Origin of the sequence: Paenibacillus sp. PvP094 (assembly GCF_040546835.1) — a bacterium.
Taxonomy (GTDB): domain Bacteria; phylum Bacillota; class Bacilli; order Paenibacillales; family Paenibacillaceae; genus Paenibacillus; species Paenibacillus illinoisensis.
On the sequence record NZ_JBEPOM010000001.1, the window covers coordinates 4,030,747 to 4,442,500 of the forward strand.

Sequence of the window (411,754 nt, forward strand, 5' to 3'; positions counted from 1 at the left end):
ATATCATTAAAAATGACAAATGACAAAAATCAATATTTGTCATTTGTCATAAACTGTGATAGTCTAACTTTACGACGGAGGTGACAAATGGGTGGTTATTCTTAACCATCTTAAGGATATGACCAAAGACAAAATTTCTGAATTTCTAACTAAAGAGCAGATCATTACAGCCACGCAGGAAACCATCCGGCGTTTTGGTGCTGCCAAAACCTCCGTTACAGATGTAGCCAAATTGCTTGGAGTCAGCCATGGAACCATTTACAGGCATTATGCCAGCAAGAAGGAGTTGCTTGAAGGTGTAACGGCACAGTGGTTGGAAGATGAGATTATCGCTCCACTCGCGAAGGTCGTAAGCGTACAGACTGAAGCTGGAGAAGGAATACAACATCTCAAAAAATATATCAAAACCTTAAATCACCTTAAACGGCACTATGCAGAATCAGACACAGAGTTATTTGATATGTATGCCAAGGTTACACAGGAATCGGCAGAACTCATTTACAGACATGTGGAGCAGTTAACACAGCATCTCGCCGAGATTATACAGCAGGACCAGCAGCTTCGTTTCCCGAAACCGAACAAGGTTGCTGCAGGAATTTTACACGCAACAGCGCGCTTTCATCATCCGGCACATGCGTATGAATGGCATCGTGAGACCATTGATGAGGAATTCGAGCAGGTTTGGTTGCTGATTGAGCAAGGTGTATTTCATCTGAATTCAGGGAGGAAGTAATCTCATGACAAATTTATCAGGTAAAGTTGCCATCGTCACGGGTTCATCACGCGGAATTGGACGGGCTATAGCACTGCAGCTCGCTGATCTTGGCGCAGATGTCGTCATCAACTATGCGAGCAGTCCAGACAAGGCAGAAGAAGTGGCAGAACTAGCTCGGCAAAAGGGTGTCCGTGCGATCACGATCCGCGCAGATCTGGCACAAAAGAATCACGTGGAGCACTTATTTGCCGAAACGGTGAAGCAGCTGGGCAAAGTGGATATTCTGATCAACAACGCAGGAGTGATGAAAACAACACCTTTGGCGGACGTTACCGAGGAGGAGTTTGACCAGCAATTTGCGATTAATGTGAAGGGAACGTTTTTTGCCTGTCAACAAGCTCTGAAAATCATGGAAATCGGAGGACGAATCGTGAACTTTTCCACCTCCGTAATTGGCCAGATGTTTCCCGGATATAGCGTGTACGCAGGTACCAAGGGTGCAGTGGAGCAATTTACCCGTCAGCTCGCGAAGGAATTCGGCTCCAAACAGATTACGATTAATGCAGTGGCACCTGGTCCGGTGAATACGGAACTGTTTGCCGCTGGTAAGACAGAACAGCAGCTGGAAGGGCTGCGCAAGATGAATGCATTTGGTCGCTTGGGCGAACCGGAGGACATTGCAAGTGTCATCTCTTTTCTTGTCAGCCCTGAATCGCAGTGGGTCACCGGGCAGACACTGCGTGTAAACGGTGGCTTTATCTAACGATTTCGCAAGAATAGTCGTTCGGCATTGACACCAAACCGGGCGAATCCCCATATGATGCACTACATTAGTAAGCACTTGCGGAAATGGGGAATCCGGGATGGCAAAGGCCAAAGGTAAAAAAGCACCAGCGTTGAAGAGTGACAAACTCCGTGTGTCCATGAAATTGGTCACTTCAGATGTGTGCGAGCGATGCAAGACACCCTGTACACGAGGCATGGAATACGCTGCACGCATGCGGACGGCAGGAGCCGTAGGGAAAGGCGTTCCTTGCATCCTGACTCGGCACACGACTTCCTAATCTCTTTTCAGGCTAAAGTTTCCCAGAAGGAATTCGTATAAGATCGCATTTACAATAACCATACGACAGAGGCGTTCTCGAAGGAGAGGGCCTCTTTTTGATTGTTCCAAGGGATGGGAAATTTTCTGGATAAAAAATGAAAAATGATGAAAAACAGCGCAACTTTGTAGTTGAACCTGCAGTATAAATGTACAACAGCTTGCAGCAGGGGAGGGAATATTGACGGAATGAAATGGAAAAGAATATTGCTGTGTGTCACGGTATTCTCCTTGCTCGGCGGGTCTTTATTGTTTGCGGATTCCGTAAACGAAAAGATTCGGGTGCTCATCAATGGCAAGGAAGCAGCTGACGGAGGTTATCTGATTGATGGAACGACCTATGTACCTGTGAGAGAAGCAGGGGGGATCGCCAAATGGGATAACAGCAACAAGCGAGTAACGGTGATTAAGCCGAATGTACATATTTTTCTGTTTAAGGGAGACACCGTATTTGGCAACGTGAACGTTGGCAAATTGAAATTCAATGTGTTTTCTCAAGTGGACAGCTTAACAACGGATGTGGCTGCAGTGAAGGTGACAATTACCAATCCGAGTGGCCAGGTGAAGGATATTCAATCCCAGGAGCTTAAAACCCAGAAAGATAATTTCTGGTTCCGGACTTACGATTTTACGTATGATTTCAGTCGTGCTGGCAAATACCAGGTTGGTTTTCATATTAAAGAAAATGCAAACAGCAACTACGTTCTGGTTGCAGAGAAAATCATTACCGCACTGAACGAATGAGGCGAAAAATAACGTTGCTGAGTAAATTGACCTAGCCTTGTGAACATGTTACGATATGCAAGGTTACACAATTTCTATTTACAAAGCGAGGTATATCAATGAGCGATCACACACATGAACACGGCGATGCCTGCGGCTGCGGTCACGACCATGACCACGACCACGAGCATGAAGAAGTTCTTCTGACTCTGACAGACGAGAACGGAAATGACGTGGAGATGGTTTTGGTGGAGACGTTTGACGTGGAAAACCATGTTTATGCGCTCCTACTGGAACGTAACAATCCTGAAGCTGACGGCATCATTCTGCGTATGGAAGAAGAAGACGAGGAAATGGTGCTCTACAATATTGAAGACGAAGCCGAGTGGAACCGCGTTGAAGCGGCATACAACGAGCTCGTCGCAGGACAAGAGTAATCTTTCTTATGCAATAGAACAACGGGGCTCCTTGATCTCAAGGGGTCTTTTGTTTGTTTTCTGCTCTAAAAAGCAACAAAAAAGGGCCAAGCCGGAGCTTGGTCCTTCGATATCATTACCCATGGGGTAGGATCATTAGAGTAATCCCTTAGAAAATCGCATCTGCTTCCACAATGACTTTGACATTGGTGACACTGCGGTCTTCGGGGCCTTTTACAGGCAATCCAACCTCTACATGGTCGATAATGTAATCAATATTTTCTTGCGTAATAACCTCACCCGGCAGCAGAATCGGAATTCCAGGCGGGTATACGTAGATGAATTCAGAGATAATACGTCCTGCAGATTCTTTAAAAGGAATGACCTCCGTATCCCCGTAGAATGCATCACGCGGCGTGAGCATCAATTGTGGAACGTCAGGAACCTTAACCACAAGTTCATGTGCAGGGTTAACCTGATAATACGTACGGGACAAATCTTGAAGTGCGTTCAGCAAGATGTCCACCGATTCATCCGTATCGCCAGGAGTGATCAGGCACAGAATATTATACATATCACTGAGCTCGACCTCAATATTGTAATGTTCACGCAGCCAGTTCTCGGTCTCATAGCCTGTGATGCCAAGATGACGGACATGAATGGTTACTTTGGTTGGATCATAGTTAAAGGTTGCCTCCGTACCGAGCAGTTCTTTGCCGAAGCAGTACAAACCGTCAATATCGTTAATGGTACGTCTCGCGAATTGGGCCAGATCAATGGCCTTTTGCGCCATTTCGTGACCGTGCAGCGCCAGATTGCGTCTTGACGTATCAAGTGAAGCAAGCAAGATATACGAAGTGGACGTAGAAGTCAGCATACTGAGAATGGTCTGTACACGCTGCGGATTCACGAATCCGTTTTTGGTGTTCAGATTCAGCACGGAACTCTGTGTCATGGAACCGCCAAGTTTGTGCACACTTGTTGCAGCCATATCCGCTCCGGCAGCCATTGCAGACAACGGCAGTTCCTCATGGAAATGAATGAGTACGCCATGTGCTTCATCCACAAGTACAGGCACTTGGTAGCTATGTGCGAGTTCAACAATCTCTTTTAGGTCTGTACATACACCGAAGTACGTTGGATTAATGACCAGCAATGCCTTGGCGTCCGGATGACGCTCAAGCGCACGTCGTACAGCACCTGTAGTCACGCCGTGATCGATACCGAGGTTGGCATCCTGTGCGGGAGATACGAATACAGGCTTCGCTCCTGAGAAAATAATGGCAGACATGACCGATTTATGAACGTTGCGGGGCACAATAATTTTGTCACCCGGTTCGCATACCGACAGAATCATAGTCATGATTGCACTGCTTGTGCCTTGCACACTAAAATAGGTATGATCGGCTCCGAATGCATCGGCTGCCAGAATCTGCGCTTCCTCAATGACACCGGTTGGCTGATGAAGATCATCCAGCGGAGCGATGTTGATCAAATCTATGGAGAGGGCATTATCGCCGATAAATTCACGAAATTCGGTATCCGTTCCCAATCCTTTTTTATGTCCCGGGATATGAAATTGCACCGGATTGAGTGCCGCGTGGTTTTTTAAAGCGGTAAACAGCGGCGTACGGCGGTGATCCATCAGTGCTGTCACAACCTTTCCTGATAAAATGTCAAACAAAGATGAGTATAGCAAATTAGGAACCGAATGCAAGCGGTAGGCTTGACAAATTTTCAAATTGCTAAGATTTGGGCGTATCCCTGACGGTTACAGTATGGATAGGTGATGGGCCGGTGAAGACCGAAAGGGGAATAAGAAATGCAGACAGACATCAAACCAGTCAAAATTTTGCGATCACCATTTTTCATCGCGATGTGGTTAACGCTTTTCTTGGTTGAAGTGATTAAAGGAGCACTGCTGGTGGCCGTCCTGCCAGTGTATATGGATAATATTTTGGGATTGTCCGCAGGGGTGATTGGTGTAGCCTTTGCCCTTCAATACCTGGGTGACAATCTGTTCAGGGCACCATCGGGCTGGGCAGCAGAACGCATCGGTTTTCGTGCAACGATGGTGACGGCCCTGATCTGTACATTGATTGCGGTACTCATGATCTTATTTTTCAAAAGTGCATTTGGATTGGCTCTGGCCTGTCTGATTCTTGGTGTGGGGACATCACCGCTCTGGCCCTGTGCCATGACGGGGGTGACCGCCCTGTCAGGACCTCAAAACAAAAACGGAACAGCCATGGGGGCGCTGGAAATGGCCGCTCTGGGTGGAACGGGACTTGGACCGATCGGTATGAACTGGCTGCTTGAGCGTACCGACCACGATTATCGTACCGTATTTCTTGTCCTTCTTGGCTGTGCCGTCCTCGTTATTTTGGTCGCCATGATTCTACCAGGACGGGTGGTGGTGGAAGAACAACAGCATACAGTAGGGGAAACGACCGCAAAAGCGGTTAAATACCCGCCGAAGCCTCATCTGCTTACACCTTTAATCAGGCTCAAAAACAGTGTACAGGGGACCTTGCAGCGGGTGCGCAGCACGCTTAATGTCAATCCGCTGGTATACCCTGCCCTGTTTATGCAGTCCTTTGTTATAGGCCTTCTCAGTCCGGTTATTACGTTGTATACCCGAACTGACCTTCATATTTCACCAAACCTGTATAGTCTGCTGTTAATCGCAGGCGGCGGTATAACGGTGATTGCCCTGCTTCCAGTGGGTAAAATGGTGGATCGATTCGGGACATCGATATTTCTGCACATGGGCTTTTTACTCGCCTCTGCAAGTCTGTTTGCCTTTGCGTCCATTACATCCATTCCGATTGTTTTCGGCATCGTTATGATGGTAGGGGTTAGTTATGCCATGATTTTACCTGCCTGGAACACCTTCGTGGCTACTCTCATACCGAAGGGGGAGCGAGGGGCCATCTGGGGATTTTTCCTCACCCTTCAGGGGTCCGGCATGGTTGTGGGCCCCATCGTTTCGGGGTTGTTATGGGATCACATCAGCCACCCGGCTCCATTTATCGGAAGTGCTGTTGTTATGGCGGGGCTTGCGGTTGTGCATTTTGTGTTATCGCGAAGACCGTATCGAACAGCACCTGCCAAATGAACATAAAAAGGAGTTCCTATACCGGGTTGAATCCGGTGTTGGAACTCCTTTTGCTATATGCAAGCCACAACATTCAGAACATGGTTACTGTTTATAAATGTTCGGCTCGAACCCGGTAACTTGAAATACATAAAAATCGTTGGCGTTAAAACCCGAGAAATTCATCTGTATTCCTCCATTTCGCGTCCAGTATATCATGAAATTCGGGGGCTTGCCCCTGTGCATTTGCGGAAACATCGATTCCACTGTAGGATTCGATGAAAAATAGTCAAATAACCAAGTACCCTTACATAAAATGAAGTATAAAATAGGGTAAGCCGATACGGAAGAAGCAATGAAAAAAGCACTGGAAGAAGAGGACCGGTAACACATCCGGTACAAATGGAGGGGAGTGCCGTGAATAAGAGTTATGAAGTTGAATATTGCAATCTGGAGCTGCGGTTCAACCGTCGGCATATCCAAAATTTGATCAAAGACCTTATTCGTGAAGGGTATTCACTATATTGGAGCGAGGATGAATCCTTTTTTATTCTGTCTGTCCGCACCGGGCGCAAGCTGGTGAAGCTCCGTTTTCAACAGACACGCAGCGGGAACTACAAGATGACAGGCGACTACATCATTAAGGACGCCAAGCTGGCAGAATGGCTTGAGAAGCTGATAGGGGATACACGCGGGCATGCTGTCGTTAAACGTTTCAAGGATCAGCAGATGACGGTGGAGAACATTTTGTTTGGTGAGGTTATACGTCTCGTGGAAGTTTCCGGATTCAAACAGCGTGTCATTTTTCAAAAGGAACCCGCGCCGACGGCGGAGGAGATGGAAGAGATGTTTCTATCGCGAGAAGGGGAGGAGCGTCTCATGCTCCTGCGGATGGAAATTGATGATGAACTGGAGCGTCTGTACGCTGCCATTCAGATGGACAATACAGAGAAAGCAGACATCTGCCGAGAGACATTAAAGCGTCTATCCGGGCACATGCTGATGCTCGAAGGTTGAGCCCGAAGACCGTATTTATGAAAATACGATGAACACCTCAGATATTTGGGGTGTTTTCTCGTTGCGCAGCATGGGTGCGGGGTTCACTTCCATGCGTAAAACCGTTAAAATGGGGATATTGTTGAGAGTAAATTTCAATAAAATTAATTGGAGCAAAGGATGGAGGACCCAGATGGCAAAACAACAGATCGGTGTCATTGGACTTGCAGTAATGGGCAAAAATTTGGCCCTTAACATTGAAAGCAGAGGCTTCACGGTGTCGGTATTTAACCGTTCCCCGGAGAAAACCAATGATCTTCTGAAAGAAGCTGAAGGCAAAAACCTCACAGGCACGTTCTCCATTGAAGAGTTCGTGGCATCCCTGGAATCCCCGCGCAAAATTTTGATCATGGTACAAGCCGGTAAAGCGACGGATGCAACCATTGAACAATTACTGCCTCACCTGGATGAGGGCGACATCATTATTGATGGAGGGAACGCCTACTTCCCTGATACCCAGCGCCGCAGCAAAGAGCTGGAGGAAAAAGGCATTCGCTTCATTGGTACCGGTGTATCCGGCGGTGAAGAAGGCGCATTGAAAGGTCCTTCCATTATGCCGGGCGGACAGGAAAGTGCGTACAAGCTGGTAGAACCGATTCTGACAGCCATCTCCGCCAAGGTTGGTGACGATCCTTGTTGTACATATATCGGACCGGATGGTGCCGGACACTACGTTAAAATGGTACACAACGGTATTGAATACGGAGATATGCAGCTGATTGGTGAAGCATACCACCTGCTCAAATCCGTTCTGAATGTTTCCGTTGAGGAATTGCACGAAATCTTCACAGAGTGGAATCAAGGCGAACTGGACAGCTATCTGATCGAGATTACGGCAGATATCTTCTCCAAATACGATCCGGAAACCGGCAAACCCATGGTTGACGTTATTCTGGATGCGGCCGGACAAAAAGGAACAGGCAAATGGACAAGCCAAAGCGCACTGGATCTGGGCGTACCCTTGTCCATGATTACGGAATCCGTATTCTCCCGTTTCCTGTCCGCGATGAAGGACGAGCGTGTTGCTGCGAGCAAAATCCTGAACGGACCGAAAGCTGAAGCGTTCTCCGGCGATAAAAAAGCGTTCATTGAAAGTGTACGCAAAGCATTGTTCGCAAGTAAAATCGTGTCCTACGCACAAGGCTTTGCCCAAATGCGTGCGGCTTCCGACGAGTATGGCTGGGATCTGAAGTACGGTAACATCGCCATGATCTTCCGCGGCGGCTGCATTATTCGTTCGCAGTTCCTGCAAAATATCAAAGAAGCATATGACAAAGATGCAGCACTCAAAAACCTGCTTCTGGATCCATACTTCCAAAACATCGTTGAATCCTACCAGGATGCGTGGCGTGAAGTTGTAGCAGCTGCTGTACAGCAAGGTATTCCGGTACCTGGCTTCTCCAGCGCGCTTTCCTACTACGACAGCTATCGTACAGAGCGTTTGCCTGCAAACCTGCTGCAAGCGCAACGTGACTACTTCGGCGCTCACACGTTCAAACGTGTGGATAAAGAGGGAAGCTTCCATCACAACTGGATGGAATAATATATATTTGTTCATTCGAAGCTTCAACAGCTTTAATATGAGGTTGGGGTGCTCTCCCTGTTCGTTTGGGACACCCTTTCTTGAAGAATGGCCTGGAGTTCCGGTATGCCGGATGCTTCCGGGTCATTTTTCATGATACGTCTGTTTTCCAACAGACCTATTGTGGCCTTCCCCCGTTAGCAGGGCTGTGTTATGATAGGACAAAAGCGCTCATGAAATGCTTGAGATAAAGGAGTGTACACCCTTGAGCAAGTCTAACAATATTATTCTCATAGGCATGATGGGAACCGGCAAATCAACGGTAGCTGACCTGCTCGCCCGTGAGCTGGGTTACAAGCTGATCGATGTGGACACCGCGGTGGAGAAAGAGGAAGGCTGTACGATTCCGGAATTGTTCACAAGCAAAGGTGAGTCGTATTTCCGTGATGCCGAGAGCCGCATGTTATGTTCGGTCCTGGAAAAGAAGTCGCAGGTGGTCGCAACCGGAGGCGGTGTGGTACTGCGTTCTGACAATTGTGATGTAATGTCGAAGAACGGTTGGATTGTTGCGCTGACTGCGGATCCCGCAGCAATTGTACAGCGCGTAAGCGGCGATGATAAACGTCCTCTTCTGGCAGGCAATGCAGAGGAGCGCATTCATACCATTATGAAGGAACGGAAGGACGCATATAAATTTGCACATTACACAGTGGATACAACCGAGTTATCCGCAGCTGAAGTGTCTCGTCTTATTTTAGCGCATTACCGCGTCTAAGCTTGTGTTCGCTGCATTTTGATGTCTATTATGACCTCAAGTATTGGGGGAATTACAACTGTGAAGCAGATGATAAGGGGCAATGATTTAGTGGGAATATAACAAAACGGGCCAGATGGCCCGTTTAAAACTGACTGTAGCGGAGCGGAATCCAAAAGCTACAGGGTGAATTGGCTTGTTGCGATTCCTGATAACGCTGTGTTTGGTTCCTGCTCCAGATCACTTAGTCTTCCTGCTGCCATTGCAGCATGCCGCCAACCATGTTGGTGCAGCCTGCATAACCAAGCTGCTGCAAGTACTCGGCGGCACGCTCGCTGCGGTAACCACTGCGGCAGATCAGAATGATCTCGCCGGACTTTTCGATTTCGGACAATCTGTCCGGAATTTGTCCCAGCGGGATATGCTTGGCTCCTTCAATCATGCCTTGCGCGACTTCCTCGTCCTCACGAACGTCTATCATCTGAAGCTTCTCTCCTGCCTGCAGGCGGCGACGCAGCTCGGATGTTTCTATTTCAGCTATTTGAGTCATCATTCAGGTCCTCTTTTCTGTATGGACTTAACGCCTATAATGATACCCAAGCTATGTGGGGGATGTCAATTTGGCGAATCGACTTCGTTTTAATTGTAACAAATATATAAAGCAGATTAATCTGATCAATGAAGGAGAATTTCATCCATGGACGTAATTGTTAAACCAACCCCTACACTGAATGGGGAAATTGGAGCCCTTTCCTCCAAAAACTACACTACCCGCTATCTGCTCGCAGCAGCATTGGCAGAAGGTACAAGTACAATTCATTATCCGGCCCACAGCGAAGACAGTGATGCGATGCGCAGATGTATCCGTGATCTTGGAGCCGTACTAGAAGAAGATGACAGCAAGATCGTCATTCAAGGCTTCGGCAGCCATCCTCGTGATGTGCGCGAGTTAAACGTAGGCAACGCAGGTGCAGTGCTTCGCTTCCTGATGGGTGTAACCGCGCTCTGTCCTGAAGTTACCTTTGTGAATACCTATCCGGACTCACTCGGTAAACGTCCGCATGACGACCTGATTGATGCTCTTGGCCAGCTTGGTGTTGAAGTGCAGCATGAACAAGGACGACTGCCGATCACGATCAAAGGTGGTAATGCCAAGGGCGGGCATATCCGTGTGTCCGGATCAGTAAGTTCCCAGTATCTGAGCGCATTGCTTTTTGTTACTCCGCTTCTTGCAGAAGACAGCACTATTGAAGTTTTAAACGACCTCAAGTCCAAAGTGGTAATCGGTCAAACACTTGAAGTGCTTGAACAGGCAGGAATCGTTATTCATGCGAGCGATGATTACATGTCTTTCCGCGTACCTGGTGGTCAGGCTTATCAACCGCAGACGTATACCGTTCAAGGAGATTATCCTGGTTCGGCTGCAGTTCTGGCTGCAGCAGCGGTTACTCAATCGGATGTGAAGATTCTGCGCCTGATGGAACAGAGCAAACAGGGAGAGCGTGCAATTGTTGACGTTCTGCGCATGATGGAAGTGCCGCTCACGCATGAGAATGATGTGGTACATGTACAAGGTAACGGAACATTGAAAGCCGTAGAATTTGACGGAGATGCAGCGACGGACGCTGTTTTGGCGATGGTAGCCGCGGCTGTATTTGCGGAAGGGACATCACGGTTTTATAATGTAGAGAACCTGCGCTACAAGGAATGTGACCGAATTACGGATTACCTGAACGAGCTGCGCAAGGCAGGGGCAAACGTGGAAGAGCGTCAGGCCGAGATTATCGTTCACGGACGTCCGGAGGGTGTCGAAGGCGGCGTAGAGATCAATGCTCACTTCGATCATCGCGTTATCATGGCATTGACCGTGGTTGGCCTTCGTTCCAAGGAGCCGCTTCGTATTCGGGATGCACACCACGTAGCCAAGTCCTATCCTCAATATTTTGATCATTTGCAGGCGCTTGGCGCCTCAGTTCAATGGGTAAAAGAGTAAAATAACACGTTTAAGAGGTTGTTCAAAAAGTCCGCTTTTGATTACGAAGGATGCCTAGCGGCATCATCAGCATCGAATATGGAATTCAGCCGAAATGTCCGTTGCTCACGTAGTTTTCCCTACGCTCCGCTACTCCATTTCTAGCTTCATCCCATCTTCTCGGTACTGAAAACTGGTCTTTTTGAACACGCACTTTAAGCAGAAAAGGATGGTGCTTGAACATGGAATTTAACAACCCAACTCGCGAAGAAATTGGGCAACTTTTACGCAAGGCAGGCAACATCGCAGTCGTCGGCTTATCGGACAAATCGGATCGGACATCCTACATGGTTGCAGAAGCTATGCAGAGCAGAGGATATCGGATCATTCCGGTTAATCCACAAGCACAGGGAGAGATCCTTGGTGAGAAAGTATATGCAACCCTCGCGGATATTCCCGAGCCCGTGGATATTGTGAATGTGTTCCGTCGCAGCGAATATACACCGGAAGTAGCTCGTGAAGCCGCAGCCATCAAAGCAAACGTCTTGTGGCTCCAGCTTGGCATTCACAATGATGAGGCTGTACAGATTGCGGCTGAGAACGGAATGACAGCCGTAACGAATCGCTGCATCAAGGTGGAGGACTCCATCGTTCTGCGCGGTGCCGGACGCGGTTAAGCGAATATGGAATAGACCGGATCCCGTTAACTTCAAGTTAACGGGATTTTTCTGTGTTTAGAGCTGCGAATGCTCCTTGCTTTAAACTGCTTTCTTGCCTTTAGATCGTAGCTGTGGTGGTCATTGGGTCGCAAGTCATAAGAGTTTACGGCAAATTTCCAGCAGCTTACCGTTTTGCTTTGACAAAACGTTTCGTAAAGCTTACCATCTAGGATAGAAAGGAGAGGTCGCCATGAATTGGCTCGGATCCTTGCAGCAGCTCGGACGAGCGGTAATGCTGCCTACAATGGTCCTGCCCGCAGCCGCAATTTTGCTGAGTGTTGGCAGTTTGCCCTGGGACGCCTGGGGATTGAAAGTTGTTGGTGAAGTGTCTACCGTGGCCGGACACGGTATTTTTTATTTTTTGCCGTATTTGTTTGCTGTCGGTGTAGCATTGGGACTCTCCAACCAGGCCGGACAAGCGGGACTTGCCGCTTTGGCCGGTATCGTTATATATGATCAGGTGACTCGCCATTTCGGGGATGGAACCATACAGCCAGCTTCTTTAGTTGGAATTATTCTCGGCGCTCTGGCCGGGGTGACACATAATCGGTTCAAAAGTATCAAGCTGCCTGAGATATTGCAATTTTTTGGCGGGTCCAGGTTTGTATTGCTGATCGTTGGGCTGTGCTCGGCGCTGTTTTCCTGTTTCATGCTGTGGCTCGCCCCCATATTACAGCATGGACTGAATGCGATCGCCGCTTGGGAATACAGTCTCGGCGGTTTTGGGTTGTTCATTTACGGAGTCCTATACAGAGTATTGGTGGCTTTTGGGCTGCACCACTTGCTTAACAATGTGTTCTGGTTTCAGCTGGGGACCTATGAAACGCCAGACGGTAACATTGTGCAGGGGGATCTGCCACGATTTTTTGCAGGGGATCCAACCGCGGGTTACTTTATGGCAGGCTTGTTTCCCATCATGATGTTTGCCATACCTGCCATTGCCTTTGCGATTATTCAGGAGGCAAGGGAAGATCTGAAACCGAAGATCAAAAAGACATTTCTCACTTCTGCGCTGGTTTGTTTTCTGACAGGTGTATCCGAGCAGATTGAATTTGCCTTTTTGTTTGCAGCACCTTATCTGTTTATCGTACATGCCGTTATGTCGGGACTTGCGATGTGGATTGGTTATTGGCTTGATATCAGGCACGGCTTCTCTTATTCCGCCGGCATTATCGATTACATACTCAACTTCCATCTATCAGAGAATGCTTGGAAACTCATACCGATTGGCATACTATATGGACTGGTTTATTACTTCCTGTTCCGCTGGGCCATTCGTACGTTCAAGATTCCAACGCCAGGACGGGAAGAAGGCTCCATGCTGGAGGATTGGGTGGGGAATATTCCTTACCAGGCACCATTGATCCTGGAAGCATTGGGCGGTAAGGAGAACATCGTTCAGGTAGAGGCATGTATTACAAGGCTTCGTCTGACGGTGCACAACGACCGTCTCATCGATACGGGAGCCATGAAGAGTATGGGGTCTGCGGGGCTGATCAAGCTCGGTGGTGGTAACGTCCAGGTCGTGTTTGGCACGTATTCCGAATTGATTCGTGAAGAGATTGCCAAGCTCCTTGAGCGGGATTTGCCGCAAGTCCTGTTCTGTGCACCGGTCCAAGGCAAAATGCTGCCGATCGAAGAGGTGCCTGATCAGATCTTTGCAGCGAAGCTGGTTGGGGATGGGGTGGCTTTTGTTCCGGAAAAGGGAGAGCTGGTGTCACCAGTCTACGGAACGATTATGCACCTGTATCCGACGATGCATGCTTTGGGCATATCCACTCGGGAAGGACTTGAGGTCCTGCTTCATATCGGTATCGATACCTCGCAGCTGAAGGGGCATTTTGAAGCCTTTGTTCAGGAAGGAGATACCGTCGAGCCCGGGCAGTTGTTGATCAAGTTTGATCTGGCTGTATTGCGGGCAGAGGCAGCGTCACTGACTACACCGATGGTGATCACGAATCCGGATCGTGTTAAATCATGGAGCTTTGCTCCATTTAAGCAAGTCAAGAAAGGTCAGGCATCCGTCATGTCCGTGGTGCTCTATGACAGGAACGTTGGAGGGGTAGAATGAAGATACAAGGCATCAATGGAGCTGCAGGCGTAGCCATCGGCAAAGCATTTGTCCTGCCCAGTTGGGAATGGGATCTGCCGGACCAGAAGATGGACTCGGTGGATCTCGCCCAGGAGTTCGAACGACTGTACGAGGGAATACGGACATCGAAGGATGAGATCGAATTTATCAAGAATGAGTTCAAGGAAGTTGTTGGTCCGGAGGAGTCCAGCATCTTTGATGCACATCTGGCCATTCTGGAAGATCCGGTATTCATGAACGAGATACGCGGCATTATTGAGCGGCAGTACAAAGCGGCAGAAGTGGCGGTAAAAGAAGCCATTGACCACTTTGTTACCATGTTCGATTTGCTGGATGATGAATATATGAAGGAACGGGCGATCGACATCAAGGATGTCGGCAACCGATTGTTGAAGCATCTGCTGGGAGCCCCGGAGATTACGCTCCCTTCGGATACTCAACCTTATATACTTGTAGCCAAGGAACTGTCTCCATCACAGCTGGCCCATCTGAATCCCAGTCACGTATTGGGCATTGTGACCCTGATTGGTGGCAAGACGTCGCATTCGGCAATTATGGCCCGTGCGCTTGGCATCCCCCTCGTTTCCGGTTTGGAAGCGAGTGTTGGCATGCCAGTGGACACCGGGGATATGTTAGTGGTGGATGGTGATAACGGCTTGGTATTCACAGAACCGGATCGCAAGACAATTGAACGGTACACCATGATTCGCAGCAAACAGCTGAAGAAAAAGGAACAGCTCCAGGTGCTCGCTACAGTGGATGCGATCACGAAGGACGGTGCAATGCTGCATCTGGCATCGAACATCAGCTCCGTGAAGGAGCTGGATCTGGCTCTCAAGCACGGGGCAAAAGGTGTAGGCCTGTTCCGCACGGAATTTTTGTACATGGACCGTGCGACCTTCCCAGGCGAGCAGGAACAGTATGAGGTGTATCGTTTGGTAGCGGAGAAGACGGCAGGTCAATCCGTGGTCATTCGTACACTGGATATTGGCGGTGACAAACAGCTCGATTATTTCGAACTGCCTGAAGAGGATAATCCATTTTTGGGTTATCGGGCCATTCGGATCAGCCTGGACCGCAAGGATCTGTTTAAGACACAGCTCACAGCAATTCTGCGGGCCAGTGCGGCAGGGAACGTCAAGATTATGTATCCCATGATCTCCTCTGTGGAAGAACTTAGACAGGCCAATGAGATTCTGCGGGAAGCGATGGCCGATCTGGATGAACGTCAAATTGCTTATGATCCTCATATTAAAGTGGGAATCATGATCGAAGTGCCTGCAGCAGTCATGATTGCTGACCTGCTGGCCGAGGAAGCGGATTTCTTCAGCATCGGGACAAACGATCTGGTACAGTACGTGCTGGCTGTAGACCGTATGAATGAACAGATTGCTCACATGTACCATCCGTATCATCCGGCAGTTCTGCGAATGCTGCGTGCAACGGTCGATGCTGCTCGCACCGCTGGAATTGAGGTTAGTGTGTGTGGAGAGATGGCAGGTGACGAACGTTCCATTCCACTTTGGCTGGAGCTGGGCATTCGTAATCTTAGCATGTCACCGCAATCTCTGCTGCGGGTGAAGCACAGGGTGCTGAACACAACAGCCGTGGACGCCAAAGAAGCGGCGCGTGACTGCTTCGCACTGAGAACCAGTGCAGACATTGAGCAGCGTTTGCAGAAATATAATGATTCAACAGGAAATCCTGATGAACAAAGCGGGTCCAATGCTTCTTGAATCCATAGTGCATGGTAAAATACCTTTAAATTAATATATTCATTTTTATACCATTTGAGTTAATATGATACAAAAAAAGAGCCCACGCCATGAGCGAAGGGCTTTTTTGTATTCCTGATTTACTTTTCAGCAAGTGCATCACAGAATGCTTTGCCATAGGGAGGAAGATCAGGCGGACGACGAGCCGAAATGATATGTCCATCGACAACAACGGCTTCATCCTTCCAGATTGCTCCGGCATTTTCCATGTCGTCCCGAATGCCTGGTGTGGAAGTTACGGTGACCCCATCCAGAATTTTGGCGGAGATCAGCACCCAGCCAGCGTGACAGATCTGCCCAATCGGCTTGCGATCTGCATGCATGTCCTTCACCAGTTCAAGGACTTTCGGATAACGGCGGAGCTTGTCAGGTGCCCAGCCGCCTGGCACGAGAATGCCGTCATATTGTGAACTGTCCAGTTCATCGAAGCTGTATTCCGCTTCAGCGGGAACACCGTATTTTCCGATGTAGACTTTACCTTTTTTCTCTCCGGCCAGATGTACCTCGGCACCTTCTTCACGCACGCGATGTACCGGGTACCACAACTCCAGATCCTCAAATTCTTCATCGACCAGTGCGATGACTTTTTTTCCTGTTAATCTCACAACCATCTCTCCTTTTGCCGTGGTTAGGATGTCGCAACTTATATTGTAACAGATTCTGTATGACACTTCATGATTGCGCATTTTCCCTGTTCAGATAACGGTTACATATATATGAAAGCTTATTTTCGACAACCTGCATTTGGGGGGAGTGGTAATTTGTACAACCTATGGTTTGCGGCAGGATTTAAGCGGAAAAAGGTCGAATGGTAACGTATACGAGTATAGAACGAATGAGGTGATGAATGTGCGCAAAACGTGCAAATGCGGACATGTAATGGAATTGGAATTGAGAACTGTAGTTTATGCGAAGAAAGTGGAGATTCGGAATGTGCCTGTTTTCGCATGCACGGATTGTGTTTCATACGAAGTATTACAGCCAGTCAAGCCGGATTTGAAAGAATGTATCAGCAAGCTGGGTGAACAACCCGTGAAACAGGATCTATCCTTTGGTAAGCAAAATGAACTTGCAGATCTCTTCCACGAACAACTGCTGGCCTGGCCAGATGCAAGTGATCGCGAGATGGAACATCACATGCAGCAAGCCGTGAACGAACGAATTAATCTGCTGCTTGATATTATGGGATATGCTCAGAAGTCGGGCGACGAAGAATGGATGGAAACCACGGAGCGCAGGTTGAGCCAATTGTCTGGTTTTGTATGGCAGGCACATTTCTCGAATGCTGTCTAATTTTGACGTGCTAAATGCTTGTTTTCATGAAAATTGGCTTTTTCATGCGCTTTTTGTTAAGATATCCTAGAGTGAAAACGCTCAACATAGCGGTATTCCTGAAAAAGGGGGATGTATATCAAATGGCTGACATGACTAAAATGACAAGTATTGAACAGCTAAACTCCGCAGTGGAGGCTACTGGAGACCAACCCTTGCTTCTGTTTAAGCACAGCACACGCTGCCCGATCAGCGCGAATGCTTATCAGGAGATGAACAATTATTTGCAAAATAATCCTAATGAAAATGTAAACTATGGCATCATTTACGTCGTGGAAGATCGGCCTGTGTCTAATGAAGCAGCCGACAAGCTGGGAGTTAAGCACGAATCTCCGCAGGCGATTCTGGTCAAAAAAGGAATCCCTGTATGGCATACTTCCCATTCGGATATTACTTCGTCCACACTCACGAATGCTCTAAGTGAGTCCTAAAGCCTATTTTAATTGATTAATGCAAAAATTTGTCGTAATATAAATCTTAATGAAAATGGTATGAAAATTTACTGGTAATGGAGAGAAGTACTGTGACGGTAACCATTTATGATGTGGCACGTGAAGCTGGTGTGTCCATGGCAACGGTATCGCGGGTGGTAAATAACAACCCGAATGTTAAGCCACAAACGCGCAAAAAAGTATATGAAGCCATCGAGCGGTTGGGATATCGTCCGAATGCGGTAGCCAGAGGTTTGGCGAGCAAGAAGACAACCACGGTCGGGGTCGTTATTCCGGACATTTCAAACTCGACTTTCGCAGAGATTGCCCGCGGGATCGAGGATATTGCGAATATGTATCACTACAACATTATTTTGTGTAATGCGGACAAGAAAAAGGAAAAAGAAATCCGTGTCATCAACACGCTGCTGGAGAAACAGGTAGATGGCCTGCTCTTCATGGGTGGAACAGTAACGGATGAACATATTCAGGCGTTTCAGTCTGCGGCTGTACCAATCGTGCTCTGTGCAACGAGTGACGAGAAGGGAACATATCCTTCCGTGGATATCGACCACGAAGCTGCAGCTTTTGATGCGGTGAACACATTGATTCGTCATGGGCATAAGGAAATTGCGATGATCAGTGGTACACTGCAGGATCCTGCGAACGGGTATGCCCGTTTCCAAGGGTACAAAAAAGCACTTGAAGCGGCGGGAATGGAATATCAGGAGGATCTGGTACGGATCGGTAACTATCGTTACGAGTCCGGTGTGGAAGCCATGAAATATTTCCTCGGACTGAAGAAGAGACCAACCGCCATCTTTGCTGCAACGGACGAAATGGCCATTGGTGCCATTCACTCCATTCAGGATGAAGGCTTGAAGGTACCAGACGACTTCTCCATCATTAGTGTGGATAACATTCGTATGGCTTCCATGGTTCGTCCTCAATTGACAACGGTGGCACAGCCGATGTATGACCTTGGCGCAGTAGCGATGCGTTTGCTCACCAAGTTGATGAAGAAGGAAAATGTGGAGAACCCACGGGTTATTTTGCCGCATGAAACGATTCTTCGTCTGTCAGTAAGCCACGCTGGCTAAGCCAAAGCAATTCGAAAAGGGAGAAGGAATTCTCTCTACATAATGGATATACGGAAGCTCCGGAGACGGAGCTTTTGTGCTTCATGAGGATGGATCAGGCGAACCGGACAGGTCCGGAAGTGAATAGGGGGTAGCAAGATTGAAGGAAACGATTGGGATCATTGGAGCTATGGATGAAGAAGTAGAACTTCTGCTGGCTGGCATGAAGCAGCTGGAGACGGTGAAGCAAACCGGCATTACGTATGTGGCGGGTGAATGGCTGGGCAAGCAGATCGTGGTGTGTAAATCGGGTGTCGGCAAAGTGAACGCGGCGGTGACCACGCAAATTTTGATCGATCGTTTCCAAGTGGACCGGATTATATTTACGGGTGTTGCGGGCGCAGTCAACCCGGAACTGAACATTGGAGATATCGTAATCTCTTCCGTATGCGTTCAGCACGACATGGACGTGACTCCGCTCGGCTTCGAACGGGGAGTGATCCCGTATCAGGAAACCTCCGCATTCCCCGCGGAACCTGCTCTGATTGCATTAGCAGAGGAAGCGTGTAAGGCACAGGGAGCCAAGTATCTGATTGGTAAGGTATTGTCTGGAGATCAGTTTATTGCGAGCAAGGAGACCGTGAACATGCTGTATACCGAAATGGATGGAGCATGTGCGGAGATGGAGGGAGCTGCCGTCGCTCAGGTTAGCTTCATGAATCGGGTTCCTTTTGTTGTGCTGCGCGGTATGTCCGATAAAGCGGACGGGTCGGCTCATGTGAACTTTGCTGAATTTACCGTGCAATCTTCTCAGCGTTCTCATCGGATTGTCGAGCACATGCTTGAAAATATGTAATGTGGAGTCTCTTTCAGAAGCTGCCATATAGAAGTATGAGTCTATAAACGAAAACCGCCTTTCGTGGGCAGTTCCAGTTTGTCATCTGGAGCTGCCTAGAGAGGCGGTTTTTTTCAGATACACGTATATCTCAATAAATGTATTAATACATGAAGCGATGACGAAACCGTACACGGTCGAATTGTTCCTCGGAGGACATGGGTACTTCACTGCCGATGCGCACCATGAGACAGTTGGCCGGATGAGAGCAAATCTCGGGATCGTCCGTGGCGTACCACGTCATGTCCACAGTCTGCATCAGTCGCTCCATCATTTTGCGATAATCCCAGACGGAAAGGCCGCTGCCCTTCAGATCCCAATGCCAGTAATATTCCGTGGTGAAAACAATATATCTTTCCATCTGTCCATTTTCAAATGCGGTGAGCAGCATCTCGCGTCCGACCCCGAGTGAACGGTATTCGTCAGCCACTTCGATAGCTCCGAGCTCAATGAGATCCATCATGTTCCCTTCAGACCAGCGTTCACAATCATCCGCATAGTGAAATGTAACATATCCGATAATCGTCTCATTTTCACGTGCAATGATGATTCTTCCTTCAGGCAATGCCGCAATCTCGGCCAGCGCTTCCTGCTGCTCAGAAGGACGACGAAAGGCATCCAGATCGGGATGGAACGCAAGTTTGGTGATTGCCTCGGGAGGCACAGGGCCTTCTACCGTGACTCGGTGGCCGGACTTGAAGATGGAACGCATATGATACGCCTTGATATGCTCCATGGTTCATGCTCCTCTCTCCCCCTACTTATAGCAAAAAATCAAAAAATTGAAAACCCATAGACGATGATTGTGTAGATTTGCTATAATTGCGTAGACAAAAAACGTTCACAATTCAAGCAGATTTGAGTTCATTGGTTTGGCCAGACAGGTACATGATGAGAATTTCTCTCTATTAATGTAAGCGCTAACTGGAAGTTCAGTCAACACAAAGGCAATGAGAAGTAACCCATTATGGGAAATCGAAATGTCGAGTTGAAGGAGGCTGGCAAGCATGAGTCAAGCACATGGTGAGATGCTGCAAACGGTTGTGTCTGAATCTAACCTGGGCGATTACACAGAGGCCCGAAGCCGGTTTGATTGGGAATCGGTGGAGAGGCACTTTACGTGGCACGCCAGCGGAAAAGTCAACATGGCGCATGAAGCGATTGATCGTCATGTACTGGAAGGAAGAGGCGGGAGAACGGCACTGTTATACAGTGATGCCTCGCGTGAAGAAGCGTATACTTTTGCGGATTTGAGCGAGCAATCAAACCGTTTTGGGAATGTCCTGCGCAAATATGGCATTGTCCGGGGAGACCGGGTGTTTATTTTTATGCCTAGAAGTCCTGAGTTGTATTTCAGCCTGCTTGGTGTGTTAAAAGCAGGAGCCATAGCCGGACCGCTGTTTGAGGCGTTTATGGAGACGGCAGTCAAAGACCGGCTGGAAGACAGCGGGGCCGTAGCCCTCGTCACGACGCCAGAACTGCTGGGACGCATTAAACGTGCGGAACTGCCGGAACTGAAGCATATCTTTGTTGTGGGTGGAGGTGCCCAGACTGAAGAGGGTCTAATCGACTTTGACGCAGAGATGTCTGCAGCCTCGGATGATATGGAAGTGGAGTGGCTGAATCGTGAGGATGGGTTGCTTATTCACTATACATCGGGCTCTACGGGCAAGCCTAAGGGGGTCTATCACGTCCAAAATGCCATGATTCAGCATTACTATACAGGCAAGGTAGTTCTTGATTTACGGGAAAATGACGTGTACTGGTGTACGGCTGACCCTGGATGGGTAACAGGTACCTCTTACGGAATTTTTGCTCCGTGGCTGAATGGAGTGACCAATGTTATTCGTGGTGGCCGGTTCAGTCCGCAAGATTGGTACAGCACCATTGAGAAAAATAAAGTCAGCGTCTGGTACAGTGCCCCGACTGCGTTCCGTATGCTGATGGGTGCAGGGGACGAGACTATTGCACAACATGATCTCAGCAGCTTGCGGCATGTAATGTCGGTTGGAGAACCGCTCAATCCGGAAGTGGTGCGTTGGGGATGGAAAGCCTATGGTCAGCGAATTCATGATACCTGGTGGATGACAGAGACCGGAGCACAGCTGATTTGTAACTATCCGGAGATGCCGATTAAGCCTGGTTCAATGGGGCGGCCGCTGCCTGGAATTGAAGCAGCCATTATCGATGACCGAGGACAGGAGCTCCCTCCATACAGCATGGGAAACCTCGCTATACGTACACCTTGGCCATCCATGATGGCGAAGATTTGGAACAACCCGGCCAAATACGATGAATATTTCAGGCTGTCTGGCTGGTATGTATCTGGGGATTCGGCGTATATGGACGAAGAAGGGTATTTCTGGTTCCAGGGCCGGATCGATGATGTAATCAATTCTTCCGGAGAACGTATTGGTCCGTTTGAAGTGGAGAGCAAGCTCGTAGAGCATCCTGCCGTAGCAGAGGCCGGAGTTATCGGTAAGCCGGATGTCACCCGCGGGGAGATTATCAAGGCGTTTGTAGCGCTGCGTGAGGGCTATGAAGCGACTCCAGAGTTGAAGGAAGAGATCTATCGTTTTGTAAAAGAGGGCTTGTCTGCTCATGCTGCTCCGCGAGAGATCGAGTTTAAGGATAAATTGCCCAAGACTCGTTCCGGTAAAATTATGCGACGTGTGCTGAAGGCTTGGGAGCTCGATTTGCCGACAGGTGATCTGTCCACTATTGAAGATTAATAACCGTTGAAGTTAATTACTGAATACGCGGTGCCTGTATTTTTAAGAACTAGCCTGATTTGCGTAAGATGCAGATCAGGCTTTTTATTATATGAAGAAAAGCCCCCATCCTCTAATGAGAGGGTGGGGGCTTAAAAAACGTGCGTTACGGCAATCCTTACGGTTGATATGGGACAGCAGCAGAGGGCTCGGATTCTCCTACACTGTTGATAGCAGATACCTTGAACCATCCGCTTGTAGAGGCAGGTACACCGTAATCCATTGAGGTACCCGAAGTTGTTCCAATCTTGGTATAAGGGGCAGAGCCCGTTTCACTGTAATAGACGGCATAGCTCTGTACACCATCGCTCTCTGGATTGGAGGCCCATTGAATGCGCAATCCTTGGGTGAGAGCTGCTACGCTAACCTGTCCAGGGGTACCTGGAACGGTGGTTGTAGCGTTATTGTTTTCATTTTCTTCCGGCTCAACGATGGTTCCAGGAACATTGATCGGTTCTTTTACTTCCTCATCCGGGAGTGGATCTGACACTCCTGCACTGCTAACCACAGCACTAGGAGCAGATTCTTTGCCGGCTACATCGACGGCAGTGACATAGAAAGTGAAATTCCCGCCCTGTGCGTATGCTGTAAATGATCTGGATTCACCTGTCAGGACAACTTGGCCCTGGTTCTGGAAGCCGGCACCATTTACGGAGCGATACAACCGATATCCGACAACGTCATTTTCAGGCGTTGCGTTAAATGTAATTACAGCTTTGCCATTAGCAACGGATATCCTCACATTCCCTGGTGCATCTGGTGCCTTGCCATTGTCCGATCTCGGGTCGACTTGTGTTGGCATGTCTGCATCCGCATCTTCTGGCAGATAATAGGCAAGGGATTCGTGACGGCTCATCCGTGAGAATGCATTTTGCAATTCCTTGATCAGATCGGAGATCGGTTTCTTCCGTTTAATAACCGTCTTCTCCTTCAGCATGTCGCCAGGTGTTTCATCACGAGGGATGTAGTTTACACCATTGTAGGTAATGTATTTTGCTTTGGCGACACCATCATCACTATCTTTGGGAATAAATTTGCTGTTGAAAATATCGGTTACAAATTTGTCAGTCAGTGATGTTGGCAGTTTGCCGCTATAAGCAGATACCGTACGTGTTTCAATGCCCGATGGTTTCTTGAATGAATCTGTCACGAACAGTTGCTTGTCGGTTGCAACGACTTCATTCATAATCTGAGACCAGAGCTGCTGGGCACGTTTACGCTGAGATTTGGTTTCAAGGGTGTTCACAGGCTGTTTGTATCCAACCCACACACCAAGCGTAACATCAGGCGTATAGCCTTCAAACCAGACATCCGCATAGTTTTGCGTTGAACCCGTTTTTCCTACGATAGGTGCACTTTTCGTATACTTATACGTTTCACGAACCTTATCCGCAGTACCTTCGGTAATTACGGTTCTTAACATGTCTGTCATGAGGTACGCCGTCTGTTCGGAGAATGCCTGGACAGGTTCGGATTCATGTTTATAAACGATATTTCCTTTGGAGTCTACAATTTTGCTAATCATGTATGAGTCGTTATATACCCCATTGTTCGCAATAGCTCCGTAAGCATTCGTGAGTTCTTCAACGGTTACACCGTACTGGAGTCCCCCGAGAACACCCGTCTGAGCCTGATAATCTTGCTGCTGAATGGTCGTTATGCCAAGCTTCTTGGAGAATGCCCAGGCTTTTTCGATCCCGACGTCTTCATTGAAGAGTTTGAGTGCAGGAACGTTCAGGGAATAGTTCAGGGCTCTACGAGCGGTTACAAGTCCCTGATAACGATTGTTCGCATTCTTCGGAATATGGAACCCGTTTGAGCCTCCATCCTTAAGAATGATCGGTGAATCATCAATGATGGACGCTGGTTGGACCAGTCCTTCTTCCAGAGCAGGCAGGTAGGCGGCAATAGGTTTCATCGTTGAACCTGGCTGACGCACCATCTGGGTTGCGTAGTTCATCTGTTCATCCTGGAAGCTCCGGCCTTCAATCATGCCCAGAATAGCCCCGGTTTTGTGATCAATCATGATAGCTGCAGTCTGTTCTTTTCCCTTTTTGGGATCGTCCGCAGCAAAATTGCTGTCATTCTCGGCAATGGTACGCATGGTTTTGTACACACTTTTGTTAATCGTTGTGTATATGCGATATCCACCTGTACGCAATTGCTGCTGAGCTTCTTCGAGCAGAGCACTGCTTTCCTTTTGGGTCCCATCCTCGGTAGAATCTGAACCCTCGGAAGTTCCCTCAGCTGCTGTGTCAGAATTCATTTGTTTCATTAAAATTTGTGCAGCCTGGCGTTCGGTTTCCATCATAAGATATGGATAAGTGTTGTAAGCCTTGACGGTCTTCGGTGCCAGTGAACTCTTAATATCAAAAGCAAGAGCTTCGTCATACTCGGTTTGATTGATTTTGCCAAGTTCAAGCATACGGCGTAATACCAGATGCTGGCGGTTGATTGCACGCTCAAAATTATCCTCTACAAAGTCGCCTTTTCCGTTAAAGGCTGAGTAAGAGGAGGGGAGCTGAGGCAATCCGGCAAGATAGGCTGCCTGAGCCGTGTTTATTTTCTCCAGATCATTAATGTTGAACAATCCTTTGGCAGCTGCCTTGATCCCATACACATTATATCCACTGGAGCCGTTACCAAAAGGAACTTTATTCAGATACGCGGTCATGATCTCGTTCTTGGTCAGGAATCGTTCAAGTCGCAAGGACAGCAGTATTTCCTTGACTTTGCGGTCTTCGGTACGATCCAGATTCAAGAACACACGCCGTGCCAATTGCTGAGTCAGCGTACTTCCGCCCGTTTGCACAGACTCTTTCAGCACCTTCTGCTTCACGGCTCGGAGCGTTCCGCTCATATCTACACCTTTATGTTCGTAAAAATGATTGTCTTCAATCGATATGACAGCATCAATAACTTTCTGTGGTATCTGGTCAAAGGTGACCGGACGCCTGTCTTCTTCCGTACGTAATTGACCGATCGGGCTACCGTCGGCAAAGTAAGCAAAGCCTGTGATGGAGTTTTCGCTGACTTTTTGTTCAATCAGGGCCCTGGAGCGGACGGGCTCGTCTTTTACAATGGAACTGACGTATCCCATCAGAGCACCGCCTACAAATAGCGCCCCCATAAAACCCAGGACAACCACCCATTTGACGACACTGCCCAGTCTGCGGGCGAAGCTGCGCTTGCGGGCAGGCTGTTCATCGGGCTTTTTCTTATTAACATCAACCATTCAGTGTCTTCCTCCTTTTAACAGCACTTATTATAGCATAAAAAGGCGGGTTTGCATGCCTGAGAAATACAAGCAATGGTCGAAAATTGCCATTATTTTATGGAATATGAAATTTTTCATGCCTACTAAATCCTGTATGCAAAAATTTGCAGACAACAAAAAAGCGATCCGAGAAAATCTCGAATCGCTTTTTGTGTGATGCTTTACTGAAATTCCAACGATTAACGGTTGTAGAACTCGACGATTTGTTTTTCGTCGATATCTTGGGACAACTCGGAACGCTCAGGCAGACGGATGTATTTACCTTCTACAGCAGCGTCGTTGAATTCAAGGTATGCTGGAAGATGCGAACGGTTTTCCAAAGCTTCCTTAACGGAAGAAAGACCGCGGCTTCTTTCACGCAGGCCGATTACATCGCCAGTGCTTACTTGGTAAGAAGCGATATCGACTTTTTTACCGTTTACTGTTACGTGACCGTGGGATACCAACTGACGTGCTCCTGCACGGGAGTTAGCAAATCCAAGACGGTAAACGAGGTTGTCAAGGCGGCACTCAAGCAAGAACATGAAGTTTTCACCCGCGATACCTTGCATTTTTTGCGCTCTAGCAAACAGAGTGCGGAATTGTTTTTCGCCCAAACCGTACATGTGGCGAAGTTTTTGTTTTTCTTGCAACTGCATACCGTAGTTGCTCATTTTTCTGCGTTGGTTAGCTCCGTGCTGACCTGGAGGGAAAGGACGTTTCAATTCTTTGCCTGTTCCGCTCAGGGAAATGCCGAGGCGACGGCTCAATTTAAATTTAGGACCAGTGTAACGTGCCATGTTTATAGTAGCTCCTTTTTAGTTAAAGTTCATATAGGGCTCTGTTTGCGCTCCAATTTGTTGATGCGGGCAAGGCCACACATACGTCAATCAGGAAAGTTCAGCCGCTGTCCTGAAAGCAACAAAAAGAATGAGGGTGACACAACCGGTAATGCCCAAATTTAAAGACCCATTAGTAGTCTTCATCAACAATTTATATTACAGTTTAAAAGAGACAAAGTCAAGAGTAGGAGAAAGGCAAAAAAACGTCTAAATTTGTCGATAGGTCATTAGGCCCAAAAAAATGGGACAATTTTCTGAAATATGGATGCAAAAAAGCAATAAAGAGAGTAAAATAGAATGTATCTTAACTTTAAATGATCATGTACATTAAGGTTATCGTAAGGTTTTTGCAGGTTTGCGATAACGTCTGCAGATTAATGCATCCCTTTAGAGGTTGCAAAAACGGTGCAAAGGAGCGCCTGACATGTTAGAACATCTAGGAAGTTTACCAGCCAGCATGCATTCGCCAAGTTCGGGCGATTCCGCATCTTCTGCAGCTCAGCGTAATGAGCATGCGTTCTGGATGCAGCAAATGGATATCACACCTTTTGATTTCTCATATTTGAAAAACTTGCTGCAGCAAGCCTATACGGATTGGCTGACTCAGCATGATTCGAACTGGAACGCACCATCTGCGATTTACAGCGTGTGGAATACAGAAGGTACTTGTGTAGCGACGACCGCCGATGAGTCTATGGACAGGCCTGAATCAGTTCAGACGGTAATGATGTGTCTTGAAACCGGACGAGCGGAATCATTGCGGGGTTCAGATGAATACGGGGATTTCCTATACATTGCCGAGCCTCTGTTTTCCAGAATCAACAAGGATATGTTCGCCGTGTTTACAGCTTTCATTTACGAGCCTCATCGTTATGAAATGTCTGAGGAGGTTGTTCGATCCGAGGCAGCGCATTATCGTACTTGCTTTTACCGAAGATTCGAATACATATTTATGGCAGATCTGCTAAAAGCTCATGAGCAAACGGCGCGTGAAGAGCACCGGAGGTCCATTCTTTTTCAGATCGTGCAGCGGATGCATGACAAAATGGACGTGGATGCCATATTGGACGAGGTATTTGACAGTATCGATTATTTGTATCCGACCACACACATGAATCTGTACATGTCCCAAGATCGCAACAGTTCCAATCCGAGAATCAGACCTTTGCTTGTCCATGAACATGGGGAAGATATTTGTCTCCGTTCATTTAAAGATGGACAAACGATAGTTATTCGCTCCGATCAGGGGGAGAATCGTATTGTGGAGGTCGGACTACCGCTCAAGGGGAAGCAGGGTATCTATGGTGTGTTTCATATCGAGATGAATGACGAACTCATGGAAGAGCCGGACTTGCAGCTTATCACCATGATGGCGGATATGGCAGGAACTGCTTTTGAGAATGCCAAATTGCATGAGCAATCGAACATGTTGATTCAGGAACTTCGTCTAATCAATGATTTGACACAACGTCTAAATAGAAGTCTGCAGTTGAAAGAGATTTATAAAATGGCCGAGTTGGAGTTAAAGGATATTTTTCAAGCTGAATCCTGTTGTATTCTTCAATTGAATGACACCACGAATCGTTTTGAGGTGATGTCATCCAACATTGGGGAAATGCGTCATAAATCCTTTTCGCAGGATTATGGTATCGCTGGTCTGCTGTATCAGACAGAAGAACCGCTCATTTTGTCCAATTATGCACAGTACACCAAAGTGTCTTCCGTGTTTATGGAGATTACCAGCTCCATGTCACTGATGGCTTCACCGATTCGAGTCAACGGTCAAGTGAAGGGAACCATTTTGCTGGGTCATCCCAAACAGCAGTATTTCTCATATGATAATTATCGTCTGCTGCAGATGCTGTCCATTCACGTAGGACTGGCTCTCTCCAATGCAACGCTGCATGCGGAGGTTCGCCGTTTGGCCAACCTTGATATGTTAACTGGACTGTACGTCAGACATTATCTCGATAGTGTCATTCACGAAAAGCAGGCCCATGAGTTCTGTGGTTCATTAATTGTGGTTGATATCGATCAGTTCAAACAGGTGAACGACACATTTGGCCATCAAACCGGGGACCAGGTGTTGAAGCAGGTTAGTGATATTGTTAAATCCTCCGTTCGTTCCGATGATATCTGTGCCCGGTGGGGTGGCGAAGAGCTGGCCATTTACGTGCCGCAGCTGGGGATCCGCCAGGCACTCGAGTATGCAGAGGTCATACGCAGCCGAGTGGCGGAAGAGACTAGGCCACCCGTGACCGTATCCAGTGGTATAGCCGAGTGGAACTGGATGGATGACAAGGTCAGTGTGGAATCATTATTCTACCGGGCAGACATGGCGCTCTACGAGGCGAAACATAATGGACGCAACCGGATCGTGCTGGAAGAACAGGAAGTTACACGCTAAGAGAGAACAATTCCATGGATTGGAGTCGTTCTCTCTTTTTTCTTTTGCAGCAAAGTTTGCGTTGATGTGAAGTATAAGGGTATACAGGAGGGGCAGGCTATGGAGAACCTTGGACGGAAGGATGGATTTTAGATGATTACAAGGCAGGGTATGCGTACATTAATGCTGCTTTTGAGTGTTGTTATCCTTTTTGCACCGGGCTGTGGGCTGATACATCGTGAACGTACTCCAGAAGAGGTGTTCTCCATGGCCTTATCCGGAATTGCAGGTAAGGAGAAGCTAGATTTTGTAGGGGAAGCAGGGTTAAGACGAGAGAGCAGCGGACTTTTTGAAAATCAGTTCAAATTTGAAGGAAAGCTGGAAAATCATGATCAGCTAACGCTGCAGACCCGACTCCCTGGAGCTGTCACTGCAGCAGGGTCAAGTAAGGTAGACGGTATGGATGCCGCTTCTGCAAATCTGACTACCCAACCAAGTGGATTCAGCGCCTCTTTTCAGCGAAAAAAGGGACAATGGGAGGCATTGACCGCAGAGCAAGAACCACTCCGTGGCTCGCTGTCCCGTTACAACCCCATCGCCCAATTGGAGAATATTGACCGGATGAACAAAACGATAAAATCCGAATACGGTTCTGGTCGAAGAACAAGGATCCTGCGGATTGAACTGGCACCTGAAGATGCCAAAGCCTGGGCCACAACCCAGTTGAACGACGAGATGAACGCGATTAAGGCAGAATATATGCACAGGGCGAGTAATATCAAAGGGACGAGCAAGGCGAAGCTTAAGAAGGAATTGAGCCAGGTTTGGCAGCAGGGTGAAGCCAGTATGGAGCAAATGATGAAACAGGCTAAAGTACAAACGGTATATCATCTGACTGTGGATAGGAAGACCAGTTTGCCGCTGCGGCTCTCTTCGGAAAGCCAGGTGACGTACCAAGATGCAAGCAATAAAAGCACTAAAGAAGCTCTGGTCATGGATGTTAATTTTAAAACATATGATTAGACGTGGGGTCTTCCTGCTGACGGGATTGCAGTAGCGTGCTACAATAGTATCGTAATTTACCGTTGTTCAATTTTTGAATGGCAGATGACAGGAGGATTTACGAGATGAAGGACCCACGAATTCAGAAACTTGCAGCTAACCTGGTTGGCTACTCTGTAGATGTACAGCCTGGCGAGAACGTGCTGGTTGAGATGATTGGATCGGAACGTGATCTGATTAACGCTATTATTGAAGAAGTAGGCAAAAAAGGCGGCAATGTTTTTGTACAGCTGACCGACAAGACAGTACAACGTGCGATGTTGAAAAATGCTACAGAAGAGATGATGAAAACCTGGGCAGAAATTGACCTGAACCGCATGAAACAAATGGATTGTTACATTGGTATCCGTGCAGGCGAAAATGTGAACGACCTGTCCGACGTGCCGGAAGAAAAAATGAAAATGTATAACTCCCTGTATTCCCATCCGGTACATAGCGAGCAGCGGGTTAAACATACGAAATGGGTTGTGCTTCGTTACCCGAATGCCAGCATGGCGCAGCTTGCGAATACCAGCACGGAAGCATTCGAAGATTTCTATTTCGATGTGTGCAACCTGGATTATGCCAAAATGGACAAAGCACAGGATTCCCTGGCTAACCTGATGAACCGCACGGACAAAGTTCGTATTACAGGACCAGGAACAGATCTAAGCTTCTCCATTAAAGATATCGGTGCAGTGAAATGCTCTGGTCAAAAAAATATTCCTGATGGCGAAGTTTACAGTGCGCCTGTGCGTGATTCTGTAAACGGAACAATCAGTTATAATGCAGCAACCCTGTACAACGGGGTGACGTTTGAAAACATCAAGTTCACCTTCAAGGATGGCAAGATCGTTGAAGCGACAAGTAACGATACAGAACGTCTGAATGAGATTCTGAATTCCGATGACGGTGCACGTCATATTGGTGAGTTCGCGATTGGCTTCAATCCACATATTCTGCATCCAATGAAGGATATTCTGTTTGATGAGAAAATTGCAGGCAGTCTGCACTTTACTCCTGGGCAGGCATACGAAGAAACGGACAACGGAAATCGTTCCTCCATTCACTGGGATCTTGTGCTCATCCAGCGCCCAGACTACGGCGGCGGCGAAATTTATTTTGACGATGTGCTGATTCGCAAAGACGGCATCTTTGTGATTCCAGAGCTGGAATGCCTGAATCCAGACCAATTGAAGTAACCGCGGGATTTTGCTGTTGCTAGGAAAGCGGATTCACGGTATCATGTAGTGGTAATTAATAGATGATACCAAATGTGAAAAGACGGAGGGATTCCTATGTCGAGTAATAACGCGGCTGTAGTGGAAATTGCTCAAACAGCAGGCAAGTTTACTTCTTCAATCGTGCTTCATTCGGAGAACAAGTATATTGATGTGAAAAGTATTCTCGGTTTGTTTACCACGCTGATCAGCACACACAGCTATGAACTTCATGTTCATGGACCAGATGCAGACGAAGCAAAAGCAGCCATGTCAGAAGTATTTGCCAAACATGGCCTGAATGTAAGCATCGCATCCGAGTAATCATTCCAGGAAGCATCTCCGCCTGTCTTGGCGGGGGTGCTTTTTCGTATACACAAATGAACAGGTTCTTTGGGTCCGTTGCCGAGGAGTTAAAATACGTGCTGTCCAAGCCTTCGTTTTGAGTGGTTATTTTGGTCAGGTTCTTGTATTAGCTCCTGATTTCGTCTAATATTAGAGGTAGAACGTCTTTACGCGATTTTTGGGACATAGGGGGGAAAAATGCATGACTTCATCTGATCTGCAGGACCAGCTGAACATGAAAGCGATCAGTCTTCTTCAAGAAGATGCAGATAAAATACAGAAGCTTATTGAAGTACAGATGGAGAATCTGGCTACCCGCTACTGCCCTCTCTATGAGGAAGTATTGGATACACAGATGTATGGGTTCTCCAAGGAAGTCGATTTTGCTGTTCGTGCAGGGCTTCTTCCTGAAGGTGCTGGTAAGCAGCTGGTAAGCGCGCTTGAGCGGAATCTGGCAATTCTATATGAAGCTTTGAACAAAAAGAATGAGCAATAGCCTGCAATCGTGCGGGTCAGAATAGAAGGCATGCAGGCATTTTGCATGCTTTTTTTGTATGTTTTAACGTGGTAAAAATATTGAGTGCGCAGCGTAAGCGACCATAAACGAAAGCAGTCCGGAAACTCGTTTCCGGACTGCTTTTGTTATTCGTTATATATGTCTGAATTTATGTTGCTTCTAACGTTACACCAGGAAGAAGGACACACCCAGAATGATGTAACACAACCAGCAGGAGCAATCCCTCATACCAGTTCGTTGAACCATCCTGGGTAATCGACTTGGCGATAAATACAGATACACCAATGGCAAGAAGCTCAATCGTTGTGAAGACGATATCCATGGTTCTGCCTGTAAAGTAACTCACAAAAATCAGCACAGGTGCAACAAAAAGTGCGATTTGCAAGCTGCTGCCGACCGCAATCTCTACAGCGGCACCGATCTTGTTTTTCATGGCAAGCATAATGGCTGCACTGTGTTCGGCCGCATTACCGATAATCGCAACCAAAAATGCACCAACGAACAGCTCGCTCAGACCAAACTCTTCGGTAAATACCTCGAGAGTACCCACGAGCCATTCACTGACAAAGGCTACCATAACTGTGGCGATAACCAGGTATAGAATCGATTTTTTCTTGGACCACGCCGGCGCATGTTCATGCGGCAATTCTTCGTCTTCATCGACAGTGACATCTGCGAGATAGTTCTTGTGTGTTATCATCGAGAATAAGAGCCAAGCGATATAGGCAATAATCAACAGCCCTGCGACAATCAGGCTAAGCGTATCTGTGTCCTTTTGAGTAATCGAATGGGTGTTGAGAAAAACAGCTGGAATGAACAGGGCAATGATCGCCACAATCATCAGGGAGCCGTTTAGTCCCGCAAGGGAGACGTTGTAATTTTGAATTTTGAACTTGAGTCCTCCGGCAAAGATGCTAAGCCCCAGCACCAGCAGCAGGTTTCCGATAATGGAACCGGTGAGGCTGGCTTTTACCATGTCAAATAGTCCTTCTTTGACCAGAAAAATGGCGATGATCAATTCGGCAGCGTTACCGAACGTTGCATTCAAGAATCCGCCAAGTCGCTGTCCCGCATAATGCGCAACATTTTCGGTGGCTTTCCCTAAAAAACCGGCCACAAAAATAACCGAAATGGCTGAAATCACAAACTGCAGGATCGGATTCCAATGCAGATAGTGGGCGATGGCGCTGAGGGCAAAGAAGACAATCAGCAAAATGGATGAAATCCGGTTTCTCACAACAAACACCTCGGTTAAAATTATTTTGTTTTAAATGACAATGAAAGCCTTATGAGATTATTTTCATATTTCAATATAACCAAATGGTGGTAGGTTGTAAACGCATGTTTTCGAGTTTAATTTGCTTTTTGGGGTGGAAAGGATTTAAAATACGAGTAACGAAGTGAAGGAGGATGTGGCATGGCAGAACAACTTCAACTAGAAGGCGGTAACATCCGGATTGCCGATGACGTGGTGGCGAAAATTGCCGGAATGGCTGCGATGGAGACACCCGGGATTGCCGCAATGTCTGGAGGATTGTCAGAGGGCTGGGCCAAACGTCTCAGCGGTAAAAACGTACAGAAAGGCGTAGGCGTTGAGGTCGGCCAACTGGAAGCAGCCATTGACCTGCGCATCATCGTCCTGTACGAGACACCGATTCATGAAGTATCCCGTATGCTTCAGCAGAATGTGAGAGAAGCGGTAGAGACCATGACCGGATTGCGCGTTGTCGAAGTGAACGTGAAGGTAGAAGGCGTATCCTTCAAAGGCGACGACCTGTAAGGTATTAACCTCCAATTTAACTGGAGCAGATGAACGTTGATGTTCTTTGAGCTCCAGTTAACCCAAAAAAGACTTCACATCCCGAGGATGCGAAGTCTTTTTTTATTCCGGTACACCTGTTAACGAATGCGCCGAATGGATTTGGAATCCCGTGAACGAAGAGCGGGAGAAGTACGTGTTTGCGTTTGTACCGTTACGGATTTGGTTCTCTCTTCCTTAATGACGTCCTGGTTGTTCGTACGCGAGATACTGAGCAGAATACCCATGGCCACCATCATCACAAAGAGTGACGTACCTCCATAACTGATAAACGGAAGGGTAACCCCTGTCACCGGTATGGTCTGGGTCACGCCTCCGATATTGATGAACGCCTGAATGGCGATCAATCCCATGATTCCGATACCTACCAGCGTTCCGAACGGGTCAGGACAGCGCAACGAGACGATAATGCCTCGCCAGATAAAGTACAGATAAACCAAAAGGAATAGCGCACTCCCCAGGAAACCAAGCTCTTCCCCAATAACAGAGAAAATGAAGTCATTATACGCGTTTGGCAGATAATGAAGCTTCATCGTACCTTGTCCAATACCCGAACCGGTCATGCCGCCGTCACCGATGGCCACAAGGGAGCGAAAAAGGTTAAGACTTCCTCCACTAGTGTCGGATAACGGATCAAGGAATGCCTGAATACGCCCGATCTTGTAGTTCTGCTCGGCTGAGGCGGCAGTAGTACTGTCTACAGTGTCTGAAGGAGACATGGAGGAGAAGAGGGCATTCGCGCCGAGTGCGAGTGCCCCTCCCAGTACAACTAGCAGGATCGAACCGATAATATGCTTCATGCTTGCTCCGCCTGCATAGATGACGAGACCACAGGTGGAAACCAGAATGAAGCAGGTACCGAAGTCCGGCTGCAGCATAATCAATCCTGCAATGAATCCGACAATGACTAGGACCGGAATATAACCTGTCTTGAGGTCCCGGAAGCGTTCGCCTTTTTTGGTGATCAGTGCAGAAAGGTATAGGATTATGGCAATTTTGGCGAACTCCGCAGGCTGAAGACTAAAGCCAAAGATGCGGATCCAGCTTCGTGCACCGTTCAACATTGCGCCTGTAACAAGTACGAGCACCAGCAATACCGTGGTGAACAGGAAAAAAGGCGCATAAAGCTTCTTGTATTTATTAAAACGAATGTTCATGGCAAAGAACATACCAACTAAACCGATAACCGCCCACATAAGTTGTTTTTTCGTGAAGTATAGGGGATCATTGTTAAAGCTACTGTTTGCAATTGCAATACTGGAACTGGAGCTGAATACCATCAGCAGTCCAAAGCCCACTAACAATAAAGTGAGGATTAGCAGTTGGAAATCCGGCGTGCCTCTCTTCGTTTTCGTTTGGGCCGATTGTTGTTTCATGGTTTGGCCCAGCCTATGCTTCCAGCAGTTCTTTGAGCTGCTGCAATTTTTGGGCGGCCAGCTTCACGACTGGCTGCGGAACGGTAGAGTCATAATCGAGACCGTGCGGAAAGGTTGCTTTGCCAAGATAAACAGCCTCGACAGAGAGCACGGTATCGGGTTTTTCAAGTTTGCCATCGACCACACGGGTGTTAATACGTACAAAGTATTCTGAGTTGGTGTTGTCATCTTCGATTTTGTAGTCATATGTAGCACGGTAATACTCCCATTGCCACCGGACAAATCCGACTTTCTCGGCGCTCTCATCCAGGTATGCCAAGTCGCTTTTCAAGCCATCCAAGCCTGTATTCTCAAAAATCATAAGCGTCTGATCCTCCTCATAGCTTCCGAGTATAATTCTCGTGCATTTCTCTAGTTCATGATAGTATGTTTCCCCTTCCCGTGCAAGCTTTCCAAAGGCGTTTCGTATCGGTTTTCTTCCAATTCTGCTACAATATACAGCAATAGGTTTGAAGAGGATGGTTCGGACTTGATGAAAGTTCCGTTCAAGATCGAAAGGATGGGGAGAAAATGACAAATAATATATGGTGGGACGATCTGCAAATCCATATGGTGGAATGGCGGCGTCATCTTCATCGCAATCCCGAGGTTTCCTTTCATGAGGAAAAGACATCTTCTTTTGTAGCGGATATGCTGGAGAGCTTTGGTGTTGAAGTGAAACGTCATGTAGGTGGTCATGGTGTGATTGGTACGATTCGGGGGGACAAGCCCGGTCCAGTCGTCATGCTTCGGGCTGATATGGATGCACTGCCCATCCAGGATGAGAAGGACGTAGAGTATGCTTCACAGAAGGCAGGAGCAATGCATGCCTGCGGTCATGACGGTCATGTTTCCATTTTACTTGGAACGGCATTGTATTTCAGCAAGCACAAGGTTGATATCCAAGGCGAGATTCGCTTTTTGTTCCAGCCTGCGGAAGAACTGCTTCCTGGCGGGGCTGTGAAAGTCATTGCGGATGGTGCGCTTGAAGGCGTGGATGTCATCTATGGCATCCATCTGTGGACGCCTCTTCCGGTCGGAGTGGCAGCCAGCAAGGAAGGACCGCTGATGGCGGCTGCTGACGACTTTTACATTGAGATCAAAGGAAAGGGCGGGCATGGTGGCATGCCGCAGTCGACCGTGGACAGTCTGGTTGCAGGCTCTGCACTTGTCATGCAGCTGCAGACGGTGGTCAGCCGTTCCGTGGATCCGCTCCGACCTGCGGTGCTGACGATTGGTACAATGCAGGCAGGATCTGCCCAGAATGTCATTGCCGAGTCCTGCAAAATGAGCGGAACAGTCCGGACGTTTGACGAAGAAACGAGAGCCGAAATGAAAGAACGTGTGCATCGCATCGTTTCTCAGACAGGCGGTGCATACGGGGCACAGACGGAAGTGAACTACATCATGGGTTATCCGCCTGTTGTCAATGATAAGCAAGAAACGGATCGCTTCTTCCGCAAAGCTGTTCAGGTGTTCGGGGATGACCAAGTGCACACGTCTCCGATGCTGATGCCAGCAGAAGATTTCGCTTATTATTTGCAGAAGGTTCCAGGCTGCTTCATGTTTGTCGGGGCAGGGAATCCGGACAAAGACGCCATCTATCCGCATCATCATCCAAAGTTTGATTTTGATGAAGATGCCATGCAGCATGCAGTTAAGCTCTTTATTGCCATGGCTACCGATTACATGGGTGGTAAATAGAATGTTTTGGGTATAGTTGGGCATCCTACTCATAGAAGTAGGGTGCTCTTTTTTTGCAAAATTACCGGGTAGGTGTCGGCTGTAAAGGTTCATTTCTGGGTATGCCGGAACTGAACTTTTTGTCATGAGCATCTATTTTGGAGCACAACGTAATCGGTACCGGATCGGAGGAGCAGACATGGAGAAGACGGATGCTTGTATTGTTCAACGGGATTTTACGATTTTGCTGGAAGTGGGTCATCCGGGATTCGAGCAGGCACGGACACGACTAAGCGTATTTGCCGAACTTGTAAAGACGCCGGAGGGATTCCATACCTATCGCATGACATCATTATCCCTGTGGAATGCTGCAGCACTCGGATGGAGTGCGGAACAAGTTGTTAGCAGTCTCGAGTCCGTTTCTCGCTGGAATGTACCCGCAGCACTTGTGCAGGATATTCGGAGAATTGTAAAACAATACGGAAAATTGAAGCTGCATTGGGAGCAGGATCACCAGCACCTGCGTCTGGTTGGAGACAGTGAACAACTGCTTGATGAATTAAGTGGGCTTAAAACCATAGCGGCCTTTCGGATGGAGCGTGTTGCCCGGGATGAGCTTGTCGTTCGCGGAGAACAGCGGGGCTTGCTCAAGCAAGAATTGACGCGTCTGGGCTACCCTGTACTTGATTATGCAGGCTATCGCCCCGGAACACGTCTTCCGTTTGGTTGGAAGAATGAAAAGAATACACATCATGAAACCGATGTGGATCAGAAAGCCTTTGAACTGCGTTCTTATCAGAAAGAAGCTGTAGACGCTTTTGAGGGAAGTGAGGGCATGGGAGGGAGTGGGCTGCTCGTGCTGCCTTGTGGAGCTGGAAAAACAGTCATTGGCATGGCTGTGCTTGAACGTCTTCAATGTGAATGCCTCATCCTGACTTCCAATACGACCTCTGTGCGGCAGTGGATTCAGGAATTACAGGATAAAACTACCCTTACTTCGGATCAAATCGGGGAGTACTCCGGTCAGAAAAAACAGGTTCGGCCTGTCACGGTGGCTACGTATCAGATTCTTACACATCGAAAATCCAAAGATTCTGATTTTACTCACATTAAATTGCTAAGTGAGAGGGAATGGGGACTCATCATTTATGATGAGGTGCATTTGTTACCTGCTCCTGTCTTCCGGGCAACTGCGGATATTCAAGCTACGCGAAGACTGGGATTGACGGCAACCTTGGTGAGGGAAGATGGATGTGAACAGGATGTATTCTCCCTCATTGGTCCTAAACTCTATGATATGCCGTGGAAAGAGCTCGAGCGGCAAGGGTGGATTGCCAATGTGCAGTGTCAGGAGATACGTGTTCCTTTTTCAACAGATCTTAAAACGACCTATCTGGAGGCAGAAGGAAAACATCAGTTTCGTCTTGCAGCGGAAAATCCCGCTAAGCTACAAGTGATCAGACGATTACTGCGTCAACATGATGGTTTGCCTGCACTTGTGATCGGTCAGTATCTGGACCAGCTCGAAACCATTGCCCGGGAAATTGACGCTCCGCTGATCTCGGGTACGATGTCACAGCACGAAAGGGTAAAGTGGTTCGAATCCTTTCGGCGGGGCGAAATTAAAACCATTGTAGTTTCCAAGGTGGCGAATTTTGCTGTCGATCTTCCTGACGCTGCTGTTGCACTTGAGATATCGGGAAGTTATGGTTCCAGGCAGGAAGAGGCTCAGCGACTGGGCAGGATTTTAAGGCCTAAGCCTGGTGATAATAGAGCATATTTCTATGCGCTGGTATCAGAGGATAGCAAGGAACAGGAGTTTGCATTGCGCCGTCAGATGTTTTTGGTCGAGCAGGGGTATGAATACTCCATAATACATGAACATACTTAAGTCACCATTAATCGTTAGTGTGGGAAAAGGAAAGGCGGGAGCATTGTAATGCATGGACATGAAGCAGTGGATATCGATGAAATAATGGAACTGTCAGCCACAGAACATTCGGTACTTGGTGCTCTTTTTCACAAACATGCGTGTCAACCCTTTTCAGTAATGATGACCACCACTGAGTCTGCGGAAGAAGGATTGAGCGGGGCGGAAGCCAGGTTGGGTTTTATGCGCCTAAGACAAAAAGGGTGGATCGAAGCGGTTCGCAAAACTTGGGGAGAGAACCTATACTACATTCCGCTGCGTTATATCCCTGCATTAACCGTAGCCTACGCAAATAGAGTCGGAAAACATCCATTTTTAATACATGAACAGGATCAGAAGGAGTCTAGAACCCAGATGGTCAGTAGTGATCAAATTCACGTTATTCGTGAAGCGAGGCCTGATATCGCTGCCGAAATCATTCATCTATTGGCCTGGATCGCAAGAGAAGGGCTTACATTGACGAATAAAGGTACGATTCACAAGAGAATGCTGCAGCGGTTGAGCGCTTTGACTCATTTATGCCCTGATGACTTTGCCGGATTGAATTTAAACTACGAACATCCGGATATCTACCCTGTTCATGTCGCCATTATGCTGGATTTGCTGCTTGCTCTGGGGCTTCTCCATAAGGATCAAGAGAAAATAAGGGTACATGATGAGACTCTGAGTCACTGGTTAGAGCAGCCGTGGTCGTGTATGCATCGCGAGATATTCAAGGTGTGCATGGAACGATATGGTGTAACCAGTCCTGCAGAACAACATTTTCGCTATCGCCTGGTCTTGCTCGGTAAAGGACAGGAAACCTGGTTCAATATTTCAGATCTGATTCCGCATTTCAAGGGCAGTGGCAGTGATACCGGGCTTCCTGGATATATCCAGAGCTGGCTAAACGCACTGGCTGGATGGGGGTACGGAGAGAGTGGTGAAAATGCATCGGGTGATTTGTTTTTTCGCTGGTTGGTTGAGCCTGAGGAGCTGTTGCCCTCGAAAGTACAGCAGGAACTGGACAGCGCTAAGAATGTTTTCTTTGTACAGCCTGATTTTGAAATTATGGTCCCGGCAGAGGTAGTCCCGCAGGTCCGCTGGAAAATAGAGCACTGCGCCGAACTGCTGAGCTGTGATCGCATGAGCATCTACCGTGTGACCAAAGAACAAATTGTAAATGCGTCACATCGCGGGTTTACGTCTGACAAGGTGGTGGAATTTCTGCGCCGTTATGCTGCCACGGGAGTCCCCGAGCATGTGTATCACGCGATTCAACAGTGGGGAAATGAGTGGGAGCGATTAAAGGCACAGCGTGGGGGAAATGCAGAGAAAATACAAAGTATACAGCCGACCGATTTCATATGCAGCGAGGGGTCAGGGGAGGATAAGAGTACTGAGATTCACAAGCATGAGCCAAGGGTTGGGCTTAGCGGTCTACGAGAAAGTTTTTATGTGCATGGCAGGCAGGGCTTGATTCAAAATGAACCGGATAGGGCATCTTCGTATACACAAGGACAGCCGATAGTGGAGCAGTCGGATGATTTACCCGCATTCGGCTCCATTCCCGACATGTGGCATAACGATTGGCGGCGATATCATATGTCCACGACACGTCAGATTACGGCAAAAGCGATAGAATGGCAGACCAAGCTGGGACTGAGAAACGAACAGTCCGAGGTATACATTATTCCGGATCAAATTCAAGGACAGGACGATTGGACGCTGACAGGCTGGATTGTACCTGGGGCAGACGAGAGGACAATAGAACGGTGCACCATTTCACCCATGGATTGGGACAAGATCAGATTAATCGTTCCGGAGCAGATCTGAAGCAGGAAGAGCTTATGTTCCCCTATTTTCTATTTGCAGGAAAAACTCTTCTTAACTACCGGGGGATATGCTATGATAAAGTAGTCTACCTTACGTAGAACTTTATATATAGATAGGATGAATTTCATGAGCGTAGCGGAATTGAACACGGTCGATATGGCCCAAGTGTTGACGGGCGCATATGAACTGGGCGACATGATTAACCAATCTGCCGAAGTATCGGATTATTTATATTGGAAGCAGCAAGTTGAGAGCAATCCGGAGGTTCAAGCGGGAATACGCAAGCTGGAAGCCAAAAAGGAACTGTTTGAAGAAACACAGCGTTTTGGACACTTCCACCCGGATTATCATGCTGCAAAAGACCAGGTGAAGGCTCTGGAACAGGAACTGGAACAAATTGAGGCAGTAGCTCGCTTTAAGCAGGCGGAGAGAGCACTCGATGAAATGCTTCACCAGATGTCTGAAACCATTGCTTATGCAGTCTCTACCACAATCAAGGTTCCGAGCAATGACCCGAACCCCAAAGGTGGCGGCTGTGGAAGTGGCGGCAAGTGCAGCTGCGGTTAACTGAATTCCGAATGAATTAAAATCCATATAGACCGGACCTTCTCCTCGAAGCGTCCGGTCTCCATTATAAGAAGGGCGGGGAAAATGATGTTTGCGGAAAGGACAGGATTTATTATTTGGGTTAGTGATCTAAAAGCAGCCCGCAATCTCGAAAAGTATGGTACCGTTCATTACATTTCCCGCCGTATGCATTATGTCGTCATGTATGTTAATGCAGAGCGGGCTGAAGATACGATGAAAAATGTGAAGCGGCTGTCCTATGTGCGCAAGATTGAAAGATCTTACCGTAATGAAATCAAGACAGAGTATGCCAGTAAAACGATGGACAAAACAAGTTTTTACGGGATTTAAAATATACAGTCTTCAACGTTAGTGATTTGGTGGAACTGGACATAAGCGCGGAATAATAAAACATATTTGATCAAAGGTCGCCTTCATGGCGACCTTTTCTTTTGGGATCATACTTCGATCCAGCCTACAAGAACGTGATACATATATAAATACTGACCATGAAGAAATCATAGAAGTACTAAGTGAAGGCAGGATCATGTTATTGGATTGTTAATTAAGATAACATTAAAAGAGTGAATTCACCGAAAATAAGTAAACGTGAAGTAAAATAAATCGTGTACACACGAAATTTTCAATTGGTAATTTTCCACTTTTGCAATTGTAATCGCTTTCTTTTGGTCGAAAACAACACATTTATGAATTGTTAAACTGGAGGAGAAACGTTAAAAAACCTTGTTGTATCAATGTTTATTGGGCCTGACAAAATGACATATTTACGAAAAAATGCGTGATCCCCTATTGTTAAACTACAGCTGCGCCAACAAAACTAACATGCAACATGAATGCTCCAACGTTTTCCTGCAGCGTATGACCCAAACATGAGAAGCGACAGAAGGAGGCGATCCTGTGTGCAGGAAGTAGAAACGGCCAATCGGCAGCAGACATTATACAAGCCGAACATCAGTAGAAAGCGATGGCAAAAGGTCTGGAGAAACTGGCAACTGTATTTGTTTATTGCACCCGCATTTCTGTATTTTCTCATCTTTCATTACGGACCCATGTACGGCATCCAGATTGCGTTCAAAAATTACAATCCGGTACGCGGAGTATTTGGGAGTCCTTGGGTAGGTTTTGATCATTTTGTAAGGTTCTTTGAATCCTATTATTTCTGGGATTTGATGTGGAACACACTGGCGATCAGTTTGTATGAGCTGGCTGTCGGGTTTCCGATTCCGATTATTCTGGCTCTGGCGTTTAATGAACTGAAGCATAAACGTTTCAAAAAGCTGGTCCAAACCGTCACGTATGCACCTCATTTTATCTCAGTTGTCGTGATGGTTGGGATGGTGATTGCTTTCCTCTCTCCATCAACCGGAATCCTGATCCGTTTCGTGGAATGGATGGGAATAGATGCACCCTCATTTCTGACAAGCCCTGCATGGTTTAAGACGGTATACGTTCTCTCCGGCGTATGGCAAAGTGCGGGCTGGGGAACGATCATTTACCTTGCTGCGTTGTCTGGAGTGGATCCTGGCTTGCATGAAGCAGCAATTATAGACGGGGCAAACCGACTGCAGCGTATCCGGCACATTAACATTCCCGTGCTGGTACCAACCATGACCATCCTGCTCATTCTGAACATGGGGAGTCTGCTGGGGGTAGGGTTTGAGAAGATCCTTCTGATGCAGAACCCACTGAACATGGAATCTTCCGATGTCATATCCACTTTCGTATACCGTTCAGGTCTTGAAAATGCCCAGTACAGCTTCTCTACCGCTGTCGGCTTGTTTAACTCTGTAATTAATGCGTTTTTGCTCGTTACCGTCAACCAAATCGTACGCAAGACGAGCGAGAACAGTCTGTGGTAAAGGAGGAGGCTGAATGTTAACCGGTATTCAGGAAACGAGACAAGACAAAATTTTTCTAACCTTGAACTACATCTACGTTACGATTGCTTTCCTTCTTGTGGCGTACCCGCTGGTATATATGATTAGCGCCTCTATCAGCAATCCGAAGGAAGTTGCTTCAGGTGCAATGTGGCTATTTCCAAAAGATATCACGTTTGAAGGTTATGAGCGTGTGCTTCAGGATCAACGAATCTGGTCAGGCTACGCAAATACGATTCTGTATACGGTTGTCGGTACTGCCGTGAACCTGGCGGTCACCATTCCTGCAGCCTATGCGCTCAGCAGAAGAGACCTGGTCGGCAGGGGGTTCTTTATGGGCGTCTTTATGTTCACGATGTTCTTCGGCGGAGGACTGGTACCGAGTTATCTGCTGATTAAGGAGCTCGGCATGATCAACAGCATGTGGGCACTGATTTTGCCTTCCACAGCTTCGGTATGGAATATCATCGTCTCCCGCACCTTCTTCCAGGGAACGATCCCGAGCGAGCTTCAGGAGGCTGCACAGATGGACGGTTGTTCTAATTTTAAGCTGTTTTTCAAAATCGTACTGCCATTATCCATGCCGATCATAGCGGTTATGGCGCTCTTCTACGGAGTAGGTCACTGGAACAGTTATTTTTCAGCAATGATTTATTTGAATGATTCGGCCAAATATCCGCTTCAGCTCGTGTTAAGACAGATTCTTGTCCTGCAGGAAATGTCAGCTCAAGGCTCCGGCATGATGGACGGCTCATCGGCCTCGGCACTGAATAACAAAGCCGAAGTGGCGGCACTCGTCCGTTATGCAGTCATTATTGTATCGACACTTCCGGTCATTATCATCTATCCGTTTTTGCAGCGGTACTTCGTTCAGGGTGTCATGATTGGTTCCGTCAAGGGCTGATCTATACCAAATAAATCATCAAAAAGGGAGTTGCTGTCATGAAGAGAGCTCACAAGAAATCAACGGTTCTGTTAAGTCTGATCCTTGCTGCAAGCATGCTTGCGGCATGCGGAGCATCTCCTGATGGCGGTTCAACCGCTGAACCGGGTACACCGGAAGAGACAGGGGTGAAGCAAGAGGGCTTTCCTATTGTGGAGGAACCAATCACATTGACCATGATGTCCCAGGATGTAGGCGTGGCAGATTGGAAAACCATGCCTGTTATTCAGGAAGCAGAGAAGCTTACCAACATCAAGTTTGAATTTCAGCTTACTCCGATTGACAGCTTTGCAACCAAGAAGAACCTTGTCTTTGCAAGTGGAGATTTGCCTGATGTACTGTACGGAGCCGATCTTACACCGGCAGAGCAGGTGACCTATGGCACCCAAGGCTCACTTATCCCGCTTGAACCTTACATTGATGGGGGATATGCTCCGAACATTAAAAAATTGTTCGATGAGAATCCGGATATTCGCAAATCGTTCACAACGCCAGAAGGACACATTTACGCCCTGCCATTCATCGACAGTGCCGCCGTCTGGTATCGCAGCCCCATGTGGTATAACGGCAGTATGCTGGAAGCGCTTGGTGTAAAAGAACTGCCAAAAACGACAGAGGAATTGTACGCGCTGCTGAAGCGAGTGAAGACAGAAGATCCGAATGGCAACGGCAAGGCCGATGAAATTCCACTGACCTCCGTGAAGCTGGATGATCTGCGCATGTATTTTCTGGGCTTCTGGGGCATATATGACCCTGTCGTTTACGTAGATAAGCAAGATAAGGTGTTTTACAGCCCGATGCAGGAAGGATACAAGGGATATTTGGAATTTATGAATCGTTTGTGGAAGGAAGATCTGCTGGATCACGAAACCTTCTCGCAAACCCCTGAGCAGAAAAAAGCTAAAGGGGAAAACAATCAGATTGCTCTCTTTAACGACTATTACTCCTACTTTACTTTGGGTGGCGATCCGGATGCGGCAATGAAAAATCCGCTTATGACACCCGTAGCGAGCGATATTGCAGGAACGCCTGTTTACGGTATGCATCCAGGACTCTCTGCTAACGGAACATTTGCCATCACAAGTATGAATGAGCATCCTGAAGCAACCATGCGCTGGATCGATTACTTGTATTCCATCGAGGGACAAACGCTCTTCAATCAAGGTCCTGAAGGCACGCTGTGGAAGTATACCAACAAAGATACGTATGAAAAAGAATGGCTGCCTGTTCCTGGAGGCGGTGATCGGGAAGAGTACAGAGGCACCATTACGCCAAACTTCGGCATGCTGACTCCGGGTCATAACTCACCGGAGCTGACGAATGGTCTGACGACCGAATTTGACGAGTGGATAGCGAAGGAGAACGAAGAGAAGCTGATACCGATCGGTAAAGCACCGTTTCCGAATGCGTATCTGACCAACGAACAGCAGGATGAAGCCTCCGCATTGTTATCTGATCTTGATACGTACGTGAAGCAGATGGAAGCGAAGTTTGTAACCGGGGAAGAGCCATTGTCCAACTGGGACGGCTATGTTGAACAGATGAAGAAAATGGGTGGAGACCGGATTCAGGAAATCTATCAGGAAGTGTATGATACGTGGAATTTCGCAGGCGAGTAATCGGATGTGAATCTCCGTTCGCACCACTCTGAAATAACAGAAAAAAAGCCAACATCGACGGCAATCCTGATTGTTCGTCTGTTGGCTTTCCTGTTATTAGCTGGCCGATTCAGTTCCTGCATCACTACCCGTAGTGCGATGAAGCTTGCGATATTGTCCTGGTGTAAGCCCGGTCTCCTTCTTGAATTTACGGATGAAATTCGGTGTATCCAGATATCCGACTTCCTGAATGAGATCTTTCAGAGGGGTATCCGTTGTTTTTAGCTGATGAAAGACCCTGTCGAGTCGTTTTTGCCAAATGTACTGAAGGAAGTTGATTCCGGTCTTCTCCTTGAAGGAGCGGCTCACATGGGAAGGTGAAACTTCAAATTCATACGCAAGCGTATCCAGGCTAAGATTGTGATCTGTAAAATGGGCATCGATATATTCAATAATGCGGTCTATCAATGTCTGCTCTTCCTGCTGCGTATCCTTTTTCACCTCATTGCATAACTGGGAGGCAAGCAAGAGCAGAACGGATTCAAGCTCTTCCAGCGAGCTGCTAAAAACCATGTTGGGAGCAATCTGCTGCAGCATTTGATGTTCTCCAAGTTCCGAAGCAGTCTTAAGGATCGTGTTCAGCAGATCGAAGCTGATGCAGCGCACAAGCAGTGCAGGCAGCATCGAAGACTGCAAACTGGTCACGGATGAGCGAATCATCTGGGAAGCGATATCGATATTTCCCTGTTTCAGACTTTGAACCAGCTTCAGCTGCATATGGTTCGGAATCCAGTAGGAATGGCTCGGTGTCTTGGACATTTCTTCAAATAAAGCGGATGATCCATACTCACCTGGTACGAGCAAATCAAAAGCAGAACAGGCTTCAACGTAAGATTGGGTCAGTTCGTGAAGCTGCGAATAGGCACTTCCGGCACCAATCAACGGAGTTATGGACAATTTTTCCAAAAGTAAGCCTCTTATCTGCTCCATAATCTGTTTTATACGTGTTATCAGATCGATTCCTTCAGCTGAATCAAAACTCATGATTAAACCGAATCGGTCCAGCTGGGGCAGCTCAACGCCATAACCGGTCGCCAGCAGATCAGGCAATTCAATCTGTGCAAGACTGCTTGCAATGCGGCGGCGGAGTTCCATATCGGCATGCTGGGAATCATTCCAGCCAATGACCATGACAAACAAATAATCCTTGTTCAGTTTCAGGTCGAACAGCTGCACCAGTTCAGAAGATAATGGATCTGGATTTCCAGACTTAATTAAGGTCGACAAGTACTGGTTCCGAGCATACGGTTCCTGTAAATCAATGCGGGAGCTGTAATTCTGCAAGGCAGAACGAATCCGTTCCAGTTCATTGGCATTTCCATTTCGAGACTCTCCATCAGGTTTCTTTTCCGGGAAACGGGAAGCGGCAAATTCGACCAGGGTTGAGATAGGCTGATACTGCATCTTGGCGAGAACGAGAGCAATGGCGACTCCGACCAGCAGCACAATACCTATGATCATTATCATGAAACTGCGGACATCCAGTACACTGCTGAAGAACTGGGAGCTTGGCATTACAGTCATGTAGGTCCAGCCGTTGGTTTCCGATTGCACAGATACGATGGAATGATCTTTGCCGTCCAGCGTCCGCTCCTGGATTCCTGGAGTAATGGTTTTAAACAAGGCAGCCAATGCATCTGTACTTAGGGTATCTCCCTGATGGTTGGCCGTTAGTACCTGACCCTCAGCATCGAGGACATAGGTCAGGCCTTGATAGTTTCCGAGTATGGAATCAATCAGGCTCGTAATCTGCGATTCCTTGATAAAAACCATGACCGTGGCGTGGGGGTTCAGACTGTTGGGAGTAATGGGAATAAGGTAAGCAAGCTTGCGGTCCTGTACTCCACCAGTTTTGGTTACCACATCGGCAGGTCTTACGGTAGGATGCTTCGTTTCGTTGAGATCGTTATACAGGGATTGTTTGTCCCATCTCTCGAAGCTGAGATTGTCGGCAAACACCTCAAAATCGGTCAGACCTTTGCTGGAATAAATACGTGTATCATCGTGGAAATAAAGATAGATTTCATCAATCATGGAACTGGTGGCTTTGTACTGATCCAAGGCACGAATGGCTTCCGGGCTGGTTTGGGTATTGGTGACCCGATAGGAAGAGAGCCGATTATCGTAAGAAATGCGGGAAGCAATCTCGCTCAGCTCTTTCATTCGGCTGTCAATGGTTACGTTGGTTTGTGATAACTGGGCCAGACGCGAGCTTTCAATCTCAGTACGGAGGGTTTTAACTGCGTTTTCATAGAGAAATACGGTCATGAATACGAGAGGAATTAGCAGAATGAACAGGTAGGACCAAATGTATTTCAGGAACAGTTTGGATTTGAAATAGTCCATTCGCAAGTGAAATGCTGCCTCCTTTCCATATGGAGAAATGCCATTTCTTTTCTTATAAATGATATCAATAAAAAAACGGTTTGGACATAGCTTTTTCGCACGTGTGCACACGGTTTCCAAATATCGCAGAGAAAAAGGTGTAGATGATGATGCAGAAATGGTTTGAGGATGCGAAGCTAGGGATTTTTATTCACTATGGAATCTATGCCGTGGACGGTGTTGCGGAGTCGTGGTCTTTTTACAATGGACGCATGACTTATGACGACTACATGAAGCAAATGGAGGGATTCACGGCCTCCAAGTTCGATGCCGCGGCGTGGGCGGATTTGATCGAGAAATCGGGTGCCAAGTATGCTGTGCTGACAACCAAGCATCATGACGGAGTTGCTCTGTGGGATACACAGTACAGTGACTTGAACACGGTAAAGAAAACACGGGCTGCGCGTGACATTGTCAAAGAATATGCCGAAGCGATCACGGCGAAGGGACTTCGGCTCGGACTATACTACTCGTTGATCGACTGGTCCCACCCGGATTACCCAAGTGTATATGAAGGTGGCAAGGTGCCGGATGACCCCGGTTCTAGCAATCCGTTCTCCTATCCCTTGGATGGGGTTCAGGATGAAACCAAATGGCAGAAGTTTTTGGAGTTTAACAACCATCAATTGAAAGAATTACTCACCGGATTTGGCAAGGTTGACCTGCTGTGGTTTGACGGGGATTGGGAACGAAGCGAGAAGCAGTGGAACCTGCCGGAATTCAAGCAGTATTTGAAATCAATGCAGCCAGATCTCATCATCAATTCACGCCTGCAGGGACATGGGGATTACAAAACGCCCGAACAAGGGCTGCCGATTACGAGACCAGATGGGCCGTGGGAGTTTTGTACAACGATCAATTCCTCATGGGGCTACGTCCCTACGGATCAGCAATACAAATCACTGTCTCAAATCGTTCGCATGTTCTGCGACTGCATCTCCATGGGTGGCAACATGCTGCTCGATATCGGCCCAAGAGAGGACGGAACAATTGATGAGAGGCAGGAAGCCATCCTGCTTGGACTGGGCGAGTGGATTAGAGCACATGCAGAAGCGGTATACGGGACAAGAGACGGAATTATGAGCAGATATTATGGAGATGGAAGCACGCTCTCGGCAGATGGAAAGACACTCTATCTCTTTGTGCATGGCGATCCGAAGGAAAGCATTTGTGTGAAGGGACTGTGTAACGAGATCAGGAAAGTATCCGTGCTGCATTCAGGCAAAGAACTGACGTATGACATTCACGGCGGGGTTCCGTGGTTTCAAATTCCTGGTACAACCTGGATTCACCTGACGGGTGAAGACACCCATGAACTGACAACGGTAGTGAAGCTGGAGTTCGATGAAAAGGTAGATATGTATGGCGGCTCCGGGGCAGTCGTTACTCATAACTGAATGGAGGGATCAACATGATGCTAAGTGGCGTGCCTATACCACATATCGATATTTATCAGCCGAAACACTACATTTGCCATCGTGCAGCAGGTGGATTGGAGCTAGACGGAAGGCTGGATAAGCCTTTTTGGGATCAGGCGGAATGGACGGACAAGTTCGTAGATATTGAAGGGGATCTTCGTCCTGCTCCGGCCAAGGATACAAGGGTGAAAATGCTATGGGATGATGAATATTTTTATTTTGGTGCCGAGCTTTGGGAAGATCAGATCTGGGCAACGCTGACGGAGCGGGATTCTGTCATTTTTTATGATAATGACTTTGAAATTTTTATTGATCCTGACGGGGACAGCCACGGTTATTATGAATTCGAGATCAATGCGCTAAATACGGTATGGGACCTGCTCCTCATCAAGCCATACCGGGACGGAGGGCCACCGCTGGACAGCTGGGATTTAAAAGGATTGAAGACAGCCGTGTATATTGACGGCGAGCTGAATCGTCCCGAAGGGATTAACCGGAAATGGTCTGTTGAGGTTGCGATCCCGTGGACCAGTCTGAAAGAATGCGCCAAGGAAAAGCGGGCACCCCTGCCGGGTGAATTTTGGAGAGTCAATTTCTCACGGGTGGAGTGGCAGACTGAAGTGGTGGATGGAAATTACCGCAAAATAATGGATCCCGCAACCGGTAAGCCATATCCCGAGGACAACTGGGTCTGGTCGCCGATGGGACTGGTGAATATGCATTATCCCGAACTATGGGGTTATGTTGTGTTTGCGGGTGAGGATGGTCATGACGATTTTGTGCTGCCACAGGATGAACGGATTAAATGGGAGCTAAGAAAGCTATATTATCTGCAGCGTAATTACAGAGAAAAGAATGGGACGTTTACGCAAGATCTGTCATTGCTCGGCTGGATTTCTGAAGTGGAAGTTCATCCTGAGGTTTATGCTGCTACAAGCCTATTTCAAATTTCAGCTGCGACTGCGGATGGGACCGGAAGATGGTTCATTCGCGAAGACGGGAACCTGTGGGAAGAGAGGGATACGAAATGAGTGTGCAAACGTCGGCGTTTTCGCTTACTCCCGAAGAAATGAAATCGATTGAAGATAAACTCCGTATCAAAAAGAAGCTTGTCCAGGCACAGGCTGACGAGATCTTTTCCGTATTTAGGGAGCCGCTGTCCGTAGAAGAAGAGTGGGCGCTCAAGTTTGTGTATGCATACAGTCCGCTTCAGGATCTGGCAGATGTTCCGGGTACACTGTTTTTAAATCACGTAAGATCAACTCTGCGAATACGGCGGGAGGTTCCATGGGGGCAGCGGGTACCGGATGATTTGTTCCTTCACTTTGTGCTTCCATGCAGGGTGAATACGGAGAATATCGAAGATTGCCGAGCGATCTTCTACGCAGAACTGTCCGATCGCATCAAGTCGCTCACGATGTCAGACGCGATTCTGGAGGCCAACTACTGGTGCCATGAAAAAGCAGTCTATACTGGCAGCGACCTTAGGACGGTTTCGCCGCTCACCATGATTCGGAGTGCAAGGGGACGCTGCGGGGAAGAATCAACACTGGCAGTGACCGCACTACGAAGTATTGGTATCCCTGCCCGTCAGGTATACACTCCTCGCTGGGCGCATTGTGACGACAATCATGCCTGGGTGGAAGCGTGGGCTGACGGAACCTGGCATTATATCGGCGCCTGTGAACCGGAGGCCAGGCTGAACCAGGGATGGTTTACGCCTCCTGCCCGTCGCTCGATGCTGATGAATACGAGAGTACTGGGTGGTTACCATGGTCCAGAGGATGTGACACTGGCAACCGAATGGTACACCGAGCTGAATCTATTGGAGAATTACGCTCCAACGAAGGAGCTGACCGTAGCGGTCAAGGATCTGGCCGGAGTTGCAGTGGAGGGTGCTTCCGTGAGATTTGAGCTGTATAACATGGCCGAATTCTATCCGATTGCGGAGTTATTGACGAATGAAGACGGAGAAGTGGTCTTCAAAACGGGACATGGAGATCTGCTCATCCGGGCGGTATATCAGGGACGGTGGCGGGAGCATAAGATCACGATTGACCAAACAGACCGATTGGAACTCGTGCTGGATCTGCAAAATCAACCTGAGCAGGAGAGCGGAGTGATTGATTTCGATATGGTTCCTCCGCCTGAGACGGTGGGAGAGGAACTCCCGGCATTGACAGAGGAAGCGGAGTCGCTCCATCAGCAGCGTTTGTCGGAAGGGACGTATATCCGGACTGCGTATGAAGCAACGTTTGTAACCCATAAGGAGAGCATCGATCTATCTCGTGAGCTAAGACTTCCGGAGGCGAGGGTATGGGACGTCATGCAGAAGGCGCGCGGAAATAGTCATGAAATTGCCGCGTTTCTCAGGGAAAGCTCTCCTGAGCACGGGCAATGGCCGTTATTGCTGCTGGAGTCGCTGAATAGTAAAGATCTGATTGATACGTTCCGTCCGGTCCTGCATGAGCATTTAGCTTATTCGCTTCCGCAGCGTGGTATGCTCCCGGATACCTTGTTTATTCCCTATTTGTTATGTCCGCGCGTTGCCTTTGAAATGCTTGGGCCGTACAGGAAACAATTCCGAGCCGCGTTTGCTTCAGATGAGAGGGACGCAATGGTGAGAGAGCCTTCGCTTCTTGCTGAGGCACTCAAGGAAAAGTTCGCTCATTGGGAGGATCTGCCCAATCTAAAAGGAAAAGGTACAGCAGCAGGAACCTTTCGGATCATGGCCGGGGACGAGGAATCGCTGGCGATCCTGTTTGTTGCCCTCTGTCGCAGCCTTGGCATCCCATCCCGTTTGCATCCAAGCGAACGCAAGCCGCAGTATTGGCAGAAAGGGTCCTGGATCTTCGCGGATCTTGGTAATAAAGAAAAGGGGAAGCAGCGAATGGGAAACATTCGTCTTGTGCAAAACCAGTCAGGAGGAAACATGCCGGAGGCTTCCTACTATGAGAATATTTCCATTGCTCGTCTTGTTCAGGGGAAATACGTGACCCTGCATTTTCCTTATAAAGAGACAAAGCTGTTTGATGAGCCTCTGCCAGCAGAGGAGGGGGCCTATCGCATGACGACAGGCGTACGTTTGAAAAACGGCACGGTAAGAGCTCGATTCACTTATTTTAATTTGAACGAAGGGGAAGAGTCTTGTGTTGCCGTAACCTTCCGCAGCGCCGATGAAGAAATTCCTGTCCTTGGAACGGTGGATAAACACATGGAATTGCGATGGCAGGACAAGAACGTATCTACACTCGAGCATTGCGTAAGTGGGACGGCCTCAGGCATACTTCTTTCCTGGATTGAACCGGACCGCGAACCGACCATGCATTTGCTGAAAGAACTTGCTGACTTGAGGCAAGAACTGGTGGAACGTAACATATCGGTTGTTCTAATTACTGGCTCTGCTGCTACAGGAAAGTCCTTGAAGACGCAGCAGCTCGAGATGCTGCCGTCACAAGTCCGGTTAGGCGAGGCATCACCTACCTCACTGCCCGAGGTGTTCCGCAGCTCTGGAGCGACAGAGTCAGGGTACCCCCATCTGGTTGTTCTGGATGAGGCTTATCAGATTCGTTATGTCTCATCGGGGTATCGGATTGGTGCCGTGAAGGAAGCCATTCAGGTAAGCTCGCAGCTGGCCGGACAGCGCAGTGAACCATTCCAACATGATGGAGGCAGCCTATGAACCCCAAATGGATTATTGGATACGTCGGACATCGTGATTTGAATAATGTACTGGAGGCAGAGCTGAGCCGGATGACGCATATCAATATCGCTTTTGGTCATATACAGGAAGGTATCATTCAGACCAGCCATCTGCAGCATATGGACCGGATTCCAATCATCAAGAAAGCTTTCCCGGATTTGAAAATGATTTTGTCTGTGGGAGGCTGGAGTGCAGGCGGATTCTCGGAGGCAGCGGCGACCGAGCAAGGAAGACAAAAGCTCGCAGAATCAGCTGTTCTGGCAGTGACTACCTATGGCCTGGACGGGATTGATCTGGATTGGGAATACCCGTGCTATGGGGAGGCGGGTATTGCTGCCTCTGCAGAGGACAGAGTTAACTTTACACTTTTGTTAAAAACAATGAGGGCAGCTCTGACGAAGCAAGGTGAGCAAGATGATAGATACTACATGCTGACGATTGCAGCCGGTGCTGACCAGTACTACATTGACGGCACGGAAATGGATCAGGTACAGCAGTATCTTGATTATGTGCAGCTGATGACATATGACATGCGTGGAGGTTTTCAGGTGCTGACTGGACACCATACTAACCTCTATACTGGGACAGGTGATTTATACCGGATTAGCACGGATGCGTCCGTACGCATGTTTCTAAAGGCGGGTGTACCCCGAAATAAAATCGTTATTGGTGCGGCATTTTACTCTCGAATGTGGAAGGGGGTGCCTGACCGTAACAACGGATTGCATCAGATGGCTGAGACGACCGGAGGCTATGGTCCGGAATATACAGAGTTAAGCGAGAAGTATATTGACCTTAACGGATATATCCGGTATTGGGATGATGAAGCGAAGGCACCTTATTTGTTTAATGGCAACACACTCATTTCATACGACGATTCGGAATCAGTAACGGCCAAATGCCGATATATTCTGGAACAGGATCTCGCGGGATTGATGTTCTGGGAATATAAATGTGATGCGTCACATGAGCTGCTGAGAACGATGGATGACGAGCTCGGCGCAGGACGACATGTATTATAGGTGTGAGAAACTGAATACCTTATGCGGAATCCGGCATATCGCGGGTTCCTTTTCTTTTAAAAAGAGATTAATATAGAGAGAAGGTTATTGGTTATCATAGGTTTTTGCTCACTTTTATAAAGAATTAGGCACAAAACGGATTTTGTGAAAAAATCTGAACTTACGCCTTGAGCTTGCGGGACTTATGTTGTAATATATTTGGTAATAAATAGATAGAAAGTCCTATCTGGTGGAGAGTGATTCCCATGCGTGATAAGGTGATGCAACGTTGGAGCACCTACGAGCCGTTTTTCGTAGCTCTTGGAGACAAAAAAGTGGCTGACATCGTCATTACCCATCATGCCAAAATGCGGTATGCAGACCGTATTGAGCCCACACGTAATGATGATGACCATATTGCGGCTTGGTTATGGGAGTGTCTGAAGCAGGACCGTATTACGCCATACTACCGTAATGAGCAGGACGTCTACCTCATCGACGAGGATGTGGTAGTGGTTGCGGAATTTTCCGAGCTTGAAGGTGAATATGACATCGCCGGCAATCCTCTTCACAAGATGATTGTAGTTACCTTTTTGGGGCGAATGTCAGAGACCATTGAGCTCCGTGACCTGAAATCGTATTATTCCTGGTTGAGGCATTCCAGACGAATGACTCTGGTGAAGAACAGTCGGAAGCATAGGTAATTCAGAAGAAACATTTAAGATTTTAGCCATGATATATTCAAGCTACATCGCATGCAGACAAGCTGCATGCTTTTTTTGTTGGAATTCAAGAAATCGGCTACAATGAGGTAAGTGTACAGAAGAGGGGCGAAGATATGAATTTTCATCAGTTGCATATTTTTTACACCGTGGCGGAAAAGGGAAGTTTTTCAGCAGCTGCGCAAGCCTTACATATGACTCAGCCTGCGGTGACGATGCAGATTCAATCACTGGAGGACTATTTTGGCACCAAGCTGCTGCACCGTTCAACCAAGAAGATAGAATTATCCGAAGCTGGGCGAACCCTGCTGCCGCATGCCAAGCGGAGCGTGGAACTGGTCAGGCAGACCGATGAAGCTATGTCGGCCTTCACGCAGATGCTGCAGGGAAGATTACAGCTCGGTGCCAGTTTGACCATTGGCGAATATGTTTTACCGAGGATGCTTGGTCCCTTTGCAAGGCAATATCCCGATATCTCGATCGTAATGAAAGTGATGAATACAACGCAAATTATGGACGATATTTTGAAACACCAGTTGAACTTTGGCCTGATCGAAGCCCCGATCCATCATCCCGACATGATTGTGGAACCGGTGATGCAGGACGAATTGAAGCTGATTGTTCCGGCAGGTCACGCGCTCGCCGATCGTGGGGAAGTGGAGCTTGAAGAGGTTATGGCTTATCCGTTTGTACTGCGGGAGAAGGGCTCCGGTACAAGACAGGTCATGGAAGACCAACTGCAGAAGAAAAACATTGACCCGCAGGACATGAATGTCGTGATGGAGCTTGGAAGTACGGGTGCAGTAAAATCGGCAGTTGAAGCTGGTGTGGGTATTACCATGCTGTCTCCTTCATCCGTTCAGCATGAATTAGCACTTGGTCTCGTGCATATTGTTGAGATCCGCGGACTTGCATTCAAACGACAATTCTATGCCATTCATTTGAAGTCTTCCCTGCTCCCTCTATCCGCAGTAGCATTCTTGAACTACCTGAGACAGCAGGAGCACACTGGAGCGGAAGAAATGATGGATAAAGGAAGTAAGTAATCGTGAACACAACCATGTAGCAAGGAGATGTTGTTAATGGATCTACCTAACGGACGCTGTGATCTTCATACGCATAGTCAGGCTTCGGATGGTATGCAGTCACCTGCCGAAAATGTAAGGCTGGCCAAACAAAAGGGACTGTCAGCCGTTGCAATCACGGATCATGATACGGTAGCAGGTGTGGCAGAGGCACAGCAGACAGGCCAGGAATGTGGTATCGAGGTTGTAGCCGGCGTTGAGATCAGTACCCGCGCAGGAGGCAAAGACATCCATGTGCTGGGTTATTATATGAATATAAAGGATGAACTTTTTCTGGAGCGGCTGCATGGACTTCGTGATGCACGTGAGGAACGCAATCATCGCATTATTGCCAGACTGCAGGAGCTTGGTCTTGATATCAGCTGGGAGGAAGTTATTGAGGGGCTGGGACGTCCTCTGGAGCCGGATGAGAGCATTGGCAGACCGCACATGGCTGATGTCCTGGTCAGCAAAGGCTATGCTGTCGATATGAGGGATGCTTTTGATCGATATCTGGCGGAAGGTAAGCCAGGCTTCGTGTCGGTTCCACGTGTCGCTCCTGAAGATGCCTGTCAGTGGATTAGAGAGGCAGGGGGAGCCGCAGTAATTGCACATCCGGGTCTCTATGGAGATGATGAATTGGTTCGCCGGATCATTGAGCATTCTCGTCCGGACGGAATTGAAGTATTTCATTCCGACCATGGCCCTGAAGAGGAACACAGGTATGCCGCATTGGCACATGAATTTGATTTAATTGTGACAGGTGGCTCAGATTACCACGGTGTGAGACAGGGAGTTGTTTTTCACGGGGATCTGGGGAGCAAGACGGTAGCATTGGATGTGCTTGAACAACTGCGGACAGCGGCAAACCGCCAACTATAACACATTGAAAAGGCCCAGAACACGATATTCTCTGTTCTGGGCCTTTTTTTGTGTCATTTTGTTTGTGGTTGCACCTGCCGCCTATCCGTTTTTGATGGTGGATGGCAAGCTTTTGACCAACTCTTCATTGGGTGTCACAAACAGTGTTTTTTGATGATCGTAGATGACGAAACCTGGCTTGGCACCGCTTGGTTTCCGTACGTGACGAATAAAGGTATAGTCCACAGGAACACTGCTTGATTCCTTGGCCTGACTGAAATAAGCTGCGAGCTGTGCTGCTTCTTCCAGCGTAGCTTCCCCAAAGTCCGTGCTGCGAATGACAACGTGTGAACCCGGGATGTCTTTGGTGTGCAGCCATGTATCATTGGCCGACGCCAGACGGTTAGTGACATATTCATTCTGCAAGTTGTTTTTGCCTACCAGAATATCAATCCCCTCAGTCGAGGTAAACTGATGTACGGTTGGACGGTCGTTTTTCTTTTTCTTCTTGCCTTTTTTGTTGCGGTCGCGAAGATATCCCTGCTGAACCAGTTCTTCACGGATCTCTTCAATATCGTTCATGGAGGCGATGGATAGCTGCTGCAGCAGGTTGTCCAGGTAGACGATCTCGTCCTTGGTTTTGCCAAGCTGCTCATGAATGACAGCCAGACTATTCTTATATTTGTTGTACCGCTTGAAGTAACGCTGCGCATTGTCCGATGGTGTAAGCAGGGGATCGAGTGCGATGGTAATGGTTGCCTGATCTTCATCATAGAAGTTTACAAGCTCAACGCTTTTGTCTCCCTTGCTAATCTGGTGAAGAGAAGCAAATAACAATTCACCCCATAATCTGTATTTTTCCGCGTCATCGGCTTCGAGCAGATCCTTGTTCAGATTGTCGAGTTTTTTGACGTTTTTGCTTCGTTCATTTTGCAGAAAACGCAGCAGATCACTTACCTTTTGCTTTACCGTATCCCGCTCGGCTTTATCCCCGTAATAATCCTCCATGCATTTGCTCATCGTGTCATAGGTCTTCTCCGCATCCTGAATACTCTGAAGACGGACAGCTGAGAAGATCATTTTCCCTTTGGCATTCAGTCCTGTGATAGGGGTGTAGTTATTCTCTCTCACAGGTTCCATCACAGAATCAAAGGCATTCCAGAGGGGGTTCGCCTCGGCCGATGCGTCTCCATTGTCACGATTAGAGGCACGAGCAGCAATCTCGCCTGCGATCAGCGGACTCAGGCCGCTGAATGAATTCACAAGCCAGCGGGCAGCCTCTTCTTCCGTTTCAGAGTAACCCTTGAGGAATTCAACGCTGTTCACTTCCAGCGGATTGACTTTGTGCTGTTCTGGCGGAGCAGTGTAGGAGAAGCCGGGCATGATGACCCGATAGCTGCTGATGGAAGGGGTAACGTGATGTATACCGTCCAAAATCGTTCCCGTGACCGGGTCGAGCAATACGATATTGCTGTGACGCCCCATGAGCTCAATGATGATTCGTTTTACGGATACGTCACCGAGTTCGTCGCGTTGACGAACGTCGATGTGGATGATCCGTTCCATGCCGATCTGACGAATCTCCTCTATAATGGCTCCCTCACAGTGCTTGCGCAGCAGCATGCAGAACATTGGTGCTTCTGTAGGGTTTAAGAATGTCTTCTCCGTAAAGTGCACACGGGGATACGTCGGACTGGCCGATATCAGCAATTTGCTGTTCCCGCGTTGTGCACGAAGGGTCAGTACGACATCATGGCCGTTAGGCTGATGAATTTTGCTAATGCGGCCGCCTTTGCAGCCCTGCAGTTCGTGTACGATGGCTCGTGTAACAATGCCGTCCAATGCCATATTTTTCAACTTCCTCTCTATCTATAACTGAAACACACAACTGGAATATGTAGAAATCAGAACCGGTTGCAGTTCGTTTGTCACTTGCCTTCTTGCATAAGATAACTCGGCTTCTACTGCGTTATGACCGCAGACTTTTATTTTAGCCTATTCTGTCCATCAGGGAAAGGATTCACCATCCGGGTGCTAATTGGGGTCCTGTCCGAATACATATAGAGCAGGTAGTTTGTCCGGCGTAACATACAGCTGCCTGTTAGCGATCACGAGCAGCTGTATGAACGTCTTTTACAGGAAATATAGACTGGGAGGGGAACCTTGAAGCATGGAACAGACCAAGTGGCATCAACTAAGCGTAGAAGAGCTTCGCAGCACGCTTGACGTCAGTCTGGAGGAAGGATTGACGGATGAAGCTGTTGCGCAGAAGAGGAAGGTCGCCGGTTCAAATGAGCTGAGTGAAGGAAAACGTATATCCCCAATTACACTGCTGCTTAACCAATTTAAGGACTTTATGGTGCTCGTTTTGATGGGGGCGACACTGGTGTCCGGATTGCTCGGAGAATATTTGGATGCCGTTACCATTGTGGCGATTATTGTGTTAAATGCCATTCTGGGCTTCGTACAGGAATTTCGGGCTGAGCGTTCCCTCCGCGCATTGAAGCAGCTGTCCGCACCTCTTGCCAAAGTTCTTCGGGCAGGTCAGGAAGTGCAGCTTGCTGCCAAACAGCTGGTGCCTGGGGATATCATCCTTGTCGAGAGTGGAGATCGCATCCCGGCGGATGTAAGATGGCTGGAAACGAACAGTCTGGATGTGGAGGAATCAGCACTCACTGGAGAATCGGTTCCGGTAAGCAAGCACTGCAACCCCATTGCAGACGATGCCGTACCGCTCGGCGATCAGAAAAACATTGGATTTATGGGCACCATGGTTACCCGCGGGACGGCCAGAGGCGTTGTCATTCGGACAGGCATGGATACCGAGATGGGCAAAATTGCCGATCTTATCCAAAATACCGAGGAACAGGAGACGCCGCTTCAGCATCGTTTGGAGCAACTGGGCAAAATACTCATCTTTGTCGCACTGGGGCTTACCGTGATGGTTGTTGTAGCTGGTATTTTGCATGGACAACCGGCGATTGGGATGTTCCTTGCTGGCGTCAGTCTGGCGGTGGCTGCCATACCTGAAGGTTTGCCGGCGATCGTCACGATTGCACTTGCGCTGGGTGTGCAGCGAATGATTAAGCGCAAAGCCATTGTACGAAAATTACCTTCTGTCGAGACACTTGGTTGTGCCTCCGTGATCTGCTCGGACAAGACAGGGACATTAACCCAGAACAAGATGACAGTGACCGATGTATGGCTGGAAGGTCGCAGTATCAAAGTCACCGGGGACGGGTATGCACCGGAAGGACAGATGCTGGAAGACGGCCATACGGTGGAGCTGAAGAGTGATCAGACGCTGCGAAGACTGCTTCAGATCAGTGCGTTATGTAACAATGCGAGTATTGTGGAAAGTTTCTCAGAAGAACGCAATAAGAAAAAGGGTAAGGATGGCAAGAAGGAGGCGATCAAGGAGGATGGCGTCGTATGGGAGCTGAAAGGCGATCCAACCGAAGGAGCGCTCGTCACCCTGGCTTCCAAAATGGGTCTTACTCCTGCCGGTCTCAAAGAGTTATATGTACGTCAACAGGAGTTCCCGTTCGATTCGGACCGCAAACGAATGTCTGTCCTCATCCAGCATCAGGGAGGCCGCATGGTCTACACCAAGGGTGCCCCTGATGTGTTAATTGGACAATGTAGCTATATTTTATGGGAAGGCAAAGTTGTACCTTTCACCGGAACGTTGAGACAGAAAGTGATGGCCGCAAACGAGAAGATGGCCGGAGCAGCCCTGCGTGTCTTGGGGATGGCTTATCGTGAAGTACGCCCTGAGGAAAAAGTAGATGACGAGCATGCTGCCGAAAATCAGCTTGTGTTCGTTGGACTTGCAGGCATGATTGATCCACCTCGGAGAGAAGTCAGAGATGCGATTGCAACTTGCCGCAGAGCGGGTATCCGTACGGTCATGATTACGGGTGACCACGGGACTACTGCAGAGGCGATAGCCCAGCAGCTGGGCATTCTTCCGCGGGGCGGAGGTTCGCTAAGCGGGCAGCAGCTGGCAGGATTGACGGACGATGAGCTGGATAAACAGGTGGAAGGTATCTATGTCTTCTCTAGGGTGTCACCTGAGCACAAGCTCCGGATTGTAAAATCCCTGCAGCGCAAAGGCCATGTCGTAGCGATGACCGGGGATGGTGTCAACGATGCACCAGCGATCAAAGCGGCGGACATCGGGATTGCGATGGGAATTACAGGTACGGATGTGACGAAAGAGGCATCGGCCTTAATTCTCAGTGATGATAATTTTTCTACTATTGTAGCGGCGATTGAAGAAGGGCGTAATATATATGAGAATATTCGGAAGTTTATTCGGTACTTGCTTGCTTCCAACGTGGGCGAGATTTTGACGATGTTCTTCGCGATGATGATGGGACTGCCGCTGCCGCTCGTGCCCATCCAGATTCTATGGGTGAACCTCGTGACAGATGGCCTGCCGGCCATGGCACTGGGTGTGGATCAGCCGGAGAAAGACCTGATGGAGCACAAGCCACGCGGCGCCAAGGAAAATATTTTTGCCCGGAGACTTGGCTGGAAAATCATCAGCCGCGGTGTATTGATCGGATTATGTACATTAGGTGCGTTCTGGCTTACCCTTAAAGCAGCTCCGGATCAACCGGGTCAGCTTATCAAAGCACAGTCCGTCGCTTTTGCAACACTTGTTCTGGCGCAGCTGATTCATGTATTTGACTGCCGGAGTTCACGCTCCATCTTCCACCGGAATCCGCTCCAGAACAAATATCTGGTTCTTGCGGTGATCTCGTCCGTCGTGTTGATGCTGGTTGTGATGTACGTGGAGCCGCTGCAGCCGATCTTCAAAACCGTACCGCTCGGCATGCGTGAATGGGCCATTTCCATTGTTGCCGCAGGTATCCCAACGTTCCTGATGGGGGCAGGCAGTGTCTGGGGTGGCCGTCGTAACCGTCGCCGGATGGGTCCTGGAAGCTTCGTACCGAAAAGTACAAAGTTTTCGGCATAAAATCAATAGCATTTCCTTATCGTTTTCGTTATGCTATCCTCAAAATGATTCGGGGCGAAAGCCTTCGACATTTTGCAGGATAGCTTTTTTGTGTAAACAGGCAAGAATAACGCTTTGGCAGCAGACTGCCAAAAGGAGTGGGCAAGGATATGGAATTTACAAAAATGCACGGACTTGGCAACGACTTTATCGTTGTATTTGGAGAAAAACAGCTTCCGGCTGATGCAGCAGAGCTTGCTGTGAAATGGTGCAACCGTTTCTTCGGCATCGGTGCGGATGGACTCGTTTATATACTGCCTTCAGAGAAGGCGGATTTTCAGATGCGCATTATGAACTCTGATGGTTCGGAAGCGGAACAATGCGGCAACGCGATTCGCTGTGTAGCGAAGTATGTTTATGACCATGGCCATGTGACGTCGGAGCACATCACCATTGAAACCATCGGCGCTGGTGTGCAGCCGGTAACCCTTAATGTACTTGACGGCAAAGTGGCAACCGTTCGTGTAGATATGGGCGAGCCTATTTTGGACGGGCTTCAGGTTCCGACAACAGTGGATGCCAACCCTGTGGTTGACCATACGATTGAAGCGAACGGACAGGAGTTCAAATTCACGGCAGTTTCGATGGGAAATCCCCACGCTGTCATTTATGTAGATGATGCAGTGAACTTTGATCTCTCGACTTGGGGGCCGGTGCTGGAAGTTCATCCGATGTTCCCGAAAAAGATCAATGTTGAGTTTGCCACTGTGCGTGATCGCGGATTCGTCGATATGCGTGTATGGGAACGCGGTGCGGGTCCAACCCTGGCTTGTGGGACCGGAGCTTGTGCAACGCTTGTATCCTCCGTATTGAACGGACACACGGATCGTACAGCAGTTATTAGCCTCAAAGGCGGGGACCTGCATATTGAGTGGAACGAAGCTGACAATCACGTGTATATGACCGGACCGGCAGAGGTTGTTTTCAAGGGAGTCACATCATAAGATAACAGATTAAGCCAAGAGGCCTTCGGGCCTCTTTTTTTGACTGAATTTCATGGAAAACCTGTGTTTTTCTACGTTATTGATCGGCTTTTGTGTTACATTAGTATGAAATGATCAGCTAGGCGGGGGGAAAAGGGATGAAGGCGGATTTGCGGAGTGTCTTGCAGGAACGAGTTCTCATTGGAGATGGGGCGATGGGAACATATCTGTACCAAATGGGTTTCCCGGTTGGAATTTCATACGAAGAATTAAATTTGGTCTCACCTGAAGTGGTAGCAGATGTGCATCGTCGTTATTTGGAAGCGGGTACTGAAATATTTGAGACCAATACGTACTCTGCCAACTATGACAAATTGTCCAAGTTCGGACTGGAATCGAAGGTGACGGAAGTCAATCGTGCGGGTGCACGCATTGCCAAGGAGGTCGCCGGTTCAAACGGATACGTTCTAGGGGCCGTGGGTTCCATTCGTGGAGGCAAGCGGACCAATGTATCGACAAGCGAACTGAAGCGTTTTTACGAACAGCAGATTTTTGCCCTGCTTGAAGAAGGGGTTGACGGGATTCTGCTTGAAACCTTCTATGATATCGAAGAGATGGATATCGCCCTGCTGCAGGCTCGCAAGCTGAGTGATCTGCCGGTGATTGGGCAGTTTGCAGTTGAGGATATTGGACATACGCTGGATGGATACACGATGCCGGAAGCGTTCCGGATCATGCGTGAGCAGGGTGCGGACGTGATTGGGTTTAACTGCCGTTCCGGTCCAAACGGAATTATGCGTGCCATGGAAACCGTATCCGGGCGAATCGGAGTTCCGATGTCTGTTTACCCTAACGCGGGTGCGGCAGACTACGTCGATGGCCAGTTCCGTTATGGTGCCACACCGGAATATTTCGGGCAGACCGCGATGCAATTCGCCGATCTGGGCGCCCGTATTATCGGTGGATGCTGCGGTACAACGCCTGATCATATTGCGGCAATCGCACAGGCTCTTTCCGAATACACTGCAGCACCCATCGTCCTGCCTGACCCAACAGAAGCAAAACCGCGTATCGTACTGCATGAAAATGTGGATGAACGGTCCGGCCGTGGTGGACAGCCGACCATTGTGGATCTGGTCAAACAGCGCCACACGGTTATCGTTGAACTCGACCCGCCTCGTGACCTGGATATTGCCAAATTCATGAAAGGTGCCGAAACACTGAAAGCCGCTGGTGCGGATGCGCTGACACTGGCTGACAACTCTTTGGCGGTAACCCGCATGAGTAATATGGCTCTGGGACATCTCGTTCAGGATCGTACGGGCTTACGTCCGCTTGTACATATTGCTTGCCGTGACCGAAATCTCATTGGGACCCAGTCACACATGATGGGTTTTGACGCTCTCGGTATCAACCACGTGCTTGCGGTTACAGGTGATCCAGCGCGTTTCGGTGATCTTCCCGGATCCAGTTCCGTATACGATCTGACTTCATTTGAAATTATACGTATGATCAAGCAATTGAACGACGGTGTGGCTTTCTCCGGCAAACCGCTTAAACAGAAGGCAGGTTTTGTCATCGGAGCAGCGTTTAACCCGAATGTGAAACATCTGGATAAGGCGGTTCAGAGGCTGGAGAAAAAGATTGCCTCCGGAGCCGATTACATTATGACGCAGCCTGTCTATGACCCGCAATTGATCGTAGCCATGCATGAGGCGACCAAACATTTGGAAGTGCCTATTTTCGTTGGTGTAATGCCGCTGGCAAGTGGACGAAATGCAGAATACCTGCACAACGAAGTTCCAGGCATTCAGCTGTCGGATGAAGTTCGTTCTCGCATGGCTGGTCTCGAAGGAGAAGAAGGACGGGCTATGGGCGTGAAAATTGCCAAAGAGCTATTGGATGTGGCAACAGCCCATTTCAAGGGGATCTACCTGATGACTCCGTTTATGTTCTACGGCATGACTGCCGAACTGACCCAATATGTATGGGAGAAGTCCGAGCACCAATGTCCTACTTGTTTCAACCCTAATAATCAATTACAATAGTGTAACGGATGTGATGCCGATGTCATTCAGTATGACCGGATACGGTCAATCCGCCTTTCATTTTGGAGGCTACAAGGTACAATTGGAGATCAAATCCGTCAATCATCGTTACTGTGAAGTGATGATGCGCATGCCGAAAGAATGGACATGTTATGAAGACGGATTGAGGAAAAGAGTACAGAGCCGGCTGAAGCGCGGGCGGATTGATGTTTATGTAATGAAAGAAAAAGATGAAGATCAGGCTCTTCCTGCCGTGCTTAATGAACAGGCAGTCAGGGCCTATCTGCAGGCAGCAGAACAGCTGGAATCCCGCTTTGGGATGCAGGGCAAACCGAGCATTATGGACATGCTTTCATTGCCGGATGTCATGGTTCATTCCGATGGAACGAGTTCAATTCCGGAGGAAGAGAAGGACGAATGGGAGCGTGTGCTGCAGCAGAGTTTGGAAGAGGCCTTGTCCAGTCTGGAGCAAATGCGCGCGCGTGAGGGTCTTCATCTGGCCAGTGATCTGGAACGGCGGATTAGTCGTCTGGAGTCGCTGCATACCGAGATGCTTGCTCTTGCACCTACTGTGGTATCAGATTACCGCAACAAGTTAAGACAAAGGCTTACGGAAATGCAGGAGGAAGGCTCTTTCCCTTTTGACGAGCATAAATTGGGTATGGAAATTGCTGTGTTTGCCGATCGTTCTAACATAGAGGAGGAGCTTACGCGTCTACTCAGCCACTTCGGACAGAGCAGGGAACTGCTGAAGAGCGAAGAGCCGGTAGGCCGCAAGTTGGACTTTCTTATTCAAGAGATGAATCGGGAAGTCAATACGATTGGATCAAAAGCCAACCATTTGGCTCTGGTGAACCGTGTTGTCGAGATGAAGGCGGAGCTGGAGAAAATTCGCGAGCAGGCGGCGAATATCGAATGAACGGCCATATTTCGGCAAGAGAGTCGCATGTATAGGGGGAAGAACCTGATTATGGCAATCAAACTCATTAACATTGGATTCGGTAACATCGTATCGGCGAACCGGATTATATCCATCGTAAGTCCGGAATCGGCGCCGATCAAGAGAATTATACAAGAGGCAAGAGATCGTCATATGCTGATAGACGCAACGTACGGAAGACGTACTCGTGCCGTGATTATCACGGATAGCGATCATGTCATTCTGTCGGCGGTTCAGCCTGAGACGGTCGCCCATCGTCTTTCTTCGAAAGATGATGACAACGACGAATAAAATGGAGTGTAATATGTCTAAGGGATTACTGATAGTGTTGTCCGGCCCATCTGGGGTCGGGAAGGGTACAGTATGCAGCGCTTTGCGCAAACGTGTGCCGGAGTTGATCTATTCTGTGTCTGCAACGACTCGCCAGCCTCGTCTGGGTGAAGAGCATGGTGTGAACTACTTCTTCAGAAGTCATGAAGAGTTCCAGAACATGATTGCTGAAGACCAGCTGCTGGAGCATGCAGAATATGTAGGTAACTATTACGGAACACCACGTGACTTTGTGGAGAAAACGATTAACGAAGGCCGCGACATCATTCTTGAGATTGAAGTTCAAGGCGCGTTAAAAGTGAAAGAGAAGTTCCCGGAAGGGATTTTTGTATTTCTGCTGCCTCCTTCATTGGACGAGCTCAAAGATCGCATCCAGGGACGCGGTACGGAGAGTCAGGCAACAATTGATCACCGAATGTCCGTAGCCGTGGATGAGATTAGTCTGCTGGAGCAGTACGATTACGCTGTCGTTAATGACGAGATTGATTTGGCGTGCAAACGAATAGAAAGCATTATTATCGCCGAACATTGTAAGATCAATAAATAATTTTTTTGGCTGCCGCAGGATGCAATTATTCGGAGAACTGCTGACATATATCTATAGATGGTCAGACGAAGTTCGGTTCATGTGAACGACTGAATGGTTGCATTCTGTTAGGCAGGTCAAAGGGATTATACTAATGCAAAGAGGTGTTTTGTAAACATGCTGTATCCTTCTATTGATGAAATGATGAACAAAGTCGACAGCAAGTATTCTCTTGTTGTTGCTGCTTCCCGCCGGGCCAGACAGCTTCGTGAAGGCGAAAAAACGGATCTGAGAAATGCAAGATCCCATAAACAGGTTGGCGTTGCACTCGAAGAAATTTATGGTGATCATCTCGTTGTCATCAAAGGACAGGACGAAGAGGAAGAAGAGTAAGCCGCCTGCGGCTGCTCTTCAACTGCATACGGCGCAAGCCGGACTTATTTGACAACCGCGAGGTTGTTATTTTTTTCTCTATTCATCGTTTAAACGTCGTATATATCGGGGGAAATAACCATGTTGAACGGTAAAAAAATCGTACTTGGCGTGACTGGCGGCATAGCCGCATACAAGGCGGCTACATTATGCAGTAGACTGGTGCAAAAAGGGGCGGACGTTCATGTCATTATGACGGACTCTGCCAAACAGTTTATTACCGAATTAACGCTGCAAACGTTGACCCGAAATGTAGTCTACAGTGATACATTCGATGAGCGTGAGCCATCGGTCGTATCACATATTCATTTGGCCGATATGGCCGATCTGGTTCTGGTTGCCCCGGCAACAGCCAACGTTATTGCCAAAATGGCACATGGCATGGCCGATGACATGCTATCCACAACACTGCTGGCAACGACCGCTCCGGTAATGATCGCACCTGCCATGAATGTTCATATGTATGATCACCCTGCTGTCCAGCACAATATGCGTCTACTTTCCGAGCGAGGAACACTGATGATTGAACCAAGTGAAGGACAACTCGCATGTGGATACGTGGGCAAAGGGCGACTGGAAGAGCCGGAGACGATTGTCGAGGTGGTTGAACGTTTTTTTGAAGATCAGGAGTCAGCCAAACCGGGCTTGAAACAACAGGCCTCATTGTTAAAAGGCAAAAAAGTGGTTGTGACGGCCGGAGGGACGATTGAGCGTATTGATCCTGTCAGATATATTACCAATGACTCTTCCGGCAAAATGGGATTTGCTATAGCTGCAGCAGCACGTGATTTGGGAGCAGAGGTTACGCTCGTTATGGGCAGTACACAAGTTCAGCCGCCAACAAATGTGGAAGTGATTCAGGTGCAGTCTGCCCAGGATATGTACGAAGCGGTCTCGAGTCACTGGGATCATGCTGATATCGTCGTTAAGGCTGCGGCAGTTGCCGATTACCGTCCCAAGGAAGTACATGAGGAGAAAATAAAAAAGAAAGGCGATACGCTATCGCTGGAACTTGTGAAAAATATAGATATTCTTGAAACATTAGGGAAGCAAAAGAGTCATCAATTTCTAATTGGTTTTGCCGCAGAGACCCATTCTGTAGAGATGTACGCAAGGGAGAAGCTGGAACGGAAAAACTGTGATCTGATCGTAGCCAATAACGTTGCCCGTCCGGGTATCGGATTTGGAGCAGATACCAATGCAGTTCATATATATGACCGTGAAGGGTTGGTGGAAGAGCTTCAGGTGATGTCTAAGGAGGACATAGCTCACCGATTGCTTGCGATTGCGGCGGAGCGCATTGCCGGGAGGAATTAAATATGGAGATCGCCAAGGTTATTGTCGATGTTCCGGTGAAACAGACCGATCGGCCCTTTGATTATCTGGTGCCGGAATCGATGCGTGATTGGATTGAGATTGGCAGTCGGGTAGGTGTGCCGTTTGGACATCGAACCGTGCAGGGATTTGTGGTTGATCTTGTACCGCGTACCGGTACAGAATCCTTCAAGTTGAAACCCATTCAGGAACTGTTGGACATTGTTCCCCCCTTGTCAGAAGATCTGGTGCAGCTCGCGGAGTGGATGAGTGAGCGATATGCCAGCAACCGCATTTTGTCGCTGCAGGTCATGGTGCCGACTGCACTGAAAGGTAAAGCAGAACGATATATCTCTATTGGGGATGCACTGGATGGACAGCAGGCCGGAGCACGGTCGGATGAAGATGTCCTCTTCGTGTGGGGAGAGGAGTCCACCTCCGAGAAGGTGCAGCAGGACATTATACGTTTTGTTCAAAGTCGGGGGCAGGTGCCTTTGCAGCAATTGAGCCGTAAATATCCCAATCATGCAGCGTTGATCAAAAAGCTTCTGCTTGGCGGTGTATTGCTGGAGAGCCAGGCAATCAAGGACAAGCTGAACAAAAAAACAATGAAGGCAGTGGATTTGGCGGTAGATACGGCTGCTGCGCAGGAGGCACTTGCATCTTTCCCCGCTAAGGCACAGCGGCAGAAGGAGGTTCTTGCTTTTCTGCTGGAAATGAAAGAGCTGCTGCCGATGCCGATGAAAGAATTGCTGGCCACGCTTCAAGTGTCTGCGGCTACCGTCAAAGGGCTTGAGGAGAAAGGGCTGCTGGTAACGGAAGACGTGGAAGTCTTTCGTGACCCTTACCAGGGCAGAAAGTTTCGCGCCACTGAACCGCTTGCTCTTACTGCAGAGCAGCAGAATGTGTACGATAAAATAAATGGCCGATTACAGGAAAGGCGCCATGGCGTCTTTTTGTTACATGGTGTAACAGGTAGCGGTAAGACCGAAGTATATTTGCAGACGATTCAGCAATGTATTGAGCAGGATCGGCAGGCTATTGTTCTTGTGCCTGAGATTGCCCTCACACCACAAATGGTTGAGCGGTTTAAAGGACGATTCGGAGACCAGGTTGCCGTTATGCACAGCCGTCTCTCGGGTGGAGAGCGTTATGATGAATGGCGCAAAATCCGGGAAGGACAAGTAAAGGTTGCCATTGGCGCGCGTTCCGCTGTTTTTGCTCCATTTGACCGACTGGGTCTAATCATTATGGATGAGGAACATGAGACCTCTTACAAACAAGAGGAAACGCCGAAATACCATGCCCGTGATGTAGCTGTAAAAAGAGCACAGCAGCATCAGGCTGTTGTGGTCCTGGGCTCCGCGACGCCTTCGCTGGAAAGTTATTATGCCGCACGTTCGCAGAGCAATGATGATTTTGCCCCGCTGCTGCTGGAAATGCCTACTCGGGCGCTTGGCAACAACCTGCCGGATGTACGGATCATTGATATGCGCGAAGAGTTAAAGGATGGCAACCGTTCAATGTTCAGCCGGGCTCTGCACAAGGGACTGGAGGAACGCTTGGAGCGCGGGGAGCAGACAGTTTTGCTATTGAACCGCCGAGGCTATTCCACTTTTGTCATGTGCCGCAGCTGCGGTTATGTGGCTGGCTGTCCCGAGTGTGATATTTCACTGACGTATCACCAGCGTTCAAACAATCTTCGGTGTCACTATTGCGGGTATGCGGAAGCCGCTCCCGAGGTATGCCCGGAATGTGGCAGTGAACATATCCGTTACTTTGGTACAGGTACGCAGCGAGTGGAGGAAGAACTGGCCAAGTTGTTCCCGGGAATCCGTGTAATCCGCATGGATGTGGACACAACGACAGAGAAAGGGTCGCATGAGAAACTTCTGAAGCAGTTCCGGGAGAAAAAAGCGGACGTGCTGCTTGGTACTCAGATGGTTGCCAAAGGATTGGATTTTCCAGATGTTACCCTAGTTGGTGTCATCACGGCAGACTCGGCACTGAACCTGCCCGATTTCCGGGCTGCCGAGAAGACCTTCCAGCTGTTGACCCAGGTAGCGGGCCGTGCCGGGCGCCATCAATTGCCAGGTGAGGTATTTGTGCAGTCCTATACGCCGGAGCACTATTCCATTGGGCATGCAAGCCAGCATGATTATGTTTCTTTTGTGCGTGAGGAACTGCTTCACCGCCGCAATCTGCAATACCCGCCGTATTGCCGCCTGATTCTGGTGACCTTTTCCCATGAGCAATTGCCTGTACTAATCCGGCTGGCTGAAAATTACACACGTCTGTTGAAAGAACGTGCCAATGCAGCAGGCTGGCTGGGAAGCCTCGACCGTTTCAGCAACGATGCCTTCGACGTGCTAGGGCCTGTAGCCTCGCCCATTCCCCGGATCAAGAATAGATACCGATTCCAATGTATGATAAAATGGCGGGGGGATGTAGACGCTATCGGAATTGCCCTGGAGACAGCCCGGCGCATGGACGATGATGTTCAGGCGCAAAAACTGCTCATTAGTTTGGATGTAGACCCGCAAATGTTAATGTAAGCATGATGCATCGTTTTCCATGGACACTTCGTGTGATAAAAATTGGGAAAATGATTAGAGCAAAATGTGGATGTGAACAAGCGGTATAAACATAGATTAAAAACAAAGCAAACGATACTCAAAAGAATGATACCCAACATGAGATTTGGGTTAGGAAGGTGCTTACAACATGTCGATTCGTATTATTGTTAAAGAACCAGATGAGGTGCTTCACAAAAGAGCCAAGGAAGTTACAAAAGTAACACCGAATGTACAAAAACTGCTGGATGATATGGCGGATACAATGTATGACGCTGAAGGAGTAGGTCTTGCAGCCCCTCAAGTAGGCATTCTGAAACGCCTGATTGTCATTGATGCCGGGGATGAACAGGGCCTCATCAAAATGATCAATCCTGAAATCATCGCAAGTGAAGGCGAACAGTTTGGGCCGGAAGGCTGTCTGAGTATTCCAGGTATTAACGGCGACGTTCGCCGTTTTGAGACAGTTACCGTTAAAGGCTTGGACCGTGAAGGCAATGAACTGATTATTACGGGCAGCGGTCTGTTGTCCCGGGCATTCCAGCACGAGATTGATCACCTGGATGGCGTACTCTTCACGGATATCGCTGAGAAGGTGTACGAAATTGCAGCCGATCAGACTGGACCGCGACGTAATTAAGGAGTGATGGATTTGAATATTGTTTTTATGGGTACCCCGGAATTTGCTGTTCCTTCTCTGGATATGCTCATCGCTGAGGGTTATAACGTGGTGGGTGTAGTAACCCAGCCCGATAAACCGCAGGGCCGCAAAAAAGTGCTCACGCCAACGCCTGTTAAGGCTGCGGCTGAGCGCCATGGCCTGCCCGTATTTCAACCGGTGAAGCTGCGTGATCCTGAATCCGTGGCCAGATTGGCTGAATGGAAGCCTGATTTGATTGTGACTGCAGCATTTGGGCAGATTTTACCGAAGGCCGTATTGGATATGCCTGTGCGAGGCTGTGTAAATGTGCACGGTTCTCTTTTGCCTAAATATCGTGGTGGTGCTCCAATTCAGCGCTCCATTATTAACGGGGAGTCCGTAACGGGAGTTACCCTGATGTTTATGGCAGAAGGTTTGGATACCGGGGACATGATCTCTCGTGTGGAAGTTCCAATTACGGATGAGGACACCTCTGGCACTATGTTTGTGAAGCTCAGCGATGCAGGCTCCAAGCTGCTGCAGGCAGAAATGCCCCGTCTTATTGCGGGGGAAACCACGGCTGTCCCTCAGGATGAAGCCGAAGCTTCGTATGCCCGCAATCTGACTAGAGAAGACGAGAAAATAGACTGGAATCGAACATCCCGTGAAATCTATAACCAGATCCGTGGTCTTGTTCCGTTCTCTGGTGCATTTACGATGTGGGACGAGCAGGTGTTTAAGGTATGGGCTGCTGCTAATTCCAATCAATTGGGAGCTTCAGAGACTGGAGTCAAAGGACAAGCTGAGCCTGGTACGGTGCTGCAGCTGAATGCATCCGGTATCGAGGTACAGACGGGCAACGGTTCACTCTGGCTGACAGAAGTTCAGCCGGCCGGCAAGAAAGCGATGAAGGCGGCTGACTTTGGCCGAGGCGGTACGCTGAAACCGGGCACGGTGTTACGATGAGTGAGAATAGATCCGGCAGATCCGTAGACAGTCCGAGCAGAGGTAACGCTAAACAGAACCGACGCCCGAATCCAGGGAAATCGGGTGGTTCCAGAACCGCTGGGGGCTCCCGAACCTCGGGAGAAGCTTCGCGCTCTCAACGACCCAAAACTTCTCCACGCGCACTTGCAGTGAAAGTGCTAAGTGCTGTGGAACAGGATGGAGCCTACAGTAATCTGGAGCTCAATCGTCGTTTGAAAGAGGCGGAGCTTAGTCCGGCTGATGCGGGGCTGGCAACCGAGCTGGTATACGGAACAATCGCAAGACTAAACACGCTTGATTATTTCTTGGAACGTTTTGTAGCCAAAGGAATGGCCAAGCTCCAGCCATGGGTACGAAGTCTCCTTCGGATCAGCGTCTACCAGATGCTGTATCTGGATCGGATTCCGGAACATGCTGTTGTCAGTGAAGCCGTCAATCTGGCGAAGAAACTGGGTCACCAAGGAATCTCGGGTATGGTCAATGGCGTTCTGCGCAACATGATCCGTAACCGGGATGAATTGCGGATTCCGAATGATCTGCCAGCTGCTGAGCGCATCGCACTGGAGCACTCTCATCCACTGTGGATGGTTAAACGCTGGATCGGCCAATACGGTGAAGAGACAGCAGAAGCGATCTGCAAGGCCAATAATGAACCACCGGCAGTGAGTGTCCGGGTAAATACGACAATGACCACACGTGAGAAGCTTATGCACGAGATGGAGAGCACGGGTGCAGTGGTGGAGCCTTCCCGGTTAAGTCCTGACGGCATTCTTGTACGCAGCGGTGGGAATATGGCATTAACGTCATGGTATCGGGATGGATTGTTCTCAGTACAGGACGAAAGTTCCATGCTTGTGGCGGAAGCGGTCGCACCTGAAGAAGGTCAAATTGTGCTGGATTGCTGTGCAGCTCCTGGCGGTAAGACAGCTCATATGGCCGAGAAAATGCAGGACCGTGGACGGATTATTGCCAATGACGTGCATGCACATAAACGTCAGCTTATCATGGATCAGGCAGACCGGTTGGGTCTGAGTTGTATCGACGCAGTAACCGGAGATGCACTGGATCTGGATGAACGTTATCCTCATGCTTCGTTCGACCGGATCCTTCTGGATGCACCTTGCTCAGGTCTCGGTGTCATTCGCCGGAAGCCGGATGTCAAATGGACCAAATCGCCCGAAGATATCGAAGATATCTCGGGGCTGCAGCGAGAATTGCTGGACCGGGTTGCACCGCTGTTGAAGCCGGGCGGCGTTCTGGTGTACAGCACATGTACGATTGAGCCGGCAGAGAACGAACTTATGGTCGCTGACTTCCTAAAGCGCCATCCTGAATACCAGGCCGTGGATTCTGCCTGGACCGGAACCGAGATGGAAAAGTGGAATCCGGTGAACGGGGGCGTGCAGATTCTGCCCCAGTATGCACACAGTGACGGCTTCTTCATTGCGAGGCTGACACGTGCAGCCGATGAGTAAATCCATAGCACGCAAGGAAGGCCGCCGGAGGGAACTTCGGCGGATTTCTTTTGTAATGGGGTGCGGCTTGTGCGCCGAGGTGTTATAATGCATGAAGTGCAAGACTCTAGGGCATACATGGATGTAAAGTGGTCTTTGTGATAGAATAGGAAGAATGAAAAGAAAAGAAGGAATAGGTGTTGACAACAAAATGAAACCTTTTATATATGATTTTTCCCTGGAAGAGCTGCAGCAATGGGCTGTTGAGAATGGGGAACCCGCTTTTCGAGGGGGTCAGATTTTCGACTGGATTTATGTGAAGCGAGTAAATGATTTCAGTGAGATGACGAACCTGTCCAAAGCATTGCGCGAGAAGCTGGCAGAGCAATTTGAATTTGTAACCCTTACCGAAATTACGAAGTTTGAATCCAAGGATGGAACGGTGAAGTTCCTGTTCGGTCTTCATGATGATCATGCAATCGAAACAGTTATCATGAAACACAACTATGGTAACAGTATCTGTGTAACGACACAGGTGGGCTGCCGGATCGGTTGTACATTCTGCGCCTCTACACTGGGCGGACTGAAGCGTAACCTGACAGCAGGCGAGATTGTTGCTCAGGTCGTACAGGCTCAGAAGATTCTGGATGAGCGTGGCGAACGTGTAAGCAGTATTGTCATCATGGGTTCGGGCGAACCGTTTGAAAACTACGAAGCGACAATGACTTTCCTGCGCATCATGATTCACGAAAAGGGCCTGAATATCGGTCAGCGCCACATCACGGTGTCCACAAGCGGAATTGTACCAAACATCTACAAGTTTGCGGATGAAGATACACAGATTAACCTGGCCATTTCCATCCATGCACCGAATGACGCGCTGCGTTCCAAATTGATGCCGGTAAACCGTCGTTTTCCTTTTGACGATGTGATGGAATCCCTTCGGTATTACCTGGCCAAAACGGGCCGGAGAATCACATTCGAATATGCACTTATCGGTGGCGTGAACGATCAGCCGGAACATGCCGCGGAACTCGCAAGTGTGCTCAAGAACATGCTCTGCCACGTGAACCTGATCCCGGTCAATCACGTACCTGAACGCAAGTATGTAAGAACATCGAGAAGTGACATTTTCAATTTCCAGAAGATTCTTTCGGAGCAGGGTGTTAATGTAACCATTCGTCGTGAACAGGGACATGATATTGCTGCCGCTTGCGGTCAGCTTCGTGCAAAGCATATGGAGTTGAGGTGAGAACGTTTTGATCAAAACAGTTCATGTGAGCCATATCGGACGCGTGCGTTCGGTTAATGAAGATTCAGCCTGGATCCGCAATCTGGAGACAGGGTATATACTGGGTATTGTCGCTGATGGCATGGGCGGGCATCTCGCTGGAGATACCGCCAGCCGTCTGGCAGTTGAGACATTGGTGCATGACCTGGGAACATTGGAACCGGGGCTGTCACATGCATCCTTGTCTGCTGCCCTCAGCGATGCTATTTTGCATGCCAACGAAGTGATATATCGGACTGCATCCGGAGACGACAAATATCACAACATGGGTACGACCGTGGTTGCTGCCTTGTTGAATGATGCAGAAGGGGTTATCGGTCATATCGGGGACAGCCGAGCTTACAAAATTGCAAACAAACAAGTGATCCAGTTAACGGAAGACCATACCCTGGTGAATGAATTGTTTAAAAATGGTCAGATCAGCAAGGAAGACGTATCTCATCATCCGCGTCGCAACGTGCTGACCCGTGCTCTTGGAACTGATGCAGAAGTCAAAGTAGATCTGGATCCCATCAAGCTGGAAACAGGTGAAGTTCTGCTGTTGTGCAGTGATGGGCTTAGCAATCTGGTCAGCAATGAACAGCTCGTTCAAGTGGCAGGGAATCAAGAGCTGCCGCTGGAAGAGCGTGCCGATCGACTGCTTCAGCTGGCTCTGCTGGCTGGCGGAGATGATAATATCACGGTTGCGCTGTTTGAAGTGCAACAGGAAGGTTCCGTGGTGACGGAAACGGGGTGTGAGTCATGATAGGGCACCAGCTAGGCGGACGCTATGAAGTCATTGAGCGTGTTGGCGGTGGCGGCATGGCACTTGTGTACAAGGCCCAGGATCTGCTTCTGAACCGGAATGTGGCGATCAAGGTGCTGAGACAGCAATTTGTACATGATGAGGAATTCATCCGACGATTCCGTCGAGAAGCGCAGTCAGCTGCATCCTTATCTCACCCCAACGTTGTAAGCATCTATGATGTAGGCCAGGAAGATGACGTTCATTATATTGTCATGGAGTATGTAGAAGGCAAAAACCTGAATGAGATTATTAAAGAGCGGGCTCCGCTGCAGGTGGATGAGGCTGTTCGAATTGCTTCCCAAATTGCAGACGCCTTGGATCATGCACATCATAATCAGATTATTCATCGGGATATCAAACCGCATAATATATTGATTGGCCGAAATGGCCGTGTGAAGGTTACCGATTTCGGGATTGCCCGAGCGGTTACCTCCACGACGATTACACAGACTGGTTCCGTAGTCGGATCGGTGCATTATTTTTCACCAGAGCATGCCAAAGGGATTGTTACTGGCGAGAAGTCGGATTTATATTCTCTCGGCATCGTACTCTATCAAATGCTGACTGGGCAGCTTCCGTTCCTCGGCGAGAGTCCGATCAGTGTTGCTTTGAAGCATCTGCAGGAAGAATTTGATGAACCTCGCAAATTCAACCCACTGATTCCGCAAAGTGTGGAAAATGTAATATTGAAATCGATGCGAAAAAATCCGCAGGAGCGATATCAGTCGGCCAAGGAAATGCAGAACGATCTGGAAACCTGTTTGATGCCAGAGCGTCGCAATGAAAACAAGATTGACTTCCCGGATGAGGATGATGTGGATCAGACGCGTGTCATGCCTGCCATCAAACCGGAACCACGTGGAATTACTTCTACGGGCGCGGCTCCGGTCATGGAAGCGGACGAGGAGAACCATAAAGGCAAGCCGAAGACGAAAAACTGGAAAAAACCAACACTATTGATCTCATTGACTGTCTTAATTCTAATCGCCATGGTGGGTGTTGTGTGGTACGTCAAAGGCATGCTCGTTGTGCCTGAAGTGAAAGTGCCAAATGTCGTGAACCAGACTGAAGAAAAGGCACGCCAGATGCTACAGGATGAAGGTTTGGTTGTGAGCGATGATGTCATCCGGCAGTATAAGGAAGGTGTCGATCCCGGTATTGTATTCGAACAAAGCCGAAACGAAGGTGATGTGGTCAAGGAAGGTTCGGAAATTCAACTTAGTGTTGGAGCTGAAAAGGAACTGACCAAAATGATCAGCGTTGAAGGTGATTCCTACGAGGATGCGGTCAAGGATCTGACAAATCTGGGAATCAGTGAGGATCGGATCAAACGTAAAGATGAATATTCTAATGACGTTGCATCAGGCATGGTTATGTCCCAGACACCTGGGGCCGATCAAGAATTTGATCCGGAACAGACCGAAATTGTCTTAACCGTCAGCAGAGGCGCAGAAACCGTGAAAATGCCAGATTTGAAAAATCGCACCCGTAACGAAGCGGAGCAGATGATCAAGTCTGCCGGACTGGTTCTGGCTCAGGTTCAGGAAGAGTCGAGCTATACGGTTGATAAGGGGAAGGTCACCCAACAATGGCCTGTGGAAGCCGGAACCGATGTGAAACCTGGTGACAAAATTACCATTTTCGTCAGCACCGGATATCCGCCTGAGGCATTGGAGTATTCCTTCAATATCAATGTTTCGCCAAAAGAAGAGGGCAAGAACAGCAAGATCCGGATTACATTTGAGGATGCCCGAGGAAAGAACCAGGAATGGGGAACCCGTACCATTAACAAGTCCTATCAGGCCCTAACCATTCCGCTTGTTCTGGCTCCTAATGAAAATGGTGCTGTATCTGTATATCGGGATGGTCAATTCCTGGATACGTACGTGGTTACCTACGCTGAAGCCAAAAATGGTACCGTAGTCGTGCCATCCATTGAGCCAGAGATCAGTAATCAGCCACCACCAGCGAATGAGCCTGAAGAAGGCGGCGGTGGTGACGAAGGCAGCGTAGACGGCAACCAGGAAGGTGAACCTGAATCGACTCCTGCCGACGGTGAAGAAGATAATGAAAGTGAAGATACGTCTGCCATGAATAAAGATAAGGGTAAAGGTCATGGAAAAGATAAGAAGAATGAAGTCGTAAACGCAACAAGCCGTCCGTAAGGACGGCTTGTTGCTGACGTTAGTTTGGAATGCACCGCAAATCAAAGGAGGGCGACGGAGCTATGCCGGAAGGTATCATCGTAAAAGCGCTAAGCGGTTACTATTATGTCATGCCACTGTTAGAAAACGGGGTGCCTTCGGTTGAAGGCTCCGCCGTTCAATGCCGAGCGAGAGGCATATTCAAAAAGAGAGGCATATCTCCGCTTGTCGGTGATCGCGTCAGCTATATGCTGACTGAGAATGGCGAAGGAACAGTAGACGAGATCCGGGAACGGGAGAATGAATTAATCCGTCCTCCTGTTGCGAACGTCAGTCTGGCTGTTCTTCTGTTCTCCGTTAAAGAACCGGACATGAACCTCAATCTGCTGGACAAATTTCTCGTACATATTGAGCAGGCGGGATTGGATGCTCTAATTGTATTAACGAAGCAGGACCTCGTAGATCCAGAGAAGGATACCAGGGACACTGTAGCCGAGGTTAAGGCTCTCTATGAACAGATTGGGTATGAAGTCATCTCGACCAGTTCGCGAACCGGTGAGGGCAATGAACTGCTCAAAGAACGCCTTGCAGGCAAGATCAGTGTGTTCTCGGGTCAGTCCGGTGTAGGTAAGTCATCCATGCTTAATGCCCTGATGCCAGGGCTGACACTTGAAACGAGTGAAATCAGTATGCGTCTTGGACGCGGTAAACATACGACCAGACACGTTGAACTGATCCCGCTGGATAATGGTGGATTTGTAGCAGATACACCCGGATTCAGCCAACTGGATTTTCTCGAGATTGGTGTGGAGGAATTATCCACCTGTTTCCGTGAATTTGCCCAGTATGCGGATCAATGCAAATTCCGCGGCTGTACCCATACACATGAGCCCCAATGCCGAGTTCTTGCAGCCAAGGAGGTAGGTCTAATCTCCGACAGCCGTTACCGGCATTATGAGCAGTTCCTTACAGAAATGAAAGACAAGAAGCGGAGGTACTAATTATGATTAAAATTGCTCCATCCATCTTATCTGCAGATTTTGCACGTCTTGGTGCTGAGGTAGCTGAGGCGCAAGCTGCTGGAGGCGACTGGATTCACGTTGATGTCATGGACGGTCATTTCGTTCCGAATATTACGCTGGGTCCTGCCATTGTGAAAGCTATTGCGCCACATACCAACCTGCCATTGGATGTACATCTGATGATTGAGAATCCGGAACGGTATGTTGAGGAATTTGCCAAAGCAGGAGCGGCTGTTATTACCGTTCATGCCGAGGCATGTGTACATTTGCACCGTGTGATTCATCTGATTAAGGAACAGGGAGTCAAGGCGGGAGTTGCTCTGAATCCGGGGACACCTGCCAGTGCCATTCAGGAAGTGCTGGATGACGTGGACATGGTTCTGGTCATGACCGTGAATCCTGGGTTTGGCGGACAAGCGTTCATCTCGGGAACCATGAACAAAATCAGACAAATTCGCAGCTGGCTGAATGAAAAAGGACGCCATGACGTACACATCGAAGTGGACGGGGGAATTGCAGCCGATACAGCACCACTCGTTGTTGAAGCTGGCGCGGATGTACTCGTCGCAGGTAGTGCGGTATTCGGACGTGAGGACCGTGCAGCCGCCATTGCCGAAATCCGTAGCAGCTACGGAGGCTGATCTATGGGCCTTAAGGAGACGCTGTGGACAATGGCTGCCAGCCTTGTAACGGGACTGGTGCTTGCGTTATTTGCAGTCATTCAATCCCCATACAATGCGCTTACCTCACTGATTGGCGTGGGCGTTGTCATTATGTATTTTCGAAAGTTTGATCGTACACGATCGCGTGTTACCTTCGTCATATTCAGCATACTGTATTACTTGCTGAGTGTATTCATGATCGCTGTCTATCAATTTGTTCCTGCCCAAACGTAAATGAGCTGTTCTTCGGGCTCGTCATGTTGGAATAGGGACAGGTGGTTCCGCATAAATATGGTTACATGAGCAGGTTTCTCATGTAGCCTTTTTTGTCGTGTTTAAGGTGAAGAAGGCCCTGAAGCATAGGATACGGCGGATGCATGAGCATGATGGGGAGGGTGAAGTATGAAATTTTACACATTCAAACTGCCGAAGTTTTTGGGAGGGTTTGTAAAGGCGATCCTTAATACGTTTCAAAAGAACTGATAAGATCGAGAGCAGGCTCAAAAGGCGAATACCGCCGCTATGGCTTCAGGACGATTGGGGAATCCGACCTGAGAAGTGCCATGCGGCGGGCATTCACATGCTTGTGCAGGTATTTATGTACTTTTTTGAATACCAAAAAAGCACCTGCAAGGAACAAGGTGCTTTTTGCTTATCCGATTTATAGTAGCTTTGCGTGATTATACGCGAGTCACTTTACCGGCTTTCAGTGCACGGGTGCTTACGTATACACGTTTTGGTTTACCGTTCACGAGAATGCGGACCTTCTGAACGTTTACGCCCCAAGAACGACGGTTACGGTTGTTAGCGTGGGATACGTGGTTACCGGTGCCCGGTTTCTTACCTGTCACATAACATTTGCGAGACATAGATTACACCTCCTATCCTAAAATAACCAGTTGCCTTCGGAGAGACGAAAGTCATTCCTTAAAGGCTAAATTGTTCTTCCTGACCATAGTGGTCAGGCTCCAGTAGCTAATGGCGTTGTTCAAGCCGGCATGGCCGGATCATTTCCATTACTTAACCTGCATAAAACAATACTTGAATATAATATCATACCCAAAAAAGCTTCGTCAACTGATCCAAAAACTTTATTTATTTCTCCTGCCTAATATAGTACAATGTTGAATAGTCCATAATACAGCGGTGAACAGGCTGTTGCCGCGAGAAAGCCGGAGATTTGACCGTCCCAAGAGGTCGGTGGTCTGCAATTTGGCAACGCTGTGCGCTGTGACATTTCCATCACTGGCACCAGTCTCCATGCGGCATTCATGCCGGCTCTCGATACCGGTGCATATCCGTATGCCCCGAACTCGGGCTTCAGCGGTTGCAGGATATCGGTGGCTCGGCCGCCCAGACCGTAGATCCGGATGACATGTTGAATTGTATGCCTTTGCCGGACAAGGTGTGGACGAAGAATGACGCAGAAGCGTCAACGCATGAACAGACCAGTTAACATCTTGGTGCAAGATGTTCGTGTATCAAGCTAGGAAGGGGAATTCTCACTTGAGTATACGTTCTTTAAATGGAACAGATTTCACCGCAATGGTACTTGCCGGCGCGGAACAACTTGGACAGCATGCAGAGCACGTCAATTCCCTGAATGTTTTCCCTGTGCCGGATGGCGACACGGGAACGAACATGAATTTGACAATGAGTGCGGGAGTTGCAGAGATTAAACGCAAGAGTTCTGCCTCCATCGGAGAAGCTGCCGGTATTTTATCGAAAGGCCTGCTTATGGGCGCACGGGGGAATTCTGGCGTTATTTTATCGCAGTTGTTCCGTGGGTTCAGTCGTTCAGCTGCTCCTTATGAGGAACTGAATACGCTCCAATTTGCAGCAGCCCTCCAAAACGGCGTGGACGCAGCGTACAAAGCTGTCGTGAAGCCTGTTGAAGGAACCATTCTTACCGTGGCTAAGGAAGCAGCGAAACATGCCAGCTACTATGCAAGACGGACGAATGATATTACCGAATTAATGAATGAAGTATTGTTAAAAGCAAAAGAGGCACTGGCAACGACTCCGGAATTGCTGCCTGTACTAAAACAGGTTGGCGTCGTGGATTCGGGTGGACAGGGGCTTGTATATATTTACGAAGGTTTTATGGAAGTACTGCTGCAGACCGACGGTGTTAGCCGTGCATCCCTGCAAAAAGAAGTACAACCATCTGTGGCATCATCCGCATTGAAACCGGCTGTACCGGCAGAAGAGGTGCCTGCGAAGCCTGCACAGCAGGTCATTGCTCCAGAGATGCCGTTGTCTGCACAGGCTAGACTGGAAACGGAAGATATCGAATTCCTGTATGATATGGAATTTTTCATTAACCGCCAGCTCGGAGATAATGCAGGCGTGGCATTCGATGATGAGGCATTCCGGAAAGCGTTGTCAGTTAATGGAGATTCCATCATCATTATTGCTGACGACGAAGTGATCAAAGTGCATGTGCACTCCAAGACACCTGGAGATGTACTGAATCTGGCACTTCGTTACGGCGAAATTACTCAGATTCACATTTTGAACATGCGTGAACAGCACCGGGATCTGCTGACGGCGGGCATGGACATTGCGCCTTCTCCTGAATTGTTTGCAGAGATTCCGCCTGAAACGACGCGCAGTCATGAAGAGGCAGTACCTCCGGCAGATGAGATGGCTCCGTATGGTTTTATCGCTGTATCTTCAGGCGAGGGTATTGCGGAAATCTTTCAAAGCCTCGGAGTGGATGTTGTTCTGTCCGGCGGACAGACGATGAATCCAAGTACTGAGGACTTTGTGAATGCAGTTCGCTCAATCGCTGCGGAACAGGTATTTATTTTGCCGAACAATTCCAATATTGTTCTTGCTGCCGAACAGGCACGAGAACTGCTTGAAGACGAACGCCGGATCACGGTGATCCCGAGCAAAACCATTCCGCAAGGAATGGCAGCTGCGTTTGCCTTCCAAGAGGATGAGTCTGCTGATACCAACCGTGATCAGATGCTGGAAGCCATTGGCCGCGTGCAGTCGGGTCAGGTTACTCATGCCGTAAGAGACACTCAGTACGATGAGCTGGATATCAAGGCAGGCCATTACATTGGCATCCACAATTCCAAAATCGTTGCGACAGATGAAAGCATGCTGCGTGCGTGTGAAGGATTGCTGCAGCAGATGATGGAGAGTGGAGATGAAGTGGTTACCATCCTCGAAGGGGAAGAAGCTGACTCTGAGGTTACTGCTGCACTTGCGGCATGGCTGGAGTCGCAATATCCTGATGCTGAGGTGGAGGTACATTCCGGAGGACAGCCCGTTTATTATTATTTGTTCTCTGTGGAGTCCTGATAGTACACTCACGCAAGGAGGAATCTCGCTTGAGCCATAAAATTGCGATAGTAACAGACAGTACCGCAGATATACCGGAAGAGCTTGTCCGTAAATACGGAATTCATGTGGTTCCACTGCGCGTGCTATTTGGTGAAGAAAGTTATGCAGACGGCGTTGATCTGACTTCGGAACAGTTCTATGCCAAATTGGAGAAGGCTTCGGCGTTACCTACAACGTCACAGCCTTCGCCAACCGAATTCATGAACATCTATCAGACTCTGCTGGATGAAGACCCGGAACGTCCGATTGTCTCGATTCACCTGTCATCAGGCATGAGTGGAACCTATCAATCGGCACTATTGGGCAAATCCCTGCTGGAGCGCGATGGCGACATTACGGTGCTGGACTCCAAGTCGGCATCTTATGGATATGGTCTGATGGTTGTTCAGGCAGCTGAACTGGCGAGTCAAGGCAAGTCCGCAGCCGAGATTGCTGCAGCTGTGGAAGCCATGCAGAAGAGCCGCAAGCTGTTTTTCCTGGTGGATACACTGGAGTACCTGCAAAAAGGCGGGCGGATTGGGAAGGCAGCGGCTATCCTGGGCACCTTACTGAATATTAAGCCCATCTTGTCCATTGATGAGGAAGGTGTCATATACGCTGTTGAAAAAGTCAGAGGACACAAAAAAGCAATGGCACGCATCATTGAGCTGTTTCAGCAGGACCTTGCGGGTAAGCGTGTGAATGTGGCCGTAGGCCATACCGCAGATCCCGGATCAGCGATTGCTTGTGCAGAGCAGTTGCGTGGGCATTTTACACTGAATGAAGTGGTGTACACCAATATTGGAGCCGTTATTGGCAGCCATGTTGGGCCTGGCGTTATTGCCATCTTTATGTGGCCTGTTCCGGAATGAGGGATTAGACATGAAATTGGAAGAAATATCGGTTAAGCAAATTAACGGCGTGAGTGCTCTCAAAGAGGGAGAGCTTCACGCCTTTGGCATCTCTAGTGTTAAAGACCTGCTTGAATACTATCCGTTTCGTTATGAGGATTATCGTCTGCGCTCTCTTAGTGAAGTGAAAGACGGGGACAAGATTACGGTCCAGGGTAAGATCATGGGTATTCCGGTGTTGCAGCGCTATGGTAAAAAGTCCCGTCTCACCTGCAAGGTGATGACCGAAGAGTGGATGATTACGGCGACCTGGTTTAATCGTCATTTTCTAAAAGACCAGCTTACGCCGAACCGCGAAATTGTGCTTACCGGGAAGTGGGAGCAAAAGCGCATGCAGATGACCGTCTCGGATTCGGAGTTTCCGGATAAGGGAGATGGCCGTTCAGGTACGCTGCAGCCGGTCTACTCGGTAACGGGCAAGCTGACGCAATCCTGGATGCGCAAGACGATTAATCAGGGGTTAATCCAATTTGGAGACTTGATTCCCGAGATTTTACCTCCATCTCTTATGAAGAAATACGGGCTGATGCCTCGTAAACAGGCGATCGCGGGGATTCACCGTCCGCAGGATAATCGGGAAGGCCAGCAGGCCAGACAGCGCATGGTCTATGAAGAATTGTTTTTGTTCCAGCTGAAGATGCAGGCTTATCGTGCATTGAACCGAAATCGGATGGATGGGGTTGTGCATACAACGGATAATGCCACCATTCGCGAGTTTGTGCGCAGTCTGCCGTTTGAACTGACAGATGCTCAGAAGAAGGTGGAACTGGAAATTCTTCATGATATGCGTTCACCTTATTCCATGAATCGCTTGCTGCAAGGCGATGTGGGTTCGGGTAAAACGGTGATTGCAGCCATAGCGCTGTATACCTCAGTTCGTTCCGGTTTCCAGGGAGCTCTAATGGTCCCTACCGAGATTCTGGCCGAGCAGCATATGCGATCATTGCAAAAGCTGTTTGAACCTTTTGGCGTAACGGTGGGCCTTCTAACGGGCAGCGTGAATGGACGGAAACGCAAGGATCTGATTGCTTCATTGCAAATGGGGATGATTGATATCGTGGTGGGTACCCATGCTTTAATTCAGGAAGATGTATTTTTCCGTGATCTTGGTCTTGTCGTGACGGACGAGCAGCATCGCTTCGGGGTGAACCAGCGCAGCATTTTGCGGCGAAAAGGATATAATCCCGATGTGTTAACGATGACGGCGACTCCGATTCCGCGGACGCTGGCGATTACGGCATTTGGGGATATTGAAGTATCGACGATCTCGGAACGGCCGAAGGGACGAATTCCGATCTCCACCTATTGGGTTAAACATGACATGATGGAGCGTGTGCTTGGTTTCATTTCCCGCGAAGTGGATCAGGGCCGTCAGGCTTATCTCATTTGCCCTTTAATTGAGGAATCCGAGAAGCTGGATGTTCAAAATGCGATTGATCTGCATGTGCAGATGCAGCAGAACTTTCCGAATTATCGTGTAGGCCTGCTGCATGGACGGATGACCGCTGGGGAGAAAGAGGAGATGATGCGTGCGTTCTACAGCAACGATATTCAGCTTCTCGTCTCCACCACGGTGGTGGAAGTCGGCGTCGATGTACCGAATGCTACGTTAATGGTTATTATGGATGCGGACCGTTTCGGCCTGTCCCAGCTGCATCAGCTTCGCGGCCGTGTTGGCCGGGGTGCCCACGCTTCCTATTGCGTGCTCATCGCCGATCCCAAAACAGAGGTTGGGCAGGAGCGCATGAAGGTCATGACCGAAACGGAGGATGGCTTTGAAGTTTCTCGCCGTGATCTCGATCTGCGGGGACCGGGGGATTTCTTCGGGACCAAACAGAGTGGATTACCGGAATTCCGCCTGGCGGATATGGTTGCAGACTTTGCCGTATTGGAGCAAGCGAGGGATGATGTGTCCAGTTTGATCGGCGATCCGAATTTCTGGACATCTGTGGACTATACAGCTTTGCGAGAGTATTTACAGCAGCAGCAGGTATTCCAGGGTGATCTGATCGATTGATTGTGGCCTGGATGCATGGCTTTCCTGCAAATCGTGCGAAAAAAGTCAAGTGAACAAGCCCTCCCATCATATGAATAGAAAGTGAGTTCATTTTTGGGAGGTGCTGTACGTTTTGGGTTATCAACAATATGGAATCAGTCCGCAGCTGGTGGAGCGGATCAAATTAAAGATGAAGAATCCTGCTGTCAAAGATCGCATCAAAAAGCTGATTGACGGAATTACGAAGTCCGACCTTCAGGATCGGGCCAAGGTTAGAAGATTGGTCAAGTCATCTGCTGTTATCTTGAATGAAAATTTCTCGTCAGCTCAGGAGGAGCAGTTCGTTGCCTTCGTCATCGCCCAGAAGATTGATCCCAACAATACGTTTCATTTGATTAAGCTGTGGGGGATGTTTCGGTGAGGTCGCTGTAGGTTGAGGATAATAAAATGAACTGTACATTCACATGGAGCACTACGATGACAGAACAACCTTCCGATCGCTGTTATCCCCAGATTTTTGGGATTCCCTTTCTCAAAGGGGAAAATCCGGGGATAAAGGCGAGCGCTTCGCTTCTTCAGGTTTATTCTGTCCTCTTCGTTTTGTGTGAATGATCTGTTTATTTTAAAAAGACTCAACCTACACCGAGGGTGTAGGTTGGTTAAAGAGCGGGGCAGTTCATAAGTCAGGAAAATGACTTATGGACTGCCTTTTTTGATGTTAGACATCAGACAAGCGTCTGTGATGCATGATAAGGACAGGTTTCACAAAAAGCTAAAAGAGTTGTAGCGAACTGAACGCACGCTATTCGGGTATATTTATCAGGTTCGGTGTCGTAAGGAATCGTAGAGCTGTTATTTCATCATTTCGCGAGGGTGATTGCAGTTTTTTACTTATATAGCGTCGCATAGGTTCGTTAAAGTTTTCACTCCATTCTAATTCTCGTAATAAGGTGTAACAGATTCCTTAAAGTCAGTCTGAATGGAGCAATTGACTCTCTACTGCAACCTTTTGCTTCTCATTTCCACCTGATGACTTTGCTTTCTCCTTGGCAGAGCGGTAAACTGGTGCATACGAGCAAAAAAGGGATGAACGCAAAATGAGCATTCATAGGATCATGTAAAATGGAACGAAAATCGGAGACGCAATATTAAGGCATATGGCATAAGGCTGATTTTTGATGGATTTGGAGGAAGCGGGCTTCATGGAAATGTTTACGATGCTGCTGGGTTTATTTGAGCGGGCGGCGCTGCTAATTATCTTTTTATTCTTTTTATCGAGGGTACCTCGTTTTAGACAGATTTTGCAGAAGGGAAAACTAAGGCCGCAGGAGTATGTGGCCGTGACGCTGTTATTCTGTGCTTTTGCGATCTTTGGCACCTATACCGGGATCAATGTGGAAGGGTCACTGGTGAATGTGCGGATTATCGCCATTTTGTCAGGTGGTATTTTGTTTGGAGCACCTGTAGGCATTATTACGGGGATCGTATCGGGAGTGCACCGGTATTTGATTGATATGGATGGGATTACAGCCGTTCCGTGTCTCATAACGAGTATCATTGCTGGTCTGGTGTCGGGTTACATTCACAAATACACTCCCAAGTCGAAGCGGTGGATGGTTGGTATTGCGGCCGGGATGATCTGTGAAGCACTTACGATGCTGCTGATTCTGTTATATTCCTATCCGGACCCGCTCGGTGCGGACATTGTATCCAAGATTGCATTGCCCATGATTCTGGGTGAGGTCAATATTGGACTGATCGTACTGCTGGTGCAGAGTGTAGAAGGGGAGAAGGAAATGATCGCAGCACGCCAGGCCAAGCTGGCCTTGGAAATTGCGAACAAAACGCTGCCCTACTTCCGCTCCATTGATGAGGACTCCCTGCGGACCATCTGTCGCATTATTCAGGAGGATATCCAGGCTGACGCTGTTGCCATTACGGATACTCGCAATGTACTGGCCTATGTCGGGTTCGGGGAAGAACGATATCACATTGGCAATGAGATTATTAGCGAGATGACGAAGCAGACGATCTCCAGCGGAGAGATTACGATCAGTAATGATGTGACGGATGAGAAAACACCGGATATTCATTCCCTGCTGATTATTCCGCTCAAGGAGCGGAGCGAAGTCACGGGAGCCCTGAAGATTTATTACCGTAAAGCTTATAAAATTACGTATCCCCTGCAAACGATGGCTGTGGGACTATCCCAGATTATCTCGACTCAGATGGAAGTATCCCGGGTCGAAGAGATTAAGGCAGCCGCCAACAAAGCGGAACTGCGGGCGTTGCAGACGACCATTCATCCTCATTTTCTCTTCAATGCGCTGAACGCGATTGCTTCTTCGATTCGAACGAAGCCTGACCGGGCACGGGAGCTGATTGTGAATTTGTCGGGTTATATGCGCTACAATCTGGAGCTGTCGGATGAGCTGATCGATATCCATAAGGAGCTGGAGCAGGTGCGCAATTATGTGGAAATTGAGAAAGCTCGTTATGGCAGCAGGCTTAACGTGATCTATGAGATTGATGAAGTGGCGGTGCATATTCCAAGTCTGGTCATTCAGCCACTTGTTGAAAATGCCATCATTCATGGTGTCCTCAAGGTCAAAGGTCCTGGAACGGTGCGGATTCGGGTACAGGATTACCCTGATTTTGTACGAATAGGAGTTAGTGACACCGGTGCTGGTATCAACCCCGATATCATTGAGAAGGTCTATCATGACCGAATGCCGGGGAATCAGATTGGTCTATATAATGTTCATCGGCGGGTGAAGCTCATTTATGGACAAGGTGTAACCATTACGCGGCTGGAGCAAGGAACTGATATTATTTTTGACGTACCCAAAGGAGATGTCGTTACAAGGTGATTGGTCTATGAGAGCCCTTATAGTGGAAGATGAAATTCCTGCAAGTGAAGAATTGAATTATTTGATTCAGGAACATAGTGAGATTGAAGTGGTTGCCTGCCTGGAAGATGGACTGGATGTACTAAAATTTCTGCAGGAGCAGGAAGTGGACGTTATTTTTCTCGATATTAACATTCCATCTCTGGACGGCATGATGCTGGCCCATCATATCGGGAAGTTCGCCAGTAAGCCTTATATCGTCTTTACGACTGCGTACAAGGAGCATGCAGCAGAAGCATTCGAGCTGGAAGCCTTTGACTACATTCTGAAGCCTTATGATGAGAAACGAATTGCAGCCATGCTGCTCAAGCTGGAGAATGCCTTCAAACGTGATCATGCGGGAGAGGGATTGGTTGAACATGGGCAGGCTCAAGTGACGGATGACACTTCCGTACAAGGATCACCGCCAAAAGCATCTGTCGCCGGAAGTGGAATACGAATTAATCTGCTGCGAAACGATAACATTATCGTAACGGATACAGCCGACATTTATTATGCGGAAGCACAAGAGAAAGTAACGAAGGTGTATACCAAAAATGGTGAGTTTACGATGCCAGTGAGCATTTCGGATTTTCATGGCCGACTGCCTCAGGAGTCCTTTTTCCGCTGTCACCGTTCTTACCTGGTCAATCTGTCTCAAATTCGTGAAATTGTACCCTGGTTTAACAATACCTATCTGCTCCGTCTGCGCGATCTGGAAGCGGAAGTGCCGGTTAGCCGGGGCAAGGTCAAGGAATTCAGGCAGCTCATGCGCATATAGAGGCATTTCATTCCGTCTCTGATGCAACTCATGCTTAAATCGGTGTTATGAATCCCCTTTCATGTATGATTAGCTTGTGAACGCATTCAAAGCAGCATTGTCATTCACCAAATGATGGACAGTGTGCTCAGACATGACATCGGCAAAGGGGAGATCACGATGAAAGCAGCTATTTCATCAGCACCTAATTCAGCATCGGCATCCATAAAAATGAATCGCTGGCTTATTGTACTGGGAACAATCATTGTACAAATGGGGCTTGGAACCATCTACACCTGGAGTTTATTTAATCAACCGCTGTCTGACCGTTTCGGATGGGACGTCAGCTCGGTCGCGATAACTTTTTCGATCACAAGTTTTGCACTCGCATTTGCTACGCTGTTTGCAGGCCGTCTGCAGGAACGGTGGGGACTACAGCGCCTGATCCGTGTTGCGGGGATTGTCCTTGGTCTGGGACTGGTGCTCAGTTCTCAGGTCACTTCATTAACACTGCTCTACATTTTGGCAGGATTCGTAGTTGGATTTGCAGACGGGACCGCTTATATTACGTCGTTATCCAACTTGATCAAATGGTTCCCGGAACGCAAAGGTCTCATCTCGGGTATTTCCGTTGGTGCTTTTGGTACAGGCAGTTTGTTGTTTAAATATGTGAACTCGGCATTGATTGGTGCTGTAGGACCTGCTCAGGCATTTATGTACTGGGGTATCATCGTCCTGGTCCTGGTTGTGGCCGGATCTTTCCTGATTCGTGAAGCCATAGTTCGTGAACAGGCTCCCGTTAGCAAGACTGAAGGGGCGAAGCAGGAAGAAGTTATTCGTCATCAGTACACGGTAAAAGAAATGCTTCGCACGAAAGAAGCGTATATGCTGTTCGTTATCTTCTTCACGGCTTGTATGAGCGGATTGTATCTGATCGGTATCGTCAAAGACATCGGCGTGCAGCTTGCAGGTCTTGACGTGGCTACTGCTGCGAATGCCGTTGCGATGGTTGCGATCTTCAATACAGCAGGGCGTATCATTCTGGGGGCCTTGTCGGACAAAGTAGGCCGGATGAAAGTGATTGCCGGAGCACTGCTGGTTACGGCAGCCGCCGTCATGACACTAAGCCTCGTTCCGCTGACCTATGGTGTGTTCTTCGCCTGCGTGGCTGCAGTAGCGTTTTGTTTCGGTGGTAACATTACCGTATTTCCGGCGATTGTCGCGGATTATTTTGGATTGAAAAATCAGAGCAAAAACTATGGCGTCATCTATCAGGGATTTGGCATTGGAGCCTTGGCTGGATCCTTTATCAGTGCCCTGCTGGGCGGATTCCATCTGACGTTTATCGTTATTGCCATACTCTGTGCTGTTTCCCTGCTGCTTGCCTTGATGATTACACCTCCGGGTCAAAATCGTCGTACACGTCAGCATGAAGGCCAAATGAGTCTCAAACCTTCATCCCGGGCAAGCTGAGTGAATTCGAATTTTTGAATATCGTTATAATTTAATGTTCTATGTTAAATAAATGATGGCGGTCTCTGCGGAGGCCGCTTTTTTCAATAGGGATAGGCAAAAACTACTGGTTGGTACTGGATCAATTGGGGGCAGCGTGCATTGTATCCTGTGCTTCTGCTATACTCTAGGTGAATTAAAGGACAACAACATCTGTTCGGAGCTGGAGGAGGATTTTGATGAACTTCGTTAAATATGCTGAACCTGACTTTGCAGACTATTATGCTCTGGTTTCCAATATGGAAGTCATGAAACAAATTACGGAACGTACTCTCCCGGAGAAGGAGGCGAAGACCCAATTCCGGTCCATGCTTGATTATAATCTGAGCTCCAGTTGCGGATATTACCGGGTATCAGGTGCAGACGGAGCTGGGCTGGCTTACGCCAAACTCATTCCGGATGAATCCGATTCTTCCCGAGCGGAGATGGGCTATATGGTTTTGCCTGAATACTGGGGCCAAGGTCATGGCACGTCCATTGCGTCGCGTCTCATTTTAAAAGCACAGGCGGCGGGAATTGGTGTGCTCTATGCGATCATTGACCCATCCAACGTGGCATCCCGTCGAATATTAACCAGACAGAACTTTGTATCGACATGGACAGGCGATATGGAAGGACTCCCCGGCGAGATTCTGGAATTAAACCTTCAAGTACGTCGGTAACCGATTAAGCCAGAAGGGTAATGATATATACACATTCTGCTTATACCTGGCAATAGAGCTCATACCCGACCGGGAATAATGCAGGATGCTGCACAAAGATATGGAGGGGATAGAGATGAGCAATACGGTAATGGAGCGTCTGAACGAATTGCTGCCGGAATGGCTGGAGACCAGTCGTCTGCATACAGGGCAGGGAAAGGTAGCTTCCTATATCCCGGAGCTGGTCAAGGCTTCACAGGATGAGCTGGGCATACATATTATGGACGCCGAAGGCAATCATGTATCTGCCGGAGATTGCGGTGTACCCTTTACGATGCAGAGCATCTCCAAAGTGTTCACACTAATTCTCGCCCTGATGGATCATGGGGAAGAAGCGGTTTTCTTTAATGTAGGAAAAGAACCTACTGGTGACGATTACAATTCGATGATCAAGCTTGAACTGGTTGAACCGGGTATCCCGTTTAACCCGCTGATCAATGCAGGAGCCATAACGGTCTCCTCCCTGGTCGCGGGAGACTGCAAGGAAGAGAAGTCACGGCGAATTCTGGAGTTTTTCCGCAAGCTCGCGAACAATGATCGGCTGGACTATAACGAAGAGGTCTTCCGGTCCGAATCGGAGACAGGTCACTTGAACCGTTCGCTGGCTTACTTTTTGAAGCATAATGGTGTGATCAAGGAAGATGTGGAAGATGTGCTCTGTGTCTATTTCCGCCACTGTTCGATCGAGGTGACTTGTGCGGATCTGGCGCGTATGGCTCTGGTGCTTGCTCATGATGGCACAGATCCGATTACAGGAAATGAGCTCATTCCACGCCGTTATGTACAGATTGCCAAAACCTTCATGACGACCTGCGGTATGTATAACGCATCGGGCGAATTTGCCATTGAAGTCGGGCTGCCTGCCAAGAGCGGAGTATCCGGCGGAATTATCACCCTTGTTCCTGGCCAGTTTGGCATTGGTCTTGTAGGACCGGCACTGAATCGAAAAGGGAACAGCATTGCGGGCGTGCATTTACTGGAGCGCCTTTCCAAGGAATTTGACTGGAGTCTTTTCTAAAGATTTCCCCATATACCCACCAAAATGGCCGATGAATCACATATCGGTCATTTTGCTTCTTTGGGCCGAAGGCAGCTTCGGGGATAATGGGTGTTTGGATGCCTGAGAGGGCCATATTGGAGTGTAGGAAAACGGTCCTGCATGCATAAATTTGGCTGCAGCTATCGCGGAATATTCGCTAATGAGAGTGGGTAAAGTGAATAGTTCCTATTGCCGATATAAACTTGAACGTTGGAACGTGCTATCTGCTGCGTCATTCTTTCGCCAGTGTCACATTGGTAATCAGATTCATCTGAACGTCCCGGGTCCCGCTTGATGTCAACAGCCTGAGAGTACGAACAGCGGGGTCCAGCTTCAGTACCTGTCCAGTAAACCGGATATCGTCATGTTCATGGAACAGGGTGATGGTCACCGCATCTCCAAGCATCATTGAATTGCTGAGCAAACGGGACATTTCTTCCGCTGCCTGAGCATCCAGTGATGGACGGGTCCGGGGAGCAAGCTGTTCCTGATGAAGAATGTAAGCTTCCCGGTGCTCGGGAAGCATCATGCGCGAAGACTCAAAGAGTCCGTTTTGCTGTAGTTTTTTACTCATTTGTAATGACCTCCGATTTTATGGGAACGGTCCTGTGCCTGTGCAGACGAGCAGAGCGAGGAAGCCCGCATGATGGCGGTGTCTCCGAACTTGCGCTTGATGTCATCTGTGGCACGTTCCAGTTCTCTTTTGCGTTCACGATCATCGAACCAGGACAGCTGTACTTCGGAATCAGGCACCAGCCCGGTCAGTGAGATGCTGATGCGGCGGATGGGTAATCCGTCCCAATGACGAAGGAAGAGCACCGCGGCCGCATCATAGACTTCATCCGTGATGTTGGTTGGCTCGTTTACCTTCATCTGGCGCGAGAAGCCAGTTGGGCGGTCGTAATCCTGCCCGCGGCATCCCACGGAGACCACGTTACCCATTAGTGATTTGTCCCGGGAGCGTCGACAGACGAGTTCTGCCAGCTCAAGCAGGACAACCTTGATCTCTTCCCAGGACTCATAATCTCTGGGAAGCGTCATCTGATGTCCAATGCCCTGCTGCTGATGTGTGTATGTCCCGGGTTTCACAGGTGAATCGTCCATACCACGGGCAATTCGCCATATTACTTCACCATTAACTCCCCAACGTTCCCTCAGTCTGGTCAGAGGCGTCCGTGCCAAATCACCAATGGTGTGAATACCCATGTTATAGAGATGTTTCCCCATCCGTGAACCGACCATGAACATCTCTCGGACAGGTTTGGTCCAGATTGTTTTCTCCATGTCCTTACGATTCAGTACACAGATGCCTCCGGGGACTTTTTTGGCATATAAGTCACAGGCCATTTTGCTCACCACTTTGGTATCACTGATGCCAATCCGAATGTATACGCCCGTCTCCTCCATGACCCTGGATTGAATGCTGCGAGCAATAGTCTCCGGGCTGCCGAACAGCTCCAGGCTTCCGGTGACATCGAGAAACTGCTCATCAATACTGTAGGGCTCAACACGGTCAGTGAAGGACTGAAGAATCCGGGTGATGTGCAGTGACACGCGAATGTATTCTGCCATCCGGGGACGAACGACGACAACGTCCGGGCATTTGGCAAGGGCTTCACCCAGTCGCTCAGCCGTCGTAATTCCATAAGATTTGGCAATAGGGCAGGCCGCAAGGATGATGCCTGAACGGCGCGCTGGATCTCCCGCTACGACAAGGGGACGGTCTTTGTATTCGGGATGTGCCGATTTCTCCACACTGGCATAAAATGACTGGCAGTCTGCCAGCATAATGACGCGTCCATCTTTGCGGGACATAACAGGTCTCTCCTTTATTCCATGATTCGGCTGTTCACGAACAGACAGAACTATTCAGCCGTATGTTTTTTACATTTTATTTACAGTTTGGAACATGTGTTCCTGTTTTATAAGCATATCCCGAATGTTCTAAAGCGGCAACCGGAATTTTTTTGCAAATTGGACACAATTATGGAATCCAAATAATAGAGTCAGAATTTAGGAAATAAGATGTGCTTTTTTACATTTGATGTAAGAGATTCGTGACTTCAGGGTGATGACCCGGGTGTTCATTTCGTTTTTTGTAAAAGTAATATAAATGGGCACAGTCCTATAAGGGGGGACTGATGTCCTTTTTTGCTTTTCTGCACTTTTCAGAAAACCTTGTCAGGCCGCGGGTTTTCACTGATGCGTTATCGGACTATAGTATCAATTTTGTAATCTTTATGGTTAATACTGTAAAAACGTCCGCAACTTTAACAAATGACTTGCGTTTAAAGGGGTAAGTGTTCAAGCCGAAACAGCTGCTGCATACCGCGTTGCATATAACTTTAACGGGTAGAGAACTGCAACAGGTTAGAGAGTTCGGAATGTGGTTTTATCAATGTCAAAATGGCATTCGTGAAGAAGAGAAGCTAGGCAAACTTTTCATGCTAGTTCATGGCCGTTTTTACGAATTATGGGCAGAATGTTGCATTCCACGTTTGCTTCCATCAGCCTAGTTACAAATGCAGAGTATTGGCGCTATAGTGAGAACACACCGCTGGCATCTCTACCCGGAGCGGACATCCAAGCAGTATGAATGGCTGCATGTCTGTTAGCTTTAATTTCAGATTCAGACGAAAACAGGCAGGATGCATAATAGAGAGGTGAGCAATCAGGAGCCATGAGCAGACGAAGAAGAAAGCGCTGGATGTTAACGATGTTGACGGGAGCGGTTGTACTGACCGGTGGAATATTGGCCGGTTGGCACTACATGCAGCCCCAGCTCGTTACCTACACAGCCGAGAATGGCACGGAGATGAAATTCAAGACCCAGGGAGACCGGTTCATGGAATACGGGCCCGATGGAACATGGAGGGAGATGTTCGTTAAGGGCGTCAACCTGGGTGCAACTTCGCCGGGATATTATCCGGGAGAATTTCCCCTGACCGAAGAGGATTACCTAAGGTGGTTCCAGCAGATTCAGGAGATGGGGGCCAATGTCATACGGGTGTATACGGTCCACGAACCGATTTTTTACTCAGCATTGGTCGATTATAACCGTGGCCGGGAGCAGCCGTTATATTTTATACAGGGTATATGGTCGCCGGAAGAAGAGTTGATTGAGAAGCAGGACGCTTATGCTGATCATATTGAACAGACGTTCAAGCAGGAGATTGAAAAAGTGGTAACGGCGGTATATGGGGACGCGGATATTCCCGAAAAGGCCGGAGCCTCCAGCGGCAAGTACAAAAAGAATGCCGGTAAATATCTGATGGCTTGGCATGTTGGCACCGAGTGGGATCCCACGATGGTAGACAACACGAATGAAAAACATCCCGATGTTCCGCAATACAAGGGCGTTCATTTTTCCGGGACTGCAGATGCTTCGCCTTTCGAGAACTGGTTAGCCGAGCTGCTCGACTACACAGCCGTTCTGGAGAAGAAGTATGGATGGGAACATCCGATGACGTTCACCAATTGGGTGACAACCGATGTGCTGGAACATCCAGGCGAGCCATTGTATGAGGAGGATCTCGTCAGTGTGGATGCCCGGCATATTCAGCCGGAGGATTGGCAGGGAGGATATTTTGCAGCATATCATGTATATCCCTATTATCCGGACTTATTCCATACGGACCAGACCCTTCAAACGATCAAGGATGCAAACGGCGAGTACAACACGTACAAAAGCTATCTACGCAAGCTAAAAGCCGAGTATTCCGATATGCCTGTAATGGTAACAGAGTATGGTGTACCTTCTTCCCTGGGGATTTCTCATCTAGGCATGGGGGGAAGGGATCAGGGCGGACATAACGAGGCCGAACAAGGAGCCATTGACGCTTCACTAACTCAGGATATCTATGACGAAGGGTATGCGGGAGCGATTCTGTTCATGTGGCAGGATGAATGGTTCAAGAAAACCTGGAACACGATGCCTTTTGAAATTCCTGCTGATCGGCGGGCCTACTGGCTAAACGTGCTGACCAACGAGAAAATGTTCGGTCTGCTCGCCATGGACCCCGGCAAACAGGAACAGCTGACCATCGACGGGAAACTGGATGACTGGGCTGCGCTGAACGAAGAAGAGGTTACGGTATGGCAGGGAAAAGTGGACGGCATTCAGGAAATGAAGCTGACCCACGACGAGGCCTACCTGTACATTGGGATGACACTGGACCAGCCGTATGATCCAGATCAAACGGTGCTCCGCATAGGGACGGATACACTGGCGGGCGGCAATCAGCCTGGCGAGCGGCTTCCGGAACGAACGCTAAGTGATGGTCTCGAAACGGTCATCACGCTGGGACAGGATGATGAATCCCAGGTAGAGATCGCCAAGGATTATGATTTTAACCAGCGTCTGTACGGCAAGGAAGGATACGATATGCTGCCGGACAAGCAAGCTAATGCCGCTGATCCCTTCCATCCATGGAATTTGGCAGTCAGCCTGAGGATGACGCCACCGGATACCCGGTCCGCTCATCCGTTTATGAATGAGAAGGTGGGTATCCTGAAGCGGGGAACAACGGCTCCCGGACAGTCCGACACGGATTCATTGACGACCTGGCAGTATGACGGCAATCAGGTGGAGATGCGAATTCCCTGGATGCTGCTTGGGTTTGGTGACCCAAGTTCACTGCAAGTGATCGATTATGGACCCCTGCAGGAAGGTCGGGCGTTTAAGACGGTGACGACTGAAGGTATAACGCTGGTTCCATGGTTAATGGATCGATCGACGGGCAACGTGACCTGGCCTGCAGGTGATCAGACCACGCTGGATTTGAAAACCCTGCCTGTGTATAGCTGGCAGCCGTGGGAGCAGGTGAAATACAGTGAACGACTGAAGCTGAGTTACGAAGAAATGAAGAAAGTCTTTGAACAAATTCCAAGTTCTCAGATGAATTAAATGAGTATAAAGGAGGACCTTTTCACATGTTTTCGAGTTTGGCTTTGGCCTATCTATTTTTATACATCTGTATAGCGCTCGTCGCTCTGGGTGTGATCCTGCTGTTTGCCATGAAAGTGTCCCATAACGGCAAACGGCGCAAGATTGAATTCTACAAACAAAAGCAGCGAGATTACTTCACGTATCTGCAAACGGCACTGACTGAAGGTCGTCCGCTGAGATTGCCTCCAGGCAAGCTGGCTCCGGTTGAACGACAGGTGATTCAGAGCAAGCTTATTGAGTGGATTGATCAATTCAAAGGGGAGTACCGGGACAAATTGATTGCACTCTGCCGCGAAGCAGGATTTGTAGAACATGATCTGAAAGAACTGGGCCGATTGCGTTATGGCCGGCAGATCGATGCAGCTTATCGATTGGGCGGCATGCGCTGTCCCGAAGCTGTCCCGGGCCTGATGGAAATGCTCAAGGATGAGAAGCCCGGACCGATGGCATTCATGATTGGACGTTCCATTGCGAGAAGCACAACCCGTCAGGGTGAATTGAAGGACATGCTTGAGGTGTTACTCACAAAAGGAAAATCGATTCATCATCTGGCTGCAGATATTTTGCTTGAGACCAGCCTGGATACAAGCAGACTTCTGATTGAGCTGCTGGAAGACCGCAATCCTGATTTTGTAAAGGTTGGACTGGTTGCCATGTGGGGACAGGCTGTACCTGAAGTCATGCCGGCACTCGACCGGTTGGTCGGTGCAGAACATCAGGATGTACGGGCGGAAGCGGTGAAGCTGTATCTGAGCGCAAGTCCGGCACTTCAGGATGAGACGATTCTCAAGCTGATGAAGGATGCTGATCCGGAAGTACGGGCAGAAGTGGTTCAGGCGCTTGGTTCGAAGCATGCGGCAGGCAGCATTCCACTGCTGCGCAAGGCGCTCCGTGACGAAGACTGGCGAGTGCGCTATACGAGTGCAGAGAGCTTGAGCATGCTGGGCGAACCCGGATTCGAAGCGTTATGTCAGGCAGCGGTACAAGGTACCGGTGCTGAACGTGAAATTGCAATGCAGCAAATCGAGAGCACGATGAAACAATCCGGAGCCGATCACAAAGCGGTTGACCAGATGATTGTGCACAACAAGAGAAGGCTGCTCTATGACCAATATTTTGCCCCTGTACCGGGTAACCGAACAACGAAGAGACGCACCAGTGTGGCTGCGGTAGGAGGGGATTACACTGCTTAGGGATCTGTTATTGATTTATGGCATGGTAGCCATCTACTATGTCGTTGCTGTAAATGCGCTTTATTTTTCCATTCTGGCGCTATCATTCCGCAACATCTGGACCATTTTCAGACGGTCGCATTATTCCAAATACAATACATTGTCAGGCTCGGAACTGGTGCCTTCGGTATCCCTGCTGGTGCCGGCTTACAACGAGGAATTGACGATTATTGAAAATGTGAACTGTCTGATGACACTGAACTACCCGACGTACGAAGTCATCGTGGTGAATGACGGATCCAGCGACAGTACCCTGAAGGTGCTGCTGAAGGAATACCGCCTGAAACCTGTACCTGATACCAAGATCCGTGGCAAAATTCCTTGTCAAACCATTCGCGGGATATACCACAATCCGGAATTCCCGGATCTGTACGTAATCGACAAGGAAAATGGCGGAAAGGCAGATTCACTTAATGCGGGGATCAACCTGTCCCACTATCCGCTGATTTCTTCCATTGATGCCGACTCGTTGCTGGAGAAGGATGCCCTGATCCGCATGGCCCGCATGTACATGGAGAATCCCGAAGAGACGGTGGCGATTGGCGGAGATGTTCGCATAGCAAATGGATGCAAAATCGAAAACGGAGCGGTACAGGATGTCTCCCTGCCGCGCAAAATGTGGCCGATGTTCCAATCCATTGAGTATCTCAAAGCCTTTCTGGGTGGACGGATTGGCTGGAGCCACATGAATGGACTGATCATCGTGTCGGGTGCCTTCGGTATGTTCCGCAAAGATGCTGTCATTGCCGTTGGCGGATACAGGGACGGATATCCCGGAGAAGACATGAACATTATCATCAAGCTTCATCGCTATATGCTGGAAAATAAATTGAAATACCGCGTAGCCTTCTGTCCTGAGGCCGTTTGCTGGACACAGGCACCGGATTCCTACCGCATCTTGTCCAGTCAGCGCAAGCGCTGGGGACGCGGGAATCTGAAGAACATGCTGGAGAACCGCGGCATGCTGTTCAACCCGAAATATAAGGTGATGGGCATGCTGACCATGCCATACAACGTCATTTTTGAAGCGCTCAACCCTTATTTCCGGATTACCGGTCTGATCGCTCTTGTTGGTTATGTGCTGCTCGATATGACGCAGTGGCCGGTTCTTGTTCTGTTCGGATTGCTGAACTTCGTGAGCGGTTATCTGCTGAGCGTAGGGGCACTGATACTGGAAGAAATTGCGTTCCGGAGATACAACAAGCTGTCGGATCTGGTCAAAATGCTGGTTTACTCTGCTCTGAAATTTGTGGGCTATCACCAGCTTGGCGTTCTGTGGAGATTGCAGGGACACATTCAGTTCATGCAAAACAACAATTCTTGGGGAACGATGACACGTCAGAGCTGGTCCGAGGAACAAAAGGGAACCGAAGCTGCCTAATTTGTAGTCGCCATCAAAGGGTGCAAGGTCATGGGCAGCATCCGATATTTCAATGACTGGCAATACAGCAGCAACAGAATAGATAACCAAGGGAGAAGGGTGGAAAAGAACATGCCTAATACGGCAACATTGCAGCGTGAAGCTGCCGTTAATGTGTACCGAAGTGTAGAACAGGGATTGAAGGATACGGGTGCCGGAACTTGCGGCTTAATGTTCATCCATTGCGGAGGTGTACAGGCCCAGCCGGAGCAGCAGGTCAGGAACTATCTGGAGCAAACGAGTGAATTCGCCTTCCAGCTGTGGAAGGATGGGGCAACCCAGACGCTTGCGGTCCTGCTGCCTGGTTTGACGCTGAACGAAGTCCACTATGAAGGGCTTCGCATCAAGCATGAGCTGCAGGAGACGGTTCCTGGAGCCGAGCCGCAGATTACGCTGGCGAGCTTCAAGGATAGTGAGCGTCCTTCTCAGGCGACGATTCAGCACATGGCTGAATCCGCGAAGCTGGTTGACCCTGAGGAGATTCATATCTACACGCTGGACAATACGGCGGACGAGCCGGGCAGAATTTTGATCGTGGATAACGATCCGACGGTTCGCGAGTTCCTGCAGCTCCGCCTGAAAATGCAAGGTTATGAGACGTATGAAGCTGTAGATGGACTGGCTGCACTTGAATTGATTGAGAAGGTGTCACCTGATCTGGTGCTGACCGAATTGAATCTGTATGGCATTGACGGCCTGCCGTTCATTCACCATATTCAGAACCTGGATGTCGAGCAGCCGCCGAAGATTGTTGTGCTGACCGAGCAGCGTGTCGAACAGACGATCAGCCAATGCTTCCGCAGCGGTGTGGACGATTATATGACCAAACCTTTCTCCCCTGTGGAGCTGGATGCACGTATTCGTCGCTGCCTGCACTAATAAGATGATCAACCGAAACGGAATTACGGAACATTACAAATACATTAACCTGGAGGGAATATCATGGAGAATCAACAATTCCATACTTTACTGAATGCCATTGAAAACAAAGAAGCGGTGCTCGGCGTGGTCGGGCTCGGTTACGTAGGACTTCCACTTGCCGTGGAAATGGTGAATCAAGGCTTTACGGTAATCGGTATTGACCTGGATGCGTCCAAGGTCGACAGTATCTATAATGGGGATTCCTATATTCACGATATCTCGTCCGAGGAATTGAAAAAAGTGATGCAAACAGGCCGCTTCCAGCCTACAACGGATTACAGCATGCTGCGCGTCATTGATGCCTTGAGCATTTGCGTGCCAACACCGCTCAGTGAGAACCAGGATCCGGATACATCCTACATTGAGACTGTAGTGGATCAGATCAAACTGCACATGAAACCGGGCATGCTGATTACACTGGAGAGCACAACCTACCCGGGTACAACGGAAGAACTGATTCAGCAAAAGCTGGACAAAATCGGCCATGAAGCCGGCAAGGATTATTTCCTCTGCTTCTCGCCTGAACGGGTGGATCCGTCCAACGGACGTTTCACCACGTACAATACGCCGAAAGTTATCGGTGGGACCACAGAAGCTTGCCTGAAACTCGGAACCGCGCTGTATAGCAAGTATGTACAAACGGTTGTACCGGTATCTTCGCCAAAAGTGGCAGAGATGTCCAAATTGCTGGAAAATACGTTCCGCAGCGTAAACATTGCGTTTGTAAATGAAATGGCGATGATGTGTGACCGCATGGGCATCGACATCTGGGAAGTCATTGATGCAGCGGCGACGAAGCCTTTCGGATTCATGCCGTTCTACCCAGGCCCAGGCATCGGCGGTCACTGCATTCCGCTTGATCCAATGTATCTGTCCTGGAAAGCGAAAGGGTTCCGCTTCTACAGCAAATTTATCGAGCTGGCACAATCGACCAATGACAACATGCCGTACTATGTGCTGAACAAAACATCAACCATTTTGAACGAGTACGCGAAATCTGTTCGGAACTCCAACATCCTGCTGCTCGGCATGTCGTACAAGCCGAATATTGCAGACCTGCGTGAGTCACCGGGACTCGAAGTATATGAACTGTTCAAGGAAAGCGGAGCGAATGTCAGCTACTTTGATCCATATGCCGATTCCTTCCGTGACAAGCATGACGATACGGTGTACAGCGAAGCATTCAACCTGGAGCAATTCAAGAAATATGATTGCATCGTGCTGATTACCAACCACAGAGATCTGCCATACAGCGATATTGCCGATTTGGGTGTGCCAATTCTGGATACACGCAATGCGTTCCGGACATACACACAGCCGCACATCTACAAAATTGGACACTCGGTTCAGCATCCTGTGCTGGAACCAAGTGAAGCGTTGCTCGTCTGAGAAACAACATGATTCGCTGGGGCAGGATGTCGGTGAGGACAAAATGGGCTCTGCTCGCGCTGACCTTTTGTTTGCTGCTGTTGCCCTGGCTGTTCAAATGGTTTTCGGCAGAGGAGAAAAAAGCGACCTGGCTGTGGGATGCTTCCATCATCGCAGAACAGACCCCGGATATCATCTCCTTCTCCAAGGAGCAAGGTGTTGATGTCATTTTCCTGCAGATACAGGATGAGGTATCGGATGATACGTATCGCAAATTCATTGCGTCTGCCCGGCAGGCAGAGATCCAGGTACATGCCTTGAATGGTCATGCGGACTGGGCCTACAAGGACAAACAGGAAGAGGGACTCGCTTTCATTGAGCGCATTCGTGCGTATAATGCCGCTTCGGCAAAAAATGAGCGTTTCGAAGGCATTCAGCTGGATGTGGAGCCCTACCAACTGCAGCGCTGGGAGAATGAGCAGGACAGCGTCATTGCAGAGTGGAGTGACAACATGAAGGCCTGGACGAAAGCTGGTAAGGATGCGGGACTCTATATGAGTGCAGCCATACCGTTCTGGCTGGATGCGCGTCAGGCAACCGAAGGCGGAGGAACGTTCAGCAGGTGGGTCATTTCCCACTTTGATGCCGTTGCGATCATGGCTTATCGGGATAGTGGTCAGCAGATGTACGACCTGTCGAAGGAAGAACTGGATGAGGCGGATGAACTGCATAAGGACGTATGGATTGGAGCGGAGCTTGCCGATACACATGAGGGTGAGCATCTGACCTTTTTCGGGAAATCCATAAGCAATATGGATGAAGAGATCGCCAGGGTGTTTGACCTGGCCGGATCTCATTCCTCCTTTGCTGGAGTCGCTGTGCATCATTATGAAGCGTGGTATGCGAAGGAAAACGGACTTCCCCTGGCTCGCAAGAGTGATGAGGAGAAGTAATGGGAGTATGGGAAAAGCAGGGCAGCAAAAAGGCAAGTTTCCGGTGAATGGAGACTTGCCTTTTTCTTTTTATTTGCTTTTTGCCGCGCTGGACTTGGCAATCAGCTTTTACCGTTTTCGCTTGTCCGGTACCGATTGGGCGGCAGACCCACCTGTTTTTTGAACGCTTTGGAGAAGGAAAATAAATCCGGATAACCGACCGAATGAGCTACTTCCGTCAAGGTCAAAGGGGTTTGGACGAGCAGGCGCTTGGCCTGGTCCATTTTGAGCTGCTGGATGTATTGCACCGGAGACAACCCGTACGCTTTACGAAATTGTTTGGCAAAATGGGTTCGGTCCACCCCCGCATGAGCAGATACGCCCTCTACCGTGATCCCTCCGGCAAAATGGATATCCATGTATTCCTTCCCTTTTTGCAGCCAGGGGATAGCCGCATCCGGCTGAAGTCCCTTGGCTGCAGAGGAACGAGAAACGCGATCAAACAGACCGAGAAACCGGGTGAGTCGTCCCAGGTCACTTGCTCCCCCCTGAGGTCTGCGAACTTCCTCCATAAAAGCACGCATTCCACTAGCCGTCTCCGGAGTCAGTATACCGGAACGATGAGGAGCATCTGGCGTAAGTCCAAGCCGCGAGAGAAGTTCGGTTGCATGGGTACCATCAAAGGCGATAAAGATCTTCTGGAGCGGCTCCTTGGGATCAGTCCAATACTCATGAGTGACATGCGGAAACAGACAGAATGCATCCCGGGCCCTAAGGGGATACTGTTGTCCGTTCTGTATAAAAGTACCCTCTCCCTCGAGGACAAACAGCAGGTAATGATAAGGTGTTGTACGAGGGCCGATATGATAATTGTTCTTGGCGATATTGCGTCCAATTCGTATTGGCCAGGCTCCACCAGCTTTCTCGAATTCGGACGGAGTAAAAAAAATAATATCCAAAAACTCGTGGTGGTCCTCCTTCATGCTCTCTGTCATCAGGAACACCTCTTTAAAATAAGTTTAATTTCAATATCTATCTGTGAGTTAATATAATATACCCTATTATACAGGTGGGTTTTGTACATATTCAAGAACAGGATGACTTATTCCTGTAAGATGACCACAAAATGACAAAATAAAATTGTCGTAAAATGACATTGATCACAGACAAATCAATTGATATGATGACCATACCTATTAAACCAAGTTAATTAATCGGTATTCGAATGCTTCTTACAAATTATAATAAGAAAATAAGGCGCAATCTTAAAATCAGTTTTTGATAAGTGTAAAAGTAGTGGAGGGGACGAAATCGATTCTGGAGAAGTGTAACGCTCGCCTTTATCCCGGGATTTTCCCCTTGAGAAAGGGATGCAAAAAAATCCGGGGATAACAGCGATCGGAAGAACGATTCGTTACCGGAACGGCTACTTCGCAGCTGTTAGTTTTATTTTTGAAATGGGACTTTATTTATCAACAGAGAGGAATGACCTTATATGAGTGAACACGAAGAACTGAAATTCGGATGGTTTTTGCCAACGGCTGGAGACGGAAAATATGTTGGGGTCGCCCCGGAACGGGAACCGAGTCTGGATTATTTGATACAGGTAGCACAAACGGCCGAAACGGCAGGATTTGAATTCGTATTGATCCCGACCGGTGGGGCATGTCTGGATGCTTGGGTCGTCGGTTCGGCAGTAATGAGTCACACTCAAACACTTCGTCCTCTCGTGGCCATTCGACCAGGCCTGGTTACACCGGTGCTCGCCGCACGGATGGGAGCTGCACTAGATCAACTCTCTGGCGGACGTGCCATGATTAATGTCGTGACGGGCAGCTCGGTCCGAGATCTGGAGGAACTGGGAGATCCGCTGGCGCATGCCCATGACGAACGTTACGTACGGGCGAGCGAGTACATGGAAGTGATGAAGCGTTCGTGGACACAATCGACCGGACTCAACCTGACCGAGTTTGCCGGAAGTGGTTCCAAAGCGAACGCTGAAGCATCCAGCGATAATAATTCGGAGTTTAATGGTCAGTATTACAACTTTAATGGTCCGGTAGGCATGCCGGAAACGGTCCAGAAGCCCTACCCTCCATTTTATCTGGGGGGAAGTTCACCCATTGCCAAAAGAGTGGCTGTAGAGCATGCGGATACGTTCCTCATGTGGGGTGAACCGCACGACTGGATTCAGGAACAGATTGAGGAGATCGAAGTGATCCGCGAACAGGTGAAACAGGAAACAGGACAGGATCGCCGAGTTGCGTTACGGAATGCGGGCACAGGTACTTATTCGGGATACTGAGGAAGAAGCTTGGGCAGCAGCGTGGGAGATTATTAGCAAAGTTCCCCCTGAAGCCATTGAGAAAGCGAAAGCTGCTTTTGCTGAGACAGATGCCACCAACCAGCGCAGACAGAATGAGCTCCGTGAATTGTCCGAGAAACAGCAATTCGTTGTAGGGCCCAACTTGTGGACAGGTTTGTCCGTTGTCCGTTCAGGCGGGGCAATCCTCATCGTGGGCACGGCAGAACAAGTTGCAGAGCGTCTGATGGAATACGCGGATCTCGGCGTGACCACATTCATATTGTCAGGCTATCCGCATCTGGAAGAAGCCGAAATATTTGGCGAGAAAGTAATGCCGATCATTCGCAGCAAGTGGAGTACGAGAAATGTGAAGCATCAGCTTAGCAGCAATTAATTTAATTATCACCTAATTCATCATTACTCAGGAGGTCGTCTTTCATGAGAAAAAATAAAAAATTCATCCTTCCCCTGGTCAGTATGCTGGTCATGTCCTTGCTGCTGTCCGCTTGTGGGGGCGGGGATAACTCTGCAGCAGGCGAGAACGGTTCCTCCGGTTCAGGCAAAGTCACCATCAGCTTCATGCACTGGCGCGGTGAAGATGCTGAAGCGCTGAACAAGACCATTGATGCATTTGAAAAGGAAAACCCTAACATTCATGTGGAGATGCAGACGCTCCCTTCAGACCAGTATCAATCCACAGTTCAATCCAAAATCAGTGATGGTTCGGTAGGGGATGTATTTGCCTCCTTCCCGGGTGCACAGTTCGATGCTTTTACCAAAGCCGGATTGTTCACGGACCTGACAGGATCATCTTTTCTCTCTGCCTATAACTCCAAGCTGATTGAGGCAGGTCAGCAGGATGGCAAGCAATATGCCATTCCGTATCAGCTCGTATACAACGATCCAATTTATAATGTGAAGCTGTTTGAAAAATACGGTCTGACACCGCCGAAGGACTGGGACAGTTTCCTGGCGCTCTGTCAGACACTGAAAGACAACGGAATTATCCCGATTGCCTTTGCCGGAGCGGACATTGGTCCAGGGCAGTTCATGAACACCATGGTGATGAATAATGCACCGAGTGACGACATTTTTACCAAAGTGGAAGCAGGCGAGGCGAAACTGACAGATGAGTTCTGGGTGAAAACACTCACGCAAATTAAGGAGCTGAACGATAAAGGCTACTTCCAGCAGGATGCACTGGGTACCAAGGACCCGGCGGCAGGAGCGCTGTTCATTCAAGAGAAGGCAGCCATGCTTGCAAGTGGTTCCTATCAGCTCGCTCAGAACAAGCTGCAAAATCCGAATTTGGAGCAAAAGCTTCTTGCACCTATTACCGTAAGTGCAGATCAGGCAAAGTATGAAGGGGTTCATACCACGACGTTCATGCTTGCGGTAAACAGCAAGTCCAAACATCCGGAAGAAGCGAAGAAATTTATCGAGTTTCTGAGCAAACCCGAAGTGGCTGGAGCGTATGCCAACCAGACGGGTCAGAACGTAACCGTAAATGACGTGAAGTATGATTCTGCCGAACTCCAGGTTGCAGGGGAGTGGGCAAACAAAAAGACCGTGTTCCAGCCACGGTTCACCATTCTGAACGGAGATAATCAGAAGGCAGTCACCAACTCCATTCAGGCTGTGCTTAGCGGTACTTCTCCTGAAGAAGCTGCGCAGCAGGCACAAGCGATCATCGATCAGCATATCGGGAAATAAGTCATGAAGAATCGTATTCAGCTATCCCTGTTTCTGTTACCCGGGTTGCTGCTGTACGTGGGACTGTTCGTATTTCCTACATTGACGGGGCTGTTCTACTCCTTTACGGATTGGGACGGGGTATCCCCGTCGTATGCGTTTGTAGGGCTGGATAATTATAAGGACAGTCTCAGCAGCATCGTCTTTCGCAAGGCTTTTGGCAATAACGTTGAATTCATGCTCACGGTGGTTATTGCCCAAACCTTTATTTCACTTGTGCTGGCATTACTGCTCGTCCGAAACACCAAAACGCGGATTGTACTTCGCGCCCTGTATTTTCTCCCGGCCATTTTGTCCTCCGTATCGGTTGGGTTGATCTGGGCTTTCATGTATGATCCATCCATTGGATTGATCAACTATGGGTTAAACGGGGCAGGTATGGAGAGTCTTGCACGCAACTGGATCGGTGATCCCAAAATTGCAATCTACTCCATTGCAGCCGTGCAGGTCTGGGCTCATGCCGGGCAAATGATGATTGTGTTTATCGCTGGCCTGCAAGGTATTCCTGCTGAACTGTATGAGGCCGCCCGAATGGACGGTGGCAGCAAATGGCAGGTATTCCGTACGGTGACCTGGCCGCTGCTTGCCCCTTCGGCTACGATTGTCGTTGCCTATACAACGATCCAATCGTTTAAGGCATTTGATCTTATTTTCACCATGACGGACGGAGGCCCGAACTACGCAACTGAAATTTTGACGACGTTATATCTATCATACCGCCTTTGGCAGCTATTCATTTGGCCTCGCTTCTGCGGGTTCGATGATCTTTCTGGTTCTGCTGGCCTTGCTGACGTTTGTGCAGTTCAAGGCACTGCGTGCCGACCGGGTAAGCTATTGATGCCGGAACGTGCTCACACAAGAGGCAGAAGGGAGTTCACATGTTTCTTAAATGGTTCAATCGCCTGATATTGTTGGTGTACGCGCTGCTGATTATCGTGCCGCTGTACTTCGTATTTGTATCCTCATTCAAAACAAGCAGCAACTTCTTTACCAGTCCATTCAGCTGGCCTGATCCGTTTACATGGGATAACGTTACGGGCATGTTTCGCAATCAGCCAATGTGGCAATATTTCGGAAACAGTCTTGTCGTGACATTGGGTACGGTGGTGATTGAGCTGCTGCTGAGCAGCATGATTGCCTACGCCATTGTTCGCTGGGGCGGAAGCGTGGGTAAAATTGTGTTTGGCCTGTTTGTGGCTGGGCTTATTGTTCCTTCCCAGGTCAGCATGCTGCCGATCTACTCCCTTACACGTACGCTGGGTTGGTCTGACAGTCTGACGGGCCTGATCGTTGTATCGGCCGCCATGCTGATGCCTGTCTCCGTATTCATGCTGACGGGTTTCATGCGCATGCTGAATGCCGAAATTCTGGAGGCGGGCAGCATGGATGGGGCAAGCGAGTGGCGCCTATACACACGGATTGCGCTGCCGCTGGCTGCGCCTTCACTTGCGGCAACGGCTACGTTCCTGCTGGTCATGGTTTGGAATGATCTGCTCATTCCGATGCTCATGCTCAGCAGCAAGTCCAAATTGACGTTACCGCTGGCACTTATGCAGTTCCGCGGGGAGTACGTGACGAACTATCCGATGATGCTGACGGGAGTACTGGTGACGGCCATTCCGATGATTGTGCTGTTCATTTTGCTCCAGCGTTATTTTGTTGCAGGTCTGACAGCGGGTTCACTCAAGGGGTGAGCTATTGGAAGGTGACGTGGAGGAGAGCGTATTTTTCATTGATTTCTGGATCATTCTGCATAATAATGGTTTAGTGTCAGAATGACTACATAGAGATCAAGGAGCTATCGTTATGACTAAACTGGAAGTGTTGCGGAATCCCAAACAGCGCAAGCTGCTGTTTAGTGCCGGGATGAGCTGGCTGTTTGATGCAATGGAGGTTGGCATGATTTCCTTCATCGTGGCAGCTCTTGCCAAGGAATGGAGCCTCAGTCCCGGACAAGTCGGTGTGCTGACCAGTATCAACTCCATCGGTATGGCGCTGGGTGCATTGCTTGCGGGTGCACTCGCTGACCGTTTTGGCCGTAAGGCCATTTTGATGTGGACCCTGTTAATCTTCACCATTGCGAGCGGTTTGTCTGCACTGGCGACCGGCTTTGCCGTACTGTGCGTACTGCGCCTGATTGCTGGAATTGGGCTTGGTGGCGAGCTGCCTGTAGCCTCCACACTGGTATCAGAGTCCATGCCAACAGCAGAACGCGGCCGTGCCGTCGTGCTGCTGGAGAGCTTCTGGGCTGGAGGCTGGATTGTATCGGCACTCATTGCCAACTTTGTGATTCCTGAATACGGCTGGAGAATTGCATTTGCGATTGGTGCTGTTCCGGCATTCTACGCGCTGTATCTGCGCCGTGTCATTCAGGACCCGCCGCGTTACAAGCAAAACAAGACCATCCGGAAGACGACGTTTCGGGAGAAAGTGGCTGCAGTATGGTCTGCTCCGCATCGCCGGACAACCATTATGCTCTGGATCTTGTGGTTTACGGTAATATTCTCCTACTATGGCATGTTCCTGTGGCTGCCTTCCGTCGTGATGGCCAAAGGCTTCACTCTGGTCAAAAGCTTTCAGTACGTGCTGATTATGACCTTGGCACAGCTGCCAGGTTACTTTACAGCGGCTTATTTTATCGAGCGGTACGGACGTAAATTCGTCCTGGTCGTTTATCTTACACTGACGGCAGTGAGTGCAATTGCTTTTGGTTTGGCAACAACCGAAGCGGCGATTCTCACCGCAGGCATCTGTCTTTCTTTCTTCAATCTGGGGGCATGGGGTGGTCTGTACGCGTATAGTCCGGAATTGTATCCAGATTCGGTTCGTTCGACAGGTGTGGGTCTTGCCACATCGGTGGGCCGCATCGGGGGCGTACTTGCTCCATTGATGGTCGGCATGCTGGTTCAGCGTGAGGTAGCCATCAGCATGATTTTCACGATTTTCTTCGTGACAATCCTGATTGGGGCAGCAGCTGTACTGTTCCTTGGCCGGGAAACGAAGGGTCAGGAACTGGCAGAGTAGATGTAAATAAATTCAAGCGCAACTTTTGTGCGGGTCTGCCTGCCTACGGAAATGGAGGCTGGACAAGCGGCATAAGGTTGATACAAGAAGAGGCATAGCCCTGATATGACCATGGGCTCATGCCTCTTTTTGCTATATTCAAGGCCCTGTTTTTCATGCTCCATCGGTCCGATAGACGGCACTTTGGCGATATCCTATAATGACACTCGGGATGTCCATAAGGGAGGGTTCAGGGGAAAAAGTGGGGTCTGGACTCAGAATAATGGAGGTTAATTGAATCATGAAAAACGATAATAAAATGGATCAAACGAATAAAATGGCTACAAAGCATAATGTGAATGGAACGAAAAGTGCCAATGAACTGATCAGGGCCTATAGGTTAGAATTAAGTAAAATTGCTGGCAACATGGAACCGATTACCGTGAGTCGGGCAGTAACTCATCGGAGGGGGAAAAAGGCTGGCAAAAGAGCAGGACGAGTCAGTGTACTACTCAGTGCCTTTGCGATTGCTCTTGGCCTCACGATGGCAGCTCCGTCTGCGGGAGCCCAGAAGCTGGAGCAGGGCGTTCAAAGTGAGCATGTGCTGCAATTGCAGGAGCAATTGCGGGATCTGGGTTACTTCAAAGCCGGATTGACCGGATATTACGGTTCCATTACCAAAAGCGCTGTACGCAAATTTCAGCAGGCTCAGGGCCTGAGTGCGGATGGGATTGCAGGCCCGGCTACACTGAATAGGCTGAACAAAAAGGCCAAAGCCGAAGGTGAGACGCTGCGCCAGTTGGCGAAGCTAATTCACGGGGAGGCGCGCGGGGAATCCTTTGAAGGACAGGTTGCTGTAGGGGCGGTCGTCTTGAATCGGGTGCAATCCAATGCATTTCCGTCATCCATTCCGCAGGTGATTTTCCAGAAAGGGCAGTTCACTGCAATTGATGATGGTCAGTTCAATACAAAGCCGACGGCTACTTCTTATAAGGCAGCACGGAAAGCTTTGAATGGTGCTGATCCGACGAATGGTGCGCTCTATTATTACAATCCGAAGATCGCAACCTCGCTATGGAGCAAAAGCAGGCCGACACTCCTGACGATTGGGCAGCATGATTTTACGAGATGAGGCAGGTTGAGGCAGTAGATAGAGCAAATACATTTTTTTAATAACAACAAGGAACCCCAGCTGTGTATGCTGCGCTTCTGCAGGTACGTGGCTGGGGTTTAACAATGATGTTATCGTGGACAAATGATATCTTGGCATTGAAGTAAATAGGAGTTTATTTTTATGGTTGGACCGTGAAAGGAATACTCAACGAAGTAGGCTCTACAATGGTCTCTCCGGTGTCATAGTCATAGATTCTATTGAAAACCAATTCAATGGATTCCAGCTTGTCAGTGTCATCTGTATATACGAAACCATAGCCCATATTATCCATGACTACGCCGTCATATTGATGATAAACATAAGGTTTCCTCATGAAATTACGATCTGCTGAGATGGGTTTACCCGTGTTCGGATGAATGGAATTCAACCCGTAAAATCCGATGTTTTGAGCCGTTGTATTTTCTACACTGTAGACGATTTTGATATAAGTCATATCAGAACCGATATCTTCTTGATTGAGAATTGCAATGTTTTCTCGGGAATCCTGAGGAATCTCACGAGCCTCTAATAATTGAACATCCATAATATGAATCGTTAATGGCCCGAATTCAATACTTTGTTTCAGATGCACAGCTTTTAACAATTGGAGTTGTCCGCCGTAATCAAATGTGCCTGTATCTCCCGGTTCGGACAGAAGCGGAGATGGTGCACTTTCAAAAAGCTTGTCCTGAAGATCGCTGGCAGCTTGCTCGAATGGATTATAATCTGGCTTAAGTCCTTTGTATGTTAGTTCAGCACGGAAAGGCTTTAAACCGGATTCCAAGACAAGCTCAGAATCAGCAGGATGAGGCTGTAACGGATTGATTTCCAGTGGTGTAGATGTGGCATCATTGGAGCTGCCTGAACCGCCCAAAAGTGCGAGAGCGAGCAGTAAATGAAAAACAAACATAAAATGCGCACCCTTTCTCTTTGGAAAATAGCAATACAAATACATCGTACATAATCATAACAAACAGTTCATGGTGACCATGAGAATATGGGCCCAACTTCAGCTAATAGCATATTGATAAGTTCTTACTTTGGTCTAGTAGCAAGGGCCTACTTCAGACAAAGCGGGTTCGATCGATTGTTCATTCGAAATGTAACCTAGACTACAGTCTGTTTGTTCCAAGTTTTTTACTAAGACAAAAGAGGAAAATATGCTTCACCATTGGATTCGCCTGTCCAATCCTGTACAATGGATAACGATAAAAACAACGGTAGATTAAGGATGGATCAGCACGATGAGAATTATCATATCACCTGCCAAAAAGATGAAGATCGATACTGATCTTATGACCAGCGCGCAGATGCCGCGTTTTATAAACGAGTCAGAACAACTGTTGAGTGTGCTCCAAAAGTTATCCTATGACGAGCTCAAAGCGTTATGGAAGTGTAATGATGCAATCGCTGAACAGAACATGGAACGGATTCGAAAAATGAATGTAAAAGCCAATCTTACGCCAGCCATCTATGCCTATGAGGGCATTCAGTATCAGTATATGGCAGCGGGTGTTTTTCAGCAGGAAGAACTGGCGTATCTGGAGCAGCATTTGCGCATATTATCTGGTTTTTATGGCATGTTACGGCCTCTGGACGGGGTTACACCTTATCGGTTGGAGATGCAGGGCAAGCTGCAAGGTCCGGGTTTCAGCTCGCTCTATCATTTTTGGGGCAGCAAGCTCGCAGATCAGCTTCAATCAGAGAGCAATTGTATTCTAAATTTGGCTTCCAAAGAGTACAGCAAAAACATCATTCCTTTTTTGAGCGAGGAAACCCGATTTATCAATTGTGTATTTGGACAAATGGTCAATGGGAAGATGGTTGAAAAGGCAACCCGGGCGAAAATGGCCAGAGGTGAGATGGTACGGTACATGGCAGAGCGTAAGATTACAGATGTGAAGGAGATCAGAAGTTTTGATCGGTTAGATTTTGTTTTCTCCGAAGAGAATTCGGATGAGAGTAATTATGTATTTGTTTATTCAGAGGAGAAATAGCGAAATTCCAACTTTATTATTAAAAAAAAGTGCTAGTTAGCAAGCCAGCTCATCTTAAGGGCTGGTTTTGTTTTGATATTAATTTCAGAATCCTCCTTTACGTATACGAGAAATGAGTTTGGACCGTAGTATTGAACAATGTGAGTAGGTTCATTAAGTTAAATCAGGAGATAAGCCTGATATAGTCAACATTAAAATTCTGCTAACATAGTCTTATCTTATCATAGATGAGCGGTGAAAATGCATGAGTACAATTAAAGTTACCCCTGAGCAACTACATCACGTATCGAATCAGGTGGATCGGGCCAGACAACAGATGGAGAGTATACAAGGAGATCTCACAAGACAGATCATGTTTATTAAGACGTTTTGGGTAGGAGCGACACAGGAGAGATTTTTCTATGAGTTTGAACGGTCACGTCCTATTCTGGATAAAGCGTTAGAGAGTATGGTGAGGACCTCCAGGGAATTGAAGGATATCGCCACGCGTTTTGAGAATACAGATGCTGAGCAGGTGAGTCTGGGCAGTGCTATTGGGACCGTGAGTGCGGCAGCGATGATAAGGAATTCGGTAACTAATACAAGTTCGGATGATAAGGGATACCGAATGGCCTATAACTCGATGTTTAGGAAGATGATGCCTGTGAATCAGCAAGGTGTTACCGATCAGGCTGCTCTTCAAGCTTATCAGAGGGATCAGGGGCATCTGGATATCATCCGGATGCAAGCAGTGAATGTAGAACCCCTTGGCGAAGATATTTATGCGATGCAGATCAAGGCGTTTGAGATGGGCATTCATCCGATGACAGGGGAACCTGTATCAGATAAGTATGCTCAGACGATGCTTGCTTCTCTAAAGTTTAGCCAGGTTTTCATGGCATTTCAGATGGTTCGTGGGAGTATGCCAGGTTCCAAAGGGCCTTTCCGGTTGCCTTCATCCCATCCAGCAGTGGCGAAGTTTAAAAAGAATCTGGAAGCGGCTGAAGCGAAGAAAGCAAATGGGCAAAAAAGGGGTTCTGAGATTACGGAGCAGGCTTCTAATATCGGTAGTATAGTTAAAGAAGGAAACAAAACGACATACACCAATCCTGTCGGTAATGTGCTGCATTGGGATGATCAGCATCCCAAAAATATTAATCGAGACATTGATCAATTGTTAAACAGTAAGGACTCAGGAAAAGCAACTGAAGCCAAAGCAGCTTACGCTGTAAGAGAAAGTAAGGAAGTTACAGCCTTCAGCCAAAAAATTCAAAGGGCTGATGGCAATCCTGCAGGGGATTTTGACGTAGTAACGAAACATGAAATTATTGAAGTTAAAAAATCATTGAAAGCCATCACAGATGTGGAACAGTTTGATAAATACGTGAATGTAAAACACCAAGATTTCTTTAACTATGAACAGAAGAAGGTCATTTTATATATTGACAAGCCATTGACTAATCCACATCCGAATGATCTGATAAAATTGGAATTAATCAAATCTAGAGGTGTTACTGTTGTGAACTCTTTAGATGAACTCAAGGGGGTATTGAAGTAAAGTATGGGTACTTCAGCTGTTATTTTAACGAACAAAGATAAATATTCTCCAGAGCAACTCTTGGCTGACACTATTGTTGCAGCTTTTCATTCCGACTCTGCTCTTTATTTCTATAACAACAAAACGAATACAAACGAAGGAGAGTTTTTGTATACAACGCTTAATATTAACCGTAAGTCAATCACAGGGGATAATGAATCCTCATTAATTTTCCATATTCACAGCATAAATAGCCCGAGTACTGAATTTTATTATCACGAAGATTTAGGTTTAGATACTAGTGAATCGCTATATCAGGTTGGGCATATTGAGGATATCTATGGTAATCAAGAGTTGATACTTCATTTTATGTATGAATATCTCAAGCTGAATCCAGATGATTATTTCTGGATAGCAGATAATGATTGGACATACAGCTGGGAGGACATACAAAAGCTGAAATCTTTACCGTATGACCCGGATTGGTGTTATAAAAAACCTGTAGAGTAACTTTATAAGCGATTACAGTGTGACAAGAAAATCGTATAGTACAGTTGATAAACAATATTTGATAATTTAAGCCCTTGATAAAGTTTCAAGGGTTGTTTTGTTTTGCAAAGTCAGATTGTCAAGTGGAGATAGTTCTTCTGACAAGGATTTGTGAGCGATTCTCCAAACCAAATATTTTCGAGGTCTGAGGCCGATCAAATCCAGTGAATGAGCCGATTTCTTCATCTTTCACTTTAGTGGAATCGGTGCCTTGGGGGAATCTCCTAGGCAAGTCGTTTGGGGTTTTCATTTGAAAGCCAAGATGGATAGAGTTAGCAAAATAAAGGTGCATAAAGGATTGTTTTCAAGTCCGCAGAGCAAGCAAACTACTTGTCTCGATTCGGGAAGGATGAAAGGAAGATTTCAGTAGGAGCTTGTGAGGGATAGCTTAAACCGAGTGCAAATAATGATGCACCAATCAGTATGGGATGCTGAACACACAAAAGTGTTTACTTGATTAAGTTGGCTTCGTGCCCTTACCCTCCAATGACTAGATAAAATACTGTTCACTTCTCAGCACAAAAGATTACTTGTCAATAAAGCTCTTTGGGACCACCCATAATTAGTCCTTGATAGTTACTTATTACTAATCTTATAGTTTCAGCACCTCCCTGATAGTTATAGTAAACTTCTGGATTTTATTCCAAAGGTCTTATTCTTTATGGTACAATATACCTAAAAAAGCTATTATCAGATATACATTCGCAGTTGGAGAACATATAAAGGGTCATCATTTGGGAATCGATAGATAAAGTATGATCTTATGAAAAAGAGGAGGTAGAACATGTATATACATAAAATGATAATTGATAATTTCAGGAATTTCAAAAGACAAGTAATAGAATTTAACGATGGAGTGAATGTAATTATTGGTCATAATAATGCTGGAAAGACTAATTTACTTAAAGCATTAGCCTTGGTACTTGATTCCCAAGGAACCAAACGTTTGGATATAGATGACTTCAATAAAAATGTTGCTCTTTCAGAATTGATAGAAAATCCACCTCGAATTACCATAAGTTTAGTGATAAAACAAAGCTTAAATGAGGATTTAAATTCAGATGACTTAGTGACAGTTGGGAATTGGCTTACTAAGCTAGATGAACCTTACGAAGCGATGGTAACATACGATTTTTTTCTTCCTGAAAAGGAAAGAGCTCGTTACCTAGATAATATTAAAAATTCCCCTGATCTAGATTCCGCTTGGAAAATAATAAAACATGACTTTATAAGGCTCTATGTTCATAAAATATGGGGCGGAGATAAAACTGTTCAGAATACAGCTGAAGGTGAATTTTTACAGAAATTTGATTTTCAATTTTTAGATGCTATCCGTGATGTTGAGAGAGATATGTTTTCAGGTAGAAACACTCTTCTTAAAGATGTATTGGAATTTTTTATGGATTATGAAATAAAATCAGACGTTGTAAAATCTGATGAAGTAAAGAAAACAGAAATTAAAAAGAAGCAGATGGAGTTTAGTGAGATTGCAGGTACATTATTACGTGACTTACAAGATAGAATGAGTGTTGGTAAAGAACACATTTTATCGTATGCAAAAGATACAGGAGCTTCATTTAATAAAGCAATACCTAATTTTGAAGGAAGTTTATCAGATGTAGAAATGTTCTCCGCGTTGCGGCTTATTGTTGAATTTGAAACAGGGATAAAGATACCAGCGTCACATAACGGTCTTGGCTACAATAACTTAATTTTTATGTCTTTACTTCTATCAAAAATGCAAGTTAATGCAGATGGTGGATATTTAGGAAGCAATGCAAAAGTTTTTCCTATATTAGCAATTGAAGAGCCAGAAGCACATCTGCATCCTGCCATGCAGTATCAGTTTCTAAAATTTTTAAAGAAAAACAAAATTGATAAAAAGGTTAGACAAATTTTTGTGACTAGTCACTCCACGCATATTACATCTTCAGTAGCTCTAGATGAAATTATTTGTTTGCATAACGAGGGAGGAACTACTTCCATTGGATATCCTGGAAAAGTATTTCCGACAGATGAAAACAGTAAAAAATATGTTCAAAGATTTTTAGATGCGACTAAATCGGATATGCTTTTTGCTCAAAAAATAATTTTAGTAGAAGGCCTAGCTGAACAATTATTATTGTCAGTTTTTGCGGAATATGAAGGTGTTTCTTTGGAGGAAAATCATATTGCAGTTATAAATGTAGGTGGCAGATATTTTAATCATTTCCTTCATTTGTTTGACACTGAGAAAGCAAATACTCTAAATAAAAGAATTGTTTGTTTGACAGATCAGGACCCTGAAAGGAAGAAAAAATCATCTAACACTAATTTCAAAAAATGCTACCCGTTTGAATACGATGCTAATACTGAGGAGTATGAGTATAAAAGAAACAATTTATTGTACCAACCAGGTACTCACCCTAATATTGCATTTTTTAGTCAAGATAAAGTTGAAGGAAAAACACTGGAATATGATCTGATTCTAGTTAATCCTTCTCTCGAAATATTGGTGACAGATTCTATGAAAAATCAAGATGAAATTAAGAGCTTAATGAGGCTTTATACAGACGGAAAACCACAAACAGATTATGAATCTATACTAAGAAAAAGCGATGAGAATAAAAGAATTATTGAAGGTATTAATCAAAACACTTCTTGGAACGAGAAACAAAAATGTAGAGGATTAATTGCTTCACGATATCTTAATTCAGTAGGGAAAGGAGAAAACGCTTTGGAGCTTGCATATATTTTGGATGAAAATTTACAAAACAAAGGAACTGATAAATATAAAAAATTCATTGTTCCTGATTACATAAAAGAAGCCATTGCGTGGTTATGTAAATGATCCCAATAAGCTCTGATACATTGATTCCTATTGAGCACCATTTTCGAGTCTCTGCGGGTCCAGGGGCAGGAAAGACTCATTGGTTAGTTGAACATATTAAGAATGTTCTCTATAGATCTACAAGATTAGAGAAAACTCGCAAAGTAGCGTGCATTACTTACACAAATATTGGAGTCGAAACGATTTTAACCCGTTTAAATACTACAATAAATCAAGTTGAAGTATCTACTATCCATAGTTTTTTATACAAACATATTGTAAAACCATACGCCATTTTTCTTGTTGATGATTATGGGGTGAACGTGGAATCAATGGACGGGCATGATGACATTATTCTATCAAATTATTCTTTTTTAAAAGAATGGAAAAACAGAACTCAACAGCAAAGATTCAAGGAAGATAAACTAATTGTTGAAGCTTTTAATTCAATAAAATGGAAATTTGATGATTTAGGAACTTTAGTAGCAAAGCCTGATTATCCTCGCAAGATTGGTAAATATCCTATCAAGAATGATTCGTACTATGAATATAAAAAAATGTGTTGGGAAAGAGGTATAATTCACCATGATGATGTACTCTTTTTTAGTTATCAATTAATTGAAAAGTACCCCTTTATTTTACAAGTGTTGCAATCCAAATTTCCATACTTTTTTGTTGATGAATTCCAGGATACAAATCCTATACAAGTGAAGATTATGGAATTAATAGGGGAAAAAGAAACGATAGTCGGGATAATTGGTGATAAAGCTCAGTCTATCTATAGCTTTCAAGGAGCAAAACCATTTCAATTTCATTCATTTAACTTAAACAACATGGTTGATTATATAATGGCGGATAATAGAAGAAGCACAAATCAAATTATAGATATTTTAAATACAGTACGCGTAGATATAAAACAAAACAAATTCAGAAGTATTAATGGGGACAAACCCATAATTATTGTGGGAGAGCGGCTAGATGCTCTGAGAATAGCTAAAGAAAAGAGTAATAACGAGCCGGTAAATTCTTTGTCAAGAAAAAATATAATCTCGAATGCGATGAAAAAGGAAATTATAGGGGATTTATTTAACAACAAGTTAATTGAAGCACTTTTAAACGAAGATACTCCTAGCAGTAGCAATAAGTACAGAAGTAAAGTGATTATTGCCTGTATAAAAGCAACTGAGTTTGCACGCCAGAACGAATTTAAAAGTGCATTAAAAGAATTAGAGAGGATTTTCAAAGATAAGAATGACAAAGATAAAGGAAGAAAAGAAGCTTTGAAAAATCTTTGTGTACTCCTCTCTAAGTATGAAGATTTCAAAGAAAAAACATTGATAGAATTCCATTCTTTTGTAAAAAGCAATATAAAACCTGATATATCAAATTTATCAAGGGGTGCTGCTAAGACCTTTTATGATAGCCATAGTTACCAGCAATTAGCTCTGTGTGTAAGAATTGACGAAGATACTAGCAGACACAAAACAATTCACAAAGCAAAGGGAGATGAATTCAAAAATGTCTTGGTTGTTCTACAAGAAGAGAGCGACATCGAATTTTTACTTAACCCTAACTTAAACGATAACAATAAAGAAGAGCAAAGAATAAACTATGTAGCAATAAGTAGAGCTACGGACCGTTTATTTATCAATGTGCCAACATTAACTGAAATAGATTCGAAGAAATTAGGTTTACTGTTTGACATTATAAGAACTTAAACATAAATATTTCATTAATTGTTGATTTAAAAACTTTCAAGAAGGAAGTAAGATATGGATTCATTTAAGATACTTAATGATAATAAGACATATAAAATTACTAGAGCAAATTTCGAAATGTTGACTGATAAAAAATATCCTTACTGCCAAGAAATTAGAAAAAGGATGAGATACTTAGCAATATGTCCTGCCTGTGGAAATCCAATAAGTTTTATTGGTTTATATATTAATGATCAAACGGATAGAAAAAGAAAACGAGAATTACATGGGAGACATTTCACTGAAGATGTATCGCAGTTAGCTGATTTTGATAAATTTGCATATCAAGCTTGTCCACTTCATAATGACAAAGCTGGTAAGTTATATACAGATATTCCAGGAACAAAGAAAAATAATGAAATTGTAAGGCTTATTAAAACTTATCCGGAAGAATTAAGAGAATGTATTTCTAAGATTCTAGGCTTCCATATTTCTCGAAGTAAATTCGAAAAACTTCTCGTAAGTTTTGTTAATAGTAAAGGATATTACTTTAAAGGTATAACAAAATTTAATTTACCTTATTATTTTCTATATCTTTTACCAAATCAAAAATTATATAAATGCAAGGTATTGGATGATGTTGTTGAAAAGGCAATAGATCTAAAAAGCAAATATTTCGAGGTGAGCAAGGAAAAAAGATTGGAGAAGAAAGTTGATGAGTATGTAGAATTTGAATTTATTTTGGTTGAACATATTAAAAATGATAATTCTGAAAGCATTAATTACAAGTTAATTGAAAGAAAAAAAGAAATTAGAAATCTTATCTTTGAATATCGTATAGAAATAAATCATAATCTTTTTGCAGATATGATTAGTGGAAAATAAACTCTACCCCGAGAAATAGCTGGTTCACTATTTGGTGAAAAAGTTAGCATTAATTATTCAAAAGTACCTAAATAGATGTAATGTTGATGGTATTTTGGCTAAGTATGCGATAGCTATAAACCTGTTTTACAGTGCTAATTAGGTGATCATTTGGTGTTATGTATATCTAACTTTGGCTTAATCTCACAAATACAAAAAAATATTAATTAGCGGATTTCCCGCTAAATTCTCAGCCCACCTTATGTCTTAATGTACAAGCTTCCTGAGGTGTCCTTACCATGAAGGATAACATGTCAAACCTGATCGAAGATTTGTTTCACGGAAACCTGCGGTTGGATGAGTCGATTCATCCTGAACAAGCTGAGTATCAAGAGATCAACTGCCAAATATCGGACATGATGCAAAACTACAAAACAAAGCTTCCAGATACAGAATACGATACTTTGGAGCAACTGATCGACTTGATTGGGCAATCTACATCTATGTACGTGGAAACTGCGTTTGAGCAGGGTTTTCGCACAGGTGGCAGACTTATTATTGAGATTTTAGGCAAAGGTTGAGCGTGAGCACTTATCCATCTAAAACTGACATCAGTCCACTGTGTTTAGCGGGAATTCAACAAAACACAATGCAATTCGACCCAACTTCCCCCCGTCGAATCTCAAAAATCCCCCTCACTTTAACCGCCATTAAGGACGGAAATAAGGAAGGGGATTTCTTAAACTATTATATATTACCGCGCCCCAATATTTGTACCGGATGGCGTACCCGAGCCAATCAGATCACTCCCTGCAGCAAGCTTCAGGAAATTACCCAGTACAGGCGTCCCATCGCTGCTGCGAGTTACAGATGGTACAAGGGAGACAAAGTCGTCTGCACTCGCGAGCAGGCCTTTGTCATTTACGCTCTTTTTGTTTTTCCACCAGACGTTGGTACTGCTGACGTCCGTTCCGCTTGTTTTGTCACTGGCGCCGCCCTGGAAGGACAGATTGTTGGTGAAGATATGGGTGCCTACATCGAAGGCAAAATTGCTTTGGCCGTTGTTCCAGGACGTGTTATTTTTCATCTGGATCGAACCGGGATTACTGTTGTATGTGAAGCCATGTTTTTTATTATTAAAGGCAATACTGTTTTCCACAATATGATTCACGGCAATTTTCTCTCCGCCTAGCTTAAATCCGTTTCCATCACTATCGGTGGTGGATGTACCGTCGGAAGTAGCTCCGTTGGCGTACGCAATACTGTTACGAATCGTGACCACACCGATAGCACCCGTATCCGTTTTGCTGTATAGATCCCATCCATCATCCACATTGTAGGCTGCAATGCAGCCATCGAAGAGGTTGCCCGGGCCCACGGTCAATTTCGCGGCAAAACCGTCTGCATCCTCGCCGTTATCAGGATCATAATTGTCGTGAGAGTAGGAGCGGATGACTTCATTGTAAGCAGGCCATTCACTCTTGGCGGCGGTGGAAGCATATCGTCCCAGCTGAATCCCCGTATCCCGATTATGATGAGCCTCGATCTGCTCCAGACGGTTGTAACTGCCCCCGATAAAAATCCCGTTATCGCCTGCCCCTTTTACTTCAAGCCCTTTAACCAACCAGTAGTCCCCGAACATTTGCAAGCCCCGATTCGTGGACGCAAAGGCTTGGGCCGAGAAATCGAAGATAGGCTTCTCCGATCCGTAGGCAATCAGATTTTTGCGCTGTCCCGCTGTCCCGCTGTTGCCTCGTTCAATGGTAACCGTTTCCGAAAAGCTGTAGGTTCCACCTCGCAGATAAATGGTCTTGCCCGGAGTAATCTGAGTCAGTGCATTTGCGAGTGTGGTTGGGCTTGCCAATGTTCCCGGATTGCTTGCTGATCCGTTAGGAGCGACATATAAATCACCAGCAGCGAGTGTAGCGGTAGTTGTCGAGGCAGCCTGTTCTGATGAATTTTGTGCACCATTCTCGATGAGTTCCAACGCTCCAGCGGACCCCCCGCCAAATAACAATACAGGAAAAGCAGCACACAGGCAGAGGCAGGCCATTTTCGATTTCAACGAACGTTCAGAGCGTACAGATGGATAATTAGAAACAGAAGGGAACCATTTCATTGTGAAACCTCCTTGGTTAATGGGATAGTGCATTTCGGTAAGGCACAGGTTCATCGTAAAACGTGTAAGCGTTATCAACAATAATCATTTCATTAGGTCAGCTATACAAGCCGGTATGTCAGACATCGAGGTCTCAAGTGTTGCTATTTAAAAGGTGGTGCATAATCCTTACATTGGCAGATCGCCTTAATTTAACGAGCAATCATCTGAAATGAACGCGGGGAAGGGGTCAACTGGATGACAAAATGGCATGAAAACAAGGTTGATCCACCGAAATGAACCTGGACTTCATTAAAATTGGAAAAGACGGACTTAATTGGAAGATTATTTGTCCATGGATATAACTCAAAAAAGCCCCGATTACAGCTGCATTAGGCAGATGCCATCGGGACCCTTGCCACATGGTGGTCACGATCCAAGATGAATTTCGATACGGTACTACTTGCTAACCTCTTCTGTCACCAGCTGTCCTTGTTTCGAATTTTAATACGGATCTGCTTCGTGCCCGCGCCGGGATGCTTCTTCCGCGCTTGGTTCATGTTTCGGCTGAACCGTGGCACTGTCATCGGTCGGCACAGATGCCAGTCCTTCAGCTACACGGCGACCGTAGTCGGCATCGGCCTGAGTGAAGTGTGAGATCATGCGTTCACGAATGTCCGGTTTACATTTGGAGAGTGCATCAACCAGGTTGCTGACAAGTTCCTCTCGCTCCCAATCTTCAAACGCCCGGTATGTATCACCGGCTTGACCGAAGTCGTTAGGACGCGGAATTTTCTCCCGAACCAGACGACCTTCAATAAGGGGTTCATGCTCCTTGCCGCGTGGAGCCGCTTCGGACAGACCCCCCAGAGAAGAAGGCTCGTAGTTCACATGCGGGTTCTGTCCTGGCGCGCGATCAACTTTGTACTGCATCTGACCACCGCTTTGGTTGGTAGCTACGCGATTTTTGGGAGCATTCACAGGCAGCTGCAAATAGTTCGCTCCAACCCGGTGACGTTGGGTATCCGAGTAGGAGAAGGTGCGCCCTTGCAGTAATTTGTCATCTGAGAAATCCAGCCCATCCACGAGAACACCCGTGCCAAACGCAGCTTGTTCCACTTCGTTAAAGTAATCCTCAGGATTGCGGTTCAAGGTCATTTTTCCAACAGGCAAAAATGGAAATTGCTCTGGCGGCCACAGCTTGGTCGGATCGAGTGGATCGAAGTCCAGCTCCGGATGTTCGCCGTCTTCCATGATCTGTACGCACAGCTCCCACTCCGGGTAATCGCCCTGTTCAATCGCATGATACAGATCCAGGGTGGCATGGTTGAAATTCTGTCCCTGAATCTCGCTCGCGTCTTTTTGCAGCAGGTTCCGTATCCCTTGCTTCAGTGGTTCCCAGTGATATTTAATGAGCACGCCCGTGCCTTCTTGGTTTACCCATTTGTATGTATTGACGCCCGATCCCTGCATTTGGCGATAATTGGCCGGTATTCCCCATGGAGAGAAGAGGAACGTAATCATATGGGTAGCTTCTGGACTAAGCGAAACGAAGTCGAAAAACCGCTCCATGTCCTGTGCATTGGTCAACGGGTCCGGTTTAAAGGCATGTACCATATCCGGGAATTTCAGCGGATCACGAATGAAAAAGATTTTCAGGTTGTTGCCAACCAGATCCCAGTTGCCGTCTTCGGTATAAAATTTCACAGCGAAGCCGCGCGGGTCACGGAGCGTCTCTGGTGAATGCCCCCCATGGATTACCGTGGAAAAACGGACAAACACAGGGGTTTGTTTGCCTTTCTCCTGAAACAGACGAGCACGTGTATATTTGGATACGGGTTCATCACCCGCTGTTCCGTATGCTTCAAATATGCCATGAGCACCAGCACCGCGTGCATGTACCACCCGCTCAGGAATACGTTCGCGGTCAAAATGCGTAATCTTTTCGAGAAAATGATAATTCTCCAGCGTAGTCGGTCCCCGGCTGCCGACGGTTCGGACATTCTGATTATCGGTGACAGGATGGCCCTGACGATCCGTTAAAGTCTCTGGTGACGTGTCTGGGGAATGCTCTGAGTGTGAAGAATGATGATTCATGGAGCACCGCCTTTCCTTTTGATGGATTCGAATATATATTTTCCCTGCATCCTTGTTCTATACATTTCTTGTAGTAAAAAAAGCTTGTCACTTACCTCATGGTGTGAGATAATTAACTTTTGCCCAGCGGCCTTTTTTGAACGGGAAATGTTGAGGACCGCTTGTATAAGAAGGAGGCTGACCAAGGATTGTCTACACAACGTTATCCTTTTGCATATGACCCGGCAGAGCCCTTTGTATCCCGATTGGGAGAGTGGGTAGCCGATGTTTTTTACGATATTTTGCCTGAGTCCGGCTTCGAGGTACGGGATGAACAGATTTTTATGGCGTACCAGCTCGAACGGGCCTATGGAGATAAAAAGACTATTATGGCTGAGGCTGGTGTAGGGACAGGCAAGACGTTAGTCTACCTGCTCTATGCGGTCTGTTATGCACGTTATACGGGCAAACCGGCAGTGATTGCCTGCGCCGATGAGTCATTGATTGAACAATTGGTGAAGCCGGGCGGAGATATTGCGAAGCTGGCTGAACATCTGGATCTTCAGGTGGACGCTCGTCTCGGTAAATCACCAGATCAATACGTTTGTTTGAACAAATTAAGTGCGGTGCGATTCGCGGATGAGGATGCGCCTGTCATTGAAGAAGTGCATGAGAGCCTGCCGGACTTCGTGAATACACCTGGAACGCTTCAGGCTTTCCATCCCTATGGTGACCGCAAACAGTATCCGCATTTGAACGATCGCCAGTGGAACAAGATCAACTGGGACCCATTCCAGGATTGCTTTGTTTGTCCAAAAAGACAACGCTGCGGCCTGACGTTATCACGTGACCACTATCGCCGCTCCAAGGACATCATCATTTGCTCCCATGATTATTACATGGAGCATGTGTGGACCTATGAGGCCCGCAAACGCGAGGGACAGCTGCCGCTGTTGCCTGATCACAGCTCGGTTGTATTTGATGAAGGACATCTGCTTGAAGAGGCAGCGCTGAACGCACTCAGCTATAAACTGAAACACCGCATCTTTGAGGAACTTGTAACCCGGCTTTTGGAAGGGGAGATTCGTGAAACCCTTGCAGAACGTGTGGACGAAGCCATTGAGAGCAGTGAACGATTGTTTAAGCTGCTGGATACCTACACGGTAGCTATCCCTGGATCGGAACGGAAGGAAGTTCGGGTAGAAGCACCGCTGCTGCGTGAAATTGAACGTCTGACCAGTGTGCTGGATGCCATCGGTGAAGAATTGGTGTTTGAGAGCGGACTGTTCTCGCTGGATGGGTATCAAATGCGAGTAGTGGAAGAACATCTGGATATGATCCAGACAGCATTGTCTCTGTTCCGCAAGGAAGATGGCTACATTTGCTGGGCTGAAGAGAATGAGGACGAGACGACACTGTCCATCATGCCTCGCACGGTAAAAGAAATCCTGAACGAGCGCGTGTTCAATACCGGGATTCCAATTGTATTCTCGTCTGCAACCTTGTCTGTGGACAATTCCTTCCGTTATGTAGCGGACAGTCTGGGGATTGATGATTTTGTATCATTCTCGGTTGCTTCTCCATATGACTATGCGGATAAAATGCAGATGAAGATTACAGATCAAGCTGTGCCAGGTCACCCGGAGAACGAAAATCGGATGCGAGATGCTGTGTCGATGCTTCAGGAAAGTGGCGGTCGTGCGCTTATTCTGTTCCGTACCATGGAAGAGCTGCGAACGTTTAAACAGGACATCGTTCATGTTCCGGAAGCGCAGGGACTGCGATTCATGTACGAAGGCGACCGGGAGATCAGTGATCTGATTGCAGCGTTCCAGCAGGATGAGGAGAGTGTGCTGTGCTCCGTCAATCTGTGGGAGGGACTGGACGTTCCAGGACCTTCATTATCCAATGTCATGATCTGGTCGCTTCCGTATCCACCGCAGGATCCTGTATTTAATGCTAAACGCAGTGCATCGGCGGCACCGTACGAAGAGATTGATCTTCCATACATGCTGCTGCGCGTGAAGCAAGGTCTGGGACGTTTGATTCGCACAAGCAGTGACTCGGGTTCTGCGGTTATTCTCGATGAATCGCTGTATACCAGAAAGGAAGCCAAAGACCGCATTGCGGCCCTGCTTCCCAAAGGTGTGGAATGGACCACGTTGACACACTGATTGGTTTAGGTTAAATGTTCTTAAAATGATTCCTTATCGAATAAGTTCTTGTTCTCTGCGGATGAATCATCTGCAGGTGAGCAGGAGCTTATTTTGATTTTGATATGATATTGAGGGTGCCTGAAGTGGAGTTTCCCTTACTCCTAGCTAAGCGTGTATCAGGTTCATGGAGTAAGTGAACGTGAATAGGCTGCCCTCGGTCAACATGATGACTTAAGGGACAGCCTTTTTTGGGAGTACAGATTATGTTGTGTTAAAAAATACCCATGCTCAAATACCGTTCCCCGGTATCCGGCGCAATACAGAGCACTCGGTGGCCTGGCCCCAATTCCCGCGCAATGCGCAGTGCGGCCCAGGCCGAAGCACCAGATGAAGGGCCGAGCAGCAGCCCTTCCCGGGCAGCAAGCTGCCGCATGGTATCCAGTGCATCCTCATCGGACACCTGGATAATGGAGTCCCACACGTCGGTATTCAAAATGTCCGGTATGAACCCCGGACTTGTACCGACGAGCTTGTGGGGACCGGGCTCACCGCCGGACAGCACGGGTGAACCTTTGGGCTCCACCGCATAGATTCGGATATCCGGCAGCTGCTTGCGCAGCTCTTCACCTGTTCCGGTAATGGTGCCGCCTGTGCCCGCGGTTGCAATGAAGGCATCCAGCTTGCCCTCCATCTGCTGTATAATCTCGGGAGCAGTGGTAACCCGGTGAATGTCCGGATTGGCCTGATTCTCGAATTGCTGAGGAATGAAGCTTCCCGGAATGTCAGCATGAAGCTCCTTGGCTTTGCGGATAGCTCCGGGCATCCGTTCAGCCGCTGGAGTGAGTACGACATCTGCGCCATAGGCTTTCAGAATGTTGATGCGCTCCTTGGACATATTGTCCGGCATGACGAGAATGGCCTTATATCCTTTGGCGGCTGCATTCATGGCCAGACCGATGCCGGTGTTGCCGCTGGTCGGCTCGATGATGGTTGCTCCGGGAAGCAGCAGCCCTGCCCGTTCAGCCTGAACGATCAGATTGTAAGCGGCACGGTCCTTGACACTGCCGCTTGGATTGAAATATTCCAGTTTGACATATACGTCAGCAGAGTCGCTGCCTGTGAGCCTATTGAGTTTTACAGCCGGCGTCTGTCCGATCAACTCGGTGACATCTGCAGCAATGCCTGTATATCTGGTGGATGGTTGGTTACCCGAATTTGAATTCATGAAGTACAACTCCTTGAGTAATGAGACGTCTGAGGGAATTTCTAATCATAGAGTCTGTTCGCCTTATTATAGACGACAGGCTTTTTTGTTTTAGGAAGAATTCATTTCACGTCTAATATAGGTTCATCGTTGATAACGATAATGTTCCATTCCATCTTAATGAACCCGGCCACTCCGGGTCAACCTGTATTCTGGTTCAAGCTACAAGCGCTGCGTCAGATCAATATGCAGATGTCGGCTGAGTTCTTGCTTGACTTCATTACGTGCGAACGTCCAGAGCATATAGAACCGCTGCCAATATCCCCTGCACAGGTAGACTGTTTCAATGCCATCCTGTTCACGTTTCTCCTCAAGAATTTTGACACCGCGTTTCCGCATCTGCTGCCGAACTACCAGCATTTCTTGTAGTACCTGATTTTGAATGCGGGTCAGGGATAGGACGTACACCTCGGGCATTTTCAGCAGAAGTGAATCCAGGGTGTGAATATCCCGTTCAAGCACATCCAGCAGCAGGGTACGCACAACAAGGCTTTTAACCAATTGATGGTCTTCATCCGTAGGGGATGGGGCGGAAGGGGAGGATGACATACATTCACTTCCTTAACCTTGAATTCGAACATATATATTTACAGAACATGTGTTCTTATATTATAATCAATATATGCAATGATGATACGGAATACAACAAGAAAAAAATGGGATTAGGCTTTCGGCAGGGCCATGTACATTCATTATGGGGATGATTGATCAGGACAAGCATACTCCAAATTTTAGGTATAATTTCTGGGTTTTGCAGGAAACCTAAGAGCGTAAGAAATGGCCAAATGCAATTCCAGGGCTGGATTCTTAAGCTTTACGAGGTTAGTGGGAAGAGGATGTTCCGGTTGGTTGGTTTACTTGCGAGAGAATGCCAACAAAAAAGCCCCTGCCTTGGGCGGCGGGGCCTGGACGTACTATCGATTTCAGCGGCAGAATCGAGAACAATGCATAGAAAGTTAAGCTAAATATTGAGGTTTCTCGTACAAAGCTTCTTTTTCCAGGATGACCTTATAAGGTCGTTCCTTCCCCTTAAGCGAGGGGCCGATCGTAATTAGCGGGACGGCCGGTTTGTGGAAACGATCTTCTTCCTTAGGTTCCGGAACCGGTCGTGATGATTCGGGCGCAGAGCTGAGGCGTACCTTCTTTTCGCTGCCCCAGCGCTTGCTTATTTTTTTCATTTCCGGTTTCATTCCGGTTCGCCTCCTAACAAATCGTTGATGGCGTTAAACAGTTGACGATTCTGTAGGTCAATCTGTTGAAATACCGCCTCATCCGCTTCTATATGTCCAATAATATGAACCGTAATCACATACCTCTTGGCTACAGGATAGCATAGCAGATATTCTTTCTCAAGGTAATCGTCATACAGGTTAATCTTGATTTTATTTTCACGGTAAGAATCAATGACCAGGATGCGCTTGGGGTCATCCGGCTCTTTGTCGTCATTGGCAGACAACTCATATTTTCTCCCCGGTTCCCCTACATTACCACATAATTGCTCGATATAACCACTGTCATCTGTACGGTATATGGCTGTACCACGTACTGCGAATGGAGGATGGGACACAAATGCCGTACGAAGGGCATCACTCATTCGGTCGAGCATGGCGGCATCAGCTTTGCGAACCCGCAGCAGCTCTCTGAAGAACCTTAGAAGCTTTAGCAATTGCAATCGTGCTTCTCCTTCAGTCACTTTATGCTGATTGATGATTTTTTCCAATTCTGGATCTACCCATCGTCCTTGTTCTTCTATACTGTCAGCGATTTTGGAGCATGCAACCGACACGGCTGGCGCCCACTTGCCATCAGAACGAATCTCATAGACCAGTGGATTCAAACCAAGAAGATCGGTAGGCATACGTAATCCCTCGATTTTTGCAGCATCCTTGATGTCTGTAATATCCTCCGGAAGTATGAAAAAAATACGCTTCCGTCCCAAACGGCCCATAAACAAACCCATTTCCAGCATTGTATTATCCCTGACAGATGCATAGTACTTCCCGCGAATTTTGGATATATCATCCGGATGAAAAATAAAAATGGCAAAGTCCGTCGTGCGCACCTCTGTTTCCAGATCGTCCATCGTATAGCTGCTTGGATTGAAAACACCGGAGTACCAAGGAGTAACTTCGGCTGAGAAACGCAAATTTTCGTGTACTGCGGCTGCAATCGGCTTCGCTTCCAGCGAGCAGCCAATAAAGACTCTTGGCTTCAACGTTTTCATCAATCCGCCTCGCTTAAACGGTAGTGGGAATCAATTGTTATATTATACCATAAAAAGCAGAGTAAGTCTGGAAAACGTCCACGCTGGTCAAGAATGAGCCGATTTCGTTTGCTATAGTGTATGTGAAAGCTCCCGATGATTCCTTCAAAATTCGCAAGAAAATAAAAAATGGCCCCAAATTGTCACAGTTGGGTGACTGGACAGTTATATTCGCAATCATCGGTCATAGAATGAAGGAGCAGGTTGCACCATTAGTAAGCATTGATTGTCCTGGTGTGGCTGTTTGCCTGCTGGAGCCGCCCAGAGCATGCTTTATGAGCATTTTTGAAGGGTCTGCTGTTTAGACCCGTCCACGTCGGTGTTATATAATAGAAGAACAAGCAAGTTAGCTATAGAAGTTTAAACTGGATAGTAAAAATTACATGTTTTTCATCAGACAGTCATTTACACGGAACGAAGAATGCAGAACCCATCTGGAGAAGCGAAGCGCTCGCGTTTATTACTGGATTTCCCTTTGGAAGGGAATCAAAAAATCCGGGAATAACAGCGATCGGAAGAGGGTGCTGCAATCGTAGTGGTCAAGTGTAAAGTTCATGAGTCAAACGTGTGATGTTCGCCAGTTTAATTTGAAGTAGCTAACCACAAACAGACAGAAAGGATCAGGATACCATGAGTTCCCGAAGGACAATCTCCCCAAGGACGATCTGGAAACGTTACGATCTCTCATACACTTAGCGCCCCTTGTAGAGTAAACCAACCGTATTCAAAAAAACGGCTGACTCTGCGAAAGAGGGGATTGGAATGAATATTCGAAGGACAAATACGATGATTTCTTCCAGGCTTGCCTTTTGCAGGGTACGGTCGGTCTAAAAACCAACCTACAAACTGCGAGGGAACCTGAATGAAGAGAACATCGTTAACCAAACAACACATTAAGGCTGAGGCGGGAAAACTCGCCATCATGCTGCTCGGTACTTTTATTTTGGCATTTGCCTACTATCACATTAATTTTCAGAATCATTTATCGGAGGGCGGATTTGTCGGTCTGGCCCTGCTCGGAAAATACGCCACGGGGTTATCGCCTGCCATTGGCATGCTGTTACTCGATATCCCGGTCATGATTCTGGCCTGGTTCATCAAGGGCTGGAAGTTCATGATTCAGGCGCTGATTGGCGTCGGCGCGTTCTCCCTGTTCTATGACGGCTTTGAGCGATACTCCACATTGCAGATGTCATTCAACGGAAACCTGTGGATTCCGGCAGTCCTATCCGGCGTATTGACGGGTGTAGGGGCAGGGATTGTGCTCCGATTCGGCGGAGCGACAGGCGGAGACGATATTCTCGCCGTGCTCGTTAGCCGCTGGAAGGGATGGAAGCTGGGAACAGTTTTCTTTGTCAGTGATGCGTTTGTACTGGGCTTATCCCTTTTCTTTCTTCCGGTAAAAGAAACTTTATATACCATTCTGGCCGTGTGGATTGCCAGCAAAGTCATTACGTACGTGGTCAGTGTTCCGGTACGCCGGCCTGTTACGACCTCAGCTGTGAAGGTATCCATGCCTTCGGCAGCCAAGGCGGTGACTGCCCCTGCACCACGGACTTCGGTGGCGAGAGGAGTAACACATTAAATGAAAGTAACCAAAAAGTCCTTTTGACTGCCTGAGCGGCAGTGAAAAGGACTTTTTTTTTGTTTTTCATAGCTGGAAAGTAACTCTTCATATGGATTCAAGGTCAGGGCGATTCACAAACCTGTCAGGGTTTGATGGAAGAAGCGATTTGTCCATCCTGGTTATGAATAATGGCCCGAATGTTCTGCTCGTCGCTGATTTCTTTGGCGGCGTTCACCGCTTCAGATTTGGTATCAAATGTGGATACATATTTGGATTGGCCTTCTTCCTTAATGGCCCAGCCCGAATCCGTAGGTACGACGTGAATATTGTCATGGCTTTTCGAAGAGGAGACGGGCTCTGAATGGCGACGTTTAGAAGTAGAGCCGTTATTACTAGATGATCGGCCCGAATCCGATGAACCCGCTGCAGGGTGGTTCTCATCCCATTCTTCGGCTTTGGCAGTGGCTATCGCTATTGCGCGTCCTTCCTCATACCCGTCATCCAGCAGGGCATTGGCGATTTCAATCGCCTTATGTCGGATACGGGGCTCCAGATTTTTCATAGATACCGGATAATCATTCTTATTCCAAGGCATGCTTGAATCCCTCCTGTATAGTAATGAGTTAGTTGTATATTACCCTGTGGGAGAAGGGATAAACGACAAGATGGACAGGCTGTGACGGGGAATGAGCTGTCATACAGGGATGGCATTCCTATACTTTTGCATGCTAAAGGGGTATAATGCTGTCACATGTACATAAAGTCCAATACAGGAAAATAAAAGGAGTACAATCATATGTTCAGTCTAAGTCTGGCTATTCCGATGCTGTTTACCATGCTTATTCATGCTGCAGACAGCCTGTCCTATGCGCTTCGTCTTGGCGGGCTAAGAACCCGCAGAATTGCGCTGGCCCTTTCCTTGTCGGGGATTCTGCTGCTGGTATCGCGTACATCCAATATGGCCCAGGGACCGATGGTAGGGAATCTGGTGGATACCGCAGCAAGTGGAGGGAACTCACATTTTGCCGTGCAGCTGCACTGGCTGATGGGGGCAGCGACAGCAGGAACCGCAATCGCCATATTGTGTTTTCCAACAATGGTGAAGCTTGCGTCCAGAATGGTTGTGCATTTTGAAGCAGCGGGGTCCATTCCGGTGATGGTACGAGGGTTGCTGAACGGCACCAAAATCAGAAACGCAGCCTACTATATTACGCCACCTTCCTGGAAGATGGCTAAGCGGCTAGTGCAGCATGGTATGCCAAGACGTCTAATGACGCTTAATGTAGCGGTGACAGCCATTTATACAACGGGCGTATTATCCAGTTTGTACGCAGCTTATCTATATCCAGGGCAGGCAGTGGCTGCCTCTCAATCGACAGGGCTAATTAACGGAATTGCGACCATTTTGCTAACGATCCTGATCGATCCGCGAATTTCTCTGCTCAGTGACAAATCCCTGCGAGGCGAAATCCGTTTGGACCGAATGAATCAGATTTATGGCTGCATGCTGGTATCTCGTTTATTCGGCACGCTTGTGGCCCAGCTGCTGCTCATTCCATTTGCCTACTGGATTGGCTGGATCGTCAGCTGGATGTGAAGAAGTAAATGGAACACATCTGGGGAGGGATGCTGCGCAGAACACGTTAATCCTCTGTTGTCCTGTATTTGCGGATGTGAACCCATTCGATAAAAGGCAGCGTAACCATGGAAAGTCCGAGCAACGATAATAGCAGGAGGCTTGGCTTTTCATGGACCCATTGATCTATGCCAACTGCCACCAGAATGAACAGGGTCAGTATAAAATATCCCACCTTCGAGCTCTGCTCCGTAATGTGTCTGCCCAGTTCCTCATCCTCACGCACCCCATCACGATCCTCTTTGGTGCCCCAAGTTAGGGCTGACAGGAAAAGGATCGTAACTGCACCAAGTGAAGCAATATCATTCAATCCAATGTCCCTTCCTGTTGCAGTACGATAAATAACGGTAGCAAGCACAATAAATGCTGCAGCACCTGTAAGGGTCATTTTCCAATGCTTTATTTTCATTCTGGGTTCTTCCTTTCGTACTGAAATAACTGCTCGATGGTGACCTCAAGCGCCTCGGAAATGGCAAAGGCGAGCGGAAGGCTGGGGTCGTATTTGTCATTCTCTATGGCGTTAATGGTTTGTCTACTGACGTCGCACATCTCGGCGAGTTTGCCCTGGGATATGCCCAGCTCTTCACGCAGCAGCTTTATGCGGTTTTGCATGAATCAACCTCTTTTCGTGCCCCTAGGTTGTAAAGAACTCTTTACAGCTGTATTGTAAATGGAAAAATGTGTCGGTGTCAAGAATTCTTTACATGTCGCATCTGATTCAAATAAGAACATGAAAAAAGCAGGAGCACCGGTGATAACCCGCTGCTCCTGCTTTTTTGGACCGTGTGTTGGTTCTACGGTCAGGCAGTCGTATTTAATTTATTTGAAGAGGACTGCATACTCGCCGTATCCCTCTTTTTGCAAGTCTTCCTTCGGTACAAAGCGAAGAGCAGCGGAGTTGATGCAGTACCGCATACCACCCGCTTCGACAGGACCGTCGTTAAACAGGTGCCCCAGATGGGAATCCCCTTCACGACTTCTGACTTCGGTGCGAATCATGAAATGGCTGAGATCTGTTTTTTCCTTCACGTTGTAATCACGCAATGGACGCGTGAAGCTTGGCCAGCCGCAGCCGGAATCGTACTTGTCCGTTGAGCTGAAGAGAGGCTCGCCAGAAACGATATCTACATAGATTCCGTCACCGTGGTGATCCCAGAACTCGTTGTGGAACGCAGGTTCCGTTGCATTATTCTGGGTCACTTCGTATTGCAGTGGAGTCAGACGCTCTTTCAGATTGCTTTTATCCACATTGCCGGACCAGTTGCGTTCGATAAAGTCTTCACGGCCGGAGCCTTTGCGATACCGTTTGTAGTGAGCCGGATTTTTGTGGTGGTAGTCCTGGTGATGTTCTTCCGCCTCATAGAATGGTTTGGCAGGCAAAATGGGTGTAAAGATCGGCTTATCAAACCGTCCGCTCTGCTCCAGAGCCGCCTTGGAGGCTTCTGCAATCTGACGCTGTTCTTCGCTGTGGTAGAAGATGGCCGTCTGGTATGAAGATCCGCGGTCATGGAATTGTCCACCCGTATCTGTCGGATCGATCTGCTGCCAGAATAACTCGACGAGCTTCTCATAAGGGAAGATGGAAGGGTCGAACGTAATTTGAACGGCCTCTACGTGTCCTGTCGTCTCCGAACAGACTTCCTCATATGTGGGATTCTCGGTATGTCCTCCTGTATAACCCGATACGATCTTGTGGATTCCGGGAAGTTCCTCAAAGGGGGATACCATACACCAGAAGCATCCGCCTGCAAATGTTGCTTTTTCGCTTGAATGTTGTTCCATGCTATAGTCACTCCATTTCTGATGAAGATCAATGAATTTGGCTTACACTTCTATTATATCCTGAATTGGCAAGCCAACCAAGCCGGACAGGGACGAGGAAGCCCGTGAGTCAAGGTGATAAGTAATAATCAGGTCTTTTTTCGCGAGCGAACACGAAACAGCAGCAAGACAAGGCCCATAATGGCAAAGTATCCCAACAAAATGAGCAGACTCGCCCAGATGGAAGTTTCCGCTTGCGCGCCCGCATAGGCAAAAATTAAAATGGCAGGCATTTTCCCGATGGCCGTAGCCACCATGAACACCCAAAAAGGGGTGTAGGTAATGCCGGCATAGATATTGACCGCAGTTTGAGGCACAACAGGAAGCAGGCGAAGCGTCATAATGCCCATAAAGGGATGCGCCTCCATCCAGGTGGTAAAACGACTCAATCCACGGATGCGATCCAGGTAAGCTCTGGCCTGATGACGAAAAGCATATCTCGCTCCCGCATAAACGAGCACTGCTGCGAGGGTGGTCCCCACCCAGCATACCCAAGCTGCTGTTGTGGTGCCGTAACTGTACCCCAAAGCTGCGATTACAAACTTGTAGGGAATCACAGGTACCAATGCAAAAAGCATTGCTATGATAATTAGAAGGGGTATGGACTGATTCTGATCGGTCCATGCCAGCAGTTCATATCTGTAAATAAACGTGACTCCGGCGAGCAAAACATACAAGAGGAGCCATAACCATTTCCGCAAATCCCCAAACGCTCCTTTCAGGTCAGGGCACTACTCCAATCTCCTGATCCTACATGCCTTTCTACCCAAGTGTACCACGTTCGATAGGGAACCGGATAATTCAATCCTTCTTGTGCTGATCAACTGGCATGTTGCTGGCTGAAGGGTTAAACTATAGGTCGTGGAACTTAGAACTCATCTGAAGGTGGAATGCTTATCATGGAAACAACGAAGCGAACCCGAGCTGGGATCATCGGACTTGGGGGTATTGCTCACAAAGTATACTTGCCCCTGTTAACCGCGCATCCTGATGTGGAAATTGCCGGTATTATGAACCGTTCTCCAGAGCCGGTAGCGGCTGCTCAGCATGCTTATAGATTAGATAACGGAACGACGGATCTGAAAGAACTATTGTCCTGGGATCTGGATGCCGTTTTTGTACATACAGCAACGGAAGCACATTTTGACATTGTTATGCAATGTTTGGAACGGGGACTAGCTGTATATGTGGACAAACCGCTGTCCTACACCTTGCGTGAATCCGAAGAAATGACTGCTTTTGCCGAGGCGCAGGGGCTGCTCCTTGCGGTAGGCTTTAACCGAAGATTTGCACCCATGTATCAGAAAGCGAAAGCGTGGATGCAAGGCGGGCAGGGGTTTGAATCCTTGATGTTAACTAAGCATCGGACAGGCATTCAGATTCTTTCTGCAGCAAAAACGATCTATGATGATCTGATTCATATGCTGGATCTGATGTTATGGTATTCGGATCACCATGTGGAGCTGGTTCATCAATGGATCCGGACGAATGATATGGACCAGCTTCTTCATGCTGCCGGATCTGCCAAGCTTGGAAGAAAGGCCATCGGACGATTTGATATGGTGCGCGAGGCGGGGGCTGACCTGGAGAAGATCGAACTCCACGGCGGAGGCAGATCGGTAGAGGTTGTGAATATGGAAGAGGCCAGATATATCGAAGGAGGAGGTCTTGAACGCAAGGAAACTTTCGGCAGCTGGGACTCCATATTAACGCGCAGAGGATTTAACGGAGCCGTAGATCATTTCTTGGCTAACCTGGACACGCCGGACGATTGCATCATTAGCTCCAGTCACGTAATGGATAGCCATGAGCTGGCAGAGCAGCTGATTCGCAAGTGATTTTTTGTTGAAACGGGATAAAGAACATAACTCATGGAGGAATGACACAATGGACGAATATGAAAAGGAACGCAGAAAACAGATCGAAGAAGCGGTCGTAGAAACCTATAAACAGGAAGAAGAAATGATGATTCTTGTATTTGCCCAGTGGTGTGCCAATCATGGACTGGACCCAGAAGAGATGTACCGGCAAGCTTACCCGGATCAGCAGAGCAATGAACGGCTGCAGCAAGTGCTGCAGCTGGTTGTGCCGAAGGAGGAAGCCGGAGAGATTCCGGATGATACGGTGCTGGGTGTGTTGTCCATGTTTGGCAACGAAGACTTGGCCATGGTGGTGTCGGAGGCAATCGCCGCGCGCAAATAAGCAGAATTTACGTATAATACTACATCTGTTCCCGGTGTATGAGCCGGAATTCCTTGGGCGACATGCCAAACCGGGAGCGGAATACGCGGTGGAAATACGTGTAATTGTTAAACCCCGACGATTCGGCGACATGCTCCAGGGTCATTGGACTGAAGATGATCCGTTCTCTGGCCATGTTCAGCCGTACGTCCAGGGTATACTGCATGATACTTTTGCCAAACGCTTCCTTGAACAGATGAACCCCGCGTGACACGCTGATGCCAACATGGGTTGCTACATCTTCAAGTTTGAACAGGGAGGAAGCATTCTCCTCGATATAATTTTTTATTTCATACGCCACATAGTTGGTGTTGGTAATGGTCGGATGTTCGGAGAGAAGACGATCCACTTCCAGACATAAGATACGCATGTAGTAACTGGAGATCTCGGGATATGGATTGGAGATTCGGCGCTGCTCCAGCACGAGTTGACGGAACAGGGTCAGCAGGCTTTCGGTCAATTCGACCTTAATCCGGTTTGGCCTTTTGTGGCGTTCCCACCATTCATCCACCCAGGAACCATTAAAGAAGATATGGTAGTCACCGCTCTCTACGAGTCGTTCTCCCATCGGATTACGTTCATTGTCTATTTTGAGTTCATAAGGCTCGTCCGGACTGAAAAGAAGCAGATCGCCCGCATCGACGAGTGACATCTCGCCGTCTATTCGTGCCCGGCAGCGACCGTCGGTCTGCAGCCTTAGGAGGTAGTTCTTAACCCCGTCGGGATGAATACCAGCATAGGGTTTGCGATGAAATGAGAAGCCTGCTGTAAGAACCTGGCAGGAATAATCGGTCGGCATTGGCATACTCCTTGCAATTTGAAAATTATGACCAGATAGTTCATGTTTCGATCATATTATTCATTTTAATTGAACCCAAAACGGAATACCATAGTATTAAATTCAAGGCACAAAACATTCATCACAGCTTCTCACCATCCGTAAGGAGATGAACGTCACATTGGAGAAATTAAAAGCAGGCATAATCGGGTGCGGTAACATCAGCGCCATCTATCTGGAGAATCTGAAAAATAGCCCGCTCATTGAAATTGTAGCCGTAGCGGACTTGATCCGTGAACGTGCTCAGGAACGGGCAGATGAATTTAATATCGCAAACGTTTACAATGTAGATGAGTTGCTGCAAAATAAGGAAATCGAGCTTGTGCTAAACCTGACGGTGCCTGGCAGTCATGCCATGACCGATCTGGCTGTGCTCGAATCAGGCAAGCATGTCTATGCCGAGAAGCCACTGGCCATTTCGCTTGAAGACGGCCGCAAGGTCATTGAACTTGCTGAAGAGAAGGGATTGTATGTTGGTTCCGCACCGGATACCTTCCTTGGATCAGGCATTCAGACGGCACGTCAGGCTATTGTAGACGGTCTGATCGGGAAACCGATTGCGGCGACTTCCTTCTTCATGGGTGGCGGACCTGAAGCATGGCATCCCGATCCCGAGTTCTTTTACATTGCGGGAGGAGGACCTATGTTTGACATGGGACCATACTATCTGACAGCGCTGGTTACATTGCTGGGACCCATTCGGAGAATTAGCTCTTCTGCAGGCATTCAGATTACCGATCGTGTTATTGGCTCGGGACCGAAGGAAGGAACGCCTCTCCGGGTACAAACTCCGACGCATCTGGCAGGTACCATCGATTTTACTGACGGAGCCATTGCAACGATGATTACCAGCTTCGATATTCGTGGAGCTTCAGACTTGCCTCGGATTGAAATTTACGGAACCGAAGGCACGCTGAGTGTACCGGATCCTAACTATTTCAATGGGGAAGTGAAGCTGCGCAGATTCGGTCAGGACACCTGGGAAACGGTAACCCCTGTCTTCGAGAGCAGTCAGAATGAACGCGGAATTGGTGTTACCGAGATGGTCGAATCCATTCGTGCCGGACGGGAACACAAAGCCAGCGGCAAGCTCGCGTATCACGTGCTAGAAGCGATGCATGCATTCCAGCGCTCTTCTTTGGAGGGCAAGCACGTTATGCTTGAGAGTACTTACGATCCAAATGCAGCCACCAAAGCAAATGAGGATCCGACAGAAATTGTGCAATCGAATTAAGGTAATTCAGTTGATTTAAGTTGAAGTTAGGGCAACACAGGAAGATGGTTTTTCCATCTGGAATAACCAGTATTGTTACGTTTAATTTCAGGATAGAAATGCTCTAGATTTTCCACACTATTAAAACAAACTTGTGATCTGAACGGTACATTTATGCAGTTCTTGGTTCATTTAATCAGCAATTATTCGATATTTAATCCAGGGAGGAATCGCACTTGAAACTCGGCGTATTTTTGGTACTATTCGGAGGACGTAAATTGGAGGATGCACTTGACTACGTAGCATCCAAGGGTTTGAAAGCAGTAGAGATCGGAACTGGAGGCCATCCAGGCAATGCACATTGCAACCCGGAGGAGCTTTTGAACAATGAAGCAGCACTGAAAAACTTTAAAAATGCAGTGGAATCACGCGGTCTGACCATCAGCGCACTGAGCTGTCACGGTAACCCGCTTCATCCGCAAAAAGATATCGCCAAAGGTTTCCACGATGATTTCGTGAAAACAGTTCAATTGGCACAAAAGCTGGAAGTTCCTGTAGTGAACACATTCTCCGGATGTCCGGGAGACCATGAAGATGCGAAGTATCCGAACTGGCCTGTTGCACCGTGGCCGAATGATTTCCAGGAAGTGTTGAAATGGCAATGGGAGAACAAAGTGATCCCGTACTGGACAGAGTGGGGCAAGTATGCAGCAGATCACAATGTGAAAGTAGGATTGGAACTGCATGGTGGATTCTCAGTGCATACTCCAGCTACATTGTTAAGACTGCGTGAAGCTGCAGGCGAAGTCATTGGTGCGAACTTGGATCCAAGTCACATGTGGTGGCAAGGAATTGATCCGGTACAAGCGATCCACATTCTGGGACGTGAAGGCGCGATCCATCACTTCCATGCTAAAGATACAACGATCGATCCGGTAAACGTAAACAAACATGGTTTGACAGATATGCAGGATTACACAAACATGCTTGACCGCGCTTGGCAGTTCCGCTCGGTAGGTTATGGTCATGATAACAAGACTTGGGCAGATATTATCAGTGCCCTGCGTCTCGTAGGCTACGATTACGTTGTAAGTATTGAACACGAAGACGGTCTGATGTCGGTTGAAGAAGGATTCTCTAAAGCCGTACAAAATCTCCAGCAAGTATTGATTGAGGAACCGCTGGGCGATATGTGGTGGGTTTAGAGCTATACTAGGGGGAAATTGAATATGATTAACGTCACCATTTGGAATGAGTTTGTCCATGAGAAAATTCACGATGAAGTAAGGGAAGTCTATCCGGACGGATTGCACCGGGCACTGGCAGACGGACTCGGCGGCGAAGGATTTGCGATTCGGACAGCTACACTGGATCAGCCTGAACACGGCTTAAGTGATGAGGTGCTGAATTCCACAGATGTGCTGATATGGTGGGGACATATGGCACATGATCGTGTAAGCGACGAGGTCTCACAGAAGGTTGCACAGCGAGTACTTAACGGCATGGGATTGATTGTTCTGCATTCCGGGCATTTCTCCAAACCATTCAAGGCCTTGATGGGCACCAGTTGTGATCTGAAATGGCGTGTAGCTGACGAGCAGGAGATCGTATGGTGTGTCAATCCTTCTCATCCCATTGCGGATGGGATTGAAGGCAAGATTGTACTTGAAAAGGAAGAAATGTACGGTGAATTCTTCGATATTCCGGTACCCGATGAGCTCGTGTTCGTAAGCAACTTCCAGGGTGGGGAAGTATTCCGAAGCGGCTGTACGTTCCGTCGCGGCGAAGGCAAAATCTTCTACTTCCGTCCAGGCCATGAAACCTATCCGACGTATTACAAGCCGGAAATTCTGAGAGTGATCAGCAATGCAGTAAAATGGGCATATCCTGCCCGCAGCTTCAAGCCGCAATTTGGCAAGAGCGAACCTGTAAGACCATTTGGTGGCGTGCTGGTCTAGGCCGCAAAAGTAGTATCTGATGGGCAAATGAAACGTATACCTAAGAACCCTTCTCCGAGTCAAGTATGACTGTGGCAGTTGGGTTCTTTTTGGGTAAGATAGGTACATGGGAGTTATACGATATTTGCCATGGTTCATCGAATCGTCCTGAGGTATACTTGTTGTATAGTCAAAGTGCAAAGATGCCTATTAAATTTTAACTTTTTTACGGCAGACGTTTTCTTTGTGACGTAAATGTGTTATTATGAAATATACTAACTAAATGTAAGTTCAGTGATCTCTAAAGAGGTGATTAATGTGGAAGGCCAAGATTTACGGATGTGTCCGCGTTTTGAGACGGCATTCTCGTTTTTGGGCAAACGCTGGAACGGTCTGATTATTCAAACGTTGATGAGTGGGTCTAAGCGATTCAAGGATATTTCCAACCTGATTCCGTCGATGAGTGACAAGATGTTATCTGAACGGATGAAGGATCTGGAGAGTGAAGGTATTCTGATTCGTCATGTTTATCCCGAGACGCCGGTTCGTATTGAATACGAGCTAACAGAAAAAGGGAAAGCTTTGCAGCCTGTAATGAACCAAATTCAGGATTGGGCAGAGCAATGGGTAGATTAAACGATTCATATGTCCAGGCTCAATGATGTGACCTGACAACAGAGAGCTCTTGATTTCGCTGAAATCAGGAGTTTTTTGTCTTATATGCTTAATCAGTCATCACGGCTTGTCTGTTCAATATACAGGAAGGTAGAAAGAAACCACCTTTTTCCTGCAGGCCTTGCACATATTGACAGAAGTTATAGTATAATTTAAGAAAAATGGCCGCAGGCGGCCGGAGCGAGGAGGCCACTTGTCATGAGAGAAGAAAGCTTATCCCGTGAAGTACGCTACGGCAAGCAAGATATTGCGGAACTTGAGAGCGCATCCATTCAGGTTCATCTGATTTACAAAAAAGCTGCGGAACTGTTTAAATATTATGTTAATCCCCGCGTGGGTAACCCGGACCCAGGGGAAGCATCTACACTTGGAAACAGCACCGGGCAGGAACTGGCTCCGGTTGTCCTGCAAAAGTGGATTCAGACATCGTCAGGCTGGAAATGCATTGGTTGTGAATTAAAATACCAGGGATCTGTGCAGGATAAGCTGGATGATGATTTTCCACGTGGTCAGCTTATTGGAACTGCCGGGAAACGAAGATATGTGAAACCCGAAATGCTAATTCAAGCCATTGTATGGTCTCAATATGAAAAAATCAGGCTGCTGGCACCATGGCTTGGTGATGAAGCTTTTTATACCACACAAGAGCTGGATGTCATCGCCCGGTACATTGTACCGACATACTTCTCAGAACGTCCCCTGCATGAGCAGGGCAAGCTCTTCAAGATTCACCATCCGTACAGTCAGATCCCGCTGTATCAGGAATACGTAACAGCTCCTACATTCTGTGTACAGATGGATGGAGAGCTGCTCGAAGGGCGACTTTTGACAGGTGTATATGTGTCGGAGGAACAGTTCCATGGGCTTAATCCGTACCTGAAAAATGGGGACGGGGGCCGGACTTATATGCAGGCTTGTGTTCAATAGAGGGTAAATAAATATAAGGGTTGAACGATCCGAACGAAGGAGCCCGTTAGTGGGCTCTTTGTGCTGCAGGAAGGAATATGGAAGAAAAGTAACGGCATTGACACTTTTTTTGGATGAATATTGTGCCATAATAGAAGTTATGGACAACAGGGTGAAGATTTTACGCAGGGTGGTGTTACCGACATGATGAAGAAGTTCCCCGGTTACATCGGTTTATGTTTGCTTATTATGGCAATTCTAGCCGGATGTACAGAGACACAGCCTTCTGAACAGCCGGTGGTCAAGGAGACCGATACTTCCAATACCATTACCGTTGCTGTCGATGGAAGCACTTTTTTGCCTGATGCAACGAAGTCGATTAAGAGGGATTTTAGTGAAGGACTCACGCTTAAGAAGGCGCTATTGAACAGTGGTCTGGTTGATTTTACGGCCGACGGCAAGCGGATTCAATCCGTAGGGGAAGTTTCACTTGATTCCTCGCTAAGCTGGGCAGTTAAGCTAAACGGCAAGGATATTGATCCGGAAAACTGGGGCATGGAGCTTCATGCCAAGGATGAAGTGATCATTTACGTAAAAGCCGCCGACAGTACAGGAGAAGGTGTTGCATATCAGACAACCCTGCTCAAGATCAGCGGCGGCAATATTATGCCAGACCTTAATCGTCAATATGCGGGTGTCTATATCCAGGAGTGCACGGTTCGGGATGTACTTAAGTCCAGCGGCATCGTCAGAATGTCGGAAAACAACAAATACGTCGTTTCGGTTGAAAATGTTGTTCCTCGCATGAATCAGCGTTGGGTAATCATGGTGAATGATAAGGAACTGATGGAAAATGGTTTGGATATGAAGTTGAATCCACGGGATGCGGTTAAATTACAGTTAACGGCATCTTAAACATAATTATAAAGCCCGGACCTCTGCAGGAGGACGGGCTTTTTTCATGTCACGTATAGATTAAGCTTAGTACCGAAAGGTGATGACTTCAAGCACTTAATGCTTAGATGCGGCAGATCTCATTGGGACATAATTCACAATGACAGATGCCTTGGAGCATCTTCAGGTCCTTAATAACAATCATGCCGTTATCATATTCAATGGCATCTTTTTTGCGCAAATCGCTAAGCATGCGGTTCACACTTTCGCGGGTAGCTCCAATCATGTTGGACAGATCCGTGTGGGTAATTTTTTTATGAATAATCACGTGATCGCCGTGGGGCTCGCCATAAGAATTGGACAATCGGATCAAGGTGGAACAGAGCGCACCAGGTTTACCGTATAACATCAGGTCACGGAACTTGGTTTGGGTTAAGCGGTGATGTATGCCCATCCATTTCATAAAATCAATGGCGAAATCACAATGCTGACAGATCAGCATCTCCAGGTCTTTATGCTCCAGTACACCGATTTCACTGTCTTCCAGCACTTCCGCCGAGAACGTATGCTTGGAACCGAAGAACGGATCTGCCTGACCAATCATATCACCGGACTGGTACATGTACATGATAAGTTCTTTGCCTTCATCTGTTGATTTGGTGATCTGGGCACGGCCCCTTTTCATATAATAAAGTTTGTCGGACACATCACCTTCCCAATACAGGTGGGTCCCTTCAGGATAGGTACGGTCTTTCATGGTTACGAGCAGATGATTGAAATTCACTTCCGAGAAACAGTTGGTATTGCCGCGTTTTTCCATGACACTCAGTTGTTCTCTCATAAGTCTATCTCCCCTTTGTATCCACTGGAGGGGGATTACAAACATGCAGTCCCCACTCCATGGTTCGCCGCAATCGTTACCGTCCTGATTAGGGTCATCTCCGCCGGGGAGGACGGTACAAATTGCGGTGGTTCAATTTTTAAGTTCAGTATATACCTAATCTTACCGTTTGAGGGGCATGGAAAGGTGGCAAAAATGGCGAAATTTCAAACATTGTGATTAAATTCACTTTGGAGAGGGAAGGCTGCATTTGACAGCTATATAGTTTAAATAGGAAGTGAAAATGACCTGTGGAAGGAACTCCAAAAAACTTAAATTAAATTTGTTATACTTTGTGAAAATAATCACATAATTAACCTTTTCGACATGTTACGATGTGTACGTAAAGAAGAGAGACAAACCAAAAACCAATACGAACCTTTAGGAGGATGAGGGAGATGGCTGTAAAGAACGAAGTCGCCCCAGCAAAAGAACCGACAGCAGGTCAGTATATTCAAACGTTAATTGACAAAGCGAATAAAGCACACGCAGCATTCATGTCCATGGATCAAAAACAGATTGACCGCATCGTGCAAGCCATGGCACTGGCAGGTCTGGACAAACACATGATGCTTGCCAAAATGGCGGTGGAAGAAACCGGCCGCGGAGTGTATGAAGATAAAATCACCAAAAATATCTTTGCAACAGAATATGTGTATCACAGCATCAAATATGACAAAACCGTAGGTGTAATTGAAGATAACGAGTACGAGAGCTTCCAGAAAATAGCGGAGCCAGTCGGCATTATCATGGGAATTACCCCGGTGACCAATCCGACATCCACCACGATGTTCAAGGCGTTGATTTCCATCAAAACACGTAACCCAATCATCTTTGGTTTCCACCCATCAGCTCAGAACTGCAGCCGCGAAGCCGCCAAAATTCTGCTGGAAGCCGCAGTGAAGCATGGTGCTCCGGCCGACTGTATCCAGTGGATTGATGATCCTTCCATGGACCGCACGAATGCACTGATGAATCATAACGATGTAGCGCTCATTCTGGCGACAGGTGGATCAGCAATGGTACGCGCAGCGTACAGCTGTGGTAAACCGGCACTCGGCGTTGGACCAGGGAATGTACCTTGCTTTATCGAGAAAACGGCAGATATTAATCAGGCGGTAACGGATCTGATCTTGTCCAAATCGTTTGATAACGGCATGATTTGCGCTTCCGAGCAAGCAGTCATCATCGAAGAGCCGATCTTTGATCAGGTGAAAAAGAAAATGATTGCGAACGGTTGTTATTTTGTCAATAAGGATGAAGCTGCGAAATTGACAGCAGGTGCCATCAATGCGGAGAAATGTGCCGTTAACCCGGCGATTGTCGGTCAATCGGCAGTAACCATTGCGCAAATGTGTGGTATCGAAGTCCCGGCTGGCACCAAAATTCTTGTAGCAGAGATTGAAGGCGTCGGCACCAAGTTCCCACTGTCTGCAGAGAAATTAAGTCCCGTACTCGCTTGTTACAAAGTAAAAACGGCAGCTGAAGGGATTGAGCGTGCTGCGGAAGTGGTTGCCTTTGGCGGCATGGGGCACTCCTCTGTTATTCATTCGAATAACGAAGAAGTGATAAGCAAATTTGCGGATCGTCTGCAAACAGGACGGATCATCGTGAATTCGCCATCCACACACGGTGCCATTGGGGACATCTACAACACAAACATGCCGTCATTGACCCTGGGATGCGGTTCATATGGCCGTAACTCGACCTCATCGAATGTCACTGCCGTCAACTTAATCAACGTGAAAAGGGTGGCTCGCCGTACCGTGAATATGCAATGGTTCAAAGTGCCAAACAAAGTGTACTTCGAAAAAGGAGCAACGCAGTATCTGGCCAAAATGCCTGATATTACTCGCGTAGCCATCGTTACGGATGCCATGATGGTCAAACTGGGCTATGTGGAAAAAGTGGAGCATTATCTGCGTCAACGCCAAATGCCGGTAGCAATCGAAGTATTCTCGGATGTAGAGCCCGATCCATCAACAACAACGGTAGACCGCGGTACAGAAATGATGCGCCGCTTCCAGCCTGACTGCATTATCGCTCTTGGTGGTGGATCACCAATGGACGCTGCCAAAGCCATGTGGTTGTTCTATGAATATCCGGACACGGACTTCAACGATCTGAAGCAAAAATTCATGGATATCCGTAAACGGATCTATAAATACCCACGCCTTGGATCAAAAGCAAAATTCGTAGCGATTCCGACAACATCGGGTACAGGATCGGAAGTAACATCGTTTGCCGTAATCACAGATAAAAATCTGGGCAACACCAAATATCCACTGGCAGACTATGAGCTTACACCGGATGTAGCCATCGTAGACCCTGAATTCGTCTATTCACTGCCGAAAACAGCGGTTGCAGATACAGGTATGGACGTACTGACTCATGCCATTGAAGCTTATGTATCGGTTATGGCAAATGATTACACGGATGGTCTGGCGATCAAAGCGATCCAGCTGGTATTCCAATACCTGGAGCAATCGGCGCTGCAAGGGGACAAACTGGCACGTGAGAAAATGCATAATGCTTCGACGATTGCCGGTATGGCTTTTGCTAACGCGTTCCTGGGGATTAACCACAGCTTGGCGCACAAATGGGGCGGACAGTATCACACCGCACATGGACGTACCAATGCAATCCTGATGCCGCACGTCATTCGTTACAACGCGAAAAAACCAACCAAATTTGCATCATTCCCGAAATATTCGCACTTTGTGGCAGATGAGCGGTATGCTGAAATTGCTCGAATTCTGGGATTGCCTGCACGAACTACAGAAGAAGGGGTGAACAGCCTCATCAATGCAATTCGCAAACTGAACAAAACACTTGGTATTGAGGAATCGTTCCAGGAAATCGGATTTGATGCCAAGGATTTTGAAGCTCATGTAGATTACCTGGCCGATCGTGCTTTCGAAGACCAATGTACAACTGCCAATCCGAAACTGCCGCTGGTGACTGAACTGGCAGACGTTTACCGCAATGCGTTCTACGGACGGTTTGAATAAACAGTATCGTTAACAGCAAGGTTTAGGCAATAGGTTCAGGGTTCCCCGGGAGGGGAGCCCCGATTGCCGTCTTTTTGTCGATGACGGAATCCTTTGGGGATCCGTTGAAGTTAACATTTTACACAACAACGGAGGGGGAGAAATAACCTGTAAAAGCGAAGCGTTCGCGTTTATCTCCGGATTTTTCCCTTTGAAAAGGGAACGAAAAAATCTGGAGATAACAGCGATTGGAAGGTTGTTCTACCACGCAGTGATCCGGTGTAAACTTTTACCTTCACCATGATCCTGCAATGGTGGAGTGAGGAAGTTCACTAACTTTGTGATAAAAATCACAGATGGTGAAACCCGCAAGACGTATACTGAAAATGTAAGAAAAACATCCATCCCGCGGTTCCGGTTCCCATGTAGAGAGAACGTGTTCCGGCTGATATGTGAAAAAGTTCACATTAATCGCGGCTCTGGGCACAGATGAGACGATTTTGCTTGCACCCTGTCATGTGTCCGGAAATCCAAATTTGTGGAGGGATTACTATGTCGGTGATCGAAAAAGACGTAAAACAACAAACAGGCTGGAGAAACTTTACGAAAGGCACATGGACCAAATCCGTGGATGTGAATGATTTTCTGGCACACAACCTGTCTCCGTATTACGGGGATGAAGCATTTCTCGCAGGGGCAACACAGAACACCAAAGACCTGTGGGACATCGTATCTGATCTGACCAAAAAAGAACGGGATAACGGCGGTGTACTGGATGTGGACGTAAACACTCCGGGAACGATCGTGTCTCACCAACCAGGGTATCTGGATCAATCCAAGGAACAGATCGTCGGTGTGCAAACCGATGCTCCATTCAAACGTTCCATTCAGCCTACAGGCGGAATTCGCATGATGATTGATGCATGTCAGGCTTACGGCTTCGAAATGCCTCAAGAAGTCATTGATATATTTACTAATATTCGCAAAACACATAATCAGGGTGTATTCGATGCGTATACATCCGAGATGCGCGCAGCGCGCAAAGCCGGCATCATTACAGGTCTGCCTGATGCTTACGGCCGCGGTCGGATCATCGGCGATTACCGCCGGGTTGCTCTGTACGGGGTGGACTTCCTGATCCGCGCGAAAAAAGGAGAACTGAACGCTCTTGAAGTGGATGTCATTGATGAAGATGTCATTCGTCTGCGTGAAGAGTTATCCGAACAAATCCGGGCTCTACAGGAATTGAAGCAGCTGGGCGAAATGCATGGCTTCGATATTTCCCTGCCGGCTACCACAGCGAAAGAGGCGTTCCAATGGCTGTACTTCGGTTACCTCGCTGCCATCAAAGAACAAAACGGTGCTGCAATGTCCCTTGGACGTGTATCTTCATTCCTGGATATCTACATTGAACGTGATCTGCAGGAAGGCATCCTGACCGAAGAACAGGCTCAAGAACTCGTTGACCATTTTGTCATGAAATTGCGGATCGTCAAATTCCTGCGTACACCGGATTACAACGAGCTCTTCAGCGGTGACCCGACGTGGGTAACCGAGTCCATCGGCGGGATGTCCGTGAACGGGGAAACACGCGTAACGAAAAACAGCTTCCGTTTCCTGCACACGCTGCACAATCTGGGACCAGCACCGGAACCAAACCTGACCGTACTCTGGTCTACCAAACTTCCGGAGGCATTCAAAGAGTATTGCAGCAAAGTGTCCATTGAAACCAGCTCCATCCAATATGAGAATGATGATCTGATGCGTCCCATCTACGGAGACGATTACGGGATTGCCTGCTGTGTATCGGCCATGAAGATCGGTAAACAAATGCAGTTCTTCGGCGCTCGTGCCAACCTGGCAAAAGCACTGCTGTATGCGATCAATGGTGGACGCGACGAGAAATCCGGAGCACAGGTGGGACCGGAATATCCGGCCATTACAAGCGAAGTGCTGGATTACAATGAGGTCATGAAACGGTTCAAACCGATGATGGAATGGCTGGCTAAACTGTACATGAATACTCTTAACGTAATCCACTACATGCATGACAAATACAGTTATGAACGGATCGAGATGGCTCTGCATGACCGCGATATCGTACGTACCATGGCCTGTGGTATTGCCGGCCTGTCCGTTGCAGCCGACTCCCTGAGTGCAATTAAATATGCAAAGGTTAAACCGATTCGTAACGAGCAAGGAATCGCCGTTGATTTTGAAATTGAAGGAGACTTCCCTTGTTACGGTAACAATGAAGACAGTGTCGACAGCATCGCGGTTGAACTGGTAGAGAGCTTCATGGGCATGATCCGCAAACATAAAGCGTACCGCAATGCCATTCCAACCCAATCTGTATTGACCATCACATCCAATGTGGTGTACGGCAAAAAAACCGGTACAACACCGGATGGACGTAAAGCAGGCGAACCGTTTGCTCCAGGTGCCAACCCGATGCATGGACGTGACAAAAAAGGAGCTCTGGCATCCCTGGGTTCTGTAGCCAAATTGCCTTATGAACACAGCCTGGACGGTATTTCCAACACATTCTCGATTGTGCCTAAAGCGCTCGGTAAAGAGTCCGATACGCGCAAATCCAATCTGGTTGCCATGATGGACGGTTATTTTGGTCAAGGTGCTCACCATCTGAACGTGAACGTGTTCGATCGTCAGCAGTTGATTGACGCCATGGAGCATCCGGAAAACTATCCACAATTGACCGTAAGGGTATCCGGATATGCCGTAAACTTCATCAAATTGACGCGTGAGCAGCAGCTGGATGTCATTAACCGGACCTTCCACGGTTCGATGTAATAACACGGTAAACAGGAGTAGATCACCATCATAAACGCACAGCGGATGCGGATACAGAAAGGAAGAGGCAGCATGGTTAACGGACATATTCATTCACTCGAAACTTTCGGGACGGTTGACGGCCCAGGCATCCGCTTCGTGCTTTTTATGCAGGGATGTCACCTGAAATGCCAATATTGTCACAACCCGGATACATGGGCGCTTGATGGAGGCCGGGATATGAGCGTGGAGGAAGTTCTCGCTGAGATCGAGCCATACTTGACCTATTATCGCAGTTCGGGTGGCGGACTTACGGTATCGGGAGGCGAACCGACGCTGCAGGCTCAGTTCGTCGGCCAGGTTTTCAAAGAAGTGAAGCGGCGCTGGGGACTGCACACCACCCTGGACAGCAACGGCTACAATGAACCTGAACGTATTCTTGACTTGTTGGACCATACGGATCTGGTCATGCTGGATCTGAAACATATCGATGATGAAAAGCATATCAAGCTTACTGGGAAATCCAATGAGAGAACACTTCGGATGGCCCGCTGGTTATCGGATCATGGCCGGAAAATGTGGATTCGGCACGTATACGTGCCAGGCATTCATGATGATGAACAAGATCTGCTTAACCTGGGACGCTATATCGGAACATTGAATGGTGTGGAGAAGTTTGAGATTTTACCATATCACCAGATGGGCATATACAAATGGCAGGCACTGGGAAAAGTATATCCGCTCGAAGGCGTTCCGTCTCCTACCGAAGAAGATGTGGAACGGGCTTATCGCTTGATTGAACAGGGGCGGAAAGAAACGACAGACACACTTGCTCGGGCAAAATGATCCATATCCATGGGTCCGATAGAAAATGAATATTCCATAAAATGGACCCACTCTTCAAACAGTCTTTGCGACAGACGTCGCAAGGGCTGTTTTTTGTTGCATTTTACATGAGGATTACGAAAAGGCTTGTTCAGTGAAGGATTTTATCCCCTCATTGATGAATTGTCATCCTTACGATGGTAGCTCCGGCTTTTTATAATCAGAGTGTAAAACCAAATGCGCAATATGCCGAGGAGGGTCAACGACGATGAAAAAAAGAATGATAATGCTGCTCTCACTGCTGCTGGTTACGTCCTGGACGCTGGCTGCATGTTCGGGCTCAGGGAACGAAAATCCGCAGGGAGCCTCAGGCTCCGAACCGGAGACGAGCAAGGAACCGGTGGAAATGCTGCTTCGTCACACCCAAGTAGGGGCGGATAAACAGAAACGGCTGGCCATTCTGCAGGACGTCGTCGACAAAGTGGAAAGTGAGGTCCCTAATCTGACCTTTACGCTGGACGGGGTTGAATCAGATGTGAACCGGAAGGAAAAGCTTCGCGGGGAAATGGCGGCCGGCAATCCACCGGATATTTTCGAACTGTTCGGGAGCCCGGACTCCAAAGTGTATGCCAAGGAAGGCATGCTGCTGGATCTGACACCGATTTTGCAAGAGCTGGGCATTCAGGATCAGTTTACATCCCTTGAACCGTTCACGTATGAAGGCAAAGTGTATGGATTGCCGATTGGTGGTTCAGGCGAAGGTTTTTTCTATAACAAAGAATATTTTGCAAAAAAGGGCTGGCAAGCACCAACGACCATGGCTGAGCTTGATAATATGCTGGCCGAGATCAAAGCAGATGGGAAAGTGCCTCTTGCCTCTGCTTCCAAGGCCGGCTGGGTCCCGCTGATGTTGACGAACCATCTGTGGTCCCGTTATGCCGGTCCCGAGATTACTGCGAAGTTTGCAACTGGTGAAGCCAAGTGGACCGATCCGGGTGTGATTCAAGGTTTTGCGAAGCATAAGGAATGGGTCGATAAGGGGTATTTCAAAAAAGGCGAGCTCGGCTTCGAATACGCTGAATACACGACTCAATTCACAAGTGGTGAAGCGGTATTGATGTATGACGGAACATGGAAATCATCTGTATTCAAGGAAGGACAGAGCGGGGAATCGTTGATCGGCAAGGTTGGATTCTTCAATATGCCGCCGGTAGAGAATGGCGTAGGAGATCAGACTTCCCTCATGCGTGATGTCAATAATGGATATGGCTTCTCGGCATCTGTAGCGGAAGATCCTCAGAAGCTGGAAGCGGTAAAAGCGTTCATCAAAAACTTCTATAATGAAGACATGCAGGTGCGTGGACTTGTAGAAGATGGAGTCCTTCCTGCCATGAAGCTGGATGAGAAGGTATTAACGGACAGCATTACTGACGAGCTGATGAAGGAAATCGTTGCTGTCCTGAATGCATCCCAGACATCATTCCCAGCCTTTGATGCGCTGGTACAGGCGGATGTGACCACCGAGATCAGCAATCTGCAGATTCAAAAACTAGTTGGCGGACAGACCACGCCGGAGAAGATGGCGGAGGAGCTGCAGCAAGTTCAGGAGGAAGCCAACGCTTCCGTGGAATAATGAATCTACTCTACCCAAAGCTGCAACTGAAGTTACTGAAGGAGGCTGAATATGAATACTTCACTCCGCAGCCCACTCATCTACACGCTGTTTGTATTACCGGCATTGATCTTGTTTGTCATGTTTTTCCTGTATCCGATTGGCAGCTCACTGTACTATAGCTTGACCAGCTGGAATGGCGTTTCGACAGACCCACGATTTGTGGGTTTGTCGAATTATGCCAAGGCTTTAACCGATGAACGGTTTTGGATATCCACACGGAATAATGGCTTTTTTATCGGATTTTCCGTATTGATCCAGGTTCCGCTGATTGTATTATTTTCATTGCTTATTGCCAATGTCAAACGATTAAAGGGAGTATACAAAACGGCTGTTTTTTTACCTTCTATTATGTCGACGGCAGTCATCGGCATTTTGTGGGGATTTATCTATGAGCCCAACATCGGGCTGTTGAATCAACTGCTAAATACGTTTGGCATTCCGCCGGTTTATTGGCTTTCGGATAATCGTTTCGCGATGCTGTCCATTCTTGTGACCAATGCCTGGCAGTGGACCGGATTTTACATTGTCATGGTACTGGCGGCCATTCTCGCCATTCCCCGTGATCTGGACGAAGCAGCAGCCATCGATGGTGCGACGGCAGTGCAGCGGGCCACCCGAATTACGCTGCCGCTCATCAGGCCCATTATTTCGGTTGTCATTATGTTGTCCATTGCCGGAGCGATGAAGGCAGCAGATATTGTGCTTGTAATGACCAAAGGCGGACCGGCCGGCTCCACCGAGGTGCTTGCTACGTATATGATCAAATATGCGATTACCAATTTTAAATATGGGTACGGCAATACGGTAGCGGTTCTGATCTTTGCTCTGACACTTGTGCTGACGGCTGTGTACCAACTGCTCGTGGCAAGGCACAACGAAAGGGTGGAGTATTGATGGTAAAGAATATACGAGCCAGTATTCCTCATGTGTTGTTGATGTTATATTTGATCGCTATTTTATTTCCCTTTTTATTCGTTATCTTCTCTTCATTCAAACAGGATAACAATGAAATTGCTCTCCATCCGTTTGGTCTGCCAACTAACTGGGTGTTCAGCAATTACGTGGAAGCCTGGGTCAACGCCAAAATTGGTACGTATTTCTGGAACAGCATGTACATTTCGGTGCTCTCTTCGGCAGGAACCATTATACTGGGTGCCATGTTTGCTTTTGCTGTAACCCGGATGAGACACCGCAAGTGGAGCCTGATTCTCTATAGTCTTATACTGGCCGGCATGCTTATTCCGAACAATGCGCTGATGCTGCCCATTTATTTGCTCGTCCGCAAGCTGGGCATATTGGACACGCATCTGGCTTTGATTGTTCCCTATGTAGCGAATGCCATTCCTTTTACGATTATCATACTGGCTGCTTTTATGAGATCACTCCCCGGAGAGATAGAGGAAGCAGCGGTAATGGATGGCTTGAGGGCCCCGGGGATCTTTGCTAAAATAGTGATACCTCTTACAGTTCCAGCCATCGTTACGGTATTTATCGTGAATTTCCTCGGCAACTGGAACGAATTTTTGCTCGCCAATTATTTCCTATCTACAGATAAGCTGCGCACCCTGCCTGTAGGCATGGTCCAGTTTCGTGATCAGTACCAGATGAACTATGCCCAGATGTCCGCAGGAATTGTATATAGTGTTGTGCCTGTCATTGTTATTTACGCCATACTACAGGAGAAAATTATTGAAGGTGTGACCGCAGGCGGCGTCAAGGGTTGATGGCCTACGCGGTTATTGGGGAGAACGGATATGAACTTGCGCATGAAGCTGGCCTTGGCATTTCTGCTGTTAATCATTGTACCGATGTGTGCACTGGGTGTCGGGATGTTTCTGGTCACCTCACATACGATTGAGAAGAAATACAACCAACAGGCCGAATATGCCCTCCAGGCCATTAGTTATAATATCGAAAATGTTTTTCAGCAGATAAACAATGTCACGGATAACGGGATCGCCACGTCGGTATTTCAAATGGCACTCAACGCCAAAGACCCGACCAAGCAGGATCTCGGGACCGGTAATCAATTATCGCTCAATGCCAGCCAGCGCAATTTCCGATCTCTTCTATATAACTATCCGTTCATTAGCTATGCTTTCTTGTATGATCTGCGTTCGTCCCAGAACAATCAGATCGTCTCCATATTTACCAAGGAAAATTTTGAAACGCTTCCTTTTCAGCAATTCAAGGTACACCCTTTATTTCAGGAAATCCATCAGCTTAATGGCGTGCCCAAATGGCTTGCCCCGCTTGAGTATCCCGAACTTACCGGTAACGATCCTGTCTTTACGCAGATCAGGTTAGTGAAGGAACTCAGTTATTTTCAAAATATCGGAATTCTGGTGGTACAAATCAAAAAGGGGGAGATCGATCGCATCTTCCGGCATTTGCAGATCAGTGATTCCGCTCAAAATACGTCCTTTCTATTAATAAATGAAGAAGGTTTGGTAGTCTATGACCCATCCGGGCGATACAGTGGGGAGAAGATGGAGAACCTCGGTGTAAACGCAACCAGTTATGGCCCTGGCTTCAGCAGCATCCGGACCGTATTTGATGGCACGGAGAGTATCCTGTCCCAGTATCATCTGAAAAACTACGGTTGGAGTTTAATCAGTGTCACTTCTTGGGAAGCGCTGTCGGCTGAAACGAACGTGTTTGCAGGCTGGTCGGTGATTATTATTCTGGTCTGTCTTCTTGCTGCGATGGTCTTCAACCTGTTTTTCATGAATCGTATAACCGGCAATATTGCGGTGCTGGTCCGCTTCATGCGGCGAGTCGAGGATGGTGACTTCAACGCACGGGTTGAGGGTAAGGGATTCGATGAGATGCAGCTTCTTGCCCATGGATTCAATGAACTGCTGGACAGGATTGGAAGCCTGTTTCGCCGTGTGCGGGCAGAGCAGCAGCAAAAAGCCAAGGCTGAACTGCGTGTGCTGCAGGCTCAGATCAAACCACACTTCCTGTTCAATACATTGGAATCCATCAACGGGTTGGCCATGCGGGGAGAGGGACGGAAAGTCAGTGAAATGGTAAACCGTCTTGGCAATATTCTTCGGATCAGTATTCAGGATCAGGAAGAAATTCCACTGGGCGAGGAAGTAAGGCATCTTCAGAGTTATCTTGAAATTCAGCAATACAGATTCAGCGAATTGTTTACGTACGAAGTGGATATTCCTACTCATTTATATGCATCCTCCGTACTTAAACTGACCTTGCAGCCGTTAGTAGAAAATAGCATCCAGCATGGCTTCGAGGGTATTGAGTACAAGGGAGTACTTCGAATCAGTGCGTTTGAGCTGCACCATAATCTGATACTGCAAGTGGAGGATAACGGACTTGGCATTCCCCAGGAAATAATGGGGAGATTCGAATACATGGCAGAGGATCCTCCGGAACATTCGCATGCAAAAGAAGGGGAGCAGTCCGTATCCTCCATGGCTGAACGCCGGGGACTCGGCTTACGAAGTGTGGCAGATCGGATACGAATCCGATACGGGGCGGGATATGGCATATTCATATGTTCTGCTCCAGGCCATGGAACAGTAATTCAATGCATAATTCCACGATATGAGCAGGGGGATGCCTAGATGAATCTGACGGCAATGATTGTTGATGATGAACTGCCGATTTTGGAAAATTTGAGACTGATCCTGCCCTGGGAGGACATGGGGATTGAAATTACGGGCACGGCCAGAAGTGGAATAGAAGCACTGGATAAGGTAGCTGATTGCCATCCTGACATCATGCTGTGCGATATCCGCATGCCTACCATGGATGGTTTGGAACTTATTCGAATCCTGCGCGAGCGGGGCGAGTCATGTGAGATTATTTTGCTGACCGGATATCAGCAGTTCGAATATGCCCGAACGGCCATCCGTTACAATGTACATGAATACATATGCAAACCCATTGATTACTCGGATCTGGAGAACAAATTACGTGAGTTAACCGAACAAATTATTCAGAAACGAATAACAAGTGAGTCTGAACGCCATCGAAGTATAGAAATGGAAAACTGGATCAGGCACAAACATGTGACCGATTTGCTGCGGGGTGAAAAGGAAAATTTGGCATGCTTCCCAGTGCAATCCTCGGAAACGTCCCCCTCTGCTGATCGCTATGTCCTGATCCTTGTGGATGCAGAAGGTTATTTCCGCCATTCCATCGGCTGGTCTGCTGACCAGCATCAGCAATGGCATGATGAAATTCATACCAATCTTAGAGATCTAACAGAAGTAATAGAAGGAAGCATCATAACTCACGTCCGTAAGGGAGAATGGGGGATATTGCTTAAGGCTTCGCTTGGATGGGAGACCAGAGCAGATCAACTAGCTCAGCGTATTCAAAAGAGGCTTAATGCCATCTTTGCTACAGATTCAGCAATGAAGACAAGGATTATTCTGGACGATACGCCCGTATGTCTGGACCACCAGATTATTGAGCGATACCGGCATTGTCAGAAACAAAGCGCCTCGCGTCCTTCGGTTTCGGAATGGATCAAGTCTGCATGTGAGTATATGGATACACATCTGGATCATGATCTTGGCATAGATGAGGTAGCGGATTGGCTGGGAATCAGTTCGAGTTACTTTTGTCAGCTGTTCAAAAGCCATGTCGGGGTTACATTTGTTGAATATATGACCCAGAAACGGATGGAAACAGCAGCGATGTTATTGAGTACAACGGAATGGAGCATTACGTCGATTGGGGAAGCCACCGGCTATAAAGAGCGGCGTTATTTCTCCAAGGTATTCCATAAACATTTTCATATGAAGCCGTCCGAATACAGGCAAAGCCATAGAGTAGCCACTTCATTGGAGGAGGAAATGCATACATGAGCTCATGGGGACATTTCACACTGGAGCAAAAGGTGGGTCAGCTGTTTATGTGCGGTTTTCATGGACAGCAAGTGGACGAACAGATTACAAGGTTGATACAGGACTACCATGTTGGGGGTGTTATTTACTTCAGGCGCAACGTGGAAAGTGTGGAACAATTGACCCGACTGTCTGCCGAGCTGCAGAGTTTGGCCGCAAAAAGCAGTGAGCTGCCGCTTATGATCTCGGTAGATCAGGAAGGCGGTATGGTTGCGAGAATTGATAAGGACGGGATTACCAGAGTACCGGGAAGCATGGCTCTTGGCGCAACAGGTCATCCGGACTATACGTATCAATGTGCACGGATTCTTGGGGCTGAGCTTAAGCGGATTGGGATCGATATGAACCTTGCACCCGTTGTTGACGTGAACAATAACGTTCTTAATCCGGTGATAGGCGTGCGGTCTTATGGGGAAAATGCCGAGAACGTCGCCGTCCATGGTGCGGCAGCCATTGCTGGATATCAGTCCAGCGGCATAGCTGCAACAGCGAAGCATTTTCCGGGGCATGGAGATACAGCCGTAGATTCACATCTTGGCATGGTAACGGTTCCGCATGAATGGCAAAGGCTGGAGCAGGTGGAGCTGCGGCCTTTTCGCCGGGCCATTGAGGCAGGTGTGGATGCCATCATGACCGCACATGTAATCTTTCCGGCAATTGAACCTGAGCCTATTCCTGCAACGTTGTCCCGTAACGTATTACATGAATTGCTGCGCGAACAAATGGGGTTTAAAGGAATTATTATTACAGATTGTCTGGAGATGCACGCAATATCCAAACCATATGGGGTTGCGAATGCGGCTGTTCGTGCAGTTAAGGCAGGAGCAGATTTGATTCTGGTCAGTCATACCCTGGAGGAGCAAATTGCAGCTATAGATGCTGTGGTAGAAGCGGTCCGCTATGGAGACATCGAAGAGCAGATCATTGACCTGGCACTGGAGCGTGTCGTGGATTGGAAGCAAAAACGCTGCGGTAATCAATTAAGTGAACAATCAAGTGAACAATTAAGTATGCCATATTCGTTTTCATCCGTTCCGGAGAATGTGCTGTTAGATGAAATTGCATGCAAGAGCATTACCGTAGTGCATAATGACGGTGTACTGCCATTAAAGCCCGAACAAAATGTGTTTGTTGTATGGCCTGAGGTTGTACAGCGAACAGAGGTAGATGAACCTTGGTCCCATTCGGATTCACTTGGGAGGGTGCTTGGGCAATACAAAAAACATGTTCGGGAGCATAAAATAACAACACAGCCGTCATATGAAGAAGCAGAACGAATTACGAAAAGTGTGATGGAGGGAGAACAAGTCATTGTATGCACGTACACCTCAGCCGGGGTTCTTCCCAAAGGTCAGCGTTACTTGATTGAACGGCTGAGTGTAAACCATTCATTAATTGTTGTAGCTTTGCGTAATCCCTATGATCTGCTGGAAATACCCAGGCCGGGAGCTTACGTATGTACTTACGAAAATACACCTGCCGTCGTGCGTGCACTCTCCTTGTTAATTACGGGTGAACTGAATCCGTGTGGAAGCTTGCCCGTCCGATTAAGTTAACTTTAAAGTGATAAAGACGGCCTTACTATTATGTGGTGATATTCATCCATATAATGGTAAGGTTTTTTTGTTGAATATATCAATTGAATCTTTGAATGATGATGAAATGATAACTAATTATTTTCATAGTGTTTTCGCTCTATTAAAACTTTACATTTCTAATCTATTATTTTTAGCAACTTTTCCCGGTGACAAGCGTCTAATAGTATGACTTTTTGAGGGGGATATTAATAAAATGGGAGCAGAAGGAGCCAAAGAAAAAGAATGAATTTGAAGAAGAAATTGTCTATACTTACCGCTTTAGCTGTTTTTCAGGCGTTTGCAGCCATTCCTGCGAATGCACAGGCAGCTGATCAGAGCGATTCGACACCAGTGAATACAGCCAAAGTTAAATCCGTTGAGGTTATTAAGAAAGAACAAACCATAGCGGAATCCGAAGTAAAAGATCAATCAGGTACACAGACTTCCGATAACGATACAACGGAGGAGACGAATCCTGAATCCACAGAATCATCAGGTACAGACGTTACTCCAGTTGACCCTGCAACTCCTGCTGAATCTGAAGATGCAGAAGGTACAGAGGAAGAAGCGCCAGCACCTACACCTGTAGAGGTTGAGCAGCCTTCCACTAGTGGTCAGTCCGGAACTGCCGGCGGAGACCTGACGCTGTACATGAACAGCAATAAAATGGTGCAAGATGGCAAGACATACCTTGCCGGACAGCCGATGGCTGTCAAAAATGGTGTATCCTATGTAGCGATCCGCGCGCTGGTTGACCGAGTTGGCTATGATGTGAAGTACGACAACACGACCAAGGAAACGATCATTATTAGCGGGGAAGATGAGCTGCGTTTCAAGACCAACAGCAAAATCTATACCGTTAATGGTGAAGCGAGAACGATGAAGGGCGCTGCTTACCAACAAAAGAATACGTTTATGGTGCCGCTGACTTCAATTACACAGGCACTCAACATTACTTATACAGTGAACCAATCCGCCAAAACGGTGGTATTGAAACTGAGTACCAAACCGGTAGCCAGTTTCACGGTACCCAAAGAAGTTTTTGCCGGTGACAACGTAACATACACAACGAAATACAGTTCTCCCAAAGGACTGGATATTGTGGATGAGCGCTGGACTGGCCGTCAGGATTCGTTCGACCAACCAGGTACATATACGGTAACGTATGCTGTCCAGGATTCAAGCGGTCAATGGAGTGATCCTTACTCTGTAACAATCCAGGTCCAAAAACCGAATCTTCCTCCTGTAGCGATGTTCACTACAGACAAGGAAGAGTACAAAATGGGTGAAAAGATCACCTACATTGATCAAAGCACAGACGACGAAAATGCCATTGAGACAACAGAGTGGGACAACAACGCACTGGCATTCTTTGTCCCTGGACCGAAGACGATTACGATTACCGTTACAGACAAACACGGTCTGAGTAACAGCTACTCCAAAATCATCAATATCACGGGTGAAACGTTGTACACTCTTTCCGATTTCAATCAATTGTTCACACCGGTAGGTGGAAAGTTCACTTTTAATGGCGGAGAAGTGCCTGCCATGGAGAAGGTTCCGTACACTTACTATGATGAGCAAAGCATTCTGATTCGCAGTAACAGTCCCGAAACCGTTAATACCGAAGGGATTGTCTACAAGGAATCTTCCATTGGACAAACACGTTTCATGATTCACCATGTGAACAACACGGGCAAAAACGTGAAAATGTATGTTGTGGCTACCAACAACAATATGTATCCAGCGACACTGGAACAGCAGAACATGGGCTTCGCAGGTCCTTCTCCGTTTGCTACTGTTGCCGGGAAACTGTCGATTGACCGCTGGTTCAAATCCATGCAGGAAGGCACTGGCAAAACAGATGTTATCCTGCAGCCTGGAGAGAGCAAGCTGATCCTTACGGAACTGAGTGCCCTGCCGATGAAAAAGGGCCAGGTCATTTCCCTGTACTCCGATGTATTCAGCGATTACAGACTGGACTACAACATTATTATGATTGAAGAAAACAAAGACCCGATGGAAGTATGGTCTACGCTGCCTGTACTGGATCGTGACGGTGTTCACAACCGGGGAACATACCCGAATGCAACACGTGTCATCACGTATGATCAAGAAGTAGGTGCGAAGCCTTCCCGTCTTCCGCTTGGTGACAATGCAAGTGATCCAAACCTTGTCGGAACAGACCCGATGGCCTACACAGATGCTTCCAACGCCGGTAACTTTGGTGTGCTTTATAAAATTACACTGAATAACGTAGCACCGCGTACGCTGATCTCGTTCAACCCTCGTGGCGGTAAATATTCGGGTGTGGCACTTGTTAACGGCCAGGTTGTACAAATTTCCGAGGGTAAATCCTTGAGCGCTCCTAACGAGCAAAGTGTACTCTATCGCACAGGCTCTTATGGTGAGAGTGTTACCATTCTGTTTTCAGCGGCACCAGGAAGCAATCTTCCTGTAAATCTGCTGTTCACCCCGCTTCCGGCTGAGAAGTAATCTTGACCAGGCAACAAGGAACGGACGGTTTGGAGTGAAAGCTTATATTTCATATACCCGATCACCCCAAAAGTCGCCCGAAGAAATGATCTTCTGAACCGTCAGAGAAGGACTCCATGTGAATGGGGTCCTTTTTAATGATCTGAGGTGAACAGTGCGCTAGTCGTTTCGTTGACTCTAATCCGAATTTGAGGCATTATTAGAATTATAATAACAAGCATGGTATCAGCGTTGCATAATTGTAATTCCCATGAAGTCCAATGGGTAGCATCTGGACGAATAAACCTTAGTAATCCAGCTTTTTGCTAATTTGGATTTGCTCTTAGGATGTATGCATAATGCTTGTATGACAGGAGGTGCTTGAAGTCATGCTGTCGACAGAACAGATTATTAATACTATGTCCTCACAGGGACTTCGCATTACGGATCAGCGGAAGACACTGGCCCGGTTATTTGCCGAATCTCCTGGGTATCTTACACCCAAGGACGTCTATGAATATATGGGTAAGACTTACAGCGGACTGAGCTTTGACACGGTATATCGGAACTTGCGTGTCATGCAGGATTTGGGTGTGCTGGAGCAGGTCATTTTTGAAGACGGTGTAAAATTCAGAGCGCATTGCAGTGAAGATCACCATCACCATCATATGATCTGTCTGAAATGTCAGAAGACCTATCCGATCGTTTTTTGTCCGATGCAGCTGGCAGATGCTCCAGAACAGTTTCAGGTTGTGGATCATAAATTTGAAGTGTTCGGATACTGCAAAGATTGTGCGGAATATGCTCCGGCGAAAGTGTCCACTGGGCATTCACACGATCACGGGAAACACTAACCATGAAGCTATCCCGCAGAGTGGCACAGGCGCCCATTCGGGTATATCGAAATTATATTTCTCCCTTGAAGCCACCTACATGTCGCTTCTATCCGACTTGTTCGGCATACGCAATGGAAGCGATCGAGGTTCATGGCGCATTCAAAGGTACACTGCTGGCTGCCAAGCGTATCGCAAAATGCCATCCGTTTCATCCCGGTGGCGTTGATTTGGTTCCGCCAAAGACAGAAAAAACGGTCATGGTACATGATGAGGGATGAAGGTGGAGTCATTAACGGCACGATCGGATGACAAGGTCGTAGTTGTACTGCTGCCGACTTGACAAAGAGGGCTGCATTTCAGTATATTTTTCGTATAATGATTTCCAGTGAAGGGATAAGTACAGACACACCCCCAGTGCAGAGAGCCGGATGAGCTGAGAACCGGTCTGGGAGGAGGATGGAATATGGTCCCGGAGGAACCTCTTCCGAGCGTGCAGACGTGTATGTAGACGCTGTCGTAAGGCTGGGGCGTGATCCAGCGTTAATGGGCGGTCGAAGGACCGGCAGAGCCTGTGTTTTGCAAAAAGCACGGGGAATTTGGGTGGTAACACGTGAGATCTACTCTCGTCCCATAGGGGCGGGAGTTTTTTGTGTTCTTTTTTAGTTAAGAACGCGAAAGCAAGCATGACATATGAAGGAGGAGAAGTCTTTCATGACTGATCAAAAAACATTTTATCTGACGACGCCGATTTATTATCCGAGTGACAAATTGCATATTGGGCATGCGTACACAACGGTAGCTGGAGATGCAATGGCTCGTTACAAACGTCTGCGCGGTTATGCAGTGCGTTACCTGACAGGAACCGATGAGCACGGACAGAAAATTGAACGCAAGGCTCAGGAGAAGGGGCAGACACCACAGGCATTTGTAGACGACATCGTTGTAGGCATCAAGGAGCTGTGGAACAAGCTGGATATCTCCAATGACGATTTCATTCGTACAACGGAAGAACGTCACAAAACAGTTGTACAGGATATTTTCGATCGTTTGCTTAAACAGGGAGATATCTATAAGGGTGAGTACGAGGGCTGGTACAGCATTCCAGATGAAACCTACTACACGGAAACCCAACTGGTTGATGTAGAGAAGAATGAGAAGGGTGAAATTGTCGCTGCCAAAAGTCCGGATAGCGGACACCCGGTAGAACTTGTCAAAGAGGAATCCTATTTCTTCCGCATGAGCAAATATGCAGATCGTTTGCTGAAATATTATGAAGAGAATCCTGGTTTTATTCAGCCGGAATCCCGCAAGAACGAGATGATCAACAACTTTATCAAGCCGGGTCTGGAAGATTTGGCCGTTTCCCGTACAACGTTTGAATGGGGCGTTAAAGTCAAAGGCGATCCGAAGCACGTCGTATATGTCTGGATCGATGCATTGTCCAACTATATTACGGCTCTCGGCTACGGATCATCCGATTCATCACTGTATGACCAGTTCTGGCCTGCAGACGTTCATCTGGTAGGTAAGGAAATCGTTCGTTTCCATACCATCTACTGGCCAATCATGCTGATGGCACTTGACCTGCCTTTGCCGAAAAAAGTATTTGCGCATGGCTGGTTATTGATGAAGGACGGCAAAATGTCCAAATCGAAGGGCAATGTTGTTGATCCAGTGACCCTGATTGACCGTTACGGCCTGGATGCACTGCGCTATTATCTGCTGCGTGAAGTTCCATTTGGTTCGGATGGTACATTCACTCCAGAGAGCTTTGTAGAGCGTGTGAACTCGGATCTGGCCAATGATCTGGGGAACCTGCTCAACCGTACCGTTGCGATGGTGGATAAATATTTTGAAGGCAAGGCACCTGCATTTACTTCGGGTGTAACGGAATTCGATGCTTCACTGGAAGAAGCCGGCCTTGCAGCGGTGGATAAAGTGGAGCAGGCGATGGAAAATCTGCAATTTTCCGTTGCGCTGACGGCGATCAGCCAATTTGTTAGCCGGAGTAACAAATATATTGATGAGACACAGCCTTGGGCTCTGGCACGCGATGAAGCGAAACGGGATGAACTCGCATCCGTTATGTCTCACTTGATCGAAAGTCTGCGTATTGCTTCCATCTTGCTGCAGCCGTTCCTGACTCGTGCTCCGCATAAAATCTGGGAACAGCTTGGTATTCAGGAAGGCGAACTTACAGCTTGGGATACGTCTAAGCAGTGGGGTGTCATTCCAGCGGGAAATGCTCTGCAAAAGGGTGACCCAATCTTCCCTCGTCTCGACTCGGAGCAGGAGGTTGCGTATATTGCTGAAGCCATGACCGGAGGCAAAAAAGCGGAACCGCAAGCGGATGGCGCACAAGGTAATGCTGGTGATTCTGCTCAAGCTTCCGAACCTGTGACTGCACCTGAGAGCAAGGAAGAAATCGGCATCGACGATTTTGCCAAAGTGGAACTGCGTGTAGCACAGGTTATCGCCTGTGAACCGGTCAAAAAAGCCGATAAGCTGCTCAAATTGCAGCTGGATCTCGGTTATGAGCAGCGTCAGGTCGTATCAGGGATCGCGAAGTTCTACTCCCCCGAAGAGATGGTTGGACGCAAAGTCATTTGTGTAACGAATCTCAAACCAGTAAAATTGCGCGGTGAGCTGTCCCAAGGTATGATTTTGGCGGCATCTCATGGAGACCAATTAACACTGGCTACGGTGCCGGACAATATGCCTAATGGTGCACAAGTAAAATAAATTTTGCTGAACATTTAGTCCGACGCTTGATTATATGAAGAATGAAGGTGACCCGATGCTATCGGGTCGCTTTTTTCTTTCCTCTTGATTGCCCTGCTAATAACGTAGGAAAACAAGCATATACTGTTATGAACTCTGCGCTCCAGGGGAGAATAAATAGGACCCGACCGCTTGACAACCACGTTCAGGTTACCTATAATTCTTTCAGTAATGTTTACGATTAAGAGATGCGGAGTGAAGCAATAGTGAAATGGTATAATGAAACAACTCAAACCAGGGGTACCCGGATACAGCATACAAGCAAACGTGGCCAAACCAGAACGAAATGGTTATGGAGCAGCTTGCTTATTCTCAGTTTGCTCATGTTGTCGGCGTGCGGACAAAGTAATTCGGAAAGTGCCAAGATCGAGGAAGGCAAAGTGAATGTGATCACGAGTTTTTATCCTGTATATGCTTTTACAACAGCCATCGGCGGTGAAGACACAAACGTTATTAATTTGCTGCCAACCGGCGTTGAACCCCATGACTGGACGCCAAAGAGCCAGGACATTGTAAACACCTCCAAGGCACAATTGTTCCTATACAACGGTGCAGGCCTTGAAGGATGGGTACCTAACTTTCTCAAGTCCCTTAACAGCGATACTCAAGTGAAGTCTGTGGCTGTAAGTGATGGAGTGAGCTTGCTGACTGCTGAAGGTGATGATGGGCATAACCATGGAGAAGAGCATGAAGACGAACACGCAGAAGAAGCAGGCACAGAGGACGTTGCAGACCATCATGTGGACCCTCATACATGGGTAAGTCCCAAGTCGGCTATCGTAATGGCTGAAAATATCAAAAATAGTCTGGTCGAAGTAGATCCTGATCATCAGGATGGTTACGAACAGCGTTATGAGGAACTTCGCACCAAACTCGAAGCGCTAGATCAGCGCTTTACGGACGAATTATCCAAAGTCTCCAATAAAGAAATTGTTGTGTCCCATCAAGCATTTGGATATCTTGCACGTGATTATGGTTTGACCCAGCATGCGATCATGGGGCTATCCCCGGATGCTGAACCAACAGGTCAGGATATTGTGAATCTGTCCAAGCTTGTGAAGGAAGAGGGCATCAAGTACATCTTCTTCGAAGAGCTGGTCTCCGACAAATTGGCCAAAACACTCGCTGGCGAAGCCGGTGTGGAAACGATGGTGCTGAATCCGGTTGAAGGGCTTACCAAGGAACAGGCGGCCAATGGGGATGATTATTTCACCCTGATGGAGAAAAATTTGCAAAATCTGCTGATCGCATTAAAATAAGATAGACTGAAGGATTCGTTTTGCAATCCTTATATATAATGAAGGGCGGCTTTGCCATGCAGCAAATCATGCCACTATGTCATGATCCAATCATTGAGATTGAGAAGTTATCTTTCTCTTACGGTGACCAGCGAGTGATCGAAAATCTTGATTTTATGGTCAAGGAACGGGACTTTGTCGGTATTATAGGTTCAAACGGAGCGGGAAAAACGACACTGCTGCGCATGTTGGTGGGACTGTTGACTCCAGCGCAGGGGGATATCAAATTGTTCGGACAGTCGATTCGCAGATTCAAGGATTGGGAACGGATCGGCTATGTCCCGCAAAAAAATGCATTTAATCCATTGTTCCCTGCAACCGTGCGGGAAGTGGTCATGTCTGGCTTGTACAACAATAAGAATATGTTCCGCAGGATGACTCGCAAATCGCAGCAGCAGTGCACGGATGCACTGGAGGTTATGCGTATCGAGGATCTGGCAAACAAACGGATTGGACAATTGTCCGGAGGACAGCAGCAGCGTGTGTTTCTGGCACGTGCGCTTATCAATCACCCGGATTTGTTGATTTTGGACGAACCTACAGTGGGGATTGATGCCGAGTCTCAAGCAAGTTTCTTTGAGCTCATAACCCATATGCATGAACACCACCGGATGACGTTCCTGATGGTTTCACATGATATGGACCGGATGGAGAACTATCTTGGTTCAGAAGCGGCTGCAACTAACGGGAAAATCAACTTTCATGTTCGTCATTCGCATGAGGTGGAGGATTGTGCCGAGACCAATTTGCAGCATACTACTGCCCTGGTACGATAATGATATTGTACAACTAGATTAGACAAGGCTGAAGGAGTCGTGTGTTTTGGAGATTTTAATGAGTGATTTTTTTCAGCGTGCACTGGCAGGAGGATTGCTGATCGGTATTACAGCTCCACTGATTGGACTGTTTCTGGTGCTGCGGCGTTTGTCCATGATCGGGGACACCCTATCTCACGTAACGATTGCGGGGGTTGCCCTCGGTTTTTTGATTGAGGTTTATCCGATTGCAGTGGGACTTGTCTTTGCTGTGCTCGCATCCTTTGCCATAGAGAAGCTGCGCAAGGCATATAAGACTTATGCCGAGTTATCCATTGCTATTATTATGTCAGGTGGCGTGGCGCTTGCTTCGTTGTTCTTTACACTGGGCAAAGGGTACAATACGGATGTAATGAGTTACTTGTTCGGCAGCATTTATACACTGGACTCTACTGACTTGAAGTTGGTTGGAGTGGTAACGCTGATTGTAGTCATCGTTGTTGCGCTGCTACATAAGGAGTTTTTCCTGCTCAGTTTTGAGGAAGACGCTGCGGCAGTTACAGGACTGCCTGTAAAATTGCTTAACATGCTGATTACGGTGATGACGGCTCTGGTGATTAGTACTGCGATTAAGATTGTGGGGGCACTGCTGGTGTCAGCACTATTGACCATTCCTGTTGCGGTAAGTTTGCTTATGGCTCGCAGTTTCAAGTCGGCCATTATTCTCTCGGTTGTTATCGGGGAGATTGCAGTAGTCATTGGTCTGGTGGTAGCAGGAATTTGGAATTTGGCTCCAGGAGCAACGATTGTATTATTGCTTATCATGATGCTGATTCTTACGATGATTGGAAAAAAAGGGTTCCGAGCCTGAAGAAATACGCGTGCAAGTGAGCCCCAGGGAAGGGAGACCACCGCTTCATGCCTGATGTTAATGTGTGGCTGGCTTTTATCGCAGGATTGGCTTCATTTATATCACCGTGTTGTCTTCCACTATACCCTTCGTATTTATCCTACATTACGGGAATGACAGTACAAAGGTTAAAAGACGATCGCAATCAGCGTGAAGTACGGCTTAAAACGTTAACGCACACGCTGGCGTTTATTTTGGGATTCTCGGCTGTTTTTTACTCGCTTGGACTTGGAGCAGGATTGTTTGGGCGATTTTTCAATGATAACCGTGATTTGATCCGTCAGTTATCTGCCATTTTAATTATGCTCATGGGTTTATTCCTGCTAGGGGTATTCAAACCGCAGTTTCTGATGAAAGAGCGCAAGATGGATTTAAAATGGAAGCCAGCAGGTTACCTGGGCTCTTTTATTTTCGGGATTGGTTTCTCAGCAGGCTGGTCGCCGTGTATCGGACCTATCCTGACAGCGATCATTGCGATGGCTGCGAGTGAACCGACAACCTGGCTGGCCTTGATCACCGGCTATACGGCGGGATTCGCTTTACCTTTCTTCATCCTTGCCTTTTTCATCGGTTCGACACGCTGGATCTTGCGATATTCCAATGTGATGATGAAAGCGGGTGGAGCGCTGATGCTGTTTTTGGGTGTGCTGCTATTCACGGATCAAATGACCAAAATCACCATATGGCTGCAGCAGATTACACCCGATTGGATGATTATTTGAGCAAAGTATCAGTTAAGGCCATTTATCTATTTAATGTATGAAAATAAGCAAAGCAGGCTACATGAAGGCCAGAGCACATTCTGTCCCATGTAACCTGCTTTTTTGATCGCCACTACCGTGGATATGATGTCAGTACTTAGGTGAAGTAATCAATGTTCGCTAACGGGAAGTGTTCAAAAATTTGCTCTGTGATGAACTCACGTAGTGCGTCCTGTTGGTCATCCTTGTACACATATTTATACTGCCCCCAACGGCCCCATTTCATTTTTCTTTTCTCGATGTCCATTTCGAGCTTGGTTTTGGGGTAGCGTTTCTCAATGGTGGCTTTTGCCGTTTTGGTAAATCGATGCTGAATCATTTCAAACGTTAGATCCTTCGTGGCATCTTCCGGAAGCGTGTCGGCAAGCTTCTGTAAAAGCTCAGCGTATCCTTCCTGCCATCCGTCATACCACATGATGGGGGCGATGATAAATCCTAACGGGTACCCCGCATGCGCGATTTTGCCTGCGGCTTCAATACGTTCTTCAAACCTTGAGGTAGCAGGCTCGAAGTTCTTGATGACATAATCCGAATTAACACTGAACCGGATACGGGTATGACCGTTATGTTTGATGTTCAACAATGGATCCACGTGATGATATTTCGTCACAAACCGCAAACGTCCGTATTCCTCATCCGCCATAAAACGGATCAAATCACTCAAATTTTCGGTAATATGCTCGAGTCCTACCGGATCGGAAGTACAGGCTGCTTCAAATCGGGTGATTTCAGGTGCTCGCTCATCGATATAGCCTTTGGCCGCCTGAATGATCTCATCGGTATTTACATACACCCTGACGTAAGGCTTGGCTCCAAGCGTGGTTTGAAGATAACAATAATGACAATGGCCCATGCATCCCGTTGAGATAGGGATCGCATATTCAGCGGAAGGTTTGGACTGATCAAATTTGAGTGTTTTGCGCACACCTACGACCAGGGTCCGCTTCGCCATCCGGTATTTTTCCTGCTCTGTTTCACCAGGCAGATTGGTGATCCGGTTATGGGAGGTCGTCATCTGATATGGAATTTCTTTGGAAGTGACCCATTCCATAATCCGTTTGCCCTTCTCATATTCCAGCGCACCGGGTTCAAAATAGACCAAATCGGGAATAAAGGGTTTAGTACCTTTTGCTTTGCGAACCGGGGGCTGCGCTACACTTGTACTCACGGAATCACTCCTTTCAATAGGAACTCGCTTAGTTTGCCCACATGGGCAGGAGTCACCCTTGCCAATACTTGCGTACCGGATCAGAAGCGCCCATGTGTTACAAACGACATAGCGATTGATTCGTACAAGACTTGCCAATGCGTATTGATAACATGTATCATTATAAGATAGGGATCAGGCAAGAATATTGCCGGTCAGAGAGAAGAGAGGGAAGCAGATGCCAACGCCCAGTATGGAAGATTATTTGGAGCGTATATACAAACTGATTGATGAAAAGGGCTATGCTCGTGTGTCAGATATAGCTGAAGGATTGGAAGTGCATCCTTCATCGGTGACCAAGATGATCCAAAAGCTGGACAAAGACGAGTACCTGATTTACGAAAAGTACCGCGGGTTGGTACTTACTCCAAAAGGGAAAAAGATGGGGAAACGTTTAATGGAACGCCATCATCTGCTTGAACAATTTTTGACGACGATCGGTGTTCAGGAAGAGAATATCTACAAGGATGTGGAAGGAATCGAGCATCATCTAAGTTGGGACTCCATTACCTGCATCGAGTCTCTGGTAGAATATTTCCGTCAGGACGAGAGCCGATTGCGTGATCTGCAAAATATTCAGGAACTCATGAGCAATACCGAATCCTGAGGCAGCACAGGACCATTCACAGAGGTCCTTAAGAGCTTAAACTTTTAAAAACAGAGGGTGTATCTTTGTCGTTGTAAATGGCGGAGAGATACCCTCTGTTTTTTTGTTGCCCATAATTTGGTGAATTATCGCAACTAACCAATCCTTTGGAGCGTCTATTAAACTAGCAGAATTTGCCGAGAATTTTAATGATGATGGAGGATTGTACTGATGAAGTTTCGTAATGGTTTGATCCTGCTGCTCATTTTCGTGCTGGGTTTACAGACAGCTGGGTTGAGTGCGCAGGCTGCTTCACAAAAAGAGATTGATATTTATCTGGATGGTCAACGTTTGGAATCCGATGTATCGCCCTACATTTTGCCCAAAGTGAATGTGACGATGGTGCCGCTGCGTGTAATTAGTGAAGGATTGGGAGCGTCCGTCCTTTGGTCACAGGCTTCGAGGACCGTAACGATCAAGAAATCCGAATCGGTCATTACCATGACCAGTGGACGCCAGCAAGCGACGGTAGATGGTATCGCAGTCGATTTGGATGCATCGGTTGAACTGAAGAAGGGCCGTGTTTTGGTTCCGATTCGATTCGTTAGTGAAAACCTTGGAATTACAGTGAATTGGAATCAGGCAGAACAGACAATTCGTTTGACGACAGGAGACGCTCCTACGCCAGACCCGGCTACCCCGGCAAATCCAGGAGGAACAGGCAGTACGCCAAGCACGGATGATATGCGAGGTGCATGGATCTCAACAGTGAACGGTGATTGGCCTTCCTCCAGTGCCAAAGGCAATGTGGAAAAGCAAAAGCTGGAGTATACTCAACAGCTGGATACGCTCAAAGACATGGGAATCAATGCCGTATTTGTTCAGGTTCGGGCCAATGCAGACGCCATCTATCCTTCAGGTCTTGTACCATGGAATAGTGTGCTAACAGGGACTCAGGGCAAGGATCCAGGATACGACCCGCTTGCCTTCATGATTGAGGAGGCTCATAAACGGGGACTGGAGTTCCATGCCTGGTTTAACCCGTTCCGAGCAACCAACTCGGCGAGCACAACCGGACTTGCTGCCAATCATGTTTCCAAACTGCATCCGGACTGGATCGTGAATGCATCTGGTAATCTTTACATTAATCCAGGAATTCCGGAAGCCAGACAGCATATCATCGACACTATTATGGAAGTGGTAAACCAATATGATATTGATGGTGTTCACCTGGACGATTACTTTTATCCTTCTAACGTAACGTTTAACGATGACGCTGCCTTTAAGGCCTATAACACATTGAATACCAAAGACCGTGCCGAGTGGAGACGGGATAATATCAATCAGTTTGTTAAACAGCTGGGTGAGAGCATCCACCAGGTAAAAGCTGGTGTAGAGTATGGAATCAGCCCTTTTGGTGTATGGCGCAATAAGGCTGTCGATATCACAGGTTCCGATACCAAAGCGGGAGTAACTGCCTATGACAGTATGAATGCGGACGTACGTACATGGATCAAACAGGAGTGGATTGACTATGTCGCACCGCAAGTATACTGGAGCATGACGTTAAGTGCAGCACGCTATGACAAAGTGGTGGATTGGTGGGCAAACGAAGTCGCTAATACCGACGTTAAACTGTATATTGGGCACTCGCCTTATAAGCTGGGTACGCCTGAGGTTGGCTGGCAGACTTCCCAGGAAATTATTGATCAGCTCGTGTACAATGAGAAATACGATACGATCAAAGGCGATATTTACTTTAGCTCGCAGTATTTGACGAAGAATCCGCTGGGCTTGATTGCGAAATTAAAAGCATATTATGGACTTTAGTTCATTTTAGCGTAATATGACCAACCCTCGTTCTCATAGAGTGGCAGTAGGAATGGACTGCCTGGAGAACGGGGGTTTTTAATATGTTAATCAATGGGGTGTTTGAAGGCGGAGGCGTAAAGGGAATTTCGCTTGCAGGTGCCGTGCAGAGTGCACAAGACTATGGTGTCCAGTTCAATCGTGTTGCAGGGACGTCCTCCGGATCGATTGTAGCTTCATTGATTGCCGCAGGATATCGAGCGGAAGAGATGAAATCCATCATAGAGAATACGCCTTTTGTCTCATTGCTGCGGCGTTCACCTATATTTGATATACGCTGGATTGGACCAGCGGCAAGGCTGTTTTTGAAAAAGGGTTTATATTCAGGTGAAGCACTTGAATCATGGATTGGGAACATGCTCAAGCAAAAAGGAATTCGAACATTCGCAGACCTGCCACCAGGTAAGCTTCTGATTACCGCATCAGATATCTCGAACGGGACTATACTTGTACTTCCAGATGATATACGGCGTTTCGGTATTGATCCTAATAAGTTCGAAGTAGCCAAGGCTGTAAGAATGAGCTGCAGTATTCCATATTTTTTCGATCCGGTGGGTATACGCAGGTCACCTGTGATGTCCAAAGGCATGCGTTTTCCCGATCAGTTCGTGTATGTCGTGGACGGAGGATTGCTTAGTAATTTTCCGTTATGGTTGTTTGACGGGGAACGTACAGCGCGCGATGGAGACATCATTCCCACGATCGGTTTCAAGTTGGTTGGCAAGACGGAGGGGGAGCCTAGCAGAATCAAAGGTCCTTTAAGCATGCTTCAGGCATTGGTTGAGACGATGCTCACAGCGCATGATGAGCGATATATTGAGCAGATTAACCGTTTCCGAACGATTAAAATACCAACCCTGGGCGTTAAGCCGACACAGTTTAATCTGTCCGTACAGGAAAGTACTGCATTGTATTTATCGGGTGTTGCAGCAGGTACGGAGTTTTTCAGTCGGTGGAACACAAAGTTCTATGATGAGCAGTTGGATAAACAAAAAAGAGAAGAGCGAAAAAAAACTCAAACGCCGCCTTTAACGCCTGTATAACCAAATAAAAGCACTGCTTCCTGTTACGAAGCAGTGCTTTTTACTTTGCATATAAAAACTAGTGAAACTTGGGAATATCGTCATCGCTTTTTCCTTTATTTCCTTGAATGACATGAAAGGGATAATCTTTCCGTTTTTTGGAGGAACCGCTGCTTTTTCTTGCTCCGGACCCGGATTGAGCCTTCATCTTAGCCATGGTGCGTGCCGAAGGTTTGATCTTGGGCTTGGTTTTACGTGCCCAACGCGCCGGTGGGAACTTATAAAGCAGGAATATAGCCCCAAGAACGACAACAGGAATAATCAACCCGAGAATACCTCTGTCTCCCAGTGTGCTTATTATTCCAAATGCAGCAAGAGCAATGGCTGCCCAAAAAACGATAGTCATGACCGCCTGCTTATTCATATCAATCACCCTTTCACAGGATCGAGTGTTGCAACAGGTACTTCGGACGTAGCTGATACATTGGCAAGCTGCGCATCCAGTTCACGCATGCGGTTAAATGAAGCGATGGACACTTCCACCTGTTCGTTGGTTGGCTCCTTGGTAGTGAGCAATTGCAGCCAAAGTCCAGGGTATCCGAGATAACGCAGTACGGGAATGTCACGCACCGAGTTGGTCAGCTTCAATAGTTCGAATGAAATCCCGAGGACAACAGGCAGTAACAGCAAGCGCTGTCCCATCCGTTCCCAGAGGTTGTCGTAGGTGAAAAGGGAATACAGGAAAACTCCGATAATCACCGTCAGCATGATAAAGCTGCTTCCGCAGCGGTAGTGCAGTCGACTGTATTTCTGAACATTCTCAGGTGTAAGTTCCTCACCGGCTTCATGAGCACTAATGACCTTATGCTCCGCTCCGTGGTATTGGAATAGTCGTTTAATCATTGGCGTCTGTGAGATCAACCACAGGTAAGCAAGAAGCAGAATCAGCTTAATGCCGCCTTCCAGTAAATTATGCAAAAACTGATTGTCGAATGCATTTTTAAACAAAAAATTCTCAATGACGACAGGAAGCAGCGTGAGCACAATTTTACCAAAAAGGAAGGATAGAATGGCTACCGCGGTAACACCAATAATCATGCTAAGGCTCCAGCCGGAACCTTCTTTTTCTTTTTGTTTCGCCTTCTCTTCAGGTTCGAGTTCATCATCAGCATAAGCGTCAGCAGAATAATTAAGATGTTTGCTTCCTTTGACACTTGAATCTATAATGCTGACAATCCCGCGCAGTAACGGAATCCGCCGCAATTTCATGACCCAGGTCTTGTCTTGCTTGGGAACTTCCAGATACGTAATTTCGCCGTCTTTTCTTCGAACAGCTGTAACGTTGACATGTTTACCGCCAAACATTACGCCTTCAATGACAGCTTGCCCCCCGTAGCTGACAGGCTTGGATTGTTGAGGCAAATTATTCACCTTCCTATTCTGTTCTATACCCTCAGGTTCAAAGGTAGTTTGATATCCTTATTGTATCGAATTTTGAGACCGATTTCTAGTTTCAGGGACAAACCTGGAGATGTTGTTGTTAAGTTTGTCCTGTTCTGAACATACTACCCGGTAGAGAATGATCGAAATCTGGTTGTATTTAGACACAGATGACTGAGGCAAAGGAGAATATAGATGGCAGAATATACGGATAGACACGCTTCTCATGTGGATACAAAGCATGGGGATGCGGAAATTCAGGCGAATCAGGGCAGACGCTCCAAGCAGCGCCAGGGGCAGCATTATTATACCAAACCGTTTTCTTTTGCAGTGGAGCTTGGTTTCTTTGCAGGCTTTATTTGGGGAGGGATACATTGGCTAAACTACCTGCTTCACTTCAGTATCGTCCCGTTAGGCTTTTTGGCGGAGCCCTTTTTCAAACATGAGTACATCTATACCGCTGCAGGGCATCTGACAGGCTGGCTGTTTTTCATTGTGTTCTCCATTGTGGCTGCACTAATTTACACATATACACTGAGAAAATGGAAAGGCCCCTTGCCCGGTATTGGTTACGGGATCGTTTGGTGGCTTATCATCTTTGTACTGGTTGGCCCCAAACTGGACATGGTGAAGCCGATAAACCGTCTGACTTGGGATTCCATTATCACTGAGTTTTGCTTCTTTTTGCTGTGGGGGCTGTTCATCGGCTATACCGTAGCCATGGAGTACACGGACGAACGGAAACGCGAGCCCGAGAAAGCGGGAGCATAGCCGCAAAAAAGCTTCTCAATCCGGCAATGGCTGTGTTAAAATAGCAGATGGTTATTTGCAGAAAGGATGGAGCAGCTATGAAACGGATTGTTGTGATCAATGGCCCGAACCTGAACATGCTCGGTATACGTGAACCTGGCATCTATGGAACGCTTAGTCTGAAGGATATTGAAGACAAGATTCGCAGACAGGCTGAGGAGCTTGGCGTCTCCATCGCTTTTTATCAATCCAACCACGAAGGAGACATCATTGATCGTATTCATGCTGCGATGGACGATGCAGACGGAATCATGCTGAATGCCGGAGCGTTCACACATTACAGTTATGCTATACGTGATGCGATTAATGCAGTCAAAGTGCCTACCGTGGAAGTACATCTATCCAACATTCATGCACGCGAAGCTTTCAGACATCATTCAGTGATTGCTGCAGAAACAATCGGGCAGATTGCCGGATTTGGCGAAGTAAGCTATGAACTGGGGCTGCTGGCTCTCGTGCGTCATCTGGACAAACAAACCTGAGCCGGGGACCCGGGAATGTGAGAGAAAGAAGGGTTACCGATGGAAAACAAACGAGTAAATAAGTTGCGTGAGGCCATGCGTGAGCGCGAACTCACCGCAATGCTGATTACGAACCCGATCAACCGTCGTTACATGACGGGCTTTACAGGGTCAGCGGGATATGTGCTGATTACGGAACAGGAAGCCTATCTGCTGACTGATTTTCGTTATATGACACAGGCACCGCAGCAAGCAAAAGGATTTACCGTTGTGGAGCATGGACCAAAACCGATGGAATCGGTGCGGGAACTGCTGGCATCAGCAAACATCAAAGAGGTTGGCTTCGAGCAGGATACGGTCACATTTGGCACGCACTCCGCTTATGCTGAAGCACTTCAATCCATTGAATTGAAAGCTGTATCCGGCATCGTGGAACAACTTCGCATCTTCAAGGATGAGGATGAAATCGCTGTAATGCAAAAAGCTGCTGATCTGGCCGATGCTACGTTTAGCCACGTTTTGCAGTTTGCCAAACCGGGCATGACTGAGCGTGAAGTGGATTTGGAAATGGAGTTTTTCATGCGCAAGCATGGAGCGACATCCTCTTCCTTCGACACCATTGTAGCTTCGGGTGAACGTTCCGCAATGCCGCATGGCGTAGCGAGCAGCAAGGTCATCGGACAAAATGAGCTAATTACATTTGACTTTGGTGCATTGCTTGACGGATACTGTTCAGATCTGACACGCACGATTGCAACGGGTACACCTGTACCAGAGCTGCGTAAAATTTATGATATTGTACTGGAAGCCCAGTTACATACGCTTGAAAACCTGAAACCGGGCATGACCGGACGGGAAGCAGATGCGCTGGCACGTGATATCATTGCAGGATACGGATATGGAGATCAATTCGGACACAGCACAGGCCACGGCTTGGGTATGGAAGTTCACGAAGCTCCGCGCCTGTCCAAACTAAGTGACGATGTGTTGAAACCGGGCATGGTTGTAACCGTTGAACCGGGAATCTACATTGATGGACTTGGCGGCGTGCGTATTGAGGATGACGTGGTTATCACGGAAACAGGCATTCATATCTTAACGAAGTCGGACAAGAAGTTCACCGTTATCGGCTAACATTCTAGCCACTAGCGATATAATACGATTTTTATTTTTTAGGTACAGGTTATTGCTGATTGTTCTGGATCATTGCAAAAGTAGTGAAGGGGCGGAATCGATTCTGAAGAAGCGAAGCGTTCGCGTTTGTCTCCTCATTTTCGACCTTAGCTAAGTCTAATTAAGAAAATGAGGAGACAACAGCGATCAGAGGAACGATCCGAACCCGTAACGGCCACTCTAGCACATGGTCAGCAATTCAGAGATGAACCGACCTATAAATTAACCATCGTCTTATATCGCCTACTTTTCAACCATATCAGGAGGGATTTTTCGTGATTTCAGTAAACGATTTTAAAACAGGCTTGACCGTACAAGTGGATGGAGATATCTTCACTGTACTTGACTTCCAACACGTTAAACCAGGTAAAGGCGCTGCCTTCGTACGTTCCAAATTGAAAAACCTGCGTAACGGTAACACCGTTGAGCGTACATTCCGTGCAGGTGAAACGATTGGCCGTGCGATCATCGAAAACCGTGGCGTATCTTACCTGTATGCAAGTGGCACAGAGCACACGTTCATGGACAACGAAACATACGATCAGTTCACATTGACAAGCGACCAACTGGAATGGGAATTGAACTTCCTGAAAGAAAACATGAACGTAAAAATCGTTAGCTACCAAGGTGAGATCCTTGGTATTGACCTGCCGACAAGCGTAGAGTTGAAAGTTATCGAGACTGAGCCAAGCGTAAAAGGTAACACTGCTCAAGGTGCTACCAAAAACGCTAAAGTGGAAACTGGCCTGAACGTACAAGTGCCATTGTTCATCAACGAAGGCGATGTGCTGTTGATCGATACACGTGAAGGTAAATACTCTTCCCGCGCGTAACTTTCACAGGGTGTAAGCAAAATACACAATGATTTCAACCCTTTGCCAATGATTTGGCAGAGGGTTTTTTCGAAAAAAGATTAGCCTATCAGTCACTTTCGTAATATACTGGGTTAAAGTCATTTTTCGGAGAGAATAATGGCGATGGACATAATTATGCATACTGCACAAGGTAGGGAGTGGATTTGCGTTGTCATTGTACGTCATGAAGTTTGGGGGCAGCTCGGTCGGAGATACGGAACGCATGAAGCGTGTAGCCGGACGTGTTGTAGAGAAAGCTGATGAAGGACATCAGTGTGTGGTTGTGGTTTCGGCTATGGGAGACACGACAGATGATCTGATTGATCAGGCGAAGCTGCTGAACAGTGATTTGCCTGCGCGGGAAATGGATATGCTGCTGACCACAGGAGAGCAGATCTCGATTTCGCTATTATCCATGGCCATTCAGGCACTGGGACGTAAGGCAATTTCGTTTACCGGATGGCAAGCAGGCTTCCGTACTGAACCGGTACATGGAAAAGCAAGAATTAATAATATCCATCCGGAACGTGTGAATGAAGCGCTTGCGGACGGCAATATTGTAATCGTTGCAGGATTCCAGGGCATGACCGAAGATGGAGAAATTACAACACTTGGTCGCGGTGGATCGGATACAACGGCAGTAGCGCTGGCAGCAGCCATCAAGGCGGATGCGTGTGAGATCTATACGGATGTAGACGGAATCTATTCGACAGATCCCCGGATTGTCAAAGTCGCACGCAAGCTTAAGGAAATTTCGTATGACGAAATGTTGGAACTTGCAAACCTAGGGGCCGCAGTGCTGCACCCGCGTGCGGTTGAATACGCGAAGCATTCCGGTGTGCCTTTGATTGTAAGATCCAGCTTTAACCATAATGAAGGAACGGTTGTGAAGGAGGAAGCAGCAATGGAACAAGGCGTCGTGGTAAGCGGAATTGCCTATGACAAAAATGTGGCTCGTATCAGTATTTTGGGAGTTCCCGACGTACCGGGAGTTCTTGCCGAGGTGTTTGGTGCACTTGCATCTGAACAGATTGATGTCGATATTATCGTACAAAGTGGTGTGATGGACGGTAAAGCAGACTTCTCATTCTCGGTGGCACTGTCTGATCGCGAGAACGCGCTGCGTGTCCTAGAGGGCCTTCACAGCCGTTTGCCATACCGTGAAGTCACATCGGAAGATAATTTGGTTAAAGTATCAATCGTGGGTGCTGGCATGGTCAGCCATCCAGGAGTTGCAGCTAAAATGTTCCAAGTGATCTCTTCTCAAGGTGTGAGCATCAAAATGGTCAGCACATCCGAAATTAAGGTATCTTGCGTCATCGATGGTGACAAACTTCATGATGTGATCAAAGCACTGCACACAGCGTATGATCTCGACACGGCAGAACAGGCTGTCGTTGGCGGTCCACAAGTTCGCAGATAATTTGATGCCTATGTATAAATGAACAAAAGGTGTTCTGTATCGCCATCCAGGCGACAGAACACCTTTTTTATGCTTCACAGTAATTTGGATATTCTTTCTCCCTCCAAGCCCCGAAACAATTCCATACGATGATCTTCTCTCATCTCTGGTACACAGTCGAGCACGTTTAACTGGGAGCAGTAGGTGACGTCATGCATTCTGCCCAATTTGTCAAGCCGCCTTGCACCTGTAGATACACGGACAAGATCCGGTAAAGTGTCCTCGCACTGGGTAACCGCCTGATGCAGTACCTTGCCAAGATCGTTCAGCCTGATAGGGTAATGGGACTGACGGTACAGCTCTTCAATAATGCATCCTGCACACAATCCATCTTCCAGTGCGAATTCATCCTGATCTCCTGCACATAACAACAGAACGTCTCTTCGGAGCAGGCAGAGAGCAGCTGCAACAGCCTGCACGTTCAGAAATGAACCCGCCAGCACATGTCTTGCCCTGGAAGCTTTGATCAGCGCACGTGTCCCGTCGGTAGTGGTCAGGATCACGGTTTTACCCGCGATCTCCTGCGTCATATATTCATAGGGGGAATTGCCCACCTCGAATCCAGCGATTTTTTTGTTGAAACGCTCCCCTCCGCGAATCGAATCTTTAACAGTCATCTGTTTGGCTTGAGGAACGGTCTCCACCGCGATGACACCCGCAGCATCATAGGCCAAGGCTGTAACGATTGTACTTGTTGTACGCAGCACGTCGATTACAACGGCACTTCGCCCTGCGATATCGATTCTTCGAACTTCGTTCACATTGCCTACCACGTCGACTTGCACTCCCCACAACTCCTCTCTTCAATTGGGGATAGATGGTACTGTCTTCCCTCCGGAATGGATTTCACCTGTCTGCAAGCACTATATGCATGATGATATAGACGGGTGCCTAGAAGAAGCTGGATCTATGATATTTGACTCTCATGCCTGTTCTGAAAGAAATGCTAGATTTCAGCGTCATAAATTGAATGTACAGGCATAGACTTGAGATAGGAACAAGCACCTGATACGCGGTAAATACGATTTTAGGTTGGAGGGTCCTATTCATGAAGGTGAACTGGAAGGATCTCTTTCCGGAACCGATTCGAACCATTCTGGGAAGGATGCCGCCCGCTATATTGGAACAAGTGGAGGAAGTACGTATCCGCGAAGGAAGGCCGCTCGAGATCAATGCTGGGAACGCCTATCACTTCCTTACCGCACAAGGCAGCACGACAGCGAAGCCTGAAGAAGCTTATATTCCTCAAAAAGAGGTAACACACCGGCTTCTGGATCTGATCAGCAATCATTCGCTCTATACGCTGGAAGAAGAGCTGCGCAAAGGATTCATCACCATTCCGGGAGGCCACCGAATTGGATTGGCCGGCAGAACGGTGCTAAGCGGCGGCCGAGTGGAATATTTGCGTGATATTAATGGTTTCAACGTCAGGGTAGCTCGGGAAGTACATGGGGTAGCTGATCGAATCCTGCCCCACCTGTTGGATCTAAAGAGCGGACAGGTATTCCACACGTTGATACTCTCACCGCCTCAGCAAGGGAAAACGACGTTGCTGCGAGATTTGGCCAGACAAATCAGTAGTGGAACCAAGCTAACAGGTGTCAGTGAGCTGATTCAGGGGCTAAGGCCACGTCTTAAGGTTGGCATTGTGGATGAGCGATCCGAGATCGCCGGAAGTTATAAAGGTGTACCCGGGTTTGACATCGGTCCCCGAACCGATGTCATGGATGGTTGTCCCAAGGCGGAAGGCATGATGATGATGCTTCGTTCCATGTCGCCAGACGTGCTTATCGTGGACGAGATCGGCCGTCCGGAAGATGCAGAAGCTGTGATGGAGGCACTGCATTCCGGTGTTTCGGTTATTGCAACTGCCCACGGCCGGGATCTGTCCGAGCTGTCTTCCAGGCCTGCATTGCGCACCTTAATCGCAGCACAGATGTTTCAGCGTTATGTTCAGCTGCAGCGGACGAGCCGAGGCATGAGCTTCAAGGTGGCCGATGGCAAAATGCGAGGTCTTCAGCAGACCGAGGCAGGAGGTGAAGCCTTTGGTTAACATGCTGGGTGCTGTAATGATTCTGCTTGCCAGCACACTCGCGGGTTTCTACCGTGCCAAACAGTATGCGCTCAGACCTAGACAGCTGCGAGAATTAATTGCTGCCCTGCAGCGGTTGATGACGGAGATCAACTACGGACTGACCCCGCTTCCCGATGCGATGGGGAAAATGGGAGTTCAAACCAGAGAGCCTGTCAAAACCCTGTTTCTTCATGCAGCCAAGCAAATGGAGCCTCCGCTGGGTCACACGGCACGAGAGAGTCTGCAGTCCGGAATTGAACAAGCATGGGGAAAATCAGCGATGAAAGCAGATGAGAGGGAAGTCATGCTGCAATTAAGCTACAGCCTTGGCACCAGCGACCGTCAGGATCAGACCAAACACATTTCGCTAGCCATTCAACAACTTATGCATGAGGAATCCCGTGCTCAAGCCGATCAAATGAAATACGAACGGATGAGCCGCAGTCTCGGGATGCTTGTCGGAGCGTTAATCGTCATTCTGATCTTTTGAAATTGCCGCGATAGTGAGGTGCCAAGGTCATGAATCTAGAAGTGAACGCAATTTTCCAAATTGCGGGCATCGGAATCATCATTGCGATGATTCATACGGTGCTGAAACAAATGGGAAAGGAAGATATGGCGCACTGGGTGACCGTGATCGGTTTTGTCGTTGTATTGTTCATGGTTGTTCGCATGCTGGACAGCCTGCTGCAAGAGATCAAATCGATCTTTCTGTTTCAATGAAAACGGTCATGAAGCCGGGATGGTGGTGACCTGTGGAAATTATCCAAGTCGTGGGTCTAGCCCTGATTGCAACAGTTCTTATTCTCATCGTTAAGGAACAGAAGCCGATGTTTGCCTTTCTGATTGCGGCTGCGACAGGCATTGTGATTTTCATGCTGCTCATTGGCAAGATTGGCGCTGTGATTGAGGTGCTGAAGCGGTTGGCCGAAAATTCAGGCATGGAAAATATCTATCTGAAAACGGTGTTGAAAATTATTGGTATAGCATACATTGCCGAATTCGGTGCTCAGATTGTAAGAGATGCCGGGCAGGAGAGCATCGCTTCCAAGATTGAACTTGCCGGTAAGGTATTGATCCTCGTACTCGCTATTCCGATCATCAGCATTATTATTGAAACCGTCATGAAGCTGATGCCGGTCTAGAAGGAGGCGTGCATACAGCAAATGAACATGATGCAAGACAAGCAGCGATGGCGTCTTACAATTGTGCTGGTGCTGTGTTTTCTGTTTGCCATAATGGGACAGGTTGCAGCAGGCTCAAGCTCACCCTCGGATGAATGGATGCAGCAGCAGGCCGATCAGCTTCCCAAGGATCAAGTGGAGAAATATTGGGATCAGCTCATGCAGCAATATGGTGGCTTTTTTCCGGATGGGAAGACCCCTTCTTTCATGGATATGCTTATCCCGGGGAATGAGGGATTCAGTCTAAAATCAGTGTTTGTGGCCATTGGCACTTTCATGCTGCATGAGATTTTATATAACGGCAAACTGCTCGTCACCATCGTGATGCTGAGTGTGCTGAGCATGATTTTGGAAACACTGCAGACCGCATTTGAGAAAAACAACATAAGTAAAATCGCCTACTCCCTTTGTTACATGGTCATCATCGTCATTGCGATTAACAGCTTCAGCGTAGCCATTGGATATGCCAAGGAAGCCATTGAAGGTATGGTCAACTTTATGATGGCTATGGTGCCTTTACTATTCACGCTCCTGGCTTCCATGGGAAACATCATTACCGTTTCTGTTACGCATCCGCTGATCATTTTCATGATCCATCTGGTCAGCACGCTGATTCACATCGTTGTATTTCCGCTATTATTTTTCTCGGCTGTACTGCACCTTGTCAGTTCAATATCAGACAAATATAAGCTGACTCAACTGGCAGATCTGCTTCGCAACATTAGCGTTGCATTACTCGGCATTCTGCTGACGATGTTTCTCGGAGTTATCTCAGTACAGGGGGCTTCAAGCTCCGTTGCAGATGGCGTAAGCCTCAAAGCCGCCAAGTATATCGCAGGCAATTTTGTCCCCATTGTGGGAAGAACATTTGCAGATGCAACAGACACGGTTATCACGGCTTCCATGCTGGTCAAAAACGCCATTGGCCTAACGGGTGTCATTATCATTCTGTTTTTATGTGCGTTTCCTGCGCTGAAAATATTGACACTTGCCCTTATCTACAACATTACGGGAGCAATCATGCAGCCGTTAGGAGATACGCCGATCGTTGGTTGCCTGCAAGCCATAGGGAAATCAATGATATATGTCTTCGCAGCTCTGGCTGCCGTGGGATTGATGTTTTTTCTGGCAATTACGATACTGCTTACTGCGGGCAACCTGACAATCATGATGAGATGAGCAGGTGATCTCGGGAAAGGAGCTGGAAGGATGGGGTGGCTGAGCACTTGGCTCCGGGAATTGATCATGATCGTACTGCTGGCAACATTCGTGGATATGCTGTTACCCAACCGCTCCATGGAGCGTTACGTCAAGCTTGTGCTGAGCCTCCTTATCCTCCTAACACTCCTGTCTCCTATTACCAAGCTGCTGCGGAGTGATCCGGTTGGTGAACTGAAGCGGGCCATGACAGCCATGGAATCACCATCGGATGGGAATGTCACACTGGAACAGATCTTGGCTCAAGGCAGGCAGCTGCAATCGAATGAGCAGGAACAATCCCTGCAGTGGACGGCACGGGAACTCGCGAGTGTGATGAAAGGGCAGATCGAGGAAACGACGGGAGAACGGGTTCAATCCGTTGAAGTCCAGTTGGTCATGTCCAAACGCCAGGCCGATACAGAGGCTTCTTCCGCAGGGGATCTGCCCGTGATTAAAAGTGTCATCGTGCAAATGTCCCCTCCTGGGAGCGGAAAGCGAAATGATGCTGAACAGCAAGGTACAGCGGTAAACTCCAGCCCGGTGTTTGAATCTGAACAAGCTGGGGATTCTTCTGAAGCAGCTTCATCTCCAAAGCCAATCGAGATTGGACAGGTACAGGTGCCTGAAGTACAGATTGAGGTGGGCAAAGAGAATGTTAACCAACATGCAGTTAATGAAGGTTCTCTGGACCAAGATGAAACGAATGGGACCGTATCCGAACCTGTGAGTGGAGCTTCTGGAGGCAATGATCAAAAAGAACAAGGGTCGTCCCGCTCCGAGCAAGCTGTGCAAATTATTACACTTCTCACCGAAAAGTGGGATATTGATGCCACCAACGTACAGGTGAAGGAACAGAAAAGCGCTCAGGCGTTGTAAAAAAAGGAGGGTATCCGATGAAGCGATGGCTTAAAAAGATTGAAGGCCTGCTCGGTGGAGGCGAAGGCGGAGCCAGGCGAAGCCAGACGTTCCGCTGGCTCATCATTCTGGGCCTGATCGGAGTAGGAATTATGCTGTTTAACTCCTTCGTCAATGTGAAAAAGATTGATTCCGAGAACATCGGACGAGAACCCCCGGATCCGGTAGCATCAATGGCGTCTTTACCAACTGATCCGGCAGATCAAAATCCGTTTCAGGCCATAGAATTCGCATTTGAAGACAAGATCAAGGGTGTACTTGAAAACATCGTTGGTGTAGGAACGGTGGATGTCATGGTCACTGTCGACTCAACCGAGGAATTGGTCGTACAACGAAACGTAAAAGATTCGCAGCAGCTGACCGAGGAGACGGATGCAAACGGAGGCAAGAGGCACATGACCCAATATACCCGCGATGGCGAGATCATTACTTATGAAATTTCAGGGGATCAGACACCGATTGTTACGAAAAAGCTCAAACCACAGATCAGGGGGGTGCTCGTCGTTGCCAAAGGCGCCGAAAACAAAGTCGTGAAGGATTTGATAACCGATGCCGTGGAAAAAGGACTGAATGTCGCTGCATACCGAATATCGGTCGTGCCGCGTAAGCAGGACTAGTCAAGCGCAATCCAAGTGGAATGGCCCAGTTATTATGCGAATCAAGCTAATTTGAGGAGGAAGTTCTAATGAATAACAAACGCCAAACGGTATGGCTCGTTTCTATGCTGAGTCTGATGGTCATTTTGTCCGCATATTATCTGTTCACAGAGGACTCTGGTCCAGTTAATGCCCCAGTGGCGGAAAGCCAGCAAGTCGATGGTATCAATCAGGGGGAAGTCAAAGAGACAGCCGGCATTCTTGATCCTACAGAAGGTTTGGTTGTCAATGAAGTTGTGAACGAAGGTGAAGTAACCGGTTCTGATCCTGCTGGCCAGCCAGCTTCCGAGGAAACGGAGAATCCTGCGGCTGCAGAAGGACAGCAGGCTGCTGAAACAGAGCAAACTCCAGCAGCAGAGTCAGGTGAGAACAAGGCTGAATCGAATGAAGAAGCAGATAAAGGAACAACCGCTACACCTGATGCCAGCAGTCAAACTGAGGGAAATGCAACCAAAACGGATGAAGAAGTACTGAAGGAGATGGAAGAACAAAATACGGCGGCATCCGCAAGCAGTCAGTTCCAAAATTATCAATGGCAGCGTGAAGAGAGCAACAATCGCAAGTATGAGGAACTTATGACCATTGCCGGCGATCTGAGCAAAACGCCAGAGGAAAATGCGAAAGCAACGGAAGAGCTCCGTGCATTGGAGGAAAAAGAAGCCAAAATTAACGGCATTGAAGAAACGCTGTCCCAACAGTTCGCCAATGCGATCGTACAAGAAGATGCTGACAAGTATAAAGTAGTCGTGCTTAGTGATAAACTGGACGTTAAGCAAGCCGTTTCTATCGTGGACTTAGTCATGAAAGAGCTCGCCGTTACACAAAACAGAATCAGCGTGCAATACGTGACAGAACAGTAATCTGATCCATGGAGAAGTGCCCCGGGAGCTTGTTCAAGTCTCGGGCTCTTTCCATTTTTAACGATTATGATATAATACATAAAGCCATATGACCGTCCTAGTGAGACTGGCATGATGCCGAAGGAGTGAATAATGGAAATGTTTAAATTGAGTGAGATCAAAGAACTGATCAAACTGGTAGATGAAAGTTCCGTTCAGGAGTTGGAAATTGAAAATGAAGGATCACGTCTGTCGATCCGCAAACCGGGCAAAACCGAATACGTTCAGGCAGCTGCGGTTCAACCGCAAGTCATTGCTGCTCCGCAGGCACAACAACCTGCTGCAGTCGTAACAGAAGCTGCTCCGCAAGTGGATACTACAAGCCATTTACATAAAATTGTATCCCCGATGGTGGGTACTTTTTACAGAGCTTCCTCACCGGAAGCGGGTCCTTTTGTAAGCGTTGGTGATAAGGTTGTTGATAAAACAACGGTATGTATCATTGAAGCGATGAAGCTGATGAACGAGCTTGATGCCGACATCAAGGGAGAAATCGTTGAAGTGCTGGTTGAGAACGGACAGCTGGTCGAGTATGGACAGCCCCTGTTCCTGGTTAAACCGGAATAACGGTAAATCGCCGGGGAGCGGCAACCGCTTTAGCTTCGAAGGAGGACAATAACGAAATGAAATTTCAAAAAATACTGATTGCGAACCGTGGAGAGATCGCGGTACGCATTATTCGTGCCTGTCGTGAGCTCGGTATTTCGACAGTTGCGGTTTATTCGGAAGCGGACAAGGATTCTCTGCATGTACGTCTTGCAGACGAAGCCTATTGTATTGGGCCTACGTTGTCCAAAGACAGCTATCTCAATTTCACCAACTTGATGAGTGTGGCGACATTGACGGAATGTGACGCAATACACCCTGGTTATGGATTCCTTGCGGAGAACGCCGATTTTGCGGAAATTTGTGATTCCTGCAACATCACCTTTATCGGTCCTTCCCCTGAAGCCATAACCAAGATGGGTGACAAAGCTGTCGCCAAGCAAACGATGAAGGACGCGGGCGTTCCTGTTATTCCGGGATCCGACGGTCTTGTCGAAAGCATGGAAGAAGCGATCATGCTTGGCCGGGATATTGGCTACCCTGTTATTATCAAAGCTACTGCAGGTGGCGGAGGTAAGGGGATTCGTATCGCGGAAGATGAAGAAGCCCTGATCAAACAGATTACGGCTGCTCAGCAGGAAGCGCAAAAGGCTTTTGGCAACGGCGGGGTGTACCTGGAGAAATTCCTAACAGGCATGAAACACGTCGAGATTCAGATCATTGCCGACAAGCATGGGAACGCAGTACACCTTGGCGAGCGTGATTGTTCTGTTCAACGCCGTCGTCAGAAGCTGGTCGAAGAAGCACCTTGTCCAGTGCTGAATGAGGAAGTACGTACACGGATGGGCGAGGCTGCGGTTCGTGCAGCACTGGCTGTGGATTATTCCGGTGCAGGAACACTTGAGTTTTTGCTCAGCCCTAACGGAGAATTCTATTTCATGGAAATGAATACGCGTATTCAAGTGGAACATCCTGTTACCGAAATGGTGACAGGCGTGGATCTGATACGCGAAATGATCTCGGTAGCTGAAGGCAACCCGCTGTCATTCCGTCAGGAAGATGTTGTCATCAACGGATGGTCGATCGAATGCCGTATCAATGCTGAAGATCCGGATCGCAATTTTATGCCTTCACCAGGTAAAATTGGTTTTTATCTTGCACCAGGTGGTCCAGGTGTCCGCGTGGATAGCGCAGCTTATCCGGGCTATACGATTTCTCCGTTTTACGACTCCATGATCGCTAAATTGATTGTGTGGGGTGCGAACAGGGAAGAGGCGATTGCCAAAATGAAACGTGCACTCGCTGAGTTTGCGATTGAAGGCATCTCTACCACGATTCCTTTCCATCAGAAATTGCTGGAACATCCAACGTTCATTCGGGGCGATTTTGATATTAAATTCCTCGAGGAAAACGAGATTTAACAAGCATATTGGGCTTGTTTGTCATAATCTAGCCCAAATGATATAGTATGTAATAATAAGAGCGCATGTCTCCTGCAAGGGATAAGCCCACACTTTTCGTGGTGAAGTTTGCTTGCAGGGGTTCCGGAATATCCCGGGCCGGCAGGGTGTCCAAAGCCATCAAGCCTGTAGGACAGCGCCCTGACGGATGGCCGCAAACTTATTACGCGAAAGGTGTGTTGAACAGTTATGAGTACACTACCGACAGAATTTGAACGAACGGATATCGGTGAAATCCAGATCGCACCTGAAGTCATTGAAGTAATCGCTGGGCTGGCTACGGTTGAAGTTAAAGGAGTAGCAGGCATGAGCGGTGGTTTCGCTGGCGGATTTGCTGAATTGCTTGGTCGCAAAAACCTCTCCAAGGGCGTTAAAGTGGAAGTGGGCCAACGCGAGGCTGCAGTGGATGTATCGGTTATCATCGAGTATGGTTATCGTCTTCCCCAAGTGGCTACTGAAATCCAACAAAATGTTAAACGCTCCATTGAGAATATGACTGGATTGAATGTGAACGAGGTTAACGTGCATATTCATGACGTTCAGTTCAAAAGCACTGAAAAAGTGGAAGAGATTGACCTGAACAGTCAGCGTGTAAAATAAAAGAAGACAGATTCCCCCGGCATGACTGTCGGGGGTTATCCCGTCTTGGACATGTCTTCACCTTCCATTGGGACATATGGATAGAACGTGTTGACATGATATGTATATGTTCAGGTTACAGCAACGTTAGTGAGCAAGGGAGGCTGTGCAGTTCGTGGCGAAAATACTGGATCGGCTTCTGTTGTTTATATACAGCATAAGCGTTGGAGCAATATCGGCAGTTGTCATTCTACTCATTAGTGGAGTACTGCCTTACGAATTGAATTACCAGCAGGAACAGAACGTCATTGTTGCAGCCGTTGTTGCAGCTGCGATTTTGTTTATCCTGAGTTTGCGTTTTTTTTACATCTCGGTACGGCGTGGGCGGGCTTCGTTGCCATCTGTAGATCAGCGTACGGAATACGGTGATGTGCAGATCTCAATGGAGACCATTGAAAATCTCTGCCTGAAAGCAACTTCCCGCTTCCGGGGAGTACGCGATGTTAAGGCACGTATTCGTGTGGTTGAGTCGGGATTGGAGATTATGATCCGTGCAGTGGTCGATGGCGAGACGCCAATTCCAACGCTGAGTTCGGATTTGCAAAAGGCCATACATGATCATGTACACGAGATTACGGGGATCCCTGTTTCGAATGTAACCGTGTATGTTGCCAATGTTACCCAGTCGCCTAACTACAAGAGTCGAGTGGAATGAGGTGAGTTTCACTGATGCTGTGGAGAGAGATTTGGGATAGTCACAGAGGCCGGATAACCGGAATTGTGGGCGGCATCTTTTTTGGATTTCTTTATTTGTTTACCGGGTTTTGGGATATGTTGTTCTTTGCACTTTTGGTGTTCATCGGTTATACATTAGGCAGACGAAGCGATTCGAAGCTGGGCTTGTTCATTCCCTGGAGGGAATGGGGACAATGGCTCGGGGAGCGCTGGCGTCCGTTTAAGTGAGCCACCTGAACCCTGCAATATGTTTCTTCCGAAAAGAGCTTAGTTTAATATGCCCGTTTTTTGGAGGAAACGTACTGCAGGTTTTTTTGTGAAAAGGGATAACAATAACCATATCGTAAAGGCCACCTCGATTAGCATCACAAACATGATGCGTGGATGGTTCTTTTATTTTAAAATAAGCATGATGACGCTCGAATGAGCGCTGCAGGAGGCAGGACATGAAAAGACGTTTGGCAAGGGAAATTGCGGTACAAAGTCTGTATCAGATGGAAATGAATGAAGTGGGTGCAGCTGAAGCTGTAAATATGCTGATTAACGAAGCGGCCGAGGAAAATGAAACGGAAGTCGTTATTCACGATGCAGATGTAATGCGCAGTTATGTAACGGAAATTGTTCAAGGAACATGGAATCACAAGGAAGCCATCGACGGATTGCTGGTGGATTATCTCAAGGGCTGGCAAATTAGCCGTCTATCTCGGGTAGACCGTCAGATCTTGCGGCTGGCCGCATATGAAATGGTGTTTCGGGATGACGTTCCGGCGAAAGTATCGGTCAACGAAGCGATTGAATTGTCCAAGCATTTTGGTACAGAAGAATCCGGGAAGTTCGTTAACGGTGTACTTGGACGAATGATCCAGGAAGTTGACACGATCAAAGCGAAATTGTCCTAAATAGCGAGTTACTTATTAAATGTTCACATAAGGGAGAGAGAGTACAATGACAGCATCTATTATTAACGGTAAAGAAGTGTCCCAGGAGATCCGCGCAGGCATAACTGAAGAAGTGAAGCAGCTTAGCGAACAGGGGGTTGTGCCTGGTCTGGCTGTTGTGCTCGTCGGGGAAGATCCGGCATCCCAGGTCTATGTGCGAAATAAGGAAAAAGCTTGTCACGATCTCGGTTTTTACTCCGAAGTACATCGTCTGGATGCAGATACGTCCCAAGAGGACTTGCTGGCTCTGGTGGACAAGCTGAACAATCAGAGCTCGATCAACGGGATTCTCGTTCAGCTCCCATTACCAAAGCATATTGAGGAGAAAGCTGTTATTGATGCAATAGCGGTTGAAAAAGATGTGGATGGTTTCCATCCGGTCAATGTGGGTAACCTTGTGATCGGCGATGACAGTTTGCTGCCATGTACACCTGCTGGAGTGATTGAACTGATCAAGCGGACAGGATTGGAAATGTCGGGTAAGCATGCTGTTGTGATCGGACGCAGCAATATTGTGGGCAAGCCGGTATCTTTGCTGCTTCAACGTGAGAATGCAACTGTAACAATGTGTCATTCACGCACGGCAAACATGAAAGAAATTACGCGTCAAGCCGACATATTGGTCGTAGCGATCGGTCGTGCAAACTTCGTGGATGCCGATTATGTGAAACCGGGTGCTGTAGTCATCGATGTGGGTATGAACCGTTTGGACAATGGTAAATTGGCTGGAGACGTGGATTTTGAAAGTGTGAAGGAAGTTTCCGGTCCTATTACTCCAGTTCCGGGTGGCGTTGGACCAATGACGATCACCATGCTGATGCAAAATACACTGATCGCTGCCAAACGCGCTCACGGATTGGCCTAGGTACATCTGTGGCAGATCGGCAGATCTACTCCATCAAAGACCTGAATCGGTATATCCGAATGAAATTGGAATCCGATCAGGTCCTGTCGGACGTTTGGCTGCGTGGGGAGATATCCAACTTCACACATCACTCTAGCGGCCATATGTATTTTACATTGAAGGATAAGGACAGCCGGATTAAGGCTATTATGTTCGCGTCCCATAATCAGCGATTGCCCTTTGTGCCAAAGGAGGGTGCAAGGGTTATTGCTCGTGGTAATGTATCGGTTTATGAGCGGGACGGTCAATATCAATTTTACGCTACTCAGATGCAGCCTGACGGAATCGGAAGCCTCTATCTGGCTTATGAGCAATTGAAAAAGAAGCTCGAGGATGAGGGGCTTTTCTCTTCCTCCAGGAAACGTGCTATTCCGCGGTATCCCAAAACGATCGGTGTAGTTACGTCTCCTACAGGAGCAGCGGTACGGGATATCATGATTACATTGCAGCGCAGATACCCTTCTGCGAAAGTTCTTCTATATCCTGTTCTGGTTCAGGGGAAAGGCGCAGCACCTTCAATCGTAAAAGCCATTCGCAACCTGAATCTCCTTGGTGAAGCGGACGTGCTGATTGTAGGCCGGGGCGGGGGATCACTGGAGGAACTGTGGGCTTTTAATGAAGAGATGGTCGCAAGAGCCATTGTTGATTCAGATATCCCTGTGATTTCTGCAGTCGGACACGAAACCGATTTTACCATTGCAGACTTTGCTGCAGACCTGCGGGCTGCGACGCCAACAGCGGCTGCTGAACTGGCTGTGCCAAACCGTGCAGAGCTGCTTGACCAAATTGCGTTAAGACAGCGTCAGCTACAGCATAGTCTGCGTCAACGGGCTGCACATAACCGTGAACGACTTGCAAGATTACAGCGTTCGCCGGTACTTGTTCACCCAAGACGTACATTGATGCAGCATACAGAACGATTGGACATGCTGCAACAGCGGCTTTTGAGGACAGTAGATACACGAATGAAATGGACCGCGGAGAAACAGGAGCGTCTTCGTGCTGCCCTGCAGCGGTTTAATCCGCGCGAACAGGTGTATACGGCTCAGCGGGAAAATGCCGCAGCGCGGCGTCAGCTTGAACTTGCGATGAGGTCTATCGTCAGATCGAAGCAGCAGCAATGGAAATCTTCCGTGCGCCACCTCGATGCTCTAAGCCCGCTAAAAGTCATGTCTCGGGGATATAGTCTGGTGTATGACGAGCAGGAGCAAAGACTGATCAAATCGTTGAAGGAAGTGCAGCCTGGAGATTCAATTAAGATTAAATTAACAGACGGACAGCTGGACTGTCAGGTTTGGGGAATGAAGGAGGATGACAACATCCATGGCGAATGAACCGGAACTGAATTTTGAAGAGGCAATGGCGGCACTTGAAGATATCGTAGCTCAGCTGGAACATGGGGATGTTCCATTAGAACAGGCCATTGATCTGTTTCAGCGAGGAATGAAACTCTCCCAGTTATGTGGAATCAAGCTGGAACAAGTGGAACGCAAGATTGAAATGATCGTAGAAGAAGATGGGGAACTTCGGAAGAAGCCGTTCGGAGCTTCGGAAGTTGAGAGCGGTGAAGGCAATGAGTAGTCGTCCTTCCTTTGAACAGTATCTCCAACAGACAACAGATGAGGTTACGGAAGCTTTAAAAGAGATTCTCCCAGTTCACTGGGATGTGCCTCAATCCCTGCGTGATGCGATGCAGTATTCACTTATGGCTGGAGGCAAGCGCCTCCGTCCTCTTCTGGTCGTCGCTGCGGCGGAAGCCCTCGGAGCACAGCGTGCAGCTGCGCTACCGGTAGCCTGCGCCGTGGAAATGGTACACACCTATTCTCTTATCCACGATGACCTGCCTGCAATGGATAATGATGACTATCGTCGGGGAAAATTAACGAATCACAAGGTTTACGGTGAAGCCACCGCTATTCTTGCAGGGGATGCTTTGTTGACTCATGCGTTCTATAGTGTGGTGCAAGCAGGCCGCAAGAACGGTGTGCCGGCAGAAGCTTTGCTTTCTATTGTGGAGGATCTTTCCGAACTGGCTGGTGCCCGTGGCATGGTTGGTGGGCAAGTGGCCGATATGGAAGGTGAGCAAGGGATGACGGATCTGGAACAACTGCAGTATATTCATTTGCATAAAACCGGTGATTTGATCGTGTTCTCATTGCTGGCTGGTGCCCGTATTGGTGGTGCAACAGAAGGACAGCTTGATGCACTGCGTGTATTCGGACGTGATCTTGGTCTTGCTTTTCAGATTCAGGACGATATCCTTGATCTGACTGGGGATGAGCAAAAAATGGGCAAGAAAACCCAAAGTGATGTAAATCAGCAAAAGGTGACTTATCCATTTTTCATAGGTATGGAAGCGTCTCAAGAACAGGTGAAGTCCTTGACCCAATCTGCAAAAGAGGCTCTTGGCAGAGCTGAGCTATCAGATTCATCGCGGTTGATGGAGATTGCAGATTATTTAATGCGCAGAGATCATTAGTCTAAAAAGTAAATGAAACTGCCCTGAGGCTGTTTCGTAAGATTTAGATCGGTGTAATAATGTTAATGTGCTTTTTGCACGGTGATTACATTTGACATAACGGATACATAATAATGGTTCAATTCACTTATCTTGCTGGCGAAAAAGCTCGCAATCTGGAGTATGAAGCCGTAAATTATGATTCCTGTTCTTTTATGTTATAATGATTTAATGTTATTTAATAAAATTCAGTTTGAAAAGTGTTATCCAATTAATCAAACAATCTAGGAAAGCGGGGAGATTCTCGTGCTGCTTCCACAAATTAAACAACCCAGTGATCTAAAATCGATGTCTCCGGATGATCTTGTTTTATTATCCGCAGAGATTCGGCAATTTCTGATTGAGAAATTGTCCGTAACGGGGGGGCATCTGGCACCGAATTTAGGCGTGGTTGAGCTCACGGTAGCCCTGCACTACTGTTATAACAGTCCGGTAGACAAAATGATTTACGATGTAGGGCATCAAGCGTATGTGCATAAAATTCTTACTGGACGCATGGACCGTTTTGATACATTGCGTCAGCACAATGGATTGTGCGGGTTCGTCAAGCGAAATGAGAGCGAGCATGATGTATGGGAGGCTGGACACAGCAGTACATCCTTGTCTGCGGCCATGGGTATGGCACTTGCACGTGATTTGAAGGGTGAAGATAATCAGGTTATTGCCATGATTGGTGATGGAGCTCTTACAGGTGGTATGGCCTTTGAGGCACTTAATCATATTGGTCATGAGCAGAAAAAACTGATGGTCATTCTGAATGATAATGAAATGTCCATTGCACCCAATGTTGGGGCGATGCATAAATATTTAAGCAAAATCCGTTCCGATCGCCATTATCTAAAAGCCAAGGATGATGTGGAAGGAATGCTCAAAAAGATTCCTGCCATTGGAGACCGTTTGGCCAAATCGGCAAGCTGGATTAAGGATAGCGTCAAATATATGATGGTTCCGGGTGTTTTGTTTGAAGAACTCGGCTTCACTTATTTGGGACCCATCGATGGACATGACATTCCCAAATTAATTGAGACGTTCAAACAAGCGGATAACGTGGAGGGACCTGTTCTCGTTCATGTTCTCACAACCAAGGGCAAGGGATACCAGCCAGCTGAGGCAGATTCACACAAATGGCATGGTATCTCTCCTTATAAAATAGAATCCGGTCAGGTGCTCAAGGCAGTTGGCAAACCAATGTACACCGAAATATTCGGTCAGACACTCGTTGAACTTGCGAAAGAAGACCAGCGTATTGTAGCAGTAACGCCTGCTATGCCGACAGGATCGGGGCTTATTCCATTTAGCAAGGAATTCCCAGACCGCATGATTGATGTAGGGATTGCTGAGCAGCATGCGGCAACCATGTGTGCTGCACTGGCCATGGAAGGCCTGAAGCCTGTCTTTGCCGTATATTCTACGTTTATGCAGCGGGCTTATGATCAGATCGTGCATGATATCTGTCGTCATAATGCCAATGTGATCTTTGCCATTGACCGTGCGGGATTTGTTGGACCTGATGGAGAGACGCATCAAGGCGTGTATGATGTCGCGTTTATGAGACACATTCCTAACATTGTACTTATGATGCCAAAGGATGAGAATGAACTGCGTCACATGATGAAAACGGCACTTGATTATAATGAAGGACCTATTGCTTACCGGTATCCTCGAAACAATGTGGTAGGCGTTCCAATGGATGAGCAGCTCGTACCGATTCCAATCGGTACTTGGGAACAGCTGCGACCATCTGAAGGTTATGCCATCATCGCTTCGGGTTCCATGGTTCAAGTTGCTGAAGAAGCAGCTGAAACCGTGAAAAAGGAAGGCATTACAGCCGGAGTGATCAATGCACGTTTCCTCAAGCCACTGGATGAGCAAATGCTTCGTGATCTCGCGATTCGTGGTACCAAACTGATTGTGCTTGAAGAAGCTTCTCAAGCAGGCAGTATGGGCAGCGCAGTGCTTGAGTTCTATGCTGAACAGGGTCTGCATGATGTACATGTTGACCTTATGGGGATTCCGGATCGCTTCATTGAACATGGCAGCATCAATGAACAACGGGCTGAAGTTGGGCTTACGGTAGATAACGTATGTGTACAGCTGCGTAGTTTGGCAGCTCAAACCTCTTACGGCATGTCCAGAACCCGCTTTCCTTCTTGATAAATGGAATGCTATACCTAAATAAATGAATTAACTATATGATAGGAGAAAGACATGTCACTCCCGAAAGAACGAATTGATGTTCTGCTGGTCGAGCAGGGTTATTATGAAAGTCGTGAGAAGGCAAAAGCGGCAATCATGGCTGGACTGGTGTATGCCAACAATGAACGAATTGAAAAGGCAGGCATGAAAATACCACGGGAAGCTGAACTAAAGGTTAAAGGCTCGGTGCATCCTTATGTGGGGCGGGGTGGATTGAAGCTTGAAAAAGCGATTAAACACTTCGGTCTTGACATGAACGGTCTGGTCATGCTTGATATTGGTTCCTCAACGGGTGGATTTACGGATTGTGCATTACAACATGGTGCATCGCATGTATATGCCATAGATGTAGGTTACAACCAGCTGGACTGGTCGTTACGTAATGATGACCGGGTTACCGTGATGGAAAGAACCAATTTTCGTTATGTGACGCCTGAGGATTTAATTGGACCTGAGCCGAACTTTGCCAGCATTGATGTATCCTTCATATCGCTGCGTATTATACTGCCGCCCTTGCTTGCTCTTCTGAAGCAGCCGGCAGATATTGTAGCATTGATCAAGCCTCAATTTGAGGCAGGACGTGAGAAGGTAGGTAAGTCTGGTGTTGTTCGGGATCCAAAAGTACACAAGGAAGTACTGGAAACCATGCTTCACTTCGCGAATGCACTTGGTTTAAATCTTCGTGGCTTAACCTTCTCGCCTATTACCGGTGGAGAGGGCAATATCGAATTTCTCGCTCATTGGCGTCTGGAAGAACCGGATGCATCACAACAAGAGAAGGATCTGGCTTCACTCAATGCACTTGCCCAGCAAGTCGCTATGGAAGCCGCTCATACTTTTACGGGAAACTCATCATAGGATGAGTTTCTTTTCGCTGGAAAGGTGATCCTATTAACAGGAGATCGACTGCCGGACCTCGAATAAGTCTTCGAGGTGAACGATGATGAATGGGCAATCCGACACAATCGTTATTGGTGTACTTGCTGTCATTTTAATCATATGGCTCTTTTACGGTTTGCGTAATTGGCTGAATCGACCGGTACCGGTAAGTTTGTCAGGCATGCAGCTGAATTCCGACATACCGCATTCCCCGGTTGTTGATCTGCTTGAAGCAGAGGGGTATGAAGTCATCGGAGGCAAAATGAAGATACCGCTCGCCTTTGAGGTCAATGAATCCGTTTTTTATAGTCGGCTGTTTGTTGATTATGTTGCCGAGCGTGATGAGATCAGATATTTGGTCAAGACGTCAAGGCGTAGACAGCCGGTGGAATTCACAGGTCCTGCAATACGGGATCGCTTTTTGTACTATTTATTGTTGTATCCAGGTTGTGAAGGTATATTGTACGTGGATACGGAAGAATCCAGCGTAAAGATCATCCGTTTGATGGATTATGAGGAAGATGTATACGATGGGGATGATCTGAGCTAGGAATCAATGGTAACTATTTAAACTGGAGGCATGTATGAAAGGACAACGACACATTAAGATACGTGAAATTATTAGTCAGAATGAAATAGAAACCCAGGATGATCTGGTTGAAGCGCTGCGTCAAGCCGGTTTTCAGGTGACACAGGCCACGGTATCCCGTGATATTAAAGAATTGCTGTTAATCAAAATTCCAATGGATGATGGTCGTTACAAGTACTCACTGCCAACAGACCAACGTTATAATCCAATCCAGAAGTTGAAACGGGCATTAGTGGATAACTTTCTCCATATCGACCACACCAATAATCTGGTTGTAATGAAATGTCTGCCAGGAACGGCAAACTCCATTGCGGCCTTGCTGGACAATATTGAATGGACTGAAGTTATGGGTACGATCTGTGGTGACGATACGATTCTCATCATCTGCCGTACTGAAGATAATAGCGTGACGGTTATCGATCGAATTATGGGTTACATTTCTTAAAATCCGATTTTAAACATAATTGCTGAGTTTGTCATCCGGAGGTGCTTTGGCCGATGCTAGTTACATTATCGATTCGTAATCTGGCTGTTGTAGAAGAAGTGGATGTAGTATTTCACGCAGGATTTCATGTGTTATCAGGGGAAACAGGTGCAGGTAAATCAATCATTATAGATGCGCTCGGTTTGATCGCAGGTGGTCGGAGTTCGGCCGATCTGATCCGTTACGGTTGTGACAAAGCGGAGATGGAAGCTCTGTTCGAGATGGAACAGGGTCATCCCGTGTGGGAAACACTGGAGAAGCTTGGGATTCATTGTGAACCTGAAGAACACCTCGTTATTAGACGGGAGCTGAATACACAGGGTAAGAGCACATCCCGCATCAATGGTCAGTTGGTCAATCTGACGATGCTTCGAGAAGTGGGAGAGAAATTGATTAATATTCATGGTCAGCATGAGCACCAAAGTTTGCTGCGTGCTGAAAGCCATCTGGGCTTATTGGATACCTACGGAGCAGCTGTCATTGGTCCAGTCAAGTCGGAATATCAGGAAAGGTACAGCCGGTTCATTACTGCTGAGAAAGAACTGCGTGCCCTTCAGGAGTCAAGTCAGCGTGCATATCAGCTGCTGGACATGTATCGTTTTCAACTGGAGGAGATTGCTGCTGCCGGGTTAACAAGTGGTGAAGATGAATTACTTGGTGAAGAACGGGTCAAGCTATCCCATAGTGAGAAAATGATGGACAGCGTGGCCGGTGCATATGATCTGCTTAGTGGTCAGCGCGGACTCGAGGCAGTAAGCATTGCCCTCTCCCGGATAGAAGATATCTCTGGTTACGATAGCAAAGGACTGCAGCCTATCGTAGAACAGCTGCAGTCGGCCTTTTATCAATTAGAGGATGCGACATTCCAGTTAAGGGATTACCGTGAGAAGATTGAGTTTAACCCCGGTCGACTGGAGGAGGTTGAGCAGCGCTTAAACTTGATTTCTGGTCTAAGACGGAAGTACGGGGACAGTGTTGACCTTATTTTGAATTACTATGAACAGATTAGCCATGAAACAGACCAGCTGGAAAACAAGGACGAGCGCCTGGAGAAACTGCGTGCTGAGCGTGACAAGCTCCTGGTTCTGGTGATGGATTCTGCAGAGGATCTGAGCCGGGTACGTAAGCAGTGTGCCGATGAACTCGCCGCTCAGGTGGAGAGTGAACTGAAGGATCTTCAAATGGAGCGTACAACGCTTCGTGTACAAATAACACCATCAGAAGATCCGAAGGGGATTGAATGGAACGGGCGCAGGCTCCGGCTCAGTCGTCAGGGAGCGGACAATGCGGAATTTCTCATCTCGCCGAATCCGGGCGAACCGCTGCGTCCACTAGGGAAAATTGCATCAGGTGGTGAGTTATCCCGAATGATGCTTGCCATGAAGAGTATTTTTGCGCGTCACGATCGAATTCCAGTCCTCATATTTGACGAGGTTGACACAGGGGTTAGCGGACGGGCGGCACAATCCATTGCAGAGAAACTGTTCCGTTTATCCTCAACCTGTCAAGTATTTTCGATTACACACTTGCCACAAGTCGCCTGTATGGCAGATCACCAGTACCTCATTGAAAAACATGTCGTTGATGGCCGTACAATGACGCAGGTGGAATCGCTGTCAAACGAGGGCAGAGTGAAGGAATTGGCACGTATGCTCGGCGGTGTTGAAATTACAGAAAAAACATTGCATCATGCACAGGAAATGCTGAATTTGGCGGAAGCCAAAAAAGGAGGAAACGAGCGACCGGCGTAATGATTGACAGTAATAAAAGCCTGGGGGCAAGGTTATCTTATAGGTACGCAATTGGCGACCACCTTTCGTCAAGCGAAAGAAGCAAAGGGAGTGTGACAGCCATTGAATTCCCCCCTCAGGAAGAAATTGCTAGGTCTTTTATTTGCCTTCTTTCTATGTGTAATCAGCCAGGCCATTCAGCCTGTGCAGAGTTATGCCTCCTTACCTGACGAATTACAGGTATTTGCAGGCAGGCAAGCAGATGTACGACTCGCTGTACCGGCTTCTTCCAGCGCCGTTGTAGACCGACCGGATATTGTTGGTTTAGATGGACAGGAGCAAGCAGTGCATGTCACGAAGCAGCAACCATTGCATCTTCATCCTCAGCAGACAGGGCAAGCGAAATTAACCTTGAAGCTGTGGGGCAAAATTCCGGTCAAAACGGTTAATGTGAACGTGATTCCGGATTTGCGAGTTGTACCCGGGGGTCAAACCATTGGCGTAAAAGTAAAGTCCGCTGGGATTTTGGTTGTAGGTCATCACTTGGTCCGTGCTGAAGGAGACCAAAGAGTCTCTCCAGGAGAAACAGCAGGCATTAAACTTGGGGATTTGATAACCCATATGAATGGCAAACGTCTGGATGGCGTTGCAGGCGTTGCTGAAGCTGTAGAGCAAGCGGGAAAAAGTAAAAAAGGGATCGATGTGGTATTGCAACGTGGGAAGGAAACCGTTAAAACACGACTCACACCAGCATATGATGCCGAAGATCAGGCATGGAGGCTTGGGTTGTACATTCGTGATTCTGCCGCTGGCGTAGGAACGCTAACGTTCTATGCACCAGACCAAGGCGTGTATGGAGCTTTGGGGCATGTGATTACGGATATGAATACTCAAACATCCATTGTTGTAGGCAGTGGACAGATTGTCCAGTCGAATGTAACATCTATATCCAAAAGTGAATCCGGAGATCCGGGTGAAAAACGTGCACATTTTCTTAAAGAAAGCAAAATATTAGGCAATATTGAGCGTAATACGGCTTTTGGCATATTTGGTAAGATGTCTGACAATCCTGATCACAGTTTATACACCAAGGGAATTCCTGTCGCTTTCTCACATGAAGTGAAGGAAGGACCGGCAGAAATTTTGACTGTTGTCGATGGTCAGCAGGTTGAACGTTTCGCCATCGATATTGTCCATGTGGCTGATCAATCGGAGCCTGCAACCAAAGGTCTTGTGCTTCGCATTACAGATCCTAAGCTGCTTGATAAAACGGGTGGGATCGTTCAGGGAATGAGCGGCAGCCCAATCATTCAGAATGGCAAGCTCATTGGCGCTGTGACACATGTGTTTGTTAATGACCCTAAATCAGGTTACGGGTGTTTCATCGAGTGGATGTTACAGGATGCCGGCGTGATGATCAAAAAGGAAAAAGCAAAAAATCTTAAGGCTGGGTAAACCGCCTTAAGATTTTTTGTCGAATGGAAAAGATAATTATCACATAATGAAATAAATTATTTATTATATAGCAATGCGAAAAAAAAATAAAGAAAAATAATTTTCGACAGAAGGAATTTCCTCGCCTGTGTCGAAAATTTAACCTGTAAGGAAATGTACGAAACAGTGGTTAAACCAAAGGAGGATACCGTTTTGCAAAAAATTGAGGTATTGCTGGCTGATGATAATCGTGAATTTACGAATTTGCTTGCCGAATATATATCCGAACAGGAAGATATGGAAGTTACCGGAATTGCCTACAACGGGGAAGAAGTACTGCAGTTGTTGGAGCAAAGCCGTGATGTGCCGGATGTATTGATTCTGGATATTATTATGCCTCATCTGGATGGCTTAGGTGTATTGGAGCGTCTGCGCAACCTGAACCTGAATCCACAACCGAAAGTGATCATGCTTACGGCATTCGGTCAAGAGAACATCACACAGCGTGCCGTGCAGCTCGGTGCTTCTTATTACATCCTCAAACCTTTTGACATGGAAGTGCTCGCTAACCGAGTTCGCCAGCTTGTAGGATCCCAGACAACCGTCTCTTCAAGCACGAACAGTGGTTCATCCATGTTTATGACCAACAAATCCAATGTAGTGCCAATGGGCAAACACAAAAATTTGGATGCCAGCATCACGTCCATCATACATGAAATCGGCGTTCCTGCGCATATTAAAGGATATCAGTATTTACGTGAAGCCATCACCATGGTATATAACAATATCGAAATTTTGGGTGCGATTACCAAAACGCTGTACCCTGCGATTGCCGAGAAATTCAAAACAACGCCGTCCCGCGTTGAACGGGCTATCCGCCATGCGATTGAAGTGGCATGGACACGCGGGAACATCGACAGCATCAGCCACCTGTTTGGCTACACGATTAACATCAGCAAGTCGAAACCGACGAACTCCGAGTTTATCGCAATGGTTGCCGACAAGCTGAGAATCGAGCATAAGGTGTCTTGAAAGGACCGGGAGTAGTTAGGTAATTATGAAAGCAACAACATATTAAATGCCGCGATTTACGGGTCGATTAGCGCCCTATAGATTGCGGCATTATTTTTTGTTTCCTAATTTATTATTGATAATGAAAATTATTATCATTTATAATAGAGAGATAGTTAGAAGCTTGATTTGGAAGATAAGATTGGGGAGAGATTCATGCAATCAAATGATCAGATACAACGTTGGAATCAGGCTGCGGTCAAAATTCTGGACGTTCGCCGGGTTGTTCTGGAAGCAGGAGAGCGAATTCAAGCCTATTATCTCCCGGCGAACAGTTTTATGTACAGTTTGAGGGGAAATGCTCTCGTTGAAATGGATGGACAAAAGCATGAGACGACGCAATTTAACTTGCTGCACGGAACTAAGGGGTCAAGACTTGATATCGAAGCTGAGGATGAGTTCGAATATATTATGCTGTTTTACAGAGCATTTCTTGCCTTTCCGAAACCGAGGTACGTCTGGCGCTTAGAACAGGCTTCGGTTACACCATTTGCGCTTCAATATACATTTATGCCGGACAAACCTCTTTTATTGTTGCGTTATCTAAATGAAATGGAAAAGGCATGGATTCACGCAAGCCATCTGGATCAGCTTCAGCTCAAAAGCCTATTTTATCAATTTGTCCACGAACTTATGTCTCAACTGGCAGAGCAGGAAATACGTACAGCACATCCAGATCCAGTGAAACAGGTGCTTCAGTACATACAAACCCATTATAGGGAGCACATGACCCTTGATACGTTGGCACATCATTTCAATTACAGCTCACGTCATCTGTCCATGCAGTTTAAACGGAAGACAGGTTCTAGCCCGATTGATTATTTGATCCAGTTACGGCTGACAGAAGCGAAAAAATTGCTGGGTTATTCGGACACTACCTTGAGGGACATTGCAGCAGAGGTCGGTTACTCCGATGTATATTATTTTAGCCGCCTATTCAAAAAACATGTAGGGATGCCGCCGATCCATTATCAGCAAAAAGTTAGAGAACAAAGGATAATAGAGGATCGTCCATTAGATGTCTCTGAATTGTCCATTGGCAGTAGACGGAACCAAAGATATATTGATTATGATAATCATTATCAATATATTAACGGAGGGTCTACACCAATGAAAAAAAGAAAAGCTAGCTCCAGCATGATATTCATTGCCATATTAAGTTTGACCATGATGTTATCCGCCTGCGGGGCAGGATCAACAGCAGCGCCGACTGCCAGCGAAGCAACGGGTAGCAGTTCGAACACCAACACTGCAGCCTCAACCACCACGGATGCAAGTGCACAGACGAATCAGGATAACGAAACGCGTACGATCTCAACGGTGAAGGGAGATGTGGTTGTACCTGCAAATCCCAAACGTGTCGTGGTGCTTTATCTTCAGGGAGATGTTGTTGCTCTTGGGGTGAAACCGATCGGCACTTCGGAAGTATTCGATGGAGCGGCGTACAAAAGTGAGCTTGACGGGGTAAATTCACTGGGGAGCTGGTTTGAACCAAATGCGGAGGCTGTCATTGATCTGGATCCTGATCTGATTATTGTACCTTCGGAAGCAACGTATACGTTATTAAAAGATATTGCACCTACGATTTACATTCCATACGAGAAAATGACCACAGAAGAAAGACTTCGGGATATCGCAAATATTTTTGGGAAAGAGCAGGAAGCCGAGAAGCTAATTGTGGAACTAAACAGTAAAGTTGAAGCAGGCAAGAAAAAACTGGCTGATGCAGGCATACTGGACAAAACGGTTTCCATCGTCGAAGGTGGTCTGAAAGAGATGTCCGTTGCGGAAAGCAAGCAATATGGACGGGGTTCTCAGGTGATTTATGAGTACTTGGGCATGAAAGCGCCAAAAGCTGTTCAGCAAAAAATAGATACAGTAACCGCAGCTGCAGGTTCAACTGTATCCATGGAAGTTCTCCCCGAGTATTTGGGGGAGTACGTGTTCCGATCTGTATATGAAGGAGCAGACGATCTGTCTGATAATCCGGTTTGGAGCAGTGTACCCGCGGTAAAAGAAGGACGTTTAATTGAAATTGACTTTGATTTCTTCTATTATTCGGATGTATATTCCATCAACAAACAGCTCGATTATGTTGTGGAACATTTATTGGATACAGTAAAAACAAACTGACCCTTATTGGATCATCTTTGTTTTGAGAAAATTGTTTTGTTTTTATCCATTGTATTTTGATAAGATTCCCATTAAACTAGGGATTAAGTGATAATGAGAATCGATATCAAATACTCGATGTTATGGATCGAATTAACGGAGGTAACCTTAATATGGATCAGCAGTTGGAACTATATGATGTAACCATTATCGGCGGAGGTCCCGCGGGGATGTACTCTGCCTTTTATAGCGGCATGAGAGATATGAAAACCAAATTGATTGAAGCACGGGACAGACTGGGCGGACGCATGCTCTTTTATCCGGAGAAGATGATCTGGGACGTGGGTGGTGTAACACCGATTTTATGCGCAAATCTGATTAAGCAGTTGGAAGAACAGGCGAGAACATTTGAACCTACGATTGTGTTTGAACAGCAAATTGAAGGTTTTGAACGTCAACCTGACGGTACCATTATTTTGACTTCTGCTACAGGTGACAAACATTGGACACGAACAGTGATTATGGCCATTGGCTATGGAATATACAAAATGGCGAAGCTGGAACTTGAGGGAGCTGACCGTTACGAGGTAACGAATCTGCACTACACGGTGCAGGAATTGGAACCTTTCCGGGGCAAACGTGTCCTTATCTCTGGGGGAGGCGATTCTGCAGTCGACTGGGCCAACGAGCTTGAAGCTCTGGCAGAACAAGTCACGGTTGTACATCGACGCGATCACTTCGGGGGACTGGAGCGAAATGTCATTCGTATGAGAGAATCCTCGGTGGATGTTCGTACACCCTATGCAGTGAATACGCTGCACAGTGTTAGTGGCGAAGTAATTGAACAAGTCACGATATCCCACGTGGAAACAGGTGAAAGTGAACTGCTGGAAGTCGATGCAATTATCGTTAATCACGGCATGAAGAGTGACTTTGGCCCCATTCGGGACTGGGGATTGGATCTTGGAGAGTGGCATGTAACCACAACAGAGAAGCTTCAAACCAATATTCCGGGTGTATTCGCGGCAGGCGACTTTGTGGATTATGGCAGCAAGCTATATCTTATTGCAGGAACATTCACGGATGCTGCCCTAGCAGTCAACAGTGCCAAACTATACATGGATCCTGAGGCAGAAAAAGTAGCCTATGTATCTTCTCATAACAGCCGATTCAAAGAGAAAAACAAAGCTCTCGGTGTTGTAGAAGAATAAATACCAAATCAAAAAACCATAACCTTAATTACCTTGACTGAATACCAGGTATTAGGGTTGTGGTTTATTTTTTGTGTGTCTAAATTTATTAAGCTAAAATGTCAATCGATGTATTGGGGTTTAACATTGTCGAAGAATTGGAATGTTGTTTGTTGTCCATAACATCGTTGTTATCCGAAAGTATATCGTCTTTATTTTCCTTTTCCGCTTTCACCTCTTCTGTAGAAGTTTTCTCAGCAGTCGGTTCATTGCGTGGAGCTGTATCGTTTATATCTTTGAGTAATTCCCCAATTTTCTTATCCGTACTTCTAATGTGGGATTTAACTTCCTGAACCATTTCTCGTTTCATCTGAAAAACGGTATGCTCTGCATTTTCAAGCATTACCGATTTGCCATTATCTGCATGAGGATTACTATCTAATAAGGTACGATCAAATCGAACGCCGCCCTCAAGCGTGTTGATTGAACCTTGCATTTTCTCACGGGATCCAACCAGCTTTCCCAATTGATCGTATGTATTGCTATTCTTGATTACAGAACCGAGTGAGACCGTATCTTCAGGTTGAGATTCAGAACTCTTGGGCTTTTCATTCTCTTTTTGACGTGTCTTTTCCTGAATCTCTTCTGCTTTAATTTGAGCAATTTGAGCGTCAATTTCCTGGATACTGGAGTTCAAAGTTTGAATGCGCTGCATTTTAGTTTTTGTATCCAGTTTTTCATTGGATCTCACCGTTTGCATTTCTTCGCTTAGTCTTGCTTTTTGTTTCATTAGGTCCTGGATGATCTTGTCCGTTTTGGTAGCTGTATTACTGCTGCTCTGATTGGTTCCGGTGCTTCTGTTCGATGATGAAACGGATAACATAGGATATTCCTCCTGGGTGTGATAGTCGCATGATTTTTTTATCATACTTATTATAATATCGGAATTTTGGGTTATTCTGTTAAGAGACACTGAAACATGCAGCAGCTAAGATGTATGGCAGTTTGATCAGTTCCGAAGTGAAAACTATAATATGAAAATAGACGAATAAATCTGACAGAGTGGAGAATACGGGGTGGGGTATGTCTAAAATGTTTCGGAGTTTCATTTCCTCTGTCCTCAGGGTTACCAAAGGAAAGAAACGAATCCAATACGCAGCCATTTATCTTGCTGTTGCCGGTGCTTTGCATCGATTACTGGTTGAGAGTAGGCGTGAGCGATCCGCAGCCAAACGGCTGCAGCAGGATCTTCCTGTCGCAGAACTGAGGCAAATGAAGCTGGAACCGGGAGATATCGTTTACACGCCAAGTTCGGAATCGACCTATTATGCAGGACATATGGGGATTATTGGGCTGGACGGCAAAGTGTATCATGTTCATCCTTATGGACCCGTGTTCGCCGATTCCCTGGAGTGGTATCTTACCAGGTTCTATGAAGGAGATCGTTTCATTGTATTTCGTTCACGTTTAAACCAGGCTGGGCAGCGTGCGGCCGAGTGGGTGCACGATCACTACAAGCAGGTTAAGTTTTATCGATTGCAGACCAATTTGCGAAGCATTGAACGAAATTATTGCTCCAAATTTGTATATCAGGCCTATCAATTTACCTCGGGGCTGGATCTGTGGAGCAGAAAGTTTACCCGGTTTAATCAAGGGTACATCTATCCGTTCCGAATTGAGCGTTCACCTGCTTTGGAAGTATTGGGTACCTTTTATAAATAAAGATTCAATACTGACATGGCTGTCCTTGGCCCTCCATAGGGAGGATAGCTTTTGTCGGTTTTTTTTGATATGTGTACTGAATAAAGACAGGAAAAGGCTCTAAAACGTCGAATAGATTATGAGATAGACGTGCACAACTGGGAATTGTATACATAATACCGGCAAGTTCAATTTGACCGGAGAACGATGAAGAATGGCTGCAATTTAGTCTAGAGAAAGAGTGAGAGTGAGATGAAATGGCTGGGCTTCTTACACGGATTCAGACGCAAACAAAACGTAGTGAAGCTATCGGACTACACACCTAAAAAAGAAAGGAGGCACTACTGCTCCATTTGCAAGAAAAAAGTTGAATCAGTAGTTCATTATGCAGCGCCTCAGGGAAATGTTGCAGGTGTATGCAGTTCCTGTAAGCTGTTGGCGGATGAACGTGGAATGTACCCCATTTAATAGGAAGAATCATGCTCAGGAAATAACATTGCTTTGATTTATGAGCATTTTTGTAGTACATTAGCAAATGTATTCGAAGGAGGATTCTAATGTACTCAGGTAGACAAGACGATACTTTATACATCATGACCTACACCTTAAACAGCGGTATCAAGGGTACGGTTCCACTGTCTAATAAGCAGATTATTGAGTGGCTGGATTGCTACAGAAATGAGAAGCGCTTCGTGACCGAGATTGGGAAAGAGTTCTTTGGATTGAATGCAGGCCTCGTGGCAGATTTCAAAGTTCAAAATCATTTATCCGATTATCAACAGACCATCATGCCCACACAGCAGCAGGATAATCTGGAACGCTTGTCCAGTGCATATAAATCAACCGAGCTATTGATGAAAATTGATTGCAAATGCGGTACGGCATATGTAACGGAATCTCCGTATAAGCGAACCAAATGGTATTGTACGAAGTGTAAAGAGATTGTATTTCTGGACGCCAAAAAAGGAATGGTGGAAACGTCCCGCGGTGACGCATACTACATGACCAACAAATATTTTGTTTCCCGCGACTAGTGGGAGACTACGAATTAGAGCACCGCTTTGAAGCGGTGCTTTTTTGTAATGAATGTTGAACCGGGTAGAGCGAATGCAGTGGTTAAGCAAAAAAAGCCCTTCAGGGCTTTTTAAGAACAGGCAGGTCTGACTCAGAGTTCTGTCTCAGAGAACCTGCCGAATATATAATAAAAGCTGAACTAGCATTCTACTTTGTGAGGAGGAATGAAACAGCAGCGGCAGCGTGGTTCGTAGGCTTCCGAATCGCCAATCATGACAACCGGACCAAGAGTGACTGGCTCTCCATTCACAATACGTTGAGTGAAGGCAGCATCAGGGCTTCCGCAAACCGCACAGAATGCGGAGAGTTTCTCAATGTCATCGGCCATGGCGAGCAGACCCCCAATATATCCGAATTCCTTGCCTCGATAATCCATATTAAGACCATCTACAATCACGTGTTTGCCGCAATAGGCAAGCTCGGAGACCAGGTCCATAATAGCACTGCTGAAAAATTGCACTTCATCAAAGGCAACCACATCAGCATCTTTGGTCTGGGCAAGAATCATCTCCACGGATTCCGGAGTTAATTGCCGGGGGATGGAATGGGCGGGAAGGCGATATCCGATTCGGCTGACAATCTCGTCCTGAGCAAACCGATCATCTTCGGCTGGTTTGTAAGCAACGACCTTTTTACGGCCAAATTGAATCAATTTCTGACAACGGCGAATGAGTTCACCGGATTTTTCACTGAACATGGGTCCAGTAATTACGGTAATACGTCCTGTTTGCACGGTGCTGCTACTCCTCTCACATACGGATTCAACAAAAAAAGCGACCATTACAGAGTACCACAAAATCTCCGTTCAGAGCTAGAACTAATCCAAGCTGCTTTGTGTTACTATATGGATTATTACACTGTTGGTAACGGCAGTTGTGAAGCTGTAGTATTGGAAAAGAGGTGTTTTACAAGTGAATGAAGCGATAAATGAAATGCAGCAGCGGTATGAGGAATTAAAGGGACAGGCTGTCCTTCATGAAGGCGCGGAGGCACTGATTGCCGATCTGTTTGCGGAAATAGAGCGGCTGCAGGCCAGCAATTTAACCCTGCGCAGAACCATTCTGAAGTCTTCTTCCAAAGAGTCCCGCATGTCAACAAAGCTGAGGGATGCATTATACGAATAACCCGGAGATCACTCCGGGTTCTCTTCTGTCTGCATTTTGCGAGGAAATAGAATACCTGCTGTAATTCTGGCAATCATGGCAAAGGTAAGGCCAATGCCGGCATACATGTAGATCACGGTAAATGCTTTGCTGAATCCGGTGGTAGGCACAAATTCAGGATGCCCCACCGTCGTCAGAGTCACGGCACAGAAATAAAGCGCATCGATCCAGTGCAGCCCTTCCACACGGGTATAGAACAACGTTCCTGACAGCAGTGTTGCTGCAGTCAAGATAAAGAGTGCGAGAAACTTGGGGTCCTTGAACGCGTGGAAAATGCCCTTGAGCAATCTTTGCAGCGTCATGAGAAACGATATCATGTTAAACCATCCTGTCTTTTTTTGATGTCGATCATTCGCATCATTTTCTTCTAGTTACGTGCGGGATGATGCTGAGACATCCATGTGAATAAATAAGCATTATACCTGATTCTGCATGAATGATAAAGCTGGGGAGAACAGCAAAAAGCCCGGACTTATGAAAGCTTGCCGGGTGTCTCTGCCTGTTCGGTTGTGTTTTTGGAACGGAAACGGGGACCCACATAATTACGTTTACGGTCACGGAACAAAATCCAGCCCCCCAAGAAACTCATGCCTGCAGCAAACAGGAGAAGCCCGCCTCCAAAGGAAAGCCACTGGAATCCTGGTGAGATCTGATCATTCCCGTGCTCAGCATAATATAGGAAAAGGGCGTCTTTCATCATCAAAAAACCTTTCATGGCCATTAGTCCAGGAATAACCAAGACCAAAATCGCCAAAAACCGTGCAAAGACCAGTCTAGTATTCATCACCATTTAACCCCTTCTGCCAAATGTCGACGTAAAATAAAGGTTGCGCTTACAGGTCATGCCTGATTCCATCATAGCTTGGTTTGTGCACGCTGTCCATGTGTTAGGACAAACTTTGAGTTGACTGCCCAAGGGGAGTACAATGGAATATAGTAAAGTTCTGCAAAAGGCTTTTCATCATCATCAACATCGTTCCATTCATAACGAAATCATATTGATAGAGGAGAACATAAAAGATGCCAATTACATGTGATGTTGCCATTCTCGGAGGAGGAACCGGAGGTTACGTTGCCGCGATTCGTGCTGCCCAGTTGGGCAAACAGGTCGTCATTATCGAGAAGGACAAGCTTGGGGGCACCTGCCTGCATCGCGGATGTATTCCCAGCAAGGCGCTGCTGAGAAGTGCAGAAGTATACGCAGAGATTCAAGAGAGCGAATCGTATGGAATTGAGACAGCTGGAGCAACCCTTGTTTTTCCCAAAGTACAGGCCCGTAAGGATGCCATTGTAGAACAGCTTCATCAGGGCGTCCAATATTTGATGAAAAAAAATAAGATTCAGGTCGTACAGGCCAAAGGCCGTGTCATCGGACCATCCATTTTCTCACCTCAGAGCGGTGCGGTAGCTGTGGAGTTTGAAGATGGGGAGATGGATACGGTTGTGCCGACCAATCTGATCATTGCTACCGGGTCACGTCCGCGCGTACTTCCGGGCCTGGAGCCGGATGGCCGGTATATCATGAGCAGTGACGAAGCTCTGCGAATGGATGAACTGCCAACATCACTCATCATCGTTGGTGGTGGCGTGATTGGGCTGGAATGGGCATCCATGCTGAATGACTTCGGGGTGGACATTACGGTTGTCGAGGCTGCCGATCATGTATTACCCGCAGAAGACGAGGACGTGGCAAGGGAGATGCAGCGGTTGCTCGGCAAACGCGGAGTACGCTTCCTGACAAAGGCTAAAATCATGCCAGAATCTTATGAGGCTGGTCAAGAGGGCGTTCGAATTGATGTTCAGATTAATGACGATCAGCAGGAGACGCTCAGTGCGGACAAAATGCTGATATCCGTCGGGCGGCAGGCTAATGTTGAAAATATCGGACTCGAAAACACGGATATCAAACTGGATCGTGGATTCATCGCGGTAAATAAACATCTGCAGACCGGTGAAGGGCATATTTACGCCATTGGAGATGTTATTGGCGGATTACAGCTTGCGCATGCAGCGAGTCATGAAGGCATTCTGGCCGTGAATCATCTGGCAGGTGAAACCGTTCATGCAGTCGAATCCCATCGTATTCCGCGGTGTGTGTACACTCGTCCTGAAGCTGCAAGCATAGGGTTTACGGAACGTGAAGCAAAAGAGCGCGGCTTCGATGTCAAGACCGGCAAGTTTCCATTTCAGGCGATTGGCAAATCGCTCGTTCATGGAAACCGGGATGGTTTTGTGAAGGTAATCGCCGATGCCAAGACGAATGATATATTGGGTGTACATATGATTGGTACCCATGTGACGGAACTGATTGCAGAGGCTTCACTGGCACAAATGCTGGACGCGACGCCTTGGGAAGTAGGCCAGACGATCCATCCCCATCCTTCCCTGTCCGAAATTATGGGTGAAGCGATGTTGGCCGTAGACGGAAAGGCCATTGGAATGTAAGTCTGAACAGGCTTATAAGAAAGGTCCTTTCCTTTTTTGGGCAAAAGGGATTATAATAAGGTTAAGCCAAGTCTTAGTACCAGGTTATAAGATCGGGTTGTAAGACGGGCATAGGCTCTGATTAAAAGGAGGTACCTCATATGAGTTCACAAGGTACTGCAGATGCGGTCCACCGCCATGAACAGCTGGGACTTAGCGATGGAGAAGTATTGGACATGTACAAATACATGCTGCTTGCACGCAAGTTCGATGAACGTTGCTTGCTCTTGCAGCGGGCCGGCAAAATTAACTTTCACGTATCCGGTGTAGGTCAGGAAGCTGCGCAAGTGGGTGCTGCTTTTGGACTGGACCGGGATCACGATTATTACTTACCTTATTACCGCGATTACGGCTTCGTATTGGCGGTAGGCATGACGCCTCGCGAGCTGATGCTCTCTGCATTTGCCAAGGCGGAAGATCCGAATAGCGGCGGCCGTCAGATGCCAGGGCATTTTGGTCATAAAAAGCTGCGAATTGTTACGGGCTCAAGCCCGGTTACTACTCAAGTACCTCATGCCGTAGGTTTTGCACTGGCAGCAAAAATGCAGAAAAAAGAATTTGTTTCATTTGTTACGTTTGGTGAAGGCTCAAGCAACCAGGGAGACTTCCACGAAGGAGCTAACTTCGCTGGAGTTCACAAGCTGCCTGTCATTATTATGTGTGAGAACAACCAGTACGCCATCTCGGTTCCGGTCCATAAGCAGCTTAGCGGCAAGATATCGGATCGCGCACTGGGGTACGGCTTCCCTGGATTACGGGTTGACGGCAATGATGCGCTTGAAGTATATGCTGCCGTCAAAGAAGCGCGCCGCCGTGCCATTGCCGGTGAAGGCCCTACCCTGATTGAAGCCATGATGTACCGTTTATCTCCTCACTCCACTTCCGACAATGATCTGGCTTACCGGACCAAGGAAGAGGTTGACGAGAATTGGAAGAAGGACGGCGTTCTTCGGATGAAAAATTATTTGATTGATTGTGGCATCTGGGACGAAGCCCGGGATGCGGATCTGGCTTCCCAGCTCGCGCTGGAAATGAAAGAAGCGACTGAATATGCAGACAACGCGCCATATCCGAAACCTGAGGACACTCTTACGCACGTTTATGCGGACAGCGAAGAAGGGGGACGGTAATCATGGCGGTTATGGAATATATTGATGCGATCCGTCTTGCGATGAAAGAAGAGATGGAGCGAGACGAGAATGTCTTTGTACTGGGTGAAGACGTCGGTGTCAAAGGCGGCGTGTTTACCACAACCAAAGGCTTGCAAGAGCAATTCGGCGAGATGCGTGTGATGGATACACCTTTGTCCGAATCGGCCATTGCAGGGGTAGCCATTGGGGCGGCTATGTATGGCATGAAGCCAATTGCGGAGATGCAATATTCAGACTTTATGCTGCCGGCAACCAATCAGATCATTAGTGAAGCGGCCAAAATCCGCTATCGTTCCAACAATGACTGGAGCTGTCCGATTGTTATCCGTGCGCCGATTGGCGGAGGGATCTTCGGAGGATTGTATCATTCACAATGTCCGGAATCCATTTTCTTTGGTACACCTGGTTTGAAAATCATCGCTCCTTACTCGGCATACGACGCCAAAGGTTTGCTCAAAGCTGCCGTCCGCGACCCGGATCCGGTACTGTTCTTCGAAAATAAGAAGTGTTACAAGCTGATTAAAGAAGACGTACCAGAGGATGATTACATCGTTCCGATCGGCAAAGCAAATGTGCTTCGCGAAGGTGCGGATATCACGGTTATCGGGTACAGCCAGCCGCTGCATTTTGTAATGCAGGCTGCGGAAGAACTGGAACGAGAAGAAGGGATTACTTCCCACGTTCTGGATCTGCGTACACTGCAGCCGCTTGACCGTGAAGCGATCATTGCTTCCGCTCGTCAGACAGGCAAGGTGCTCATTGTTCATGAGGACAACAAAACAGGTGGTGTTGGTGCCGAAGTTGCGGCTATTATCAGCGAAGAGTGCCTGTTCGATCTGGATGCACCTATTCAGCGTCTTTGCGGACCTGACGTACCGGCAATGCCAATCAGCCCGACGCTGGAGAAATTCTACATGCTTAGCAAGGATAAAGCGAAGGAAGCCATGCGCACCCTCGCGGAGTATTAATTCGGTTGATCATAAGTTTCGACAATCTATTCGAAAAAAAGGTTAAAAGCAAAGTTTGGAGTGATATAACAAATGGCTGAACGTATGAAATGGATCGAGGTCATTATGCCGCAGCTGGCAGAATCGCTGGTCTCGGCTACCATTGGAAAATGGTTAAAAAAACCGGGCGACCGGGTTGAACAATACGAGCCAATCTGTGAAGTAATCACCGATAAGGTCAATGCAGAGATTCCATCGACAGTTGATGGAATCATGGGCGACCTTCTGGTGGAAGAAGGTACGACGATTGCTGTTGGTGAAGCCATCTGCCGGATGCAGGTAGCAGCTGCAGATGATGAGCAAGTGGCAGAGCAAGTGACACAAGTATCCCAGCAGAACAATGCACAGCAAGGATCAGTGACTCCAGCAGGTCATGATCCCAATCAGCCTATGCGTAATCGCTACTCTCCTGCGGTACAGTCACTTGCAGCAGAACATGGTCTCAACTTGCAGGCCATTCAAGGAACAGGAGCAGGCGGACGCATCACACGCAAGGATGTGCTTGCTGTTATCGCTCAAGGTGGCCAAACAAGTATACCGTCAGCACAACTTTCCTCTGAAGCTAGTCCATCTGCTTCACCGTTTAGCGGTTTGAACAAAAGCGGTGCAGAAACGGGAATCTCCGCAAGAGAAGCGGTTTCTGCGCCGGATGCTGGCGTTCCCGTGAGACATTCAGGGATTCATTTGACGGAATCTCCGAAAATCCCGCAGATTGAAGTAGAAGGTGGCGGCCAGGGAGGATCGGAATATTTTATCGATGTTACTCCTGTGCGTAATGCCATTGCCCGGAACATGCGTCAGAGCGTATCGGAGATCCCTCACGCATGGACCATGATTGAAGTGGATGTTACCAACCTGGTCATGCTGCGTAATAAGCTCAAGGATGAGTTCAAGCGGAAAGAAGGCATTAATCTGACGTACCTCTCCTTCATGATGAAGGGTGTTGTAAATGCGATTAAGGATTACCCGATCATGAACTCGGTTTGGGCTGTCGACAAAATTATCGTTAAACGGGATATTAACTTGTCCATGGCGGTAGGTACGGAAGACTCTGTACTGACACCTGTGATCAAGCATGCGGATCAGCGTAATATCGCAGGTTTGGCCCGGGAAATCGATGATTTGGCACGCAAAACCCGTGAAGGTACCCTGAAGCTGGATCATATGCAAGGTGGTACGTTTACGGTCAATAATACCGGTTCGTTTGGTTCAATTCTTTCGCAACCGATTATTAACTATCCACAAGCGGCAATTCTCACGTTTGAGTCGATCGTGAAGAAGCCTGTAGTCATTAATGACATGATTGCCGTTCGTTCGATGGCCAACCTGTGTCTGTCTCTGGATCATCGGATACTGGATGGCGTCATCTGCGGCCGGTTCTTGCAGCGGGTCAAGGAAAACCTTGAAGGTTATAATATGGAAACAAAAGTGTATTAATGAAATAGAGTTGTCAAGGGAAAGTGTATGTGCCACAGGCCGTGCACTTTTCCCGCTGTCTGCGGTTAAACGATCAAATATGGTTTGGACAATGAAGCGGAAGGGTGTGGGGAAATCATGAACAAGCCGCTGGATGTGACATACATACCGATGCTTGATTATGAACAGGCTTGGAACCGCCAAAAAGCAATTGTACAGCAGCTGGACGAAGGTGAGGGAATCGAGCAGATGCTTCTGCTGCAGCATCCTCCCACGTATACAATCGGATCTCAGAATCATCCGGAGCATCTGCTACTCAGCAAGGAGGAGCTCGAGGCAAAGGGGATTACCTTGTTTCAAATTGATCGTGGCGGTGATATTACATATCATGGTCCAGGCCAGCTTGTTGGTTATCCGCTGCTCGTTCTCGGCCGTGATGAAGCTCTTGATTTACATGGGTATTTGCGCAATCTGGAGCAGGTCATCATTGATTACCTGGCAGATGAGGGAATTGAGGCAGGCCGGAAAGAGGCATACACCGGAGTATGGATCGGAGATATGAAGATCGCTGCCATCGGGGTAAAGTTCAACCGTTGTAAACATCGGCGAGGATTCGTGACGAGTCATGGTTTTGCTTTTAATATTACTTCAGGTATTCAGGATGAAGGATTTCAGGGGATTATCCCTTGTGGCATAGAGCAGTACGGCGTAACCTCTCTCGAGGACATCACCGGCAGAACCTACACCGTGGAGCAAGTTGCCCAGCAGATTGTCCCCTATTTCGGACGTATTTTTCCATATGAGATGACTTGGAGAACCGAAAAAGAAGCCATTGTCCGTCTCTAGTTCAGACAGTCAAGGGCTTCAAATTCTATCCAAATAGTAGAGGTTCAAGAGCGATGAAAAGGGTAGACCCGATCATGGCAATCAGCATGAGATAGATCACGATTTTGAACCATTTCTTTTTTTGCATGAAGAGAGAACTCCTTTCAACAAATGAAAAATAAACAAGCATATTAATTGTATTGTACCGTATCCATGAGAGGGAGGAAAGTCCTATGATTAAACAGGAACGTGTTGTACATCAGTTTATGGAACTGGTGCAGATCGACAGTGAAACGAAGAATGAACATAACATCTCCAACGTATTGAAGGAGCAGTTTACCCAGCTGGGTCTCAGCATATATGAGGACGACACCATGGAGAAAACCGGGCATGGAGCAGGTAACCTGATTGTTACCTGGGAAGCGGATGGTGCACCGGAGGCAGCGCCGATCTTTTTTACCTGCCACATGGATACTGTAACTCCTGGACAGGGAATTAAACCCGAGCTTGGGGAAGATGGTTGGATTCGCAGCGATGGAACAACGATCCTCGGAGCAGACGACAAGGCAGGTATTGCTGCTCTGCTTGAAGCGATTCGGGCGATCCAGGAGAACAAGGTTCCACACGGGAAAATTCAGTTCGTCATTACCGTTGGCGAAGAATCCGGTCTGGTCGGTGCCCGTGCAATGAATCCAAAAAATATTGAGGCTGAATTCGGTTATGCACTTGATTCCAATGGTGCAGTGGGAACAATTTGTGTGGCTGCCCCGGCGAGAGCCGAGATTCAGATGAACATTTATGGGAAATCTGCACATGCAGGTGTGAACCCCGAAGACGGCATCAGTGCCATCCAAGTGGCGGCGAAGGCCATTGCAGCAATGACACTGGGACGGATTGATGATGAGACCACAGCCAATATTGGCAAGTTTCAGGGCGGATCTGCACTGAACGTTGTGTGTGATTTTGTACAGATTGAAGCGGAAGCACGCAGTATCGTACAGGAAAAAGTGGAAAAGCAAATTGCTCAGATGCGTGAAGCTCTTGAAACAACCTGCCGCAAATACGGTGCCACAGCCGAATTCCGCAGCGAGATTTTGTATCCTGCCTTCGGGTTCCACGATGAGCATGAGATTGTGCAGCTTGCGCAGCGTGCGATTCGCGGCCTGGGTCTGGAAACAAGTACGTTTGCTTCGGGTGGTGGCAGTGATGCAAACATCTTCAATGGCTTCAACATTCCGACCGTCAATCTGGCGGTAGGTTATGAGGATATTCATACGACAAAAGAGCGCATTCGTGCGGAAGATATCGTTAAACTGTCCCAGGTTGTCGTAGCCATCATTCAGGAGACGGCTTCTGGCAGCAAGTAAGCATATATTGAGGTGTTTACTTGGAAGGAAGCACCTTTCTACGTAAAAGTCCGAAACCGGTTAGCATCGGATTCGGACTTTTTGCGAATTCATGTTATATTTCATGGGAGAAATGAAAGTAAACAAGGATTACTTTCGTCCCGCAATCAGTTCACTTAGTTTGGCATCAGGACCCCATTCACGCAGCCATTGCTTGAGTATAAGCTGGACTTGCCTTGCTTGTCCGACCACATGTACCGATTGAGATGTCACATAACTGTTCATTGGATATCCCCCTGATTTGTTTTATATTTCTCGAAAGGCTATAGGCTCACGATATGCCAAAAAACGGGGGATTATACGTATTGTGAATATAAAATCTTGAAAAAGTGGAGTTGATCCTATATGAATCCTACCAACAAAACGGGCTCTAACCACCCGTCTAATCCCAAGCTCGATGAAGTAACAGTCTCGACGAAGCCAATCTTTGAAGGAAAAGTCATTTCTCTTCAGGTCGATACGGTCAAGCTGCCTAATGGACAGACAGCTTCACGTGAGATTATCCGTCACCCCGGTGCGGTAGCAGTACTTGCCTTGAACGGGGATCGCATGCTAGTGGTTGATCAGTATCGTCAGGCGATGGGGCGTACAGAAGTTGAGATACCTGCAGGCAAACTTGATCCGGGAGAAGAGCCGGAGGCCGCGGCCGCTCGTGAATTACGGGAAGAAACCGGCTATGCAGCCAAGTCGCTGCGTCATCTGCGTTCATTCTATACATCACCTGGTTTCGCAGACGAGATCATTCACTTGTACATTGCCGAGGAGCTCGAAGCTGGAGACATGGCACTGGATGAAGATGAATTTCTCGAAGTATCTGAAATCACGATTGAGGAAGCGTATCAGCTCATGGATCAGAACCGGATCAGTGATGCCAAAACGATGATGGCTGTGTATGCGTGGGATCTGTACAGAACAACAGGGCGGTTTTAATGATGGCAGATCAGCAGACAACGTCTAACACGTGGGATTCCTGTTACGCAGACCTGCATATCCACATTGGGCGTACGTCCCGCGGTGAAGCTGTTAAAATCAGTGGCAGCCGGGATTTGACCTTCGAGAATATTGCCCGTGAAGCGTCAGAGCGCAAGGGAATTCATCTGCTCGGCGTCATAGACTGCCATTCACCAGTGGTACAGATGGATATCGAGCAGCTGCTTGAGACTGGTACGATGTCCGAGCTGAAGGATGGGGGCATTGCCTACCAGGACACCACGATTCTGCTCGGTACCGAAATCGAGCTGCGCGAACCGGAGATGAGAGAATATCACATGCTGGCCTACTTTCGTGATTTGACAACGATGAAGTCATTTACGGAGTGGATGCAGCGTTATATGAAAAATGTGAATCTCAGTTCACAGCGGGTATATGTCTCATCCCTTGAAATGCAGGCCGAGATAAAAGCCCGTGGCGGGCTCATCGTGCCTGCACATGCCTTTACACCTCACAAAGGCATCTATGGCAGCACGGCTCCGCGTATGGCAGATGTGCTGGATACAAGCCTGATTGATGCGGTGGAGCTGGGATTAAGCTCAGACTCATCTATGGCCAGCTACATTCAGGAGCTTGACCAGCTCCCTTTTCTAACCAATTCGGATGCACACTCCCTTGGTAAAATCGGACGCGAGTATAATGAGCTGCAGATTGCCCATCCTTCATTTGAAGAATTCAGCATGGCATTGAAGGGGCAGGCTGGAAGAAGTATGAAGGCCAATTACGGCTTGAACCCGAGGCTTGGCAAATACCACCGCACGTATTGCGCAGCCTGTGGCAGCATCATGGATGAACAGGCGATGTCAGCGGAACGCTGCCCCTATTGCGGCAGTACGAAGCTGGTGCAGGGCGTTCTGGATCGTATACTGGCCATAGCAGATCGGGAGAGTCCTCACGTTCCAGAATTCAGGCCACCTTACCACTATCAGGTACCGCTTGAGTTTATCCCGGGACTGGGCAAGGCAAAGCTGCGTCAGCTTCTGGAACACTTTGGCACCGAAATGAATGTACTTCATCGGACAAGTGAAGAGGAGCTTGCGAGTGTTGTGGGACCGGTTCTGGCCAGTCTTATCGTTGCTGCTCGAAATGGTCGACTGGAGTTGTCATCCGGAGGCGGGGGAACCTATGGCAAGGTCTCTGGTAAGGAAACGGACTAAGACAGGTAGAAGGGAAGGATAGGGCGCGTATCGGGACAAGGAGTCATTACCCACGTACTTCGGTTCATAGAATGACTGTGTGGATTTCTTAGAGATCCTGCAGCATGATAACCGGAAAGGGGACCCGTTCCTGTATGCGTTCTTCCTACTTCACGTTCAAAGGTCAAACCTCGTTATATGTATTTGTAGCTGTCTTGTTTCTGGTCGGTGTCATTTTTGGCGCCTTGATGGTTAATGCCCTGTCTCTTGAACAGCGTCAGGATCTGGAGGGCTATCTGGGCAATTTTTTCATGACAGTCCAGCACAGCGGGCAGATCGTCGAATCCGGAACCTATTGGGATATAGCGATACTACATCTGAAATGGGTTGGACTTATCTGGATACTGGGCCTGTCCGTCATCGGATTGCCGGGTATATTGGTTTTGGATTTTCTAAAAGGAGTGCTGATCGGATTTACCGTTGGATATCTCGTCGGACAGTATTCCTGGAAAGGGCTGCTGTTTGCCCTGGTATCCGTCGCGCCGCATAATTTGTTCGTCATTCCGGTATTGCTGATCTGCAGTGTGTCGGCCATGACCTTTTCCTTATATATCATTCGGAATCGTGTACTCATGCAGCGGGCGCCGGGTGGACAAAGGCCGTTTGCCTCTTATGTGCTGCTGACACTGGTTATGGCTGGACTGCTGTTAGGCGTCGCGTCTTTTGAAACTTGGGTAACACCTGCGATGATGCGCTGGGTAACGCCAATGCTGCTCCCGGCGTAGCGCCGTAACGGACAGTGTAAAATGTTGACTTTAATTACGCACTCCCCCTATAATGAAAGAAGTGGGTTAAGTTGCAGTGTGCAGTGATTTCCTAGGGGGAGGGAGAAAATGGAAGCACGGATCGATAAAATTAAGCAGCAACTACAGTCCCAAGGTTATAAATTAACGCCCCAGCGGGAAGCCACCGTAAGAGTACTTCTTGAGAATGAAGAAGATCATCTGAGTGCGGAAGACGTATTCATGCTCGTTAAAGAAAAAGCTCCCGAAATCGGTCTGGCAACCGTGTACCGTACCCTCGAACTGCTGAGTGAGCTGCATGTTGTAGAGAAAATCAACTTCGGCGACGGTGTAGCGCGTTATGATCTGCGCGGAGATACATCCAAGCATCACCATCATCATTTAATTTGCGTTCAATGCGGAAGTATGGATGAAATACGTGAAGACTGGCTTGGACCGCTTGAAGAGCGTCTGGAGCGGGAATTTAACTTTTCGGTAGTAGATCACCGACTGGATTTTCATGGGATTTGTTATCGTTGCAAAGCTAAAAATGACCAGAAGCCCAAAGATGAAGAATAACATAGCATATCTTCAAGCTCTCACCGGCGGTTTTGACGGGAGAGCTTTTTTGGTCCAGTACATGATGTGAGGTTATCTCTGATGTCATCTCAAATGTCATATTCCTGCGTTTGTCGTCATACCCTGATTCTAGATGAATTGGATTCAAACCAGGAGGGGGACAACCCATGATTATTTCACTGCGCCAAGGGCTTCGTTTTATACGATTTATTATAGTTTTTGCAGGATTGGTTTATCTGTTTTATCATGTTCTGGATTTGTTCAACGGCTGGATCTCACCTGTGGATCAGTATCAGATGCCCACAGGAAATGCAGTCAAAGTCTTTCAGGAGACGGTTTGGCCAGGCAATGGAGAAGCACGTCTTACGCTGGCGGAGAGACTCCGTTTGTTTTATTGGTATGGGGAGTAGTCCGGACAGCCAGGGATGCAAATACGGAAGCAGGTTGCCAGTTCGGCAATGCTGTCAGATGAGGAGCGTTGTACATGAGACAGACGATACACCCCTATGCCTTATACTTGGAAGAAGATAAAGGGATGTCAAGCAGTACGCTGGAGTCGTATCTTCGGGACGTGGACAAGTTCATCGAATTTGCAGATAAGGAATACGGTATTCGTGAGGCAGGGCAGGTGCGTCGTACTCATGTTATCTTGTTTATCGGCAAGCTGAAGCAGGCGGGGCGTGCCAATGCGACCATTGCTCGCAGCGTGGTATCCTTGCGTTCCTATTTTCATTTTTTAATGCGCCGTGGCGAGATTCTGCAGGACCCAACGTTTGATGTCGAGGCTCCGAAAGCGGACAAAACGCCGCCACAGGTATTAACGGTGGATGAAATTGAACTCCTTCTGGCCTCGCCCGATACTCGCTCTGCCCAAGGGGTGCGTGATCGTGCCATGCTTGAGCTTTTGTATGCTACCGGTATTCGGGTCTCGGAATTGATCGCACTGGATATACGGGATGTTCAACCTGGCATGCGTTTTATTCGCTGCGGAGGTGCAGGCAAAGAACGGATTCTGCCGATTGGCGCACCGGCAGCACATTGGGCAAGTGTGTATGTTAACGATTTTCGTAACCACCTGCTCAAAACAGACTCGGACGAGCAGGCCCTGTTCGTCAACGTGTCCGGAAGACGTTTAACCCGCCAGGGCTTCTGGAAGCTGCTCAAAAAAGCGGCGATGGATGCAGGGATTTCGGAAGAGATTACGCCGCACACGCTGCGCCATTCCTTTGCGGCCCACCTGATTGCTAGCGGGGCGGATACTCGTGCAGTACAGGACATGCTGGGCCATGTGGAGCAGGCAGGACAACAATATGGGAATCATGGCCGCAAAACGATGAAGGAGATCTATGAAACTCATCATCCGCGAGCAAAATAATTGGCTTTAACGCTAAAAGTTCAATAATAGATGCGGAACATATAGCTGATTTAGGATAAAATAAACTGTACACATCTAAACGCCGTTAAATAAGCGAGTGCATCGGTCAGGAGGAATATACCTGAACGATGCATCTAGCTGACATAGACGGAAGTTTCAACTCAAGGGGGAACATTTGAAATGACAGCATTAAATCAACAAATGATTCAGGAAGCTGCTTCTTACATTCAAAGCAAAAGCTCCATCAAGCCGGAAGTCGGTTTGATTTTGGGTTCGGGTCTTGGCATTCTGGCCGATCTGATCGAAGATGGCGTAAGTATTGCCTATCAGGATATTCCTCACTTCCCGGTCTCCACGGTAGAAGGGCATGAAGGGGAATTGCTGGTCGGCACCATTAAAGGCCGTCCGGTTGTTATGATGAAAGGCCGGTTCCATATGTACGAAGGATATGGCCCCGAGCTTACAGCGTTTCCTGTACGTGTCATGAAAGAACTGGGTGTATCTTCACTGCTCGTAACCAACGCGGCCGGCGGTGTGAACACTTCGTACGAGCCAGGCGATCTGATGCTGATCTCGGATCACTTGAATATGACAGGCAAAAATCCGTTGATCGGGCCTAATGACCCGGCTATGGGCGTGCGCTTCCCTGACCTATCTGAAGCCTACAGCCGCCGTCTGCGCGGGCTGGCGAAAGATACAGCGGCTTCGCAAGGTTTTAATGTGCGTGAAGGTGTATACGCAGGCTTGCTGGGTCCTAACTATGAGACACCTGCTGAGATCGTGATGCTGCGTACGCTGGGTGCAGACGCGGTGGGGATGTCTACGGTATCCGAGGTTATTGTGGCACGTCATGCGGGTCTGGAAGTGCTCGGCATTTCCTGCATCAGTAACATGGCAGCCGGAATTCTTGATCAGCCGTTGTCCCATGATGAGGTCATGGAAACGACTGAGCGTGTTCGTGAATCATTCCTTGCGCTTGTTCTAGCCGTCATTCCGCAAATGTAAAACGTAAGCTTCAGTAAGACAACCTATGGTGGTCCTTGGGATCATTCAAGAGGTTGTCTTTTTTTATTTTTTTTACAAAAAAGTGAAATTCAGAAAATATAGAAAGAGTAACATGAAAATGTTCTGCCTAAGGAAAAATCATTCAGTGGAGTTATAACGATCTATATGTGATGTAAGGAGGTTTGATATGAATATTGACCGTCTTATCGGAGTCATACATATTGGAGTGCTGCTGCTGCTTTTCTTTGTTAAAACGAATATTGCGTTTTTGGCTGCCAGCATCATTATCGTTTTAATCATGATCTATCAAACCTATACCTCTCCGACAAAGTGGAACATTCGTATATCTGTCGTATTAACTTCGTTTCTTATCTTCTGGAATATCTATTCCTGGGATTTCGGGGGATGATTCCCTCGCTACACTATAGTGGGTAGCTTACGTGTTCTCTCTTCAGTAGGGGCACGTTTTTTTGTGCATTTGTTTGAGAATAGAAAAAGTTCGGGAAATCATTCATGGGATGGAATAATTTACTGTAAACGCGCCGACAATGATTAGCAGTACATGCATGGAGAATGCAGTAAGCAAGTCATTTGAGGAGGTTAACCCTAGTGAAGAAACGAATAATGGCATCGTTCATGACCCTATGTATTTTGCTACCCCTTATGGCATCAACAGTGCTGGCTGAAGAAGCACCCAAAACGGCAGGGGGGACAGATCTTGCCCCGTCAGCTCGTTCTGCCATTTTGATGGATGCCGATACGGGGACGGTTATTTTTGAGAAAAACAGTCATGATCAGCTGCCTCCGGCGAGTATTACAAAGATTATGACCATGCTGCTGACGATCGAAGCCATTGATTCTGGCAAGCTGAAGCTGACGGATAAGGTGAGAGCGAGTGAATATGCTGCATCCATGGGTGGTTCACAGATTTTCCTTGAACCTGGCGAAGAGATGACTGTTGATGACATGTTGAAAGGAATCGCCATGGCTTCCGGTAATGATGCATCTGTTGCGATGGCAGAGAAAATTGCCGGATCAGAAGAAGCTTTTGTACAGCTGATGAATGAACGGGCGAAAGAGCTCGGCATGAAAGATACTCACTTTGCCAATTGTAACGGACTGCCAGTGGAGAATCATTATTCTTCCGCACATGACATTGCGCTGATGAGCCGTGAACTGCTGAAACATTCAGGCATTACGAAATACACAGGAGCATACCAGGACTACCTTCGTAAAGATACGGAAAAGCCCTTCTGGCTGGTGAATACCAATAAACTGGTCCGTTTCTACTCAGGCGCAGACGGTCTGAAAACGGGTTATACATCAGAAGCCAAATTCTGCTTGTCGGCTACCGCTATGAAGGACGGACTGCGTACGGTTGCAGTAGTGCTGGGTGAACCGAATACGAAAACTCGAAATGCTGAAGTGTCTTCGATGTTCGACTATGCGTTCGGACAATACACAATGAAACCTTTGTACAAAGCAGGGGATCAGCTCGGCAGTCTGAAAATTGAAAAAGGGGAAGTCGCTGAGCTGCCGCTGACGGCTACGCAAAATTATAGTGTGCTGATGCGCAAAGGCGCCAAATCCGATGAGTTCCGCCATGAGCTGTTAATGGCAAAAGAAGTGAAAGCACCCGTCAAGGCTGGTCAGAGCGTAGGCAAGCTTGTCGTGTACCAAGGAAACGAGGTCATCAAGGAGTTCGATATCCAGGCCCCTCAGGATGTGAATAAAGCTGGATGGTGGAAGCTGTTTAAACGAACAACATCGAACCTGTTTGATTAAACGCGATTTGCGCGTTCTGCATACATTCCTTGAACGTATTTTGTAGTTAAATAGGGGTTTTCTTCTAGTTTTGTCGGGGGGCAGGAAAAGCCTTCGGAAACGTAGAAATCCTTGTTCAAGACTGGGAGGAGAGTGAGCAAACGTGAACTTGCATGTGGAAATGGAACATCACCGCGGGATTCTGATTGTGCGATTATCCGGGGAGCTGGATCACCATACAGCCGATATGGTTCGAATGCAAATGGATGAGGCCATCCAACGCAGACAGTGTGAACATCTGGTGCTTAGCCTGAAAGATCTTCAATTCATGGACAGTTCGGGTCTGGGTGTCATATTGGGCAGATACAAACTCATTAAAAATAAAGGCGGCAAGATGGTTGTATGTGATGTTAATCCGCCGGTCTATCGTTTGCTGGAAATGTCGGGTTTGTTCAAGATCATGCCGATTTACGAAAATGAGGGAACAGCTCTCTCGGGTCTGGAGGTCGTCTCATGAGTGAAGGTACGGGAACAAATTTCATGAATTTGCAATTTGCGGCCAAGTCGGAGAACGAATCGTTCGCAAGGGTGACTGTCGCGGCATTTATCTCCCAGCTTGATCCTACAATGGACGAGCTCAGCGATTTGAAGACGGTTGTCTCGGAAGCCGTGACGAACAGTATCATCCACGGGTATAACAACAATCCCGAGGGTGTCGTGTCCATTCAGGCGCAAATTCGCGAAGACATGATTACAATTATTGTGGAAGATCGCGGAGAAGGAATCGAAGACCTGGAACTGGCCAAACAGCCGCTATATACGTCCAAACCCGAACTTGAGCGGTCGGGCATGGGCTTCACCATTATGGAAAACTTCATGGATGAATTCGAAGTCAGCAGCGAGCCCGGCAGAGGCACCTCCATCAAGATGAAGAAGAGGATTGAATCCAAGAAAGCAATGTATAATTAGGGGTTGGTCTAATGGATGCTGAAGTGAAACCATCTTCACAGACCTATTTGGACGATGCCGAGGTCAAACGGCTGATTGCGCTCAGTCAGTCGGGTGACCATGTCGCACGGGATACGCTGGTGAACTGCAACATCAGACTTGTCTGGTCGGTCGTCCAGCGCTTTATGAACAGGGGATATGAACCGGAGGATCTGTTCCAGATTGGTTGTATCGGCCTGCTCAAATCGGTGGACAAATTCGACCTTAGTTATGATGTGAAGTTCTCTACCTATGCGGTACCGATGATCATCGGAGAGATTCAACGTTTCCTGCGGGATGACGGAACCCTCAAGGTTAGTCGTTCCCTGAAGGAAATGGCGAATAAAGTCCGCAAAAAAAGGGACGAACTGTCCAAACACCTTGACCGTCTGCCAACGATCAAGGAAGTGGCTGAACAGCTGGGGGTGACCCCGGAGGAGGTTGTTTTTGCCCAGGAAGCGAACAAACCGCCGACGTCTATTCATGAGACCGTGTTTGAGAACGACGGGGATCCGATTACATTGATGGACCAGATTGCCGACGAATCTCAGGAACGCTGGTTTGATAAGCTGGCGCTCAATGAAGCGATCGGCGGCCTTAGTGAGCGGGAACGACTGATCGTTTATCTACGGTATTACAGGGATCAGACGCAGTCGGAGGTCGCTACTAGGCTGGGGATTTCTCAAGTTCAGGTTTCCCGGCTGGAGAAAAAGATACTACAATCGATTCGCGATCAAATCGCGCAGTAGATGGTGGAGTGCGGACTCCAACACGGTTACCGAATCGCCAATATACGACAACTAACAACCTTTCATCGCGCACCTAACGCGAGTGAGGTTGTTTGTCGTTCGACCGTTTAGATGATCCTGAGCGATTGTATTGCATGACCAGAATCAACCCGATAATACAGGCTGTACCCAGCCATTGATAGAAACCAAAGGGTTCATGGAGCCATACGACGGTTGTAGCAACGGCAGCCAGAGGTTCAGCACTTCCAAGCAGGCTGGTCTCCTTGGGTGTAAGGCTTTTTAAACTCGCAATGTAGAACCAAAAAGCAATCATCGTCCCGAAGATAATCGTAAATACCAGATACCCGTATGTTTCAGTAGAGATGCTGGCAAAGTTCGCTTTCCATGGCGGGTGAATCAAACTAAGGCCCAGACCACCAATAATCATGGCCCAGCCAACGATAACAAGTGAGTCAAATTTCTTAATCAGCTGTACAGCATAAAGTGTATAGAATGCAGCGGCTACCCCGGACAATAACCCCCAGATCACCGCAAGCCAGGAGACAGATAACTGCGTAACCGAGCCATTCGTCAGCAGTAGAAAACAGCCCAGGAGTGCGAGGATGCCGCATGCAAGGTCCTTGCGCGTGAGCGCCGACTGCTTCCGCAGTGCGATGTAAATCATGATCATGATGGGGGAAAGGTACTGAAGGAGAGTGGCAACCGCGGAGTTGCCGTGTTTAATGGAAGCCATATACGTATACTGTACGGCGAGCATACCTGCTAATCCAAATAGGATCAGTTGTACAGCTGTCTTTTTATTTCTCCATACATCAATAATCTGAGACTCTACTGTGTGTAAAAGATTGAATAACCAGAAGCAGGGTACCCGCGCTCAGCAATCGAACAGTTACATACCAATTGACTTCAATACCATCCAGTTGAAACAGTTTTTGGGATACGGTTCCTCCGATCCCCCAGCAGATGGCCCCTGTTAGAACGAGCAGGATACCCGATAGCTTGGAACTTGCAGATGTTGTCACTCTTGATCGCCTCACCTTAAATATAAGAATAGTGCTATATTAAGGAGAAATGCGATATATTAATATCAATATTACACGTAAAAATATAAATATATTGAGATGAGGCTTATGCAAAAGACTGAATTTATCATTGATCAAAATTTGAAGGAAATGACGAAGCATCGGACCGAAACTTTACCTGTTGCCTGTTATGAAACAACCATTGTGAATAATATACACGGACACATCCCCTTACACTGGCATGATGAATTGCAGTTTGTTGCGGTTCTCCAAGGGACAGTGTTGTTCCATATTAACGACCAAATAATTCGTGTATCCAAAGGTGATGGCATTTTTATTAACAGTGGAGTTCTGCATATGGCCGAAGATCATGGAGGGAACAATAACTGCATCTATCTATGTCTGAATTTGACGCCCCAACTTGCAGCGCCTTCAGATCTGTACGTTAAGTATGTGCACCCCTATATAACGGCTACCAATTTGCCTTTTCTCTATATAGATGGGGGCATTGCCTGGGGAGCACGGATTTTGGAGGCCATCAGGTTAATTAGAACGGAGCTTGTGAGTCAAGCGCCCTATTACGAATTGAAGGTTGCTTCAGCGCTGCTGGATATGTGGACGCTTCTCATTAAGAACGGATATGCGTTGGAGCATGATGCATCCGAGATGACCAGGAGCAGAAGAATGAAGGATATGCTGCAGTGGATTCATCTGAACTATGCCGATCCGGTCAGGTTGGAGGATATTGCAAGGATGGGACAGTTAAGCCGATCGGAGACATGTCGGTATTTTAAGCAAATCCTGCGAACTACACCCATGCAATATGTTATGGATTACAGGATCCAGAAAAGCATTGAACTTCTGCGGCTCTCCGACCGCAGCATCACCGAAATCGCGTATGAGGTCGGTTTTAACAGCACGAGCTATTACATTAACCAGTTTCGGAAAAGCATGAAAAAGACGCCTTTACGATTCAGAAGAGAGCTCGTCGAGAAGAAACAAGAGGAACGAATCGATTAACCGTCTTTCTGCCAGGTTATCCAGTCTAGTCGCCACATGGCGGCTTTTTTTGTTGTGGAATAGGTTGTTTGTTCACCTTCCTTCTGCCACTTCCCAGCATATTTATTATATTCTTTTGGAAAGCGGGGACACGTGCAGCGGAGGGATGGATTCGGTCAAGGGAGCGAAGCGCTCGCCTTTAGCACCGGATTTCCTCCTTGAAAAGGAGTGATCAAGAAATCCGGGGATAACAGCGGTCAGTGACCGATCCATCCCGGAGCATCTGCTTGTCCCACGACCTTTTTCCAACCCGAATGTAATAAATTTGCACATTCTTCAAATACTAACCTAAATTACGCAGTAAAGGAGTGTTTCGGATGTCTCTGACACCCACTCCAACGGTCTATATTCGTCTGCGCAGCCGTATCCGCATCCAGAGGGGCAGAGGCGTCAAGCTTGGTGATATCGCTCATGTGTTAACCTCTCCGGAAGATGGGGAACGAAGGCTGCTTGAGCTTGAACTGCTGCGCCCGGGACCGGAGGACGGCAATCTGATCCTGATTGACATTTTGCAGATCATCCCTCAGATACGGCGCATGCTGCCGGAAGTTACCGTCGAACTCATTGGTTCGGGGCATACGCTGGTTGAGGTCGTTGCGGGAACGGGCAAACCTTCCAAATCGCTGTTCATCCTGGTCTGGCTGCTGTTGTTCTTTGGATCGGCACTGACCATCATGAATTTCCATGCAGATGTGAACATGCAGGAAGTTCAGATTCGAATCGTTGAAATGATAACGGGTCGCCGGGACGAGCATCCTTATTTGTTTCAGGTGGCATACTCCATCGGAATCGGGTTTGGTATGGCTGTATTCTTTAATCATTTATTCAAGAAAAAGTGGAATGAAGAACCTACTCCGCTTGAAGTGGAAATGTTTTTATATCAGCAAAATGTAGACAAGTTTGTCGTCATTGAGGAAACCGAACGAATGCATGAGCAGGAACGCGGGGAGATGAATGCCGATGAGCGTTCTTAATGGAGCGATCAGTATTGTACTTGGGATTGCGGGAGGAGTTGCCGTAGGAAGCGGCGTGATCGCCCTCATACTCGTGCTTGATATGATCCCCAGATTGGCGCAGCTCACCCGTTCTTATGACAAAACGCATTGGTATGAAGGAGCATTGATCGGAGGGTCGCTCGTTGGAACCATTGCTGATTTCTGGCATTGGAAGGTACATGGAATATTGATCCTGAGTCCAATAATTGGGTGCTTTTGCGGTGTGTTTATCGGTCTGCTTGCCGCGGCACTGACCGAGGTATTAAATGTGCTGCCAGTACTTGCTAAACGTCTGGGCATGAAATCGTATCTGTTTGGACTGCTGCTGGCCATGATTTTGGGAAAAATGACAGGTTCCTTGTTTGACTTTTTTGTATATCAGCGTTAGGTCAAGGAATCGAAGGAGGAAAGAAAATGGATGTGAGATCTGACAGTGCTGGACATGGTTCAGGTGAGGGAGTACCCGAAGAGCTGATGCACAAGACGCCTTATGAAATTCAAAAGGAAGAGGAGCGCAGGGCGTACGAAAAAAAGAAGCAGGATGAGATGTCCGATAGTGTTGAAGAATCGGTACAGTACTGGCAGGATAGGGATGATATCTCCGCTCGCATGAGTGAGAACAAGTATACATTGAAGCAGGTTTTGGGTCTCGGGGAGTCCTTTGATGTCAATATGAGAGAGATGGTCCTGGGAGGCAAAAATGTTGGATTATTGATGCTGACGGGATTTGCAAAAGACGAAATTTTGCTGGAAGTCTTGAAAAGGCTGACATACCTTACTCCTGATCAAATATCAGGCCATGCGCTTAAGTCGTATTTCGATTGCTACATTCCACATATCCAGGTAGAGAAAGTCGATAAAATGAGTGCTGTCATCAACAAGGTTCTTACGGGTATGAGTGCTTTGTTTGTTGAAGGGGACCGCTCTGTATTAGTGATGGATACCCGGAGTTATCCGGTTCGCTCACCCGAAGAACCTTCTCTCGAACGAGTTGTCCGGGGGTCAAGGGACGGCTTTACCGAAACACTTCTGACCAACGTGACTTTGGTGAGACGCAGGATTCGCGACCCTGGATTGAAGTTCGAGATCATGCAAGTGGGCCGGAGAACTCAAACCGATGTTTGCGTGGTGTACATCGATGATATCGTCGATAAAGTGCAGGTGGATTCGGTCCGCGAAAAAATCAAACGGGTAGATATCGACGGTATACCGGCAGCAGATAAACAGCTGGAGGAAGCGATTATCAATAAGGGATGGAACCCTTTCCCTCTGGTGCGCTACTCGGAACGGCCCGATGTTACGGCATCTCATCTGCTTGAGGGCAGGGTCGTCATTTTCGTCGATACATCGCCAAGTGTGATGATTTTGCCTACAACCTTCTTCGATCTGTGTGAACATGCAGAAGAGAACAGACAGACTGCTTTTATGGGGACTTACTTGCGTTGGGTCCGCTTTGCTGGCATATTAATCTCATTGTTTTTGCTGCCGCTCTGGATGCTGATGGTGATCGATCCTGCGCTCAAACCGGCGGGACTGGATTTTATTGGTCCTCAAGAGAATGTGAAGCTGCCCATCATTTTGCAGTTCCTGTTAATTGAGCTTGGGGTCGATTTGTTGCGAATGGCAGCGGTTCATACCCCGACACCTCTTGCATCGGCAATGGGCTTGATTGCAGCCATATTGGTCGGGGATATCGCTGTAAAAACGGGATATTTTGTCAATGAGGTCGTTCTGTACATGGCTATTGCTGCCATCGGTATGTTTGCGACACCAAGCTATGAGCTTGGGCTTGCGAATCGGCTGGTAAGGCTGTTTCTGCTGATCGCTGTTGCCATTTTTAAGGTGCCGGGGTTTGTGGTAGGTACAACACTGCTTGTTATAGCGCTGACTATACACCGGTCCTATAATTCCTCTTACTTATGGCCGTTTATACCTTTTAATGCAAAGGCTCTGGGGAACTTCCTGTTCCGTATGCCTTTGCTTGAAAGTAAGAAACGTCCATCATTCAACAAAACAAGAGATAACACCAAAATGTCCGACGATCCGGACGGTGAAAAGCGAAAAAGTAAAAAACACAAATGATCTGCCTAAAAATCCATTCTTCTCGCTGACGAATTTGATATACTGGTGTAAAATCATTGGAATAGAAGAAGCTGTTCCAGTATATAAAAAAGTGAGGAATGCTGATTATGTATTTACATGGTACAAGTAAAATAAATGCTCATGGCCATCTGGAAATTGGCGGAGTAGATGCAACGGACTTGAAAGAACAATTTGGAACACCACTGTATGTTGTGGACGAGCAATTGGTTCGCGATCGCTGCAGAGAATACATGGATGCATTCCGTGCTTCTGGACTTGGTTTCCAAGTTGCATATGCAAGCAAAGCGTTTTGCGTTATGGCGATGTGTGCTCTTGCTGCGGAAGAAGGGCTCTCACTGGATGTGGTTTCGGACGGTGAACTGTTTACAGCACTGCAAGCAGGATTCCCTGCTGAACGCATTCATTTCCACGGCAATAACAAAACATTGGAAGAGATCGAAATGGCACTTGATGCCGAGATCGGCTGCTTCGTTGTGGACAATTTCAATGAATTGCACTTGCTGCAGGCTGTAGCTGCGGAGAAAAATCGTCAAGTGAACATTCTGCTTCGTGTGACGCCTGGTGTTGAGGCGCATACGCATGAATATATTTCCACAGGTCAAACGGATTCGAAATTTGGATTCGATATCGGTAACGGAACGGCATTTGAAGCGATTGAGCTCGCTTCCAAACAGTCCAACTTGGTATTGCTGGGTGTGCACTCCCACATCGGTTCTCAGATTTTTGAGGTGGAAGGTTTCCAAATGGCGATTCAGCGTGTAGCTGAATTCGCTGCGAGTGTATATGAGCGTATTAACGTAGCGTTCAAAGTGGTTAACCTGGGCGGTGGATTCGGTATCCGCTATACAGAAGGGGATACTCCGCTTGAAGTGGCTCAGTATGTAAAAGCCATCACGGATGCTGTTAAAAATCACTTTGCCCAAATTGGATATGACGTTCCTGAAATCTGGGTAGAACCAGGCCGCAGTATTGTTGGTGAAGCAGGTACGACACTGTACACCGTTGGTACGAGCAAAGATATCCCTGGTGTGCGCAAATATGTTGCAGTTGATGGCGGGATGACGGACAACCCGCGTCCAGCACTGTATGAATCCAAATATGAAGCTGTACTCGCCAACCGCGCTAATGAGTCTGCTCAGGAGACCGTGTCGATTGCCGGCAAATGCTGCGAGAGCGGCGATATGTTGATCTGGGATCTGGACCTGCCTAAAGTTCAGAGCGGGGATCTGCTTGCCGTTGCCTGCACAGGTGCGTACAACTACTCCATGGCAAGCAACTATAACCGAATTCGCCGTCCGGCAGTCGTGTTTGTTAAAGACGGCCAAGGTGATGTTGTTGTACGTCGCGAAACGTACCAGGACATCATTCAGAATGACCTCGTGCCTGAGCGTATCGCTAAACAGCCTGTAACCCGTTAATGTTAAGAAATACGAAATAGTAAAAAAGACAAAAAGGAACATTCCTTTTTGTCTTTTTTTTTGCCTTTAGACCCAACATTTTCGAAAAAAATTGCGGTTTATTTTGCGGTTGGACTCATTTCGGTGTACACTAAGAAAAGTGCTATAAAGCTTGGCCCAGGGTCATGCAGGATGGCACCACTAACGATGGTCAATACGAAAGGAGTCATTTACATATGGCGAAACAAGCGAAAATCAAAATGGCAAACGGCGGAGAAGTTCTAATCGACCTGTTCGATCAAGAAGCTCCAAACACAGTGGCAAACTTTGAGAAACTGGCTAACTCCGGCTTCTACAACGGTCTTGTATTCCACCGCGTAATTCCAGGCTTTGTCGCACAAGGCGGATGCCCTAACGGAACGGGTGCAGGTGGCCCAGGATACACAATCAACTGTGAGATCAACCCGAACAAACATGAGCGCGGAACACTTGCAATGGCACATGCAGGCCGTAACACAGGTGGAAGCCAGTTCTACATCTGCTACCAGCCACAGCCGCATCTGGATGGACAACATACCGTATTTGGTAAAGTAACCAAAGGTATGGAGTTCGTAGATGCTTTTGAAGGTCGCGACAAAATGGAAACTGTTGAAGTCGTAGAAGTTTAATCGTTATCCTAATTGATAAAAATGGCCGTTTCGTTGATAAGACGAAGCGGTTTTTTTATATCCTTTTGCTTATTAAAAGTTAGTATGTGACAAAAAGGAACAAAAAACAATTGATTTTTCGGCGTTAAAGTGCTAACATCCAATTAATAACGAAAGCGATCCTTCAGGGCAGGGTGCAATTCCCTACCGGCGGTGATGCACCTGTGTGAGGATATTTATCCAGCACTGTTGCAAAGTCCGTGACCTGTCTGCCTGTGGCAGATGGCTGATCTGGTGCAATTCCAGAACCGACAGTATAGTCTGGATGGGAGAAGGAGAGGATGCAGCCCTAATTGGACTGCATTCCGCAGATGCGTTGCTGCACAGCATGAGACGAGGTTTTATTTCTGTGCAGGGAATGTCGGTTATCCGGCGGTTTCCATACATATGCCACATCATAGAAGCTCTTTACCTGTAATTGTGTTCTTTAGGTATGTGTTTGCTTTCACTTGCCTGAAATGGAATTATGGCGGAGTGCTGTTGGCAATCGTATCAACGACATCCTGCTGGTGACACATGTCTCTCATCATCCCTACCCGAACGATAGTTCGAGTGGGGATTTTTTATTTGGATATGGTATAACCGCCTCTCTGCTCGATGGGAGGCCTATAATCTAAGATTCTAACCGTGGGGTGACCGGACTTGGAAATGATCAATGATGAATTTTATATGGGGCTTGCGTTGGATATGGCAGAACGTGCACAAGGGCAAACGGGGATTAACCCTGTCGTCGGATGTGTTGTTGTAAAAGAAGGCCGGGTTGTAGGTCTGGGAAGTCATCTCAAGCGGGGTACGGGCCATGCGGAGGTACACGCATTGAATATGGCTGGCAGCGATGCTGAGGGCAGTACGGTCTATGTTACGTTGGAGCCTTGCAGCCATTATGGCAAGACGCCGCCATGCAGCGAACGTTTGATTCACGAGAAAGTGAAGCGTGTCGTGGTGTGTTGTGAGGATCCAAATCCGCAGGTATCCGGCAGAGGAATCAGTATGCTGCGTCAACAAGGCATTGAGGTTGAAGTTGGCGTTCTGCGTGAGCGCGGAAGACGTCTGAATGAAAAATTCATTAAGTACATTACCACCGGTTTGCCGTTTGTCACCTTAAAAACGGCATCCACGCTGGATGGTAAAATTGCAACCCGCAGTGGAGACAGCAAATGGATCTCCAACGAACCCGCACGGGAAATCGTACATGTACTTCGCCATCGTCATCAGGGCATCATGGTTGGTGTAGATACAGTTATTGCAGACAATCCGGAGCTGACCACCCGCCTCCAAGTGGAAGGGATCAGTCCTGTGCGAATTGTTGTCGATTCGAAGCTGCGTCTCCCGGTTGGAGCCAAGATGGTCAAGGATGGACTAGCACCGACATGGGTACTTACGACTGATGAGGCGAGCCCTGAGGCGGCCGAACGTCTGGAAGCCTACGGTGTAGAAATTATTCGCTGTGGTCCAGGACCACGTGTGGATTTGCTGAGTGCGCTTAGCAAGCTGGGAGAACGGGAAATCGGCTCCATCCTGCTTGAAGGCGGAGGCACATTGAATGGTGCCATGCTGGAAGCCAAATTGGTCGATCGGCTGTTGATGTTTATCGCTCCAAAGATTGTGGGCGGATACGACACACCGGGAAGCTTCCGATTTGAAGGGGTGGAGCGCATGAGTCAGGCCATTCAATTGAATCAGCTGGAAATTGAGCAAGTTGGAGATAATATCAGTATTGGCGGAATCCCTGTCTGGCCTGAATAACGGATCGAATGAGCAAGGCAAGATATAAGCATAAGGAGGCGGCAGCATGTTTACCGGTTTGGTGGAAGAGGTCGGTCAGATTCGGCGTATCGGTCGAAAAGGCGAAGCATTGGTCCTGAATATCGGAGCTTCCGCCATCATGGACGATCTGAAGATTGGTGACAGTGTATCTGTAAACGGAGTATGTCTTACGGCAACGACGCTGGAAAGCGGAGGATTTACCGCAGATGTCATGCCTGAAACCTACCGTCATACCAATCTGAGTCAGCTGCAATCAGGCAGTAAAGTGAACCTGGAACGGGCGATGCAGTCGGGTGGGCGTTTTGGTGGCCACATTGTACAAGGACACGTGGATGGTACGGGAGTCATTGGTGGGATCACACGTGATCAGAATGCGGTTGTTTTTGAGATCAAACCTGACGACCACGAACTGTTCAAATATTTGATTCCAAAGGGCTCGGTAACCCTCGATGGCATTAGTCTCACCGTGGTGAAGACAACAGAAGCCTCGTTTACCGTATCGATTATTCCCCATACCATTGGAGAAACGGTGCTTCAGGTGAAAAAACCGGGGGATACCATCAACATTGAATGTGACATTTTAGGGAAATATGTGGACCATCTGCTCCATTACGGCAAAGGGCATCCCGAAACGGGTGCTGGCAAACCGAAAAGCATCAGTGAAGAGTTTTTGGCCAACCATGGCTTTGCATAAGGAACATAACCATTACAAAGAGAGACTGGAGGGGAACTTATGTCAGATCAATCCATACTAGATCCCATAGAGGAAGCGATATACGATTTGATGCGCGGCAAACCCGTCATTGTTGTGGATGATGAGGATCGGGAGAATGAAGGGGACTTTATTGCGCTGGCAGAGAAGGCTACACCTGAAGTCATCAACTTCATGATTACCGAGGGCAGAGGCCTGGTCTGTGTTCCCATTACGCAGCAGCGTGCGGATGAGCTCAATCTGAAACCGATGGTTCAGCAAAATACGGACTTCCATGGAACGGCATTTACAGTTTCCGTGGATCACAAGGATACAACAACAGGCATATCTGCACATGAACGATCCATTACGGTGAAGGGTCTAATTGATCCGGAAGCCAAAAGCAGTGATTTTCGCAAGCCGGGGCATATGTTCCCGCTCATTGCCAAAGACGGAGGAGTGCTCCGCCGCGCCGGGCACACGGAAGCTGCTGTTGATCTGGCGATCATGTGCGGTTCCTATCCGGCTGGTGTGATCTGTGAGGTCATCAAGGAAGATGGCACGATGGCGAGACTGCCTGATCTGCAGGAGATTGCCCGCAAGCATGACCTGAAACTGATTAGTATTCAGGACATGATCCGTTACCGTAATGAAAAGGAACAGCTGGTTCAACGTGAAGTGGCTGTCCGCATGCCTACGGATTTTGGCGAGTTTCAAGCAGTGGCCTATACGAATGCAGTGGACAACAAAGAGCATGTAGCCTTGGTCAAAGGTGAAATCGACTCTTCCAAGCCCGTATTGGTTCGTGTTCACTCCGAATGTCTTACAGGCGACGTATTCCACTCCCATCGCTGTGACTGCGGACCGCAATTCGATGCAGCACTCAAACAGATTCATGATGAAGGCAATGGCGTTCTGCTCTATATGAGACAGGAAGGCCGGGGCATTGGACTGATTAACAAACTCAAAGCCTATAAGCTGCAGGAGGAAGGTCTGGACACTGTAGATGCCAACCTGAAACTGGGGTTTGCCGCTGATCTGCGTGATTATGGTATTGGTGCACAGATTCTGAAGGATCTCGGCGTTCGCCAAATTCGTCTGTTAACGAATAATCCCCGCAAAATCAAAGGCCTTGAAGGTTATGGTCTTGAAGTGGTGGAGCGTGTTCCCATCCAGATGGAAGAGAACGAGGATAATACGCTTTACCTGCATACCAAGCAGGCGAAGCTGGGGCATATGTTGAAGTTCGATGATATCGAACAGAACGAAGAGAAAAACTAATCTTTTTTCATGTAATTTATGGAAAAATAAATGCTCACAAATCGGTTAATTACATTACATTACATTATACATTAGAGGAGATGACTTAAATGCCGAACTTTTTTGAAGGACATTTGGTATCGGAAGGTTTAAAATATGGAGTGGTTGTAGGACGTTTTAATGAATTTATTACAAGTAAATTGCTCAGCGGAGCACTCGATGCGTTCAAACGTCACGGGGTGCAGGACAGTGAAGTCGACGTAGCCTGGGTTCCAGGAGCATTCGAAATCCCGCTGATTGCACAGAAAATGGCGGAGAGCGGCAAATATGACGCTGTCATTACACTGGGAACGGTTATTCGTGGCTCAACGACACATTATGATTATGTGTGCAACGAAATGGCAAAAGGAGTGGCAGCTATTAACCTCAAAACCGGCGTGCCAACGATCTTTGGTCTGGTTACAACGGAGAATATTGAACAAGCGATTGAACGTGCTGGTACGAAGGCTGGTAACAAAGGTTGGGATGCTGCCACGGCTGCAATCGAAATGGCGAACTTGACGAAACAGCTAAAATAGTGCTTATTTAATGTAGTGCCCTGCTCTGCGCAGACGAATTCGGGAGATCGGATTCGGCGGCTTAGCGGGGTTTTGTATTTTTCTGGCGGGAGGATTCGTCTAGTGACGGTAGTTACATATAAACTGGAAACTTTTGAAGGGCCTTTGGATCTGCTGCTTCATCTGATCGATAAGGCAGAAATTCATATCCAGGATATTCCCATCAGCGATATTACCGATCAATATATGGCGTATCTGCATTCGATGCAGGAATTGGAGCTGGATATTACGAGTGAGTTTTTGGTAATGGCAGCAACGCTTCTGTCCATCAAGAGCAAACTTTTACTGCCCAAACCACCGGTGATTGAGGACTTTGAGGATTATGATTATATGGAAGAAGAAGATTATGATCCACGTGCGGAGCTGATTGCACGTCTGATAGAATATCGCAAATACAAAGGAATAGCCCGTCATCTGCATGAGCGGGAATGGGAACGGAGCCTTATTTTCTCCAAAGAGCCTGAGGACCTGAGGCCGTATATGCCTGTGGAGACCCAATCAAATCCGGTAGAGGGTTTGCATACTTCGGATCTGATTGCCGCTTTTCAGAAGGCACTGCGCAAGGCAGAGAAGCGTACAACGGTTACACGAATTCAGCGCGATGAGATCTCGGTGAAGGATCGTATACGTGATGTCGTTGGAGCACTGGAGAGTATGGGACCGGGAGGAAGGCTGTTATTTTCCAAACTGCTGGATGATCAGATTTACCGGCATGAAATTGTTGTCACATTTTTGGCCGTACTGGAACTGATGAAGATGAAACAGATTGTCTGTTATCAGGAACGGATGTTTGAGGATATCGTTATGGAGTGGAGAGGGGAAGCAAGGAATCATGGATTTTCCGAAATTGAAGTCGATTATTGAGGGGCTGCTCTTTTTGTCCGGAGAGGAAGGTCTAAGCATCAAACAAATTGCTGAGATCGTGGATCAGCGGGTAGAACTGGTATCAGATGCCGTAGAGGAAATGATCGCTGACTTCATGAACCAGGGACGAGGCGTTCAAATTCTCAAAATTGCGGGAGTGGTCCAGTTGGGAACGCTGCCGGAGCATGCTGCGTATTTTGAAAAGCTGGCTTATTCTCCTGCACGGACCTCGTTATCTCAGGCTGCACTTGAAACACTCGCCATTGTGGCTTATCGTCAGCCCATTACACGGGTTGAGATCGAAGAGATTCGCGGTGTGAAATCCGAACGGGCCATCCATACACTGGTCAATAAGGATTTGATTCAAGAAGTAGGACGAGCTGAGGCGATTGGACGACCTATATTGTACGGAACAACCAAATCGTTTCTCGACTATTTTGGACTTGCTTCACTTAAAGATCTTCCGGAACCGGGCTTGTTTGAAGACTCCGAGAATCTGGAAGAAGAGACACAGCTGCTGTTCAACAAGCTGGATGGACAACAGGTGGACTTGGGAAGCACGGATCAGAATGATTTTGATCATGAAAATATGCATAACAATCATGAGGTTCATGACGAGGATCTGGACTCGTAAGAACGAATTGTTCATAGGAAACAGTAATAAACCGGTGCCTGATAAGGTGGCGGTTTTTTTGCGTGCCATGAACCCTTAGCAAACGTGGAGAATTTCAACTCTTGAATGGAATTTTCAGGTCAGCCGTGAATTATTTCCTATATAGAGTGTCATACTAGACTTGTAAAGAATTGAGGGCTTGGAGGTAAGGCCTGTGTGGATTTGGCTTGGAGGAATCGGCTTGTTCGCCGCACTGCTGCTTGCCGCTGTTCTCATCTCGAATGTTCATGTGCATTTTACGTTCCGTAAACATAAAAGCGATGATTTCGCGCGGATCAACATCCGCCTTTTCTACGGAATTGTACGAATTAACTATGAAATACCAAGTATCGTCTTTCGTAACATGAAAGAAGGTTTCCTGGTGAAAACCGAACAGCATGTCAATCATACGTACGGAGAAGCAGAAGGGCATGAGCGTATCAACAAACGTAAAGTGAAAAAGTGGGCAAAAGACGTGAAGATCATGATGAGGGCTACGGATGCACTCAAAATCTGGGCAAGACAGACGCTGAACCGTGTACATATAACCCAGCTGTCTTGGTCAACCCGAATAGGTATCGGAGATGCAGCGCACACCGCTATTCTTACGGGCTGGGTATGGAGCATCAAGTCGATTATCATCGGTTTTTTGTCGTATCAGATTCAATTTAAACGTCCGCCCATGCTTGAAGTGGTTCCTGTTTGGGAAGATGAGATGGAGTTTCAAACGGAACTGAACTGCAAAATGAAAATTCGTATTACGGCGGTTATGCTCGCTGGAGTGAGGCTAATGACACGGGTTCTAGAAGTGGATGGCGGATGGCGGATGTGGCTGAAAATACTACGGGAACAACGGCGCAGACACAAGAAAAAATTGAAGGAACAACAAGGCTAATTGGGATAAGTGCAGTTCGTTACTGTATTTTGGTTGCAATAGGTTCTGAAATCGTGAAGTGTCTCCAAGAATGTTGGGTGCTGTTTCCTTGCTTGTTCTGCACTGAGACTTACATAGTCTGTTCAGGTTTGGGGATGATATGGTTAGATCAAACCTAGTTCAAATTGAAACTGGAGGGAATTCAAATGTCAGATCATCCAATTCAAGGCTTAATGGAAACCGCAATGGAGAATATCAAGGCCATGGTGGATGTTAATACCATTGTTGGCGATGCGGTAGAAACACCAGACGGCACGGTTATTCTGCCGATCAGTAAAGTCGGTTTTGGATTCGCGGCTGGGGGCAGCGATTTCCATGTGAATGATGGAAAGAGCAAAGAAGGCGGCTCGGGCTCGGTCCCTGGTGCAAAGACTGAAAGTGCTCATTCAGCTAACGTTGCTTCACCATTCGGTGGAGGTAGTGGTGGTGGCGTATCCATCCGCCCGATTGCCTTCCTTGTTGTTGGAAAACAAGGCGTACACATCGTGCCACTGGACAACTCCACGCATCTGTTTGAGAAACTCATTGATTCTACACCTTATGTTCTTGACAGAATACAGGGGATGTTCCAGCGTAATACTTCGCAAAATGATGACTCTGGCGTACGCGTTACACCGGATCATACCACTTACAGCTAAGCCGTTTTATCTGGATCCCTTATCACAGATTTTTGTGAGAGGGATTTTTGCTGTTTGGAAAGATGGGACATACTTTAGGTTGTCCGAACATAAGTTAGTACAAGATTCCAGTGACCCGGAGGAATGAATTGATGCGAATGTTTAAGAAAGTAATGATTGGTTTGCTTGTACCGTTGATGCTTCTACCTTTCATACAAGTGGCTGAAGCTCAAGGAACGATCCCTGGCCCATCAACCCATGCGCAGAGTGCAGCGCTCATTGATGTGACTTCTGGAAGAATCCTATACAGCAAGGATGGGGATAAGGAACTGCGCATTGCCAGTTTGACCAAAATCATGACAGCCATTGTCGCCATCGAACAAGGGAAACTTGATGACAAAGTAAAAGTATCCTCAACTGCTTTTGCCAAGGAAGGGTCATCCCTTTATCTCAAATTGGGAGAAGAAATGACACTGGAAAACATGTTATACGGTTTAATGCTGAGGTCAGGGAATGACGCGGCTTCTGCTATCGCAGAGCATGTTGGTGGATCAGAAGAAGGCTTCGTCCTGTTAATGAACCAAAAGGCAGAGGAGATTGGACTTAAGCATTCCCATTTTATGAATCCACACGGTCTTGATGCAGATGGACACTATTCCACAGCCAATGACTTGGCCCGTTTAACGGCTTATGCACTGCACAATCCTGTTTTCAAACGAATCGTTGCTACAGAGGACAAATCAGCGCCTAATCCGAATGAGAGTTGGGAGTACTCCTGGCACAACAAAAATAAAATGCTGCGATTGTATGAAGGCGCTGATGGGGTGAAAACCGGATATACCAAAAAGGCGTTTAGGTGCCTGGTTAGCTCCGCAACCCGGAATGGTCAGCAACTGGCTGCTGTCACTTTAAATGATGGAAATGATTGGAATGATCATGCGCGCATGCTTGATTTTGGATTTGAGAATTTCCCTTTGGTGGAGATCGCTCAAAAAGAGCAGCCAGTGGCTAACACGGATGTTATAACGGGGCGTGGATTTACTTATCCTCTTGCGGAGAGTGAGAAGTCGGGCGTAACCAAAAGGCTGGTGCTAACGACCAATCCAACAGAGACCAGAAGCGAAAAGAATGAGGAGCAACTGGACTTCGGCCTCGCTGGGCGCATTGATCTTGAGCTTAAAGGGGAGTTTATTGGTTCAATCCCGGTGTATCGCAAAGGCAGCTACATTCCACCTGAGCCGAAGTCAGAAGAAGAAGCTCTTGGCGAGAACGGTGAAGTTTCAACATGGGCAACTGCATGGCGGGCGGTGCTAGGTCACTTGTTATCTCCATAATCATCAGGAAGCATGAGTACCTCATTTAACGTGAATCTGTGATGTACTGTGCTTCCAGAGGAGGTTTTAACGTCTTGATTAACGTAATCTGGCTTATGATGATTGTTGTTGGGTTTGGCTTTGCAGCTGCGAAAGGAAATATTGAAGTTGTTACCCAGGCTGCTTTTGATGGGGCGGCAACGGGGGTAACTGTATGTTTTGGATTAATTAGTGTGCTTGTGTTCTGGATGGGGATGATGAAAATGGCAGAAGATGCGGGATTGCTTGGCAAAATAGCCAAACTGCTGGGTCCGGTCGTAGCCTTTTTGTTTCCTGATGTGCCCCGGAATCATCCGGCTATGGGTTATATTTTGTCCAACATGAGCGCTAATCTGCTTGGTCTCGGCAATGCGGCAACACCAATGGGAATCAAGGCCATGCAGCAACTGCAGGAGCTGAATCCCGATAAACAAACGGCTTCCCCTGCAATGTGTACATTGCTCGCACTAAATACGGCAAGTATAACCATTATCCCAACCACCCTTATCGCCATTCGTTTGAACTACCATTCAGCCAATGCAACAGAGATTGTGGGCACCACGCTGATGGCAACGATTATCGCCACACTCGCCGCCATTATGGCAGATCGCTGGTATAGGAACAGGACCTTAAACAGACCGCCACGTGTTATAAAGAGCGGTAATTCCAGCATGAAAGGATGAATCCGTCATGTTAACCTTCATCAACTGGATTTCCGTCTGGGCCATTCCGGTTATTATCGCGTTCGTTCCCTTATATGCGTTTACTAGAAAAGTTCCGGTATATGAATCCTTTGTTGATGGAGCAAAAGATGGTTTTTCCACGGCGATCACCATTATCCCGCATCTGGTGGGAATGATGGTAGCAATCAGTGTTTTCCGGGCTTCAGGCGCACTGGATTATGTTATCAGTCTGTTCGCTCCGCTTGTATCCTGGGTGGGCGTTCCCGGAGAAGTACTGCCACTCGGCATATTACGTCCGTTAACCGGGACAGGCTCTCTTGCTTTTACAACGGATCTAATCAAAACATATGGCCCGGATTCCATGATCGGACGTATGGCTTCCACAATCCAAGGGAGCACAGATACAACCTTATATGTATTGACTGTTTATTTTGGAGCCGTTGGCATACGAAATGGCCGATATGCACTCAAAGTCGGATTGTTCTCTGACCTGGTCGGATTTATTGCTGCTCTGGCTATTTGTTTGATTGTTTTTGGTTAAAATATAACGACTCTCCTTCCGATATAATAGATGTGCTAGAATGGTAGCGGAGGAGGAGAGTGACGCATGCATAAAAGGATAAAACAAATGCTCCGCTTAGGTATGTCAAGCATCATTGCTGTTTCTTTGCTTGCTGGACAGACAGGAATGGCGGCTGCTCAGGCGGTCAATACGATTCATTTTACAGGTTACTTTGACAAACAACTGCGTGCACAAATGGCGGTTACTGCAGATTCATTCCCTGTGGTGAACGTTCGTCTGGTCAAGCAGGATGAGCCGGATATGGTGTACTATGACGTGGGAACTTCCATACTGATTTCAAAGGATGAGGTTCTGACCAACTACCATGTCGTTCAGGAGTTTGCTGAACTAAAGGATGGAGACGAAGGTACGTTAACCGTAGCGAGTCCAGGTCACTTGGAACGCCCCATTAAAGCTAAGATTATCAAGACAGACCCCGTAACTGATATGGCCTTGCTGAAGCTGGACAAGGACATGGTTGCAGAGCCGGTTACGTTCGCAAGCGCGAGGGATAACCAGATTGTATATACGATTGGATTTCCGAAGAACCCTGCCGGTGATCTGGTGCTGCTGGACGAAGAGTTTCCTTCAACCTATAATACGATTGCCAAAAGCCGGGTATACAGCAGTCAAGCTTCGGATGTGCCGGGCAAAAAGGGAATTGGCAGTATTGTGAAAGCCATGGCACAAGGCAATTCCGGGGGTCCTGTTCTCGATCAGAATAATCGGGTCATTGGTATGATGACATTTGTATATGGCGGAAAAACCTATTATATTACGTCGAAAACATTGCAGTCTTTCATCAAAGAAACCACATCACCTGCCAAGAAACAGATTGCTGTCGCAGGCAAGGTAACCAGTTAACCCTTGTCATTAACGTCAAGTGAATATACATATTCACAAAACTAAACATGCTCATCTTCGTAGTTCCTGTCATGGTGCAGGAAATGGGAAGATGGGCCTTTTTAATTAAATATGCACAAGTTCGTGGCTGAAAAAGGGCATTATCGCCTCCTGTTTACATTTTCCTTGGATTATCCTTGTGATTTCCCGCCTTGATGGGTATCATTAGTGTGAGGTGACATGACAAACATGGAAAGATTACAAAAAATTATCGCACAGGCAGGTATTGCATCTCGCCGTAAGAGCGAGGAACTGATCCTGTCCGGCAAAGTGGAAGTTAACGGGGAGGTCGTAACCGAACTGGGTACAAAAGCGAACCCCGAAGAGGATATGATTACGGTTAATGGAAAACCGATTCGCAGTGAAAAGAAAGTGTACTTGATGTTGAACAAGCCCAAAGGTGTGATCACGAGTGCCTCTGACCCGGAAGGACGGAAAATTGTATCCGACTATCTTAAAGGTGTCAAAGAACGTGTATATCCGGTGGGACGACTGGACTACGACACAGAGGGTCTGCTCATTTTGACCAATGATGGTGAGTTCGCTCACTTGCTGACGCACCCAAAACACCATGTACCCAAAACGTACTTGGCAACGGTCAAAGGCGTTCCGCATGGTACTGCCCTGGAGAAATTAAAGACAGGCATTATGCTGGATGACGGGATGACAGCTCCGGCAGAGGTGGAGTACAAGGATGTGGACACAGCTAACAATGAAGCTGTCATTTCCATTACCATCTACGAAGGTCGTAACCGCCAGGTAAGACGTATGTTCGAGGCGATTAACCACCCGGTAACGCGCTTGAAACGGATCTCCTTTGGTGGTATTTTGCTGCAAAACCTGAAACGGGGACTGACGCGTAATTTGACCAAAGAGGAAGTCAATAACCTGATTACACTTGCAAAATCGGAACCCGCCAAAAAAATGAAAAAAAGGTAATCTGAGGACACATAATTTTCATAAAACCGCCGCAGTTTTGTGACGAAATTCGCTATAATTGTTCATAGGATGTTCACAGTTGGGAGAGACGATGAACAATTACGAATCAGTCACTGCAAAGGGGAGCAGCACATGGGGAAATCAAGAAGAACGGTGCAAATCGTCATTTTGTTATTGATCCTGGTGTTGGGCGGATATGCGATCACCACATCGGTATCCGGCTCGAATGGCAAGCCGAAAGAAGGGGACAAGGCTCCTTCTTTTGAATTGCTGGGCCTGGATGGTCAAGTGCATACGTCTGAAGAATATGAAGGTAAGGCCATGGTGATCAATTTTTGGGGCACTTGGTGTGAGCCCTGTGTGAAAGAGATGCCGGCGCTTCAAGCTCAAGCAGACAAGTGGAAAGATCAGGGTGTTCAATTTATCGGCATTAATGCTGGAGAAGATCAGATGACCGTGGATAATTTTGTTCGTCAGGTGGGAGTCAATTTTCCGATTATGCTCGACCGGGACAAAACTTCGATTCGGGATTTCGGAATCTCGCCGATGCCTACAACCTTTTTCGTATCGAATACGGGCAAAATCTCTACCATTCATATCGGTCAACTTGATTTGGATACGCTTGACGCTCAAATTTCACAGCTGGCGAAGCAGCCCTGACAGGAGGTCTAGTCGTGTTCCAGAATACCAAATGTGAATGTGGACATCAGAACCCGGTCGGTACCGTACTCTGTGAAGCATGCGGTAAGCCGCTGCTCGAAGCTGAGGCTAAATCGAAAGAAGTTCTGGAAATGCGCTATGATGGCAGGGCCCGTCGTTCGCAGCGCAGCAACCCGAATATCATTGATCGTGTGTGGAACTTTTTTTCATCCGTGAAGATTGCGGTCTATCTGATTGTATTTACCCTTGTAGGGTCCATGTTGGGAACCATCTACCCTCAAGAGAGTACGTTTCTCAACATTGATCCATCTGTGTATTACAAAGAAACCTATGGACAGTTGGGCCATATCTATTACCTGTTGGGTCTGTCCCATACATACGAATCCTGGTGGTTCATCCTATTGCTAGTTATGATCGGGGCTTCACTTGTCATATGCAGTTTAGACCGGGTGCTTCCGCTCTATAAAGCACTCAACAAGCAAAAAATCCGTAAACACATGCAGTTTCTAACGAGGCAGCGTCTGGTATACCAAGGTCCCATTGAAGAGGGGGCAGAAGAATGGATTACGAAAGCGGTTACGCCGCTTAAAAAGAAAGGATATCGAGTGCATACAGAGGGAGGTGCGCTGCTGGCCGAGAAGCAACGATTCGCCCGGTGGGGACCCTATGTTATTCACATCGGTTTAATTATTTTTCTTCTGGCTGTGTTGGCCCGTGGCCTTCCCGGACTTAATCTGGACGAGCATGTTGCCTTTCCGGAAGGCGAGATTAAGAAAATCCCTAATACCTCTATGTACTTAAAAAACGAACAGTTCAATGTTGAATTTTACAGTGAAGAGGAAGTTCCCGAGCAGTTTCGAAATTTGAACAAAATTGTTCCAAAACTGTTCGAAACCAAAGTCGTGTTATATGAATGCACCGCCGATTGCTCGGATCTGTCCAAGAAGCCTCAATTAAATGAGGTTGCCCGGCATGATGTAAGGGTGAATCATCCATTAAACTATCATGGGTTGAAAGCGTATCAGTTCGATTACGACCTTACACCTACCATTCGCTCTGTAACTCCTGATTTGGTCGATGCCAAAACGGGGGAGAAGTACGGTTCATTCCAGATTGACATGGTCGATACAGAGCGCTCCTTTGAGGTAGGTCCATATTCACTTACCGTAAAAGACAAGTTTATGGATTTTGGACTTGATGAAAACGGTCAGCCCAAATCCTTGTCCCCTTCACCTAATGCTCCAGCCTTTTTATTTGTAATTAAAGGCCCGGAGCTGCCTGAAGAAGGGATTCAATATCTTTATTTCGCAAAACAGGTGGATAAACAGCGTTTTAGGCAGGATTCAATAAACCAGCAGCTGATAGGGGGAGAAATTCCTCTGCAGCTTGAAGTTGACAGCATGGATAAGGTTGATATCATCCAATCCGTAAGTTATCTGAATATACGTGTAGATAAGGCAATGCCATTTGTCTGGGTTGGAGCCGGAATTGTGATGTTGGGATTGGTCATGGGCTTCTACTGGCATCACCGTCGTATCTGGATCCGAATTGATGATGGTCAGCTCACGCTGGGAGGACACACCAACAAAAACTGGTTTGGCTTCAGGCGTGAAGTATCAGCCGTGTTAAAACAGATGAATCTTGAAGTGGATGAGAAGTCGTTGGATAACGGGGGGAACCAAGGATGAGTTTATTGGATTTCAGCAGCGACGCATTTATTGTATCTTTTTTTCTCTATTGTGCTGCATTTTTGTTATACGCTATTGCTGTTATGGGCAAGAAGTGGAGTAATCGAGATCCTCAGGCTCATGTAGCCAGATGGGGGAAAAGAGCATTTATCGCTTCGATCGTTGCACTCGCGGCGCATTTCGTTTTCTTTTTTACGCGCTGGGCTGGAGCAGGCCACATCCCTGTCAGTAACATGTATGAATTCATGACTTTTTTATCCATGATGATCATGGTCGCATTTATTGTGGTATATGCCATCTATCGAAAATCATTGCTTGGACTGTTTGCATTACCACTTACCATTATTATTATGGCATACGCCGCCGTATTCCCACAGGAAGTACAGCCTTTAATCCCCGCATTGCAATCGATTTGGCTTAAAATCCATGTAACGCTTGCTGCCCTGGGTGAAGCCTTCTTCGCAGTTGGGTTCGCAGCAGGCTTCATGTATTTGCTCCGTACCGTTGATTTCAGTGGGAAAGACAAATCGTCCAGACGTCAGCGCGGCTGGGTGGAGTTTACCTTCGTTACGATTGTCGTTGTAATCGGGTTTATTGGAACCGTATTTGCCTTTCGTGCGACGGGGTACGAGACGGTTTTTGTCCAGAAAACGGCCAGCATTGACACAGAGGTACAGGAAGATAGTACAATAGAGAAAGTGATTTATCGCATGCCTCCAATTTTTGCACCTTATCAGAGTGAAGTGGAGAGTATGACACCGTTTCTTGGGATGAAGGAACCTCTACTTGAGACGCCATCCTGGATGAACGGAGTTAACGCCGGACGCAAATTGAATACGGTAGTCTGGTCATTGATTGTAGGTTTGATTCTCTATGGAATTATACGATTAATCGTAAGAAGACCGCTTGGACAAGCTCTACAACCTATGCTGGACGGCATTGATGCTGATGATTTGGATGAAATCAGTTATCGTGCAATCGCCATCGGTTTTCCGATATTTACATTAGGGGCATTAATTTTTGCCATGATTTGGGCTCAGATTGCCTGGAGCCGTTTCTGGGGCTGGGATCCCAAAGAAGTGTGGGCATTGATTACATGGCTTTATTATAGTGTGTACCTGCATTTGCGTTTATCCAAAGGGTGGCAGGGCCGAAAATCTGCTTGGCTTGCCGTGCTCGGATTCCTGGTTGTCATGTTTACGCTGGTAGGTGTGAACTTGATCATTGCCGGACTGCACTCTTATGCAGGAGCCGACTAGGATAGGCAGTTTCGCTAAAGTATTGGAGAAAAATCCATGAAACCATGCATTGCCCCTGCATCAAAAGTGGGCATTCAAATATTGTTCGCCAGATCGAACATAATAGAAGTGATTGGAGTTATTGCAAAGGGGCTGGAGTGGAATGGCAGAACATGAGAACCGGATACTGGTCGTGGACGATGAGGAACGGATCCGCAGACTTTTGAAAATGTATCTTGAAAAAGAAGGATATGAAATTGATGAAGCGGAAGACGGCGAGACAGCACTGCGAAAAGCAACAGCTGGAGATTATGGACTGATTTTGCTCGATGTTATGCTGCCTGGCATGGACGGTGTAGAAGTGTGCACTCGTCTTCGTCAGGTGAAATCGACTCCGGTATTAATGCTTACTGCAAAAGGTGAAGAAATTAACCGTGTTCAAGGATTTGAAGTAGGCGCAGATGACTATGTGGTGAAGCCTTTCAGCCCACGTGAAGTGATTTATCGGGTGAAGGCAATCCTGCGTCGTTCTTCGGCAACTGCATATCTGTCCAAAGAAAGTAACTCAAGCAACAATATCGTATTCCCTCATCTGGTTATTGAGCATGACGCTCATCGGGTAACTGCTGGTGGGGAAGAGATAAGTCTTACACCAAAAGAGTATGAGTTATTACATTACCTGGCGACATCTCCGGACAAAGTGTTCTCCAGAGAGGAATTGCTCAAGGATGTTTGGAATTATGAGTTTTTCGGTGATCTCCGCACCGTGGATACACACGTCAAGCGTCTTCGTGAAAAGCTGAACAAGGTGTCGCCCGAATCGGCGGCTATGATTACGACAGTTTGGGGTGTGGGTTATAAACTGGAAGTACCGAAATAGTTTCAATTTCTGGAGATCACTGGTCGGGAAGTTATGGATTACGATTATATGTCTCGTGGGCTGTGTGCTCATCGCGCTGGGTCTTTTTTTGCTACCGTATATCGATACGAACTTTGCGGAATCGGAGTCCAGAGACATCAAGCGCCTGTTCACATATGTCTGTATCATCGGGTTCAGTTTAACGACATTCTTCGCCCTCTTTTTGTTCACGAAGATCACTCAGCCGATGCAGCAGCTGATTCAGGCAGCCAATGCAATTCGCAAAGGAAATTATGGGACTAGGCTCTCTCTCGTGACTAGCGACGAGATTGGTGAACTGGCTAACACATTCAATCACATGGCGGCTCAACTGGAGGACAACATTCGGAACCTGAACCATGAAAAGGAACATTTGGCAAGTGTGCTTCGTAGCATGACGGATGCCGTTGTTACTTTTGATGGTGAAGGTAAGGTTATTCTGACGAATCCTCCAGGGGAAAAGATCATGCAGGCTTGGTGTGACCTGGATTGGGCACAGGACGAAGAGGGGCAGGAAGTAAACAATGGGGATGTGTCTTCACGGGAAGTTCCCGAACCACTGATTCCTTTGTTCAAACTGGTTATGGAGCATGGCGGCGATCAGAGCTCGAATGTGCATGTTCAGCAGGGAGTGTGGTCTGTTCAGATGACACCTCTATATGCAGATAGTGTTGTTCGAGGTGCGGTTGCCGTTCTGCGTGATGTGACTGAAGAGGTTCGTTTGGAGAAAATGCGTCGTGATTTCGTTGCCAACGTGTCTCATGAAATACGAACGCCGTTATCCATGATGCAAGGTTACAGTGAAGCTCTTCTGGATGGCATGGCAGCTTCTCCCGAGGAAAGTGAAGAATTGATTCAGGTCATTCATGATGAATCCCTACGGATGGGCAGACTGGTCAAGGATCTGCTGGATCTGGCCCGGATGGAAGCGGGGCATACGGATATGGCGATGAAGGAAGTCGATTTGGTGGAACTTCTGGAACGGGTGTATCGGAAATTCTCTGTACGCTCCAAAGAACAGGATATCCGGCTTCATTTTGAATGTAGTCAGTCAAGCATTATGCTTCAGCAGGCTGATGAGGATCGTCTTGAGCAGGTATTTACCAATCTGCTTGATAATGCATTTCGTCATACACCTCCCGACAAAAATGTCATTATTGCGGCCACATTGGCTGGAGATCATCGAACATCCATGGCTAAAGTGTCGATTAAGGATGAGGGTGCGGGTATTCCTACTTCCGATCTGCCATTTATCTTTGAAAGATTCTACAAAGCGGATAAGGCTCGGGTTCGTGGAGAAAGTGTGGGTACTGGGCTGGGTCTGGCGATAGTGAAAAATATCGTTGATGCGCATCATGGTATCATTCATGTGAACAGCACGCTTGGCGAAGGTACAGAGTTTATATTACAATTTCCGGTGAATTCCCCGAAATAGCCGGATTTCATACGAAAATTGTGGAAACACCCTCCTGAGGAGGGTGTTTTTTTGTTGAAGTGTACCGTTTAATCTTGTTCAACGTGGAACATATAAAAGTTGTTAAATTAACGAAACAATTATATTGTCCAAGATAATTTTCCCTCCAACGTGACATAAGCTTGAAAAACAAGGTAGTCAAAGGAGGATTGGATAACGCATGTCCGATAGGCGTAAACGGGTAAATATCAAAGCTTTTTTGGAAGGTAGATCGTTCAGGGCGGGATCGCCCTTCATTCCTATAACAACAGGTGAGCAGGAGCAATTTGAAACGTTACTTCAATCGTTGGCAATCACCATCCCCGCTGCAGTTAGTCAGCCTACATCTGCTAACATACTTGCGCTGCAGTCAGGATTACGGAATGTACTTACTTTTGTTAACGAGTCAGGTTTCCGTGCTGGCGTAAAAGCCGAGCTTCAAGCTGTATTGGAATTAACCATTGCAGCTTCAGAGGTCGTACCTGTTGCGTTAGTCAACTTGTCTGGCAACTTACAGAATCTGCTTGATGATCTGTTGAGTGTGACTTTGTTGCTTGAGGTACCCCCGCCAGAGAAAGATAAGCTTGTAGGATTGATTCGGAATACGTCTATAGCACTTAGCCGTTCAACCATAGGAATTGGTTCGTCCGGGATAACCGGACCTGCTGGTCCACCGGGGGTGCCCGGAGTACCCGGAGTGCCCGGTGTGCCTGGAGTACAGGGGCCGGCAGGGCCTCCTGGAGAGGCGGGCTTAGCGGGTCCAGTAGGCCCAGTAGGCCCAGCAGGTCCAGTAGGCCCAGCAGGTCCAGTAGGTCCGATTGGTCCCGCTGGACCACAAGGTGCTCAGGGTCCAGTAGGACCAACGGGAGCAGGGTTTAATAATGTAACGCCATATGATCCAACACAAGGTCCAAGTTATTCTCAAGGCCAAGTTGTCAGTTATGATGGGAATTTATATGTAGCTAATGTAAATAGCCCAACGGGTATCCCTGGAAGTTCGCCAGATTTTACATTATTGTTATCGGGTGGAACAACTGGTGCTACGGGAGCAACAGGTGCAGGTTTAACAGGCATCGTTCCTTTTGATCCTGCGCTTGCTCCGTCGTACGCTTCCGGGCAAATTGTTACCTATGCAGGTGGAACATATATTACGAATGTGGCATCTCCAACGGGGACTCCAGGAACTTCAGGGGATTACACATTACTAGCGAGTGCAGGAGTAACTGGCTCGACTGGAGCAACAGGCGTAGGTTTGGAAGGATCGGTGCCATTTGACCCTGCTGCGGCTCCGACATATCCATCAGGTCAGGTGGTTACGTTCAACGGCAGTACTTATATTACCAATGTGGCATCTCCGACTGGAACGCCAAATACCTCTCCGGATTATACGTTGCTTGCGGGTGTCGGACCTACTGGTTCAGCGGGTCCAACGGGAGCAACAGGAATAGGTTTAACTGGGATTTTGCCATTTGATCCGGCAGTGGCACCAACATATCCAGCAGGTCAAATTGTTACTTTTAACGGTAGCACGTATATAGCCAATACAGCATCACCAACCGGAACACCCGGAACGTCTCCAGACTACACGTTGTTGGCAGGAGCAGGGGTGACAGGCGTTACCGGAGCAACAGGGGTAAGCATAACAGGAAGCACAGGGAGTCCTGGAGCTACAGGTCCAACCGGATCGACAGGAGTAGGATTAAGCGGGATCTTGCCATTTGATCCGGCCGTTGCGCCGACATATCCAGCCGGTCAGATCGTTACTTTTAACGGTAGTACGTATATCGCCACTGTTGCATCCCCAACGGGAACACCCGGAACGTCTCCGGACTACACGTTGTTGGCGGGAGCAGGGGCTACCGGCGTTACTGGAGCAACAGGGGTAAGCATAACAGGAAGCACAGGGAGTCCTGGAGCTACAGGTCCAACAGGAGTAGGATTAAGCGGGATTTTACCATTTGATCCAGCTGTTGCGCCTACGTACCCAGCCGGTCAGATCGTTACGTTTAACGGTAGTACGTATATCGCCACTGTTGCATCCCCAACGGGAACACCCGGAACATCTCCGGACTACACGTTGTTGGCGGGAGCAGGGGCTACTGGCGTTACTGGAGCAACAGGTGTAAGCATAACAGGAAGCACAGGGAGTCCTGGAGCTACAGGTCCAACCGGATCGACAGGAGTAGGATTAAGCGGGATCTTGCCATTTGATCCGGCCGTTGCGCCGACATATCCAGCCGGTCAGATCGTTACTTTTAACGGTAGTACGTATATCGCCACTGTTGCATCCCCAACGGGAACACCCGGAACGTCTCCGGACTACACGTTGTTGGCGGGCGCTGGAGCAACAGGAGTAACCGGAGCAACGGGCGTGAGTATAACGGGCAGTACTGGGGCAACGGGTATAACCGGGGCTACAGGAATCGGTTTGGGTGGAGTGGTAGCATTTGATCCAGCTGTGGCTCCAACGTACCCAGCGGGTCAAGTGGTTACGTTCAACGGCAGTACGTATATTGCCAATGTTGCCGCACCGACCGGGACACCAGGAACATCTGCAGACTACACGTTGTTGGCAGGTGCAGGGGCAACAGGTGACACAGGAGTAACTGGATTGACTGGCTTTACAGGAAGCACAGGTGAAACTGGAGCAACAGGTATCACGGGGATAACGGGTGCAACGGGTATCGGTTTGAGCGGAGTGGTACCCTTCGATCCGGCTGTGGCTCCAACGTACCCAGTGGGTCAGGTAGTTACGTTCAACGGCAGCACGTATATTGCCAATGTCGCTGCACCAACCGGAACACCGGGGACATCTGCAGACTATACGTTGTTGGCGGGAGCAGGGGCAACAGGGGTCACGGGTATTACAGGTTTTACAGGTGAAACCGGGGCGACCGGAATTACAGGTATCACAGGTGCGACAGGTGTTGGTTTGAGTGGAGTGGTATCCTTCGATCCAGCTGTGGCCCCAACATACCCAGCGGGTCAAGTGGTTACGTTTAACGGCAGTACGTATATTGCCAATGTTGCCGGACCGACTGGGACACCAGGGACATCCCCAGACTACACATTACTGGCTGGCGCAGGAGCAACAGGTGTTACCGGATTCACCGGTGGTACAGGTGAAACTGGAGTAACTGGCGCAACAGGAGCCACAGGAATCACAGGGATAACCGGAGCGACCGGAGTTGCAGGGACTACAGGGACTACAGGCATTACAGGTTTTACGGGTGAAACCGGGGCGACAGGAATTACAGGTATCACGGGTGCAACAGGGGTTGGTTTGAGTGGGGTGGTACCATTCGATCCAGCTGTGGCACCAACATACCCAGCGGGTCAAGTGGTTACGTTTAACGGCAGCACGTATATCGCAAATGTTGCCGGACCGACAGGGACACCGGGCACATCTCCAGACTACACGTTGTTAGCAGGTGCAGGAGCTACCGGAGTTACTGGAATAACTGGAGTTACTGGCTTTACGGGAGGTACAGGTGAAACTGGGGCAACAGGGATCACAGGTATCACGGGCGCGACAGGAATTGGTTTGAGCGGAGTGGTACCTTTCGATCCAGCTGTGGCACCAACATATCCTGCGGGTCAGGTTGTAACATTTAATGGCGGAACGTATATAGCGAATGTTGCTGCCCCAACCGGAACACCAGGAACCTCCCCAGACTACACATTACTAGCAGGAGCGGGTGCAACAGGGGTTACAGGTATAGCGGGTGTTACAGGTGAAACTGGAGCTACAGGGATCACGGGTGCAACGGGAATCGGTTTGAGTGGAGTAGTACCTTTCGATCCGGCCGTGGCTCCAACGTACCCAGCTGGTCAAGTGGTTACGTTCAACGGCAGCACGTATATTGCCAATGTTGCCGCACCGACCGGGACACCAGGAACATCTGCAGACTACACGTTGTTGGCAGGTGCAGGGGCAACGGGTGTTACCGGATTATCTGGAGTAACCGGTGGTACAGGTGAAACTGGCGCAACAGGAGCCACAGGGCTCACAGGGATAACCGGAGCGACCGGAGTTACAGGGGCTACAGGACTTACGGGCATCACAGGTGTTACCGGTGAAACTGGGGCGACAGGAATTACAGGTATCACGGGAGCAACGGGTGTCGGTATGAGCGGAGTGGTACCATTCGATCCGGCCGTGGCTCCAACGTATCCGGCAGGTCAAGTGGTTACGTTTAACGGTAGTACTTATATTACGAATGTTGCCGGACCGACTGGGACACCGGGCATATCTGCAGACTACACGTTGTTGGCGGGAGCTGGTGCAACAGGTGTTACTGGATTAACTGGAGCAACCGGTGGTACAGGCGAAACTGGAGTAACCGGAGCAACAGGAGCCACAGGGCTCACAGGGATAACCGGAGCGACCGGAGTTACAGGGGCTACCGGACTTACAGGCATCACAGGTGTTACCGGATTAACTGGAGCAACCGGAAGTACAGGCGAAACTGGAGTAACTGGAGCAACAGGAGCCACAGGAATCACGGGGATAACCGGAGCGACCGGAGTTACAGGGGCTACAGGACTTACGGGCATCACAGGTTTTACAGGTGAAACCGGGGCGACAGGAATTACAGGTATCACGGGAGCAACAGGTACCGGTTTGAGTGGAGTGGTACCATTCGATCCGGCCGTGGCTCCAACGTATCCTGCAGGTCAAGTGGTTACGTTTAACGGCAGCACGTATATTACGAATGTTGCCGGACCGACTGGGACACCAGAGACCTCCCCAGACTACACATTACTGGCGGGAGCCGGGGCAACAGGTGTTACCGGATTAACTGGAGTAACCGGTGGTTCAGGCGAAACTGGAGTAACCGGAGCAACAGGAGCCACAGGGCTCACAGGGATAACCGGAGCGATCGGAGTTACAGGGGCTACCGGACTTACAGGCATCACAGGTTTTACAGGTGAAACCGGGGCGACAGGAATTACAGGTATCACGGGAGCAACAGGTACCGGTTTGAGTGGAGTGGTACCATTTGATCCAGCCGTGGCACCAACATATCCAGTGGGTCAAGTGGTTACGTTTAACGGCAGCACGTATATTACCAATGTTGCTGCACCAACGGGAACACCAGGGACATCCCTAGACTACACATTACTGGCAGGTGCAGGGACAACGGGTGTTACCGGATCAACTGGAGTAACCGGTGGTACAGGCGAAACCGGAGTAACCGGAGCCACAGGAGCCACAGGAATCACGGGGATAACCGGAGCGACCGGAGTTACAGGGGCAACAGGGGTCACAGGCATCACAGGTTTTACAGGTGAAACTGGTGCGACAGGTGTAACAGGAGCTACTGGTGTAGGTGTAACCGGAAGTACCGGAGCGACAGGAACAACTGGTGCAACAGGAAGTACTGGTGTAACAGGAGAAACCGGTACAACGGGAGCTACTGGAGTAGGCATAACGGGAAGCACCGGGGCAACAGGAGCTACTGGGGTAGGTGTAACCGGAAGTACCGGGGCAACAGGTACAACAGGAACCACAGGTACAACGGGACTTACAGGTGCAACTGGAGAGACGGGTGCGACTGGCATAACAGGAGCTACAGGTGTCGGTACCACTGGTGCAACTGGTGCCACAGGAACTTCAGTTACAGCAGCATCTTCTTATGCAGAGAATACGAGTGGTACAATTCTTGTTCTTTTGGGCGGAACGGTTGTACCTCTGCCTAATAATCAAAACATTGGTACCGGCATTACCGTAAATGGAACTAATGATACGTTTACTCTCGCTACGGCCGGACGTTATTATATTAGTTACAAAATCAATCTTACAGCAGCACTCGCTGTCCAATCTCGAATACTGCTAAACGGTGCTGTAGTTCCACCAAGTGTAATTTCGCCAGTACTTTCACTTAGCCAGTTAGCAACCGACTTTATTGTAACCGTCACAGCTGGATCAACCATTCAACTGCAATTGTTCGGTTTGGTTGCAACAGCAGTATTGTCACCTCCAGGCGCCACACTCAACATTATTCGATTAAGTTAATTACAAAAAAAGAGACGAACCCTTCTGGGTTCGTCTCTTTTGACTATCTATGCGTGATGTGGCATCTATTCAAGAACAATTTCAACAGCTGTATTAAGCTCAGGCAGACCTGTAAGCTGGACAAGGACATCTTTTGGAACTGCTTTATCCACTGTCAGAATCATGATTGCAGCACCACCGATAATCTTCCGTCCCACTTGCATGGAGGCGATGTTGACATCATTTTGACCAAGCAGCGTACCTACCCGTCCGATGATACCTGGCTTATCGTTATGGGAGATCAAAATTTGGTGACTTTCTGGAGCGATATCAACCGGGAATTTGTCCAGGCGTACGATCCGTTCTCCGTAACCTGCAAGGAGCGTTCCGGCTACACGGCGTTCCTCTGCATCTTGTGTTGTTACCAACGTAACTGTGATGAGGTTAGTAAACCCTTTAGTTGCGGATGTTTGGCTTACAACTACATTCAGATCACGGGTTTTAGCCAGATGCATGGAGTTAACGATATTTGCTTCTCCGCCCAGATGCCTAGCTAGAATACCCTTAACAATGTAACGAGTGAGTGGCGACGTATCAACTTCCGAAAGGTCCCCTGCATAGTCAATTCGAATCTCTTGCACGGCATTTTGTGTAATTTGGGCTGCAAAGCTACCCAGGGTTTCACCCAGCTTAAAATACGGCTGGAGTTTATTCATCACGGTTGGTGCAACCGCTGGCATGTTCACAGCGTTTTTGAACGGTTCATTCCGCAAAATATGAAGTACCTGCTCCGATACATCAATCGCTACATTTTCTTGTGCTTCCACGGTGGAAGCTCCAAGGTGTGGCGTAACGATGATACTTGGGTGGTTCAGGAAAGGATGATCCTGTGCTGGTGGCTCGCTTTCAAACACGTCAAATGCAGCACCTGCAACAATACCTTCATCGATTGCTTCCACAAGGGCCATCTCATCAATAACTCCGCCACGAGCACAGTTGATAATGCGCATACCTTTTTTCATGATTTCAAATTGTGCACGGGAGATCATGTGTCGAGTTTCAGGTGTCAATGGAGTGTGTACGGTCATAAAGTCAGCATTGCGAATGATGTCATCCACGCTGGCCAGTTTAACTTGAAGTTTCTCTGCACGTTCTTGAGTCAGAAACGGGTCGTATGCCAGAATATCCATACCAAAGGCTTTGGCGCGTTTGGCTACCTCACTGCCGATTCGTCCCATTCCGAGTACACCCAGAGTTTTATTTCTGAGTTCCACACCCAGGAAGGTCTTGCGATCCCATGTACCTTGAATGGTTTTGGCGTATGCCTGTGGGATGTGACGTGCCAATGCCATCATCATGGCAAATGTATGCTCACATGTCGTGATGGTATTACCATCGGGCGCATTAATAACGATGATACCGCGTTGAGTGGCAGCCTCCAGGTCAATGTTATCCACCCCAACCCCTGCACGGCCAATGACCTTGAGATTTGTTCCAGCAGCCATAATACGGTCTGTAACACGAGTTTGGCTTCGAACGAGAAGGGCATCATAATTACCAATAATGGCTACAAGCTCATCTTCACTAAGACCGGTATTTTTCTCAACTACAACATCATTTGCATCCACCAGTTGCTGAATACCCAGATCACTGATTGGGTCCGATACTAACACTTTGTACATGGTTTCTTCCTCCTTAGTATGTGTATCTATATCGTCAAGGACTTACCTCTGCAATGAGGCGTTCCTTAAAACCGGGTTCATCCTTCCGCCCAACAACGCGGTGTCGCAGCAGAGGGGAGGGGTGTAATAATAGAGTGGACCCACGTATATTCCTAAAAATAAATCAAAAAACTCTCAATCCACATACTGCTTGCGCAATAAGGGACGAGAGTTGTCGTGGTACCACCCTAATTCACTGCCGCTTCGCAACGACAGTCTTCACGGTCAATAAAGACCGAAGAGGATAACGGCTCTAAACCGATCGCACCTACTCCAATTTCAATGCAATAACTCAGGAACGCTCAAGATCCATTGCCTGCCACCGATTTGCACCATCCATCGGCTCTCTGTAAGAACAAAGCAACATCTTTTTTCCATCATCGTGTTTAACGTGACTAATTTTTTCATAATGTATCATGGCTAACATGACCATGTCAATAGGCATAAATGTTTTAATGCAGATGACTTGGATCACGTTCATTTATCAGCGGTTTACTATGAAAGATGCCTAAATCATATAACTGAAAGTCGTAGAAAATTCTAGATTCAAAAAATCAGATCAGACGTTACGATGAGAGTGAATTTCGGGTAACAAAGGATAGGAAACCGGGACTTGAGGCAGGTCTTGAACCAATTTGGATTTTTGGCTATCATTTAGTATACTATCCGATTGGGCAGCCAAGTAGGTTATCCATCAAATATCTAGTAAGAGGACAGACGCAGGCAATGAAAAAATCAAAGTTTTCCAAGTTCAAGATTCAGAAGGCTGAACCACAGCAGCTTACCGAGCGCTTGCTTCTGATCAATCTATACTTTACACAAGGTTTAACTCTGATCATTGGAGTTGTATGGATTTTATTGCAGAAGCGAAATCTGTTCGACGTGCTTGCTTGGCCTGAAAGTGTTCATTTTATTTGGTGGGGGCTTGGTCTTGCAGGCATTATGCTCGTCATGGATATGGTCCTGTCTTATGTCATTCCTCAGGAGAGCATGGATGACGGAGGAATCAATGATATGCTGTTCAGGTCACGCCCCATCTGGCATATTGTATGTATAGCAGCTATTGTCGCTATTTGTGAAGAATTATTGTTTCGCGGAGCCATACAGCATGCCATTGGCCCTTACTGGACTAGCATATTGTTTGCAGTAATTCATATTCGATATCTTCGCCACTGGATTCCTACAGGTTGGGTATTTGTTTCTAGCTATGGATTGGGTTGGATTTATTTGCAATCCGGCACATTGTGGGCGCCGATATTATGTCACTTTATTATTGATTTGGTGTCCGGATTAGCGATACGTTTTCGGAGGGGATCATGAACCAGCAATTAAGCAGAATGAAGACATATGGCAGTCAACGCCACCGCCACTCGGACAAAACAGAGAAGACCGAGCGGACTGCGGCTCCTCAAGTGAACTTGGTTGCTGAACCGGCAGCTGCACTGGAGGGGGCGGGGGCATCATTGTCCACCGTATCCGTACCAAGATCACAACGCAAGTCGTATGCATCAGCATTGGAAAGCCCAGTGCTCCCCAGCCGGGCTCCAGCACGTTCCAAATCTCCGCAAAAAGCGACCGATGAAACGGTCACGGAAGCAGGTTCACTTCCTACCCGGACTGAGCTTCATCCTTCTCGCCGATTGCGGTTAAGTAAACGGTTTGTCAACTCACTCATCATTATTTTTGTTTTACTCACGATCAGCCTGGTCTGGTGGGGCATAAAAGGAGCTCCGCCACTAAACACATTTCTTCCTTGGCCTTGGTAATGATGGTCTGGTTCGCATCTGTGTTGATGGTGGTTTTCATATTGATCGTTCATATGTGGCGTGAAGCGCACCTTCACCGGGTCGTGGAGGATGACGTTGAAATAAACGCCTTACCCCTTTCGTTTGATGGAAGCGTCATTTTGTATGTATCTGACCTTCATAAGAGGAGATTGAGGCAGGAGGACATTAAGCCATTATTGGGCCAGGTGGACTGGGTTTTGATAGGTGGAGATGTAGCGGAGAAGGGGATTTCATGGTCCATCGTCAGACGCAATATGCAACTACTGACCAATATCGCACCTGCTTTTGCGGTCTATGGAAACCATGACAAACATGCCGGAACGGCTCAGTTGGCACGGATTTTTGAGGAAACCGGGGTTCGGCTTCTGCAGGATCAGGTTGTGTCTCTTCAAAAGAGGGATTCCAGCATAAAGCTGGCCGGAGCGGATTATCGGTCTCGTGGACTTAGCAATCACCTAACGGAAAAGAACAGAAATGAATGCTTGATTGTATTAATTCACGATCCACTTCAGGCAAAGAGTGTTCATGATTATGCTGATCTTATTTTAAGTGGGCACACACACGGGGGGCAACTCGTGATCCCGTTTCTTGGACCGATTTTCCTTAACCAAGCTTACCGGAATGTGTCGAACGGATGGTACACCTTGAAACGGATGAACGGTGATCCGGATGGCAAAATGCTGGTCAGCAGAGGTTATGGAACGAATCATTTGCCGCTCAGATTATGCTGTCCAGCTGAGATGCACAAGATTACTTTAAAATCGATAAAAACAAAATAAAACAGCCTTGATCTATATGGATCAAGGCTGTTTATCTATATCCTTACCTGGCTTCGAGCTCTATCGAACGAGGGTCAACAAAAGAATATCCCTTGTTCTCCAGCTTCGTTAACAAATCATCTAGGGCTTCTACAGTCCAAGGAAGTTCGTGCATCAATATATTGCTTCCGGGATTTAACTGATCAAGCACATTCTGAACGACTTTATCGGGTTTGTTCTGAGTGCTCTTGTCCCAGTCCAGCGAACCATTGGACCATGTCATGTATAACATGCCATTTTGTTTGACGGTTTCCTTCAAAGCGTCATTACCAGAACCAAAGGGGGGGCGGAAGAATTCAGGCTCCACACCAACGGTTTCTTTGACGATGTGTTGAACATCCGTTACCTGCTTGGCAGCCTCTGAAGCGGACATTTTTTTGAGATCCTCGTGATCCCAAGCATGGTTGCCAATAATCTGCTCACGCTCGTAAATAAGCTTTAACAACTCCGGATGGCTTTTGACACGATATCCATTAACGAAAAATATGGCTTTGGCATTATGCTTGTCAAGTGTATCAATTAATCCATTAATCATTTCTGCTTCCTTAGGGCCGTCATCGAATGTCAGAAGAACGACCTTCTTTTCACCCTTTTCATCATTGGGTTTGATGTAATAATTTTCATTCATATGATACGTCTTCTTAATGTGTTGTTCTTTTTTATCCTCAGTTGTTTCTTGTTCTTTTTCTTGTTCTTGTGTTTGCTCTAAGCTGTCTTGAGATGAAGGTAGATCATCTTCCACTGCGTTTGAAGTGCTGCTTTCTTCACTTGGTACAGAGGAGACCGTTTCATTTTCAGGAGCGGTGTTTTCGGTAGTAGGTGTTTCTTGCTCCCCACATGCTGACAACAGGAGACATACGGCAATAAGGATTGCGGCAGTCGTTTTAAACATAATTTCAACTCACTTTCCTGTATTTATGCGGAATGAGATGTCGTGCTTCCGCAAACACTAGTTGTGATCTTAACATAAGAGGAGGTTGGTGTAATGAAGGCGTCATCCTTTTTTTGGGGGATTGTAGTTGGTGTTGCTGCCAGTTCATATCTGTCCAAGGGCAAAATTCCCATGTTGTCTTCACTCTCGTCCGGCAACATGATGGGTCAAGCCAAGCACAAGATGATGGAAATGACTTTTCCAGGCATGGATGGATTCAGCCCTAAGAATAATGAGCATGGTGAATCCCACAAAAGTGCATTGAAAAAAACAGCAAGAGCCATTACCCCGCAGGAAAAAGAAGAAAACATGAACATGCTCAAAGATTTTATTCGCACCAATCCGGATGTTAAACATGAAGTTGAGCAAATTTTGAGTCAAACAAACACAACAGTACCCGGTTTATAAACCAAAACTACTGGAATAGAATCAACCACAGTCTTGTTTGATGTGGATTGATTCTTTTTTTGTCGATTTTACTTCGTGCATTTGCAGGTATAAAATGATAACATAACTACATAGATTTATTTTCAGCACATATTGTTTTGTGCTTCATAATCTGTTATAAGACTTGCTTATAAAGGGGAGATCCTGTATGAAAATAGAACGATTAAGTCACGATAAGATACGGATTTTCCTGACCTTTGACGATCTGAGCGAGCGCGGAATACAAAAAGAAGATATGTGGCAGGAAATACCTAAAGTTCATGAACTGTTCACTGAAATGATGGATCAGGCATATTCCGAACTTGGGTTCGATGCTACAGGTCCGCTTGCTGTCGAAGTATTCGCACTTCCCGCTCAAGGAATGGTGGTCATTGTTACGCGTGGGAAATATGATCCGCAACAATATGGTTCCGGCCATGAGGATGATCTGCCTGAAGAAGTATACGAGATGGAAGTTACACTGGAGCAGAGCGATTCCATTGTATATGCCTTTAAGGATTTTGAAATCTTGATTGAGGCTGCACATATGCTGCGTCAACATGTAACGAATGCGGGAAGACTCTATTCCTATAAAGATAAGTGGTTTCTGCATCTGGAACCGGACGAAGTCGATAGCACCAAACATGCTGCTCTAATAGCACTGCTTGCTGAATTTGGTGAGGGTTCTTCGGTTACGCCAGCGGTAATGGAAGAGTACGGTAAAGTGATTATGCCTGAACAGGCCATTGAAGTGATCTGCACCCATTTCAAACGTCAGGATTAAATTCAATTGCAAACGCGTCTTAGTCAGAGGAGGGAATTTCGGTGCTTTTGTTTTCGGTTTTAGCGGCAGCAGTAGCTCCGGGTCTCGCCTTGTTAACATATTTTTATCTGAAAGACCGTTATGATTCCGAGCCGCTTCATATGGTACTGAGAGTATTCGTCATGGGTATTTTGATGGTGTTGCCTGTGATGATTATTCAGCGGGGTATGATGCTGTGGCTCGGAGATAACCCCTACGTTGAGTCTATTCTCATTTCCGGCGGGGTAGAGGAATTTGTTAAATGGTTTGTGTTATACCACATCATTTATAATCACACGGAGTTTGATGAGCCATATGACGGTATTCTTTACGCTGTTGCTGTTTCGCTTGGTTTCGCAACGGTGGAGAATGTATTGTATGCCTTTGCGGGGAATGCATCCGTCTCAGCCATGTTTCTTCGTGCATTACTTCCTGTGTCAGGACACGCCATGTTTGCGGTAATTATGGGGTATTACATGGGTCGGGCCAAATTTACGGATGGCAAGAAGAAACGTTGGTTCTTGATGCTATCGCTGTTGCTTCCATTTTTCTGGCATGCACTGTACGATGTCATCATGAATACGATGGTAAACTACTGGCTGTGGTTCATAGCACCGCTAATGGCGGGATTGTGGTATGGAGCCATGGGCAAAATTACGCGGGCTAATAACCGCTCTCCTTTTCGATTTGTGAAACGGGAGGAAGAGGTTAAATTATAGAAATACGGACACACTGGTGGACATGGAGCGCGTACTGCGCCTGATGCCCCGGTGTGTTTTTTTGTTTTTGACCTAAAGAATCCCGGGGAATGAACAACAGAAACGGGGACAGCGTAATGAGGATAAAAATAAAAATCAGATGCAAACAGTGCGGAGAGCGGTTTACGCTGCGCGGCAAAAAAGAAAGAGGGCGAATTGAGACCGGATTCAAGCAGTGTCTGTGTGATAATCGGCATCAATTTGAAATTGAAGAAGATGGCGGTACGTCTTGGATTCAAATGAATTAAGTAGCTCTTAAAGAGTCAAACATTGTGCCGGCTGGAAAACCGATGCATAAGAGGACTTTCTTCGATCCACAATATAGATAGTGGTTCAGATGAAAGGAGACTCTACCGATGTATAAACGTTTAAGTTCAGTCATGTTTCCGATATTTGCAGTATTGCTGATCGGTGCCCTTGTGTGGGGATACCAGGAGAACCAGGAGAAAAATGCGATCTTGATCAAAGCGGAGAATCAGTATCAGCGTGCATTTCATGATTTGTCTTTCCATATGGACAAGCTGCACTCTGAAATCGGTAATACACTGGCGGTGAACTCCACTTCCCAGGGCATGCACCGTAAAGGTCTGATGAATGTGTGGCGGCTTACCAGCGAGGCGCAAAATGAGATTAACCAACTGCCGCTGACGATGCTACCTTTTAACGAGACGGAGGAATTTCTTTCTCGAATCTCAAACTTTGCTTATCAGGCTTCCATGCGTGATTTAACCAATGAACCACTAAGTGAGAAGGAAGTGGGCAACCTGAAAAGGCTGTACCAGAATTCCTCCGAGATCACTAAAAACCTGCAGGAAGTCCAGCAAAAAGTACTATCTGACCGCTTGCGCTGGATGGATGCCGAAACGGCTATGGCTACAGAAGAAGAAACGATGGATAACACCATTGTCGATGGATTTCGCACGGTGAACAAAAAAGTACAGGAGTATCCTGAACTTGATTGGGGCCCTTCGGTATCCAGCATTTATGCAAAGCGTTCAGTCAAAAAGCTGGATGGTGTTCCAGTATCGAAAGAGCAAATTCAGAGCAAAGCAGCGAAATTCTCCAATGCAGACACCAATAAGATCCATGTACAGGAGAATGGTAAAGGTACGGACTGGGAGTCCTATACCGCTACGATCAATCAGGGCAAAGAAAGCAAGTTGATGATGGACTTCACCCGCAATGGGGGAATGTTGATTTCTTACAGCGATACTAGACCGATTGGCGCGAAAAAGGTCTCACGTTCAGATGCCATGGCCAAAGCGGATCAATTTCTCGTCAATAAGGGCTACAAAGATATGAAAGCAGTAAACTACGATGAGTATGGTAACCTAGCAAACTTAACGTACGTGCGCAAACAAGGGGATACCCTGCTTTATCCGGAGAAAATGTCTGTACGCGTCGGTCTGGACACAGGTGACGTTACTGGCTTCCAGGCAAGTGATTATGTCTATGAGCATCAGAAAAAACGGCAAATACCAAAAGCGGCTCTTACCGAAGCACAGGCTCGCAAAAAGCTCAATCCTGAATTTGAGGAGAGCTATGCACGTAAGTCATTAATTGAGAATGATTACAGCAAGGAAGTATTATGTTATGAATTCGGTGGACGCATCAACGGGACGAAATACCGAATTTATATCAACGCTAATACAGGGGTCGAAGAAGCAGTTGAAGAAATTAAACCTGTGAATGCGACTTCCTAAGAATTTAAAGGGAAAACGAAACTCAATAATTTTACCAAACAGACCACCTCGTGGTCTGTTTTTTGTTATCCGCTATGAGAAAGGTCATGGTATAATAGTCCTTGTACATACGATGATGAATAGTAAGGTGGCGGTGAAGAGCTTGTATCCGAAAATTAATGAAATTTTACACATCCAAATTGCCTCAGCCGATGAAAAAGAAGAGAGTAAGGAATACAAATCCCGTATAGCAGACATGGATGATCACAGTTTTTTGATTGAAGTACCAATGCAGCAAGGTAGCAGTCGTTTGAAAAGATTGTATTTCGGCGAAGAGCTGTCCATCTCATATATCACAGAAGATGGCGTCAGACATTATTTCAATACGTACGTGACCGGATTTGAAGAAGATGTGGTAAGGCTTGTGCGTATACGCAAACCGCTGCCTGATGATATCTCAAAAATACAACGACGCAGCTTCCTGCGTGTTCATGCGAATCTTGAACTAGCCATTCAAGCAGAAGATCTGACTCGTGCGGTGGGATTGACCGAGGATATAGGTGGCGGGGGATTGTCCATATATGGAGAACCAAACTTCCCGATTGCGGAAGGACAAAAGTTGAATTGCTGGCTGCTCGTTCCTTATCGGAATTCAACGATTGAGCATGTGGCTTTCGAAGCTGAAGTGGTTCGCATTAAAACCCTCGAGTCTGGAAGACAGCTCTGCATGTTGAAGTTTACCCTGATCACAGACTCGGAGCGGCAAAAAATCATTAAGTTCTGCTTTGAACGGCAGCTGGATTATCGTACGAAGTAAGGGCACGTTTTTTGAATAAAAAGGAAATATGGCGGGAAACGTAATGGGAAAAACGGAGGTGCTTGGGTATGAATCACCGACGTACATCCCGAAGATATGAGCGGCTGTATTACGTGTTCTCCAAACGAATGGAAAGAAGACTCTTTCAGCTTATAGCCGTTTTATTCTTGTTGTTGGTGGTATACCAATTGCTGCTTCAGGTTCCATATTTCAAACAAAATGTGACCCGGATAGACCGAATGGAGGGGACACCAATTCACATGGAGCTTTCAACGAAAAGGGAACATCAATGAATTGGCTGTTTTTGCATCCATGTGTATAGTGTGGTATAATTTTCACGATGCAGGCAATGCCTGTTTTTTTATTGAGGCTTATCGTTTGAGGAGGAATGCCCCGTTGGCAAGCCAGAACACATCAGAGAACGGGAAGATGAACGTTGCAATTGACGGACCTGCTGGTGCCGGGAAAAGTACCGTGGCCCGATTGGTTGCAGAGGCGCTCGGTTATATTTACGTCGATACTGGCGCAATGTACCGCGCGGTAACCCTACACATGATTCGGAAAGGGATTTCTCCGGATAATGTATCAGAGGTACTTCAAGAAGCCCACAAACTGGTCATTGATTTACAGCCGGACCCGGGCGGACAGAAAGTGTTCTGTAACGGGGAAGATGTAACCTCGGAAATCCGCTCCCGTGAAGTTACGGGGATCGTGTCCCGATATGCGCAAATCGAGGGGCTGCGTTCGCAATTAGTGGATACTCAGCGGCAAATGGCTTTGCGCAAGGGCGTCGTCATGGATGGACGCGATATCGGAACGACAGTATTGCCCGATGCGGAAGTGAAAATCTTCATGACTGCCAGTGTGGAAGAGCGCGCACTTCGCCGCTTCAAAGAACTGGACCCCTCTGAAGGACTGACGTTAAAGCAATTGGAGCGAGACATTGCCACACGTGACAAATTGGATGAAGAGCGGGAAATATCCCCACTTCGCTGTGCCGAGGACGCAACTGTTCTTGATACAACCAAGATGAGTATTCATGAAGTGGTTGACAAAATCGTATCTTATTGCACAATGGTCAGAGGAGAGGTTGGTCTATGATTTACACATTTTGCAGCACAGTACTGCGGATCATTTACACCATTCTTTTCCGCCTGGAAGCAGTTGGACGGGAGAATATCCCCCAAGAGGGCGGCGTACTTTTATGTTCTAATCATATCAGTAACTTTGATCCTCCAACGGTAGGTATTAAAATTCGCCGGCAGGTACGCTTCATGGCCAAAAGTGAATTGTTTGATGTTCCGGTACTTGGCAAGATCATCAAGGCTGTGGGCGCGTTTCCCGTTAAGCGTGGAGGCGTTAGCAAGGAATCCATCAAAACTTCACTAAACATTTTGCGCAATGGTGAAGTGCTTGGCATATTCCCTTCCGGGAGTCGGCACAACGATGGAGGCATCGGCAAAAAAGGTGCAGCGAGTTTTGCTCTTCGGAGTGGTGCTACCGTTATCCCTACTGCTATTATCGGCAACTACAAGCTATTTCGTAAGATGAAAGTGGTGTATGGAGCACCGGTGAATTTGGACGAGTTTAAGGAAGATCCTTCTGGTGATGCACTGGAAAGAGCAACTGAAAAGATTATGTCCAAAATTAATGAGATGGTGAAAACAGGTGTACCGAGCAAATAATTTGCTCTTCACCGAAAGTCTGAATGCATTATTTCCATATTTTTGAGGGAAACTAATCCGAGCCATTCAGCGTTGAAAGTGTTTTGAACTCTGCTACAGGCAGGTTTGAATATAATGGGGTTTTTGAATTGAGGAGGGTATTTGACATGTCGGAAGAAATGAAAAATCAAGAAGCAACCCAAGATGAGTTGGATCAATTCGTTTCCTTGAAAAAAGGAGATACTGTAAAAGGAACCATCGTCAAATTGGAAGATAACCAAGCCTATGTGAGCATTGGATATAAATATGACGGTGTAATTCCAATTCGCGAACTGTCCTCATTGCATGTTGACAGCGCGTCTGATGCAGTAGAAGTTGGACAAGAAGTTGAAGCTAAAGTACTTAGCATCGACGACGAGAAAGAAAAACTCGTTCTGTCCAAACGTGCAATCGACAGCGAAAACGCTTGGGATCAATTGCAAAAGCACTTTGAAGACCAAGATGTATTCGAAGTTGTTGTAGCTGACGTGGTAAAAGGCGGTCTGGTAGCAGACGTGGGCGTACGCGGATTTATCCCGGCTTCCATGGTTGAGCGCCATTTCGTAGAAGACTTCAGCGACTACAAAGGACGCACACTGCGCGTTAAAGTGAAAGAGATCGATCGTGAGAACAACAAAGTGATCCTTTCCCAAAAAGACGTTCTGGAGCAAGAATTCGAAGCTAACAAAGCTGAGGTTATGGCTGGTCTGCAAGAAGGCCAAGTTATCGAAGGTACAGTACAACGTTTGACTCAATTCGGAGCATTCGTTGATGTAGGCGGAGTTGACGGTCTGGTTCACGTTTCCGAGCTCGCTTGGACGCATGTGGACAAACCATCTGATGTCCTTTCCGAAGGTGACAAAGTCAGCGTTAAAGTGCTGAAAGTTGACCCTGAAAAAGGCAAAATCAGCCTGAGCATGAAAGCTGTTCAACCAGGACCTTGGGAAACAGCTGGCGAGAAATTCAACACTAGTGATATCGTAACAGGTGTTGTTAAACGTCTGGTTGATTTCGGAGCATTTGTTGAAATCGCTCCTGGTGTTGAGGGACTTGTGCACATTTCACAAATTTCCCACAAACACATCGGCACTCCACACGAAGTGTTGAAAGAAGGTCAGGAAGTTCAAGTTAAGATTCTCGACATGAACCCTGCTGAGCAACGTGTAAGCCTGAGCATCAAAGAAACAGAAGAAGCTCCTGCCCAAGCGCCAAAAGCTGAAAGACCTGCTAGAAACAACGCACCGCGTGAAGAAATCAACAACCCGAACGTTTCCTTGAGCAACCAAGGTATGAGTATCACACTCGGCGAACGTTTCGGTGACAAACTCAGCAAATTCAAATAAGTTATTCATGCATGGTTCTAAGTTATACTGCATATTTTGCTGAACAATAAAAGCAAGATCGGCGAGCCCCAGCGGGTTCGCCGATTGTTGTTATTGTGAGCATTCTTGGCATGAAAGGTTAGCCAAGACATGTGTTTTTTGCTATGATGAGTAACGTAAGTATGGACAGGAGGAGTGGAATGTATGGCAAGACCCGTTGTGGCAATTGTCGGGCGACCGAACGTGGGTAAATCCACTATTTTTAATCGGATTATCGGCGACAGACTGGCCATTGTGGAAGACAAGCCGGGCATTACCCGTGACCGGATCTACGGAATCGGTGAATGGAACGGTAAACCATTCAGTATTATCGATACAGGTGGTATCGAAATCGACGGCGAGGATGTCATTCTTAAATCAATTCGGATGCAGGCAGAGCTCGCCATTGAAGAAGCGGATGTTATTGTATTCATGTGTGATGCAAAAGCAGGAATTACGCAATCTGACGAAGAAGTCGCAGAGATGTTGTACCGCTCAGGCAAGCCTATTGTTGTAGCCGTTAACAAAGTGGATAATATTGGGCGCAGTGAGCTCATTTACGAGTTTTACGGATTTGGATTTGGAGATCCGATCGGTGTATCCGGAAGTCATGGTACGGGTATTGGTGATTTGCTGGATGCGATTGTTGAAAAATTGCCTGAACTTGAAGAAGAAACATACGATGAAGACGTCATTCGTGTTGCTCTAATCGGACGTCCAAACGTTGGTAAATCTTCATTGGTGAATGCCATCTTGGGTGAGGAACGCGTAATCGTAAGCGATGTAGCCGGAACGACGCGTGATGCCATTGATACCCCGTTCGAAAAGGATGGGCAACGTTACGTGCTGATTGATACAGCAGGTATGCGTAAACGTGGTAAAGTGTATGAAACTACCGAGAAATACAGTGTTATGCGTGCTATGCGTGCCATTGAACGTGCTGATGTCGTTTTGGTCGTCATTAACGGCGAGGAAGGCATCATTGAACAGGACAAGCACATTGCAGGTTATGCATTTGAAGCCGGTAAAGCTTCCCTGTTCGTTGTGAATAAATGGGACGTGGTGGATAAAACAGATAAAACGATGAATGAGTTTGAGAAAAAAATTCGGGATCACTTCCTGTTTATGACTTATGCTCCCGTAGTCTTTTTGTCAGCCAAAACAAAACAACGCTTACAAAAATTGCTTCCTGTGGTAACTCGTGTAGCTCAGCAGCATGCTATGCGTGTTCAGACGCATTTGCTTAATGATGTTGTATCTGATGCCGTGGCTATTAATCCACCGCCTACAGACAAGGGACGCAGAATGCGGATTAACTACGTGACACAGGTTGCTGTCAAACCGCCGACCATGGTTATTTTTGTAAACGATCCGGAATTGATGCACTTCTCTTATGAGCGTTACCTGGAGAATAAAATCCGCGGAGCGTTTGATTTTGAAGGTACGCCAATTCGCATATTTACTCGGAGGAAGTCCGACGAAGGTTAGGGGAGAAGTTTGTGATTTTACCAATCGCAGCGATTGTACTGAGCTATCTGCTCGGTTCAATCAGCTTTAGTGTCCTCCTTGCAAAGGCAATACGGGGGATCGACATTCGTCAGCATGGCAGCGGAAACGCAGGCGCTACCAATACATTGCGAATATTGGGTAAAGGACCGGCTATTCTTGTGCTGCTGTTGGATGTCCTTAAAGGTATTGCGGCTGTATGGATTGGAGTGTGGCTCAGTAACGGCTCCGAGTGGATTCCTGCAATTTGCGGTATAGCAGCGATTGCAGGACATAACTGGCCGCTCTACTTCCGATTCCGTGGGGGAAAAGGAATTGCAACAGCAATTGGCGTACTCGCCACTCTTGCATTCGTTCCTGCAGTTTCTGCCGGAATTTTTGCAATCCTGTCCATCGTTTTGACACGTTACGTTTCACTGGGTTCTCTTATTTTTGTAGCATTAACACCAATCTTCATCCTAGTGTTCCCGGGATATTCCATGAATCTATTCTGGGGAAGTCTGATTATTTGTCTGTTTGCTTTTTGGAGACATCGCACCAACATTGCGAAGCTTGCCAGAGGACAGGAAAATAAATTAGGAGCCAATAAACCTGGGGGTGGAAAACGCGTTGTCTAAAAAAGTTGCCGTCCTGGTCGCAGGCAGTTGGGGGACCGCTCTCGCAAGTGTGCTGGCCGCCAATGGGCTGGAAGTGACGATGTGGACACGTGGTGAAGAGCAGGCCGCCGAAATTAACAACCAGCATCGGAACAGTCGTTTTCTACCTGGTGCAGAGTTATCACCTCGCATTCAGGCAACGACTAATATGGGGGATGCCGTTCAAGGGGCATCGGCCGTTTTGATTGTTGCGCCTTCCTCAGCCATGCGTTCGGTAGTCAACCAATTCAAGGCGTATTATACGCCAGACATGTTAATAATCCATGCAACCAAGGGATTTGAAACGGAAAGCCTCAAACGGATGTCGACGGTGATCTCTGAGGAACTTGAATGCGAAGAAGGGCATATCGTTGTACTTTCGGGTCCGAGTCATGCGGAGGAAGTGGTCAAACGCTGTCCTACAACAGTGGTTGTGGCTTCACTGGACAAAGCCGCAGCAGATGCTGCTCAGGCATTATTCATGAATGCCTATTTCCGTGTGTATACGAATCGGGATATGCTTGGCGTGGAGCTGGCAGGTGCTTTCAAAAATATTATCGCACTTGGTGCAGGGATGTCGGATGGCCTGGACTTCGGAGATAATGCAAAAGCCGCTCTATTGACTCGTGGATTGGCAGAGATCACCCGGATTGGCGTGGAGATGGGAGCAAACCCGCTTACGTTTGCGGGCCTCGCAGGAATCGGTGATTTGGTGGTTACCGCGACAAGTCAACATAGCCGGAACTGGCGGGCCGGCTCTATGCTGGGACAAGGACAAAAGCTGGAGGATGTACTGAATTCCATGGGAATGGTCGTAGAAGGAATTCGTACGACAAAAGCAGCCTATTTTATCTCCCAGAAATACGGGGTGCAGATGCCGATTGCGGATCAACTATACCATGTTCTCTTTCAGGATCGCGAGCCGCGTGATGCGGTTGAGGCACTTATGGGCCGAGATCCCAAGACCGAAATGGAAGTTATGAAACTGGAAACATGGGAACAGTGGCACTCCTGATTCTCCATTGCTTCACTCACCAGAAATAAAGAAGCTCATTCACCTTTTCATCGCTACACTCATACTATACACATGAGTATTGCCGGAGGAGGGGAGACGAATGGGTAACAACATTTCTAAGGATGCACTGAAAGCGATCAATAAAAAAACGGGCAAAACAATTACAGAAGGTGCTGTCAAGAAACTGGCGAGCACAGTAAAACCGTCCACCATGCAAAATGAAGCTCAGCTGCGCCAATTGATTAAACAAGTATCCGCCATGGCGAAAGTTCCGGTATCTGAAGATACGGTTCAGGATATTGTAAGTGCGGTCAAAAAAAGTGGACTGAATCCAAACAGCATGGAATCATTAATGAAAATGATGATGAAAAAATAATAGATCGTTTTTGCTTCTGCAACGTGTGCAAGCAAGACAAAAAGATGAGTCAGCTAAGGCTGGCTTTCTTTTTGTCTTTTTTTTGGAAAAGTCCTCTGAATTTCGTGTTATAATAATTTCAATTGTCACCGTGTCAGTGATGAATAACAGATTGAAGGGGAGACTGCTGGATTATGAGCGCAATGGACAAGATGTGGCTGTCATTGGTTGCAATTCTGATTATGGGATTGTCTGTATTCCTGATCACCTTCGCGAGAGCCAAAACCAAAGGCTTTGTGCGAGGGATTCTGTCATTGATCGCGTTTCTGATTATGCTGATTGGTTTTTTCGGCGGAATTGCATCGCTCACTTGATCTTATTCTTGCGTGCAGCTTAACATCCGCATAAGTACACCATAGAACTGACACAATGAAAACGGATGAAGGGAAGGTGAGCCGGTTGGGACCACATGGAACAGAGGGCCTTACAGAGCGCTATCCGGAATTGCACGCTGCGTTGCTGGAAACGGCAAAAACCTGGAATACAGTACCTTATGCTTGGCTTCTTGGGGGGAGCTGTGGACTGCTGCTGCAGCAGGTCGAGTTGCAGCAGGCTCCAAGAGATATTGATGTGTACGCCGATCTGGCTGCTGCACATGGGCTGCATCATGCTGCCCCAGGAATTGCCCTGGATAAACCGGTGATAGATCGAACAGGGCCATACGCTTCATTGCTGAGTCATTATCAAGTCGGAGAGTGTGCGCTTGAACTCGTAGGTGGCTTTGAAGTATGGTCCAGGCAGAGCTGGTACCGGGTTGAGATTGAACAACTGCTGATTCATCATGCGCCTCAGGCTCAAATTGGTTCTTACACGTTAAGATTGATGCCCCTTGCTCATGAGCTGCTTTTTAATCTGCTGAGAGGTCGAGCTGACCGTTATGAGGCTATTGCTGAAGCAATCCGGAAGGATCCACAGCTTCATCAGCCCTTACTGGCTTCATTGGGTAAGCATAATGTGTGGACAAGCCGATTCTCCGCTGAGGTAGAAGAGTTGGTTGGTTTTACATGGACTTCATAGGTGGGGAGGCAAGAGGATGGAGCACACGATTACATTTTTACCGCAAAATAAGAGCATTCGCCTAAAAGCGGGAGTGAACCTGCTCAGTGCCGCACGCCGTGCAGGAGTGAAGATTCCAACCCGTTGCGATGGAAAAGCCGCTTGTCTAATGTGCAAGGTCAAAGTAGATGGTGATCAGCTGCAGGCCCTGCACCCCCCTACAGATGCTGAACAACGGAAACTGGGTACCCTGCTGGAAGCAGGAACTCGTCTTGCTTGTCAGGCCAAGGTGAGGGGATCCGTGTCTGTTCATGTTCCGGAGGATCCGCTCAAAGCTGCGATACGTAAGCAGTTGGAACGCCAGCAGCAGGAGAATGACGATTGGTTCTGAAACTAACCTGAATGGAGCTCAATTGGATTGGGTTTTCCCGTTGGACTCTTCAGATTCAAGGAGGATGCGGATGAACGAAAACAAAGATAGACTCTTCATCGGTTTAGGGCAGAGGTACGGGATTCAGGGAGTCCGCTGCCTTCTCTTCATTTTAATGGTTGCTACAGTAAGTGGCTGCATGTATCCAACCCAGGGTAACGATGACCCCAAAATAGCATACAGGGAGAGTGTGAACCGGATACAGAGTGCTGTAGAGGCATTTCAGAAGGATCAGGGGATTCTGCCCATGATTAATGCGGATATGGATACCCCAAAATATGAAAAATTCAGAGTGGATCTGCCGAAGCTGAAACAGCAAGGTTATCTGGACGAGATTCCGGGTACCGCTTTTGAGAGTGGTGGGAGCGCTTACTTCCTTATTCAAAATGAAGAGACAGCACCCACTGTAAAAGTAATGGACTTGCAGACGGTACAGAAGGTCAATGATGTACAGCGCATGGTTAACCAGTATAAATCAGTACATAACGGCAAACTGCCTGCCGGGGAGGAATTGTATACCGGTCTGTATGCTGTAGATATGAAACAAGCTGCTCAGGCAGGTGCTCCAGAGGTTACACTGAACAGTGTATATTCCGGTCAGGAGTTACCATTTATCATGGACGATGAAGGCAATGTGTACGTAGATTATGCCTTCGATATCATGCAGGCGGTAGAAAAATCGGATCGTTCTCCTGTGGAAGGGGATGATGTGCGCGAGTATTTGCTGGAGCACTCCCATTTCGTTCCTGTAAAATCGGTTAGTTATACGTGGCAGAATAATGCCCCAGTGGCACAAGAAAAACCATAGATGAAATGCACCAAAAAAAGAGATACTCCTTATTAAGGAGTATCTCTTCTCTTTTTATTGTTGCATTACGTTCTCAGGAGCTTCAGAGAACCAGATCAGATAATACGTTAGACCTCAACGGTGTAGTTCAACATAAGTTCATCGCCGGGCATTCCACGGATGCCCCAGTGTGCACGTGGTGTCTCGAAAATAGTAATCTCCAAATCATGGAAAGACAACTGGAGTTTTTCATGTATTTGTTTATATAATTGCTGGATTAAATCTTTCTTTGTTTCCATAGATCTTCCTTCGAACATGCTGATTTCAACAATGGTGTATGCTGCTGATCGATCTTTCGGGTACTGAAAGTTCTCCGCATCCATGGGGAAGTAACGTTGGAATTTTTTGTTCTCTGGCAGTCCCAGCACATCCATCATAACGGAATGAATCACGATAGCAAGCTGTTCTTTCATTGGATTTAACTGCTCACGTATACCGAAAACTTTAATCTGTGCCATGCTCATCTCACCTTTCTCATCTCGTTTTCAATCTAACTCAGCTCGGCTCTAAAACCATGTTTCCTTCACAGTATACCTCTAACTCTCCAAGTGTCCGATACCCCAAATAGAAATGAATGAAACCAGCATAAATGCGACCCTGTGTTCATAAAGTAGATTGAAATAATGACGCGCAGTCCGAGAGCGGGGCAACATCCCGGAGCTGAAGACCTGAGAAAAAAACAAAAAAACGCGTCATATTGCTGCATACGGATACATAAGATGATACTAGTCCAATTGCATGTACGAGTTAACGCCGCTTTCGCCGGTTTCATCAGAATGCAACGTTCGGCGGCGGACGACTTCCGGGCACTCACAAAGGCGGCTCTACCGTTGCAGGGATTTCAGTCTTCTGATTGAAAAAACGAAGCGGATGCTCTTTAGCATTTTTCCTTCGGAGTAATTTAGGGAGGGGATTTCATTGGAGAAAGTGGACATTTTTAAGGACATAGCTGAGCGGACCGGAGGGGATATCTATCTCGGGGTTGTCGGCGCAGTCCGGACGGGGAAATCAACATTTATTAAACGATTCATGGAAACGATCGTACTGCCAAACATCGCAAGCGAGGCTGATCGTGCCCGTGCAGTGGATGAACTTCCACAGAGTGCAGCAGGCAAAACGATTATGACCACCGAGCCGAAATTCGTACCGAATAACGCAGTCCAGATCAAAGTGGCTGAAGGGCTCGATGTTAATGTACGTTTGGTGGATTGTGTAGGGTACGCTGTGGAGGGTGCGAAGGGCTATGAGGATGAAAATGGTCCACGCATGATCTCCACGCCGTGGTTCGAAGAGCCGATCCCGTTCCAGGAAGCAGCGGAGATTGGCACGCGAAAAGTCATTCAGGAGCATTCCACATTGGGTGTGGTGGTTACCACAGACGGCACCATTGCCGAGATCGCCCGTAGTTCCTACGTGGAATCCGAAGAACGAGTCATTGCCGAACTGAAAGAGGTTGGCAAACCGTTCGTACTGATCATCAACTCTACCCGTCCTCGCAGTGAAGAGGCTCTTCAATTGCGAAGCGAATTGGCAGCTAAATATGATATTCCGGTAATGACATTAAGCGCGGCCACGATGACGGAAGATGATGTGACAGGCGTGCTGCGTGAAGTCCTGTATGAGTTCCCTGTTCATGAGGTGAATGTGAATCTGCCGAGCTGGGTTATGGTCCTGAATGAAACCCACTGGCTGCGTAACAACTACGAAAATTCCGTGCGCGACACGGTGAAGGACATTCGTAGACTGCGTGACGTGGACCGGGTTGTATCCCAGTTCATGGAGTATGAGTTCATTGACCGCGCAGGACTCAGCGGCATGAACATGGGCCAGGGTGTGGCCGAAATTGATCTGTACGCACCTGATGAATTATACGATCAGATCCTCGTGGAAGTGGTCGGCATTGAGATCAGAGGCAAGGATCATCTGCTGCAGCTGATGCAGGAATTCTCTCATGCCAAACGGGAATATGATCGCTTCGCTGAAGCCTTGGAGATGGTCAAAACGACCGGATACGGCATTGCGGCACCTTCGCTTGCTGAGATGGCACTGGATGAACCTGAGCTCATTCGCCAAGGCACCAAATTCGGTGTGCGTTTGAAAGCAACTGCACCTTCCATTCACATGATCCGGGTCGATGTCGAGTCCGAGTTCGCACCGATTATCGGTACGGAGAAGCAAAGTGAGGAACTGGTGAGGTACCTGATGCAGGACTTCGAGAACGACCCAATCAAGGTGTGGGATTCAGACATGTTTGGTCGTTCACTGCATTCCATCGTGCGCGAAGGGATTCAGGGCAAGATCGCCATGATGCCGGACAATGCAAGGTACAAATTGCAGGAGACATTGGGACGTATCATAAACGAAGGTTCAGGCGGCTTGATTGCCATCATTCTGTAAGACAAAAGACCACAAGGCCATCCTTGTGGTCTTTTTGCTGTATGATTTAATTTCCTATAAACGGTATTACTGGATGTATACTACATGCTTCAAGAAAAACTTAGCGAGTTTTAGCTTTAAATTGTTAAAACCCATTTACATACTAGGGATTAGCCGTTATATTAATATTCAACTATTGTGATCAAGGTCACTGAGAGTGCACGAATAGGGGGAGACAGAGATGAAAAAGAAAGATACGAAATGGGTATGGCTAAGTGTTCTGCTTGTATTTACATTGGCACTGTCCGCTTGCGGGATCAAAAAAGAACCGGCAGCAGCTCCAGCTTCCGGAGCATCAGAGGACAAGCCCAAGACGGAGGCAGTGACTGGCCCGCTTAGTGGTAAACGAATTGCCCTAATCATGGAATTTAACACGGGCACATTCTCACAGCAGTATGTACAAGGCGTAAAAGAGGAAATTGAAAAATTCGGCGGTGAGCTAACTACATTTGTTGCTGATAATGATAAAGCCAAAATGGTTTCTTTGCTGGACAGCGCAATTAACCAGAAGTTCGATGCAATCTTGACGGATCACGGGGACTCGCTCCTGGAACCGGGTGTGAAAAAAGCAGTAGAACAAAACATTCCGGTAGTAGTCTTCGATGCAGCTATCCAAGTACCAGGGGCAACCGTACTGTCTCAGGATGACCAGAAGATGGCGGAACTTACACTGGAACAAATGAAAAAGGATATTAACGGCCAGGGGAATATCGTGAAAGTATGGGTGGCCGGATTCGCTCCTATGGAACGTCGCCAGATTGCCTACGGCGAATTCATGAAGGAGAATACAGACATCAAGGAGATTGCCACATTTGGCTCGGCTCAAAACCCGGCTCTGGATACACAAGCCAAGATGGAAGCGATTCTGAAACAATATCCGAAAGGCGAAATCACAGCCGTGTGGGCTGCATGGGATGAGTTTGCCAAAGGTGCTGCACGTGCAATCCAGCAAGCCGGTCGTGACGAAATTAAAGTTTACGGTATCGATATGAGTGATGAGGATTTGCAAATGATTCAGGATCCGAAAAATCCTTGGGTTGCTTCCGCAGCGGTAGACCCGACAGACATTGGACGTGTTCAGGTACGTTATGCTTATCAGAAACTGAACGGCGATGAGACTGAAGATCAGGTGGTCCTTAATCCGGTTTATGTTCAACGCGAAGCACTGCCTGAGACACAGATCTCTACTTCCGAATTGTCCCAATATGTTGAGGGTTGGGGAGGAAGTACACAGGGCATCAAGGATTGGATGGCGGAATACGGAATCACTGCTAAATAAAGCAGCGTTAGTAGGCGCGCCGCAAGGTGCGCTTTTTTCGCAGGCAGATATGTAAAACAACAGATTGTAAGGATAGCACGACTCCCTGGAGGAGGGATTGGAGGTCTACATCATGACAACTGCACCGATTTTGCTTCAAATGGAACATATTCATAAGCAGTTTGCTGGCGTTCCTGCGCTGAAAGACGTTGATTTCTTTGTAAAAGGTGGAGAGATTCATGCACTGCTTGGCGCCAATGGAGCAGGCAAAAGTACCTTGATGAAAATTCTGTCGGGTGCCTACCAACTGGATCAGGGCCAGATTCGATTAAATGATCAGCATTTACGTCTAAATTCACCGGGGGACGCTAAGGCAAACGGAATTCACTGTGTCTATCAGGAGGTCGATGCTGCACTGGTACCCCAGCTGACGGCTGCTGAGAACATTATGCTGGATCAGCTGGCTTCTCCAGTTGGTGGATGGTGGAAAAGCCCGCGTAAGCTCCAGCAGCGTGCTCTTGAGGCACTCAAAGAATTGGGAGCAGACATTGCAGTTCAGAAAAAGGTAGCGGACCTTACCCTTGCAGAGAAACAGATGATTCTGCTGGCGCGCATCCTGATTCAGGATGCCAAGGTGATTATTTTTGATGAACCGACTGCTCCGCTGAGCCAGGAAGAAACCGATGCCTTTTTCCGGATCGTTCATCTGTTAAAAGAACGGGGAGTAGCTTGCATTTTTATAACCCACCGGCTTGCTGAGGTGACTGGGCATTGTGATCGAGTGACCATCATGAGAGACGGGCAGCATGTATTTACGGGTGAGGCACGTGGACTAACTGTCAATGATCTGGTAACACAAATGCTGGGCAAGCCATTCGAAGAGGAATTTCCGAAGACGGAAGCACCTATAGGCGAGGTAATCTTTGAAGCACGTGGACTGCACCGGGGGATCAAGGTGAAGGGGGTTGATTTGTCTGTACACCGTGGTGAGGTTCTGGCTGTTGTCGGCCTGGTCGGTGCGGGCAAAACGGAATGCTCCCGTCTTCTGATTGGAGCAGACCAGCTGGAGAAAGGGGATATTCGTTTACACGATAAACCGCTTCGCTTCTCTCAGCCGGCGGATGCTGCAGCTTCAGGCATTGTTTCCGTACCCGAGGAACGTCGCAAGCAGGGGATTCTCATTCAGGAAAATGTGGAACGAAATTTGAGCCTGCCCTTGCTCGGACGTCTTAGTACATTCGGATTCGTGAGTCGCAAGAAGGAGCGGGAGAACGCGGAATCCCTGGTTCAACAGCTTGGCATTAAAACATCTTCGGTACGTCAGGAAGTGAAGTATCTGAGCGGAGGTAACCAGCAGAAAGTAGCTATTGGCAAATGGCTGAATGCGGACGCTGATGTCTTTATATTTGATGAACCTACCAAGGGCGTGGATATTGGAGCCAAAAGTGACATCTTCCGTATCATTAACGAGCTGGCTTTGGCAGGCAAGGCGGTCATCTATTTCACATGTGAGCTGGACGAGGGGCTCGGTATAGGAGACCGCATTGCAGTGATGTGTGAAGGGAAAATCGTAAAAGAATTCAAGCGTGGCGAGACCAACCAAGAACAGCTGCTATACTATGCAAGCGGTGGACAAGAGGTGCAGGTATGAAGGACAAATCTATGGATTTTGCGTTCCGTTACGGGGCGATTATCGTTATTATCGGAGTTATTGCTTTTTTTGGCATCAAGTTGCCTTACTTTTTTACCTACAGTAATCTGACTGACATTCTGGGGTCGATATCGATCGTGACCTTTGTGGCTATCGGTGTAACGTTATCTCTCATTGTGGATGGTTTCGATCTCTCGGTGGGGGCTACCGTCTCATTGACGACCGTTGTAACGGCATCGTTAATGATCTGGTATCAGCAGCCGCTCGCCGTTGTCATTATTGTTCCGCTCGTGATCGGTGCAGTCATTGGCCTCCTGAATGCTTTGTTGATTGTAAAACTGCGCATTCCTGATCTGCTCGCCACGCTGGCGACCATGTACATCATTGGAGGTATTCACAAAACGTACGCGCAAGGGTATACCATTTATAATCATATGCAATTTCCTGATGGCAGCAAGGCAGCCGGAGAGATGGATCCTACGTTCTTGCTGATTGGTCAGGGGAAATGGCTCGGCATGCCTATATCGGTTATCCTCCTTCTCGTTGCAGTCATTGGTGTTCATATCTTTTTGACGTATACGAAATACGGACGCCAGATGTACGTTACTGGAGGCAATGAAGAGGCGGCGCGCTTGTCCGGAATCAAGGTGAAAAAGGTGCGTACGCTTGCTTATGTGGCTGCTGGCGTGTTTGCTGCAATAGGGGGCATTATCTACGCTTCCAAAGTGGGATCAGGACAAATTGATGCAGGATCTCCGTTGTTAATGGAATCCGTAGCAGCTGTGTTTGTAGGGTTCTCTGTCTTCGGTGCGGGTAAACCAAATGTTATCGGAACCTTCATTGGTTCAGTCCTGATTGGGGTACTGGTGAACGGTTTAACCATGATGAATGTTCAGTATTTTACTCATGATATTGTAAAAGGTGGCGTCCTCGTGCTTGCCCTGGCGGTGACATTTTACGTGCTAAACCGCAACCGCACTTGAAATTGTGTGCTGTCTGTATTAGTATAAAATTTGTTCCGCGTCTGAAACGCGCTTGGTTTCAGGCGGCATTCTGCCGGAAATGACTGTTGACCGCAGGCGGATAATTGTGTTCATCACGCTCAAGATGTACGTAGATTTTTTGCGTATGAACGTATATTTCGCTTTAAAACGGAAACACAGTATAACATTCAGGACATTGATTCAGGAGGTGAAAACAAATGAACAAATCAGACTTGATTACACACGTGTCCGAAGCGACTGAATTGTCCAAAAAGGATGTAACGAAAGCGGTTGATGCCGTATTCGAAGCAATCTCTGAGGCTCTTCAAAGCGGAGACAAAGTACAATTGGTTGGTTTTGGGAACTTCGAAGTTCGCGAGCGTTCTGCACGCAAAGGGCGTAACCCGCAAACAGGTGAAGAAATCGAAATTCCTGCGAGCAAAATTCCTGCATTCAAACCAGGTAAAGCGCTCAAAGACGGAATTAAATAAGATTTCTACATATTCCATATGTCAAAGAAAGGACCGTGACTCGTTCACGGCCTTTTCTTTTGTCTTCTAACGATGTGCCTCGCTGTTTTTTGTGTCCTCAGGGTCGTCCGGTTGCTTGCTGTAAGCGATCAATATCAGATCTTCTCCTGCTGATTCCGAAAGGTGCTGTTCAATGTCCTGTAGCTGATGAATATGCTCGTCTGTCAAGGTTGCAGGGGTGTACTTCATGCAGAGGCTCCTTTCTATGGAATGTATCCTGTAGTATGACCCGGTTCCCATAGATTATTGCAGCTTAACAAGCAAAACTCAGTTGACAAATGAATCAATCTTAATCATCATTAACGCTATTGAACAATTAGGAGAGGGGACGCTACGTAATGGATCATCCAACCGGCAGTGATTACATTGTCATTAAGGCAGAGGAAAACGGAGTTCAGGTCATCGGTTTGACGCGAGGACAGGACACGCGTTTTCATCATACCGAGAAGCTGGACAAAGGTGAAGTTATGATTGCCCAGTTTACGAATCATACTTCCGCGATCAAAATCCGCGGTAAGGCTACCATGATTACAAAGCATGGCCAAATAGAATCAGAATAAAAGACGAGTTAAGAGTCTGTTGCATCAGAGCTAAGCGTCGTTTTACGGAAATCTCCTGCCTGTTCACGAAGTGGATTGGGGTAGAGCCAATACTTTGGGTATGAACGAAAAATTGCAGGCATAGCCTGCTTTTTTTCATTGTACAATGAGGTATGAGCCTTTACCGGACAGACTACACTAACATGTAAAGGCAGGGAGGCATTTATGAAACCGCGGATGATCGTGACGGCTTCGCTGCTGGCAACGGTTGCAGCAGTTTTCCTGTTGGTTGCTGTGCAAACCTTACATATGCGAACATTGGGCGGAGAGCGGGTACAGCCGGTATCTGCAGCTGAGCAAAAGCTGGAACTGTCTGACGAGAATTTGGTGGACGTGCTGAGCTCCATGCATTTGACTACACCGATTGCAAAAGTAGAGTGGAAGCAGTCCATTTTGAAACTGGATCTGAAGGTGACAGGTACCGGAACAAGTTACACCGAAATCTATGATAATATGGCAACGGTGGCCGAGCTTGGATTTCACGGTCTTGATAACGTAGAGCAAATACTGCTTCGTGTCATGGCAGAAGATGAGTGGCTGCACAAAAGGCATCTGCTGCTTGCTGCAGATATACGAAGAAATGAGTGGCCAACAGATGCAATCGAAGCACTTCGAAATTGGAAAAGCCCCGTCCTATCCGGTGAAATAAAAGAATGGTTTCACATCATGGAGACCGATCTGTGGAAGAAGCAATTCGAATTGTTGAACGAAGGGTAATAGAATAGCAGGATTCAGTGCGTGTCTGTTCAACATATGCTATAATATATAAGATTGTAGTGCAGAAATGGTTTAACAATGCAAAGGCTCGGAGGCTGAGAATGAATTCATATCGCGTACCCCAACTAGCAAAAAAATATACGGATTACGACATGATTCGACAACATACGGAAATACCACCGTTTCCGGATAGCCGGGCTCGTCTGCTGCAGGCGTTTGTGGGCCGTACAGATGAAAAGGAGCATGATGAGCTGTATGCTCTGGCTACCTCGCTCGTCCAGCTGGCCATGGATACGCATGATCGAATCGATACGATCTCCGGGGATCGGAAAGAGCAGGAGATGCGCTCACGCCAGTTGAATGTTCTTGCTGGTGATTATTTGAGCAGTCGCTTTTATCAGCTGCTTGCCCATGCGGGTCGTATTGAGATGATCGGTAAGCTCAGCGGTGCCGTATCGGAAGTCAACGTGCGCAAGATGACGCTGTATGATCGGATGAAAAAGCTTCTCGTTTCGGCTGAAGAATACTTGCGTGAAACGGTACAGCTGAAGATGCAGCTGTTTCTTTCTTTTGCGGACATGATTGGATCAAAGGAACAGAAGCTATGGGAGAGTCTTCTTGCCGAATTCAGCTTGTGCGAGACCGTTGTGGAAGAGCTGCAGCGAATGAAAGACGCGAAGAAATTCAGCCATAGCTATGCTTTCTGGCATATATACAAGCAAGGTACAGCCGATGAGCGGAACCTGATTGGCCAGCCGGAGCCAGATATGCGGGCATGTGGGGCCATGGCAGTGAAGTATCAAATTGATGGGCTTCTGCTGGACAGGCTTCGTGAAAGTACAAACCGCATAAAGCTTTTGCTGCAGGAAGAACAAGACCAGCGGGGATTAGCTGAGCTGTATGCCATCTTGGAAACCTATTTGGGTTATCTGGAGCCTTCACACGCAGCAGTAAGGGAAGATTGAGGGGGAGACAAATGGGGAGCGCAGAGTCGAAACCAAAAGAAGAGTTTGTCCATTCGGTGTTTCAGAGTATAGCCGGAAAATATGATGTCATGAATGACATCCTGAGTTTCCGCAGGCACAAAGCCTGGCGCAAATTCACAATGAAGAAAATGAACATGTCCAAAGGGGATACAGGCTTAGATCTATGCTGCGGTACCTGTGACTGGACGCTGGCGATGGCAGAGGCAAGTGAAACAGGTCACATGCATGGACTGGACTTTAGCAGCAACATGCTTGAAGTCGGGCAGAACAAGGTTAATGCCGTAAACAGACAAAAGCAGATTACGCTTGTTCAGGGGAATGCCATGTCACTTCCTTTTGAAGATAATTCATTTGATTATGTTACCATTGGATTTGGCCTTCGTAATGTTCCTGATCTGAGACAGGTTTTATCGGAGATGAAACGTGTAGTGAAACCAGGTGGCATGGTTGTGTGCCTGGAATTGTCCAAGCCGACATGGCAACCGTTTAAAGGTATTTATTATTTTTATTTTGAACAAGTACTGCCGAGACTTGCCAAATTGTTCGCCAAACGTTATGAGCAGTATAAGTGGCTGCCTGATTCATTGGCATTATTTCCGGGAAGGAAGGAACTGGCTACCATTTTCGAAGAAACCGGATTGAAGCAAGTGCAGGCCTATCCTCTGACCGGAGGCATCGCGGCATTGCATATTGGAACCAAGGAGAATCAGCATGTTTAGGAAAATTCGCATCTTTTTAGAAATGATCAAGATTGAACATACGCTTTTTGCTTTACCTTTTGCATTTATGGGTGCCATCCTCGGGTCTATGGTCGTGAACGGAACGTTCCCAACCTGGATGCAGATTATGTGGGTGCTGCTGGCCATGGTTGGTGCACGCAGTGCGGCATTTGGACTCAACCGGATGATTGACCAAGCGATCGACGGCAAAAATCCGCGGACGGCTATGCGCGCTATCCCAGCGGGCCTGCTCAAAAATGGCGAGGTTGTTATCTTTGTTATTGTCTCGTTTGTACTGTTATTCTGGGCTTCATCCAATCTTAATGTGTTATCAATGCAATTACTTCCAATCGCAGTGTTTATGCTGGTATTGTATTCATACACCAAACGATTTACATGGCTCTGCCATGTTGTTCTCGGAATGACTATTGGCCTTGCTCCACTTGGAGGCTGGGTTGCTGTTACGGGGTCCATGGATTGGACAGCCATAGTGCTGTACGTTACGATTGTGTTCTGGACAGCAGGCTTTGATATTATTTATGCATGTCAGGACCTGGAGTTCGACCAGGAAGAGGGGCTTCATTCCATTCCTTCCCGTTTCGGACTTATTAAATCGTTGAATATTGCTAAGTTCTTTCACATTATTACAGCCATCGGATTTTTGGCGCTTCTGTTGATGACGGATCTGAGCTGGTGGTATGGTGCAGGCATGCTGATTACATATGGTATTCTTTTCTATGAGCACTATATTGTATCGCCTAACGATATGAGTCGTGTACAGACGGCTTTCTTTACCATGAATAGTGTTTTGAGTCTGGTCGTATTTACCTTTACTTTGATAGACCTGGCGGTGAAATAAACATGCAGCAGCTGGACAATAAACGACTTGTTGTCGGAATTACCGGAGCCAGCGGAAGTATTTATGGCATAAGACTTATTGAAACGCTGCTCGGCCTGGATTTCACTGTTCATCTGGTGATTTCTAATGCCGGCTGGCGGGTTTTAAAAGAAGAAATGGATTGGGATGTCACGAATCGTGAAGGTGTGCTGGAAGAGAAATTCGGCGGCCTCGGCGGTTCGCTGATCTATCATCCCGTTAGTGATATAGGGGCTTCGATCGCAAGCGGATCTTACCTGGCTGATGGCATGATCATCATGCCATGCTCCATGGGCACACTTTCCTCCATCGCACAGGGGTCATCAGACAATCTGATGTCTCGTGCTGCGGATGTCATGATGAAGGAGGCAAGGCCGCTAATTCTGGTGCCACGGGAGACTCCGCTGCATGCGATCCATCTGGAGAATATGCTCAAGCTCTCTCGCTTGGGTGTTCGAATGATTCCGGCCATGCCGGCTTTTTATCACAAACCTCAGACGATGGAAGAGTTGATTTTGTTTTTGGTAGGTAAAGTGCTGGATAGTTTGCGCATTCAGCATCAACTGTTCGCAAGATGGGGAGAACCGGATCAACGGGGCTAGCCGTTTTTTCTATAACTGTTTGAACTTAATAAGCAGGATATGACCTGCTCGCCCCGGTATCCCGGGGTATTGGTGAGCGCTGATGGTAGAGTTTCTGTGAAACCACAGCCTTGACCCATGCTCCGGCAACTTCTGGATTTGTTTCAGAACAAGTCGAAGAGTTTAATTCCCGGATGTCAGCCATGACATTCGATGAAGTAAGTACGACTTAGTAGAACACAAGCAGGAACGGCAAGCCCTGGTTTTTCGTTATGCCTGCAGGCCCGACTTGCTGGAGGGGAAGGTAAGCATGGATTTTTGGACTGATAATACGCTGACACGGGTGAACGAATGAAACTATTGGATATTTTCGGGTTGTTAAAAAAAGACATGGATTACATTGAAAAAGAATTGTATCGCAGTGTGCAGGGAGACCAGAAACTGCTAAGTGAAACTTCACTACATCTGCTCAAAGCAGGCGGGAAGCGTCTGCGTCCAGTATTTGTACTGCTCGGCGGTAAATATGGTACATATGACATTGAACGCCTGAAGTTGATTGCGGTACCGCTGGAATTGATTCATTCCGCTTCGCTGGTACATGACGATGTTATTGATAATGCGGAGACACGGAGAGGCAAACCAACGGTAAAGTCCAAATGGGATAACCGGATTGCCATGTACACCGGGGATTATATCTATGGAAAAGCACTTCAGATGACAGCTGGCCTGTCCGATCCGGACATCCATCGTATTCTGGCGAAGGCCATGGTGCAGATGTCTATCGGTGAGATGGAGCAGATTCGTGACTTTTTCAATACAGGACAGAGTGTTCGCAATTACTTGCTGCGGATCCGTCGCAAAACGGCGCTGCTCATTGCAGTCAGCTGCCAGCTTGGAGCTCTGGCTACACGTGCACCAAAACATGTTTCTTCGCTCCTGTATACTTACGGATATAATGTGGGCATGGCCTTCCAGATTCAGGATGATGTACTTGATCTGGTGGGAACAGAGAAACAGCTGGGCAAGCCTCCAGGTAGTGATATGAAACAGGGCAATATCACGCTCCCAGTTCTATACGCTCTACAGGAACGTGATCTTCGTGAGCCGCTGCTTAACGAGATTTCGCGTGTTCAGCGTGAAGATGGACGGGCAAGTGCCTCGGATGCGATTGGAATGATTCGCCAAAGTCAAGGAATCGCTAAAGCTGAAGCACTGGCTGACCGATATATGAAGAAAGCGCTCGATGCTCTGGAACAGCTGCCTAATATCAAGACAAGCAAAAATTTGCGCGATATTGCACATTTTGTTGTCAAGCGGACTCATTAAAGTGCAGTGATATGATCATGCTGCTTATTGCTCCGGTTTACTCCAAAGACATAGATGTGAGATTCCTCATTGGGAGGAATTGGACATGTATGTTACAATCAAAGTGATTGCGTCTACATAATGAACTAACTTTGAACCGTGAGTGAGGAGTGAGCGTATGGATCGTACATTTTTGATGGTAAAGCCGGATGGTGTGCAGCGTGGTTTGATTGGGCGTATCGTTAGCCGTCTGGAAGACAAGGGGTTTAAAATGGTGGCTGGGAAACTGGTTCAGATGACAGAGGAGCAGGCAAAGCGCCATTATGCGGAACATGAAGGAAAGCCGTTTTTTGATGATCTGGTGCAGTTTATCACATCCGGGCCTGTATTTGCGATGGTCTGGGAAGGTGATGACATTGTGGCACTTGCGCGGATCGTTATCGGCAAAACCAATGTAAAGGAAGCGGCTCCCGGTACGATCCGCGGAGACTTTGCGAGCCACACACCGCATAACCTGATTCATGGAGCTGATTCCCCGGAGTCTGCCACTCGTGAAGCAGCAAACTTCTTTACTTCAGATGAATTGGTGACGTACGACAAGAGCATCGCAGCCTGGTTGTAATTTATTAGCCAGAAGGGTGATACGATGCTGGAGCAGGAACAACTAGACCCGGATTATGCCGGTTTTATTCGGAAAATCAAAGAGAGCACAGGCATTGATCTTGCTCAATACAAGGAAGGCCAGATGAAAAGACGGCTGACCACACTTCGAAACAAAAACGGGTTTCATACATTTTCTAATTTTTTTGATGCCATGCAGAAGGATAAGTCGCTGTTTTACGAATTTCTCGATCGGATGACGATTAACGTTTCGGAATTTTGGCGAAATCCTAATCGCTGGGAAGTGCTCCGTGACGAGATCCTTCCTGAATTGATTGGTCCAAAGCGCCGTGTAAAGGTATGGAGTGCAGCTTGTTCAACTGGCGAAGAGCCCTATACACTTGCCATGATTTTGGATACGATGGGCATTCTTAAGGACAGTTCCATTACGGCGAGTGATCTGGACGAAGGCGCACTGGCCAAAGCCAAGGAAGGGCGTTATATGGAGCGTTCGCTCAAGGATGTCCCCAAAGAGACAGCCAGTCGTTATTTTAAACAGGACGGGTTGGTTTATCGAATCGATGACAAGCTCAAAAGCTCAATCAAGTTTATGAAGCAGAATCTGCTGCTGGACCCGTTTGATGATGGGTTTGATCTGATTGTGTGCCGGAATGTAATGATCTATTTTACCGAGGAAGCCAAAAATCTGTTGTATCATAAATTTGCAGCAAGTTTACGGCCAGGCGGCATTTTATTCGTAGGCAGCACAGAACAGATCTTCTCCCCTGGACAATACGGTCTGGAGACAGCGGAAACGTTCTTCTATCGCAAAAAATAAATAAAGTTAACGGATTGGATGACCGTCTGGATTACACACGAACATGTGTCCAGACGGTTATTTGTATTTCCGGGTAAAAATGAGTGTAATTTCAGCTCCGAATTGTGCCAGGACAAGCTGACCAGAATTTTGTTTTTGGGCAGGAAACGACGGGCTTTCTTGTCAAAGCGGGTCAGCTATACTATAATGAGCAAAGAAATTATGGGATTTTAGCAATGTGCAGTTTAACAGTTTAAAGGGGGAACGTATTATGAGTTTACGTTATTTAACCGCAGGGGAAACGCACGGACCCCAATTGACCGCGATTATCGAAGGATTGCCAAGCAATCTGAATATTGATTTTGAGGAACTGAACTTCCAGCTCCACCGTAGACAAAAAGGATATGGTCGTGGACGCCGGATGCAGATTGAGAAAGATCAGGCCAATTTTGTGGGTGGCATCCGTCACGGATATACAACTGGAGCTCCGGTAGCTTTGGTCGTTCAAAATAATGACTGGAAACACTGGCAGAACATTATGAATATTGAGCCTATTGAAGGCAGTGATGAAGAGAAACGCCGCGTTCATCGTCCTCGTCCTGGACATGCGGATCTGAACGGCGGACTCAAATATAATCTGAAAGATCTGCGCAACGTTCTAGAGCGCTCCAGTGCACGTGAAACAACGGTACGTGTAGCTTGTGGAGCGATTGCCCGTCAATTCCTGGCTGAGTTTGGTATTAAGGTAGCGGGGCGAGTACTGCGTATCGGAGAGATCGAGGCACCTTACCAAGACCTGCCTATTGATGAGCTGATTGAAGTAACCGAAGCTTCCTCGGTTCGAGTAACGGATGCAGAGACGGAGAAGAAGATGGAAGCCTACATTGATCAGATCAAGCAGGAAGGTGACTCCATCGGAGGAATCGTGGAATGCATTGTTGAAGGTGTGCCTGTCGGTCTCGGAAGCCATGTGCAGTATGATCGCAAACTGGATGCACGGATTGCTCAAGGTGTCATGTCCATTAATGCCTTTAAAGGTGTGGAAATCGGTATCGGATTCGAAGCAGGAACGATTCGTGGCTCCCAGGTACATGATGAAATTCTTCACACGGAGGAACGTGGTTACCACCGGGCAACCAATCGTTTGGGTGGATTTGAAGGCGGCATGACCAACGGAATGCCGGTCGTGGTTCGTGGGGTTATGAAACCTATTCCGACACTCTACAAACCACTTCAAAGTGTTGATATTGATACCAAAGAAGCCTTCACTGCCCAAGTCGAACGGTCAGATGCTTGTGCCGTTCCAGCAGCAAGCGTAGTCATGGAACATGTGGTGGCATGGGAGATTGCCAAGGCATTCCTTGAGAAGTTCGGTGGGGATTCCATGGAGGAAATTCGCGCGAACTACAACAACTATAACGTTCAATTGGAGAGCTACTAATATGCGTCAGCTGACAGTTCAGTTGGAGGAACGCTCATATCCCATTCTGATTGGCAGTGGTCTGCTCGCTGAGGCGCCTCGATTTTTTGAACAATATGGATTGACCAAGAAAAGTCCGCTGCTCATTATTACAGATGAGAATGTGGCTCCCAAGTATTTGGCTGGTCTTGAACAGACCCTCCGAGCGGCTGACTTTACAGTCGTCTCGGCAGTGGTTCCTTCGGGAGAGACATCCAAATCCCTATCGGTTTATCAAGACATGATGACAGTTGCCATTGAGGGTAAGCTGGATCGCAGTTCCGCCATTATTGCGTTGGGCGGAGGCGTTGTGGGAGATCTCGCTGGATTCGTGGCGGCTACATATATGCGTGGAATCAAGTTTGTACAAGTACCTACAACAATCCTCGCACATGACAGCAGTGTTGGTGGTAAAGTAGCCGTTAACCATCCGCTGGCCAAAAATATGATTGGTGCATTCCATCAGCCTGAGCTTGTGCTCTATGATGTGGACACACTTCAATCCTTGCCGCCGCGCGATGTTTCAGCCGGACTATCGGAAATGCTGAAGCACGGACTGATTCGCGACGAAGCGTTTGCACATTGGTGTGAAGAGCATGCTGAAGCGTTGCTCGCGCTGGATCCGGAAGCACTCGGATACGGACTGGAACGCGGATGCGGCATCAAGGCTGAAATTGTGTCTCGTGATGAACGGGAAAACGGAGAGCGTGCACTATTGAATTTGGGCCATACCATTGGTCACGCGATTGAAGCGATTGCTGGATACGGGGAGTTTTTGCATGGAGAAGCCATCTCTATCGGGATGGCCGGATCGGCTTTGCTGGGCGAGAAGCTTGGTGCACCTGCAGGTCTATATGACGATACGGTGCGGATGCTTCGTTCCCTGCGATTACCGGTCACCATGCCGAAACATCTGGATACGGATGCGTTGATGGATGCCATGATGCATGACAAGAAATTCCGTGAAGGACATATGGTTTTTATTATTCCGGATCGGATTGGAGCAGCGAGAATTGTGAAAGACGTGCCCGTATCGGCAGTTCGGGATGTCATTGAATTGCTTAAGAAGGGAGCAGAATAACGATGGTAACACGTGGAATTCGCGGGGCTACAACAGTCACGCAAAATAACGAAGAACAGATTTTGAAGGAAACAGCGGTATTGCTGCAGGAGATTGTGGACCGCAACGATATTAAGCCGGAAGATATCTGCAGCGTCTGGATTACGATGACGGGCGATTTGGATGCAGCCTTTCCAGCGAAGGCCATTCGCCAACTGGAAGGCTGGGAATTGGTACCTTTGATGTGTGCACTGGAAGTACCCGTTAAGGGTGCCTTGCCGCAATGCATTCGTTTCATGGTGCATGTGAACACAACCAAAGACCAACATGAAATCAATCATGTGTACCTGAATGGTGCACAATCCCTGCGGCCTGATTTGGTCGCACCTTCGAATTCATGAGAAATAGAATGGTTGTCAAACCATTCTGAATGCTGTATAGTGAGAACCAGTTGAGTAGAGTATGAGTTGAGCTGAGAGCAGCTGAGATAGTGGAGTATATAGCAGAGTCCAGCGGGTGGTAGCCGGAGTAACAAGGTCGGCCAACTGATTCGCGGTACGTCGTGCTACAGGATTGATAGGAACAGGAACCTCATATTGTGAAACGTGTCCAGTGACACCGTTTTGTTTTGGTATATGCTCATTTTTGTTTGTTGAGATCCCATTTCGTTTCTGTGATGGTATCGTGCAAGCTGGAAGAGCTAGTGAATCCATATTCAAGACGTGCAGGTTGGTGGATGTAGAACGTTCATTCATGAGACTGGTCTGATGATCCAGCATGGAAGTATAGGGACTTGTTATTTATGAAGCACCAAACTGTTAATTACAGCTTATAAACCCAGAACCTCTACCTGATGGTAGAGGTTTTTTTGTTATATACAACCACTTTCTTCTACCTAATCTGAAAGGACGTGATCTGATGATAACGCCAAACGTTAATCAAGTACTGAAAATGTCGAATGAATACAATCTGATTCCGGTAGTCAAACGGATTTTGGCTGATATGGAAACGCCTATCCGGATTTTCCGCCGTTATGCTGAGAATGACCGGGCATTCCTGCTGGAAAGTGTGGAGGGTGGTATTCAGTGGGCAAGGTATTCTTTCATTGGTACGGATCCGTTTCTGATGATTTCGGCCAAAAAGGGTCGGATGGAAGTGGAAGAAGCTGGCCAGAAGCGCGAGCTGCCAGGCAAACCCATTGAAGAACTAAAAGCGCTGCTGCGCAAGTACCGTAGTCCCAAAGATGACGAACTGCCGCCATTTACAGGCGGGGCGATTGGTTTTTTTGGATATGATCTGCTGCAATATTATGAGAAGCTTCCGGCTCATGCGCTGGATGATCTGAATATGGATGATATTCGCTTCATGTTCTGTGACCAGATTATTGTGTTTGACCACGTGAAACAGCAAATGCTGCTTGTCGGGAACGTTCATGTCAAAGAAGGAGCAACGGATGAGGACATCCGGAAAGCTTATACAGTGACATCAGAGAAGCTTGAGCAGGCCGCTGAGCGCTTGCAGCAGCAGGGACCAGGGGAAAACCTGAATCCGCGATCCATTCCGGGAGACGTTGATCTGGGGGATATTCGTTCCAACCTAACAAAGGAACAGTTTATCGGCAATGTGGAGCAAGCCAAGGAATATATCCGTGCAGGTGATATTTTTCAGGTCGTGCTGTCGCAGCGCTTCCACATCGATACTGAAGTTTCCCCGCTTCATGTGTATCGTGTACTTCGGACACTGAACCCATCGCCCTATATGTATTATTTGAAAATGGATGATGAAATCATTGTCGGGACCTCACCAGAGGCTCTGGTGAAGGTGGACGGAAATCGTGTGGAGACACGGCCGATTGCCGGCACACGTCCAAGAGGTGCAACAGAAGCGGAGGATCGTGCTCTTGCAGCCGATCTGCTGCAGGATGAGAAGGAGCGGGCGGAACATCTCATGCTGGTTGATCTGGGCCGCAACGATCTCGGCCGTGTATCGAAATTTGGCAGTGTGAAGTGTGACATGTTCATGGAGATTGAGCGTTATTCTCACGTCATGCACATGGTATCGAACGTGACGGGCGAGCTCAGAGAAGACAAGGACTTCTTCGATGCATTCCTCTCTTGTCTCCCAGCTGGAACGGTATCGGGTGCACCGAAGCTGCGTGCGATGGAGATTATTGCAGAGCTTGAAAAAGAAGCACGCGGTGCCTACGCAGGCGCTATCGGGTATCTCGGGTTCTCCGGTAACATGGATGCCTGCATTACGATTCGAACCATCATTTTCAAAAAAGGAAAAGCGTACGTGCAGGCCGGAGCAGGCATTGTATGGGACTCGGTACCTGAAAGTGAATACGAGGAAACAGTCAACAAGGCGAAAGCATTACTTAAAGCAATCCGGACAGCGGAGGCCATGTTCCCTCCCAAGGGGAAAGATAACCACCTGACACTTGCCAATGCAGATTATTTTGTGACGCCAGCCACGGCTGTACAGAACTGAGAGAGGAGAGACCGGATATGAATATGAACCCTGTGATGAATGAAGATTCCAAAAGATCCGCATCTGCCTTAAGCCAGAACGAAGGAATGAAGGACGGACTTGCCAAAATTTTGGAGGGGAACCATCTCGAGCAGGCGGAAGCACGTAACTTGATGTACTCCATCATGAGGGGTGAAGCGACTCCGGCTCAGATCGGCGGGTTGCTGATGGCTCTCCGAATGAAGGGGGAAACGGTGGATGAAATCACCGGTTTTGCCGAAGCGATGCGCGGACAGGGCGGCCGGATTCTTACCGATGGCAGCGGGCTGCTCGACACTTGCGGGACCGGTGGATCGGGGATTCACAAGTTCAATATCTCAACAGCCTCAGCCATCATTGCGGCAGCAGTCTCTGTTCGAGTGGCGAAACATGGCAATCGATCTGCTTCAGGTAAAGCAGGCAGTGCGGATGTTCTTGAAGCGCTGGGGGTTAACATTCATCTGGATGGAGAACAGGCGAGACAATGCCTGGATGAGATCGGAATTTGCTTCTGTTTCGCTCAGGTGTACCATCCTTCCATGAAACATGCGGCTGCACCACGCAAAGAGCTCGGTGTACGTACGATCTTCAATATGCTTGGTCCTCTCACTAATCCCGCAGGTGCGGATCGGCAGCTCCTTGGTCTGTATGACCGCAGTCGTACGCCGATGATTGCAGAAGTTCTCAATCGTCTCGGTCTAAAGAGAGCGCTCGTCGTTGCAAGTCATGATGGACTGGATGAGATCAGCATATCCGCACCGACTCAGGTATCTGAACTGCGTAATGGTGAAGTTCAGACGTACGACATTGACCCGCGTGATATGGGGTTGTCGCTCCATCCGCTGGAGACCGTTCTTGGAGGAGATGCTCTCCAGAATGCCGAAATCATAAAACGAATCTTTCACGGAGAACGGAGCGCGTACCGTGATGTCGTTCTGTTAAATGCTGGAGCATGCATCTACCTTTCGGGTCTTGCTGAGACCGTTGCGGAAGGTGTGACCATGGCCGCGAATGCTGTGGATTCCGGAAAAGCAGCGATGAAATTGGAACAGCTAATACACACAACGGAGGCGTACAGTCATGTATCTTGATCGAATTGTAGCAACGAAACAGCAAGAGGTTGAAGTATTGGCCCAAACCTTTCAGATGGAAGAGGCATTAAAACAGATTGAAACATTGCCGGTTACCCGCGGGTTTGAACGGGCGTTATCGAAGAATCGTAATCGGAGCCTGGGACTTATTGCCGAAGTGAAAAAAGCATCACCATCCAAAGGGCTTATACGTCCTGACTTTCATCCGGTAGAGATTGCATTAGCCTATGAACGGGCAGGAGCAGATTGTATTTCCGTATTGACGGACGTCTCCTACTTTCAAGGCAGTGGAGAATATTTGCAGGCCATTCATCAAGCAGTGAATATTCCTCTTTTGCGTAAGGATTTTATTATCGATGAGCGCCAGATCGCTGAAGCAAGATTGCTTGGTGCAGATGCCATTTTGTTGATTGCAAGCATCCTGTCCCCAGAGCAGATCCGTCAGTATCTGTCATTTGCCAAAAGTATAGGACTGGATGTCTTAATTGAAGTCCATGACCGAACGGAACTGGAGCAGGTACTGGAGATTCCGCAGGCAACTCTTGTTGGGATCAATAACCGTAATCTGAAGACGTTCGAAACCAGCTTAAGTACAACGCTTGATCTGATGAAGCTGATTCCGGATGGCGTAACGTTAATCAGTGAGAGCGGAATTGACGGTCCAGAGCGTTTAGGATCACTTATAGAGGCTGGAGTACAGGGAATCCTCGTCGGTGAGCATCTGATGCGTAAGGATGATGTGGAAGCTGCCGTTTACGAACTGATGGGGCCAAGAGGATGAATAAACTTATGAATGACGGTGTGGGCGGCAGAGATAACGGGGCGCCTAGGGAATCGGCAGCGGCAGTAAAAATTTGTGGACTTCAGGACGTTGAAGTGCTAAAATCGATGATAAACTTGCCGATTGATTACATTGGTGTTGTCTTTGCCGAGTCCCGTCGCCAAATTAATGCGGGTAAGGCTGCCGAGTTAAGAGCGGTCCTCATGGACTGGAATGCTTCTTATCGTCCGAAACTGGCGGGAGTATTTGTGAATCCTTCAATCACAGAGCTGGAGAGTGTCATGGAAGCAGCTCACCTGGATGTTATTCAGCTGCATGGACAGGAGTCTCCGGAATTTTGCGGACTGGTGAAGCAGCGTTTCGGCACCGAGGTATTCAAGGCTCTCTCTTTTCCCAAAGATGGAACAGCTGCAGAAGTGAACGATACTGCCAAGAAGGCACTTGATCCTTATCAAAACGTTGTTGATGCCATATTACTGGATACCTTTGATCCGTTATACGGAGGAGGTTCCGGCAAGACGTTTGCGTGGGATCGTATTCCCGCTTATGCCGAATGGGCAATTCAACATGGAATTGCTCTGTTCGTAGCAGGGGGGCTGCATCCGGATAATGTAGAGCAACTGATACAGACCTATGCACCAGACGGCGTCGATGTATCCAGCGGCGTAGAGTCTGACGGCGTGAAAGATATTGCAAAAATCACAGCATTTGTAGAAAGGGTGAAGCAGGCATGACACATCAATTGCCGGATCAACACGGGCGATTCGGTCCCTTCGGAGGCCGCTTTGTTCCTGAGACACTAATGAACGCTCTAATCGAATTGGAAGAGGCGTATGATCGTTACTCTCAAGACGATGAATTCAATAAGGAATTAAACTATCTGCTGAGTGAGTATTCCGGACGGGAGACTCCGCTGTATCATGCGGAACAGTTGTCTCGCCATCTGGGAGGACCGAAGATCTATCTGAAGCGGGAAGATTTGAATCATACCGGTGCACATAAAATTAACAATGCGATCGGACAAGGCTTGCTTGCCAAACGTATGGGTAAAAAGAAAGTCATCGCCGAAACGGGTGCCGGACAGCATGGCGTCGCAACGGCAACCGTTGCTGCACTGCTTGGTCTTGAGTGTAAAGTGTTCATGGGCGAAGAAGATACAGAGCGTCAACAACTGAACGTATTCCGGATGAAGCTGCTGGGGGCGGAAGTGATTCCGGTGATGTCGGGCACACGGACACTGAAGGATGCAGGGAATGAGGCTCTTCGTTACTGGGTCAGCAACGTGGAGGATACATTCTATGTGCTTGGATCAGTCGTTGGTCCTCATCCATATCCCATGATGGTGCGTAACTTTCAACGAGTCATTGGCGATGAGACGCGCAGACAGATCCAGGAGATCGAAGGGCGTCTTCCTGATGTGATCGTTGCGGCTGTCGGTGGCGGAAGCAATGCAATTGGCATGTTTTACCCGTTTATCGGGGATCAGGATGTGAAGCTGGTTGGTGTTGAAGCTGCCGGCAAAGGTGTGGACACTGAATTTCACGCAGCGACGATGAGTAAAGGGACACATGGCGTATTTCAGGGTTCCATGAGTTATTTGCTTCAGGATGAGTATGGACAGGTTCAACCTGCACATTCCATCTCGGCGGGTCTAGATTATCCTGGCGTTGGTCCGGAGCATTCCTATCTGAAAGACATTGAACGTGCTAAATATGTACCGATTACAGATCAGGAGGCGCTGGATGCCCTGCAGCTGCTCAGTCGTACAGAAGGTATCATTCCTGCACTGGAATCTGCACATGCCGTGGCTCAGGTCGTTAAGCTTGCACCTGAACTTACAGCAGAGGATATCGTTGTCATCTGTCTGTCCGGTCGGGGAGACAAAGATGTTGAATCCATTATGAAATATACGGGAGGGAACTTGTCATGAACCTAATGGACCAGACCTTCCTGCGTTTAAAGGAACAAAATCGTACAGCACTTATTCCGTTTCTGACCGTTGGTGACCCCGATGTGGAGACGACAATTGATATTATCAAGGAGCTTGAACAGGCAGGAGCTGACATCCTGGAGCTTGGGGTTCCCTATTCCGATCCACTTGCGGATGGCCCTGTCATCCAGCGTGCATCCGAGCGTGCGCTGAAAAGCCAAATCTCCATTCGTACCTGCATGGAAACAGCTGCCAAAGCACGCGAGGCAGGGGTACAGCTGCCGTTTGTTCTCTTTACGTATTACAATCCTGTACTGCAAACGGGACTTGATTTGTTCTTTGATGAACTTGTCAAACACGATATTAGCGGCATGATTATTCCGGATCTTCCCATTGAGGAAGCAGAAGAGATGCGCCGCAGGGCGGACGCGGCAGGCGTGCATCTGGTTCCGCTGGTAGCTCCTACGTCCAACGCGCGGATTGAGCGTATCGTTAATGGAGCGAGAGGCTTTATCTACTGCGTATCTTCGCTAGGTGTAACAGGGGAAAGAGCCTCCTTCTTTGACGGAGTAGAGAGTTTTATTGAGACTGTGAAAAGTTTGACAGATATTCCGGTAGCGGTAGGGTTCGGCATTTCCAGCCATGAGCAAGTAGAGCGTTTTTCCCGCATCTGCGACGGGGTGGTTGTAGGGAGTGCCATTGTTCGTCAGGTGGAAGAAGCAATTCCTCTTCTTGGGAATCCGGATACCCGTGAGGCAGGGCTGTTGCAAATTCGCAACTTTGTGGCACAATTAAAAGGATAGGGAGATAACGACGTGTTATTGCCCTGCATGTTTCGGCATGTAACTTATAACTTAACTACAGGAGGCGGTCGGGTTGAAACCGAAATCCCAGATTGTCAATCTGCCTGTGTACCAACCGGGCAAACCGATTGAAGAAGTGAAACGTGAACTGGGGCTTGAGCAAGTGATCAAGCTGGCCTCCAACGAAAATCCATATGGCAGCTCTCCTGCCGTACTGGAAGCCATTACGAAAGAGTTGGCCCAAGTTAGTCTGTATCCTGATGGCAGCGCCGTTGAGCTTACAGGGGTGCTGGCAAAGCATTTGGGCGTGGAACGGAACAACATTATTTTTGGCTGTGGATCAGACGAGATTATTGCATTAATTACCCGTGCCTTCTTCCTTCCCGGCGATGAGACCATCATGGCGGATCAGACGTTCTCCGTGTACAAAAGCAATGCAGACATTGAGGGCGCAGTGACAATTGAAGTTCCGCTTCAAGATGGAACGCATGACCTGTCCTCCATGCTCGCGGAAATTAGTGATAAAACCAAAGTCATCTGGGTATGTAATCCGAATAACCCTACAGGGACAATTATCTCTGAACAGGAACTTGTAGCATTTATGGATCGGGTACCTGCTCATGTAATGGTTGTGGTGGATGAGGCCTATTATGAGTTTGTAACGGATGCGGCTTATCCACAAACCATTTCCATGCTGGATCGTTATCCGAACCTGGTCATTCTACGGACATTCTCCAAAATCTATGGCCTTGCTTCACTACGAATTGGATATGGCATTGCACGTCCGGAGGTCATTGACCTGATTAACCGTGTACGTGAACCATTCAATACGTCGCGTTTTGGCCAGGTAGCAGCAACGGCTGCACTTTTGGACCAACCATTTGTTCGGGAATGTGCGAAGCAGAATGCATCTGAACGTGATTATCTGCAAAACGAGTTTGCCCGTCTTGGATTGCCGTTCTTCGCGTCACAAGGAAACTTCATCTTGGTCGATTTGGATATGCCATCTAAGGATGCATTCCAATCCTTGCTCAAACAAGGGATTATTGTCCGCCCTGGATTCCAAGTCTATCCAACATACATCCGTGTGTCAGTAGGCAAACCAGAACAGAACCGTGCTTTTGTGACGGCATTGGAGAACACGCTGGCTGAGAAGGCGACAACAAGCCACTAAAACCGGCGATGAAAGAGTGAGGTCTCATGAAATTAAAAATTGCAATGATTGGTGTGGGGCTCATTGGAGGATCTCTCGCGCTTTGCTTCAAAGGCAAGCCGGGAGTAACTGTAATGGGCTATGCACATCTACCTGAATTGAAAGAAAAGTACATAGCGAGTGGTGTAGTGGACGACGCTACACTCTCTCTGGAAGAAGCGGTGCAGGATGCCGACTTTATTTTTTTGTGCGTTCCGGTAGGTTTGCTTGAATCATATTTTCAACAATTGGCGAAGCTGCCCTTGAAAAAGGGATGCATCATTACGGATGTTGGCAGCACCAAAGCTTCGATTGCTGCTTGTGCTGAGCATGTACGTATGACCGATGCCTACTTCATTGGCGGTCATCCGATGGCCGGATCTGAGCGTGCTGGTGTTGACGCGGCTTCGGCCGTACTTTTCGAGAATGCGTACTATGTTCTGACTCCGTCTGCACATGTTCCTGAAGAGGCATATGCCAGATTATCCGAGCTTCTAGCGTATACGCGGGCTCAGATCGTCAGAGTTGAGCCGTTATTACATGATGATATTGTGGGAGCTATCAGTCATTTGCCACATGTCATCGCAGTAGCGCTCGTGAATCAGGTACGTGAATATAATGAATCGAATCCCCTGTATAAAATGTTGGCGGCAGGCGGGTTCCGGGATATCACACGTATTGCATCCAGTGATGCGATTGTATGGCGTGATATCCTGCTGAGCAATCGTGAAGTACTCCTTGGTCTATTGAAGGACTGGAACAGCCAGATGTCTGCTTTTACGGATATGCTGGAGAACGAGAATGGCCCAGGAATCGAAGATGCATTTCGTCAGGCCCGTGAATTTCGCAGCGTATTGCCAGAACGGCGTAAAGGCATGATCTCGCCGCTGTTTGACTTGTATACAGACGTTCAGGATGCGCCAGGGATGATTGGTAAGATTGCAACAGAGCTCGGGACACATGATATCAATCTGAGCAACCTGGAGATTATCGAGAACCGGGTTGATGTGCCAGGCATCATGCGTTTGTCATTCCGTCAGGAAGAGGATATGGAACGTGCGAAGTCTTTATTGGATTCCCTGGGATATCAGGTCTGGGTATGAGGATAGAAAAAAAGAGGGCGAAAGCCCTCTTTCTCTTTGTGTTGATAAACAGTTGTTACGATACGTCCTTAAAGAAGGGCAAAAAAAAGACCGCTTACATAAGCGGCCATTGCTCACGTGGAGCAATACAGTTATTGGATAGGAGTGGAGAGAAACCATACTGTACTTTTATTATATGTATACGTTTTCATTTTGTCAACACTTTATAAAAATTTGTTAAACCAAATTATAACTTACGTAAATTCAGGAAATAAAATCCTCCAAAAAAGGATCGAAAAAAAAGGTTAAAATTTTGAAACCTTTTTGGATAACTCTGCGTCTAATGAGTGTGCAATGTGCAATTTTGCCAATTGGGTCTTATGTCGTCATACTCGTAAAATAAGAGGCATAAGAATGACAGGTCGGGCTTTTGTAAATCCTAAAGAATTTGCCAGGAGGCTGCTGACCGTTGTACAATAAATACTGTTAATGTAGAAACGTTGGGGAAATTGCCATTACATAGGGGAATTTGGCGTAGAGGCCTGATATGGCTTTACGCTGTTTTATGCGGTGAGAACCGCAACTTTTTTGTGCCTATTCGGTAATACATGGATAGAGTCGAACGGGGAGAAGCACATGGATGGGCGAGGAGGGGTCGCACTCAAATGACGGATTCCCAGTTGATTCGAGAGATCAAGGAAGGTAACCTGGAGTTATATTCCGAGCTGATGCGTCGTTATCAGCGTAAAATACTGGCTTTCGTATATCATATGTTGAAAAGTTCCAATATGGAGCTGCTTGCGGAAGATCTCTGTTCTGAGACTTTCTATAAGGCATTCCGCAGTTTACACTCATTCCGCGAGGTTGATGCTTCATTCTCGACGTGGTTATATACCATTGCGAGAAATACGGTACTGAGTGAGCTGCGCAAACAGCGCAGTGGCAGTGTTCCTCTAGAAGAGAGCGGGGTTGTACCCATTGCTCCTTCCGAGAACGCCCCAGAGCATGCTGCACTGCGCAGTGAGCGGGTCATGCTGGTTAGAGATGCCATTAACAACTTACCGGAGAAGCAGCGTTCTGCCATCATACTCCGTGAATATGATCAACTAGACTACCAGGAGATTGCGAATATTCTTGGGCAGAGCGTCAGTTCTGTAAAATCGTTATTGTTCAGAGCAAGATCAAGCGTAAAAACCCAATTGGAACCTTATTTCTTCGAACCGGTGTACGAGCCATATGAAGGGATGAAGAACCGATGAATTGCAATGAAGCCCAGGACTTGTTTGCACTGATCTGGGACTTGCCGGCAAATCATCCTCAGCGGCTTGCTTTTCATGCTCATCTGGATGGTTGTGAGGAGTGCTCGCAGCAGTTTGAAGTTTGGGAAGAAGCCCAAGTGCTGCTGCACAGCATACCGGAACCAGTGACAGAGCAGCAGGCAGAGAGAGTCAATCGCAACGTAATGGACCGCATTTATGCGGAGTCCCCGTGGCTTTTGCCTGAAGAGGCAAAAGTGAATCGATTCTCTGCTGCGATCCGCAAGCATATGACGTTGTGGATTGCTGCGTTTCTGGCCATTTTTTTATGCAGTTTCTTATACATGGCGATGTTTAAGTCTGGGGTATCAGAAGCTGAACAGCAAAGCGTCGTTTCTACGGGGATTCTCGAAACAGCTGTTGCTGGAAGCGATCTGACTGCTTCAGGTATGTATCAGTACGACATGCCAGGGGCCGACAGAGGAAGCATTATTGAACCCTTTGTCGTAAGTATGGGACCTGCGTATCCGGGATACTGGATGGCCTTGTCACTACTCGCTATTGGCATGGCTTTGTTTTCGCTGGGGCGGATGCATCGAACGACCAACAAACGTAAACAAGGTGCGCGTGCGTAGTTAACCAGGCGTTCGCCGTATAGAAAAGAGGGATGAGATGCGAATTGGGCTTATTCGTCACGGTCTTACCGATTGGAACGCTGCAGGGCGTATCCAAGGGCAGACAGACATACCATTGAATGCCGAAGGGCGTCAGCAGGCAGAACGTCTGGGACACCGTCTGTTGACAGAGGATTATCAATGGGACTATATCATTACCAGTGGTTTATCACGGGCCCAGGAGACAGGAGAGATTATCTCTGGATTGCTAGACGTGCCTATGCTTGAGCCAGATGCGCGTTTAAAAGAAAGAGGTTTCGGTCAGATCGAAGGTTTGACCTCGGATGAACGAATCACCCGCTGGGGAACGGACTGGGAGACGCTGGATCTGGGACAGGAGCAGATTATTGATATACAGACTCGCGCTTTAGCGTTTTTAGAAGATTTGTGGGCTGCATATCAGGACAAAAATATTTTGATTGTAACTCATGGCGCTTTTCTCGCAAACCTGTTGTCTGCCTTGTTCAAAGACCGCTATACGGAACGAATTGGAAACCTGTCGCTTACGATCCTGGAAAAAGAACAGGATGACTGGAGTCCCTTGTTATATAATTGCACACGACATCTATCATTGGATGCAGCTAAACAATCTGAGTAATTGGACTCAGGTTGTTTTTTTTGTTTTGAAACAGCGAAACTGTCGTTTGGTATCATTCTGTGCCTCTCATTTTTCTTCTGAGCAGACAAGTTCGGGCATAGGATGAATAAAAAGATAAAAGATTTGGTAAATGAGGTTTAGATCATGGGAATTCCGTCAAACATGTTTACAAAACCAAACTACTCCGGCCCCGAATCAGTAGCCCAATAGTAGTTAACGGCGAGGCGATGGACCCATGAATCTAGCGGATATGCTAACTTTTGCCGATATCGGCCAGCTTAATCGAATAGCGGACTATTACCAATGTGAGTGCAAACCCAATTCCAAACATGAACTCATCCAGAGTATTCTCACAACGTTGGGCAGTAGACGATTTTTTGAGCAACAGGTCAGCGAACTTAATATGGCCCATCTGCGTTTCCTGAACAACCTGCTATTTGATCCTCGGCAATACTTTGGTATGGAGGAGCTTGTCGCCATTGCCCGTCAATCGATGGACAAAAAAGATAGCGAGTCCGGAGCCAGTCCGCGAGATCTTATCGTTCGGTTCACCAAGAGTGGATGGTTATTCAATGGAACAACACAGCATACGAAGTACCTATACCAGGTACCCCAGGATTTGAAAATGAGGTTCCGGGATGTGTTATCCGCACACCTGAAGGCGGGTATTAAAACGACAAATGAACCACTGATGTATCGAGATGAATACCATCTGCTGGTAGACGATCTGAAGTTGTTCCTGCAGTTTGTGCAGCAGCATGAAATTACGTTGAACGCAGAAGGCATGATGTACCGACGTTCTCAGCAGCAGGTGATGGATCATCTTCATGTCAGTGAAACATTGGTTGGAAAAGCAGGATGGAGGTTTGGCTACGGTCGTTCCTTCAAGGATTACCCTGACCGGTTTGCATTGCTATATGACTATGCATTCCACCACCGGCTTGTTCGGGAAGAACAGGGGCTGCTGAAATTGACTGCAGCCGGTGAGGAAAAACTGGGCGCAGAGAATACAGCCGAGATGATACAGCTATTTCGGTTTTGGTTAAGACTTTATAAAGGTGCTATTCCGAACTTGTCCTCCATTGTGTATTGGACAGGAGAATGTGCGCCTGGTTGGTCCACCGCAGAGTCCTTGTTCAGACAAATTGGCCCGTTAATCCAGCCGTTTTATTACGACACACCGGAGACGATCTATGAAACAAGAGTTGTCAAAATGATGCTGCATCTGGGGATGCTACGCCTCGGAGAGCAGGAGGGTGAGAGTACCGTGCAAATGACAGCATGGGGCTTGCGGCTCGCTGCAACCTGCCGATCGCTGTCTGGTGACACGACTCCTCTGGTGTTTGACATTTAGGGGACAAGTTGCTAAAATCACTCCCAAATTAAGGAGTGATACTGATATGATAATCCCATTCAAGGGTCAACAACCGCAGCTTCATTCTTCGGTGTATGTAGCTGAAGGGGCCAAACTTATAGGTGACCTAAAGTTAGGTGCAGATTCTACGGTCTGGTTCAATGCCGTATTACGGGCCGATCTGGCGCCAATATGGATCGGACAACGTTGTAACATTCAGGACAATGCTGTTGGACATGTGAATACGAATCAACCTTTGATTCTGGGAGATGACGTTTCAGTGGGACATGCCGCGATTATTCACGGTTGTCACATTGGAACAGGCTCACTGATCGGTATGGGAGCCATCCTTCTCAATGGAGCTGAAATTGGTGAATACACACTGATTGGGGCCGGTTCTGTTGTAACTGAAAATACTAAAATTCCGCCCTATACCCTGGCTCTGGGGACACCAGCCAAAGTGATCCGTGAATTGACGGATGCCGACCTTGAGCGGATGTCGAGGACTTCACTTGGTTATGTTGCCAAAGGTAAGGAATATAGGAGCTCTTAAATCCGTTTTGGAGGTGCATCCTATTGGATAAAATGAAAGTTACGTATGAAGTCATGTTGGGGCTGGCTGCTGAGATGGTGTGGGACGAAGCGCTTCGTAAACAGCGTAGCGAGAAGCTGTATATGGAAATCGACAAGGCGTTGGCTACCGGAGACGAAGTAGCTTTCCGGAGTCTGACGGATGAACTGAAAACCATAAACTGATGAACTGATGATCCAACCATATAAGAAGGAAATGCGTGATTACGCATTTCCTTTTGTGTTTTTAGGGAGAGATTTACGAATAACTCTATAGATTTACATCGTTTGCTCATATATAATATGGGAATAAAATGGATAGAGAGGGGAAATAGGGAATTGAAATTCAGTGAGATGACTCAAGACAGCTGGGCTGAACTGCAACTCTATCTGGATACATGCCTTATTCCATTCACCGGTCTTACGGGAAATCATTCGCCGGCTGAAGCCACGGAAGCACTAGAGAGGCTTAGAGATTTTCTGGATCTGATTGAAGTCCCGTTTAAAGGGAGGATCATGACATATCCAGCATTCCATTTCGCTATTCCGGAAATGTCAATGGCATTAAACACCATATGCGAGCAGCTGAAGCGCTCAGGATTCAAATATGTGGTGATAATGACATCAGATGGTTTTTTGGAGAAAGATAAAATTTCATCTGCAGATCTGGTTTTTAATCGATCTCAAATGGTTCAGGAAATAGATGAAGCGAAAATAGCAGGGTATGTCGGGGGAAAAGTGCGCGAGATGTGGAAAAATTAACATCTGACTGGAAATGTGACAATTTATCAACACTTTTTTAATAACGCTTACAATTGAACCTTAAAAATGTGTGACAAATTCTTGACGGTGTTCTAGGGCTACTATATGATTATGTATGTTCTAGTAAGTCGTGGAATTTCTGATAATGAAAACGTATGAGAGAGTTGGCTGAAAAAGGGGGGTGGAGACAGTATGAGCAGTGAGCATGACCAGCACGAAGCCTCGAACAAACCACCAAGCCGGATGGAAATGTCGCGCAGGCAGTTTTTAACGTACACGCTTGGTGGAGCTACAGCCTATATGGCCGCCGGTGCGATTCTTCCCATGGTCCGTTTTGCGGTGGACCCAATTTTGCAGCACAAGGGAGAAGGCACTTCTGTCAAAGTAGCTGAAATCAGCAAAATCACGAACGAACCTCAAGAATTCACATTTGAATTGCAGCAGCAAGATGGTTGGTACCTGAGTAATGCTTCGCTTGTGGCATGGATTCGTAAGGATGAGCAGGGTAAAATTTATGCGCTTTCACCGATCTGTAAACATTTGGGTTGTACAGTCGGCTGGAACAGTGACAAAAATTATCCTGATGAGTATCATTGCCCGTGCCATGGCGCGCACTATGACAAGGAAGGGAAAAATCTTGCCGTAGCCCCGAAACCGCTGGATGAATATGTGGTCAAGGAGGAACAGGGCTGGGTATACCTGGGCGAGATTGTTCCGAACACCCGAGTGAAATAGGAGGCGTGAACGCAGATGTTTAAAAATGTCTATGACTGGATTGACGAGCGTCTCGATATCACGCCAATCTGGAGGGACGTTGCGGATCATGAAGTTCCAGAGCACGTAAACCCGGCTCACCACTTTTCCGCATTCGTCTACTGCTTTGGTGGCTTGACGTTCTTTATCACCGTAATTCAGATTCTCTCAGGAATGTTTCTTACGATGTATTACGTACCTGATATTATCAATGCTTATGCCAGTGTCGAGTATCTGCAGACCAAGGTAGCTTTCGGCCAAATTGTGCGCGGCATGCACCACTGGGGAGCCAGTCTGGTAATCGTAATGATGTTTTTACATACGATGCGTGTATTCTTTACAGGCTCTTATAAAGCGCCCCGTGAGATGAACTGGGTTGTTGGCATGTTGATCTTTTTCGTCATGCTGGGTCTTGGATTGACCGGGTACCTGCTGCCATGGGATAACAAAGCCTATTTTGCAACCAAAGTTACCCTGGAAATTGCCAATACCGTCCCATGGTTGGGACCCATTATTAAAGAATTCCTTCAAGGTGGAACCATTGTAGGTGCACAGACGCTAACACGATTCTTTGCCCTGCACGTCTTCTTCCTTCCCGCTGTGCTTCTGGTGCTTCTGGTCGGACACTTCATCATGATCCGCAGACAGGGCATTTCGGGACCACTATAACTTGAGAAGGGAGGAATCGCAATGGCTCACGGACACAAGCCTGATGACCAGGAGAAGATTATCTTTGTCGGTGATTCACGCGTCCGAAAAGGGGCAGGTTTTATTACCCCGCCGGATTATACAGCGTATCCAGGCAAATCAGAAGCATTTATACCTAACTTTCTGCTGAAGGAATGGATGGTTGGTGTTGTGGTGCTGGTGGGTATCCTGGTACTGACCATCTCTGAACCTGCGCCGCTTGGTTATCCGGCCAATCCAAGCGCATCCGTTATTCCAATGCCGGACTGGTATTTCCTATTTCTGTATCAATATTTGAAATATCCTTATGCGTCAGGCGATTATGTCCTGCTCGGTGTTCTGGGTGTCAGCGGGGTTGCTTTTGGAGCGTTGCTGCTTGCCCCGTTCTTGGATACAGGCAAGGAACGACGGTTTTACAGACGTCCAATTGCATCATCACTCATGGTTCTGTCAATCCTCTCTGTATTTTATCTCACGAATGTGGCTTGGACACACTACAAGCACGAGCTTGAAGCGACAGGCCAGAAGCCTGAACACATTCAGCGTGAGGAAGAGGCGCTTGAGAAACATGCACAAGGTTTGCCAACGTCCAATGCACCGGGCCAACAGCAAGAAGTGGCCATCGTTGAGAAGGATGACCCTGCAATGGAAACGTTTAAAAAGGCAGGGTGTGTATCTTGTCATGCTGCTGATATGAAGGGTGCAAGTGGCCCCTCACTTCGTGGTGTGGGTGACAAGCACAGTCAGGATGAAATTTTAGCCATTATTAAGGATGGATATAACGGTATGCCTCCCATGTATGATAAAGCCATCGCCCAAGGTCTGACAGATGACGATATTAATCACCTGGCGGAATGGCTTGCGAAACAGAAGGCAGAACAGTAAAATCAAATTAAGCCAAAAACCTGACTGTTGTTGCGGTCAGGTTTTTTTGAGTGATTTACCAATCAACGCTTCATAAAGACAATAGAAATAGTATGAAGGAAGGGGCAGCGAACGTGTCTTTATCGTTTTTCTGGAGCCGGGAGTTTCTGACCAATCGGTATTTTCTGTGGCTTCTGTTTTGGTGTAATGCAGTGGGTACCGTGTATGGGTACATATGGTACGGAGATCAGCTGAAATTAACACTGGCGGAACAGCCCATATGGCAGGTTGTGTTTGTTCCGGACAGTCCTACAGCGAGTTTGTTTTTTACCCTTGGTCTTTTATGGGTTCTATATAAACCCAAGTCTGTGGTGCTCAACCGAATCGGACATGTTATTCAAGCTCTTGCTGTGGTTACATCGGTGAAATATGGGGTCTGGGCCGTTTCGATTATTTTTGCGGGTTGGATGCAGGGTGGGTCGCCGCATTGGCAGGACTGGATGCTGATCGCCTCACACAGTGCCATGGCCATAGAAGCGTTGATTTATGTCAGGTTCTTTGGTTTCAGATGGGTAGCGCTGCTTATTGCCAGTCTATGGACGTTATTGAACGATACGATGGACTATACATATAATATTTTCCCTTGGCTGCCTAGTGCCCTCTATGAGCATCTGGATGGCGTATGCAATTTCACTTTCGGGCTTACCCTGGTTAGCATTCTGTGTGCGTTGCTTGCATTGAGACAGGCTAGACGAGCCTGATTTCGCAAGCTTGTTCTAAGTGGCCGTGCCCTGCCATACATTGGTATGGGGGGGATGTCCATGAAGAGAATGTTCTGGAACAAAACCGGGTTATTGGTAGTATCGTTCATGGCGCTGTTGTTTTGGACGAACTTGTCATACAGTGTATCTGCACAAAGTGAAGGGAATGAAGGGGAAGCGGATCAACAAGCCCTTGTCAACAGTTCCATTCAGCAGCTTAATCAGGAAGCGACATCGCTCTACAGGCATGCCTTGGATCATAATATCGAAGAAGTCAGAAATGGTATTATGCGAATTAGCGAACGACTGGAGCATATTTCGTTTGAAGGTCAGACGACGGTCGAAGGCATCCATGCCTTATCCGAAACGATTGTGGAAGTAAAACAAGCAGCCGTCCGCGTCAAAAGTGATGACACCGGTCTTCAGCAGGCTTCTGCCAAGCTGAGGCTCGCTGCTGACAGTCTTGCGAATCCATCCAAACCCTTATGGCTCCAATATTATAAAATTGTAAAAGATGACCTTCAGGCCATATCCACTGCTGTGAGTCAGCATGAGAAAGCAGCAGCACTCACGAGCCGATATGCTTTGCTTGAAGAACACTATGAAACCATTCGACCGGCAGCGATGATTCGCCGTGAACCCTACGAGATCGCTCAGCTGGATGCCTGGTTATCCCATACCAAAGGGCTGACTGGAGCTAAACAGCCAGATATCACTCAGCTGCAAAGCATGATATCCCAAGGCGAAGAACTGGTTAATCAATTGTTTGGTCGCGAGAAGGATGAGAGTGCCTTTGTTCCATTTGTTCAGGGACCGAACCGGAGAGCGGCAGGATTATTCATCACTTCCGTGATTGTGGCCGCACTAACTTATGCAGGATATCGTAAATATCGTGCACAACAGCAAGGCATCTTTCCATTCCGGCGCTGATCATCGACTTCAAACCAAAGAACCTCTATACCGCAAGGCAGCGAATTGGCTTGTCCTTGGGATAGAGGTTTTTTGCATATATTTCAGTTGGGTTTCAAGATTCCTTAAAGCCTTCTCCATGAACGTCATGAACATCGCTGATGATAACAAAGGCTCGGGGATCAACAGATCTGACAATGGTTTGCAGTCGCCTGAACTCCTGACGTGAAATAACGCAGTAAGCAACATGTTTGGCTTGCTTGGAGTAGGCGCCAATGGCTGGAATCAGAGTTACACCGCGGTCCATTTCCCGGGTAATCAGATCGGCAATTTCAGGAGCGTGGTCACTAATGATCATGAATGCCCGAGCGGAATAAGCCCCTTCCTGAATGAAGTCAATGACCTTGGAGGCGATAAAGACGGCAACCAGCGTATAGAGTATTTTTTCTTTTGGAATGTAGATTAGTGAAATGCCGATAATAATAAAATCGATACCGAGCAAAATTCGGCCCATGCTCCATCCATATTTTCGATTGAGAATCCGTGCAATGATGTCTGAACCACCTGTCGTACCGCCTGAGCGGAATACGATGCCCAAACCAGCCCCGAGAGTGACACCTGCATAAAGGGCTGCCAGCAGGAGATCATTCTCCGTGTGCAGTGGCTCAATCCAACCCGAGTGAATCATTTTCTCAAACAACCACAGAAACACCGTAAGGGCACCAATGCCCACCCCTGTATAGACCATCTGTCTGCCGCCCAATATCTTGAGCCCAATCAGAAATAGCGGGACATTGATAACAAGGGTCGTCAGAGACGGAGAGAGGCCAAACGCATAATTGAGCAGTACGGTAACCCCGGTGACGCCGCCCTCCATTAGTTTGTTAGGGATAATGAAGTACAGCAGGCCAAAAGCATACAAAGCAGTACCTAGCAAAATAGGGAGAATCAGTTTGATTTGAATCCAAGTTTTGGCAGTGCTCATTAGATCCCTCTCCATATGTAAATTAATGATGAAGCAATACTTGCCATCTTAGTATACCTATTTATTGATTCTTTAAAAATGTTTTGTGCGTCAGGATGGTGGAAGTCAAACTAAATAACTGATATATTAGGAACAAATACGACACAATTTCAAAAGGAGAATCCGTTCTCATGGAGAAAAGCATCGCAGAAATGCAGCGCGAGGTTGACCTCTACATTTCCCAGTTCAAAGAAGGCTACTTCAGTCCGCTGGCCATGCTGGCGCGTATGTCGGAAGAGGTGGGAGAGCTAGCTCGGGAAGTCAATCACGAGTTCGGTGAAAAGCCGAAGAAGGCTTCTGAAGCAGACAATTCCATTGAGCTGGAGCTCGGGGATATTTTGTTTATCACGATTTGTTTTGCCAACTCGCTCGGGATTGACCTGGCACAGGCACACGACAAAGTCATGCATAAATTTAATACACGCGATGCAAATCGGTGGACTCCAAAAAACACCGATTAGGCGTAGATTACATATGCTGTACCATCACCCGATTGGGGAGGGACAGCTTGGATGATGAAGCCGGAAGATTATATGCAGCAGGCTTACCGCTGTATTTTGCAAAATGATTTTGAGCAAGCGATCCGTTGGTTTGAATCGGCTATTCTTGCTTACCCGGAACATGCGGAGCTTCACTACCGTTGTTCCATTACACATGCCCGCAGCTTGCACCTTGGTCCGGCACTGGAACATGCCCGTAAGGCAGCTGAGCTGTCCGGTGGCACCGAAGAATATGTTCTGCATCTGCAGACATTGGAAGCCAAACAGCTAAGTACACAGGCGAAGGTTTTGCTGGAACAGGCTGGCAGCGGAACACACGAACGATATGTTTCGGCTGCTGCTCTGCTGAAAGAAGCGGTTAAGCTTGATCCGCTGTCTGTCGAAGCGCATGTGATGCTTGCGCTGGCCTATAGCGATTTGAATGAATTTGATCGTGCAATCAAGGCTGTTCGTGATGCGATATCGCTGGATCCGCAGAACGCACAATTGCATCAAATGTACCAACAAATTAAGCAGCGTAAGAATTCTATTCAATAAGAAATTCATTTCATCTGACGCGAAAGCTGACGAAAATGAATTTTCTAGTGACTGAACCAACATACAGTGAGGAGATGCAGCCAAGATGAGTGAAGTAATAAGAGTTGCCGTAATCGGAGCGGCTGGCCGAATGGGCCGGGAAGTGGTGAAGCTGGTTCTTCAAGACCCGGAACTGGAGCTTGCTGCCGCGGTTAACCGCTCCGGCGCGGGTATTGATGCCGGAACCCTGGTCGGTCTTCCGGAATGCGGAGTGCTTGTAACCGACGATATCGAAATGGCTTTTGCAGAGACGAAACCGCAGGTCATGGTTGATTTTACAATACCTCAATATGCTTTCGCTCATACAGAACTTGCGATCCGTTATGGAGTCAGACCCGTCATGGGAGTTACCGGCTTCACGACGGAGCAGATCGAACAACTGGACAAGCAGTGTCAGGACAAAGGGATCGGAGGTCTGATTGCCCCGAACTTCTCCATTGGTGCCATTTTGATGATGAGATTCGCGGCACAAGCGGCCAAACATATGCCTAACGTTGAAATCATTGAGTACCACGGAGATCAAAAACTGGATGCGCCTTCAGGAACAGCAATTAAAACGGCTGAGCTGATTGCAGCCAACCGTGAGGAAATCCGTCAGGGCAACCCTAATGAAGAGGAAACCATTGAAGGCTCCCGCGGAGGTTATTATAACGGATTCCGAATTCACAGTGTTCGTTTACCTGGCGTATTTGCGCAGCAGGAAGTGGTATTTGGCGATTTTGGCCAAACGCTCAAAATTCGTCATGATTCATACGAACGTGCAGGTTACATGCCCGGTGTAAAAATCGGTGTACAGAAGGTTATGGAATATACAGGACTCATCTATGGATTTGATCACTTTATCGACTAAAGGAGATTGTCATGTTGAAAATTGCATTTATTGCCCATGATCGCAAAAAAGAAGAGATGGTAAACTTTGTAACAGCTTATGAACCGGTGTTTACAGATCACCAATTGTATTCGACAGGCACTACCGGACTTCGCATTATGGAAGGAACTTCCTTAAAGATTTACCGGTTTGAATCAGGTCCTCTTGGAGGAGACCAGCAGATTGGTGCTTTAGTAGCTCAGAATGAGATGGATCTAATTATTTTCCTGCGTGATCCGCTGATGGCTCAGCCACACGAACCGGATATTAATGCCCTGCTTCGTTTGTGTGATGTACAGGGCATTCCGCTAGCAACCAACATTGCAACGGCTGAAATTCTGGTTAAGGCATTGGATCGCGGCGATTTTGCATGGAGAGAGCTCGTGCATAAATACAAACCGGAAGCTGGAGTCACAACTGGTGATTCCGAATGAGTCTTGATATTCTGATTTTCGGGGCACACGCAGACGATGCGGAGATTGGAATGGCGGGAACGATCGCCAAACATACTGCAGCGGGCATGAAAGTGGGCGTGTGTGATCTGACAAAAGCAGAAATGTCGTCCAACGGGACTGTAGAGCGCAGAGCCGAGGAAGCGGAGGAAGCCTCCCGCGTCCTCGGTCTTTCGTGTCGAACCAATTTGGGCTTGCCAGATCGTGGTTTATACATAACCCCTGAGCACATACAGGCAGTGACGGCTGAGATTCGCAGGCATGCCCCGAAAATTGTATTTGCACCCTATTGGGAAGATCGTCATCCGGATCATGTCATGTGCAGCAAGCTTGTGCAGGAAGCGGTGTTCAATGCCAAGCTGCGTAATTATATGCCGAACATGCCAGCCACCCAAGTGAAGGAGCTGTATTTTTACTTCATTAACGATATGGGACCGGTGGATTTGATTGTCGATATTACGGAACACTATGAGCAAAAGGAAAAATCGCTGCTCAGTTATCGTTCCCAATTTGAGATAGGGGCAGGAACAGTTTCTACCCCGTTGAATCAGGGGTACATCGAGCGCGTAAGAGCAAGAGACTCCTTACTGGGTCAGCGGAGTTTGATTTCTTTCGCAGAAGGGTTTGCGAGTATTACACCTTATGTCGTTGGGCAGTTTGGCGCAGCAGCAAGATAATACGTTGCTGCGCAAGCTCTTACCCTAATATAAATATGAATTCCGCCAGCGTTACATCAACTCGCACACGCGGGAGATGAAAGGAGCGTCCACCGGATGGATCAAAAGCTAAAGATTGGTATCACCTGTTATCCGTCCCTCGGAGGGTCTGGCGTTGTCGCAACGGAGCTCGGCAAATTGCTTGCCGAACAGGGTCACCAGGTTCATTTTATTGCGAATAGTATTCCGTTCCGACTGGGTACTTTTCAGAAAAATATCTTTTACCATGAAGTTGAAGTGAATGATTATTATGTATTTCGTTATCCACCATACGACCTGTCTTTGGCAACCAAGATGGCTCAAGTAGCCAAAGCCCAGCAGCTTGATTTGCTGCATGTGCATTATGCAGTTCCGCACGCAGTATGTGCTTTCCTGGCCAAACAGATGGTGGGCGACGATCTGAAGGTTGTCACAACTCTGCATGGTACAGACATTACCGTACTGGCACAGGATGAATCTCTGAAAGATCTCATTCGGCTTGCGATCAACGAAAGTGATGCTGTAACTGCGGTTTCACAGGATTTGATTCGGGAGACGGTTGAACTTTTGGACATTCAACGTCCAATTGATCTGACATATAATTTTATTGATAAACGAATTTATTATCCTCGGGATGCGGCCAGTCTGCGCAGGGATTTTGCGGCTCCAAACGAGAAAATATTGATGCATATCTCCAACTTCCGCCCGGTAAAGCGGACACAGGACGTTGTTGAAGTTTTCCGTCAGGTTCAGGAGCAGGTTCCAGCCAAATTGCTGTTTGTTGGAGAGGGGCCGGATTTGCCTAAAATCCAATGGAAAATTAATGAATTGGGCCTGAATGACAAAGTTCATTTCCTGGGTAAACAGGATGACATTGCACAAGTCATATCTATGGCAGACATCCTAATGCTTCCTTCGGAGAAAGAGAGCTTCGGACTTGTGGCCCTGGAAGCGATGGCCTGCGGTGTGCCGACCATTGGATCACAGGCAGGAGGCATTCCTGAACTCGTATTACACGGGAAAACCGGATATTTATCACCCATCGGCGATACACAGTCCATGGCTGAAAACGCCATTCGCTTGTTGACCGACGATCGACTGGCAGCAGATTTCAGAGAAGCCTGTCTTCATAGGGCACATCATGATTTTTGCAATGATGCCATCCGTCATGAATATGAACAAATATACTATCGGGTACTGGGAAGAGAAGTTCCCAATCTAAAACCCGTTTGCGGTTGAACTTCTATTTATTCGATAGAAGCAGCGATACAAAATGATCAAGCAACAGGCAAGTAATGAGGTGATTGGTTTGGTGCAGTGGACAAGGGTTGATCTCGAGATGGCTGAGCAGAGTGAACAGGTGCTGCTCAAGTTGAATGAAGAGGGCTATGATGCCTTTTGGGTTGGTGGCTGTGTTCGGGATGAGCTGCTGGGTCGCAATGTAGATGATATGGATATTACAACCTCGGCATCTCCTGAACAAGTGATGGAACTGTTTGCAGACTGTATTCCGACAGGACTCCAGCACGGGACGGTTACTGTACGTTCAGGGGGGTATTACTTCGAAGTCACAACATTCCGTACGGAATCGGAATACAAAGACAATCGAAGACCGTCTGAAGTCCAGTTTGTCAAGGATATCAAAGAAGACCTTCAGCGTCGTGATTTTACGATGAATGCCCTGGCCATGGATAGAAGGGGTACAATCGTTGATCCTTTTGGTGGACAAGTGGATATTCGTGAAGAACGAGTCAGATGTGTGGGCGCAGCGAGTGAGCGATTCGGTGAGGATGCGCTTCGCATGCTTCGGTGTGTCCGGTTTGCTTCGGTTTTTGACTTCAGCATTGCCTATAACACGTGGAAAGGTCTCATGAGGCAGAGAGACTTGCTGCAACATATTGCCATGGAGCGAGTCCGTACCGAGATGGTGAAGATGATGGCTGGACCTCATCCGCTGCGAGGTTTGGATTTGCTGCTGCACAGTAAAATACTGGAATATATCAAGGCACCGGTGCAAGGCAGCCGTTTCAATAGGAATCTACTACTTCGAATCGGGGAACTGAAAGATAATGATTCCTTACTGCGCTGGTCGCTTCTGTTGATCGCAGGTCAATATAAGAAGGATGAAGCCGATGCTTTACTACGCAAGTGGACGTTTTCCAACGATGATCGTTTGCGCGTTACCGGGGTTTTACAGTTTGATGAGTTACTGAAGACGGTTGTGCAAAACCATAAGGATCAAGTGTCAATACGATCTGAGTGGATTAGTGCTGAACTGACGTGCGGACGTCAAGCCGCTGCGGATTGGCTCAAGATTCAACTTGTTCTCCCCGCTGGCCATCTCCTTTCCGCTTCAGCAGAGGCATCATACCAAGCGATTCTTGCTAACGCAGCGGATTGGAGTCGATCCATGCCGGTGCATGAGCTGAAGGATCTCCATATTACCGGAGAGAATGTTCTTGGGCTACTCGAGCGCAAGGGTGGGCCTTGGCTTGGCCAGTTGATGAAGCATTTGTTACGTGAAACAGCGATTGGAAATATAGCGAATCAGCATGAAGCGCTGACCGCTGAAGTGAAACGGGTGGCTGCAGATGACCAAGCATGAAGAACTGTTACATATGCTCATGAATGCAGATGGACAATTTGTATCAGGGGAAGAGATCAGCCGGAACCTGTCCATTAGCAGAACAGCAGTCTGGAAACATGTGAACAAGCTACGCGATCTCGGATACGAATTTGAGGCTGTCTCCCGCAAAGGATACCGCCTAATCACGAGACCAGACAGCATTGATGCAGCAGGCCTTCAACTGGCTCTGCAAACGTCTGTCTTTGGCCGTAAAGCACTCATCCTAGATTCAACCTTGTCTACGCAAGGCGATGTTCAGCAAATGGCCGAACAGGGTCAGGCAGAAGGTGCGGTAGTTCTTGCCGAGGAACAAACAGGTGGACGGGGAAGATTTGGGCGTAAATGGTTCTCACCTCCTGGCAAAGGGATCTGGATGAGCATATTGCTGCGTCCGGAGCAGCCGCTTCGGAATACGCCACAGCTGACATTACTGACGGGGGTAGCCGTCTGCCGGGCTGTACGGGCACATACTGGGGCGGATGCAGGCATCAAATGGCCGAACGATCTTTTGATTAACGGACGCAAAATGTGTGGCATCCTGCTAGAGTCAGCGGTAGAAGATCATGAACTGCGATACTGCATTGCAGGTATTGGGGTAGATGTGAATTTTGATCTTACGGATTATCCGGAGGATCTGACGTCCATTGCGACTTCAATCAAAGTCGAGACCGGACAGCAGGTGGATCGAACGAAGTTAACTGCTGCCATTTTGAATGAAATGGAACATCTTTACCTTTTGTATCAAAGGGAAGGTTTCGGTGTAATCGCGTCATTGTGGGAAGCTCTCTCCGTTACGATTCATCGGGAAGTGAAGGTTTCGAACCCGCAGGGAGACATTGAGGGAACAGCCATTGGCCTAGATCCTTCAGGGGCTTTGATTGTAGAGAAGAGAAGTGGCGAACGCATAACCGTAGTATCGGGAGAAATATCCTTGATCAATTAAGGAAATTGTCGAATTTCCACTAAAATAATGAACATAACACGTGAAGTTTGGGCTAATCTTTGGTATACTGTGTTCGTGAGGCGATATCGGCTATTGCAGACCGAATTGCACTCCGGCAACAGTATGCCTGATTGGCTTGATGATGAACAGATGCATAGCAAAATGGAAAATGTGTTAAGTGAGTTGTTGGATTCTGCTCTGAGCCGAAGAGGACCGAGACAGAAGGGACGATCGCAAGTGACTCTTTTTTGACTTTTCGGGACTTTTTAGTGGAAAACTAAAAGGTTTTTTTGTTGCGTTCTTAAATGAAAAGGAGAAAGGAGCCATGAAGAAAATGGCTAACAAACAAGCGTTGAATATTGTGAAAATGAAAAAATACAAGCAGGATGGCGTGCCGCTCAGCATGATTACGGCTTACGATTATCCAACGGCCCTGCTTGCGGAAGAAGCAGGCATTGACATGATTTTGGTCGGGGATTCGCTCGGCAATGTAGTGCTGGGTTATGATTCAACCCTGCCTGTGACGATAGACGATATGGTATATCATACCCGCTCCGTTGTGAGGGGTGCTGGAAGTACATTCATCGTAGCGGATATGCCGTTCATGACCTACCATGGCAGCGTGGATGAAACGCTAAAGGGTGTTCGTCGTTTGATGCAGGAAGGTCATGCGCATGCAGTCAAAATGGAAGGCGGCGTGGAGATCGCGGATACCGTTAAGGCTGTAGTGCAAGCCGGCGTACCGGTTCTGGGACACATCGGACTGACACCGCAATCGGTGAATCAGATCGGGGGATATCGGATCCAGGGTAAGGATGCAGCAGATGCCAGAAGACTAATGGATGAAGCGAAGGCACTCGAAGCCGCGGGAGCCTTCGGCATTGTGCTTGAACTCGTTACCGAAGAAGTGGCAAGAGCTATTTCGGAGGAACTGTCCATTCCCACAATTGGTATTGGCGCAGGACGTGGATGTGACGGTCAGGTTTTGGTATTCCATGATGTGGTTCAGTATGCCTCTCCATACATGCCGAAACGCTTTGTCAAAACATACGGCGATGTAGGTACGCTGATTCGTAACAGCATTGGAGCTTATGTCAAGGAAGTCAAAGACCGTTCCTTCCCTGCGGAGGAGCATGTATTTACTGCCGCAGACGGCGTTGTGGAGCAGCTGTATGGACATCGCAAAGAAAAGGTGGAGAGCAACTCATGAAAGTGATTCGGACCATCACAGAACTTAGACAGGAAATTGGTTTGAAGCGTCAAGCTACACAATCCAGAGAGTCTATTGTAGGCTTGGTGCCTACGATGGGTTATCTTCATGAAGGTCATGCTAGCCTGATGCATGCTGCCAAACAGCAAAGTGATATTGTTGTATTAAGTATTTTTGTAAATCCGATTCAGTTTGGGCCAAATGAAGACTTTGACAGCTACCCTCGGGATGAAGCCAGGGATGTGGAGACGGCGCGTGCGCAGGGAGTGGATATCGTATTTATTCCCTCCGTTGAAGAGATGTATCCACAGCAGACACAAACAACAGTATCGGTGTCAAGCTTGACTGACCGGCTGTGCGGTGCTTCCCGTCCAGGACACTTTGACGGAGTGACAACAGTGGTGTCGAAGCTGTTTAACATTGTGCAGCCACAGCGCGCATTTTTCGGAATGAAAGACGCACAGCAGGTAGCGGTTATCCAGCAAATGGTCAATGATCTGAATATGCCTGTTGAGATTGTTCCATGTCCGATTGTACGGGAGCAGGATGGCTTGGCACTTAGTTCGCGTAATGTCTATTTGAGTGCTGAAGATCGTCAGGAAGCTTTGGTCCTGTCCAAGGCGCTGCGTGCGGCTCAAGAAGCAGTGGATATAAGTGCTGACACAACAGCTGCGGATATACGGCGTATTCTGCGTGAGAACATCGGGCGTTCGTCCCGTGCTGTTATTGATTATGCCGAGATTCAGGCTTTTCCGAGTCTGGAGCCGCTTGCTGATCAGGAAAAAGTGCATGGACGAGATGATATACTGATTGCGCTGGCTGTGAAATTTGGCAAAACGAGACTGATTGATAATACAAGATTGCAAAGAGCGGAGGTACTGTCCCATGTTTAGAACATTGATGAAATCCAAAATTCACCGCGCCACCGTTACGGAAGCCAACCTGAATTATGTGGGGAGCATTACCATTGATGAAGATCTGATGGAAACGTCTGATCTGATGGAAAATGAAAAAGTACAAATTGTAAACAACAACAATGGTGCACGACTCGAGACCTATGTAATTCCCGGACCACGCGGCAGCGGAGTAATCTGTCTGAATGGTGCAGCTGCACGGCTTGTGCAGCCAGGAGACACGGTTATTATCATTTCATATGCAATGATGTCTCAGGAAGAAGCGAATACGCACAAACCTACTGTGGTTTTTGTGGACGGTCAAAACAAACCTGTGCAGACCATGAAGCAGGAAGTTCACGCGACAATTATGTAATCCGCTGGTAAGGGGAATGAAATCGGTCCACCTTGCAAAAAATGAGTACAGGTCACGCACTAATCCATTTTTTCAAGGGTGGGGATGCATCGATGTTCCAGCATGTTTTCGCCGAAATGAACGACATGTTAGATGAAATTATCAAGCGCTACCCTTCCGCTGAAGGTCTGAACAAACAGGAACTGCTGCAAAAGTGGAACTTGCTGAAGCGGATGAGTGACGGGATGATTGATGAGTGGCTGATGTTTGAGGAGAAGATGAGTCAGATCAAAGATTTAAAACAGCCGGTGGCACTCCAACCGGAACAGGAAGCCGTCACGGCTCTGCCTGAAATCCATTTGGAATCCTTTAGTCGCGGTCAGGGATACTTCAAGTTACAGATGTATCCACAGGCGATTGTGCAGTTCTCACAAATTATTGCCGAATATCCGGATAGTGCACTGACTCGGTACTATCTGGGACTTGCGCATATGAACCTCAATCAAACCGCGGAAGCGGGAAGTCACCTGCGGCTCATCGTACACTTGAATGGTTCTCCGAGGCTGAAGGGGTTAGCCTGTAATGCACTGGGCTGCCTCGAAGCCAAGATGGCGAATCCCAAAGGAGCATGTTCCTTGTTTGCACAGGCACTCCAGCATGACCCGACGTTGACCGAACCGTTGTATAATATGGAAGCCTGCAGGCTGAACAGCGGACAACTGCAATATGGAATAAGCTGACCGTACTTGAAATTCAAGTGCAGTGCAGCGGCATCAAGACGGTGTTTTCTCCTTTAAGATCATGGAGGGAACACCGCCTTTTTTGTCAGTTAATTTTCAAATGCCCGTTTTTTTGCTATGCTGTAACATAGACTGGAATGGAAGGGACTTGTACATTGCAATGAAATTTGCCGTATTGGATTTCGAAACAACCGGCACGCAGTCCGACGGTGAGATTATACAAGCCGGACTTGCCATCATAGATCATGACTACAGCATAACTCAAATATATAGTTCTTATGTAAACCCTGGTGTGCCTATTCCTCCATTTATTACGGGATTAACCGGGATTACTGACGAAGATGTGGCGGACGCTCCCTCACTCGAAGAGATGATGATGGAGATGGTTCCGCTGCTTGACGATGTTGTCCTGGTGGGACACAACGTGGCTTTTGATTTTCATTTCCTTCAGAATGCGCTTGACCGATGCGGCTACTTGCCGTTCACCGGACGTATTCTGGATACCATTGATTTTCTCAAAATTTCATTTCCTTCACTTGGTTCTTATCAACTGGGGTATGTATCTTCAGAATTCGGATTCCAGCACGACCGTCCTCATCAGGCAGACAGTGATGCTTTGGCAACGGCCTATGTGCTCCTGAAGTGTTTGGATGAACTGCGTCAACTGCCATTGATTACGATACAGCGTCTCAGCGACCTGTTTGCACCTGAGGACAGCGATCTGGGCTGGTTCTTCGACGGCATGCGCAGTGAGAAGGAAGCAGAGCCCATACAGGATCTGGATGGACATACGTATTACCGCCAATTGGCCTTGAATGTGAGTGATTGGACTGAGATCGGTGCTCCACGCGATGAACGCGAAGGTAATCCGCTCGAAGGTGTAAGTTTTGAGCAGTATATGGATCAGGTCCGGGCCAATCTGCAGGATACCCTGGATCACTATGAAGAACGCGAGGCACAGACACAGATGTTCAGCAGTGTAAGGCAAGCGCTGGACGAAGAAAAGCATTTGTTAATTGAAGCAGGTACGGGTACGGGGAAATCCCTGGGGTACTTGCTGCCGGCCATATATGAAAGTGTGAAGCAGGAACGAAAAGTAATGGTTAGCACGCATACCATCAACCTGCAGGAACAGCTTCGGGAGCGTGATATCCCGCTGCTGACCAAAGTGGTGCCTTTTCCGTTTAAGGCTGCCGTGTTCAAAGGTCGGGGGCACTACCTGTGTCTTCGGAAGTTTGAGCACAAGATCAACAAACGTGAGTTCGCTACACCGAAAGAAGATTATTTTACAGCGGCTCAGATGATTGTGTGGCTCACCCAGACAGAGACTGGAGATGACGAGGAGCTGAACCTCAGTGCGCGCGGTGGGGACTTTTGGGAAACGGTACAGAGCGAATCGGAATCCTGCCTGGGACGTTCTTGTCCGTGGTTCAGGAAGTGCTTCTACCATCGGGCGAAGCATGAAGCAGGATTGTCCGATATCGTCATTACGAATCATTCTAAATTGTTTACGGATGTAAAAGCAGCTCACCAGCTTCTTCCTGCTTACGATAGTCTCGTAATCGACGAGGCTCATCATCTTGAGGATGTGGCGGGTAAGCACCTGGGTCTTCACATGAAATATTTCACGTTGGTTCATACCCTGACCCGATTGTTTAAGGATAGTCGGAACGGTCAGCTTCCCATGCTGCGAACACAACTGGCGGGGCATGAAAATTCGGTGCAGTGGGGCTCAGTCATTGACCAGATGTTTCCGCTCGCTGTTGAAGTCAAAGAAATGTGGGATCGTTTGAGCGATGCCTTGTTTAACCTGCTGCCTGAGCGGAGTGATGCTTCTCCGGGAGAAACGGGGCAATTTTCCCTCAGACTGAAGCCTTCAATGAAACCGGCGAAGTGGCAGGAGCTGCAGGATTACGAGAACCAGATTTATGTCACACTGGGGGACTTGATCCGCAAGGGAGACAAGCTGCTTCTTGAAGTGAAAGAAGACCAGGACGATTATCAATCGGATAGCTTGATCACGGACATTACAAGTCTGCTTAAGGATTTGGCAACGCTCAAAGAAAACCTTCGTTTCTTCATGCGAATGGATGATGCCAAAACGGTATACTGGATGGAGGCAAGCGGCCAATTCCGCAGCAAATCACTGCAGCTGTATGCCGTTCCTGTCGATGTTAGTGCACAGTTGAAGGACATGTTCTTCGATAAAAAGAAAAGCGTTGTCCTTACTTCGGCTACGCTCTCGGTCGATAAGTCATTTCAGTTCATGATTGAACAGCTTGGCTTGCAGGAAGCAGCCGATAATAACCGTTTGCTGACGTCCATGCTGCCATCGCCATTCCGGTATAGGGACCAGGCTTTGCTGGTCATCCCTCGTGATTTCCCAAGCGTAAAAGGCAGTGTGGGGGATGCTCACTTTGTCGACATGCTTGTACGATCTCTGGCCGAAACGGCTATTGCGACAAAGGGCCGCATGATGGTGCTCTTTACTTCATACCGAATGCTGCGCCAGGTTTACGACCCATTAAAAGAAGCGCTGTCGGGTAACGATATTTCGCTGCTTGGTCAAGGCGTTGATAGTGGCAGTCGTTCCAAGTTAACACGCAGGTTCCAGGATGCAAAAGCAACCGTTCTGCTGGGCACCAGCAGTTTCTGGGAAGGGGTAGATATCCCTGGCGAGGCGCTAACCTGTCTGGCCATTGTGAGATTGCCCTTCCAGCCACCGAACCATCCGCTTGTCGAGGCGAAGAGTGAACTGCTGCAGGAACAGAAAAAGAATCCGTTTATGAAGCTGTCTGTTCCACAGGCCGTCATCCGTTTCAAGCAGGGATTCGGCAGGCTTGTTCGTACGGCCAAGGATCGGGGCATTGTCATCGTTTACGATACAAGGGTAATTGAGTCTTATTACGGAAAGTATTTCCTATATTCATTACCCGGTCCCAAAATGGAACATATGCTGACTGAACAGATGGTTCCACGGATTAGCGAGTGGCTGGAAACACCAGCACAGGATGAAACTACGGCGAATTAGGGATGACGTCGTTGCGTAATAAGGGCTTCTCGCTGTAAACTTTATTAGGGTGTGAATTATTTTTGAAGCACTTTTAACTTGATATTTTATAAGGCATCTTGCATGATTTCATTCGGAAACGAAAAAGGTTATGCGGGATGCTACATTTTTATTTATCTATTGTGGCCTTGGTAAGGGGGAGTAATGTAATGAAATCAGATAAAATTTCGGAAGCTGTGGTACGCAGATTGCCTGTTTACTTGCGCTATTTGAATGAACTGCATCAACGTGAGGTAGGCACGGTGTCATCACAGGAACTGGGACTACGCCTGGATCTTAATCCTGCCCAGATTCGCAAAGACCTTGCATACTTTGGGGACTTCGGTCGCAAAGGCATTGGATATGACGTATCGTATCTAATCGAGAAAATCCGTCATATTTTGAAAATTGATCAGCAAATCAATGTTGCTCTGGTCGGAGCTGGTAACTTGGGACATGCATTGTCCAATTACAACGCCTATCTGAAAGACAACATGAAAATTGTTGCTGTTTTCGATGCATACGGTCCTAAGATCGGCAGTCAGATTAACAGCCTGAAAGTACAGCCCATGAATGAACTAACGGATTCGGTCAAAAAAGATAATATTCGTATTGGAATCATTACCGTTCCGGATACCGAAGCTCAGAACGTAGCCGATCAGCTCGTGGAATCCGGCATTGAAGCGATTCTGAACTTTGCACCTACCATCTTGAAAACACCACCGCACGTCCGCATTCATCATGCTGATTTTACAACGGATCTGCTTAGCCTGGCTTATTATCTGGAGAACGGAAAGGACGACGAGGAAGATGACGACAAATAGATGGGTAATTCATAACGGCAAATTTGCTGTAAATAGTGGTACGGAATGGACCGTGGTTCAAGGGTATATGGTCGTTGAAGAGGATAAGATTGTGCATATTGGTGAGACACTGCCGGATGGAGATGAGAGCCTGCCAAAGGTTGATGGCAAAGGACTGGTCTTTTTGCCGGGTCTGATCAATACGCATGGTCACGCAGCCATGTCGCTTCTGAGAGGCCACGGGGACGATCTGGCCCTGCAAGTATGGCTTCAGGAGAAAATGTGGCCTATGGAGGCGAAAATGACGTCTGAGGACGTGTATTGGGGTACCTCCCTTTCTGTATTAGAAATGCTGAAAGGCGGAACAACGGCATTCCTGGATATGTATGATCATATGGACCAGGTGGCAAAAGTAGTTGAACAATCCGGGATTCGTGCCGCATTGGCACGTGGTGTCATTGGTCTCTGTTCCGAAGAAGAGCAAATGCGCAAACTGCAAGAATCGGCTGCGTTTGCACGCGAGTGGAACGGACAGGCTGGTGGTCGAATTACGACGATCATCTCACCGCATGCGCCGTATACTTGCCCTCCGGATTACATAGAGAAGCTGGTACAGGTTGCACATGATCTGGATCTGCCGCTGCACACCCATATGTCGGAAACCCTTCGCGAAGTCGAACAGAATGTAACGGATTATGGACTGCGTCCAGTGGTACATCTGGAAAAGCTCGGTTTCTTCTCTCGACCTTCTCTCGTAGCTCACGCCGTGCATTTGAATGATGAGGAGATTGAAATTCTGGCACGCCATGATGTAGCGGTCTCTCACAATCCGGGAAGCAACCTGAAGCTTGCTTCGGGTGTTGCGCGTGTTCCGGATCTGCTGAAAGCTGGAGTAACCGTATCTCTGGGAACAGACGGACCAGCAAGCAACAACAACCTGGATATGTTTGAAGAGATGAGACTGGCTGCTTTGATTCACAAGGGAGTATCCGGTGACCCAACAGCGGTTCCAGCGGGAGAAGCGCTGCTACTTGGAACGGGGTATGGTGCCAAATCCATCTTCCTGAACAATACGGGAGCACTTCAAGTCGGCATGAAGGCTGATTTCATTGCGCTAAATATTGAACAAGCACACTTCTATCCGCACACGGATCTGATCTCTCATACCATTTACTCCGCTTCAGCCAAGGATGTGGAGCATGTATGGGTTGACGGCAAACAGCTGGTGAAACATGGTGAATGTCTTACTATGGATGAAGAGCGCATTCTGCGCGAGTCTCAACTTGCATTTGACGGACTGCTCGCCCGTTAATTTCAGAATAGCAGCAGCGTCATAGGGGAAAGGAAGTTCGGCTTTTGAAAAGAAAAAAGAAATGGATCTGGATCTCGCTGCTTATCCTAATTTTGATTCTGTTTGGATTACAGCGCTTCTATGTCTATATTACCCAGGACCAGCGCAACGAAGAAGCGCTAGCTATTCAAGCGGCGCAGGAGCAGCTCGGGATAACTTCTTATGAGGATCTCCGAAAATACGTCTGGGGTCAAAAAGAAGGCGAAGATAACATTTACTGGACGATGATGGCCAAAAATAAAGATAATCAGGACATCGCCGTCTGGGTTAAGTTTGATGCAACCAATAAACCGGTCACAGGAAGCAATGCTGTGCACAGTGAATTGCTGCAGAACGGGTTATCGGAAGCACAAGTTCGCAATCGATTCAGCTCTGAAGTACCGGGCGGAGAGATCAAACGAATTATGCCTGGAGTCGTCAATGGCGTCTATGTATGGCAAGTTTATTACAATGATGATACGCACAACTATTATCGATTCTATCGCTTCAGCAATGGAGAACAGGTTGATTTGGTCTATACGATTCCAAACAGTTAACAGATATTCAGAGATTTTTTAGGTAAAATCTTCAAAGAACCGGCAGACGGAACCCCGCCTGATCCGGTTTTTTGGCGTATCTCGAAAATTATTCTGGATTTGAATAGTTAAAATTAATAATTTATTCATATTTTCGCCTTCGAAATTGTATATACGATGTGATATACTCAAATATGTATTCAAGGTTACATCAAACAGAAATAAAACCTGTTGGGCACATCACAGGTCATTCGTACACAATTCATATTATGCCTATAAGCTATAGGGATGGGCCAAAAATTTGGGAGGGGAAACTCACTTGAAGCTAAAAGTATTGCCTATTGCTTTAACTGCCGTCATTTCAGCCGTTGTGTTGTTTGGAGGTTGGTTTGTGTATCGTCAGGTGGCCATGCAGAATCCGATTGAAAAAATGGTAACCCAGTATGAAGGGGTTAATGATGTTCAGTTAACTATTAACCGCAATGATGTACAATTGAAACTTGATTTGCAGCCAAATGTAGATTTGGGCAGATTGGTTCAATATATTCAGAAAGAAGGACAGACCCTGATCGGCTCGCGCTCATTGAAACTTGATGTCGTTGATCATTCGAATGAAGCCCTGGAGAACTGGTGGGGCGATGCGATGTTTACCGTTGCTCAGGCGATGGAGAACAAGCAGTACACCGAAATTACACCAACATTATCCAAGATGGCGACCAATGGTATTCAAGTGAATACTGCCATGGATGACAATAACGTATATGTAAGTCTTAGAGACGGAGATGCCAGCAAGTTTATTATTCTGCCGCGTGTACCCGGCCAGATAGGAGTGTGGCCTAATGCCTAAATGGACGAAGGAAGTTGCCATTGGTTTTGTCCCCGTGTTGATTATTTTTCTCGCTTTTATTGGTGTGAATATCTTTCCGATTCTGATCGCAGCGGCGGTTGTGGGCGGACTGCTGCTTATGATGCAGATGCGTGGTGGCATTACGGTTGGAGCGGGTCAGGAACGTAAGCGCAAGAAAAAAGGACCTTCCAAACTGACGTTTGAGGAAATTGGCGGCCAGGATAGTGCCAAGCAGGAGCTGAGGGAGGCTCTTGATTTTCTCATCAAACATGAAGAAATTCAGAAGTTCGGGATTCGCCCATTGAAGGGGATCCTGCTTACGGGCCCTCCAGGAACAGGGAAAACCCTGATGGCCAAAGCGGCTGCACATTATACTGATTCCGTATTCGTTGCTGCTTCAGGCAGTGAGTTTGTAGAAATGTACGTCGGCGTAGGTGCAGGAAGAATTCGTGATTTGTTTCGTGATGCCAGAACACGTGCCGCCAAAGAAAACAAAGAGAACGCCATTATCTTTATCGATGAGATTGATGTTATTGGTGGTAAACGTGAAGGCGGTCAGCAGCGTGAGTATGACCAGACGCTCAATCAGCTGTTAACGGAAATGGACGGAATTTATACATCTGATACACCGCGTATTCTCGTTATTGCGGCAACAAACCGTAAGGAAATGCTGGACAGCGCCTTAACTCGTCCGGGACGTTTTGACCGTCATATCCAGGTGGACCTGCCTGACAAGAAAGGCAGAAAACATATTTTAGAGCTTCATGCGGTGAATAAACCTCTTATGGAAGGTGTAAACCTGGAGAAAACAGCAGAGGAATCCTACGGCTTTTCAGGTGCACAGCTTGAAAGTGTCATGAATGAAGCAGCAATCTACGCCATGAGAGATGGACTGCTCAACATTGAACAGCGCCACTTGTCTCTGGCGATTGATAAAGTCATGATGGGTGAGAAGACAGATCGTGAATCCAGTGTTGAAGAGAAAAAACGGGTAGCCATTCACGAATTGGGACATGCCATCATGGCAGAGCTCGTACGTCCTGGCAGCGTAAGCCAGGTAGCTCTCAGCCCGCGTGGACAGGCACTCGGTTATGTACGTCACAATCCGCAGCAGGAGCAATTCCTATACACCAAGCGTTTTCTGGAAGAACAGATCATGATTGCACTTGGCGGTGCAGCCGCTGAAGAAATGTACTATGGTGGTCGCAGTACCGGTTCACGCAATGACTTCGAACAGGCGACCAATGTTGTACAGACCATGATGGCTTCGGGTCTGACCTCGCTTGGTATTGTAAACATGGATATGGTTACAACAGAAGAGCTCATGCGCGAAAATAAAATGATTCTGCAGGATCTGATGGATCAGACCAAACGTCTGCTCGAAGAACAACGGACAATATTCGACAATTCATTGGATACGCTGATGAGAGAAGAAGTTTTGTCTGGGGAGCAATTTCGTTGTCAATTTCGTGACAGCGCCCTTTTACCGGCATAATTTATTTATGCCGGTTATTTTTTTTTACTTTTCACTCGTGCTAAGATATTATTATATGTTGGGTCGAAATTTGTAATTTTCGGCGAACAGGGTACAATAGAGAAATAGAGAACCGAAAGGATGGAGCAGAACCATGTTTTTTAAAAAAATAGGAGTTGTCGGCGGCGGCACCATGGGACAAGGCATTTCCCAAATGCTTGCAGCCAAAGGACTTGATGTGCTTCTAGTGGAGCATACGGCGGAGAAGCTTAACCATGCATATGACATGATTGAAACAAACCTCGATAAGCAATTAGAGAAATGGGCTATTACCAAAGCCGAGAAAAAATTGATTTTATCCCGTATTACCAAAGTAGCTCATCTGGCAGAACTGGGATCATGCGATATGGTTATCGAAACGATCTCGGAAGACCTGGAAGCGAAAAAGGCGGTATTTAGTCAATTGGATCAAGTTTGCCCAAGCAACGTTATTCTTGCAAGTAACACATCCACGCTGAGTTTGACCGAGCTTGCAAGCTCGACCAAATACCCAGAGCGTGTTATTGGTATGCACTTTATTCACCCGGTTTCCCGGGTTGACCTTGTAGAAATTATTCGTGGTTTGAAAACATCCGATTCCACTTTCGATGAAACAAGAAGATTTGTGGAAGAGGTTGTAGACAAAAAAGGTGTAATGATCTATGAATCCCCTGGATTCGTTACGTCCAGACTGATCTGCTTGCTGATCAACGAGGCTCTTCATGTCCTTCAAGAGGGCGTGGCTTCTGCTGAAGATATCGATGATGCAATGCGTATCGGATACAACTTCCAGCATGGCCCGCTTGAGATGGCTGACCGTTTCGGATTGGATTCCGTTGAAGCTGCGCTGGAAAGAATGTTCCGTGAATTCGGAGAGCTCAAATATCGTCCTTCTACCGTATTGAAGAAAATGGTACGTGCAGGACATCTCGGTGTTAAGACGGGCGAAGGATTCTTCAAGTACGACAAGGATGGTGACCGGCTGTGAAAATACTCGTAATCAACGCGGGGAGCTCCTCGCTTAAATATCAATTATATGACATGACGGATGAGTCCGTACTCGCTAAAGGACTGGTTGAACGGATCGGGATGGATTCCTCCATTCTTACGCACAAACCGACTGGCCGTGAGGATGTTACAGAAGTTAGTGAAATTTTGGAGCATACAACGGCAATTCGTAAAGTTATCGATATTTTGACAGATAAAGAAAACGGTGTGCTCGGTTCAGTCGATGAGATTCAGGCTGTTGGACACCGTGTCGTTCACGGCGGGGAAGCCTTCAAGGAATCCGCACTGGTTGACGATGCAGCGAAGGCTGAAATTCGCCGCTTGTTCGATTTGGCACCACTTCACAACCCAGCAGCAATGATGGGTATTCGTGCGGCTGAACTCAATATGCCAGGTGTACCACAGGTCATGGTATTTGATACAGCATTCCATCAGACGATGCCTGAGAAAGCATATCTCTACGCGATTCCGCGTGTACTGTACAAAAAATACAAAGTGCGTCGTTACGGTGCCCATGGTACTTCCCATGACTACGTAAGCAAGACTGCAGCTGAGTATTTAGGCCGTCCAGTAGAAGACCTCAAAATCATCACTTGCCACGTCGGTAACGGTGGTAGCGTAACGGCAGTAAAAGGTGGCGTATCCGTAGATACATCCATGGGTATGACTCCGCTTGAAGGTCTGATGATGGGAACGCGCAGTGGTGACCTTGACCCGGCCATCGTGCCTTATGTGATGAACAAGGAAGAACTGAGCGTGAGCGAAGTGAACTCCATGTTGAACAAACATAGCGGACTGCTTGCCATCTCGGGCATCAGCAGTGACATGCGTGAGATTACGGAAGGAATGGAGAACGGTGATGCGAACTCCACCCTTGCATTCGAAATGTACGAATATCGTTTGCGTAAATACATCGGTTCGTATGCAGCAGCAATGAACGGTGTGGACGTGATTGTATTTACAGCAGGTGTGGGCGAGAACTCCGTAGTTCTTCGTCAAAAAGTATGCGAACAGCTTACTTACCTGGGTGTGGAAGTGGATGAAGCTCTCAATGCCATCCGTTCCGGCGAACCGCGCCGGATCACAACAGCAAACTCCAAGGTGGAAGTTCTTGTTGTACCTACCAATGAAGAATTGGTGATTGCACGTGATACACACCGAATCGTATTGAATTCTCAGTAATCTAATTGTAAAGTGAATATAGCATGTCAAGGAAGTGCAGGGGACAGGCTGAGGCCTGCCCGCTGCATTTTCAAATTTAGGAACCAAGGGGAGATATGGGCATGAGTACGGATTGTGTAATTCGTAATGTGAATGAGCATGTGGGCGAAACCGTGAAGATCGGTGCCTGGATTAATAACAAACGTTCCAGCGGCAAAATTCAATTTTTGCAGCTGCGCGATGGAACCGGATATATTCAAGGGGTTGTCGTAAAGAGTGAAGTTAGCGAAGAGGTATGGAATGATGCCAAAAGCCTCACGCAAGAAAGCTCCTTGTATGTAACGGGAATTATTCGTGAAGAACCGCGCAGCGCATCCGGATATGAAATGACGGTTACGGGCGTGGAGATCATTCATTTGACTGAAAACTATCCGATTACACCGAAAGAGCATGGTGTGGACTTCTTGATGGATCATCGTCATCTATGGCTGCGTTCTACGAAGCAACGTGCTGTTATGGTGATTCGTGCAGAGATTATCCGTGCAGTTCAGCAGTTTTTTGATGGTAACGGATTCACTCAGGTTGATCCTCCGATTCTGACACCTTCGTCCGCTGAGGGAACAACTAACCTGTTCCACATTAAATATTTTGATGAGGATGCTTATCTTACACAAAGTGGCCAATTGTACATGGAAGCTGCAGCAATGGCGCTGGGTAAAGTATATTCCTTCGGACCAACGTTCCGTGCTGAGAAATCCAAAACTCGCCGCCACCTGATCGAGTTCTGGATGATTGAGCCGGAAATGGCTTTTGTGGATCACGAAGAAAGTTTGCGAGTACAAGAGAAGTTTATTGCACACGTGGTTCAGTCTGTCGTGAAAAACTGCCGTGCCGAACTGGAATCCATCGGGCGTGACGTATCCAAACTGGAAGGAATCACAGCTCCATTCCCTCGTATTACGTATGATGAAGCGATTGAGTTCTTGAATGGACAAGGCTTCGATATTCCTTGGGGAGAAGATTTCGGTGCTCCACACGAGACAGCGATTGCGGAGAAGTATAATACTCCTGTATTCATTACGCATTACCCGGCTGGCATCAAGGCATTTTACATGAAACCGGACCCGAATCGTCCGGAAGTGGTTCTCTGCGCTGACATGATCGCACCAGAGGGTTACGGCGAAATCATTGGCGGATCCCAACGTATCGATGATCCCGAGTTGATGCAGCAGCGCTTTGAAGAGCACAAATTGTCTGATGAGGCGTATCAATGGTACCTGGATCTGCGTAAATACGGATCGGTACCTCACTCCGGATTCGGTCTGGGATTGGAGCGGACAGTAGCATGGATCTGCGGGTTGGATCATGTACGTGAGACAATTGCATTCCCGCGTATGCTCTACCGTCTGTACCCTTAATGATTAATCGCGAGTCTATGGAAGAAACCGGCTCCAAAGCGTGGCTCAGTGGTGTAGCTTACGGGTTAACGTCTGGGACAGCACAGCTCCCGTATGCTTTGTTGCGTTTTTATCACCAACTCGGATTATCAGATGCCGAAGTGCTTCTGCTGATTCAATTGCTCGGCTACCGTCAGGCAGAATTCAATGAGTTTCCTACCCTGGAAGAACTCGCGGGACGAATGGGACTTGCCCCCGAAGGCATTGCCCGAATGCTCCAGCGGTTGATGAGGGATGGGTATATATCCATTGATGAGCATCGGGACGAAGAGCGGGATATTCAGTATGAGCGTTACGATCTGCATGGATTGTATGCCAAACTCGCAACATGTGTTGCTGAAGATGCGGCAGCCGCAAGGCAGCAGCAAATGAGCATGACAGCACGTCCTAATTCGAACAGTGTTCAAATAGAAGAGGAAGAACGTAATATGTTTTCCATCTTCGAGAAAGAATTTGGTCGCCCGCTTTCACCCATGGAATGCGAAACGATCTCCAGCTGGCTGGATCAGGACCGTTATCAGGAAGAACTGATATTGATGGCCCTGAAGGAAGCGGTATTTGCCGGTAAAGTACATTTCCGCTATATTGACCGCATTTTGCTGGAGTGGAGTCGCAACCGGGTGAAGAATGTTCAGGACGCGAAGGCATACACGCAGCGTTTTCGCAGCGGTGGACGCTAGTCTGAGTGCAAAGGAAAATCAAGGAACAGGCCAGAAACATTCTGAGCCTGTTTTTTGATGCTGGAAGGAAATAAGGATGTCTACAATGAAGTGATTGATGAACTCATCATCTATTCAGGCACTGTTATGATAAGAATTTTTAAAAAATTTATATAAATACGCAGGGGCAGCCCAGAACGTTGTCGTCTATTGTAGTGGAGAGGAGGGGAGAGTCATTGACGAAGCGCGCTTAATCGAACAAATCCGTCAAGGAGATGCATCCAAATTTCGCTTGTTGATCGATAAGTACAGCCAGCATGTATATCATGTGGCATATTCCGTACTCAGGAACGATCAGGAGGCGCAGGATGCAGCTCAGGAGGCGTTCATTCAGATGTATAAATCTCTCCCCGAGTACCGTTCCGAAGGCTTCAAAACGTGGCTTACCCGAATTGCCTTTCACAAAGCCATTGATGCAAAACGCAAGTTAGGCCGGCGAAGCAGTGAAGATCTGGGTGGAGAAGAACGAATAATCAACCTGCCTGGAAGCGAGGAAGATATTTTGGCCCGGCTCGTTCGGGAAGAGCGCAAGGAAACCCTGCGTGAACGAATTAACCAACTGCCTGCCCAGCATAGGGACATTATTACGGCGTATTATTTAAGCGAAAAAAATTATGAGCAGATCGCACATGATGCCCAGGTGGCTGTCAAAACCGTGGAATCCCGTTTGTACCGTGCCCGGCAGTGGATCAGAAGTCATTGGAAGGAGGATGAGTGGCGTGAGTAAAAACGAGATGTACAGTGTGCAGGACTGGACGGATTATATTGAAGGACGAGTTACCGGTGACCAAGCTGTTACCATGGAAAAGGCTATCATTGAAGATCCGGAAGCCATGGATAACTATCTGGAAGCGATGGGGATTCATCAAACATGGCCACAACTGGAGAACCCGGCCCATTTTGCCGATTCCATCATGGAGCGTATTACGGATCTGAACCAGTCAGGAAGCAAGCGCAAATCACGTTCAGGCCGAAGTAGACGCTGGCTGGAGCACAAGGTGTTTCATTATGCTGTAGCGGCTTGCCTGACGCTGATCTTTCTCTCCTCCGGAGTGTTTGATAAGGTAGCGCCCTATCACAAGTTCAATGACGGCGAGCAGCGGGGATCTTTTACACAAAAATGGACGGAAGCCGCCACCAATTGGCTGGATAACTTCAAGCCTAAACCATAAATCATACGCATTGCCTGAAAAGAAAGGATGACGACTGTGCAATCAGATCGCAACAAAATATTTGCATTTTTATTAAATGTGATCCCGGGTCTTGGTTTTCTCTATTGGGGTCGAACCGCTAAGGCGATGATTTACCCATTACTCGTGTTTGGCTCTTTGATAGGTGCCTTCATGTTGGCAGTAATTGGCGATGAACGGGACCTGATGATATTCGGAGCACTCGCTGCCTTTTTCTTCTGGTGCATCAACATGTTGGACATCATCATAGTTCTGCTGCGTACCCCTTCTGCACGTAATGCTCATTACAGGGGCTACGAGGCTCAATATGGTCCATATCCAGGAGGTCCTTATGAACAGGGCTATCCAGATCCAAATGGCGTTATGGAGCCAATGAATGGGGAAGAGATGCGTCAGCATTCTGCAGGTGGATATGGTATTCCTGAGGGTACATACGGCCCCCCCGTTTATCGCAAAGGCAGTGAAGGTGAACGATTCTTTACTATTTTACTGTCTTTCATCCCAGGTCTGGGACATCTTCATCTGGGGCTGCTTCATCGGGGACTATCCTTTTTGATCGCATTCTTTGGCTCTTTCGCGATGATGGTCTTTGTTGCTTCCATTACCAATGAAGAGACCTTTCTGATGTTTCTGCTTATTCTGCCAGTCATTTGGGTTTACTGCATGTTTGACGCTGTACAACATGTACATCGAAAGCAGGCAGGTGAAGTCTTGCAGGACCGTACATTGTTCGAAGAATTGGAAATGGGCAGAGCATCTGGACGACGCAGCAAGGTGTTAGCTACCCTCTTGTCGGCATTTCCAGGGGCAGGTCATCTATACCTGGGTCTTCAGAAGCGAGGAATGCAATTAATGTTCCTGTTCCTCGGCAGCATTTATATTTTGGACCTGCTGCATTTGTCCGTTTTCCTGTTCATGATTCCGCTGGTTTGGTTCTACAGCTTCTTTGATGGACTGCAATGTTCAAGCCGATATGGCCGGGAACCGCTTACGGATCAACCGATATTTAAGGATTGGGCTAAACATCAGCGTTTGATTGGATTCGGCATTGCAGCACTTGGCGTGTATTATCTGGCAATCCGGCTTGTCATTCCACAACTGAACGAAATGTTCCCTAATCTGTTTATGACGTATGAAATTCGTTCCTATGTGAACACGGTTATTGTTTCGCTATTGCTTATTTTTGGCGGATTGAAGCTGCTCTTTGGCAAGCAGCGTCCAATTGCGCAGCATAGCGGACTAAACGGAAAAGAAGACGATTCGGCTAATCTGTTCCTGTTCAAGGATCGGGATAATTGATTGTAAATTAAGATGAATTTCGGGCTTGTAGGAGCCCCAAACCAAAAAAACACGCTATGAGCTGAACATTCAGTCATAGCGTGTTTTTAATTTGGTCCTGAATAACAGTTAGAAAATGATGGCTATTTCGAAATACCTTTCAGAAGCAGCTGACGATACATCACTTCAAACAGAAACTCGAACGCTTCCAGATGCCTTTTGGCTTCAAATGCATCTTTGCCCCAGGCATAAATGCCGTGATTGCGCAGTAAAATTCCCGGCACTTTTGAGTCAAGCACACCTGGAACCAGTTCGGCAATGGATGGAATATCAGCAAAGTTAGGCAGTACCGGCACACGAATCTCGGCATTTTCTTCCCAAATGTTAAAAGCCTTGATCAGTTCAATGCCTTGGATCGGCACATGACCTTCTCCGCCGAAGAACTCGCTGATCAGGTTGTTAAATACAGTGTGTACATGGAATACAGCCCCGCAGCCAGTCAACCGATAGATTTCACAATGAATCAGTGTTTCTGCACTTGGCTTCAGGGTTGTTGTTTCGATCGCTTTACCATGCTTGTCCACAAACAGGAAATCTTCCGGCGTGCGAAGAGATTTGTCCTTGCCTGAAGCCGTAACGGCAAAATAAAATTGCTCGGGATCAAACTCTCCCACACGCATCGACAGGTTACCACTTGTTCCAGGGAACCAGTTGCGGCTGGCAAAGAGGGCTTTAATATCAGCAAGTTCCTCCAGCACCTGACGTTTGTGTTCCAATGTAATCTTCTCAAAACCCATTTTTACAGCACTCCTTGTGTTTGCTTCTGTTTCATGTCTTCCATAATATCGTAAAAGGTAGCAAATGGGACATGGTCTACACCAAGTTCGATGCACTTGTCCGTCAGGATGGAACGGGAGTACACTAGATCGGCAATTTTGGCACCTTCAAAATCGGTTAGACTGTCTCCGATCAGAATCCGATTATATTGTTCTTCGGGGAATGTGCGGATGACCGTCGTTTTGCACATACCACAGCCGTTATCACAAGGGGGCTGACATGGATTAGGCCATTCAATTCGGATGAAATCACCTGTAAAGTCTGCACCGTTACAATAGATGTGATCATGTGGAATGTTAAAAGGTGCAAGCAGTGGTTCGATAAAAAAGTCCATACCGCCACTGGTCACATTAAATTCAATGCCTTCGTTCCGAACATATTCCAGAAACTCGCCAAATCCCTCGCGGATGCCTGCTTGTCCAAGCACAAATTCAACAATTTCATCCTTTTGCGATGCAGGCAGCAGAGCAAACATGGCTCCGACCCCTTCACGCAGGGTAATGCTTTGATCCACCGTATCTTTCATGATTGCCTCAAATCCTTCAGGCTTAAAGTGCTTCATGATCGCCACAATATTGTCCGAAAGGGTAATCGTGCCATCAAAATCACAGAAAATGACCGTTTTCTTGTCACTTCTCATCGTTCTCCACCCCACAGGTCCAGTGCACTTTTCAACTCGGGGTGCTCAGATGCATACTCTGCAAGCGGAATTCCGCGCTGTGCCGCCTCAATGGCTTGCAAGAATGCACGCCCACCTGCCTCAGTACCCATTGGATGTCCGTGGATACCTCCACCTGCGTTCACGATAACATCCATGCCAAAATCACGGAGAATTAATGGCACAAGACCTGGGTGAATCCCAGCGGATGGAACCGGCATACTGGTTCTGACCGGGAGATCTTTGGAGAGCAGCTGCTCCGTAATGGCCATATTTTCTTCTTTTGGCATGGTCACCGATCCGTAAGGCGAAGGGAAGAGAACGAGATCCGCTCCGGCAAGACGCATCAGTTGACCCAGCAGCACCGAAGCGGATATCCCGTAATGCGGTGAAGGGTACAGTGCGCCAGCAAGGGCAGGATGCGCCATGATTGGCACGTTAATGTCCGGATCGCTTGTAAGCTCATGCAGAACGTCATATCCGTACGACAAAACGTTAAACAACAGGGCATTGGCACCCGCATCAATCGCTCGTTCAGCCTGCTTCTTCAAGCGGGAAGTTGGGCCGGTCAGGTTGGCGGCGTAGAGCAATTTCTTGCCAGTCTCCTGGCGGGCCTGCTCAGCAGCCTTCATGCAAACCTCGACTCTTTTCTCGATAGGTGTCAGCTTGTTCTCAAACAGAATTTCGTCATCCTTGATCAGATCAACTCCGCCCAGAGCCTGACGGATAAACTGTTCGCGCAGCTCATCTGCATCCAGACCAATGACTGATTTGAAGATGCTCATTAACAAAGGACGATCATGAACACCAAGCAGATCACGAACCCCATTCAGTCCGAATTTGGGACCAGGGAATGCACTTAGGAATCCGTCCGAGAAGCCCAGTCTTGTCAGCTTGATTCGGCCATCCATCGAAATTTTACCGAAGACGGTAACGAGCAGAGCCGGAATATCGCGGCTGAAGTTCACATCAGGATATCCGATCGTAATATCTGCATATCGTTCTCCTGGAGCCATGCCCTCATGTTCATGTACTTCTACGCTTATCACTTCGCCAAGATGTTTCTGCATGGCTTCACGCTTGGCTTGCGGCAATTCAGTCCAACTGCCGACAGTCATGCCGACTGCAATGGATTCCGCCTTTTTGCGGAAATCTGCACGATCATCATGCAGACGATATGTGGCAGTACACATGTTGTTCATCGTAAATCTCCTTCCAGAGCAGCTCCCATCTCCCGTGAGCGCTCTGCGCAGCGGTTGACGGCTGCAATCACGTTTTCAAAGAAATCGCCCTCATCCAGTGTTTTGAGTGCTGCCTGTGTGGCGCCTCCAGGTGAGGTAACATCACTGCGAAGCTTCATGGGCTCCGCTCCCGTTTGCTGAACCATTCTCGCCGCACCAAGTACAGTTTGAACAGTCAGGTCGCGGGATTGCTGGCTGGACAGTCCGCCGCGGATCCCCGCGGCGATCATGGCTTCCATCAAATAGTATACATAAGCTGGGCCGCTTCCGGAAATACCCGTGAGCACTTCCAGTTTCTCTTCAGGAACAATGGTAACAATGCCCACCGCTTCAAACATCGTCATGACCGTACTGCGCTGCTCATCTGTAATTTCGGCGGAGAAGGCAAGCCCTGTTGCACCAAGTCCAATCGTACTGGATGTATTCGGCATGGAGCGAGCGATCGGTTGTTTGCGGCCAAGCAGTGTCTGCATCGTGCGGATGGATAATCCGGCGATGACAGAGACGATAAGCTGGTCCGGTGACAGGAGGGGACCAAGCTCACGAAGAGCTGCCGCAGCGTCTTTCGGTTTCATGGCCAATACAATAACGGGAGAAGCGGAGAGCACTTCAGATGATTGGGAGGCTGTTCCGGTATGAACGGCATAACGAGTACTCAGCTCTTCCTGACGTTTCTGGTTGCTCCGGTTCAGCATCGTAATATCCTGCGGGCGTACAACGAGGCGGGAGATCAGTCCGCGCACAATGGCTTCTGCCATGGCACCTGCTCCGTGGAAAGTAATCTTTTGTTGTAATAACGTCTGTTGTTCTTGACTCATGGTTATCGTTCCTCCTATATGGCTGTGGCTGCGATATTATTGCCGAATTTGTCCATTGCCGGTAACGCGGTATTTGGTAGAAGTAAGGGCAGGCAGTCCCATTGGACCACGAGCATGCAGCTTCTGTGTGCTTATTCCAATTTCGGCTCCATAACCGAACTCGAATCCATCCGTGAAGCGGGTGGAAGCATTGTGATAAACGGCGGCAGCATCCACGTCATGCAAAAAGCGTTCCGCATGAGCTGTATCACGGGTGACGATGCATTCGGAATGTTTGGTACCATACGTGGCAATATGCTGCATGGCTTCTTCCAGACCCTGCACAACTCGTATATTCAAAATATAATCATTATACTCTGTACCGTAGTCTTCTGCCGTCACGGGAAGGGCAGTAGGGACCAGACGACGAGTCGTGTCACAACCCTTCAATACAACATTCGCCTCGCGGAATTGTTCGGCCAAGGCAGGCAAATGCTTTTCTGCATAAGCAGGATGAAGCAGTAGGGTTTCCATGGAATTACATACGGATGGGCGCTGTGCTTTTGCGTTGATCGCAATTTCTGCTGCCATGACCGGATCCGCCGTTTCATCCACATACGTATGGCAGATGCCTGCGCCTGTTTCGATGACAGGTACCGTTGCATTGGTCACCACGTTACGAATCAGTGAAGCACCGCCTCTTGGAATAATGACGTCCAGTAGTCCATTCAGCTTGAGCATTTCATCGACGGAAGAGCGGTTAGCGTCTTCCACGAGCTGCAGCGCATCCGGCGGAAGGTCTGTTTTGGCTAGTGCCTGGTGGAGTACTTCTACAATACGACGATTGGAAGAGAGGGCAGAAGAACCCCCGCGCAGCAGAACGGCATTGCCTGTCTTAAGGCATAGTCCTGCTGCATCAACCGTAACGTTAGGACGGGCTTCATAGATGATGCCAATCAGTCCAATCGGCACCCTTAATTTTTCAATGTGGAGTCCATCTGGACGCGTAAATGACTCCAGTACTTCACCAACAGGATCTGGGAGTTCAACAATCTGACGCAATCCCTCCGCAATTCCCGCGATACGCTCTTTGTTCAAAGCGAGACGATCAAGCATGGATTCTGGCGTCCCTTGCTCTCTGCCACGTTCGAGATCTTCCGCATTGGCCGTAATAATGGATTCCGATTCCGTAATAAGCGCATCCGCCATGGCAAGCAAGGCCTTATTTTTCTGGTCTGTACTCAAACGGTTTAACTGTGGAACAGACGATTGAGCTTTGCTGGCTTTTTGTCTTACTTCACTCATCTGAAATTCCTCCTTCATTTATGCAAGTCCATGTCTCTAACCTATACATACAATTACTTGTTATTTTAACGTAATCCATTCGTCTCGATGGATGACCTCAAGCCGATGAATGGCATTCAGGGTCTTCATGACTTCACCACTTGGCAAACCTGCGATAAGGCGAAGCTGATCATCATCATAATTGACAATGCCTCGGCCAAGTAGTGTTTCATCCATACCCATGACCTCGACAACGTCACCTGCGTGGAATGTGCCAAGAACCCGTTTGACGCCTACTGGCAGCAGACTATGACCGCCGTGAACGAGGGCATCTTCGGCGCCGGCATCCACGACAACTGTACCGAGAGGTGTTGACATGAAGCCTAACCATTGTTTCTTGCGGGAGAGTGCGGCCAGACGAGTTTCGAAATACGTCCCCTTGCCGCAGCCTTCCACCGCGTTTTGCAAGTCGCCGGGTTCCTTGACGCTGCCCACAAAGACAGGGACGCCTCCTCGTGTTGCCACTTTGGCTGCATCAACCTTGGACCGCATGCCACCTGTACCGACCGATGAACCTGAACCTCCGGCATACGCATAGATTTCTTCTGTAATTTCAGGAATTCGATCATAACGTACAGCACTCGGATCCTTCCGGGGATCTGCCGTATAGAGTCCGTTGGTATCCGTGAGAATAACAAGATGCTGGGCTTTCACCAAATTGGCAACGAGCGCAGAGAGCAGATCGTTATCCCCGAATTTCAACTCGTCTACTGATACCGTATCATTTTCGTTGAAAATGGGAATGACACGTTGTCTGAGCAGCTCTTCCACGGTCATGCCTGCATTTCCCATCCGTTTCCGACTGTGAAAATCGGTTCTGGTTAGCAAAATTTGTGCTGTAGTAACGCGGTGCGCTGCAAAAGCCTGTTGATATGCCTGCATCAACAATGCCTGACCTACTGCGGCTGCCGCTTGCTTCTCATGCAGCATTTTGGGACGCTGAGGGTAACCAATTTCACGGAATCCGGCAGCAACGGCTCCGGAAGTGACCAGGAGAACTTCATGGCCCTGTTCATAGAGCGAAGCGATCTCACTGGCGTAAAATGATATGGAACTGCGGTCAAGGCCGCCTTCCTCGGTGGTAAGAGAACTGCTCCCAATCTTGACTACTATTCGTGAAGACATGCTTTCACTTCCTTAAACATAATGAATGAGATACCAATGGACTGTTATTCAGGTACAAAAAAAACTCCCGTCCTTTGTTGTAAAAAGGACGAAAGTTTGTTGCTTCCGCGGTACCACCTTTATTGATGATTGCATCATCCGGCTCTCGCCCTGTAACAGAAGGCACTGTCCTGCATAAACAGGCCGCTCAGGGGTAGGTTTCGGAGAGAAGCCGCGGTAAATTCTTGCAGCCCGGTGGAATTTACTCTCTGGGCGCGGCTTGTTCTCTCGTACTGGTCCCGTCATCACGTTTCGTTCGATATTTGTTAATAACATACCATGGAAACTTGGCAGATGCAAAGGGGTATGCGGCCTTTAATTACTTAAACAAGTTCAGCTTGCCAATCCTTCTGGCAGCTTCCTCCAATCGCTTCTCGTCACTCAGCAAACCTGCGCGGACGTAGCCTTCCCCATGTGTACCAAACCCGATACCCGGTGCTACAGCGACTTTGGCTTCCCGAAGCAGCAAATCTGCAAATTCGGCTGAGGTAAACCCGGAAGGAACAGGCAGCCAGCTGAAGAAAGAACCCCCGGGCTTCGAAGCCACCCATCCGATGGAGGAAAGTGCTTCATATAATGCATTACGGCGGGATTCATACCGCGCGACCAGTTCGGTAACACATTGTTGGGAGGAAGTCAGGGCAGCAGCTGCCGCTGCCTGGATGCCGCCAAATAGGCTAACATAAATGTGATCCTGCAGCAGATTGATTTTGGAGATGATCTCCGCATTCCCCAGGGCGAACCCAACCCGCCAGCCTGCCATATTGTAGGTTTTGGATAACGTATAGAATTCAATTCCGACTTCCTTGGCGCCAGGCGCCTGCAGGAAACTGACCGGACGATGTCCGTCAAACCCTATCGCACCATATGCGAAGTCACTGGCAATGACAATCTTGTTCCGGATGGCGAATTCCACGGTATCTTCATAGAATGACAGCGGGGCAGTCGCGGATGTTGGATTGTTGGGATAGTTTAAATACATCAGCTTGGCCTTGTCGCGAACTTCATCCGAGATTGCCTCATAATCAGGAAGGAATGCATTCGACTCCAAAAGAGGCATAAATGACATTTGCGCTTTGGCAAGAGCCACCCCGGACCAGTAATCCGGATAACCCGGATCAGGAACGAGACATACGTCCCCGGGATTAAGCAGCACTTGTGGCAGCTGTACAAGCCCCGTTTTCCCACCAAACAAAATGGCAACTTCAGTCTCCGGATCAAGGTCAACGTTGTAATCTTCTTGATAACGTTTGGCGATGGCTTCCTTCAGGAAGGCATGTCCACTAAAAGGTGAATATTTATGATAAAGCGGATTTTCGGCAGACTCCTGCAATGTTTTTACGATATGCGGTGGTGTAGGAGTGTCCGGGTTCCCCTGACCAAGATTAATCACGTCGTGACCACTTGCGATTTCACGGTTAACATTTTGCACGAGTGTTGCAAAAAATTGCGTTGGCAGCTGTGTCATGACGTCTGAGGTAGGTATGTCAAAGGCGGAACGACCCGAATTTTGCTGTAGATTACTCATTAATTTCATCACTCCGGTTCATATAAATGGGAATTGTATTCATTAATTTATCACGCTAATCCCGAGCTGTATAGAGGGGATAAGTGATTTGAGGTCTTTTTATCTGCCGTGTAAATGGGTTTTTGTACAAAACCGAATTGGCCAGATTCGTGTTTGTCCATTGTCGTAGAAGATGCTTTATCTTATGATCGTTTTCGATAATGATAATCAATATCATTGAGAGAACGCTTATCTACCTAGGGGGAAAGAAAAAATGAAACAAAACGTCTTTCGTGTGATGAGCACGACATTCATGATTGCAGCGTTATCGGTATTGCTGCTTGCTTGCGGCAATTCATCCACGAACGGTTCAGGTGACGGAGAGACAACTGCTGCAGCAACATCCAATGAATCGCAGGCAGCAGCAGAGAATACCGGGCAAGAAGAGGTGGCAGAGGCAGACAACACGAGTAAAACGAAAATATTTAAAGACTGGACCGGGCACGAAGTGGAAGTTCCAACCCATCCGCAGCGTGTCATATATCACGGCGAGGTTACGGGAGATTTATTGGCTCTCGGGGTAGTTCCTGTAGGTATTCTTAAAAATGAAGGTACGGTATACGATGATCAGGTGGCAGATGCAGAAGATGTTGGTTTCCCAATCAGTGTTGAAAAGTCACTATCACTCAATCCTGACCTGATCATTTTCTCGAACGATGACGAAACGCAATACGAGCAGATTTCAAAGGTTGCTCCGACGGTGACGTTCAACTCCTTCTGGCCACTCGAAGAACGGATGCGATTCCTGGGAGATTTGCTCGGCAAAAAACAGGAGGCGGAAGACTGGCTGGCCGCTCATGCCAAGGCAACAGAGGAAATGTGGAATCAGCTTCGTGAGAATGGGCTGAAGGAGGACGAAACCGCATCGGTGTTTACCATGTATCCAGGTGATCGATTGTTCGTGATGGCGGGTGCAGGATTGCCCCAGCTGTTGTATGGACCAGGCGGTATGAAGCCAACCCCTGAGATCCAGAAGGTACTGGATGAAGAAGTAGGTTTTGTTGAGATATCCCAGGAAAAAATGGCAGAGTTCGCCGGAGATCGCATATTTATTTTGAATGCAGTAGATCAAGGTGCACAACAATCAACGGAAGAATTGATGAATAGTGTGGTGTGGAATAATCTGCCTGCAGTCAAGGAGGGCAAGGTTTATCGATTTGATATCGTCAAAGCATCGAGCGATGCTACATCAAGAGAGTGGCTTTTGCAAGAATTGCCGAAACAGATGATTCAATAAAAGACCATTCTTATCCTGAACAGGGCCTTCAGCGTATCGTTGAGGGCTCTTATTAATGTTTCTGATCGTGTATCGGTGTCTTTTGTTTATATGCTGGAATAATGAGGCTTTGCGACGTATAATCAGAATAGATTAATGATAACCATTCTCATTTACAGTAAGTATGAGGTGAAACGGAAGTGCAGCAAATGATCGCAAACGGTAATCCCTTATTTTTCTCCGCATTCCTGTTCCGTTATGTTCATATCAAGAGTCATATCGAAACTTCTGAACAGGTTATGCTTGAAGTCAGCTGTCAACGGCATACGCTGCTGTTCTGTGAACAGGGCGAAGGCCGCATATATATCGGATCTGAGTTACATCCATTTATCTCCGGCAAGATATACCCCATGGCACCAGGAGAGAATTATCAGTTGGAGCATAACCGTTCTGGTGAGCTGAGGTATACGGTGCTTCATTTCGATGCCGTGCACATGGTAACAGGAGATCCGGAACTTTACACACGTTCTTTATTTGAAGAAAGGGACCAGATGAACGATTTTTCACCCGGCGCGTTATTCGGCATGCTGGATTTGTTGGAATCGGCTGCCCTCTATCAAACGGATGCGGAATATAGCCGGTTAAATGTACATTTTCAAAAATTGATGGAACTAGTGGTGTCCCGCTATACACTGCCCAAAACAGAACAAAGCCCGGATATCAGGGTACAGAGCACAATTCAATACGTGGACGAGCATTACGCTCAGGATATAAGTGTACAGAAATTAGCGCGGCTCGCGAATCTTCGACCAGCTCAATTTACAGCTTTGTTTAGGCAAATTACAGGCCGTAAGCCTCTTGAATACCTGAACCATGTACGCATTGAACAGGCGAAGGAATGGCTGTCCCTTTCCGATGAACCTCTGCGCGATATTGCTGGTCGTGTAGGCTTCCGGGATGAGTACTATTTCAGCAGACGCTTCAGGCAGCACACCGGACTGGCTCCCCGGCAATATGATCGATCTCTTCAACGACATACGCTTGTTCAAGATTGGGCTGGACATGAAGTAAACATTCCTGGACACCCTGAGCGGATTCTATACTATGGAGATTCGGCAGGGGACTTACTTGCGTTGGGGCTTCCCGTGCTTGATGGCAAAGCTTATGATGTGTTACCTTCCATTGATTTGGAATGGACCGTGCAGAAGCAGCCGGATCTGATTTTGCTGGATAGCACGAATGAACAGTTATACCAACGGCTTTCCCGTATTGCTCCTACTTTGATATACAATTCCTATGCGAACCTGGAGGAGCGTATCCGCAAAGTGGGAAGCTGGTTTGGCATGGAGCTGGATGCAGAGACATGGATAGCATCTTATCATAGGAGAACAGAGGAGATGTGGAGCAGCATAAAACCATGGATTCAGCTTGGCGAAACGGCTTCAGTGCTTGTGCATCATCGCGGTGCCCGCTTGTTTGTCATGGGCAATATCGGACTGGCTCCGTTTCTGTATCACCCGCAGGGGTTTGTGCCTGTAAGCAAAGTGCAGGAAGCTCTAGCAGCAGGGAGAGCCTACAAGGAGATTTCAACAGAGTCGATAAGCCAGTATGCGGGTGACCATATCTTTGTCATGTTGCCAGAGAGCGATGCAGCCAGGGCAGCAACGGAGAATCTGTTTGAAAGTAATGAGTGGAAGGCGCTGCCCGCTGTAAAAAAAGGAACAGTGTACACGTTGGATGAGCAGGTGTGGAATATGGGAGATGCCTTATCGTACAGCAGATTGCAGAGCCTGTTCCCTGAATTGCTGAAAGAACTGGCCCATCCTCTCTAATCGTCCATTAGCAGCCATTGAAGTCATAAATAAGGTTAATCAAAACGTTGTTGCAGGCTTCGCGCGGATCAAGCTATGATAACAGGTATTAAAGTTCGGAGGAGTGCACGTCATGACAAAACAACAATTGGGGGAAATGCGTGTTGCCCTGATTCAGGGTGACATCCAGCTTGGTAATCCTGAGGCCAATCATAAACATATGCAGACTCTGCTTCACCAAGCAGTTGAACAATATCCGGATCTGGGGCTGGCCGTGCTGCCGGAAATGTGGAATACAGGTTACGCTTTGGAACAAATCCACGAGCTCGCTGACCCGGAAGGGCAAAAGTCACGGGAGTGGTTATCGGCATTTGCCGAGAAGCATCAGATTTCAATTGTCGGTGGATCCATAGCAGAGAAGCGAAATGGACAAATTTTTAATACCATGTATGCCTACAACAGTGAAGGTAAGCAGGTTACACGTTATGATAAATTGCATCTATTCCGCCTGATGGATGAGGAGAAATATTTGCAGCCTGGAGCTGATCCTGAAATTTTCGAACTGGAGAACGGTCTGACAGCGGGGGCGTCCATCTGTTATGATATCCGATTTCCAGAACTAGCCCGTACGCTTGCATTGAATGGGGCCAGAGCATTGATCGTACCTGCAGAATGGCCGAATCCACGTTTGCACCACTGGCGCACTCTGCTGACAGCACGAGCGATTGAAAATCAAATGTATGTGATTGCGTGCAACCGGGTCGGTAAAGGGGGAGAGACCGAATTTTTTGGACACTCTCTCATTATTGATCCTTGGGGCGAAATTGTGGCTGAGGGAGGAGAAGGGGAAGAGATCGTGACCGGACTGATTCGCCCTTCCCTTGTTGATGAAGTGCGGGGTCGCATTCCTGTTTTTGAAGACCGCAGACCTGGTATTTATTTTGGTGCAAAATAATAAAAAAAATAATTCCAGTAAAGTGTTTATTCTTCCAGGAGGCGGGTAATGATAACTATCCCGTCACCAAGGAGGATGATCAATCAATGGACAACCATGTGAAAGATACGCTCAGGAGACTGGAACAGGAAAACACAAGGGAAGATCACTTGAGGCCATTCTTAGAGAATGGAGCAGGAGGGCTATCACCGCCTGAACAAACTGTTCAGGACGAAGGCCGACTGGTCAATCAACAGAACAGGCTGACGAGTGAACGTAATTTGCGAAAATAAACAACAAGACATGAATATCTCTTATGTACGTTTCTACGTTAACTTTAGATCATGATATCAGCAACATTGTGATGTAACGATGTACTGCGATTTCATGCAAGAACTTGATCCTGCTTATGCGGGAGAAGAGTATAGAACAAAGGCTTGGCCCATATGGGTCAAGCCTTTGTTTATTTTGTTATCTTTGAAATGATTAATTTACAGAGACAGGATTCTCATAGTCTCCTTCGGAAAGCTTGGCAACCGTCTGTTTAAACGTGTCAATAAAAGCTTCTGCCGCCTTGGACAGTACACGTCCCTGACGGTAAGCGACCACGAGAGTACGACTTGGGACAGGTTCAGCAAGTGGTACATAGACAGGTACAAACTCACTGCGTGGTGCCCTGGCTATAAAGCGTGGAACAAGGGTAATGCCCATGCCTGTAGCTACAAGGGATTGCACGGTTTCTATGTTATTGCTCTCAAATACGACACTCGGATTGAATCCAGCCTGCTCACACAGATCAAAGGTCAGCTTGCGGAAGCCTTGTCCTTTTTTCAATACAACAAACGACTCGTCCCGAAGCTCCTCCATATGCACAGGGATCGGATGATCCGGATTCCCCCGGACGGCAAGGGGATGATGAGGAGGTACCGCCAGATCGATTCTCTCTTCGCCGATGGCAACGTATGACAGGCTTGGTTCCTGCAAGGGCAAGGAGAGCAGGCTGAGATCAGCTTTGCCACTGGCTGTCAGCTTCTCCAGCGTTAGACCGGCGTCTTCAAGCAGCGTAACTTCGATATCCGGATAGGCTTGCTGGTAAGCGGGGAGTACATGCGGCAGAAGATGGGAACCGGTGATCGGCATGCTGCCCACAACGACTTTGCCTTTGCGCAGCTGGGAGATATCTGACATTTCCTGTCTGAGTAATTCCACAGCATCTACAATTTTTTGGGCTTGCTCCACAAAGGTGACCCCAGCATGGGTCAACTCCACCGTGCTGGTATTACGCTGAAAGAGCAGAACGCCAAGCTCTTTCTCAAGTTTAGACAATTGCTGACTGAGCGAAGGCTGAGCAATATGAAGTTTCTCTGCCGCCCTGGAGAAATTCCGTTCTGCAGCAATCTGCAGCGTATATTGAAGTTGTCTGAATTCCATAAGACTTGTCATTCCTTTCGTTATGCCACTATTATATCATCCTGGATAAATAAATCATTTTTCTATAATGAATATAGATAAAAAGCATTGACACTCGTGGTGAAGCAACGTAGTATAAGCAGTATGTGATAATGATAATTGTTATCAATTAAGAGCCGCTGTGGATACAGTGGTTTATTGTCGTTTAACTCATTATAGGTCAAACCTATTACATCTATAGATATTATATCTTGGAACAATGAAGGACAGGGTGATATATTTATGTCATTCAAGAGCTTCACGGTTTTAGACAAAAACAGAGGCTCTTCCAAGGACCGAACTTAAGATGAGGTGAAAATGATGAGTAAAAAAACGATGTTTGAGAAAATTTGGGATAATCACGTAATTCATCAGGAAGAAGGAAAACCGAGCATTCTGTATATCGATCTTCATCTTGTGCACGAGGTAACTTCTCCACAGGCTTTTGAAGGTCTGCGTTTGTCAGGACGCAAGGTACGTCGCCCGGAATTAACGTTTGCGACAATGGATCACAACGTTCCTACCAAGGATCGTTTCAATATTACAGATCCAATCTCCAAACAACAAATTGATACACTCTCTCAAAACTGCCGTGACTTTGGCGTAAAACTGTATGATCTGGATACGATTGACCAAGGTGTTGTACACGTTATGGGACCAGAACTTGGTCTGACTCACCCGGGTAAAACCATTGTTTGCGGTGACAGCCATACGTCCACACACGGAGCATTTGGTGCACTGGCATTCGGAATCGGAACCAGTGAAGTGGAGCATGTCATGGCTACTCAATGTCTGCAGCAAGCAAAAGCAAAAACCATGGAGGTTCGCTTCGTCGGGAAGCGTAATCCGGGCGTAACAGCAAAAGACATGATCCTCGCAGTAATTGCCAAATATGGCACAGATTTTGCAACAGGTTATGTTATTGAGTATACGGGCGAATCGATCCGTGAACTCAGCATGGAAGAGCGTATGACAGTATGCAACATGTCTATCGAAGGTGGAGCAAGAGCAGGCATGATCGCTCCGGATGAAACGACATTTGAGTATCTGCGTGGACGTGAATATGTACCTGCTGATGCGAAGTTTGATGAAGCTGTTGCAGCTTGGAAAGAGCTTGTTACAGACGAGGGTGCCGAGTTTGATCGTGTTGTAGAGATCGATGTGGAGTCTCTGATTCCTCAAGTAACTTGGGGTACCAGCCCGGGTATGGGAACGGATATCTCATCCAAAGTGCCTGTTCCGGCAGAACTGCCAACTGAAAATGAACGCAAAGCAGCTGAAAAGGCGCTTGAATATATGGGTCTTACACCTGGAACACCTATCTCTGAAATTGAGGTAGACTATGTATTTATCGGTTCTTGTACGAATGGACGGATTGAGGATCTGCGTGCGGCAGCCAAGGTTGCCAAAGGCCATACCGTGTCCAGCAATGTTACGGCAATCGTGGTTCCTGGCTCAGGACGTGTTAAAATTCAAGCCGAAAAAGAAGGTTTGGATAAAATCTTCACGGAAGCAGGATTTGAATGGCGTGATGCAGGATGCAGCATGTGTCTTGCAATGAACCCGGATGTATTGAAACCAGGACAACGCTGTGCATCAACATCCAACCGTAACTTTGAAGGACGTCAAGGACGCGGAGGACGTACCCACCTGGTATCTCCGGCAATGGCTGCAGCGGCAGCGGTTAAAGGTCACTTCGTTGACGTACGTGACTGGAATTTTAAAACGGAAGCAGTTATCTAACAGGTAACAGACAGAAGGGAGAACGGATCACATGGAAGAATTTAAAACACTGCAAGGCATCGTTGCACCGGTAGACCGGGTCAATGTAGATACAGACGCGATCATTCCAAAACAATTTCTGAAGCGGATTGAACGTACCGGATTTGGACAATTTTTGTTCTACGAATGGCGTTTCGATGAAGAGGGGAATAACAACCCTTCCTTCGAAATGAACAAATCCCGTTATGAAGGAGCATCCATTCTGATTTCCCGTGCAAACTTTGGCTGCGGCTCATCTCGTGAGCATGCACCTTGGGCGATTATGGACTATGGATTCCGTTGTGTCATCGCACCATCTTTTGCAGATATCTTCTATAACAACTGCTTCAAAAACGGCATCCTGCCAATTAAATTGTCTGAAGAGCAAGTAGAAGATCTGTTCCAGCGTACAGCTGCCCATGAAGGCTATGAACTGAATGTTAATCTGGAAAACAAAACGATTACCGATGCACACGGACTGCATATCGATTTTGATCTGGATGAACATCGTCGTCAATTCTTGCTGCAAGGTCTGGACGATATCGGTCTGACATTGCAACATGATGATGAGATTACAGCGTATGAGCAGCGTCATGCCGCAAAACTGTTTGGATAATATCTGACATATCGAATAAAAAAGCTTCTGCTTCTCCGTAGGAACGTTGTTCCGATCAGAGACAGAAGCTTTTTCTATTATCCAGTGCTGATTAATCTTGCTACCTTGTTAGAATTATACATTTAAACCAAGTGATCTATACGTAGAATTCCTGATTGTTTTTTGCTGAATACTTCAATATGTAATCCCCGTCATTTTTTAAATCTCTTGATGCGATTTTGATCTTGGTATAGTCCAGTCGCGTCTCTCGGAGCACACGCTTCACTGCTTGAATTCCAAGTGTCTCATCCATTACAAAGCAGTAAATATTCAAAGCGTACTGGGGGACTGGATTTGCCGTTTTGCCCATATCATGTCCATCTACAATACCGAGTCCTTTCCATCCTAGCTCACTTATCAGTGCCTCACTGGCTTTATCCTTGAGCCATAGATCACGTTTGCTACCTGTCAGACTCTTCATCGGATATTGAATAATCAGCATGTAACCCTCGTCTTCAGAAGGTTGTTTGTAACCCTGGTCTGAGTAGCGATTAAGAAAATCAACCTTGAATTCGTCCTCATCGCTAAACGGGGCTGGAAGATCCATTCTGGTCGTTGTGCCAACCGTACCGACTTCGCCGATATGCTCCACAACCTGATCCTCTTCGATCCAGTATTCTGCGTAGAGCAGCTTGCCATTGGATGCCTGTTTATACAAAGTGATCACTGGTTTCCCTCCTATGAATAAAATGACTTTCATTCTTTCTTTATGATACAAAGTAGATTGGACAACTGGCTATGTATGAGGGTCTTCTTATGGTGCCTCATAAAATATAATAGCATCAATAGATGATATTTTTGACAGGATATTCAATTCGTGTTGACTAAAAGAAGATATTTCTCCAAATTTCTTTTTTCATCTTGGTTCCGACTAAATATGACAACGTTGTAACCGGATGAAAAGCCATTATCTGATAAACTGATTAGTATATTATGGAAGGTTACATAGAGGACAATACGTAGGTACAGAACACAACAGAATGGTGGATGATCTATGAAGAAATGGTCGGCTGCAGTCGTTATCTTTCTGTTGATGTGTTTATTTCCTATCGCAGCCCAAGCAGGCGTCGTGCCCTCAATTGTTCTTGATGGAGTAACCCTTGATCAGCGATCCGGTGCACCAGCAGAAAATGTCGGAAATGCCGTGATGGTCCCAATCCGCATTGTTTCAGAGAACCTCGGTTATCAGGTGAGGTGGGAAAAGGAAACCAAGTCTGTTCTGGTTCAAAAAGGGAGCCGCAGTATAGCAATGACGGCCGGTAAAGATACAGCAACAGTCAATGGAAGCCCTGTAGAACTGGATTCCCCACCTTTGGTCAAACAAGGAACGACGTTGGTCCCCTTGCGTTTCGTCGGAGAAGGCATGGGGCTTGAAGTAGGATGGGACAATGGAACCAAGACAGTCAGCCTACGCACCGCTCCACCAGTGGCAGAACAAGAGGAAGAGGATGAGGCTCCCACAACTCCTTCTCCCAGCTTGAAGGCTGAGCTTCAAAGTATAAGTTTCAGCAGTAATCGATTGATGATAACGACAACTGGAGAAGTCAAGCCGAAACTGTCCACTCTCGGTGCACCGGATCGGATTATTGTGGATATGCCTGAAACTACGTTCTCTGAGTCTTTCATCCAAGGACAGGATTTCAGTTCGGATGGCAGCGGCAGCATTGTCGTTACAGATTCCACTGTGGTATCCAAGGTGCGATACGCCATGTTCAGCCATTCACCATCCACGGTTCGTGTTGTGTTTGATCTGAAACAATCTGCTACGGCTAAATGGTCGCTTGGAGATAACCATGTGCTGCTCGTTGATCTGACAGCAAGTAATGGGGAGTCTGCCAGTCAACCCGCCTTACCAACGGATGATGGCAAGAAAATAGTGATTATTGATCCCGGGCACGGCGGGAGGCAGTCGGGAGCAGTAAGTATTTCCGGAAAGTATGAGAAGGACTTTAATCTTGCAGTGGGTTTGAAAGTACAAGCACTGCTGCAGAAGCATGAAGATATTCAAACGGTGATCACGCGTCAGGATGATACTGAACTTTCCTTGCAGCAGAGAGTCGAGATGGCAGAACTTAATCAGGCGGACGTACTCATATCCATTCACGGGAACAAATTTACGACTGCTGATCCGAACGGAATAGAAACGCTCTATAGTCGGATGGAGAGCAAAACGCTGGCCGATGTGCTTCATACACATATCATGCCAGTTGTAGGCCTCAAGGATCGTGGTGTGAAAATGGTCAGCCTGCATGTAACTCGTGAGACGTCCATGCCAGCAGTTCTGCTTGAGCTAGGTTTTATGAGTAATCCAACAGATGAAGCACTCATGCTCACAGAAGATTATCAGAACCGTTGTGCAGAAGCAATTGTAGATGGAATTATAGAATTTTTAGGGCTTTAAGTACGATTATTCGTAAATGCGCAGTATAGGAAAGCTCGTTGTTTTCAGATGTTTAATTGATAAAAAAGGAAATAAAAAGACATTAAAATGTAGAAAAAGCTTGATTTGACAACGTTTTTTTTCTGTTATGTTGGAATATATTCGCAACTTTTGAGAGTACGGGGCGTCTAATAGGTGTCTGGTAATGCCCACGTGGTCAGTCGGAGCTGTAAGTCACAACATGCGGCGAAAAAATATGAGAATGGTAGGGGTGAAGGATGAAGAAGTTCGGTTTTTTGGTACTGTTATTTGTCTTTGGGCTCGTTTTCCCGGGCTATAGTCATGCAGCTGTGGATACGAAAATTATCCTAGACGGGAAAGAAATTGTGCAGCCATCGGATGCCAAAGCGGAAATCATCAATAGCAAAGTGATGGTGCCGATTCGGGTTATTTCCGAGAGTCTGGGGTACGGTGTGGAATGGAAGCAAAGTACAAGCACCGTGACGATAAGCAAAGACAACACTGCCATGCAGATGATTGTAGGACAGAAGACGGCAACGGTGAACGGCAGTAACGTGAACCTGGATGCCCCGCCACTCGTAAAAAATGGTACGACTCTTGTGCCACTCCGATTTATCGGTGAACAAATGGGTCTTAAGGTGGGTTGGAACAACACTACGAAGACGGTAACATTAGTTACCCAGAATTCAGGTTCCGGAAACGGGACAACAACTCCTCCGAACTCCGGCAATAATGGCGGAAGTACGAATGAGGAAGGTCTTGTACTGGTGAACGGCATCAGCTTCAGTGACAACCGCTTCTTTATTGCAACCAGCGGAGAAACGAAGCCGAACGTCTTCACGATGACAGGACCGGATCGGATTGTTATCGACTTACCTAATACAGCATTTGCTGATTCTTTCAGTGAGGGACAAGCTCTTGACAGCAACCAGAATGGACAGCTTGTAGTCAGCGGTTATCCCGATGTTTCCAAGATTCGGTATTCGTTATACAGCAACAGCCCTTCTACTGTTCGTTTTGTCATTGACCTTTCGAGTGCCAAAGGTTATGACGTTCAGAACGATTCGGGTTTGATTATGGTTGATCTGAACAAACAAGGCGCGACACCTACTCCTCCAGTTGGAGATAATGGCAAGAAAGTTGTCGTCATTGATGCAGGACACGGGGATCACGATCCTGGAGCAATTGGTGTTACCGGTAAACGAGAAAAGGATTTCAACTTGGCAATGGCTTTGAAAGTGGAAGCACTGCTGAAAAAAGAGTCTAAAATTGACGTTGTGTTAACCCGCAGCGATGATACTTTTCTTGCTTTGAGTGAACGTGTGAAAATTGCCGAAAAGGTAAACGCGGATATTTTCATTTCCATTCATGCCAATAGTGGACCTGCTGCTGCGAACGGTGTAGAAACCTTCTATACTCGATCCACCAGTAAGGAATTGGCTACCATCATGCACAAATATCTTCTGCAATCTTCGGGATTAAAGGATCGTGGCGTGAAAACGGCAAGCCTCCATGTTACCCGCGAAACGACAATGCCAGCTGTTCTGCTGGAGGGCGGTTTCCTGAGCAATAAGAGTGATGAAGCAGCTCTGTTCACTGAAAGCTTCCAAAACAGTGTTGCCAAGGGTATTGTTGCAGGAATCAAGGAGTATCTGGGAATTAAATAAGGGTTTCCCTTATGATCAGGAGGCGGAGTTAGAATGAACAAAAAAATATGGATTGCAGCACTGCTGGTAACGGTTATGGCAGTTGCTGCCGGATGCGGAAGCAAGCCAACAGCAGCTCCTGCTCCAAGTCAGACTCAAGGGGCAGGTACGGAAGTTAGTGTCCCTGAGGATCAAACGAATGAGAATGAGACAAATGATACGGAAATTACTGATCCTGTAACTGTGGAAACAGAAGGTACAACATCTACACCGGATTCAACACCTTCCAGCTCAGGTTCAGAAGGAACAACTTCTTCGGGAGGAACTTCTACGGATTCGAGCAGCACTTCACAGAGTACAGAGCAAAAAACGATCAAGGTGTTTTATACCGATCCGGAAGAGCTGGATCTGCATGAAGCCACAGCAAGTATCTCCTACGCAGCAGATGATGATAAATACAAGGAAGCATTTGCGGCTTTACAACAAACGTCTGATGACAAACTTGTTCCACTGTGGGCCAAAGATATTGAATTGAAGTCCGTAAAATTTGATGCAGGTGCACTTACATTGGACATTCATATGCCTGATACTGCACGTCTTGGTGCAGGTGGAGAAGCATATGCAATTGATGCCTTGAAGAAAACATTCTTCCAGTTTGATGAAGTCAAATCGCTTGATTTGCTGGTTGACGGGCAGCAATCTGAGAGCTTGATGGGCCATGTCGATCTTGAGCATCCAATGACAAGATCCGAATAGTTTCGCTGCAGCATGTTGTTTTACCGTTTTCCAATGGATATCGACCGTTTTACATGAGAGGGGAAATCATAGGTGACTTTTAAATATAACAATCCATCACACTCTAAAAAAGTAGTATCAGCCGTGCTTGCAGGCATGATGGCCCTTAGCGCTGGCGGAGCTGCCATGGCAGCAGAATCAACAGAAGCGGAGCAGAGCCAGACTGCGGCTGTAAGCAATACGACTGCACCTGCAGGTTTGTTCAGTGATATCAAGGTTGGATACTGGGCTGAGAAGCATGTATATAAGCTGGCAAACCAAGGTATCCTTCTCGGTAACAATGGTCTGTTCCGTCCTGGAGATGCGGTAACACAACAGGAAGCTGTAACCATGGCGATCCGTTTTATGAACCAGGAAGGCCAGTTGAACGACAGCACGGCTACGGCATTACCGACAAATATGGAAGTGGGGAATTATTTCAAGCCATATGTGGCTTTGGCGCTTCAACTGGGACTGATTGATAAAACGGAAGAAGCTACAACAGACGTATCTAAAACAACATGGGGACAGAAGCCTGCATCGCGTGAGTGGATTACCAAATTGCTGATCCGTTCATTGAACAAAGAGGCTGAAGCGAAGGCTCAGAACAGTCAGTCCACTGGCTTCGCCGATGATGAAAGCATCTCTACAGATGGCAAAGGTTACGTCAATCTGGCAGTCAGCCTGGAGCTTGCCAAAGGTGTGGAAGGTAACAAATTTAATCCAACCGGATCGGTAACAAGGGCCCAATTAGCGACTTTCTTTAGCAGAGGAGAAGCGTTAACAGATACAGCTTATCCGAACACGTACACGGGTTATGTAACTGGATTAAAAGATGGTCAGATCAGCCTGCTGGTTAATGGTAAAGTAACAAACTTTACGGTGAACAGCAGCACTCCATATTTTACAAAAGATAGTGAGACACGTGCGGCAGAACCGAATGTTCAACTCTATACCAAAGTACAGGTAGTTGGATCTGCTGGAAATGCAGCTTATGTGGAAGTCATCGATGCGACGCCGCAGGTGGAGAGCGTCGAAGGTACATTTGCGCGTTCGTTGTCGGGCAATAAAATTGGGATCTTTGTTGGCGAGAACTATGAAACTTACGGGTATGATGAAGCAACGGCATTTATCGACCAGAACGGAAATGCGATCAAGCTTGCTGATATTACAGCTGACAGCATTATTGAAGTACAGCGTGAGACCTTCTCCGCAGACAAAAAAACGGTGGCCATCCGCGTGAAGTCCGGCATTGTCAACAAAAGTGACAGCGGAGTGATTGCGGAAGTGAGCACAACCGGGAAAACGATCAAGTTCACGAATGCAGCAGGAACCACAGAGCAGTTTACGTATGGTGATAATCTGATTATTCGTTATCAGGATCGAATTCTGTCTCTAGCAGAGCTTAAAGCAGGCAGTGCAGTAAAATACACCGTGAAGGACAGTGTTTTGCAAAGCATTGAATTGTCTCAGGGTGTAGAGCAGTCTGTACGTGGCACGCTGGTGGAGATTGGTGGCAATCAGTCCACATTGACGTTTAAACGTGAAGGTGGCTCTCTTGAGGCGAAACTGCTGGCCGAAAATCCGGAGGTAGTAATCAACGGAATCCAGGACGCATCATTGTCAGATCTGATTACAGATGCAACGAATGGTGACCAGGTTGAGCTGACGCTAAATGGTGAAGATCGTGTAACTCGAATTCAGGTTATTGGACGTCAGATGGAACCGATGAACGGTGCTTCAGTAGTTTCTTACAACAGCAAAACCAAAGTGTTGACTGTACTTGACAGTAACAAAAAACCATTTGTATTTACGCTGGATGACAAAACGAAGCTGGACTACAATACAACCAAGCCTACGCTTGCAGGATTGGAATCGCTATTGAACGAAGGGCGCAAACTCGATCTGACGTATGTCGGAACCAGAGCGTTGTCCGTAAAAGTTATTTACAAATACGAAGGTACGCTTAGCGGCATGGATACAAATAAAAAAACCATCAGCGTATTGTCTGGTAATCAAACGATCACGGTTCCTTATTCTACCGTTCCGGCAGTAGAGATCTACAACAAGTCTGGAGCAAGTCTGAGTGACCTGAAGATTGGTGATAAAGTAACCGTTACGCTTGGATCCAATCAGGATTACGTACAAAAAGTGTCATTGAACACCGTGGCACAATTTGAAGTCGTATCTGTAGAGACCAATGGTCGTGTTCGTGTAAAATCGGACTCCCTGACAAGCCAGTTTTACGTGGATCAGGCTGTTTTGACAGGTGAAGGTGGACAAAGTATTACAGCTTCTCAACTGACTGCCGGGAATTTGATTAACGTGACTTTCGAAGGAACGACTCCTAAAGCGGTTCAGGTCGTGAAACGGACGTTGGCAGAAGTGACATCTGTTGATGCGACTTCGGTAACGCTGAAGTTGTTTAATGGACAGAGCGAAACCGTACCTGTTAGCGGTGCTGTAAAAGTAATCAAGTCCGGCTCTACATTAACCACGTTAAACAGCCTTACAGTGGGTGACCGTGTCGAAATGACCAAGGATACGGATAATTCCACTCGTTTCAGAGTGATGACCATTATGAGTAAGCAGTTCTGGTCTTATGATGGCGTTGGTAACCAAATCCTGGTTAAACGTGAGTCCACTTCAGATACAAATTACCGTTTTGCACTTGGTACAGGCGTATTTGTTCACCAGGGTGACAACACTTTAAGCGTGCAATCTCTCAAAGATAATGATAATATTGTATTGTATCTCCTGAATAACGTAGTCATGGAGATCCAAAAACAGTAATCGTTTTTTTCGAGGATCAAAAGAATGACCGTCTTGATGCGGGATCTTTCCCCCATCAGGACGTTTTTTTTGCAAGCTTTTTGGCGTCCCATCAGAGCACTCGAAATAAGCTTGGAAAGTAAGTCTCCACACCGTGTGGTGATTTTGTGGGAGGTAGCTCTTCATGAATGCAGCGACGGTTAGGCACATACTCGATACGATGGAAGCGATGTTCCCTGATGCACATTGCGAATTAAATCACAGCAATGCGTTTGAATTGACTGTAGCTGTCCTGTTGTCTGCCCAGTGTACCGATGAAACGGTAAACAAGGTGACCGCAGACTTGTTCCAAAAGTACACCAGTCCTGCCGACTATCTGGCGGTTCCGCTCGAAGAGTTGGAACAGGACATCCGGCGTATTGGCTTGTACCGGAACAAGGCCAAGCATATTCAGAACATGTGCCGTATTTTAATAGAGCAGTATGGCGGTGATGTACCGCAGGAACATGATCAGCTTGTTACGCTGCCAGGTGTAGGGCGGAAGACCGCGAATGTGGTTGTTTCCAATGCATTTGGTGTACCAGCCATTGCGGTGGATACGCATGTTGAACGTGTATCCAAACGGCTTGGACTGGCAGGCTGGGACGACTCCGTACTTGAAGTCGAGAAAAAACTGATGAAGCGCGTACCCCGGGATGAGTGGACTTTAACTCACCACCGGATTATTTTCTTTGGACGCTACCATTGCAAGGCGCAAAATCCCGCGTGTCATATTTGTCCATTGCTGGACGTATGCCGGGAAGGGAAAAAGCGTATGAAAACGTCCCAAATCAGGAAAGATAAGGAACGTGCTACAAGCCCAAAACGAAAAATAAATTAATGACCAGAAGAGGATGAGTAATGATGAAATGCATTTCCGTGTACACTGACAATTTTGAGGCCTTCTCCGATATTTTTGAGCAAATCGTAGAACAGGAAATGGCTGAAAACGAAGAGAAAGAAGTCGAAGGCATCACAGTAAGCCACTCTGGCGACGTGCCTGAGCACTATTTGGAACGTATGTCTACTAAACCGGAAGTTGTGGTTATGAGAGACAAAGGAAGAGACATTACGATTTTGCAGCATGGCCAAGTATTTGAAATTTTGCTGCCTTCCCTGGAGAATGCTGTTTCCTAATTCTCCTGGTCAATGCAAGACATGTTGCATCAATGCTGGCGTTGAGCTTATCACATAAGTTCATGCGGGCATTGAATGCAGCATACATAGCTGCGCACAGTGAACAGCATTGTGTAATCAATAGAACCATTATTCAGATAAAACCGACAGATCGGTTTTATTTTTTTTAAGTAAAAATGATGTTTTCTTTCTGCAACGCTTAGCTTTAAATGAACGAAACCGTTCAAATTCGGTTTGTCTAATGTTAAAATACATTTATTATGAGATAAAGATATGACAGGTACAATAAAGAGGAGCCAGGGGGAAGGCCAGACATGACCAGAACAGATTACCCAGTAGAATTGGCTGAACCACTGCTTTCGCTGCGCAAGGCAATGGAGCAGACAGAGGACCATACTGCTGTACATGCGTTAACAGATCTGATGAGCAAGGCAGAGATGAAGCAATTGACGATCGCGTTTTGTGGACACTTCTCTGCAGGAAAATCAAGTTTGATCAATAGTTTATGTGGTAAACGGGTGCTGCCATCAAGCCCTGTGCCGACAAGTGCCAATGTGGTGTCCATTCGCAATGGCGCGCCGCGAGCGCTGATTTATACGGCAGCTAACGAAAGCGCTGACAATCAGGAAGTACTCGCAGATCCGCTTGAAGTCTCTCCTGAGCAACTGGAAGAGTACTGCAAGAATGGTGGTGCATATCGTTCCATTGAAGTGTGGGATGACATCCCATTGCTGGCAGATGATGCTGTGCTGCTGGATACACCAGGTGTGGACTCGACTGACCGGGGACATGGCTTGGCAACACATTCGGCGCTTCACCTTGCTGATGTGGTCTTTTATGTGATGGATTATAACCATGTTCAGTCTGAGAGCAATTTGTCTTTCGCCAAAAGCCTGTCAGATTGGGGGAAGCCGCTGTTTCTCATCGTGAATCAGATTGATAAGCATAGGGAACGGGAGCTAGTGTTTGACGAGTATGTGAAAGGTGTAGAGGCGATTTTTGACGCGTGGGAAGTCAGATATGATGGGCTCTTGTTCACTTCGCTTCGCGATAAGGATCATCGTTATAACCAATGGAATGTGCTCCCTGATTTGATTCAACACATGTTGAACGAGAAGGAAGCACTCATTCGTCATAGCCTTGCAAGTTCGGCCAGTCATATCACCGAGCAGCACATCATTAGACAGGCTGAACGGCGAGAGGACGAAGAGGCAGCTCTGCTGGACGAAATCGGAGGACAGGAAGGCATTGAACGACTTGAACGAGAGCTGGATAAGTTAAAGGCTGAAGAAGACGAGCTTCGTGCCAAGCCCTCACGGGAGCGTGAGAAGTTCCGGGGGGAGCTGGAGTCCCTGTTATCGAATGCCAACCTCACTCCTGCAGATATCCGTACTTCGGCCGCATCCTATCTTGAGAGCCGGAAACCTGGATTTCGGGTAGGATTGCTTTTCTCAGGTGGGAAGACCGAACAGGAAAAGCAGCGCCGTGCAGCTGAGCTCGTTAAAATGCTGCAGGATCAAACTTCGGGTCAAGTGGAAGTGCATATTCGCACCATGCTTCGGAAGCTGGGAGAAGCCCATCAGCTGTGGAACACGGACTGGGAACAGGCATTGAATACTGAACTGCCTGTTCTGGATGAAGCACTATTGGAGATGAAACGAAGCGCTGGCGCAGAGGTGTCTCCCGAGTATGTGCTTCAATTCAGCACGGAGGTGCGGGGCGAGATTGAGGCCCGCTACCGCAGGTCGGCCATGATGTTGGTCGACCGGATGCTTGAGGCGCTGGGCGCGCAGGGCGAAGCCGCGCTTCAGGCGCTGGACGCCAGCCGCGCAGCGGTGCTGGCGCAATCCGCGGCGGCGGCGCGCTATACGGCGCTGCAGCGCGCCGCCGCCGCCGAGGCAGCAGGGCTGCGCAGCCTGCTGCCTCCTGCGGGCCCTCTCCCCTCCGGGCTGTTGCCGGAGGTGCAGGGCCCGCATGTGCCCGCGCAAGAGCCGAGCGAAGCTCACGGCTCTGACCCGGGCACATCCGCGTCTGTGGCTGCGCAGCCACAGACGGAAGCGCCGCCGCGCAAAGCTGCGGCGCACATGCAGCCGGCGGCTGGCGCACAGCGCCGCCGGCGCCTGGACGCAGCTGCGGCACGGCTGGAAGCCGCTGCTGCGCTGGTAGAGCCGTACCCCGCCATGGGGTCGGCGGTACGGGATCTGCGTGCACGCGCGGCTTCGCTTGCGGGCGGCACGTTTACCCTGGCGCTGTTCGGAGCCTTCAGCGCCGGCAAATCCTCCTTCGCCAACGCGTTGCTGGGCGAAGCTGTACTCCCTGTATCGCCGCATCCAACGACAGCGGCGATTAACCGGATCATGGCTCCGGCCGGAGGAGCGGAGCATGGAACGGCCCGGGTCCGCATGAAGACCCTGGCCGCGTTTCAGGAAGATCTGGCCTATTCCTTCCGTTTGCTTGGATTGGGCGAACCGGGAGCGGATTGGCAGAAACGGGTCCAGTCCTTATCGCCCCAAGATGTACATCCCGCAGGACGGCCGCACTACAGCTTCCTGCAGGCGGCAGCTGCAGGCTGGGATGACACGATGGATCAGCTTGGTCAAGATGTTCAGGTAGACCTTAACGGATACCGAAATTTTGTGGCCAATGAACGGAAATCCTGCTTTGTCGACAGCATTGATCTGTACTACAGCTGTGACGTTACGGAGCAAGGCATTGTGCTGGTCGATACACCTGGGGCCGATTCGGTGAATGCCCGTCATACGGGTGTTACATTCAATTATATGAAGAATGCGGATGCGCTTATCTTTGTAACCTACTACAACCATGCTTTCTCCCAGGGGGATCGACAGTTTCTCAACCAACTGGGACGGGTGAAAGACAGCTCGGCCATGGACCAGATGTTTTTCGTGGTGAATGCCAGTGACTTATCATCATCCGAAGATGAACTTGAACAGGTACTGGAGCATGTCAGTACGCAGCTTCGAACGAATGGGATTCGGGCCCCACGATTGTTTCCGGTTTCCAGCCTGCTTGCCATGGAAGGCAAAAGCATGGGAGATGCGGATATGCTTGAGCAATCCGGTTTCCTTCGTTTTGAGGAAGAGTTCAATCGGTTTGCCGGCACAGAACTTGCTGACCTTGCGGTTGGAGGTTCTGCCGAAGAACTGTCGAGGGTTATCCAGCGGTTAGATCAGCGTGCACACGATGCGGTTCAGGGTGAAGAAGTGCTGCAGCAGCGGAGGCAGGAACTGCATGCCGTCATGGATCAGTCTCTCGTGCGAATCCGAACCCTTGCCGAGCGCTCCATGAGAGAAGAGCTTGCTCAGGAGACGGCTGAATTGCTCTTTCATGTCAGACAGCGGCTGGGTTATCGACTGGGACTCTTTATGGCAGAAGCGTTTCATCCTTCCGTTCTGCGGGAAGACCGTGGTAATCTAAAAGGTGCATTTGCAGCATGCGGACGTGAACTGCTGCGTATGATCGCTGTAGAGCTGGAACAGGAATTGCTTGCGACGACACTCCGACTGGAACAGGCAGGGAAGAGCTGGTTAATGAGACAGATCGATGATTGCGTTCAGGAACTTAAAGAGCGATCAGGCGGAATGGATCTTTCGCTTGCTTTTAATGAGAACTGGAGTACACCTGTGCTCGAGGAAATCCGGCTGGAGGAACCGTCAGGATGGAAAACGTATCTCAGTTACTTCCGCAACCCGAAGCAATTCTTTGAAGGTGAGGGGAGACAACGACTCCAGGAAGCGCTCGACCCGGTCATCAAACAAATGGTTGCTGGCGCTCTTCCTGCTGCACAGGAAAAACTGGTTCAGTTCTATGATGCCCAACTGCACCAGTCGCTGCAGCATCAAGCCAGCCAGTTGGAAGAGCGACTGAAAGAAGCTGTTGCCGCATTGAATGAGACACTGACAAGTGGCGTTCCAGCAGAGGAATGGCACAGTCTTTCAGCCCAAGTGCAGCAATTCGTACACGAATAAGTATACACGTAGAGTGTATGCATATGTATCTTCAAAAAGGCTCCTGACCGACCAGGTCATACAGGGAGCCTTTTTTTGTCCGAACAACCTGAAACAAAGAGAATATTCAAACATTTGATTGATAGGTGGTCTTTTATTCCTGTTAATGACGCATTAAGGAGAAAGTAGCCTGAATATGGTCAGTTATTCGCTTTGCCGCGAATGGGGGACGGTGATAAACTTCATAAATGTTCATACCGTTTTTGAACGAGACAAGAGGAGGAGAAACATGGATGTTCTCAGGCAACTGCAAACCTTTTTTTGGGAAAAGCGCACGTATTTATTTGTATCAATCTTGTTCCTCGCCATAGCGACCGCGCTCGGGCTGGTGTATCCGAATTTGCTCAGGATACTGATTGATGATGTAATTATACCGCGCAATTTTGAAGACGTTCCCATACTTGCTTTAACCGTGTTAGGTGTTGTGATTTTGAAAGCGGGTATGCAGTTTTTACACGGGTTTTATGGAGGACGCCTTGGTAACTTCCTGGCGTACCGACTGCGTAACGCATGTTACGAAAAGCTTCAATTTTTATCCTTCCGGTATTATGATACGGCCAAGACGGGTGATCTGATGTCCCGCCTCACGGGAGACCTGGAAGCCATCCGCAACTTTATCGGATTTGGCTTCGCACAGATCCTCAACATGGTTTTGATGGTCGTATTCGGCGCAATCATGATGATGACGATGAGTTGGCAGCTTACCCTGCTGACGCTCATATGTATTCCTCTGCTTGCCTTTGTTGCGCTAAGATTTGAATCCCAGATCCATCCTGCATTCCAGGAGATGCGACTGGCGCTCAGTTCATTGACGACAGCCGTACAGGAAAATATTACTGGAGTGCGTACCGTAAAATCTTTTGCACGTGAGCCTTACGAAGTGGAGAAGTTTTCCACACGCAACGAGCGTTATAAAACGAATCAGATTCATGCTGCAACATTGTGGAGTCGTTATTTTCCCATCATGGAGATTCTTGCTTCTGTAAGCGTTGTACTCCTTCTTATCATTGGAGGAAGAATGGTCATTAATCGGACCTTGTCACTTGGTGAACTCGTTGCCTTTTTCAGTTTGATCTGGTACATAATCGGACCAATGTGGAACCTTGGATTCCATATCAACAACTATACGCAATCCAAAGCTTCGGGCGAACGGGTGCTTGAACTGCTGAATACACCGGTGGACGTGCAGGAGACAGAAGATCCAATCATTGTCGAGGCTGATCAGGTAAAGGGGCATGTAACGTTTGAATCTGTAACCTTTGCGTATGGCAATAAAATGGCGGCCGTAACCGATATCAATTTTGATGCACCTCCGGGCTCGGTTATCGGTTTCCTCGGAGGCACAGGTTCCGGTAAATCCACCATTATTCAGCTCTTGATGCGTGCGTATAACGTCAATTCGGGAACCATCAAATTGGATGGCAAAAATATTAAGGACATGGGGATACGCAGCTTGCGGAGCCAGATCGCATCCGTATTTCAGGAAACGTTCCTGTTCTCTTCCAGCATACGCAACAATATCTCGTATGGTCTCAAAAACGTAAGCATGGATGACATTATTCGGGCAGCGAAGCTGGCCAAAGCACATGATTTCATTATGGAGTTTCCGGACGGATATGACACGGTTGTTGGTGAACGAGGCATGGGTCTCTCCGGCGGTCAGAAACAGCGGATTGCGATTGCAAGAGCCTTGCTCAAAAATCCGAAAATTCTAGTACTTGATGATGCAACTAGTGCAGTGGATATGGAGACCGAGCATGAGATCCAGTCCGGTTTCCAGGAAGTTATGCGAGGAAGAACAACCTTTATCATTGCACACCGGATTTCCTCACTGCGACATGCAGATGAGATCCTGGTACTGGATGAAGGGCGTGTCGTTCAGCGCGGCACACACAAACGTCTTATTGAAGAACCTGGACCATATCAGGATGTTTACAAAATTCAATACGCAGACTACATCGCCCGCGGCAAGCGGGAGGCTGGGGAGCAGGTGAACTCATGAGTGCCGAAACGGTAGCAGACAGGCGCGAGGTCAAAGGGACCTCTGAGAAGAATATAAATGAACGATTCGTTTATCAGGACGATGAGATCATTGAGAAACCGTTTAACTGGAAAGAATTTGGACGTTTGTTCGGCTATATGAAACCTTACGCAAGGCAGCTTCTGCCGCTGATCATATTGATGATGATTTTGGGTACGATCACGAAATTATCGGTTCCTTTCTTGATCAGTCTGGCGATTGACAGAGCCATAGCACCGGAGAGCGGACTGCCAAGCATGACCCTGTTATATATTATTGGGGGTTCGGTACTCCTGCTCTATCTCATTCAATGGGCTGCCAATACGTACCGGATCAAATTAACCAACATTATAGGACAGCGGGTCATTTATGACCTTCGCTCGGATCTGTTCAAACATATTCAGAAACTGTCCTTTAACTTTTTTGACAAAAGACCGGCGGGGTCCGTACTCGTTCGTGTCACGAATGATATCAACTCATTGCAGGATTTGTTCACCAATGGTGCAGTCAACGTCATGATCGACTGCGTGCAGTTATTGGGAATTATCGTTATTTTGATGCTTATCAACTGGAAACTCGGCCTTGCCGTTATTATTACGGTACCGATCATGTTTATTATCTCCACCAAGCTGCGCGTATTGATCCGCCGTGCCTGGCAGGATGTACGCATGAAGAACTCCCGCATCAACTCCCACTTGAATGAATCCATTCAGGGGATTCGAGTGACTCAGGCGTATACACAGGAAAAAGAAAACATGAAATACTTTGACAACATGAACATGTCCAGCAAAAAATCATGGGACAAAGCATCAGCCATGAACCAGGGCTTTGGACCGCTTATTGAAATTACCGGCGGTTTCGGTACATTGATCCTGTTCTGGTTTGGTGCCTACCTGATTCAAGATGGTCAGTTAACTGTTGGTTTGCTTGTAGCCTTCGCCAACTATGTCGGTAACTTCTGGGATCCGATCAACCGTCTGGGCCAGATGTACAATCAACTGCTGGTAGCTATGGCTTCCTCCGAACGTATTTTCGAATTCATGGATGAGGAACCAAGCATTGCAAACAAACCGGGTGCGAAGCCGATTCCTTCTATTAAAGGCGATATCGTTTTTGACAATGTCGTTTTTGAATACGAGAAAGGCAGACAGGCGCTTAAAGGAATCAGCTTTAAGGCTGCAGCAGGCGAGTCCATTGCACTGGTTGGTCACACCGGCTCAGGAAAAAGTACAATTATCAACCTGATTAGCCGCTTCTATGATATTTCCGGAGGAAGACTGACGATTGACGGCCATGATATACAGGATATTACGGTTGAGAGTCTGCGCAGTCAGGTAAGCATTGTCTTGCAGGATACCTTTATCTTCTCCGGAACGATTCGAGACAATATTCGATTTGGCAGACTGGATGCAACAAATGAAGAAGTGGAGGAGGCTGCGAAGGCAGTCAATGCTCACGAATTTATTATGAAGCTGCCTGGTGGATATGATACGGAGGTTGAAGAAAGAGGAAACGTGCTGTCCATGGGACAACGGCAGCTGTTGTCCTTCGCCCGTGCCTTGCTCGCGGATCCACGGATTCTTATTTTGGATGAAGCAACAGCAAGCATCGATACCGAGACAGAGCTCAAAATTCAGGAAGCACTGAAAGTGCTGCTTAAAGGCAGAACCTCTTTCATGGTCGCTCACCGACTCTCGACGATCCGGAATGCAGATAACATTATTGTGCTCGATCACGGTGAAATCAAGGAAGAAGGAAACCATGAGCAACTTATCCAGAAACAAGGAGTTTATAATGGATTAATAGAAGCTCAATACAGATTTTTGTAAAAATTGATCGAAAAAACACAAAAAATCTTGTAAAATTCACAAGAAAAATAGGGAGCACCCTTGCAATCTTTAACCAAAACCCCGAAAATAGAGAGACAGATATAGAAGATTTCTCTTTGGGAGGATTGGAAAGAACATGTGGGGTGCTCCTTTTACGGCTCAAGCCAAAAAAATGCTACTGCTGGGTAGCGGAGAATTGGGAAAAGAGGTCGTTATTGAGGCCCATCGACTGGGAGTGGAAACGATCGCTGTTGATCGTTATGACAATGCACCTGCCATGCAGGTAGCACACCGGTCTTACTGCATCGACATGTTAGATGCCGAAGCTTTGAAACAATTGATCCGCAAGGAAAAACCTCATTACATCGTACCGGAGATCGAAGCGATTGCGACAGATTCCTTGTTGGAGCTTGAAGAAGAGGGATTTTGTGTTGTGCCGACGGCACGTGCTGCCCGTTTAACCATGGATCGCGAAGGCATCCGGCGTTTGGCGGCAGAACAATTGAAACTTCCGACAGCAGCCTATCTATTTGCGAACAACTTGGAAGAGCTTCAAGAAGCCGTTCGTGAACTGGGTACACCTTGTGTGATCAAACCATTGATGAGTTCTTCCGGTAAAGGGCAGAGTGTATGCCGCACGCCGGATGACGTGGAGAATTGCTGGAATATCGCTCTTTCTGGAGCGCGCGGCAAATCTGTACGTGTCATCGTGGAGAGCTTTGTGAAATTTGACAGTGAAATAACGCTGCTCACCGTAAGATCTGTATCAGGAACTGTATTTTGTCCTCCGATTGGTCACATTCAGAAGGATGGAGATTATGTCGAATCTTGGCAGCCGCATGCAATGACTCCGCAGCAATGGGAGCAAGCTTGTCATATTGCCAAGTCTGTTACCGATGAGCTAGGTGGTTATGGACTGTTCGGTGTCGAACTATTCTTGACTTCGGACGGAGTTGTGTTCAGCGAGGTATCACCTCGTCCGCATGATACAGGTATGGTTACCATGGTAACGCAAGATAGCTCCGAGTTTGCGCTGCATGTGCGTGCAATTCTGGGTTTCCCTGTAACAGATGTACATCTGCTTACACCTGGAGCCTCAGCTACGCTGAAGGCCAATCATGAAACATCCGACTTTACTATAGGCGGGATTGAAGAAGCACTGGCTCTTCCACGTACGCAGGTTCGTGTATTTGGCAAACCTGAGGTCAAAGTGGGACGCCGGATGGCTGTGGCACTTAGTGCAGGCCACGATGTGGAAGAAGCTCGAAAAACGGCGGTTCAAGCCGCAAATATGCTGAAAGTGGAGGTAAATCATGTCCAATAATGCCCAGGCCCCTGTACTGACGATCCGAGAGTGTGAACTGCGAGATGCTGAAGCGGTAACGGGACTGATGCGAGAGGTCAGCTATCCGACAACAGCCAATGTTATGAAAGAGCGCATTGAAGGTTTGGAGAGTAATCCAAACGCGTGCATGCTTGTTGCCGAAGTGGATGAACAAATTATTGGTATGATCGGCTTGCAATGTGTGCAAAGTCATGCCTATCCAGAACCTGCCGCTCAAATTACGTCCTTGATTGTAGGGCAAGAGTACCGTGGAGGCGGAATTGGCCGTCGTCTGATGGCTCGTGCTGAGGACTGGGGCAGACAGCAAGGTGGGAAACAACTGTTTGTCACCGGTGCGAATCGTGAAGTTGCTTCATCAACGTATTCTTTCTATGAGCATATTGGCTTTCAAAAGAGAGGATATCGTTTCAGTAAAGTCCTTCTATAGAAAAGATTCTTCAAAACAAGGTACCTATTCCTCAACCAGATCGTTGATGTACAGGTAACTCGAGACATTCGGACAAGATGTATTTATTCCGGATGTCTTTTTTTTGGTTAAATAAGGACGCCCCTTAAAGGATGGTTTTCATATATGATAGTGTGTAGTAGGCAGTCCACATGAAAAAAACTGTTAAGCCATATACAATTGGGACAGGCAATGAGGCTATCATGTATTTGGTACCCTATCAAAACTATAATCCAACTTCTACTGCACCTACGGAAATAGGTTCATGTCTTAAAGCGTGACTTAAACATTTAAACCAGTTTGATGCTTTTGAAACGAAGTTAAAGATTACAAAAAAGTAACTTTTCCATAATTTATAGGTTCACATCACTCGTATGAATTGGTATACTGCTAGAGTATTCATTACAAAGTTGTAACTAATTAATTTTCGAGGAGATGAATGAATTTGAAAAAGAACTTGTTGAAAACCGTCGTCGCTGGAAGTCTGACAGCTGTACTGGCCGTAGGAATTATGCTCCCTGCTTCTGCTTCTGCGGCAGAGGTGTCCACATATAAAGCTACAATTAAACTTACGGATGCAACTAGCCTGAAAACATTGCTTGAAAAGTGGATGAAGGATAACGGAATTACGGTATCGAATGGTCAGGTTGTTAAACAACCGACAGCAAAGCCGGAAACAACAAAACCAGAAACAACAAAACCAGAAACAACAAAACCAGAAACAACTAAACCGTCTCAACCAACGCAAGAAGAGAAACCGGCTCCTGCACCAACGGAAAAACCGGAGAACAGCGGAAGCACTGGCAACACAGGTAATACAGGTAACAACACAAGCAACAGTGGTAGTGAGTCGGCTCAATCCGATTTCGCAGCACAGGTTGTAAAACTGGTGAATGCTGAGCGTGCCAAAGCAGGTCTGAGCGCACTGGCATCCGATGCACTTCTGGATAAAGTCGCTCTTGCCAAAGCAAAAGACATGAGCAACAACAACTATTTTGATCACCAATCACCAACGTATGGTTCTCCATTTGATATGATGAAACAATTTGGAGTAACTTACAGCTATGCTGGTGAGAACATCGCCAAAGGTCAAAAAACGCCTCAGGAAGTCGTTACTGCATGGATGAACAGTGAAGGACACCGTGCGAATATCCTGAGCAAAAACTTTACTCAAATCGGTGTTGGATACTACAATGGTTACTGGGCTCAAGAATTTATCGGCAAATAAGTCATTTGAATGAATAACGTTCAGATTTAAAATCGAAAAAAGGTTATGTCGGCACAGCGAAATCTGTGTGAGGCATAGCCTTTTTCCATTTATAAATTTTAAAAAAGAATAGAGCGGCAAAATTTGCAAATTAACGACAGAACATTTATGTTATTTAGAAAAAGCGTCATCTTAATGTAAAACCATTTTAAATTATAAACACCCAACCAGGTGTATATGAGCGGAGATGTGATGAATGAAAAGAAAAACCCTTGATTCAGCGCCATGGATCTGGAGAACGATCAGTACGGTGTCCATTTTGGCAACACTTCTGTTATTATTCGGTTTTGGTTATGCCATAAAAGACGTCATCTATCCTGAGGGGGACTCAGCTTTAGGGACGGGGCAGTCGACGAAAACACCGGCTGATGAGGCCAGCAAACCTGCAGCTCCAGTTGATGATGGTAAAATTCGAATCGCCGTTATTGGTGATTCTCTGGCTAGAGGCACGGGGGATGATGAAGGACTGGGCTTTGTAAGACGTGCAGGTAATATTTTAAAGGAACAGGGACATGATGTTCAGGTTCTGAACAACCTGGGAGTTAATGGCCTGAGAACGGATGCACTACTAAGTAAACTGGATGAACAGGGTGTACGCTATGTACTCCAGCAGTCCAACTTTATTTTATTGTCCATTGGAGCTAATGATCTCTTTCAGGGTGGACAGGTATTGCAGGGTGAGGATCCGCCGACCGCCGAAAAGCTGGCTGCAGCATTGCCTGAAACGTCCAAGCGTCTCCAGGAAATTTTGAAGAAAGTTAAGGAGATCAATCCGGAAGCACAGATTGCGTACATAGGTTTATACAACCCGTTTGGGGATGTGAAGGAGCTGGAGGTTCCCGGCAATGCGGTTGTAGCTGCATGGAATGATGCTGCGCTCCAAATCTTGAACCAAGAGGATAAGATGACGCTTGTACCCACCTTTGACTTGTTTGAAAATCATCTGGGCGAGTATCTCTCTTCCGATCACTTTCACCCGAATGGTGCAGGATACGAGGAGATTGCGGTTCGGATCGCGCAGGAATATCAGGCTGAAACACAGGCAGAAGGGAGCACGAACTAATGGCAGAGCCGCAGAGCGATTATGTACTGTCTGTGCAGCATCTTAAGAAAAAAATAGGACGCAAATGGATTATTAAAGATGTCACTTTTGAAGTGAAACCCGGAGAAATTTTTGGTTTTCTCGGCCCGAACGGAGCGGGGAAAACAACAACCATCCGGATGCTCGTTGATCTGATCAAACCGACAGAAGGCAATATTAAAGTCTGTGGTTACGATGTGAATCGCGATCCTGAGCGTGCTCTTCAATATGTCGGTTCCATCGTGGAAAATCCGGAGGTGTATACATACCTGACAGGTTGGGAGAATCTGGAGCACTTTGCCCGGATGCAGCCTGGTGTTGATCATGCCCGTATTCAGGAAGTGGTGGATATTGTCCGTCTGGATCAACGGATTCATGATAAAGTGAGAACCTATTCGTTAGGCATGCGCCAACGGTTGGGTATCGCCCAGGCCCTGCTTGGACGCCCACGTCTGCTAATTCTGGATGAGCCTACCAACGGACTTGATCCCAAAGGGATTAAGGAGCTTCGGGTGTTTATCAAACAACTTGCAAGCGAAGGGATGGCTGTATTTGTCAGCAGTCACCTGCTGAGTGAAATTCAGCTTCTGTGTGACAGGGTTGCAATTATAAGTGCAGGCCGCGTTCTTGCCGTTGGAGGCGTAGATGAATTAATTGAAGATCACTCCAAATTCGCCATATGGCATGTCTCACCTCTGGAGGAGGGCAGAAAAATGCTGCTTGACGCAGGTATTGCGTTAGTGGATCGCCCTGCCGAGGTGATGGATGATACCATTATCGCAGGGCTTGGATCCAATGCGGTTGTTGCTGAAATGCACGAGGATCGCATATCGGGTCTAGTGAATCAGATGGTACAGGCAGGGATTCAGGTTGAAGGTGTACAGCGGGTTCAGCCGACACTGGAACAATTATTCTTAAAGATGACAGAAGGTGAATCCATTGAGTAATATCATGCCGCTCATCCGAAATGAAACGATTAAGATGGTGAAGAAGAAACGTCTTTATATTATATTTATTGTACTTGCGGTTCTGGTTCCGATGTTTACGTATGCCCAGATGAAATCTGCGGAAAATAACCGCGACAAGTTTGGTGGCGACTGGAGACTTGAACTTCAGCAGGCAATCACGGATAATCAAAATTCACTGGGCAGCGACCGGGTGCCTGAGGAATACAAGAAGTACCGCACGGTTTATATCCAGCAGATGCAATATTATCTGGAAAATGATGTGAATCCGGAGGAGCCCAATGGTGTAACTTTTACCCGGGAATTCATGAATAATGCGGTTGGCTTGTTTATTCCACTGCTTATTATGGCCATTGCCTCGGACCTGGTGTCGGGTGAGCGCACAACAGGTACCATCAAGATGCTGCTGACTCGTCCGGTCAAACGCTGGAAGGTACTGCTCAGCAAACTGGTCACCCTGATTATGTTTGTGTCTATAATCGTCGTATCTGCGTATATTATCTGTTACGTTATATCAGGTGCAGTATTCGGATATAAAGGTTTCGGCATGCCGATCTTTACCGGATTCAAGGTTGTGGGTACGGATGTGGATCTGTCTGCTGTACACGCCGTGGATCAATGGCTGTATCTTCTCATGCAGGCTGGATTGATATGGTTTGTGAGCGTCATTGTGGCCATTCTGGCTTTCATGGTTTCCGTACTGGTTCGCAGCACGGCAGCAAGTATTGTTATTATGATGGCTGCGCTTATCGCAGGAACCATTCTCACGAATATGGCTGCCTCTTGGCAGTCAGCCAAATACCTGTTCATGGTTAATCTGGAACTTCCGGATTATTTGTCCGGCGGATTGCCACCGATTGAAGGAATGAATTTGGGTTTTTCCCTTATTGTGCTTAGTGTTTGGGGCATTGCCTCACTCATTGTGTCATTCCTTGTCTTTACGAAACGGGATATCTTGAATTAAAATGGACAAGGATAAGAAAACATCTGTTTGCATTTTAGGTATTTTTTCAGTTGCAAGTTAAGAAGGGGGAGCATGAATGGTCGAGCAAATCGATATGTCGGCAGGTTCGACAGGCGGAGGACAGGGGTCTTCAGGCTACGACGCGGACGACATTCAAGTACTTGAAGGACTGGTAGCGGTTCGGAAACGGCCCGGGATGTACATCGGCAGCACCAGTACTTCAGGTCTGCATCATTTGGTATGGGAAATTGTGGACAACGCTGTCGACGAGCATCTCGCCAAATTCTGCTCCAAAATCGATATCACGCTGCATAAGGACGGTTCTATTACGGTTCAGGATAACGGAAGGGGAATTCCGACAGGTATACATAAAACAGGGATTCCTACTCCCCAGGTCGTGTTTACGATTTTGCACGCAGGCGGAAAGTTCGGTGGATCAGGATATAAGAAATCAGGCGGACTGCACGGCGTAGGTGCTTCGGTTACGAACGCTTTGTCAGAGTGGCTTGAAGTCGAAATCTTCCGTGATGGCAAGATTCATCGTCAACGTTTTGAATATTGGCAGGACAAAAAGGGTGTCGAACATGTTGGAGAGCCGGTAACGGGACTCGAAGTACTCGGGAATACTAATCGGACAGGGACCAAAGTAACGTTTAAACCCGATATACGTGTCTTCCAAAATGGCATTCAATTGAACTATGATACACTGGCAGAACGGCTTCAGGAAATTGCTTTTCTGAACTCGGGCCTGAAAATTGTTCTGAAAGACGAACGGTCAGGCAATCAGGATGAGTACATGTATGAAGGCGGAGCAAGCCAGTTTGTTGCGTATTTGAACGAAAATAAAGATGTGCTGCATGATGTCATTCACTTCTATGCGGAGAAGGACGACATCGAGGTGGAAGTTGCAATCCAGTATAACGCAGGGTATACCGAAACGCTGGCTTCGTTTGTTAACTCGATCCCGACCAGGGGCGGCGGTACACATGAGACCGGATTCAAGACGGCGTATACCCGTGTGATGAACGACTATGCAAGACGTACCAACATGATTAAGGAAAAAGATAAAAATCTTGAGGGTAATGATCTGCGAGAAGGCATGATGGCTGTTATCAGCGTAAAAATGTCCGAAGTCGAATTCGTTGGACAAACGAAAGATCAACTCGGTAGCGCTTCCGCTCGAAGTGCGGTCGATTCGGTCGTTTCGGAGAACATGCAGCGGTTTTTGGAAGAAAACCCGCAGGTGGCTCAGACGTTGATTCGCAAAGCGGTTCAGGCCTCGAAGGCAAGAGAGGCTGCACGCAAGGCCCGTGACGAGATGCGTACAGGCAAAAAGCGCAGTGAAAGCTCCAACCTGAATGGCAAGCTGACTCCGGCACAATCCAAGGATTTTACCCGAAACGAGCTGTTTATTGTTGAAGGTGATTCCGCGGGAGGCTCGGCCAAACAGGGACGCGATTCGAAGATTCAAGCCATACTGCCTCTGAAAGGAAAACCACTCAATCCGGAAAAAGCAAAGCTGGCGGATATCCTCAAAAACGAGGAATATCGTGCGATAACGGCTGCAATCGGAGCGGGTATTGGGACTGAATTTGCCGTTGAAGACAGCAATTATTCCAAAATCATAATCATGACCGATGCGGACACGGATGGTGCACATATTCAGGTGCTGCTGCTGACTTTCTTTTACCGTTATATGAAACCTCTGATTGACCAAGGTAAAGTGTTTATTGCACAGCCGCCATTGTATAAGCTCACCCGCAAGTCCGGTAAAATGGCAAGTGTTCGCTACGCTTGGACGGATGATGAGCTGGCGAATTACATGAAGGAGTTTGGAAACAACGTCGAACTTCAACGGTATAAAGGTCTGGGTGAGATGAATCCGGACCAGCTGTGGGAAACGACGATGAATCCTGAGACACGGACGCTGCTCAAGGTGGAGATTGTAGATGCTGCCAAAGCGGAGCGCCGTGTGTCAACACTTATGGGTGATAAGGTCGATCCGCGTAAACGCTGGATTGTAGAGAACGTCGACTTTACAGAGTACGAAGAATAGAAGGTGCTTGGAATGAGTCTATCAGAACAATTTTTGCCGGCCTTTCTCGAAGAGGTCGTCGGTGACCGGTTCGGTCGCTACTCCAAATATATTATTCAGGATCGGGCCATTCCCGATGTTCGGGATGGGTTGAAACCCGTGCAGCGTCGTATTCTATACGCCATGTACGATTCCGGTAATACGCCTGAAAAGCCTTATCGTAAATCTGCAAAAACCGTCGGTGATGTGATGGGTAACTACCATCCCCATGGTGACTCATCCATCTATGATGGTATGGTGCGGATGGCACAACCTTGGAAAATGGGCCATGTGCTCGTAGACGGTCATGGTAACTGGGGATCACAGGATGATGACCCGGCTGCAGCGATGCGGTATACAGAGGCCCGATTGTCGCCGATCGCCATGGAGATGCTGCGAGATATCGAGAAACGGACAGTTCTGTTTAAGGACAATTTCGATAATACAGCCAAAGAGCCGGTTGTGCTGCCATCTCGTTATCCCAACCTACTGGTCAATGGCGTAAGTGGGATTTCTTCCGGCTTTGCAACCGAGATACCAACGCATAATCTGCGTGAAGTCATTGATGCCTGCATCGCGGTGATGGAAAAACCATCGATTGAGCTGGACGAGATCATGATGTTCATGAAAGGCCCGGATTTCCCTACAGGCGGCTTAATCATGGGTGGCGAAGGTATTCTGGATGCTTATCGGACAGGCAAAGGAAGAATTTACATTCGCTCGAAAACGGATATCGAGAATATGCGCGGTGGCAAACAGCAGATTGTCATCACCGAGATTCCATATCAGGTGGTAAAATCCAGACTTGTTACAGCCATGGAGAATATTCGACTTGAGAAAAAAGTAGAAGGTATTGCCGAAGTTCGCGATGAGAGTGGACGTGACGGTCTGCGTATCGTGGTTGAATTGAAAAAAGAAGCGGATGCGCAAGGTATTCTGGCTTATTTACTCAAAAAAACCGATCTTCAGGTAACCTACAATTTCAACATGGTTGCCATCGTCAACAAGGCACCTCAACAGCTTGGGTTGAAATCCATCCTGGAAGCCTATATTGCCCATCAGCGTGAGGTTGTGACATTCCGGACCAAGTATGAGCTGGAGAAGGCGGAAGACCGTGCACACGTGCTGGAGGGTCTGGTCAAGGCGCTAAACATTCTTGACGAAGTCATCGCAGCAATCAAGGCATCCAAAAATCGCCAGGACGCGCAAAATAATCTGATGTGGATGTTCGGATTCTCGGAGCGCCAGGCAGATTCCATCTTGACGCTGCAGCTGTACCGTTTGACCAATCTGGAGATCTCATCCCTCCAGAAGGAGCTTGACGATCTGATGAAAAAGATTGCCCAATTACGCTCCATTCTGGATAGCGACCGCAAGCTAATTGGTGTCATTCGCAAAGAATTGATGGAGATCCGGGAGAAATACGGGATCGACCGTCGTTCGGCCATTCAGGGTGAGGTGGAAGAACTTAAGGTTAATCTGGAAGTCCTCGTCAACGCGGAAGATGTGTTTGTTACATTATCCAAAGAGGGCTATGTGAAACGTACGGGCATGCAGTCCTTTACTCGTTCAGGCGGCGAACGCAACGGAAGCGGTGTAAAGGAAGGCGACTATATTTCACAGGTGCTTGAAGTTAATACGCTTGAAAACCTGCTCGTGTTCACGCAAAAAGGCCAGTACTTTTTGCTGCCTGTTCATCAGGTGCCGGAATTCAAGTGGAAAGACCCCGGAACAGCCATTGTCAATGTCATCCCGTTAGCGAAGGATGATCGTATCGCGAGTGTGCTCGCAGTCAAGTCCTTCGAAGAAGAAGGTCACAGTCTCGTCTTCGTTACACGTAAGGGACAGGTGAAGCGTACCGAGCTGAAAGAGTACGTCACCAAACGTTCCGGAGCTGTAGCTGCTTGCAAAGTGGGTAAGGACGATGAGGTATTGTCGGTACATCTGAGCACAGGCGGCAAGGATATTATGCTGATCACTAAGGAAGCGATGGCGATCCGTTTCCGTGAGGATGATGTCAATCCAATGGGCCGGGTATCCGGAGGGGTTCGTGGTATTCAGTTAAAAGAGACGGATGAGGTCGTTTCTGCCCTATGGGTGGAAGGAGATGAGGGCGAGATTGCCGTGCTGTCCGACTTGGGCTACGGTAAACGTTCGCTGCTGCTGGACTATGCATTGCAAAGTCGCGGAGGCAAAGGTATTGCCACATTCGAATTCAAAGAAGGCAAGCGTGTGAAACCGAACGGAAGCCGCATAGCCGGGGCCTTCTATTGCAGGGAACAACGAAACGTAACGGTTATGACCAAAGAAGGGCAAGCGTATCCGATTTCTTCTGAAGGTGTACCGATTACGGAACGCAAACATATTGGTAAGCTGCTGGTTCATGTGGAGAAACAGGATGAAATCGTGGAACTTCTCATGAATTTCGATGAAAATCAGCCACCATCAACATCGTAATATGAGTAAAAAGACTTTTTGCACAGTAGTTGACTCTGTCGTGCAAAGAGTCTTTTTTTGTTGTTCAAACTCGGATTAAAAGAGGCTGTCCATGCGAAGTTTAACAACCTTCGTCGATTACGGTCGATCGCTGGGAAATTGAAAAAATGCAGCAGGAATGCGGGTTTTTAGCGCGAAAAGTTAAGCTAGTGAAGTGAAAAACCGGGTTGCAGAGAGGAGCGATTCAAGATGTATAATTCCGATTTTGCCAAGTGCTGGTCAAGGCTCACCAAGGACTATAAGCTGCATATGGATCAGGAACTGGCCCCCTCTTTAACAGAGGCACAGCTGGCTGTATTGGAGGTTCTTGAGGATCATCAGAAAATGAAGCCATCCGATCTGATTCCTTTTTTGGCTACAACACCTGCGGCCGTAACCATGCTGCTTGACCGTATGGAAAAAAACAATTTGATTCGCAGAGATCGGGATGATAACGATCGAAGAATCGTGTGGGTATCCTTATCTGACAAGGGACGAATGGAGACAGAACGTGGCGTTGCCATTCGAAATGATTTCATGAATTCCGTACTTAGCAATATTTCAATGCACAACCAACAGCTGCTTGTCTATCTACTGGGTAAGATGACAGCACCCAAAACAAAGGAGCATGCGTTGTCCTCCACATCCTAATGAACAATGATGGACAGGGGCTAATTCATGATGATATGATTTAAAGTTAATGCTATACCATAGCACTCCTGCGGATACAAGCAGGAGTGCTATGGTATTTTATTTTGGCTGGAGTGAATTGATTTGTCTGTTTCATAGGGCAATGAATTATTTCAGAAAATTTATATGTAAAGAGTTGACTATGTCATTATTTTTGTTATAATAAATAATTGTTCCCCTGATATTTCGTGTGCGAAATATTATATTCCAAAAGTAAAAAGGGTGAATTAATGATTGATACGTATGAAGTATTCTACATTATCAATTCGTTCCGGCAAGTGAATCAAATGCTGTTTCGGGCATTCTGGAATGAAAACAAGCAGATTGAGTTAACTTCGATTCAATTTATGGTGTTATCCATTTTGAAGGAGCGTCCTTCCATTGGCATCAACGAGGTGGCTGAACTGTGCCATATGGGCAGCAGTTCCATGAGTGCTGTGGTTGAACGTCTGGTCAAGGGTGAATACATAGTCCGGACACGTTCCCATTCTGATCGCCGATCCGTCATGCTGCAAATTACGGATAAAGGAGATAAGGCACAGCAGGAAACGCACCAGTTGTGGATGGAAAGAGTATCTCCCATATTGGATATTCCAAAAGAAGATCTCGAGCATCTGCTGAGAATTCATACTCAAATGATTGAAAAGTTAGAAGGAAGAGAGATGAACAACCCATGAGTACTACCGCTGCAGCTCCATCCTCTGCGATGGACAACATTAAGAAGGGACCGATTGTAGCCGCGCTGCTAATTGGTGCATTTGTAGCCTTCTTGAACCAAACCCTGATGAACGTGGCTCTTCCTAAAATCATGGAAGATCTCGGTATCGGGGCGAATACAGCCCAATGGCTGACAACGGGATACATGCTTGTCAATGGCGTGCTAATTCCGGTTACGGCTTATCTGATTGCCAGATTTTCAACACGTCAGATCTTTATTACGGCAATGACGTTATTTACATTAGGAACACTCGTCTGCGGAATTAGTCCGAATTTCTCCATTCTGATGGTTGGTCGTGTGATTCAGGCGGCAGGCGCCGGTATTCTGATGCCTCTGATGACGGTCGTATTCCTGACCATTTTCCCGATCGAGAAACGCGGTCAGGCCATGGGTACAATGGGGATCGCCATGATCCTTGCTCCGGCCATTGGACCAACGCTTTCCGGTTATGTCGTAGAACATTATTCCTGGAGACTGCTGTTCTACATCATCTTGCCATTCTCCGTGATTGCAACAGCAATCGGTATCGCATTTGTCAAAAATGTAACCCGTCAATCCAAACCGAAACTCGATTATCCAGGGGTTGTTTTGTCGACACTTGGATTTGGTAGCTTGTTGTACGGCTTCAGTGATGCTGGTACAGATGGATGGGGAAGCGCAATTGTTATCAGCTGTCTGGTCGTAGGTGCCATATCGCTGATCCTGTTCGTTGTTCGTCAACTGACAACGGATCATCCACTGCTGGAGTTCCGTATTTTCAAATACAACATGTACACATTAACTACGATTATTAATATGCTTGTGACAATGGCGATGTTTGCCGGCATGATTTTGCTTCCGATTTTCCTGCAAAATATTCGCGGCTTCTCACCAATTGAATCAGGTTTGCTCATGATGCCTGGTGCGATTCTGATGGGGATTATGTCTCCAATCACAGGCCGTATCTTTGACAAAGTTGGTGCTCGCTGGCTGTCCGTTGCAGGTCTTGCGATTACTGCAATTACGACATGGGGACTCAGCCGCCTGTCGATTGATACAACTTATGGCTACATGATGTTTATCTATACTGCACGGATGTTCGGTATGTCAATGTTGATGATGCCGATTCAGACTGCCGGCTTGAACCAACTGCCACAGCGTCTGAATGCACACGGTACAGCGATGTCCAATACACTTCGTACGGTTGCTGGTGCGATCGGTACAGCCGTTCTGGTTACGATCATGAGCAGTAAATTGAAATCCCACCTGGCAGATACACTTGCCTTGGGACAGATTAATCCTGAGGATCAAGCTGCTATGCTTGGTGCTACGGCAGATGCAACCATCTACGGGGTAAACTACGCATTTACGGTAGCTACCTGGATGACCGTTGCCGCAATGCTTCTGGCGTTCTTTATCCGTAAGACGAAGCCGGCGATTGAACCGACACCGGTGGAACAGCATCAAAAAGCTAATGCAACAGCTTAAATATATTATTGGTATCATCGTTTAATATTCATACGATCTACGCTTGTTTACAAAGCGATTGAATGAGAGAGAGCCCTGGCAGTTTGAACTGCTGGGGCTCTTTTTGTATTGGAAAGTGAATAAGAATTATCACTGGTTATCTGATAAACCGTCAAGAAATACAGGCCCAGGATCATATCCAAACTGCTGGAGGTTAATGGTCCCATTCAGCTGAAATTCAACACCTTCGCTGATGAGCTCGGTCTCCTGCATCAAGCGAGAGTGTTCATCCGGAATGGCTATCTCTCCTTTGGCGTTAACAACACGATGCCAGGGAAGTCGCTCCTTGCGGCTCATGGAGTGAAGAATGCGCACAACCTGCCTTGCAGCACGGGGGCTGCCCGCGAGAGCGGCTATCTGGCCATAGGTCATGACTTTGCCTTCCGGTATAGATGCAATGATGGCCACGACTTGTTTAGTGAACGGTGTCATTTGAATGGAAACTTCCTTTCTCCATCTCAGGAGTACTGGCACTTTTCTCTACAGATCTTCGTCTTATCTTGAATGGTCGTAATACATTGTCGTTTCGATCAAGACGCATTGTTAAAAAAACCGTGTACCCAGAATATAGATTCGGATACACGGTTTGTCCATTATTCTTTAAACGCATCCTCATACAAGCCAGATGGCCATTCCGCCCATGGGAACTCGCGGGGAGGCAGCGATCTTAATGTGATCTTTTCCTTGGTTACCGGATGCGGAAAAGCCGCGATGGCAGACCAGAGAGCGATCTGCTGTCCAGGCTTGTTCACACCTGCACCGTACTTCTGATCTCCAAACAAGGGACAGCCTGATTCTTTCATTTGAACTCGAATTTGGTGCGATCTGCCGGTGTGAAGTTCGATGTGTACAAGACTGTATCGATCCGTTTGACCGATAACCCGGTAATCCAGAACAGCGTCTTTGCCGCCGGGTGTACCTTTTGGTACAGCTGTTACCGTGTTTGTTCGCGCATCTTTCAGCAACGTATGCCTTAACGTACCCTGCTGCGCAGGTAGTTTACCATGGACAACGGCCGCGTATATTTTGCGAAAATGCCGTCCGCGGACCGTTTCAGACAATCTGGAAGCCGCCTTGGAGGTTTTGGCAAAAATCATTGCGCCTCCAACGGGGCGATCCAGCCTGTGCACCAGACCGAGATATACATTACCGGGTTTATTGTACCGTTCCTTCAAATCCTGCTTCAGGATCGTGAGCAGATCGGGGTCTCCCGACGCATCCTCCTGGGTGGGGACATTAACAGGTTTCGTAATGCCTAACAGGTGATTATCCTCATATAGTACAGGAATATCACCTGATGGCTGTACGTGATCAGACATCATGACTCCCAGCGGCCCAGAATGCCGCAAGGCAGGTCCAGACCACTGCGTGTAATCGGCAGACCGATCTCTCCTGCAGTAATGCTGCCTCCGTATTGAGCTGACATTGTCATCGTCAGCATGTTGCGCAGAACTGTGGAAGAGATGCCAGTAGTGTAGGAATTAACCAGCATGAATAGTGGGTTGTCCGACAAAATACTCATGCAAGATTTCAAGAAGGGGTAGAGGTTCTCTTCCAGCTTCCACGTCTCTCCATTAGGTCCCCGGCCGTAGGACGGAGGATCCATAATAATCGCATCGTAACGGTTACCACGGCGCTGTTCCCGTTGTACGAATTTAAATACATCATCCGTAATAAAACGAACAGGGCGGTCTGCAAGACCGGAGAGTTGAACGTTCTCCTTGGCCCACTGCACCATGCCTTTGGCTGCATCCACGTGAACTACCGAAGCACCGGCATAAGCTGCAGCAACCGTCGCACCGCCCGTGTAGGCAAACAGGTTAAGTACGGAGATGGGCCGTCCTGCATTCGAGATTTTATCCATCATCCAGCTCCAGTTGGCAGCTTGTTCAGGGAACAGGCCAGTATGCTTGAAGCTGGTCGGTTTGATGTGAAATTTAAGGTTTTCGTATCCAATGGTCCAGCGTTCCGGAATTGGCTTCTTCATATCCCAGCTGCCGCCGCCGGAAGAGCTGCGGTGATAGTGACCATGCACCTGGCGCCATTCATTGGTTTCTTTTTCGAGAGGCCAAATAATCTGTGGATCGGGTCTGCGCAAGATGACATCGCCCCAACGCTCCAGTTTCTCGCCGCCTCCTGTATCGATTACTTCATAGTCCTTCCAGTTCGATGCTACGTACATAGTCGTTTATCCATCCTTCAAAAGTCATTTGGATACTATTGTACAACAAAAAAGGGGCTGTACGCCAGTTGGGGTGGGCAGAAGGGACTTTGGTTGTGTTGAATTTGCTGTGTAGCCATATACGGAAAATGAAGAAAAGATGAAAATTTAATTTGACAATGATAATCATTATCACATATGATTTTGATAATTCAGATATCCTTTTGAACTGCATGATCTAGATGACTAAATTAAAGTGAGGGAAAAATAGATGGCTAAATTATTGGTGGCTTATGCGAGCATGACTGGAAATACGGAAGAAATTGCAGAACTAATTGTAGAAGGAATTACACAGGGAGGGCATGAGGCAGTCCTCAAGGATGTATTGGATTGCAATGCAGCAGATGTGCTTGAATATGATGCTTTCCTGATTGGAGTATACACATGGGGAGACGGGGAACTGCCTGATGAATTCCTTGATTTTTACGAAGAGCTGGATGAACTGGACCTGAGTGGCAAACGAGCGGCTGTCTTCGGCAGCGGTGACACATCTTATGAACAATTTTGCGGAGCAGTGGATCTTGCAGCTGCGAAGCTGCAGGAGCGCGGGGCGGAGGTATCTCCAGAGATGCTGAAGATTGAGTACAGTCCGATGGAGCAGGAGAAGGATACATGCCGTGAATTCGGTAAACGCTTCGCTGCTGCCGGATTACAGGTGTCCTAGAAATTATGTTGAAACCTAATGTTCAGGCAGCCGTTCAGCCGAGAGGTACGTACAATTCGGAGCGACTGCTTGAGGATTATAAATTGGAGGAGATGCTTCGCAGCCCGCATCGATTCATTCGCCCAGAATCGGAGGCTGCAGAGCGTTCCCCGCTGCAATGGAGACACCGCGTTCAGTATGCGGTCAGTCATGCGGTTAATGCCTTTTATAGTATGGATCCGGATGTTCGCAAGGAGGTTCCGGTACAATATCTGCTGGAAAAGTGGTGGCCGAAAAAGGCAGCAGGTTTCGAATCCATCCTTCATTACTGGGATGTGAAAAATAAAGTCATTGATGAACTATCATTGGCGATCGCCATGAACGATGATTTGAAACATCCCATGATCCTGTTTGAACAGTGGAAAACCGAAATTCCTGCACTTTCCATGCACTTGTCGATGATTTTCCAGACAGCTTGGCAACCGGAAGGGTGGGACTCTCTGCTGCTTCAAAAATTCATGGTGGTCCACGATCCAAACGTAGTGGAAGCTTTTCAGCATATGGCCAGTGTGTTTTGCTGGGAAGCCTTCGGGAAGCTGCCTGGCATGATTGAAATTTACTGTTTGCTCGAAGGTCGTAAAATTCGATTCATTCCGGGACGTCAATCCCTGATTCGTTCAATGGATTACATCAGGCTTGTACGTGACAGTATCCCGCAAACGGAAAATTCAGAAACGGAACATTTCACCTCCCGTGACAAAGCCCGGATACATGAGGAAGTGGACCGAAGAAGAAGTGAAGTGGAGCCCAAGAAGAACTGGCTCATGTAAATCTGCATGAAGAGTGTCTGACAGAAAGTGAAGATAAAGGAGGAGCGACACAATGTTAACCGGTGTGAATCAGTTGGGGAGTGGCAAGAAGCGTGCAGGAAGCTGCGAATTCAGCCCGCTTCCGGTACCACAATCGGTGATTGGACGTTTGCTTGATGAGGCAGACCCTTCCTTGTACGTGATGAGTTCTAAACCCTGGCGATTTATGCTTTTTGCAGGAGAAGGGCGCCAGCTCTATCTGGAAGCGGTCAGACAGAGCTATCCTCCTCACTTGGCAGACCGATATGGTGACTGGGCCGCATATCAATATACAGAAGCCATCCCTGCGCATCTGATTGTTGTTGCACCAACCAACACTCAAGAGGATCATATACTGCCTGCAAAAGCCTGGAGCAGGCGATTCTCCATGCTGGCAGCAGAACAGGGACTGCATGCCGTTTGGAAAATGAATGATTATCAGCAGCACCCCGTTTTTATGAATCTGATGGGCTTAACCAGTGAAGAGCAGGTATTAGGGGTCTTTCACATCGGTTACGGAGACCAGCCTGCATTAAGAGATGTGGATATTAGCAGACCAGCCTCTGAACTGATGACAGTCTACGACCATCTGGTTTAAACCGTTGCCTCTTAGGCGAACAGAAATTAATGATGCGTGTCTGCCAGGAAATTGCTAACGAGCTGACGATACGTGTCTACGCCAGAATAGGTTGAGTACAAGCGGTTGGATACGGTAATACTGTTCCCGAAGAAAAAACGTTCGAATTGGGTCTGTCTGCCACCGAATGAACCTGCACCGAGCTCCCAGATCAAACGGAAAAGGGAAGTGCGCTGCTGTGCTGTCATATCCGTTCCTCTCAGGTAGATGTCCAAATGCGTTGCTGCATCCGTTTTGAATTCTTCCTCCTGAGGCACCATAATCATCCCGCTTGAGGCCATTAGCTGGATGATTTCAATCATCTCGGGATACAGCTTCGGATATAGAATATTGGCAGCCATCAATGGCTGTGGTGCAGGCAGTATAAAACCTCTACCATCAGGGATGGCACCAGCTTCAGCTGCGATGGCTAAGGCCTTAAGAGACTCGAGTCCGGTTAATACACGTGCCGTTTTTTCAACGACGTGTGCTTCAGAGACAAGGTCAAGCGTATCGGTGAGCAACTGAAGTGTTCCCAGGATGAATTCGGTTTTGGCTATATATCGGCATAACACTTGATGTCCCGCGTGAATGTGGAAGTTGCTTCCACTAAATAGACGCGAGGACATTTCTTCGTTTCCGGCAAAGAAAATCCGATCATGAGGCACCAGGACATGGTCGAAGATGACGAGGTTATCCATCTCTTCAAATCGGGAGCTGAGCGGGAAATTAAAGCGGGATTCAGATGCGTAGGTATCCCGGCAAACAAGTGTGATTCCAGGCAGGTCATTAGGTACAGCAAACGCGAAGGCAAACGGATTTTCATCATCAAATGGAGCAGGTGAGGGAGAAGGGTATACCAAAATTTCGTCACATGTAGCACCCTGTGTAGCCATCATGAATGCCCCGGTGATAATAAGCCCATCTTGCGTATGCTCAACTACCTTGGCTGCAATTGCATCTTCGGTAGCATCCATCTGCCCGGATATTTTGCTGGCGTGTGGTTGTATAAAGGCATGAGAGAGGGTAATATCGTTGTCACGACAGAAAGCATAGTAGTTCCTCAGATTTTCAGCGTACTGCGGAGATAACTCGTTAAGGAGATCCGCTGCAGTGTAGAATGACATGATGGCCGTGTTCATATAATCGGGTGACCGACCCAGAAACCCGTGATGAGCGTTTGACCAGACACTCATCGCTTCACGGCGTTTCCGTAGATCATCAACAGTGGTGGGCGGCAGAAACGATAGTCCCACCGGTTTGCCGTCTACAGGGGATTCGTACGTCATCTTACCTGCAAGCAGCGGATCTGACTGCATGTCGTAGAGTTGCGCTTGTGTCTCCATGAGGCCTTTGAAAGCAAGATGTTCTGATCTTTTACCCGTAACGAGTTCACCCTTGTACCAGCAGGGGACAGTCTGGGAATTGATTCGTTCAATGTACTGCTTGCCATTTTTAACAGGCATCGTTATTCACCTCTTGGATCTAATCGTTCATGGGCAGATAGACTGCTCTCGTAGTCTACGTGGGCAGCAACCATTATGTGCATCCTGACAGAGGAATAACGAACTTGGCAAAAGGGGCTTGATAATAATTATCATTCTTGTTACAATACAAAAAGAAAAAGGAACCGGCCAGGGCTCCTTTAACTTAAAACAATGGTAAAGTTTCTATTTTACTTCAAAGGTTTTGCAGTCTGTTTCAGCAGACTTACTTGCTTCTTGGGAACTGTGGCTCACGATATAAATCGAATCAGCATTACATTTGTTCTCTTCAGCCCAGTGAACACAGGAATTCACTTCACACAATACGTCTTTTGCCATGGTTAATAACCTCACTTTGAGTTAGATTACATCCGTTGGTATAAAGATAATTCCGAATTTTCAAGTTGCCACTTGAAGTTTGGAACATTTTGTCCTCTTAATAAAGAGGGCTTATTTGCGTTATACACAACGATGCACCTTCAGAATAGCAAATTTGGGCAAAGCATGCAACATGTGCAATGCTTATTCAAAGCTTCTTGCGCGAGCGAAGATGACTGACTTTGCAAAAAGGTGGTCGTATGCTATGATTAAATAGTAATAATTACGATTAATCGAAAGTTCAATAAGAAGCTCACAACATTTTTAAGTCGTTTAAAGTGACGATTATAAATCTTAGTTGATCGTGACCTCTTTATTCGGTTTCTCAAACATCAATTACTTTAGGCTTGGAGATTCGCAGTTTACTCTCCTGGCATGAACGAAGGAGAGTTATCAAAACATGAGCAAAACAAATCATATGAACCGTATTCCCCGTGCCAAGGGAATGGATATGGCTGCTTTTTATTCATCGAAAGAGTGTACACGGAGAGTAAAGCACATTGTCTTCTCACAGGAGAACGAGCGTATCATCGAGGAATTCCTAGCCATTCTCGGCATGAAGGAACGCTTTGTGGAGCATGATGTTTCCATGCCGAACAAATTGGTCATGTTTGGTCCTCCCGGCACCGGGAAGACATTAACGGCATCCTACCTGGCCTCTCGGCTTAATCTCCCACTGGTTTTAGTACGTCTGGACGCAATCATTCACAGCCATTTGGGAGAGACGGCTACGAATGTACGCAAACTTTTTGAGTATGCACGCCTGAATCCCTGTGTCTTGTTTTTGGATGAGTTCGATGCCATTGGCCGCACCCGGGAGAGCAATGATGAAGTGAAAGAGATGGCCAGGGTAGTTAATACCTTGCTGCAGTGTCTGGATGAATTCGAAGGCGATAGCGTACTGGTGGCAGCCACCAATTTGGAAACCCAACTGGATCATGCCGTATGGCGTCGATTTGATACCAAAATAACGTATGCCATGCCGGATGAAGAGAGCAGGCAGCGATATATCAACAAACTGGTTGGACAATTTGAGCATCAGCCAGACCTGAAAACCTATATGTGCAAGCAGTTAAAAGGGTGCAGTTACGCCGATGTGGAGCAGATTGTTCTCAAAGCCAAACGGAAAGCGATTATTATGGACAGCCCATTGCATGAACAATTGATAACTGATGCATATGATGAGTATATGCCGCGATTATTATCTACATAGAAGCTGAGCCGAAACATTACTGTCCGATTAACAAAATATAACGAAACAGCCCTGCCAGGAATCCATTCAGGAACCAGGGCGGGGCTGTTCTGCTGTTTAAGATGTTTTAAGCATTTGCTGGTGAACGGTATGCTTTTTCCGGAGTTGTTGCTTCAGGTGTCTTCCAGCGTGGCAGTTTCAGCGTAAACTGACTTCCTTTTGGGCTGCTTGAGGTGAGGGTGAGATCTCCACCTTGTGCTTGAGCAAGAAGGCGGCTGTAGGTGAGCCCAAGTCCCAATCCCCTAGACTGGCGCTTCTTGAGCTCGCCTCGATAGAAACGTTCAAATATTTTGGTTTGATCTCCCTCGGCAATGCCTGTTCCGTTGTCCTGTACGTCTACGTAGAGATAGTTTTTTTCAGCTCGCAGGCGAATGTCGAACAATGTGGTTTGTCCCGAAGTAGTGGCCTGCAAACCATTATTCAGCAGATTGACGATAATTTGCTGAATCCGCAATGCATCACCGATCGTATACAGTGCCCCCGCAGGTACATGCATTGCAACTTCCGGTGATTGATCCTCGTAAGCGATTTTCCACTGGTAAATAATCTCCCCAACCAGCAGACTCAGATCGACGCGCTCATGGCGTACGGCAACACTGCCTGCACTCATGGCATTATAGTCCAGAAGATCAGCCACCATGCGTTCCATACGTCCGGATTCTTTTAAGGCGATATCGAGAAACTCTTTGCCTTCCTGCGGGCTAACAATATCATCTCGAACAGCCATAACCAGTCCTTTGATGGAGGTAACTGGGGTTTTCAGCTCATGGGTAACACCTGCCAGTGAGAGATTACGCCATTCCTCCAGCTGCTGTAATCGCAAGGACATTTCGCGAAAAGAATGGACAAGTTCATTCATTTCCTGCTCCTTGGTATCCAGATTCAGGTTAACATCATAATTGCCGGTTCGAATCTGCTCTGCAGCATGTGCAACCTGGCGAATGGGTTTGGACAGCTTGCGGGACAGAAGATAGATCGTAAACCAGCCACACAGAATGAGAGCAGCAAACAGCAGACCTACAATCAGCAGAGTGTCCGGACTGTAAGTTATGGCTTTTTTGGACTGCAACACCCATACTTTACCCAGCGTCTGGTCGGCATTCACTACATTGACGGTTACACCCGCAAATTTGTGGTTTCGCGGCTCCGACAGATCATCTGACAGTCTAGTGTAAACTTCCTGCTGGGTCATTTTCGGTTTGGAATAGATCAATTGATTGTTGTTGTCGAGAATCATGATGCAAAAATGATTATCGGTATTAAAAAGCTTGGTACGCTTGTCCACCAATCGATCCAGATCAGGAGGAATGTGCAGTTTGTTTTCAGTCCCTGATACCTTCTCCGCAATTTCAAGCCCCAGAAGCTCAGCGGTTTTGAGACCTTTCTCAAGGGAAGTGGTCCTGATCCAGTAGAGTGCCCCTGCCACAATTATGATGAAGCCGATACAGAGGATCAGAAAATATTGAAGCGTCCAATAGGAGAGAATGGATGTTTTTCGTTTAGGCGTTTTTCGGCTCAGTTTGCGATCCAAAATTGATACCCCATTCCCCTTAAAGTCCGGATTTCTCCTGTTTCTGGCAGCCAGTGGGAGAGGGCCTGACGCAACCGTTTAATGGAAAGATCCACAGCACGGTCGCTTCCGTCATAGTCCATGCCCCATACCTGCTCAATGAGATGCTCCCGGGTGAACGTTCGATTTGGATATTCAGATAGGAACATCAGCAGCGACAGGTCGCGAGGCGTTAGCGCCACTTCTGCACCATTCAGCAGTACCTGTTTGGCTGCCAGATCAATGACCAGATTGCCGAAATAACGTTTACCTTCCCCTTCAGCTGTCCAATGTGGATTCCGGCGAAGAACGGCATTAACTCTTGCAACCACTTCCTCCGGCACGAAGGGTTTGCTCATATAATCGTCGGCACCGGCATTCAGCCCATTGAGACGGTCCTGAATGTCGTCCAGTGCCGTTAGCATAATGACAGGGCAAGGGCTTTTTTCACGAATCACCCGCAGCAGATCCCAACCATCCATCCCTGGCAGCATGACATCGAGCAGAACCAAGGCGGGTACGTCAGAATCAAATAAAGTGAGAGCAGTGGGTCCATCTGCGGCATGACGGACCTCAAAACCCGCTTTTCTCAGATAAGCAGCCAGCACACGAGCAATTGCCTGCTCATCCTCAACGATAAGTATGGATTTCAAGAAGGTTTCTCCTTTCACGACATAAGCTTGTGTACTGATTTTACATGAGCAGGGCCCTAAAGCCAATTAGGCAAATATTTTCAGAAAAAAGAATGAGGCTTTCATCCTTTTTGACGTCATCCTGACACATTGGGTTGATAAGATTCTTGCAACAACCAACTATACAATGACCAATTGGAGGAGATAGAGATGAATAAAAAGACAAAAACATGGGTGATATCCGGCGTTGCTGCAATCGTAATTCTTGGGGGCGGTGGTTACTATGTCGCTAACAGTTATATGGGGAATAACGTAGATATTGAGCAGGTACTACCAGCAAGCACCGCAGCATCCACAACGGATGCAGGCACAGGTACGACGGTTGCAAATGAAGCAGCAAGCGCGGAGCAATTAAACGGGGATTGGACCATCAGCGAAGGCTCCAAGGTGTATTTTTCGGTAACGACATCACAGGAGACCGTCAATTTTGTGGACGAGCAGGTAAGTGGAACCTGGGCGATTAATGTGGACGATGCTTCCCAGATGAAAGCGGAAGGTCAGATTGAGATGAGCGGAATTGATTCGGGTAACGGTCAGCGCGATGGTCACGTGAAAGAAGCTGATTTCTTCGATGTTGGCACACATCCGCAAGCGACTTTTACCGCTACTTCTTTTGAAGGCATTCCAGCAGAATGGACTGCAGGACAAACCGTGGATTTTAAAATGAACGGTACCCTTACGGTTAAAGGCGTCGAAAAAGAGGTTACTTTTGATGCAAAGGCTGCCTATGAAAATAATCAGGTACTGCTGTCTGCAACGACAACAGTCACTTTCGAAGACTTCGGTATGGAGAATCCTCACTCGGTTGTGCTATCCACAGAGAATGATATTCAGGTCCAACTGGAACTGAAGCTTGACAAATAAATGATTTGTTCGTGAAAAAATGAGGCACGGATCCTGATTCAAAATAGGATTACTGTTGCTCCGATCTCATCGGAAGGAATAATACAATGAATACACCTGTCCCAGATGCCGTAGGCAAAGGGGCAGGTTTTTTTGCGTTAAGGCGTTGTTCTAACACAGGAGGAGCAGAGAGAGTTCACGGTTGGAATGGTTCGGCTAGCAGCAAATGATATTAAACTGTTTGAATAACTGCTGTTTCCTTTGGAAAATGCCGTGTTCCGATTCGCTGTGAAGCGCTTACAATAATATAGATTTCATCAATGATTCAATGATGTTCAAGTGTAATAAAAAAGGGGGAGATCGAGAGTGAACAAGAAATACATAAGCGGCTGCCTGGTCTTATTCATGCTGTTCTGTGAGCTCGGCTTCTGGGTACGTCCGGCTGGGGCAGCAGGGGTAAACGTTGCATTGAATAAACAGGTTACCGTGAGTGCAGAGGATCTGCAATACAATGGCAACAAGGAAAATGCCGTGGACGGCAGCGCCGATACCAAATGGAGTGCAGACAGCAGAAATGAAGCGGAGCAGCCTCATTGGTTAATGGTCGATCTGGGAGGAACGTACCAGGTATCGGGAGCTGAAGTGACATGGAAAGATAAAGGCCAGGTGGTAAAGTATCATGTTGAAGTGTCAGCAGATGGCGCTGAATGGACAACGGCTGCGGATCACCGAACGAACGAAATAGCCGAAGACATCGCGAAGGTGAGTTTTCAGGCTAACGACGTGAGGTATGTGAAGGTTACGATTCCATATTATGCTGGACCAGATTGGTGGCCAGGCATTGCCGAATTGAAAGTCTGGGGGCAAGAAGAGGGGCTTACGCCAGAACTCATTACATCGTATTCTCCAATGACTATTTCCACCTTAAAAGGGGTTGCACCCGTAATGCCTGCTGAAGTGCAGGCTCATTATTCAAATGGAAAGACGGCAGATGTTCCTGTATCATGGAACGCGATAGATCCGATTCAGTATTCTTCCGTTGGAAGCTTCACCGTTACAGGGGATGTATATGGAGCGCCTACTCAACCGGTGGCTGATATTCAGGTTGGGGGATACCGGAATGATTTTGTACGTGGAGTGGACATCTCAACCTTAACGGCAATTGAAGACAATGGCGGTAAATATCTGGACAGTAATGGGACGGAAAGGGATCTGCTCGACATCCTTAAGGACCGCGGAGTCAATTATGTTCGTCTCCGACTGTGGAATGATCCACAAAAGTCAGGTGGGTATAATGATAAAGATGATGTAATTCGACTTGCTAAACGTGTTAAGGAAAAGGGAATGAAGATCCTGCTGGATTTCCATTATTCCGATGAGTGGGCTCATCCAGGTCAGCAGCTTCGACCGAAGGCATGGGAGGGCTTGTCCTTTGAAGAACTGAAACAGGAGGTATTCAATTATACGTCTGAGGTCGTAGGTGAGATGAAATCGTCGGGTGCCATGCCGGATATGGTTCAGATCGGGAACGAAATTAACAGCGGCGTTCTGAACGGCCTGAACAGCAATGTGAATTTTGATGAGAATGTTGCCTTGCTGCAGAGTGGTGTAGATGGTGTGCGCGCTGTCAATGGTGGAGATCAGGTTCAGATCATGATTCATTTGGCAGAAGGCGGCAAACCGGAGCTGTTTGATTGGTACTTTGGAGAAGTGGAGAAGCGCGGACTGGAGTATGACATCATTGGACTATCCTACTATCCGTTCTGGCATGGAACCTTCGCAGACGTACGGCAGACGATGAATACAGTCTCTGCCAAATATAAAAAAGAAGTAATCATTGCCGAGACCTCATACCCGTTTTCCTACAAAAATGGAGATGCCCATGGCAACATTATTGGCAGTCCAGAGGCGCTGCATGTGGGAGGTGCGACGTTCCCGGCTACGGTGCAAGGTCAGCATGATGCCATTGCCGGCATTATGGATATGATTGCAGAAGTTCCTGATGGCCGCGGAGCGGGTTTTTTCTACTGGGAGCCGGCATGGATTGCCGCCAATGTGGGTTGGATTGCTTCAGAGGGAGATGCGTGGGAGAACCATGCCATGTTCGACTATGATGAATATCCTGCCAATGGAGGGTACTCGTTCGAAGGTCGTGCCTTGGAGTCACTGAATGTGTACAAACGAGGGATGGATACCCTGCCTGTAGACCGCCAGCAATTATGGGCAGCCATTAAACGTGGGAGTGAAATGGTGGCTTCTGATTATACCCCGTCTAGCTGGATAACCCTGGCACCTGCCATTCAGACGGCGAAGGACACATATCACAAAGCCTATACTTCAGAGGTTCTGACGCAACAGGAGACTGATGAGGCTGCAGCATCTCTCGAAGCCGTTATGCAGGAGCTTGAAGTTATCCCGGCTGATCGTAAGACGCTTGAAGGCAAAATTGCAGAAGCTGAATTATATCATGAAGCAGATTGGTCAATTGCAACATGGACTGTTTTTAGCAAAGCACTCGCCAAGGCTAAACAAGTACTTGCTGATCCAAGAGCGACCCAGACCGAAGTGGATCAGGCAATGATCCATTTGGAGAAAGCCATTCAGGGATTGTCCGATGTAGACAAGACTCTGCTGATACAGCTCATCGAAGAGACTCAGCAGCAGAGTGAATCATCCTATACTTACCGAAGCTGGAGCCTTTTGCAGACGGCGCTGCAGGCAGCCATTGTGGTAAGAGACAAACCTGATGCCATCCAGTCTGAAGTGAATCAAGCACTGGAACAGCTTCAGCAAGCCGGCCGTAACCTTGTTCAACTCGAAGCCTTGACAACAGGGAAGACAGCAACAGCCTCCACCAGTGCAGGAACGGGCGGCGGACAGAGCAACTCACCTGATGGGGCAATTGACAGCAACCCGAATACATCATGGGGAACGGATCAAAGTGTAGGCAGCTGGTGGCAAGTGGACCTCGGTGCGGTTGCCAATATCCGAAAGTTAGAAATGTCCATGTGGAGCGGAGGCATCAAATACAGAATCGAAGTCTCTGAAGACAATGAAAATTATGTCACGGTGGTGGATACCACAAGTGATGTCGTTGTATCCACCAGTCCAAGACACATACTGCCGGAAAACACTCAGGCACGTTACATTCGAGTTACTATCACGGCCGGTTCAACATGGGTAGGATTCATGGATTTTGAGGCATATGGAACATTTCCTGCAGACAAAACTGCTCTTCAGATGACCGTGGACTCAGCGTCCAAGCTTCAGCAAAATCAATACACGGCTGCGAGTTGGAGCAGATTGGTGGAAGCGCTGACTACAGCCAAGGAATGGATGGAAGATATCGAAGCTTCAAGTCGGAATATCAGTGAAGCTGACACCGCATTAAAAGAAGCCATGCGTCAGTTGGTCCGGCAGGAGTCAACCCCTGGACCATCGCAACCAGTCCAACCGTCACCGCCATCCTCACCAGGAAATCCAGCGGTTACAGTACCTGCACCTGAAACGGAGCAGCAGACCGAAAAGGGATCTACCCTAATCAAAGGAGTTTTGACCGGGAAAGATCAGTATTCTGTTTCACTGAACGAACAGCAGCTCGTTCAATTGGTGAAAGGGCTGGAAGCAGGTAACCAACAGCTGCGTTTGGTTGCAGACATTGCTGAGCCATACCAAGCTGTCACATTCCAATTGCCTGTGAGTTCACTCGGAGCATGGGTTAAGACGCAGGCGTTAAAGTCAATGGAGCTGAGCGTGGGCCAGACTTCGGTACGCATACCGATGAAATCACTTCAGGAGATCCATGCATCGACCGCCAAAACTCTGGATGTGGTGATATCGAAGGGGTCCACTGCGAATCTGTCCGAGCAGCAAAAAGCAGTGATCGGTAATCACTCCGTTATCGATGTCAAACTGTTGGTGGATGGCGAAGTGCTGCCTTGGACGGATCGAGCTATTGAGATCGCATTTTCGGGTATAACTAAACCAAAGGCAGCGAATACAGTTCCCGTTGTTCAATCCTTATCGCCAGATGGTCAGATGAAGACAGTCCTGTATTCCGCATATGATGAGTCTGCACAAATAATGACGTTCAAGCCGCTTCAATCCGGTTCATTCGTTATAGTAGAGGTGAATGTGACTCTGACGGATATACAAGCACATTCTTGGGCAGTGAATGAAGTAAAGAGTTTGTATGGTAAAGGAATTGTCTCTGGGATGTCCGGTGACCGTTTCGATCCGTTGGGTGAACTGACCAGGGCCCAGTTCTTGCATATGGTTATGAAGGGAATTGGTGAGTCTCATGTTCCGAACAAAACCGGATATTTGCTAAGTGATGTATCCGAAGGACAATGGTATACGGATTCGATTCGTCTTGGTTTGCAGATGAACATTATTCAGGGACGCCCTGACGGATCTTTTGGAGTGCATGAACGGGTTACCCGTGAAGATATGGCGGTTATTCTGGAACGTGTCATTCAAGCTGTGAAGCAGGATGAAACGTCCGATTTGGATGTATCCACTGGTGCTGAGTTCAGGGATAACGAAGATATCTCAGGTTATGCGAAGCAAGCCGTGTCATCCATGCAGCAGTTAGGATTATTGAAGGGCATGGAGGATGGAAACTTCGCTCCCAAACAGACGGCTAACCGTGCACAGGGTGCTGTTGTCGTCGCCAGAATGATGGAACTGCTATATTGAAATAGTAAAACAATGAAATACAGACCTGTCTTAAGGCTGCGGCCTAGAGACGGGTCTATTTTTTCGGAAATCATTAATGTCATATTGACATTATCACTTTCGTTTGTTATCATTTCGATAATATCATAATGACAATATTAAGAAATGGGGAATGAGCGATGTTTGGATTCCGATTCGTGAAGTTTCAACCCAGTGAATATGTAATGAAAATTAAAAATGGGAAGGTGCAGCGCGAAGGTGTAGGACTGTCCTTTTATTATTATGAGCCTACAACGTCGGTTGTTGTCCTGCCTGTATCATCCGTCGATGTTCCGTTTATGTTCGAAGAAATTACGGCGGACTATCAAACGGTGACGGTTCAGGGCCAATTGAGCTACCGCATCGTGGACTACCTGAAAATAACGCAAAGCTTGAATTACACGTACAACTTACGCAAAAACAAATATATCTCTGACGATCCTGGCAAGCTTGATCAACGTGTGATTACGACGGCCAAAGTATTAACCAAGAAGCATTTGGAGCAGATGCCATTGAAGGAGGCCATTCAATCCAGTGAACGGCTTGCAAGCAGCATGAAGCGCGAAGTGGTGCAAAGTGAGGAGCTTGAGAAATTGGGCGTTGAGCTGATGAGTCTATCCATTCTGGCCATTCTGCCGAATAAGGAAACGATGCGGGCACTGGAGGCACAGGCACGGGAAGAAATTTTACGTCAGGCGGATGAAGCATTATATGTGCGCCGCAACGCCTCCATTGAGCAGGAGAGACGAGTGAAGGAAAACGAGCTCAATACGGAAATAGCCGTGGAAACGAAAAAGCAGCAGATCAGGGAGACACAATTACAGGCGGAGCGTTCGGTCAAGCAGAAGGAAAATGAAATGGAGCAGGAGCAGCTTCAATTCAACACGGCCATGGAGGAACGGAAACAGCAGCTTATTGAATTGACCATTGCCAACCAAAATGCTGAAGCGGATGCGAAAGCCTATGAAATTGCTGCCGTTATGAGATCTTTGCAGGATGTTGAACCGAATGTACTTCAAGCAATGGCCAATATGGGAATGAATTCGGATAAACTGATTGCGCTGGCATTTCAGGAGTTGGCGGAGAATGCAGGGAAAATTGGTCAGCTCAACATTTCGCCTGATCTGCTGCAAGGTTTAATGTCGACACCTGGAAGAGAGAAGGGAGGCCATGCACGATGAGACTGGGGCACTCCAATAAGTCTTCACGTACAACACATGCTGACCAAAACCATCTTGGCGATGCCAAGCTGATTCTGGTCAAACGCAGAACAAGATTGGAAGAACTGGTGGTGCGTTATAACACGGTGCAGCAGGCCCAATTTTACATTGAACGTCTTGGTGCCGATTTCAGTGATTATATTGAAGAGGATCGACGTTATCGACATTCCGTGCAGCAGGCCCAGCATCAGCTGGGTCAACTCGGCCGGGTACAGACCATTGACCGGGAACATGTCCCCAATTTTATATTCGGAGAACAGGACATCGTTGTGGTTGTAGGGCAGGATGGACTGGTGGCGAATACGCTCAAATATGTGACGGAACAGCCGCTCATCGGCGTGAATCCTGATCCCATGCGATGGGATGGCGTACTTCTTCCTTTTACGGTGGAGGACCTGAAGATGATTATCCCGGATGTCATGCGCAAGCAGCGTTCCTTGAAAGAAGTAACTTTGGCAAAAGTGGAACTTAACGACGGACAGTTTCTGTACGGGGTTAACGATTTGTTCATCGGACGGAAGACCCATGTCTCAGCCAGGTATGAAGTCCGTTTGGGTTCCTCGGTAGAACAGCAGTCATCGAGCGGTATTATTGTTTCCACAGGACTCGGATCGACAGGCTGGTTCAAGAGTGTGCTGGCTGGAGCAGCCGGCATTGTGGGGTCCGAAGCATGGAAGCATATGCACATCAATGACGATGTTAACGCGGTAAGTTCGGCTGCCCGAGGAAATCAAATGGAGAACTTTGGGTGGGATGCGCCCTATTTGTACTTTACAGTTCGTGAACCTTTCCCGAGCCGGACAACAGCAGTTAACCTGGTGTTTGGTCAGGTTCATCCGAAACAGCCTCTGCGGATCGTATCGCAAATGCCTGAAGATGGGGTCATTTTTAGCGATGGTGTGGAACAGGACTTTCTTGAATTCAACTCGGGGGTGGAGGCCACCATTGGTCTTGCAGAGAAACGAGGTCGTCTCGTCGTTTAATCTTTTATTGCCATCAAGGACTGTTCAAGTGTCGCGTAAATGCTTCAAGGCCTGAAGATCACGAATGATGATCTGTTTCCGATCTACTTCAAGCAGATTCTCCTTCGTGAGCTGATTCAACAAACGATTGGCCGTTTCCCTGGTCGTGCCAATGGAATTGGCGAATTCCTGATGTGTCATGGGCAAGTTGATAATGATTTTGTGACCGGTAGGCTGACCGTGCTGCTCGGCTAACATCAGCAGGAAGGAGAGCACACGATTACGAACGTCCTGGCCGGACAGCACCTGCAGTTTATCCTGCAGTTCGCGAATTTTATCGCCGAGCACCCGCATGATTTTGATCGCAATGGATGGTGTACTTAGCATAAGGCGTTCAAACAGCCTGACCGGGATCGCAATTAGTTCCGCTGGCGTGATGGCTTCTGCTGTAGCGGGATAAGGATGGGCATTGAAGAACCCGGTATGCGGAAACATGTCTCCCGTTTTCAAAAAGGAAACGATCTGCTCGTGCCCGTTCTCATCTGTTTTAAACGCTTTTACGATACCCTTTCGGATAAAAAATACAGCTTCCTTTTCGGTGCCTTCGGAAAAAATAACCGTTTTTTTATGAATGTATCTGGAAATGGCGATATCCTCCACCTGCTTCAATTCCTCAGGACTTAGATCCTGGAAAATGGGGAACTGTTGAAGAAACTCTGCTGCCGTATCTTTGTTTTCCCTGCTCATCAAGATTCATCCTTTCTATATCCATGGCCAGTGGCTGCATCTACAACTATTCATGGCAGCACTTAGATTATAACTCTGAGCATGACCCATACTGCAATCTTGTATAATGAATTCGGATCGACGCCGTCTGCACACATGGGCAGTGACAGGCAGTGAAATATGAGATGATGCAGTTTGCCTATGAATGATCTAGGTACCATGTGCTTTTGTTTTCTTTTCACATTGTACAGGAAGTATGTTCTTTGTGAAATCAGTCTTCCATTATCGAATCTACAAATGCGGGGTAACGATAGCCCGTCTGCTGTATATCATCCTGATGATCATTCCAGTCATCACCAAATATCCATAGATGAAACCATCAAGTATCTACTCTGCTGTGCAGGCATGTGTATGGTAGGTGATGAAGAATAGACGTTTAGTCAAAATATACTGTATCTTGTGCCATGGCACCTGATGTTTGTTGGGTAACAACCCAGGTTAATGAAAGTTTAGATGTGATAAAGACTTGAGAGGGGATGACCCGGATGTGGGCTGCATTCATGTGGGGAGGCATCTCCGCTTCAGCAGTAGTTATTGGTGCTCTTGCTGCACTGTTTCTCAAGATTCCTAAACGAGTGATTGGCTGGATTATGGCATTCGGTACGGGAACATTGATTGGGGCAGCATCATTTGAACTAATTGGGGATGCCCTGAATGATGGAGGGATTATTCCGACAGCCATAGGATTTACAGCGGGTGCTGTTGTGTACACCTTGTTCGATCTGCTTATTTCCAGCAAGGGTGGTGCCGGACGCAAACGTTCAGCACACTTGAAGACTGGAGACAGCGGTCAGAGCGGGCTCGGCATTTTTGCAGGTACGGTGATGGATGCCATCCCTGAATCCATTATGCTGGGAGCAAGTTTACTGACCGGCAAGGGTGTGAGTGTGGTGCTCATTGTTTCCATATTTGTAAGCAACATTCCTGAAGGGTTGTCAAGCACCGTGGGTTTGCGGGGCAATCAGTATTCCAAATCTAGAATCATCGTGATGTGGCTTGGTGTACTGTTGATTTCTGCGCTTGCGGCCTTATGCGGGTATCTCTTTCTGGAACAGCTTCCGGATGAAATGGCTGCGGCCATTGGGGCATTTGCAGGTGGCGGCATTATAGCCATGATCTGTTCTACCATGATGCCTGAAGCTTTTGAAGAAGGGGGTCCTGTCGTAGGCTTCATTGCTTCCATGGGGCTTCTTGTATCCCTGCTGCTTGATCTGTAAGAAAGCAGCATGCCATAAAAGAGTATTCGCTCCCATATCTTTTTGAGATGCGGATACTCTTTTATCTCAGCAGTGAATAAAACAGCCTGCGAGGATGGTCATATTTTATCTCAAAAGTGAAATGATTCACAAAGAATACAGTATCATGCCGAAACCCTGTCTCGTGTAACACAGCCCGATGGGGACAATTTTGACTGAAACAGACTCTCCCTAACGCCTCAAGATTCAAAATTCTCGTAAATAGTCACGTTTCTTGTACTACGCGATGGAGTTACTTATAATTTTAGGTAGCGCTGGATGGGAAATATTGATGGTTGAAATCTTTTGTTTACTGCTGTGCTGATGAAAGCCGATTAAAATTCAGTCGAGAAAGGAGTGGATTTAATTATGAAGCGATTTGTGGACGAAGGGGCCTACAAATATAATTTTTATTGGGTACTCCGCCGAGGTGAGCGTGTGGATGTCACATGCCAATCCTGTGGTGGTCATGCTTATATTGAAGAATGTCAGGATGAAATAACGTGGAAGTGCTCGGCATGTTATGCGCATGGGGTGGAGAAACCAGTATATCAGTATCATGCCAAGGGTAATTGTGTTCTCTGTGAACGATGGTTCAATGTTGAAGTAACAGATGAGAAAAAAGTATCACATAAATCAACGCACATCCATTGTCCACACTGCGGTGCAGTCAATCAGGCAGAGCTGCATAGCAAGCCGGTTTGCAGAAGATATATTATGGACACCCGTGACGGGAGAGACCCCGTTTTTGGGATGGAATTATACTTCCTGGACCACGTTCGAGGCAAATTGGTATGGGCTGTTAACAGGGCGCATTTAAATTATCTGATTTCGTATGTTTCTGCCGATCTGCGGGTACGACGTGGAAATGTGCCGTTAAAAACAGCATCACACTATCTACCTGTATATATGAAGGAGGCAAAAAACAGGGAGCAAATGGTGCGTACACTCACCAAGCTTCAGCACAAAACGGGCTAAGGTTGATGCTGTACATGTTTGAAGGAGGAAAGGAATGAAATTGCGCGGTAAGCTGCTTACTTTGGCTATTATTTTAGGGATCCTGATGATCCCGGCCTTTTTTATTTTACAAACGTTTGGTGTATTCCAAAAAGAAAAAGTTTTATCAGACTATGCGCTCGCGATCGATGTGGATGGAAAACCGTATGCTGCATGGCCGCTTATTAACAGTTTCGCTGCCATGGATAAGAGCGGAGATCATCGCCAGCTATATTACCGGGTAGATATGAGCGATATTAACTACCTTTTTCAATTGGCTTATCAGGAGTATGACATTTCACCCGACAATGAGAATCCCTATTTGGCAGGGAAGGTGGACTTCCATAGCCTTGAAACCACGTATGTGAAATCGGAAATGGAATATTCCAATGCCAGGGATTACACCACCTTCCTTCATTTTTACAACAAAGAAGGACATGAGATTTATACTTATGAATCTACGGGCAAAGGCGATGGGAATCTGGTACAATCCATTATTCACCAAGGGATGACTCGCTCTCATAACGGAGGAAGTGAACCGGCACGTGACCCGTACCTGAACATTACGGCACTATTTCACGATAAGCTGAATGTGGATGTCAATCTGACCGTAGATGAAGAAAAGAAAATCGTATGGATACGAATGAATAAAGCGGAGGCGAGACCATGAATTTGTTTGGCGTACATAATGGACCTGCATATCTGGAAGGGATCGTTAAGAAAGTAACGGATGGGGAAAACCAGGAAGTGGAGTGGAAAGGCAAGCTGCAAACGAGTGATGGCCATGACAAGTTCCATATCTTTTATTATGGTGACTTGATGGAAGATGATCTGATAACCTGGCAGGATTCGACACCGTTAATTGTATATGCCGAGCACACGGTGACCGGAGAGCGTTACCTGCTTATTGATGCAGCCAAACATGGTTATGATGCGATGCTGTGTGAAACTTATCCTGAGGAAGAGCTGAGCAAGCGGACGCTGCGTCCTTATCTGGACGTAGAAGGAGAAGATACGTTTGAAGTTCACTTGTCCGCCTTTTATAACGTTCCTTGGGATGAGGAGTTCGGAGAAGATGTGGATGAAGATGGAACCTACGAATTGATTACGGGTGAACATATGGATTTTGACCAGGTTAAACGGGATGGATATGATGCATTCTCGATTCGTATCGTGAATCGTAAAGGCGTAACAACGGAAATTGTTCAGGAGGAGCTTGCCTGATTGTTCATTTGAATTATAGGACAGAGATCTGATTGGAAGATAGGAGATGTCGTTCATGTACGTGGTAAGTCATAGGTTAAAACCGATATCTGCGGAGGAGCTTGGACATTTTGAGCAGCAGTATTCTGTATCATTGCCTGCATCCTATCGTCAGTGGCTTGAACAATATGGAGAAGGAACCTATTCGGGTTGGATGAATATCCAGCGGCCCGATCAGGACGTATTGAAGCCTTTTGCAGAGTATGATTTTTGGATGCATACCGAAGATACACCTGTCAGTCAAGATCAGTTGAAGGAGTGCATTAGTATTGGCAGCTCTGTGGATGGAGATTTTCTGGCCATTCATCCGGAGATTGACGGGCTGCTGTGGCTCCCTCGCCACGATGAACAGATTACGTTGTGGGAACATACTGAATCCGAATTTGGAGATATGCTGGATAAGATCTATGGTGGATACTACCGCCAAGCTGCTCCAAGCACGCTAAGATATTATGAACCGTGGAATGAGCTGAGGAATCATATCTTTTACCACTTGCAGGATAACGGGGAAGGGCTCTCCCTCCACCACTTGTCCAAGTTATGCCAATCGCAGTTCAAGTGGGATGCCGTGATGGAAAATGAATATACCTGTAAGCTGTTTATGGCTTCAATCGGTGGGTACCTGCGTTTTAATTACGCGTATGGGAGAGAAGTTGCTCTTTTCTATGAGGAAACGGACGGCAACCGCGGTACAACAGATTACGACATCGAACAATTTTTGCTCGCACATCACTGTAAAATCATGAATTGACACGGAGTGGAGGACTCACGGATGAGTTGGTTAAACGAACAGATCGCGGAGCAGTGGAGGAATGAAGGGAGACGCTATGCCCAGAGTGTAAATGATTTTGTGCGCAGAGGTATGGCGGGAGAAGAGCCGGATGAATCCGAGCTGACAGACGACGGAAGAGCCGCAATCAGTGCGCAAGTATGGGACATGGTGAAGAAGGCCAATGAGCAGAACGATCTGCAAAGACTGCGCACGGAGTTGCCAGCAGCGACTTGGCCTTTCAGTGAAACCTTCCAGTCATCCATGCAGGCCGTGCGTATAGCCGGATATATGAACAACAGTACCGTTGTATTCAATAGTGGTTTTCATACGGATCAAGGTTGTGTGTATACTGCGAATTCCGAGCAAGTACTTTCTTTTCCGCAATATCAATTTGCGGGCCAGTCCCCGGATGCTGCACAGTATGCTCTGGCAGGCAGTGAAGGGATTCGGGTGATAACACATCCAGATCGTCATCTGGAAGGAAAAGAAGTGGCCATGTTCCGCTGGGACGAGATTCAATCGGCCATTCATCAGGCGCTGCCTCGAATTGAATCTCTTGCAGACTGTGAATACCCGGAGCGCACACTTGAAGGGCTTATTCCATTTAATGAAGGTCAGGCACTCCTCATTTTGTCCACTTACGGAATTTATCTGGTGGAACATGGCAAGGTATCTCCAATTCATCCTGATCCTGCAGAGGTGGAGGAGCATGAATTGGAGGATACACAAATTTCCATGGGTCACGCTGCGGTATCACAGGATGGACGATGGATTGCGTTTGGCAGTCAGGTCAGTGACCATATGCTTCTGGATCTTGAACGTAATCATACTTATTCGCTCTATCCGGAATCCAGCTATCCGCATCATGCGTTATTTACCAGAGATAGCCGGAAGGTATGGTTTAATGCATGTCATTTTTACAATGGAGTTACGATGCAGGTGGAATTGAGTGAAGTGGAAGGCAATGAATCCAGAGAAGATTGGCCGATAATGGATGAAATTGCTCGTGTCTATGCTTCGGTAGAAATACCTGAAGGCATGGTTCTTGGTGATGCTTATGGCTATCTCAAATGTATAGATAAGAAGGGTCAGGAAGTTTGGAGACATTTTGTAGGCAGCACCATCTATTCACTGGCGCTTTCGCCTGACCAATCTAGGCTAGCAGTAGGTACGTTTGGAGGCATGGTGCATATTCTTGATCTGCATGCTGACCATATGGATGACTATAGTATTGGAACAGGAACACTCCGTGAAGTAGAGCGCTTTGTCGTGTGGCGTGGAGCGCAGCCTTTACGATGGTAGAGTGGGGGGGATGTATGACATGCAAAAAGAAATGAGGAACGCTCATTGAGAATTGAAGAAGCTGTTCTTTTGTTGAAATGTCATGCCTTTGTTCATGACGATCTGGAGCATCCCAAGATGGAGAGCGGCTTTCTGGGAAGCCTGCGCCCTTTCCGCGGGCAATTAATAGAAGAAAACTTTCACGAGTTAATGGAAATTGTCCGCACGTTGGCACCACAACTTAAGCAGCCCGCACTAAACCGGGAAGTGATGTCCTGCTTATGGAGCATTATGCATTTGGCGCGTGCATGGGCGATATCGGCTGATGGTATGCTGCGCAGGAACCAACTCATTTCGGATGAGCAAATTGCCTTAATGGAAGAATGGCTGGACCTTCTCTCTTACGCCGTCATGATTCTGATTGAAGATGGCGGTGAAGAAGAAGCGTTCTGGGGATATAAGGAATATATGCGGGAACAGGCAGAAAATGGTGAGAAGGGGAGAAGGTTGTGAAATCGGATATACACGAAAGAATGCATGAACTGATGAATCATTTGAATGAATTATTGGATGTAAAAGTGAAGGATGAAGAGATTAGGCAGCTATACAATGAGTATCAGGAGAAGAAAGGAGCTTCCGAGGATCGTTTGGCTGCTTTTGAAACCGAGATGGATGTCCGGCTGCCCGAAGATTTTCGCGAATTCTACAAATGTAAAGATGGTAGTGGTTATGCCTTTCATATCCTGTATCCCGGCGATGCCGAGAGAGAGGAATGCACCCCGTTTTACATGATGTCACTTGATGAGATACGGGAAACCAAGCAATATTTCTGTGAGCGTGATGAGAAGCTGAGTGAGTACTATACAGCTGAAGAGATCAGCAAACTTGACCCCGAGATCAAACCTTACTTATTTCATAAACCGTGGATGCCCTTTGCAACGATGGCCGGGGGTTCCCTGTATTTGATGCTGGACTTTGACCCGTCAGAACAGGGCAGTTATGGCCAGATTATTATGTATGTACATGATCCCGATTTTGTTTATTTTATTACAGACACGTTCACTAACCTGCTGAAAGACTCTAATCGTAACCTGGAGATTATGGATGAGATTGAGTACTAGATCACTAGTGAAATCGTAAAATCGATCATAAATTGCAGGAACTGCCTGTAGCAGCTCCTGCACGATTCCAAATGTTATCCCTGCTGGAAAAAGCGATGACCGTGAAAACCTCCGGGACCTCCACCTGGAGGACCACCAGGACCTCCGCCATGTGGACCACCGGGATAGCCGCCTCCAGGGAATGGTCCGTGATGTCCACCTGGGTACCCGCCTCCCGGATACCCTCCATGCCACCATGGACCGCCATAGGGAATGGGCAAAGGCAGTGGGTAATATGGCGGGTATGGATAGGGGTACGGATAAGGATAGGGATAGGGATAAGGGGGCGGTGGTGTTGGTGGATAATATGGATAAGGATACCCCGCAGAGGACGGAGATGAAATCGAACCAGGTGCGTATGCCATGTGATCAGCCTCCTGTTATTGAATAGGTGATATCAGCCTATGCCACAATGCCACCGCATGACACTGTAAAAATCATCAGAGATATTGAACATGTAGGGGGATTGGCATGAGAATAATACCTTTTCATAAGGCTCCAAGCGGCGCTGCCTATAGATATTTAATTGACGAATTGATGGATAAGACGGGTCGCTTTTTTCTTGTGGACAGACGACACGACAGTGGGGACACTCCAGCGGAAGTCGCCAGAGTTTTCGAGAGATTGGAGCCATATCTGATTGAGCGTTGTACCAGGGAAGAAATGATGATGAGGACAAGAGCATTCTACACAGAAGGAATCTATTACATATATGAATGTACGCCAGCCTCTGGACAGATTCTTAAGGAAGAGGCCGATGGTTTCCTTGATTGGCTGTATCCCTCTTTGCCAGAGGACCTGTGCTTTCTGAATGAAGATGGAAGCGACTATTTGTATACGGAAGCACATGAAGATGGATGTGGAATGCGAATTACAGAACAAGAAGCGAGAGATCTAATGGAGCGTATTCCTGGTTTAATGTTTGTTATGGAAAGGTTCCCTTCCTAATGAAGCTAGAGACTGAAGCCAAAGGCAGATTGGGATTTTGGCAAATTGGAATTCTTTGCAGTTCAACTTGCTTTAACGCATGGAATAATTTACAACTAGCAAGCAGGCTGACAAAATGATATATTAATCTTCCGGCCGCAAAAGGCACGGAAAACTCAAAAAAACTTTTTGAGGAAACTCTTTACAAGATATAATGAAATGTGATATATT

380 protein-coding genes, 4 pseudogenes, 1 riboswitch and 1 other annotated feature are annotated in these 411,754 nt (G+C 47.5%); of the genes and pseudogenes, 321 read left to right on the plus strand and 63 right to left on the minus strand.

Going from position 1 to position 411,754, the window contains the following annotated elements; genetic code table 11:
- The first annotated feature begins 118 nt into the window (after nt 1–118).
- From ABIC22_RS18565 to ABIC22_RS18585, 5 genes are all read left to right on the plus strand, one after another.
- Nucleotides 119–733, plus strand: coding sequence for a TetR/AcrR family transcriptional regulator (locus ABIC22_RS18565; RefSeq protein WP_430198843.1), 615 nt, complete (start codon nt 119–121; stop codon nt 731–733).
- A 4-nt stretch (nt 734–737) separates the two neighbouring features.
- Entirely contained in the window at nt 738–1,478 is a 741-nt protein-coding gene (locus ABIC22_RS18570) for an SDR family oxidoreductase (RefSeq protein ID WP_354482970.1), read from the plus strand.
- 100 nt (nt 1,479–1,578) lie between these two features.
- Nucleotides 1,579–1,779: a hypothetical protein gene (locus ABIC22_RS18575; RefSeq protein WP_095359404.1), complete on the plus strand. Its 201-nt coding sequence runs from the start codon at nt 1,579–1,581 to the stop codon at nt 1,777–1,779.
- A gap of 227 nt (nt 1,780–2,006) precedes the next feature.
- Nucleotides 2,007–2,561: a stalk domain-containing protein gene (locus ABIC22_RS18580; RefSeq protein WP_183521784.1), complete on the plus strand. Its 555-nt coding sequence runs from the start codon at nt 2,007–2,009 to the stop codon at nt 2,559–2,561.
- A gap of 98 nt (nt 2,562–2,659) precedes the next feature.
- Nucleotides 2,660–2,977 (plus strand): DUF1292 domain-containing protein, encoded by a 318-nt coding sequence (locus ABIC22_RS18585; protein ID WP_095290091.1) that lies wholly within the window; start codon nt 2,660–2,662, stop codon nt 2,975–2,977.
- 148 nt (nt 2,978–3,125) lie between these two features.
- Here ABIC22_RS18585 and ABIC22_RS18590 read toward each other — a convergent pair whose 3' ends face one another.
- On the minus strand, nt 3,126–4,601 hold the full coding sequence (locus ABIC22_RS18590; RefSeq protein WP_095290184.1) for an aminotransferase class I/II-fold pyridoxal phosphate-dependent enzyme: 1,476 nt from the start codon (nt 4,599–4,601) through the stop codon (nt 3,126–3,128).
- Between the two features lie 177 nt (nt 4,602–4,778).
- On the opposite strand from ABIC22_RS18590, the gene ABIC22_RS18595 reads away from it, so the two are divergent.
- From ABIC22_RS18595 to ABIC22_RS18610, 4 genes are all read left to right on the plus strand, one after another.
- Nucleotides 4,779–6,074 (plus strand): MFS transporter, encoded by a 1,296-nt coding sequence (locus ABIC22_RS18595; protein ID WP_354482973.1) that lies wholly within the window; start codon nt 4,779–4,781, stop codon nt 6,072–6,074.
- Between the two features lie 396 nt (nt 6,075–6,470).
- Nucleotides 6,471–7,070 (plus strand): hypothetical protein, encoded by a 600-nt coding sequence (locus ABIC22_RS18600; RefSeq protein WP_127537838.1) that lies wholly within the window; start codon nt 6,471–6,473, stop codon nt 7,068–7,070.
- 172 nt (nt 7,071–7,242) lie between these two features.
- Nucleotides 7,243–8,652 (plus strand): NADP-dependent phosphogluconate dehydrogenase, encoded by a 1,410-nt coding sequence (gene gndA / locus ABIC22_RS18605; RefSeq protein WP_127537839.1) that lies wholly within the window; start codon nt 7,243–7,245, stop codon nt 8,650–8,652.
- 244 nt (nt 8,653–8,896) lie between these two features.
- A complete protein-coding gene (locus ABIC22_RS18610) occupies nt 8,897–9,406 on the plus strand; it encodes a shikimate kinase (RefSeq protein WP_227779834.1) in 510 nt (169 codons plus the stop codon).
- Between the two features lie 223 nt (nt 9,407–9,629).
- Here ABIC22_RS18610 and ABIC22_RS18615 read toward each other — a convergent pair whose 3' ends face one another.
- The gene (locus ABIC22_RS18615) at nt 9,630–9,935 is read right to left on the minus strand and encodes a rhodanese-like domain-containing protein (RefSeq protein WP_095290189.1); all 306 of its coding nucleotides are present in this window, start codon (nt 9,933–9,935) and stop codon (nt 9,630–9,632) included.
- Nucleotides 9,936–10,082: 147 nt separating this feature from the next.
- Here ABIC22_RS18615 and aroA point away from each other — a divergent pair, with 147 nt between their 5' ends.
- The 4 genes from aroA (at nt 10,083) to ptsP (ending at nt 15,904) form a co-directional block, all read left to right on the plus strand.
- Nucleotides 10,083–11,378, plus strand: coding sequence for a 3-phosphoshikimate 1-carboxyvinyltransferase (aroA, locus tag ABIC22_RS18620; RefSeq protein WP_127537840.1), 1,296 nt, complete (start codon nt 10,083–10,085; stop codon nt 11,376–11,378).
- Between the two features lie 221 nt (nt 11,379–11,599).
- Entirely contained in the window at nt 11,600–12,034 is a 435-nt protein-coding gene (locus ABIC22_RS18625; RefSeq protein ID WP_095290193.1) for a CoA-binding protein, read from the plus strand.
- Between the two features lie 232 nt (nt 12,035–12,266).
- Nucleotides 12,267–14,147 carry a glucose PTS transporter subunit IIA gene (locus ABIC22_RS18630; RefSeq protein ID WP_095359384.1) on the plus strand — a complete coding sequence of 627 codons (1,881 nt, stop codon included), beginning with the start codon at nt 12,267–12,269 and terminating at the stop codon, nt 14,145–14,147.
- Entirely contained in the window at nt 14,144–15,904 is a 1,761-nt protein-coding gene (gene ptsP, locus ABIC22_RS18635) for a phosphoenolpyruvate--protein phosphotransferase (RefSeq protein ID WP_127537841.1), read from the plus strand. Before ABIC22_RS18630 ends, ptsP begins: the two co-directional genes overlap by 4 nt.
- A gap of 119 nt (nt 15,905–16,023) precedes the next feature.
- On the opposite strand, the gene ABIC22_RS18640 is transcribed toward ptsP, so the two are convergent.
- Nucleotides 16,024–16,554, minus strand: a complete 531-nt coding sequence (locus ABIC22_RS18640; RefSeq protein ID WP_095290198.1) for a type 1 glutamine amidotransferase domain-containing protein — start codon at nt 16,552–16,554, stop codon at nt 16,024–16,026.
- A gap of 268 nt (nt 16,555–16,822) precedes the next feature.
- On the opposite strand from ABIC22_RS18640, the gene ABIC22_RS18645 reads away from it, so the two are divergent.
- From ABIC22_RS18645 to ABIC22_RS18660, 4 genes are all read left to right on the plus strand, one after another.
- Nucleotides 16,823–17,236 (plus strand): hypothetical protein, encoded by a 414-nt coding sequence (locus ABIC22_RS18645; protein ID WP_336780619.1) that lies wholly within the window; start codon nt 16,823–16,825, stop codon nt 17,234–17,236.
- A gap of 122 nt (nt 17,237–17,358) precedes the next feature.
- Entirely contained in the window at nt 17,359–17,706 is a 348-nt protein-coding gene (gene ytxJ, locus ABIC22_RS18650) for a bacillithiol system redox-active protein YtxJ (protein WP_354482981.1), read from the plus strand.
- Nucleotides 17,707–17,798: 92 nt separating this feature from the next.
- Nucleotides 17,799–18,806: a catabolite control protein A gene (gene ccpA / locus ABIC22_RS18655; protein ID WP_127537845.1), complete on the plus strand. Its 1,008-nt coding sequence runs from the start codon at nt 17,799–17,801 to the stop codon at nt 18,804–18,806.
- A 139-nt stretch (nt 18,807–18,945) separates the two neighbouring features.
- Nucleotides 18,946–19,641, plus strand: coding sequence for a 5'-methylthioadenosine/adenosylhomocysteine nucleosidase (locus ABIC22_RS18660; RefSeq protein WP_095290206.1), 696 nt, complete (start codon nt 18,946–18,948; stop codon nt 19,639–19,641).
- Between the two features lie 142 nt (nt 19,642–19,783).
- Here ABIC22_RS18660 and ABIC22_RS18665 read toward each other — a convergent pair whose 3' ends face one another.
- Complete coding sequence (locus ABIC22_RS18665) at nt 19,784–20,416, minus strand: GNAT family N-acetyltransferase (RefSeq protein WP_095359379.1); 633 nt, start codon at nt 20,414–20,416, stop codon at nt 19,784–19,786.
- 271 nt (nt 20,417–20,687) lie between these two features.
- Between ABIC22_RS18665 and acsA the strand changes: the two genes are divergently transcribed.
- A complete protein-coding gene (acsA, locus tag ABIC22_RS18670) occupies nt 20,688–22,412 on the plus strand; it encodes an acetate--CoA ligase (RefSeq protein ID WP_154895376.1) in 1,725 nt (574 codons plus the stop codon).
- 157 nt (nt 22,413–22,569) lie between these two features.
- On the opposite strand, the gene ABIC22_RS18675 is transcribed toward acsA, so the two are convergent.
- Together ABIC22_RS18675 and rpsD are read right to left on the minus strand one after the other, a co-directional pair.
- The gene (locus ABIC22_RS18675; RefSeq protein WP_354482986.1) at nt 22,570–25,686 is read right to left on the minus strand and encodes a transglycosylase domain-containing protein; all 3,117 of its coding nucleotides are present in this window, start codon (nt 25,684–25,686) and stop codon (nt 22,570–22,572) included.
- Between the two features lie 221 nt (nt 25,687–25,907).
- The gene (gene rpsD, locus ABIC22_RS18680; protein ID WP_095290216.1) at nt 25,908–26,507 is read right to left on the minus strand and encodes a 30S ribosomal protein S4; all 600 of its coding nucleotides are present in this window, start codon (nt 26,505–26,507) and stop codon (nt 25,908–25,910) included.
- Between the two features lie 466 nt (nt 26,508–26,973).
- Between rpsD and ABIC22_RS18685 the strand changes: the two genes are divergently transcribed.
- The 5 genes from ABIC22_RS18685 (at nt 26,974) to ABIC22_RS18705 (ending at nt 32,037) form a co-directional block, all read left to right on the plus strand.
- On the plus strand, nt 26,974–28,956 hold the full coding sequence (locus tag ABIC22_RS18685) for a sensor domain-containing diguanylate cyclase (protein WP_354482989.1): 1,983 nt from the start codon (nt 26,974–26,976) through the stop codon (nt 28,954–28,956).
- Between the two features lie 132 nt (nt 28,957–29,088).
- Entirely contained in the window at nt 29,089–29,958 is an 870-nt protein-coding gene (locus ABIC22_RS18690; RefSeq protein ID WP_354482992.1) for a hypothetical protein, read from the plus strand.
- 104 nt (nt 29,959–30,062) lie between these two features.
- Nucleotides 30,063–31,178 (plus strand): aminopeptidase, encoded by a 1,116-nt coding sequence (locus tag ABIC22_RS18695; protein ID WP_095359374.1) that lies wholly within the window; start codon nt 30,063–30,065, stop codon nt 31,176–31,178.
- A gap of 96 nt (nt 31,179–31,274) precedes the next feature.
- Nucleotides 31,275–31,520: an HPr family phosphocarrier protein gene (locus ABIC22_RS18700; protein WP_095290222.1), complete on the plus strand. Its 246-nt coding sequence runs from the start codon at nt 31,275–31,277 to the stop codon at nt 31,518–31,520.
- 223 nt (nt 31,521–31,743) lie between these two features.
- Nucleotides 31,744–32,037 (plus strand): Fpa/YlaN family protein, encoded by a 294-nt coding sequence (locus ABIC22_RS18705; RefSeq protein ID WP_095290224.1) that lies wholly within the window; start codon nt 31,744–31,746, stop codon nt 32,035–32,037.
- A gap of 186 nt (nt 32,038–32,223) precedes the next feature.
- On the opposite strand, the pseudogene cax reads toward ABIC22_RS18705, so the two are convergent.
- A pseudogene (cax, locus tag ABIC22_RS18710) lies at nt 32,224–33,295 on the minus strand (calcium/proton exchanger).
- A gap of 180 nt (nt 33,296–33,475) precedes the next feature.
- On the opposite strand from cax, the gene ABIC22_RS18715 reads away from it, so the two are divergent.
- Complete coding sequence (locus ABIC22_RS18715) at nt 33,476–33,838, plus strand: Asp23/Gls24 family envelope stress response protein (RefSeq protein ID WP_095290227.1); 363 nt, start codon at nt 33,476–33,478, stop codon at nt 33,836–33,838.
- A 119-nt stretch (nt 33,839–33,957) separates the two neighbouring features.
- On the opposite strand, the gene ftsW is transcribed toward ABIC22_RS18715, so the two are convergent.
- Both ftsW and ABIC22_RS18725 read right to left on the minus strand, forming a co-directional pair.
- Nucleotides 33,958–35,253 (minus strand): putative lipid II flippase FtsW, encoded by a 1,296-nt coding sequence (gene ftsW / locus ABIC22_RS18720; protein WP_354482996.1) that lies wholly within the window; start codon nt 35,251–35,253, stop codon nt 33,958–33,960.
- Nucleotides 35,254–35,266: 13 nt separating this feature from the next.
- Nucleotides 35,267–35,614: a YugN family protein gene (locus ABIC22_RS18725; protein WP_095359371.1), complete on the minus strand. Its 348-nt coding sequence runs from the start codon at nt 35,612–35,614 to the stop codon at nt 35,267–35,269.
- A gap of 209 nt (nt 35,615–35,823) precedes the next feature.
- Between ABIC22_RS18725 and ABIC22_RS18730 the strand changes: the two genes are divergently transcribed.
- From ABIC22_RS18730 to ABIC22_RS18765, 8 genes are all read left to right on the plus strand, one after another.
- Nucleotides 35,824–36,996 carry a M20 metallopeptidase family protein gene (locus ABIC22_RS18730; RefSeq protein ID WP_354482999.1) on the plus strand — a complete coding sequence of 391 codons (1,173 nt, stop codon included), beginning with the start codon at nt 35,824–35,826 and terminating at the stop codon, nt 36,994–36,996.
- Between the two features lie 178 nt (nt 36,997–37,174).
- Nucleotides 37,175–38,866, plus strand: a complete 1,692-nt coding sequence (locus ABIC22_RS18735; protein WP_354483002.1) for a DNA repair helicase XPB — start codon at nt 37,175–37,177, stop codon at nt 38,864–38,866.
- 48 nt (nt 38,867–38,914) lie between these two features.
- Nucleotides 38,915–40,720, plus strand: coding sequence for a helicase-associated domain-containing protein (locus tag ABIC22_RS18740; protein WP_354483005.1), 1,806 nt, complete (start codon nt 38,915–38,917; stop codon nt 40,718–40,720).
- 126 nt (nt 40,721–40,846) lie between these two features.
- Entirely contained in the window at nt 40,847–41,287 is a 441-nt protein-coding gene (locus ABIC22_RS18745) for a YlbF/YmcA family competence regulator (protein ID WP_095290237.1), read from the plus strand.
- Nucleotides 41,288–41,374: 87 nt separating this feature from the next.
- A complete protein-coding gene (locus ABIC22_RS18750; RefSeq protein WP_095290540.1) occupies nt 41,375–41,638 on the plus strand; it encodes a YlbG family protein in 264 nt (87 codons plus the stop codon).
- A gap of 569 nt (nt 41,639–42,207) precedes the next feature.
- Nucleotides 42,208–43,167: an ABC transporter permease gene (locus ABIC22_RS18755; RefSeq protein WP_354483007.1), complete on the plus strand. Its 960-nt coding sequence runs from the start codon at nt 42,208–42,210 to the stop codon at nt 43,165–43,167.
- Between the two features lie 13 nt (nt 43,168–43,180).
- On the plus strand, nt 43,181–44,089 hold the full coding sequence (locus ABIC22_RS18760) for a carbohydrate ABC transporter permease (RefSeq protein WP_354483010.1): 909 nt from the start codon (nt 43,181–43,183) through the stop codon (nt 44,087–44,089).
- 38 nt (nt 44,090–44,127) lie between these two features.
- Nucleotides 44,128–45,747, plus strand: coding sequence for an extracellular solute-binding protein (locus tag ABIC22_RS18765; protein WP_354483012.1), 1,620 nt, complete (start codon nt 44,128–44,130; stop codon nt 45,745–45,747).
- A 96-nt stretch (nt 45,748–45,843) separates the two neighbouring features.
- Here the strand turns inward: ABIC22_RS18765 and ABIC22_RS18770 are convergent, their stop codons facing one another.
- Nucleotides 45,844–48,132, minus strand: a complete 2,289-nt coding sequence (locus tag ABIC22_RS18770; protein WP_354486023.1) for a helix-turn-helix domain-containing protein — start codon at nt 48,130–48,132, stop codon at nt 45,844–45,846.
- Between the two features lie 149 nt (nt 48,133–48,281).
- Here ABIC22_RS18770 and ABIC22_RS18775 point away from each other — a divergent pair, with 149 nt between their 5' ends.
- From ABIC22_RS18775 to ABIC22_RS18805, 7 genes are all read left to right on the plus strand, one after another.
- Nucleotides 48,282–49,568 (plus strand): alpha-L-fucosidase, encoded by a 1,287-nt coding sequence (locus tag ABIC22_RS18775; protein WP_354483013.1) that lies wholly within the window; start codon nt 48,282–48,284, stop codon nt 49,566–49,568.
- Nucleotides 49,569–49,582: 14 nt separating this feature from the next.
- Nucleotides 49,583–50,620, plus strand: a complete 1,038-nt coding sequence (locus tag ABIC22_RS18780; protein WP_354483016.1) for a carbohydrate-binding family 9-like protein — start codon at nt 49,583–49,585, stop codon at nt 50,618–50,620.
- Nucleotides 50,617–53,271 carry a transglutaminase domain-containing protein gene (locus tag ABIC22_RS18785; RefSeq protein ID WP_354483019.1) on the plus strand — a complete coding sequence of 885 codons (2,655 nt, stop codon included), beginning with the start codon at nt 50,617–50,619 and terminating at the stop codon, nt 53,269–53,271. Before ABIC22_RS18780 ends, ABIC22_RS18785 begins: the two co-directional genes overlap by 4 nt.
- The gene (locus ABIC22_RS18790; RefSeq protein ID WP_354483022.1) at nt 53,268–54,314 is read left to right on the plus strand and encodes a glycoside hydrolase family 18 protein; all 1,047 of its coding nucleotides are present in this window, start codon (nt 53,268–53,270) and stop codon (nt 54,312–54,314) included. Before ABIC22_RS18785 ends, ABIC22_RS18790 begins: the two co-directional genes overlap by 4 nt.
- Before the next feature lie 245 nt (nt 54,315–54,559).
- Entirely contained in the window at nt 54,560–54,997 is a 438-nt protein-coding gene (locus ABIC22_RS18795) for a hypothetical protein (protein ID WP_095290252.1), read from the plus strand.
- A 134-nt stretch (nt 54,998–55,131) separates the two neighbouring features.
- Nucleotides 55,132–56,061 (plus strand): selenium metabolism-associated LysR family transcriptional regulator, encoded by a 930-nt coding sequence (locus tag ABIC22_RS18800; RefSeq protein WP_095359359.1) that lies wholly within the window; start codon nt 55,132–55,134, stop codon nt 56,059–56,061.
- Nucleotides 56,062–56,097: 36 nt separating this feature from the next.
- The gene (locus tag ABIC22_RS18805) at nt 56,098–56,961 is read left to right on the plus strand and encodes a PHP domain-containing protein (protein WP_354483025.1); all 864 of its coding nucleotides are present in this window, start codon (nt 56,098–56,100) and stop codon (nt 56,959–56,961) included.
- 81 nt (nt 56,962–57,042) lie between these two features.
- Here ABIC22_RS18805 and ABIC22_RS18810 read toward each other — a convergent pair whose 3' ends face one another.
- Nucleotides 57,043–58,788 carry an Rqc2 family fibronectin-binding protein gene (locus tag ABIC22_RS18810; protein ID WP_154895404.1) on the minus strand — a complete coding sequence of 582 codons (1,746 nt, stop codon included), beginning with the start codon at nt 58,786–58,788 and terminating at the stop codon, nt 57,043–57,045.
- A 322-nt stretch (nt 58,789–59,110) separates the two neighbouring features.
- Here ABIC22_RS18810 and ABIC22_RS18815 point away from each other — a divergent pair, with 322 nt between their 5' ends.
- The 19 genes from ABIC22_RS18815 to spoVM all read left to right on the plus strand — a co-directional run bounded on the left by ABIC22_RS18815 (nt 59,111) and on the right by spoVM (nt 80,519).
- Nucleotides 59,111–61,924 carry a calcium-translocating P-type ATPase, SERCA-type gene (locus tag ABIC22_RS18815; RefSeq protein ID WP_354483028.1) on the plus strand — a complete coding sequence of 938 codons (2,814 nt, stop codon included), beginning with the start codon at nt 59,111–59,113 and terminating at the stop codon, nt 61,922–61,924.
- A 149-nt stretch (nt 61,925–62,073) separates the two neighbouring features.
- Nucleotides 62,074–62,907: a diaminopimelate epimerase gene (dapF, locus tag ABIC22_RS18820; protein WP_127537865.1), complete on the plus strand. Its 834-nt coding sequence runs from the start codon at nt 62,074–62,076 to the stop codon at nt 62,905–62,907.
- Between the two features lie 137 nt (nt 62,908–63,044).
- Nucleotides 63,045–64,934: a bifunctional homocysteine S-methyltransferase/methylenetetrahydrofolate reductase gene (locus ABIC22_RS18825; protein WP_127537866.1), complete on the plus strand. Its 1,890-nt coding sequence runs from the start codon at nt 63,045–63,047 to the stop codon at nt 64,932–64,934.
- 19 nt (nt 64,935–64,953) lie between these two features.
- Nucleotides 64,954–65,853, plus strand: coding sequence for a YicC/YloC family endoribonuclease (locus tag ABIC22_RS18830; protein WP_110759221.1), 900 nt, complete (start codon nt 64,954–64,956; stop codon nt 65,851–65,853).
- A gap of 51 nt (nt 65,854–65,904) precedes the next feature.
- Nucleotides 65,905–66,165, plus strand: coding sequence for an extracellular matrix/biofilm regulator RemA (gene remA / locus ABIC22_RS18835; RefSeq protein WP_006209218.1), 261 nt, complete (start codon nt 65,905–65,907; stop codon nt 66,163–66,165).
- A 13-nt stretch (nt 66,166–66,178) separates the two neighbouring features.
- Nucleotides 66,179–66,751 (plus strand): guanylate kinase, encoded by a 573-nt coding sequence (gene gmk / locus ABIC22_RS18840; RefSeq protein WP_127537867.1) that lies wholly within the window; start codon nt 66,179–66,181, stop codon nt 66,749–66,751.
- A 156-nt stretch (nt 66,752–66,907) separates the two neighbouring features.
- Nucleotides 66,908–67,123, plus strand: a complete 216-nt coding sequence (rpoZ, locus tag ABIC22_RS18845; RefSeq protein ID WP_095290265.1) for a DNA-directed RNA polymerase subunit omega — start codon at nt 66,908–66,910, stop codon at nt 67,121–67,123.
- Between the two features lie 120 nt (nt 67,124–67,243).
- Nucleotides 67,244–68,479: a bifunctional phosphopantothenoylcysteine decarboxylase/phosphopantothenate--cysteine ligase CoaBC gene (gene coaBC / locus ABIC22_RS18850; RefSeq protein WP_354483034.1), complete on the plus strand. Its 1,236-nt coding sequence runs from the start codon at nt 67,244–67,246 to the stop codon at nt 68,477–68,479.
- Between the two features lie 2 nt (nt 68,480–68,481).
- Nucleotides 68,482–71,031, plus strand: a complete 2,550-nt coding sequence (gene priA / locus ABIC22_RS18855; RefSeq protein WP_354483036.1) for a primosomal protein N' — start codon at nt 68,482–68,484, stop codon at nt 71,029–71,031.
- 169 nt (nt 71,032–71,200) lie between these two features.
- Nucleotides 71,201–71,689 carry a peptide deformylase gene (def, locus tag ABIC22_RS18860; protein WP_095290270.1) on the plus strand — a complete coding sequence of 163 codons (489 nt, stop codon included), beginning with the start codon at nt 71,201–71,203 and terminating at the stop codon, nt 71,687–71,689.
- A 6-nt stretch (nt 71,690–71,695) separates the two neighbouring features.
- On the plus strand, nt 71,696–72,655 hold the full coding sequence (fmt, locus tag ABIC22_RS18865; RefSeq protein WP_354483040.1) for a methionyl-tRNA formyltransferase: 960 nt from the start codon (nt 71,696–71,698) through the stop codon (nt 72,653–72,655).
- Complete coding sequence (gene rsmB, locus ABIC22_RS18870; RefSeq protein WP_354483043.1) at nt 72,652–74,151, plus strand: 16S rRNA (cytosine(967)-C(5))-methyltransferase RsmB; 1,500 nt, start codon at nt 72,652–72,654, stop codon at nt 74,149–74,151. Before fmt ends, rsmB begins: the two co-directional genes overlap by 4 nt.
- A gap of 190 nt (nt 74,152–74,341) precedes the next feature.
- Nucleotides 74,342–75,382, plus strand: a complete 1,041-nt coding sequence (gene rlmN, locus ABIC22_RS18875; RefSeq protein WP_095290542.1) for a dual-specificity RNA methyltransferase RlmN — start codon at nt 74,342–74,344, stop codon at nt 75,380–75,382.
- 7 nt (nt 75,383–75,389) lie between these two features.
- Entirely contained in the window at nt 75,390–76,166 is a 777-nt protein-coding gene (locus tag ABIC22_RS18880; protein WP_127537872.1) for a Stp1/IreP family PP2C-type Ser/Thr phosphatase, read from the plus strand.
- Nucleotides 76,163–78,373 carry a Stk1 family PASTA domain-containing Ser/Thr kinase gene (gene pknB, locus ABIC22_RS18885; RefSeq protein WP_354483047.1) on the plus strand — a complete coding sequence of 737 codons (2,211 nt, stop codon included), beginning with the start codon at nt 76,163–76,165 and terminating at the stop codon, nt 78,371–78,373. Before ABIC22_RS18880 ends, pknB begins: the two co-directional genes overlap by 4 nt.
- 62 nt (nt 78,374–78,435) lie before the next feature.
- A complete protein-coding gene (gene rsgA / locus ABIC22_RS18890; protein ID WP_354483050.1) occupies nt 78,436–79,353 on the plus strand; it encodes a ribosome small subunit-dependent GTPase A in 918 nt (305 codons plus the stop codon).
- Nucleotides 79,354–79,355: 2 nt separating this feature from the next.
- Nucleotides 79,356–80,015 carry a ribulose-phosphate 3-epimerase gene (gene rpe, locus ABIC22_RS18895; protein WP_095290279.1) on the plus strand — a complete coding sequence of 220 codons (660 nt, stop codon included), beginning with the start codon at nt 79,356–79,358 and terminating at the stop codon, nt 80,013–80,015.
- 3 nt (nt 80,016–80,018) lie between these two features.
- Nucleotides 80,019–80,270, plus strand: a complete 252-nt coding sequence (locus ABIC22_RS18900; RefSeq protein ID WP_095359346.1) for a hypothetical protein — start codon at nt 80,019–80,021, stop codon at nt 80,268–80,270.
- Nucleotides 80,271–80,438: 168 nt separating this feature from the next.
- Nucleotides 80,439–80,519, plus strand: coding sequence for a stage V sporulation protein SpoVM (gene spoVM / locus ABIC22_RS18905; protein ID WP_019424875.1), 81 nt, complete (start codon nt 80,439–80,441; stop codon nt 80,517–80,519).
- Between the two features lie 197 nt (nt 80,520–80,716).
- On the opposite strand, the gene rpmB is transcribed toward spoVM, so the two are convergent.
- Entirely contained in the window at nt 80,717–80,905 is a 189-nt protein-coding gene (rpmB, locus tag ABIC22_RS18910) for a 50S ribosomal protein L28 (protein WP_024631107.1), read from the minus strand.
- Nucleotides 80,906–81,542: 637 nt separating this feature from the next.
- Between rpmB and ABIC22_RS18915 the strand changes: the two genes are divergently transcribed.
- The 9 genes from ABIC22_RS18915 (at nt 81,543) to glsA (ending at nt 93,158) form a co-directional block, all read left to right on the plus strand.
- Nucleotides 81,543–83,351, plus strand: a complete 1,809-nt coding sequence (locus tag ABIC22_RS18915; RefSeq protein ID WP_095359345.1) for a DAK2 domain-containing protein — start codon at nt 81,543–81,545, stop codon at nt 83,349–83,351.
- A gap of 29 nt (nt 83,352–83,380) precedes the next feature.
- Nucleotides 83,381–84,244, plus strand: a complete 864-nt coding sequence (locus ABIC22_RS18920) for a DegV family protein (RefSeq protein ID WP_153979339.1) — start codon at nt 83,381–83,383, stop codon at nt 84,242–84,244.
- Between the two features lie 10 nt (nt 84,245–84,254).
- The gene (gene recG / locus ABIC22_RS18925) at nt 84,255–86,300 is read left to right on the plus strand and encodes an ATP-dependent DNA helicase RecG (protein ID WP_354483055.1); all 2,046 of its coding nucleotides are present in this window, start codon (nt 84,255–84,257) and stop codon (nt 86,298–86,300) included.
- 112 nt (nt 86,301–86,412) lie between these two features.
- A complete protein-coding gene (locus tag ABIC22_RS18930; protein ID WP_095359342.1) occupies nt 86,413–86,700 on the plus strand; it encodes a stage VI sporulation protein F in 288 nt (95 codons plus the stop codon).
- Between the two features lie 781 nt (nt 86,701–87,481).
- A complete protein-coding gene (locus ABIC22_RS18935; RefSeq protein ID WP_354483059.1) occupies nt 87,482–89,149 on the plus strand; it encodes a LytS/YhcK type 5TM receptor domain-containing protein in 1,668 nt (555 codons plus the stop codon).
- A 7-nt stretch (nt 89,150–89,156) separates the two neighbouring features.
- Complete coding sequence (locus ABIC22_RS18940) at nt 89,157–89,948, plus strand: LytR/AlgR family response regulator transcription factor (RefSeq protein WP_127537878.1); 792 nt, start codon at nt 89,157–89,159, stop codon at nt 89,946–89,948.
- Nucleotides 89,949–90,107: 159 nt separating this feature from the next.
- The gene (locus ABIC22_RS18945) at nt 90,108–91,400 is read left to right on the plus strand and encodes an L-lactate MFS transporter (RefSeq protein WP_354483061.1); all 1,293 of its coding nucleotides are present in this window, start codon (nt 90,108–90,110) and stop codon (nt 91,398–91,400) included.
- 218 nt (nt 91,401–91,618) lie between these two features.
- The gene (locus ABIC22_RS18950; RefSeq protein WP_354483063.1) at nt 91,619–92,101 is read left to right on the plus strand and encodes a GNAT family N-acetyltransferase; all 483 of its coding nucleotides are present in this window, start codon (nt 91,619–91,621) and stop codon (nt 92,099–92,101) included.
- A 115-nt stretch (nt 92,102–92,216) separates the two neighbouring features.
- Complete coding sequence (glsA, locus tag ABIC22_RS18955) at nt 92,217–93,158, plus strand: glutaminase A (protein ID WP_110759196.1); 942 nt, start codon at nt 92,217–92,219, stop codon at nt 93,156–93,158.
- A gap of 253 nt (nt 93,159–93,411) precedes the next feature.
- Here glsA and ABIC22_RS18960 read toward each other — a convergent pair whose 3' ends face one another.
- Together ABIC22_RS18960 and ABIC22_RS18965 are read right to left on the minus strand one after the other, a co-directional pair.
- A complete protein-coding gene (locus ABIC22_RS18960) occupies nt 93,412–93,753 on the minus strand; it encodes a YolD-like family protein (RefSeq protein ID WP_354483065.1) in 342 nt (113 codons plus the stop codon).
- Nucleotides 93,750–94,994: a DNA polymerase IV gene (locus tag ABIC22_RS18965; RefSeq protein WP_354483067.1), complete on the minus strand. Its 1,245-nt coding sequence runs from the start codon at nt 94,992–94,994 to the stop codon at nt 93,750–93,752. The genes ABIC22_RS18960 and ABIC22_RS18965 overlap by 4 nt, the downstream gene beginning before the upstream one ends.
- Nucleotides 94,995–95,859: 865 nt before the next feature.
- On the opposite strand from ABIC22_RS18965, the gene ABIC22_RS18970 reads away from it, so the two are divergent.
- The 6 genes from ABIC22_RS18970 to ABIC22_RS18995 all read left to right on the plus strand — a co-directional run bounded on the left by ABIC22_RS18970 (nt 95,860) and on the right by ABIC22_RS18995 (nt 104,021).
- Entirely contained in the window at nt 95,860–98,085 is a 2,226-nt protein-coding gene (locus ABIC22_RS18970; RefSeq protein ID WP_354483070.1) for a hypothetical protein, read from the plus strand.
- 26 nt (nt 98,086–98,111) lie between these two features.
- Nucleotides 98,112–99,320: a HEAT repeat domain-containing protein gene (locus ABIC22_RS18975; protein ID WP_154895440.1), complete on the plus strand. Its 1,209-nt coding sequence runs from the start codon at nt 98,112–98,114 to the stop codon at nt 99,318–99,320.
- Nucleotides 99,321–99,342: 22 nt separating this feature from the next.
- Nucleotides 99,343–100,740 carry a glycosyltransferase family 2 protein gene (locus ABIC22_RS18980; protein WP_354486025.1) on the plus strand — a complete coding sequence of 466 codons (1,398 nt, stop codon included), beginning with the start codon at nt 99,343–99,345 and terminating at the stop codon, nt 100,738–100,740.
- A gap of 111 nt (nt 100,741–100,851) precedes the next feature.
- A complete protein-coding gene (locus ABIC22_RS18985) occupies nt 100,852–101,658 on the plus strand; it encodes a response regulator transcription factor (protein WP_127537885.1) in 807 nt (268 codons plus the stop codon).
- A gap of 63 nt (nt 101,659–101,721) precedes the next feature.
- Entirely contained in the window at nt 101,722–103,089 is a 1,368-nt protein-coding gene (locus tag ABIC22_RS18990; protein ID WP_127537886.1) for a nucleotide sugar dehydrogenase, read from the plus strand.
- Nucleotides 103,090–103,115: 26 nt separating this feature from the next.
- Nucleotides 103,116–104,021: a hypothetical protein gene (locus tag ABIC22_RS18995; RefSeq protein ID WP_354483075.1), complete on the plus strand. Its 906-nt coding sequence runs from the start codon at nt 103,116–103,118 to the stop codon at nt 104,019–104,021.
- Between the two features lie 101 nt (nt 104,022–104,122).
- Here the strand turns inward: ABIC22_RS18995 and ABIC22_RS19000 are convergent, their stop codons facing one another.
- Nucleotides 104,123–104,995 (minus strand): helix-turn-helix transcriptional regulator, encoded by an 873-nt coding sequence (locus ABIC22_RS19000; RefSeq protein WP_354483078.1) that lies wholly within the window; start codon nt 104,993–104,995, stop codon nt 104,123–104,125.
- Nucleotides 104,996–105,495: 500 nt separating this feature from the next.
- Here ABIC22_RS19000 and ABIC22_RS19005 point away from each other — a divergent pair.
- The 6 genes and pseudogenes from ABIC22_RS19005 to ABIC22_RS19030 all read left to right on the plus strand — a co-directional run bounded on the left by ABIC22_RS19005 (nt 105,496) and on the right by ABIC22_RS19030 (nt 112,192).
- A pseudogene (locus ABIC22_RS19005) lies at nt 105,496–106,699 on the plus strand (LLM class flavin-dependent oxidoreductase).
- Nucleotides 106,700–106,743: 44 nt separating this feature from the next.
- Entirely contained in the window at nt 106,744–108,018 is a 1,275-nt protein-coding gene (locus ABIC22_RS19010; RefSeq protein WP_354483081.1) for an ABC transporter substrate-binding protein, read from the plus strand.
- Between the two features lie 3 nt (nt 108,019–108,021).
- Nucleotides 108,022–108,895 (plus strand): annotated as a pseudogene (locus tag ABIC22_RS19015) (carbohydrate ABC transporter permease).
- A 40-nt stretch (nt 108,896–108,935) separates the two neighbouring features.
- Nucleotides 108,936–109,751: a carbohydrate ABC transporter permease gene (locus ABIC22_RS19020; protein WP_127537890.1), complete on the plus strand. Its 816-nt coding sequence runs from the start codon at nt 108,936–108,938 to the stop codon at nt 109,749–109,751.
- Between the two features lie 112 nt (nt 109,752–109,863).
- Nucleotides 109,864–111,081, plus strand: coding sequence for an MFS transporter (locus ABIC22_RS19025; protein WP_354483084.1), 1,218 nt, complete (start codon nt 109,864–109,866; stop codon nt 111,079–111,081).
- Between the two features lie 523 nt (nt 111,082–111,604).
- A complete protein-coding gene (locus tag ABIC22_RS19030; protein ID WP_095359394.1) occupies nt 111,605–112,192 on the plus strand; it encodes a cell wall hydrolase in 588 nt (195 codons plus the stop codon).
- A 160-nt stretch (nt 112,193–112,352) separates the two neighbouring features.
- Here the strand turns inward: ABIC22_RS19030 and ABIC22_RS19035 are convergent, their stop codons facing one another.
- A complete protein-coding gene (locus tag ABIC22_RS19035; protein WP_354483090.1) occupies nt 112,353–113,123 on the minus strand; it encodes a hypothetical protein in 771 nt (256 codons plus the stop codon).
- Nucleotides 113,124–113,457: 334 nt separating this feature from the next.
- On the opposite strand from ABIC22_RS19035, the gene yaaA reads away from it, so the two are divergent.
- From yaaA to ABIC22_RS19070, 7 genes are all read left to right on the plus strand, one after another.
- Nucleotides 113,458–114,210 carry a peroxide stress protein YaaA gene (gene yaaA, locus ABIC22_RS19040; protein ID WP_354483093.1) on the plus strand — a complete coding sequence of 251 codons (753 nt, stop codon included), beginning with the start codon at nt 113,458–113,460 and terminating at the stop codon, nt 114,208–114,210.
- Nucleotides 114,211–114,454: 244 nt separating this feature from the next.
- Entirely contained in the window at nt 114,455–115,747 is a 1,293-nt protein-coding gene (locus ABIC22_RS19045; RefSeq protein ID WP_354483096.1) for a WXG100 family type VII secretion target, read from the plus strand.
- Nucleotides 115,748–115,750: 3 nt separating this feature from the next.
- Complete coding sequence (locus tag ABIC22_RS19050) at nt 115,751–116,236, plus strand: hypothetical protein (RefSeq protein WP_354483099.1); 486 nt, start codon at nt 115,751–115,753, stop codon at nt 116,234–116,236.
- An 823-nt stretch (nt 116,237–117,059) separates the two neighbouring features.
- Nucleotides 117,060–119,105, plus strand: coding sequence for an ATP-dependent nuclease (locus tag ABIC22_RS19055; protein ID WP_354483102.1), 2,046 nt, complete (start codon nt 117,060–117,062; stop codon nt 119,103–119,105).
- Nucleotides 119,102–120,802, plus strand: a complete 1,701-nt coding sequence (locus ABIC22_RS19060; RefSeq protein WP_354483105.1) for a UvrD-helicase domain-containing protein — start codon at nt 119,102–119,104, stop codon at nt 120,800–120,802. The genes ABIC22_RS19055 and ABIC22_RS19060 overlap by 4 nt, the downstream gene beginning before the upstream one ends.
- Before the next feature lie 54 nt (nt 120,803–120,856).
- Nucleotides 120,857–121,666 carry a hypothetical protein gene (locus ABIC22_RS19065; protein ID WP_354483108.1) on the plus strand — a complete coding sequence of 270 codons (810 nt, stop codon included), beginning with the start codon at nt 120,857–120,859 and terminating at the stop codon, nt 121,664–121,666.
- Nucleotides 121,667–121,944: 278 nt separating this feature from the next.
- Nucleotides 121,945–122,226 carry a DUF6809 family protein gene (locus tag ABIC22_RS19070; protein ID WP_354483111.1) on the plus strand — a complete coding sequence of 94 codons (282 nt, stop codon included), beginning with the start codon at nt 121,945–121,947 and terminating at the stop codon, nt 122,224–122,226.
- Between the two features lie 173 nt (nt 122,227–122,399).
- Here ABIC22_RS19070 and ABIC22_RS19075 read toward each other — a convergent pair whose 3' ends face one another.
- Both ABIC22_RS19075 and ABIC22_RS19080 read right to left on the minus strand, forming a co-directional pair.
- Nucleotides 122,400–123,764: a right-handed parallel beta-helix repeat-containing protein gene (locus tag ABIC22_RS19075; protein ID WP_354483113.1), complete on the minus strand. Its 1,365-nt coding sequence runs from the start codon at nt 123,762–123,764 to the stop codon at nt 122,400–122,402.
- A gap of 483 nt (nt 123,765–124,247) precedes the next feature.
- A complete protein-coding gene (locus ABIC22_RS19080) occupies nt 124,248–125,840 on the minus strand; it encodes a catalase (RefSeq protein ID WP_354483116.1) in 1,593 nt (530 codons plus the stop codon).
- Between the two features lie 188 nt (nt 125,841–126,028).
- Between ABIC22_RS19080 and ABIC22_RS19085 the strand changes: the two genes are divergently transcribed.
- The gene (locus tag ABIC22_RS19085) at nt 126,029–127,993 is read left to right on the plus strand and encodes an ATP-dependent DNA helicase (protein ID WP_354483119.1); all 1,965 of its coding nucleotides are present in this window, start codon (nt 126,029–126,031) and stop codon (nt 127,991–127,993) included.
- Between the two features lie 253 nt (nt 127,994–128,246).
- On the opposite strand, the gene cysK is transcribed toward ABIC22_RS19085, so the two are convergent.
- The 4 genes from cysK to ABIC22_RS19105 form a co-directional block, all read right to left on the minus strand.
- Nucleotides 128,247–129,200 (minus strand): cysteine synthase A, encoded by a 954-nt coding sequence (gene cysK, locus ABIC22_RS19090; RefSeq protein WP_354483121.1) that lies wholly within the window; start codon nt 129,198–129,200, stop codon nt 128,247–128,249.
- Nucleotides 129,201–129,401: 201 nt separating this feature from the next.
- On the minus strand, nt 129,402–129,788 hold the full coding sequence (locus ABIC22_RS19095) for a YhjD family protein (RefSeq protein ID WP_354483124.1): 387 nt from the start codon (nt 129,786–129,788) through the stop codon (nt 129,402–129,404).
- Between the two features lie 407 nt (nt 129,789–130,195).
- A complete protein-coding gene (locus ABIC22_RS19100; RefSeq protein ID WP_095290332.1) occupies nt 130,196–130,429 on the minus strand; it encodes a hypothetical protein in 234 nt (77 codons plus the stop codon).
- Nucleotides 130,426–131,463 carry a nucleotide-binding protein gene (locus ABIC22_RS19105; RefSeq protein WP_127537898.1) on the minus strand — a complete coding sequence of 346 codons (1,038 nt, stop codon included), beginning with the start codon at nt 131,461–131,463 and terminating at the stop codon, nt 130,426–130,428. The genes ABIC22_RS19100 and ABIC22_RS19105 overlap by 4 nt, the downstream gene beginning before the upstream one ends.
- Nucleotides 131,464–132,364: 901 nt before the next feature.
- On the opposite strand from ABIC22_RS19105, the gene ABIC22_RS19110 reads away from it, so the two are divergent.
- A complete protein-coding gene (locus tag ABIC22_RS19110; RefSeq protein ID WP_154895470.1) occupies nt 132,365–133,087 on the plus strand; it encodes a YitT family protein in 723 nt (240 codons plus the stop codon).
- Nucleotides 133,088–133,211: 124 nt separating this feature from the next.
- Here ABIC22_RS19110 and ABIC22_RS19115 read toward each other — a convergent pair whose 3' ends face one another.
- Complete coding sequence (locus tag ABIC22_RS19115; protein ID WP_354483129.1) at nt 133,212–133,664, minus strand: DUF2188 domain-containing protein; 453 nt, start codon at nt 133,662–133,664, stop codon at nt 133,212–133,214.
- Nucleotides 133,665–133,865: 201 nt separating this feature from the next.
- Between ABIC22_RS19115 and ABIC22_RS19120 the strand changes: the two genes are divergently transcribed.
- The gene (locus ABIC22_RS19120; protein WP_127537901.1) at nt 133,866–134,666 is read left to right on the plus strand and encodes a lipid II flippase family protein; all 801 of its coding nucleotides are present in this window, start codon (nt 133,866–133,868) and stop codon (nt 134,664–134,666) included.
- A 46-nt stretch (nt 134,667–134,712) separates the two neighbouring features.
- Here the strand turns inward: ABIC22_RS19120 and ABIC22_RS19125 are convergent, their stop codons facing one another.
- The 4 genes from ABIC22_RS19125 to ABIC22_RS19140 form a co-directional block, all read right to left on the minus strand.
- On the minus strand, nt 134,713–135,114 hold the full coding sequence (locus ABIC22_RS19125) for a hypothetical protein (RefSeq protein WP_127537902.1): 402 nt from the start codon (nt 135,112–135,114) through the stop codon (nt 134,713–134,715).
- Nucleotides 135,111–135,317, minus strand: coding sequence for a helix-turn-helix transcriptional regulator (locus ABIC22_RS19130; RefSeq protein ID WP_127537903.1), 207 nt, complete (start codon nt 135,315–135,317; stop codon nt 135,111–135,113). The genes ABIC22_RS19125 and ABIC22_RS19130 overlap by 4 nt, the downstream gene beginning before the upstream one ends.
- Nucleotides 135,318–135,524: 207 nt before the next feature.
- Nucleotides 135,525–136,487, minus strand: a complete 963-nt coding sequence (gene msrA, locus ABIC22_RS19135; RefSeq protein ID WP_095359314.1) for a peptide-methionine (S)-S-oxide reductase MsrA — start codon at nt 136,485–136,487, stop codon at nt 135,525–135,527.
- A gap of 128 nt (nt 136,488–136,615) precedes the next feature.
- Entirely contained in the window at nt 136,616–137,227 is a 612-nt protein-coding gene (locus ABIC22_RS19140) for a TVP38/TMEM64 family protein (protein WP_127537904.1), read from the minus strand.
- 198 nt (nt 137,228–137,425) lie between these two features.
- Between ABIC22_RS19140 and ABIC22_RS19145 the strand changes: the two genes are divergently transcribed.
- Together ABIC22_RS19145 and ABIC22_RS19150 are read left to right on the plus strand one after the other, a co-directional pair.
- Nucleotides 137,426–138,364: a Gfo/Idh/MocA family protein gene (locus tag ABIC22_RS19145; RefSeq protein ID WP_354483133.1), complete on the plus strand. Its 939-nt coding sequence runs from the start codon at nt 137,426–137,428 to the stop codon at nt 138,362–138,364.
- Nucleotides 138,365–138,413: 49 nt separating this feature from the next.
- A complete protein-coding gene (locus ABIC22_RS19150; protein WP_095290350.1) occupies nt 138,414–138,728 on the plus strand; it encodes a hypothetical protein in 315 nt (104 codons plus the stop codon).
- 19 nt (nt 138,729–138,747) lie between these two features.
- On the opposite strand, the gene ABIC22_RS19155 is transcribed toward ABIC22_RS19150, so the two are convergent.
- A complete protein-coding gene (locus ABIC22_RS19155; protein ID WP_095290352.1) occupies nt 138,748–139,566 on the minus strand; it encodes a helix-turn-helix domain-containing protein in 819 nt (272 codons plus the stop codon).
- 160 nt (nt 139,567–139,726) lie between these two features.
- Here ABIC22_RS19155 and ABIC22_RS19160 point away from each other — a divergent pair, with 160 nt between their 5' ends.
- The 6 genes from ABIC22_RS19160 (at nt 139,727) to ABIC22_RS19185 (ending at nt 145,251) form a co-directional block, all read left to right on the plus strand.
- On the plus strand, nt 139,727–140,839 hold the full coding sequence (locus ABIC22_RS19160; protein ID WP_095290354.1) for a Gfo/Idh/MocA family protein: 1,113 nt from the start codon (nt 139,727–139,729) through the stop codon (nt 140,837–140,839).
- A 215-nt stretch (nt 140,840–141,054) separates the two neighbouring features.
- A complete protein-coding gene (locus ABIC22_RS19165; protein WP_095290356.1) occupies nt 141,055–142,023 on the plus strand; it encodes a sugar phosphate isomerase/epimerase family protein in 969 nt (322 codons plus the stop codon).
- Between the two features lie 24 nt (nt 142,024–142,047).
- Entirely contained in the window at nt 142,048–142,776 is a 729-nt protein-coding gene (locus ABIC22_RS19170; RefSeq protein ID WP_127537906.1) for a ThuA domain-containing protein, read from the plus strand.
- Between the two features lie 318 nt (nt 142,777–143,094).
- On the plus strand, nt 143,095–143,391 hold the full coding sequence (locus ABIC22_RS19175; RefSeq protein ID WP_148565210.1) for a winged helix-turn-helix transcriptional regulator: 297 nt from the start codon (nt 143,095–143,097) through the stop codon (nt 143,389–143,391).
- A gap of 237 nt (nt 143,392–143,628) precedes the next feature.
- Nucleotides 143,629–144,357, plus strand: coding sequence for a hypothetical protein (locus ABIC22_RS19180; protein WP_354483140.1), 729 nt, complete (start codon nt 143,629–143,631; stop codon nt 144,355–144,357).
- A 183-nt stretch (nt 144,358–144,540) separates the two neighbouring features.
- A complete protein-coding gene (locus ABIC22_RS19185; protein ID WP_127537908.1) occupies nt 144,541–145,251 on the plus strand; it encodes a hypothetical protein in 711 nt (236 codons plus the stop codon).
- Between the two features lie 103 nt (nt 145,252–145,354).
- On the opposite strand, the gene ABIC22_RS19190 is transcribed toward ABIC22_RS19185, so the two are convergent.
- Nucleotides 145,355–146,071, minus strand: coding sequence for a Crp/Fnr family transcriptional regulator (locus ABIC22_RS19190; protein WP_095290364.1), 717 nt, complete (start codon nt 146,069–146,071; stop codon nt 145,355–145,357).
- Nucleotides 146,072–146,508: 437 nt separating this feature from the next.
- On the opposite strand from ABIC22_RS19190, the gene adhE reads away from it, so the two are divergent.
- From adhE to ABIC22_RS19275, 17 genes are all read left to right on the plus strand, one after another.
- Nucleotides 146,509–149,121: a bifunctional acetaldehyde-CoA/alcohol dehydrogenase gene (gene adhE, locus ABIC22_RS19195; RefSeq protein WP_127537909.1), complete on the plus strand. Its 2,613-nt coding sequence runs from the start codon at nt 146,509–146,511 to the stop codon at nt 149,119–149,121.
- 531 nt (nt 149,122–149,652) lie between these two features.
- Complete coding sequence (gene pflB, locus ABIC22_RS19200) at nt 149,653–151,911, plus strand: formate C-acetyltransferase (RefSeq protein WP_354483145.1); 2,259 nt, start codon at nt 149,653–149,655, stop codon at nt 151,909–151,911.
- Between the two features lie 72 nt (nt 151,912–151,983).
- Complete coding sequence (pflA, locus tag ABIC22_RS19205) at nt 151,984–152,736, plus strand: pyruvate formate-lyase-activating protein (protein ID WP_354483148.1); 753 nt, start codon at nt 151,984–151,986, stop codon at nt 152,734–152,736.
- 247 nt (nt 152,737–152,983) lie between these two features.
- Nucleotides 152,984–154,348, plus strand: a complete 1,365-nt coding sequence (locus tag ABIC22_RS19210) for an ABC transporter substrate-binding protein (protein ID WP_127537912.1) — start codon at nt 152,984–152,986, stop codon at nt 154,346–154,348.
- Nucleotides 154,349–154,399: 51 nt separating this feature from the next.
- Complete coding sequence (locus tag ABIC22_RS19215; RefSeq protein WP_095359303.1) at nt 154,400–155,284, plus strand: carbohydrate ABC transporter permease; 885 nt, start codon at nt 154,400–154,402, stop codon at nt 155,282–155,284.
- Nucleotides 155,284–156,114, plus strand: coding sequence for a carbohydrate ABC transporter permease (locus ABIC22_RS19220; protein WP_354483152.1), 831 nt, complete (start codon nt 155,284–155,286; stop codon nt 156,112–156,114). Before ABIC22_RS19215 ends, ABIC22_RS19220 begins: the two co-directional genes overlap by 1 nt.
- A gap of 30 nt (nt 156,115–156,144) precedes the next feature.
- Nucleotides 156,145–157,980 carry a cache domain-containing sensor histidine kinase gene (locus tag ABIC22_RS19225; RefSeq protein ID WP_354483155.1) on the plus strand — a complete coding sequence of 612 codons (1,836 nt, stop codon included), beginning with the start codon at nt 156,145–156,147 and terminating at the stop codon, nt 157,978–157,980.
- Complete coding sequence (locus ABIC22_RS19230) at nt 157,981–159,231, plus strand: response regulator (RefSeq protein ID WP_354483158.1); 1,251 nt, start codon at nt 157,981–157,983, stop codon at nt 159,229–159,231. It begins immediately after the preceding gene.
- A complete protein-coding gene (gene nagZ, locus ABIC22_RS19235; RefSeq protein ID WP_354483160.1) occupies nt 159,228–160,826 on the plus strand; it encodes a beta-N-acetylhexosaminidase in 1,599 nt (532 codons plus the stop codon). Before ABIC22_RS19230 ends, nagZ begins: the two co-directional genes overlap by 4 nt.
- 264 nt (nt 160,827–161,090) lie before the next feature.
- Nucleotides 161,091–163,343, plus strand: a complete 2,253-nt coding sequence (locus ABIC22_RS19240; protein ID WP_354483163.1) for a stalk domain-containing protein — start codon at nt 161,091–161,093, stop codon at nt 163,341–163,343.
- 368 nt (nt 163,344–163,711) lie between these two features.
- On the plus strand, nt 163,712–164,176 hold the full coding sequence (locus ABIC22_RS19245) for a Fur family transcriptional regulator (RefSeq protein ID WP_127537918.1): 465 nt from the start codon (nt 163,712–163,714) through the stop codon (nt 164,174–164,176).
- Nucleotides 164,177–164,178: 2 nt separating this feature from the next.
- Nucleotides 164,179–164,436: a membrane protein insertion efficiency factor YidD gene (yidD, locus tag ABIC22_RS19250; RefSeq protein WP_354483165.1), complete on the plus strand. Its 258-nt coding sequence runs from the start codon at nt 164,179–164,181 to the stop codon at nt 164,434–164,436.
- A 433-nt stretch (nt 164,437–164,869) separates the two neighbouring features.
- Nucleotides 164,870–166,900, plus strand: coding sequence for a methionine--tRNA ligase (gene metG, locus ABIC22_RS19255; protein ID WP_127537920.1), 2,031 nt, complete (start codon nt 164,870–164,872; stop codon nt 166,898–166,900).
- Between the two features lie 362 nt (nt 166,901–167,262).
- The gene (locus ABIC22_RS19260) at nt 167,263–168,198 is read left to right on the plus strand and encodes a metal ABC transporter solute-binding protein, Zn/Mn family (protein WP_246058249.1); all 936 of its coding nucleotides are present in this window, start codon (nt 167,263–167,265) and stop codon (nt 168,196–168,198) included.
- 56 nt (nt 168,199–168,254) lie between these two features.
- Nucleotides 168,255–169,013 carry a metal ABC transporter ATP-binding protein gene (locus ABIC22_RS19265; protein ID WP_354483168.1) on the plus strand — a complete coding sequence of 253 codons (759 nt, stop codon included), beginning with the start codon at nt 168,255–168,257 and terminating at the stop codon, nt 169,011–169,013.
- Nucleotides 169,014–169,059: 46 nt separating this feature from the next.
- Nucleotides 169,060–169,863, plus strand: coding sequence for a metal ABC transporter permease (locus tag ABIC22_RS19270; RefSeq protein ID WP_095290395.1), 804 nt, complete (start codon nt 169,060–169,062; stop codon nt 169,861–169,863).
- Nucleotides 169,864–169,910: 47 nt separating this feature from the next.
- Nucleotides 169,911–170,624 carry a cytochrome c biogenesis CcdA family protein gene (locus tag ABIC22_RS19275; RefSeq protein WP_127537922.1) on the plus strand — a complete coding sequence of 238 codons (714 nt, stop codon included), beginning with the start codon at nt 169,911–169,913 and terminating at the stop codon, nt 170,622–170,624.
- Between the two features lie 136 nt (nt 170,625–170,760).
- Here the strand turns inward: ABIC22_RS19275 and splB are convergent, their stop codons facing one another.
- Nucleotides 170,761–171,831, minus strand: coding sequence for a spore photoproduct lyase (gene splB, locus ABIC22_RS19280; RefSeq protein WP_127537923.1), 1,071 nt, complete (start codon nt 171,829–171,831; stop codon nt 170,761–170,763).
- A 217-nt stretch (nt 171,832–172,048) separates the two neighbouring features.
- Between splB and mntR the strand changes: the two genes are divergently transcribed.
- The 3 genes from mntR (at nt 172,049) to ABIC22_RS19295 (ending at nt 175,368) form a co-directional block, all read left to right on the plus strand.
- Complete coding sequence (mntR, locus tag ABIC22_RS19285) at nt 172,049–172,477, plus strand: transcriptional regulator MntR (protein WP_095290400.1); 429 nt, start codon at nt 172,049–172,051, stop codon at nt 172,475–172,477.
- Nucleotides 172,478–172,687: 210 nt separating this feature from the next.
- Nucleotides 172,688–174,286: a family 10 glycosylhydrolase gene (locus tag ABIC22_RS19290; RefSeq protein WP_354483173.1), complete on the plus strand. Its 1,599-nt coding sequence runs from the start codon at nt 172,688–172,690 to the stop codon at nt 174,284–174,286.
- Nucleotides 174,287–174,369: 83 nt separating this feature from the next.
- Entirely contained in the window at nt 174,370–175,368 is a 999-nt protein-coding gene (locus ABIC22_RS19295; protein ID WP_354483176.1) for a patatin-like phospholipase family protein, read from the plus strand.
- Between the two features lie 58 nt (nt 175,369–175,426).
- Here the strand turns inward: ABIC22_RS19295 and ABIC22_RS19300 are convergent, their stop codons facing one another.
- Nucleotides 175,427–175,771 carry a hypothetical protein gene (locus tag ABIC22_RS19300; protein ID WP_354483179.1) on the minus strand — a complete coding sequence of 115 codons (345 nt, stop codon included), beginning with the start codon at nt 175,769–175,771 and terminating at the stop codon, nt 175,427–175,429.
- A 5-nt stretch (nt 175,772–175,776) separates the two neighbouring features.
- On the minus strand, nt 175,777–176,769 hold the full coding sequence (locus ABIC22_RS19305) for a DUF1385 domain-containing protein (RefSeq protein ID WP_336780685.1): 993 nt from the start codon (nt 176,767–176,769) through the stop codon (nt 175,777–175,779).
- A gap of 213 nt (nt 176,770–176,982) precedes the next feature.
- Between ABIC22_RS19305 and ABIC22_RS19310 the strand changes: the two genes are divergently transcribed.
- From ABIC22_RS19310 to ABIC22_RS19330, 5 genes are all read left to right on the plus strand, one after another.
- Nucleotides 176,983–177,558: a YqhR family membrane protein gene (locus tag ABIC22_RS19310; RefSeq protein WP_127537927.1), complete on the plus strand. Its 576-nt coding sequence runs from the start codon at nt 176,983–176,985 to the stop codon at nt 177,556–177,558.
- A 77-nt stretch (nt 177,559–177,635) separates the two neighbouring features.
- The gene (gene aroQ, locus ABIC22_RS19315) at nt 177,636–178,079 is read left to right on the plus strand and encodes a type II 3-dehydroquinate dehydratase (RefSeq protein ID WP_095290410.1); all 444 of its coding nucleotides are present in this window, start codon (nt 177,636–177,638) and stop codon (nt 178,077–178,079) included.
- A 39-nt stretch (nt 178,080–178,118) separates the two neighbouring features.
- Nucleotides 178,119–179,192, plus strand: coding sequence for a M24 family metallopeptidase (locus tag ABIC22_RS19320; RefSeq protein ID WP_127537928.1), 1,074 nt, complete (start codon nt 178,119–178,121; stop codon nt 179,190–179,192).
- 314 nt (nt 179,193–179,506) lie between these two features.
- On the plus strand, nt 179,507–180,064 hold the full coding sequence (gene efp, locus ABIC22_RS19325; protein ID WP_095290413.1) for an elongation factor P: 558 nt from the start codon (nt 179,507–179,509) through the stop codon (nt 180,062–180,064).
- Nucleotides 180,065–180,254: 190 nt separating this feature from the next.
- Complete coding sequence (locus ABIC22_RS19330; protein ID WP_354483185.1) at nt 180,255–181,508, plus strand: aspartate kinase; 1,254 nt, start codon at nt 180,255–180,257, stop codon at nt 181,506–181,508.
- A gap of 74 nt (nt 181,509–181,582) precedes the next feature.
- Here ABIC22_RS19330 and ABIC22_RS19335 read toward each other — a convergent pair whose 3' ends face one another.
- A complete protein-coding gene (locus ABIC22_RS19335) occupies nt 181,583–182,332 on the minus strand; it encodes a 2-phosphosulfolactate phosphatase (protein ID WP_354483188.1) in 750 nt (249 codons plus the stop codon).
- A 263-nt stretch (nt 182,333–182,595) separates the two neighbouring features.
- Here ABIC22_RS19335 and spoIIIAA point away from each other — a divergent pair, with 263 nt between their 5' ends.
- The 27 genes from spoIIIAA (at nt 182,596) to ABIC22_RS19470 (ending at nt 207,861) form a co-directional block, all read left to right on the plus strand.
- On the plus strand, nt 182,596–183,600 hold the full coding sequence (gene spoIIIAA, locus ABIC22_RS19340) for a stage III sporulation protein AA (RefSeq protein WP_127537930.1): 1,005 nt from the start codon (nt 182,596–182,598) through the stop codon (nt 183,598–183,600).
- Nucleotides 183,593–184,111 (plus strand): stage III sporulation protein SpoIIIAB, encoded by a 519-nt coding sequence (gene spoIIIAB / locus ABIC22_RS19345; protein ID WP_095359284.1) that lies wholly within the window; start codon nt 183,593–183,595, stop codon nt 184,109–184,111. Before spoIIIAA ends, spoIIIAB begins: the two co-directional genes overlap by 8 nt.
- A gap of 29 nt (nt 184,112–184,140) precedes the next feature.
- Nucleotides 184,141–184,344, plus strand: coding sequence for a stage III sporulation protein AC (gene spoIIIAC, locus ABIC22_RS19350; RefSeq protein ID WP_017687585.1), 204 nt, complete (start codon nt 184,141–184,143; stop codon nt 184,342–184,344).
- A gap of 32 nt (nt 184,345–184,376) precedes the next feature.
- The gene (gene spoIIIAD / locus ABIC22_RS19355; RefSeq protein WP_095359283.1) at nt 184,377–184,766 is read left to right on the plus strand and encodes a stage III sporulation protein AD; all 390 of its coding nucleotides are present in this window, start codon (nt 184,377–184,379) and stop codon (nt 184,764–184,766) included.
- A gap of 93 nt (nt 184,767–184,859) precedes the next feature.
- A complete protein-coding gene (spoIIIAE, locus tag ABIC22_RS19360; RefSeq protein WP_430199099.1) occupies nt 184,860–185,984 on the plus strand; it encodes a stage III sporulation protein AE in 1,125 nt (374 codons plus the stop codon).
- A 30-nt stretch (nt 185,985–186,014) separates the two neighbouring features.
- Nucleotides 186,015–186,881 (plus strand): stage III sporulation protein AF, encoded by an 867-nt coding sequence (gene spoIIIAF / locus ABIC22_RS19365; RefSeq protein WP_354483192.1) that lies wholly within the window; start codon nt 186,015–186,017, stop codon nt 186,879–186,881.
- 17 nt (nt 186,882–186,898) lie between these two features.
- A complete protein-coding gene (gene spoIIIAG / locus ABIC22_RS19370; RefSeq protein WP_354483195.1) occupies nt 186,899–187,537 on the plus strand; it encodes a stage III sporulation protein AG in 639 nt (212 codons plus the stop codon).
- 68 nt (nt 187,538–187,605) lie between these two features.
- A complete protein-coding gene (locus ABIC22_RS19375; RefSeq protein WP_127537932.1) occupies nt 187,606–188,436 on the plus strand; it encodes a SpoIIIAH-like family protein in 831 nt (276 codons plus the stop codon).
- Nucleotides 188,437–188,574: 138 nt separating this feature from the next.
- On the plus strand, nt 188,575–189,042 hold the full coding sequence (gene accB / locus ABIC22_RS19380; protein ID WP_095359390.1) for an acetyl-CoA carboxylase biotin carboxyl carrier protein: 468 nt from the start codon (nt 188,575–188,577) through the stop codon (nt 189,040–189,042).
- 56 nt (nt 189,043–189,098) lie between these two features.
- Nucleotides 189,099–190,442, plus strand: coding sequence for an acetyl-CoA carboxylase biotin carboxylase subunit (accC, locus tag ABIC22_RS19385; RefSeq protein ID WP_095359280.1), 1,344 nt, complete (start codon nt 189,099–189,101; stop codon nt 190,440–190,442).
- 228 nt (nt 190,443–190,670) lie between these two features.
- The gene (locus ABIC22_RS19390; protein WP_024630996.1) at nt 190,671–191,081 is read left to right on the plus strand and encodes an Asp23/Gls24 family envelope stress response protein; all 411 of its coding nucleotides are present in this window, start codon (nt 190,671–190,673) and stop codon (nt 191,079–191,081) included.
- A gap of 154 nt (nt 191,082–191,235) precedes the next feature.
- A complete protein-coding gene (gene amaP / locus ABIC22_RS19395; protein WP_095290430.1) occupies nt 191,236–191,775 on the plus strand; it encodes an alkaline shock response membrane anchor protein AmaP in 540 nt (179 codons plus the stop codon).
- A 14-nt stretch (nt 191,776–191,789) separates the two neighbouring features.
- Nucleotides 191,790–192,023, plus strand: a complete 234-nt coding sequence (locus tag ABIC22_RS19400) for a DUF2273 domain-containing protein (protein WP_095290432.1) — start codon at nt 191,790–191,792, stop codon at nt 192,021–192,023.
- A gap of 218 nt (nt 192,024–192,241) precedes the next feature.
- Nucleotides 192,242–192,694 (plus strand): transcription antitermination factor NusB, encoded by a 453-nt coding sequence (gene nusB, locus ABIC22_RS19405; RefSeq protein ID WP_127537933.1) that lies wholly within the window; start codon nt 192,242–192,244, stop codon nt 192,692–192,694.
- Between the two features lie 46 nt (nt 192,695–192,740).
- Nucleotides 192,741–193,598: a bifunctional methylenetetrahydrofolate dehydrogenase/methenyltetrahydrofolate cyclohydrolase FolD gene (gene folD / locus ABIC22_RS19410; protein WP_127537934.1), complete on the plus strand. Its 858-nt coding sequence runs from the start codon at nt 192,741–192,743 to the stop codon at nt 193,596–193,598.
- 8 nt (nt 193,599–193,606) lie between these two features.
- Nucleotides 193,607–194,971, plus strand: a complete 1,365-nt coding sequence (xseA, locus tag ABIC22_RS19415; RefSeq protein ID WP_354483202.1) for an exodeoxyribonuclease VII large subunit — start codon at nt 193,607–193,609, stop codon at nt 194,969–194,971.
- On the plus strand, nt 194,961–195,218 hold the full coding sequence (gene xseB / locus ABIC22_RS19420) for an exodeoxyribonuclease VII small subunit (protein WP_095290439.1): 258 nt from the start codon (nt 194,961–194,963) through the stop codon (nt 195,216–195,218). The genes xseA and xseB overlap by 11 nt, the downstream gene beginning before the upstream one ends.
- On the plus strand, nt 195,211–196,116 hold the full coding sequence (locus ABIC22_RS19425) for a polyprenyl synthetase family protein (RefSeq protein WP_154895783.1): 906 nt from the start codon (nt 195,211–195,213) through the stop codon (nt 196,114–196,116). Before xseB ends, ABIC22_RS19425 begins: the two co-directional genes overlap by 8 nt.
- Nucleotides 196,117–196,401: 285 nt before the next feature.
- The gene (dxs, locus tag ABIC22_RS19430) at nt 196,402–198,309 is read left to right on the plus strand and encodes a 1-deoxy-D-xylulose-5-phosphate synthase (RefSeq protein WP_354483205.1); all 1,908 of its coding nucleotides are present in this window, start codon (nt 196,402–196,404) and stop codon (nt 198,307–198,309) included.
- A 54-nt stretch (nt 198,310–198,363) separates the two neighbouring features.
- The gene (locus tag ABIC22_RS19435) at nt 198,364–199,209 is read left to right on the plus strand and encodes a TlyA family RNA methyltransferase (protein ID WP_354483207.1); all 846 of its coding nucleotides are present in this window, start codon (nt 198,364–198,366) and stop codon (nt 199,207–199,209) included.
- An 82-nt stretch (nt 199,210–199,291) separates the two neighbouring features.
- Nucleotides 199,292–199,780 (plus strand): hypothetical protein, encoded by a 489-nt coding sequence (locus tag ABIC22_RS19440; protein WP_261780028.1) that lies wholly within the window; start codon nt 199,292–199,294, stop codon nt 199,778–199,780.
- Nucleotides 199,781–199,814: 34 nt separating this feature from the next.
- Entirely contained in the window at nt 199,815–200,264 is a 450-nt protein-coding gene (gene ahrC, locus ABIC22_RS19445) for a transcriptional regulator AhrC/ArgR (protein WP_095290448.1), read from the plus strand.
- A gap of 53 nt (nt 200,265–200,317) precedes the next feature.
- Complete coding sequence (recN, locus tag ABIC22_RS19450; RefSeq protein WP_153979279.1) at nt 200,318–202,054, plus strand: DNA repair protein RecN; 1,737 nt, start codon at nt 200,318–200,320, stop codon at nt 202,052–202,054.
- Between the two features lie 102 nt (nt 202,055–202,156).
- Nucleotides 202,157–203,488, plus strand: coding sequence for a SpoIVB peptidase (gene spoIVB, locus ABIC22_RS19455; protein WP_127537939.1), 1,332 nt, complete (start codon nt 202,157–202,159; stop codon nt 203,486–203,488).
- Nucleotides 203,489–203,680: 192 nt separating this feature from the next.
- Nucleotides 203,681–204,499 carry a sporulation transcription factor Spo0A gene (spo0A, locus tag ABIC22_RS19460; protein WP_095290453.1) on the plus strand — a complete coding sequence of 273 codons (819 nt, stop codon included), beginning with the start codon at nt 203,681–203,683 and terminating at the stop codon, nt 204,497–204,499.
- A 195-nt stretch (nt 204,500–204,694) separates the two neighbouring features.
- Nucleotides 204,695–206,671, plus strand: coding sequence for a helix-turn-helix domain-containing protein (locus tag ABIC22_RS19465; RefSeq protein WP_354483212.1), 1,977 nt, complete (start codon nt 204,695–204,697; stop codon nt 206,669–206,671).
- Between the two features lie 152 nt (nt 206,672–206,823).
- Nucleotides 206,824–207,861 (plus strand): NAD(P)/FAD-dependent oxidoreductase, encoded by a 1,038-nt coding sequence (locus ABIC22_RS19470; RefSeq protein WP_354483215.1) that lies wholly within the window; start codon nt 206,824–206,826, stop codon nt 207,859–207,861.
- An 88-nt stretch (nt 207,862–207,949) separates the two neighbouring features.
- Here ABIC22_RS19470 and ABIC22_RS19475 read toward each other — a convergent pair whose 3' ends face one another.
- Nucleotides 207,950–208,723 (minus strand): FlxA-like family protein, encoded by a 774-nt coding sequence (locus tag ABIC22_RS19475; RefSeq protein WP_354483218.1) that lies wholly within the window; start codon nt 208,721–208,723, stop codon nt 207,950–207,952.
- Nucleotides 208,724–208,923: 200 nt separating this feature from the next.
- On the opposite strand from ABIC22_RS19475, the gene ABIC22_RS19480 reads away from it, so the two are divergent.
- Complete coding sequence (locus ABIC22_RS19480) at nt 208,924–209,562, plus strand: hypothetical protein (RefSeq protein ID WP_354483221.1); 639 nt, start codon at nt 208,924–208,926, stop codon at nt 209,560–209,562.
- 536 nt (nt 209,563–210,098) lie between these two features.
- A complete protein-coding gene (locus ABIC22_RS19485; RefSeq protein ID WP_017687614.1) occupies nt 210,099–210,575 on the plus strand; it encodes a hypothetical protein in 477 nt (158 codons plus the stop codon).
- A gap of 179 nt (nt 210,576–210,754) precedes the next feature.
- Here ABIC22_RS19485 and ABIC22_RS19490 read toward each other — a convergent pair whose 3' ends face one another.
- Complete coding sequence (locus ABIC22_RS19490; protein ID WP_095290464.1) at nt 210,755–211,348, minus strand: thymidine kinase; 594 nt, start codon at nt 211,346–211,348, stop codon at nt 210,755–210,757.
- A 178-nt stretch (nt 211,349–211,526) separates the two neighbouring features.
- Here ABIC22_RS19490 and ABIC22_RS19495 point away from each other — a divergent pair, with 178 nt between their 5' ends.
- On the plus strand, nt 211,527–211,739 hold the full coding sequence (locus ABIC22_RS19495; protein ID WP_095290465.1) for a hypothetical protein: 213 nt from the start codon (nt 211,527–211,529) through the stop codon (nt 211,737–211,739).
- A gap of 8 nt (nt 211,740–211,747) precedes the next feature.
- Here ABIC22_RS19495 and ABIC22_RS19500 read toward each other — a convergent pair whose 3' ends face one another.
- Entirely contained in the window at nt 211,748–212,095 is a 348-nt protein-coding gene (locus ABIC22_RS19500; protein WP_354483224.1) for a potassium channel family protein, read from the minus strand.
- 155 nt (nt 212,096–212,250) lie between these two features.
- Nucleotides 212,251–212,568 (minus strand): DUF2627 domain-containing protein, encoded by a 318-nt coding sequence (locus ABIC22_RS19505; RefSeq protein ID WP_095290469.1) that lies wholly within the window; start codon nt 212,566–212,568, stop codon nt 212,251–212,253.
- Between the two features lie 230 nt (nt 212,569–212,798).
- Between ABIC22_RS19505 and lpdA the strand changes: the two genes are divergently transcribed.
- From lpdA to lipB, 5 genes are all read left to right on the plus strand, one after another.
- On the plus strand, nt 212,799–214,223 hold the full coding sequence (lpdA, locus tag ABIC22_RS19510) for a dihydrolipoyl dehydrogenase (protein ID WP_336780704.1): 1,425 nt from the start codon (nt 212,799–212,801) through the stop codon (nt 214,221–214,223).
- A 140-nt stretch (nt 214,224–214,363) separates the two neighbouring features.
- A complete protein-coding gene (locus tag ABIC22_RS19515) occupies nt 214,364–215,392 on the plus strand; it encodes a thiamine pyrophosphate-dependent dehydrogenase E1 component subunit alpha (protein ID WP_095290473.1) in 1,029 nt (342 codons plus the stop codon).
- A 2-nt stretch (nt 215,393–215,394) separates the two neighbouring features.
- Nucleotides 215,395–216,381 (plus strand): alpha-ketoacid dehydrogenase subunit beta, encoded by a 987-nt coding sequence (locus ABIC22_RS19520; protein WP_095290475.1) that lies wholly within the window; start codon nt 215,395–215,397, stop codon nt 216,379–216,381.
- A gap of 72 nt (nt 216,382–216,453) precedes the next feature.
- A complete protein-coding gene (locus ABIC22_RS19525; protein ID WP_354483229.1) occupies nt 216,454–217,857 on the plus strand; it encodes a dihydrolipoamide acetyltransferase family protein in 1,404 nt (467 codons plus the stop codon).
- 117 nt (nt 217,858–217,974) lie between these two features.
- The gene (gene lipB, locus ABIC22_RS19530) at nt 217,975–218,682 is read left to right on the plus strand and encodes a lipoyl(octanoyl) transferase LipB (RefSeq protein ID WP_154895553.1); all 708 of its coding nucleotides are present in this window, start codon (nt 217,975–217,977) and stop codon (nt 218,680–218,682) included.
- A gap of 25 nt (nt 218,683–218,707) precedes the next feature.
- Here the strand turns inward: lipB and prli42 are convergent, their stop codons facing one another.
- Nucleotides 218,708–218,809: a stressosome-associated protein Prli42 gene (gene prli42, locus ABIC22_RS19535; protein WP_095290480.1), complete on the minus strand. Its 102-nt coding sequence runs from the start codon at nt 218,807–218,809 to the stop codon at nt 218,708–218,710.
- Nucleotides 218,810–218,894: 85 nt separating this feature from the next.
- Here prli42 and ABIC22_RS19540 point away from each other — a divergent pair, with 85 nt between their 5' ends.
- On the plus strand, nt 218,895–220,028 hold the full coding sequence (locus ABIC22_RS19540; protein WP_127537947.1) for a M20/M25/M40 family metallo-hydrolase: 1,134 nt from the start codon (nt 218,895–218,897) through the stop codon (nt 220,026–220,028).
- Nucleotides 220,029–220,157: 129 nt separating this feature from the next.
- On the opposite strand, the gene ABIC22_RS19545 is transcribed toward ABIC22_RS19540, so the two are convergent.
- Nucleotides 220,158–220,292 (minus strand): Z-ring formation inhibitor MciZ, encoded by a 135-nt coding sequence (locus ABIC22_RS19545; RefSeq protein ID WP_095290484.1) that lies wholly within the window; start codon nt 220,290–220,292, stop codon nt 220,158–220,160.
- 120 nt (nt 220,293–220,412) lie between these two features.
- Between ABIC22_RS19545 and ABIC22_RS19550 the strand changes: the two genes are divergently transcribed.
- From ABIC22_RS19550 to sigF, 12 genes are all read left to right on the plus strand, one after another.
- Nucleotides 220,413–220,997: an NUDIX domain-containing protein gene (locus ABIC22_RS19550; protein WP_354483234.1), complete on the plus strand. Its 585-nt coding sequence runs from the start codon at nt 220,413–220,415 to the stop codon at nt 220,995–220,997.
- Nucleotides 220,997–222,214, plus strand: a complete 1,218-nt coding sequence (locus tag ABIC22_RS19555) for an endonuclease Q family protein (protein WP_483312553.1) — start codon at nt 220,997–220,999, stop codon at nt 222,212–222,214. The genes ABIC22_RS19550 and ABIC22_RS19555 overlap by 1 nt, the downstream gene beginning before the upstream one ends.
- Before the next feature lie 134 nt (nt 222,215–222,348).
- Nucleotides 222,349–222,978, plus strand: coding sequence for a stage II sporulation protein M (gene spoIIM, locus ABIC22_RS19560; RefSeq protein WP_127537951.1), 630 nt, complete (start codon nt 222,349–222,351; stop codon nt 222,976–222,978).
- 108 nt (nt 222,979–223,086) lie between these two features.
- Nucleotides 223,087–223,554 carry a ferric iron uptake transcriptional regulator gene (gene fur, locus ABIC22_RS19565; protein ID WP_024630961.1) on the plus strand — a complete coding sequence of 156 codons (468 nt, stop codon included), beginning with the start codon at nt 223,087–223,089 and terminating at the stop codon, nt 223,552–223,554.
- Between the two features lie 167 nt (nt 223,555–223,721).
- Nucleotides 223,722–223,964 (plus strand): DUF4227 family protein, encoded by a 243-nt coding sequence (locus ABIC22_RS19570; protein ID WP_127537952.1) that lies wholly within the window; start codon nt 223,722–223,724, stop codon nt 223,962–223,964.
- Nucleotides 223,965–224,038: 74 nt separating this feature from the next.
- On the plus strand, nt 224,039–224,929 hold the full coding sequence (locus ABIC22_RS19575) for a tyrosine recombinase (protein ID WP_127537953.1): 891 nt from the start codon (nt 224,039–224,041) through the stop codon (nt 224,927–224,929).
- A 180-nt stretch (nt 224,930–225,109) separates the two neighbouring features.
- A complete protein-coding gene (locus ABIC22_RS19580; protein WP_127537954.1) occupies nt 225,110–225,934 on the plus strand; it encodes a purine-nucleoside phosphorylase in 825 nt (274 codons plus the stop codon).
- Nucleotides 225,935–226,121: 187 nt separating this feature from the next.
- Entirely contained in the window at nt 226,122–226,343 is a 222-nt protein-coding gene (locus tag ABIC22_RS19585; protein WP_354483239.1) for a hypothetical protein, read from the plus strand.
- Between the two features lie 254 nt (nt 226,344–226,597).
- The gene (locus ABIC22_RS19590; protein WP_246058254.1) at nt 226,598–227,719 is read left to right on the plus strand and encodes a D-alanyl-D-alanine carboxypeptidase family protein; all 1,122 of its coding nucleotides are present in this window, start codon (nt 226,598–226,600) and stop codon (nt 227,717–227,719) included.
- 142 nt (nt 227,720–227,861) lie between these two features.
- The gene (spoIIAA, locus tag ABIC22_RS19595; protein ID WP_036663380.1) at nt 227,862–228,215 is read left to right on the plus strand and encodes an anti-sigma F factor antagonist; all 354 of its coding nucleotides are present in this window, start codon (nt 227,862–227,864) and stop codon (nt 228,213–228,215) included.
- Complete coding sequence (gene spoIIAB / locus ABIC22_RS19600; protein ID WP_095290499.1) at nt 228,212–228,667, plus strand: anti-sigma F factor; 456 nt, start codon at nt 228,212–228,214, stop codon at nt 228,665–228,667. Before spoIIAA ends, spoIIAB begins: the two co-directional genes overlap by 4 nt.
- 11 nt (nt 228,668–228,678) lie before the next feature.
- The gene (gene sigF, locus ABIC22_RS19605; protein WP_127537957.1) at nt 228,679–229,434 is read left to right on the plus strand and encodes an RNA polymerase sporulation sigma factor SigF; all 756 of its coding nucleotides are present in this window, start codon (nt 228,679–228,681) and stop codon (nt 229,432–229,434) included.
- A gap of 73 nt (nt 229,435–229,507) precedes the next feature.
- Here sigF and ABIC22_RS19610 read toward each other — a convergent pair.
- Nucleotides 229,508–230,456 (minus strand): annotated as a pseudogene (locus tag ABIC22_RS19610) (DMT family transporter).
- Nucleotides 230,457–230,564: 108 nt separating this feature from the next.
- Here ABIC22_RS19610 and ABIC22_RS19615 point away from each other — a divergent pair.
- The 25 genes from ABIC22_RS19615 to ABIC22_RS19735 all read left to right on the plus strand — a co-directional run bounded on the left by ABIC22_RS19615 (nt 230,565) and on the right by ABIC22_RS19735 (nt 260,514).
- On the plus strand, nt 230,565–231,476 hold the full coding sequence (locus ABIC22_RS19615; RefSeq protein ID WP_354483242.1) for a helix-turn-helix transcriptional regulator: 912 nt from the start codon (nt 230,565–230,567) through the stop codon (nt 231,474–231,476).
- 356 nt (nt 231,477–231,832) lie between these two features.
- A complete protein-coding gene (locus ABIC22_RS19620) occupies nt 231,833–232,489 on the plus strand; it encodes a stage V sporulation protein AA (protein ID WP_153979220.1) in 657 nt (218 codons plus the stop codon).
- On the plus strand, nt 232,470–232,898 hold the full coding sequence (locus tag ABIC22_RS19625; RefSeq protein ID WP_164764228.1) for a stage V sporulation protein AB: 429 nt from the start codon (nt 232,470–232,472) through the stop codon (nt 232,896–232,898). Before ABIC22_RS19620 ends, ABIC22_RS19625 begins: the two co-directional genes overlap by 20 nt.
- Nucleotides 232,899–232,984: 86 nt before the next feature.
- On the plus strand, nt 232,985–234,592 hold the full coding sequence (locus ABIC22_RS19630) for a spore germination protein (protein ID WP_127537994.1): 1,608 nt from the start codon (nt 232,985–232,987) through the stop codon (nt 234,590–234,592).
- Between the two features lie 107 nt (nt 234,593–234,699).
- Nucleotides 234,700–236,031, plus strand: a complete 1,332-nt coding sequence (lysA, locus tag ABIC22_RS19635) for a diaminopimelate decarboxylase (RefSeq protein WP_127537962.1) — start codon at nt 234,700–234,702, stop codon at nt 236,029–236,031.
- A 215-nt stretch (nt 236,032–236,246) separates the two neighbouring features.
- Nucleotides 236,247–236,678, plus strand: a complete 432-nt coding sequence (locus ABIC22_RS19640) for a peptidylprolyl isomerase (protein WP_095290511.1) — start codon at nt 236,247–236,249, stop codon at nt 236,676–236,678.
- 155 nt (nt 236,679–236,833) lie between these two features.
- Nucleotides 236,834–236,998, plus strand: a riboswitch (FMN riboswitch).
- A gap of 361 nt (nt 236,999–237,359) precedes the next feature.
- Nucleotides 237,360–238,463, plus strand: a complete 1,104-nt coding sequence (gene ribD / locus ABIC22_RS19645) for a bifunctional diaminohydroxyphosphoribosylaminopyrimidine deaminase/5-amino-6-(5-phosphoribosylamino)uracil reductase RibD (protein WP_186812074.1) — start codon at nt 237,360–237,362, stop codon at nt 238,461–238,463.
- Between the two features lie 46 nt (nt 238,464–238,509).
- Nucleotides 238,510–239,178, plus strand: coding sequence for a riboflavin synthase (gene ribE / locus ABIC22_RS19650; protein ID WP_095290513.1), 669 nt, complete (start codon nt 238,510–238,512; stop codon nt 239,176–239,178).
- A 39-nt stretch (nt 239,179–239,217) separates the two neighbouring features.
- A complete protein-coding gene (locus ABIC22_RS19655) occupies nt 239,218–240,456 on the plus strand; it encodes a bifunctional 3,4-dihydroxy-2-butanone-4-phosphate synthase/GTP cyclohydrolase II (RefSeq protein ID WP_127537963.1) in 1,239 nt (412 codons plus the stop codon).
- An 89-nt stretch (nt 240,457–240,545) separates the two neighbouring features.
- A complete protein-coding gene (ribH, locus tag ABIC22_RS19660; RefSeq protein WP_095290516.1) occupies nt 240,546–241,013 on the plus strand; it encodes a 6,7-dimethyl-8-ribityllumazine synthase in 468 nt (155 codons plus the stop codon).
- A gap of 102 nt (nt 241,014–241,115) precedes the next feature.
- Complete coding sequence (locus ABIC22_RS19665) at nt 241,116–241,916, plus strand: segregation and condensation protein A (protein ID WP_095290518.1); 801 nt, start codon at nt 241,116–241,118, stop codon at nt 241,914–241,916.
- Complete coding sequence (scpB, locus tag ABIC22_RS19670; protein WP_354483246.1) at nt 241,885–242,550, plus strand: SMC-Scp complex subunit ScpB; 666 nt, start codon at nt 241,885–241,887, stop codon at nt 242,548–242,550. The genes ABIC22_RS19665 and scpB overlap by 32 nt, the downstream gene beginning before the upstream one ends.
- 193 nt (nt 242,551–242,743) lie before the next feature.
- Entirely contained in the window at nt 242,744–243,463 is a 720-nt protein-coding gene (locus ABIC22_RS19675) for a DUF2953 domain-containing protein (protein WP_354483248.1), read from the plus strand.
- A 185-nt stretch (nt 243,464–243,648) separates the two neighbouring features.
- Nucleotides 243,649–244,140: a GerW family sporulation protein gene (ytfJ, locus tag ABIC22_RS19680; RefSeq protein WP_127537965.1), complete on the plus strand. Its 492-nt coding sequence runs from the start codon at nt 243,649–243,651 to the stop codon at nt 244,138–244,140.
- A 131-nt stretch (nt 244,141–244,271) separates the two neighbouring features.
- Nucleotides 244,272–245,453, plus strand: coding sequence for a D-alanyl-D-alanine carboxypeptidase family protein (locus ABIC22_RS19685; RefSeq protein ID WP_483312554.1), 1,182 nt, complete (start codon nt 244,272–244,274; stop codon nt 245,451–245,453).
- Between the two features lie 95 nt (nt 245,454–245,548).
- Nucleotides 245,549–246,154 (plus strand): nucleoside recognition domain-containing protein, encoded by a 606-nt coding sequence (locus tag ABIC22_RS19690; RefSeq protein ID WP_371859959.1) that lies wholly within the window; start codon nt 245,549–245,551, stop codon nt 246,152–246,154.
- Between the two features lie 7 nt (nt 246,155–246,161).
- The gene (locus ABIC22_RS19695; RefSeq protein WP_354483251.1) at nt 246,162–246,695 is read left to right on the plus strand and encodes a spore maturation protein; all 534 of its coding nucleotides are present in this window, start codon (nt 246,162–246,164) and stop codon (nt 246,693–246,695) included.
- A gap of 66 nt (nt 246,696–246,761) precedes the next feature.
- Nucleotides 246,762–247,580 carry a S1 family peptidase gene (locus ABIC22_RS19700; RefSeq protein WP_127537967.1) on the plus strand — a complete coding sequence of 273 codons (819 nt, stop codon included), beginning with the start codon at nt 246,762–246,764 and terminating at the stop codon, nt 247,578–247,580.
- Between the two features lie 228 nt (nt 247,581–247,808).
- A complete protein-coding gene (locus tag ABIC22_RS19705; RefSeq protein ID WP_095290531.1) occupies nt 247,809–248,558 on the plus strand; it encodes a pseudouridine synthase in 750 nt (249 codons plus the stop codon).
- Between the two features lie 132 nt (nt 248,559–248,690).
- Nucleotides 248,691–249,218, plus strand: a complete 528-nt coding sequence (locus tag ABIC22_RS19710) for a redoxin domain-containing protein (RefSeq protein WP_095290532.1) — start codon at nt 248,691–248,693, stop codon at nt 249,216–249,218.
- Between the two features lie 14 nt (nt 249,219–249,232).
- Entirely contained in the window at nt 249,233–250,906 is a 1,674-nt protein-coding gene (gene resB, locus ABIC22_RS19715; protein WP_127537968.1) for a cytochrome c biogenesis protein ResB, read from the plus strand.
- Nucleotides 250,903–252,165 (plus strand): cytochrome c biogenesis protein CcsA, encoded by a 1,263-nt coding sequence (ccsA, locus tag ABIC22_RS19720; protein WP_127537969.1) that lies wholly within the window; start codon nt 250,903–250,905, stop codon nt 252,163–252,165. Before resB ends, ccsA begins: the two co-directional genes overlap by 4 nt.
- Before the next feature lie 142 nt (nt 252,166–252,307).
- Nucleotides 252,308–253,024, plus strand: a complete 717-nt coding sequence (locus ABIC22_RS19725; RefSeq protein WP_017687664.1) for a response regulator transcription factor — start codon at nt 252,308–252,310, stop codon at nt 253,022–253,024.
- Entirely contained in the window at nt 252,993–254,477 is a 1,485-nt protein-coding gene (locus tag ABIC22_RS19730; protein WP_281280794.1) for an ATP-binding protein, read from the plus strand. Before ABIC22_RS19725 ends, ABIC22_RS19730 begins: the two co-directional genes overlap by 32 nt.
- 199 nt (nt 254,478–254,676) lie before the next feature.
- Entirely contained in the window at nt 254,677–260,514 is a 5,838-nt protein-coding gene (locus ABIC22_RS19735; RefSeq protein WP_354483255.1) for a BclA C-terminal domain-containing protein, read from the plus strand.
- 65 nt (nt 260,515–260,579) lie between these two features.
- Here ABIC22_RS19735 and serA read toward each other — a convergent pair whose 3' ends face one another.
- Entirely contained in the window at nt 260,580–262,175 is a 1,596-nt protein-coding gene (gene serA / locus ABIC22_RS19740) for a phosphoglycerate dehydrogenase (RefSeq protein ID WP_154895586.1), read from the minus strand.
- 197 nt (nt 262,176–262,372) lie between these two features.
- Nucleotides 262,373–262,604: a binding site (T-box leader), on the minus strand.
- Nucleotides 262,605–262,940: 336 nt separating this feature from the next.
- On the opposite strand from serA, the gene ABIC22_RS19745 reads away from it, so the two are divergent.
- Genes ABIC22_RS19745 through ABIC22_RS19755 form a run of 3 tightly spaced genes read left to right on the plus strand, consistent with a single transcriptional unit; the run spans nt 262,941 to nt 264,780 of the window.
- Nucleotides 262,941–263,534, plus strand: coding sequence for a type II CAAX endopeptidase family protein (locus ABIC22_RS19745; protein ID WP_127540237.1), 594 nt, complete (start codon nt 262,941–262,943; stop codon nt 263,532–263,534).
- On the plus strand, nt 263,531–263,980 hold the full coding sequence (locus tag ABIC22_RS19750; RefSeq protein WP_127540239.1) for a hypothetical protein: 450 nt from the start codon (nt 263,531–263,533) through the stop codon (nt 263,978–263,980). Before ABIC22_RS19745 ends, ABIC22_RS19750 begins: the two co-directional genes overlap by 4 nt.
- A 41-nt stretch (nt 263,981–264,021) precedes the next feature.
- Nucleotides 264,022–264,780 carry a metallophosphoesterase gene (locus ABIC22_RS19755; protein WP_354483258.1) on the plus strand — a complete coding sequence of 253 codons (759 nt, stop codon included), beginning with the start codon at nt 264,022–264,024 and terminating at the stop codon, nt 264,778–264,780.
- A 43-nt stretch (nt 264,781–264,823) separates the two neighbouring features.
- On the opposite strand, the gene ABIC22_RS19760 is transcribed toward ABIC22_RS19755, so the two are convergent.
- Nucleotides 264,824–265,711 (minus strand): polysaccharide deacetylase family protein, encoded by an 888-nt coding sequence (locus tag ABIC22_RS19760; protein WP_127540243.1) that lies wholly within the window; start codon nt 265,709–265,711, stop codon nt 264,824–264,826.
- 93 nt (nt 265,712–265,804) lie between these two features.
- Between ABIC22_RS19760 and ABIC22_RS19765 the strand changes: the two genes are divergently transcribed.
- The 18 genes from ABIC22_RS19765 (at nt 265,805) to ABIC22_RS19850 (ending at nt 279,104) form a co-directional block, all read left to right on the plus strand.
- Nucleotides 265,805–266,158: a hypothetical protein gene (locus ABIC22_RS19765; RefSeq protein ID WP_095361945.1), complete on the plus strand. Its 354-nt coding sequence runs from the start codon at nt 265,805–265,807 to the stop codon at nt 266,156–266,158.
- 187 nt (nt 266,159–266,345) lie between these two features.
- Nucleotides 266,346–266,960, plus strand: a complete 615-nt coding sequence (locus tag ABIC22_RS19770) for a genetic competence negative regulator (RefSeq protein ID WP_095361944.1) — start codon at nt 266,346–266,348, stop codon at nt 266,958–266,960.
- Between the two features lie 41 nt (nt 266,961–267,001).
- Nucleotides 267,002–267,697 carry a glutamic-type intramembrane protease PrsW gene (prsW, locus tag ABIC22_RS19775; protein WP_095361943.1) on the plus strand — a complete coding sequence of 232 codons (696 nt, stop codon included), beginning with the start codon at nt 267,002–267,004 and terminating at the stop codon, nt 267,695–267,697.
- Between the two features lie 116 nt (nt 267,698–267,813).
- Nucleotides 267,814–267,984, plus strand: coding sequence for a hypothetical protein (locus ABIC22_RS19780; protein ID WP_354483261.1), 171 nt, complete (start codon nt 267,814–267,816; stop codon nt 267,982–267,984).
- 108 nt (nt 267,985–268,092) lie between these two features.
- Nucleotides 268,093–269,439 (plus strand): germination protein YpeB, encoded by a 1,347-nt coding sequence (gene ypeB, locus ABIC22_RS19785; protein WP_127540245.1) that lies wholly within the window; start codon nt 268,093–268,095, stop codon nt 269,437–269,439.
- A gap of 142 nt (nt 269,440–269,581) precedes the next feature.
- Nucleotides 269,582–270,235 carry a flagellar brake protein gene (locus tag ABIC22_RS19790; protein ID WP_354483263.1) on the plus strand — a complete coding sequence of 218 codons (654 nt, stop codon included), beginning with the start codon at nt 269,582–269,584 and terminating at the stop codon, nt 270,233–270,235.
- A gap of 68 nt (nt 270,236–270,303) precedes the next feature.
- Nucleotides 270,304–270,528 carry a hypothetical protein gene (locus ABIC22_RS19795; protein ID WP_127540249.1) on the plus strand — a complete coding sequence of 75 codons (225 nt, stop codon included), beginning with the start codon at nt 270,304–270,306 and terminating at the stop codon, nt 270,526–270,528.
- 103 nt (nt 270,529–270,631) lie between these two features.
- Entirely contained in the window at nt 270,632–271,336 is a 705-nt protein-coding gene (gene cmk, locus ABIC22_RS19800; protein ID WP_095361940.1) for a (d)CMP kinase, read from the plus strand.
- Nucleotides 271,333–271,920 carry a lysophospholipid acyltransferase family protein gene (locus ABIC22_RS19805; protein ID WP_127540251.1) on the plus strand — a complete coding sequence of 196 codons (588 nt, stop codon included), beginning with the start codon at nt 271,333–271,335 and terminating at the stop codon, nt 271,918–271,920. Before cmk ends, ABIC22_RS19805 begins: the two co-directional genes overlap by 4 nt.
- Before the next feature lie 146 nt (nt 271,921–272,066).
- Nucleotides 272,067–273,281 (plus strand): 30S ribosomal protein S1, encoded by a 1,215-nt coding sequence (rpsA, locus tag ABIC22_RS19810; RefSeq protein WP_095292903.1) that lies wholly within the window; start codon nt 272,067–272,069, stop codon nt 273,279–273,281.
- A 183-nt stretch (nt 273,282–273,464) separates the two neighbouring features.
- A complete protein-coding gene (gene der / locus ABIC22_RS19815; RefSeq protein WP_095292901.1) occupies nt 273,465–274,787 on the plus strand; it encodes a ribosome biogenesis GTPase Der in 1,323 nt (440 codons plus the stop codon).
- An 11-nt stretch (nt 274,788–274,798) separates the two neighbouring features.
- A complete protein-coding gene (gene plsY / locus ABIC22_RS19820) occupies nt 274,799–275,422 on the plus strand; it encodes a glycerol-3-phosphate 1-O-acyltransferase PlsY (protein ID WP_127540253.1) in 624 nt (207 codons plus the stop codon).
- Nucleotides 275,415–276,455: an NAD(P)H-dependent glycerol-3-phosphate dehydrogenase gene (locus ABIC22_RS19825; RefSeq protein WP_127540256.1), complete on the plus strand. Its 1,041-nt coding sequence runs from the start codon at nt 275,415–275,417 to the stop codon at nt 276,453–276,455. Before plsY ends, ABIC22_RS19825 begins: the two co-directional genes overlap by 8 nt.
- Nucleotides 276,456–276,555: 100 nt before the next feature.
- Nucleotides 276,556–276,831 (plus strand): stage VI sporulation protein F, encoded by a 276-nt coding sequence (locus ABIC22_RS19830; RefSeq protein WP_056696692.1) that lies wholly within the window; start codon nt 276,556–276,558, stop codon nt 276,829–276,831.
- A gap of 173 nt (nt 276,832–277,004) precedes the next feature.
- Nucleotides 277,005–277,184, plus strand: coding sequence for a DUF2768 family protein (locus ABIC22_RS19835; RefSeq protein ID WP_095292896.1), 180 nt, complete (start codon nt 277,005–277,007; stop codon nt 277,182–277,184).
- Nucleotides 277,185–277,260: 76 nt separating this feature from the next.
- Nucleotides 277,261–277,887: a hypothetical protein gene (locus ABIC22_RS19840; protein ID WP_246058561.1), complete on the plus strand. Its 627-nt coding sequence runs from the start codon at nt 277,261–277,263 to the stop codon at nt 277,885–277,887.
- A gap of 16 nt (nt 277,888–277,903) precedes the next feature.
- A complete protein-coding gene (locus tag ABIC22_RS19845) occupies nt 277,904–278,257 on the plus strand; it encodes a 2Fe-2S iron-sulfur cluster-binding protein (protein WP_354483268.1) in 354 nt (117 codons plus the stop codon).
- Between the two features lie 70 nt (nt 278,258–278,327).
- Nucleotides 278,328–279,104: a hypothetical protein gene (locus ABIC22_RS19850; RefSeq protein WP_354483270.1), complete on the plus strand. Its 777-nt coding sequence runs from the start codon at nt 278,328–278,330 to the stop codon at nt 279,102–279,104.
- Nucleotides 279,105–279,211: 107 nt separating this feature from the next.
- Here the strand turns inward: ABIC22_RS19850 and ABIC22_RS19855 are convergent, their stop codons facing one another.
- On the minus strand, nt 279,212–279,601 hold the full coding sequence (locus ABIC22_RS19855; RefSeq protein ID WP_354483272.1) for a tautomerase family protein: 390 nt from the start codon (nt 279,599–279,601) through the stop codon (nt 279,212–279,214).
- A gap of 460 nt (nt 279,602–280,061) precedes the next feature.
- Here ABIC22_RS19855 and spoIVA point away from each other — a divergent pair, with 460 nt between their 5' ends.
- From spoIVA to ABIC22_RS19880, 5 genes are all read left to right on the plus strand, one after another.
- Nucleotides 280,062–281,540: a stage IV sporulation protein A gene (spoIVA, locus tag ABIC22_RS19860; RefSeq protein WP_127540262.1), complete on the plus strand. Its 1,479-nt coding sequence runs from the start codon at nt 280,062–280,064 to the stop codon at nt 281,538–281,540.
- 220 nt (nt 281,541–281,760) lie between these two features.
- Nucleotides 281,761–282,858 (plus strand): sugar ABC transporter substrate-binding protein, encoded by a 1,098-nt coding sequence (locus tag ABIC22_RS19865; RefSeq protein ID WP_095292884.1) that lies wholly within the window; start codon nt 281,761–281,763, stop codon nt 282,856–282,858.
- Between the two features lie 112 nt (nt 282,859–282,970).
- Nucleotides 282,971–284,488, plus strand: a complete 1,518-nt coding sequence (locus ABIC22_RS19870) for a sugar ABC transporter ATP-binding protein (RefSeq protein ID WP_354483274.1) — start codon at nt 282,971–282,973, stop codon at nt 284,486–284,488.
- The gene (locus ABIC22_RS19875) at nt 284,485–285,471 is read left to right on the plus strand and encodes an ABC transporter permease (RefSeq protein ID WP_095292881.1); all 987 of its coding nucleotides are present in this window, start codon (nt 284,485–284,487) and stop codon (nt 285,469–285,471) included. The genes ABIC22_RS19870 and ABIC22_RS19875 overlap by 4 nt, the downstream gene beginning before the upstream one ends.
- Before the next feature lie 218 nt (nt 285,472–285,689).
- Nucleotides 285,690–285,962 carry an HU family DNA-binding protein gene (locus ABIC22_RS19880; protein ID WP_024630670.1) on the plus strand — a complete coding sequence of 91 codons (273 nt, stop codon included), beginning with the start codon at nt 285,690–285,692 and terminating at the stop codon, nt 285,960–285,962.
- 66 nt (nt 285,963–286,028) lie between these two features.
- Here the strand turns inward: ABIC22_RS19880 and ABIC22_RS19885 are convergent, their stop codons facing one another.
- The gene (locus tag ABIC22_RS19885) at nt 286,029–286,190 is read right to left on the minus strand and encodes a hypothetical protein (protein ID WP_164764346.1); all 162 of its coding nucleotides are present in this window, start codon (nt 286,188–286,190) and stop codon (nt 286,029–286,031) included.
- Nucleotides 286,191–286,339: 149 nt separating this feature from the next.
- Here ABIC22_RS19885 and mtrB point away from each other — a divergent pair, with 149 nt between their 5' ends.
- The 32 genes from mtrB (at nt 286,340) to ABIC22_RS20045 (ending at nt 314,317) form a co-directional block, all read left to right on the plus strand.
- Nucleotides 286,340–286,561 carry a trp RNA-binding attenuation protein MtrB gene (mtrB, locus tag ABIC22_RS19890; RefSeq protein ID WP_095292880.1) on the plus strand — a complete coding sequence of 74 codons (222 nt, stop codon included), beginning with the start codon at nt 286,340–286,342 and terminating at the stop codon, nt 286,559–286,561.
- A gap of 204 nt (nt 286,562–286,765) precedes the next feature.
- Nucleotides 286,766–287,317: a hypothetical protein gene (locus ABIC22_RS19895; RefSeq protein ID WP_153979189.1), complete on the plus strand. Its 552-nt coding sequence runs from the start codon at nt 286,766–286,768 to the stop codon at nt 287,315–287,317.
- A 101-nt stretch (nt 287,318–287,418) separates the two neighbouring features.
- A complete protein-coding gene (locus ABIC22_RS19900) occupies nt 287,419–288,282 on the plus strand; it encodes a heptaprenyl diphosphate synthase component 1 (protein WP_354483276.1) in 864 nt (287 codons plus the stop codon).
- Between the two features lie 11 nt (nt 288,283–288,293).
- The gene (locus tag ABIC22_RS19905; RefSeq protein WP_095292874.1) at nt 288,294–289,022 is read left to right on the plus strand and encodes a demethylmenaquinone methyltransferase; all 729 of its coding nucleotides are present in this window, start codon (nt 288,294–288,296) and stop codon (nt 289,020–289,022) included.
- Nucleotides 289,015–289,881, plus strand: a complete 867-nt coding sequence (locus ABIC22_RS19910; RefSeq protein WP_354483278.1) for a UbiA-like polyprenyltransferase — start codon at nt 289,015–289,017, stop codon at nt 289,879–289,881. The genes ABIC22_RS19905 and ABIC22_RS19910 overlap by 8 nt, the downstream gene beginning before the upstream one ends.
- 2 nt (nt 289,882–289,883) lie before the next feature.
- A complete protein-coding gene (locus tag ABIC22_RS19915; RefSeq protein ID WP_154895609.1) occupies nt 289,884–290,501 on the plus strand; it encodes a UbiX family flavin prenyltransferase in 618 nt (205 codons plus the stop codon).
- A gap of 330 nt (nt 290,502–290,831) precedes the next feature.
- Nucleotides 290,832–291,806: a polyprenyl synthetase family protein gene (locus ABIC22_RS19920; protein WP_127540273.1), complete on the plus strand. Its 975-nt coding sequence runs from the start codon at nt 290,832–290,834 to the stop codon at nt 291,804–291,806.
- Between the two features lie 157 nt (nt 291,807–291,963).
- The gene (gene ndk / locus ABIC22_RS19925; protein ID WP_354483281.1) at nt 291,964–292,407 is read left to right on the plus strand and encodes a nucleoside-diphosphate kinase; all 444 of its coding nucleotides are present in this window, start codon (nt 291,964–291,966) and stop codon (nt 292,405–292,407) included.
- 24 nt (nt 292,408–292,431) lie between these two features.
- Complete coding sequence (locus ABIC22_RS19930) at nt 292,432–293,223, plus strand: CheR family methyltransferase (protein WP_127540277.1); 792 nt, start codon at nt 292,432–292,434, stop codon at nt 293,221–293,223.
- Between the two features lie 250 nt (nt 293,224–293,473).
- Nucleotides 293,474–294,643 (plus strand): chorismate synthase, encoded by a 1,170-nt coding sequence (aroC, locus tag ABIC22_RS19935; protein WP_354483283.1) that lies wholly within the window; start codon nt 293,474–293,476, stop codon nt 294,641–294,643.
- 1 nt (nt 294,644) lies between these two features.
- Complete coding sequence (gene aroB / locus ABIC22_RS19940) at nt 294,645–295,742, plus strand: 3-dehydroquinate synthase (protein ID WP_354483285.1); 1,098 nt, start codon at nt 294,645–294,647, stop codon at nt 295,740–295,742.
- 2 nt (nt 295,743–295,744) lie between these two features.
- A complete protein-coding gene (gene aroH, locus ABIC22_RS19945; protein WP_154895613.1) occupies nt 295,745–296,122 on the plus strand; it encodes a chorismate mutase in 378 nt (125 codons plus the stop codon).
- Between the two features lie 517 nt (nt 296,123–296,639).
- A complete protein-coding gene (gene trpE / locus ABIC22_RS19950) occupies nt 296,640–298,211 on the plus strand; it encodes an anthranilate synthase component I (protein ID WP_354483287.1) in 1,572 nt (523 codons plus the stop codon).
- 35 nt (nt 298,212–298,246) lie between these two features.
- The gene (trpD, locus tag ABIC22_RS19955) at nt 298,247–299,320 is read left to right on the plus strand and encodes an anthranilate phosphoribosyltransferase (protein ID WP_483312596.1); all 1,074 of its coding nucleotides are present in this window, start codon (nt 298,247–298,249) and stop codon (nt 299,318–299,320) included.
- Nucleotides 299,310–300,101 (plus strand): indole-3-glycerol phosphate synthase TrpC, encoded by a 792-nt coding sequence (gene trpC, locus ABIC22_RS19960; protein WP_337032999.1) that lies wholly within the window; start codon nt 299,310–299,312, stop codon nt 300,099–300,101. Before trpD ends, trpC begins: the two co-directional genes overlap by 11 nt.
- An 8-nt stretch (nt 300,102–300,109) precedes the next feature.
- A complete protein-coding gene (locus tag ABIC22_RS19965) occupies nt 300,110–300,835 on the plus strand; it encodes a phosphoribosylanthranilate isomerase (protein WP_354486030.1) in 726 nt (241 codons plus the stop codon).
- Entirely contained in the window at nt 300,832–302,031 is a 1,200-nt protein-coding gene (trpB, locus tag ABIC22_RS19970) for a tryptophan synthase subunit beta (RefSeq protein ID WP_354483291.1), read from the plus strand. Before ABIC22_RS19965 ends, trpB begins: the two co-directional genes overlap by 4 nt.
- A complete protein-coding gene (gene trpA, locus ABIC22_RS19975; RefSeq protein WP_354483293.1) occupies nt 302,028–302,834 on the plus strand; it encodes a tryptophan synthase subunit alpha in 807 nt (268 codons plus the stop codon). Before trpB ends, trpA begins: the two co-directional genes overlap by 4 nt.
- 73 nt (nt 302,835–302,907) lie before the next feature.
- Nucleotides 302,908–304,008, plus strand: coding sequence for a histidinol-phosphate transaminase (gene hisC, locus ABIC22_RS19980; RefSeq protein ID WP_354483295.1), 1,101 nt, complete (start codon nt 302,908–302,910; stop codon nt 304,006–304,008).
- A 26-nt stretch (nt 304,009–304,034) separates the two neighbouring features.
- Nucleotides 304,035–305,129 carry a prephenate dehydrogenase gene (locus ABIC22_RS19985; RefSeq protein ID WP_127540296.1) on the plus strand — a complete coding sequence of 365 codons (1,095 nt, stop codon included), beginning with the start codon at nt 304,035–304,037 and terminating at the stop codon, nt 305,127–305,129.
- A 644-nt stretch (nt 305,130–305,773) separates the two neighbouring features.
- Nucleotides 305,774–306,367, plus strand: a complete 594-nt coding sequence (locus ABIC22_RS19990; protein ID WP_127540298.1) for an RNA polymerase sigma factor — start codon at nt 305,774–305,776, stop codon at nt 306,365–306,367.
- Entirely contained in the window at nt 306,364–306,999 is a 636-nt protein-coding gene (locus tag ABIC22_RS19995) for an anti-sigma factor family protein (protein WP_110758995.1), read from the plus strand. The genes ABIC22_RS19990 and ABIC22_RS19995 overlap by 4 nt, the downstream gene beginning before the upstream one ends.
- Before the next feature lie 37 nt (nt 307,000–307,036).
- Nucleotides 307,037–307,636 (plus strand): histidine phosphatase family protein, encoded by a 600-nt coding sequence (locus ABIC22_RS20000; RefSeq protein WP_127540300.1) that lies wholly within the window; start codon nt 307,037–307,039, stop codon nt 307,634–307,636.
- Nucleotides 307,637–307,871: 235 nt separating this feature from the next.
- A complete protein-coding gene (locus ABIC22_RS20005) occupies nt 307,872–308,990 on the plus strand; it encodes a hypothetical protein (protein ID WP_127540302.1) in 1,119 nt (372 codons plus the stop codon).
- 46 nt (nt 308,991–309,036) lie between these two features.
- Nucleotides 309,037–309,543, plus strand: a complete 507-nt coding sequence (locus ABIC22_RS20010) for a gamma carbonic anhydrase family protein (RefSeq protein WP_127540304.1) — start codon at nt 309,037–309,039, stop codon at nt 309,541–309,543.
- Nucleotides 309,544–309,566: 23 nt separating this feature from the next.
- Nucleotides 309,567–309,746: an IDEAL domain-containing protein gene (locus ABIC22_RS20015; protein ID WP_095292837.1), complete on the plus strand. Its 180-nt coding sequence runs from the start codon at nt 309,567–309,569 to the stop codon at nt 309,744–309,746.
- A 153-nt stretch (nt 309,747–309,899) separates the two neighbouring features.
- Entirely contained in the window at nt 309,900–310,322 is a 423-nt protein-coding gene (locus tag ABIC22_RS20020) for a DUF2487 family protein (protein WP_354483298.1), read from the plus strand.
- Between the two features lie 192 nt (nt 310,323–310,514).
- Complete coding sequence (locus ABIC22_RS20025; RefSeq protein WP_095361914.1) at nt 310,515–311,057, plus strand: QcrA and Rieske domain-containing protein; 543 nt, start codon at nt 310,515–310,517, stop codon at nt 311,055–311,057.
- A 15-nt stretch (nt 311,058–311,072) separates the two neighbouring features.
- The gene (gene qcrB / locus ABIC22_RS20030; protein WP_017687726.1) at nt 311,073–311,744 is read left to right on the plus strand and encodes a menaquinol-cytochrome c reductase cytochrome b subunit; all 672 of its coding nucleotides are present in this window, start codon (nt 311,073–311,075) and stop codon (nt 311,742–311,744) included.
- A gap of 21 nt (nt 311,745–311,765) precedes the next feature.
- The gene (locus ABIC22_RS20035; RefSeq protein ID WP_354483300.1) at nt 311,766–312,647 is read left to right on the plus strand and encodes a menaquinol-cytochrome c reductase cytochrome b/c subunit; all 882 of its coding nucleotides are present in this window, start codon (nt 311,766–311,768) and stop codon (nt 312,645–312,647) included.
- 113 nt (nt 312,648–312,760) lie between these two features.
- Entirely contained in the window at nt 312,761–313,387 is a 627-nt protein-coding gene (locus ABIC22_RS20040; protein WP_354483302.1) for a DUF1405 domain-containing protein, read from the plus strand.
- A gap of 60 nt (nt 313,388–313,447) precedes the next feature.
- Complete coding sequence (locus tag ABIC22_RS20045) at nt 313,448–314,317, plus strand: sporulation protein YpjB (RefSeq protein ID WP_164764347.1); 870 nt, start codon at nt 313,448–313,450, stop codon at nt 314,315–314,317.
- 94 nt (nt 314,318–314,411) lie between these two features.
- On the opposite strand, the gene ABIC22_RS20050 is transcribed toward ABIC22_RS20045, so the two are convergent.
- Nucleotides 314,412–315,281, minus strand: a complete 870-nt coding sequence (locus ABIC22_RS20050) for a YitT family protein (RefSeq protein WP_354483304.1) — start codon at nt 315,279–315,281, stop codon at nt 314,412–314,414.
- 170 nt (nt 315,282–315,451) lie between these two features.
- Here ABIC22_RS20050 and ABIC22_RS20055 point away from each other — a divergent pair, with 170 nt between their 5' ends.
- The 25 genes from ABIC22_RS20055 to ABIC22_RS20175 all read left to right on the plus strand — a co-directional run bounded on the left by ABIC22_RS20055 (nt 315,452) and on the right by ABIC22_RS20175 (nt 340,090).
- Nucleotides 315,452–315,781 carry a nucleotide pyrophosphohydrolase gene (locus ABIC22_RS20055; protein WP_056696770.1) on the plus strand — a complete coding sequence of 110 codons (330 nt, stop codon included), beginning with the start codon at nt 315,452–315,454 and terminating at the stop codon, nt 315,779–315,781.
- Nucleotides 315,782–315,832: 51 nt separating this feature from the next.
- Entirely contained in the window at nt 315,833–316,357 is a 525-nt protein-coding gene (locus tag ABIC22_RS20060) for a tetratricopeptide repeat protein (protein ID WP_127540316.1), read from the plus strand.
- 85 nt (nt 316,358–316,442) lie between these two features.
- Nucleotides 316,443–317,246 carry a 4-hydroxy-tetrahydrodipicolinate reductase gene (dapB, locus tag ABIC22_RS20065; protein ID WP_095292823.1) on the plus strand — a complete coding sequence of 268 codons (804 nt, stop codon included), beginning with the start codon at nt 316,443–316,445 and terminating at the stop codon, nt 317,244–317,246.
- A gap of 11 nt (nt 317,247–317,257) precedes the next feature.
- Entirely contained in the window at nt 317,258–317,698 is a 441-nt protein-coding gene (mgsA, locus tag ABIC22_RS20070) for a methylglyoxal synthase (RefSeq protein WP_354483306.1), read from the plus strand.
- Nucleotides 317,695–318,393: a bacillithiol biosynthesis deacetylase BshB1 gene (bshB1, locus tag ABIC22_RS20075; RefSeq protein ID WP_127540318.1), complete on the plus strand. Its 699-nt coding sequence runs from the start codon at nt 317,695–317,697 to the stop codon at nt 318,391–318,393. The genes mgsA and bshB1 overlap by 4 nt, the downstream gene beginning before the upstream one ends.
- Nucleotides 318,394–318,489: 96 nt before the next feature.
- Nucleotides 318,490–319,650 (plus strand): N-acetyl-alpha-D-glucosaminyl L-malate synthase BshA, encoded by a 1,161-nt coding sequence (gene bshA, locus ABIC22_RS20080; RefSeq protein WP_127540320.1) that lies wholly within the window; start codon nt 318,490–318,492, stop codon nt 319,648–319,650.
- Between the two features lie 34 nt (nt 319,651–319,684).
- Nucleotides 319,685–321,016: a CCA tRNA nucleotidyltransferase gene (locus tag ABIC22_RS20085; RefSeq protein WP_354483308.1), complete on the plus strand. Its 1,332-nt coding sequence runs from the start codon at nt 319,685–319,687 to the stop codon at nt 321,014–321,016.
- On the plus strand, nt 321,003–321,980 hold the full coding sequence (locus tag ABIC22_RS20090) for a biotin--[acetyl-CoA-carboxylase] ligase (RefSeq protein ID WP_354483310.1): 978 nt from the start codon (nt 321,003–321,005) through the stop codon (nt 321,978–321,980). The genes ABIC22_RS20085 and ABIC22_RS20090 overlap by 14 nt, the downstream gene beginning before the upstream one ends.
- Before the next feature lie 334 nt (nt 321,981–322,314).
- Nucleotides 322,315–323,190, plus strand: a complete 876-nt coding sequence (gene panB, locus ABIC22_RS20095) for a 3-methyl-2-oxobutanoate hydroxymethyltransferase (protein WP_127540457.1) — start codon at nt 322,315–322,317, stop codon at nt 323,188–323,190.
- On the plus strand, nt 323,187–324,083 hold the full coding sequence (gene panC, locus ABIC22_RS20100) for a pantoate--beta-alanine ligase (RefSeq protein WP_354483312.1): 897 nt from the start codon (nt 323,187–323,189) through the stop codon (nt 324,081–324,083). The genes panB and panC overlap by 4 nt, the downstream gene beginning before the upstream one ends.
- The gene (gene panD, locus ABIC22_RS20105) at nt 324,076–324,459 is read left to right on the plus strand and encodes an aspartate 1-decarboxylase (protein WP_095292807.1); all 384 of its coding nucleotides are present in this window, start codon (nt 324,076–324,078) and stop codon (nt 324,457–324,459) included. The genes panC and panD overlap by 8 nt, the downstream gene beginning before the upstream one ends.
- A gap of 92 nt (nt 324,460–324,551) precedes the next feature.
- Nucleotides 324,552–325,178, plus strand: a complete 627-nt coding sequence (locus tag ABIC22_RS20110) for a tetratricopeptide repeat protein (protein WP_354483314.1) — start codon at nt 324,552–324,554, stop codon at nt 325,176–325,178.
- Between the two features lie 160 nt (nt 325,179–325,338).
- A complete protein-coding gene (gene dinG / locus ABIC22_RS20115) occupies nt 325,339–328,209 on the plus strand; it encodes an ATP-dependent DNA helicase DinG (RefSeq protein ID WP_354483316.1) in 2,871 nt (956 codons plus the stop codon).
- A 188-nt stretch (nt 328,210–328,397) separates the two neighbouring features.
- Entirely contained in the window at nt 328,398–329,051 is a 654-nt protein-coding gene (locus ABIC22_RS20120) for a redox-sensing transcriptional repressor Rex (protein WP_127540332.1), read from the plus strand.
- On the plus strand, nt 329,038–330,342 hold the full coding sequence (locus ABIC22_RS20125; RefSeq protein WP_354483318.1) for an amidohydrolase: 1,305 nt from the start codon (nt 329,038–329,040) through the stop codon (nt 330,340–330,342). The genes ABIC22_RS20120 and ABIC22_RS20125 overlap by 14 nt, the downstream gene beginning before the upstream one ends.
- A gap of 44 nt (nt 330,343–330,386) precedes the next feature.
- Nucleotides 330,387–330,917, plus strand: a complete 531-nt coding sequence (locus ABIC22_RS20130) for a hypothetical protein (protein ID WP_354483320.1) — start codon at nt 330,387–330,389, stop codon at nt 330,915–330,917.
- A 298-nt stretch (nt 330,918–331,215) separates the two neighbouring features.
- Complete coding sequence (locus ABIC22_RS20135) at nt 331,216–331,743, plus strand: hypothetical protein (RefSeq protein ID WP_095292793.1); 528 nt, start codon at nt 331,216–331,218, stop codon at nt 331,741–331,743.
- Nucleotides 331,736–333,238 (plus strand): AAA family ATPase, encoded by a 1,503-nt coding sequence (locus tag ABIC22_RS20140; RefSeq protein ID WP_127540338.1) that lies wholly within the window; start codon nt 331,736–331,738, stop codon nt 333,236–333,238. Before ABIC22_RS20135 ends, ABIC22_RS20140 begins: the two co-directional genes overlap by 8 nt.
- Nucleotides 333,239–333,371: 133 nt before the next feature.
- Nucleotides 333,372–334,244, plus strand: a complete 873-nt coding sequence (locus ABIC22_RS20145; RefSeq protein WP_095292788.1) for a 3-hydroxyacyl-CoA dehydrogenase family protein — start codon at nt 333,372–333,374, stop codon at nt 334,242–334,244.
- A complete protein-coding gene (locus tag ABIC22_RS20150; protein ID WP_127540340.1) occupies nt 334,241–335,446 on the plus strand; it encodes an acetate kinase in 1,206 nt (401 codons plus the stop codon). Before ABIC22_RS20145 ends, ABIC22_RS20150 begins: the two co-directional genes overlap by 4 nt.
- A gap of 101 nt (nt 335,447–335,547) precedes the next feature.
- Entirely contained in the window at nt 335,548–336,843 is a 1,296-nt protein-coding gene (asnS, locus tag ABIC22_RS20155) for an asparagine--tRNA ligase (RefSeq protein WP_127540342.1), read from the plus strand.
- A gap of 17 nt (nt 336,844–336,860) precedes the next feature.
- Nucleotides 336,861–337,562 carry a DnaD domain protein gene (locus ABIC22_RS20160; protein ID WP_110758966.1) on the plus strand — a complete coding sequence of 234 codons (702 nt, stop codon included), beginning with the start codon at nt 336,861–336,863 and terminating at the stop codon, nt 337,560–337,562.
- A 274-nt stretch (nt 337,563–337,836) separates the two neighbouring features.
- Nucleotides 337,837–338,328: an RNA polymerase sigma factor gene (locus ABIC22_RS20165; protein WP_236146820.1), complete on the plus strand. Its 492-nt coding sequence runs from the start codon at nt 337,837–337,839 to the stop codon at nt 338,326–338,328.
- Complete coding sequence (locus ABIC22_RS20170; protein WP_127540347.1) at nt 338,321–338,773, plus strand: hypothetical protein; 453 nt, start codon at nt 338,321–338,323, stop codon at nt 338,771–338,773. The genes ABIC22_RS20165 and ABIC22_RS20170 overlap by 8 nt, the downstream gene beginning before the upstream one ends.
- A gap of 27 nt (nt 338,774–338,800) precedes the next feature.
- Nucleotides 338,801–340,090, plus strand: coding sequence for a multi-tm2 domain protein (locus ABIC22_RS20175; RefSeq protein ID WP_483312555.1), 1,290 nt, complete (start codon nt 338,801–338,803; stop codon nt 340,088–340,090).
- Nucleotides 340,091–340,212: 122 nt separating this feature from the next.
- On the opposite strand, the gene ABIC22_RS20180 is transcribed toward ABIC22_RS20175, so the two are convergent.
- From ABIC22_RS20180 to ABIC22_RS20210, 7 genes are all read right to left on the minus strand, one after another.
- Complete coding sequence (locus ABIC22_RS20180; RefSeq protein WP_193724062.1) at nt 340,213–340,866, minus strand: methylthioribulose 1-phosphate dehydratase; 654 nt, start codon at nt 340,864–340,866, stop codon at nt 340,213–340,215.
- 2 nt (nt 340,867–340,868) lie between these two features.
- Nucleotides 340,869–341,546, minus strand: coding sequence for a 2-hydroxy-3-keto-5-methylthiopentenyl-1-phosphate phosphatase (locus tag ABIC22_RS20185; RefSeq protein WP_354483326.1), 678 nt, complete (start codon nt 341,544–341,546; stop codon nt 340,869–340,871).
- Nucleotides 341,543–342,766: a 2,3-diketo-5-methylthiopentyl-1-phosphate enolase gene (locus ABIC22_RS20190; RefSeq protein ID WP_354483328.1), complete on the minus strand. Its 1,224-nt coding sequence runs from the start codon at nt 342,764–342,766 to the stop codon at nt 341,543–341,545. The genes ABIC22_RS20185 and ABIC22_RS20190 overlap by 4 nt, the downstream gene beginning before the upstream one ends.
- Nucleotides 342,763–343,623: a pyrroline-5-carboxylate reductase gene (proC, locus tag ABIC22_RS20195; RefSeq protein WP_170948280.1), complete on the minus strand. Its 861-nt coding sequence runs from the start codon at nt 343,621–343,623 to the stop codon at nt 342,763–342,765. The genes ABIC22_RS20190 and proC overlap by 4 nt, the downstream gene beginning before the upstream one ends.
- A 36-nt stretch (nt 343,624–343,659) precedes the next feature.
- Entirely contained in the window at nt 343,660–344,907 is a 1,248-nt protein-coding gene (locus tag ABIC22_RS20200; protein WP_354483330.1) for a glutamate-5-semialdehyde dehydrogenase, read from the minus strand.
- A 60-nt stretch (nt 344,908–344,967) separates the two neighbouring features.
- Complete coding sequence (gene proB, locus ABIC22_RS20205) at nt 344,968–346,071, minus strand: glutamate 5-kinase (protein ID WP_127540360.1); 1,104 nt, start codon at nt 346,069–346,071, stop codon at nt 344,968–344,970.
- Between the two features lie 358 nt (nt 346,072–346,429).
- Entirely contained in the window at nt 346,430–347,638 is a 1,209-nt protein-coding gene (locus ABIC22_RS20210; protein ID WP_354483332.1) for a pyridoxal phosphate-dependent aminotransferase, read from the minus strand.
- Nucleotides 347,639–347,891: 253 nt separating this feature from the next.
- On the opposite strand from ABIC22_RS20210, the gene ABIC22_RS20215 reads away from it, so the two are divergent.
- The 4 genes from ABIC22_RS20215 (at nt 347,892) to ABIC22_RS20230 (ending at nt 351,931) form a co-directional block, all read left to right on the plus strand.
- Entirely contained in the window at nt 347,892–348,914 is a 1,023-nt protein-coding gene (locus tag ABIC22_RS20215; protein WP_354483334.1) for an ABC transporter substrate-binding protein, read from the plus strand.
- 188 nt (nt 348,915–349,102) lie between these two features.
- Nucleotides 349,103–350,725 carry an ABC transporter substrate-binding protein gene (locus ABIC22_RS20220; protein ID WP_354486032.1) on the plus strand — a complete coding sequence of 541 codons (1,623 nt, stop codon included), beginning with the start codon at nt 349,103–349,105 and terminating at the stop codon, nt 350,723–350,725.
- Between the two features lie 112 nt (nt 350,726–350,837).
- Nucleotides 350,838–351,659 (plus strand): carbon-nitrogen family hydrolase, encoded by an 822-nt coding sequence (locus ABIC22_RS20225; RefSeq protein ID WP_354483335.1) that lies wholly within the window; start codon nt 350,838–350,840, stop codon nt 351,657–351,659.
- An 86-nt stretch (nt 351,660–351,745) separates the two neighbouring features.
- Nucleotides 351,746–351,931, plus strand: a complete 186-nt coding sequence (locus ABIC22_RS20230; RefSeq protein WP_095361880.1) for a hypothetical protein — start codon at nt 351,746–351,748, stop codon at nt 351,929–351,931.
- Nucleotides 351,932–352,124: 193 nt separating this feature from the next.
- On the opposite strand, the gene ABIC22_RS20235 is transcribed toward ABIC22_RS20230, so the two are convergent.
- Entirely contained in the window at nt 352,125–353,069 is a 945-nt protein-coding gene (locus ABIC22_RS20235; RefSeq protein ID WP_127540370.1) for a LysR family transcriptional regulator, read from the minus strand.
- Between the two features lie 339 nt (nt 353,070–353,408).
- Here ABIC22_RS20235 and leuC point away from each other — a divergent pair, with 339 nt between their 5' ends.
- On the plus strand, nt 353,409–354,830 hold the full coding sequence (gene leuC / locus ABIC22_RS20240) for a 3-isopropylmalate dehydratase large subunit (RefSeq protein WP_127540372.1): 1,422 nt from the start codon (nt 353,409–353,411) through the stop codon (nt 354,828–354,830).
- A 31-nt stretch (nt 354,831–354,861) separates the two neighbouring features.
- Nucleotides 354,862–355,464 (plus strand): 3-isopropylmalate dehydratase small subunit, encoded by a 603-nt coding sequence (gene leuD, locus ABIC22_RS20245; RefSeq protein WP_095292742.1) that lies wholly within the window; start codon nt 354,862–354,864, stop codon nt 355,462–355,464.
- A 136-nt stretch (nt 355,465–355,600) separates the two neighbouring features.
- Here the strand turns inward: leuD and ABIC22_RS20250 are convergent, their stop codons facing one another.
- Nucleotides 355,601–356,170, minus strand: coding sequence for a hypothetical protein (locus tag ABIC22_RS20250; RefSeq protein WP_354483338.1), 570 nt, complete (start codon nt 356,168–356,170; stop codon nt 355,601–355,603).
- Between the two features lie 327 nt (nt 356,171–356,497).
- On the opposite strand from ABIC22_RS20250, the gene ABIC22_RS20255 reads away from it, so the two are divergent.
- From ABIC22_RS20255 to ABIC22_RS20350, 20 genes are all read left to right on the plus strand, one after another.
- Nucleotides 356,498–357,904, plus strand: a complete 1,407-nt coding sequence (locus ABIC22_RS20255; RefSeq protein WP_354483340.1) for an N-acetylmuramoyl-L-alanine amidase family protein — start codon at nt 356,498–356,500, stop codon at nt 357,902–357,904.
- A 257-nt stretch (nt 357,905–358,161) separates the two neighbouring features.
- A complete protein-coding gene (locus ABIC22_RS20260; RefSeq protein ID WP_127540376.1) occupies nt 358,162–359,571 on the plus strand; it encodes an N-acetylmuramoyl-L-alanine amidase family protein in 1,410 nt (469 codons plus the stop codon).
- Between the two features lie 33 nt (nt 359,572–359,604).
- On the plus strand, nt 359,605–360,306 hold the full coding sequence (locus tag ABIC22_RS20265) for a GerMN domain-containing protein (protein ID WP_251643640.1): 702 nt from the start codon (nt 359,605–359,607) through the stop codon (nt 360,304–360,306).
- Nucleotides 360,307–360,378: 72 nt separating this feature from the next.
- Nucleotides 360,379–363,117: an S-layer homology domain-containing protein gene (locus ABIC22_RS20270; RefSeq protein ID WP_354483342.1), complete on the plus strand. Its 2,739-nt coding sequence runs from the start codon at nt 360,379–360,381 to the stop codon at nt 363,115–363,117.
- 163 nt (nt 363,118–363,280) lie between these two features.
- Entirely contained in the window at nt 363,281–363,976 is a 696-nt protein-coding gene (gene nth, locus ABIC22_RS20275) for an endonuclease III (protein WP_127540382.1), read from the plus strand.
- 23 nt (nt 363,977–363,999) lie between these two features.
- Nucleotides 364,000–364,272 carry an NAD/NADP transhydrogenase alpha subunit gene (locus ABIC22_RS20280; protein WP_095292936.1) on the plus strand — a complete coding sequence of 91 codons (273 nt, stop codon included), beginning with the start codon at nt 364,000–364,002 and terminating at the stop codon, nt 364,270–364,272.
- Between the two features lie 314 nt (nt 364,273–364,586).
- A complete protein-coding gene (locus tag ABIC22_RS20285; RefSeq protein ID WP_354483344.1) occupies nt 364,587–368,261 on the plus strand; it encodes a dynamin family protein in 3,675 nt (1,224 codons plus the stop codon).
- Between the two features lie 268 nt (nt 368,262–368,529).
- The gene (locus tag ABIC22_RS20290) at nt 368,530–370,302 is read left to right on the plus strand and encodes an ABC transporter ATP-binding protein (RefSeq protein WP_354483346.1); all 1,773 of its coding nucleotides are present in this window, start codon (nt 368,530–368,532) and stop codon (nt 370,300–370,302) included.
- Nucleotides 370,299–372,149 carry an ABC transporter ATP-binding protein gene (locus ABIC22_RS20295; RefSeq protein ID WP_354483348.1) on the plus strand — a complete coding sequence of 617 codons (1,851 nt, stop codon included), beginning with the start codon at nt 370,299–370,301 and terminating at the stop codon, nt 372,147–372,149. The genes ABIC22_RS20290 and ABIC22_RS20295 overlap by 4 nt, the downstream gene beginning before the upstream one ends.
- Before the next feature lie 136 nt (nt 372,150–372,285).
- The gene (gene purT / locus ABIC22_RS20300; protein ID WP_354483350.1) at nt 372,286–373,473 is read left to right on the plus strand and encodes a formate-dependent phosphoribosylglycinamide formyltransferase; all 1,188 of its coding nucleotides are present in this window, start codon (nt 372,286–372,288) and stop codon (nt 373,471–373,473) included.
- On the plus strand, nt 373,463–373,921 hold the full coding sequence (locus tag ABIC22_RS20305) for a GNAT family N-acetyltransferase (protein WP_095292715.1): 459 nt from the start codon (nt 373,463–373,465) through the stop codon (nt 373,919–373,921). The genes purT and ABIC22_RS20305 overlap by 11 nt, the downstream gene beginning before the upstream one ends.
- Before the next feature lie 463 nt (nt 373,922–374,384).
- A complete protein-coding gene (locus tag ABIC22_RS20310) occupies nt 374,385–375,167 on the plus strand; it encodes a CAP domain-containing protein (RefSeq protein ID WP_354483352.1) in 783 nt (260 codons plus the stop codon).
- 235 nt (nt 375,168–375,402) lie between these two features.
- On the plus strand, nt 375,403–376,269 hold the full coding sequence (locus tag ABIC22_RS20315) for a GDSL-type esterase/lipase family protein (protein ID WP_354483354.1): 867 nt from the start codon (nt 375,403–375,405) through the stop codon (nt 376,267–376,269).
- Nucleotides 376,269–377,234, plus strand: coding sequence for an ABC transporter ATP-binding protein (locus ABIC22_RS20320; RefSeq protein ID WP_127540396.1), 966 nt, complete (start codon nt 376,269–376,271; stop codon nt 377,232–377,234). Before ABIC22_RS20315 ends, ABIC22_RS20320 begins: the two co-directional genes overlap by 1 nt.
- Entirely contained in the window at nt 377,227–378,216 is a 990-nt protein-coding gene (locus ABIC22_RS20325; protein WP_095292704.1) for an ABC transporter permease, read from the plus strand. The genes ABIC22_RS20320 and ABIC22_RS20325 overlap by 8 nt, the downstream gene beginning before the upstream one ends.
- Before the next feature lie 76 nt (nt 378,217–378,292).
- Complete coding sequence (gene parE / locus ABIC22_RS20330) at nt 378,293–380,272, plus strand: DNA topoisomerase IV subunit B (RefSeq protein WP_127540398.1); 1,980 nt, start codon at nt 378,293–378,295, stop codon at nt 380,270–380,272.
- Between the two features lie 12 nt (nt 380,273–380,284).
- Nucleotides 380,285–382,747, plus strand: coding sequence for a DNA gyrase subunit A (gene gyrA, locus ABIC22_RS20335; RefSeq protein WP_354483357.1), 2,463 nt, complete (start codon nt 380,285–380,287; stop codon nt 382,745–382,747).
- Between the two features lie 228 nt (nt 382,748–382,975).
- Nucleotides 382,976–383,416, plus strand: coding sequence for a MarR family winged helix-turn-helix transcriptional regulator (locus tag ABIC22_RS20340; protein ID WP_095361860.1), 441 nt, complete (start codon nt 382,976–382,978; stop codon nt 383,414–383,416).
- Nucleotides 383,417–383,685: 269 nt separating this feature from the next.
- Nucleotides 383,686–384,132 (plus strand): MarR family winged helix-turn-helix transcriptional regulator, encoded by a 447-nt coding sequence (locus ABIC22_RS20345; RefSeq protein ID WP_095361859.1) that lies wholly within the window; start codon nt 383,686–383,688, stop codon nt 384,130–384,132.
- Nucleotides 384,129–385,640 (plus strand): DHA2 family efflux MFS transporter permease subunit, encoded by a 1,512-nt coding sequence (locus ABIC22_RS20350; RefSeq protein ID WP_127540402.1) that lies wholly within the window; start codon nt 384,129–384,131, stop codon nt 385,638–385,640. Before ABIC22_RS20345 ends, ABIC22_RS20350 begins: the two co-directional genes overlap by 4 nt.
- Nucleotides 385,641–385,769: 129 nt before the next feature.
- Here ABIC22_RS20350 and ABIC22_RS20355 read toward each other — a convergent pair whose 3' ends face one another.
- The 3 genes from ABIC22_RS20355 to ABIC22_RS20365 all read right to left on the minus strand — a co-directional run bounded on the left by ABIC22_RS20355 (nt 385,770) and on the right by ABIC22_RS20365 (nt 387,861).
- Nucleotides 385,770–386,111, minus strand: a complete 342-nt coding sequence (locus tag ABIC22_RS20355; RefSeq protein WP_127540404.1) for an MGMT family protein — start codon at nt 386,109–386,111, stop codon at nt 385,770–385,772.
- Nucleotides 386,112–386,272: 161 nt separating this feature from the next.
- Nucleotides 386,273–387,001 (minus strand): RluA family pseudouridine synthase, encoded by a 729-nt coding sequence (locus tag ABIC22_RS20360; RefSeq protein ID WP_354483360.1) that lies wholly within the window; start codon nt 386,999–387,001, stop codon nt 386,273–386,275.
- Complete coding sequence (locus ABIC22_RS20365; protein WP_095292682.1) at nt 386,998–387,861, minus strand: class I SAM-dependent methyltransferase; 864 nt, start codon at nt 387,859–387,861, stop codon at nt 386,998–387,000. Before ABIC22_RS20365 ends, ABIC22_RS20360 begins: the two co-directional genes overlap by 4 nt.
- A gap of 250 nt (nt 387,862–388,111) precedes the next feature.
- Here ABIC22_RS20365 and ABIC22_RS20370 point away from each other — a divergent pair, with 250 nt between their 5' ends.
- From ABIC22_RS20370 to ABIC22_RS20380, 3 genes are read left to right on the plus strand one after another with little or no spacing between them, the layout of a single operon-like run.
- Nucleotides 388,112–388,564, plus strand: coding sequence for a flavodoxin (locus ABIC22_RS20370; RefSeq protein ID WP_354483362.1), 453 nt, complete (start codon nt 388,112–388,114; stop codon nt 388,562–388,564).
- A 5-nt stretch (nt 388,565–388,569) separates the two neighbouring features.
- Complete coding sequence (locus tag ABIC22_RS20375; RefSeq protein ID WP_354483364.1) at nt 388,570–389,373, plus strand: hypothetical protein; 804 nt, start codon at nt 388,570–388,572, stop codon at nt 389,371–389,373.
- A 52-nt stretch (nt 389,374–389,425) separates the two neighbouring features.
- Nucleotides 389,426–389,989 carry a nitroreductase family protein gene (locus ABIC22_RS20380; protein ID WP_127540412.1) on the plus strand — a complete coding sequence of 188 codons (564 nt, stop codon included), beginning with the start codon at nt 389,426–389,428 and terminating at the stop codon, nt 389,987–389,989.
- 26 nt (nt 389,990–390,015) lie between these two features.
- Here the strand turns inward: ABIC22_RS20380 and ABIC22_RS20385 are convergent, their stop codons facing one another.
- Together ABIC22_RS20385 and ABIC22_RS20390 are read right to left on the minus strand one after the other, a co-directional pair.
- Nucleotides 390,016–391,473, minus strand: coding sequence for a 4-hydroxyphenylacetate 3-hydroxylase family protein (locus ABIC22_RS20385; RefSeq protein ID WP_354483366.1), 1,458 nt, complete (start codon nt 391,471–391,473; stop codon nt 390,016–390,018).
- Between the two features lie 204 nt (nt 391,474–391,677).
- A complete protein-coding gene (locus ABIC22_RS20390; protein ID WP_095292667.1) occupies nt 391,678–391,830 on the minus strand; it encodes a DUF1540 domain-containing protein in 153 nt (50 codons plus the stop codon).
- 439 nt (nt 391,831–392,269) lie between these two features.
- On the opposite strand from ABIC22_RS20390, the gene ABIC22_RS20395 reads away from it, so the two are divergent.
- Nucleotides 392,270–393,082, plus strand: a complete 813-nt coding sequence (locus ABIC22_RS20395; protein ID WP_354483368.1) for an AAA family ATPase — start codon at nt 392,270–392,272, stop codon at nt 393,080–393,082.
- A 106-nt stretch (nt 393,083–393,188) separates the two neighbouring features.
- On the opposite strand, the gene ABIC22_RS20400 is transcribed toward ABIC22_RS20395, so the two are convergent.
- Nucleotides 393,189–394,652: a HAMP domain-containing sensor histidine kinase gene (locus tag ABIC22_RS20400; RefSeq protein WP_354483370.1), complete on the minus strand. Its 1,464-nt coding sequence runs from the start codon at nt 394,650–394,652 to the stop codon at nt 393,189–393,191.
- Complete coding sequence (locus ABIC22_RS20405; protein WP_095361848.1) at nt 394,637–395,323, minus strand: response regulator transcription factor; 687 nt, start codon at nt 395,321–395,323, stop codon at nt 394,637–394,639. The genes ABIC22_RS20400 and ABIC22_RS20405 overlap by 16 nt, the downstream gene beginning before the upstream one ends.
- Before the next feature lie 189 nt (nt 395,324–395,512).
- On the opposite strand from ABIC22_RS20405, the gene ABIC22_RS20410 reads away from it, so the two are divergent.
- The 4 genes from ABIC22_RS20410 (at nt 395,513) to ABIC22_RS20425 (ending at nt 403,124) form a co-directional block, all read left to right on the plus strand.
- Nucleotides 395,513–396,226 carry a YceI family protein gene (locus tag ABIC22_RS20410; protein WP_354483372.1) on the plus strand — a complete coding sequence of 238 codons (714 nt, stop codon included), beginning with the start codon at nt 395,513–395,515 and terminating at the stop codon, nt 396,224–396,226.
- A 345-nt stretch (nt 396,227–396,571) separates the two neighbouring features.
- The gene (locus tag ABIC22_RS20415; RefSeq protein WP_354483374.1) at nt 396,572–400,903 is read left to right on the plus strand and encodes a glycosyl hydrolase 53 family protein; all 4,332 of its coding nucleotides are present in this window, start codon (nt 396,572–396,574) and stop codon (nt 400,901–400,903) included.
- Between the two features lie 158 nt (nt 400,904–401,061).
- Nucleotides 401,062–402,102 (plus strand): SPFH domain-containing protein, encoded by a 1,041-nt coding sequence (locus ABIC22_RS20420; protein ID WP_095292650.1) that lies wholly within the window; start codon nt 401,062–401,064, stop codon nt 402,100–402,102.
- A complete protein-coding gene (locus ABIC22_RS20425) occupies nt 402,099–403,124 on the plus strand; it encodes a diacylglycerol kinase catalytic domain-containing protein (RefSeq protein ID WP_354483376.1) in 1,026 nt (341 codons plus the stop codon). Before ABIC22_RS20420 ends, ABIC22_RS20425 begins: the two co-directional genes overlap by 4 nt.
- Nucleotides 403,125–403,148: 24 nt before the next feature.
- Here ABIC22_RS20425 and ABIC22_RS20430 read toward each other — a convergent pair whose 3' ends face one another.
- Nucleotides 403,149–403,850 (minus strand): Crp/Fnr family transcriptional regulator, encoded by a 702-nt coding sequence (locus ABIC22_RS20430; RefSeq protein ID WP_354483378.1) that lies wholly within the window; start codon nt 403,848–403,850, stop codon nt 403,149–403,151.
- Nucleotides 403,851–404,374: 524 nt separating this feature from the next.
- Here ABIC22_RS20430 and ABIC22_RS20435 point away from each other — a divergent pair.
- From ABIC22_RS20435 to ABIC22_RS20470, 8 genes are all read left to right on the plus strand, one after another.
- A complete protein-coding gene (locus ABIC22_RS20435) occupies nt 404,375–405,106 on the plus strand; it encodes a ZIP family metal transporter (protein WP_127540428.1) in 732 nt (243 codons plus the stop codon).
- A 387-nt stretch (nt 405,107–405,493) separates the two neighbouring features.
- A complete protein-coding gene (locus tag ABIC22_RS20440; RefSeq protein WP_354483380.1) occupies nt 405,494–406,102 on the plus strand; it encodes a hypothetical protein in 609 nt (202 codons plus the stop codon).
- Between the two features lie 34 nt (nt 406,103–406,136).
- Nucleotides 406,137–406,790 (plus strand): hypothetical protein, encoded by a 654-nt coding sequence (locus ABIC22_RS20445; RefSeq protein WP_127540432.1) that lies wholly within the window; start codon nt 406,137–406,139, stop codon nt 406,788–406,790.
- A complete protein-coding gene (locus ABIC22_RS20450; protein ID WP_354483382.1) occupies nt 406,787–407,344 on the plus strand; it encodes a hypothetical protein in 558 nt (185 codons plus the stop codon). Before ABIC22_RS20445 ends, ABIC22_RS20450 begins: the two co-directional genes overlap by 4 nt.
- 55 nt (nt 407,345–407,399) lie before the next feature.
- Nucleotides 407,400–408,134: an SMI1/KNR4 family protein gene (locus ABIC22_RS20455; protein WP_354483384.1), complete on the plus strand. Its 735-nt coding sequence runs from the start codon at nt 407,400–407,402 to the stop codon at nt 408,132–408,134.
- A gap of 21 nt (nt 408,135–408,155) precedes the next feature.
- Nucleotides 408,156–409,457 (plus strand): hypothetical protein, encoded by a 1,302-nt coding sequence (locus ABIC22_RS20460; RefSeq protein WP_354483386.1) that lies wholly within the window; start codon nt 408,156–408,158, stop codon nt 409,455–409,457.
- A gap of 45 nt (nt 409,458–409,502) precedes the next feature.
- Entirely contained in the window at nt 409,503–409,949 is a 447-nt protein-coding gene (locus ABIC22_RS20465; protein ID WP_354483388.1) for a hypothetical protein, read from the plus strand.
- Nucleotides 409,946–410,557, plus strand: a complete 612-nt coding sequence (locus tag ABIC22_RS20470) for an SMI1/KNR4 family protein (RefSeq protein ID WP_307721009.1) — start codon at nt 409,946–409,948, stop codon at nt 410,555–410,557. The genes ABIC22_RS20465 and ABIC22_RS20470 overlap by 4 nt, the downstream gene beginning before the upstream one ends.
- A 74-nt stretch (nt 410,558–410,631) precedes the next feature.
- On the opposite strand, the gene ABIC22_RS20475 is transcribed toward ABIC22_RS20470, so the two are convergent.
- Entirely contained in the window at nt 410,632–410,961 is a 330-nt protein-coding gene (locus ABIC22_RS20475; protein ID WP_354483390.1) for a hypothetical protein, read from the minus strand.
- A gap of 106 nt (nt 410,962–411,067) precedes the next feature.
- Between ABIC22_RS20475 and ABIC22_RS20480 the strand changes: the two genes are divergently transcribed.
- Nucleotides 411,068–411,544 carry a hypothetical protein gene (locus tag ABIC22_RS20480; protein WP_354483391.1) on the plus strand — a complete coding sequence of 159 codons (477 nt, stop codon included), beginning with the start codon at nt 411,068–411,070 and terminating at the stop codon, nt 411,542–411,544.
- Nucleotides 411,545–411,754: the final 210 nt, after the last annotated feature.

Bases quoted from the DNA above. Each gene is read 5' to 3' on its own strand.
- proB (WP_127540360.1), bottom strand. From the start codon at position 346,071: ATGTCTTCACGAATAGTAGTCAAGATTGGGAGCAGTTCTCTTACCACC.
- ABIC22_RS19590 (WP_246058254.1), top strand. From the start codon at position 226,598: ATGGCATCAACAGTGCTGGCTGAAGAAGCACCCAAAACGGCAGGGGGG.
- ABIC22_RS20010 (WP_127540304.1), top strand. From the start codon at position 309,037: ATGATAATCCCATTCAAGGGTCAACAACCGCAGCTTCATTCTTCGGTG.
- rsgA (WP_354483050.1), top strand. From the start codon at position 78,436: ATGCCGGAAGGTATCATCGTAAAAGCGCTAAGCGGTTACTATTATGTC.
- pknB (WP_354483047.1), top strand. From the start codon at position 76,163: ATGATAGGGCACCAGCTAGGCGGACGCTATGAAGTCATTGAGCGTGTT.
- ABIC22_RS19225 (WP_354483155.1), top strand. From the start codon at position 156,145: ATGAACTTGCGCATGAAGCTGGCCTTGGCATTTCTGCTGTTAATCATT.
- ABIC22_RS19570 (WP_127537952.1), top strand. From the start codon at position 223,722: ATGATTATTTCACTGCGCCAAGGGCTTCGTTTTATACGATTTATTATA.
- ABIC22_RS19525 (WP_354483229.1), top strand. From the start codon at position 216,454: ATGGCTGAACGTATGAAATGGATCGAGGTCATTATGCCGCAGCTGGCA.
- ABIC22_RS20140 (WP_127540338.1), top strand. From the start codon at position 331,736: ATGCCTAAATGGACGAAGGAAGTTGCCATTGGTTTTGTCCCCGTGTTG.
- rpsA (WP_095292903.1), top strand. From the start codon at position 272,067: ATGTCGGAAGAAATGAAAAATCAAGAAGCAACCCAAGATGAGTTGGAT.
- acsA (WP_154895376.1), top strand. From the start codon at position 20,688: ATGAGTCAAGCACATGGTGAGATGCTGCAAACGGTTGTGTCTGAATCT.
- ABIC22_RS18590 (WP_095290184.1), bottom strand. From the start codon at position 4,601: ATGGATCACCGCCGTACGCCGCTGTTTACCGCTTTAAAAAACCACGCG.
- ABIC22_RS18995 (WP_354483075.1), top strand. From the start codon at position 103,116: ATGTCGGTGAGGACAAAATGGGCTCTGCTCGCGCTGACCTTTTGTTTG.
- coaBC (WP_354483034.1), top strand. From the start codon at position 67,244: ATGTTGAACGGTAAAAAAATCGTACTTGGCGTGACTGGCGGCATAGCC.
- ribH (WP_095290516.1), top strand. From the start codon at position 240,546: ATGCCGAACTTTTTTGAAGGACATTTGGTATCGGAAGGTTTAAAATAT.
- fur (WP_024630961.1), top strand. From the start codon at position 223,087: ATGGAAGCACGGATCGATAAAATTAAGCAGCAACTACAGTCCCAAGGT.
- ABIC22_RS19320 (WP_127537928.1), top strand. From the start codon at position 178,119: ATGGAAAACAAACGAGTAAATAAGTTGCGTGAGGCCATGCGTGAGCGC.
- ABIC22_RS19695 (WP_354483251.1), top strand. From the start codon at position 246,162: ATGTTAACCTTCATCAACTGGATTTCCGTCTGGGCCATTCCGGTTATT.
- ABIC22_RS19275 (WP_127537922.1), top strand. From the start codon at position 169,911: ATGCCTGATGTTAATGTGTGGCTGGCTTTTATCGCAGGATTGGCTTCA.
- ABIC22_RS20215 (WP_354483334.1), top strand. From the start codon at position 347,892: ATGAAACAAAACGTCTTTCGTGTGATGAGCACGACATTCATGATTGCA.
- ABIC22_RS19390 (WP_024630996.1), top strand. From the start codon at position 190,671: ATGAGTACACTACCGACAGAATTTGAACGAACGGATATCGGTGAAATC.
- ahrC (WP_095290448.1), top strand. From the start codon at position 199,815: ATGAAAGGACAACGACACATTAAGATACGTGAAATTATTAGTCAGAAT.
- ABIC22_RS19260 (WP_246058249.1), top strand. From the start codon at position 167,263: ATGTTGTCGGCGTGCGGACAAAGTAATTCGGAAAGTGCCAAGATCGAG.
- ABIC22_RS20295 (WP_354483348.1), top strand. From the start codon at position 370,299: ATGAGTGCCGAAACGGTAGCAGACAGGCGCGAGGTCAAAGGGACCTCT.
- dapF (WP_127537865.1), top strand. From the start codon at position 62,074: ATGGAATTTACAAAAATGCACGGACTTGGCAACGACTTTATCGTTGTA.
- bshA (WP_127540320.1), top strand. From the start codon at position 318,490: ATGGATCAAAAGCTAAAGATTGGTATCACCTGTTATCCGTCCCTCGGA.
- ABIC22_RS19210 (WP_127537912.1), top strand. From the start codon at position 152,984: ATGAAAAAAAGAATGATAATGCTGCTCTCACTGCTGCTGGTTACGTCC.
- leuC (WP_127540372.1), top strand. From the start codon at position 353,409: ATGAGTAAAAAAACGATGTTTGAGAAAATTTGGGATAATCACGTAATT.
- ABIC22_RS19290 (WP_354483173.1), top strand. From the start codon at position 172,688: ATGAAGTTTCGTAATGGTTTGATCCTGCTGCTCATTTTCGTGCTGGGT.
- ABIC22_RS20000 (WP_127540300.1), top strand. From the start codon at position 307,037: ATGCGAATTGGGCTTATTCGTCACGGTCTTACCGATTGGAACGCTGCA.
- ABIC22_RS19870 (WP_354483274.1), top strand. From the start codon at position 282,971: ATGACAACTGCACCGATTTTGCTTCAAATGGAACATATTCATAAGCAG.
- ytxJ (WP_354482981.1), top strand. From the start codon at position 17,359: ATGGCTGACATGACTAAAATGACAAGTATTGAACAGCTAAACTCCGCA.
- spoIIIAC (WP_017687585.1), top strand. From the start codon at position 184,141: ATGAATCTAGAAGTGAACGCAATTTTCCAAATTGCGGGCATCGGAATC.
- ABIC22_RS18960 (WP_354483065.1), bottom strand. From the start codon at position 93,753: ATGAGTAAAAAACTACAGCAAAACGGACTCTTTGAGTCTTCGCGCATG.
- ABIC22_RS19215 (WP_095359303.1), top strand. From the start codon at position 154,400: ATGAATACTTCACTCCGCAGCCCACTCATCTACACGCTGTTTGTATTA.
- ABIC22_RS18615 (WP_095290189.1), bottom strand. From the start codon at position 9,935: ATGACTCAAATAGCTGAAATAGAAACATCCGAGCTGCGTCGCCGCCTG.
- ABIC22_RS19295 (WP_354483176.1), top strand. From the start codon at position 174,370: ATGTTAATCAATGGGGTGTTTGAAGGCGGAGGCGTAAAGGGAATTTCG.
- ABIC22_RS19145 (WP_354483133.1), top strand. From the start codon at position 137,426: ATGGAAACAACGAAGCGAACCCGAGCTGGGATCATCGGACTTGGGGGT.
- ABIC22_RS19120 (WP_127537901.1), top strand. From the start codon at position 133,866: ATGTTCAGTCTAAGTCTGGCTATTCCGATGCTGTTTACCATGCTTATT.
- ABIC22_RS19855 (WP_354483272.1), bottom strand. From the start codon at position 279,601: ATGGCACAGATTAAAGTTTTCGGTATACGTGAGCAGTTAAATCCAATG.
- ABIC22_RS19540 (WP_127537947.1), top strand. From the start codon at position 218,895: ATGATTAAACAGGAACGTGTTGTACATCAGTTTATGGAACTGGTGCAG.
- ABIC22_RS20360 (WP_354483360.1), bottom strand. From the start codon at position 387,001: ATGATGTCTGATCACGTACAGCCATCAGGTGATATTCCTGTACTATAT.
- ABIC22_RS19175 (WP_148565210.1), top strand. From the start codon at position 143,095: ATGTGTCCGCGTTTTGAGACGGCATTCTCGTTTTTGGGCAAACGCTGG.
- ABIC22_RS19745 (WP_127540237.1), top strand. From the start codon at position 262,941: ATGAAAAAATCAAAGTTTTCCAAGTTCAAGATTCAGAAGGCTGAACCA.
- ypeB (WP_127540245.1), top strand. From the start codon at position 268,093: ATGTATAAACGTTTAAGTTCAGTCATGTTTCCGATATTTGCAGTATTG.
- folD (WP_127537934.1), top strand. From the start codon at position 192,741: ATGACAGCATCTATTATTAACGGTAAAGAAGTGTCCCAGGAGATCCGC.
- trpA (WP_354483293.1), top strand. From the start codon at position 302,028: ATGAACCTAATGGACCAGACCTTCCTGCGTTTAAAGGAACAAAATCGT.
- ABIC22_RS18625 (WP_095290193.1), top strand. From the start codon at position 11,600: ATGGAATTTAACAACCCAACTCGCGAAGAAATTGGGCAACTTTTACGC.
- ABIC22_RS20145 (WP_095292788.1), top strand. From the start codon at position 333,372: ATGTTTTTTAAAAAAATAGGAGTTGTCGGCGGCGGCACCATGGGACAA.
- ABIC22_RS19750 (WP_127540239.1), top strand. From the start codon at position 263,531: ATGAACCAGCAATTAAGCAGAATGAAGACATATGGCAGTCAACGCCAC.
- ABIC22_RS19065 (WP_354483108.1), top strand. From the start codon at position 120,857: ATGGATTCATTTAAGATACTTAATGATAATAAGACATATAAAATTACT.
- ABIC22_RS19230 (WP_354483158.1), top strand. From the start codon at position 157,981: ATGAATCTGACGGCAATGATTGTTGATGATGAACTGCCGATTTTGGAA.
- ABIC22_RS19795 (WP_127540249.1), top strand. From the start codon at position 270,304: ATGAATCACCGACGTACATCCCGAAGATATGAGCGGCTGTATTACGTG.
- ABIC22_RS18830 (WP_110759221.1), top strand. From the start codon at position 64,954: ATGTCATTCAGTATGACCGGATACGGTCAATCCGCCTTTCATTTTGGA.
- ABIC22_RS19705 (WP_095290531.1), top strand. From the start codon at position 247,809: ATGGAAAGATTACAAAAAATTATCGCACAGGCAGGTATTGCATCTCGC.
- ABIC22_RS18800 (WP_095359359.1), top strand. From the start codon at position 55,132: ATGAATTTTCATCAGTTGCATATTTTTTACACCGTGGCGGAAAAGGGA.
- ABIC22_RS20305 (WP_095292715.1), top strand. From the start codon at position 373,463: ATGTCCAATAATGCCCAGGCCCCTGTACTGACGATCCGAGAGTGTGAA.
- ABIC22_RS19995 (WP_110758995.1), top strand. From the start codon at position 306,364: ATGAATTGCAATGAAGCCCAGGACTTGTTTGCACTGATCTGGGACTTG.
- ABIC22_RS19985 (WP_127540296.1), top strand. From the start codon at position 304,035: ATGAAATTAAAAATTGCAATGATTGGTGTGGGGCTCATTGGAGGATCT.
- glsA (WP_110759196.1), top strand. From the start codon at position 92,217: ATGAGCAATACGGTAATGGAGCGTCTGAACGAATTGCTGCCGGAATGG.
- ABIC22_RS18940 (WP_127537878.1), top strand. From the start codon at position 89,157: ATGAGAGCCCTTATAGTGGAAGATGAAATTCCTGCAAGTGAAGAATTG.
- ABIC22_RS19190 (WP_095290364.1), bottom strand. From the start codon at position 146,071: ATGAGAGAACAACTGAGTGTCATGGAAAAACGCGGCAATACCAACTGT.
- ABIC22_RS18690 (WP_354482992.1), top strand. From the start codon at position 29,089: ATGATTACAAGGCAGGGTATGCGTACATTAATGCTGCTTTTGAGTGTT.
- ABIC22_RS19895 (WP_153979189.1), top strand. From the start codon at position 286,766: ATGAAACCGCGGATGATCGTGACGGCTTCGCTGCTGGCAACGGTTGCA.
- ABIC22_RS20230 (WP_095361880.1), top strand. From the start codon at position 351,746: ATGGACAACCATGTGAAAGATACGCTCAGGAGACTGGAACAGGAAAAC.
- aroH (WP_154895613.1), top strand. From the start codon at position 295,745: ATGGTAACACGTGGAATTCGCGGGGCTACAACAGTCACGCAAAATAAC.
- spoIIAB (WP_095290499.1), top strand. From the start codon at position 228,212: ATGAGTGAAGGTACGGGAACAAATTTCATGAATTTGCAATTTGCGGCC.
- nusB (WP_127537933.1), top strand. From the start codon at position 192,242: ATGAAAAGACGTTTGGCAAGGGAAATTGCGGTACAAAGTCTGTATCAG.
- ABIC22_RS20345 (WP_095361859.1), top strand. From the start codon at position 383,686: ATGATTGATACGTATGAAGTATTCTACATTATCAATTCGTTCCGGCAA.
- trpD (WP_483312596.1), top strand. From the start codon at position 298,247: ATGAATGAAGATTCCAAAAGATCCGCATCTGCCTTAAGCCAGAACGAA.
- ABIC22_RS19920 (WP_127540273.1), top strand. From the start codon at position 290,832: ATGAAACTATTGGATATTTTCGGGTTGTTAAAAAAAGACATGGATTAC.
- trpB (WP_354483291.1), top strand. From the start codon at position 300,832: ATGACACATCAATTGCCGGATCAACACGGGCGATTCGGTCCCTTCGGA.
- accC (WP_095359280.1), top strand. From the start codon at position 189,099: ATGAAATTTCAAAAAATACTGATTGCGAACCGTGGAGAGATCGCGGTA.
- ABIC22_RS20290 (WP_354483346.1), top strand. From the start codon at position 368,530: ATGGATGTTCTCAGGCAACTGCAAACCTTTTTTTGGGAAAAGCGCACG.
- ABIC22_RS19440 (WP_261780028.1), top strand. From the start codon at position 199,292: ATGATGAATGGGCAATCCGACACAATCGTTATTGGTGTACTTGCTGTC.
- ABIC22_RS20255 (WP_354483340.1), top strand. From the start codon at position 356,498: ATGAAGAAATGGTCGGCTGCAGTCGTTATCTTTCTGTTGATGTGTTTA.
- ABIC22_RS19735 (WP_354483255.1), top strand. From the start codon at position 254,677: ATGTCCGATAGGCGTAAACGGGTAAATATCAAAGCTTTTTTGGAAGGT.
- aroC (WP_354483283.1), top strand. From the start codon at position 293,474: ATGAGTTTACGTTATTTAACCGCAGGGGAAACGCACGGACCCCAATTG.
- ABIC22_RS20220 (WP_354486032.1), top strand. From the start codon at position 349,103: ATGATCGCAAACGGTAATCCCTTATTTTTCTCCGCATTCCTGTTCCGT.
- ABIC22_RS19780 (WP_354483261.1), top strand. From the start codon at position 267,814: ATGAGGATAAAAATAAAAATCAGATGCAAACAGTGCGGAGAGCGGTTT.
- ABIC22_RS20450 (WP_354483382.1), top strand. From the start codon at position 406,787: ATGAATTTGTTTGGCGTACATAATGGACCTGCATATCTGGAAGGGATC.
- ABIC22_RS19690 (WP_371859959.1), top strand. From the start codon at position 245,549: ATGATGATTGTTGTTGGGTTTGGCTTTGCAGCTGCGAAAGGAAATATT.
- ABIC22_RS20350 (WP_127540402.1), top strand. From the start codon at position 384,129: ATGAGTACTACCGCTGCAGCTCCATCCTCTGCGATGGACAACATTAAG.
- ABIC22_RS19125 (WP_127537902.1), bottom strand. From the start codon at position 135,114: ATGAAAATAAAGCATTGGAAAATGACCCTTACAGGTGCTGCAGCATTT.
- ABIC22_RS18715 (WP_095290227.1), top strand. From the start codon at position 33,476: ATGGCAGAACAACTTCAACTAGAAGGCGGTAACATCCGGATTGCCGAT.
- ABIC22_RS20085 (WP_354483308.1), top strand. From the start codon at position 319,685: ATGATCAAGCAACAGGCAAGTAATGAGGTGATTGGTTTGGTGCAGTGG.
- ABIC22_RS19545 (WP_095290484.1), bottom strand. From the start codon at position 220,292: ATGAACAGTTATGTGACATCTCAATCGGTACATGTGGTCGGACAAGCA.
- ABIC22_RS19240 (WP_354483163.1), top strand. From the start codon at position 161,091: ATGAATTTGAAGAAGAAATTGTCTATACTTACCGCTTTAGCTGTTTTT.
- ABIC22_RS19880 (WP_024630670.1), top strand. From the start codon at position 285,690: ATGAACAAATCAGACTTGATTACACACGTGTCCGAAGCGACTGAATTG.
- ABIC22_RS19045 (WP_354483096.1), top strand. From the start codon at position 114,455: ATGAGTACAATTAAAGTTACCCCTGAGCAACTACATCACGTATCGAAT.
- ABIC22_RS19885 (WP_164764346.1), bottom strand. From the start codon at position 286,190: ATGAAGTACACCCCTGCAACCTTGACAGACGAGCATATTCATCAGCTA.
- ABIC22_RS19470 (WP_354483215.1), top strand. From the start codon at position 206,824: ATGGATCAGCAGTTGGAACTATATGATGTAACCATTATCGGCGGAGGT.
- ABIC22_RS18790 (WP_354483022.1), top strand. From the start codon at position 53,268: ATGAACCCCAAATGGATTATTGGATACGTCGGACATCGTGATTTGAAT.
- ABIC22_RS20035 (WP_354483300.1), top strand. From the start codon at position 311,766: ATGGCTCACGGACACAAGCCTGATGACCAGGAGAAGATTATCTTTGTC.
- adhE (WP_127537909.1), top strand. From the start codon at position 146,509: ATGGCTGTAAAGAACGAAGTCGCCCCAGCAAAAGAACCGACAGCAGGT.
- spoIIIAG (WP_354483195.1), top strand. From the start codon at position 186,899: ATGAAGCGATGGCTTAAAAAGATTGAAGGCCTGCTCGGTGGAGGCGAA.
- ABIC22_RS19245 (WP_127537918.1), top strand. From the start codon at position 163,712: ATGCTGTCGACAGAACAGATTATTAATACTATGTCCTCACAGGGACTT.
- mgsA (WP_354483306.1), top strand. From the start codon at position 317,258: ATGTTGAAAATTGCATTTATTGCCCATGATCGCAAAAAAGAAGAGATG.
- ABIC22_RS19050 (WP_354483099.1), top strand. From the start codon at position 115,751: ATGGGTACTTCAGCTGTTATTTTAACGAACAAAGATAAATATTCTCCA.
- ABIC22_RS19465 (WP_354483212.1), top strand. From the start codon at position 204,695: ATGCAATCAAATGATCAGATACAACGTTGGAATCAGGCTGCGGTCAAA.
- ABIC22_RS19075 (WP_354483113.1), bottom strand. From the start codon at position 123,764: ATGAAATGGTTCCCTTCTGTTTCTAATTATCCATCTGTACGCTCTGAA.
- ABIC22_RS20320 (WP_127540396.1), top strand. From the start codon at position 376,269: ATGGCAGAGCCGCAGAGCGATTATGTACTGTCTGTGCAGCATCTTAAG.
- ccsA (WP_127537969.1), top strand. From the start codon at position 250,903: ATGAGTTTATTGGATTTCAGCAGCGACGCATTTATTGTATCTTTTTTT.
- proC (WP_170948280.1), bottom strand. From the start codon at position 343,623: ATGAGTCAAGAACAACAGACGTTATTACAACAAAAGATTACTTTCCAC.
- ABIC22_RS20110 (WP_354483314.1), top strand. From the start codon at position 324,552: ATGTTCCAGCATGTTTTCGCCGAAATGAACGACATGTTAGATGAAATT.
- ABIC22_RS19770 (WP_095361944.1), top strand. From the start codon at position 266,346: ATGAAAATAGAACGATTAAGTCACGATAAGATACGGATTTTCCTGACC.
- ABIC22_RS19425 (WP_154895783.1), top strand. From the start codon at position 195,211: ATGAGTAGTCGTCCTTCCTTTGAACAGTATCTCCAACAGACAACAGAT.
- yidD (WP_354483165.1), top strand. From the start codon at position 164,179: ATGAAGCTATCCCGCAGAGTGGCACAGGCGCCCATTCGGGTATATCGA.
- ABIC22_RS19265 (WP_354483168.1), top strand. From the start codon at position 168,255: ATGCAGCAAATCATGCCACTATGTCATGATCCAATCATTGAGATTGAG.
- ABIC22_RS20025 (WP_095361914.1), top strand. From the start codon at position 310,515: ATGAGCAGTGAGCATGACCAGCACGAAGCCTCGAACAAACCACCAAGC.
- ABIC22_RS19685 (WP_483312554.1), top strand. From the start codon at position 244,272: ATGCGAATGTTTAAGAAAGTAATGATTGGTTTGCTTGTACCGTTGATG.
- ABIC22_RS19835 (WP_095292896.1), top strand. From the start codon at position 277,005: ATGAGCGCAATGGACAAGATGTGGCTGTCATTGGTTGCAATTCTGATT.
- ABIC22_RS18665 (WP_095359379.1), bottom strand. From the start codon at position 20,416: ATGGAGCATATCAAGGCGTATCATATGCGTTCCATCTTCAAGTCCGGC.
- ABIC22_RS19905 (WP_095292874.1), top strand. From the start codon at position 288,294: ATGGGGAGCGCAGAGTCGAAACCAAAAGAAGAGTTTGTCCATTCGGTG.
- ABIC22_RS20235 (WP_127540370.1), bottom strand. From the start codon at position 353,069: ATGGAATTCAGACAACTTCAATATACGCTGCAGATTGCTGCAGAACGG.
- ABIC22_RS20435 (WP_127540428.1), top strand. From the start codon at position 404,375: ATGTGGGCTGCATTCATGTGGGGAGGCATCTCCGCTTCAGCAGTAGTT.
- purT (WP_354483350.1), top strand. From the start codon at position 372,286: ATGTGGGGTGCTCCTTTTACGGCTCAAGCCAAAAAAATGCTACTGCTG.
- ABIC22_RS20160 (WP_110758966.1), top strand. From the start codon at position 336,861: ATGGAAGAAACCGGCTCCAAAGCGTGGCTCAGTGGTGTAGCTTACGGG.
- ABIC22_RS19765 (WP_095361945.1), top strand. From the start codon at position 265,805: ATGAAGGCGTCATCCTTTTTTTGGGGGATTGTAGTTGGTGTTGCTGCC.
- ABIC22_RS19725 (WP_017687664.1), top strand. From the start codon at position 252,308: ATGGCAGAACATGAGAACCGGATACTGGTCGTGGACGATGAGGAACGG.
- ABIC22_RS19150 (WP_095290350.1), top strand. From the start codon at position 138,414: ATGGACGAATATGAAAAGGAACGCAGAAAACAGATCGAAGAAGCGGTC.
- ABIC22_RS19080 (WP_354483116.1), bottom strand. From the start codon at position 125,840: ATGAATCATCATTCTTCACACTCAGAGCATTCCCCAGACACGTCACCA.
- spoVM (WP_019424875.1), top strand. From the start codon at position 80,439: ATGAAATTTTACACATTCAAACTGCCGAAGTTTTTGGGAGGGTTTGTA.
- ABIC22_RS18640 (WP_095290198.1), bottom strand. From the start codon at position 16,554: ATGGTTGTGAGATTAACAGGAAAAAAAGTCATCGCACTGGTCGATGAA.
- ABIC22_RS19300 (WP_354483179.1), bottom strand. From the start codon at position 175,771: ATGAATAAGCAGGCGGTCATGACTATCGTTTTTTGGGCAGCCATTGCT.
- ABIC22_RS20180 (WP_193724062.1), bottom strand. From the start codon at position 340,866: ATGGGTTTTGAGAAGATTACATTGGAACACAAACGTCAGGTGCTGGAG.
- cysK (WP_354483121.1), bottom strand. From the start codon at position 129,200: ATGAATTCAAATTCGGGTAACCAACCATCCACCAGATATACAGGCATT.
- ABIC22_RS19710 (WP_095290532.1), top strand. From the start codon at position 248,691: ATGGGGAAATCAAGAAGAACGGTGCAAATCGTCATTTTGTTATTGATC.
- ABIC22_RS20370 (WP_354483362.1), top strand. From the start codon at position 388,112: ATGGCTAAATTATTGGTGGCTTATGCGAGCATGACTGGAAATACGGAA.
- ABIC22_RS19375 (WP_127537932.1), top strand. From the start codon at position 187,606: ATGAATAACAAACGCCAAACGGTATGGCTCGTTTCTATGCTGAGTCTG.
- ABIC22_RS20210 (WP_354483332.1), bottom strand. From the start codon at position 347,638: ATGAGTAATCTACAGCAAAATTCGGGTCGTTCCGCCTTTGACATACCT.
- def (WP_095290270.1), top strand. From the start codon at position 71,201: ATGTCGATTCGTATTATTGTTAAAGAACCAGATGAGGTGCTTCACAAA.
- ABIC22_RS18900 (WP_095359346.1), top strand. From the start codon at position 80,019: ATGGGCCTTAAGGAGACGCTGTGGACAATGGCTGCCAGCCTTGTAACG.
- panD (WP_095292807.1), top strand. From the start codon at position 324,076: ATGTTTAGAACATTGATGAAATCCAAAATTCACCGCGCCACCGTTACG.
- ABIC22_RS20340 (WP_095361860.1), top strand. From the start codon at position 382,976: ATGTATAATTCCGATTTTGCCAAGTGCTGGTCAAGGCTCACCAAGGAC.
- mntR (WP_095290400.1), top strand. From the start codon at position 172,049: ATGCCAACGCCCAGTATGGAAGATTATTTGGAGCGTATATACAAACTG.
- ABIC22_RS20460 (WP_354483386.1), top strand. From the start codon at position 408,156: ATGAGTTGGTTAAACGAACAGATCGCGGAGCAGTGGAGGAATGAAGGG.
- ABIC22_RS19110 (WP_154895470.1), top strand. From the start codon at position 132,365: ATGAAGAGAACATCGTTAACCAAACAACACATTAAGGCTGAGGCGGGA.
- ABIC22_RS18970 (WP_354483070.1), top strand. From the start codon at position 95,860: ATGAGCAGACGAAGAAGAAAGCGCTGGATGTTAACGATGTTGACGGGA.
- ABIC22_RS18645 (WP_336780619.1), top strand. From the start codon at position 16,823: ATGGAATTGGAATTGAGAACTGTAGTTTATGCGAAGAAAGTGGAGATT.
- ABIC22_RS19760 (WP_127540243.1), bottom strand. From the start codon at position 265,711: ATGTTTAAAACGACTGCCGCAATCCTTATTGCCGTATGTCTCCTGTTG.
- ABIC22_RS19700 (WP_127537967.1), top strand. From the start codon at position 246,762: ATGCATAAAAGGATAAAACAAATGCTCCGCTTAGGTATGTCAAGCATC.
- ABIC22_RS18705 (WP_095290224.1), top strand. From the start codon at position 31,744: ATGACTTCATCTGATCTGCAGGACCAGCTGAACATGAAAGCGATCAGT.
- ABIC22_RS18580 (WP_183521784.1), top strand. From the start codon at position 2,007: ATGAAATGGAAAAGAATATTGCTGTGTGTCACGGTATTCTCCTTGCTC.
- mtrB (WP_095292880.1), top strand. From the start codon at position 286,340: ATGGATCATCCAACCGGCAGTGATTACATTGTCATTAAGGCAGAGGAA.
- ABIC22_RS18725 (WP_095359371.1), bottom strand. From the start codon at position 35,614: ATGATTTTTGAGAATACAGGCTTGGATGGCTTGAAAAGCGACTTGGCA.
- ABIC22_RS18805 (WP_354483025.1), top strand. From the start codon at position 56,098: ATGGATCTACCTAACGGACGCTGTGATCTTCATACGCATAGTCAGGCT.
- asnS (WP_127540342.1), top strand. From the start codon at position 335,548: ATGAGTACGGATTGTGTAATTCGTAATGTGAATGAGCATGTGGGCGAA.
- ABIC22_RS20045 (WP_164764347.1), top strand. From the start codon at position 313,448: ATGAAGAGAATGTTCTGGAACAAAACCGGGTTATTGGTAGTATCGTTC.
- spoIIM (WP_127537951.1), top strand. From the start codon at position 222,349: ATGCGTTCTTCCTACTTCACGTTCAAAGGTCAAACCTCGTTATATGTA.
- ABIC22_RS19030 (WP_095359394.1), top strand. From the start codon at position 111,605: ATGGCAGCTCCGTCTGCGGGAGCCCAGAAGCTGGAGCAGGGCGTTCAA.
- rlmN (WP_095290542.1), top strand. From the start codon at position 74,342: ATGAAACCTTTTATATATGATTTTTCCCTGGAAGAGCTGCAGCAATGG.
- ABIC22_RS19475 (WP_354483218.1), bottom strand. From the start codon at position 208,723: ATGTTATCCGTTTCATCATCGAACAGAAGCACCGGAACCAATCAGAGC.
- gyrA (WP_354483357.1), top strand. From the start codon at position 380,285: ATGAGTCTATCAGAACAATTTTTGCCGGCCTTTCTCGAAGAGGTCGTC.
- ptsP (WP_127537841.1), top strand. From the start codon at position 14,144: ATGAAGATACAAGGCATCAATGGAGCTGCAGGCGTAGCCATCGGCAAA.
- ABIC22_RS19990 (WP_127540298.1), top strand. From the start codon at position 305,774: ATGACGGATTCCCAGTTGATTCGAGAGATCAAGGAAGGTAACCTGGAG.
- aroA (WP_127537840.1), top strand. From the start codon at position 10,083: ATGGACGTAATTGTTAAACCAACCCCTACACTGAATGGGGAAATTGGA.
- ABIC22_RS18595 (WP_354482973.1), top strand. From the start codon at position 4,779: ATGCAGACAGACATCAAACCAGTCAAAATTTTGCGATCACCATTTTTC.
- rsmB (WP_354483043.1), top strand. From the start codon at position 72,652: ATGAGTGAGAATAGATCCGGCAGATCCGTAGACAGTCCGAGCAGAGGT.
- panC (WP_354483312.1), top strand. From the start codon at position 323,187: ATGAAAGTGATTCGGACCATCACAGAACTTAGACAGGAAATTGGTTTG.
- ABIC22_RS19100 (WP_095290332.1), bottom strand. From the start codon at position 130,429: ATGAAACCGGAAATGAAAAAAATAAGCAAGCGCTGGGGCAGCGAAAAG.
- ABIC22_RS19930 (WP_127540277.1), top strand. From the start codon at position 292,432: ATGCTGGAGCAGGAACAACTAGACCCGGATTATGCCGGTTTTATTCGG.
- ABIC22_RS20005 (WP_127540302.1), top strand. From the start codon at position 307,872: ATGAATCTAGCGGATATGCTAACTTTTGCCGATATCGGCCAGCTTAAT.
- ABIC22_RS19060 (WP_354483105.1), top strand. From the start codon at position 119,102: ATGATCCCAATAAGCTCTGATACATTGATTCCTATTGAGCACCATTTT.
- yaaA (WP_354483093.1), top strand. From the start codon at position 113,458: ATGAGAATTATCATATCACCTGCCAAAAAGATGAAGATCGATACTGAT.
- ABIC22_RS20375 (WP_354483364.1), top strand. From the start codon at position 388,570: ATGTTGAAACCTAATGTTCAGGCAGCCGTTCAGCCGAGAGGTACGTAC.
- bshB1 (WP_127540318.1), top strand. From the start codon at position 317,695: ATGAGTCTTGATATTCTGATTTTCGGGGCACACGCAGACGATGCGGAG.
- spoIIIAA (WP_127537930.1), top strand. From the start codon at position 182,596: ATGAAGGTGAACTGGAAGGATCTCTTTCCGGAACCGATTCGAACCATT.
- ABIC22_RS20280 (WP_095292936.1), top strand. From the start codon at position 364,000: ATGAAATGCATTTCCGTGTACACTGACAATTTTGAGGCCTTCTCCGAT.
- ABIC22_RS19185 (WP_127537908.1), top strand. From the start codon at position 144,541: ATGATGAAGAAGTTCCCCGGTTACATCGGTTTATGTTTGCTTATTATG.
- ABIC22_RS19805 (WP_127540251.1), top strand. From the start codon at position 271,333: ATGATTTACACATTTTGCAGCACAGTACTGCGGATCATTTACACCATT.
- ABIC22_RS19070 (WP_354483111.1), top strand. From the start codon at position 121,945: ATGAAGGATAACATGTCAAACCTGATCGAAGATTTGTTTCACGGAAAC.
- ABIC22_RS19220 (WP_354483152.1), top strand. From the start codon at position 155,284: ATGGTAAAGAATATACGAGCCAGTATTCCTCATGTGTTGTTGATGTTA.
- ABIC22_RS19020 (WP_127537890.1), top strand. From the start codon at position 108,936: ATGTTTCTTAAATGGTTCAATCGCCTGATATTGTTGGTGTACGCGCTG.
- ABIC22_RS19875 (WP_095292881.1), top strand. From the start codon at position 284,485: ATGAAGGACAAATCTATGGATTTTGCGTTCCGTTACGGGGCGATTATC.
- recG (WP_354483055.1), top strand. From the start codon at position 84,255: ATGAAATTGGAAGAAATATCGGTTAAGCAAATTAACGGCGTGAGTGCT.
- nagZ (WP_354483160.1), top strand. From the start codon at position 159,228: ATGAGCTCATGGGGACATTTCACACTGGAGCAAAAGGTGGGTCAGCTG.
- ABIC22_RS19850 (WP_354483270.1), top strand. From the start codon at position 278,328: ATGAACGAAAACAAAGATAGACTCTTCATCGGTTTAGGGCAGAGGTAC.
- ABIC22_RS18990 (WP_127537886.1), top strand. From the start codon at position 101,722: ATGGAGAATCAACAATTCCATACTTTACTGAATGCCATTGAAAACAAA.
- ABIC22_RS19000 (WP_354483078.1), bottom strand. From the start codon at position 104,995: ATGACAGAGAGCATGAAGGAGGACCACCACGAGTTTTTGGATATTATT.
- ABIC22_RS19515 (WP_095290473.1), top strand. From the start codon at position 214,364: ATGAGTTCACAAGGTACTGCAGATGCGGTCCACCGCCATGAACAGCTG.
- ABIC22_RS18700 (WP_095290222.1), top strand. From the start codon at position 31,275: ATGTCGAGTAATAACGCGGCTGTAGTGGAAATTGCTCAAACAGCAGGC.
- qcrB (WP_017687726.1), top strand. From the start codon at position 311,073: ATGTTTAAAAATGTCTATGACTGGATTGACGAGCGTCTCGATATCACG.
- ABIC22_RS18825 (WP_127537866.1), top strand. From the start codon at position 63,045: ATGAAGGCGGATTTGCGGAGTGTCTTGCAGGAACGAGTTCTCATTGGA.
- ABIC22_RS19830 (WP_056696692.1), top strand. From the start codon at position 276,556: ATGGGTAACAACATTTCTAAGGATGCACTGAAAGCGATCAATAAAAAA.
- ABIC22_RS18770 (WP_354486023.1), bottom strand. From the start codon at position 48,132: ATGGACTATTTCAAATCCAAACTGTTCCTGAAATACATTTGGTCCTAC.
- der (WP_095292901.1), top strand. From the start codon at position 273,465: ATGGCAAGACCCGTTGTGGCAATTGTCGGGCGACCGAACGTGGGTAAA.
- ABIC22_RS19400 (WP_095290432.1), top strand. From the start codon at position 191,790: ATGCTGTGGAGAGAGATTTGGGATAGTCACAGAGGCCGGATAACCGGA.
- ABIC22_RS18675 (WP_354482986.1), bottom strand. From the start codon at position 25,686: ATGGTTGATGTTAATAAGAAAAAGCCCGATGAACAGCCTGCCCGCAAG.
- ABIC22_RS18980 (WP_354486025.1), top strand. From the start codon at position 99,343: ATGGTAGCCATCTACTATGTCGTTGCTGTAAATGCGCTTTATTTTTCC.
- ABIC22_RS18785 (WP_354483019.1), top strand. From the start codon at position 50,617: ATGAGTGTGCAAACGTCGGCGTTTTCGCTTACTCCCGAAGAAATGAAA.
- ABIC22_RS20395 (WP_354483368.1), top strand. From the start codon at position 392,270: ATGAGCAAAACAAATCATATGAACCGTATTCCCCGTGCCAAGGGAATG.
- ABIC22_RS20055 (WP_056696770.1), top strand. From the start codon at position 315,452: ATGGAGAAAAGCATCGCAGAAATGCAGCGCGAGGTTGACCTCTACATT.
- spoIIIAF (WP_354483192.1), top strand. From the start codon at position 186,015: ATGGGGTGGCTGAGCACTTGGCTCCGGGAATTGATCATGATCGTACTG.
- ABIC22_RS19485 (WP_017687614.1), top strand. From the start codon at position 210,099: ATGTACTCAGGTAGACAAGACGATACTTTATACATCATGACCTACACC.
- ABIC22_RS18745 (WP_095290237.1), top strand. From the start codon at position 40,847: ATGAGCGTAGCGGAATTGAACACGGTCGATATGGCCCAAGTGTTGACG.
- ABIC22_RS18975 (WP_154895440.1), top strand. From the start codon at position 98,112: ATGTTTTCGAGTTTGGCTTTGGCCTATCTATTTTTATACATCTGTATA.
- ABIC22_RS19520 (WP_095290475.1), top strand. From the start codon at position 215,395: ATGGCGGTTATGGAATATATTGATGCGATCCGTCTTGCGATGAAAGAA.
- rpoZ (WP_095290265.1), top strand. From the start codon at position 66,908: ATGCTGTATCCTTCTATTGATGAAATGATGAACAAAGTCGACAGCAAG.
- nth (WP_127540382.1), top strand. From the start codon at position 363,281: ATGAATGCAGCGACGGTTAGGCACATACTCGATACGATGGAAGCGATG.
- ABIC22_RS18685 (WP_354482989.1), top strand. From the start codon at position 26,974: ATGTTAGAACATCTAGGAAGTTTACCAGCCAGCATGCATTCGCCAAGT.
- ribE (WP_095290513.1), top strand. From the start codon at position 238,510: ATGTTTACCGGTTTGGTGGAAGAGGTCGGTCAGATTCGGCGTATCGGT.
- ABIC22_RS18740 (WP_354483005.1), top strand. From the start codon at position 38,915: ATGCATGGACATGAAGCAGTGGATATCGATGAAATAATGGAACTGTCA.
- ndk (WP_354483281.1), top strand. From the start codon at position 291,964: ATGGATCGTACATTTTTGATGGTAAAGCCGGATGGTGTGCAGCGTGGT.
- ABIC22_RS20445 (WP_127540432.1), top strand. From the start codon at position 406,137: ATGAAATTGCGCGGTAAGCTGCTTACTTTGGCTATTATTTTAGGGATC.
- ABIC22_RS18775 (WP_354483013.1), top strand. From the start codon at position 48,282: ATGCAGAAATGGTTTGAGGATGCGAAGCTAGGGATTTTTATTCACTAT.
- xseB (WP_095290439.1), top strand. From the start codon at position 194,961: ATGGCGAATGAACCGGAACTGAATTTTGAAGAGGCAATGGCGGCACTT.
- ABIC22_RS20365 (WP_095292682.1), bottom strand. From the start codon at position 387,861: ATGTACGTAGCATCGAACTGGAAGGACTATGAAGTAATCGATACAGGA.
- ytfJ (WP_127537965.1), top strand. From the start codon at position 243,649: ATGTCAGATCATCCAATTCAAGGCTTAATGGAAACCGCAATGGAGAAT.
- ABIC22_RS19505 (WP_095290469.1), bottom strand. From the start codon at position 212,568: ATGGTGATGAATACTAGACTGGTCTTTGCACGGTTTTTGGCGATTTTG.
- ABIC22_RS18735 (WP_354483002.1), top strand. From the start codon at position 37,175: ATGGAGAAGACGGATGCTTGTATTGTTCAACGGGATTTTACGATTTTG.
- sigF (WP_127537957.1), top strand. From the start codon at position 228,679: ATGGATGCTGAAGTGAAACCATCTTCACAGACCTATTTGGACGATGCC.
- lysA (WP_127537962.1), top strand. From the start codon at position 234,700: ATGTATTTACATGGTACAAGTAAAATAAATGCTCATGGCCATCTGGAA.
- ABIC22_RS19310 (WP_127537927.1), top strand. From the start codon at position 176,983: ATGGCAGAATATACGGATAGACACGCTTCTCATGTGGATACAAAGCAT.
- ABIC22_RS20380 (WP_127540412.1), top strand. From the start codon at position 389,426: ATGTTAACCGGTGTGAATCAGTTGGGGAGTGGCAAGAAGCGTGCAGGA.
- ABIC22_RS19055 (WP_354483102.1), top strand. From the start codon at position 117,060: ATGTATATACATAAAATGATAATTGATAATTTCAGGAATTTCAAAAGA.
- fmt (WP_354483040.1), top strand. From the start codon at position 71,696: ATGGATTTGAATATTGTTTTTATGGGTACCCCGGAATTTGCTGTTCCT.
- ABIC22_RS20390 (WP_095292667.1), bottom strand. From the start codon at position 391,830: ATGGCAAAAGACGTATTGTGTGAAGTGAATTCCTGTGTTCACTGGGCT.
- ABIC22_RS19115 (WP_354483129.1), bottom strand. From the start codon at position 133,664: ATGCCTTGGAATAAGAATGATTATCCGGTATCTATGAAAAATCTGGAG.
- ABIC22_RS18630 (WP_095359384.1), top strand. From the start codon at position 12,267: ATGAATTGGCTCGGATCCTTGCAGCAGCTCGGACGAGCGGTAATGCTG.
- ABIC22_RS20200 (WP_354483330.1), bottom strand. From the start codon at position 344,907: ATGAGTGAAGTAAGACAAAAAGCCAGCAAAGCTCAATCGTCTGTTCCA.
- ABIC22_RS20225 (WP_354483335.1), top strand. From the start codon at position 350,838: ATGACAAAACAACAATTGGGGGAAATGCGTGTTGCCCTGATTCAGGGT.
- aroQ (WP_095290410.1), top strand. From the start codon at position 177,636: ATGAAACGGATTGTTGTGATCAATGGCCCGAACCTGAACATGCTCGGT.
- ABIC22_RS20355 (WP_127540404.1), bottom strand. From the start codon at position 386,111: ATGACACCGTTCACTAAACAAGTCGTGGCCATCATTGCATCTATACCG.
- ABIC22_RS18760 (WP_354483010.1), top strand. From the start codon at position 43,181: ATGTTAACCGGTATTCAGGAAACGAGACAAGACAAAATTTTTCTAACC.
- dapB (WP_095292823.1), top strand. From the start codon at position 316,443: ATGAGTGAAGTAATAAGAGTTGCCGTAATCGGAGCGGCTGGCCGAATG.
- ABIC22_RS20410 (WP_354483372.1), top strand. From the start codon at position 395,513: ATGAATAAAAAGACAAAAACATGGGTGATATCCGGCGTTGCTGCAATC.
- ABIC22_RS20385 (WP_354483366.1), bottom strand. From the start codon at position 391,473: ATGCCTGTTAAAAATGGCAAGCAGTACATTGAACGAATCAATTCCCAG.
- ABIC22_RS19010 (WP_354483081.1), top strand. From the start codon at position 106,744: ATGAGAAAAAATAAAAAATTCATCCTTCCCCTGGTCAGTATGCTGGTC.
- rpmB (WP_024631107.1), bottom strand. From the start codon at position 80,905: ATGTCTCGCAAATGTTATGTGACAGGTAAGAAACCGGGCACCGGTAAC.
- lpdA (WP_336780704.1), top strand. From the start codon at position 212,799: ATGCCAATTACATGTGATGTTGCCATTCTCGGAGGAGGAACCGGAGGT.
- ABIC22_RS19845 (WP_354483268.1), top strand. From the start codon at position 277,904: ATGGAGCACACGATTACATTTTTACCGCAAAATAAGAGCATTCGCCTA.
- panB (WP_127540457.1), top strand. From the start codon at position 322,315: ATGGCTAACAAACAAGCGTTGAATATTGTGAAAATGAAAAAATACAAG.
- dinG (WP_354483316.1), top strand. From the start codon at position 325,339: ATGAAATTTGCCGTATTGGATTTCGAAACAACCGGCACGCAGTCCGAC.
- ABIC22_RS19105 (WP_127537898.1), bottom strand. From the start codon at position 131,463: ATGAAAACGTTGAAGCCAAGAGTCTTTATTGGCTGCTCGCTGGAAGCG.
- ABIC22_RS19865 (WP_095292884.1), top strand. From the start codon at position 281,761: ATGAAAAAGAAAGATACGAAATGGGTATGGCTAAGTGTTCTGCTTGTA.
- ABIC22_RS20190 (WP_354483328.1), bottom strand. From the start codon at position 342,766: ATGAACAACATGTGTACTGCCACATATCGTCTGCATGATGATCGTGCA.
- ABIC22_RS19035 (WP_354483090.1), bottom strand. From the start codon at position 113,123: ATGTTTGTTTTTCATTTACTGCTCGCTCTCGCACTTTTGGGCGGTTCA.
- ABIC22_RS19910 (WP_354483278.1), top strand. From the start codon at position 289,015: ATGTTTAGGAAAATTCGCATCTTTTTAGAAATGATCAAGATTGAACAT.
- ABIC22_RS20125 (WP_354483318.1), top strand. From the start codon at position 329,038: ATGACGACAAATAGATGGGTAATTCATAACGGCAAATTTGCTGTAAAT.
- priA (WP_354483036.1), top strand. From the start codon at position 68,482: ATGGAGATCGCCAAGGTTATTGTCGATGTTCCGGTGAAACAGACCGAT.
- ABIC22_RS20265 (WP_251643640.1), top strand. From the start codon at position 359,605: ATGAACAAAAAAATATGGATTGCAGCACTGCTGGTAACGGTTATGGCA.
- gmk (WP_127537867.1), top strand. From the start codon at position 66,179: ATGTCTAAGGGATTACTGATAGTGTTGTCCGGCCCATCTGGGGTCGGG.
- ABIC22_RS19095 (WP_354483124.1), bottom strand. From the start codon at position 129,788: ATGTCATCCTCCCCTTCCGCCCCATCCCCTACGGATGAAGACCATCAA.
- recN (WP_153979279.1), top strand. From the start codon at position 200,318: ATGCTAGTTACATTATCGATTCGTAATCTGGCTGTTGTAGAAGAAGTG.
- metG (WP_127537920.1), top strand. From the start codon at position 164,870: ATGACTGATCAAAAAACATTTTATCTGACGACGCCGATTTATTATCCG.
- ABIC22_RS18695 (WP_095359374.1), top strand. From the start codon at position 30,063: ATGAAGGACCCACGAATTCAGAAACTTGCAGCTAACCTGGTTGGCTAC.
- ABIC22_RS18950 (WP_354483063.1), top strand. From the start codon at position 91,619: ATGAACTTCGTTAAATATGCTGAACCTGACTTTGCAGACTATTATGCT.
- ABIC22_RS18780 (WP_354483016.1), top strand. From the start codon at position 49,583: ATGATGCTAAGTGGCGTGCCTATACCACATATCGATATTTATCAGCCG.
- ABIC22_RS18730 (WP_354482999.1), top strand. From the start codon at position 35,824: ATGACAAATAATATATGGTGGGACGATCTGCAAATCCATATGGTGGAA.
- ABIC22_RS18945 (WP_354483061.1), top strand. From the start codon at position 90,108: ATGAAAGCAGCTATTTCATCAGCACCTAATTCAGCATCGGCATCCATA.
- ABIC22_RS20060 (WP_127540316.1), top strand. From the start codon at position 315,833: ATGATGAAGCCGGAAGATTATATGCAGCAGGCTTACCGCTGTATTTTG.
- ABIC22_RS20120 (WP_127540332.1), top strand. From the start codon at position 328,398: ATGAAATCAGATAAAATTTCGGAAGCTGTGGTACGCAGATTGCCTGTT.
- ABIC22_RS19550 (WP_354483234.1), top strand. From the start codon at position 220,413: ATGAATCCTACCAACAAAACGGGCTCTAACCACCCGTCTAATCCCAAG.
- ABIC22_RS18965 (WP_354483067.1), bottom strand. From the start codon at position 94,994: ATGTCCCGCAAAGATGGACGCGTCATTATGCTGGCAGACTGCCAGTCA.
- trpE (WP_354483287.1), top strand. From the start codon at position 296,640: ATGATAACGCCAAACGTTAATCAAGTACTGAAAATGTCGAATGAATAC.
- ABIC22_RS19580 (WP_127537954.1), top strand. From the start codon at position 225,110: ATGACAGCATTAAATCAACAAATGATTCAGGAAGCTGCTTCTTACATT.
- ABIC22_RS19170 (WP_127537906.1), top strand. From the start codon at position 142,048: ATGATTAACGTCACCATTTGGAATGAGTTTGTCCATGAGAAAATTCAC.
- remA (WP_006209218.1), top strand. From the start codon at position 65,905: ATGGCAATCAAACTCATTAACATTGGATTCGGTAACATCGTATCGGCG.
- parE (WP_127540398.1), top strand. From the start codon at position 378,293: ATGGTCGAGCAAATCGATATGTCGGCAGGTTCGACAGGCGGAGGACAG.
- ABIC22_RS19480 (WP_354483221.1), top strand. From the start codon at position 208,924: ATGTCTAAAATGTTTCGGAGTTTCATTTCCTCTGTCCTCAGGGTTACC.
- pflB (WP_354483145.1), top strand. From the start codon at position 149,653: ATGTCGGTGATCGAAAAAGACGTAAAACAACAAACAGGCTGGAGAAAC.
- ABIC22_RS20440 (WP_354483380.1), top strand. From the start codon at position 405,494: ATGAAGCGATTTGTGGACGAAGGGGCCTACAAATATAATTTTTATTGG.
- ABIC22_RS19575 (WP_127537953.1), top strand. From the start codon at position 224,039: ATGAGACAGACGATACACCCCTATGCCTTATACTTGGAAGAAGATAAA.
- ABIC22_RS19915 (WP_154895609.1), top strand. From the start codon at position 289,884: ATGCAGCAGCTGGACAATAAACGACTTGTTGTCGGAATTACCGGAGCC.
- ABIC22_RS18750 (WP_095290540.1), top strand. From the start codon at position 41,375: ATGTTTGCGGAAAGGACAGGATTTATTATTTGGGTTAGTGATCTAAAA.
- serA (WP_154895586.1), bottom strand. From the start codon at position 262,175: ATGTACAAAGTGTTAGTATCGGACCCAATCAGTGATCTGGGTATTCAG.
- ABIC22_RS20175 (WP_483312555.1), top strand. From the start codon at position 338,801: ATGACGACTGTGCAATCAGATCGCAACAAAATATTTGCATTTTTATTA.
- ABIC22_RS19615 (WP_354483242.1), top strand. From the start codon at position 230,565: ATGCAAAAGACTGAATTTATCATTGATCAAAATTTGAAGGAAATGACG.
- ABIC22_RS19620 (WP_153979220.1), top strand. From the start codon at position 231,833: ATGTCTCTGACACCCACTCCAACGGTCTATATTCGTCTGCGCAGCCGT.
- ABIC22_RS18795 (WP_095290252.1), top strand. From the start codon at position 54,560: ATGCGTGATAAGGTGATGCAACGTTGGAGCACCTACGAGCCGTTTTTC.
- spoIIIAE (WP_430199099.1), top strand. From the start codon at position 184,860: ATGGGACAGGTTGCAGCAGGCTCAAGCTCACCCTCGGATGAATGGATG.
- ABIC22_RS18565 (WP_430198843.1), top strand. From the start codon at position 119: ATGACCAAAGACAAAATTTCTGAATTTCTAACTAAAGAGCAGATCATT.
- ABIC22_RS20285 (WP_354483344.1), top strand. From the start codon at position 364,587: ATGACCAGAACAGATTACCCAGTAGAATTGGCTGAACCACTGCTTTCG.
- ABIC22_RS20475 (WP_354483390.1), bottom strand. From the start codon at position 410,961: ATGGCATACGCACCTGGTTCGATTTCATCTCCGTCCTCTGCGGGGTAT.
- ABIC22_RS19555 (WP_483312553.1), top strand. From the start codon at position 220,997: ATGATGGCAGATCAGCAGACAACGTCTAACACGTGGGATTCCTGTTAC.
- ABIC22_RS19155 (WP_095290352.1), bottom strand. From the start codon at position 139,566: ATGCCGACCGATTATTCCTGCCAGGTTCTTACAGCAGGCTTCTCATTT.
- ABIC22_RS18585 (WP_095290091.1), top strand. From the start codon at position 2,660: ATGAGCGATCACACACATGAACACGGCGATGCCTGCGGCTGCGGTCAC.
- gndA (WP_127537839.1), top strand. From the start codon at position 7,243: ATGGCAAAACAACAGATCGGTGTCATTGGACTTGCAGTAATGGGCAAA.
- accB (WP_095359390.1), top strand. From the start codon at position 188,575: ATGTTTAAATTGAGTGAGATCAAAGAACTGATCAAACTGGTAGATGAA.
- ABIC22_RS19130 (WP_127537903.1), bottom strand. From the start codon at position 135,317: ATGCAAAACCGCATAAAGCTGCTGCGTGAAGAGCTGGGCATATCCCAG.
- ABIC22_RS19630 (WP_127537994.1), top strand. From the start codon at position 232,985: ATGCACAAGACGCCTTATGAAATTCAAAAGGAAGAGGAGCGCAGGGCG.
- rpsD (WP_095290216.1), bottom strand. From the start codon at position 26,507: ATGGCACGTTACACTGGTCCTAAATTTAAATTGAGCCGTCGCCTCGGC.
- aroB (WP_354483285.1), top strand. From the start codon at position 294,645: ATGCGTCAGCTGACAGTTCAGTTGGAGGAACGCTCATATCCCATTCTG.
- ABIC22_RS20315 (WP_354483354.1), top strand. From the start codon at position 375,403: ATGAAAAGAAAAACCCTTGATTCAGCGCCATGGATCTGGAGAACGATC.
- ABIC22_RS20455 (WP_354483384.1), top strand. From the start codon at position 407,400: ATGTACGTGGTAAGTCATAGGTTAAAACCGATATCTGCGGAGGAGCTT.
- ABIC22_RS18570 (WP_354482970.1), top strand. From the start codon at position 738: ATGACAAATTTATCAGGTAAAGTTGCCATCGTCACGGGTTCATCACGC.
- trpC (WP_337032999.1), top strand. From the start codon at position 299,310: ATGTATCTTGATCGAATTGTAGCAACGAAACAGCAAGAGGTTGAAGTA.
- ABIC22_RS18810 (WP_154895404.1), bottom strand. From the start codon at position 58,788: ATGGCATTGGACGGCATTGTTACACGAGCCATCGTACACGAACTGCAG.
- pflA (WP_354483148.1), top strand. From the start codon at position 151,984: ATGGTTAACGGACATATTCATTCACTCGAAACTTTCGGGACGGTTGAC.
- msrA (WP_095359314.1), bottom strand. From the start codon at position 136,487: ATGGAACAACATTCAAGCGAAAAAGCAACATTTGCAGGCGGATGCTTC.
- ABIC22_RS20050 (WP_354483304.1), bottom strand. From the start codon at position 315,281: ATGAGCACTGCCAAAACTTGGATTCAAATCAAACTGATTCTCCCTATT.
- ABIC22_RS19655 (WP_127537963.1), top strand. From the start codon at position 239,218: ATGTCAGATCAATCCATACTAGATCCCATAGAGGAAGCGATATACGAT.
- ABIC22_RS20430 (WP_354483378.1), bottom strand. From the start codon at position 403,850: ATGAGCAGGGAAAACAAAGATACGGCAGCAGAGTTTCTTCAACAGTTC.
- ABIC22_RS19625 (WP_164764228.1), top strand. From the start codon at position 232,470: ATGCCGATGAGCGTTCTTAATGGAGCGATCAGTATTGTACTTGGGATT.
- ABIC22_RS18765 (WP_354483012.1), top strand. From the start codon at position 44,128: ATGAAGAGAGCTCACAAGAAATCAACGGTTCTGTTAAGTCTGATCCTT.
- ABIC22_RS20425 (WP_354483376.1), top strand. From the start codon at position 402,099: ATGAGACTGGGGCACTCCAATAAGTCTTCACGTACAACACATGCTGAC.
- ABIC22_RS19965 (WP_354486030.1), top strand. From the start codon at position 300,110: ATGAATGACGGTGTGGGCGGCAGAGATAACGGGGCGCCTAGGGAATCG.
- ABIC22_RS18575 (WP_095359404.1), top strand. From the start codon at position 1,579: ATGGCAAAGGCCAAAGGTAAAAAAGCACCAGCGTTGAAGAGTGACAAA.
- rpe (WP_095290279.1), top strand. From the start codon at position 79,356: ATGATTAAAATTGCTCCATCCATCTTATCTGCAGATTTTGCACGTCTT.
- ABIC22_RS20185 (WP_354483326.1), bottom strand. From the start codon at position 341,546: ATGAGAAGTGACAAGAAAACGGTCATTTTCTGTGATTTTGATGGCACG.
- ABIC22_RS18815 (WP_354483028.1), top strand. From the start codon at position 59,111: ATGGAACAGACCAAGTGGCATCAACTAAGCGTAGAAGAGCTTCGCAGC.
- prli42 (WP_095290480.1), bottom strand. From the start codon at position 218,809: ATGCAAAAAAAGAAATGGTTCAAAATCGTGATCTATCTCATGCTGATT.
- ABIC22_RS19640 (WP_095290511.1), top strand. From the start codon at position 236,247: ATGGCGAAACAAGCGAAAATCAAAATGGCAAACGGCGGAGAAGTTCTA.
- ftsW (WP_354482996.1), bottom strand. From the start codon at position 35,253: ATGAAACAACAATCGGCCCAAACGAAAACGAAGAGAGGCACGCCGGAT.
- ABIC22_RS20260 (WP_127540376.1), top strand. From the start codon at position 358,162: ATGAAGAAGTTCGGTTTTTTGGTACTGTTATTTGTCTTTGGGCTCGTT.
- ABIC22_RS20420 (WP_095292650.1), top strand. From the start codon at position 401,062: ATGTTTGGATTCCGATTCGTGAAGTTTCAACCCAGTGAATATGTAATG.
- ABIC22_RS18935 (WP_354483059.1), top strand. From the start codon at position 87,482: ATGGAAATGTTTACGATGCTGCTGGGTTTATTTGAGCGGGCGGCGCTG.
- ABIC22_RS19435 (WP_354483207.1), top strand. From the start codon at position 198,364: ATGTCACTCCCGAAAGAACGAATTGATGTTCTGCTGGTCGAGCAGGGT.
- ABIC22_RS19180 (WP_354483140.1), top strand. From the start codon at position 143,629: ATGAGAGAAGAAAGCTTATCCCGTGAAGTACGCTACGGCAAGCAAGAT.
- ABIC22_RS19900 (WP_354483276.1), top strand. From the start codon at position 287,419: ATGAATTCATATCGCGTACCCCAACTAGCAAAAAAATATACGGATTAC.
- ABIC22_RS19585 (WP_354483239.1), top strand. From the start codon at position 226,122: ATGAATATTGACCGTCTTATCGGAGTCATACATATTGGAGTGCTGCTG.
- scpB (WP_354483246.1), top strand. From the start codon at position 241,885: ATGGATTTTCCGAAATTGAAGTCGATTATTGAGGGGCTGCTCTTTTTG.
- ABIC22_RS20480 (WP_354483391.1), top strand. From the start codon at position 411,068: ATGAGAATAATACCTTTTCATAAGGCTCCAAGCGGCGCTGCCTATAGA.
- ABIC22_RS19500 (WP_354483224.1), bottom strand. From the start codon at position 212,095: ATGATATCGTTTCTCATGACGCTGCAAAGATTGCTCAAGGGCATTTTC.
- ABIC22_RS18985 (WP_127537885.1), top strand. From the start codon at position 100,852: ATGCCTAATACGGCAACATTGCAGCGTGAAGCTGCCGTTAATGTGTAC.
- leuD (WP_095292742.1), top strand. From the start codon at position 354,862: ATGGAAGAATTTAAAACACTGCAAGGCATCGTTGCACCGGTAGACCGG.
- lipB (WP_154895553.1), top strand. From the start codon at position 217,975: ATGAACAAGCCGCTGGATGTGACATACATACCGATGCTTGATTATGAA.
- ABIC22_RS19025 (WP_354483084.1), top strand. From the start codon at position 109,864: ATGACTAAACTGGAAGTGTTGCGGAATCCCAAACAGCGCAAGCTGCTG.
- ABIC22_RS20090 (WP_354483310.1), top strand. From the start codon at position 321,003: ATGACCAAGCATGAAGAACTGTTACATATGCTCATGAATGCAGATGGA.